Source organism: Sphingomonas kaistensis (genome assembly GCF_011927725.1).
Taxonomy (GTDB): Bacteria; Pseudomonadota; Alphaproteobacteria; order Sphingomonadales; family Sphingomonadaceae; genus Sphingomicrobium; species Sphingomicrobium kaistense.
The window spans coordinates 728,618-1,172,730 of the sequence record NZ_JAATJC010000001.1 but is presented as its reverse complement, the minus strand read 5'-3'; the positions used below and the strand labels follow the sequence as shown (position 1 = coordinate 1,172,730).

Here is a 444,113-nt window from a genome sequence, read left to right as displayed (position 1 = left end):
TGCACCGGGAAGGTCCCGCTGTTGTCGTCCGCCTCGCCGTGGATCAGCAGGATCGGCTCCTTGATCTTGGGCGCGTAGGTGAACGGGCTCATCTTGGTATAAGTTTCGACCGCCTCCCAATAGGTGCGCTGCTCGGCCTGGAAGCCGAACGGCGTCAGCGTGCGATTATAGGCGCCTGAGCGCGCGATGCCGGTGCGGAACAGGTCCGAGTGCGCGAGCAGGTTGGCGGTCATGAACGCGCCATAGCTGTGTCCGCCGACCGCGATCCGGTCGCGCGAGGCGACGCCCAGCTTGACCACCGCATCCACCGCCGCTTCGGCCGACGAGGTGAGCTGCTCGATATAGGTGTCGTTGGCTTCCTTCCCGTCGGCGCCGACGATCGGCATCTTGGGATCGTCCAGCACCGCATAGCCCTGGGTCAGCAGGAACAGGTGGCTGATCCCGCCCGGGCGCACGAAGCGATTGTCGGTGTCGACCACCTGCCCCGCCACCTTGGGGTCGGTATATTCGGTCGGATAGGCCCACATGACGAGCGGCAGCGGCCCGTCGCGCTCCTTGTTGTAGCCGGCGGGCAGGTAGAGCGTTCCCGACAGGTCGACCCCGTCCTTGCGCTTGTAGGTGATCAGCTGTTGGGTAACGCCCGCGAGCTGCGGCGCGGGATCGGGGAATTGGGTCAGCTGGCGCGGCTGGTCCTGCCCGATCGTGCGGACGAACAGGTTAGGCGGCGCGGTCCGGCTTTCGCGGCGGGTGACGAGCCGCTTGCCCTCGTTGTCGAGTACCGCGACGACGTCCTCGTAATAAGGCGCGGCGCTTTGCCACAGGCGGGTCGCCTTGCCGTCGGCGAGGCTGACCCGGTCGAGGAACGGGAATTCGCCCTCGCGGCGCGCGCCGGCACCCGACTGGAACATCGCCTGGCCGTCCGCCGCGAACAGCAGCACCGGTCGGCCGGCGGCGTTGAGCGTGGTGACCGGTTCGCCCGGATCGTTGTAGCGGTCCTGGAAATTGCGGCTGAGCAGCACGCGCGACGTGCCGGCGGCGGGGTTGACGAGGATTCGGGTTTCGCGCCGGTCGTTCCACCATTGGGTGGCGAGGAAGGCGGTGTCGTCCTTGCCCCAAACCACGCCGGCATAACGGTCCTTCATGTCGGCCAACGTGCGCGGCGTGCCGGCGAAGGGCGCGGCGAGTTCGAACAGGCGGTCACGCACCGCGACCTTGCGGCGCGCATCGCCGCCGTCCTGCGCCTCGACCCAGGCGACGGTGGCCGGCTTGTCGGCGCGCCACTGGGCCGAGCGGGGGCCCGGCGCGACCGCGTCGAACTGCGGCGGAACGTCGTCGCGCAGCGGCAGGTCCGCCAGTTGCCTGACCGTCCGGCCGGTAAGGTCGGTGATCACGATCTCGGTCGGGAACAGCGCCGCGGGCACATTGTAGCTGAAGGGCTCCTTGACCCGGGTCAGCAGCAGGTAGCGGCCATCGGGCGAGGGCGAGGCGCCGAGGTAGACGCCGGGGCTCGCCACCTTGCGGCTCGACCCGTCGGCGACCGACACCAGCATCGGCTGGGCGGTGAAATAATGGGTGAACAGCCGCTCGTCGCCGCTGTTCTTGAGCAGGTCCTGATAGGTGCGGACGGGGGCGGTGCGGCCCGCATTGACCTGGACGATCGGCACCGGGTTCGCGAGCGCCGCCGGGGCTGCACCGCGGCCGGCCACGACCGTGCGCACCAGCACCGAGCGATTGTCGGGCATCCAGGTGAAGGCGGCGCCGGTCGCCGCTGCATTGACGATCGGCTGGGTCAGCTTGCGCGCCTTGCCGGTGGCGGCGTCGGCCACCCACAGCTCAAGCCCGGCGGGCCGGTCGACCAGGAAGGCGAGCCGCTGGCCGTCGGGCGACCAGGCGGGCGCGATGAAGCGGGTGCCGGCCGCAAGCTGGACCTTGCGCGCTCCGCCGCCCGCGACATTCTGCAGCGACAGGCCGGTCAGCCACTGCACGCGGCTGTTGGCCTGCCCGTTGTTGCGCGGGTTGATGCGGTAACCGGCAAGCTTTAGGTCGGGCTCGGCAAGCTCCCCGATCGAGGGCAGGTTGGCCCGTTCCAGCAACGCCATGCGGGTGCGGGTCGGGTCGATCAGCGGCACCGGGGTGGGCTTGCTGTCGAGGATCTGGGCGATCGGTGCGGGGGGCTGCTGGTAGCCCGTGGACTGGGCGAGGGCGGTAGTGCTCATCGCCAGCGATAACGCACCGAGCAGCAACAAATGACGCATCGACAATTCCCCATGTGGTTTGGCGGGACTGTGACCGAGAGTTGGCGGCGGTGGAAGGCCAGCCCTGCGCTGTTCGACGAACGGCCGGAAGCGCTCGCGCAGTGGCGGTTCAGCCGCCCGCGGCGATGTCGCTGCGCGGCCGGATGTAGAGCCGCTTGACCGTCGGGAAGTGCGCGCAGGCGTCCCGTTCGACCGCGTCGACGATGCGCTCCACATCACCGGCGGAGATGGCGTCGTCGAAATTCACCGAGGCCATGGCCGTGATCATGTCGGGGCTGCTGTGGACGGTCAGGATTTCGCCCACCGCGGTGATGCCGGGGCGATCCGCGATCAGGCGCCGCAGTCCGCCGACAATCTCGGGGTCGGCCGCCTCGCCGATCAGCAGCGCCTTCGATTCGTAGGCGAGGAGGAAGGCGGTGAGCCCGAGGATCAGTCCGATCACGATCGAGGCCGCACCGTCGAAGCGCGGGTCGCCGGTCCATTGGCTGATGGCGAGGCCAGTGGCCGCGATCAGGATTCCGGCCATCGCCGCGCCATTCTCAAGCAGCACGATGAAGCCCGGAGGGTCCTTCGAGCGCTGCACCGCCTGAAGCCAGCCGAGCTGCCCCTTGGTCAGCCGGAATTCCTTGAAGGCAGAGACGGTCGATCCCCCCTCGAGCAGGAAGGCAATGGCGAGCACGCCATAGGCGATCAGCGGGCTGACCGCCGGTTCGGGCTCGGCGATGTGCAGGATGCCTTCATAAACCGACACGCCGGCGCCGAGCGCGAACACCAGCACGGCGACGACGAAGCTCCAGAAATAGAGCTCGCGGCCATAGCCGAAGGGGTGGAGCTCATCGGCCGGTCGGCGGGAGGCGCGGCGGCCCCACAGCAACAGCAGCTGGTTGGTGGAATCGACCACCGAATGGACGCCCTCGGTCAGCATCGCCGAAGAGCCGGTCAGCGCCGCAGCACCGAACTTCGCCGCGGCAATGCCGAGGTTCGCGCCAAAGGCGATCCACAAGGTGCGGTTGTTGTGCCCGGTCGCGCTCATCCGAAGGAGCCAAGCGACACGGGGCGGAAAAGGTTGCTGGGCCGGCGCACGAAGGCCGGTCCGGGCTTACTCCGCGGTGACTTCCGCGAGGTTCAGCCGCTCGCGCATTTCCTTGCCGGGCTTGAAGTAGGGAACCTTCTTGGCGTCCACCTCGACCTGTTCGCCGGTGCGCGGGTTGCGGCCGGTGCGGGCGTCGCGCTGGCGCGTGGAGAAGGCGCCGAAGCCGCGCAGTTCGACCCGGCCGCCCTTGGCCAGCTGGGCCGTGATCTCGTTGAAGATACCGGTGACCACGGTCTCGATCTCGCGCTGCGAGAGATCGGGAAAATCGTGGCAAAGCTTGTTGACCAGTTCCGACCGGATCATCGTTATTCGTCCCCGCCCTAACGCTTCAGTACCGGGCCCCCACCCGCTTTGCGCAAGCTGTCAGATGTTGCGCCAAGCCGCAAGTACCGGAAGTGGGGACGATTTGCCGGCCATGACCGGCGAACCGTCCCCTTCCTGGACTTACTTCTTGTTGGCGCGCTCGAGGGCGGCGCCGAGGATGTCGCCGAGGCTGGCACCCGAGTCCGAGCTGCCATACTGGGCCACGGCCTGCTTCTCTTCGGAGATCTGCATCGCCTTGATCGAGAAGGTCGGCTTCTTGGAGCGGTCGGTGCCGGTCACCATGGCGTCGAACTTCTGGCCGACCTGGAAACGCTCCGGACGCTGCTCGTCACGGTCACGGCCGAGATCCGAGCGCTTGATGAAGCCGGTCGGGCCATCCTCGTCGACCTGCACGGTGAGGCCACCGTCCATGACTTCGAGCACGGTCACGGTCTTGACCTCACCCTTGCGTGCGCCGTCCGAGCCACCAGCCGCGCCGGCGACAACGCCGCCACGCTCAAGCTGCTTCATGCCGAGGCTGATGCGCTCCTTCTCGACGTCGACGTCGAGAACCACTGCCTGGACCGTCTCGCCCTTGCGGTGCAGGGCAAGCGCTTCCTCGCCCGACACGCCCCAGGCGATGTCCGACATGTGGACCATGCCGTCGACGTCGCCGTCGAGGCCGATGAACAGGCCGAACTCGGTCGAGTTCTTGACTTCGCCTTCGACCTGGCTGCCGACCGGGTGCTTCTCGGCGAAGTCGCTCCACGGGTTGGTCTGGGCCTGCTTGAGGCCAAGGCTGATGCGGCGCTTCTCGCCGTCGACCTCGAGGATCTTCACTTCGACTTCCTGCGAAGTGCTGACGATCTTGCCCGGGTGGACGTTCTTCTTGGTCCAGCTCATCTCGGAGACGTGGACGAGGCCCTCGATGCCCGGCTCAAGCTCAACGAACGCACCATATTCGGTGATGTTCGTGACGCGGCCCTGGAACACGCCGTCGACCGGATACTTGGCCTGGGCGCCATCCCACGGATCGCTCTCGAGCTGCTTCATGCCGAGGCTGATGCGCTGGGTTTCGCGGTTGATGCGGATGATCTGCACCTTCACGGTGGCGCCGATTTCCAGCACTTCCGAAGGGTGGTTGACGCGCTTGTAGCTGATGTCGGTGACATGCAGCAGGCCGTCGATTCCGCCGAGGTCGACGAAGGCGCCGTAGTCGGTGATGTTCTTGACCACGCCCTCGATGACCTGACCTTCGGCCAGGCTCTGGATCAGGCCCGAACGCTGCTCGGCGCGGGTTTCCTCGAGGATGGCGCGGCGCGACACGACGATGTTGCCGCGGCGGCGATCCATCTTGAGGATCTGGAACGGCTGCGGCACGTCCATCAGCGGCTGCACGTCGCGCACCGGACGGATGTCGACCTGGCTGCCCGGAAGGAACGCCACGGCGCCGCCGAGGTCGACGGTGAAGCCGCCCTTGACGCGGCCGAAGATGACACCCTCGACGCGCTTCTCTTCGGCGAACTCGCCTTCCAGCTTGTCCCACGCGGCTTCGCGGCGGGCGCGGTCGCGGCTGAGCATCGCTTCGCCATGCGAATTCTCGACGCGGTCGACATAGACTTCGACCTGGTCGCCGACCTTCAGCTCGGCCTTCTGGCCGGGGGCGGCGAACTCGCGCAGCGGAACGCGGCCTTCGCTCTTGAGACCGACGTCGATGACGGCGAGGTCGTTCTCGATGCCGGTGACGGTGCCGATGACGACGCGGCCTTCAAAGGCCTCGTTCTCGCCACCAAGGCTTTCGTTGAGGAGCGCCGCGAAATCGTCGCGGGTGGGATTGGCAACAGTGGCCATGGGTAAGGGTTCGTCCTTGTCGTGCTCGGTCGGTATGCCGCCAGCCTTCCCACGAGTGGGCAGGCTTTCCATCAGGCGGACCTGGCAAGCGTTGGTGAAAGCCGCCTTCCCGGCCCCATGCCGGACAGACGGGCCGCGCCGGGAGAAGGCGGGCGCAGCGCCGGACCGAGCGATTGGCCGTGAAAAGGACGACAAACAGCTGCTGACGGCGCCGACCCGGGTTCTCCGACCCGGAACGACGAGCGCGCCCTTAGCTCAATTGCCTCAGGAGAGCAAGGCGAGCAGGCGGGCCAGCCAGCCCGTCGAGGGGGTGGTGGCGGCAGGACGAACGTCGGCCGGGCCGCACGCCAGGCAGCGGGCCTGGATGGTCGGGCCGCCCAGCAGCAGCTCGGCTTCCTGCAGCACCGCGCCGGCCAGCGCGTCGGGATTGGCGCGGAGCGAGGCGAACGGATCGCTTTCGCTGGCGTCGTCATCGTCGCCGCGCAGCAGCCCGGCGAGTTCGGACCGCCAGCTGCCCTTGCGGTCAAGGTAGGTCAGCCCGCGATTGTCGGCGTCGAGCCTGGCCAGCTCGGCCGCCTTGGCGACCGCCTCGTCCATTCCGCCGAACTGGTCGATCAGCCCGATCTGGCGCGCCTGGCCGCCCGACCACACCCGGCCCTGGCCAATCGCGTCGACCTGCGCAGGAGTCTTGCGGCGGGCCTCGCCGACGATGGAAAGGAACTTGCCGTAGGTGCTCTCGACGCCGAGCTGGATCAGCTGGCCGGCCTCGGGCGAGGGGCCCTTGAGGAGGTCGGGCTCGCCCGACAGCGGGGTGGTGCGGACGCCGTCGGCGGCGATCCCGAGCTTTTCGAGGCTGCCCTGGAAGCTGGGCAGGATCCCGAACACGCCGATCGAGCCGGTGACGGTCGAAGGTTCGGCGATGATATGCTGGGCGGCGGTGGCGACCCAGTAACCGCCCGACGCGGCGACATTGCCCATCGAGGCGACCACCGGGATCTTCTTCTCGCGCGCGGCGAGCAGCGCCTGGCGGATCCGCTCGGAGGCGAGCGCCGAGCCGCCCGGGCTGTCGATGCGAACCACCAGCGCCTTGATCTTGTCGTCGCGCAGGCCCTTCTCGATCGCTTCGGCGATGCTGTCGCCGCCGGCGGTCCCGACCGGGGCCTTGCCGTCGACGATGTTGCCGGCAACCGTCACCACGCCGATCGGCCCGGTGCCCCGTTCGGAGCGGACTTCAGCGGCGATGTAGCGGTCGAGGCGGATGCGCTTGAACCCGCCGGCGAGCTTTTCGTCGGCGCCGCCAAGCGCCGCGAGGCGGGCTTCGAAGGCGCGGCGGTCGGCGACCTTGTCGACCAGCCCGGCGCGCTGCGAGGCGACGGCAAAGTCACCGCCCGAGGCCTGGACCAGCTGGACCGGCTGCTTGAGGGCGAGGTCGACATTGGCCTTTGGCCGCGCCTTGCGGATGTCGTCGCGCCAGGTTTCGAACAGGGCACCGGCCAGCGCCTGCGCATTCTCGCGCGCCTCCGGGCTCATGTCGGAACGGGTGAAGGGCTCCACCGCGCTCTTGAACTTGCCGACCTTGTAGACATTGGCGGTGACGCCGAGCTTTTCGAGAAGCCCGGCGAAATACAGGTTGTTGCCGCCCGGGCCGCTCAGCTGGACACCGCCCATCGGGTTGACCCAGACTTCGCTGGCGTGAGCCGCAAGCTGGTAGGCGCGGTCGCCATAGCCGGTGGCATAGGCCAGCACCGGCTTGCCGCTGCGGCGCACCTCGTCGAGCGCTTCGCCCATGTCGGCGACCACCGTCTGCCCGGCGGAGAAGCCGTCGAGGTCGAGCGCGACCGCCTTGACCCGGCTGTCGTCCTTGGCCTTAAGGAGGGCAGCACGAACGTCGCGCAGCGCCAGCGGCGAGGCCGCGGCGCTCCCGCCGGCAAGCGCAAAGGCGTCCTGCTCGGCCGGCTGTTCGACCACCCCGGCCTTGAGGTTCATCACCAGCACGCCGTCGCTGTCCGTGGGCGTCGGCCGGGCCGACAGCAGCGCGTACAGCCCCGCGAAGAACAGGAACATGAAGAGGAGGACGAGGGCGTCCTTGATCCCGACCAGCAGGCCCCAGATCGCCTTGGCAACGCGCATGTTCTTGTCCCAACCCCGTAAAGTGCGGGATCAGAGATAGGGGGCTGAAAGGCCGGTGGGAAGCGCCGTTGGTCGAAGGCCTCTCGAGCGCTCGCCGAGATCAGTGCATCCGCGCGCCGTCCGGGACCGGGTGGTCGGGCGCGAGAAGCGAGATGCGCCCCTCCCCGTCCGACGCGCCGAGTACCAGGACCTCGCTCATGAACGGGCCGATCTGGCGCGGGGCGAAGTTGGTGACCGCCATGACCTGGCGCCCGACCAGTTCGTCGGGTGTGTAGAGCGCGGTGATCTGGGCCGAGCTGCGCCTGGTGCCGATCTCCGGGCCGAAGTCGATGGTCAGCTTGAAGGCCGGCTTGCGGGCTTCCGGGAACGGCTCGGCGGCGATGACCGTGCCGACGTGGATCTCGACGGCGAGGAAGTCGTCGAAGGGAATGGTCATGCCGGCTCCGCGCAGGGCTTGATCGCGCTCGGGGCGGGCCGCGGACCGGCGGCGCGGAAGGCGGCGAAGAAGGTGTCGCCATCGGGCATCCGCTCGAAGCGGTCGAGGCGCAGGCCGAGCGCTGCAAGCTCGCACTTGAGGCGCGCGGGCGGGATTCCGTGGCGCTTCACCGGGCGGTCGGCGTCGACCACGATGACCTCGCCGCCGGGCTTCAATCCGCCGACCAGGTGCCACAGGAAGGCGTAGGGGTCGGTCACCTCATGGTACATGTGGACCAGGAAGATGCGGTCGAGCCCGCCGGGCGGAAGCTTGGGATCGGCCGGCTCGCCCAGCCGGACGGTGACATTGTCGAGCCCTTCGCGCTGGACCCGCTCGGCAAGGCGGTCGCGGGTTTCGGGCACGATGTCCTGTGCCAGCACGCGCCCCTTCGCAGCGACCAACGGCGACAGGCGGACGGTGTAATATCCCTCGCCCGCGCCGATGTCGGCGACCGACATGCCGGGCCGGACCCGGGCCGCGGCGACCACCGCCTCGAACTCCCCGACCCGGTCGCGCACGTCCTCGGTCGAGAAGGCGTCGGACACGATCGGCGCGACGTCGCGGCCGGACGGCGGAAAGCCGGTGGCTGGGTCGCCCTCGGCGCGGCAGGCGGCGAGCGCCAGCGCCAGGCAGCCGACCGCGAGCGTGCCCCCTGCCCGCATCCTAGTCGACGTCTTCCACATCGACCTTTTCGCCCGTCACCCGCTGGCTCAGCGCCGCAGCCATGAAGCGGTCGAGGTCGCCGTCGAGCACGTCGCCCGGCGCGGTGGAGGTCATGCCGGTCCGCAGGTCCTTGACCAGCTGGTAGGGCTGCAGGACGTAGGACCGGATCTGGTGGCCCCAGCCGATGTCGGTCTTGGCCGCGGCGGTGGCATTGGCCTCGGCCTCGCGCTTCTGCAGCTCGGCCTCGTAGAGCCGGGCCTTCAGCTGCTTCATCGCCTCGGCCTTGTTCTTGTGCTGCGACCGCTGGTTCTGGCACTGCACCACGATGTTGGTCGGAATGTGGGTGATCCGGACCGCGCTGTCGGTGGTGTTGATGTGCTGCCCGCCCGCACCGCTCGCGCGGTAGGTGTCGATGCGCAGCTCGCTTTCGTTCACCTCGATGTCGATGTCATCGTCGACTTCGGGATAGACCCACACGCTGGCGAAGCTGGTGTGGCGCCGGGCCGAGCTGTCGTAGGGGCTGATCCGGACCAGCCGGTGGACGCCGCTCTCGACCTTGAGGTTGCCGTAGGCGTTCTCGCCCTTGACCAGCAGGGTCGCCGACTTGATTCCGGCCTGCTCGCCCGAGTGGAAATCGACCAGCTCGACCTTCATCCCGTGGCGTTCCGCCCAGCGCGAATACATCCGCTGGAGCATCCCGGCCCAGTCGTTGCTCTCGGTCCCGCCGGCGCCCGAATTGACCTCGACATAGCTGTTGTTGGCGTCGGCCTCGCCCGCCAGCAGCGCCGAGACCTTGTCCTTCTCGGCCCGCTCGGCGAGATCGGCGAGCGCCTTGACGCCATCGTCGACAAGGCCGTCGTCGCCCTCGGCCTCTGCCATCTCGATCAATTCGACCGTGTCGGTCAGCTCGGTCTCGAGCTTGCGGGTGGCGGCGATCGCCTCGTCCAGCCGGCGGCGTTCGCGCATGACTTCCTGCGCCGCCTTGGGGTCGTTCCACAGGCTCGGGTCCTCGACCTTCTGGTTGAGCTCCTCCAGCCGCCGCAGCGCCCGGTCCCAGTCGAGGAACCGGCGAAGCAGGGCGGTGGCGGCATTGACCTGGTCGATATGGGCCTGCGCTTCGGCGCGCATGTCAGAGAAATCCTTTCACTCATGGCCGGTCGGAGCGGGAACACTCGAACGAACGGCCGAACCGGCGTCCTAGTAGATTCCGCCCTGCCTTGCCAAGAAGTCCTCGGGCGGCGTCGCGGCGGGCTCGGCCGGCTTGACGGCGTCGGGGCGCGGCGGCGGCGGGGCCCGGCGGCGCGGCGCGGTGCGGGGAGCGGCGGCCGCGGCGGCGGCAAGCTCGGCTTCCTCGCCGGCGCGACGAAGCGTGCGGCGCGGTTCGCTTTCCGGCTGGAAGGCTTCCCAGATCACCGCCGACTTGGGATCCTCGCGGACCGGGAAGGTACCGAACACGCGGCGCCCGGTGACGCGGTCGATTCGGACCATGCGGATGCCCTTGGGCGCCACGAACGGCGTCGGCGGCACGTCCTTGAACGCGGCCTGCGCCCATTGCTTGAAGATCGGCGCGGCGATCCGCCCGCCCTGCGCCGCGCCGCCCATCGAACGCGGCTGGTCGTAGCCGATGTAGGTGCCGGCGACGACGTCGGGGGTGCCGCCGACGAACCACACGTTGGTCGGGCCGGTGGTGGTGCCGGTCTTGCCGAACAGCGGGCGATTGAGGTCGCGCAGCGTGGTTGCGGTCCCGCGCTCGATCACCCCGGTCATGACGTGCACCATCTGGAACGCGGCCTGCGGCTCGAGCAACTGGCGCGAGCGGCTTGGCGGACGGGGCATGGCGCCGCCGTCCCAGTCGGGCGCGTTGCAGCGGCCTTCCATCACCGCGCAGCGATTATCGGTGCGGAAGATGACCTTGCCGTCGCGATCCTGGACGAAATCGATCAGGGTCGGCGCCACCGCCCGGCCGTGATTGGCGAGGATGGCATAGGCATTGGTGAGCTTGAGCACGGTGGTGTCGCCGGCGCCGAGCGCGATCGACAGATAGTTGGGATAGTCGCCGACGCCGAGGCGCTTGGCGGTGTCGGTGACCTTGGCCATGCCGGTCTGCGAGGCGGCGCGCACCGTCATCAGGTTGCGCGACTGCTCGACGCCCCAGCGCAGGGTCTTCGGGCCGGCATAATTGGCGTCGAAGTTGCGGAAGCATTTGTTGCCGAGGCCCGCGCCCTGCCACACGCAGAAGGGCGCGTCGTCGATCAGCGTGGCCGGGGTCATGCCGTTGGCGAGCGCCGTATAATAGACGATCGGCTTGAAAGTGGAGCCGGGCTGGCGCTGGGCCTGGGTGGCGCGATTGTAGCTGGCGCCGATCGAATCGAAGCCGCCCTGCATCGCCAGCACCCGGCCGGTGCGCACTTCCTGCGCGACGAAGCCGCCGCCGATCTCGGGGATGGAGCGGATCGCATAATCCTCGCCGGCGATCTGCTTGACGATGATGATCATGCCATTCTTGAGATTGGAGAAGGCGGTGCCTCCCCCGCCCCGCCGCGGCATGGTCGCGTTGCCTGCGGCAAGCCGACCTTCCGACCCGTCGGTAAAGCCGATCCGCGCGCTTCCGCCGGTCTTTTCCAGGACCACCGCCTTGCGCCAGTCCGGGAAACCGGTGCCGAGCGGTGCGCGGTCGAGCCGGCCGCGCCAGTCGCCGTCGATCTCGATGCTGAGCCCGGTGTCGCGCCAGCCGCGGCCGCCGTCGAACCGCGCCAAGCCTTCGCGCAGCGCTTCGGCGGCGGCGTCCTGCATCAGCGGGTTCATCGAGGTGCGGACCCACAGGCCCCCGGCGTAGACGCTGTTGGCGCTGTCGCCGGCGTCCTCGCCATAGCGGCGCAGCAATTCGCGGCGGACTTCCTCGGTGAAATAGCCGCCGACTTCGCGGAACTTGGCATTGGTGCCGAGGCGGATGGTGCCGAGCGGCGACGAGCCCGCCTCGGCCTGCTGGGCCGGGGTGATGTAGCCATTGTTGACCATTTCGCGCAGCACATAGTTGCGGCGGTCGAGCGCGCGCTGGGTCTGGCGCACGGGATCATAGTTGCTGGGCGCCTTGGGCAGGATCGCGAGATAGGCGGCTTCCGGCAGCGTCAGATCGGCGACGTCCTTGTCGAAATAGGCCCGCGACGCGGCCTGCACCCCATAAGCGTTCCGGCCGAGGAAGATCTGGTTGAGGTAAAGCTCGAGGATCTGCTCCTTGGTCAGCGTATTCTCGAGCCGGAAGGCGAGGATCGCTTCGCGAATCTTGCGGCTGATCGCATATTCGTCATCCTGCAGCAGCGCCTTGGCGACCTGCTGGGTGATGGTCGATCCGCCCCGCGCCCGCGCCCCGCCGGTCGCGCTCTTCAGCGCAAAATCGCCGACCGCGCCGACCAGGCCCGGATAGTCGATCCCGCCGTGGCTGAAGAAGGTCTTGTCCTCGGCCGAGATGAAGGCCTCGATCACCATCGACGGATATTCGTCGTACGACAGCTCGACCCGCCGCTCGCGCGCAAAGGTGCCGACCGGCTGGCCGTCGACCCCGCGAATGTTGCTCGGCAGCGGAGGCTGGTAGGCGAGTAGCTTTTCACTCGACGGAAGGCCGGCGGCGAAGAACAGCCAGGTGAGGACGAACAACGCATAGCCGCCAAGCAGGCCGTAGCCGAGGAAACGCAGCGTCCGCCGGCGGCTCCAGGCCGCGCGCAGGCGGTCGGCGGCGCTATGGTGGCGGCCCATCCAGGCAGACGAGGGGGAGGTCGCGACGGCGTCCATGAGGGCGGGCTCTACTCGCTTGGGAAGGCGGGGGAAAGCGCTTCTGGAATCAACGCGCGATAGCCGCCTGCGCTTCGATCGCGCGGGCAAGGGAGGTGACGATGCGGCCGCGCTGCACGGGATCGAGCAGCATCGCCTCGTCCTCGGCGTTGCTCATGTAGCCCGCCTCGAACAGCACCGCCGGAGCACCCGACCGGCGCAGCACGCGAAACGCGGCAAAGCGGTGCGGTTCGGGGCGTAGCAGCACCCTGCCCCTGGCTTCGCGCAGGATGCGCAGCGCGAAGTCGGCGCTGCCGTCCATCTCGTCGCGCGCGGCAAGGTCGGACAGGAGCGCGCGCAGCGAGGCGTCGGGTGCGCTCGCCACCGCGCCCTCGCCGTTCTGGCGCGCGGCGAGCAGCGCGGCGTCCTCGTCGCTCGCGACCTCCGACAGCGAATAAACGGTGGCTCCGCGCGCGCCTGCATTGGGCGCACTGTCGGCGTGGATGGCGAGAAACAGGCCGGCGCCGAGCCGGCGGGCGATGGCGGCGCGGTCGTCGAGGGTCAGCGCGGTGTCGCCGTCGCGGGTCAGCGCGATCCGGACCCGCCCGCGGCGGGCAAGCTCGTCGCGCAGTTCGCGCGCGATCAACAGGGTCACGTCCTTTTCGCGGGCATTGCCGCTGGCGCCCGGAGCGCCGCCGTCGCGCCCGCCATGGCCCGGGTCGATCACCGCCAGCGGCCGGCCCGGGGCGCGGGCCTCGATGATGCGGACGTCGGCTACGGCCGGTGCGAGCGCCAGGCTGAGGCCGCCCTGGCGCGCTTCCCCGGCGACCGCGAGGCCAAGCCCCTGCCCATCGCCTTCGCCGCCCCAGGCAACCGCCGCGACCACGCCGGCAACGCCGATCGCGGCCAGCGACAGCAGCAGCAGAGTGGGCGAAGGACGGCGCATTGCGCGCGACCCTAGCGTGCCGTTGCTCCGCGGCAAGGAGGCTGCTACGACATGATTGTCCGTACCGGCCCGCACTGGGCCTGGGCCCGGATTCTGGCCGGGGGGTCGAAGACAGGGCGACCTCCCCAGCACCGTACAGGTTGATGCTGATCCATGAAGTTCAAGAACGCGCTTGTTGATCCTGCCTTATTGGGCAGCGACGCGCGTTTGCCGGCGACCGCCGGAGAACAAACGGCAGCAGATGCACCCCTTTTGATCGCCATTCCCGCCGGCCCCAAAGCGCCGGCGATGGCCGCAACACGCGCGCGCAGACTGACCATGTTCAGAGCGCGCGCCCGGAGATTATTCAATGACCACGCGCATGCTGATCGACGCGCGCCACCCGGAAGAGACCCGGGTCGCCGTCGTCCAGGGGAACCGGATCGAGGAGTTTGACTTCGAATCCGCCGAGCACAAGCAGCTCAAGGGCAATATCTACCTTGCCAAGGTTACCCGCGTAGAACCCTCGCTTCAGGCGGCGTTTGTCGATTACGGCGGAAATCGCCACGGCTTCCTCGCCTTCAGCGAAATCCACCCCGATTATTACCAGATCCCCAAGTCGGACCGCGAAGCACTGCTGCGCGAAGAAGCCGAACATGCGGCCGAGGAAGAGCGCCTGCGCTCCGAGGCCGAGGATCATGACGAGGATGACCTCCCGCTCGATCCGCACCACGAGGACGACGGCCACGACGACCGCCCCGAGGAGCCGGAAGGCGACGTCGAGGGCGAGGACGGCGACAGCCAGGGCGATCCCGAGGACGGCGAACGCGCCCCGCGCGGCCGTCGCAGCCGCAAGGACGAAGCCGCCGACGAAGTCCGCCGCAAGCGCCTGAACCTGCGCCGCCGCTACAAGATCCAGGACGTGATCCAGCGCCGCCAGGTGCTGCTGGTCCAGGTCGTCAAGGAAGAGCGCGGCAACAAGGGCGCGGCGCTAACCACCTACCTCAGCCTCGCCGGCCGTTATTGCGTGCTGATGCCCAACACGAGCCACGGCGGCGGCATCAGCCGGAAGATTTCCAACGGCTCGGACCGCAAGCGGCTGAAGTCGATCATCGCCGACCTCAAGCTCCCGGGCACGATGGGCCTGATCGTCCGCACCGCGGGCCTCGAGCGGACCAAGGTCGAGATCAAGCGCGATTTCGACTATCTCGCCCGGCTGTGGGACGAGGTGCGCGAGAACACGCTCGGCTCGTCCGCCCCGGCGCTGATCTACCGTGACAGCGACCTGGTGAAGCGGGCCATCCGCGACCTCTATCACCGCGACATCGACGAGGTGCTGGTCGAAGGCGAGGACGGCTATCGCGCGGCGCGCGGCTACATGAAGCTGTTGATGCCGAGCCACGTGAAGAAGGTTCAGCCGCACAGCGAGGCGACCCCGCTGTTCCAGCGCTACGGCGTCGAGGATCAGCTGGCGGCGATGTACCAGCCGCTGGTCCAGCTGAAGAGCGGCGGCTACATCGTCATCAACCCGACCGAAGCGCTGGTCTCGATCGACATCAACTCGGGCCGTTCGACCCGCGAGCACAACATCGAGCAGACGGCCTACGCCACCAACCTCGAGGCGGCGCAGGAGATCGCCCGCCAGCTGAGGCTGCGCGACATGGCCGGCCTCGTCGTCATCGACTTCATCGACATGGAACAGAACAGCCATGTCCGGAAGGTCGAGAAGGCGATGAAGGAGGCGCTTCGCAACGATCGTGCCCGCATCCAGGTCGGACGCATCTCCAGCTTCGGCCTGATGGAAATGAGCCGCCAACGCCTGCGTACCGGTGTGCTGGAAGCCTCCACCAAGGCCTGCCCGCACTGCGAGGGCACCGGCCTGATGCGGACCGCGTCCTCGTCCGGGCTGTCGGCGCTGCGCATGATCGAGGACGAAGCGGCACGCGGCCGCGGCGACCGGGTCTGCCTGCGCGCCGGTGCCGAAGCGGCCATCTACGTCCTGAACAAGAAGCGCGCCGAACTGGCCGACATCGAGGCTCGCTACGGCGTCTCGGTCGAAGTGCTGGTCGACCACAGCTTCGAGGGCGCCCGCATGGCGGTCGAGAGCTCCGGGCCGCGCCCGGTCGCGCCGGTTCGCCAGCTCGCCCCGCCGCCCGCGTACGTCGATGACGAGCCGGAAGTGGACGAGGAAGAATTCGCCGAGGAGTTTGCCGAGGACGAGATCGAGGAGCGCGAACAGCGCGGCGAGCGTGGGGAGCGCGACGATGGCGAAGGCCAGGACGGCCGCCGCCGCCGTCGTCGCCGCCGCGGTGGCCGCAATCGCCGCCGCGAGGGCGAGCCTGGCGAAGGCGGGACCGAGCGGGCCGAAGGCTCCGACGAACATGAGGACGAGGACGGCCAGGAGTCGCAAGCACTCGGCACCGATGAGGGTGAAGCGCCGGCCTCGGATGACGACGCCGGCAGCGAGGACGAGCGCCGCAAGCGCCGTGGTCGCCGCGGCGGCCGCCGCAGGGGTGGCCGTGGCCGCGCCGGCGAGGAAGGCTCGCGCGACGAGGGCGGCCTCGAGGACACCGGTCGTGAGGGTGGAGACGAAGCTCTCGCCCCCGAGCCCGGCGAAGCCCCGATGGTCGAGCCCGTGCCGAGCCAGGATCCGGCCCCGGTCGAGCTGGAAGCGCAGCCCGAAGCCGAGCCCGCCGCCGAGGAGAAGCCCAAGGCGCGTCGCCGTCCGCGGGCGCGCAAGGCCGATACGGTTGCTGCCGAACAGGCGGAGGCCGCTCCGGCGGTCGAGGTAATGGCGCCCGAGGCTCCGGCCGACGCCGCCGCGACCGAGATCGAGGAGAAGCCCAAGCCCAAGCGCCGCTCTCGCGCCAAGAAGGTCGAGGCGCCGGTCGAGGCCGCCGCGCCCGAGCCGGTGCTCGAGACTGCCGCTGCCGAGCCGGAAGCTCCGGCACCTGCTCCGGCACCTGCTCCGGCACCTGCTCCGGCCGAGCAGGCCGGTGACGAAGGCGGATCGCCTCGCAAGGGCTGGTGGTCGCGGACTTTCGGGTAAGAACAAGATGGGCCCCGGTGATCGCCGGGGCCCATTTCGTTTCAGTCAGGCGGCAAGCGCCCTGATCTCACGATTACCGTGGCGGAACAGGCCGGCCTCCTCGCGCGCGACGAGGGCTGCCATGGCGCGGGCGACCAGTCCGGCGTCGATCCCGGCATATCGGTCGAGCGGGCCCCGCAGCAACAGGTTGAGGGCGGGCGACAGCGCCTGGCCGATCGCTTCCCCCGTTCGCCGCTCCTGACGCTGCCCGAGCAGCAGGCCCGGGCGCAGGATGTCGACCCGCTCGAAGCCGATACCCCACAGCGTCCGTTCGACCTCGCCCTTCAGCCGGAGATAGCCGTTGCGGCTGGCGGGATCGGCACCCGACGACGATACCGCGAGGAAATGCCGTGCTCCCGCCGTCCGCGCCGCGCGGGCGAAGGCCAGCACGGCGTCGCGGTCGACCGCGACGAACCGCTCCCAGCTTCCGGCCTGCTTGCGGGTCGTGCCCAGCGTCGACAGTGCGGCGTCGATCCGCTCACCGCCCAGCAGCCGGGGCCAGTCCTCCATCGCGCCGAGCCGCTCGCGGCCCGCGCCGCTTGGCCGTCGCCCGAGCACGACGAGGTCGTGCAGCGCGTCGAGCAGGGGCCATAGCTGGCGGCCGATCAGCCCGGTGGCGCCGATCAGCGCCAGCTTCACTTGCGCTTGCCGCGCCCGTCGACGCTCCACGCACCCGGCCCGGTGATGACAAGGCAGAGGAAGACGAAGCAGTAGAGGATCGCCGCGTCGCCGCCATTGTTGACCGGGAAGAAATTCTGCGGTGCGTGGGCCATGAAATAAGCGGCCGCCATGGTGCCCGACGCGAGGAACGCCGCGGGCCGGGTGAACAGGCCGATCGTGATCAACAGCCCGCAGATCAGCTCGATCACCCCCGCGAAGGCACCCGGATTGTCGAACGCCAGCGCGCTGCCGGCCCGCTCGCCGCCCGGAAACGACAGCAACTTCTGCGTTCCATGCTCGAGGAACAGCAGCCCCGACATGATCCGCAGCAGGGCAATCCCCTTGGGCGTCTGGTAATCGAGGTTCATGCGGCACTCCCTTGCCTGTGCGCAAGGCCGCGCACCCGCGCCGATGTTGCCGTCCCGAATGGCCGGACGTCAAATGTCTCGGTTCAGAACTTCTCGGGCAGCTCGACCGGGCCGACCAGCGCTTCGTGCCGCGAGATCGCGAACGGGTCGGTCATCCCGGCGATATAGTCGGCGACGTTGCGGGCGACCGCCTGCTCGCCCTCGCCGCGGTGCCAGGCGTCGGGCAGCAGGCGCGGATCGGCCAGGTAAGCGCGGGCGAGATTGCCGACCACGCGCTGCGCCTCGATCCGCACCGGCTGCAGCGCCGGTGCATTGTAGAGGTTCGCGTAGAGGCACTTCTTGAGCGCGCGCTCCTCGCCCGTCAGCGCGTCGGAAAAGCCGGCCAGCGGACGCCCGGCCGCGCGGACGTCGGCCAGCGTCTCGACCCCGGCCTCGGCCACCCGCCGGCGGGTTTCGGCCAGCAGGTCACCGACCATGGTCCCGATCTGGTCGCGGACCAGCGCCTTGACCTTGCGGTCGAGCGAAAGGTCGGGCCAGCGCCGCCCGATCGCGTCCCAGTGGCGGGCGACGAACGGCAGGTCGAGCAATGCCTCGAGCGGGAGCACCCCGGCGCGCAGGCCATCGTCGATGTCGTGATTGTCGTAGGCGATGTCGTCGGCAATCGCCGCGACCTGCGCCTCCAGGCTAGCGTGCGACCCGAGCTCGAGGCCGACTGCGGCGTCCACGCCCGCCAGCGCCCATTTGGGCTGCGCCACCGGGCCATTATGCTTGGCCAGCCCCTCCAGCGTTTCCCAGGTCAGGTTGAGCCCGTCGAAAGCGGGGTAAGGCGTCTCCAGCGCGCAGACCAGGCGGAGCGTATGACCGTTGTGGTCGAACCCGCCGGCGAAGCGCAATTCCTCGTCCAGCGCATCCTCGCCGGCATGGCCGAACGGCGGGTGGCCAAGGTCGTGGGCCAGGCACAGGGCCTCGGTCAGGTCCTCGTTGAGGCCAAGCGCGCGGGCGATGGTGCGCCCGATCTGCGCGACTTCCAGGCTGTGGGTCAGGCGGACGCGATAATGATCGCCGTCGGGCGCGACGAACACCTGCGTCTTGTGGCGCAGGCGGCGGAAGGCGATCGAATGGACGATCCGGTCGCGGTCGCGCTGAAAGACATCGCGGGGTCCGCGCGGACCCTGGTCGGGCTCGGCATGAACCCGCCCGCGACTGTCCGCCGGGCGCGCGGCGATCCCCGGGGGCAGCGTCACTTCAGCGCGAGCTTCTCGAGCTTGAGGCCGCCGGGCGCGGTCCACACAAAGCCTTCGAGCTTGGCGGCGTGCAGGTCGTTGACGAACTCCTGCGCCTCGTCGGCATCCTTGAACGGCCCGACCACCAGCCGCGACCAGCCCTTGACGTCCGACACCAGCGGCGCGCGCGAGCGGAACAGCGACGCCTTGGTCTTGCGGATGCGCTCATATTCGCGGCCCATCCGGTCGGCGTTGGCGCCGCCGGCAAGCTGGACATAGATGCGCGAGGCGGACGCCGCAGCCTTGACCGGCTTGGCCTCTTCGGCCGCCTTGCCGCGGGACTTGGCGTCCTTGGCCTTGGCATCACCGGCGGCCTTGCCGGTCTTGCTGTCCTTGGCGGCGAGCTTGATTGAGTTGGGCTCGGTCTTGGTCGCAGCCTTGACGGGCTTCCTGGTCGGCTCGTCGCTGGCCGGCCGGCTCGCGAGCGAGAACTCAGCAGCGGGTGTGCGGCGGGACGGGCGTTCGACGATCGGCTTGGGTGCGGGCGGCGGCGTGGGCAGTTTGGTCAGCGTGCTCTCGATCGACGCCAGCCGGTCGCCATCGCTGCGGGTGGTGGGTGGTGTCGCGTCGGCGACCTTGACCGGCGCGGGCTTGGGAACGACGGCGGCGGCTCGCACCGGACGAGCCTCGACCCGGCGGACGGGCGGCGCAGCCACCGGCGCGGGCGGATCGGCGGCGATGGCGGCGGCAAGCGCGGCGCCTTCGGCCGGCATGATCCCCAGGTGGACCGCAGCCGCCTTCTGCCCCGGCCCGAGCGTCGGCAGGCGGCGCAGGAATGGGTCGAACCCCTGGCTCGACCCCGGCAGCATGGCGGCGATCGCCTGCCGTGCCGCCTCGACGTCGCCGCCCAGCGCGAGGATGAAGGCACGGGCCCGACGCGCGCCCGCATCGCGTTGCGCAAGCAGCGGATCGAGCGCCGCAAGCGCCTCGGCCTTGCGCCCGGAAATGGCGAGGCTGAGCGCAAGCCGGCGGCGGGCCTCGGCCCCGTCGGGACCGATCAGCACCACGCGATAGTCGCTTTGCGCCTGCGCCTGCATGCCGAGCAGGTCGAAGGCGAGCCCGCGGTCGAGTGCGATCAGGACCTGAGTGGCGCCCAGCGATTGCGCCTGCTCGAACAGCCCGAGCGCCGCCTGCGGCTCGCCCATCTGCGCCATGGCGGAGCCTTGCCCCGCCTTGGGCGCCCAATGCGCGGCGTTGATCTCCTCGGCGCGGCCGAAGAAACCGATCGCCGCCTGCGGATCGCCAAGCCGAAGCGCGGCGCGCCCGGCCGCCAGTTGCGCGTCGTAATTGCGCGGATTGATCGCGATCAGCCGGACGTTGCGCGCCAGCGCCGCCTCCGGTGTCTCCAGCGTGCCGGCAAGCGGTGCCGCCGGCGGCTCGGGCGGTCGCCCGCCGATATATTGCGCTGCTGCTGCTTGCGGCAGCAACACGGCCGCCAGCCACAAAGCCTTGTGTGTCATCCCCATCCCGTTGCCGGGTCTAGCTGACCCACGGCTGACGGATAGCCGCGTGGGCGATGAGGCGAGCGCCGCGGGGGACGAGTTGAAGCGCCCAAACGACAAAGGGGCCGAGCGCAGCAGCGCCCGGCCCCTTCCTTCCCCCGTCGAGCGGGATCGGTTGTTACTGGTTGCCCTGGCGGTTCAGGAACCGCGGGATGTCGAGCGGCTCGCGGCGGAGGCTGGGCGCAGGCTCGTCCTCGATCTTGCCGCCGGCGCGGGCCATGCTGCTCATCCGCTCGAACAGGGTCCCAGCCTCACGCTTCGGCGCAGGGGTTTCCTCGTCCTTCGGCGGCGCGATCGGCGGGGTGCCGACCGGGCTGGTCAGGATGTCCTCGCTGTCGAGCAGCAGTTCGTCGCCGTCGCCATCGTCACCAAGGTCGAGCGGAGCGGCGGTGGTTGCTGCCGTGGGCGCAGGCGCGGTGGCGGCGGTCGGCGCCGGAGTGGCGGTGGTCGACCGGGTCGGGAAGGTGAACACCTTGGTGCTGGCGGCCTGGCCGCTGGTGCTCGGCACCGGCTTGGTCGCTTCTTCGGCTTCGATGCCGGTAGCGACGACCGAGACGCGGATCTTGCCGTCGAGGTCGTTGTTGAACGCCGAACCCCAGATGATGTTGGCGTCGGGGTCGACCAGCTCCTTGATGTGGCTGGCGGCCTCGTCGACTTCCATCAGGCGCATGTCCTCGCCGCCGGTGATCGAGATGATGACGCCCTTGGCGCCCTTCATCGAAACGCCGTCGAGCAGCGGGTTGGAGATCGCCTTTTCGGCGGCTTCGATGGCGCGGTTGTCGCCCGAGGCTTCGCCGGTGCCCATCATCGCCTTGCCCATTTCGCCCATCACCGAGCGGACGTCGGCGAAGTCGAGGTTGATGAGGCCAGGCATGACCATGAGGTCGGTGATCCCGCGAACGCCCTGCTGGAGGACCTCGTCGGCCATCTGGAACGCTTCCTTGAAGGTCGTGTCCGAGTTGGCGAGGCGGAACAGGTTCTGGTTCGGGATGACGATCAGCGTGTCGACGTGCTGCTGGAGCTCGGCGATGCCGGCTTCGGCGGCGCGGGTCCGGCGGCTGCCTTCGAAGGCGAACGGCTTGGTCACCACGCCGACGGTCAGGATGCCCTTGTCGCGGGCGGCCTTGGCCATGACCGGGGCCGCACCGGTGCCGGTGCCGCCGCCCATGCCGGCGGCGATGAAGCACATGTGCGCGCCTTCCAGCGCCCGCTCGATCTCTTCCATCGCCTCTTCGGCGGCGGCCCGGCCGATTTCCGGACGCGCGCCGGCGCCGAGGCCCTGCGTGATCTTGTGGCCAAGCTGGATGCGGCGATCGGCAAGGCTGGAATTGAGCGCCTGCGCGTCAGTATTGGCGACGGCGAAGTCGACGCCCTGCACATCGGCGTGAATCATGTTGGCGATGGCGTTTCCGCCCGCTCCGCCGACGCCGATGACGGTGATCCGCGGCTTCAGCTCATCGACCGCCGGCCGGACGAAATCAATGCTCATGTCCTCAAGACCCCCGCTCAGCAACGTGTTGAATCAGTAAGCGTGAATCTATGATTCACCCACCTTCGCGGCACAAGCGAAAATGTTAACTCTTGTGCCGATTTTGGGGCCAAGCGTGGCGGTGGGGACTCACGCGTCCCGCGATGGGACGATCAGGCCTTGTTGCCGCGAATGGCGGAAACGAAGCGATTGAACAGCCCGCCGCTGGCCTTTTCGTTGCGCGCGACGGGCAGCGCGAGGTCGCGGATGTCGCCACCCTGACCCTGGCTGGCAAGGATCGCCAACCCGACCAGGCTGCTGAACGCGGGCCCGCTGTGCGCATCGGGAAGCCCGGTGATCGCCTTGGGCCGCCCGACTCGCACCGCCCGGCCAAGCACGCCCTGCATGTAGTCGGCGATGTTCTTGAGCTCCGCGCCGCCGCCCGTCAGCACCACCTGCCCCCCGACCGGCTTGACGAAGCCCATGTCCTTCAGCGCCTCGTCGACCGCGGCGGTGATCCGCTCGACCCGCTGGCGGATGACCGTCATCAACTGCGCCCGGCTGATCCGAAGCGGCTCGGCCCCGTCCTCCGACCCGATCGGGAGCGCTTCCACCACTTCGTGATTGTCACGCGGGGAGGTCATCGCCGAGCCGTGGAAGCACTTGATCCGCTCCGCGTCGCGCCGGCGGACGCCAAAGGCCGCGGCGATGTCGTCGGTGATGTCCTTGGCCCCGAGCGGGACCGAGCGCAGCGCGACCAGCATTCCGCCGGCATGGAGCGAGACGTTGGTGACCTCGGCGCCAAGCTCGACCAGCGCGACGCCAAGGTCGCGTTCCTCGGCGCTGAGGCAGGCGAGACCCGCCGCGACCGGGGAGGCGACGATGGCGCGGACGCCGAGATGGGCCTGGCGGATGGTGAGGTCGATGTTGCGGAGCGGCGCTTCGTCCGCGGCGATGACATGGATGTCGACGCCGAGGCTGCTGGCATGCATGCCTACCGGCGAGCGGACGCCCTGGACGTCGTCGATGGTGTAGAGCGCGGGGTTGGCGTGCAGCACGACCTGGCCCGGGCGGTCGACCGCGTCGCGGCCGCTGCGCAGCAGTTCCTCGACGTCCGAGCCTTCGACCTGATGGCCGCCGACCTCGACCTCGACGGTTGCAAGGCCGCTGCTGAGGCCGCCCGCGCCGTAGCTGGCCCAGACGTCGTCGATCGTCTGACCGCTCATCCGCTCGGCCTGTTCGACCGCTTCGCGGACCGCGACCTCGGTCGCTTCCATGTCGGTGACGAAGCCGCGCTTGACGCCGCGGCTCTGGCGCTGGCCGGTGCCGAGAACGCGCGGACGCCCCTCCTCGTCCAGCGTGCAGACGAGTGCAGACACCTTGGAGGAGCCGATATCGAGGGCGCCGATCAGCAGCGGCGCATCACGGTTGGCCATCAGTTTGCTTGCTCCACCGTGCCGGCCGGCGGCGGGGTCGCGCCGGGCGGGACCCGGACGATCATCTTGCCCGGCACGCGCAAGTCGAAGCGGATCATGTCGCGCCCAAGGAGCCCGACCGAGCGATCCATCTTGGCGAAGCGCTTCAGCGCGCGGGTCGCGGCAGCGGCGGTTTCCGGAAGCGACACCGTTTCCCCCGTCGTGAAACTGAGGTCCCAGCGGCGATCCCCGATCCAGGTTGCCGAGGCGACCTGCGGCTTCAAGGTCGGAACGCTGTCGAGCATCCGGCTCAGCGGCACCGCCTGGTCATTGGCGCCGGGGCCGATCAGCAGCGGCAGTTCGGGCATCTTGTGGACCGCCACCGCGTCCAGCACTACGCCTTCGCCGTCGATCAGGTTGAGCCGGCCCTGGTGCTGCCACACCGCCGAGGGGGTACGCTCGACAAGGTCGATGACCAGGCTGTCGGGCAGGCGGCGGGACACGCGGGCGTCCTTGACCCAGCCGAACTGGAGCAGGGTGTCGCGGATGCGGTCGAGGTCGACCAGCGCCTGCGCCGGCTCGTCGGTGCCGATCGGCGCCTCCTCCGCAGCGCGGCGAAGCTCGTCGGTGACCACCGCATCGACCTTGCGGCGATCGAGGTTCTTCAGGCCGACGATCTGGTAGCTGGCGACCTTGAAGCCCGCTTCGCCGGTCGCGGCGCCGGTCGCGCGCAGGGCCTTGCCCGGCAGGTCGAGCGCAATCACGGCGACGATCGCCATGACCGCGACCAGCGCGAGAAAAGCGTAACGGGCGAGCTTTCCGCTGCCTTCGGGCCAGGGCGACGGCGCGGCCTTGGCCGGAGCCTTGCGGGCGCGGGGCTGGCCCGTCCCCCTGCCCTTGGCAGCCGCCGGGCGCCGGATGGTCTGGGCGTTCACTTGGCCGGTCCGTCGCCGAGCGCTTCGGCGATGATCCGCTCGACCAGCTCACCATAGGAGATGCCGCGCTGGCGGGCCTGCTCTGGCACCAGGCTGAGCGGGGTCATGCCGGGCTGGGTGTTGACCTCGAGCAGGTAGAGGCCGGCTTCGCCCTGGGTGTCGTCCCAGCGGAAATCCGAGCGGCTGGCGCCTTTGCAGCCAAGCGCGCGGTGGGCAAGCAGGGCCATGTCGAGCATCGCCTGGGCGATCGGCTCGGGTACCTGTGCCGGGCAGACATGCTCGGTCATGCCGTCGGTATACTTGCTGTCGAAATCGTAGAAGCCCTGCTTGGGCTTGAGCTCGGTGACGCACAGCGCCTCGTCGCCGAGCACCGCGACGGTCAATTCGTGGCCGGCGATGAAGGGTTCGGCGAGCAGCTCGTCGAAGTCGTTCCACGGCCCGACCGTGTCACGGCCAATCGGATTGCCGTAATTGCTCTCGTCGGTGACGATGGCGACCCCGACCGACGACCCTTCGTTGACCGGCTTCAGCACATAGGGCCGCGGGATCGGATCGCCCTCGAACAGGCGTTCCGAGGCGATCATCGTCCCCTTGGGCATGCGCACGCCGGCGGGGACCAGCAGCAGCTTGGTCAGCTCCTTGTCGATCGCGATCGCGGAGGTGCTGAGGCCGCTGTGGGTGTAGGGGATCTGCATCAGGTCGAGCATGCCCTGAACGGTGCCGTCCTCGCCCGGGTGGCCGTGCAGCGCGTTGAACACGATGTCGGGGCGAAGGCCGGCAAGCACCTGCGCGACGTTGCGGTCCATGTCGACTTCGGTGACGTTGCTCCAGCCGCGCGTCCGCAACGCGCCGGCGACGCCGCGGCCGCTCATCAGCGACACTTCGCGCTCCGAGGACCAGCCGCCCATCAGGACGACCACGTTAAGGTCCCTGTTCACCACGCTCACCGCTCTACTCCCACGCGCTGGATTTCCCACTCAAGCTCGGTGCCGCTGTGCTTCAGGACCCGGGCGCGGACTTCCTCGCCGAGCGCCTCGATGTCCGCGCTGGTCGCGGTACCGAGGTTGAGCAGGAAGTTGCAATGTTTCTCGCTCACCTGCGCGTCGCCGATGGTCAGGCCGCGGCATCCGGCGGCGTCGATCACTTCCCACGCCTTGCTCGGCAGCGGGTTCTTGAAGGTCGATCCGCCGGTCTTGCTGCGCAACGGCTGGCTGGCTTCGCGGGCGGCGGCGATGCGATCCATCTCGGCCTGGACGGCCGCGGGCTCGGCCGGCTCGCCGCGGAAAGTGGCGGACACCACGATGGCGCCTTCGGGCAGCGCGGAATGACGGTAGGTGTAGCCGAGCTCGGCGGGCGACAGGGTGACCAGCTCGCCCGAGCGAAGCACGACCCGCGCCTCGACCAATATGTCCTTGACCTCGCGGCCGTAGGCGCCGCCGTTCATCCGCACGAATCCGCCGACCGTGCCGGGGATCGAGCGCAGGAATTCGATCCCGCCGATCCCTGCGTCGCGGGCCGAGGAGGAGACCAGGATCCCGCTCGCCCCGCCGCCACATTCCAGCGAGACCTCGTCGACCCGGCGCACCGTCGCGAACGGCTTGCCGAGGCGCACCACGACGCCCGGCACCCCGCCGTCGCGGACGATGAGGTTGGAGCCGAGGCCAAGCGCCATGACCGGGGTCGCGGGATCGGACTCGCGCAGGAACGCCTGCAGGTCAGCGACGTCGGCCGGCTCGAACAGGGTTTCGGCGGCGCCGCCCGACTTGAACCAGACAAGGGGCGCGAGCGGGGCCTGCGGGGTCAGCCGCCCACGAACCCCGGAGTGGTGAAGGGTTTGCGCCATGCTCATGCGTGCGCCGGCTCGGACTTGTGGCTGCGCTCATGCGCCACCGCTTCGGCCAGGCCCGCCGCCCATTTGGTGATGTCGCCGGCCCCCATGCAGATCACCATGTCGCCGTCGGCGGCAAGGTCGCGCAGGGTGCGGGCAAGGTCGTCGGCGCCGGTCACGGTCTGCACCATCCGGTGCCCATGGGCGCGGATGCCCTCGGCAAGCGCGGCCCCGTCGACGCCCTCGATCGGTTCCTCGCCCGCTGCATAGACCGGTGCGACCAGCACCGCGTCGGCCTCGATGAAGGCGTTGGCGAAATCTTCCATCAGGTCGCGCAGGCGGGTGAAGCGGTGCGGCTGGACCACCGCGATCACCCGGCCCGAGGTGCTGTCGCGCGCAGCCGAAAGGACGGCGCGGATCTCGACCGGGTGGTGGGCATAATCGTCGATGATGATCGTGCCGTCGATCTCGCCGACGCGGGTGAAGCGGCGCTTGACCCCGCCGAACCGCTCGAACCCGGTCGCGATGCGGTCGTCGCTCAGCCCGAGCTCGAGCCCCACCGCGATCGCGGCAAGCGCATTCTGGATGTTGTGGCGGCCGGGCATCGGCAGGGTGACCCCCTCGATGCGGCGCCGCTCGCCCGAGCGTTCCAGCACCAGCGCGTCGAACCGCGCCACCCCGCCTTCGGTCACGACATTGTCGGCGCGAAGGTCGGCCGCTGCGGAGAAGCCGTAGGTGACGACCCGCCGGTCCTTGATCCGGCTCAGCAGGTTGGCGACTTCCGGATGGTCGATGCACATCACCGCCAGCCCGTAGAACGGCACGTTCTCGATGAACTCCACGAACGCATCCTTGGCGACGTCGAAGCTGCCATAATGATCGAGATGCTCGGGATCGATGTTGGTGACCACCGCGATGGTCCCGTCGAGGCGGAGGAAGCTGCCGTCGCTCTCGTCGGCCTCGACCACCATCCACTCGCCCTTGCCGAGGCGGGCGTTGGAACCATAGGCGTTGATGATCCCGCCGTTGATCACCGTCGGGTCGAGCCCGCCGGCGTCGAGCAGCGCCGCGACCATCGAGGTGGTGGTGGTCTTGCCGTGGGTGCCGGCGACTGCGACCGTGTTCTGCATCCGCATCAGCTCGGCCAGCATTTCGGCGCGGCGCACGCGCGGCAGGCGGCGGCGGGCGGCTTCCTCGACTTCGGGGTTGTCGGGGCGGATCGCGGTGGAGGTGACCACCACCGCCGCGTCTCCGAGATTGTCGGCGCTCTGCCCGATCATCACCGGGATGCCGGCCTTGCGCAGGCCCTCGGTGACATAGCTTTCGGCATTGTCCGAGCCCTGCACGGTGTAGCCGAGGTGGTGCATCACTTCGGCGATGCCGGACATGCCGATCCCGCCAATGCCGACGAAATGGATGGTTCCGATGTCGGTGCCGACCGCCTTCATGCCGCTGCTCCCGCCGGAGAAAGGGGCCTTGCCGCAGCAGGCCTGGAAGCGCGGCCGATCATCGCCGGACGATCGCCCTGCCCGACCCGCACGACCAGGTCGGCAAGGTCGCGCGCGGCATAGGGCCGGCCGACCGACAGCGCGCGCCCGGCGGCATTGGCCAGCGCTTCGGGATCATTGGCCAGCGCCTCGATCTGGCGGGCCAGCGCGGCGGGAGTGAACTGGCCTTGCGGGATCATCCGCGCCCCGCCCGCCTTCGCCAGCTCGCGCGCATTGGCGGTCTGGTGGTCGTCGGTGGCGATCGGCAGCGGGACCAGGATCGACGGGCGCCCGGCGGCGGTCAGTTCGGCGATGGTGGAAGCGCCGGCGCGGCCGATCATCAGGTGGCACTCACCAAGCTTGTCGTCCATGTCGCGCAGGTAGGTCGACAGCTCGGCTGGAATGCCGAGCGACTGGTAGGTTTTGCGCACCCGCTCGATATCGTCGGGGCGGCATTGCTGTACGACCTGGAGACGGTGGCGGAGCGTGTCGGACAATTCGCCGAGCCCGGCCGGCACCACCTCGCCAAGCACGGTCGCGCCCTGGCTTCCGCCGGTCACCAGCAGCTTCAACGGGGCATAATCGTCGAACGCCGGGAACGGCAGCTCGCCCAGCCGCACGATGCTGGAGCGGACCGGATTGCCGACCAGGCTGGTCTTGATCTCGTGGGCAGGCTTCAACCGGTCGACATTCTCGTACGCGGTGGCGATCGCCGCCGCGTCGCCCGCCAGCAGGCGGTTGACCCGGCCAAGCACCGCATTCTGCTCGTGCAGCACGGTAGGGATTTTGAGCGAGGAGGCGGCGAGCAGCGCCGGGAAGGCCGGATAGCCGCCGAAGCCGACCACCGCGTCGGGACGGTGCTTGCGATACAGGGCCTTGGCCTCGCGCCGTCCGGCCATGACCGAACGCAGCGCCTTAAGCATGCCCCACGGGGTCTTGGTCAGGCGCCCGGCGGGCAGCACGTGGATCGGCACGCCGTCGAACAGGCCGGGAATGCGCGAGCCGCGAGCGTCGGTGACCAGCATCACGCCATGCCCGCGCGCCTTCAGTTCGGCGGCGAGCGCATGCGCAGGAATCATGTGCCCGCCGGTTCCGCCGGCCGCGAGGACGAAGTTCATTCTTGCCGCTTAGCGCCCCTCGCTCCACTTCACCACATAGGGTGACCGCTTGAGATAGGGGTTGGCGCGGGTGAAGGCGAGCAGCAGCCCCATGCCGATCGACAGCGCCAGCATCGAGGAACCGCCGTAGGAGATGAACGGCAGGGTCATGCCCTTGGACGGGGCGAGCTGGACGTTGACCGCCATGTTGATCAGCGCCTGCAAGCCGAACTGGCAGGCGAGCCCGGCGGCGGCGAGCACCGCGAAGGGCTCGTCCTCGTCGAGCAGCTTGACCAGCACCCGGACCACGATCGCGCAATAGATGACCGCGATCGCCATGCAGGCGATCAGCCCGAACTCCTCACCGATCACCGAGAAGATGTAGTCGGTGTGCGGCTCGGGCAGGTGGAACTTGCGGGTGCCGCCACCCGGACCCATGCCCAGCAGGCCGCCGGCGGTCAGCGTGCGCATCGCATTCTGGACCTGGAAATTGTCGCCCTCGCCGAACAGGAAGCCGTCGATCCGGACCTGCGCCACGTCGTAGAAGAAGTAGGCGAGGACGATCCCGACCAGACCGGCCACGCCCATCAGGCCGAGCATCCGGACATTGGCCCCGGCCAGCGCGATCATCACCACGAACACCGTGGCGAAGATGATGGTCGATCCGAAGTCGGGCTGGATCATCAGCAGCACCGCGACGAGGGTCGTCAGCGCGCCCGACAGGATCATCACCGGAAGCCCCTTGTCCTTCTCCTTGAGGCTGAGGATCCAGGCCAAGGTGACGATGAAGAAGGGCTTCAAGAACTCCGACGGCTGGACCTGCGCGAAGCCGAACCCGATCCAGCGCCGGGCGCCGTTCACTTCGGGCCCGATCAGCGGGACCAGGAACATCGCCCCGATGCAGCCCGCGCAGCCGAGCAGGCACCATTGCCGAAGCCGTTCGCGCGGCATCATCGAGATGACGATCATCACCGGGATCGACAGCGTCAGCCACACCAGCTGGCGGTAGAAATAATAAAGCGGCGCGAAGGTGACGCTGCCGCCCGAATAACGCTGCGCGGCTGCGGGCGAGGCGGCGGCGACGGCGACCAGCCCGACCGCGATCAGGACGGCGACCAGCACGAGGAGGACCCGGTCGATCTCCCAGAACCAGCGCCCCACCGCCGAGCGGTCGGCGCGGCCGTAGCGATTGCTCGTGTCGATCGGAAAGGCCTTCGCCAGAACGCCGTTCATAATGCCCCCACCAAGGCCCTGAAGGCCTCCCCGCGCGCCTCGAAGTCCCGGAACTGGTCGAACGAGGCGCAGGCCGGGGAGAGTAGAACCGTCTCGCCCGGCTGTGAATCCCTCGCAGCAAATTTCACCGCATTTTCCAGCGTTTCCGACTCGATCACGTCGACGCCGTGTGTCCGGAGGAGCTTGGTGAACAGCGGCCCCGCCTCGCCGATGGTGTAGGCGCGCACGACGTGGCCCAGGTGCCGGGCCGTGTCGCCGAGCTCCTTGGTCTTGGCCTGTCCTCCGACGATCCAGCGGATACGCGGGTAAGCGGCGAGCGCGGGCGCCGCGGCTTCGGCGTTGGTGGCCTTGCTGTCGTTGACGAACAGCGCGCCGTTCAGCTCGGCCACGCGCTCCATGCGGTGGGGCAGGCCGGGATAGGTGCGCAGCCCGGCCGCGATCGCCTCTTCGCCCAGTCCCAGCCACGCCGTCGTCTCGATGGCGGCGGCGGCATTCTGCTCATTGTGCGGCCCCTGCAGTGCCGGCCATTCCCCCGGGTCATAGCCGGAGGGGAGCGTGAGTCCGTTGAACCCGGCGGCCGGCACCACGAGCCCGCGCTCGAACAGGCTCCAGTCGACCAAGGCGGTTTGGTCGGCCGATTGCATCGCGAACAACCGCGCCTTGCTCGCTGCATAGGCCTCGAAGCTGTCGTAGCGGTCGAGATGATCCGGCGTGATGTTGAGCAGCACCGCGACATCGCAGTCGAGGCTATGGGTCAGGTCGATCTGGTAGCTCGACAGCTCCAGCACATAGACCCCACCTTCCGGCAGCGGGTCCTGCGCGAGGATCGGCAGGCCGATGTTGCCGCCCATGGTGGTCGGCACGCCTGCGGTCGCGAGGATGTGGTGGACCAGTGCCGTCGTCGTGCTCTTGCCGTTGGTGCCGGTGATCGCGACCACCTTGTGCGGCGGCAGCTCGGCGCGGGCGCGGGCGAACAGTTCGATGTCGCCGATGATCTCGACTCGCGCCTCGCGCGCCCGGGCGGCGATCGGGTGGGTGTTGAGCGGCACGCCTGGCGAGACGACCAGGCTGTCGAACTGGCTGAGGTCGGCGGTGTCGAGGTCGAGCAGCGTCGCGCCTTCCGCCTTGGCCCGCGCTTCCTCGCTCCGGTCCCAGGCCGTCACCGCCGCCCCGCTCGCCACCAATGCGCGCACGGTCGCCAGGCCGGAGCGGGCGAGCCCGTAGACGGCGTATCGTTTATTCTTCCAGGCCCCGGCCGTGATCACCGCAGCTTGAGCGTGCTGAGGCCGGCCAGCGCCAGCACGAAAGCAACGATCCAGAAGCGGATCACCACGGTCGGCTCGCTCCAGCCCTTGTGCTCGAAATGGTGGTGGATCGGGGCCATCAGGAACACCCGCCGCCCGGTCCTCTTGTAGACCGCGACCTGGACGATGACGCTCAACGCCTCGGCCACGAACAGCCCGCCGATCAGCGCCAGCACGAACTCGTGGTGCGCCGCCACCGCCACCGCGCCCAGCGCCCCGCCGAGCGCGAGGCTTCCGGTATCGCCCATGAACACCGCCGCCGGGGGCGCATTGAACCACAGGAACGCCAGGCACGCCCCGACCGTCGCCAGCAACAGCACGGTAAGGTCACCGACCCCCTTCACATGCGGAATGCCGAGATAGGGCGCGAAGCGGGCGTCGCCGCACAGATAGACGATCAGGGTGAAGGCCAGCGCCGCGATCACCACCGGCATGGTCGCGAGCCCGTCGAGCCCGTCGGTCAGGTTCACCGCATTGCCGAAGGCGACGATCACGAACGCGCCGAAGATGACGTAGAACCAGCCGAGGTCCATGACCGGTCCCTGGACGAACGGCAGGTAGAGGTTGGTCCCCGACACCCGAACCATCAACCAGGTCGCGAAACCGGCGATCAGGAACTCGAGCAGCAGCCGCACCTTGCCCGGGATGCCGGCATGGTGCGCTTTCTTGACCTTGTCGTAATCGTCCATGAACCCGATCGCGCCGAACCCGGCGGTGACCAGCAGGCAGGCCCAGACGTAGGGGCTCTGGAGGTCCATCCACAGCAGGCAGGAGATGGTCACCGAGACCAGGATCAGCAGCCCGCCCATGGTCGGCGTGCCGCGCTTGGCGAGGTGGGTCTGCGGCCCGTCGGCGCGGATCGGCTGGCCCTTGCCCTGGCGGACGCGGAGATAATTGATGAACCACGGCCCGATCAGCAGCCCGATCGCAAGCGCCGTCGCGGTCGCCGCACCGGCCCGGAAGCTGATGTAGCGGATGAGGTTGAGGAGCCCTGGAAAACCCAGATATTCGGCAATGAGATAGAGCATCAGGCCGAGCCCCCTGCCACCCGTTCGACCAGCGAGGCAAGGCCGATGCCGTTGGACGCCTTGACCAGCACGGCATCCCCCGCGCCAAGCCGTGCAAGGAGCGCGTCGGTGGCCTCAGCGGCGTTGGCGACGAGGGTCACCGGCAGCTTCCCGTCGAGCGCGGCGGCCAGCGGACGGGTCGCCTCGCCGACCAGAATCAGGTCGTCGACCTTGGCCTCGAGGATAGCGGGGGCCAGCCCGGCATGGGCCTCGTCGCTGAAGGCGCCCAGCTCGAGCATGGTGCCGAGCACCGCCAGCCGGCGGCCGTCGACCCGCTCGGCCGCAAGGCTTCCGAGCGTTGCGGCCATGCTGACCGGATTGGCATTGTAGCTCTCGTCGATCAGCAGCGCCTGCCCGCCCGCGACCGCGACCCGGTGGCGCTGGCCCCGTCCCTTGAGCCCGCCCATGTCGCCGAGCGCGAGGCCGGCGGCGGCAAGGTCGGCGCCGACCGCTTCGACCGCGGCCAGTACGGCCAGGCTGTTGCCGACCCAATGCTCCCCGGGCTGGGCGATGGTGTAGGTGAGGTCGGCGCTGGCCAGGCGGGCGGTGACTAGGCTTCCGCCCTTGTCGCTGCGCACCGCGTGAAGCGCGCTGACGTCCGCGTCCCCCGAACCGAAGGTGACCATCGTCTCCGCATGGCGCCGGGCCGCCTTCAGCAGGCGGTCGCGATACGGGCTGTTGTTGGGGATGATCGCGGTACCGCCGGGTTCCAGCCCTTCGAAGATCTCGGCCTTGGCGTCGGCGATGCCCTCGACGCTTCCGAGATTCTCGATGTGGGCGGGCGCGATGGCGGTGATCAGCGCGACGTGCGGACGGACCATGGCGACCAGCGCCCGGATCTCGCCGGCATGGTTCATCCCCATCTCGAACACGCCGTAAACGCTGTCGCGCGGCATCCGGGCGAGGCTGAGCGGAACGCCGGTGTGGTTGTTGTAGCTCTTGAGCGAGCGGTGGACCTTGCCCGGGTGGCGGCGAGCCAGCGCTGCGGCGAGCGCTTCCTTGGTGCCGGTCTTGCCGACCGATCCGGTGACTCCCAGCACCTTGCCGGTCATCCGCGCGCGGCTGGCGCGGGCAAGGTCCTCGAGCGCTTTGGCCACGTCGGGCACCAGCAGGTGGACGCCCTCGACCGGCCGGCTGACGAGGGCGGCGGCAGCGCCCTGCGCGAAAGCCCTGGCGACAAAGTCATGCCCGTCGGCGACCGTCCCCGGCATGGCGACGAACAGCCAGCCCGGCTCGACCTCGCGGCTGTCGAAGGTGATGCCGCCGACCTCGAACGGCGCGGAAGCGGTACCGCCGGTCGCAGCCTCGATCTCGGCGGAGGTCCACAGGGGGGCGGTCATGCCGCGCACTCCCGGGCGACCTGCGCATCGTCGAACGGCATGACGGTGTCGCCGATCACCTGCACCGTTTCATGGCCCTTGCCCGCAAGCAGCACGATGTCGCCCTCGCGGGCCTCCGTGATGGCGGCAGCGATGGCGGCGCGGCGGCCACCGATCTCGCGTGCGCCCGGCGCTCCTTCCAGGACGGCGCGGCGGATCGACGCGGGATCCTCGGTGCGCGGATTGTCATCGGTTACGATCACCACGTCGCTTCCAGCCGCCGCGACCCGGCCCATCTCGGGCCGCTTGCCGGTATCGCGGTCGCCGCCGGCGCCGAACAGGGTGATCAGCCGCCCGGCGACATGCGGCTTTAACGCGGCGATCGCCGCTTCCAGCGCGTCGGGCGTGTGCGCATAGTCGATATATACGGGGGCGCCGGCAGGGGTGATCACCGCGCGTTCCAGCCGGCCCCGGACCGGCGACAGGCGGCCGAGGCCGCGAAGCGTGTCGGCCCAAGTGCCCCCGGTCGCAAGCACCAGCCCGGCGGACACCAGCACGTTGGCGGCCTGATAGGCGCCGATCAGCGGCAGCTTCAGGGTCCAGTCCTTGCCGCCGTGGCCCAGCACCAGGGTCTGGCCGAGCGGGCTTGCTGTGCGGCTCTTGAGGTCGATCGTCTCGCCGCCCGGGCCTACCGTCAGGACCTTGAGCCCACGGCGGCGGGCGCGGTCGACGACCTCGGCGCTTTTCGGGTCGCCGGTCCACACCACCGCGGTGCCGGCGGCGTCCACCACCTCGTCGAACAACCGCATCTTGGCCTCGAAATAGGCCTCCATCGTGCCATGGTAATCGAGGTGGTCGCGCGAGAAATTGGTGAAGGCGGCGGCGGCCACCGCCAGCCCTTCGCTGCGATACTGATCCAGCCCGTGGCTCGACGCCTCATAGGCGACGTGGCTGATGCCCATCGTCCTGAGGCCCGACATGTTGCTGAGGAAGGTGACGATGTCGGGGGTGGTAAGGCCGGTCTTGACCTGCTCGTCGGCGGTGGTGACGCCAAGCGTCCCGACCGAGGCCGAGCGGTGCCCCGCCATCCGCCACAGCTGGCGCGTCATCTCCACCGTCGAGGTCTTGCCGTTGGTCCCGGTCACCGCGACCACCGTATCGGGATAGGGCGCGAAGAAGCGGGCGGCGAGCTCGGCGAGACGATGGCGCGGCTCGCTGTCGGCAATGTGCACTGCGCCCTCGACCCTCGCCTCGGGCCGCGCGATCACCGCCAACGCGCCGGCGGCGACCGCGGCAGCGATATAGTCCTCGCCGCTGCGGGCCGATCCGCGAAAGGCACCGAAGATGGTGCCGGGCGCCACCTTGCGGTGGTCGATGGCAAAGCCGGTCACCTCGACGCCAGCGGCAGCGGCGTCGAGAGCGGAGGCGTCGACGAGGTCGGTCAGTCGCATGGGGGTGCGGCTACTTTTCTTCGCGGACGAACGGAAGCACTTCGTTCATGTTGGCGTCGCGCTTCATGTCCGGACGCACGCCGAGCATCGGGGCGATCCGCGCAACCACCTTGCCGAAGGTCGGCGCGGCGTTCCAGCCGGCGGTGCGCCAGCCGCTCGTCTCCGGCGCGGCCTTGGGATCGTCGAGCATCACCACCATCGCATAGCGCGGCTCGTCCATCGGAAAAACGCCGGCAAAGCTCGTGATGTTGGCGGTCTTGGAATAGCCGCCGCCGGGCAGCACCTTTTCCGCGGTGCCGGTCTTGCCCCCGACGCGATAGCCGACCGCATCCGCCTTCTTGCCGGTGCCCTTCGTCACCACCAGCCGCAGCAGCGACCGCATCTTGTAGCTGGTTTCCTCGCTGAACACCCGGCGGCCCTTGGTCACCGGATGTCCCTTGTTGACCTTGAGCAGGGTGGCCGGGCGATAAAGGCCGCCGTTGTAGAGCGTCGCATAGCCGAGCGCGAGGTGGAGCGGCGTGACCGCGATGGCATGGCCGAAGCCGACCGTCATGGTGGTCGACATGTCCCAGTTCGCCTTGGGAATGGACAGCGCGCGGGCGCGCTCGGGAAGCTCGACCTCGACCTTGTCGAGGAAGCCCATGCCCTTGAGGAACTCGCGCATCGGGTCGGTGCCGACCTGCCCGGCGATCTGCGCGGTGCCGATGTTGGAGCTTTCCATCATGATCTCGGCGACCGAGCAGGGGCGGCCGAACGGATGAGTGTCGGTGACCGCGCGCCCGTTGGGGCGGACGAAGCGGTCGTAGCAGGGATAGATCTGCCCCATCGACTTCACGTCGCCGGTGTCGAGCGCCATCGCCACCGTGAACGGCTTGAAGGTCGACCCAAGCTCGAACACGCCCAGCGTGGCGCGGTTGAAGCGCGCTTCGGGCTCCATGTTGCCCGCGACATTGGGGTTGAGCTGCGGCAGGCTGGTCATCGCCAGCACTTCGCCGGTGTGAATGTCGAGCAGCACGCCCGCCGCCCCCACCGCGTTGAAATGCGTCTTCGCTTCCAGCAGTTCATGCTCCAGCGCCTGCTGGACCCGGCTGCTGATCGACAGCTGCAGCGGCTCGCCGCGCCGGGCGGGATCGGACAGGTACGAGTCCATGCCCCGCTCCATTCCCGACGCGCCATGGCCGTCGATATCGGTGGAGCCGAGCACGTGGGCGGCAAGGTCGGTCTGCGGGTACAGCCGGTCGGGTTCTCGGCTGAGCGCGATGCCCGGCTCGCCAAGCTCGTTCAGCGCCTGCACTAGGCGCGGCGCCGCGCGGCGGCGGAGATAGATGAAACTCTTGCCCGAACTGATTTCGGCAAGCCAGCCGGCCGCGTCCTTTTCGGGCATCAGGCGGGCAAGCTCGACGCTGAGCGCTTTCTTGTCGCCGATCACCTTGGACGGCTGGATCGCCACGGTCCAGCTGTCGATGGTGCGCGCAAGCGGCTGGCCGTCGCGATCGACGATGTCGCCGCGCGAGGGCAGGTTGGCGATCGCCGTGAACTGGCGCCCGGCATGGTCACCGAACAGGCCAAGCCAGGTCAGGCGAAGGACGATGGCGATGATCACGGCGCCGAAGATCAGCATTCCGACCATCAGCCGCTGGTGCATGATGCCGAGCAGCTGGCGCCGCTGCCCGACGAGCCTCAGGCGCTCGGGCCGGGCAGCGACGAGTGCGGGGGTCGGAGCGTTCATTGCCGGGCTTTGACGTCCTTGGGTTTTGCAATCGTGGCCAATGGCTTGGCCTTCGGTTCAACCTTTGCGCCGGCCGTCGCGGCCAGCTTGGCCGGCGCCTTGGCCGCGGAGTCCGCCTTGGCCTTGGTCACCGTTGCCGGCTTGGCCGGGGCCTTAGCAGGCACCGCCGCGATCTTCACCGCCTGCGGCTTGGCGACCGGCGCCTTATCCACAGTTTTCTCGGGGGCCGAGGGGATCTCGCGCTTGTAGCTCGCGATCTGCATCAGATCGCGCGCGGTGGGCCCGCCATTCTCTCCGTCCGAGCTTTCCCCGCGTTGCGCCGAACCAACCTGGCGCGGCTCGGGGGCGGGCGCCGAGGCCAGCACCACCGGCGCCGCCGGGTCGACCTTCCGGGTGGGCGCGGCCAGCGTCGCCAGCTGGAACTCGCCTTCGAGGAACTGGTGGGCCTGCGGCGCGGACAGCGCCAGCACCTTCACGTTCCAGCTTTCCAGCTGCTCAAGCCGCCCCCGGGTGCCGATCTCGGTCTGCAGCACGCGAATGTCGCGCTGCGCCACGACGATGCGGTTTTCCACCTGCTCGAGCGAAGCCCGCTCGGACGCGACCTTGAGGCTGACCATGTAGCAGCAGAGCGCCGTACCGGCGACCGCCGCGACCCAGCCTACTTCACGAAAACCACGCATGGATCAGGCCGCCTTTCGGGGGGAATAAGGTGCATCGGTGCGGACAGCACTGCGCAGGCGCGCCGAACGGGCGCGGGGATTGATCGCCAGCTCCGCCTCGCTCGCCGCGACCGGCTTGGCGACGGCGCGGAAGGTCGGCGCGGGGCCATTGTCGAGCATCGGCCGATGCCGCGAACCGGCCGGCGCAGCGCCGCTGCGGGTACGCAGGAACTGCTTCACGATGCGGTCTTCGAGGCTGTGGAAGGTCACCACCGCCAGCCGTCCGCCGGGCCGGAGCGCGCGTTCGGCCGCTTCCAGCCCCGCTTCAAGCTCGGCCAGCTCGGCATTCACGCGGATCCGGATCGCCTGAAAGGTGCGCGTCGCGGGGTCGGTCTTCATGCCGGCATGCCAGCCCAGCACCTTGCGGCAGATCGCCGACAGCTCGCCGGTGCGGGTCAGCGGGCGCGCGGCGACGATGGCGCGGGCGAGGCCGCGTGCCTTGGGCTCGTCGCCGTAATCGCGGATGACCCGCGCGATCTCGGCCTCGTCGGCGGTGTTGAGGAAGTCGGCGGCGCTTGGGCCGTCCTGGCTCATCCGCATGTCGAGCGGGCCGTCCTCGCGGAACGAGAAGCCGCGCTCGGCCTGGTCGAGCTGCATCGAGCTGACGCCGATATCCAGCGTAACGCCGTCGACCGGCAGCAGGTCGCGCTCCTCCAGCGCTTCGGCCATGCGCGAGAAGCGGTCGTGAACCAGCGTCAGTCTGGGATCGGGGACGAGTAATGGCCCGTTGGCGATCGCGTCAGGGTCTTGATCAAAGGCAATCACTCGCCCCGCCCCCGCCCGGAGCATCGCGCGGGTATAACCGCCGGCGCCGAACGTGCCGTCGACATGCGTTTCGCCTTCCGAAATCGCGAGCGCTTCGACGACTTCGTCCACCAGTACCGGCAGGTGACCCGTTGTGGGCCTTGGATCACCCAGAGAAACGGAGGGGGGATTCCCGCTCATGCGAGCCCCCGTTCCTCGAGCCGGTACCGGCAGACGTCCTTGAGATCCTCGGGGATGCGGTCATCGGCGAGGAGCGTTTCGGGATTCCAGATCTGGAAGGTCTCACCGACCCCCAGGAACAGCGCGAGATCGGCGATGCCGCCCTTGCGGCGCATCATGGTCGGGACCAGGATCCGGCCGGTGCTGTCGTAGGGCACCTCCTCGCTGACCGCGAAGGCCAGGAGGTTGCTCTGCTGATAGGCGAGCTGGGCGCCGGCTTCCTGCTCGTTCTTCTCGAGCAGGCGTTCGATCTTGCTGTGCTTCAGCGCGGCGTAGGCGGGATCGTAGGCACTGAGGCAGGGAAAGCTCTCATGCTTGGCAAGGACGATGGTGCGGGCATCGCCGCGGCGTTCGATGACGGAGCGCAGGAAGGCGGGAACGGAGACGCGACCCTTCGCATCGACCCCGTTTAAGGCACTGCCCTGGAACAGATGCTCCAATGCCACCGCGCAATCACTCCCCTTGCGCGGTGGACAAACCCCTCCCGTTCGCCGGAACGCGGGGTGACCGCGACCGGCGGCCGGCCCAACAACAATGGGATCAGCCCCGCGCTACACTCTGTGTGTAACGCGGGTGGGCATGGGACTCAATGGGATATCGTGGGAAAACGTGGGCAGATCTGGATTTTGGCCGATTTCCGCGGCTTTCCTGCATCACTCCAGGCCGTGCGTTCCCTTCCCGTTCTGATGGACAGGGCTGTGGATAAGTCTGTGAACATGGAAAAGCCAGCGAATCCCCCATCGTCGCCACCAATTCCCATCGACGCCCATGACGCGGCGCGACGGGCGGTCAGCGGCGCAGTTCGTTCAGCAGGGCGATGACGGCCGCGCGGTCGTCCTGATCCGCCGACATCGCGAAGTCGGCGTCGGCCACTACGGTCGCATACCCCTTGCCGATCCGGCACCGCGCCACGGCCCGGGTCGGTGACAGGGTGCAGGCTCCCCCCGCCCTGGTCAGCGATCCCAGTCCAGCGGCCTGCAGCCGGATTCCGCGCCCAAGGTCCACAGCCGCCTCGTCGGCGCGCTGGTCGACGGCGTCATCGAGGGTCAGACCCCAATGTTTGAGCAGCCCGGTATCGGGATAGCGGAGCGGCGGATGGAAGCGATCGCCGAGGGGATGGCTGCTTTCCAGCCGCAGCACGGGGTCAGCCAGCAACACCAGCCGTCCGCCGGCCCTCACCCACCGGTCGAGCGCGACCAGGCGTTCGGCGGTCAGCGCCTGCGGCTGCGCTGCCAGCAGCAGTCCATCGACCGTGAGCTGTTCGGGGCCGTCCACGGGAACGACGGTGAATTGCCCTTCGAGGTCCTGCAGCAGCGGACTGCGCTGCTGGTCGAGGCCGAAGCTTTCGCCAAAGGCGATCGGGAGGCTGCTCAGCAGTGCAAGCTCGGGCTTGTCGGTCGAGGCGGCGGGCTGGCTTCCACCGCGGCAGGAGCAGAGTGCCGCGACCAGCAGCAGGCAGGCCAGCCGCATCAGCGCTGGGGCGCGGCGCCCGCCTCGTTCTCGGTGCCGGGGCCAGGCGCGACGCCAAGCTCGCCCAAGGGATCGCTCGGGGCTTCGACGACATTGTTGGCGGCAGCGTTGCTGACCGGATCCTCGCCGCTGCGGATGATCACGGTGCCGAGGAGGACCATGACGAACACGAACGCCAGGCCGGTCAAGCCATATCGGATACGCTGGATTGCGGTTCCTCCTACCCCCATGCGACCAAATTATGCCCATCGCGCGTCTTTGCAAGCCTTCGCCATTGACCGTTCACCTTGCGCCCGCGAAAGGCGAATCATGACCTACCGCCTCCCCCTCCTGGCGCTCGGCGCCGCACTGAGCCTTTCCGCCTGCAACGATGGTGGCCACACCATTGTCCAGCAGGGCCCCCAAGACACCATGGCCAATGAGCTTGCCGCTGCGCCCAAGGTCGAGCTTCCGCCCTCGATCGCCGCCAGCAAGACCTATCGCTGCGACGGCAACAAGGTCGTCGAGATCGACTGGACCGAGCGCGACGGCAAGCCCGCCGGCGCCAATTACCGGGTCGGTGCCGACACCATCGCCTCCACCGTCACCAATGCGCCGGCCGAAGGCACTGGCCCCTACACCGGCCCCGATGGCAGCAGCATCACCGGCACCAAGGATGCCGCCAGCGTCCAGGTCACCGTCCCAGGCCAGAGCGCCATCACCTGCCGCGGCTGATCTCTTCGTTTCACCGAATTACCGAACCCCGGCCCTCACCGGCCGGGGTTTTTGTTTGCGCTAAGCCGGCATCGAGGCGCTCACCCGGTCGATGTCCTTATTCTCAAGGGCGGGACGTCGCGTAGCCCCATAGCAAAAGGGGCCCGGCATCGCTGCCGGACCCCCCTCTACTGAGAATGGTCAGATGCTTCAGGCGGCCTGCGGCACGAACCGAGCGGTCGCACGGCGGCGGCGCAGCGAGTAACCGACCGCACCGAAACCGAGCAGCATCAGCGCCCAGGTGCCCGGCTCCGGCACGGCGGCCGACACGGCGCTGGCCGAGAAGCTGGTCAGGTTGCTGCCCTGCGCGGTGAACGAGAAGATGCCCGGCGTGGCGTCATAGCCGTTGAAACGGATGGTGCCGCTGCCGGTGAAGGCGAGGGTGCCACCAAGCGCGTCGCTGGTCCGCGTGATGTTGCTGATCGAGTTCAGGTCGAACGCGATGCCGTTGGTGTTAAGGGTCAGGAAGTTGGCGATCGCCGCAAAGGTCGACAGATCGGGAATGTCGGCGATGGTGCCGCAGCTACCCGCGCAATTCAGGCCAGCGAAGCTGCCCGTGCCAGCTCCGTAGAAGATAAGCGAGCCGGCCGCATCGACGCCGGTGGCATCGGACCAACCGCTCGAACCGATCGGGGTGGCGAGACCGCCGACGCTGATCTGGCCGGTGACAAACGCCGCATTGGCAGGAGCTGCCGCAGCAAGGGCGGCACAGGCCACCAACAGTTTTGCACGCATCTTCATCTGGTCTTCCCCTGTTTTCGGCGATTCGTAGCTTAAATAAATGTTAACTAAGTAGCTGGCAACTTTCTGAGAATAGCCTTGTACTGATTCGGGACGGCGTTGGGCGGGGCTTTCGTAAGTACCTGAATCAGAAGGTTTCGAGTCATGGCGCCCTGAGCGCCGCCGGATCCCGCCAAAAGCTTGCGAGCGGGCCGATCGCCACCGAATCGGCGCCAACTTTCCCGCGACTCGGACGCATCCGGGCACCCCGAGTCGGCCCTGCGGGGCGAGCACCGACCCGGACCCCCGCGACAGTTTCATCGCGATGGATTGGCCAATCCGCCACTCCCGGCTAAGGCGCCGATCCATGTCCGAGATCACGCCCGAACAGGTCGCCGAGCACGGCCTTTCCACCGACGAATATGACCGCATTCTCCATGCGCTCGGACGAGAACCGAACCTTACCGAGCTCGGCATCTTCTCGGTGATGTGGTCGGAGCATTGCTCCTACAAATCCTCGCGCATCCACCTCAAGAAGCTGCCGACCACCGCGCCGTGGGTGATCTGCGGCCCAGGCGAGAATGCCGGGGTTATCGACATCGGCGACGGCGACGCCGCCATCTTCAAGATGGAGAGCCACAACCACCCCTCCTATATCGAGCCCTACCAAGGCGCGGCGACCGGGGTCGGGGGCATCCTGCGCGACGTCTTCACCATGGGCGCGCGGCCGGTCGCCAACCTGAACGCGCTGCGCTTCGGCGATCCCAGCCACCCCAAGATGCGCCACCTGATCGCCGGGGTGGTCGCGGGGATCGGCGGCTACGGCAATTGCGTCGGCGTGCCGACCGTCGGCGGGGAGACCAACTTCGACCCGGCCTACAATGGCAACATTCTGGTCAATGCGATGACCGTTGGCGTCGCGAAGACCGACAAGATCTTCTATTCGGCCGCCGCCGGCATCGGCAATCCGGTGGTCTACGTCGGCTCCAAGACCGGCCGCGACGGCATCCACGGCGCGACCATGGCCTCGGCCGACTTTGGCGAGGACAGCGAAGAGAAGCGCCCCACCGTCCAGGTCGGTGACCCTTTCACCGAAAAGCTGCTGATCGAAGCCTGCCTCGAGCTGATGGCGTCGGACGCCATCGTCGCGATCCAGGACATGGGCGCGGCGGGCCTCACCTCGTCGAGCGTCGAGATGGCGTCCAAGGGGGGCGTCGGAATCCGTCTCGATATGGACGCCGTCCCCTGCCGTGAAACCGGCATGACCCCGTACGAGATGATGCTCTCCGAAAGCCAGGAGCGCATGCTGATGGTCCTGAAGCCCGGCCGCGAGGCCGAGGCGGAAAAGATCTTCCACAAGTGGGAGCTCGACTTCGCGGTGATCGGCACCGTCACCGACACCGGGCACATGGAGCTCGTCTGGAAGGGCGAAACCGTCGCCGACATCCCGCTGGGGCCACTTGCCGACGAAGCGCCGCTCTACGACCGCCCGTCGCTGTCGCCCGAGGATTATCAGGCCTGGGCCAAGGTCGCGCCGCTGGGCGACGTGCCGAACGGCACCGACATCGTCGGCAATCTGAAGACGCTGATGGCCTCCCCCGCCCTCGCCTCGCGGCGCTGGATCTGGGAGCAATATGACAGCCAGGTCGGCGGCGACACGGTGCAGCGCTCGGGCGGCGATGCGGCGGTGGTCCGCGTTCACGGCTCCGGCAAGGCGCTGGCGATCACCACCGACTGCACCCCGAGCTATTGCTATGCCGACCCCTATGAAGGCGGCAAGCAGGCCATCGCCGAAGCGTATCGCAACATCTCGGCGGTCGGCGCGACCCCGCTGGCGGTGACCAACTGCCTCAACTTCGCCAACCCCCAGCGGCCCGAGATCATGGCCCAGATCACCGGCTGCCTCCACGGCATGAGCGAGGCCTGCGTCGCGCTCGACTTCCCGATCGTGAGCGGCAACGTGTCGCTCTACAATGAGAGCAAGGCGACCGGCGGCGGGTCGGCCATTCTTCCCACCCCCGCCATCGGCGCGGTCGGCCTGATGCCCGACTGGGAAAAGAGCGCGACCATCGCGATCCGGAACCAGGGCGAGACCCTGCTCCTCCTCGGCTATACCAGGGGGCATGTCGGCCAGTCGCTGTGGCTCGAGACCTGCCACGGCCGCCGAGAAGGCGCACCGCCACCGGTCGACCTCGCCGTCGAGCGCCGGCTCGGCGAGTTGTTGCGCTCCCTGATCGCCGAAGGGCTGGTCAGCGCGGTCCACGACTGCTCCGATGGCGGCGCGGCGGTGGCGATGGCGGAAATGGCGCTGGCCGGCGATACCGGCTTCACCATGACGGTGGTGCCCGAATTGCCCAATCCTGCCGCCATGCTGTTCGGCGAGGATCAGGGCCGCGCGATCGTCTCGACCAGCCAGCCCGACCGGGTCCGCGAGCTCGCCGCGGCCGCGCAGCTGTTCAGCATTCCCGTCGGCACCACCGGCGGCGACGCCCTCGTCTTCGACCTGGTCGATCGCGGCGGTGAGCAGAAGATCAGCCTCGCCGACCTGCGCACCGCGCACGAGGCCTTCCTGCCGGCCCTCATGCAGGCGTGACGATCCGCGTCGGGGTCGGCGGCTGGACGTTCGAGCCGTGGCGCGGGACCTTCTATCCCGAGGGCCTCGCCCACCGACGCGAGCTTGATTATGCCGCCCGGCACCTGACCGGGATCGAGATCAACGCGACGTCCTACGGACGCCAGAAGCCGGAAAGCTGGCGCAAGTGGGCCGAGGCGGCTCCGGCCGGCTTCCAGTTCAGCCTCAAGGCCTCGCGCTACTCCACCGTCCGCAAGGTGCTGGCCGAGAGCGGCGGGTCGATCGCGACCTTTCTCGGCCAGGGCTTCACCGCACTCGGGGACAGGCTGGGCCCGATCAACTGGCAGTTCGCCGACACCAAGGCGTTCGAGCGCGACGACTTCGCCCGTTTTCTCGACCTCATCCCCGATGCGCAGGATGGCGTGCCGCTGCGTCACGCGCTCGAGGTGCGGCACCCCAGCTTCGCCGATCCCGCCTTTCTCGACCTCGCCCGGGCGCGCAACATGGCGGTGGTGTTCGTCGACCACGAGCAGTTCCCGCGTATCGAGGAACAGACCGCCGATTTCACCTACGCCCGGCTTCAGCGCAGCGCCGAGGACATCGAGAGGGGCTATGACGAAGCGGCCCTCGAGGGCTGGGCGAAGCAGGCCCGGGCCTGGGCCAAAGGCGGTCGCGACGTCTTCATCTACTTCGTCGCGGGCGCCAAGATCCGCAATCCGGCCGCGGCCCAGGCCCTGATCGCGCGTCTCGGGGACTAGTAACGCTCGTTACGCCGCGCGCACCTCGGCCCGACCAAGCGCCGCGGCCACCGCATCCTGCAAGGCCGCGACGGTGAACGGCTTGCGCAAGAGTTCGTGGCCCTTCAGGTCCTCGCCCTCGCCGTCACCGACATAGCCGGTCACGAATAGGACGCCGAGCTCGGGATAGCGGCGCTTCAGGTTCCGCACGAGTTCGGGACCGGTCATGCCGGGCATGATGACGTCGCTGATGACGAGGTCGAAGACCTGGCTCTCGAAGGCCGCCAGCGCTTCCTCGGCGTTGGCGCAGGCGAGCGGCTCGTAGTCGAGGTCCTCGAGCGCTTCGATGGTGGCGCTGCGGACGCGAGGATCGTCCTCGACCAGCAGGATCCGGGCGCCGCGGTGCCCCGCCGCCATTTCGCTGTTGAACTGGCCGCTGAAGGTCGGATGCAGCCGCACTTCCGCCGGCTGGGCGTGGCAGCGGGGAAGGTAAAGGCTGACCACGGTTCCGACACCGACCGCGCTGTCGATCGCCACTTCGCCGCCCGACTGCCGCGCGAAGCCGAAGATCTGGCTGAGGCCGAGGCCGGTGCCCTTGCCGACCTCCTTGGTGGTGAAGAAGGGTTCGAAGGCGCGGCGCTGGACCTCTTCGCTCATGCCGCTGCCGGTATCGGCCACCGCGATCCGGATATAATCCCCGGCGGGCAGGTCGCCGACCTCGCCGTCGGTCAGCGGAATGTCGCTGGTGGCGATGGTGATGACGCCCTCGCCCTCCATCGCGTCGCGCCCGTTGACCGCGAGATTGAGCAGCGCATTCTCGAGCTGGTGGGGATCGACGAAGATCGGCCATTCGCCGCTGGTGTCGACATTGACCGTGATCCGCTCGCCCAGCGTCCGGTCGAGAAGGTCGGTCAATCCGCGCACCAGGTCGGTCGGCAGGACGCGTTCGGGCAACAGCGGCTCGGCGCGGGCGAAGCTCAGCAGGCGGCGGGTCAGCGCGGCGGCGCGGGTCGCCCCGTCCATCGCATTGTTAAGGTGCTGCATGACCTCACGCTTGGGTCCGCCGAGCCGGCGGCGGGCAAGGTCGATGCCGCCGACCACCACCGCCAGCATGTTGTTGAAGTCGTGCGCGATGCCACCGGTCAGCTGGCCGACGGCTTCCATCTTCTGGATCTGGCGAAGCTGCGATTCGGCCGCCTCGCGCTCTTCGGCCTCGGCCAGCAGCGCCTCGTTGGCGGCCGACAATTCCTGCGTCCGCATCGCCACCGCCTGCTCCAGCGTATCGGCCTCGCGCCGGGCGATGAAATTCTGCCGCACCGCCTGCAGCGCGAGGATTCCGAGGCCGATCGCCGCAAGCCCGATCAGGACGCCCAGCCACGACAGATAGTCGGTCAGGCGGTCGGCCTGCGCCGAGAAGAATTGCGTCTGCTCCATGCTGCTGCGGAGGACGGCCCGTTCGGACGAGGCAATTTCGGACAATTTGGCCCGCAGCTGTGAACCGAGTGGCTTGGGTGCGTCCTGTTCCTCGCGGGTGAACGAGTAGAACAGGCCGATCCCGCCCTCTCCCCGCGCTCCCGCCGCGGCTTGCGCCACCCGCCCAAGGTTTTCTCCCTGGCGGTCGTAGAGCGAGCGAGCCGTGGCAACGCGTTGTTTCTGGTCGGGATCGTTGCGGACCAGACGCTCCAGCTGCCGCAACTGGGTTCCGGCAAGCCGCCACTCGTTGATGTAGATGCTTCCCGAGCTTTGCAGGTCCTCGTCGAGCACGAAGCGCCCCAGTGCGGCTTCCGACCGCGCGATGGTCGCGTCGACGGTTCGGACCAGCAGGGTCACGTCATAGGCGTGGCGTTCCCGCTCCAGCGCGGCATCACGCGCACGGTTGCTCATCGCGACCAGAAGCACCATGCCAAGCAGGATGAGCGCAGCCACCGTCGCACCGGCAGCAGCCCCGAAGCGCCCTCCGTCGAACCCGTTGTCGTCGGTCCTCGCCCTCATGGGAAAACAGTCTAGAACCCGACAGGGCGCCGCACAACCATCCGTTCAGGTACGAGGTGCCAGATTCGGACGTATGCGACTTTGCTCCGCCCTGCTGATTTGCCTGTTCGCCGCGACCCCGGTCCTCGCCGCCGAGCCCGTCCGGCTATCGCCCGAACAGGCGCTGGCGTCCGATGCGGATCGTTATGCCGCGACCTTCGGGGTCAGCGGCGAGGAAGCCCAGCGCCGGCTCGACCAGCAACGGGCCAGCACCGCGCTCACCGACGCCCTGCGGGTGCGCTACCGGGAGCGGCTGGCGTCGATCAGCGTCGTCCATCGCCCCGACTGGCACCTGCTGGTGCGCCTCACCCCCGGCGAGCAACCGGCCGACACGATCGAAGCGGCGGGCGGCCTGCAGATTCCGGTGCGATTCACCACCGACGCCGCGGCGACCCGGATCACCGGCGTGCGCCTGCTCGACCAGTATCGCTACCTGCTGCCGCAATTGATCCAGGGCTATCGCGGCGCCGGGGTCGATCCGCGGACCGGCGGGCTGGTGGTGATGCAGCGCCCCGGCAGCGACGCGCGGGCCGCAAGCGAGGTGGAGACGCTGCTGGCCGCGCGACTTGGTCTGCCGGTCCGGGTGCGCCGGCTCGACGCCGTGCTGGTCGACAGCGCGGCGATCGGCGGGGGGCGGGTCGAGGGGCCAAATGCCGAAGGACGCCGCTTCCGCTGCACCACCGGCTTCGTCGTGCGCGATCCCGCCGGCAAGCTTGGGATCACCACCGCCGCACATTGCCCCGACACGCTCCACTGGCGCGCGCCCGATGGCGAGGAACGGCTGCTGCCGATGCTTGGCGCGTGGGGCGCGGCGCAGAACGACATGCAGATCCACGGCGGGATCGGTCCCGCCGAACCGCTGGTCTTCAGTGACCGCGACAAGAAGGTCGTGCGCCCGATCACGACCTGGGCGACCCGCCCGATGACCCGGCCGGGCGACTGGCTGTGCCTTCGCGGCGAAAGCTCGGGCTATGCCTGCTCGGAGGTCGAGCTGACCGACTTCGCACCGCCCGGCGACCTGTGCGGGGGCCTGTGCACCTCGAGCTGGGTGACAATGCGTGGCCCCGAATGCCGCCGCGGCGACAGCGGCGCGCCGATCTTCCTCGGCTCCGTCGCCTACGGCACGCTCAAGGGCGGCGCCTATACCGCCAGCGGCGGCTGCGCCTTTTCCTATTACCAGAGCGTCGATTACCTGCCTGACGGCTGGCGGCTGCTGACGGCTAGATAACCCCGACGCGCTTGCCTGCGGCTTCGAACATGCCGAGGATCTCGCCGACCTGTTCCTCGCTGTGCAGCGCGCAAAGCGAGCAGCGCAGCAGGGTCATTCCGGCCGGGGTCGCCGGCGGCCGGGCAAGGTTCACGTACAGCCCTTCCTGCAGCAGCGCTTCCCACATCGCGGCGCCGCGCTCGAGGTCGGGCATGATCACCGCGATGATCGCCGACTGCGGGGTTTCGGTGCCCAGCGTGAAGCCAAGGTCCTTGAGGCCGCCGTGCAGGCGCCGGCTGTTGGCCCACAGGTGCGCCCGCTTGTCGGCCGCGCCGCGCAGCAGGTCGATCGAGGTGGCGGCAGTGGCCACCACGCTCGGCGGCAGGGAGGCGGTGAAGACGTAGGGGCGGCAGACCAGCCGCAGGATCTCGAACTTGGGATGATTCGAGACGCAGAAGCCGCCGACCGTCCCGACCGACTTGGAAAAGGTACCGATCACGAAATCGACGTCGTCCAGGACGCCCTGCTCCTCGGCGACGCCGCGACCGTTGGGGCCGATAAAGCCCATCGAATGCGCTTCGTCGACCAGCACCATCGCGCCATGCGCCTTGGATATGGCGACCATCTCCTTGAGCGGGGCGGTATCGCCGAGCATCGAATAAACGCCTTCCAGCACCACCAGCTTGCCCGCTTCGGCCGGAAGCCGCTTCAGGCGCTTTTCCAGCGCTTCAACGTCATTGTGGCGGAAGGCGACGATCTGGGCGTTGCCCAGCGCGCAGCCGTCGTAGATCGACGCATGGCTGTCGATGTCGAGGATGACGTAATCGTCCTTCCCCGCCACCGTCGAGATGATCCCGAGATTGGCCTGGTAGCCGGTCGAGAAGACCATCGCATGGTCCATGTCGTAAAAACGCTTGAGCGCTTCCTCGCACTCGCGGTGGCCTTGGTAGGTGCCATTGAGCACCCGGCTTCCGGTCGTGCCCGCGCCATATTCGTCGAGCGCCTTGTGGCCAGCGGCAAGGACCTGCGGGTCGAACGTCTGACCCATGTAATTATAGGTGCCGAGTAGGATCGTCCGCTTGCCGTTGCAGATCGCGACGGTCGGACTCTCGACCCGCTCCATGACGAGGTTGAACGGATCGGTGAGCCCGGTCGACAGCAGAGCCTCACGCTGGTCGATCAGCGGCTGGAACTTGTCGAACAGGTCGGGGGCGGTCCCTCGCGGAGCGGCCTTGCCCGGCTCGGCGACCATGGCGATCCCGGGATCGGTCATGCCTGTCCCTCGAGCTCGCCGACCGCGTCGATCAGTGCACCGACGGTTTCGATCTCGGCCGCCCTGTTCATGGTGATGATGATGTCGAACTCGTCCTCGACCGCAGCCACGAAGTCCATCACCGTCAGGCTGTCCCATTCGAGGTCCTGGGCGAAGCGCGTGTCTTCCCCGACCTCGATGCCCTTCTTGTTGAAGTCGCCGATCAGGCGGTGGATGCGGGTCTTTCGTTCGTCACGGTCGGTCATGGCAATCTCGCTAGGGTTTTGCCCCTCTAAGCGCAACAAGGGGGCGAAATCCGGGCACGGTCGCGCTAGGGCGGCGGCAATGAACGACAGCCTCCCGCCCTATGCCGAACTGCTTCAGCTGCGAACCGAGCAGGGCGAGGACGGGCAGACCCTGTTCGTGATGCCCTTTCACGACGACGTGGTCGGGCGCCCCGGCTATCTTCACGGCGGGGCGATCGCCGGCCTGCTGGAATTCGCGGCTTATGGCGAACTGTCGCTCGCGCTCCGGGGCCGCGACCTCCACCCCAAGCCGATCTCGGTGACGGTCGACTATCTGCTGGGCGGACGGGACCGCGATACCTATGCCGCCGCCGTCATCGAGCGGCTTGGCGCGCGGATCGCCAATGTCGAGGCCTTCGCCTGGCAGAAGGACCGCGCAACACCGATCGCCAGCGCCAGGATCAACTTCCTGTTGGCAGCGGACTAGCGGATCGCGCCACTGCGGATCAGCCGCGGCAGCAGGGTCACCGCAGTGACCAGCGGGTGCTTCTTCTGCCAGTCGCTCAGCTCGATCTTCGTGCCCGCATGGCGATTGATCTTCCACGCGATATATTCGGCGCCGCCGGCAAAGGTCGCGCTGGCCTTGGCGAGGCGGGCGACCGACAGCAGCTTGCCTTCCACACGGCGCCGCTTCCACGATCCGCTGCAACGCTTCCCACAGGCCCGTGCCGCCGCCATCGCCGGTCCGAAGAAGCGCAGGTAGCGCTGCGGGTCCTGGTCGACGACATTGACCCCGCGCTCCTTCTTCTCGGCGCGCAGCTCGGCCGAATAGGTCAGTGCGAATGCGGCTTTCCACAAGTCGAGCGGCGGCTGGTCGTTGGGCACCGCGCTCAGCGCCGCACTCAGCAGGGTCGGCGCGGCGCGCGACACCGCCGCCACCACCTTCTCCCGTGCGGCCTCGTCGGCGACCCAGACCAGCCGGCTCGGCTGCGCGAACCGGGCCCACACCGACACGCTGCGGGTTTCGGGGCCGTTGAGGCGGTGGAAATCGGCCTCGCTCAGCACCGCATATTTGGCGATCAGGTCGCCCTGCGCGAAGGGAAAGACGTTGGGCGGGATCAGCCGGTTGGCGGCCGCCATCCAGCGCGCCGGATACGCTTCGGCATAGTCCGACACGATCAGGTAGAAATCGAGCATCGCGCCTTCGAGCGCGACGTCGCGCAGGCACGAGCCGTAGAACAGCACCGCGCGCGAGGCGGTACCATGGGCCGCGGCGATCGCCGCCGCCATCGCCGCGATCCGCGGATCGACGGCATGGCCAAGCTCCTCCGCCACCAGGCCGCGCAGCGCGGCCATGGGCTCAGGCGGCGAGCCGGACAAAGGACAGGGGCGCGGCGCGGGTCAGCATGATCGGGTCGCCGATCCCCGCCTGGAACATCTCGCCGTCGAGGAATACCGACGAGCGGTCGCCCTCGATCGAGATTTCGTCGGCTTCCTCGAGGTGGACGCCGGCCAGCTTCTTGTGGCCCAGCTTGCCGCCGATCGCTGCGAACAGCCCGCGCAGCATCGAACTCGAACGATGTTCGACCGCAAGCAGCTTGAGCGAGCCGGTGCGCGCGGTCTTGACCTCGCCCCCCAGCAGCAGCCGTTCGAGCGTGGTCACGGCAAGCAGGCCGAACCGGCCGCGCAGGATCCCGTGGCGGCGAACTTTGACCACGATATGCTCGGGGCTTGCCGGCAGGAATCGCCCGGTCAGGCCGAGCAGCGCAAGCAGAACTGCGATCGCGGCAATCACGTGGCTGACCCCGTTCGGAAGGCCGAGCGGATAGATCTTCTCGCGGCAATAGAGCATCGTGTCGGCGAGACCCGCGCCGCCCAGGAACATGCCGATCGCCGGCAGCGGCCGCTTGGCGCTGGTCAGCGCGATCAATTCACGCGCAACGAGGTGGCTTTCGAGGTCACCCCGCGCGAGTTCGAGCAGGCGGCGCAGCGCCTCGAGCGGATTGCCCTGGGCGCCGAGGTCGAGCGCGATGAGGTTGGTCTTGCCGTTGGGAAGCACCGCCACCGGCGGTAGGTCGTCGCCGAAATGGCTTCCGTTGACCAGCTCGGTCAGCGCCGCCTGGACCGTCCCGTCGCCGCCATTGATGACCAGCACCTTGGGCCGGACCAGGGCGATGGTCTTGAGCGCCTCGCCGACCTGGTCGGCCCGCTCGACCTCGTAATGGAAGATGTCGGGATGCTCGGCACAGAACTCCCGGATGCGTGGGAGCTGCGAGATATTGCCGGTGGAGCGGGGGTTGCTGAGGAGTGCGATCCGAGCCTTGCCCATCAGCGGACAAAGCCTCCGTAGCGAGCTTCCGGGCGCGCCGACGCAGCTGCCTTTCGCGGCAAGACTGTGTGGGGAAGGCTGCGCATTTCTGTCACTTTCCTCGGCATCCAGATCGTTCGAATTGCCCGATTGTCAGCTCCGCTTCAGGAAGCGGGCGCCAGGCGGGAACACGAACAATTGTCTCGTTGCGCTTGCTTTGCGGCCAAATCATGGTGTTGAGGGGCGGACCCGGAAGCTCATGCCACTCATCGACCGATACATAGCCAAGGCGATCGCCATTCCGCTTGCCGGCACGCTGATCCTGGCGGCGATGCTGCTCGTGCTCGACAAGATGCTGCGGCTGGTCGATTTCGTGATCAACCTGGGCGGTCCGGTCAGCGTGGTGTGGCGGATGCTGGCCAACCTGCTGCCCGAATATTTCGCGCTCGGCATTCCGATCGGACTGATGCTCGGCATCCTGCTTGCCTTCCGCGGCCTCGCCACGTCGAGCGAGCTCGATGCGCTGCGCGGGGTCGGGACCAGCTTCGGCCGCCTGCTGCGGGTGCCGATGGCCTATGCGGTGGTGCTTGCCGCGCTGAACCTGTTCCTGGTCGGCTGGCTGCAGCCGTGGACCCATTACGGTTACGAGCGGCTGCGCTTCGACCTTCGCTCGGGCGCGCTTGGCGCGAGCCTGCAGGTGGGCGAGTTCAACACCCTGTCCAAGCGCTTCACCATCCGAATCGACCGCAGCGAAAAGGGCGGCACCCAGTTGATGGGGCTGTTCGTGCAGGCCGACGACCAGAAGGGCGGCGGGATCGTCGCCACCGCCTCGCAGGGCCGGTTCCTCGCCACCGACGATCCCGACACCATCCTGCTGCGGTTGGAACGGGGACGCCTGATCCAGCAGAACCCCAACTTCACCACTCCGCGCACGCTCGGCTTCCAGAGCTACGACCTGCCGATCAAGCTGCCCCGGGTCGACAGTTTCCGGGCCCGTGCCCAGGACGATGCGGAGGAGATGACCCTGCCCGAAATCATCCGCGCCAGCTATGGTGGCGGAGCGACCGGGGAGGCCAATCTCGCGGCCCGGGCGAACCTTCATTTCCGGCTGGTCGAGGTGATCCTGATGCTGCTTCTGCCAATGCTCGCAGTGGCGCTGGCGGTGCCGCCCAAGCGCTCCAGCTCGAGCCTCGGCATCTTCATCGGGATCGTGATGGTGGTCGCTTATCACAAGATCAACCAATGGGCCGAGGACGCCGGTGCGCGTGGCGATTTCCCGGTGGAACTGGTGATGTACGTGCCCTTCCTGCTGTTCGCCGGGCTGATCCTGTGGATGTACCTGACGCTTGCGACCAAGCCCGGCGGCCAGCCGATCGGCGCGCTGGAACGCGGCGGCGCGAAGCTGTGGGGCTATATCAAGCGCTTGCTGCCCAATCCCCGCCGCCGCCGCCTGAGCCGCGCCGCATGATCAACCTCAACTTCGTGCCCTCGTGGCGGCTCGCCCGCTATACGGTGTGGTTGTACGTGTCGCGCAGCCTGGCGGTGCTGCTGTCGCTCAGCCTGGTGCTGATGATGCTCAACCTGCTATCGGAATCGGGCAAGATCCTGGCCGTGACCGGCAATGGCGAGGCCGAGCTGTGGCGCTACGTCGGCTATCGCTTTCCCCAGCTCATCTCCTTCGCCTTTCCGTTCTCCTTCCTGCTCGGCGCGCTGATCACCTTCACCACGCTCAATTCCAACAGCGAGGTGGTGGCGATGAAGGCGGCGGGCCTGTCCGCCCACCAGCTGCTTGCCCCGCTGATCGGTGCCAGCATCGCGCTTGCCGGCCTGTCGTTCGCCTTCAACGAACTGGTGGTGGTGAAGGGCAGCCGCCAGCTCAGTGCATGGAGCGACAATGATTACCGCCCCGTCCCGCCCGACAGCGGGATCCTGAGCGATATCTGGGTCACCGCCGGCGACGATTACGCCCACGCCCAGCTGGTGACCGGCCGCGGCACCGGCGTCCGGATCCAGAAATTCCTACTGGTCGAGCGCCAGGACATCACGGTTGCGCGCCTGATCAACGCGGAGCGGGCAAGGCCCGACGGCAACGGCTGGCTGCTCGAGGACGTCAGCATCTACGATTCGGCGATGAACGCGGTCCTGAAGCGCCCGACCATGCGGGTCATGGAAGGCGTCGAGCCGCAGCGCTTCACCCTCGCCAAGGTCGATCCCGATGCGCAGGACTTCGCCACCCTCAGCGACAATATCGCCGAAATGAAGCAGGCGGGGGTCAACACCGCCACCGCCGAGACCGGATTGCTGCACAAATTGTCGCAGCCGCTGTCGACGGTGCTGATGCCGCTGCTGGCCGCCATGGCCGCCTTCGGCCTCGCGCGGTCGGGCAAGGTGCTGCTTCGCGCCGCGGTCGGCATGGCACTCGGCTTCGCTTACTTCGTAATCGACAATTTCGCGGTCGCGCTAGGCAATATCGGCTCCTACCCGCCGCTGGTCGCCGCCTGGGCGCCGTTCCTCCTATTCCTGCTGATCGGCGAGACAGTCCTCGTTCGGTCCGAGGAATGATCTTGCCAACCTCTTGTAAACGCTGGACAATAAAGCCCATGAAAGCTCTCCTGGCGGGTCTCGCCCTGCTTCTTGCCGGCCCGGTCGCCGCAGCACCGGCCAAGCCGGCCGCCAAGATGTCGCCGGTCACCGTGATCGAAACCGGCGAAGGCTGGACCTTCGGCAAGGCCGGTGCGCCCCTGCTGGCCGAATATGCCAGCTATGGCTGCCCGCACTGCGGCCAGTTCGCCGGCGCCATCTTCCCTCGGGTCGACGGGCTGGTGAAGGCGGGCAAGCTGCGTTTTGCGTGGCGGCCGTTCCTGATCTTCCCCCAGGATCGCGCAACCGCCGTCCTGACCCGCTGCGTCGCGCCGGCCCGCCGGCTCGCCTTCATCGAGGCGGTGATGGCCCAGCAGACTGAGATCAAGGCCGCGCTCAAGGCCGCCGACGACGATGAAACGTCGCGCGCGGCCCTGTACGAAGCCGAGCTGGCCGGTCCGATTTCCCATGCCGGGGCGCTCGCGAAGGCCGCCGGGCTGCTGCCGCTGGCGCAGAAGCACGGCCTCACCACCATGCAGGCGAGCGCGTGCCTGTCGAACGCCGCCCACCATCAGTGGGTCACCAACGCCGACATGACCGCCCGCTTGAATGGCGTCACCGGAACACCGACATTCATGTGGAAGGGGGCAAAGATCCCCACTGGAACGCCGGACGATCTGCTCGCGATGCTGCCGCAATAGGGCCAAGTGTCCCATTGTCGCCGCATTGAAAGGGCAGAAGAAAGGCTGGTCGGCTTGTCCCTTTGGGGCGGCCGCTTTCATTGACAGGCAAGGTCAGGTCACGTGAGCAGCAAGGTTAAGCCCGGTATCTGGAGGCGGTCGCATTACCTCGACCGGATGACCCTCAAGGACCTGTGGGTCGCTTACTTCCAGTATCCGGCGATCATCGGCTATCTCGCGCTGACCGCGGTGAGCGTGGCCGTCTGGGCCCGCTATCCCGCGACCCTGGTCCAGACCGCGACTGCGGCGGCGCTGGTACTCGTCCTCTATCCGCTGGTCTGGTACTGCCTGCACCGCTGGGTGCTGCACAGCAACTGGATGTTCAAGTTCCCCTTCCTGGCGTCGACCTGGAAGCGGATCCATTATGACCATCACCAGGATCCCAACCACCTCGAAGTGCTGTTCGGCGCGCTCCACACCACGCTTCCGACCATCGCCCTGGTGACGGTGCCAGTCGGCTATGCGGTGGGCGGCGTCGGCGGCGGCGCGGCGGCGCTTGCGACCGGCCTGCTGACCACCTGCGTGTACGAGTTCGTGCACTGCATCCAGCACCTCGCCTACAAGCCGAAGTCGAAGCTCATCGCCGAGATGAAGAAGCGTCACATGGCGCATCACTTCCACGACGAGAGCGGCAATTACGGCATCACCAGCTACTTCTGGGACCGCCTGCTCGGCACCTTCTACGACCGGCCCGAGCGCCCGGCCAAGAGCCCGACCGTGTTCAACCTCGGCTACACCGAGGAAGTCGCGACGCGCTATCCGTGGGTGAAGAAGCTGTCGGGCGGGATCGTCGCCACCGGCCACCCGCGCAAGCGCGGCGACAATCACGCGCCGGAGCGCGAAGCGGCCTGATCCCGCAATCGGGGCTCCTGCTCGGGCGGCGAAACCGCTAAGCGCCGCCGCGTGACCAACCTCGACCTCGTCCCCGACAGTGAGCGCGTCGGCCTGATCGGCGCCCTCCCCGCGTCGGCCCGGCCCTACGCCAGCCTGATGCGGGTCGACCGCCCGATCGGCACTTGGCTGCTCTACTGGCCCTGCGCCTGGGGGATGCTGCTCGCTGGTGTCGACGGCCGCTGGAGCCTGCTGCTGTGGTTCCTGCTCGGCGCCTTCGCGATGCGGTCGGCCGGCTGCGTCTACAACGACCTGGTCGATCGCGACCTCGACTCCAGGGTCGCCCGCACCCGGCTTCGCCCGCTCGCCAGCGGGCGGGTCAGCGTTCGCGCGGCCTGGGTGCTGATCGCGCTGCTCTGCCTGATCGGGCTGGTGGTGTTGTTCCAGCTTGCGGCGGTGGCCCAGGTTACCGCGCTCGCCAGTGTCGCCCTGGTCGCGGCCTACCCTTTCATGAAGCGGATCACCTGGTGGCCGCAGGCGTGGCTCGGCCTGGTGTTCAGCTGGGGCGCGCTGGTCGGCTGGGCAAGCATCGCCCGCGGCCTCGACCCGGCGGGCTGGTGGCTGTGGGTCGGAAGCGTGTTCTGGGTGGTCGGCTACGACACGCTCTACGCCATCCAGGACAAGGAGGATGACGCGCTGGTCGGGGTCCGCTCCTCGGCCCGCCGCCTCGGCCGCAACGCGCCGCTCGGCGTCGGCCTCTTCTACCTCGTCGCGCTGGGTGGATGGGGCATTGCGATCTGGCTGGTCCGGCCCGAACCGCTCGCCCTGCTCGCCCTCGCCCCCGCCGCGCTTCACCTCCTCGGCCAGGTCCTGCGGGCCGATGCCGATGACGGCGACAAGGCGCTCGCCCTGTTCCGCTCCAACCGCTTCACCGGGCTGCTGCTGGCGCTCGGCTTCGCCGCCGTAGGGTTGAGTAGCGCCGCCTAACCGCTACATCGCGTCGATGTTGAGCGAACCCCAAGCCGCCGATCTCGCCGCCGCCCTGGTCGAAGCCGCCCGCAAGGCCGGTGCCTCTTCCGCCGACGCGATGATCGGGATCAGCCGCTCGAGCGGCATTTCGGTCCGCCTGGGCGAGCTCGAGGACATCGACCACAGCGAATCGTTCGAGGTGTCGCTGCGCCTGTTCTATGGAGCCCGCTCGGCCACGGTTTCCTCCGCCAGCCTCGATTCCGCCGGTTTCGCCGAACTGGCCGAGCGGGCGATCGCCATGGCCCGCCAGGCGCCCGAGGATCCCTATGCCGGCCTCGCCGATCCGGCCTTGCTCGGAAGCGGCGTCGGCGACGACCTCGGCCTGTTCGATCCTACCGTTGCGCCGCTGTCGGACCTCGAGGCCCGTGCCCGGGAGGCCGAGCAGGCCGCCCGCGCCGTCGCCGGGGTCAGCAACAGCAATGGCGCGTCGGCCGGCTCCGGCCAGAACCTCGTCGCGCTGGCCACCTCGACCGGCTTCGCCCGCGCCACCCGCTCCAGCTACTTCAGCTGCTCGGCAAGCGTGATCGCGGGCGACGCCGGAGCGCTCCAGCGCGATTATGCCTCGCACAGCAGCCGCTTCCTCGCCGACCTCGACGCGGCGGAAGAGATCGGTCGCAAGGCCGGTGAGCGGGCGGCGGCGCGGCTCAACCCGGTGCGGCCGCCCTCGGGCGCCTGCCCGGTCTTCTTCGATCCGCGAGTATCCTCCTCGCTGCTCGGCCACTTTGTCGCCGCGGTCACCGGCAGCGCCATCGCGCGCAAGACCAGCTTCCTCCAGGACGCCCTCGGCACCCGGCTGTTCGGCCCAGGCATCATCATCCGCGACGATCCCTTGCGCCCGCGCGGCCTGCGCAGCCGGGCGTTCGACGGCGAAGGGCTGCCGTGCCGGCCGCTCGACCTGGTCGCCGACGGGGTGCTGACCAGCTGGCTCGCGACCAGCGCCGATGCCCGGCAGCTCGGGATCGCGCCGACCGGTCATGCCGGCCGCTCGGTCGGCGGAAGCCCCGGGGCAGGTCCGTCCAACCTGATGCTCCTTCCAGGCGGCAGGAGCCGCGAGGAGCTGCTCGCCTCCGTCCCCCGCGCGATCCTCGTCACCGAGCTGATCGGCCAGGGCGTCAATCCGGTGACCGGCGACTACAGCCGCGGCGCCGCAGGCTTCCTGGTCGAAGGCGGCGAGATCGGCGCCGCAGTCGCCGAGATCACCATCGCCGGCAATCTCAGGCAGATGTTCGCCACGCTGGAACCGGCGAGCGACCTCGAACTACGCCGCGGGATCGATGCGCCGACCCTTCTGGTGCCCGAGTTGACGGTGGCGAGCGCCTAGCCGTCCAGCTGCGCCAGCACGGCCTCCGCAAGCGTCCGGAACGCCGCCGCCGCCGGTCCCTCCCCCGCCGCAGGAGGGCGCCCCGCGTCGCTCTCGGCGCGCAGGCTGGCCGATAGCGGCAGGCGTCCGAGGAAGGGCACGCCCAGTTCCCCCGCCGCCGCTTCCGCCCCGCCGCTGCCGAACGGATCCGAGGTCTCACCGCAGCTTGGGCATTGGTAGCCCGCCATATTCTCGATGATCCCCAGCACCGGGACGCTGGTCTTGCCGAACAGGTCGATCGCCCGCCGCGCGTCGATCAGGGCGAGGTCCTGCGGGGTTGAGACCACCACGGCGCCCACCGGCCGTGACTTCTGGATCAGCGACAGTTGCACGTCTCCAGTGCCGGGCGGCAGGTCGACGATGATCAGCTCGGTGCCGGTCCAGTCCCCCTCGACCAGCTGCGCCAGCGCGCCCGACGCCATCGGTCCGCGCCAGGCCAGCGCGTGGCCCGGGCTGACCAGCTGTCCGACCGACAGCAGTCTGACCCCCTGCGCCTCGACCGGGATCAACTTCTTGTCCCGCGCCTCCGGACGCTCGTTGGTGCCGAGCAGGGTCGGCTGCGACGGGCCGTAGATGTCGGCGTCGATGATCCCGACCTTGTGCCCCAGCCGCGCCAGCGCGATCGCGAGGTTGACCGACACGGTCGACTTGCCGACCCCGCCCTTGCCCGACCCGACCGCGATCAGCTTCGGCCCCGCGGCCTTGCTTGCGGTCATCGCCACCCGCGCCTCGTCGACTTCGGGCTGCCCCAGCGCGATTGCCTTGAGCCGCGCCTCGAGCGCGGCCCGGTCCGTGTCGCCCAGGCCGGTGGCATCCACCACCAGGGTCGCAACGCCGCCCACCAGGCGGACCGAACGAAGGCGCGCCGCGTCGGGGCCGAACGATTGTGGATCAAGGGTCATGGCTGAAGGCGATTAGGCCTCCTCCGACCCGGCACAAGAGCCATTGTTCCGACCCCACTGTTAAAAGCGCGGCCTGCATCTATATCTGTGCGCATGAACATGACACCGGGGTGGGCAGCACGCGCGCGCGGCCTTTTTGCCGACAACAAGGGTCCTTGGGGATCGGGCACCGGCTCGACTCCTCCTCCCACCAATGGCGGGGGCGATAATCCCACCCCCGGCAACCCGGGGCCGGCAAGCCCGTGGGGGACGCCCGGCCCGGGCCGTCCACGCGGTCCGGGCGCAAGCGTCACCAGCCTCGATGATTTCCTTGCCCGTGGCCGCGCCCGCTTCGGCGGCGGCGGTGGCCGCGGCGCTGCCGGACCGCCCAGCAAGTCGCTGATCGGCTGGGGCCTGCTCGCAGTGGTCCTGCTGTGGCTGCTGTTCACCAGCTTCCACCGCATCGCCCCCGAAGAACGCGGCGTCGTCACCCAGGTCGGCCGCTACAGCCGCACGCTCGGCCCCGGCATCGGCTTCACCCTGCCCAGCCCGCTCGAGCGGGTGCAGAAGGTCGATGTCGAGAACATCCGCAACATCGACCTCGGCTCGACCTCGACCGAGACGCTAATGCTGACCGGCGACCAGAACATCATCGACATCGCTTATTCGGTCCGCTGGAACGTGCGCGATCCCGAGCTCTTCCTGTTTGAGATCCAGAATCCCGAGGAAACCATCCAGCAGGTCGCCGAAAGCGCGATGCGGGCGGCACTGTCGGGCGTCACCCTCGACCAGGCGATCGGCGAAGGCCGCGGCGAGATCGAGAACCGGGTGCAGGAAAACATGCAGCGCATCCTCGACAGCTACAAGTCGGGAGTCCTGATCCAGGGCGTCGCGGTCAAGCAGGCCGATCCCCCCGCCGCCGTCAACGACGCCTTCAAGGCGGTCAGCGCGGCGCAGCAGGCCGCCCAGAGCGATATCAACCAGGCCCGCGCCTACGCACTCCAGCTGGCGCAGCTCAGCCAGGGTGAAGCGACCGCGTTCGACAAGGTCTACGAACAATATCGGCTCGCCCCCGAGGTGACCCGCCGCCGCATGTATTACGAGACCATGGAGCGCGTCCTGCAGAACGTCGACAAGACCATCGTCGAGGCGCCGGGCGTGACGCCCTACCTGCCGCTGAACCAGACCCGTCCGCCGGCCGCAGCGATCAGCGAGCCCGGTGCACAGGCGCCCAACGCGGGAGCCGGCCGATGATCGACACCCTGTTCCGCCGGCCGATGCTGGCCGCCTTTGTCCTGCTGGCCGTGCTGATCACCGTGCTGTCGAGTGTGGTCATCGTGCCCGAAACGCGGCAAGCGCTGATCGTCCAGTTCGGCAAGCCGGACCGCATCCTCAACCGGACCCGCTCGGGCGAGGTGATCGGCGGCAACGGTGCGGGCCTCGCCTTCAAGGTCCCGTTCTTCGAGGACATCGTGTGGATCGACAAGCGCGTCCGCGACGTCGACATGGAGCGCCAGATGGTGCTGTCGACCGACCAGCTGCGGCTCGAGGTCGATGCCTTTGCCCGCTATCGCGTGGTCGATCCCCTGCGCATGTACATCCGCGCCCGTTCGGAAGAGCGGGTCAGCGACGCGCTTCGCCCGATCCTCGGCTCGGTGCTGAGGAACGAGCTTGGCCGCCGGCCCTTCGCCGACCTGCTCAGCCCCGAGCGCCAGGGTGCGATGGACAGCATCCGCCGCAACCTCGATATCATCGCCCGGCAATATGGCGTGCAGATCATCGACGTGCGGATCAAGCGCGCCGACCTGCCGGACGGCACCCCGCTGCAGTCGGCCTATGACCGGATGAAGACCGCGCGCGAGCAGGAAGCCCGCTCGATCCGTGCCACCGGCGCCCGTCAGGCCCAGGTGATCCGCGCCGAGGCCGACGCGCAGGCCGCCAACACCTATGCCGCCAGCTTCGGCAAGGATCCGGCCTTCTACGACTTCTACCGGGCCATGCAGGCCTATCAGCGGACCTTCGTCGGCGAGGACGGCAAGGCCCGTCCGACGAACGTAATCCTCTCTCCGCAGAATGATTTCCTGCGGGAATTCACCCGGGGGGGTGAGCGGTGATTGTGTTCAATGCGCGTTCAGGCGCTTGACCTAGCACAACAGCCGATGCCTCTACTCTCATGGGAAGTTGAAGATCTATGAAGTTCGCCAAGGAGTTCCCCAGAGTGCGCTATGCCTATAGTGTCGCAGCGGCCCTGCTGATCGGCGGGAGCGCTTTCTCGATCGCCACCGGTCCGGTCGGTGCGCAGGTCGCCCAGAACGCCCCGGCGGCGATGCCGCCGCGCGGCGCGCCCGTATCCTTCGCCGACCTCGCCGCCCGGCTGCAGCCGGCAGTGGTCAACATCCAGACCAAGCAGCGCGTCCCGGTCCGCCAGGGCCAGACCGATCCGCTCGCCGAGTTCCTGCGCCGCTTCGGCCAGCCGGGGCAGGGCCAGGGCGGCGGTCAGGGCGAGGCCGCCCCGCAGACCCGCGAATCCGGTTCGCTCGGCTCGGGCTTCTTCATTTCCGCCGATGGCTATGTCGTCACCAACAACCACCTGATCCAGGGCGCCGGCGGGACCGGCACCGTGGACAGCGTGACCGTGATCATGACCGACCGGCGCGAGCTTCCCGCCCGGATCATCGGCCGCGACGCCGCCAGCGACCTCGCCCTGCTCAAGGTCGAAGGGTCGGGCTTCCCGTTCGTCAGCTGGGGCGACAGCCAGCGCGCCCGGGTCGGCGACTGGGTGATGGCGATCGGCAATCCCTATGGCCTTGGCGGCACCGTCACCGCCGGCATCATCTCGGCCCTGCACCGCGGGATCACCGGCGCCGGCGCCTACGATCGCTACATCCAGACCGATGCCAGCATCAACATGGGCAACTCCGGCGGCCCGATGTTCGACCTCGACGGCAACGTGATCGGCGTCAATTCGGCGCTGATCAGCCCGACCGGCGCAAGCGTCGGCATCGGCCTCGCCATCCCGGCCGAGCTTGCCCGCCCGGTGATCGACAGCCTCCGCCGCGGCCAGCGTCCGCAGCGCGGCTACCTCGGCATCAGCCTGCTTCCGATCGGCGAAAGCGAAGCGGCGGCGCTGGGCATCCCCCGCAATCAGGGCGAACTGGTTCGCTCGGTCGTCCCGGGCCAGCCCGCCGCCCGCGCCGGGATCCAGCAGGGTGACGTCATCGTCCGGGTCAGCGGCCGTGAGGTCACGCCCGATGAGACCGCTTCCTACCTCATCTCGCTGGTCACGCCCGGCCAGCGGGTCCCGATCGAAGTCATCCGCGACGGTCGCCGCGTGACGGTGAACACCACCGTGGCGCAGCGTCCGACCGACGAGGAACTGGCACGGATCAGCGGTGCGACGCCTGAAGGACAGGCGTTCGATCCCAATGACCAGAATGCCCCGGCGGTCCCGGCCGGTCAGGCGCTTGGCCTCTCGCTCCAGCCGTTGACGGCGGACATTGCGCGTGCCGTCAACGTGCCCGCCGAGACGCGCGGCCTGGTCGTCACCAATGTCGATGCCAACAGCGACGCCGCCGAGAAGGGAATCCGCCGCGGCGACGTCATCCTCTCGGTCAATCGCCAGGCCGTCAGCTCCACGGCGCAGGTCGGCGCGGCGGTCGATGCGGCCCGCCGCGCAGGGCGCACGGCCGTGCTGCTGCTGGTCAAGCGCGGCCCGGCGCCGGAAGGCTTCATCGGCGTCGATATCGCCCGCTAAACGTCTCGCCTATCCTCCCGTCCCTCGCTAGGCTTCCGGCCAGCGAGGGACGGGAGCGAACATGGCCAGCATCTTCATCGGCGCGCACACTGGCGGAAGCCAACCGCAACAGCTCGAACTCAAGCGGGCCAACCGCCATGGCCTGATCGCCGGAGCGACCGGAACCGGCAAGACGGTCACTCTGCAGGGGCTGGTCGAAGGGTTCAGCGCCGCCGGGGTCCCGACCTTTGTCGCCGACGTGAAGGGCGACCTTGCCGGCCTCGCCATCGCCGGCTCCCCGACCGCCAAGACCCACGAGATCTTCGCTGCAAGGGCCGCCGAACTCGGCATGACCGACTGGCAGTATCGCGATTGCCCGGTCCAGTTCTGGGACCTGTTCGGCGAGCAGGGCCATCCGATCCGCACCACCGTCAGCGAGATGGGGCCGCTGCTGCTGGCCCGGCTGATGAACCTCAACGATGTGCAGGAAGGCGTCCTCACCATCGCCTTCCACGTCGCCGACAAGGAAGGCCTGCTGATCCTCGACCTCGACGACCTGCAGGCGATGCTGGTCGCGTGCGGGGAGCGGGCGGACGAGCTGACCCTCGAATATGGCAATGTCGCCAAGCCCACCATCGGCGCCATCCAGCGCAGCCTGCTTCAGCTCCGCTCCCAGGGCGGCGACCATTTCTTCGGCGAGCCGGCGCTCGACCTCGAGGACTTCCTGAAGCTCGGCGAGGACGGCCGCGGGATCGTCAACATCCTAGCCGCCGACAAGTTGATGGCCTCCCCGCGGCTCTATTCGACCTTCCTGCTGTGGCTGCTGAGCGAGCTGTTCGAACTGCTCCCCGAGATCGGCGACAGCGACAAGCCCAAGCTCTGCTTCTTCTTCGACGAAGCCCACCTGCTGTTCGACGATGCTCCGCCCGCCCTGCTGGAAAAGGTCGAGCAGGTGGTGCGCCTGATCCGCTCCAAGGGCGTCGGCGTCTACTTCATCACCCAGAACCCGATCGACATCCCCGACAAGGTCGCGGGCCAGCTCGGCAACCGCGTCCAGCACGCCCTGCGCGCCTTTACCCCGCGCGACCAGGCCGCGGTCCGGAGCGCCGCCGAAACCTTCCGCGCCAATCCTGACGTCGACGTCGCCACCGCGATCACCGAGCTGAAGGTCGGCGAGGCGTTGGTGTCGTTGCTGCTGCCCGACGGCAGCCCCTCGCCGGTCGAGCGCACCTTGATCCAACCGCCGGCCACGCGGGTCGGTCCGCTGTCCGCGCAGGAACGCGCCATCTTCGTCGGCACCGACGCCATCGGCAGCAAATATGACACGCTGATCGACCGCGACAGCGCCGAGGAGATCCTCAAGGCCAAGGCCAGTGAGGCATCCGCCGCCGCCGAGGCCGCGCGGGCCGACAAGGAAGACGCCAAGGCCGCCGCGCTGCAGGCCAAGGAGGATGCCCGGCTCGCCAAGGAACAGGCCCGCGCCGACGCACTCGCCCAGCGCGAGGCCGAGCGGCTGCGGCGCGAAAGCGAGCGCCAGGCCGAGCGCGAGCGGGTGGCGGCCGAGCGCGAAGCCGCGCGCCAGGCCCGCGAAGCCGCCCGCCCGACCATGTTCGACAAGGCGGTGCAGTCCGCCGCCCGCTCCGCCGCTTCCTCGGTCGGCCGCCAGCTCGGCGGTCGCCTGCTGCGCGGGATTCTCGGCGGCCTCCTCAAGTAAGGCGTTCGATGTCCGATCTCGTCATCCGGCCGGTCACCACCAAGGCCGACAAGAAGCGCTTCGTCGACCTCGCGTGGGACGTCTACCAGGACGATCCCGCCTGGGTCCCGCCGTTGAAGTCCGAGGTCATGGGCCTGATCACCCCGGGCGAGAATCCGTGGTTCGAGCATGGCGAGGCCGCGCTGTGGCTGGCGGAGCGCGGCGGCCGTCCGGTCGGCCGCATCTCGGCACAGATCGACCGCCTGGTGCTAGAACATATGGGCGAGGGCACCGGCAATTGGGGCATGTTCGAAGTGCTCGACAGCGAGAAGGAGGCCGGACCGGCCCTGATCGCCACCGCCGAGGACTGGCTGCGTGCGCGCGGGATGACCCGTGCGCTGGGCCCGATAAGCCTGTCGATCTGGGACGAGCCCGGGCTCGAGATCAAGGGCTTCACCGATCCGCCCACGGCGATGATGGGCCACCATCGTCCCGCCTATGAAGCGCAGGTCGAGGCCGCGGGCTATGCCAAGGCCAAGGACCTGTACTGCTATGCGCTCGACATCCGCGTGCCCCTGGAGCCGCTGGCCCAGCGCCTGATCCAGGCCGGCAAGCGCTCCAGCCGGATCCGCATCCGCGAGGTCGACAAGTCACGCTTCGACGAGGAAGCGGCGATCATCCTCAACCTGCTCAACGATGCCTGGTCGGACAATTGGGGCTTCGTGCCGCTGACCGAATCCGAGATCGCCTACGCCGGGAAGAAGCTGAAGCCGATCATCTTCGAGGATCTGGTGGTGGTCGCCGAGGTGGATGGCGAGCCGGCCGGCTTCATGATCACCATTCCCGACATCAACGAACTCACCCGTGACCTCAACGGCAGGCTGTTTCCGTTCGGCTGGGCAAAGCTGCTGTGGCGGCTGCGCAAGCCCAGGGTGCACCGGATGCGGGTGCCGCTGATGGGCGTCGCCAAGAAGCACCAGGGCGGCCGGCTGGCCGGGCAACTGGCCTTCATGATGATCGAATATTGCCGCCAGAATTCGGTCGATAATTATGGCGCCAGCCACGGCGAATTCGGCTGGGTGCTGGAGGATAATGGCGGGATGCTGGCGATCGCCGACCTGCGTGGGTCGGAGCGGAGCAAGATCTACCGCATCTACGAAAAGGCGCTTTAGGCGGCGCCGTCGTCGGGCTTGGCCGCTCGCTCGAAGCGGACCCCCGCCTGACCGCCGACGGCCCAGCGCACCTGGCCCCGGACCCGCCCGATCCTGGGGATGGTCAGTTCGAGATAGTCGCCGATCCGGAACCAGCCGCTCAGGCGGCAGCCGTCCAGCGACAGGTTCGAGACCTTCGCCTTGCTGCAATGTCCGTCGGGATAATGGACGTCCGCGTCCAGTTCGACCTCGTGGCGCAGCCGCCGCGCTGGCCACTCTTCAAGGTTCGTCACGCAACAACAGCCCCTGCCGGGCCAGCACGATTGCCGCCCTCCCCTTGAGAATGCTCTTACACTGATATTGATGCGAGTTAATTAACGATACGGACGTTAGGTCAGGGTCACCCAGGTCGGTGCATGGTCGCTGGCCTTCTCCTGCCCGCGCGCCCAGCGGTCGACCCCGGCGGCGACCAGCCGGTCGGTGACCTGCGGGCTGAGCAGCAGGTGGTCGATTCGGAAGCCCGCGTCGCGCTGCCAGCAACCGGCGGTGTAATCCCAGAAGGTGTAGAGCCGCTCTTCCTTTGGGTGCAGCGCGCGCAGCCCATCGGTCCAGCCCTGGTGGAGGATCCGCCGCCAAGCCGCCCGAGTCTCGGGCTGCATCAGCGCGTCATGCTTCATCGCCGCGACCGAAAAGACGTCGCGATCCTCGGTCACCACGTTCCAGTCGCCGGCCAGGATCACCGGCCGCTCCTCCGCCAGCAGTTCCGCCGCACGCTCGCGCAGCCGCTCCATCCACCGCAGCTTGTAGGGGAATTTCTCGGTTCCGACGGGATTGCCGTTGGGCAGGTAGATCGACGCGATGACGATGCCGTTCACCTCCGCCTCGATGTAGCGGCTGTGGGTGTCGTCGGGATCGCCCGGAAGGCCCACGCGGCGCAGGTGCGGGCTCTCCCCGCGGGCAAGGATCGCGACCCCGTTGAAGCCCTTCTGCCCGTGCCACACGGCGCGGTAGCCGGCGCCTTCGATATCGAGCACCGGAAGCGCCTCGTCGGCGCATTTCAGTTCCTGCAGGCAAGCGACGTCGGGCTTTTCGCGCTCCAGCCATTCGAGCAGGCGGGGCAAGCGGGCACGGATCCCGTTGATGTTGAAGGTGGCGATCTTCATCGGCCGGACTTAGCCAGCCTGACGCGCCAAGGCGAGGGATCAGATTCCGAAGCTGGACCCGCAACCGCAGCCGCTGGCCGCGTTGGGATTGCGCACCTTGAAAGCCGAGCCGCCGAGGTCCTCGACATAGTCGACCTCGCTTCCCTCGAGGAGATCGAGGCTGACCGGGTCGACCACCAGTCGAACGCCGGCGGTTTCCGCGACGGTGTCGCCTTCCTCCGGCTCGCCCAGCGCAAAGCGATAGGTGAAGCCCGCGCAGCCGCCACCGTCGACCGCAAGCCTAAGCACGGCCGGCTTGTCCTGCTTGTCGGCGATCAATGCCACGCGGCGCGCCGCGGACTCGGTGAGGATGAGGTTGGTCACGAAATCCATGTAGGGCGCCGCACCGGCACCCTCAAGCGGGACTCAGCGCTTGCCGCGGCTCGGACCGCCAAGCGCGATCTGGTCCATGCTGTGGCCGTTGCGGCTCTTGATCGAGGCCAAGTAATCGGTCGAACGCATGAACGGGATCGGATTGACCGCTCGGCCGTCGATGCGGACTTCGTAATGGAGGTGGCTGCCGGTCGAACGGCCGGTCGAGCCCATGCGGCCGATCAGCTGGCCACGCTTGACCCGGTCACCGGCACGGACGCTAAACGCCGCCAAGTGGCCATAGCGGGTCTCGATGCCGCGGCCGTGATCGAGCTTGATGAGGTTGCCGTAGCCGCCGCTGTTGAAGCCGGCGTCGGTGACGGTGCCGTCGGCGGTGGCGTAGATCGGCGTGCCGTGCGGACCGGCAAGGTCAATCCCGGCGTGCATTGCAGCACCGCGGCCGAACGGGTCGTTGCGGACTCCGAAGCTGGAGGTGAATTCGGCGGTCTTGACCGGCTTGTCGGACGGAACCGCGATCACGCCGTCCTGCAGCGAGTCGAGCTTCTTCCAGCTGTTGAACAGCGCCTTGAAGGTCGGGTCGCTCTTGGTCGCCGGTTCGAACGGACCGCCGACGGCAAGACGCTTGGGCGACAGGCCCAGCTTCTTCAGCTCGCGGGTGGCGGTACGATAACGCTGCTCGAGGCGCTCGGCGGCGGCGGCTTCTTCGGCGGCAAGCTTGGTTTCGGCGCGGGCGAGCGGCGCGGCGATCGCGGCCGGAAGCGACGCGGTCTCGCTAATCTCGGGAAGCGCGGACGGATCGACGTCACCGCCGGCGAGCATGGTCGCGAGCAGCTTCTGGCGCTGCTCGATGAGGCGCGCGCGCTGCTCGGTCGCGACGGCCAGCTGCTGCATCTGGGTGGTGTCGCCCGCGGCGACCCCGGCCTTGTCGCCGCCGATGAAATGGGCGGCTGCGAACGCGGACCAGGCCAGCATCAGCGCAGCGGCAATCAGGAAAACGGTTTGAACGGAAGCGGAGAGGCGAATGCGACGGAGCTTGGTGCCGTCATGCACGAACAGGTCGCGGCTGCGGAGCAGTCCCGTTGTTCGAATGGCATGCGTCATAGAAACAAAGCTCCTAGCTCGTTCACGTTTCAGGAAGCCCGCTCGCGCCACAGCGATGCGGCGTGTTCGGCTTCCAAAATGTCAGGAGCTCCCCAGCCCCGGACCGACACAGCGTTGCCCCCACTGCATCGGGCACAGACCAAAGACCCGCTACGGTTAATGAAGACAACCTTTTCGTTCCCACGAAGGGACGAGTCGGCAAAGTTGAGCGGTGAGTTGAGCCGAACTGACCGCTTTTCAGCCTGTCAGTGCCGACTTATCCACAGAATCACCTATCCGCTTGCATCGCTGGGCCCATGCTGTAGCCCGGCTGCGGGCCACGCCGTCCCAACGCGGCGCGTGCTCTCTGTGAGGAGAGTTTGAACATGACGAACCCTACCCCGGACGTGCGTCCGGAACGCCCCTATTTTTCTTCGGGGCCGTGCGCCAAGCCTCCCGGCTGGGCCGCTTCCGACCTCGCTACCGACAGCCTCGGCCGTTCCCATCGCAGCAAGATCGGCAAGGCTCGCCTGAAGCGCTGCATCGACCTGATGCGCGCCAACCTGCGGCTTCCCGACACCCACCGGATCGGCATCGTGCCCGGCTCCGACACCGGCGCCTACGAGATGGCGATGTGGACCATGCTCGGCGCCCGACCGGTCACCGCCATGGCGTGGGAAAGCTTCGGCGAGGGCTGGGTTACCGACGCGGTCAAGCAGCTCAGGATCGACCCCGCCGTGATCCGCGCCGATTATGGTGCGCTGCCCGACCTTGCCCAAGTGGACTGGTCGAACGACGTCCTGTTCACCTGGAACGGCACCACCTCGGGCGTCCGCGTGCCCGATGGCGAGTGGATCGATGCCGACCGCCAGGGCCTGAGCTTCGCCGACGCCACCAGCGCGGTGTTCGCCTATGACATTCCGTGGGACAAGATCGATGTCGCCACCTTCTCCTGGCAGAAGGTGCTTGGCGGCGAAGGCGCGCACGGCGTGCTGATCCTCGGTCCCCGCGCGGTCGAGCGGCTGGAAAGCCATACCCCCGCCTGGCCGCTGCCCAAGGTCTTCCGCCTGACCAGCAAGGGCAAGCTGATCGAGGGCATCTTCTCGGGCGAGACGATCAACACGCCCTCGATGCTCGCGGTCGAGGACGCGATTGCCGCACTCGAATGGGTCGAGGGCATCGGCGGGCTCGACGGCGCAATCGCGCGCAGCGACGCCAATGCCGCGGCTCTCGACGCCATCGTCGAGGCGCGCCCCTATCTCGGCCACCTCGCCGCCGACCCGGCATCGCGCTCGAAGACCAGCGTCTGCCTGACCGTCGAAGGCGCCGACGAAGCGCGGATCAAGAAGATGGCCGCGCTCCTTGAGGAGCAGGGCGTCGCCTTTGACATCGCCGGCTATCGCGACGCCCCGCCGGGGCTTCGCATCTGGTGCGGCGCGACCGTCGACACCGCTGACATCGAGGCCCTCGGGCCGTGGCTCGACTGGGCCTATGAGGAGACCAAGGCATGACCCCGCGCGTCCTCATTTCCGACAAGATGGACCCCCGCGCCGCCGCCATCTTCCGCGAGCGCGGGATCGAGGTGGACGAGATCACCGGCAAGACCCCGGACGAGCTCGCCGCGATCATCGGCGACTATCACGGCCTCGCCATCCGCTCGTCGACCAAGGCGACGGCGCGGCTGCTCGATCATGCGACCAACCTCAAGGTGATCGGTCGCGCCGGGATCGGGGTCGACAATGTCGACATCCCCGCCGCCACCGCCCGCGGAATCGTGGTGATGAACACCCCCTTCGGCAATTCGATCACCACCGCCGAGCACGCCATCGCGCTGATGTTCGCGCTCGCCCGCCAGCTGCCCGAGGCCGACGCCTCGACCCAGGCCGGCAAGTGGGAGAAGAACCGCTTCATGGGGGTCGAGCTGACCGCCAAGACATTGGGCCTGATCGGCGCCGGCAACATCGGATCGATCGTCGCCAGCCGGGCGCTCGGCCTCAAGATGAAGGTAGTCGCTTTCGACCCTTTCCTCTCGCCCGAACGCGCGCTCGAGCTTGGAATTGAGAAGGTCGAGCTCGACGAGCTGCTCAAGCGCGCCGACTTCATCACCCTCCACACCCCTCTGACGGACCAGACCCGCGGCATCCTCAGCCGCGAGGCGCTGGCCAGGACCAAGAAGGGCGTGCGGATCATCAACTGCGCGCGCGGCGGGCTGATCGACGAGGCGGCGCTGAAGGACGCGCTGGACAGCGGCCAGGTCGCCGGCGCGGCGCTCGACGTGTTCGAGACCGAGCCTGCCACCGCCAGCCCCTTGTTCGGCACGCCGGGCTTCATCTCGACCCCGCACCTCGGCGCCTCGACCACCGAGGCGCAGGTCAATGTCGCGATCCAGGTCGCCGAGCAGATGAGCGATTTCCTGCTGCTGGGCGGCGTCACCAACGCCATCAACATGCCCTCGCTGTCGGCGGAGGAAGCACCGCGGCTCAAGCCCTACATGGCGCTTGCCGAGAAACTCGGGAAATTGCTCGGACAGGTGCTCGGCGACCAGGTCCGCGGAGTCTCGATCGAGGTCGAGGGCGCCGCCGCCGCGCTCAACCAGAAGCCGATCACCGGCGCGGTGCTGGCCGGGCTGATGGGTACCTACAGCCAGACCGTGAACATGGTGAATGCGCCGATCCTGGCCAAGGAACGCGGGCTCGACGTCAAGGAAGTCCGCCACGAACGCGAGGGCGACTATCACACCCTGGTGCGCGTCACCGCCTCGACCCCGACGGGCGACCGCTGCGTCGCCGGCACCCTGTTCGGCAATTCGGCCCCGCGGCTGGTCGATATCTTCGGCGTTGCGGTCGAGGCCGACCTTGCCGGGCACATGCTCTACATCGTCAACAACGACGCGCCGGGCTTCATCGGCAGCCTCGGCACGGCGCTCGGCGAAGCGGGCATCAACATCGCCACCTTCAACCTCGGCCGCCGCGCCGCGGGCGGGGAAGCGGTGGCGCTGGTCGCGGTCGACGATCCGGTGACCCCCGAAGTGGTCGCCAGGCTGTGCGCGCTGGAAGGCGTGCGCGAAGTGGTACCGCTCAGCTTCTGATACCCGGCCGTCGTCCCCCATCGCGGCGGGACGACGGCTGGCTTTCTGCGCCGACGCTGCCACACTCCCCTCGACGAAAGGGGACCAGCCGCACATGCACCTGAAACTTAGCCTCGCGCTTGCCGCGCTGCTTGCCGCCACCGCCGCTCCGGCGCAGCTCCAGCCGAAGGACCTGTTCTCGCTCCAGGTCGCGTCCGACCCGCAGGTCCGCCCCGACGGCAAGGCCGTCGCCTACGTCCGCGCCACCGGCGACGTCATGAACGACCGGATGAACCGCTCGATCTGGATGATCGACCTTGCCAGCGGAGCGCAGGCGCCGATCGCGGCCGGTCCGGGCCAGCACGCCAGCCCGCGCTGGTCGCCCGACGGCAAGCGCCTTGCCTATGTCTCCTACGCCGAGGGAGAGAAGCCGCAATTGTGGGTGCGCTGGATGGACAGCGGCACGGTCGCTCGCGTCGCCACCCTGCCCGAGGCCCCGCGCAGCCTTCGCTGGTCGCCCGATGGCCGCTCGATCGCCTTCGCCATGTTCGTCCCCGGCGAGGCCCCCCGGCTCGGCAAGGCGCCCGACAAGCCCGAGGGCGCCAAGTGGGCCGATCCCGTCCGCTACACCGATCAGTTGGTCTATCGCACCGATTCCGAAGGGCTGCTGCGGGCCGGCGACGTCCAGCTGTTCATCGTCTCGGCGTCGGGCGGCGCGCCGCGACAGCTGACCCGCGACAAGGGCGGCGATCCCGGCCCGCTCGCCTTCACCCCCGACGGCCGCGCGATCCTGATCGGCGCCAATCGCAAGCCCGGCGCCGACCGCGACCCGGTCGAAAGCGAGATCATCCGGATCCCCGTCGACGGCGGCGATGCGACCCGGCTGACGAACCGCGACGGGCCCGATTCCGAACCCGCCGTGTCGCCCGACGGACGGCTGATCGCCTACACCGGCTTCGACGATCGCAAGCGCAACTCGCAGGACATGCGCCTGTACGTGATGAACGCCGACGGATCGAACCCGCGGCTGCTGACGGGCGGTTTCGACCGCCCGATCTCGCGCCCGATGTGGAGCCCGGACGGCCGCTCGATTCTAGCCCTCACGATCGACCGCGGGGAAGGCAAGGTCGTGCGCGTCGGGCTCGACGGGAAAGTGACCACGCTTGCCGGCGGGCTGGCCGGCGGAAGCCTCGACCGCCCGTACAGCGGCGGCGATTATCATGCGGCCGGAAATGTCGTCGCCTTTGTCGCGGGGGACGAGCACCGGCCCGGTGACATTGCAGTCTCACGCCGCGGCCGGACGACGCGCCTGACCGACCTCAACGCCGATCTGCTGGCCGCCCGCAAGCTTGGGGAAGTCCGCAAGCTCGCCGTAACGTCGAGCCGCGATGGGGCGCCGATCGACACCTGGGTGGTCCTCCCGTCCGATTACCGCCCGGGCGAGAAGCGCCCGACCATTCTCGAGATCCACGGCGGTCCGGCATCGTCCTATGGCGCCAACTTCGGCACCGACATGCAGCTCTACGCCGCCGCCGGCTATGTCGTGGTCTATCCCAACGCGCGGCTCAGCACCTCCTACGGGGAGGCATTCTCGATCAATCCCGATCCCACGCAGCCGTTTGCCGACTATGCCGACTTCATGAGCGCGGTGGATGCGGCGGTGGCGGCCGGTTACGCCGACCCGGCCAACCTGTTCGTCACCGGCGGCTCGTACGGCGGCTACGCGGCCGCGGCGATCATCGGCAAGACCGACCGCTTCCGCGCCGCCGCCCTGCAGAAGCCGGTCATCAACTGGGTGTCGAAGATCCTCAACACCGACATCATCGCCGCCCAATATGAATATACCTACGGCAAGCAGCCGTGGGACAATCCCGAAATCCTGTGGCGCAATTCGCCCCTGTCGCTGGTCGGCAACGTCAAGACGCCGACCCTGGTGGTCGTCGGCGAGCGCGACTACCGCACCCCGATCAGCGAGTCGGAGCAATATTATGGCGCGCTGCAGCTGCGCGGCATCCCCTCCGGCCTGATGGTCGTTCCCGGCGCCAACCACGGCGGGCTGACCGCGCGCCCGTCGCAGTCGGCGGCCAAGGCGAGCGCGATCATCGCCTGGTTCGACCGCTACAGGACGGTCACGAAGTAACGGCTACAGCCTGGCCAGGAATGCGTCGACGGCGTCGGTGCTCGGGTCGCCGGCAGTGCCAAGCTCGCGGTTGAGGCTGGCGTGAGTCTTGCCCGCCTGCGGCGCAACGGTGGCCCGGCTCCCGCCCTCGCGCAGCAGCCGCGCCAGCTTTTCGCTCTGCGCGGTCGAATCGCGGCGGGAGGCCACCGGCAGGATCAGCCAGTCGGCGGCATTGGGCGCCGCGGCGTGGCGAGCCGGCGACAGCGCCGCCTGCCGTGCGGGATCGGTCCCGAAAGCCTGCGCGTACATCGACTGCACGGCGTTGCGCGGCTCGGCCATCTGCTCGCCGACGTCGTAGCCGGCACCGTCCAGCAGCACCACGCCGCGAACCGCGCCCAGCGGGACTCCGGCGGCCTTGAGATAGGCCGGATCACTCGCCACCAGCGCCGCCAGATGCGCGCCGGCGCTATGCCCCATCAGGACGATCCGGTTGGGGTCGATCCCCGGCTGGCGGCGGAGATAGGCGATCGCCGCCGCCACGTCCGCCGCCTGGTCCTCGACCCGCGCCTGCGGGACCAGGCGGTAGTTGGTGCTGGCGAAGGCCCAGCCCTTGCCGCTGAAATGCGCGCCCTTCTCGCCGGCGCCCATGCGCTTGTCGCCGATCGACCAGCCGCCGCCATGCACGAACAGCAGCAGCGGCGCCTTGCCGCCCGCCGCGGGGGCCACCCAATCGAGCTTCTGGCGCGGGTCGCTGCCATAGGCCTCTTCGCGCCAGCCTGCCGGAAGGGCCCCTGCCCGCGCCGCCGCCCGTTCGCTCATCGCCTTGCGGCACGAATCGGGCAGCGACTGCATCGCTTCCGCCAGGCACTTTCCACGCTCGCTGCCGGCCAGCAGGCACTGGCGAAGCGCGGGCGTCCGGCATTCCGCCGCAAGCCTGGCGCGCTGTCCCCATGCGCCGCTTCCGGCCACCAGCGCGGCCACCGCCAGCACCATCAACCCGATCCGTGCCCTGCCCATCGTCATCCCCTGTTCTGGACCTCGTCGCCGACAATCAATAGGAGCGCGGCTGAACGCGGCCTTGGCGCGCCGTTCATGCTGCAGCAGGAATGATTACGCATGGGTAACGTTACCGTAATCGGCGCCCAATGGGGCGACGAGGGCAAGGGCAAGATCGTCGACTGGCTCGCGAGCCGCGCCGATTGCGTGGTGCGCTTTCAGGGCGGGCACAATGCCGGTCACACCCTGGTGGTCGGCGAGAACGTCTACAAGCTGTCCCTGCTTCCGAGCGGGATCGTCACCGGCACGCTGTCGATCATCGGCAACGGCGTGGTGCTCGATCCGTGGTGGCTGCGCGAGGAAGTCGAGAAGCTGCGCGCCCAGGGCATCCGGATCGAACCCGACGTCCTGCGCATCGCCGAGACCTGCCCGCTGATCCTCCCCATCCACCGCGATCTCGATGCGCTGCGCGAGGACGCCAGCGGCGCCGGCAAGATCGGCACCACCCGCCGCGGGATCGGCCCGGCCTACGAGGACAAGGTCGGCCGCCGCGCCATCCGCGTCTGCGACCTCGCCCACCTCGACGAGCTCGACCCCCTGCTCGACCGTGTCTCTGCGCACCATGACGCCCTGCGCGCCGGCTTCGGCCACCCGCCGGTCGACCGCGAGCGGCTCAAGCGCGACCTGGCGGAGGTCGCCGACTTCGTGCTGCAATTCGCCCGTCCGGTCTGGCTCGACCTCGACGATGCCAGGAGCAAGGGCCGCCGGATCCTGTTCGAAGGCGCGCAGGGCGTGCTGCTCGACGTCGATCACGGCACTTATCCGTTCGTCACTTCGTCCAACACCGTCGCCGGCACCACCGGCAGCGGCAGCGGCATGGGTCCGGGCGCGGCGGGCTTCGTGCTCGGTATCGTCAAGGCATACACCACACGTGTGGGCTCCGGCCCGTTCCCAACCGAACTGGACGACGAGATCGGCCAGCGCCTCGGCGAGCGGGGCCGCGAGTTCGGCACCGTCACCGGCCGCCAGCGCCGCTGCGGCTGGTTCGATGCCGTGCTGGTCCGCCAGAGCGCCGCGGTGAGCGGGATCACCGGCATCGCGCTGACCAAGATCGACGTCCTCGACGGGCTCGACACGGTCAAGATCTGCGTCGGCTACGAGATCGGCGGCAAGCGCTTCGACTATCTTCCGCCCCACGCCGCCGACCAGGCCCGGGTCACTCCGATCTACGAGGAGATGCCGGGCTGGTCCGACAGCACGGTCGGCGCGCGCAGCTGGGCCGACCTGCCGGCGCAGGCGATCAAGTATATCCGGCGGGTCGAGGAGCTGATCCGCTGCCCGGTCACCCTCGTCAGCACCTCGCCCGACCGCGACGACACCATTCTGGTCCGCGACCCCTTCGCCGGCTGACGTCCCGGCGGCCTATTGCCCGACGCTACCCGCGCTGGGATCGAAATCGAAGCGGTCATCCTGGCGCTTGCGCCCGTTGCCCTGACCGAAGTTGTAGGCGAGCCCCAGCAGCACGGCGCGCCCGCGCACCTTGAATTTCAAACGGTCGCGGAAGGACGGGGTGCGGATCACGATTTCCTGCTGGGCGCTGTCGAGGATGTTCTGGCCGGTCACCAGCAGCGACAATTGGTCGTTGATCTTGCGCCGATAGCCGACGTTCACGATCCCGCCGCCCAGCCGATAGCCCTGCGGGATCAGCTGCTTGCCCTGGTAGTTGCCGCTGATCTGCAAGAAGTCCTTGGGACTGGGCTGGAAATTGACGCTGCCGCGCACCGACGCGACCACTCCCGACACCTTGCCGAAGGTCCCGGCGATCCCGCGCGGGTCGAGCTCCATCCGCTGCACCGTGCCCGACAGCTGGTAGTTCAGCGTTTTTGACAATCGCCCGTTGATGATTGCATCGGCGCCCAGCCGGCTGCCCCGCCCGAGGTTGGCGCGGGTCGTCAGCAGCACGCCGTCGGGCAGCGTCTGCAGGATCTCGGTGAACATGTCGCGCGAGCGGCGATAGAAGCCGGTCAGCGACAGGAAGGTCGCGTCCTTGCGATATTGCAGCGAGGTTTCGAACGCGTCGGTCACCTCGGGCTTGAGGTTGGGATTGCCGCGCTGGATGTTCCGGGCGTCGGCATAGAAGATGTAGGGATTGAGCTCGAACGGGCCCGGCCGCTGGATACGGCGGCTGTAGCTCGCGCGCAGCTTGGTCCGCTCGCTCAGCGCACGCCCGACGTGGAGCGTCGGATAGACCCGGAAATAATCCTGCTCGTAGCGGGCATTGTCGGTGCGCTGGAACAGGTCGAGCCCGACCTGCTCGAGCCGCAGGCCCGGCTGGAACTCCCACTTGCCGCTGTTGAACTGCGCCGTGCCGTACAGCGCATGGACGTCCTGCGAGAAGTCGAACGCGTTGGTCAGATTGGCCTGCGGCACCAGCGCATTGAGGGCCGTGCCCCGCGCGCCGACGAAGCCGAAATCCGCGTTCGAACCTTCGAACTCATAGCCGAGGTTGAGCGAACGATTCTCGCCCAGCGGCTTCTTGTAGTCGGCCTTGAGCCGGGTCTCGTTGCGGTCGATATCGTTCTCGATCCGCTCGAACAGCACCGCGCCCGCCGCCGGGGTGATCCGCCCGTCGAGCAGGCGGTTCATGCCGCCCCTGTCGTGCTGCAGGTCGACCGAGAAGCTGTGCTCCTTGCCCGGCAGCGTCTTGCGCCAGGACGAGCGCAGGCCGAGGATCCGCTGGCTCATCTCCTGATCGCTGAGGCGGGTGAAGCCGGGCTCCACCGCATTGCCGATGAAGCGTTCGTCGCGGTCGCTTTCCAACTGGTTGCGGCGATAGCTGATCTCGCCGGTCAGGCGGTTGGTCTTGTCGAGGTCATATTCGACGCCGAACCGGCCGTTGCCGCCTTGCGCGACATTGTCGTGGAGCTGCTCCTGCCGGCTGAGCAGGCTGGCCCCGCCGGTGACGAACCGCTCACGGTCCTGCGTGACGATGATCTCGTTGGTGAAGCGGCGGTAGGAGGCTTCGCCGGACACGGTCAGTCCCGGCCGGGTGCGCGCCAGGTTGAGCGACGCGCTGCCACGCCCTTCCAGACCGGCGTTGGCGCGGATGGTGCCGGTGGTTCCCGCCTGGCGCTGTTTCTTGGTGACGAGGTTGATCACCCCGCCCGACCCCTCGGGACTCATCGCCGCCGACGGGTTGGTGATGACCTCGACCCGCTCGATGTTGTTGGCCGGCATCGCCAGCAGCGCGTCGCCGCGACCCTCGCCGCGCAGCTGCCCCGACGGGCGCCCGTCGACCAGGATGGTGACCCCCGGATCGCCTCGCAGGCTAACCCTACCTTCGAGATCGACCTCGACTCCGGGCACGTTGCGCAGCGCGTCGGCCAGGCTGCCGGTCTGCGCGCCAAGGTCGTTGGCGACGTTGAAGCTCAGCCGGTCGGGCGCGTCGATCACCTGCGGACGGCTGCCGGTCACGGTCACCGTCTGTCCCCGCTCGCCCGCCGGCCGGGTCGGCTGCGGCTGGCTCGCGGCGGGAGCGGACTGCGCGGCGGCCGGCGCTGAGAAGCTCATGCCGATGACAATGGCCAGCGCGCTGGCGGCGAGGAAACGACGATGCACCATGATGAAAGCAAACCCCCTGAACTGACCCCCGCCGCGGGGCCCGGGAGTTTCCCGAAGCCCGTTGGCGGTACCCGGCACCTGAGGGATCGGGGCGGTGAAAGGCATGAGCAAAGCCTGAGCCTTTGCTGAGCAATGCCTTGCCGCCCGGTCGCTCCCGCTGGCGGCCTGGAGGACGTGGGGTGGATTGCTTTGGCGATGGAGGCACCCCGGCTTCGACGAACCGGCGTATTACATCTATAGTACGCTGAAACGCTCGACGGACGGCGGACTCAACCCGACCTGGCCGGTGCCGTCTCCTTCAGCGTCAGGAACACCGGCAGCACCGCCACAGCGACCACCGCGATCATGATCCCCGGCATGGTCGCCTGACCGGTCGTCGCGACCAGCCGCTCGGCCAGCCAAGGCGTCAGTCCGCCGAAGATCGCGGTCGCACCGGTTGCGCCAAAGGCCAGCCCGGTGACGCGCCCTTCGCCCGGGAACTGCTCGGCGGTCGCGACCGCGCCCACCGCGCTCATCGCGCCGGCGACGCAGGCCAGCACCAGCGCGCCGACCAGCGCCTGGCCGTGGCTCCCGCCGCCCATCAGCGAGAAGAGCGTGATCGGCAGCACCGCCGACAGTAAAGCGACGGCGACCAGCACCGGCTTGCGCCCGACCCGGTCCGACAGGATCCCGGTCAGCGGCGTAACCAGGATCACCGCGACGGCGGCGGCCGTTCCCAGCCACAGGCTGTCGGCCTCGGACAACCGTCCCGCCGTGGTCAGGAACGCGGGCACGTAGGTGATCCCGACGTAATAGGTGATCGACCCCAGCGCCGAGATGCTGAAGGCCCGGAAGATGCCGAGCTTGTGGTTGGCGAAGGCATGCCGCCAGGGCGATTCGGGGACAGAGCCGGCCGTGACCTGCCGCTCAAATTCGGGCGATTCCTGCATCGAGGAGCGCGCGATCCACACGCTGCCCGCAAGCGCCGCGCCGACGAAGAAGGGAATGCGCCAGCCCCAGCTTGCGAGGTCCGCCTCGCTCATCGACGCCACCGTCAGCGCCGAGACGGCGACCGCCAGCAGCGCGCCGATCTCGCTCGCGGCCGAAGCAAGGCTGGCGACCAGCCCGCGCCGCTCGGCCCTGGCGCCCTCCAGCAGGTAGGCGACCACTCCGCTATATTCGCCGCCGACCGAGAACCCCATCACGCAGCGCAGTAGGAACAGCGCCCAGCCCGCCGCGACCCCGATCTCGGCCTTGGTCGGAAGCAGCGCCGTCACCAGCATCGCCGCGGTCATCAGCGCAACCGACCACAAAAGCATCGAACGCCGTCCGTGGCGGTCGCCGACATGGCCGAACACCACCGCTCCAAGCGGCCGCATCAGGTAGGCGAGCGCGAAGCTGCCGAGGGTAAAGGACAAGGCCTCGCTGGTGCCGCCGTAGAACAACCGCGCCAGCACCGTCGCGAAATACAGGTAAAGCGTGAAATCATACCATTCGACGATGGTCGAAAAGGCCGCCACCGCCAGCGACTTGCGCGAGATCGGCTGGTGCGGTGCGGGTGGGTCGGAAGCGGCCATGCCCCAGCCTTGCGGAGCGATCGCCGGTACGCAAGCCGCCACTCTGGCGAAGCGTCCGAGACTGCGATAGCCTCGCCCTCTGCCCCGGCTCGAGGGGCTGGGGGATACACGCATGAAAACGTCGCTCGCGCTTGGACTTGCCGCCCTGCTCACGTCCACCACCGCGCTTGCGCAGCGCCCGGGCGAAGCGGCGTTCCGCGCGACCTACAAGGAACTGGTCGAGACCAACACCACCTTGTCGGAAGGCGATTGCACGCTGGCGGCGGAGCGAATGGCGGCGCGGCTGGCGGCGGCGGGCATTCCGGCGGCAGACCTCCACCGCTTCTCGGTGCCGGACCATCCCAAGGAAGGCGGCCTCGTCGTCGTCTATCCCGGTCGCGACGCCAAGGCGAAGCCCGTGCTCATGCTGGCCCACATCGACGTGGTCGAAGCCAAGCGCGAGGACTGGACCCGCGATCCCTTCACGCTCGTCGAGGAGGACGGCTTCTTCTATGCCCGCGGCGCCGCCGACGACAAGGCGATGGCGGCGATCTTCGTCGACAGCCTGATCCGCTACAAGCAGGAGGGCTACACGCCGCGCCGGACGCTCAAGCTGGCGCTGACCTGCGGCGAGGAAACCAACGGCGCGTTCAACGGCGCCAAATATCTGGCCGAACAGAAGCGCGACCTGATCGACGCCGCCTTTGCGGTGAACGAGGGCGGCGGCGGTCGGCTGGACGCGAGCGGCAAGCCGCAGTTCCTCGGCATCCAGGTCGGCGAAAAGCTGTCGCAGAACTACACGCTGGAGGTCACCAACCCCGGTGGCCACAGCTCGCGGCCGGTGCCGGACAACGCCATCTATCACCTTTCGCGCGCGGTGACGGCGATCGAGGGCCTGCGCTTTCCGGTTACCTTCAACGCCACCACCCGCGATTATTATACCCGCATGGCGCCGACCCGCCCGGCCGACCAGCGCGCGGCGATCGCCGCCCTGCTCGCCAACCCCGCGGACGAGGGCGCACGCAAGCTGCTCGAGCAGGACCCCAGCGATAATGCGATCTTGCACACCAATTGCGTCGCCACCCTGCTCAACGCCGGCCACGCCACCAACGCCCTGCCGCAGCGGGCCCGGGCCAACATCAACTGCCGCATCTTCCCCGGCGGGAATGCGGAAGAGGTTCGCCAGGTCCTGATCCGCACCATCAACAACCCCAAGGTCGCGGTGACCATTCCAGAGGTACGCAACGCCGGCGCCAATCCGCCGCCGCTCGATCCCAAGGTGCTTGGGCCCGCCGAAACGCTTGCCGCGAAGATGTTTCCGGGCGTGCCCCTGGTCCGCACCATGTCGGCCGGCGCCACCGACGGCGCCTTCCTGACGCCTGCCGGTATCCCGACCTACGGCATCTCCGGCGTCTTCTCGGAAGCCGACGGGAACGGCGCCCACGGCCTCAACGAGCGGATCCGGGTCAAGTCGGTGCTCGACAGCCGCAACTATCTCTACGCGCTGATGAAGATCTACGGGGACGCCCGCTAGGCGATCACTTGGCCTTCTTCGGGGCCTTCATCGTTGCTTCGAGGGTCGCCGCCTCCTGCATCATGCCGGGCATCAGCTTCAGCATGTCGGGGAAGCTCTGGTAGGCGCCGCGCATCACCTCGGGGTCGAACCACAGGCCGAGCATCTGCCGGCCGTACGCCGCGCCGGTCGGGGTCGCGAGGAAGCGCTGGATCTCGGCCAGCTGCTGCGCGTCGAAGCGGCGCGCCATGGTCCGCGCAATGCCCTCGCGGAAGCGCGGCTCGGCGACTTCTCCGACCTTGACGAACATGGTCTTCACGAAGGCCTTGCCCGCCGCCACCTTGGCATCGAACATCGGGTCCTTGCGCGCCATCACCAGCCGCAGGGGCTCGGTGCTGGGCGGCTTGGCGGCCAGCGCCGCCTTTTTTGTCCTGGGCGTCGGCGGCGCGAGATCCGCAAAGTCGGCCTCGCTCATGTTCAGCATCTGATCGGCCATCTTCTCGGTGAAGCCGTTCATCGCCTCGGCATAGGCACCCTTCGGGAACATGGTCGCGCTCATGTCCCGCGCGGCGGCCAACCGGGCGGGTTCGGGCTCGGGACCGGCCGGGAACAGCTTGTCGAACACCTTCGACACGAACGCCATCGCCTCGGCGGGATCGGCCTTGGGCGCGGGCTTGTCGTCCTTGGCCGGCGCAACCGCCTTGGTCGGCGTTGCGGCAAGCGCGGCCGAGGGAGCAACGGTGGCGGCAAGCGCCAGAGCGAGCGTCAAACGAAGTGCCACGTGCCTCAAGTCCCCGGGTATCGAGCCGGCCCCCTGCCGGCGATGCCCTGATGTAACGGCAGCGCGGCACGCTGCGCAACCAACGCCCATTAACCGTCAGACGGTGGCGATGTCCGGCGCGTCCTCGGCCTTCATGCCGACGACGTTGTAGCCCGCGTCGACATGATGGATCTCGCCGGTGACGCCGCTGGCGAGGTCGCTCAGCAGGTACAGACCGGCGCCGCCGACATCCTCGATGGTGACGTTGCGGCGCAGCGGCGAGTTATACTCGTTCCACTTGAGGATGTAGCGGAAGTCGCCGATCCCGCTCGCCGCCAGGGTCTTGATCGGCCCGGCGCTGATCGCGTTGACCCTGAGGCCGTCCTTGCCGAGGTCGGCGGCGAGATATTTGGTCGCCGTCTCCAGCGCCGCCTTGGCGACCCCCATGACGTTGTAGTGCGGGATCACCTTTTCGGCGCCGTAATAGGTCAGCGTCACCATCGACCCGCCGGGCTTCATCAACCGGGCCGCGCGCTGGGCGCAGGCGACGAAGCTGTAGACCGAGATGTTCATGGTCAGCAGGAAGTTGTCGAGGCTGGTGTCGACGAACCGCCCGCGCAGCTCGTTCTTGTCCGAAAAGCCGATCGCATGGACCAGGAAGTCGAGCCCGCCCCAGCGCTCCTCGATCTGGGCGAAGGTGCGGTCGAGCGCGTCCATGTCGCCGACGTCGCAATCGACCAGGAAGTCCGAGCCAAGGCTTTCCGCGAGCGGACGGACCCGCCGCTCCAGCGCTTCACCCTGATAGCTGAACGCCAGCTCGGCACCCTGTTCGCCGAGCTGCTTGGCAATGCCCCAGGCCAGGCTGCGGTCGTTCGCCAGGCCCATGATCAGGCCGCGCTTGCCGCTCATCAATCCCGTCATGCAATCTTCCCCTCTTCAGCCGCCGCAAGGGCCGCTTCCGCCGTCGCCGGGACCTCGTCCACCTGGCTCGGCTTGATCGTCACCTTCTCGCCCGGCTCCGGCTCCTCGACCTCGAGGGTGGCGGCGTGCGGTCCGGCATATTGTTCGCCCTCTAGCGCCTTCGCATCGGTTTCTGCCAGCCCGGCGTTCAGTTCGGCGCCCATCACCACGCCCAACCCGACGGTGAAGAAGAACAGCAAGGCGATCATCACCCCGGCGAGGCTGCCGTAGGTCAGATCATAGCCGCCCGCGAGGCTGATTGCCTTGGGCAGCAGGGTAGCGGTGCCGACCCACCACAAGGTCACCAGCAACGCGCCCGGCCACTTGCGGCAACCGCGCTTGCGGTATCGCGACGGGGTCAGAACCACGAAGGTCAGGTAGACCGTAAGGTACAGCGCGGCGGCAGGGACGATGCGGACCAGGGTCAGCGTGCTCTCCACCTCGGCCAGGCCCGGCACCTTGGCGACGATGAAGGCCTCGATCGAGCTCAGCAGCACGGTCGCCGCCAGCGAGATCATCAGCAGCAGGATCAGGCCCAGCATGAACAGGGCGGAAATCAGCCGATATTCCCAGAAGGGCGCGGTATATTTGACGCCGTAGGCCCGGCGCAGGATGTCGCGGATGGTCTCGATGAAGCTCGACGCCGTCCACAGCCCGACCAGCGCGCCGAACCACAAGAGCGGCCCCTGGCGTGCGGTCAGCACCTCGGCGACCGGCTCGCGCAGGACGTTGGCGATGCTTGGAGGAAGCGAGCCGAGCACGTTGACGACCGCCGCCTGCGCCCCTTCCGACGACCCCAGCAACTGGGCCACCGCCGCCGCGAGGATGAAGAAGGGGAACATCGACAGCAGGCTGAGGTAGGCGATGTTGCCGGCGTGAATGAACCCGTCATTGTAGACTCCGATCAGGACGCGCTTGGCGACCTCGAACGGCTTGGTGCCCGGCTTGACCCGCTCGACCACCTGGGTGCCGAAGCGGGCCTGAAGAGCAGCCAGACGCTTGCGCCTGGCTTCGGGACTTTGGGGGGAAATGTCCTGCATGTAGGGGGTTAGACGCCGAGACCCGCCCGAGGGTTGCCTTCGCCGCCGGCCCAGCCCTCGACGAAGCGCTCCAGCTCGGCGTCCGCCGCCGGCAGGTCGACCATCAGCGTGACCAGCAGGTCGCCGCGCGTTCCCGCCTTGTCGCTGAACCCGCGGCCCTTGATCCGCAGCACCTTGCCCGAACTGGCGCCCTTGGGGACGCTCAGCATCACCGCGCCGTCGGGAGTCGGCACCTTGACCTTGGCCCCCAGCACCGCCTCCCTGAGGCTGACCGGAAGGTCGAGGCGGACGTTCTGCCCGTCGCGAGTGAAGAAGCGGTGCGGTTCAACCGCGATGGTGACGATCGCATCGCCCTTTCCGCCCGGCCCCGCCTCGCCCTTGCCCGCAAGCCGGATCTTGGCGCCGTCCTCGACGCCCTTGGGAAGCTTCAGTTCGATGGTCGCGCCGTCGGCCAGCGTCACCCGCTGCGGGCTGAGCGTCGCGGCGTCGGTGAACGGCACAGTCAGGCGATAGGCGACGTCCGCGCCCTTGACCGCCGCCCGCGGCCGGGCGCCGGCCTGGCCGAAGGGCGATCCGCCCGGCCGCCGCGCCCCGCCGGCGCCGCCGAACAGGCCTTCGAATAGGTCCGACAGGTCGGGTCCGCCCGCAGCGCCGCCGCCGGGAAAGCCCTCGAACCCGCCGCCTTGCGCCGGTCGCGCGCCGCCGTAGCTTCCGCCGCCTCCGCCGAAGCCGCCAAACTTGGGATTGCCTTCCTCGTCGATCTCGCCGCGGTCGTAGCGGGCGCGCTTGTCGGCGTCGGACAGCAGGTCGTAGGCGGCCGTCACCTTGCTGAAGCGCTCGGCCGCCTTGGGATTATCCTGGTTGCGGTCGGGGTGAAGCTGCTTGGCGAGGCTTCGATAGGCCTTCTTGATCTCGGCCTCGGTCGCGCCGCGCTTGATCCCCAATTGTGCGTAAAGATCCATGGCTCCTCTTAGAGCAAAGTCGTTCGCGCACCAGCTAGGTCCGCATTGCTTGCCTGCCAAGGCGGGGAGCGGATAGAGGGGCGCCATGTCGCACACCGATCCCTTCGCCCTGTTCGCCGAGTGGATGGCACTGGCGGAAGCGGAGGAGATCAACGATCCCGACGCGATGGCGCTTGCCACCTCCACCCCCGACGGGCGCCCGTCGGTGCGGATGGTGCTGATGCGCAGGCATGGCCCCGATGGCTTCGGTTTCTTCACCAATCTCGACAGCCGCAAGGGGCAGGAGATCGCCGCCAATCCGTGGGGCTCGCTGTGCATCCACTGGAAGAGCCTGCGCAAGCAGGTCCGCGCCGAGGGCCGGCTGGTCCAGGTCAGCGACGCCGATGCCGACGCCTATTTCGCAAGCCGCTCGCGCAACAGCCAGATCGGCGCCCATGCCAGCGACCAGTCGCGCCCGCTCGACAGCCGCGACACCTTCACCGCGCGGGTCGAGGAGGTGAAGGCGCGCTTCGCCGACCGCGACGTGCCCCGGCCGGAGCATTGGTCCGGCTTCCGGCTGGTGCCCGACCGGATCGAATTCTGGGAAGACGTCGAATACCGCCTCCACCACCGCCGCCTGTTCGAGCGGCAGGCGGATGGCAGCTGGAGCCAGGGACTGCTGTTTCCTTGAGGGTGGTCGGTCCCGAACGCACCCGCCTGACGCAACGGGCGGCGCTTGCCAGCGTGTTCATGGCGCTGACGCTGATGGTGGCCAAGTCGTGGGCAGCCATTGAAACCGATTCGACCGCCATGCTCGGCAGCCTCGCCGATACGGTGCTCGACCTCGTCGCCAGCCTCTTCACGCTCGCCGGCGTGCGGATCGCCGCGCTTCCGGCCGACCACGACCATCGCTTCGGCCACGGCAAGGCGGAGGCGCTGGTCGCGCTCGGCCAGGTGGTGCTGATCGCGGCCAGCGCGCTGGGCATCGGCTGGCGGGCGATCGACCGGCTGCTCAACGGCGCGCCGACCGCCCATGCCGAGCTTGGAATCGGCGTGTCGATCGCCGCGATGGTCGGCACCCTGCTGCTGCTGAGCTACCAGAAAAGGGTTATCGCCAAGACCGGCTCGGTCGCGATCCAGACCGACAACATGCATTACAGGTCCGACCTGTTCCTCAACGCCGCGGTCATCGCCGCGCTGATCCTCGATCACATGCTGCGCATCCGCGGCGCCGATGCCGCCTTCGGGATCGCGATCGCGCTGTGGCTCCTGTGGGGCGCGTGGTCGGCGGCGGGCGAAAGCGTCAACCAGTTGATGGATGCCGAATGGCCGGTCGAGAAGCGCGAAGCCTTTCTCGCCGCCTGCGCCGACTATCCCGAGCTCAAGGGCATGCATGACGTCCGCACCCGCACCAGCGGGGTCCACGATTTCATCCAGTTCCACGTCTGGGTGCCCGAGGCCTGGACGATCCGGGAAGCGCACGATCGGCTCGACGCGGTCGAGGAGGATCTCCAGCGCCGCTTCCCCGGGACCGAGATCTTCCTCCACCTCGATCCCGAGGGGCATACCGATCGCGAAGGCATGTTGCCCCACGAGCTGACGGAGAGCCGATGACCGAGCCCCTGTCCCTGCCCTTCTTCCAGGTCGATGCCTTCACCAGCGGACGCCCGCTGACCGGCAATCCGGCGGCGGTGATGCCGCTCGATGGCTGGCTGCCCGACGAGATCCTCCAGGCCATCGCCGCCGAGAACAACCTCAGCGAAACTGCCTTCACCGTGCCGCTCGACGGCGCCGAGGCGGACTATCACCTGCGCTGGTTCACGCCCACGGTCGAGGTCGACCTGTGCGGCCACGCCACCCTCGCCAGCGGGCATGTCCTGCTGAAGGACGAGCGCGTGCGCTTCCAGACCCGTTCCGACGTGCTCAGCGTCACCCGCGACGACGGGCTTCTGTGGCTCGACCTCCCCGCCAGCCGCGTCCGCGAAGGCGAGGCGAGCGAGGCGCTGGAGGCGCTCGGGGTCGACGGCGAGGTGCGGATCGGCGCGGGCGGCAATGGCGCGATCCTTGTCCGCCTCGTTGACGAGGCCGCGGTTCGCGCGGTGCGTCCCGATTTCGCCCGCCTCGCCGCGATCGACGCGCTGGTGATGGTCACCGCCCCCGGCACCCGCAGCGACATCGCCAGCCGGGTGTTCGCCGCCTATCACGGCATCGACGAGGACCCGGTGACCGGCTCGGCCCATTGCGCCCTGGTCCCCTATTGGGCGGCCGAGCTTGGCCGGACCGACTTCACCGCGGCGCAGGTCGGTGCCAGGGGCGGCGAGCTTCGCTGCCGGCTGGCGGGCGACCGGGTCCAGCTTGGCGGACAGGCGCTGACCGTGATCGAAGGCACCTTCCGGCTTTGACCGACACCGCGCTGCCCCGCAAAGTTGGTGCCGGCGGCGCCGCGCTGCTGTCCTTCAACGGCGCGGTCGGCGCTGCGGTGTTCGCGCTTCCGGCGACCCTCAACGGCGATGTCGGCCCGTGGGCAGCACTGCTGTTCCCGGCGGCCGCATTGGTCATGCTGCTGATCGCCATTCCCTTCGCCCGGGCGATCGCCGCCATGCCGGGCGAGGGCGGGCCGGTGGTCTATGGCTCGGCGTTCGGACGCTTCGCCGGGTTCGAGCTTGGCTGGACCTACTATATCGCGCGGATGGCGGCGTTCGCGGCCAACGTCCACGTGCTGGTCGATTATCTCCTGCGCTGGACCGACATCGCCCCCCAGCCGTGGCTGCGCAGCGTCCTGATCCTGCTCGCCATCGCGCTGCTGGCGGCGATCAACATCGCCGGGACCGCGCGCGCGCTGCGGCTGCTTGGCGGCCTGACCCTGCTGAAAAGCCTGCCGCTGGTGGGCCTTGCCATGCTTGCACTGCTGACCGTCCCGCTTCCGGCCTTTGGCCCGCCGCCGCCGCTGTCGGCGACCGAGGCCAGCATCCTCCTCGTCTTCTACGCCTTTATCGGATTCGAGAATTCGGTCGCCGTGTCGGGCGAGGCGCGCGACGGCGGCCGCGCTATTGCCCGCGCCATGCTGGTCACGATCTTCCTCATCGCCCTGCTTTATTTCCTCGTCCAGCTCGGCTTTTCGGCGGTTTCGCCGCCGGTCGCGGAAGGCGAGAAGGCCCCCCTGCTGGCGCTCGGCACCGCGTTGCTCGGGCCCGCCGGTGCCCTGCTGATCCTGCTTGCCGCCGTCACCAGCCTGCTCGGCAACCTCCACGCCAACATGACCGCAAGCCCGCGGGTCAGCCACGCCCTGGCGGCGCGCGGCGACCTCCCGCGCTGGATCGGGACGGTTCACCCCCGGTTCGAGACTCCGTACGGCTCGATCCTGCTGATGGCCGCCATCGTCGCCGGCCTGGCCTTGAGCGGCGGCTTCGTGTGGCTTGCGGTGGTCAGCACGCTTGCGCGCATGGCGGTCTATGCCGTCACCATAGCCGCCTGGCTCAAGATCGCGCGCCGCGCGCCGGGGGAGATTGCGCTTGGGATGACCGGCATCCTGCTGTGCGCGGCGGTGTCGACCCAGGCGAGCGGCGCGGCCTGGGCGACCCTTGCCGCCCTCCTGCTAGCCGGCCTGCTGCTGTTCCTGCTCGCCCGGCGCGCCCGCTAGCAGTTTCTCCAGCGCATCGAGCACTGGCATCTGGCTGGCGAGGATCCTGGTCCTCGCCTCGGCCATTCCCATCCACTTCACCCGGTCGAGCTCGGGATAGCTGCGCATCCGCCCCGATCGCGGCGGCCATTCCAGCTCGAACGGGGCGCTCTGCAGCGCGGCCGGATCGAATTCGCCGTCCAGCGCGAACACCTCAACCAGCTTGCCGCCGTTCTGGCGCACCGTCAGCAGCGGCTCGGGGATGCCCGGAGGGACCGGCCCGACCTCTTCCGCAAATTCGCGCAGCGCGGCGTCGAGCGCGCTTTCTCCCGGTTCGATCGCGCCCTTGGGCACCATCCATGCGCCCGCATCCTTGCGCGCCCAATACGGGCCCCCGGGATGGCCGAGCAGGACCTGGATGTCGGCGCCGCGCCGGCGATAGAGAAGGACGCCAGCGCTGCGCTGCTGCGGCATGTCAGGCCGCGGTCGCGACTGCGTCGATGGCGGACCGGGTGTGCTCGATCCAGCCACCGCCGAGCAGTCGATCACCTTCATAGGCCACCGCCGCCTGTCCCGGGGCGACGCCATATTCCGGCTGGTGGAAGCGGATCACGCCGCCCTCCAGCCGCGCCGGCACCGGACGGCTGAGCGAGCGCACCTTGACCTCGACCTCGGTCTGCTCCTCGCCGAGCCAGTTCCAGGCGCCGACCGTCGCTTCGCTGACCGCAAGCGCCTGCTTGGGGCCAACCACCAGCCGCCGCTCGTCGGGCTCGATCCGCACCACGTAGAGCGGCTCGGGCGATCCGCCGATCTCCAGCCCGCGGCGCTGGCCGACGGTGAAATGCACAATGCCCCTGTGGCTGCCGACCACCTTGCCGCCCAGGTCGACGATCTCGCCCGGCGCCTCGGTTTCCGGCCGCATCCGCTTCACCAGCCCGGCATAATCGCCGTCGGGCACGAAACAGATGTCCTGGCTGTCGGGCTTGGCGGCGACGATCAGGCCGCCCTCGGCCGCCTGTCGCCGCACCTCGGCCTTGGGCAGTTCGCCGATCGGGAAGCGCAGCAGGTCCAGCTGTTCCGGCGTGGTGCCGTAGAGGAAATAGCTCTGGTCGCGCGCCGGATCGCGGCCCTTGTGCAGCTCCGCCTTGCCGTTCCTGACCACCCGCCGGACGTAATGGCCGGTGACCAGCGCATCGGCTTGCAGCTCACGCGCGAAGGCGTGGAGGTCGGTGAACTTCACCCCCTGGTTGCACAGCGAGCAAGGCACCGGCGTCCGGCCGCGCGCATAATCGTCGGCGAACCGTTCGATCACGCCCTCGCGGAAGCGGCTTTCGTAATCGAGGACGTAATGGGCGATGCCGAGCTTCTCGCACACCTGCGCCGCGTCATAGATGTCCTGGCCCGCGCAGCAGGCGCCCGAGCGCTTGGCCGCCTCGCCATGGTCGTAGAGCTGGAGCGTCACGCCGATCACTTCCGCGCCCGAACGGGCGGCGATCATTGCGGCGACCGACGAATCCACCCCGCCCGACATGGCGACGACGATCCGTGCGGCTGCCGCCGGCTTGTCGATCTGGAGCTCGGGAAATGTCACGAAGACGTCTTTACCCGGCATTCACCCTCTTTCGCTAGTGCTGGTGAAAGGACGGGGAAGAGGCGAGGAATTTGGCCGAGAGCGCAAAATTTTTGACCGTGGCGGGGACCCTGAACGGGGACGAGCTCGGCGCCGTGCTGGCCAGTATCGGGCCGAACGGGGGCGATGGCGATCGCCTTGCGGCCGTGGTCGCACTGCTCGCCAACCGGGGCAGCGACGCGGGCAAGATGGTCCGCGGCGCCTTCGCCGGGGCCGGCCCGGTGGACGCCAGGGCAAAGGTGAGGAGCGCGTTTACCAGCGCGCTTCACGGTTGCTTGAGAGAACCCCCGGTAAACGCTGGCTCACCGGCAACCACCAGTTCCGTCTGAGGAAGCAATGCTAGAAAATCAGAAGTTCCGCCCCCACCAGGTGATCGGCCCGCTCGGCGAGCCGCTGACGCTTGAGTCGCTGCCCAAGCCGGGAACGACGCGCTGGGTGGTCCGCCGCAAGGCCGAGGTGGTGGCCGCCGTTGCCGGCGGGCTGCTGACCGTGGACGAGGTGTGCGCCCGCTACGGCCTCAGCCTGGAAGAATTCGCCGGCTGGCAGCGGGCGGTCGATCGCAGCGGCATGCCGGGCCTCAGGGTCACCCGGATCCAGCATTATCGCCAGGTCTACGAGCGCCAGCAGCGCTACTGATCGAGGCTCGTTCCGGAACCGATACAGCACAGCACCGTTCCCCTAACCGGAACAAGACGCGTCTGCAGGCGTCTTGAAGCCGCATGAAGCGCCCGGCGAACAAATGTTCGGGCGAAACAGGAGGGAACGCAAATGGAATGGATTCTCATCATCGTCGTCGGCGGCGTGCTTGGCTGGCTTGCCAGCATCGTAATGCGCACCGACGCCCAGCAGGGTATCTTCCTTAACATCATCGTCGGCATCCTCGGCGCGCTGCTCGGCCGGTTCCTGCTGACCCCGCTGCTTGGCGGTGGTTCGATCACCGACGGCCCGCTGAGCCTCGGCAACATCCTGGTCTCGCTGCTGGGTGCCATCATCCTGCTCGCGATCGTCAACCTCGTTCGTCGTGGCCGGGTGCGCTAATCTCCAGCCTAGCGAATGACTGACACATTGGGGTCGCCTGCTCTTGGAGCGGGCGGCCCCTTTGCTTATGGAGCGGTTCATGCCCCTGTCCTGGATCGCCCTTATTCACATCGGAGCCGTGCTCGGCTGGCTCGCCAGCGTGATCCTGCACAGCCGGTCGGCCCGCGACGTGCTGGGCCTGGTGGCGCTGGGGGCGGTGGGCGCGGTGCTCGGCGCGCTGGTGATCACGCCGGTCCTTGCCGGCAAGCTGGAGCCGACCGGCTTTTCGCTCCCGGCCGTGCTGCTTTCGCTGCTCGGCGCGTTCGTGGCGCTTGGCCTGGTGATGATTGCCCGGCGACTGGGAAGCCGCCGGGCTGGCTGAGGCTGCCTAGCGCCGCTTCAGCGTGAGGCGGTAGATGAACAGGATCAGGATCGCGCCGACGATGGCGGCGAGGAAGCCTGCGCCGTCGGTCGGCTGATCGTACCAGCCCAGCGCGCGGCCGAGGAAACCGGCCACCAGCGCCCCGCCGATCCCCAGCAGGATGGTGACGATGCAGCCACCGGGATCCTTGCCGGGCATCACCAGCTTGGCGATCCCGCCGGCCACGAGCCCGATCACGATCCACGAAAGCCAACCATATTCCGGGTCCAGCATCGACTATTCCTTCCTGTTGCGACACTCCCAGCTACCAACCATTCCCGGACTTGGGCAAACATCTTTCGACTGGTCCAGTGGCGCCGTTAGTCGAATGCCACTTGCCGTTGGTCGGCTACTCGCCTTGTCTTGCGAGAAGTGACTTATGCGTCTAATACAGCTGCGACGTGATGATCGCATCGGATGAGAAGGTGACAGGAATGAATCGCGAGACCCGGCTTGCGCGGGACGAAACGGTTGTCGTGGTGGATGACACCCGGCGGCGGCGCAACCTCATCATTGCCGTGCTGATCGGCGTGCTGGTTCTGGCGCTCGCTTATTACCTGTTCAACCGCGGGGATTCGGCCGACACCAAGACCGGCGCCGCCGCAACCGCGGGCGCCGGCAATGGCGGCCGCGGCGGGCAGGTCCCGACCGTGACAGTGGTCGTTCCGGGCCGCAGCCAGGTCGCGCAGATCGTCACCGCCAGCGGCGCCCTTGCCGCTCGCCGCGACCAGCCGGTCGGCGCTGCGGGCCAGGGTGGCCGGGTGACCGCGGTGCTGGTCGATGCCGGGACCTGGGTGCAGGCCGGGCAGACGCTCGCGACGGTGGATCGCTCGGTCCAGGTGCAGACCACGGCGCAGCTTTCCGCAGCCGTCGAATCCGCCCGTGCCAGCGCCGCTCTGGCGCAGAACGAATATGATCGCTCCGCCGCCCTTGTCGGCCGCGGCTTCGTGTCCAAGGCCGATCTCGACCGCAAGCGGGCCGCCCGCGACCAGGCCAATGCCCAGGTCCGGGTCGCCCAGGCCCAGCTCGGTGCGACCCGCGCCGGAATCGGCCTGCTCGATATTCGCGCCCCGAGCGCCGGCCTGATCCTCCAGCGCAACCTCGAGGTCGGCCAGGTCATCGGCCCGGGCAGCCAGGGCTTGTTCCGCCTTGCCCGCGGCGGCGAGATGGAAATGCGCGCGCAGCTCAGCCAGCAGGACCTCGCCGCGATGCGCGTCGGCATGCCGGCCAGCGTGACCCCGATCGGGAGCACCTCCAACGTCGTCGGTTCGGTGTGGCAGGTGTCGCCGGTGATCGATCCCCAGTCGCGCCAGGGTGAAGTACGGATCGCCATTCCCTATTCGGCCGGGATCCGTCCGGGCGGCTTTGCCGAAGCACGCATCTCGGCCGGGTCGACCACCGCTCCGCTGCTGCCGCAAAGCGCGGTGCTGTCCGACAATGACGGCAATTACGTCTATGTCGTGAACGCCAAGAACGAGGCCGAGCGGCGCAGCGTCAAGGTCGGCGTGGTCGACGAAAGCGGAGCCACCATCACCGCCGGCCTGTCGGGCCAGGAAATGGTGGTGCTGTCCGCCGGTCCGTTCCTGAATCCGGGTCAGAAGGTCAATCCGAAGCGCCAGGCAGCAGCCAAGTAGGCGCAGCGAAGGATATCGTGACGTCATGAGTTTCCGCAACATCTCGGCCTGGTGCATCCAGAACCCGGTGCCGCCGATCGTGCTCTTCATCGCGCTGCTGCTGACCGGAATCTATTCCTTCCGGACGATGGAGATCACGAACAATCCGGACATCGATTTTCCGGCCGCGAACGTGAACGTCAGCCAGCCCGGCGCCGCGCCGTCGGAAATGGTCAACCAGGTCACCCAGAAGGTCGAGGCGGCGGTTCGCGGCGTCGAGGGCGTGGACGAAATCAATTCCACCGTCCGCGAAGGCAACAGCAACACCTTCATCCAGTTCAAGATCGGCACTCCCACCGACCGCGCGGTCAATGACGTCAAGGCGGCGATCGACCAGGTCCGCGGCGACCTTCCCGACGGCATCCTCGAGCCGCAGGTCACCCGCCAGGACATCAGCGGCGACGGCTTCGTGTTTATCGCGGTGGAAGCCACCGACATGAGCCTCGAGGACCTCAGCTGGTTCGTCGACGGCCTCGTGTCGCGCCGCCTCCTGTCGCAGGACGGCGTCGCGCAGGTCAGCCGCGAAGGCGGCCTCGACCGCCAGATCCGAGTCATCCTCGACCCCGCCGCGCTCCAGGCGCAGGGCATCACCGCAGCGCAGGTCAACCAGCAGCTGCGCTCCATCAACATCGACGCGCCGGGCGGCCGCGCCGAGATCGCTGGTTCCGAACAGACCGTCCGCGTGCTCGGCAACGCCAAGAGCGCCGCTGCCCTTGCCGACACCCAGATCGCCCTTCCCGGCGGCCGCTTCGTCCGGCTCGGCCAGATTGCCCAAGTCCGCGATGCCTCGGCCGAGGCCCGTTCCTTCACCTCGCTCGAGGGGAGGCCTGTGGTCAGCTTCAACGTCGCCCGGGCCAAGGGCGCGTCGGACGTCACCGCCTACGAGAATACCTGGAAGGAATTGCGCAAGATCGAGTCGGAGGACCCCCGGGTCCGCTTCGTCGAGATCAACAACAGCGTCGATTACACCAAGGGCCAATATTCCAGCTCGATCCACGCGCTGGTCGAAGGCGCGGTGCTGGCGGTGCTGGTGGTGTTCCTGTTCCTCCGCGACATCCGCGCGACGGTCATCTCGGCGGTCGCCATCCCGCTCTCGGCGATCCCCGCCTTCTGGTTCATGGACCTGATGTCCATCAACCTGAACTTCCTGTCGCTGCTCGCGCTCGCGCTCGTCGCCGGCGTGCTGGTCGACGATGCGATCGTGGAGATCGAGAACATCGTCCGCCACATGCGGATGGGCAAGAGCGCCTACCAGGCCTCGATCGACGCCGCCGACGAGATCGGGCTGGCGGTGCTCGCCACCACCATGTCGATCGTCGCGGTGTTCCTGCCGGTCGCGCTGATGCCCGGCATCTCCGGCCAGTTCTTCCGCAACTTCGGCTACACCGTCGTGCTTGCGGTGTTCATGAGTCTCCTCGTGGCGCGCATGATCACGCCGCTGATGGCCGCCTATTTCCTGCGCAGCGGCGGGGTCCAGGAACATGCCTCGGGCAAGTGGATGGACCGCTATCTGTCGACCCTGAAATGGACCATCGACAGCTCCAAGGCGAAGCTTGCCAAGCAGCAAGCCTACGGCATGCTCGGCCGCCGCGTGGCGCGGTTCCGTGACCACCGGGTGTGGATGATCGGGGTCGGCTTCCTGATCATGGGCGCCACCGTGTTCGGCGTTTCGCAGCTGCAGATGACCTTCCAGCCGCAGCTCGACCTGCCCAACAGCACCATCCGCATCGGCCTGGCGCCGGGCACCACGCTCGCCCAGACCCGCCAGGTCACCCAGCGGGTCACCGACATCGTCCGGCGCAATCCCAACGTCGAGAACGTCTTCCAGCGCAGCTTCACCTCGTCGGCCTTCATCAACGTGGTCTACAAGAAGGACCGCGAGACCAAGAGCTGGGAGATCGAGCGCGAGATCACGCCGCAGCTGGCGTCGATCGCCGACGCCCAGGTCAACTTCCTCAGCCAGGGCGGCGGCGGACCGGGCGGCGGCGGACGGCCGATCACCCTGTTCCTGGGCGGCGAAGACCCGGTCCAGCTGAACGAGGTCGCGAACAAGCTGTCGGACGAGATGTCGACCGTCGGAATCCTGGTCGCGCCGCGCGTCCAGGGTGACGTGGTGCGTCCGGAAATCCGGATCACGCCGCGCTTCGACCTTGCCGCCGATCTTGGCGTCAGCACCGCCGCGCTGGCCCAGACCATCCGCATCGCGACCATCGGCGACATCGATCAGAACAGCGCCCGCTTCTCGCTGTCCGATCGCCAGGTCCCGATCATCGTCAGCCTCGACCAGTCCGAGCGCCGCAACATCGCGACGCTCGAGAACCTGCCGGTCCCGACCGCCTCGGGCGGTTCGGTGCCGCTCAAGTCGGTCGCCGAGATCAGCTTCGGGTCGGGTCCGGTGGTCGTCAACCGCACCAACCAGATGTACCGCATCGCGGTCGGCGCCGACCTGACTCCGGGCACCGTCTCCAGCGAGGCGTGGAAGCAGATCGACCAGCTTCCGACCATGAAGAGCCTGCCTTCGGGCGTGACTCGTCTTCAGCTTGGCGACCAGAAGTGGCAGGCCGAGCTGATCATGAACTTCGTCCTGGCGGTGGTCGCCGGAATCGCGCTGGTGTTTGCGGTGCTGGTGCTGCTCTACCGCCGCTTCCTGGCGCCGCTGGTCAACCTCGGCTCGCTGCTGCTGGCCCCGCTGGGCGCGGTGATCGCGCTGCACGTGGCCGGCCAGCCGCTCAGCCTGCCGGTGTTCATCGGGCTTCTCATGCTGCTCGGCATCGTCGCCAAGAACTCGATCCTGCTGGTCGATTTCGCGGTGGAGATGATGGACCACGGCATGACCAAGGATGAGGCGATCATCGAGGCCGGGCACAAGCGCGCCCAGCCGATCGTGATGACCACGGTGGCGATGGTCGCGGGCATGATCCCGATTGCGCTCAGCCTGACCGGCGACGGCAGCTGGCGCGCGCCGATGGGCGTGACCGTGATCGGCGGCCTGATCATGTCGACCTTCCTCACCCTGCTGCTGGTCCCGGCCTATTTCAGCATCGCGATCGACATGGAGCAGTGGATCGGGCGCAAGCTCGGCCGCCACCTGCGCGCCACCGCGCACGAAATGCCGGGCGAGGTCGCCAATCCGCAGTCGCAGCGCCCGCCGGGATCGGCGCAGCCGCAGCCGGCGGAGTGAGACATCATTGCGGGCAAAAGGGGAGCAATCCATAGACACGGCGTCATGGATTGCTCCTCTTCGCCGCGACTGACGTTATTGGGCGCATGGTAGCCCTTTCCCGCTTCAACCCGGTCCAGCCCGGCGCCCAGGGGATGAAGGTGGTCGCGACCGGCCTGCTGGTCGTCATGGCCGCGATCTTTGTGGTCACCCGCGCGCTCGAACCGCGTTACCCCTGGCTCGGCCTGGTCAAGGCCTTCGCCGAAGCCGCGATGGTCGGCGGGCTGGCCGACTGGTTCGCGGTCACCGCCCTGTTCCGCCACCCGCTCGGCCTGCCGATCCCGCACACCGCGATCATTCCGCGCAACAAGGACCGGATCGGGCTCACACTGGCCAATTTCATCCGCGACAATTTCCTGGTCGCGCGGGTGGTGGCGCGGCGGATGCGCGGGATCGACGTCGCCGCAGCGGCCGGCCGCTTCCTGCGCGCGCCGTCGGGCGAAGGCACCCGTATCCGCCGCGGCGCCTCGCGCCTGATCGCCGACCTGTTCGAATCCCTCGATGACGAACGGCTCGGCGGCATCGTCAAGGGCGCCATCTCCCAGCGCCTCGCCAAGACCGAAGTCTCCCCCCTGCTCGGTGCCGCGCTCGCCTCGGCGATCGAGGACAATCGCCATGTCCCCATGCTCGAGGCCGCGATCCGCGCACTGTCGCGCGCGCTCGACGCCAACGAATCGCTGATCCGCGACATGGTCAAGCGTCGCGCAAGCTGGGTGCTGCGCCTCGCCGCACTGGACGAGAAGCTGGCCGATGCGATCGTCGACGGCCTGCGCAAGCTGACGGTGGAGGTCAGCGCCGATCCCGACCACCCGATGCGCGGCAAGATGGTGGAAGCGCTCTCCAGTCTCGCGCACGACCTCCAGCACAAGCCCGAGACCCGCGCCCGGGTCGAGCAATGGAAGGAAGAGCTGCTCGCCAACCGCTCGGTCGCGCAATGGCTCGACCGCTTGTGGCAGAAGGGCCGCGCCTCGATCATCGCCGCCGCGCGCAACCCCGACGCCGCGCTCGCCGGACGGATGGGCGAGGTGCTGCGCTCGGCCGGCTCGACCCTCGAAGGCGACCCCCGGATCCGCCGCGCGGTCAACCAGTTCGTCCGCCGTGCCGCCGCCGGGATGGCCGCCAGCTATGGCGGGTCGATCGTCAGCCTGGTCAGCGACACGATCCGCGGATGGGACGCGCGAACGGTCACCGAACGGCTGGAATCCGCGGTCGGCCGCGACCTCCAATACATCCGTATCAACGGCACTTTGGTGGGCGGTTTCGTTGGGCTCGTGCTCCACTTCCTCGACACGCTCTAGGCCGAGGCGCTAGGGGGCACGGCCATGAGCACCGAGCACCGCACCTTTACCGTCGCTGCGGACGACGACGGAATCCGGCTCGACCGCTGGTTCAAGCGCCACATGGGCGATGAGGTCAGCTTCAACCTCGTCTCGCGCTGGGCCCGCACCGGGCAGCTTCGCGTCAACGGCGAAAAGGCCACCCCGGGCGACCGGATCGAGGCCGGGCAGACCATCCGGATCCCGCCGCGCGACGCCCAGCCGGCGCGCAGCGACCGCCCGAGCCGCGTGCTTGAGCCGCTGACCGACGACGAACGCAGCTTCGTCCAGGAAATGGTGATCGACACCACGCCCGACGCCTTCGTCCTGAACAAGCCGCCGGGCCTCGCGACGCAGGGCGGCACCAAGACCGACCAGCATCTCGACCGCCTGCTCGACGGGCTGGCCGACGAGGAGGGCAACCGGCCCAAGCTGGTCCACCGCCTCGACAAGGACACCAGCGGGGTGCTGCTGGTCGCCCGCTCGGCCCGCAGCGCGGCCTTCTTCTCCAAAAGCTTCGCGGGGCGCACCGCGCGCAAGGTCTATTGGGCGGTGGTGGTTGGCGACCTCAGCCAGGACGAGGGGCTGATCGACGCCCCGCTCGCCAAGCAGCCCGGCACCGGGGGCGAGAAGATGCACGTCGCCGAGGACGGTCAGGCTGCGCGCACCCGTTTCCGGGTGATCGACCGCGCCGGCACCCGCGCCGCTTTTGTCGAGCTGCAGCCGCAGACCGGCCGCACCCATCAGCTTCGCGCGCACATGGCCCATCTCGGCCATCCGATCGTCGGCGATGCCAAATATGGCGGGGCCGATGCGTTCCTGACCGGCGGGGTGAGCCGCAAGCTCCACCTCCATGCCCGCCGGCTCAAGATCGACGCGCCGGGCGGCAAGGAGATCGATACCGCCGCCGAGCTTCCGGCCCATTTTGCCGAAACGCTGGCGACCCTCGGCTTCGAGGCGCGCGACGGCGAAAACATGCCGCTCGACCGGCCCGACCCGGCCAAGAGCGCGGAAGTGCAGTTCCGCCGCAAGGCCGCCGCCGCCAAGACCGCCCGCAAGGAGCGCAAGGGCGAGCGGCGCGGTCGCGGCGCGGCCTCCGCCCCGGCCAAGCCGACGCGTTCCAAGGGCCCACCCGCCAAGGGTCCGCCCGCCAAGGGACCGCCGAGGGGCCGCAAGTGATCCGCTGCGCGATCTTCGACTGCGACGGCACACTGGTCGACAGCGGCGGGACCATCCACCGCGCGCTCGGCCTCGCCTTCGCCGAACACGGGCTCGATCTTCCGCCCCGCCAGCAGGCGCAGCGGGTCATCGGCCTGTCGCTGGTCGAGGCGATGGCTGAACTGGCCCCGTCCCACGATGCCGACCTCCACAGCCGCATGGCGCAGACCTACAAGGATGCGTTCGTCACCCTTCGCGGGCAGGCCCAGGTCGAGGAGCCGCTGTACGACGGCATCCTCCCACTACTCGACGCGCTTGAGGAACGCGGCTGGCTGCTCTCGGTGGCGACCGGCAAGTCGGACCGTGGCCTGCGTCACTGCCTGACGAGCCACGGCCTCCACGCCCGCTTCCTCTCGCTCCAGACCGCAGACCGCCACCCGTCCAAGCCGCACCCGTCGATGACCCTGCAGGCACTCGCCGACTGCGGTGCCGAGCCGCATCGGTCGGTGGTGATCGGCGACACCGGCTGGGACATGGGCATGGCCAAGGCCGCCGGCTGCCATGCCATCGGCGCGCTGTGGGGCTATCACGACGCCGCCGAGCTTCGCGCCGCCGGAGCCGACACGCTCGCCGCCCACCCGGCCGAGGTGCTCGACCAGGCCGAGGCGCTGGTGAAGGTCGCCGCATGACGCCCGACGACGACTTATGGCGCCAGCGCTTCGGCATCTTCGCCTTGCTCCGCATCTCGGGATTGCTGCTGTTCCTGCTCGGCATGGCAATCCTCTTCAGCGACCTCGTCCGTCCCGGCGGCGCGCTCGGGCTTGGCATGATATTGAACGGCTGCGGGCTGGTCATGGCCTTGCTCGGCCCCGTCCTGCTCCGTCAGCACTGGGCAAAGACCGACCGCCGATGAAGCGCTTCTGGAAGGACGCCGCGGCAGTCGCGGACGAAGGCGGCGCGTGGCGGATCGAGCTGGACGGGCGCCCGGTCCGCACCCCAGCCCGCGCCCTGCTGCTGCTGCCGAACGAGTCCCTTGCCGGCCTCGTCGCCGACGAATGGCGCGCGGCGGGCGAGACCGTCGACCCGCGCGCGATGCCGCTGACGGGGCTTGCGAATGCCGCGATCGACCATGTCGCGCCGCGCCCCGACAGCTTCGCCGAAGGCCTCGCCCGCTACGCGAACAGCGATCTTCTCTGTTACCGCGCCGATTCTCCGGATAAATTGATCGCCGCGCAGGCCGCTGCCTGGGATCCGCTGCTGCGCTGGGCCCGCCGCCGCTACGACGTCGATTTCGAAGTGATCCACGGCGTCGCGCCGGTGGACCAGCCGCAGGCGACCCGCGACCGGCTGACCCAGGCGGTGCACGCGCTGGATCCGTTCGCGCTCGCCGCCTTGTCGCCGCTGGTCACCGTCGGCGGATCGCTGGTCGCCGCACTCGCGCTTTACGAGGGCGCGGTCGGAGTCGACGAGGCGTGGCACGCGGTCAGCCTCGACGAGCGCTGGCAGCTCGACCAATGGGGTTCCGACGAGGAAGCGGAAAAGGCGATGGCCGCCCGCGAGGCCGATTTCCGCGCCGGCGCCCGCCTGCTGGCGCTGCTGCCCGCCGCCTAGTTCGGCTTTTCGACCAGGTGCCGGACGAAGTTGAGGAGATAGGGCTGGCGCTCGCGCCGCAGCCGCTCGGCCTCGACGATCGCCTTCACCTTGGCGGCGCACCGCTCGACGTCCTCGTTGATGAGGACATAGTCATACTCCGCCCAATGCCCGATCTCGGCCGCCGCCCGGCGCATCCGGAAGTCGATCACCTCCGGCTCGTCGGTTCCGCGATCAGTCAACCGCCGCTCCAGTTCGGTCATCGAAGGCGGCAGGATGAAGATCTTCACCAGGTCGGTGCGAAAGGCATATTCGAGCTGCTGAGTGCCCTGCCAGTCGATGTCGAACAAGGTGTCGCGACCGGCTTTCAGCGCTTCCTTGATCGGCTCCTTCGGGCTGCCGTAGCGATGCCCGAAGACATAGGCCCATTCGGCCAGCTCGTCGGCCTCGATCAGATGCTCGAACTCGGCCTCGTCGACGAAATGATAGTCGACGTCTGCCACCTCGCCCTCGCGCATCGGCCGGGTGGTCGCGCTGATCGACATGGTGATGGTGGGATCTTCCTCCATCAGCATCCGGCTGATGGTCGACTTGCCCGCCCCCGAAGGTGAGGAAAGCACGATCAGCAGGCCGCGGCGAGTGCGAAGCGAAGAATCCATGCGCGCTCTTGCAATCGGCGAGGCATCAGCGTCAATGCTGCAAGTGCGAACAAAACACTTGATATCTTGTGCAGCGCACTATATTGTGCAGTGCAACAAGGGAATGATGATGACCGACACTGTGAACAACGAGACCATCGAAACCGCCGTCGAGCAGGCCGAGCCCGTCGAGGCTGCCGTCGTCGAAGCGGTCAAGAAGGTGAATGCGCGCCGGGTGAAGACCGAGCGCAAGCCGCGGGCCCGCAAGGCTGCCGGTGGCCAGACCGTCAAGAACACCACGCCGCGCGCCGCCAAGGTCGCGCGCCAGATCGAGGACACCACCATGAACTTCAACCCGACCAACAGCTTCACCAATTTCCAGCCGTTCGCCGCCGTTCCCGGCATGGATCGCATCCAGAACCTGTTCGCCGACGCCGGCAGCAAGGGCCAGGAAGTGATCGAGAAGAGCCGCAAGGGTGCCGAGGAACTGGCCGAACTGACCCGCGCCAATGTCGAGGCCGTCGTCGAGGCCGGCAAGATCGCCGCTACCGGCGCCAAGACTGTCGGCGAGGATGCGCTGGGCCGCGTCCGTGAAGGCATCGAGCAGAACGTCGCCGAGCTGAAGAGCCTGGCCCAGGTCTCGAGCCCGACCGAGTTCTTCCAGCTGCAGAGCGAAATCGCCAAGTCGAACTTCGACCGCATGGTCGCCAGCCTCAGCCAGCTGACCGAAGCGTCGGTCAAGCTCGCCGGCGAGGCCATCCAGCCGCTGTCGAACCGCGCGTCGCTGAACGCCGAAAAGATCAACGAGATGACTGCCTGATAACTCCTCCTCCTGTCAGCAGTCTTGCGGCCGCCCCTTGCGTATCATGGGGGCGGCCGCTTTCACGTTTGGCTTTCGGGCTTAATCGAGGCACATGGCCGCCTGCCCGTCTTGGCAAGGCGGGTCCGGCTTCCCTATCTTACGGCGTGCCTATGATCGACAGCATCCACATGGCCGGCGAGGACGACCGCCCGGGCAAGTCCGACGGCGTCGAGGAGATCGAGCGCGGTGTCGTCACCCGCACCCGCCCGCGCACCCGCAAGCCGAGCAACTACAAGGTGCTGATGCTGAACGACGATTATACTCCGATGGAGTTCGTCGTCCTGTGCCTGCAGCAATTCTTCTCGATGAGCATCGAGGATGCGACGCGGGTCATGCTCCAGGTCCACCAGCAGGGCGTCGGCGTGTGCGGCGTCTTCACCTACGAAGTCGCCGAGACCAAGGTCAGCCAGGTCATCGACTTCGCGCGGGAGAACCAGCACCCCCTCCAGTGCACGCTGGAAAAGGCCTGACGCCCGGCGCACCTTGCGCGCCCGCAACGAAGTTCTAAACGCCGCTGATGGACTCGATTGTCATTCAGGGGGGCAAGCGGCTCGAAGGAGCCATCCCCATTTCCGGCGCGAAGAACAGCGCGCTGACCCTGCTGCCCTGCGCCATCCTGACCGATGAGAAGCTGACCCTCAGCAACCTGCCGCGTCTCGCCGACGTCGACAGCTTCGGCCACCTGATGAACGAGCTTGGCGTGTCGACCAAGATCGAGGGCATGCACAAGGGCGAGATCGGCCGCCGCATGACCCTGCGCGCCGAGAACCTCATTTCCACCGTCGCGCCCTATGACATGGTGCGGCGGATGCGCGCGTCGATCCTGGTGCTCGGGCCGCTGCTGGCCCGCGCCGGCGATGCCACCGTCTCCCTGCCCGGCGGCTGCGCGATCGGCGACCGCCCGATCGACCTTCACCTCCAGGCGCTCGAGGCGATCGGCGCCGAGATCGAGATCGCCGCCGGTTTCGTCCGTGCCACCGCGCCGGGCGGCAAGCGCCTTTCGGGCGGCGACTTCACCTTCCCCGTGGTGTCGGTCGGCGCGACCGAGAATGCGGTCATGGCCGCCGTCCTCGCCGCCGGACGAACCAACCTCTACAATGCCGCCCGCGAGCCCGAGATCGTCGACCTCTGCCGCCTGCTGCAAAAGATGGGCGCCCATATCGAGGGCGAAGGCAGCCCGCACATCAAGATCGAAGGCGTCGAGAAGCTTCACGGCTGCACCTATGCGGTGATGCCCGACCGGATCGAGGCCGGAAGCTATGCCTGCGCGGCAGGGATCACCGGCGGCAGCGTCGACCTGATCGGAATCCGCCCCGAGGACATGCTGGCGACCACCAACGCGCTGGTCCAGGCCGGGTTGATGATCGAATTCCACGATCACGGCATGAAGGTCAGCGCCGACGGGCCGCTGCGCCCGCTCGCCCTGTCGACCGCGCCTTTCCCCGGCTTCGCGACCGACATGCAGGCGCAATTCATGGCCATGCTGTGCCGCGCGAAGGGCGAGAGCTTCCTCGAGGAAACCATCTTCGAGAATCGCTACATGCACGTGCCCGAGCTTCGCCGAATGGGCGCCAACATCGACGTGCGCGGCCGCTCGGCCATCGTCCACGGGGTCGACCACATGACTGGCGCAAAGGTGATGGCGACCGACCTGCGCGCCTCGATGAGCCTGATCATCGCCGGCCTGGCCGCGGAGGGCGAAACCGAGGTGCTGCGCGTCTATCACCTCGATCGCGGCTATGAGCGGCTGGAAGAGAAGCTCTCCGCCGTCGGCGCGACCATCGAGCGGCGCGGCGGCGGCTGATCGATCGCTTGGGAGGAGCCGGCATGAACGAGACCACCATCGCGCACGCGTTTCGCGGCGAGCAGCTGCACAGCGTCCCTGTCGGAACCGGCGGGGCGTCACGCGGCACGGTGATCATCGTGCCGACCTTCGCCGGCATCACCGATCTCGAGAAAGGCTTTGCCCGCGACCTCGCCGGCCGCGGCTATGCCTGCCTGATCGCCGACCTGTGGGGCTGCAGCTATGACGGGCCTGACCAACGCGACGCCGCCTTCGGGCATATGACCCGCCTCAAGTCCGATCGCGCGGCGCTGCGCGACCGGATGCTCGCGATCGTCGAGCTCGCCAGGGCGCAGGAGGGCACCGACCCCGCCCGGATCGCCGCCATCGGCTTCTGCTTCGGCGGCCTGTGCGTCCTCGACCTCGCCCGCTCGGGCGCAGACATTGCGGGTGTCGCCAGCTTCCACGGCCTGTTCGACGCCCCCGACCTGCCGGCCCAGCCGATCAAGGCCAAGGTCGTCGCCTATCATGGGTGGGACGATCCGATGGTCCCGCCCGATGCCGTCGTGGCGCTGGCGAAAGAGCTGACCGACGCCGGGGCCGACTGGCAGATCCACGGCTACGGCCACACCGGCCACGGCTTCACCAACCCCAAGGCGGCCGGGCTCAACATCCCAGGGGTCGATTACAATGCCGCTGCCGCTCGCCGCAGCTGGGCCGCGCTCCACGACTATCTGGACGAGCTGTTCGGGTGACCGCCTACGTCGCGCTGCTCCGCGCGGTGAACGTCGCGGGAACCGGCAAGCTGCCGATGAGCGAATTGAAGCGCATGGGCGAGGAATGCGGGTTCGGACATGTCCGCACCTTCATCGCCAGCGGCAACCTCCTCTTCACCAGCGCCGACAGCGAGAAGAAGGTCCAGGCCTGCCTCGCCGCCAGGGTCGCCGATTTCTTCGGCCGCGAGGTGCCCATCTTCGTCCGCTCGGCCAAGGAAATGGCCGACCTTGCAGCCGCCAATCCGTTCGACGACGACAAGGGCAGCCGGGTAATGGCGCATGTCATCGACGCCAAGCCGACCCAGGCGATGCTGGACGAGGCGCGCAACGTGGCCGGCGAACGCATGGCGCTAGGACCACGCGCCATCTACGTCAGCTATGGCGAGGGCATCGGCTCCAGCAAATTGAAGCTCCCTGCGGTCGCGTCTGGCACCGCGCGCAACATGAACTCGATCGGCAAGATCGCCGCCCTGCTAGGCGCCATGCCATGACCGAAGCCGAAGCCGGCCGCCGCCTGCGCCAATTGGCCAAGGAGATCGCGCGCCACAATCGCCTTTATCACGACCAGGACGCGCCCGAGATCAGCGACGCCGACTATGACGCCCTGGTCCGCGAGAACGCCGCGCTGGAGGCCGAGTACCCGCATCTGGTCCGGGCAGACTCCCCCAACGCCCAGGTCGGCGCCGCGCCCTCCTCGGCGCTGGCCAAGGTCACCCACGCCCGGCCGATGCTGAGCCTCGAAAATGCGTTCAGCGCGGAGGACGTCCACGACTTCGTCCGCCGCGCGCGCCGCTTTCTCAGCCTGTCGGAAGACGAGCCGGTGGCGTTGACTGCCGAGCCCAAGATCGACGGCCTGTCCGCCTCGCTGCGCTACGAAGGCGGCACCCTGGTGCTGGCCGCGACCCGCGGTGACGGCACGGTGGGCGAGGACGTCACCCCTAACGTCCGCACTATCAACGACATTCCCCAGCAGCTCACCGGCGCGCCTGACGTGCTGGAGGTGCGCGGCGAGGTCTACATGTCCAAGGCCGATTTCGCCGCCTTGAACGAGCGCCAAGCGGCGGCGGGCGGCAAGGTCTTCGCCAACCCCCGCAACGGCGCCGCCGGCTCGCTCCGCCAGAAGGACCCGGCAAACACCGCCGCCCGCCCCTTGCGCTTCCTCGCGCATGGCTGGGGCGAGCTGTCGGAACCGCTCGGCACCACCCAGGCCGAAGCGGTCGAGCACCTTCGCGCCCTCGGCTTCCCGGTCGACGAACGCTTCGGCCTGTTCCCCGGCGCCGACGCCGCGCTCGCCCATTACGCCGCCATCGAACATGCCCGCGCCGACCTGCCGTTCGATATCGACGGCGTGGTCTACAAGCTCGACCGCCTCGACTGGCAGGAGCGGCTGGGCTTCGTCGGCCGCGCCCCGCGCTGGGCGATCGCCCACAAATTCCCGGCCGAAAAAGCCGAGACCACGCTCGAACGGATCGAGATCCAGGTCGGCCGGACCGGCAAGCTGACCCCGATCGGCCGCTTGCGCCCCGTCGGCGTCGGCGGGGTGATCGTCAGCAACGTCACCCTCCACAACCGCGACGAGATCGCCCGCCTTGGACTTCGTGAAGGCGACCGGGTCCGGATCCAGCGCGCCGGGGACGTCATCCCGCAGGTGGTCGAGAACCTGACGCCGGACGAGGACCGCCCGGCCTTCCGCTATCCCGATCACTGCCCCGCCTGCGGCTCCGAGGCTGTGGCCGAGGAGGGCGAAGTCGACATCCGCTGCACCGGCGGCCTGGTCTGCCCGGCTCAGCGATTGGAGCGCCTCAAGCATTTCGTCAGCCGCGGCGCGATGGACATCGACGGGCTGGGCGAGAAGACCATCGTCGAATTCGCCGATCTGGGCTGGATCGAGAAGCCGTCCGACATCTTCCGCCTGGGGGTGCACCGCACCGACATGCTTGGCCGCGAGGGGTGGAAGGAGAAGAGCGTTGACGCCCTCCTCGCCGCGATCGAGGCGCGCAAGGGGTTCGACAGTGCGCGGCTACTGTTCGGCCTCGGCATCCGTCACGTCGGCATCGTCACCGCCCGCGACCTGCTGAAATGCTTCGGCACCATCGACGCGCTGCAGGCCGCCGCGCGCGGCGACGACGGCATCGCCGAACTCTCCGCGGTCGAGGGCGTCGGCCCGGTCGTCGCCGAAGCGGTCCACGACTTCTTCCACGAACCCCATAACCGCGAGGAAGTCGCCGCCCTCTTGCGGTTTGCGGCTCCCGCCCCGTTCGTCAGTCAGGCCCGCGAGACCGAATGGAGCGGCAAGACCATCGTCTTCACCGGCAGCCTCGAAACCATGAGCCGCGACGAGGCCAAGGCCCAGGCCGAACGCCTCGGGGCGAGGGCGGCAGGAAGCGTCAGCGCCAAGACCGACCTCGTGGTGGCGGGCCCCGGCGCCGGCTCCAAACTCAAGAAAGCCGAAGAACTCGGCATCCGCGTCGCCACCGAAGAGGAATGGGCCCGGATCGTCGCGGAGGCTTGAGGCGAACGTTCAGGGTCTACGCGAATGTCCGCTATGATTGGAAAGCGGACACTCCCACAAGTTCGCTACTGAATTTCCGCCATGGACAGGTCGGCGAGATCGAAGGGCTTATTGTTCCGGCCAGCCGAGTTCTCGGCGGCGGGCGTTGGCTTCGGCCTTGGGTAGCCGGGCGAACAGTATGGGATAGGTGTGGAAGCCGTGTGCGACATTGTCGCGGGTCCAGTAGCCCCAGTCGCTTACCTCGCTGAGCTTAATTGTCACGCGATCGCCTCGCTGGTGCCCGCTACGCAGCGGTTTCATGGCCAAAGTGCCCGTCAGGCTGTCGCCGGCACGCGCGAGATTCTCGACCCAAATATGTTCGGTCGGGGTGAGCGCGAAGCGGACCTGATAGCCGCCGGTGTCGAGCGAGCGCTTGTCCAGCACCGCGAGGAAGTCGGGTAGCGTCGCGCTTGCCTTCGCGCGGGCGGCGGCCAATTCGGGATCGTCGCTCTGAGTGAAAGTTGCGACGGGCTCACCTGTCGAACTTGCAGAGACGGCGGCAAGGAGGAAGGCGAGCGCGAGTTTCATGGCCGAGAGGTTATCGTGCAGAAGTGGGAAGGCAAGACGCCCTTCAACGTCCGCATTGGGGCGCAAGCAGACACTCGCTCAGGCCTTCTCCAGCACCAGCACCCGCCATTCGCCCTCACCCGGCTCGACCAGCCGGCAGCCTCGCTCGACGTAGGCGGCGGTGACCGCTTCGGCCTGCGTGTCGAGCAGTCCTGCCAGCAAAATCGTGCCGCCCGGTGCGGTCGCGGCGACGAAGTCTTCGGCCAGTTCGATCAGCGGCCCGGCGAGGATGTTGGCGATGAGGAGGTCGAACGGCGCCCGCTCGGCCAGTGCCGGGTGGGCCATGCCGTCGGCCACAGCCAGCGCGAGTTCGCCCGGCCCCTCGCCCAGCGCCACGCCGTTCAGCACCGCATTGTCGCGGGTGACGCCGATGCTGATGGGGTCGATGTCGGTCGCGATGGCGACTGCCTCGGGCCACAGCGCCATCGCGCCGAAGGCCAGCAGCCCCGTGCCGGTCCCGATATCGGCGATCCGCTCGAACCTCTTGCCTGCCCGCTCCAGCCGGTCGAGCGCTGCCAGGCACCCGCGCGTGGTGTGGTGATGCCCGGTCCCGAAGGCGAGGCCGGCATCGATCAGGAAGTTGGCTGCGCCCTCGCGCGGCTCGTGCGCCGGGGTGCGGACGAAGAAGCGCCCGGCCTCGATCGGCTCCAGCCCAGCCTGGCTGCGGGTCACCCAATCATTGTCGTCGAGCTTCTCGACCACCATTTCCCCGCGCGCGAGGCCCGCCAGGGCCGTCATCTCGGCCTGGGTGGGCGCTTCTTCAAAATACGCATGGATGCGCCAGTCGTCGGGGCGATGCTCGTCGGGCTCGTCGGCAACGATCACCGGCGGGTTGGGGTGATCGCCGAACGGCTCTTCCATGCTGCCGACCGCCTCGCCCTCGGCGCGATTGCACGCAATCGTAACCCGCCAGCTCACTTCGCCGCGGCCTCCTTGGCCAGCCGCTCGTTGAGCCCCTTGGTCTTGGCCGCCGCGTAATTCCTGCACCCGGCCGGGTCGAACAGCGCCGCCTTGCCTGCGAACCGCGCCGTCATGTTGCTGGCCGACGGATGCGGCGTCAGCACGATGTCGCACTCCAGCGCCGCGACCTTGGCGAAACTTGCGCGGAAGGTCGCGATCAGGTCCGGATGCGCGGAAAACTTGTAATCGTCGCGGCTGACCGGGCTCATGCTGTCGGCATAGACCATTGTCCGGCACACGCCCCCGTCACAGCTCACCCACTGCCAGCTCAAGGCCCCGGCGGTATGCCCCGGCGTCTCGATCGCCTTGAGCAGGATCCCGCCCAGCCGCAGCGTGTCGCCGTTCCTAACCACCCGCGCCACCGGCACCGGCGCCATCTTGGGAAGGATCCCGGACTGCGGATCGCTGGCGGGGATGATCCCGGTCCGAAGCACCGGAGCGGCCCCGGCGGAGGCGACCACATCGCCCCCCGTCAGCGCCCGGATCCGCTCGAACCCGCCGACATGATCGTGATGCTCGTGGCTGTGGACGATCCACTTTACGTCGGTCGGCTTGAAACCCAGCTTGCGGATATTGGCCGCGACGAGGTCGGCTCCGACCTCTGTCCCGCTGTCGATCAGCGCGTGGCCGTCCTTGCTGGTCAGCAGCAGCGCGGTGATCCCGCAGGTGCCCACATAATAAGTGTTGCCGTGCACCCGGACCGGCGGCGCGGCATCGTCCCACCCGTCGCGGCCCTCGCAGGCGCGGGCGAAGGCAGGGCCGGCGGTGGCCAGAGGTGCGGGATATTTGGGCGCGGCCTTTGCGCCGCCCAGCGGCACCACGATCTGCTGCGCCGCAAGCGCAAGGGCAATCAGGCTAGCGGACATAGCTTGCTCCATTGACGTCGATCACGCTTCCGGTGGTGCTTGCCGGGGCCTCGGTCGCAAGCCAGCGGATCGTCTCGCCGACCTCCGCCGCGCTCGCCACCCGGCCGAGCGGGATGTCGGCCAGCACCTTTTCCCCGCCCCGGCTGGCGAGATATTCCTCGGTCATCTCGGTCACGGTGAAGCCGGGCGCCACGCCCCAGGCATAGATGCCTTCGACCGCATGGCCGCGCGCAATGGTCTTGGTCACCGCGATCAATGCCGCCTTGGAGGCCGCATAATGCCAGTGCTGGGGCGAATCGCCGCGATAGCCGGCGCGGCTTGCGACATTGACGATCCGACCGCCGCCATTTGCCTGAAAATGTCCGACCGCCTGTCGGCAGAGGTCCGCCGCGGCCTGCAGGTTGACCTGCAGCGTGCGCGCCCAGGAGGCCTGCCACTCGGCCTCGGGCGCATCCTCGGCGATGCCTTCATAGACGCCGGCATTGTTGACCAGCGCGTCGATCCGCCCGGCCCGCCGAACCGCTTCGGCCCAGCAGGCGGAAGCGGCGGCGGGATCGGCGAAGTCGGCGGCGATCAGGCCGTCACCGCCCCTGGTCGACGTGCCGATGACGTTGTGCCCGGCGGCGGTGAGCGCGTCGGCAGCGGCCTTGCCGATGCCCCGGCTCGCGCCGGTGAGGAGGATGTTCATCCCCCTTCCCTGTCATTGCGAAGCTTGCCCCGCAATGACCAACAGCAGCGTCAGGCGGCGAACTTCGAGATGAATTCCGCCGTCGCGTTCTTGAATTCGCCGATCTGTTCGGAGAAGCGGCCGAAGCCCTGCTCCACCCCGTCGATGTCGCGGGCGACATTCTCGGTGTCGGCACGGATTGCGGCAATGGTGCTGCTCATCGAATCGGCGGCAAGCGCGGTTTCGTCGACCGCGGCGGTGATCATGGTCACCGTCTGGGCCTGCAATTCCATCGCCTGGCGGATCCGGTCGGCGGAGGATTCGACCTCCTCGACGGTGCCCTGGATCGAGCTGTTGGCGTCCACCGTCTGCTTGGTCGCGGCGGTGATCGCGCTGATCTTGGTGGTGATGTCGTCGGTCGCCCGCGCCGTCTGGCTGGCGAGGCTCTTCACTTCTTGGGCGACGACCGCGAAGCCGCGCCCGGCGTCGCCCGCCCGCGCCGCCTCGATGGTGGCGTTGAGCGCGAGGAGGTTGGTCTGGCCCGCAATGTCGCGGATCAGGCCGAGGATCGATTCGATCGCTTCGACATGGGTCGACAGCGCCTGGCTGATCTTGACCGCCTGGGCGGCCTGGTCGCCGGCCCGGCTGGCCACGCCCGCCGCAATCTCGACTTCGGAGCGCGCGTCCTCGATCGCCCGGATCAGGCCGGCCGCGGTGTGCGCCGCTTCGCGCATCGCCACCGCAGACTGTTCGGCCGCTGCTGCGACTTCGCTGGTCTTGCCAAGCATGCCGCGGGTCGCCGCGGCGGTCTGGCTCGACTGGCTGCGCAGCATCTCGCTGTCGCTGCTGGCGCGGGCGACCGAGGCCACCACGCGGCGGTTGAACTCTTCCGCCTTCTGCTGGCGTTCGCCGTCGTGGCGCTGGTCCTGGAAATGGATGGCGTGGGCCACGAACACGTCAATCTCGACCATTTTCACTTCGTGGATGGTGCGGGCCGCGGCCGCGCGCTCGGCCGAATCGTCCACCACCCCGCGCATCGCCTCGACCATCGCCTCGGCTTCCCCCGACAGGCCGGCCAGCAGGGTGGTGAGCGATACGTTGGCGCTCATCGCGTCCTCAACATAGCTCTTGGCGGTGTCGACCCACTTGGTCTCGGTCAGACGCAGGAACTTGTTGCGCAGATAGGGCACGATCCGCTCGGCCAGCTGCTCCAGCTTGGCGTCGTCGAAGGTCTGCGATCCGACCGAATGCTCGCGGTAACGCTCCCAGAACTTGCGGGCGATCGCGCGCTCATGCCCTTCGACCAGGGTCCACAGCGCGGCCGACCGCTGGGGCAGGTCGCCGCCCGGATCGAACGCGCGAAGGCGGCGCTGGTGACTAGCTTGGGTGGCGGGCATTGCGACAGCTCTCCTGCGACGCGAAAACGTGATGCCGCCGGACTAGCCCCCCATTGGTTAAGAGGCGGTTAGGCCGAGCTCGTCCCGGGGCCTTTGGACTGCCTTGCCTCTCAACGCTCCGCCGCCTAGGGCGAAGCGCATCCATTCCAGCCCCTTTTGCCGGAGCAATCGACCGTCTCATGGCGCGTAATACTGCAAGGCCGTTGTCGCCCCACCTCACCATCTGGCGGTGGGGTCCGCACATGCTGGTCTCCATCCTCCACCGCAGCACCGGAATCGCGCTCAGCGTCGGCGGGCTGTTCCTGCTGACCTGGTTCCTGCTGGCGCTGTCCGGCGGGGCGGGATCGTGGGAGACGTTCACCGGCTTCCTCGGCTGGAAGCTCGGCCCCGTGCCGCTGATCCTGGTCGGCCTCGTCGCGCTGACCTGGGCCTTCTTCCAGCACACCCTGTCCGGCATCCGCCACCTGATCATGGACATCGGTGCCGGCTTCGAACTCGGGACCAACAAGACCATGGCCTACCTCACCATGATCGGCTCCGTGCTGCTCACCGCCCTGTTCTGGGCCGTTCTGCTGGGGAAGGGCGCATGACCGGGCCGAAGCAAATGGGCGCGCACGAGCGCAACGCCATCCCCGATGGCAAGACCCCGCTCGGCCGCGTGCGTGGCCTTGGCTCGGCCGGCCACGGCGGCGAGCACTGGATCAAGGAGCGCGTGTCGAGCGCCGCCCTGCTCCTGCTCGGCACCTGGTTCCTGGTCTCGCTGCTGCTGCTGCCCGACTTCGACCAGTCGACCCTGACCGCCTGGCTGTCGGGTCCGTTCGGCTTCGTGCCGATGGCGCTGTTCACCTACCTCTGCTTCGAGCACAGCCTCGAAGGCGTGAAGGTGGTGGTCGACGATTACCAGGGTGACGAAGGCGGCCGCATGACGTGGCACATCGTCAGCCTCTTCCTACATGTAGGGGCCGGGGCATTCGCCCTGTTCGCCCTCGCCCGCATCGCGTTCGGAGCCTGATCCCCCATGAGTGCCGCCTACCAGATCATCGATCATGTCTATGACGTCGTTGTCGTCGGCGCTGGCGGCGCGGGCCTGCGCGCCACCATGGGCGCGGCCGAAAAGGGCCTGAAGACCGCCTGCGTCACCAAGGTCTTCCCGACCCGCAGCCACACCGTCGCCGCGCAGGGCGGGATCGCCGCGTCGCTCGGCAACATGGGCCCGGACCACTGGACCTGGCACATGTACGACACCGTCAAGGGCTCCGACTGGCTCGGCGACCAGGACGCGATCGAATATCTCTGCCGCGAAGCCCCGGCTGCGGTCTACGAGCTGGAACATGCCGGCCTCCCGTTCAGCCGCACTGATGAAGGCAAGATCTACCAGCGCGCATTCGGCGGCATGACGCAGAACATGGGCGAAGGCCCCGCCGCGCAGCGCACCTGCGCCGCCGCCGACCGCACCGGCCACGCGATGCTGCACACGCTCTACCAGCAGAGCCTGCGCTACGACGCCGACTTCTTCGTGGAATATTTCGCGCTCGACCTGATCATGGTCGACGGCGAATGCCGCGGCCTCATGGCCCTCTGTATGGAAGATGGCTCGATCCACCGCTTCCGCGCGCAGGCGGTCGTGCTTGCGACCGGCGGCTACGGCCGCTGCTATTTCTCCGCCACCTCGGCGCACACGTGCACCGGCGACGGCAATGCGATGGTGCTCCGCGCCGGCCTGCCGCTGCAGGACATGGAATTCGTCCAGTTCCACCCGACCGGCATCTACGGCGCGGGCGTCCTCATCACCGAAGGCGCGCGCGGCGAAGGCGGCTACCTCACCAACTCCGCCGGTGAGCGCTTCATGGAACGCTACGCCCCGTCGGCCAAGGACCTCGCCAGCCGCGACGTCGTGTCGCGCTCGATGGCGATGGAAATCCGCGAAGGCCGCGGCGTCGGCAAGGAGAAGGATCACATCTTCCTTCACCTCGACCATATCGACCCGAAGATCCTGGCCGAGCGCCTGCCCGGCATCACCGAGACCGCCAAGATCTTCGCCGGCGTCGACATGACCCGCGAACCGATCCCGGTCACGCCGACCGTCCATTACAACATGGGCGGCATCCCGACCAACTATCACGGCGAAGTCGTCACCCTGAAGGATGGCGAGCCCGACAGCGTCGTCCCCGGCCTGTTCGCGGTCGGCGAAGCGGCCTGCGTCAGCGTCCACGGCGCCAACCGCCTCGGCTCCAACAGCCTGATCGACCTCGTGGTGTTCGGCCGCGCCGCGGGCCTTCGCCTCGGCGAGATCCTGAAGCCCAGCGCCGCGCAGAAGCTGCTTCCGGGCGACAGCGCTGACCTCTCGCTGACCCGCCTCGACAGGTTCCGTCACGCCGACGGCTCGACTCCGACCGCCCAGCTCCGCAACGACATGCAGCGCACGATGCAGGCCGACTGCGCTGTGTTCCGCACCGAGCGCACGCTTGCCGAGGGCGTCGGCAAGATCGACGCCATCTATCGCGGCCTGAACGACGTGAAAGTCACCGACCGCAGCCTGATCTGGAACACCGACCTGGTCGAGACGATGGAGCTCGACAATATGCTCGGCCAGGCGGTCGTCACCATGCACAGCGCCAGCAACCGCAAGGAAAGCCGCGGCGCGCACATGCACGAGGACTTCCCCGACCGCGACGACGCGGGTTGGATGAAGCACACCATCGCCTGGTTCGATGGCTGGGGCGGCACCGGCGGCGGGGTCAAGATCGACTACCGCCCGGTTCACGACTACACGCTCACCGACGAGATCGGCTACATCAAGCCCAAGGCGCGGGTCTACTAAGCAGCGGCCGCACGTGGCGGCGCTCGAGCCGGGCGATATCGTTGACCCCGGCCAGCGCCAGCGTCCGCTCGAACTCCTCGCGCAGCAGGGTCAGCGCGCGGTCGACCCCGGCCTCGCCGCCGGCGGCCAACCCATAGAGGTAAGGCCGACCGACCGAGCAGGCCGTCGCGCCCAGCGCCAGCGCCTTGACCACGTCCGACCCGCGCCGGATCCCGCCGTCGCAGATGACATCCGGCCCGTCGCCCAATGCATCGCGCACCGCGGCGACTTGGTCGACCGGCGCCGGTGCTCCATCGAGCTGGCGCCCGCCATGGTTCGACACCATTACCCCGCTCGCCCCCGACGCGATCGCGCGCCTGGCGTCCTCGGGCGTCATCAGCCCCTTGATCGCTAGCGGGCCGCCCCACTCCGCCGCCAGCCACTCGACGTCCTTCCAGGTGAGGCTGCGATCAAACTGCCCGCCGATATAATCGAACAGGCTCATCGGCCCGCCCGCCAGCGCGTCCACCTTGTGGCTGACGTTGGCAAAGTCGAATTTCGACCCGCGCAGCGCGGGCAAGGACCAGCCCGGATGCGCGGCAAAGCTCAAGAATGACTTGAGCGTCAGCCGTGGTGGCAGCGAGAGGCCGTTGACCCGGTCCCGTTCCCGGTTGCCCGCGACCGGCGTGTCGACCGTCAGCGCGAGGCCATGAAAACCCGCCGCCTTGCACCGCGCGACGAACTCGGCGGTCAGCCCGCGATCCTTGAAGATGTAGATCTGGAAGACCTTCGGCCCTCCGAACGCCGCGGCGAGATCCTCCAGCCGCGTCGTGCCGAGCGTCGACAGGCTGTAGAGCAGGCCATGCCGCGCCGCCGCCCGCGCGACCGCGAGTTCGGCACCGTCATGGAACATCCGAGTCAGGCCGGTCGGCGCCAGCATCAGCGGCCAGTCCACCGCCTCGCCGAACAGGGTCGCGCCGGTCTCGATCCGCGACACGTCGGTCAGGACATCGGGCACGATCTCATAATCCGCGAACGCCGAGCTGTTCCGCGCGAGGCTCACCTCGTCGTCGGCACCGCCATCGATATAATCGAAGATCGGCCGCGGCAGCCGCCGCCGCGCCAGCATCCTGAGATCGGCGATGTTGTTGACGCGTGAAAGCCGCCCTGTCCTGCCCATTTGCCAAGCCTAGCCGACGGAAACGTCCAAGAGAAAGGGTCAGCCGGAAGGGCGCTCGTCGCTCCCGCTCTCAACCGCCGCGCCGGCGCCGACCCCGAGACCGATGCCGCCAACGGCCATGCCGCCGCCCATGCCCATGCCGCCGCCACCACGGCCGCCGCCACCGCCGCGCTCGCCGTCACCGCCGCCCCGACCCTTGCCGCCGCTGCTGGCCGGCCGCGTCGGCCCCTGGAAGGGAATCGATGCCGCGACGTCGCTCGGGATGGGATCGAGCTGAAGCGCCTCACGGACATAATCGCGCAGCGCCACCACCAGCTCATGGGTATGCACCTTGCGCCCCGCCACCAGTTCGCTCGCGGCGCGCTCGGCCAGCCGGACGTGCTCGTCCGTGCCCAGCAGAAGGATATCGGCCAGCGACGCCTCGACCGCATCACGGATCCGACGTGACCGATCCGATCCCAGGGCCTCGGGCGACAGGTCGACTGCGCGATCGGGCGTGCCATCGCCATCGGCATCGATCGCCGGCTGACGCAGGTCGCGCAGATGCGACGGATCGACCGCAAGATCGCCGGTGAACGAGCCGCCCAATGTCCGGTAAGCGGCGATCAACGTCCGCAGTCGTTCGTTGATCTGGCGGTTCATCCGCTCGCGGCGCTGCTGGATGGTCATCATCACCAGCAGGCGGATCCCGACGCCGATCAGCGTCACCAGCGCCAGGCCGCCGATCGAAACCAGGATGCCGTGCCATGAACTCAGATCCATGAACCGCACCCGGCTCTCCCGCGACTAAACCCGAAAGCACCTCCCGGCGCAGCACTATGGCCGCGCCGGGAGTGACGATGTCTTCTAGTAACGGCGGACGCCGGGACGGCGGCCCCCGGCAAGGCGCTTCATCAGATAACTCAGACCAAAGGTCATCAGCAGGCGTCGCAACATGAATGTTCTCCTTTGAAGGAGGAGCGTGTGCGCCGCCTGATGGTTCCGGCTACGGGCTTTGGCTCAGCTCCGTTCGCGCACCGCGCTGAAGGTGATCGCGGGCCATTCCTGCTCGAACCGCCCATGCTCCCACGCATTGCGCATCAGCAGCACCGGCACCCCGTCCTGGTCCTCCGCCATGTTCGACCGCAGCGCTTCGGTCAGCTTCTTGAGCTCGGCCGGATCGTCGGCCCGGACCCACCGCGCGACCTCGTAGGGCGAGGGTTCGAACTCCAGCTTGGCGCCATATTCCTGCTCCAGCCGGGTCTGCAGCACGTCCAGCTGCAGCTCGCCGATCACGCCCACGATCCAGGCCGAGCCGAGCGCCGGCTTGAACAGGCGGATGACGCCCTCCTCGGCCAGGTCGGCGAGGCCGCGCCGCATCTGCTTGACCTTGAGCGGATCGCTCAGTCGCACCCGGCGCAGGATTTCGGGCGCGAAGTCGGGCAGGCCGGTGAATACGGTCTCGCCCTTCTCGGTCAGCGTGTCGCCGACGCGCAAGGTGCCGTGGTTGGGGATGCCGACGATGTCGCCGGCCACCGCGCCATGCGCCAGCTCGCGGTCGCGCGCGAAGAAGGTGATCGGGTTGTGCAGCGCCAGCGCCTTGCCGCCGCGGCTGTTGAGCACTTTCATGCCGCGCGTCAGCTTGCCCGAACAGATCCGCACGAACGCCACCCGGTCGCGGTGGTTGGGGTCCATGTTGGCCTGCACCTTGAACACGAAGCCCGTCAGCCGCGGCTCGTCCGGGCTGATCGGCGCGGGCCGCGCGGGCTGCGGCTGCGGCGGGGGGCCGTCGTCGGCGAGGATGTCGAGCAATTGCTCGATCCCGAAGCCGCGCAGCGCGCTGCCGAAGATCACCGGGGTCAGGTCGCCGGCCCGGAACGCCGCGCGATCGAATTCGGAATAGGAAGCCAGCGCAAGCCCGCCTTCCTCGGCCAGGCTTGCCGCCGCGTCGGCGGGAATGACCCCGGCGATGGCGGGATCATCGACCCCCGCCGCATCGACCCAGCGTCCCGGCACCACGCCGTCGCTGCGGTCGGCGACCAGCAGGGCCTTGCGGCGCAGGTCGTACAGGCCGTGGAACAGCCCGCCGATCCCGGTCGGCCAGTTCTGCGGGGAGACGTCGAGCTGGAGCACCTCGGCGATCTCGTCGAGCAGTTCGAACGGGCTCTTGCCCTCGCGGTCGACCTTGTTGACGAAGGTGACGATCGGCACGTTGCGGATGCGGCAGACCTCGAACAATTTGCGGGTCTGCGGCTCGATGCCCTTGGCGGCGTCGATCACCATGATCGCGCAATCGACCGCGGTCAGCGTGCGGTAGGTGTCTTCGCTGAAGTCCTGGTGCCCCGGCGTATCGAGCAGGTTGAACAGGATGTCGCCCCGCTGGAAGGTCATTACAGAGCTGGTGACCGAGATGCCGCGCTGCTGCTCGATCTTCATCCAGTCCGACCGCGCCCGCCGCCGGTCGCCCCGCGCCTTGACCTCGCCCGCCTCGTGCACCGCGCCGGCGGCGTGGAGCAGGCTTTCGGTCAGCGTGGTCTTGCCGGCGTCCGGGTGGGAGATGATCGCAAAGGTCCGCCGCTCCAGCGCGCTGAAGGCGGTGTCGCCGCCGCTGCGAACGGCGTCGCCGAGGGAGTTGGTTTCAAGGTTCAAGAAGGCGCTCCTGCCCGGCCCTTCGGGGCCGGGTGATTCTGTTTGCGGCCATTTAGTGCAAGTGGGCCGCGAAACGAAGGGGCGTGCGACCTCGCCCCCTTGGGAAACGCCGCCACCTCGGCTAAGCGCGACCGCTTATGACTGATCCAGTACCCCCCAAGCGCATCTTTCCCGACGCCAAGGTCGACGCCGAAGCTGCCAAGCACATCCCGTCCAGCCCGCAGACCGAACATGCGGCCTATGACCTCGCCTTCCAGGACAAGGACTTCCTGCTCCGCCCGGACCTCAGGCCCGTGCGTTTCCAGCTGGAGCTTTTGAAACCCGAACTGTTCCTCGACGAACAGAAGATCGGCTCGACCTTCGTCTTCTACGGTTCGGCCCGCGTGCCCGAGCCGGTCAAGGCGCAGGCGCTGCTCGCCGCCGCCCGCACCGACAAGGAGCGGGTGATCGCCGAGCGGCTGGTCGCCAAGTCGCGTTACTACGACGTCGCGCGCGAACTCGCGCAGCTCGTCAGCAAGACCGACCGCGACGAGGACGGCCAGCGTCACTTCGTGGTCTGCTCGGGCGGTGGTCCCTCGTTCATGGAAGCCGCCAACCGCGGCGCGCAGGACGTCGGCGCGGAGAGCATCGGGCTCAACATCGTGCTTCCGCACGAGCAGTTGCCCAATCCCTACGTGACCCCGTCGCTGAGCTTCCAGTTCCACTATTTCGCGCTGCGCAAGATGCACTTCCTGCTCCGCGCCCGCGCGGTGGCGGTGTTCCCGGGCGGATTCGGCACCTTCGACGAGATGTTCGAGCTGCTAACCCTGATCCAGACCGGCAAGGTCCGCCCGCTCCCCATCCTCCTCTACGGACGCGAGTTCTGGGAGCGGGTGGTGAACTTCCCGGCGCTGGTCGAGGAAGGCGTCATCTCCGAACGCGACCTCGACCTCCTCACCTGGTGCGAAACCGCCGAAGAAGGCTGGGGCCACGTCTGCGACTATTACGCCAGGGAAGAGGCCAAGGCCGCGGCCGAATAGGACCGCCCACGAAAAAGGGCTCCGGTTTGCCGCCGGAGCCCTTTTTTCTTGTCGTGGATGCGAAGCTTACTGCTTGGGAGCAGGGCTCGCCGTGGTCCCGGGAGCGGTCACCTTGGGGGCGCCTTCGCCGCGGATGTTGGCGATGCCGCCCTTCTGGGCTTCCTGCTCGGTCAGCACCGGCTCGTTCTCGGCCTTCTGCGCGCCGGCGTCGTCGGCTTCGCTTGCAGCCTTGTCCTCGGCCGCGCCCGGGGTCGAGGCGGCCGGCGCCGCCGGCAACGGCAACGGCGCGTCGCTCTTGCTGTTGAGGAAGGCCATGACATTGGCCCGGTCCTCGGGGTTGCTGAGGCCGGCAAAGGTCATCTTGGTGCCCGGCGCATATTTCTTCGGGTTGGTGAGCCACTCGTTCATGCTCTTCCAGTCCCACACGCCCGGAACGCCCTTGAGCGCGTCCGAATAGGCGAAGCCGGGCACGTGGCCATGCGGCTTGCCGTAGGCCGACCACAGGTTGGGACCGAGGCCGTTGGCCGCGCCCTTCTCCACCGTGTGGCAGGCCTGGCACTTCTTGAACACGTCCGCGCCCTTGGCGGCGTCGGCACTGGCGAGGTAGAATTCGATCGGCTGCTCGGCCTCGGCGCCGCCGGCGCCTTCCTCGACCACGCCCTCGATCGGATAGCCCATGGTCTCGGGCCGCTCGCCATGAAAGACGATGCCCGAAGCCAGGGTGCCGCCAAGCGCGACGATCCCGGCGAACAGCACCCAGCCGGCGATGGTGTTGTTATTGTCCTGCATGAGAGGTCTTTTTGCGTCCGATCGGAGGGAATTCTGGCGCCCCTTTAAGGGCGTGGCGACGCTTCTTCAAGCGGCCAGCCAGTGGGCCAGAAGGCTGTGCGCGATCGCAAAGGGCGGCGGGGCCACGAAAGCCGCCTCCGGATCCCCCGCCATCGCCGCCTCGACGTCCGCCCGGCTGAACCAGCGCGCATCCTCCAGCTCGGTCGTATCGATGGTGATCGCCTCGTCGGCGGTGGTGGACAGGCAGGCGATCATCAGGGAGGAAGGGAAGGGCCAGGGCTGGCTCGCAACGTAGCGAACGTCGGTCACCCGCACCCCCGCTTCCTCCAGCATTTCGCGCGCAACCGCCGCTTCGATGCTTTCGCCCACCTCGACGAATCCGGCCAGTGCCGAGTAGCGGCCCGACGGGAAGCGCGGCTGGCGGCCCAGCAGCACCCGCCCGTCCTTTTCAGCAAGCATGATCACTACCGGATCGACCCGCGGATAATGTTCGGCCCCGCACGCTCCGCACTGCCGCGACCACCCGCCGCGCACGATCGCGCTGACGCTTCCGCAATTGGCGCAATAGCCGTGGCGGCGATGCCAGGTGGCGAGGCTGACCGCCGCAGCGAACAGCGGCGCCTCGCTCGGCGACAGATGCCCCAGTGTCCCGAACTGCGCGCGCAGGTCGCCGCCCCCGGCCGCCACCGGCGAGAAACACGCCTGCTCCCCGTCGAGGCCGAGGAACAGCGCGGGCTCGGTCACCGGCTCCCAGCAAAGCCGGCCTTCGCCGTCCAGCGCGGGAAGCCCGTCGGCCCACATCAGCTGGCGTGCGTCGGGGCTCCGGGCAAGCGCCTCGATCCGGCCCGGCTCCCCCCGCAGCGCGTCGGCGCGGTCGATCCCTGGCCCTGCAAAGAAGATTTCAGGCGGCAAGTCGTGGCTCCCGTTCTGCGCCGAGCGCGGCTTCGATCGCACGCCGGTAGAGCGTCGGAAGGCCCGCCTGCCCAAGCGCCGCAACCGGCTGCCACCACCCCTCGCCCGGTGGCGGCTCGGCGCAGGGCACCACCATCAGGTCGAGGGTGAAATGGGTGAAGCCGTGGCGGTGGATGGCGATCGGGTTCACCGACGGCCGCTCCTCGCACCACTCCTCCCCGGGCAGCGCCGCCATCCCGCCGAGCAGCCCCCTGGCAGGTCGCCGCACCAGCCAGACCTCGTCGCGGCGACGGGCCCACCAGGCGACGCCGAAGCGGTGCGGCCGCTCCTTCTTCACCTTCGGGTGCGGAAACGCCTCGGGACAGCCGAGCGCCCACGCGCGGCAATGGGCGTTGATCGGGCAGGCCGCGCAGTTCGGGACCTTGGGGCGGCAGAGGCTCGACCCGAGGTCCATCAGCGCCTCGGCAAAGTCGCCGTGGTGGCCGGGCGGGAACCAGCCCTTCGCCGCTTCGCCCGCCGCCTTTCGGTCGCCGATCGCGAACACCCGCGCAGCGACCCGCTCGACATTGGTGTCGATCGCCGCCGCATCCTCGCCGAACGCGATCGCAGCGACTGCAGCGGCGGTATAGGCACCAAGCCCCGGAAGCTCCCGCAGCCCCGCCTCGGTCGCCGGAAAGCCGCCGCGCGCAGCGACCGCGCGGGCGCAGGCGATGAGGTTGCGGGCGCGGGCGTAATAGCCGAGCCCCGCCCACTCACCCAATATCTCCTCGTCGGCCGCCGCCGCGAGCGCCTCCACCGTCGGCCAGCGCTCGACGAAGCGGAGAAAGCGCGGGGTCACCGTGGCGACGGTGGTCTGCTGCAGCATCACCTCGCTCAGCCATGTCCGATAGGGATCGCGCGGGGTCATCCGCCAGGGCAGGTCGCGGGCATGACGGCGATGATGCTCGAGCAGGAGGTTCGCCGCGGTAGCGTCCATCCGCGGCCTATGGCATGAGCCGCTGCAATGTCGAAGAAAAAGCCCGACCCCGAGGAAGCGCCCCGCTCCGGCCGTATGCGCGCCGCGGGCGACCTCGCGCTCGGCGTCGGCGGCATGGCGTTCAAGAAGTTCGGCTTCGTCCAGGGCGCGGTCGTCTCGCGCTGGACCGAGATCGTCGGCGAACGCTACGCCAGGGTCTCGACCCCCGAATCGATCCGCTTCCCAGCCGGCAAGAAAAGCGGCGGGACGCTGACCCTTGCGGTCGATGGCGCGCACGCGCCCCTGCTCCAGCATCTCGCGCCGATGATCATGGAGCGGGTCAACCAATTCTTCGGCTATGAAGCGGTGGTGAAGGTCGTCTTCCGCCAGGGCGGCAGGCCTAGGCCGAGCGCAAAGCCCGCCCGCCCCGCCCCGGCGCCGGTTCCCCGCGAACTCGGCCAGGGCCTGCGCGAGATACCGGACCTTGAACTTCGCACCATGCTGGAGAATCTCGCCGGCAAGATCGCCGCGGCGGACGGACCGCCGACGGTCGTGCCAGCACCCTTTTCCCTTAAACCACGCCCGCTTCGGAGTGATCAGGACGTATGAACAAGCTTAGCCTCGCCGTGGCCGCCAGTCTGCTGGCTCTTGGCACGACCGCCTGCAAGCAGGAGCCTGCGGCCCAGAACGACAACCCCGCCGCGGCCCCTGTCCAGGCGCCCAATGGCGACTGGTCCAAGCTCGTCTCCGCAACCACCGAGGGCGGGATGCTGATGGGTAATCCCCAAGCCAAGGTGAAGGTGGTCGAGTTCGGGTCGATGACCTGTCACGTCTGCGCCGAATTCGCGACCAAGGACGAAGCCAAGCTGGTCGACAATTATGTGAAGACCGGCAACGTCAGCTTCGAATTCCGCAACTTCGTGCGTGACCCGCTCGACATCGCCATCTCGCTGGTCACCCGCTGCGCCGGCGCGACCCCGCAGTTCTTCACGCTTACCAACGGCATCTATGCCGACCAGAAGAGCTTCTTTGACCGGATCCAGGCGGTTCCGCAGGACCAGCTCGCCCAGCTGCAGAGCCTTGCGCCCGCCCAGCAATTCAGCCGCATGGCGCAGCTCGCCGGGGTCCAGGAATGGGCGGCACAGCGCGGCCTGCCGTCGGGCAAGACCAGCCAGTGCCTCGCCAACCAGGCCGAGATCGACCGCATCGTGCAGATGAACAGCGACGCCTCGTCCACCTACGACATTCCGGGCACGCCGACCTTCCTCGTCGACGGCGAGGAAGTAAAGCCGACCCCGAACCAGGGCAATTGGGACGCGCTGGAGGCTGCGATCAAGGCCGCGCAATGACCTTCGGCTGAGGGTCAGGCGCGTTTAGATCCGGGGGAATGACCACGACGCCATGCGGTTCCGGCGCCTTTCGCTGACGGGCTTCAAGAGCTTCGTCGAGCCGGCCGAACTGAGGATCGAGCCGGGGCTGACGGGTGTCGTCGGCCCCAATGGCTGCGGCAAGTCGAACCTCCTCGAAGCGCTGCGCTGGGTGATGGGCGAAGGCAGCCCCAAATCCCTGCGCGGCGGCGGCATGGAAGACGTGATCTTCGCCGGCACCGCCAGCAGGCCCGCCCGCGACTTCGCCGAGGTATCGCTGCTGCTCGACCGCGGTCCGGAAGGCGAGGCTGAGGTCACCCGGCGGATCGAACGGGGCGCGGGCTCGGCCTACCGGGTCGACGGCCGCGACGTCCGCCAGAAGGACGTCGCCCTGCTGTTCGCGGACGCCGCCACCGGTGCGCACAGCCCCGCACTCGTCAGCCAGGGCCGGATCGGCGCGATGATCGCCGCCCGCCCGGCCGAACGGCGGCAGATGCTGGAGGAAGCCGCGGGAATCGCCGGGCTCCACGTTCGCCGCAAGGACGCCGAAACCCGGCTTCGCGCGACCGAGGCCAATCTCCAGCGGCTGGACGAACTGCTCGGCGACCAGGAACAGCGCGTCGCGGCGTTGAAGCGGCAGGCGCGTGCCGCCGAGCGTTACCGCGCGCTGACCGAGCGGATCCGCCTGGCCGAGGGGCGCCTCCTCTACAGCCGCTGGAAGGAGGCCGATTCCGCCGCCGTCGCCGCCGGCAAGGAAGCCGACGCCGCGATGGCCGAGGTCGCCTCGCTGACGCGCGCGCTGGAGCAGGCGCAGGCCGCGCAGGCCTCGGCGGTCGCGCTGGTGGCCGACCGCCGGCAGGCCGCCGCCCGCGCCCGCGAGGAAGGCCAGACCCTCGCCCACAAGCTCGCGACCGCCCGCGCCGCGCTCGACACCGCCCGCCGCCGGCTGGTCGAACTCGGCCGGCTGTCGGCCCAGCTCGGCGAGGAACGCGACCGCGAAATCGCCCTCGCGGTGGACGCCGACAACGCCATCGCGACGCTCACCGCGGAGATGGAGGCGATCGCTGCGCGGCTCGCGGACGGGGAAAGCCGCCAATCCGCGCTCGTCATCGCCCTGTCCCGCGCCGAGGAGGACAATCGCGCAAGCGAGGCTGCGCTGGCCGGGCTGCTGACCCGCGAGGCGGCGCTTCGGGCCGAACGCCAGGTCGCGGGCGCTGCCCTCAATGCCGCGCGCAGCCACCTCCAGCGCTTGACGCAGGAACGCGACAGCCTCGACCGTTCGCTGGCCGCGCTGGGAAGCGACGACGCACTGGCGGCCGCCCTGTCCGCGGCCCGCAGCGCAACCGCCGCCGCCGCCGTCGCCGGCACCGCCGCCGAGCAGGCCATCGCAGCCGCCGAGCATGAGCGGGGCGAAGCCGCCGCCGCCCGCGAGGAGACCGATCTCGCCATGGCCCAGGCCCGCACCGCGCATGGCGCAGCGGCAAGCGAAGCCGCGGCACTGGACAAGGCCTTGGTGGCATCCCCCGGGCGCGGCGTCCTTGCCTCGCTGACGGTCGCGGCCGGCTATGAGAAGGCGCTTGCCGCCGCCCTCGGGGACGATCTCGGCGCACCGTTGGGAAAGGATGGCGATCGTGGCTGGACCGGTGCCGAGCCGCACCCGGGCGACCCCCAATTGCCGCCCGGCATCTCACCCTTGTCCGACCAAGTCGACGCCCCGCCCGAACTCGCCCGGAGATTGCAGCAGGTCGGCATAGTCGAGGTCGACGAAGGCCAGCCCCTGCAAGCCGGCCAGCGGCTCGTCACGCGCTCCGGGGAAGTCAGGCGCTGGGATGGTTTCGTCAGCAAGGGGTCGGGCGCCGCGACCGCCGAACGGCTCGCCCGCGTCAACCGCCTTGCCACCCTCCGCCGCGAGCTTCCCGCGCTGGTGATTGCGCTGGAAGCGGCCACCGCCGCGCAGGCCGAGGCCGCGACCCGCGTTGCCGCTGCCGGCCGCGCCGTGGACACTGCACGGGCGGCGCTTGCGACCGCCGAGGCGACGCTTCGCCAGCGCCGCCGCGACGAAGACGGGGCTGCGGCGGCGGCCGAACGGCAGGGTCAGCAGCGCGGTGCACTGACGGCGCGGATGGAGGAGCTTGCGCCGGTGCTTGCGGCCGCAACCGCCGCCGTGCGCGACGCCGAGGCAACCCTTGGCGCGCTTCCCGCCGAGGACCTGCTTGCCGACGAAGTGGGTGAGGCCCGTACCCGGGCTGCCGAGCAAGGGCGCCTCCTTGCCGAGCGCCGTGCCGACCTCGCCACCGCCGCCCGGGCCGCGGCGACCGACCGCGAACGGCAACTCGCCGCCGCGGGGGAGCAGGCCGCGTGGCGCGAACGCGCGGGCGCCGCGGCCCGCAGGACCGAGGATGTCGCCGGCCGGGCCAAGCGGATCGCCTCCGAACGCAGCGCGCTTGAACCCGAGCCAGAGCGACTGACCGCCGATGTCGCGCGGACCGAGCGGGCCGTGGCAGGATCGAGCGCCCTCCTCGGCGCGGCGCTCAATGCCGAGCGCGAGGCCGAGCAGGTCGTCGCGGAGGCCGGAGCCGCGCTCGCCCGCGCCAACGAGGCCATGGCCGACGCCCGCGAACGCCGCGCCGCCGCCGCCGCTCGCTCCGAAGCACAGGTCGCGCGCCGGATCGAATATGGCCGCGTGTCGGGCGAGAAGTTCGAATGTCCCCCGCCGCTGTTGCCGCAGCGACTCGGCTTCGACGCCGACGACCTCGCCGCCGCGTCGGACGAAAGCGCCGCGCTCGAACGCGCCACCGCCGATCGCGAGCGGATCGGCCCGGTCAATCTCGTCGCCGAGCAGGAACTTGCCGAGCTCGAGGAAAGCCGTCTCCAGGGTGCCGCCGAGCGCGACGAGCTGCACGAGGCGATCAACCGCCTGCGCGGCTCCATCGGCAGTCTCAACCGCGAGGGCCGCCTGCGGCTGCTGTCCGCCTTCGAAGCGGTCGACCGCCACTTCCGCAGCCTGTTCACCACCCTCTTCAACGGCGGCCAGGCCCATCTCGCGCTGATCGACAGCGACGATCCGCTCGAAGCGGGCCTCGAGATCATGGCCCAGCCACCGGGCAAGAAACTCTCCTCGCTGTCGCTGCTGTCGGGCGGCGAACAGGCGCTTACCGCGGTGGCCCTGATCTTTGCTTTGTTCCTGACCCGCCCCTCGCCGATCTGCGTGCTGGACGAGGTCGACGCGCCGCTCGACGACGCCAACGTCGAACGCTTCTGCGATCTCCTGGTCCGGATGACGGCGGAAACCGACACCCGCTACCTCATCGTCACGCACAATGCGGTCACGATGAGCCGGATGCATCGCCTGTTTGGCGTGACCATGGTCGAGCAGGGAGTCAGCCGGATCGTCTCGGTCGATCTCGGCGCCGCCGAGGAACTGCTCGCCGCCGAATAGATCGCCGGGAGCGATCAAAGCTTGCGCACAGATGAACAATCGCGATGACAGCGTCGCGGGTTGTTGCGAATAACTCGCATTAGCTTTAGCAGGATCGAACCGAAACGATCCCTGTTTCAAAGGAATTCAAGCGTGCGATGCCTTGCTCGCGCCCTCGCTGGCGCAACCCTTTTCGTCGTCCCCGGCACGGCCGCCTTCGCCGCTGACGAGAACCTCTCGGCGGCCGAGCAGGACGCCGCCCAGGTCATCGTGGTGACCGGCAGCCGCGACGAATATGGGGTCAGGTCGACCATCACCGGCACCCGCACCGTCACCCCGCTGCGCAACATCCCACAGGCCATCTCGGTCGTGTCCGAAGCCCAGATTGAGGACCAGTCGCTGCGCTCGGTAGCCGATCTGCTGATGTTCGTCCCCGGCGCGACTCCCGGCACCGGCGAGGCCAATCGCGACCAGCTGACCCTTCGCGGCAACAACACCACCGCCGATTTCTTCGTCGACGGCCTGCGCGACGACGCGCAATATTTCCGCGATTTCTACAATCTCGACCGGGTCGAGGTGCTGAAGGGCCCCAATGCGATGATCTTCGGTCGCGGCGGCGGCGGCGGCGTCATCAACCGCGTCACCAAGCGCGCCAGCCTCAAGAATGATCGCCAGTTCATTCTCAGCCATGACAGCGAGGGCGGCACCCGCGTCACCGCCGATGACAATGTCCGCCTGGCCGGCGCGCTCGGGCTGCGCGTCAACGGCGTGTGGGAGCATGGCGACAGCTTCCGCGATTTCACCAAGTTGAAGCGCTACGGCGTCAATCCGACGCTCGGCTGGCAGCCTGGCTCGGACACTCGCGTCGACCTTTCCTACGAATTTTTCCACGACCGCCGAACCACCGACCGCGGCATCCCCTCGCGCGGGGGCCGGCCGCTGGAAGGCTATGACAACGCCTTCTTCGGCGATCCCGCCAACAGCATCAGCGATGCCGACGTCCAGATCGCCAGCCTTGGTGTCGAGCAGAAGTTTGGCGACAACCTCCTGCTGCGCAACCGCACGCAGGTCGCGGACTATGACAAGTTCTATTCGAACGTCTTCCCGAGCAGCGCGGTCAGCGCGACCGGCGCGGTCAACCTTGGCGCCTACAACAGCCGCAACGACCGCCGGAACCTCATCAGCCAGACCGACCTCGTGTGGGACGGAAGCCTTGCGGGGATCGACCAGACCTGGCTGTTCGGGTTCGAGCTCGGCCGCCAGACCAGCCGCAATCAGCGCCTGTCGGCCCGCTTCCTCGATGCCAACGGCTCGGTTACCCTCGATCAGCCGACCGCCGCGCGGCGGATCGAATATTTCCGCTCCGCCACCGACGCCGACAATCGCACCCGCGCCACCGTCGCCGCGGGCTATGCCCAGACCCAGCTCAAGCCGACCGACTGGGTCGAGCTGGTCGCCGGCATTCGCTTCGACCGCTTCCGCCTGTCGATCGATGACGAGCGCGCCGGCGTCCCGACCTTCGCCCGAACCGACAATCTGGTTTCCCCGCGGCTCGGGCTGGTGCTGAAACCCAACCGCAATCTCAGCGTCTACACCAGCTATTCGCGCTCCTACCTGCCCCAGTCGGGCGACCAGTTCGGCGGCCTGACCCAGACCACCGCCGCGCTGAAACCCGAGCGGTTCGACAACATCGAAGCCGGCGCCAAGTGGGAATTGCTCGACGGCCTGCTCGCCACCGCGGCCATCTACCAGCTCGACCGCAGCAACACGCAGGCGCCCAACCCGGTGGTCGGCCTGCCCAACCTGCTGACCGGCGCCACCCGCACCCGCGGGTTCGAACTGGGGCTGGAGCGGAGCATCGCAGCGCGGCTGCAGCTGTCGGCGGGCTATGCGCTGCAGGACAGCGAGATTCGTCGCACCACCAGCGCCGCCCCGGCCGGCCGCAGCGTGCCGCTGGTCCCGCGCCACAGTTTCTCGCTGTGGACCAAGTATCAGGCCAGTAAGGCCTTCGCTGCCGGGCTTGGCCTGCTCGCCCGGTCGAAGAGCACCGCCTCGCTCGCCAGCACCGCCACCGTGCTGCCCGGCTACGCCCGGCTCGACGGCGCGCTTTACTACAAGCTGGTTCCCGGCATCGAGGCGCAGCTGAACGTCGAGAACCTCACCGACCGCGACTATTTCCCGACCGCGCACAACGACAACAACATCGCGCCCGGCGCCCCGCGCACGGCCCGCCTCAGCCTCAAGGCGGAATTCTAGGCGAGCGCCGCCGCGCGGTCCCTGATCCGCTCCAGATCCTCGACGAAGCGCGCCCGCTCCTCGCGGCGGCGCGCTTCTTCGGGAATGCGGAGCAGGAAGCTGGGGTGCACCGTCACCCAGCATTCACTTCCGTCGGCCAGCGTCAGCGGCGCATCGCGTACCTTCGAGATGGTCAGCGTCTTGCCGGTCAGCGAGCGCGCCGCGGTCGCCCCCAGCGCCACGGTCAGCGGCGGCCGGATGATCGCGCGTTCCTGCTCCTGCCACCAGCGGCAGGCGTCGATCTCGGCGGTGTCGGGCCTGGAGTGGATCCGCTGCTTGCCCCGCAGCACGAACTTGAAGTGCTTCACGGCATTGGTGACGTAGGTGGTCGAACGGTCGATACCCACCTTCTCCAGCGCCGCGTCGAACAATTGCCCGGCCGGCCCGACGAACGGCCGCCCGGCGAGATCCTCCTGGTCGCCCGGCTGCTCGCCCACGAAGAAGATCCGCGGGTTGAGCGGCCCTTCGCCGAACACCGTCTGGGTGGCGCAGCGGTGGAGGTCGCAGCGCGTGCAGCCCTTCGCCTCCTCGCGCAGCGCCGCCCACGCCCCCTCGATGTTGCCGCCGGGCCGCGGCGCCTCCGCCTGCGGCAAATTGGCCTGAGCTCGTTCGATCATCTCCAGCTCCCGTGCCCGGGCCCCCGCGATCAGCGGCGCGACCAGCGAGGTTTCCGGCATGTTGTGCCAATATTTCTTCGGCATCTCCTTCAGCATCGCCTTCACTTTGAGGCGCGCCGGATTGAAGATGCTGGAATAATAGGTCCGCCAGGTCTCCTCCAGCGGGTCGCCGTCGGGGGCATCGGACCGGCTCGCACCCGGCCCTTCGCTCAGCGTGTCGGTCGCCGGATCCCAATGGATCGAGACCTCGGGCGACAGGATCGACCAGCGCATGGTGGAGAAGCGGCGAACGAAGAAGCCCGCTTCCCGCCGGGCGATGTGATGGTCGGGCTCGAAAAAGGCGACGAAGCGGGTGTCGCCCTCCTCCGCCACTTCGCGAAAACGGACAAAGGCGTGCATCTTGTGCGCGTCGCGGCGCACTTCCTTGGCCAGCTTCTCCAGCCGGTCGACCAGCGGATCGGCGCGATCGTCCAGCGCGCGGCGATTGGCCTTGAGCTTCCACAGCAGGACGTAAAGCAGGGCGAAGCGCTGCGGGTCGGAATGGCAGATCGCCGCCTTGGCCATGTCGATGAAGGGCTTGGGAACCGAGAACATCGGCTCCCCCGACGGCGGCGGCACCGCGCCTTCGCTGCCGAACAGCTCGCCGTCCTCGCCCCGGACCTGCCATACCACGCTCATCGGGGGCACGCCGGCCATGACCAGCTCGCGCGCCGCATCACGCCAGCCGTCGAAATCGTCGGGCTGGTCGAGGGTGATCTTGAGCGGGTCGATCTGCGGCCCGTCGGGCAGGAGCACGCCGGCGCGGCCGCCTGGCCCAAGGCGGCTGTCGAAAAGGTCGGCGCTGTTGCCGAAGCGGCCGTTGGCGTCACTCATGGCCGGGAAACGCTTCAGCGGGCTGTTGGGCCACGACCCGGCCTTTAGGCTGCAAACAGCTCGAGCTGATGCTTCTCGGGCTTGATCCAGCGCTTGAGGTCGGCCTTGTCGGTCAGCAGCGTCGGGCGCCAGTCACTGGTGATGATGAACGGGCGCATCTTGGCGATGCTGACGGTCAGCCGCGCCACGTCGTCGAGCGTGAAGTTCCGGAACCGGCGCGACCGCAGGATCCGCTGCACCGCCTTGGTCCCGAGCCCCGGAACGCGCAGCAATTGTTCGCGGCTGGCCTTGTTGACGTCGACCGGGAAATATTCGCGATACTTCAGTGCCCATGCCAGCTTGGGGTCGATGTCGAGCGGCAGCATCCCGCCATCGTCCGCCGCGCTGACGACTTCCTCCGATTTGAAGCCGTAGAAGCGCATCAGCCAGTCCGACTGGTAGAGGCGATGTTCGCGCATCAGCGGCGGGCGCTGCAGCGGCAGCACCGCGCTGGCATCGGGGATCGGGGAGAAGGCAGAGTAATAGACCCGGCGCAGGCTGAAGCGATCGTACAGGGTGCTCGCCTTGCCGACGATGTCCGCATCGGTGGCGGCGTCGGCGCCGATGATCATCTGGGTCGACTGCCCCGCCGGCGCGAAGTTGGGCGCCGACTTGTACTTCTTGCGGGCGTCCCGGCCGTCCTCGATCGCGCCCTTCATGCCAAGCATCGCGCCCTCGATCTGCGGCTCGCTCTTTTCGGGGGCGAGGCGCTGCAACCCCTTGGCGGTCGGCAGCTCGACGTTGATCGAGATTCGGTCGGCATAGAGGCCGGCAAGCCGCACCAGTTCGGGGTCGGCGTCGGGAATCGTCTTGAGGTGGATATAGCCGCGGAAATCATGGTCCTCGCGCAGCGACCGCGCGACCTCGACCAATTGCTCCATCGTGTAGTTGGACGAAGCGATGATGCCCGAGGAGAGGAACAGCCCCTCGATGTAATTGCGCTTGTAGAAGGCCAGGGTCAGGTTGACGACTTCCTGCGCGGTGAAGCGCGCGCGCCGCACGTTCGAGCTCTTGCGGTTGATGCAATAATGGCAATCGAAGATGCAGCTGTTGGTCAGCAGGATCTTCAGCAGCGAGATGCAGCGCCCGTCGGGAGCATAGGCGTGGCAGATGCCCATGCCCTCGGTCGACCCGATCCCCTTGCCGCCCACGCTGTTCCGCTTGGACGTGCCCGACGACGCGCAGCTGGCATCATATTTGGCCGCGTCCGCGAGGATCGCCAGTTTCTCGCGAGTGTCGAGCTGAGCCATTTGTTCGGTATATGTTCACGGCCCGGCGAAGGCAAGCTTTCCCCGCTTTTTCCGGGGCTTGAGGTCAGATCGGAAGCTTCGACCGTGCTTTGTGGGCAAGGCCGTCGACCGGGACGTCGTTGATGATCCGGAAGCGCGCCTCGATCAGGCAGTAGAGGCCGAACAGCAGCAGGCCGATGGCGACCACCGTGTCCCACGGCGAGGTGAGCCACGTCAGCGCTTCCTCCATGCCGCCGGCCTCTCCGGCCTGCTCCTTGAAGCCGGCGCTGGTCAGGAAGGCGCCGCTGATCAGGAACACCGCGCCGCGTGCGGCATAGCCGGCTTGGCCCGTGTAGCGCGCCCACGGCTGGTGGGCGACGCCGGGCTCCAGATGCTTGAGGAACTCGGCCTCCCACGCTTTCTTGAACTGGATCACGCCGACCACCAGCAGGGTCAGGCCGGCGATCATCAGCAGCAACTGCCCGCCGGGAAGCGACAAGGCGGTTTGCGCCTGTTCCTGGGTGCCGCTCCCGCCGCCGCTGGCACCGCTGCTTCCGGCGCCCGAATGATTGAACAGCCGCACCGCCTGCCAGGCGAGGAACAGGTGGACGAGCCCGCTTGCAAGCGCGCCGCCGCGCTCGGCGAGGCCCTTTCGGCCGGGCTCATGCCGCTCGATGTTGAAGGCGGCGTCGGACAGGCGCCACAGGCCGTAGGCGAGGAAGCCGGCGATCATCAGCCCGAGCAGGATCCGCCCGCCGCCCTCGGCCAGGACCGACAGCGCACCGCTGGTATCCTCGGTCCGGCCGGTGCGCAGGATCAGGAAGCCGATCACCAGATACAGCAGCCCGCGCGAGGCGAAGCCAAGGCGGGTGAGAGTGGTGAGCGCGCCGCTCGGGTCTGTGCGCATGGGGTGTTCCTCCTGTTGCGGGGCTGAACGGCCCGGACCCGGCACCGTTCCGCCGACGCAACCTTTTCACCCCTTCACGACCCGAGGCGGAGGTGAGCCTTATTCGGGAGGCGAATCCTGGGCGTCCTGCTCGGCACGCTCGGCGGCGCCGCGCTGGATTTCCTTGGTCGCGCAGCCGAAATCGCCGCCCGGACCGACGCCCGAGCAGGTGCCGGGTCCAGTCTGGCCCATCGTCGCAAGCGCCTTGGACCGCACGCTCCAGCTCTGGCTCAGCTGCGGCGGGCCGCTCGGGCGCAGCGCCTCGGGCAGCCGGTAGCGTTCCTTCTCCGGACGGCGGGCGCAGACCACCACTTCGTCATCGGTCGAGCGCGGGCACGGGTCGGTGCCGAACACGATGATCTCGCGCGTGCGCTGCTGGGCGGCGGGCTGCGACTGGGCAGTCGCGGGAAGCGCGCTCAATAGGCCGCTGCCCACAACGGCGCCGAACGCGACAAACAAACGGGTCTTCATGATCCAACACCTTTCGGGGACTTCAGCGCACGGGCCGACATCGCGTTCCCGCCCTAGATCCGCTTGGAGGCCGCGATCGCGACCTTGCAGAGGGAGCGGATGGCAAAGCTGAGCAAGGGATAGCCGGGGGTTTCCAGCGCGCCATGTTCGCGCGCCGTGTCGCGATGCTCCAGTTCCTCGGCTTGGAACTGGCGGATGTCGGCCGATAATTCGGGATCGCTGTCGCCAAGTTCCTGCAATTGCTCTTCGTAATGGCGGTCGATCTCGGTCTCGACCGCGTCGGTGCAGGCCATCGCCGCCCGCTCGCTGAGCAATGCAGTCGCCGCGCCGAGCGCGAAGCCGCCGACGTGCCACAGCGGCTGGAGCAGGGTCGGGCGGACCTTCCGCTCGGCCAGCAGCTGGTTGAAGCGGGCGAGGTGGGCATCTTCTTGCGCCGCCATGTGGGTGACCAGGTGGGCGGCGCGCGAGGAGCCGCGAAGCACCGCCAGCTGGCCGGCATAGATGCGGGTCGCGCCATATTCGCCGGCATGGTCGACGCGCAGCATCGAGTGGAGGTCGGGCGCCCGGTCGCCCGGCTTCCAGCCGGACTTCAGCGCTTCTGCGTCAGCCATAGGATCGCTCCGGTGGAAAGAAGGGAGATGAGGGCGTTCCACGCGGCCAGCGACAGGAGGAGGAACGACCAGGCGATCTGGTCACAGCGGATCAGCGGGGTCGCCATGATCGACTTGAGCAGCTCCTCGGGAGTCGCACCGGTCGCCACGGTCGAGCAGGTGGTGAGGCCTTCCCACCAGCCCTGCTCAACCCCGGCATGGAACAGCCCGATCACGCCCGAGGAGGCGATGGCGAGCGCCGCCAGCCAGGTCAGCGGCCTGGCGAGGCGCGGGGCGACAAGCGACAGGCCGGCCAACACGACCGCGGCAAGATGCGGCCAGCGTTGCCACAGGCACATCTCGCACGGATTGAGGCCGCCCAGGTGCTGCGAGCCGAGCGCGCCAAGCAGAAGGCTGCCGGGCACCGCCAGCGCAAGCCATTGCGCAAGCCGCAACGAGCGGCCGCGAACCGCCGCAAGATCGCCCGTCCGAGCGTCCATCAGCGTGCCTTGGGCGCTCCGCCCGGGCCGCCGGCCAGCCGCTTCAGCGACTTGACGGCATAATCGAGCTGGAAGTCCTTGACGCCCTTCTTCTCGAGCTCGGCGGCGGTGGCGGTGAAGCGCGGATCGACCGCATCATCCTTTTCGAGCAATTTGTCGTCGATCTTGTTCTGCGCGACGAGGTGGCGGCGCAGATCGGCCTCGCGGATGGTCGGGCGGTCCTTGTAGTCGGGATCGCTCAGCTGCGGCACGATGATGTCCGGATCGATCCCGCCGGCCTGGACCGACCGGCCCGATGGCGTGAAGTAGCGGGCGGTGGTGAGCCGCAGCGCGCTTTCCTGGTCGAGCTGGATGACGGTCTGGACCGACCCCTTGCCGAAGCTGCGCTCGCCCATCACCACAGCGCGGCGGTGATCCTGCAGCGCGCCGGCGACGATCTCCGCCGCCGAGGCCGAACCGGCATCCACCAGCACCACGATCGGTCGTCCGCCGGTAAGGTCGCCCGGACGGGCATAGAAGCGTTCGATATCGTCCTTGGCGCGGCCGCGCTCGGACACGATCTCGCCGCGCTCGAGGAAGGCGTCGCTGACCGACACCGCCTGGTCGAGCAGCCCGCCCGGATTGGAGCGGAGGTCGATCACGTAGCCCAGCGGCTTGCCGCCGGCGGCCTTGTCCATCGCGGTCAGGGCGGAAGCGACCTGCTCGCCGACATTGGCCGAGAAGCTGTTGATGTTGAGGACGCCGATGCCGTCCTTCAGCTCCCACTTGACCGGCTTCAGCTCGATCCGCTCGCGGCGCAGCGTCACGTCGAACGGCTTGTCGCGGCCGGGGCGGACGATGGTGATCTTGATCGGGCTGCCCGGAGGCCCCCGCATCTTCTCCACCGCCTCGTCGAGGTCGAGGCCGTACAGCAGCTCGCCGTCGAGGTGGGTGATATAGTCGCCGGCCTTGATGCCCGCGCGGTCGGCCGGGGTGTCCTCGGTCGGGCTGATCACCTTGACCGTCCCGTCCTCCTGCGTGACCGACAGGCCAAGGCCGCCGTAATTACCGTCGGTGGTGGTCCGCAGCTGGCGGAAATCCGAGGCTTCGAGATAGGAGCTGTGCGGATCGAGGCTGGCCAGCATCCCGTCGATCGCGCCCTTGATCAGCTTGTGATCGTCGGTCTGGTCGACGTAATTCGCGCGCACCCGCTCGAACACCCCCATGAAGGTTTCGAGCTCCTTGTAGGTCTGCGCGTCCGAGGCCGCCTGGGTGGCGGTGACGGCGGGAACCAGGGCGAGCGCCCCGACGAGAGCCAGCGGGGGGAGGAGCTTGCGGATCATGGGTCCAGTCTTAGCCATTGTGCCGACAAGTTAACAGCGCCGCCGATGAACGGGCGATGAGGATTGCGCCCGTTTATCGAGAAGCTGCGATCAGCGAGGCCGGCTCGGCCCGGCCACGGTGGAACAGTTCGGCGGTGACCGACGCCAGGGCGCGCCCGATCGGCTGGCCGCGGGCGACCCGCTCGCCGACCGCCACCGCCGGGCGGACTTCGGTCAGCAGGGTCGCCCAGCCCTCGCCGTGATCGATGATCACCACGCCGGCGCGGCGCCGGAACGGCCCGGCAAAGGCGACCCGCCCCTCGGCTGGCGCAACGACCTGCGTGCCTTGCGGAGCGGCAAAGGTCACGCCGCGCGCGCGGACCCCATTGTCGGCAAGCTCGCCCATTCCGCTTGTCACCTGCCCGCCCGCCGGAATGCTCCACGCGAACGGCGGCCGGGGGGCCCGCCCGTCGGCCGGCGCGGGACGCGGCTCAGCGGCGGGAAGTTTGGCCAGAGTCGCCGCGAGCGAGCGTGCCGCCTGCCGCCGCGCAGCCTCACCGGTCAGCATCGCCAGCCGCTCGCCGCGGTCGATCACGGTGTCGCCGGCCGCAAAGGCTTCCGAGTCGCGGGCCCGGGCCGAGGCCAGCGCCTCGCTTTCGCGCGCGGCGAAGCGCGCCTGCGCCTCGGCCGCCGCCTTTCGCTCCGCGCCCAGCTGCAGCTTCAGCGCGCGCTGCGCACCGGCGGTCGCGGCCAGCGCCTCCGCTTCGCCGCGCAGCGCCATTGTCCGTTTTTCGACCTCGGGACCAAGCGCGCGGACCAGAGCGGTCAGCCGGACCTGCTCCTCAGCGCCGCCGGCGGTTGCCAGCATCAGCCAGGCCGGGCGCCGTCCGGCCTCGGCCAGGCCCGCAAGCAACGCGGTCGCCGGGCGCCGCGCTTCCGCCAGCCGGGCGTCCAGGATCGCACGTCGGCGGTCGAGCGCCGCAAGCTGCGCTTCGGCCAGCGCGATCCGGGTGTCGGCGGCAAGCATCGCCTGTGCTTCGGCCGCGCGCTGGGCGGCCGCCTTGCCCGCCGCGTCGCGGGCCTGCGCCGCGGCCGTTTCGAGGCGCGTCTGCTCGGCCGCCGCGGCCCGTGCTTCCTGCTCGGCCACCCGCACCGGGTCGGCCGCCGACACCAGCAGCGGAGCAAGGGCGAGGAGCATCAGGCGGCGCATCGTGTGTTCAGCCTTGCCGGTGATAGGGATGGCCCGCAAGCCAGCTGGTGGCGCGGTACAATTGTTCGGCCAGCATCGCCCGGGCCAGCAGGTGCGGCCATGTCGCCGCGCCGAAGCTCAGCAGCAGGTCGGCGCCGGCCCGCTCGGCCTCTTCATGGCCGTCGGCCGCACCGAGTAGGAACCGGCATTCGCGCACCCCGCTTACGCGCCACTTGTCGAGCCTTGCCGCAAGCTCGCTCGACGCCAGCGCCTTGCCGCGCTCGTCGAGCAGGACGGTGACCGCCGGCGCAAGCGCAGGCGGAACCGTGCCGCCGCGATCGGGCAATTCGGTCAGCTTGTGCGGCCAGGTCAGGCGCTTGAGGTAACGCTCGACCAGCTCGCCCTCGGGCGAGCGGCCGATCTTGCCGCGGGCGATGATGTGGAGGAGCACCGTGGCGCCGCCGGCAGGTCAGGCGGTCGCAGCCGCCTTTTCGTCGCCGAACGCCCACATCCGTTCCAAATTGTAGAAGCTGCGCACTTCGGGCCGGAACAGGTGAATGATCACGTCGTCGGCGTCGATCAGGACCCAGTCGGCGGTCGGCAGACCCTCGATCCGGACCAGCTTGCCATGATCCTGCTTCAGGCGATCGGCGAGCTTGGTCGCCATGCTGGCCACCTGCCGGGTCGAACGGCCCGAGGCGATCACCATGTGATCGGCGATGCTCGACTTACCGGCGAGCGGAATGGACACCACCTCGACAGCCTGATCGTCGTCGAGGCTGCGGAGTACCGCCGCATGAATGTCCTCGACGGAAGCCGGCGTGCGGGCGCCGACCATTTCAGGGGTGTCAGCCAAGATGTCTCCTGTGTTCTGCGAAAAGAGTAACGCCCGAGCCACCATTCGTGTTGCGGGCGAAACGTTGGTGCCAAAAGGGGTCGGCGGCGCGGAGCTGCGTTGCGGAAGTCCGGTCAGGCGGTAAGCCCAGGAAGACGATCGCCGGGGCACTCCAACGCGTCCAGTCCCGTGCCTGCGCTCCAGGCCGGACGAAGCGCCGGAGCCAGCCCGACACGCGAGCCGTGCGGGCCTCGTCATCATAGCCGGGACGGGACAAAACGGCAATCGGCACCGTTGCGGCCAGCTGACGCCAGTTTTTCCACTGATGAAATTGCGCCACAGTGTCCTCGCCCATCAGCCAGATGAAGCGGTGCCGGGGATAGCGCCGGGTCAACTTCGCCAGCGTATCGGCGGTGTAGACGGTGCCAAGCCGTTGTTCGATGTCGCTGACCCGGATGATCGAGCGGCGGGCGAGCTGGCGGGCCGAGGCGAGCCGCGCCGCATAGGGTGCCATCCCGGCCTTGGGTTTGAGCGGATTGCCCGGACTGACCAGCCACCACACCTCGTCCAGCCCGAGCGCGGCGGCGGCGGCAAGGCTCATCGCCCGGTGCGCGCGATGCGCCGGGTTGAAGCTTCCGCCAAGCAGGCCGATGCGGCGCGTCATGGCTGCAGGGGCTAGCAGCGCGAGGGCTCCTCTGCCACTCTTGGCCGCAGGGGAAGCCAAACACCATGAACGTCGTCGAACCGATCGCGGATGCTGTCACCGGGGGGCTTGCCGCGCGTGCGGTCGAGCCGCGCACGGGGCTCGACGAGAGCGGCCACACCACCGAGCGCGCCTGCCTAAACTGCGGCACGCCGCTGGCCGGCGATTATTGCCACGCCTGCGGCCAGCATGCCCACGTCCACCGCTCGCTCGGCGCCTTTGGGCACGACCTGCTGCACGGCGTGTTCCACTTCGAGGGCAAGATCTGGCGCACCCTGCCGATGCTGGCATGGCGCCCGGGCGAGCTCACCCGCCGCTACATCGACGGGCAGCGCGCCAGCTTCGTGTCGCCGATCGCCCTGTTCCTGTTCGGCGTCTTCCTGATGTTCGCGGTGGTCAGCCAGCTTCCCTCGAACAGCCTCATCGACACCAGCCAGCTCCAGGCCGGGCTTGAGAATGGGGTCAAGGAATCCGAGGCCAAGCTGCGCGACCTGGCAACCCAGCGGACACGCGCCGTGGCCGCCGGCGACCAGGCGGCGATCGCCCGGATCGACCGGACGATCGCTTCCCAGAACGAGGACATCGCCTTGGCCCGCGATATCGCCAAGGATGGCACGGCGGGAGCGCTGACCCACGCCTCGGACGATGCGCCGACCTCGGTTGCCGCCCTCAACGACGCCTATCTCAAGGCCAAGAAGAACCCCGAACTCCTGTTCTTCAAGCTCAAGAGCAACGGCTACAAGTACAGCTGGGCGCTGATCCCTCTGTCGCTGCCGCTGATGTGGCTGCTGTTTCCCTTTTCGCGCCGCTGGCGATTGTACGACCACACGGTGTTCGTGACCTATTCACTTTGCTTCATGACGTTGCTGGTGGTGACCGGAAGCCTTTACCGGCTGACCGGCCTGCCAGGGGTCGGGCTGCTGACGCTGATCCCGCCCGTCCACATGTACCGTCAGCTGCGCGGCGCCTACAGCCTGTCGAGCCTGTCGGCGCTGTGGCGGGCCGCCGTGCTGAGCGTCGGCTCCTTCTCGATCGTGATCCTGTTCGGGATCGGCCTCGTGCTGCTCGGCCTGTTCGACTAGGCCGGGCAGGGAAATTTGGCGGCCGAGATGCGGGTCATCGCCTCGGTCATGTCGATCCGCTGACGCTCGGCCCTGGGGATGGCGCCGAGCCGGGCCATGAACTCGCGCACTTCCATGCCCTGCTTGCCTTCGGGCGGGCAGGAACGCGGCTTGCCACCGGCCTTGAGCACGGCCAGCCGCTGCTCGCGCGCCTTCAGCCCCGCCTTCTGCCCTTCCTCCGCCAACGCCCTGATCTCGCCCCGGCTCAACAGCGCCAGCGGTCCCTTCTTCAGCAGCGCGGAAGCGCGCTTGTGATAGACTTCGGCGTTCATCGACTGGGCTGCCAGCGGGGTCGCGGCAAGGGTCAGCAGCGTGCCGCCGAGGGCAAGGGTCAGTGGTCGCATCAAGGCTCCTGTCGAGGGTGAACCGTCAGCGACGGCACGGATATTTGCGCTGAAGCACTTGCAGCATCGCGGCCCGCAAGCTCAGCCGCTGGCGCTCGGCCTGCGGGATCTTCCGCAGCGCCGCGAGGAATTCCCTGTCGCCAAGGTCGGCGCGCGGCTTCGGGCTGCAATATTTGATCGGCTTGCCTGCCTTCTCGGCCGCGACCCGCTCGGCCTCGATGCTGCTGCCGGCCGCTTTGCCCTCGCGCTGGAGGCGCTTGTAGTCGCCGTCGACCAGCGCCAGCGGCCCCTTGCCGAGCAGGCGATCGGCCCGGTTGAGGAAATTCTCGGCGGCGCCCGGTGCCGCGGCAGCGGCGGGAACGGCGGAGGCGAGGAGCACGGCAACAGCCAGCAAGCGGTACATGCCGCTTCATGGCCCATCCGGCGATGAAGGCAAAGTGAACGGCACGAAAAAGCGCCGCCCCTGCCGAAGCCGGGACGGCGCCATTTCAGTCCGCAGGCGGGCGGTCAGACCCCTGCGGGGGCCGCTCCGCCGAAGCCGGTCGGCTTGCGGGTCTTGGGAATGCCGACCCCGGCCGGCGGGACCACCGGGCGCGACGAACCGCCGCGATCGATCGTACCGCCGTCCAGAACCTTGGTGATCTCCTCGCCCGACAGCGTCTCATATTCGAGCAGCGCCTTGGCCAGCGTGTGAAGCTGGTCCTCGTGGGTGCCGAGCAGTTCCTTGGCGCGGTCGTAGCCGCCTTCGACGATGCGGCGAATCTCGGTGTCGATCGCCTTGGCCGTCTCGTCGCTCATCTGGCGCTGGCGGTTCATCGAATAGCCGAGGAACACTTCCTCGTCGGCCTCGGCATATTGCAGCGGCCCCATCGCGTCCGACATGCCCCATTTGGTGACCATGTCGCGGGCCAAGGTGGTGACATACTGGATATCGCTCGACGCACCCGAGCTGACCTTGTCGTAGCCGAAGATGATCTCCTCGGCGACGCGGCCGCCCATCGCCACCGCCAGGTTGGCGTGCATCTTGTCGCGGTGATAGCTGTAATTGTCGCGCTCCGGCAGGCGCATCACCATGCCCAGCGCACGGCCGCGCGGGATGATGGTGGCCTTGTGGATCGGGTCGGACGCCGGCTCGTGGATGGCGACGATGGCGTGACCGGCCTCGTGATAGGCGGTCATGCGCTTCTCGTCCTCGGTCATGACCATGGACCGGCGCTCGGTCCCCATCATCACCTTGTCCTTGGCTTCCTCGAACTCGCTCATCGCGACCAGCCGCTTGCCCTTGCGCGCGGCCAGCAGTGCCGCCTCGTTGACGAGGTTGGCAAGGTCGGCGCCCGAGAAGCCGGGCGTGCCGCGGGCGATGGTGCGCGCGTCGACGTCGGGCGCCAGCGGCACCTTCTTCATGTGCACGCTGAGGATCTGCTCGCGGCCCTCGATGTCGGGACGCGGAACGACGACCTGGCGGTCGAAGCGGCCCGGACGCAGAAGCGCGGGGTCGAGCACGTCCGGACGGTTGGTCGCGGCAATGATGATGATGCCTTCGTTGGCCTCGAAGCCATCCATCTCGACCAGCAGCTGGTTCAGCGTCTGCTCGCGCTCGTCGTTGCCGTTGCCGAGGCCGGCGCCGCGATGGCGGCCGACCGCGTCGATCTCGTCGATGAAGACGATGCACGGCGCGCTCTTCTTGGCCTGCTCGAACATGTCGCGGACACGGCTCGCGCCGACGCCGACGAACATCTCGACGAAGTCCGAGCCCGAGATGGTGAAGAACGGCACGCCCGCCTCACCCGCGATGGCGCGGGCGAGCAGCGTCTTGCCGGTACCGGGCGAGCCGACCAGCAGCGCGCCCTTGGGAATCTTGCCGCCGAGGCGGGCGAAGCGGCCCGGATCCTTCAGAAACTCGACGATCTCCTGCAGCTCCTCGCGGGCTTCGTCGATGCCGGCGACGTCGGCGAAGGTCACCCGGCCCTCCTTGGGGACGAGGATCTTGGCCCGGCTCTTGCCGAAGCCCATCGCGCCCGATCCGGCATTCTTCTGCATCTGGCGCATGATGAAGAAGCTGATGCCGAGGATCAGGATGAACGGCAGCGACTGGACCAGGATGATCCACCAGATGCTCGACTGCTCGGCTTCCTTGACCTGCACCTGCACGCCGGCGGCGAGCAGGCGCTCGGTCACCTGCGCGTCGGACGGGGCGGTGGTGCGGAAGCTTTCGCCATTGGCGAGCTTGCCGCTGATAATGCGGTCGCCCGTCTGGGTGGCGCTGCTGGTGACCTGGCGGACATTGCCCTCGCCGACCTGGCGAACGAATTCCGAATAGGCGATCGGATTGCCGGTCTGCGCCCGGCTGCCGCCCTCGAGCAATTGCGCGAAGAGCACCAGCCCGAACAGCACGCCGACCCAGATCAGCAGGCTCTTGCTCCAGGGGCTGCCCGGCTTCTTGTTCTTGTCGTCCATGCCCGCAATGTAGGTGATGGGCGGCCCAGCGCCTAGAGGCCTGGAAATGAAGGCGGCCACTGTCTCTTTCTGTGTCACCGCGGCACCCGGCGACTCGATTCGCCGCAGCGACGACACAGCTCGGCTCAGCCCCTGCCCAACTGCTTGTCGGTCAAGGGAACTTCGACATACCGTTAAGGAAGCATTGAGCCGCCGGCCGTCATAAGGGGCAGGACGTCGGTTCTTCCGATTGGATGATGGAGCCCAGATGCGCGTTTTCGCCTTGCTCGCCTGGATTCTCAGCCTGGTCGCCGCACATCCGGCCCTGGCGGCGTCCAGCCCGCACCTGCAAAGCCTCGAACAACAGCTCGCGACCCTGCTTGCGGGCCGCTCGGGCGACGTCGGCGTCGCCGCGCTCGACCTCGCCACCGGCGAAACGGTCGCCATCAACGGCGACAAGGCCTATCCGATGGCCTCGACCATGAAGGTCGCGGTTGCCGCCGCCTATCTCGACCAGGTCGAATCCGGCCGCCGCACCCTGAACGACAGGATCGCCGGGCAAAGCGCGCGTGCACTGATCGAATCGATGATGATCAAGTCCAACAACCAGTCGACCGACCTGCTGATCGCCAACCTCGGCGGGCCGCGTGCGATCCAGCAATGGCTCGATCACAATCAGATCCGCGGCGTCCGGGTCGATCGCAACATCGCCCGCCTGCTCGCCGACAAGCGCGACCTGTGGGACCTGCGCGACAGTTCGACCCCGGTGGCGATGGTGGAAATGCTGCGCTCGCTCGACAAGGGCAACATCCTGACCCCGGCCAACCGCGCCTATCTGCTCGACGTCATGGCCCGTTGCAGCACTGGCAAGAACCGCATCCGCGGTATGCTCGCCGGAGTGCCGATCGCCCACAAGACGGGCACCCTCAACAATTACACGAGCGACGTCGGCTATCTGACCCTGCCCGACGGGCGCCGGCTGGCAGTGGCCTTCTTCGCCCGCGGCGGCACCGATCGTCCGCTGACAATCGCCCAGGCCGCGCGGACCATCTACGACGGCTTCGCCGGCTGGGTCCGCAGCGTCGCCTTCTCCGACAGCATGGCCCGGGCAATCAGCGCCAACTGACGACTGAGGGTTAGCCGCCGCTGAGCGGTGGCTGGCGCAGAAAGGTCGCCGCCGCCTGCTGCAGCCTGCGGAACGTCGGCACGGTGGAGCCCGCCGCCCGTTTCTCCGACGACGCCAACAATTGCGCGAGCAGGTCCAGCGCCTGCAATTCGGTCCCCAGCAATGCCACCACCGCGGGCTGGGCCGACACGGCGTCCTCGACGCGCCCGACCAGTTGCCGGGCAAGGGCGAGGTCCTCGGCCAGCGTCGGTTCGCGCAGGCTAGCCGCAGCGGCCTGGGGCCGGTCCGACATCCAGCGGGCGACATCGATCTCCTGGCTGAAACGCAGGCCGCAACTCGCCTCGCTGCTCCAGATCACCTCCCCCGCCACTTCCGCCGCGCCCCGGCAAAGCAACAAGGTGGTGCCGGTCGGCGGCGGGCGGGAGAGATCGATCCTTGCGCCCGACGCGCTCAGGTTACGGACCCGGACGTCCCGCGGCGGTTCGCCCGACAGGCTCAGCCGGGCGGCAAGGAACAGGTTGGTGCGCTGCTGCCGTTCGGGAAGGGCCGGGCCGCCGTCCCCGGCCGGCGGGTCCCCGTCGCTGCTGGCGGGAGCGGGAGTCGTCGACCACATGCTTCCTTATCGCCGCGCACGGCGCCGCGCGGTCGCAATACATCCATTATGGATGCAGTTGGCGTCGCGGGGGCGCGCATTCGATCCGCCACCCGCCGCCGGTGGCCGGGGACACCTTGGCCAGCCCGACCGTCGCCGCTCTGCCCGACTCCAGCGCCGCCATCATCCGGTCGAGCTCGGGACCGCTCGGAACGGTCTCGACCAGCGCCAGCGCGGACAGCAGCAGGCGCCGGCGGACTTCGCGAGGCACCAGGTCGAGCTCGCGCAGCATGATGCCGTCGGCGGTCAAGACGAGGTGATCGTGCCGCGCCTGCTCGACCGCCGCCTCGACGGCCTGGTTGGCCTCGCCCAGCGCCGCCGCGCTGCGCGCCAGCCGCTCGGCATCGAGCCAGTCGACCGAGGCCAGCAAGTGCCGCACCCGCGTCCGTTCATGGCGCGGGTCGTCGTTCGCCGGATCCAGCACCGGGGTCCACCCGGCCGCGTCGACGATCTGCGCCAGAGCGGCCTTGCGCATCGTGAGCAACGGCCGGACCACGCGGCAGCCGCCGATCTCCGCCGTCTCGCGGATGCCGGCAAGGCCGCCCAGCCCGCTTCCCCGGGCAAGCCGCATCAGCAGCGTCTCGGCCTGGTCGTCGGCATGGTGGGCGGTCGCCACCGCCGACAGCCCCGCGCGCGCCGCCCATTCGCCAAGTGCCGCATAACGCGCCGCGCGCGCCTGGGCCTGCAGGCTGGCGCCGGCGCCGACGGTCACGGTCAGGATATCATGGGGCACGCCGAGGCCGGCGCAAAGGCCTGCCACCATCGCCGCTTCCCCGGCGCTGTCGGGCCGCAGCGCGTGATCGACCGTCGCCGCCCGAACCCGGCCCGGCCGCACCTCGGCGGCGAGCAGCAGCAGCGCGAGGCTGTCCGGCCCGCCGGACACGGCGAGCCCGAGGTTGCCATCGGGAACAAGGCGATCGAGGGCCGCCGCAAGCCGCGTCCCGGCGTCGGCCGGGACGGCGGCGGACATCAGCAGCGGGCCCGGGTCTTGGCCGGCGGCAACAGCCGCTGCAGGTCGGCGCGCATCGACCCGCCATAGACTTCCTCGAGCTCGGCATAAGCCTTGCACGCCTGCGCCGGCTGCTTCAGCGCGACCAGCGCTTCACCGAGGTAGAACAGGCTGTCGGCGGCGCGCTCGCCCTTGGGATTGCCGCGGTAATTGGCCAGCAGCGCCTCGGCCGCGGCGCGCGGCTGGCCGCTGTCGAGCAAGGCACGGCCGGCAAGGTTGTTGGCCCAGCTCACCCGGCGATGGCCCGGGAAGGTGGTCGCCATCGACTTCAGCGCGGTCACCGCCTGCGGATAGCGCTTCTGCAGCCACAACTGATAGCCGGCGTCATAAGCCGCTTCCCCGTCGGCCGTCGCATCGCCGGTGCGCACGGGGCGGGGCAGCGGTGCAGCCTCGACGGTGCGGACCGGAGCGGCCGGCGTCGTCGCGGCTTCGGCGGTCTCGCTGGCGCCAGCCGCTGCCGGCTGCGGAGCGGCGCCGCCATTCTCGATCGCGCGAAGCCGGGCGTCGAGGTCGGTCCGCATCCGCGCGATCTCGGTCTCCAGCGTTGCGACGCGGTTGCCATTCTCCTCGGCCAGCCGAGTCGATTCCGCTAGCTGTCGTTCCAGCGCGTCGATCCGGTTGGAGAGTGCGACCACCACCACCTGGCTGGCGGCGGGGGAATCGTCGAAGCCCGCGGTGTCGGCCGGCTGACCCTTGGGGAATACCTGCCGCTGCAGTTGGCGGGTCTGCCGCTCGAGGCGATAGATCCGGTCTTCCGGCGACGGTTGCTGCTTCTGGGCGGCGGCGGGGACGGTGAGGGTCAGGGCCGCGAGGCCCAGAATAAGAGTGTGCTTCATGACGTCATTCCGTGGTCAGACCGGCCTTAGCGGTCAATGAACTAGCGCGCTGGCGAGGCAGGGGGCGCGGCGGGCGTTGCAGCCGGGCCACGCATCAGGTCGGGGCCGAGCAGCGAGACGTTGCTGACCGTCCGGTCCGCTTCGCCGACCGCCGGCGCGTCGGCGGTCCCGACCGATATCCGGATCGCCTGCGGGCGCCCGGTCCGAAGCACCGGGGCGGTGGCGGTTGCCGGCACCTCGTAGCTCTGGCCCGAGGCGAGCTCGCCCTGGAACAGGGTGGCGCCGCCGCGTTCGCTGACCTGGATCCAGGCGGCCTCATTGGCGGTGATCACCACCGGCCCACCCGCCGTCGCGGCCGGTGCAGGGGCAGCGCCGGGCGCGGCTGCGGGAGCCGTTGCGGGCGCCTCGGCCTCGGCGACCGGGCTGTCGTCGGCGCTCAGCGTGCGGTTGCGGTTCCACAGGAAAGCGGCGGCGACCGCGACCAGCGCGACCAGCGCCAGGAGCACCAGCCAGCGCGGCATCACGCGGGCCGGGTCGGCCGGCTCGAACACCTGCGCCTCGGGCCGGGCGGCCAGCGCACCGGCGCCCATCTCCAGCTTCAGCGCGTCGCCGATCGCCCCCCGGTCGAGCCCGACCATCCCGGCATAGCTCTTGGCAAAGCCGATCGTGTACATCGGCGCGGGGAGCTTGTCCCACTCACCGTCCTCGAGGCTCTGCAGGTGGCGGGTCGGGATCCGGGTCCGCGCCGCGACGTCCTCGAGCGTAATGCCTTCGCGCTCGCGCGCGCCGCGCAGCTGCTCTCCGACCGTGCCGGTTTCGCTGGTGACTTCATCCATTACGCGTCGATTACCCTCCCGAGGCTTTGGCGCCCGTTGTTGCGGGGTGCGAAGGCCCCGTCAACGTGAACCGCTCAGCCGAGTGCGACGGAATGCCGCTTGGCCCAGTCGGTTAGCGTCTTGCGCATGTCGCGCGGCGGTTTGGCGAGCAATGCCTCAACTTTTGCGCGGACCGCCGCGACGTCGAGCGAGCGGATCATCGCCTTGATCGGGCCGATCGCCGCCGGGGTGATCGAGAAGTTGTTGATGCCGATCCCCATCAAGGCCATCGCCTCGAGCGGCCGTCCGCCCATCTCGCCGCACACCCGCACCGGAACGCCCGCCGCTTCTGCTTCGCGCGCGACCCGGCGGAGGAACCGCAGGATCGCCGGGCTCAGCCAGTCGTAGCGCTCGGCCAGCCGCGGGTCGGCGCGGTCGGCGGCGAACAGGAACTGGGTCAGGTCATTGGTGCCGATCGACAGGAAATTGATGCGCGGCAGCAGCTGGTCGAGCATCTCGGCCAGGCTCGGCACTTCCAGCATCGCGCCGAATTCGATCCGCGCCGGTCCCGGGCGCCGTGCGCGCACCCACTCGACCTGCGCTTCGAACAGGGCGCGCGCTTCCTCATATTCCCACGGTTCGGAGATCATCGGGAACATCACCCGCAGCACCCGCCCCTCGGCCGCCTCGATCAGCGCCCGGGCCTGCGCCTTCATCAGCGTCGAGCGGTCGAGGCTGAGGCGCAACGCGCGCCAGCCCATCGCCGGATTCTCCGCCTCGTCGGTGGCGTCGGCCAGGTAGGGCAGCGCCTTGTCGCCGCCGATGTCGAGGGTGCGGAACACCACCGGCCGGTCGCCCGCCGCCTCCAGCACCTGCCGGTAGAGCCGATATTGCGCGTCGCGCCCGGGCAGCGCGGCGGACACCAGGAACTGGAATTCGGTCCGGAACAGGCCGATGCCGTCGGCCCCGGTGGCGTCGAGCGCCCCGGCATCCTCGGCGAGGCCGGCATTGACCATCAGGGTCGCACGAACCCCGTCCTTGCTGACCGGGGGCAGCGAGCGGATGGCGGCGAATTCGGCGCGGCGCTTCTGGCCCATCGCCATCCGGGTCTCGAACGCACTGGTCACCGCCCGGGTCGGACGCACCACCAGACTGCCCTGGTTGCCGTCGACCAGCACGCTGTCGCCTTCGGCCGCGGTGGTCCCGATATCCTTGACCCGGCCGATCACCGGCACCCCCATGGCGCGGGCGACGATGGTGACGTGGGCGGTAAGCGACCCTTCTTCCAGCACCACCGCCTTCAGCCGCCGGCGGTCATATTCCAGCAGTTCGGCCGGCCCGAGGCTCCTGGCGATCAGCACCGAATCGCTCGGCAGGCCGGTCTGCGCGGCAGTTCCCATCCGCCCGCTGACGATCCGCATCAGCCGGTTGGAGAGGTCCTCCAGGTCGTGCATCCGCTCCTTGAGGATCGGATCGTCGATCTCCAGCATCCGGGCGCGAGTGCGCTGCTGGACCCGCTCGATCGCCGCCTCGGCGGTCAGGCCGCTGTCGATCGCGAGGTTGATCCGCCGAACCCAGCCCTCGTCATAGGCGAACATCTTGTAGGTCTCGAGAATCTCCTGATGCTCGCCGGCGGTCCCGAACTCGGCCTCGCGGGTCATGTTCTCGATCTGGGTCCGCATCTTGGCGAAGGCGGAGATGACCCGGCTGCGCTCCAGCTCGGGATCGTCGGCGACGGTATGCTCGACCACCACCCGCGGCTCGTGGAAGACCGCGGTGCCGCGGGCCATGCCCGACACCAGCTTCAGGCCCGCCAGCCGCACCATGCCCTCGCGCTGGCCGCCGCGCCGCGCGGTGCCGTCGGTCAGCCGCGCTCCGGCGATCAGTTCGGACAGCACCATCGCCACCGTCTGCAGCGCCTCGATCTCGATATCGGCATAAGCGCGCGGATCGGCATGCTGGACCGCAAGCACCCCGACGCTGCGTTCACGGAAGATGATCGGGACGCCGGCAAAGCTGTGGAAGCGGTCTTCCCCGGTTTCCGGGCGATAGGCGAAAGCCGGGTGGGTGCTGGCCTCGGCGAGGTTTAGGATCCGCCCCTCGGCGGCGATGGTCCCGACCAGCCCCTGCCCGGGCGACAGGCGGGTGACGTGCACCGCTTCCTTGTTGAGGCCGTGGGTCGCGAACAATTCCAGCGACTGATCGCGCAGCAGGTAGATGGAGCAGACCTCGCTCCCCATCGCGTCGGCGATCAGGTCCACCGTCAGGTCGAGCTTGGCCTGCGCCGACCCGCGCCTGGCCATCAACTGGTGAAGCCCGGTCAGGATCTCGCGGGCGGAATTGGCGGCGGTCAGGGGCATGATCCAGCGCTATCAGGAACGCGACAAAGGGCCAAGCGGCGCGGTCCGGCACGCCCGCCCTCGCCCGCTGGCAAAAAGATTTTGCCCCTCATTTCATCCATTCGCGGACCCGAACCGTAGTTTGAAACGTCAAACGACCCGAATAATCACAGGAGCTCTTGAATGATCCGTCGCCCTCTTGCTGCAAGCCTGCTCGCAGCGTCCTTTGCCGTCCTGGCAGCCACACCCGCCGCGGCGCAGACCAGCGGCGGCTGGTCCGGCCCTTATGTCGGCGGCCAGATCGGCGCCGGCTTCCTGGTCAAGGACAATGCCCGCACCGAATTCGACATCAACCGCGACGGCCGCTTCGGCGACACCGTGTCGACCGCGACCGGCGCCAACGCCTTTTCGCCGGGCTTCTGCGGCGGCACCGCCACCTCGACCGCGCCGGGCACCGGCTGCGACCGCAGCGAGCGCGAGCTTGAAGGCGGCATCCACGCCGGCTTCGACGCCGAACTCGGCGGAGTGGTCGTCGGCGTGGTCGGCGAATATGACCGCCACAACATCAAGGACAGCGTGTCGGCCTTCTCGACCACGCCGGCCTTCTACACCCTGACCCGCACCCTGCGCAGCAGCTATGGCGCCCGCGCCCGGGCCGGCGTGGCGATCACCCCCGCGACCCTGCTCTATGCCACCGGCGGCGTGGTGCGCGGCTCGTTCCGCCAGTCGTTCGCGACCAGCAACACCGCCAACGCCTTCGCGATCACCGACACCAAGACCAAGGGCTGGGGCTATCGCGCCGGCGGCGGCATCGAGCAGAAGCTCGGCAGCAACTTCTCGGTCGGCGCGCTCTATCTCTATTCGTCGATCAAGGACGACGACAGCGCGATCTCGGTGACCCAGGGCACCGCCCCGGCGACCAACCCGTTCGTGCTCGCCAATCCGTCGGGAACGGTGATCCGCCGCACCGACCGCTTCGAAAGCCACTCGCTGAAGCTGACCGGAAGCCTGCGCTTCTAATCAGCCTCAATTGCGCATGATGTCGCCTATCTCCGCGTTCCGGCGGAGGTAGGCGTCACGCTTGCAGGCATCGCTGTCGCAGTTGCGCAGCTTTGCCAGAAAGGGCTCGCGCGACGAAATCACCCGGCTCCGCTTGGCCGGCGTGCCGAAGCGGAAGCTCTGGTCGGTCAGCAGTTGCAGGTGCCGTTCCAGCGGGGCGAGGTCGACCCTCGCCGGCGCCGGCACCGCCGCGGCCTTCGCGACCACCGGGCGTTCTTCCGCTGGCGCCTTACTTGGAACCCTCGCGACGGCCGGGGCGCGCTCCACGGCAGCAGCGCGGCGGACCGGCGGCTGCGCGTCGGCGGTCCTGACCGGCATCCGCACCGGATCCTTCACCGGCAAGGGCGGCAGGACCACCGGGGTGTCGACGTCGGGCTCGCGGCGCAGGTCGGGCAGCGGCGGCTGCTCCTCCTCGACTTCGGCCTGGCGCCGTGCCGATCTTTCATCGTCGACCGGACGAACGACCGGCTCGGGCGGCGCGGCCCCGACGGCCGGACCGCTGGCCGGCGCAGCGACCTGAACCGGCGGTGCGAATTGCGGCTGTCCCAGCGCCCACCAGCCGAGCCCAAGCGTCCCGGCGGCCAGCAGCAAAAACAGGTTGCGCCCGGCGGCACCGCCCCGCACCCGGTTTCCGGTCATGAGCACGGCGGGACCGACGATGCTGCCGCCCTCGGGCTGGAAACGCGCCTGCCGCGATTCGTCATAGGCGGCCCGGCGCTCGGGATCGCGCAGCACGTCCCACGCCGCGGTGACCGCCTGGGCCCGCGCCGGATCGGCTTCGTCGCCCCCCTTGTCCGGATGATAACGGCGGATCAGCGCCAGGTAAGCGCCGCGGATCACCACCGTCTCGGCCTGCGGGTCCACCCCGAGGGTTCGATAATGATTGATCATGGCCGCGGCCGCCAACCCCTTGCCCCGTCGTCAACAGCCCCCGTCATAGGGCAATGGCCGGCCGTTCGCACCTGGCTTCAGGACCGCCGCTCGAGCGCGGCCTCGGCCTCGGCCACCAGTTCGGCGATGATCTCGGCGGTCGGCTGCTCGCTCTTGACCATCCCGACCGACTGGCCGGCCATTACGCTGCCGGTCTCGACGTCGCCGTCGATCACCGCGCGACGCAATGCGCCCGCCCAATAATGCTCGATCTGCAGCTGCGCCTCGGCCATCTCCAGCGCCTTGCCGTCGAGCTGCTCGGCGATCTCGCGCTGCTTGGCGGCAAAGCGCTCGGTTTCCTTGTTCTTGAGCGCACGCACCGGGATCACCGGAAGGCGCGGATCGATCTGGATGCTCGGCACCGCGTCGCGCGCGCTGGCGCGGATGAACGCCTTCTTGAAGTTCTCGTGGGCGATGCTCTCGGTCGCGCAGACGAAGCGGGTGCCAAGCTGCACGCCCGACGCGCCCATCTCCAGATAGGCCGCGATCGCCTCGCCCCGGCCAATCCCGCCCGCCACGAACACCGGAATGTCGCCCGCGACATGCGGCAGGATTTCCTGCGCCAGCACGCTGGTCGAGACCGGACCGATATGCCCGCCCGCTTCCATGCCCTCGATCACGATGGCGTCGGCGCCCGAGCGGATCAGCTTCTTGGCCAGGCTCAGCGCCGGTGCAAAGGCGATCAGCTTGGCGCCGGTCGCCTTGATCCGGTCGATCGCGCCGCTTGGCGGAAGCCCGCCCGCCAGCACGATGTGGCCGACCTTGTGCCGCCCGCACACCTCGATCAGCTCATTCAATTGCGGGTGCATGGTGATGAGGTTGACCCCGAACGGCTTGTCCGTGCGCTTCTTCGTCTCGGCGATCTCGGTATCGAGCAGCTCGGGATTCATCGCCCCGCAGGCGATCACGCCGAACCCGCCGGCATTGCTGATCGCCGCGACAAGGTTGCGCTCGGAAACCCAGCTCATCGCCCCGCCAAGGATGGCGTAACGCGTGCCAAGGAATTCGGCGCCGCGCGCCATCAGGGAATCCAAACGGCTCACGCGGCACGCTCCTGGTCAAGCCCGAAGGCGGTGTGCAGCACGCGGACCGCAAGCTCGGTATAGGCTTCCGGGATCAGCACGCTGACCTTGATCTCGCTGGTGGTGATCGCAAGGAGGTTGATCCCCCGCTCGGCCAGCGTGTCGAACATCTTGGCCGCGATACCGGCGTTGCTCCGCATCCCCACGCCGACCGCGCTGATCTTCACCACGTCGGTGTCGGTCAGGATATCGGCGAAGCCCGCCTCCTGCCTGACCTTCTCCAGCTCGGCGACCGTCTCCGGCAGGCTTGCGGTCGGCACCGTGAAGGTGAGGTCGCTCGGCTCGCCCGCCCGCGCCACCGACTGGACGATCATGTCGACGTTGATGTTGGCGGCGGCCAGCGGGCGGAAGATCGCCGCCACCGCGCCCGGCCGGTCGGGCAGCCCGCGCAGCGTGATCCGCGCTTCGTTGAGATCGTGGGCAATGCCCGTGATGATGTTGCGTTCCATGTTTCGTTCCTCGACCGCCTCTTCCCCGGCGATGATCGTTCCCGGCCGGTCCTCGAACGAGGACAGTACCTGCAGCGGCATGTTGAAGCGCATCGCCAGCCCGACCGAGCGGGTCTGCAGCACCTTGGCCCCGACCGAGGCCAGTTCGAGCATCTCCTCGTAGGTGATGATGTCGATCTTGGCGGCACGCGGGACGATGCGCGGGTCGGTGGTGTAGACCCCGTCGACGTCGGTGTAGATGTCGCAGCGGTCGGCCTTCATCGCCACCGCCAGCGCCACCGCCGACGTGTCGGAACCGCCGCGGCCCAGCGTCGCCAGTTCATTGTCGCCGGTCACGCCCTGGAAGCCCGGGATCACCGCCACCCCGCCTGCCGCGAAGGCGCGGTCGAGCACGCTGACATCGATCGTCTCGATCAGCGCGCTGACGTGGCCCGACGCGCGGATCGGCAACTGCCAGCCCATGTAGCTGCGCGCCTTGACCCCCATCCCCTGCAGCGTGATCGCAAGCAGGCCGCTGGTCACCTGCTCGCCGCTGGCGACCACCACGTCATATTCGCGCGGGTCGTACAGCGGGGCGGCCTCGCGGCACATCTGCACCAGCCGGTCGGTTTCGCCGGCCATCGCCGAGACGACCACCGCCACCTCGTTGCCGGCTTCGACCTCGCGCCGCACGCGCTCCGCGACGGCGCGGATCCGCTCCATCCCGGCCATGGAAGTCCCGCCGAATTTCATCACGATGCGGGCCATGGGTCGGGCGGCAATCCTTGGGTTGAAGCGGCTTGCCTGTTAGAGGCCCGGCATGGCCGAAACAAGCACGAGCATCCGACCCGGCGAAGGCTCCACCGGAGCTGGCAGCATCAAGGCGTCCGAAGCCGCCCACTTCGGCGCGATGGCCGCCGACTGGTGGGACCCCAGGGGCAGTTCGGCCATGCTGCACAAGCTGAACCCGGTCCGCCTCGGCTTCATCCGGGAGGCGATCGACCATCATTTCGCGTCCGACGAACGCGCGCTTCGCCCGCTCGACGGCAAGGCCGCGCTTGATGTCGGTTGCGGTGCCGGGTTGCTCGCCGAACCGCTCGCGCGGCTGGGTGCCCATGTCACCGGCATCGATGCCGCCCCCGAACTGATCGAGGCCGCCCGCACCCATGCCGGCATGACTGGCCTCGCGATCCGCTACGTCGCGGGTGAAGTCGCGGCGCTCGACGGCCAGTTCGACCTCGTCACGGCCCTGGAGGTGATCGAGCATGTCGCCGACCCGGCCTCCTTCGTCCGCGCGCTGGCCGATCGCCTCGCGCCCGGCGGCCTGCTGGTGATGAGCACGCCTGCCCGCACCGCCTGGTCGCGGCTGCTCACCATCACGCTTGCCGAAGGAACAGGGCGGATCCCGCGCGGGACCCATGATTACGACCAGTTCCTCAGCCCTGAACAACTTGGCGCCTTGCTCGCGCAGGCCGGGCTTGCGGTCACCGCCACCCGCGGGATCGCCTTCACGCCGGGCCGCGGGCTGCACCTCAGCCAGGACCTCAGCCTCAACTACCTCGTCGCCGCCACCCGCGCCTGACGGGGGTCAGCCGGCCTCCGCCAGGCCGCCTTCGTTGAGGTTGCGAAGGAAGGCGGCAATGGCGGCCGCATCCATCGGCCTGCCATAGCGAAAGCCCTGGGCGGCGACGCAGCCGATGTCGCGCAGCACCTGTTCCTGTTCGGCGGTTTCCACCCCCTCGGCGATCACTTCCAGGTCGAAGCTGTTGGCCATGCACAGCAGCGAGCGGACGATTTCGGCATCGCCGGGACGGTCGTGGATCTCGGCGATAAAGCTGCGGTCGATCTTGAGCCTGGTCAGCGGAAATTGCTGCAACATGCTGAGCGACGCGAAGCCGGTCCCGAAATCGTCGAACGCGATCCCGACGCCCTTCTGCTTCAACCGGCGAAGCGCTGCGGTCGACGGCTCGTTGAAGCGCAGCACGGTATTCTCGGTGATCTCCACCTCAAGCTGCGCGGGCTCGAGCTGGTGCCGGGCGATGGCGTTCGCCACCACGTCGTACAGCCGCTCGGTGCGAAGCTGCGCCGGGAACAGGTTCACCCCGACCCGGATGATGCCGAGAGATTGCCGCTTCCACCGCGCCACCGCGGCGCAGGCCTCGTCGAGGATCCATTCGCCGACCTCTTCCGCGATCGGGCTTTCCGACAGCACGTCGAGGAAGGCGTTGGGGGCGAGCAGGCCGTGGCGGGGGTGGCGCCAGCGAAGCAGCGCTTCCACCCCCAGCAGGTCGTGGTCGGGCAACGACAATTGCGGCTGGTACCACAATTCGAACTCGCGCGCGGTGAACGCCTGGCGCAGCTCGTTGCTCAGCCGAAGCCTTTGTTCGGAGCGGTTCTGCATGCTGGTCATGAAGAAGCAGCGGGTGCCGCCGCCGCTGGACTTGGCGCTGTAGAGGGCGAGATCGGCGCGCGACAGGAGGGTGTCCGCGCAGACCCCGTTATGCGGTGCCAGCGCGATCCCGATGCTGGTGCCGATGAACACCGACTGCCCGCCGATCTCGAACGGCAGGCTCAGCGCCTGCTTGATGCGGGTGGCGAGCTGGTCGATCCGGAACATGTCGTCGCAGCGCGACACCAGCAGCGCAAATTCGTCGCCGCCCAGCCGGGCGACGAACTCGTCCGTGCCGCCCGACACCTCCATCAGGCGCTGGGCGACCCGGACCAGCAGATGGTCCCCGGCCGAATGACCAAGGCTGTCGTTGACGTGCTTGAACCCGTCGAGGTCGAGCATCAGCAGCGAACAGGGCCCCTGCGCGATGGTCGCTTCCAGCCGGGCGAGCAGCGCGGCCCGGTTGGGCAACGTCGTCAGCGTATCGCAATGGGCGAGATGCTGGAGCCGGTTCATCGTCGCCCGCCGGTCGCTGACGTCGCGGATTAGCGCACCGAATACCGGGCTGCCGCCTTCGAACCACAGCGACAGCGACAGGTCGACCGGCAGTTCGTGGCCCTCTGCATGCAGGGCCACGATCTCCACCGCATGCCCGGCCATGCGCGAGGCACCATATTTGACCGCACGGGCAAGGCCGGCCTCGTGAGCCGCGCGATAGGCTGGCGGGATGATGATCGTCAGCGGCTTGCCCACGGCGGCATCGCCCGAATGGCCCAGCAGGGCCTCGGCCGCCCTGTTCCAGCTGAGGATGATCCCGTCCGCCCCGGCACAGACGGCCGCCGTCGCCGACTGGTCGAGCATCTGCTCGAAGCGGTCGGGGATGGCAGGCGGGAGACCGGAGGTGACCATGGATGAGGCCCGAGGCTTGATGAGCGATGCGCTTTTTCATTGTAGGCGAGAAGGTTCGCTCCCCCTCGCTTTCGCGCGATTGAGGGGCTTGGCCCGCCGCAGCGGAACGCGATCGCATCGGATCCCGGCCCGGCCCGTAACTTTTCGTTAGCCTGATCTGGGTTAGTGACCCGTCGAATTAACCGCATATCTTACGGAGTCGCTCGTGCCGGGCACCGAACAGACGGATCAAGTGGTCGATCATCCCCCGCGCGAGGAGCGGCGTCCGGTCGCCCTGTCCGGCTGGCTGGTCCGCACCGGCAGCGACCAGGCGTATGACTTCCAGATCGACGACCTGTCCTATGGCGGCTGCCGCCTGCGCTCAACCGCCAAGCTGGCACGGGGCGAGAAAGTGCACCTCAACGTGCTTCGTCGCGGTACCATTCCCGCGATCGTGCGCTGGCACAATGGCGAGGGCATCGGCCTGTCCTTTTCCACCGAAGCCCCGGAGAAAGCGGAAAAGCCGCGCAAGGGGGATCGCCTTCCGGTCAAGGCGGAGCTGGTGATCCGGCACGCCGGCCGGCGCCCCCGCGTGCTCGACGTCAGCGACCTGTCGCGCTTCGGCTGCTGCCTGGCGTTCGACGAGTTGCCGAGGGTGGACGAGTGGGTGTGGGTCGCCCTTCCCGGCCTTGCCCCGGTTGAAGCCCGGATCCGCTGGGTCGAAAGCCGCCGCGCCGGGGTCGAGTTCGTCCACCCCATCCACCAGGCGGTGTTCGACCTGCTGCTATTGCGCTGGGGCCTCGCCGCTTAAGCCGAGCCAAGCCGGCCTAGTCCTGGTCGCGTCCCGCGTCGGACGAGGCGCGGCGCGCCAGCCAGTCGGTGATTGGGGAATAGCCGTCGACCAGCGGAAAGGCGACGCCGGCCTCGCGCTCGCTGGCCCAGCGCAATTCACCGCGCAGCGGCGGGAGGTCGGGGATCTGCACGATCACCTTGCCGGCGGGAACGATCCGGCTGCCGGTGCTGACCTTGACCCCGCCGTCGGACGCATTGTCGAGATAAGCCGCATATTGCCGGTTGCCGATCCGCACCCGGACCGGGCAGCGCACGTCCTGCCGTTCGAACCGCCGCGGACGGAAGCCGTTGCCCTCGTCATCGCCAAGGCCAGCGGCCTCCTCGACGCCATGGCAGTCGCGGGTCAGTTTCTCCATGAACATGCCTTGCCCCTCCATTACTCGAGCGGGCTCCACCGTAAGGCAGCGGCTTCAAGGGAGGCTTGCAGTTGATGGTTAGCGGATCGTTGTGGTTTGCGGACCCCGCCACGCCTCGCGCCTAGAGCTCCAGCTCGAGCGAGCCGTGGACCGGCACTGCGCTCCAGTCCCGTCCCAGCGTGTCGAGCCGGGCGCGAATCGCCTCGACCGAGGATTGCGACACCGGCATCGCCGAATGGCCGCGCGCCGCGCAGGCATGTTCATAGGCCGCGATCAGCTCTGCCGCCGGGACCGGCCCGCCCCACATTTCGGCCTGGAAGCATTCGACCAGCCGCTCGACCGCTTCCTCCTCCGCCCCGCCGCTGGTGGTGAAGGCCGCCGGGGCCCCGTCCGCGACCATTCCGAGGAAGCCGTGGCCGACCACGCTCTCGACCGCATAATGGACCATGTCGTGCGGGATGATGCCCTGCTTCGGGCACTCGATACTCTCCGCCGCGCGGCCGTCGCGCTCGATCACCAGCGCGTCATATTTGCCGGCGCCTTTGGTGAAGGTCAGTCGCATGGCGCCTCAGAAATCGACCTTGTCGTAATGCTGCGGCGGGACGATCACTTCCATCCGCTCGCCCAGCAGCGGACGGAACGCCGGCCTGCTCTTCATCACGCTGTACCAGTCCTTGGTCTGCTTGTGCCCGCGCCAGTCGACCGCGCCGAGATAGTCGATCACCGACAGGTGCGCGGCGGCGGTGAAGTCCGCCAGGCTCAGCGCCGCACCGGCCAGCCAGCGCCGGTGGTCGAGCAGATAGTCGAGATAGTCGAGATGGTTGTTGCCCACCCGCATCGCGTCGCGAAGCACCCGCGTGTCGGGGCTTTCCTTGCTGACCAGGCGCTTGCGCATCCGCTCCACCATCAGCGGCTCGACCACTTCGCGGAACAGCTTCTCGTCGAACCATTCGGTCAGCCGGCGGATCTCGGCGCGCTGTGCCGCGTCGCCGTGGATCATCGGCGTCTTTTCCACCGTCTCTTCGAAATATTCGGCGATCGGCTGGCTTCCGATCAGGACGATGTTGCGCTCCGTCTCGACCAGCACCGGGGTCTCGCCCGCCGGATTGAGGTCGACGAACTCGTCCCGCCGCTCCCACGGATTCTCGCGCACCAGTTCGGCGGGCACGCCCTTTTCGGCCATCACAAGCCGGACCTTGCGGGAAAAGGGACACAGGGGGAATTGCAGGAGCTGCCACATCAGCCCGGCTTTAACGCGGGTTCACCGAGGGGCAAGGCGAAGCTACAGCGATTTCCATGACCCGCCGAAAGAAGTCGCACACCTCCTCCCACGGTTCCGCCAACCGCCCCCGTTTCTGGGGTCGCCACGCCGTCGCCGCCGCACTCGACAACCCGGATCGCCGGGTGCTCAAGGCATGGGCGACGCAGGAAGCCGCCACCTTCATGAACCTCCCGCCCGAGGTCATCCTGACCCGCGCCGAAGTCACCGACCTCGCCCGCCTCGTCCCCAACGACGCCCCGCACCAGGGCGTGGTGATCGAGGTCGAGCCGCTGGAGGACATCTGGCTCGGCGACCTCCTGTCGGAAGCCGACGAGAAAGCGACGATCCTCGTCCTCGACCAAGTCACCGACCCGCATAACGTCGGCGCCATCCTGCGTTCCGCCGCCGCATTCGGCGCGATCGGCATCGTCACCCAGGACCGCCACTCGCCCCCCGAAGGCGGCGCGCTGGCCAAGGCCGCCTCGGGCGCGCTGGAGCGGGTGCCGTGGGTCCGCGTCGTCAACCTCGCCCGCGCGCTTGACGAGATGGAGGAAGCCGGCTTCTGGCGCGTCGGCCTTGCCGGCGAAGCCAAGATGACGCTTGGCGAAGCGCTCGGCCCCCAGAAGGTCGCGTTGGTGCTCGGCGCCGAAGGGCCCGGCATGCGCCAGAACATCCGCGAGCATTGCGACGCGCTGGCCAGGCTTCCGATCACCGATGCGGTGGAAAGCCTCAACGTCTCCAACGCCGCCGCCATCGCGCTCTACGCGGCAAGCCAGGCCTGATGGTTCACACGCCCGAGTCGATGGCCGAGGCGCTCGCCCACCTCACCGCGACCGAACCCGCTTTCGTGCCGGTCATCGACCGGCTCGGCCCGCCCGAGCCGCGCAGCTCGGAACGCGGCACCGCCGCCCTGCTCCGCACCATCGTCGGCCAGCAGGTCAGCGTCGCCGCCGCCCGCTCGATGTGGGACAAATTGACCGGCGCCTATGGCGACCCGCCCGACCTCCACCGCCTCGCCGCCGCGTCCGACGAGGAATTGCGCGCGCTCGGCCAGTCGCGGCAGAAAGCGGGCTACCTCCGCAGCCTCGCTACCCTGACGCTGTCGGGCGAGCTCGACCTCGCCAACCTGCCGGCCGACAATGAGGAAGCGATCGCCCTCCTGACCAAGGTCAAGGGCATCGGCCGCTGGTCGGCGGAAATCTACCTGCTGTTCGCCGAGGGCCGCCCCGACGTCTTCCCGGCCGGCGACCTTGCGGTGCAGATCGAACTCGGCCGGGTCCTCGGCATCGAGGGCAAGCCGGCCGAAAAGTGGCTCCGTGAGCGCGCGGAAAGCTGGGCTCCCTACCGGGGTGCGGCCGCGGTGCTGGCGTGGCACAGCTACAATACCAAGGTCATCTGAAAGCCGTCATGCCGCGCCTGATCGTCGCCATCGGCGGAACCACCCGCCCCGAAAGCAGCACCGAGCGTGTGCTTGGCCTCGCCGCCGACGCCGCCCGCTGCAACGGTGCCGAGGTGAAGGCGTTCGGCGGCGCCTATATCGCCGGCCTGCCCCACTATCGCGGTCCCGACTGGACCCCCGACACCGGCCGCGAGATGATCGAGGCGGTGCGCGCCGCCGACGGCATCCTGCTCGCGACGCCCGGCTATCACGGCACCGTCTCGGGCATGGTCAAGAATGCGATCGACTATCTCGAGGAGTTGGCCACCGACGCCCGCCCCTATCTCGAGGGGCGCCCGGTCGGCCTGATCGTCACCGCTTTCGGCCATCAGGCCGCCAACAGCTCCATGACCACGCTGCGCACCATCGCCCATGCGCTGCGCGGCTGGCCGACCCCGTTCGGCGCGGCGCTCAAGATCGGCCCGGCAAGCTTCGATTCCGACGGGCGCTTCATCGACGAGGACAGCGCGGCGCAGCTCCGCCTGGTCGGGTCGCAGGTCGCCCATGCCGCGGGGCGCCTGGGGTGAGCGGGGAGCCGCTGATCCTCGTCCTCGACAGCGGCACCAGTTCCACCCGCGCCTTCCTCTACGACACCGCCGGCCGCATTCACGGGCAGGCCAGCCGCCCGATCACCCAGCATTATCCCGGCCCAGGCCTGGTCGAGCATGACGCCGCGGAGATCTGGACGCAGAGCCGCGCCTGCCTTGCGGAGGTTATCGCGGCCGCCGGCGGCGCCTCCCGGATCGCCGCGCTCGGCCTTACCAACCAGCGCGAGACGTTGGTCGCGTGGGACCGCCGCACCGCCCGCCCGCTCGCCCGCGCCATCGTCTGGCAGGATCGCCGCACCGCCGACGCCTGCGCCGCGCTGAAGGCCCACGAAGGCGAGATCGAGCGCCGCACCGGGCTGCGCCTCGACCCTTATTTCTCCGCCACCAAGATGGCCTGGCTGCTTCAGCATGACGAGGCGGTCCGCGGCGCCGGAGACGCGCTCGCCTTCGGCACGATCGACAGCTGGCTGTTGTTCAACCTCACCGGCGACCACCTGACCGACGTCAGCAACGCCAGCCGTACCCTGCTCCTCGACCTCGACGCGTCCGCCTTCGCCGAGGACTTTTGCGACCTATTCGCGGTTCCCCGCGCCGCCCTGCCGCGGATCGTCCCCACGGCGGGCCCGCTCGCTACCCTGCATCCCGACCTTTTCGGCAGGGCGATCCCCGTCACCGCCTCGATCGGCGACCAGCAGTCCGCCACCGTCGGCCAAGGCTGCCTGTCCCCCGGCGAGACCAAGCTCACCCTCGGCACCGGCGCGTTCGTCCTCACCAACCTCGGCGCAAGCCGCCCCTCGCCCGTCCCCGGCCTGCTCGGGACGGTGCTGCACGAGGTCGCTGGCGGACCCCGCCATTACGCGCTGGAAGGATCGGTGTTCGTCGCCGGCAGCCTGGTCAAATGGCTACGCGACGGGCTCGGCCTGGTCGCCTCGGCCGCCGAGACCGCCGATCTCGCCGCCTCGGTCCCGGACAATGGCGGGGTGGTCCTGCTCCCGGCCCTGTCCGGCCTCGGCGCGCCCTACTGGAAGCCCGACGCCACGGCTGCCATCACCGGCCTGACCTTTGCCGCCACCCGCGCCCACCTCGCCCGCGCCGCGCTGGAAAGCGTCAGCCACCAGATGGTCGACCTCGCCTCGGCCTTTTCCGCCGCCGGTGCAGCGTGGACCCAGCTCCGCCTCGACGGCGGGATGAGCGCCAACGACTGGCTCGCCCAGGATCTCGCCGACATGGTCCGGCTCCCCGTCCATCGTCCCGCCGATGTCGAAACCACCGCCCGCGGCGCCGCCATCATGGCCGCGGTCGGCGCGGGGCATCACCCCGATTTGCCTGCCGCGGCCAAGGCAATGACCCCAACTACCCGCAGCTTCCAGCCCCGTGACCTCGGCCCGCAGCGCGATCGCCGGCTTAGTGCCTGGAAAGCTCTGGTCGACCAGGCCTGACCCTCAGGCGGCAAGCGGCATGGTGAAGGTGAAGGTGGTCAGCCGTTCGTCCGAGGTTACGTCCACCCGGCCGCCATGCGCCTTGGCGATTTCGGACGTGATGTGGAGCCCAAGGCCAAGCCCCTGCTGGCTCGGCCGCACCGACCCCCGGAAGAACGGCTTGAACAGTCCCGCGATGGTCGCCGGCTCGATCGCGATGCCACCATTCGAGACCGCCAGCGTGAACATGCCGTCGCTGGTCGCGGCGTGAAGGACGACCGGCTGCGCGGGATCGCCATGGGTCAGCGCATTGCCAAGCAGGTTCGACACCAGCTGGCCAAGCCGGTCCGGGTCCGCCCGTACGGGCACGTCGATTTCCACGACCGACTGGATCTCGCGATCCGGCGCGATCGAGCGGAGTTCCGCGACCACCTGCTCGATGGTCCGGGCGACGTCGGCATTGCTCTCGGCCTCGACCCCGATCCCGCCGCCCAGCCCGGCCCGGGCGAAGTCCATGACATTCTCGATCAGATTCTTGGCCCGGGTCACGCTTCCGGCCATCAGCTCGAGAACCTTGAGGCCTCGCGGCGACACCTGCTCCTTGCCGAGGAGGCCGATGCCGCTGCTGATCGAGGCGATGGGGTTGCGCAGATCGTGGCCAAGCACCGCGATGAACTGTTCGCGAAGCTCGGCGATCGAACGTTCCTCCTCGATCTCGGCCCGCGCCGCCGCTCGCGACTGGAGCAGGTTCTGCTCGTACAGGCGCCGTTCCGAAGCGTCGAACAGGGCAAAGCGCAGTGCGGTCGGCGCATCGTCCCGATCACGCTGTTCCGACGCGTTGATCAGCATCGGCAGGGGCCGCCCCTCCTTTCCGACCAGGTCGAGGGCGATCGCCTCGATCTTGCCGTCCATGCGCAGCGAGGGAACCAGATGGGTCTCGTAATAGATTCGTCCGCCGACCGTCAGCAGCCGGGAGAAGGGCTGTTCGTTCGACGCGTCTGCCGCGACGCCCAGCCAGCGCGCCAGGGTGTGGTTCATCCGGACGATGCGCCCGTCCTTGTCGGCGATGACAAGCCCGCAGGGGGCGTGCTCGAAGAAGTCCTCGACGTCGTTCACCGCCTCACGTCGCCTGCAGGAAAGCCTTGATGGCTTCCACGGTGGCGGTCGGCGCGCTGAGGTTGGGACAGTGCCCCGTGGCGTCCAGGATCACCAGCTCGCTCCCGGGGATCGCGCGATGCACATATTCTCCCACCGCCGGCGGTGCGATCATGTCTTCGCGGCACTGGAGGATAAGGGTTCGCGCCGTGACCCCGGGAAGGTCGCCGCGATTGTCGGACAGGAAGGTCGTGCGGGCGAAGCGGGCGGCGATCTCCGGATCGGTGCGACAGAAGCTCTCGCTCAGTTCCTCGGCAAGTTCGGGGCGATCGGGATTGGCCATGATGGTCGGGGCCATCGCCTGCGACCAGCCGAGGTGGTTGTTGTCCATCGACGCCAGCAGCTCGTCGATCTCGGCCCGCGCGAAGCCGCCGACATAGTCGCCATCGTCGATGTAGCGCGGCGAGGGACTGACCAGCACCAGCCGGTCGAACAAGGTCGGATCCAGCCGTGCGGCGATGACACCGATCATCGCACTGACCGAATGGCCGACGAAGATCCCGCCGCTGATGCCGGCGGCACGGGCGACCTCGACCACATCCTCGGCATAGCCGGCAAGCGCGCCGTGCCTCTCCCCATAGGCCGTCAGGTCCGAGCCGCCGGCCCCGATGTGGTCAAAGGTGAGGACACGGTAATCGCCCTCGAACGCCGGCGCCACGAAGCGCCACATGTTCTGGTCGCAGCCGAAGCCGTGCGCGAACATGATCGTGCTCGATCCCGATCCCGCGATCCGGGCATGATGGCGGGTCAGGACCGACATCGGAGGTTGTTAGCGGGTGACGGGGCGAGGCGCTATGGCAAAGGCCCCCGAAAACGCGAAACTACGGCTGATTTCCAACGGTGTGTGGAGCGGGTGAAGGGAATCGAACCCTCGTCGTAAGCTTGGAAGGCTTCTGCTCTACCATTGAGCTACACCCGCGGAACGGCGGAGCACCGCCGATCAGCGGGCGATTGCCACGACACTGGCACACTGGTCAACAGACACCCTGCGGACAGATGCGATTTCAGGGCGCGACGCTCAACAGCGCAGCCCGCCGCGCTCTTGCCTCCGCCGGGTGGATTCGAGATGATGGCGCAAACGAGCGGGGACATTCAGGTGATCGTCCAACTGCTGGCTTGTTCCGCGCAAGCGGTCGTCCCGCTGTCGCCGCCCGCGACACCTCCGGCGGCGCAGGACATCGTCGTCACCGGTGAGCGCGTTCCCCGCCGCCTGCGCGATACGGCTTCCAGCGTGCGCGTCATCGGCCAGGACGAGATCGAGGCCAGCGGCGCCGACCGGATCGACCAGCTCCTCGCCTCCACCCCCAATGTCCAGGAAGGCTCGGGCGAGGAAGGCCCCGCCATTCGCGGCCAGGATTCCACCGGCGCGCTGCGCAACCTGTTCGCCTTCCTCGGCGGGACCAGGCCACGGGTGACCGTCCAGGTCGATGGGCGGCCGATCAGCTATTATGAATATGTGAACAGCTCGGCGCCGCTGTGGGACGTCGAACGGGTCGAGATTTTCCGCAGCCCGCAAACCACCTCGCAGGGCCGCAACTCGATCGCCGGTGCGATGTTCGTCGAAACCGCCGATCCGACCTTCGACTGGCAGGCGAGAGGACGGTTCATCGCCGGCGACTTCCGGACCAGGCACGCCTCCGCGCTGGTGTCGGCGCCGCTGATCGCGGACCAGCTCGCCATTCGCGTGACCGGTGACGGGCGGCTCAGCCGGATGGCCAGTGACATGGCCGACGGCATTGCCGGTGCCGACATCGACCGCGACGATTATGGTTCGGCCCGGGCCAAGCTGCTGTTCACCCCGACCGCCGTTCCCGGCCTGCGGCTCGAAGCCACCTACGCGCACCAGCAGTCCCAGTCGCCGCAGTTCGAAGCCGTCGCGCCCCCGTTCGAACGGCGGCAATATCCGGTGCCGGCGCAGACCAATGGCATCCACCGGATCAACGTCGACAGCCTGACCCTGCGCATGAATGCTCCGCTGGGCAGCGGGCTTGCGACCAGTCTCACCTTCTCGACCGGCTATGCCAAGCTCCGCCGCTTCGGCTTGCCCGGGCTTGGGCTGACCCGCGTCGGCAATCGCGACCGGTCGGCCGAAGCGCTGCTGCACTGGGAGCCGAGCGAACCGCTTCGCCTTAGCGGCGGGATCCATGTCCTCGGCACCGACCAGCGCCAGTTCATCGACATCAGCAAACTCAACAACATCGGGATCGGCGAATTTCGCGACCGCCAGTCGAGCCTTGGCCTGTTCGGCGAGGCGACCTGGAAGCCCCGGCCCGAATGGACGCTGATCGGCGGCATTCGGCGCCAGTCGGACCGCCAGCGGCGCGTCGGCGCCGTCGGCACCGGCGCGACCGGCCTGCGCCTCGATTATGACGAGCGCTTCTCGGCCTGGCTGCCGAAGCTCTCGATCGCCTACGCCTGGAATGACCAGCTCAGCACCGGCATGCTGGTCCAGCAGGCCTATAATCCGGGCGGGACGTCCTTCAGCCTGTCCCGCCGGGTCGAAGACCGCTTCGAGGCTGAGCGCCTGCGCAATGTCGAAGCCTTCGCCCGCGCCAGCTTCGGCGAGGGACGCGGGACCTTGTCCGCCAATCTCTTCCACAATGCGATCCGGCAATCGCAGCGCCAGCTGACGGTGCCGGTGACGCTGGCCGACGGAAACATCATCTTCCCGGTCGAATTCGGCAACGCGCCGCGGGCCGAGGCCTATGGGCTCGAGGCACAACTCGGCTGGCGCGCGGGAGAGCGGCTGTCGGTGAGCGGCGGGATCGGCCTCCTCCGGACGGAATTGACCGAGACGTTGGTCGCCACCGACGCATCGCGCGGCAAGGACTTCCAGCGCGCGCCGAGGTGGAGCGCCGCCGCGGCGGTCGACTGGCGGCCGTGGCCGGAGCTGCGCCTGTCGGGCAACCTACGCCACCACGACGGCTATTTCAGCGACGATGCCAATTCGGCCAACCGGCGGATCCGCCCCGCGACCCTGGTCGACGTCCGGGCGGCCTACAGCCTCCGCCGGCTCACCGTCTTCGGCTACGTCCGCAACCTGTTCGACCGTTTCGCGCTCAACTATCTCTTCAGCCCGACCTTCGGCACCGCGGTCGACCCGCGCGAGATAGGCGTCGGCGTGGAGGCCCGCTACTGACGCCTGGCGAGGAAGTCGGGCCTGATCCCGCGCCGCCGCCAGTAATCCGCCAGGCCGATCGCCTGCATCAGCGGCAGGAAGCGGTCATCGTCCTGCATCGGGGCCGCAAGCGGGGTGAACATCATGTTGGTCTTGCGCCGCCTTTGATCGGGAATGAGCGGCTCGCCCGGCGGGGTCGTCATGGCCGCCCGGACCGGGCCGCGCTCGAGGTAATAGGCCTCCGCCAGCGCGAACAGCGCGTCGTTGGCGCGCAGCAGATTGAGCAGCATGACGGCGTTGATCACCCCCGCGACGCTGCGGCTCACGCCCGCCATCACCTGGCGCGTGGCGGCCGCGGTATCCGCCTCGTCCTTCGTCATCGCCGCGCGCATCGCGGCGCCCAGCGTGGCGACGGTCGGGGGCGGCAGCTTGGGCCGCTGCCGTTCGTCGGCGATCTGGTCGAGCGCCCGGTCGAACCGGCCGGTCCCGGCCAGCACCCACAATTTCGCGAACCAGTTGCCGGCATGGCCCGGCCACAGCGCAAGGCCCCGGGCCGCCGCCTGGTCGGCCTGTGCGATCTGGCCGAGGAACCAATGACAATAGACCGACCGGAAATTGTAGTCGGCATCGACCACGTCCATCGGCATGGTCCTGAATCGGTCGCGGGCCGACTGCTTCATTCGGCCGACCGCGCCAAGCAGGAAGCCGCGCGAATCATGCGTCGGCAAATGCCTCGGATGGGCCGCAACGACCCCGTCGAACCGTTGCTCGGCCGCCAGCCAGTCGCCGTAATAAGGAATGACGATGGCGCGTGCGGCCTGCGCGTCGGCATTGCCGGGATCGAGCCGGAGCGCGCGCGTCGCCGCCTCGTCGACCTTGGCGGCGGGTTGCGTGATCCTGGTGATCGCATGTTCGTCGATCCGGGCCCGGGCGAGGGCAAGCGCCCCCCATGCCGCGGCGCTGTCGGGGTAACGGGCAGCGGCCTGTTCGAGCAATGACAGCGCCCGACGCTGGCCCTCGGCGCTTCCCGAACGAAGCGCGACTCCGGCTTGCTCGATAAGCGGGGCCGCCGGATCCGGTGCCTCGCCGCGCCACACGCCGGCCGCAGCGAGTCCCGCCGCGGCAACCGCGCCGCCGATCAGCCAGCGGCGGGACAGGCCCGGCGTTGCGGCCTCTACCTCGTCATCGTCGGAGTCGAACCCCGACCACACCACCGCGCCCTCCAGCCGGTAGCCCGTTCGCGGCACCGTCTCGACGCAGAAACTGCCGGCGCCCACGCCGGCCCCAAGCTTGCGCACACCGCCGACCGCCCGGTTGAGGCTGTCGTCGCCGACATAGACGCCGCCCCAGCAGCGCCCGAACAATTCCTCGCGGGTGACCACCGCCCCCTCGGCCCGCGCCAGCACCACCAGCACCTGCATGACCCGGGGCTCGACCTGGACACTCCCACCGGGGCCGGTCACCGTTCTCGTCGCGGGCACTACCTTCGCGGTCCCCAGCATGAACGCCGGCACGTCGGCGAGGTCCGCAGTGGTGATCAGCTTGCTGGGCAGCATGTCCATGGCCGGCGTCCTCCGTCACCTAATCATCGGCTGTTCTTCGGTCTTCCATCATCCCGTTTGGCCGTGACCTCCCCCATGCTTCGAGGCGGGCCGCTAATTTCGGCCTGGCGCAAGCATCTCGGAGGAACCGAACGATGGTGAAGCAGCAACAAAAGTCGCGCAAGTGGATGGCCGGTGCAGCCGCAGCGAGCCTTGCCCTGTGGTCGGCGCCGGCCGCGGCGCAGATCAACCAGGTCGATCCCGGCACCCTGACCGCGACCCAGTCGGTGAACTTCACCGGCGTGCCGGGCGGAGCCGCCCCCGGCACCAATTACGATGGATTGCTGGTCATCGACGGCGTGGCCTTTGGCGAGCGGTTCGCCGGACAGACCGTCAGCGCGCTCGGCAATTTCGATCAGTTGAGCGGCAGCCCGGCCGGCGCGCTCGACCTGATGGCAGGCAGCGCCGGCTACAATCTGGCAGTGTTCAACAGTCCCGCAGGCGCGGTCCTCGGCGGTATCGGCACGCTCGGCTTTCCCGCCAACGATGCGCTGGGCGAAGGAGCGGTGTCGATCCTCTTCCCGACGCTGCAATCGCAATTCGCCTTCCGCCTGGCGGGCGGCAATGGCGGAAGCGCGTTCCTGAGCTTCTTCCGGGCCGACGGGTCGGTGATCGGCTCGACCACGCTCGCCAACCTGCCGCTCGGGGTCAGCAACTTCGGCTTCGCCCGAGCCGATGGGATCGCCGACATCGCCGGCATTTCGATGTGGAACAACGACATCACCGGATTCGGCATTGCCAGCATCCGCTTCGATGTCGCGACCGGCGTGCCGGAGCCAACGACCTGGGCGATGATGCTGCTCGGCTTCCTCAGCGTTGGCCTCGGCCTGCGGCGCGCCCGCGCGGTGCCGGTGGCGCAGCTCGGCTGAGTGCCGGCGAAGCGGACCAGCAACGACCCGGGCGAGCCGGCCGCAACCGGCTCGCCCGGGTCTAATAGGCCCTGCTGAAACCAATTTCGCTGCGCGTCCGGGCATAATGGTAAAAGGCCGTGTTGCTCGCGTTGCTCTCACGGACGATGCGGAGGAACGGCACCAGCCCCAGCATCCGGATCTCGCGCGTGCTGCCCCCGATGCTGACGCGGACAAGACGGTCTTTCCTCGCCTCGGTAAACAGGGCCAGCGGCTCGTCACCGCGCAGCCGCCCGAGCGCCACCCCGCCGAACAGGGTGAACCGCCCGAGATCCTGCCACCCGGTCACGCCCGCTTCCCACCGCGTCGTGCGATAAGCGGCATCGCGGGCGTGGAAGCGCTCGCCGGCCAGCGTGACGAGCAACCCCGACCGGCTGGAGAGCGCCCGCTCGACCGACAGCTCGCCAAGCAGGGCGCGGCCATCCGCAAGCGCGTTGAAGCGGTTGTCGATCGCCAAACCGGTCAGCCTTGTTCCGACGACCATGCGCGGGCCGAGCGGACGGCGAAGGGCTGCGGTGGCGCGCACCTGCCGGGCGAATATGTCGCCCCCGACCCAGCCCTGCCCGGCCCCGCCTTCCAGCAGCAGGCGCGACTTGCCCAGCGCGGCCTCGAGCCCGAGCGACGCCTCGACATCGAGCTGGGTGAAGCGCCTGTCCCGATAAAAGCGCCCGGCGCCGGTCAGCCGCCCGACCACCGCCAGATCTCCGCCAAGGCTGAACCGGCGAAAGGTCGACGCCCCCGCGGCGACTCCAAGACCCGACCTCGCCTGGCTGTCGGGCGCGATCGTGAAATCGCCCACCACGGTGCTGAGCGTGTCCGACCGGGTCGCCCGGTTGATGTTGCTGTCCGGGGCGATCGCCAGCTCGACCGAGAAGCCGGCCGGCCGCCTCGACCGCAGCGCCTCCGACCAGCGGCTGACCAGCCTTGCGACCGCCTTCGGGAGCTGTCCCGCGCTTGCGGCGCGCAGGGTCCGGCGCGCGCCTTCCTCGTCGCCCAGTCGCTCCTGCAGGCTGGCAAGCTCCAGCCGGACCCGCTGGGCGTCCGGCTGCTCGTCGAGCACGTGACGCAGCAGCACGGCGGCCTCGGTCAAGCGGCCGCGCCGGGCGCTGATGCCCGCCAGGCGATAGCGCGCCTCGGAGCGGATCCTGACGTCGGAATCGCCGGCCAGCGCCTGGTACGCGCGCTCGGCCAGATCGGGATGCGATCCTTCGTTGCTCGCCGCCCAGTCCAGCAGGGCGAGCGGCGTCAGCCTGACGCTCCGCTCTCCGCTGGCCGGCGGCGTAGCGGCCACCGATCCCGGGGCCGGATCGGCGGGCACCGACATCAGCAGCAGGGCTGCACCGGCGGCAAGCATGATCAGTTGCGCCGCTTCGCGATCCAGACACCCACCATCTGGCCGCTCTGCGTGGTTCCCGGCCGGACATAAGGCGCCTGCCATTGTGCCATCAGCTCGGCGGCATTGGGTCCGGTGAAGCTGCCTTGGAACGAGGATGGCGCGGTGCTTCCGGGAACGGTGAAAGCGCCCGAAAACTTCGTGCTGCCCCTGGCGTAAACGGTGTCACGGAACACGTAATCACCAAGCGAGGTCCCATCCCAGTCGAAATAGGCCACTGGCCGCATGACGCCGGAAAGCGTTCCGGCACCGAAGTCGAAGCTGAGCCTGACGTCGCCGCCGACATCCAGCACGCCGCCCGACCGATCGGTATAGCCGCGGACTTCGCCGTCGAAATCGGCACTGCCGCTCACCGGCACCTGCGATGCGATGGTCGGAATGCCGTAGGCGAAGGCCCCGAGGTTGCACCCCATCGGGCAACCCCCGTCCCACGACCCGAAACTGGTGTAGGTGAAGCGGGAGCTTGCGGGCCAGGCGAGAGTGACGACCACCCCCTGCCTGTCCGGACCGTTTCCAATCAGCAGCTGGCTGGCGGTGCTCGACACGCTGATCCAGCCCTGGCTGTTGAACGACCCATTTGCGGCAAACGGCGCCAGCTTGCCCTCGGCGCTCATCGACCCCAGCCTGACGGTGTACAGGCCGTCATTGGCCGAATAACGGATCTGCACGGCGTCCGGTTCGGGAAGCTGCAGGATCGTGCCGGCATCGCTCAGCACGCTGACGGACGCGAAGGGCTGGTCGCTCTGCAAGCCGATCGGGCCGGCCGGGATGGGCGGCGGAACAGGCGCCGGCGGCGGCGGCGGACTGGTCGGCGGGGGCGAGGCGATCGGCGGCGCCGGGATCGACGCAAGAGGGGTGGAATCACCCCCGCACGCAGCCAGCGCGAGCGCCAGGAGGGAGGCGGTTGGCAGTCCGATCCGATGCTTGGTCATGCGACAGGCTCCTCAAGGAAACCCTTGTCTCCCCGGGACCTGGCGGGGACCATGACGGACTGCCGATGGATTGCCGATGATGTTCGGATAAGCCGCCCATCCGGCCCTTTGGAAAAGCCGTTCACCTGTACCATAAGCGCGCGGGCACCCGCTCTTCCGCCGCACTCCTCTCCTCCCGTCCCAACCAAGGCTTTCCACCCACGTGACCACCGCCACGACCTCTTCCAGGACCATGCTGATCGGCGAACGCGCGCCCTGGTTCTGGGCCGGCTGCGCAGCGATCAGCCTTGGCGTCCTGCTGCACCTGCCGATGCTGGTGATGGCCCACCGCATGAGTAACCACCTTTCGGGAATGCCGATGGACCCGGAGATGCTGGTCGGCATGGCGCTAATCCTCGTCGGCGTTCCGCTGGCCTGCTGGGGGGCGCTGCCAAGGCACCGCGTCCGGCGCGGCGACGCAGCGACGCAAAGCTTCGAAGCCCCCGACGACATGCCGCTCAATCGCTGGCACCTCATCACCCTGCTCGTCCTGACCCTGGGCCTGGTGATCGACGTCATGAAGCCGGCGACGCTGGGCTTTGTCCTCCCCGGCCTCCGCCAGGAATATGGCATCAGCGCGTCGCAGGGCGCGCTGCTGCCCTTCGTCGCGCTGACCGGGACCACCGTCGGATCGTTCGTGTGGGGCTGGCTGGCCGACGTCTACGGCCGCCGCGTCTCGATCCTGCTGTCCACCATCCTGTTCGCCTCCACCGCCATCTGCGGCGCGATGCCGAGCTTCGAGTGGAACCTGCTGATGTGCTTCCTGATGGGTTGCTCGGCCGGCGGCATGCTTCCGGTGGTCTACACCCTGCTGACCGAGATCATGCCCCCGCGCCATCGCAGCTGGGTGCTGGTGCTGGTCGGCGGCACCGGCCTCGTCGGCGGCTATCTGGCGGCCAGCGGCGCGGCCCACGCGCTGGAACCGGTGTTCGGCTGGCGCTCGCTCTGGCTGCAGGGCTTTCCGACCGGCCTCCTGCTCCTCGCGCTCGCCCGCTTCATTCCGGAAACGCCGGGCTTCCTGCTCCAGCAGAAGCGCACCGCCGAGCTGCAGCAGATGGAACGGCGCTTCGGGCTGAGGCCCGTCGCCCACGCCCCCGCCGACACCCCGCACAAGCCCGCCCTCGGCAATGCCGCGCTGACCACCGCCCTGGTCGTCGCTGCGCTGTGCTGGAGCTTCGTCAACTTCGGCCTGCTCCTGTGGCTTCCCTCCGACCTCCAGGCCCGCGGCTACAGCGCGGCGATCGCCAGTGGCCTCCTCGCCAAATCCTCGCTGATCGCGCTTCCGACCATCGCCATCGCCGCCTTCACCTACACAAGGGTCAGCAGCAAGTGGACGGTGGTCGCCACCATCATCCTGACCACCCTGGGCCTGGTCGGCGCGCTGCTTCCGGCCCCGGTGCTGAGCTGGGAGCCGCTGCTGGTGGCGGTGATCGCGACCCTGATCGTCGGCACCAACGGCACCATCGCCGCCCTCCTGCCCTACACCGCCGAAAATTACCCGACCCGGGTCCGCGGGCGCGCCACCGGCCTGGTCGCGGGAAGCAGCAAGTTCGGCGGGGTCGCGGTGCAGCTGGCCGCGCTCGGCGGTTTCATCCCGACCCTGATCGGCGCCGCCGGAGCGTTGCTGGTCCCGACCCTGCTGTCGGCCGGAATGATCGCCTGGGCCGGCCGCGAAACCCGCGGGCGCCGCCTCCACGATCTCGACCAGCTGCCGGCCTAGCGCCGCATCACGCCTCCGGCTTGCTGGGACCCGCCACCGATGCGATGAAGCATTTCTGACCCCCGAAAGCTCGACCCATGCCCGCCACCCCCGCTTGGCCCCCGCGCAGCCTGCCCCGCCTGTTCATCGACCAGCCGCTCGGCCCCGACCTTGCCGTGCTGCTCCAGGACAAGCCCGCCCATTATCTCGCCAACGTCCTGCGCCTCGGCGAAGGCGCCGAACTGCTGCTGTTCGACGGGCAGAGCGGCGAATGGCAGGCGGTCATCGAGGCCGCGCACAAGAAGAAGCTGGTGCTTCGGGTCCAGCGGCAGACCCGCCCGCCCGAAACGCTGCCCGACCTCACCCTCGCCTTCGCCCCGGTCAAGCGCGCGCCGCTCGAATGGCTGGTCGAAAAAGCGACCGAGCTCGGCGTCGCCCGCCTCCAGCCGGTGATCACCCACCGCACCGTGGTAGAGCGCCTCAATCCCGAGCGCCTGCTCGCCATCGCGATCGAAGCCGCCGAGCAATGCGGCCGCACCCGCCTTCCCGAACTGCTCGCCCCGCTCAAGCTCGATGCCCTGCTGACCGCGCCTCCCGGCGCCATCCTGTTCGCCGACGAAACCGGCGGAGTTCCGCTCGCGTCCGCCGCGCAGCCCGGCCCGGCCACAATCCTGATCGGCCCCGAAGGCGGCTTCACCCCCGAAGAGCGCGACCGCATCCTTGCCGCCGGCGCCTCCGGGATCGGCCTCGGCCCGCGCACCCTGCGCGCCGAAACCGCCGCGCTGGCGGCCCTAAGCCTGTATATGGCGGCGGCCGGGGATTGGCGCTAACGGCGACCCATGACCACGCGCACCGACCTTAGCGACAGCCCCCTGATCGAGGGCCGCGCCGACCTCTTGTCGGTGTTCAGCGGCGGCGAGAAGCCCAAGGCCGACTGGCGCATCGGCACCGAGCACGAGAAGTTCGTCTATCGCCTCGCCGACCACCGCGCCCCCTCGTGGGACGAGCCCGGCGGGATCCGCGACCTGCTGATTGGCCTGACCGAGTTCGGCTGGACCCCGATCCTCGAGGACGGAAAGGTCATCGCGCTGGCAGGCGCCGACGGCACCATCAGCCTCGAACCCGCCGGCCAGCTCGAACTGTCCGGCGCACCGCTCGCCACCCTTCACGACACCTGCGCCGAAGCCGGCCGCCACCTCGAGCAGGTGAAAGCGATCGGCGACCGCCTCGGGCTCGGCTTCCTCGGCCTCGGAATGTGGCCCGACAAGACCCGCGCCGAATTGCCGATCATGCCCAAGGGCCGCTATGCCATCATGCTCCGGCACATGCCGCGCGTGGGGTCGCTCGGGCTCGACATGATGCTCCGGACCTGTACCATCCAGGTCAATCTCGACTACAGCTCCGAAGCCGATATGGTGAAGAAGTTCCGCGTCGGCCTGGCTCTCCAACCGCTTGCCACCGCGCTGTTCGCCAACTCCCCGCTGACCGAAGGCAAGCCAAACGGCTTCAAGTCCTTCCGCAGCCACATCTGGACCGACACCGACCCCCACCGCACCGGTATGCTGCCGCAGGTGTTCGAGGACGGCTTCGGCTACGAAAGCTACTGCGACTACGCGCTCGACGTGCCGATGTATTTCGTGATGCGCGACGGGCGCTACATCGACTGCGCCGGCGAAAGCTTCCGCGCCTTCCTCGACGGCAAGCTGCCCCAGCTTCCCGGCGAAAAGCCCACCATCGCCGACTGGACCGACCACCTGTCCACCGCCTTCCCCGAAGTCCGCCTCAAGAGCTTCCTTGAAATGCGCGGCGCCGATGGCGGGCGCTGGGGCCGAATCTGTGCGCTTCCCGCCTTGTGGGTCGGCCTGCTCTACGACCAGACCGCGCTCGACGCCGCCTGGGACCTCGTCAAAGGCTGGACCATCGAGGAGCGCGAGGCCCTTCGCGCCGCCGTCCCGGCCCAGGCGCTCGAAGCGCCCGTCCCCGGCGGCGGCACGGTGCGCGACCTTGGCGCCCGGGTCCTCGACATCGCGGCCGCCGGACTTTCCGCCCGCGCCTGCCTCGACGGGGGCGGCACCAACGAAGGCGGCTTCCTCGACCCCCTGCGCGACGTGATCGCCACCGGGATCACGCCGGCCGACCGCCTGCTCGCCTGGTACAATGGCGAGTGGAACGGCGATGTGTCGAAGGTCTATGACGAACTGAGTTTCTAGCCGCTGGCGAAGCTGCGCACCCCGGGTCGGGCCCGGCGATCGCCGCCGCTCAACTCGTGCAGCGCCCACACCATGGCGTCGGCGCGGTCGGGCGATCCGGGTCCCTCGTAGCCGCCGGTGGTCAGGTGGCAGAGCTCGTTCTCCAGCTCGGCGAAGCGTCCCGCAAGTCCCGCCTTGCCGTTCTCAAACAGCATCGCCATCGGCTCCGCCCGCGCCGCCTTGCCGACCGCTGCATGGACCTTGCGCACCGGCAGGTGGAAATCGGCCTGGGCCAGCACCTGGAGCACCATGTCGCCGCCGTTATTGGCTTCCGCAACCACCCTGTCGGCCCCCCAAACCGCCGCGGCATCGGCGACCCGACCGGCCCAGCCCGCCGGTGACAGCCCCCGGCAGCTGAGGTCGGCAAGCACCAGCAGGCGCCCGTCGGCGACCTTGCCGCAGACCACGATCCCGCAGGCGTCGCCGCTGCTCGTGGCGGGCGGATCGACCCCCACCACCACCCGCACCGGCTGGCCCCAATCGTCACCCCGAACCCGCGTCCGCTCGACCATGTCGCGGGTCCACAGCGCGTGATCGGCCTCGCCGGTCAGCTCCCCGTCCAGCTCGCGCAGGCCCAGCCGCGTCCCCCGGTACAGCGCCTCCATCCGCACCCGCCACCCCTCCGGCAGGTCGAGATTGTCGGCGGTCCGCCCCCGCGTCACCACCGTCCCCGCTTGTTCGGCGATCTCCACCAGCAGCGCGTCATTGCCCGGCGTGGTGGTCACCACCGATCGCGGCTGGTCGCCAAGACGCAGCCCGAGCTGGAGGTTGCTCCAGGCCTCCGCCGCATCGCTCCACTTTCCCAGTTCGTCGGCCCAGGCGAACTGATGCTGCGGCCCGCGCAGGCCATCGCCATTGGCGCCGCTGTACAAGGTCGCCACGGCGCCCGACTTGAACCGCAGCTCGTTGCGGCTGGCGATCCAGCGCGGTTCCTCGTCGGGCGGCGCGCAGGCCATGATGCCGCTCTCCCCGTCGACCATCACCCGCCGCGCCTCGTCGATCGTCGCCCCGACCAGCGCGATCCGGCAGCCGGGGTGGGCGCGGGCCTGCGCAAGCACCCATTCCGCCCCGACCCGGGTCTTGCCGAACCCGCGTCCGGCCTGCAGCAGCCACACCGCCCAATCGCCCCGCGGTGGGGCCTGCGCGTGGCGCTCGAACGAGGCCCAGGCCCAGGCCAGCCCGCGCTGGTCGGCCTTGGACAATTGCTCGATCGGCAATTTGTCGCGCAGCCACTTGGGCGCGTTGGCGACCTCCCGCAGCACCGCACGCGGGCATGCCAGTTCGCTCATCTCAGCGCTTCCGCTCGAGCCGCTCCAGTCGCTCGAGCCGCCGCTGCTCCTCCTCGCGCTTGCGCTCCAGCCGCATCCGCACCAGCAGCGCCTGCAGCCGCGCCGCCGCCTCGTTGGCGTCCGACCGCTTGGGCTTCTGGTCGCCAAGCTCGCGCCCGACGTTGCACTCGTGCTGGGCGACCAGCGACAGCAGCAACTTGGCATCCATTCCCGCCAGCGCCGCCCCGTCCGCCTGCTTCGGCGTCGCCGCGCGCAACAGCTCCAGCCCGCGGCGAACCAGTTCGGACTTCAGCAAGGCGGTGGCGTGGTCCTGCGCGGCGGCGAAGGCAACGCGAAATTCGGCGTCGTCGCGCCGCCGCTTGAAGATGGTCGACTCCGCCACCCCGACCTTGCGGGCCGAGCTTCGGATGTTGCAGGTCTGGGCGAACAGCGACAGGAAGTCCTGCTGCCGCTCAAGCCCGAATTCGTTCTTCCGCTCCCCGCGCTGCTGGACTTCGCACCTGCTGCCCCCGACGATACCCATGAACCCGACCCATGTAAATTTGATCCCTAGCTCTTAACCGATAAGGTTAGTTTTGTCAAAGTCGGAAGCGGCCTCGCCCCAACTGGCGAGCGCGCCTACACTCGTGCCATGCCCGTTCCGGCAACCACCCGCCCCCTGTCGCCCCTGAAAGTCTTTTTCGATGGTGGCGCCCGTCCCAATCCCGGCCGAATCGAAGTCGCGTTGGTCGCGCGCGGCATTGCCTACTTCTTCGACGATCTGGGAACAGGCTCGAACGGCGACGCCGAATGGAGCGCCCTCCTCAAGGCGCTCGAAGTGGCCCATAAACTCGGCGTGCCGTCCTTCGACCTGCTCGGCGACAGCCGCAACATCATCGCTCAGGCGACCGGAGCCGCTCCTTGCCGCTCCGCAGCCGCTCGCGATCGGCTCGCCGGTTTTCACGAAGTCGCTGCCATCGCATCGCCCCGCCGCATCCGCTGGATACCGCGCGCGCAGAATCTCGCCGGGATCGCGCTCGAAGCACGCCGGCGGTAGATCGCAATTCCAGTGATGATTGGGGATCGCCCGCACCTCGCACGGGCGAGGCGGTTGTTCGGCCTTACCTCAGGCGGTTGCGGCGGCGAACCAGCGCCGGGGAAAACTTGCGCTCTCCGACCAGCAGGCGACCGATGATCGATCGCGCCTGGAACGTCAGCACGATCATCGACAGCAGGGTAAGCCAACCGACCAGTCGGAACGACAATCCGAATTGGCCCGCCAGCAAGGTGGCGGCGACGGGGACGCCGAAGATGACGGAAACGATGGCGAGCGCGCCGAGGATGCTGCGAAGTGTCTGCACACCGGCATATCGCTTCGCGGGGCGTGAAGGTTCCATCCTCCGCTCATCGCCGTGAAAGACCGCCTCGCCGCAGGCCGCCACTTTGGCAGGAAGCAGCACCCCTCGATCATCTCCATCTCCATGGACGCATCACAGATCCGGCAGCGTCTGCTTGGCCTGTCCCCATCCCTTCAGCCCCTTGCTAGCCGCCCGTTCCAGCAGCAGTTCGGCGTCGCGAATGGTGAAGCGGTTCGCGCTGTCGATCCCGTCCAGTTCCTCCCACGACACCGGCGCCGCCACCGGCGCTCCTTCGCGGGCCCGCGCCGAATAGGGCATCACCGCGGTGCTGCCGCGCTGGTTGCGCAGCCAGTCCAGGAAGATGCGCCCCTTGCGCTGGTTCTTCCGGATGTTCGCGGTGAACGTTTCCGGTTCAGCCTCGGCGATTGCCCGGCTGAACCGTTCGGCAAAGCTCTTCACCGCCGGCCACTCGGCCTTCTGGTCCAGCGGGGCGATGACGTGGATGCCCTTGCCGCCCGACAGCAACGGGAATGTCTCCAGCCCAAGGTCGGCCAGCAGCTCGCGCAGCCGCACCGCCGCCGTTTTCACCCGGTCGAACCCAAGCCCCTCGTCGGGATCGAGGTCGAACACCAGCCGGTCGGGCTTCTCCAGCGGATCGATCCGGCTTCCCCAACCGTGGAACTCGATCGTGTTCATCTGCACCGCTTCCAGTGCACCGCTCGCCTCCTCGACGTAGAGATAATCCTCGGTGCCGCCGTCGCCTTCCTTCACCGGCACGTGCAGCACATGATCTCCCATCGACCCGGTGTCGTGCTTCTGGAAAAAGCATTTCTTGGCGCGCCCCGACGGACAGCGGATCAGCGTCATCGGCCGCTGCTTCAGGTCGATCAGCAGCAGGTCGGCGACCGCCGCATAATAATTCGCAAGCTCGCCCTTGGTCAGGCCATCCTCGGGAAAGATCACCTTGTCCGGGCTGGTCAGCCGCAGCTTGTAATCGGCGGCGGTGCGCAGCTCGGCCCCGCGCATTTTCTTCTTCGGCGCCTCGACCGGCGTTTCCAGCACCACCTGTTTCGCCCCCTTGTCCTCGCGCAGGCCAAGGAAGCTCGGGTGGCGCAGGATGCCGTCGCTCGTGAACTCGGTGTAGGCGATCTCCGCCACCAGTTCGGGCTTGATCCAGGTCGATCCGCGCAATGCCGTCCGCGGCACCTCAAGCGCCGGCTTGTCCACCTTCAGCTTTGCCATCCGCTCGGACAGGCTCTCCAGGGTCGCGGTGTCGAACCCCGTTCCCACCTTGCCGACATAGCGAAGCGCACCGTCCTGGTTCACGCCAAGGTGCAGCGAGCGAAACCCCCGCCTTTTGTCGCTCGCCTGCCAGCCGACGATCACGAACTCCTGCCGGGCGATGCACTTCACCTTCAGCCAGCATTTCGTGCGAACCCCGCGATAGGGCGCATCTGCCTTCTTCGAGATGATCCCCTCGCCTCCGTCGGCGCAGATCTTCTCGAACAATTGCTCGCCCTTGCCGATCACATGGTCGCCAAAGACGAGCGGCCCCGGCACGCCCTTCATCAGCGCCGCCAGCCGCTCCTTGCGCTCCAGGTTGCTCAGCTTGCGAAGGTCCTCGCCGCGGTCGACCAGCAGGTCGAAGGCGTAGAAGGCAAGGTCGGGCCGCTTCTGCCCCTTGCCGCCCTTCACCGTCGATTGCAGCAGCCCGAAACTGGGTTTGCCCTGCTCGTCCAGCGCCACTGCTTCGCCGTCGATCAGGCACCCGGCCGGAAGGCTCGCCGCCGCGGCCTCGGCCAGTTCAGGGAAATAGTCCGACCAGTCCTTGCCGTTGCGGGTCCACGCCACCGCGGTCCCCTCGCCGGTGCTCAGCAGCAGGCGGTAGCCGTCATATTTATACTCGTGGATCCACCCGCTTCCGGTTGGCGGATGATCGGCCAGCGTCGCCAGTTGCGGCTCCAGGAAGGCCGGCGGGGGCACGACCTTGCGCTTGGTCCGGCCACCCTTCCTGCCGCCCTTGTTGCTTTCCCACACGTTCTCGCCCCCAGCGATCTCGGCCATGCTCCGCCCGCTCTCCACGCTGGTCAGGCACCCCTCGACCAGCGCCTCGCCGGCATCCGGTGCGGCGGCCTCGTCGCTCACTTTCTTGAGCATCCAGGCCTCGCCCTTTTCGCCCGGCTTGCCCTTCATCCGGAACATCACCCACTCCCCGCGCATCCGCTCACCCTCGAGCGTGAAGTGCAGATGCCCTTCCTCGATGGTCTTGCGCGGGTCCTTGTCGGGATGCGGAATCCATCGCCCGCGGTCCCACAGCATCACCGTCCCGCCGCCATATTCGCCGGCCGGGATGATTCCCTCAAACGTCCCATAGTCGAGCGGATGATCCTCGGTCCGCATCGCCAGCCGGTTCACCGCCGGATCCAGGCTCGGGCCCTTGGGCACCGCCCAGCTCTTCAGCACCCCGTCCAGCTCCAGCCGAAAGTCCCAGTGCAGCCGCGACGCGTCATGCTTCTGGACGACGAAGCTGTCGCCCTTGCCCTTCAGCTTGCGCCCTTTGGGCTCGCTGGTTTTCTTGAAGTCACGCTTGGCGTTGTAAGTCTCGATATCGAGGCCTTTGCGGGCAGGCGCGCGCGCCACGGCGGCCTACCTCTTGCTCCCGGCGGCCTTGCGCGGCGTCGCCGGCTTGCGCGGTGCGGTTGCCTTCTTTGCCACCGGCTTCTTCGCTTTGGCCGGCGCCGCAGCATTGTCGTTGCTCTCGCCAAGGCTCTTCTTCAGCGCCGCCATCAGGTCGACCACATTGCTCTTCTTGGGCGGCTCCTTGTCGCCGGCATCCTGGATGACCAGCCCGCCGCCCTTCTTCTTGCGCTTCTCCTCGATCAGCCCCTTCAGCGCATCGACATAGCGGTTGTGGAATTCGCCGGCGTCGAACTTGCCGGTCTTCTTGTCGATCAGCGTTGTCGCCAGCTCCAGCAGGTCGGCATCCGGCTCGCTGTCCTCGATATCGCGAAAGTAGCTCGATGCCTTGTTGAGCTCGTCGGCATAGCGCAGCGTTTCCATCAGGATGCCGCGCCCGCACGGCTTGATCGCGACGACATATTCCTGCCCGCGCATCGCCAGCTGCCCGATCCCCACCTTGCGCGCCCGGCGAAGCGCCTCGCGCAGCACGATGAAGGCCTCCTCCGCCAGGTCGTCAGCCGGGACCACGAAATAGGGCTTTTCGTAGTAGAGCGCGTCGATCTCGTCGGCGTCGACGAACTGCGCCAGCTCCAGCGTCTTGCGGCTCTCCAGCTTGACGCTCTCGATCTCCTCGGGCTCCAGCAGGACATATTCGCCCTTTGAGATCTCGAACCCTTTCACGATGTCGTCGGCGCTGACCGGTCCGACACCCGGCGCGACCTTTTCATATTTGATCCGCTTGCCGCTCGGCTCGTGGATCTGGTGAAAGGAGATGCTCGCACCCGACTTGGACGCCGGATATATCTCGACCGGGATCGAGACGAGCGCGAGGCGTATCTGTCCGCGCCAGCTGGGACGAGCGGCCATGGCATCAATCTCCTGAAGATCGTTTCGTGCCTGAATCGCTTGGGGGAGGCGCGCGGTTCCGTTACCATGGCGCGATGGCCAATCCCGCAATCAACGCCGCCCTGATCGCCGTCGCCGCGCAGCAGCAGGCGCTGAGCGACGCCCACATCACCGGTCCGCTGAAGAAAGCCCGTGCGACCAGCGCGCGCACCGCCATTCCGCTCGACCTTTCCGCCAAGGGCACCGACAAGCTGCTCGCCGCGATGGTCAAGCGCGGGCACGTGCGCTCGGCCGGCGCAGGACGCTACTGGCTGGACGAAGCGGCGGTGGCGGAGTCGAAGGCGCGCGGCACGAAAACCGCGCTGATCATCATCATCGTCCTGCTCAGCGTCACCGCCAGCCTGGTCGCGCTGGTCGCGGCCTGAGGTTCAGGCGGTGCCTTCCGCGTCCAGCGCATAGCCCGCGCTGCGCACCGTCCGGATCAGGTCCGGTTCGCCCAGTGCAAGCCGAAGCCGGCGGATGTGGACATCGACCGTGCGCAGCTCGATCTCCTCGCTGTGCGGCCACACGGTTTCCAGCAATTGCTGGCGCGAGAAGACCCGCCCGGCATTCTCCAGGAAGTGCCGCAGCAGGCGATATTCGGTCGGCCCCAGCGACAGCGTCTTGCCGTCGCGCTTCACGCGGTGGGCGGTGAGGTCCATCTCCAGCCCGGCATAGTCCAGCGTCTCGGCGGCCAGCGCCGGCCGTACCCGCCGAAGCACGGCGGCGGCGCGCGCGACCAGTTCCTTGGGGCTGAACGGCTTGGTGATGTAATCGTCGGCGCCGGTTTCCAGGCCCCGCACCCGGTCGTCCTCCTCGCCGCGCGCGGTCAGCATCAGGATCGGCAGGTTGGCGGTGCTCGGCCGCCGCCGCAGCCGCCGGCACACCTCGATCCCGCTGATCCCCTCGATCATCCAGTCGAGGATCATCAGGTCGGGCCGGATCTCCTCGGCCAGCAGCAAGGCTTCTTCGCCATCGCCGGTGCGGGTGACGGCATAGCCCTCCCGCTCGAAGTGAAAGGTGAGGAGTTCCGCAAGCGAACGGTCGTCCTCGACCAGCAGCAGCCGTCCCCGGTTGGCCATCAGACCGACAGCCCCTCGGCACCCTTGACCCGGTCGGCCATCTGCTGCCCGGTCGCGGCGTAATAGACCATTTCGGCGATGTTGGTCGCATGGTCGCCGACCCGCTCGAGGTTCTTGGCGACGAACAAAAGGTGCGCCGACTGCCCGATCTTGTGCGGGTTCTCCATCATGTGCGTGAGGAGCGTGCGGAAGACGCTGTCGTAGAAATCGTCCACCGCCCTGTCGCGCTCGCACACCCGGATCGCCGCCTCGGCATCGCGCTGGACGAAGGCGTTCAACACGTCATGCACCATCTGCACCGCGATCCGCGCCATTTCCGGCAGCAGCGACAGCGGCTCGATCTTGCCGGCATCCTCCAGCAGGGGCACGCGCTTGGCGATGTTCTTGGCATAATCGCCGATCCGCTCGACCACGCCCGAAATCTTGAGCGCCGCGACCACGTCGCGCAGGTCGCCCGCCATCGGCGCGCGAAGCGCGATCAGCTGGATCACCCGGCGCTCGGTCTCGGCCTCCAGCGCGTCGATCCTCTTGTCGTCCTCGATCACCTTCAGCGCGGCGTCGCCGTCGCGCTCGGAAAGGCAGCGCATCGCCTCGATGATCGCATGTTCGGCGCGACCGCCCATCTCGGTGATGAGCGCGCGCAGCCGGTCCAGATCCTCGTCGAACGCCTTGAGCGTATGTCCTTGGCTAGCCACGTTGTCCGTCCTTCTCAGCCGTAGCGGCCGGTGATGTAGTCCTGGGTGCGCTGCTCGCGCGGGTTGGTGAAGATCTCTTTGGTCTTGCCGTATTCGATCAGTTCACCGAGGTGGAAAAAGGCGGTCCGCTGGCTGACCCGCGCCGCCTGCTGCATGTTGTGGGTGACGATCGCGATGGCGTAGCGCCCGCGCAGTTCGTGGATCAGCTCCTCGATCTTGGCGGTGGCGATCGGGTCGAGCGCCGAGCAAGGCTCGTCCATCAGGATCACCTCGGGATCGACCGCAATGGCGCGGGCGATGCACAGCCGCTGCTGCTGGCCGCCCGACAGCGCCGTGCCGCTCTCGGCCAGCCGGTCCTTGACCTCGTCCCACAGGCCCGCGCGGCGCAGGCTCTTCTCGACGATCGCTTCCAGTTCGTCCTTGCCGTCGGCCAGCCCGTGGATGCGCGGCCCGTAGGCGACATTCTCGAAGATCGACTTGGGGAAGGGATTGGGCTTCTGGAACACCATACCCACGCGCGCCCGTAGCTGGACAACGTCCATTTCCGGCGCGGTGATGTCTTCGCCGTCCAGCGTGATGGTGCCGGTCACCCGCGCGCCCGCGATGGTGTCGTTCATCCGGTTGAGGCAGCGCAGGAAGGTCGATTTGCCGCAGCCCGACGGCCCGATGAAGGCGGTGACCTTGTCGTCGTGGACCTCGATCGACACGCCCTTCAGCGCTTCCTTTTCACCGTAGAAGACGCGCACGTCCTCGGCCCGCATCTTGGGGGTGGTGGCGATGTCGGCCTCGTTCGGGACGATCGTGCGACCGGCCTCGGCGGCGACCGGCGGCTGCGCCTCGCGGGGAAGATCGGGCGCCAGCACGTCCTTCTCCGCCGCCTCGCGCGCGATCGCGGTCGACGGAAAGGGCACCGTCGAATTGGTCAGGATGGGTTCTTTTTCGTCGTTCATTGTCAGGCGGCCTTACCAGCGGCGCTCGAAGCGGTTGCGAAGATAGATGGCGAGGCCGTTCATCAGCAGCATGAACAGCAGAAGCACGATGATCGCCGCGCTGGTCTTCTCGACGAACGCGCGATCGACCTCGTCGGACCACAGGAAGATCTGCACCGGAAGCACCGTCGCCGGGTCGACCAGCGTGCCGGGCGGGGTGGCGATGAAGGCGCGCATGCCGATCATCAGCAGGGGCGCCGTCTCGCCCAGCGCGCGGGCCATGCCGATGATGGTGCCGGTCAGAATGCCCGGCAGCGCCAGCGGCAGGACATGGTGGAATACCACCTGCATCTTCGACGCCCCCACCCCCAGCGCGGCATCGCGGATCGAGGGCGGCACCGCCTTGATCGCGTTGCGCCCGGCGATCACGATCACCGGCATGGTCATCAGCGCCAGAGTCAGGCCCCCGACCAGTGCGGCCGACCGCGGCAGCTGCAGCGTGTTGAGGAACACCGCGAGGCCCAGCAGGCCGAAGATGATCGACGGCACCGCTGCAAGGTTGTTGATGCTGACTTCGATGAAATCGTTCCAGCGGTTCCGCTTGGCGAATTCCTCGAGGTAGACCGCCGCCAGCACGCCGACTGGAAAGGCCAGCGCCATGGTCACGGTGATCGTCAGGAACGAGCCCTTCAGCGCGCCCCACACGCCGACCATTTCCGGGTCGGTCGCATCGCTGGCGGTCAGGAAGGTTTCGCTGAACCCGCCGATCCCGCGCACGGTCATGGTGACCAGCAGGAAGGCAAGAAAGGCGAGGCTGACCAGCACCGCGACCAGGCCCAGCGCCTTGAACCGGCGCTCGGCGGCGTAGCGGCGGCCGACCCGGCGGGTCATCGCCTCGCTCGACCAGCGGTTGGACGGCTTATTCATACGCTTCCCGATACTTGCGGACGACCCGCAGCGCGATGAGGTTGAGGACCAGGGTCACCAGGAACAGCACCAGCCCCAGCGCGAACGCGGCCAGGGTCTTGGGGCTGTCGAATTCCTGGTCGCCGGTCAGCAGCTGGACGATCTGGGTGGTGACGGTGGTCACGCTGTTGAACGGATTGGCGGTGAGGTTGGCGGACAGGCCCGCCGCCATCACCACGATCATGGTCTCGCCGATCGCCCGGCTGACCGCCAGCAATACGCCGCCGACCACGCCTGGAAGCGCTGCGGGCAGGATCACCTTGCGGATGGTTTCCGACCGCGTCGCGCCCAGCGCCAGGCTGCCGTCGCGCATCGCCTGCGGCACTGCGGCGATGCTGTCGTCGGCCATCGAGCTGACGAACGGAATGATCATCACGCCCATCACCAGGCCCGCGGCAAGCGCGCTCTCGCTGGACGCGTTGCTGATCCCGATCCCGAGGCCGAGGTCGCGGACCAGCGGGGCGACGGTCAGCGCGGCGAAATAGCCGTAGACCACCGTCGGCACGCCGGCGAGGATCTCGAGCAGCGGCTTCAGCACCTTGCGCAACTTGGCGTGGGCATATTGCGTCAGGAAGATCGCGCTCATCAGTCCCAGCGGGATGGCGACGATCATGGCGATGATCGCGCCGATGAAAATGGTCCCCCAGAACAAGGGCACCGATCCGAACGCGCCCGACGATCCCGCCTGGTCGGCGCGGATAGCGACCTGCGGTGACCAGCTGGTGCCGAACAGGAAGTCCGCCGCCGGCACCTTCTGGAAGAAGCGCATCGTCTCGAACAACAGCGACAGGACGATCCCGAAGGTGGTCAGGATCGCGATCATGGAGGCCGCGACCAGCAGCCCCATCAGCCATTTCTCGACCCCCGCCCGGGCCCTGAGGTCGACCCCGATCCGCGAAAAGGCCCAGCCCGCCCCGGCCAGCGCAAGCAGCAGCGCGAAGCCGCCGCCGATCAGGCTGAAGCGGGTGGTCGCGCTCGCGAAGACCGGCACCAGCGCCTGCGCCTGCGGGTTGAAGGCGATGTCGGACGCCCCGCTCGCCACGGCCTGCGCTTCGGACAGGATCGAATCGCGGGCGAGGTCGAAGTCGGGCAGTTGCTGCCCGGCCGGGCTCGCCATCACCGCGTCGGTGATCAGCGCCTGCTGGATCGGCGCCCAGCAAGCGAGGAACAGCAGCGCCGGAATGACCGCCCACAGGAAGGCGTAGGCGCCGTGGTAGAAGGGCAGGCTGTTGAGCCGCTGCCGCCCTGCCCCGCCGCCGACGCGCAGCGCGGTCGCCCGCCCGCGCGCCAGCACGAAAGCGGCGGCGGCGACGCCCAGGACGAGGAGAAGGCCGACAGCGAGGCTCATGGCGGTGGTGCGCCGATCCGCTTACTTGAGGGTCGACGCGTCGAGCGGGGTAAGCCCCGTCGCGGCCGCATTGGCCTTTTGCGCGTCGGCCCCGACGAACGGCACGAGGCCGCGCTTCTCGAGCAGGCCGCCGGTGCTCCATTCCTTGGCAAACTGCGCCAGGAAGCCCTTGATCGCCGGCTTCACCGCCGCATGCTCACCCTTGACGTAGATGTAGAGCTTGCGGGCACCCGGATAGGTGAGGTCCTGGATCGTCGCCTCGGTCGGCAGCACGCCGTTGATTTCCACCGGCCGGATCTTGTCGGCATTCGCCGAAAGGAAGCTGTACCCGAGCACGCCGATGGTGCCGGGGTCGGCCTCGACCTTCTGGACCAGCAGATTGTCATTCTCGCCCGCTTCGACGAACACGCCGTCCTCGCGGATCTTGGTGCACAGGTCCTTGTGCTTGGCCTCGTCGCTGGCCTTGAGCGCCTTCATCGCCGGATCGCTCTCGCAGCCCTTGGTCAGCATCAGTTCGGCGAAGCTGTCGCGGGTGCCGCTGGTCGGCGGCGGGCCCATCACGCGGATCTTGATCGCGGGAAGCGCCGGATTGACGTCCTTCCAGGTCTGCGCCTTGTTCGGACCCTTGCCATAAGGGTTGGCGGCGACCGCGGCATAGATGTCGGCCAGCGTCACCTTGAGCGGGGCGGCCTCGTTCGACTCGATCAGGGTCAGCCCGTCGATCCCGATCGGCACCTCGATCACCTGCTTGGCGCCGGCGGCGTTGCAGGCGTCATACTCGCTCTTCTTCATCGGCCGCGAGGCGTTGACCATGTCCGGGAATTTCTGCCCGACGCCCTCGCAGAACAGCTTGATGCCCGAGCCCGTGCCGGTCGATTCGACGATCACGCTGGTCCCGGCATTGGCCTTCTGGAACGCCTCGGCGACCGCGGTGGTGAACGGATAGACGGTCGAGGAACCGACGATCTTCAGCTGCGACGCGGCGTTGTTGGACCCGCCACCGCAGGCGCTCAGCCCGAGTGCGAGCGGCACTGCCAGCCAGAACTTGCTCATTGTCTTCTTGTCTCCCGTGGGCGGAACCGCCCGGCCCGGCGCCTCTTGCCCCGCCGTCCCGCAGCCCATGTGACCGGCAGGTTACAGGCTTATGACAAGGCCCCGGGATTCAGGCGCGGGGAAGCCGCACCTCGACCTCGGTTCCTTCCCCCGGCCGACTGCGGATCTGGAGCAGTCCGCGGTGCCGCTCGACGATCTGGGCGACGATCGCGAGGCCGAGCCCGGTCCCGCCGCCGTCGCGGCTTCGGGCGGCGTCGACGCGATAGAATCGCTCGGTCAGGCGCGGCAGGTGCCTTGCGCTCACCCCCTCGCCCCAGTCGCGGACCGAGAGCCGCAGCCATTCGCCCTGCTCGGCAAGCCCGATTCGAATAACGCCGCCCTCGCCCGGGCAGCCGTAGCGCACCGCATTGCCGATGAGATTGTCGAGCAACTGGCGAAGCTGCGCCCCGTCGCCGCGCACTGCCGCGCCCCCATCCTCCACCGCGACCTCGATTCGGCACGCCCGGCTTTCGGCCAGCGGTGCCGCCGCGGTCACCGCCTCGCCGATGATCGCGCCGAGCGACAGCGTCTCGCTCGGCGCGCTGAACCGGTCGGCGGCGATCCGCGACAGGCTCATCAGGTCGCGGATGATCACCATCATCCGCTCGGCCTGGCTATGGATCTGCGCACCGAAGCGGCGCCGGATTTCTTCCGGCAGGGGTACTTCGTCGGCCAATGTCTCCGAAAAGCCGAGCACTGCGGCAAGCGGCGTGCGCAGTTCGTGGCTGGCGTTGGCAACAAAATCGACCTGCGCCTTTTCCGCCGCACGGCGGGCCGATCGATCGACCAGCCTGACCAGCAGCAGCCCGTCGGCGAGCGCGGTCAGCACCACCTCGAAGCTGCGGTCGATGCCGCCGATGCCGACCACCTCGAAACTGCCGGGACGGCCCCGCAGGATGGCGTCGAGCGCATGGGGCTGGCGAATGGCAAAACGGACGTCCTGTCCGACCAGCCCTGCGCCAAGAAGATCGCTCGCGGCGCGGTTGGCGGCCTGGGTCCGCTCGCGCTCGACAAGCAGTGCCGGCTCCTCCAGCGCATCAAGCAGCGCAAGCACGAGCGACGGGACCGGCATGGCCCGGATGGCTAGGTGATCGCCTGCCGCGAGGCAATGTCCGGCGCAGCCCGCCAGCGCTCGATCCACGGCGTGCGCCAGGCTCCGATGCCGATCAGGAACAGGATCGGATACGACCAGAAGGCCAGCGCCGCACCGAAGATGCCGCCGGGCAGCCGGGGGGACAGGATCATCAAGAAATGCACGCTGGTGGTGGTGAGCTGCAGCCCGGCGACCCACAGCGGCCAGAAGCGGTCGGAGCGCAGGGCGATGGCGAGAAACGCCGCAAGCACCAGCACGTCGACCCCGAAGGCGGCGAGATCGAAATAGGAATGGTCGATCGCCAGCTTGTTGCCCACGAACACCGTCAGCAGGGTTCCGCCGACGCACACCCCGGCAGCGACACGCTCGTCGGTCCGGCCGCGCCAGAAGCTTACGGCGACGAGCACGAACAGCAGGAGGTAGAAGAAGGCGACCCGCATCGCTCAGCGATCCCGGACAAGGGACAGGGCGCCGCCGGACAACAGACCGGCGACGCCCCGTGGAAGAAGGGAGGCAGGTGTCAGGCGACCACCTTCAGGGTCGCCACCTGCGGCAGCGGCGGGCAGTCCTGGCCGTCGCCGAACGACACGGTGCGCAGCCCCGGGACCTGCTGCTTGGCGGTCCTCAGCGCCGCATGGCAATGCGCCATGCCGCCGCGGGCACTGATCAGCCCCTGCAGGGAGACGACGATCTGCTCCAGCGCGTCATGGCCGGTGGCGATTCCGACGCCGGCCACCGAACGTGCCCGGATCATGCGGTTTTGAAGCTCCGCCAGCTCGATCAGAGCGGCTTCGATGCTGTCCTCGACCGCCCGGACCTGCTGGGCGACGTTCAATGCGGTCTGTTCGATAAGCTGCTTGCGCATGAACTCTCCTTACCGGGAGCGCCGACCCCCGGATTGCCTGTTTTACCAACAATATAGAGGCCGGGACCGCCTAGCGGAGAAGCAGCCGGGACAGGCTTTCCAGCCCCGCCAGCAGCATGCCCGCCGAGAAGCTGGACAGGATCGCGATCGCCACGATCGTCGCCAGCCTTTGTCCCACGCCCCAGGTATTGCTGACCTGTTGCGAAGTCGACCAAGGTAACAAGGAGGACCGGAAGTAGAGCGCGCTCTGCTCGGTTTCGAGACGCCCCGTCCCGGTCCCCCTTGTGCGATCAGCGTGCCGAATCTGAGAACTGACCGCCCCCTTTGACTGGCCTTGGTCCGAACCGGCGTCGATGTGCGGCGCTTGATGTATCAATCGCTGATATGCCTGCGCCTCGTCGGCGGAGGGGGCAATGGGCGGTGCGACGGCGAATGCACCGGCCTTGTCGGACAGATCGACAAGCCGAGCGGCCTCGCTTCGGCGCGCAACGCCGAGAGCGCGGATGGCACCGCGCACTCGCTGATCGACGGTGTGACTGGAGATGCCGAGTTGCGCGGCAATCTCCTTGGAATTGAGATGAAGGTTGACGAGGCGGAGCACTTCGAGCTGACCGACGCTCAAGCGAGCGCAACGGTCCCTGGCCTGCTCGGCCGCACTCGAAGAGCCCGATCCCCCGACCGGCTCAACACCATCCGCCGATCCGCAACTTGCAGAAGAAGTCGAGATCATCCTTGGACGGTAACAGAAACTAAGCATGGCCGTTAGGGTGAAAACACCTTGATTTACGGCTAACATTTACTGAATCGAACGGCCCTCTGGCCGCGCTCGGGCGTTCGGCGCTGTGCCGGCATCTGGGAGTACGTCGAATCAACGGGCGGAACCGCGGCGGATGGCGCGGCATGTCGCCGCCCATCGGCTCAGCAGGAAAATGGTGGAGAGGGCTGGATTCGAACCAGCGTACGCTTGCGCGGGCAGATTTACAGTCTGCTGCCTTTAACCACTCGGCCACCTCTCCACGAGGTCAGGCCGGGCGCCAATGCCGCCCGGGGGAGTGGCTGTCAACGCCCGTCAGCGCCGAACAGCCTCGTCGAGCCGCCTGACGCCCAGCCCGAGCAGGCGCCCCGGACCCGGTGGAAGCAGCAGCGGCGCCAGTTTTTCCGACCCCGGAACGGTCCGTCCGACCAGGAAGGCGGCGCCCGTACGGCCCTCGCCAGACCCGATACGGTAGGCGGCGGTGATCGCGATCACCGGCACGAACATCGGCTTGCCCTGCACCTCATACGCCCGGATCGCGGCGCGCGGCATCCTCAGCTCGTGGCTGATCATGGTGTCGCTGAGCGGTCCAAGCTCGGCCAGGGCAGCGCGCGTCGCGGCCGGCCGCTCGAAAAAGTCGCCGAGCTCGGCCGCCTGGTTCTCACCCCCGTTGGTCGTGACCGCTTCCAGGCCGATGTCCCGCGCCGCAGCGGACCCGGCGTTGACGACGATTAGGTCGACCCGCAGGACCGCTTCCTCGCCATCGAACAGGATTTCGCGAACGGTCAGGTCGATATCGATCCAGGCCCGCAGGCGCGTGCTGATGACGCCGCCGGCCGGTGGCGGCGGAACGACGGCAGGTTGCCGGGTTTCCGGCCCGCGAAGCCGCGTGGTGACGAGGCCGCTGGGCAAGGCCGGCGCCTCGGCAACTGGCGGGGCGGGCGGTGGTGGAGCGGGCGCCGGGCGCGGCGGGCTTGCCGGAGCGCGCGGCAGCGGCGGCGGCTGGACCGGCTCCGCGGCGACCCGCTCGAACTCGTCCTCGGCATAGCCTGCAAGCGCCGGCCGGCGACGCTGGCGCCTGACCAGGGCAAGGCCGACCCCGCCGAGGATCGCGACCAGCAGCCAAGGCCACCAGCCCGGAAGCATCGAGGACGTCTGCGTGCCCGACTGGGTAATGGTGATCGGCGGTAAGGCTTCGCCCGTCTCCGCCGCGGGGACGGGCAGCGGCACCGGCGCCAGGGACACCGGGGCCTGCCCGACCGTGGGGGCAGTTGCGGCGGGCGCAGGGCGCGGCTCCGCGGCCCTCGTCGGTGCCTCGTCCTGCGTCGCCGGACGGCTCGTCTGGGGCTCGCTCCGCTCGGTTGCCTGCGGAGTCGTGCGGGACACCGGCGGAGGCGGCGTGCGCTGCGCCGGTGCAGGGGCGGGCCGCGGCTGCTCGGCAGCCGGGGCGCTCGGCTCCCGGGTCCCGGGAAGCGCGAAGTCGCGCAGCTGCTCGGGGCCGACCGTTCCCTCGCGCGGAGGGGGCGCGGGCACGACGACATTGGCCGGCGCGGTGCTGGTCTGGGCCGCAAGCGGCGCCGGGAAGCCAAGCACCAGGCCGGCAAGGAGGATGGGGAAATGACGCGTCACGTGGTCAGGCGCTAGCTGGTCGATGCTGAAGGAGGGATTGCCCGCCCCCTTGGCCCAGCACCGCGCCAGCCGCAAGCTCCTGCCCGGTCAGCGGGCGTTGACCAGCACCAGCTCGGCGTCCTCGTCGCCCTCGATCGTCAAGCTGGCCTCGCCGGTGATCGCAACGCCATCACGAGCCCCGGCCGCGACGCCGTTGATGCGTACCGGCGCCGAAGGGACAAGGTACAGGTGCCGCGCGGGATCGGCCTCGAGCTCGATCCGGCTGCCGCCCTTCAGTGTCGCGCCCATGATCCGGGCATCGGCGTTGATGGTCAGCGCGCCGTCGCCCGGCTCGCCGCTCGCAAGCAGCTGGAAAGCCCCGTCGCGCGCCTCGCGCGGGAAGGGCATGGCGCCCCAGCCCGGGCTGGCATTCGGCCGGTCGGTCTCGATCCAGATCTGAAACAGCGTCGTGTCCTCGTCCTCGAGATTATATTCGGCGTGGACTACCCCGCTCCCCGCGCTCATCACCTGGACGTCGCCGGCACCCGTCCGGCCCTTGTTGCCGAGGCTGTCCTGGTGGGTGATCGCGCCCGTCCGGACGTAAGTGACGATCTCCATGTCGCGGTGCGGGTGCGGCGGGAAGCCCGACTTGCCGGCGATCTTGTCGTCGTTCCAAACGCGAATTCGTCCCCAGCCCATGCGGCTCGGGTCATGGTAATTGGCGAAGGAGAAATGGTGGCGGGCGTCGAGCCAGCCGTGATCGGCGTGACCCAGCGATGCGAAGGGGCGGATGTTGATCATGAAAGGCAATCTGGGACGGCCCGGCGCCCCGCTCAAGTGTCAGGCCTGTAACCGCAGTTCCCGCCCGTAGAGCGCCGCCTTTTCCGCATAATGCAGCGCGCTTCCTTCCAGCATCTGCAGTTCGCCTTCGGTCAGCGGGCGGACGATCCGGGCCGGCACGCCGACCAGCAGGTGGCCCTCCTCATAGCTCTTGCCCTCGGGAACCAGCGCACCGGCACCCACGATGCAGCGCGCGCCGATGATGGCGTCGTTCAGCACCCTGGCGCCCATTCCGATCAGCGCGCCGTCACCCACGGTGCAGCCGTGGAGGATCGCCTGATGGCCGACCGTGACTCGCCGCCCGACCGTCAGCGGCGCATGGGGATCGCTGTGGCAGACCGCGCCGTCCTGGATGTTGCTTTCCTCGCCGACCAGAATTGGCGTGTTGTCGGCCCGGATGACCGCTCCGAACCACACGCTGGCCCGCGCGCCGAGGCGGACGTCGCCGATCAGGTGGCGCTGGGCGCGACCCAGCTTCCGGGTCCAAGCGTCGGACCGACATCGAGGAGGCGGTAGCACGGCATCCCCCTCGCCTAGCCGATCTGTCACCCGTTACAAAAGGCGCTCTTTCCGCCGGGCCTCCGCTCCGCTAGCGATTGCCTGGTATGCCAGCGTTCCTCGACGGCGGCGGCGAATGTGGCGCCCTTATCAAGTCCCGTGACTGGTCCTCCTCGCTGGGGCCGGTGGAGCGCTGGCCGCAGAGCCTCAAGGCCGCGACCGGCCTGCTGCTGCGCTCGCCCGTCCCGATGGTGATGCTGTGGGGCGACGAGGGGATCATGCTCTACAACGACGGCTATTCGGTGTTCGCCGGCGGCCGCCACCCGGAGCTGCTCGGAAGCCGAGTGCGCGAGGGCTGGCCCGAGGTGGCCGACTTCAACGACCATGTGATGAAGGTCGGGCTGGCCGGCGGCACCTTGTCGTTCCGCGACCAGGAGCTGGTGCTCTATCGGCACGGCCGTCCCGAAAACGTGTCGATGAACCTCGATTACTCGCCGGTGCTCGGCGACGACGGCAAGCCCGCGGGCGTCCTCGCCATCGTGATCGACACCACGACCCGGGTCGCCGCGGAGCGCGCGCTCCAGGCCCGGGCCGAGCGGCTCGACCTGTTCGACCGCCTGTCGCAGGCGATCGGCGACCTTGCCGCCCCGGACGAGATCATGGCGGTGACCGCCCGCCTGCTCGGCCAGCACATGAAAGCGTCGGTGGTCGCCTATGCCGACATGGAGATCGACGAGAACGCCTTCACCATTCGCGGCGACTGGGCGGCCGAGGGAGCGCAGAGCATCGTCGGCAGCTACAGCCTCGACACGTTCGGCGAGACCGCGGCGAAGGCGATGCACGGCGGCACCCCGCTGATCATCCGCGACGTGCGCGGGCAGCTTGGCGAGGACGAGGGCGCCAAGTTCCTGTCGATCGGAATCCAGGCCACCATCTGCATGCCCTATGTCCGCGCCGGCAAGCTCGCCGCGATGATGGCGGTGCACCAGAACGTGCCGCGCGTCTGGAGCGAGGACGAGCTGGCGCTGGTCGCCGAAGCCACCGAGCGCAGCTGGGCGCACATCGTCCGGGTCCGGTCCGAAGCCATTCTGCGCGAAAGCGAGGATCGCTTCCGCAACATCGCCGATCACACTCCGGTCATGCTGTGGGTCACCGACGAAACCGGCTATTGCACCTATCTCAACCGCACCTGGTACGATTTCACCGGTCAGAAGGAGCATGAGGGCGAAGGCTTCGGCTGGCTGAATGCGGTCCATGAAGATGACCGCCCGGAAGCCGAGCGGGCGTTCCTTACCGCCAACGACCGCCAGCAGGGCTACGAGGTCGACTTCCGGATCCGCCGCCCTGACGGAAGCTATCGCTGGTGCATCGACGCCGCCGCGCCACGCTTCGACGGTTCGGGCAACTTCATGGGCTATGTCGGCTCGGTGATCGACGTCGACGAACGGCGTGAAAGCGTCGAACGGGTCCGTCGAAGCGAAGAGCAACTGCGCGCGATCATCGACCAGATGCCGGTCGGCGTTGCGATCGCGAGAGTGCCTTCGGGCGAGATCTTTCTCTACAACCAGGCGCTTGAAGAGATGCTGGGACATCCGGCACTTTCGGAGGGTGCCGAAACCTACGATCGATACGGCGGCATCGACCACCAGGGCAGGCCCCTCCCGGCCGAGCGTTACGCGCTTTATCGCGCAACCAAGGAGGGGGAAACCGTCACCAACGAGGAGATCAGGTACCGGCGACCGGACGGGCGGGTCATCACCCTGCTAGCGCAGGCGACCCCTATTCTCGACGACGACGGAAAGGCGGGAATCGCGATCGTCGCGCTGCAGGACATCACCGGCCGCAAGAAAGCCGAGGCGCACCAGCAGCTGCTGATCAACGAGCTCAGCCACCGCGCCAAGAACCTGCTCGCGATCATCCAGAGCATCGCCCAGCAGACCTTCCGCGGCGACGATCCCGCGGCGGCCCAGCTCACCCGCTTCGAAGGCCGCCTCGGCGCCCTGTCGGCGGCGCATGGCATCCTGACCCAGGAGAAATGGGAAGCGGTGCCGCTGCGCCGGCTCATCTGCGACACCTTCACCGCGGTCTTCTCCGACGACGAGCGGCTGACGCTCGACGGCCCCGATCTCATGCTCTCGCCCAAGGCGTCGGTCAGCCTCGCCATGGCGATCCACGAGCTGGCCACCAACGCCACCAAATATGGCAGCCTCAGCCAGGACGGCGGCGAGGTCGCGATCCGCTGGGAGGATGACGGCGACCGGCTGAAGCTCAGCTGGAAGGAATCGGGCGGCCCGCCGGTCGCTCAGCCGACCAAGCGCGGCTTCGGCACCCGGATGATCGAACGCGGTCTCGCCGCCGAACTGGGCGGTTCGGTCCGGATCCACTACGAACCGGACGGGGTCCGTTGCGACGTCGATGCGCCGATGCCGGCCCATGGCTGACCCGCCCCTCCGCATCCTGCTGGTCGAGGACGAGCCGGTGATCGCCTTCGCGCTCGAGGACATGGTGCTGGAGCTTGGGTTCGAAGTGGTCGGCCCGGCCTTCCGGCTCGCCGAGGCGCTCGACCTCGCGGGCTCCGAACAGTTCGACGTCGCGGTGCTCGACGTCAATCTCAACGAACAGCGCAGCTACCCGGTCGCCGACCTGCTGCGGGATCGCGGAATCCCGTTCCTGTTCGCGACCGGCTATGCCGAAGGCGGGGTCGACTGGACCGAGGAAACCATTGTCATCGCCAAGCCCTACAGCCGCAGCCAGCTGTCGCGCGCGCTCGACCAGTTGCTCCAGCCCTGATCGCGACCCGGCACGGCCTCTAGGCCGGGTACTTGTCGCCGCCCCCGTCCCTATATCCGCTGCATGGTGACGGTGTGGTTCGATGGCGGGTGTCCGCTTTGCCGGCGCGAAATCGCGCTGATGCGGCGGCTCGACCGGCGCTCGCGGATCGACTTCGTCGATGTGGCTGATGGAGCGGCAACCGACTGCCCCGCCGACCGGGCCGCGCTGCTCGCCCGTTTCCATGCCCGCGAAGGCGACCGAATGCTGAGCGGGGCCGCCGCCTTCGCCGCCATGTGGCGCGCCATTCCGATGCTCCGCCCGCTCGGCGAAGCGGCACGCTTTCCCCCGCTGCTGGCGCTGCTCGAGCTTGCCTATCGCGGCTTCCTGCGGATCCGCCCTGCCCTCCAGCGCCGGCTCGCCCGGTGAGCGGGGACGAAGGCCGGGCCGTTCCGCGCGGACGCCTCGCCCGTGCCGGACAGTTCGGGCGACTGGCCGGAGGCGTTGCCGGCGGCATGCTGGCCGAAGGCGCGCGGCGGCTTGCCGCCGGCGAACGGCCGAGCAGCCGCGACCTGCTGCTGACCCCGGCCAACCTGACCCGTCTTGCCGACCGGCTCGCCCACCTGCGCGGCGCGGCGATGAAGCTTGGCCAGATGATCAGCCTCGACAGCGGCGATTTCCTCCCGCCCGAGCTTTCCGACATCCTCGCCCGGCTGCGCAGCAACGCTTTCCACATGCCGCCGCAGCAATTGTCCAAGGTGCTCGAAGCCGAATGGGGCAAGGACTGGCGGCGCCGGTTCAAGCGTTTCCAGGCCCATCCCATCGCCGCCGCCTCGATCGGTCAGGTGCACCGCGCCGAAACCCACGACGGCCGCGTGCTGGCGATCAAGGTCCAGTATCCGGGCGTCGCCGAGAGCATCGATGCCGATGTCGACAATGTCGCTGCGCTGCTGCGCGTATCGGGGTTGCTCCCGGCCGAGCTCGACATCGGCCCGCTGCTTGCCGAGGCCAAGGCACAGCTCGCGCGCGAGGCCGACTACGTGCGCGAGGGCCAGCAGCTGCGCCGCTACGGCAGGCTGCTCGGCGACGCGCCCGAATTCGTCGTGCCGACTCTCGACGACACCTTCACCACGCCCCGCGTCCTCGCGATGAGCTTTGTCGAAAGCCGCCCGATCGAAACCCTCGACGACGCGCCGCAGGACGTCCGCGACCTCGCGATGACGCGCATCGTCACCCTCGTCCTGCGCGAAGTATTCGACTTCGGGGTGATGCAGACCGACCCCAATTACGCCAACTACCGATTGCTCGACGACGGCCGGATCGCGTTGCTCGACTTCGGCGCCGCGCAGGACGTGCCGCCCGCCATCGCCCAGGGCTATCGCACGCTGCTGGCCGCGGCGCTGGCCGGCGATGCACCGGCGGTGGCGCATGGCGCGGTCGCCGCCGGCTTCATCGGCCAGGCGGTGGCCGACCGCCATGCCGCCGCGCTCGAGAGGATGGTGGCGGTGGTGCTGGCCGAGCTCGACAAGCCCGGCCTGTTCGACTTCGGCGACCGCGCCTTCCTTGGCATCCTGCGCGAGGAAGGCCTCGCCATCGCCGCCGACAAGGCGAGCTGGCACCTGCCCCCGGCCGACCTGTTGTTTGTCCAGCGCAAGATCAGCGGCACCGCGCTTCTCGGCGCGCGGTTCAAGGCAAGGGTCGATGTCCGCAGGCTGGTCGCCGAGGCGCTGACGCCGGGTACTGGAGCCGCCTAGGCCATTGAATCGGCGGCCCCTCGCGCCATCTGGGGACAATGCCGATACTTTCCATTCTCGATCTCGCACCGATCACCGAAGGCAGCAACGCTGGCGCTGCATTGCGCCAGGCCGGCGATCTGGCGCAGGCGGGCGAGCGGCTCGGCTACCATCGCTACTGGATGGCCGAGCATCACTCGATGCCGGGCATCGCCAGCGCCGCCACCGCCGTCGCGCTGGCCTATGTCGGGTCGCGCACCTCGACCATCCGGATCGGGTCGGGCGGGATCATGCTTCCCAACCATGCTCCGCTGATCGTCGCCGAACAGTTCGGCACGCTCGCCTCCCTTTATCCGGGCCGGATCGACCTCGGGCTCGGCCGCGCGCCGGGGACCGATCAGGCGGCGGCCTATGCCATGCGGCGCAGCATGACGTCCGACCAGAACCAGTTTCCGCGCGATGTGGTGGAACTGATGGGCTATTTCCGCGGCGAAGGCGGCGCCGTCCGGGCGATCCCGGGCGAGGGCCTCGACATTCCCGTGACCATCCTCGGGTCGAGCCTGTTCGGAGCCGAGCTTGCGGCGATGCTCGGGCTTCCCTTCGCCTTCGCCTCGCACTTCGCGCCGCAGATGATGATGCAGGCGATCGCTCTTTATCGCGACCGCTTCACGCCATCGGACCAGCTGGACAAGCCGCACGTCATGCTCGGCTTCAACGCCTTCGTCGCCGACAGTGACGAGGAAGGGCAGCTCCTTGCGACTTCGGTCCAGCAGGCGTTCGTGGCGCTGCGCACCGGCCGACCGATGCAGTTGCCGCCGCCGCGCGTCGGCTTCGCCGACAGCCTGCCGCCGCACTTCCGCGAGATGCTCGACGGCGTGCTGTCCTGCTCGGCCATCGGCAGTCCGGCGACGGCCCGCGCCCAGGTCGACGACTTCGTGGCGAAGACCGGCGCGGACGAGTTGATCGTGACCTCGCAGATCTTCGACCAGCAGGCGCGCATCCGTTCGTTCGAACTGCTTGCAGAAGCGGTCCGCTCACCGGCGCTCGCGCTCGCAAGCTAGAGCGCCGGTGAGCCGGCCTCAGAACGAGCTCGAAAGCTGGACGAACCAGCTGCGCGGGCGGGCGAAGATGCGCTCGGCATAGCCCAGCGTCGCAAGCGAGGCATTGCCCTGGATGAGGTAGCGCTCGTCGAAAATGTTGGTGACGCCCGCGCTCAGTTCCATCCCGCCCTTGAGCTTCAGCGCCAGCGAGCCGTTGCCGACGAAATAGCCATTCTCCTCGATCAGCGGGATGCTGCCGGTGATGAAGGTCAGCTTGGACGTGTAGCTGCCGTCGAAGCGCGGGGTCAGCGACATGCCGTTGGGCAGGTTGAAGCGATAGGCGACGCCGAAATTGGCCTGGACATCGGGCGTGAACGGCAGGTCGTCGTTGGGGGTGACGGTGGCGGTCGCGCCCGGGATCGGGGTGATGCTCTTGATCTTGTCGTCGAGCAGGCTGAGCCCGGCATCGAAGGAGAGGCCGAAGCTGGTGCGGTAGTTGGCCTCCGCCTCCAGCCCGCGGATCCGCGCCTTGCCGGCGTTGAACAGCAGCGGCACCACGCCCTGGCGGAAGATCAGCTGGATGTCGTCGTAATTGGCGCTGAACGCCGCGACGTTGAACCGCAAGCGACCGATATTGGTCTTCACCCCCGCCTCATAACTCGTCACCTTTTCATCGGCGAACGGCACCGGCAGGTTGTTGGGCGTGGCGGCATTGTAGCGGGTGTTGAAGCCGCCCGACTTGAAGCTGCGCGCATAGGACAGATAGGTGCTGAGCGCGTCGCTCCAGCGGTATTGCACGCTGGCCGAACCGGTCAGCGCCGAGAACTTGCGGCGGTTGGGCGTGTTGAAAATGAAAAGTGGTCCGCCCTGCGTGGTCGCCAGCGTCGGCAGCGGGTTGGGATCGGGCTGGGTCGCCGGGAACAGGTTGAGCACCGTGCCCTGGTAGAATTTGCGATCGGTGGTGTAGCGCAGGCCGCCGGTCACCTCGAGCCGCTCGATCGGCGCCCAGGTCAGCTCGCCGAACGCCGCGAGCGAATTGGTCCGGAGGCGCGACACCTGGAGGTCGCGGCTTCCCGGGCCTCCGGCCAGCAGCGAGGTGATCACCGGCGGCGAGGGCGGGAAGGCAAGGAACACCGTCGCGCGCTCGTCCGTCGTTTCGCGGAAATAATAGCCGCCGACGATGCCCGACACCGTACCGAAGTCCGCCTGTAGCTGGACTTCCTGGCTGAACTGCTTCGATTCGGAACCGACGTCGGTGGTGATCAGGGTCAGCGGCGTGTTGTCGGCGTCGCGCACCCCGCGCGAATCGGTCTTGCGATAGGCGGTGATCGACTTGGCCAGCAGCGCGTCGGACAGGCGCAGCGTAGCGGTGTTGGCGACGCCCCACACTTCCGACATGCTCATCACCGGCGCGTTGCCGCCGTTCACGAAGTCGCCGCGGGCCTGGAAGTCGTTGGCGCAGCGCACGTCGTTGATCAGCGGCACGTTGGGCGCACCGAAGCGCGGGTTGCCCGGCGCGATGGGGGCGAACGGGATGGTCGCGCCCGGGCAGCCTGCGGCGACGCTGGCGATGGCCGCGACCGGCGCCTGCTCGTTGATGCCGGCGAACACGAACGGGGCGCCATTCTCCTCCCGCTTGGAATAATCGGCACGCAGGAAGGTCTTGAACGCGGCCGACGGCTCCCACTTAAAGGCGCCGTTGAGCGAATAGCCATTCTCGTTGCCGAGGTCCTTGCCGTCGAAGGCGCGGATCACATAGCCGTCGCGCTTGCGGAAGCCGCCGGCGACGCGGGCGGCCATGGTGCTCGCTATCGGCAGGTTGAGCGCAAGGAAGCCCTCGGCGAGATCGTCGCCGCCGAGGCGCAGGCGTCCGCGACCGCTGAATGAGCCGACTTCGGGCTCGCGGGTGCGGACCAGGATCGCGCCGCCGATGGTGTTGCGGCCGAACAGGGTGCCTTGCGGCCCGCGCAGGACTTCGACGCCGGCAATGTCGCCAAAGTCGATCGCGCCGCCGACCGCACGGCCGAGATAGACCTCGTCGAGATAGATCCCGACCCCCGGATCCACCGCCGCGGTGGGATCGACCTGGCCGACGCCGCGAATGAAGACCACGGATGAAGCCGAATTGCCCGACAGCTGGCCGGCGGGCTTGAACTGGAGGCTGGGCGTGATCCGCTCGAGGTCCTGGGTCTGGAGCACCTGGCGGTCCTCGAGCACCTGGGCGCTGAAGGCGGAGATGGCGATCGGGGTGTCCTGGAGGTTCTCGTCGCGGCGGCGGGCGGTGACCACCACTTCCTCGATCCCGTCGTCAGCCGGCTGGACTTCCGTCGGCGCTGCTGGAGCAGCCGCATCCTGAGCAGCCGCAGTGCCGGCGCATCCGAGCACCGCGATCGCGCCAAGAGCCACCTCAGCCGCGAGCCTGCAGCGCGCCCTACCGATCCCGAAAGCCATGATTCTGTCCCCCTCTTCAAGCACAGCGGCAAGCTGCCGCAACACTGCTATTGGGGATGACTGTATGTGCTGATTACAAACCGGTAAAGACCGGAAGTGGTGCCGCTTACAGGACTCGAACCTGTGACCCCCTCATTACGAATGAGGTGCTCTACCAACTGAGCTAAAGCGGCAGCGCGGGCGCCCTAACAGGGTGGGGGCGGCGGCTCAAGTCGCGAAGTGGGGGTCGAGACGATAGGCTTTCCGAAGGAGGGCCGGCCAGGCGAGGAATTGCGCGGCGAGCTTGAGGCCCTGGGCGCCTTGTTCGGCGGCGATCTCGGGCGTGCCCTGGGGCGGATGATTGATCGCCTCGCCGGCGCTCAGCGCCATGATCTGGGCTTGGCAGGCGCGCTCGAGGAAGTAGATACGGATGAATGCCTCTCCGACGGTGGTGCCGACGCTCAGCGTGCCGTGGTTGCGCAGCAGCATGGCGTTCCTGGTGCCAAGGTCGGCGACGATCCGCTCACGCTCGTCATGATCGGTGGCGACGCCTTCATAGTCGTGGAAGGCGAGGTCGCCGCGGACCAGCATCGCGGTCTGGGTCAGCGGAAGGAGGCCATCGGAGTGCGCCGCAACCGCCTGGCCGTGGGGCGTGTGGAGGTGGATGACGGCGTTGGCGTCCTCGCGGCTCATGTGCACCGCCGAGTGGATGGTGAAGCCGGCCGGGTTGGTGATGAACGGGGTGGGATCGACCGGATTGCCAGCCATGTCGACCTTGACCAGCGACGAGGCGGTCACTTCCTCGAACATCAGATTGTAGGGGTTGAGGAGGAAATGATGCTCCGGCCCCGGCACCCGGACGCTCATGTGGGTGAAGATGAGATCGTCCCAGCCGTAATGCGCGATCAGCCGGTAGGCGGCGGCGAGGTCGACACGTAGCTTCCACTCTTCCTCGCTGACCTTGCCCTCCAGGCTGGGGATGGCGACGTCCTGCAGGGCGCGAAGCTGGTCCATGCCGGCGGTGACATTGTCGACGCGGTTCACTGGGCAGTCTCCTGGCGATCGGGATGGGCGGCTTCGACCGGGGCAAGCGCAAGGGTCGCGGCCTCGGCGCGAAGCAGGGTCGGATAGGCGTCCATCGGCACGTCGAAGCGGCGCCCGTTGTAGAGCTGCGGCACGAGGCAGATGTCGGCCATGCTGAGCTGGTCGCCATAGAGGAAGGTGCCGGCCTGCGGAGCGGCGAGCGCTTCCAGCGCGGCCAGACCTTCGACGACCCAGTGGCGGTACCAGGCGTCGACGGCTTCCTGCGGCTGGCCAAGCTCGGTCTTGAGGTAACGCAGCACGCGCAGGTTGTTGAGCGGATGGATGTCGCAGGCGACCGTCAGCGCCAGCGCGAGGACATGAGCCCGGCCGGGCGGGTCCGACGGCACGAACGGCGGCTCTTCGACCAGCGCATCGAGGCGATCGAAGATGGCGAGGCTTTGCGTGACGCGCTCCCCGTCGATCTCGACCATCGGCACGAAGCCCTGCGGGTTGAGTGCCTTATATTCGGGCGACTGCTGTTCGCCCGCAACCAGGCTGACGGGATGCTGATCGTAGGCGAGGCCCTTGAGGTTGAGCGCGATCCGGACCCGATAGCTGGCGGAGGAGCGGAAATAGTCGTGAAGGACGATCCTTGGCATCTGCCCCTCCTACGCCGGCGCGAGGAAAGGCGCCACGATCTCGGTCGTGATGCGCTGCGGGCGGCCGGTGGCCTTGTCGAGCATCGCCCAGGTCGTGCGGGCTTTCACCAGCACCTTTCCCTCAGCTGAAGTGAATTCCATGAAGCGGTCGAAGCGGGCGCCGCGCGGGGCCTCGTCGACCCAGGTCCGGCCGGTCACGGTGTCACCGACCAGCGCCGGACGGAGGTAGTCGATCTCGTGCCGGATCACGACCCAGATGTAGGCGTCGCGATATTGTTCGGGCGCGGTGGCATACCAATGGCTGGTGGCGACGGTCTGGATCCACTGCACCCACACCGCATTGTTGACGTGGCCTAGCTCGTCGATGTGCTCGGGCTCGGCGGTCAGCGTGAGGGTGAAGCTGGGGTTGGTCACAGGAGCTCCGGCGTCTGGTCTGGCCGCAGTCGATAGCGGATGCCGGCGGCGGTCAGCAATTCCGTCCAGCCGCGCGCGGTGGGCTGGGCCTGGTTGAGCAACGGGCGGATGCGCGTGGCCAGGTTGCGGCCCGCGGCATGGCTTTCGAGCAAAGCGAGCCATTCCTCCGTTGAGACGGCGCCGTCGCCTGCGTTGGCGGCAATCAAGCGGCGGACGAAGGCGGGAAAATCGCCGCCCGCCACCTTTTCGGCGACCAGCGAGAGAATGGCGCCGCAATCATATTTGACCTGGAAGTCCTGCCGCTGCGCCGCGGAAGAAAGGCCACCCAGCTTCGAGGCGGCGAGGCAATCGGTAAGCGATTTCTGCAGGGCTGCGCGCATGTCGTAGCCAGGCTCGGTGGCGCCGAGCGCGCGGATCGCCAGCAGGTCCGCGCCGCCTTCCACGATCCAATTGTCGGCCGCCTTGTCGTAGGTGACCATCTGGCCGAGCCAGAAATGCGCGCTTTCGTGCGCGATGTAGCGATGGGCGAGCGTGCGCAGCGGCGGCGACGGCCGGGTCGCGGCGGCGCCCGAGATGCGCATCAGGACCAGCCCCTTGAGCACCCCGCCGTTGAGGCTTGCCCCCTGCTTGTCGGCCCCGGCCCAGCTTGCAAGCACGGTCGGGCGGAGGTCACCGGGGGAGCCGAGCAGCTTGCGATAATGGTCGAGCAGGCGCGGGGTGAACGTGCGGATGTCGGCGGCCAGCCAGGCCGGCATCTGCGGATCGACCACGGTGGCCATGCCGCCCTGCTCGACCGCGCCGGGCACGCCGAACAGGCCGTAGGTGCCGGCGCTGTTGCCTCGCCGGTAGCCGGCGGTGTCGCCCGCCAGCCTGAGCTGCGACGCGCCGCCGCCGCGGAAGCGGACGCGGGTGCTGGTATCGATGATCGGGCCCGCCTCGGGATCGGGGCCGAGCCGGGCCAGCGCGGCGGGCGTCGCGACCGAGAAGAGCGAGAACTGGCCGTCGAACAGGGCGATCCCATCCTCGCCAAGGCGGAGCGCAGGGACATAGTCGCTGAGCAATTCGCTGGTGTAGGGCGCGACCCGGACCCGCACGGTGCGCGGGACCGGACCGCCGTCCGTCGCCACCAGCGCATCATAGGCACCGCGCCGTTCGAGCCGCACGCCCGGCGTCAGCACCGTCCAGCTGCGCGGGCGCCACGGCTGGCGATCCTCGGCGGCGAGCGAGGAGCGGAAGAAGCCCCAGGCCGGCGCGGCGCGCGGAAGGGTGTAGATCGCCTCGAACCCGCCATCGCCGCGGCGGGTCACGCTGACGTCCGCCGGAGCGTCGGAGGAAGCGGCGGCTGCAAGCGCCGCCGCCGCGGCCAGGATCATTCGGCGACGCCCATCTGGGTGAGGACGAAGGCCTGGTCCTCGGCGGTTTCGCGCAAGGAATCCCAGCGGCCCGACTTGCCGCCGTGGCCGGCACCCATGTTGGTCTTGAGCAGGAGCAGATTGTCGTCGGTCTTCGCGCTGCGCAGGCGGGCGACCCACTTGGCGGGCTCCCAATAGGTGACGCGCGGATCGTTGAGCCCGGCGGTGACCAGCATCGGCGGATAGGCCTGCGCCTTGACGTTGTCGTAGGGCGAGTAGCTCAGCAGCAGCTTGAAGGCGTCCGGGTCGGTGATCGGATTGCCCCACACCGGCCATTCGCCCGGGGTCAGCGGAAGGCTGTCGTCGATCATGGTGTTGACGACGTCGACGAACGGCACGTCTGCGATCACCGCGCCCCACAGGCCGGGGTCGGTGTTGGCCACCACCCCCATCAGCTTGCCACCCGCCGAGCCGCCCTGGATCGCGATGCGGCCGGGGCGCGCGAAGCCGGCGGCAGTGAGGCCCTTCGCGGCGTCGACGAAATCGTGAAAGGTGTTCCAGCGGTTGGTGGCGGTGCCGTCGAGGTACCAGCCATACCCTAGGTCATCGCCGCCGCGGATGTGGGCGATGGCGTAGGCGAAACCGCGGTCGAGCAGGCTGAGGCGGGTCGAGGAGAAGCTGGGCGGGATGGCATAGCCGTAGGCGCCATAGGCGTAGAGAAAGAGCGGCTGGCTGCCGTCCTTCCGGTAGCCTTTCTTGTAGACGACGCTGACCGGGACCTGCTTGCCGTCGCGGGCGGGTACCATCAGCCGCTCGGTGACATAGTGCGAGGGGTCGTAGCCCGACGGGATCTCGGTCACCTTGAGGGTTTCAAGCGTGCCGCTGGCCGGGTGGTAGTCGAACACAGTGCCCGGAGTGACCATCGAACTGTAGACCAGGCGATAGGCGGCGGGGGCAAATTCGGGATTGCTGGCAAGGCCGGCGGTGTAGCTCGCCTCGGCAAAGGGGATGCGGGTGGTCTCGCCGGTGGCGTAATCGCGCAGGGTCAGCTGGTCGAGGCCGTCGAGGCGGCTGGTGACGACGAGGTGGTCGCGGAAGGCGGTCGCCCCGCGCAGGTAGACGTTGTCGGAGCCGGCAACGACCTCGTGCCACTCGCCCGGCGCGGCGGGGTCGGCGGAGACGATGCGGAAATTGATATGCTCGTCATTGGTGAGGATCCACAGCTTGCCATGCGCGGCGTCGGCTTCGTAGAGGCGGTTCTCGCGGCGCGGGCTGATGAGGATCTGTTCGGCCAGCGGATCGGCGGCGGGGACGAAGCGGATTTCGGTGGTGCGGTTATCGCCGGCCGAGAGGAAGATCAGGCTTTCGTCCTGGCTCTTGGACAGGCCGACCGAGAAGCCCTTGTCCTCGGTTTCCTCGTACAGGGTGCGGTCGTTGGCGATGTCGTCGCCCAGGCGGTGGTAGCGCGCGCGGAAGCTGCGCCACTGGTCGTTGACCTCGGTGAACAGCACCGCGCTGCCGTCCGCGCTCCACACCGGGGCGCCGATGCCGACCTCGGTCACGGTTTCGAGGTCCGCGCCGGTGGCAAGGTCGCGGATGCGCAGGGTGAAGCGTTCGGATCCGCTGTCGTCCGCAAGCACCGCGGCAAGGCGCCCGTCGGGGCTGACCTCAAGCGCGCCGAGACGGAAATATTCCTTGCCCTCGGCTTCCTTAACCTCGTCGTAGATCAGCTGGTCGGGGCCGCCGGACACGGGCTTGCGAAACCATTGGCGATATTGGGCGCCGGGCTCGAATGCCCACCAGTAGAGATAGTCGCGGTCCTTGACCGGAACCGAGCGGTCGTCCTCCTTCTGGCGGCCTTTCATCTCCTCGAACAGGGTCTCGATCAGCTGCTCGTGCGGCTTCTTCCACGCTTCGAAGAAGGCATTTTCGGCCTCGAGATAGCCGAGCACCGCCTTGTCCTCGACCGTCGGATAGCCCGCGTCGCGCAGCCAGGCATAATCGTCGATGACGGTGATTCCGTGGCGTTCGAAGGTGGTCGGGCGCTGCTCGGCGCGAGGGGGCTGGGGATCGGGCATCGGGTCTTTCGGGAAAAAGCAGGAGGAGGGGATTTGGGGGGCTGCAGCGATGGCGCAAGGGAGGAGCTTTCGTCCACCCCTCGGCCCGCGCTAGAGGGGCGGGCATGAGCAACCATTCAGACCGCCTCGCCGCCCTCCGCCAGCAGCTCGCCGCCCAGGGCCTCGACGGGTTCGTCGTGCCGCTGACCGACGAGCATATGAGCGAATATGTCGGCAGCTATGCGCACCGTTTGGCCTGGCTGACCGGGTTCGAGGGGTCGGCCGGATCGGCTGCGGTGCTCGCCGACAAGGCGGCGACCTTCACCGACGGACGCTACACCTTGCAGGTGCGCCAGCAGGTCGACGGGGCGGACTGGTCGTTCGAATCGGTGCCCGAAAGCAATGTGACCGACTGGCTCAAGGCTCATGCCCCGGCAGGCGCGCGGATCGGCTACGACCCGTGGCTGCACCGCCGGGACTGGGTCGCCCGCACCCGCGAGGCGCTGGCGGCCAAGGGTGCCGAGCTGGTGGCGGTGACGACCAATCCGATTGACGCGGTGTGGAGCGACCGGCCCGAACGCAGCAAGGCGGCGCTGGTCGTGCATCCCGAGCGGCTGGCGGGGCGGTCGAGCGCCGACAAGCGCCAGGCGGTGGCCGACTGGCTGGGCGAACAGGGCGCCGACGCAGCGGTGCTGGCCGCGCTCGATTCGATCGCCTGGACCTTCAACCTGCGCGGGTCCGACGTGTCGCGCACGCCGGTCGGCCTCGCCTTCGCGCTGGTCCACGGCGACGGCACCGCAGACCTGTTCGTCGAGGGCGAGAAGGTCACCGCCGAGCTTCGCCAGCACCTCGGCAACGGGGTCCGGCTGCACGAGCGGGCGGAGTTCGAGGCGAAGCTGGGCGAGCTTGGCGGCAAGACCGTGGCGGTCGATCCCGAGCGGTCGGTGGCAGCGATCGGCGAAGCGCTGGAAAAGGCCGGCGCCACCATCATCGCCCTGCGCGATCCGACCGTCCTGCCCCGCGCGACCAAGAACGAAACCGAGGTCGCCGGCCACCGCGCCGCCCAGACCCGCGACGGCGCGGTGATGGTGAAGTTCCTGAAATGGGTCGACGCGCACCAGGGTGAGCTCGACGAACTCAAGGCCTCGGCCCGGCTGGAGGAAATCCGCCGCGAGGATCCGACGCTCAAGGACCTGTCGTTCGACAGCATCTCGGCGTTCGGCGCCAACGCCGCCAGCCCGCACTATCATTCGACCGAGAAGAGCAACGTCCCGTTCGCGCCGGGCTCGCTCTACCTGATCGATTCGGGCGGGCAGTATGAGGACGGCACCACCGACATCACCCGCACCGTCGCGGTGGGCGAGCCGACGCCGGAAATGCGCGACCGCTTCACCCGCGTGCTGCAGGGCCATATCGCGATCGACTCGGCGGTGTTCCCGAAGGGCACGCGGGGCGGCCAGCTCGACAGCTTCGCCCGGCGGCCGTTGTGGGAAGCGGGCCTCGATTACGCGCATGGCACCGGCCACGGCGTCGGCAGCTTCCTGTCGGTCCACGAAGGCCCGCAGCGGATCGCGCCGGTCGGCGGTGCCTATGCCGGCGGCGACGAACCGCTGCAGGCGGGCATGATCCTGTCCAACGAGCCCGGCTATTACAAGGAAGGCGAATACGGCATCCGGATCGAGAATCTGGTGCTGGTGGTGCCGGTCGAGGTGGCGGGCGCCGACAAGGAACTGCTCGGCTTCGAAACGCTGACCTTCGCCCCGATCGACCGCCGCCTGATCGATCGCGCGCTGCTCAGCGACCGCGAAGTCCAGTGGTTGAACGACTATCACGCGGAAGTGGTGCGACGGATCGGGCCGGGGCTGGGCGCCGAGGAGCGCGCGTGGCTCGAGGAGCAATGCGCACCGCTTTGAATGGTGGCCAAGGGGCGGTCGCGAGTGTCTGCTTACGACCCGAAGCGGACATCAGGAAGGTGAGCAGCAGCCTGCAACCCCGGTCTCCCGTGCTTCCTGTATGGGCGGGCATGGAACGTCACCGTATGAGCAGTAAACGCAGCAATCGCCCTTGAGTGGGCGAAGGACGGCGCTGCAATGCTTGCAATCGTAGAAAAACTGACAAGCGTCGGTGGGCATCTCGTCGGTGGAAGCTCCCCCACATTCAGGGCAGGTGAGTGTCGATGCTAGAAGAGTCATGTGCCAACTACTTTCGTGAGCGGCGCTTCAATGAACGGCCACGCCGCTGCAATGACCACGAGAAGCGAGGCCACTATCAAAAGCAGAAACGTCGTTTTCGATGGAGGCGCGCAATCAACGCCCACGGCACATGCCCGACGGCGGCGCAGATAAAGAAACCATCCAGTCGCGACCGCAACAAGAGCGATGACCGACAGTGGCCAATGGAATGGCACCATCGGCGTCAAGGCGCCCGCGCCGACGCCGACACCGGCGAGCATCAACGGAAGCACGCAGCATGCCGCGCCTGCGGTTGTAGCTCCAAGGCCGGTTGCCGCCGCAATCGCAGCGAAAGTTGTTTCCGAGAACTTCATGCCGCTGCTCTAGATGTCAGGGTAGGCTTGAGCAACGTCGACAGTCGCCCCCATTGCGATCAAGGAGGAGCGGGCGTTATGCTACTCAGGGAGACCGCTAGATGGATCACGCGACGCCGAACCTGCCGAGCCGGGACTTCGAAGCGACATCGCAGTTCTATCGGAAGCTAGGTTTCGACGAGGGCTGGCGTGACGACGGGTGGATGATCCTGAAGCGCGGCGGCTCGACGCTGGAGTTCTTTCCTCATCCGGATCTGGACCCTGCAACGGGCAACTTTAGCTGCTGCCTGCGTCTAGATGACATGCAAGAACTCTACGAAATCTGCAAAGCTGCTGGATTGCCAGAGCAGTGTTGGGGGTGGCCTCGCCTTCATCCGCCAACCGAAGAAGATAGCGGTAAAACCATCGCCTACATGGTCGATCTAGACGGAACGCTCGTTCGCCTCATCCAAAACTGACGAAATGTCTGCTTTCCACCCATTGCAGACATTCCCACACAGCTTGTTGCTCAATCAACGGGGGCGGCCCGCTCCCCAAGGCGGCGGCGGTGTTGGGATGGGGCGCGCAAGGTCGAACTCGACCCGAAAATGGCGGCCGGGGCGTCGCAATTCGTAGGCGAAAAGCCTTTTCTGCCAGACCTCCATCGCCCAGACGTTCGTCGCCGACTGCGGGATATTCCCGCGGACGAACATCTCCTTAGAGAAGGCATCTGCCGGGAACTGCTGGCGGTTGGACGATCCAGGATCCACCGTGTCGCCGCCGTACTGGGTCTGCTCGGACGGGCTTCCATCCTCGTGTCGGTGATCATGCTTGAGCCGGAGCCCGTTGGCGATGCGGGTCATCACCCAGGTTCGCGATCGGTCCTCTCCGACATGAAACGGAATGCGGAGCGTCTCGCTTGAACACTCCCTGACGTGCATGACGAGCTTCTTGCCCGCGAAGCTGGCGTCCGCGCTGACCGCGGGACTGACGATCCGCCCCTCGAAAGCCTTGCCGCACATCTCGCTGAGTTGCGCGAAGAAGCTGTCCTGCGGCGTGGCCGGGGTCGACACGTGTGTGCATCCGGCAAGGATCAGCGGGAGCAGAAGGAGCGATGTTCTCACCCTCGCGACCATAGGCCGGCCAGGCCATTGCGCAATGAGTGGGGCGCACCCCCGTTGCGGACGTGGTCAACCGGGCACCGTCACGCAAAGGAGAGTGCGGTTGGGTGAATTGGCTCCGATCCTGGCCGCTTCCCTTGTGAACGATCCCCGCTTCATGCGCAGGTGCCCAGCCCGAGGCGGCCGCTTTCCGCCTCTTGGCGGACCCCGGCGGCGGTGCGTCTGATCTTCGTCGTTCCTTAACTCCGAAGGGCCACATCGGATTGATCTGGAAGGGCTTTCCTTTCCCGGCGGCGCGTTGCAGTCTGCCGCCGAGTACAGGGGGATCATGTCATGCGTAGCGTCCTGCAGGCGACCGTTCTCGGCCTGCTCCTTGCCAGTGAGGGCCTGGCTGCACAGCCCGCGTCACGCCCCTCGATCGCCGATTTCGCCGAACCGCCCGTTGCCACCGGCGCCCGGCTTTCCGCGGACGGCAAGCTGCTCGCCGCCCGGTCGTGGCAGGGGGACACCAGCCGCATCCTGATCTTCGACGCGACCAACCCGAGCAAGCCGCCGCGCGCCCTTCCGCTCGGCAAGTCCGACGTCACCTCGATCAGCTGGGCCGGTGCGAACCGCCTGCTGCTTCGAGTCCGCAAATATGAGAAGCTGTTCGACCAGGTCTATCCGTTCACCCGGTTGATCGTGGTCGACATCGACACCGGGCAAAGCCGGGTCGCCGACCCCGCCAACCAGGGCGTGCTTGGCGGCGACGTCCTGTACACCGATCCGGACGGCCAGACCGCCCTGGTGGCGAGCCAGGACACCATCTTCGACACGCCTGCCGTGAAGCGGGTGGACCTCGCCACCGGCAAGGCGACCCTGGTGGAGAAGCCGCGTCCCGATGTCTGGGACTGGTATGCCGACAGCGACGGCGTCGTCCGCGCCGGCTTCGCCTATGACAACCGGGCGTGGAAGCTGTTCTATCGCGACAAGGCGGGTGAACCTCTGCGGACCATCAAGGGCAAGTTCGACAAGAATTCTGATTCCAGCGTCGACCGCTTCACCTTCGGCCGGGCGGGGACCGGCACCATCATCACCAACGAGCGGACCGGCCGCTTCGGCGTGTACCGCTACGACTTCACGTCCGGCAGCATTGGCGAGGCGATCTTCGAGGATCCCGAGGTCGACGTCACCGGCGTCTGGGGCGACCGCTGGTCGGGCGACATCTCCGGAATCGAGTATGAGAATGACCGCAAGCGTTTCGTGTGGCTCGATCCCGACCTCAAGCAGACCCAAGCCAGGATCGACAGGGCCTTGCCCACCACGGTCAACGAGATCGTCTCCCGCTCGCGCGACAAGGCGAAGCTGCTGATCTTCTCCAGCAGTGCTTCCGATCCTGGAGCCTATTTCCTGCTCGACCAGACGACGCGGAAGATGAACCCGGTCTATGCGCCCCTTGCGCGGATCGATCCCGCGCAATTGTCCGCGACGACCCACCTGCGCTACGCGGCCCGCGACGGCCTCGGCATTCCGGCCTATCTGACCCTGCCCAAGGGCAAGCCGGGAAAGCTGCTTCCCACCATCGTGATGCCCCACGGCGGGCCGTTCATCCGCGACAGCTGGGAATATGACACCTTTGTCCAGTTTATAGCGAGCCGCGGCTATGCGGTCTTCCAGCCGCAGTTTCGGGGCTCGACCGGCTACGGCAAGAGCTTCGTCGAGAAGGGCTATGGCCAATGGGGCCGGGCGATGCAGGACGACCTCGACGACGGGCTCGATCACCTGATCAAGACGGGCGTCGCCGATCCCAAGCGGGTGTGCATCGTCGGGGCCTCCTATGGTGGCTATGCCGCGCTGTGGGGCGCGATCCGCAACCCGGAGCGCTATCGCTGCGCCGCCAGCCTGGCCGGGGTCACCGACCTCGACGCGCAGCTCAAGGCCAACCGCAAAAGCTTCACCGCGACCCGCTATTTCCGCGAATGGCGGACCAAGGTGGCCGGTGAGCAAAAAGTCGATCTCGCCACCGTGTCACCGTTGCAGCAAGCGGCGCGGCTCAAGGTGCCGGTCCTGATCGGCCATGGCGAAAAGGACGAGGTGGTCCCGGTGCGTCAGGGCCGGGCGATCGTTCAGGCGCTGCAGGGCGGGCGCGCCGAAGTCACTTCTGTCTTCTACGCCAAGTCGGGCCACGACCTGGAGGGAGAAGGCGACCTGGCCGATTACCTGGGTCGGCTCGAGGCCTTCCTCCACAAGCATAATCCGGCGGGCTGAGACGGCGTGGGAGACGAGGCCGCTCGCGTCCCTCGTTGCCAAGAGCCCGATCTTCCCGGCGCTGGCCCGGCAAGCCGTAACGGCGGTCAGTCCGGCCGGTCCCCTCGGCCTTCGTCGCTTGGCGCCGGTGCATCGAAATCGGGCTTCGCCGGGGCGCCGGCGGCCTTCCGCTTTCTGAGGTTCTCGCGCAACGCGGCGGCGAGTCTTGCGTCTTTATCCTTGTTTGCCATTCCTTTTCCTTGACACCTCATGGGCGGCACCGCCATAGGCCCGCCCGTCTCCGGACAGTGCTGCCGTAGCTCAGTGGTAGAGCGCATCCTTGGTAAGGCTGAGGTCGTGAGTTCAATCCTCACCGGCAGCACCATTCTTCCCCCTCTCAGAACCGACCCACGGGACCCCCGCCCGGGGCCAGGCGGAAACGCGAAAAACCGAGGCTTGATCAATTTAGATCAGCAACATAGGTAAGCAATTGCGGCCAGTAAGGCCGTGATGCTTTCCCGGGGGGAAGAATTTTTATGCGTCATGTTCTCGTAGCGGCCTGCGCCGTTGCCTTTGTTGCGTCGCCTGCGCTGGCCCAGACCAGGTCGAGTGCGGCCAGCGTCGGAGTGACCGGCGGCACGCTTGGCATCGGGCCGGAAATCGGCTGGCGGTCGACCAACTTCGGTGTTCGCGGCAGCGCCACCCTCTTCAGCCTCAGCCGCGGGGTCGATTCGGACGGCATCGAATATGATGGCGACCTCAAGCTTCGCTCGTTCGGCGGCAGCCTCGATTTCTATCCGGGCGGCGGCGGGTTCCGTCTCTCGGGCGGCGTCCGCGCCGGCAAGAACCGGGTCGAACTGACTGCCACCCCGGCGGCGACCACCAGCGTCGAAGTCGGCGATGTCACCTACACCGGCGCGCAGATCGGCACGCTGAGCGGTGAAGTGCGGGCCAGGAAGGTCGCCCCGACCCTGACGCTGGGCTACGGCGGCGGTGTCGGCAGTGGCGTCTATTTCGGCATCGACGCGGGCGCCATGTTCCAGGGCAAGCCCAAGGTCCGCAGCCTGACCGCGACCGGCCCGATCTCCACCAACGCGGCATTCCAGACCCAGCTCGCCAACGAGCGGCGCGAGATCGAAGAAGATATCGACAACTTCAAGGTCTACCCGATCCTCCAGCTCGGCCTCGGCTATCGCTTCTAAGGCGATAGGCCTGCTGGCCTGATGGAAGGCGGCGCCGGTCAGGGGTCCGGCGCCGCCTTTTTCGTGCTCGGGGCCAAGGCCATTGGAGCGCGGCCCGCGGGTGGCTAAGGGCAAACTCATGCGCTTCTTCTCCGACAATGCCGCGGCGGTTCATCCGGCCGTGTTCAAGGCCATGGCCGAGGCCGACCGGCTCGACACCGCTTATGACGGCGATGCCTGGAGCAACCGGCTGGACGCGACCTTTTCGGCGCTGTTCGAGCGCGAGGTCGCCGTCTTGTGGGTGACCACCGGCACCGCCGCCAACTGCCTGGCGCTGGCCGGGCTGGTCCCGCCATTTGGCGGCGTGCTGTGCCACCGCGAAGCGCACATCCAGGTCGACGAGGCCGGGGCGCCCGAATTCTTCACCGGCGGGGCCAAGCTGCTGCTGGTCGACGGGCCGGGCGCCAAGCTGACGGTGGATGCTCTGGAAGACGCGCGCAGCCGGATCCGGCCCGACGTCCACCAGGTCCAGGCCGATGCCCTGTCGATCACCAATGCGACCGAATATGGCCTGACCTATTCGGCGGCGGAGACGGCCGCGCTGGGGGCCTGGGCCAAGAGCCACGGACTTGGCTTCCATCTCGACGGGGCGCGGTTCGGCAATGCGGTGGCATCGACCGGGGCCAGCGTCGCCGACCTGACCTGGCGCGCGGGCGTCGATGCGCTGAGCTTTGGCTTCGTCAAGAATGGCGGGCTGTCGGCCGAGGCGCTGGTGCTGTTCGATCCTGGCCTCGCCGACGGCATCAGGCGCCTCCGCAAGCGGTCGGGGCACCTGCTGAGCAAGGGCCGTTACCTCGCCGCGCAGCTGCTCGCGATGGTCGAAGACGACGTCTGGCTGGCCAATGCCCGGGCCGCCAACGCCGCGGCGCGGCGGCTGGCCGAAGCGGCGGGCCAGCGGCTGGTCTATCCGGTCGAAGCCAATGAAGTGTTCCTCAAGGTCAGCGCGGCGGAAGCGGCGGCACTCCGGGCGCAGGGCTTCGATTTCTACGACTGGGGCGTCGGCGAAGCGCGGCTGGTGACCAGCTGGAACCAGGACATGGCCGCCGTCGAAACTCTGGCCCGCGCGATCGAAGGGCTGTGAGCGCACCGCTCAGCAAGGGCACCGTCCTTGTCTTCTTCTGCATCATCACGCTGATCTGGGGATCGACCTGGATCGTCATTCGCGATCAGCTGGGCGTCGTCCCGGCGCATTGGTCGGTGACCTATCGCTTCATCATCGCGGCGGCCGCGATGGCGGCCTACACCCGCTGGCAGGGAAGTCCGCTGAAGCTCCCTCCGGACGCATGGAAGGTCGCGGCGCTGTTCGGCTTTTGCCAATTCTGCGTGAATTTCAATGCGGTCTATCTGGCCGAGCATCACATCACGAGCGGGCTGGTCGCCTGCGTGTTCGCGCTTCTCCTGATCCCCAACAGCCTGCTGGCGTGGGCGTGGACCGGGCACAAGCCGACCCGCGCCTTCATCCTGTCCGCGATTCCTGCGATCGGCGGCATTGCGCTGTTGTTCTGGAACGAGGTGCAGAGCGCACGCGCGCCGTTGGACGAAGTGCTGCTGGGCATCGGGCTGACCTTGCTTGGCGTGATGGGGGCGAGCGTCTCCAACGTGCTGCAGACGACCGACAAGGCCAAGGCGGTGCCGCTGCCGACCATGCTGACCTGGGGGATGATCTTCGGCGCGGCGTTCGACGCGCTGTTCGCGCTGGCGGTCAGCGGACCGCCGGTGTTCGACCCGCGGCCCGGCTACTGGCTCGGACTCGCCTATCTTGCGCTATTCGCCTCGGCGCTGGCGTTCAGCCTGTACATGCCGATCATCCGCACCATCGGCGCCGGTCGCGCGGCCTATTCGAGCGTGATCGTGCCGATCATCGCGATGGCGCTGTCGACCGTGTTCGAAGGCTATCGCTGGACCACCCTGGCCGCCGCCGGAGCGGTGCTGGCGATGGCCGGCATGGTGTGGGCGCTGACCAGCCGCCGCGAGGCCGAGCCGGTGCCGCTCGCCGACTAGTCCTTGACCGGCAGCGGCGCGGGTCGCTGGAGGACGCGCTTTTCGGGCGGCAGCTCGGCAAGGTGGCGGGCCTTCCATTCCATCGACATCCGCGCCCGGTTGGCGCCCGACGGATGGTCGAAGAAGATCAGCTCCTCCAGGTGCCCGGGCTCAAGCTTGCGATATTCGGACAAGCGCATCGCGACATGGGCGAAGCCGTCGGGCTCGCGCGCGGCGTCGAGACCGAAGGCGTCGGCTTCCACCTCGTGGATGCGGATGATCGAGTGGGTGAGCGGGGTCGCAAAGAACATTCCGACGCTGAACAGGATGACCAGCAGCGGCAGCGAGGCCGGATCGGCGACCTCGCGCACGCTCCAGCGGCGGCCGTAGCGGGCAAGCAGGCGCGGCGCCGCGGCCCAGGCGAACAGAAACACGAACAGGAAGATCAGCCCGAACCCGCCGATCAGCTTCCACACGTGGTTCAGGACGTAATGACCAAGTTCGTGCCCCATCACCGCCTTGACCTCTTCGGGTGCGGTCCGGCCCAGCAGGTTGTCGTTGAGGCTGATGCGAATGGTCGGTCCGAGGCCGCTGACATTGGCCGAAATGCGGTCGGTCTGCTTGGAAGCATCGAACACGTAGACATTGTCCGCAGGCACGTTGTTGGCCCGCGCCATGGCCAGGATCTCCTCGCGCAGCGGGCTCTCGGCCATCGGCGTGTAGGTGTTGAACAGGGGCGAGATGAACACCGGCGCAAGCAGTGCGCCGAAGGTCAGGAAGGCGACGGTGACCGCGGTGCCCCACAGCCACCAGCTGCGCGGGGCGCGGCGGATCACGGCATAGATGGCGGCAATCGCGAGCGCGCCGACCACCAGGTTGATGAGGAGGTCGGTCAGCTGCTCCCCGCTCCACGCGCCGAAGGTCAGGTTCGACATCGCATATTGATGCTCGCGCCAGTAATCGGTGTAGATGGTCCACGGCAGCAGGATCAGGCCGGTCGCGAAGGTGTAGGGCAGCCAGTAAAGCATGGTGCGAAGCGAGGGGCGGCGCACGCGGCGGGCGGCCCAGGCGCTCCACCGCGCCGACCAGCCGAAATGCAGCAGCGCCCAGTTCACCGCGATGCTGATGAGTGCCCCCCACAGGATCAGCCAGTAGCCGCCCTCGAAATAAGCGTCGGAGCGAAGCCTGGCGGGCCCCTGCACCATCGCGAGATAGGCGCGCGTCGCCGCGTCGACATCGAACGCGTCTGCGGCGCTCGCGGCCAGCATCGTCGTGATCATAAGCTCGTTTTCCCCCTGTGGAGCCGAGCTTAGCGGGGCCGCGACGGTTCGCCAGACCGCTTCGACGGACCGACGAGCGCAAGGATTGTCGCTTCCGAACACCGCGACTAAGTCCGTGGCCATGCTCGATATACGCGCGTCGCTCGACGCTCCCGCCGCCGCCCCGACCGCCATCCGCCGCGAGGATTATCAGGCGCCCGACTGGCTGGTGCCGGAGGTCGAGCTGGCGTTTGCGCTGGACCCGGCGCGAACGGTGGTGACGGCGCGGCTGAGCGTCACTCGTAACGGCGGGCACGACCGCCCGCTGCGCCTCGACGGCGAGGAGCTGGAGCTTCTCTCGCTGCGGGTCGACGGGAAGCCAAGCGAGCCGCGGTTCGAGGACGGGCGGCTGGTGGTCGATCTCGAAGGGGACGCCGCAACGGTCGAAACCGAGGTCGCCATCGCGCCGGAGAAGAACAGCCAGCTGATGGGGCTCTACGCTTCGGGCGGGATCCTCTGCACCCAGTGCGAGGCCGAGGGCTTCCGCCGGATCACCTTCTTCCCCGACCGGCCCGACGTGCTGAGCCGCTACCGGGTTCGGCTGGAGGCCGACCGGACCCGCTTCCCGGTGCTGCTGGCGAACGGCAACCCCCTTGAACAGGGCGAATGCGGCGACGGGCGCCATTTCGAGCTGTGGGAGGATCCCTTCCCCAAGCCCTGCTACCTGTTCGCGATCGTCGCCGGCGACCTGCAATGCAACCGCGACAGCTTCACCACGATGAGCGGGCGCGCGGTCGATCTCGGCATCTGGGTCCGCGAAGCCGACCTGCCCAAGACCAGGCTGGCGATGCAGGCGCTGAAGGACAGCATGGCGTGGGACGAGCGCACCTACGGGCGCGAATATGACCTCGACCGGTTCAACATCGTCGCGGTCAGCGATTTCAATTTCGGGGCGATGGAGAACAAGGGCCTCAACATCTTCAATACGCGCTACGTGCTGGCCGACCCCGAAACCGCCAGCGACGGCGACATCGACGCGGTAGCGGCAGTGGTCGCGCACGAATATTTCCACAACTGGTCGGGCAATCGCGTCACCTGCCGCGACTGGTTCCAGCTCAGCCTCAAGGAAGGGCTGACGGTGTTCCGCGACCAGGGGTTCAGCGAGGACATGGGGAGCGAGGCGGTCCAGCGGATCGACCAGGTGCGGACCTTGCGCGCGGCGCAGTTCCCCGAGGACGCAGGGCCCCTCGCCCACCCGATCCGGCCCGACAGCTACCTGGAGATCGCCAACTTCTACACCGCGACGGTGTACAACAAGGGCGCCGAGGTGATCCGCATGATGCGGACGATCCTGGGCGCCGAAGCCTATCGCCAAGGCACCGACCTCTATTTCGAGCGGCACGACGGGCAGGCGGTCACCTGCGAGGACTTCGTGGCCTGCATGGAGGAAGCGAGCGGGGCCGACCTGTCGCAGTTCCGCTTGTGGTATTCGCAGGCCGGAACCCCGACCGTTCGCGCCCGGCTGGAGCAGGGTGCGACCGGCGCCGCCCTGCACCTGGCGCAGGACATCCCCGCGACCCCCGGACAGCCGGCCAAGCAGCCGATGGCGATCCCGCTCAAGGTCGCGCTCATCGGCGCGGAGAGCGGGCGCGAGATCGTGCCCGAGCGGCTTGTGTTGCTCAACGGGGCCGAGCAGGTCGAGACGTTCGAGGGCGTGGACGAGCCCGCCTTCCTGTCGATCAATCGCGGCTTTTCAGCCCCGGTGATCGTCGCTGCGGAGCGCCGGCAAGGCGAGATCGAGGCGCTGGCGGCGGGCGACAATGACAGCTTCGCGCGGTACGAGGCCGGACAGGAGCTGATGACCCGCGACCTCTTGGCGGCGATCACCGCCGGCGGGCCGGTCGCCACCGATGCGATCCTCGCCGCGGTCGGCGCGACGCTGCGCAGCCAGTCGCTCGACCCCGCGTTCAAGGCCGATGCGATCGCCCTGCCATCGGAAAGCCTGCTGATCGACAAGCTCGACCGGGCCGACCCGGCGCGCGTGCACCAGGTCCGCGAAGAAGTGCGGCGGGCGCTTGGCACCGGACTGAGGGACGAACTCTCCCGCGCTTACACCGCGGCCAGTGCGGCCGATCCGGCCAGCCTGTCGGGCGCCGACAAGGGCCTGCGCCGGCTGCGCGCCGCGACATTGGCCTTGCTGTCGGCCGGCGACCCGCAATTCGGCGCGGAGCTGGCGCAGCGTCAGTATGACGAAGCGCGCACGATGACCGAGCGGCAGTCGGCGCTGATGGTGCTTGCGATGCTTGGTCCCGACGCGGCGACGGCGGCGCTGGACGATTTTTATGCCCGCTTCGAGGATGATCCGCTGGTCATCGACAAGTGGTTCGCGGTGCAGGCCTCGATTCCGGGCGAGGCGACGCTGAACGCGGTCGAGCGGCTGCAGGCGCATCCCGCCTTCACCATGGCCAATCCCAATCGCCTGCGCGCGCTTGCCGGCAGCTTCGCGGGGACGCCAAGCGCGTTCCACCGCGCCGACGGCCGCGGCTACGACTGGCTGGCCGACGTCATCGTCGCCGCCGACAAGCTCAATCCGCAGACCGCGGCGCGGTTCGTCGCCCCGCTCGGCCGCTGGCGCAAGATCGAGGAAGGCCGCGCGGCAAGGATGCGCGGCGCGCTGCAGCGGATCCTGGCCGAGCCGGGGCTCAGCAAGGACGTCTTCGAGCTGGCCAGCAAGAGCCTGGGATAAGGATCGTCGTCCCGGCCGGCGCCGGGACGGGGATCAGCCGCCGATCCAGCGCGCGACCTGGTTGGCAACGTCGTTGGCGGCGACGTTGATCGCCGGACCCACGCTCGCGGCGGTGCCGTCGGCGGGCGCGGTGGCGGTGAAGCGGCGGCTTTGCACCGTCGCGCCGCGGGTGGCGGTGGCGTCGTAGGTCACGATCACCTGGCCGGTGGCGCTGTCGACGCCGAACCGCTGGAGCACGCCCGACACGCGGGTGCCGGGGTCGATCCCGGCCTGGCGCGGATCGATCACCACGCGGCCGGTGACCCGCTTCACCGTCTCGCTCAGCAATTGCTGAAACAGGCGGTCGGGGGTTTCGATATATTGCAGGTCCTTGACGTAGGTGACCTGCCCCGCCGTCTCCAGCACGGGCACGCGCACCTGGCGGATATCGCGGCTGGCGATCGGCAGTTCGATGCTGACCGCCTCGCTGGCGGCGGCGGTGCGCTCGAACGTCGCGCTGGGCGTGGCGGGGGTCAGCGTCAGCAGGCTCGACGGGGTCTTGCCGCCGAAGCAGGCCGACAGCGTCAGGGGCAGCGCAAGCGCCGCGGCAAGGGGGAGCAAGCGCATCAGCGGGACTTTCCGGGGTTGTGATCGGGGAGCTTGGGCGCGCCAAGGATGCCGGTGACTCCGCCCTGGTCGAGCCGGCTCGACACGCCTTCGAGGCTGGACGTGAGGTCGCGCAGGTCGCGGACCAGGCGGTTGACCTCGGGCAGGGTCGACTTGGTCAGGTTCTGGACGCCGGGCCGCGCATCGCTGACCAAGGCATCGATGTTGGCGGTGGTCTGCTGGATTGATTCCATCGACTTGCGCAGGTCCTGGGTCGCCGGGCGGACGTCCTGCGAGATCATCTGCTCGGAGCTTTCGGCAAGCTTAGCGACCCGGTCGGCCGCGATTCCGGCGTTGCGCGCGGCGATCCGGGCGTCGGCCAGCGTGTCGGCCATCTCGGGCGACCGCTCGGCGAGGACGCGGGTGGTCTTGTCGACATTCTCGAGGATGTCGGAGATCGCGTTCTGGTTGCGGTCGCTGAGCAGTTCGGTGAGGCGTTCGGTCAGGCGCTGGATCCGCTCCAGCAGTTCAGGCGCCGAATTAAGCAGCGCGCCGAGGCCGCCGGCCGAGCTTGGCACCACCGGGCAGCCCTGCGGGCCGAGCTGGGTCAGCGGGCGGGCGCCCTTGACCGCGCCGTCGAGCTGGATCTCGCTGACGCCGGTGAAGCCGACGCCCTTGATCTGCGCCGTGGTGCCCTGCAGCACCGGGGTCGAATCCTCGACCTCGATCCGCACCCAGACGAATTCCGGGCGTTCGGGAAGCAGGGAGACGCGGGTGATCTGGCCGACCGGAACGCCGGAGAAGCTGACGTTGGAGCCGCGGTTGAGGCCTCCGACGCCCTGGCTGAAATAGATGTCGAAGCACTTGCGCTTCTCGGTGTTCAACCCGGCGATCCACACCGCGAAGAACAGCAGGCCGACCAGGAGGACCAGGACGACGGTGCCAACCAGCACCTGATTTGATCGGGTTTCCATGGCTGCTCGCTATGCCGCTGCCGCGCGGCCGCGCGGTCCGTTGAAATATTCCTGGATCCAGGGGTGATCGAGGGTGAGTAGGTTCTTGATCGTGTCGACCGCGACCACCTTGCCGTCGGCCAGCACCGCGACCCGGTCGCAGATGGCGTACAGGCTGTCGAGGTCGTGGGTGATTAGGAAGACGGTCAGGTCGAGCCGTTCCTGGAGGCCCTTGATCAACTGGTCGAACGCCTGCGCGCCGATCGGGTCGAGGCCTGCGGTCGGCTCGTCGAGGAACAGCAGTTCGGGGTCGAGCGCCAACGCCCGAGCCAGCCCCGCGCGCTTGCGCATGCCGCCCGACAGCTCGCTCGGGAACTTGGCCCCAGCGTTTTCGGGCAGGCCGGACATGACGATCTTGTAGCCGGCGATCTCGTCCAGCAGCGGCTGCTTGATGCGCGGGAAATATTCGCGGATCGGGACCTGCACGTTCTCGGCCACGGTGAGGGTCGAGAACAGCGCGCCGTTCTGGAACAGGATGCCCCACCGGCGGCGGATGTTCTTGGCCTCGTCCTCGGGCCGATCGACCATATTCTCGCCGAGCACCTCGACCGAACCGGCGGTCGGGCGCTGGAGGCCGATGATCGAGCGCATCAGCACCGACTTGCCGGTGCCCGAGCCGCCGACCACGCCGATGATCTCGCCCCGCCGGACGTCGAGGTCGAGGTCCTGGTGGACGATCTGGTCGCCGAAGCGGTTCTCGAGCCCGCGGACGCTGATGATCGGATCCTCGTCGTCGGGAAGGATCGGCGAACCGCGCATCAGATCCACCCGACCGAGCTGAAGAACACCGCGAACACGGCGTCGAGGACGATCACCAGGAAGATCGACTGGACCACTGCGGCAGTGGTCTTGAGGCCGACCTGTTCGCTGTCGTTGGCGACCAGCATCCCCTGGAAGCAGCCTGCAAGCGCGATGATGAAGCCGAACACCGGCGCCTTGATCAGGCCTGCCCACAGATCGGTCGCGGGCACCACTTCGGAGATGCGCTGGATGTAGGTCAGCGGCGGAATCTCCAGGCCGATCCAGCAGAACACGCCGCCGCCGATGATCGCGGTCAGCATCGCCCAGAAGGCGAGCAGGGGCATGACGAAGATGGTGGCAAGGATGCGCGGCACGACCAGGGCTTCCACCGGCGACACGCCGATGGTCCGCATCGCGTCGACTTCCTCGGTGATCTTCATGGTCCCGATCTGCGCGGCGAAGGCCGAGCCCGAGCGGCCAGCGACCATGATCGCGGTCATCAGGGGCCCAAGCTCGCGCACGGTAATCCGGCCGATCAGGTTGATCGTATAGACCTCGGCCCCGAACTGCTGGAGCTGGACCGCACCCTGCTGGCCAATGACGATCCCGATCAGGAAGCTCATCAACCCGATGATTCCGAGCGCGCGGACGCCGACCACGTCGAATTGCTGGACCAGCGCATTGTAGCGGAAGCGCTTGGGGTGTGTGAGGACCGAGAACAGCCCGATCAGCGTTGCGCCGAAGAAGCCGAGCAGTCCGGCAAAAGTGCGTCCGAACTGGAGCGTCCACGCGCCAAGCTCGCTAACGGCGCCGGCCTTCTTGGGGCGCTTGACGTCGCTCGGGCGGTCGGCGTCGGCGACCTGTTCGAGCAGCTTGGCGACATCGGGGCTGGCACCGGTCACGCTGGCCTGGCGGTCGCGGACGGTACGGTGGATCAGCCAGGCGCCGACGGTGTCGATCCGGTCGACCCCCGACAGGTCGACCTCGATCGGGTCGGCCATCGCATCGAGCTCACGCTGGGTCGAACCGGCACGGGCAATGGTTAACGCACCATTGGGCGCGAAGACATTGGATTCCGTCCTGGGCAGCGCCGCCGAAGCCATCAAAGGGGGACATGCCCGGAAAGCAGGGGATCGGCAAGCATCGGGGGGTTAACGCAGAAACAGCGTTTCGGGTGCAACACGATCGCCGGCGGCGGCCGAGGCACTGCGACGGCGGTCGACAAATTCCTGCCTTGTTATTGCCAGACTTTGCGGCTTTGCCGATGGCGCAATCATGGCCGACGCCCCCGCCTCCCCTCCGACCGTGCACTTCGTTGCGCTTGGCGACCCCGACATCCGCCTGTTCGGGCGGACCGTCCGGGCGCGCGCCGAGCAGGTCGCGGCCAAGGCCGGGCTGGTCCCCGCCGAGAGCGAGGACGTGGCCAAGTCGCGGATCGTCGCCGACATGGCCTATGTCTGGGACCCGGCCTGGCTGACCGAGCTCAAGAACCGGCCCGGGTCGGCGCTGATGCTGGACGGCCAGGCGGTGATGATGCACCTCGAGGCGGGGACCGCGCCTTCCGATTTCGATCCCGCCGGCCTGGCCCCGATCGACGCGCGCACCGCAACCCTCAATTATTCGCTGCTGCGCAAGCGCGAGCGGCCGTTCGTCATGCCGCTCGATCCGGCAAGCACGCTGGCCGCCGAGAATGCGCTGTACGACGCCTCCTACAAGGGCGTGACCGACATCCTGACCTTGTACCTGTGGCGGCGGCCGGCCTTCTGGCTGACCCGCTGGGCGGCGCAGGTCGGGATGACCCCCAACCAGGTGTCGCTGATCGGCCTGCTGTTCTGTGCGCTGGCCTTCTGGGCATTCTGGAACGGCAATTACTGGCTTGGGACGGCGACCGGCTTCGTGTTCATGGTGCTCGACACGGTGGACGGGAAACTCGCCCGCTGCACCGGCACCTCGTCCAGGTGGGGCGACCTTCTCGACCATGGGGTCGACCTCATCCACCCGCCCTTCTGGTGGTGGGCGTGGCTGCATGGCCTGGGCAGCGCCGGGCACCAGATGGAGGAAGTCTACAAGGGCGGAATCCTGGCGGTGATCGTCGGTACCTATGTGATCGGGCGGATCATCGAGGGCCTGTTCATGTGGCGCTTCGGGATGCACATCCACGTCTGGCAGGCGGTCGACAGCCGCTTCCGGCTGGTCACCGCGCGGCGCAATCCCAACATGGTGATCCTGGTCGCCGCCCTGCTGTTCGCCCGCCCCGACGTCGGGATCGAGCTGGTCGCCCTGTGGTCGGTGTTGAGCCTGATCTTCCATTCGGTCCGCCTTGCCCAGGCCGAGGGCCGCGCCGCGCGCGGGCGCAAGATCATCAGCTGGCTGGACCGGCCGTGAGCAAGGCCGTTGACGCGGGCGAAGGCTGGACCGTCCTGCTGCTTGCCGGGGCCCGGCCGGGCGGTGACCCGCTGACCCAGAGCCTCAAGGTGGACTATAAGCCGCTGCTTCCGATCCTCGGCGAACCGATGCTGCTGCGCCCGATCCGCGCGCTCCTGGCGGTCGAGGCCGTGGCGCAGGTCCGGGTGCTGACCCAGCAGATCGAGCGGATTTCAGAAGTCCTGCCCGATGACCCGCGGATCGTGGTCGAGCAGTCGGACGAGACCATCGCCGCGACCCTGCAGCGGATCTGCGCCGATCCCGCGACCCGCTTTCCGTTGCTGGTCACCGCCGCCGACCATGCCCTGCTGACCCCGCAGATGGTCGAGGAGTTCATTGCCGGATCGGCCGGCTGCGACGTGTCGGTCGGCTTCGTCAGCCGGTCGAACATGCTGACCCGTTTCCCGCAGGCGCAGCGGACCTGGCTGCGGTTCGGGCGTGAGCGCTACAGCGGCGCCAACCTGTTCGCGCTGCGCACGCCCAAGGCGCGGATCGGGATCGAGCGGTGGCGGGCGGTCGAGCAGGACCGCAAGAAGGGCTGGCGCGTCCTGTTGCAGATGGGCCTGCCGCTGTTCCTCGGCGCGGTTCTGCGGGTACGCGATCTGCACCAGTCGGCGCGCGGGCTGAGCCGCAGCCTAGGCATCATCATCAAGGGCGTCGTGCTGAGCGATCCCACCGCCGCGATCGATGTCGACAAGGCGGCGGACTACACGCTCGTCAACGAGATCCTCGCCGGTCGTGCCTGACAAGAGCCGCGCCTGATGGACCTCGCGATCTACGACATGGACCGGACGGTGACCCGCCGCCCGACCTACACCAGCTTCCTGCTGCATTGTGCCAGGCGGCGGGCGCCGTGGCGGCTGCTGTTCCTGCCGGTCGTGGTCGGGTCGATGCTGGCCTATGTCGCAAAGCTGATCAGCCGGGCGCGGCTGAAAGAGATCAACCACAAGCTGCTGCTGGGCCCGAGCATCCGGCCCGCTGACCTGAAGCCACTGGTCGACAGCTTCGCCGAGGCCCAGGTCGCGCACAACATCCGCCCGGGCGCGCGCAAGGCGATCGCGCGCGACAAGGCTGAGGGACGACGGGTGGTGATGGCCACCGCCAGCTACCGCTTCTACGCGGCCGCCATCGCCGAGCGGGTCGGTTTCGACGACACCATCGGGACCAACACCTTGCTCGGGCTCGACGACAGCGTCCTGTGCCGGATCGACGGCGAGAATTGCTATGGCGAGGCCAAGATGCGGATGGTCGCTGGCTGGGTCGAGCGGTCGGGCCTGACCGGCAAACACGGCCACGTCCGCTTCTATTCCGACCACGTCACCGACGCGCCGGTGTTCGAATGGGCCGACGAGGCGGTGGCGGTGAACCCCCACGGCAAGCTCCGCGAGATGGCCACCAATCGCGGCTGGGCGGTCGAGGACTGGGGCTGATACCGCCCATCGGACCCTGAAATGGGGTTGGCGCCGACTTACATGGGGTCGATGAAAGTCTGGCTGCCGCTTCTCGTAACCCTTTCCCTCCTGTCAGGTGGTTGTTCCGAGGCGCAGGGTCCGCCGCTAGCGCCGCAAACGCCGGGCGAAGGCTCGTCCAGGGTCACCACTCGCGGGCTCGATCCAGCAGCGATGACCGAAGTCCGCCGACAGGCCGAGGCCATCCCTCGGCTTCATTCGGTGATCGTCGCGCGACAGGGTGAGACGCTGGCCGAATATCGCCTGCGCGGCCCGGGGCTAGACCAGCCGGTCAACATCAAGTCCGCGTCCAAGTCGGTGCTGTCGGCGCTGGTCGGGATCGCGATCGGGCGCGGCGTCCTGACCGGACCCGAGCAGAAAATCGCGCCGCTGCTGCGGTCGGACGTCCCGCAAGGCGCGGACCCGCGGATCGAGCAGGTCGAGGTCGGCCACCTGTTGTCGATGCAGGCGGGTCTTGGGCGGACTTCGGGGCCGAATTACGGGGCCTGGGTCGCGAGCCCCAATTGGGTGCGCTACGCCTTGTCCCGCCCGTTCGCGGCCGATCCTGGCGGCGAGATGCTCTATTCCACTGGTTCGTCGCACCTGCTGTCGGCGATCCTGACCCGCGCGTCGGGGCGCAGTACCCATGCGCTGGCACAGGAGTGGCTGGCCGAGCCGCTCGGCATCACGCTGCCGCAATGGCCGCGCGATCCGCAGGGCATCTATTTCGGCGGCAACGACATGCTGATGTCGCCCCGCGCGCTGCTCCGCTTGGGCGAGCTGTATCGCCAGGACGGCGTGTGGGAGGGCAAACGCATCCTGCCCGAAGGCTGGGTCGCGCAAAGCTGGAAGCCCCGGACCACCTCGCCGTGGAGCGGCAATCCTTATGGCTATGGCTGGTTCTCGCAGCAAAGCGGCGGCCGCGAGGTGCATTTCGCCTGGGGCTATGGCGGGCAGATGCTGTTCATCGTGCCGAGCCTTGACCTGACGGTGGTGATGATCTCGGACCCCTCGCCCCGCCCGCGGGAGGAGAGCCATGTCTCGGACCTGGCGCGGATCCTCGCGACCGGGATCATCCCCGCCGCGGAGAAAGGCGCCGGGCCGCCGCCGGTCTCCTGACCCCTAGTGGGTCCAGTCGAGCGTCACCTTGTCGAAGCGCCAGCGGAGCTGGGCCGGGGTGGCGCCGTCGACGTCGTTGACCCGGCGGAGGACCGCTTCGCCCTCGATGCGGACGGGACGGCCATCCTTGTCGGTGCTCGTGATCGTGACCGGCGCGCTATAGTAGAGCGAGCCGGCCGCGCCTTCGAGAGTGCCGGTCGGGACAGCGACCATGATCTTGCCGAGATCCTTGAAGATGTTGGTGAAGTCGGCGCGGCTCCAGCGCTTCCGGTCGGCGGGCGACAGCAGGGCATAGGCCTGGCTGAAGCGCTTGAGCTCGATCGCCCGGGCGAAATCGAGGAGCAGCGCGCGGGCGCCGGTTTCACTGCGCTCGGCGCGGTCGGTGAGCGGGGGCGTGGTCGGAGCGGGCGCGGCCGCCTCATTGCCGGCGGGGCCCGGCGCCGGTGTGGAGTCGCCGGTCGCCGGTTCGGCCGGGGGCGCTGCGGGCGCCGGCGGGGCCGGTGCCGCGCTGTCGGACGCGGCGCTGGCGGCATTCTCCGCCGGAGCGACGGCATTGTCGGGGGCCTGCTGCTGACAGGCGGCGAGCGCGAGGGCGAGGCCGAGCGCTGGAAGCTTGTTGGTGCTGGTCATGGGGACCGAACCGGCCAGCGGCGCTGCCGTTCCGGTCCCCTTGGCGCTCAGACCGCCAGCAGGGCGTTCTCGAAGTCGGCGATCAGGTCGTCGGCATTCTCGACCCCGATGCTGATCCGCACGAGGTTGTCGGTGATTCCGAGCGCCTGTTTGCGCTCGTCGGGCACGCTGAGGTGGGTCATCGCCGCCGGCGCGCTGGCCAGCGTCTCGGTCCCGCCAAGGCTGACCGCCAGGTGGGCGATGGTCAGGTTGTCGAGGAAGGCGAAGGCCTCCTTCTCACCGCCCTTGAGGTAGAGCGAGAAGGTCGAGCCGGCGCCGGTGCAGTGGCGCTTGTAGATGTCGGCCTGGCGGGTGCCTTCCTGGAGAAAGCCGAGGTAGCCGACGCTTTCGACCTTGTCGTGAGTGCGCAGGTATTCGCACACCTTGGCGGCATTCTCGCCCGCCCGGCTCATCCGAAGCTCCAGCGTCTCGAGGCTGCGCGACAGCATCCACGCGGTGTTGGGGTCGAGGATGGTGCCGATGGTGTTGCGCATCATGCGGATCGGATCGAGGAACTTCTTGGCCCCGACCAGCCCGCCGGCGACGAGGTCGCTATGGCCACCGGCATATTTGGTCAGGCTGTAGACGCTGATGTCGGCGCCCGAGGCCAGCGGCTTGGCCCACAGCGGGCCGAGGAAGGTGTTGTCGATCGCGATCGGCGGGCGCGCTGAGGCATCCGGGAAGGCCGAGTCGCGCACCGCGCGGACCGCCTCGACGTCGACCAGGGCGTTGGTCGGGTTGGCCGGGCTTTCGAGGTAGATCATCGCTACCCGGCCCTTGGCCTTGGCGGCCTCGACCACCGCGGCGATCTCCTCGCCGGTCGCGCCCGACGGGAAGTCGAGCCAGGTGATTCCGAACTGGCCGAGGATCTTGGCGATCAGGGTCTCGGTCGCCGCGTAAAGCGGGCCCGAATGGACGATCACGTCGCCCGGCCGGCAGAAGGTCAGCAGCAGGGTGGCGATTGCCGACATGCCGCTGGAGAAGGTCAGCGCCTCCTCGGCTTCCTCCCACAGGCGCAGGCGGCCTTCGAGGATTTCCTGGTTGGGACCGTTGAAGCGCGAATAGACGAGGCCCTCGGCGCCGCCCGGACGCTTGCCGGTGATGCCTTCGAAGAAGCGCTTACCGTGGGCGGCGGTGTCGAACACGAAGGTCGAGGTGAGGAAGATCGGCGGCTTGAGGCTGCCTTCGGACAGGCCGGGATCGAAGCCGAACCCCATCATCATCGTCTCCGGCGACAATTGGTGGTTGCCGATCGCGGTCGGGCTCTTCTTCATCGGGCGGCGTGCGGGGACGCCGGTCATCTCAGCTTCATTTTCCATGAGCGGGCCCCTAGCCGACGTGGACCAGCGGCGCCAGCGAGGCGGTGACGGATTGCGTCGACCCGTCCGCCTTGACAGGATGAGCCATGTTCAGCCTCCTCCTCCTCGCCGCCGCCGTGCAGGCCCCTGCCACCCTCGACGGCAAGTGGACGGTCGACCTGTCGAGCGAACCGGGCAAGCCCTACACCCAGCCGATGGAGCTTACCCTCGCCGCCGATGGGACGGTCAAGGGCAGCTTCTACAACAGCGAGATCCAGGCCGGGCGGTGGAAGCGGGATCGTGGCCGGCTCTGCGCCAGCTTCCGCACCACCGATGGCGCTGGGCCCTATCATTCCACGGTGTGCCTGACCGGCGCCACGGCGACCGGCCAGACCTGGGCCGAGCATCGCAATTTCCTGTTCAACTGGAGCGCGGTGCGCGCCGCGCGATAATCAGGCGCGGCGGCGGCTTGCGAGCAGGCCGGCAAGAAAGCCTAGCGACAATACGCCGACCCCGCCCGCGGCGATCGCGGCCCAGGAGCGCGTCGGCGGTTCGGGTGCAGGCGCGGGCTTTGGCGGGCGCAACTGGCCCCCTTCCTCGACCGGGATGCTGTGCACCGTCCGGCTGATCGCCTTGATCCGCTCGCGCTTGGCGGCGGCGCTGCTTGCCTCCCTGTCCATGGAACCAAGAACTAGCGGCCGAGCATTGCGGGCGCGTTAAAGCCGCTCAGAATCCGAGCGAAAATCTGACGGCGGCGCCGGTGTCGGGCGCCGCGGCCCGGATGTGGTCGGGCTGCAGGCGGGTGAACAGGTTACCGCTGACCCAGCCGTTGCCGAGCCAGCGCCGGCCGTAGCTCAGCTCCGCGTCCAGCTCGCGGCCGCGCGGGACCATGCTCGAACGGACGATGCTGTAGCCAGGGGTCATGCCGGCATAATCGAACGAGGTCGGAAGGCTCATCGCGAAGCCGCCGCCATCGATCCGCAGCGGCTGCGACAGGCGCACTCCGAAGCGGTCGCCGTCGCCCAGCAGGTCGCTTGCGGCGACGTCCACCGCATAGGCGCCGGTGGTGAAGCTGCCGCCCGCGAACCGGGTCCAGCCGCGCCGCGCGGTCATTCCCGCGCTCCATCCGGCGCCAAGGTCGCGGCGTGCCTCGAGATCGAGGAAGGTGGTCGCCGCGCCGCCGCCGCCGAGCAGGCCGTCCATCCGCCCGCCAAGCAGGCTGCGCTCTTCCTCCAGTCGGCCGAGGCCGAGCGACAGCCATTGCCTGCCCAAGCTGCGGTCGAGGCTGAACGCGGTCCAGCGATAGGGCGAGCCGAACGCCAGGGTGCGCTGCTCGCCGGTCACTTCGCCGGTCTCGCCGCTGATGGTCAGCGCCGCCTTTCCGAGGTCGCGGCGAAGCGCGATCGAGCTGCCGCGCTCGGCATCGAAGCCGGGATTGCCGGAAACGTCGCGGGCGATCAGGAATGAGCCGCTGGACACGCCCGACAGGCGCCGCTCCATCGCCTTGGCGCCCTCGGCATAACCGAACGCCACCGCGGTCTTCCGGTCGATCCGCGCCACCGCCGACCCGGCCACCAGCCGCGCCCTGCGCAGGTCCTCGGGGCCGATGCCGGCCTGGCCGAGGAGATAGCCCTTGCCGTCGCTGCGTTCGGCGACGGTCATCATGATGCTGAGCGGCCCCGCCCCCGCCCCGCCGGCGCGGAGGGTACCGCCGAGCGCGCGGTGAAGCGGCTCGGTCCGCGGCGCGGTTCGGATGGTCCGGGCAAGGTCGACCGCGAAGGCGCGCGAATAGCCGTCGAGGATCACCGCACCGATGCTCGCGGTGCCGACCGGCGCATCGCCCGCCGCGGCCGGTGCGTCCGACCCGGTGCTGGAAATGGCCTCGCTGCTGCCGGCCAGTGACACCGTTCCGATCGGCTGCATCGCCCGGGTGACGTTCAGGCGGCCGCGGCCGAAGATGCTGTCGGTGCCGGTCGCGCCGAGGTCGTCGGCGCTCTTGAACAGGATATCGACGATCTGCGCGCCCGACAGGTTGGGAAAGGCCGAGGCGAGCAGCGCCGCGGCGCCGCTTATGGTCGGAGCGGAAAAGCTGGTGCCGCTCCACCGGCTTTCATTGCCGTTCTGGTCGACGGTGCGGACCCCCGCGCCGATCGCGCCAAGGTAGTTGTTGGCGGCGATCCCCGCGCGATTGCTGAAGCTCGACAATTGATCGAGCCCGACCGTTCCGCTGCTGGTCATGGTGCCGAGCGCGCCGGCGACGATCACCTGGGTCGGGAAGCGGCTGGCGGGGACGGCGGCGAACGGGTCGGCGTCGACGCCTTCGGGCTTGTCGCCGTCATTGCCGGCCGAGATCACGATCACCACGCCCGCGGTCACCGCGGCCCGCATCGAGTTGAGGAGGCTGGTTCCGGGTGCCGAGCCGCCGAGGCTGAGATTGACGACCTTGGCCCCGGCCGCGACCGCGGCGTCCATGCCCCGCGCGATATTATAGTCGGAGAACGAGCAACCATCGCCTTCGGTGTCGGTGCAGCTGCCCGGGGTGTCGGCGCGATAGACCAGCAGGGTCGAATCGAAGGCGACACCGTGGGTGCCGCTGCCGTTGCGGTTGGCGGCGATCACCCCGGCGGCGGCGGAGCCATGGCCCGAATCGTCGCCCAGCCCGCGGCTGCCCGCGACATCGCGGCTCGCGGCGTCGATCCGCCCGGCGAACTCGCCGACGTCGGGATTGATGCCGCTGTCGATCACCGCGACCTTGACGTTCTTGCCGGTGGCGCCGGCATGGTAGGCGGCGATCGCACCCGACGAGGTGGCGGCGTTGGAGCGCTGATATTCGGTGGTGTTGTAGTTGATCGCGGCGACCGTCGGGGCCGGCGCTGGGGTGGTCGGGGCCGGGGTCGGAGTCACGGGCGCGGTGCTGGTCGGCGGTGCCGGGGTGGAAGCGACCGGTCCGCCGCCGCCGCCGCCGCACGCGGACAGGCTCAGCAGGGCCAGGGTTGCAGCCGATCCAACAAGCGCCTTCGCCATCCGCAACCTTTCACAAACCGTTAGATTCGCTCAATATTTCAATAGCATGATATAGTTGAAGAATCCTTTCGCTTTGCTGACGAAGCGATCCGGTCTAGCGGCGCAGGCATCATGGCAGCCGCAGTCCCTTTCCGGTTACCGCCGCCGTTCGAGCGGGTCGAGACGTGGATCTTCGACCTCGACAATTGCCTGTATCCGGCCTCCACCGGCCTGTTCGCGTTGATCGACGAGCGGATGGGCGCCTACATCCAGCGCCTGCTGGGCGTCGAGGCGGCCGAGGCGAAGCGGATCCAGAAGCATCATTTCCACACCCACGGCACCACGCTTGCCGGGCTGATGAAGGAGCATGGGGTCGATCCCCACCACTTCCTCGACGACGTGCACGACATTGCGCTCGACCGGGTCGGCACCAACCACCGCCTCGCGGCCGGCCTCGGGCGGCTTCCCGGGCGCAAGTTCGTCTTCACCAACGGCGACGCGCCCTATGCCCGGCGGGTGCTGGAGCGGATCGGGATCGGCGACCAGTTCGAGCATCTCCACGACATCCACGCCTGCGAGCTCAGACCCAAGCCGCAGGCGCACGGCTACGAACTGCTGTGCCGCCAGTTCGGCATCGACCCCGCGACCGCCTGCATGGTCGAGGACATGGCGCAGAACCTGCGCCCGGCAAAGGCGCTCGGGATGACCACCGTGTGGGTGGACAATGGCTCCGAGCGTGGCAATCACGATTTCGACCCGGGCCATGTCGACCTTCGCATCGCGGACGTCGCGGACTGGCTGGACGAGCTTCTGGAGGACCAATGACCGACCTTGCCGCCATCATCGACAGCGCGTGGGAAGCCCGCGACACGGTCGGGCCCGACACCTCGGGCGAGGTCAGCGAAGCGGTTGCACGGGCGCTGATGCTGCTCGACAGCGGCCAGGAGCGGGTCGCGGAGCCGGGCCCGGACGGCTGGATCATCAACCAGTGGCTGAAGAAAGCGGTCCTGCTGAGCTTCCGCCTCTATCCCATGGAAGCGATCCCGGGCGGCCCCGGCGGCGCGAAGTGGTGGGACAAGGTGCCGAGCAAGTTCGCCGGCTGGGACGCGCAGGAATTCGCCACCCGCGGCTTCCGCGTGGTGCCGGGCGCGATTGTCCGCCGCGGCGCCTACATCGCGCCGGGCGCGGTGCTGATGCCGAGCTTCGTCAACCTCGGCGCCTATGTCGGCGAAGGTACGATGATCGACACCTGGGCGACCGTCGGCAGCTGCGCCCAGATCGGCAAGAACGTCCATATCTCGGGCGGGACGGGGATCGGCGGCGTGCTCGAGCCACTGCAGGCCGGGCCGGTGATCATCGAGGACGATTGCTTCATCGGTGCCCGCAGCGAGGTCGCCGAAGGCGTGGTGGTCGAGCGCGGCAGCGTGATCAGCATGGGCGTATTCCTTGGCGCGTCGACCAAGATCGTCGATCGGGCCAGCGGCGCCATCAGCTATGGCCGGGTGCCGGCCTATTCGGTGGTGGTGCCGGGCACCCTGCCGGGCAAGGACGGCGGCCCGAGCCTCGCCTGCGCGGTGATCGTCAAGACGGTGGACGAGAAGACCCGCTCCAAGACCGGGATCAACGAGCTGTTGAGGGACTGATGCGCGCGCTCCTCGCCCTGCTGATGCTGGCGCTGGCCGGCTGCGCCACCGTGCCGGCAAGGCCGGTGCCCAACATCTACGTCATGCGCCATCTCAACACGGTCGAAGGCGTGCCCAACGCCCAATTGACCGCCGAAGGACTGCGCAACGCCGACAAGGTGGCGGACTGGCTGGCCAAGGACCCGCCGACGGTGGTGCTGGTCAGCGACACCGACCGCGCCCGCGCCACTGCGGCGCCGACCATCGCGCGGTTCAAGCCGGCGGTGCTGACCTATGATCCCAAGGACACGCCGGCGCTGGTCGCGCAGGTGCTGGCATCGACCGGCACCGTGCTGGTGGTCGGCCACAGCAACACCGTGCCCGACATCGTCGCCGGCCTCGGCGGCACCCGCCCCGCGCCCTTGGTCCACGCGGACTTCGGCGACATCTGGCACATCAGCGGTCCGCAGCGGACCACGGTCCGGAGCAAGCTTCCCTAGCGCGCTTCCTTGAGCAGGTCGGCCGCCTTGGCGCCGGTCCAGTCGAGGTCGCCGGTGAAGCGCCAGATTTCCTTGCCGTCGGAGCCATAGAGGACCGTGGTCGGCAGGATCTGGCTGCCGAGCGCGCTCGACAGGCCCATCTCGCTGTCCTGATAGGCTTCGAGCCCGATCTTCTTGTCGGCAAGAAAGGCCCGGACCTTGTCGGGGGTGGCGGTGTCCTGGCTGATTGCGACGACCTGCGGCACGCCGCCGCGACCGGCCAGCGCGTCGAGGGTCGGCAATTCCTTGACGCAGGGCGCGCACCAGGTCGCCCACAGGTTGACCAGCAGCGGCTTGCCGGCGGCGACGGCGGACAGGCTGGTGTCCTCCCCGTCGCCATCCTTGAGGGTGAGGTCTGGCATCGCCTTGCCGGCTTGCGACCGGTCGAGGCCGGGACCGCCTGGCTGGGCCGCGGGCTCCGCCCCGGCTTCACTTTGGGACCCGGCTTGCCTATCGCAGCCCGAAGTCAGCAACGCGGCCAGCGCCGCGGCGAGGAAGAGAGCACGCATGGACAGGCGCTTGGCCGCGAACGGCCGATCCCGCAAGCTTGGGCTTAGGTCCAGCGGGCTGCTGCCCGTGGCGCTGGCGCTCGCCCTTGCTGCCTGCGGCCGCGCCGGGGAGTTGCGTCCGGCTGACGGCGCCTCGCTTCCGGTCAAGCCCAAGATGGCGGTGGTCACCCCCACCCCCGAACAATTACTGACCCCGCCCGCGATCGCCCGCCCGGTCCGCGTCGACGAGATCCTGCGCCGGTCCGAACCGCGCCGGCCCGACCGCTTCGACCTGCCGCCGCCGAGCGGGGCCGAGGCCGCCCCGGAACCCGAGGGCGACAGCAGCGCTACGCCCAACGACAACCAGACACGAGTTCAGGAGCCCCGATGAGCCCTTCGCCGAGCCAGACCTTCAAGCCCGTCCGCAAGGCTGTTTTCCCAGTCGCCGGGCTCGGCACCCGACTGCTTCCCGCGACCAAGACCATGCCCAAGGAAATGCTGACGGTGATCGACCGGCCGCTGATCCAATATGCGGTGGACGAGGCGCGCGAGGCGGGGATCGAGCAGCTGATCTTCGTCACCGGCCGCGGCAAGTCGAGCCTGGTCGATTATTTCGACGTCTCGTTCGAGCTCGAGGCGACGATGACTGCCAAGGGCAAGAGCCTGGAAGTGCTGGAGCTGAGCCGCGCCGATTATGGCGAGTTGATCAGCGTCCGCCAGCAGCAGCCGCTCGGACTTGGCCATGCGGTGTGGTGCGCCCGCCATGTGGTCGGCGACGAGCCCTTCGCGGTGCTGCTTCCCGACGACCTGATGGCGGGCACGCCGGGCGCGCTGCGCCAGATGGTCGACGCCTATAACCGAATCGGCGGCAACATCGTCTGTGCCGAGGAAGTCGCGGCCGAGAAGACCGCGAGCTACGGCATCGTCACGCCCGGCACGTCCGAGGGCAACCTCACCGAGGTGCTCGGACTGGTCGAGAAGCCCAGGCCCGAGGTCGCGCCGTCACGGCTGGGGGTCATCGGCCGCTACATCCTGCAGCCCGAGGTGATGGATCTGCTCGACGCGCAGGAGCCGGGCGCGGGCGGCGAGATCCAGCTGACCGACGCAATGGCCAAGCTGATCGGCACCCAGCCGTTCCATGCGGTCAAGGTCGATGCGGTGCGCCACGATTGCGGCGACCGCGCCGGCTATGTGCTGGCAACGCTGAAGCTGGCGATGGAGCGCGAGGACCTCGCCCCGCTGGTGCGCGAGGCGCTGGCCGGGCTCTAGGCGGAGACCCGGCGGCGCTCGGCTTCGAGCTGATACATCCGGTCCTTGAGCTCGCCGAGCTCGATCGCCTTCATCGCGGCCCTGGCGTCCATCGCCTTCATGTCGGCGCGCATCGACGCCACACGCTCGGCGGCGGCGCGGCGGCGCTCGATCCGGGCGACCAGCACCTCGAAGTGGAAGGGCTTGAGGATCACGTCCTCGGCCCCCGCTTCGAAGGCGCGGACCGCCGGATCGGCCTCGGCCCGGCTGGCGATCAGCATCACCGGCACTTCGGCAAAGGCCAGCTGCTCGCGGATCGCGCGGGTCAGTTCGGGCCCGCTCATCGGCTCCATCACCAGTTCGGCGAGGACCAGGTCGATCGGGGAACGGCGAAGCTCACCCAGCGCGGTGGCACCGTCCGCCGCGGTGACGATGGCATAGCCCTCGGCCCCCAGCCGGCGCGCCAGCAACGCCAGGTGCGAGCGATTGGGAGACACCACCAGCAGGCGCGGGCGGGAAGCGGGACGAGGAACAGCGGGGGTCATTCCGCCAATCTGGCGGCGAATGGTTAACGAGACGTTAGGATTGGTTACCGCCGCCGGTCAGGCGTCCAGCTCGACATCCCAATAAAGGTAATCGCGCCAGCTTTCGTGGAGGTAGCCCGGCGGAAAGGCGCGGCCGTGGTCCTGCAGTTCCCAGCTGGTCGGTCGCTCCGGCCAGTGGGCGATGTGCATGCCGGCCTGACGCGGGGTGCGGCCGCCCTTGCGCAGGTTGCAGGGCGCGCAGGCGGTGGCGACATTCTCCCACGTGGTCCGGCCGCCCTGGGCGCGCGGGATGACATGGTCGAAGGTCAGTTCCCGCCCCGACCCGCAATAGACGCAGCGAAAGCGGTCGCGCAGGAACAGGTTGAAGCGGGTGAAGGCGGGATGCTCGCTCGGCCGCACGAACTGGCGCAGCGCGATCACGCTGGGCAGCTTCAGCGTGTGGCTTGGGCTGTGCACCTCGCGGTCATAATGGGCGATCACGTCCACCCGCTCGAGGAACATCGCCTTGATCGCGCTCTGCCAGGGCCACAGGCTGAGCGGATAATAGGACAAGGGCGTGTAATCGGCGTTGAGGACGAGGGCCGGGCAAGAGTCCGGATGGCGGATGAGTTCGGGATGATACACGAGCGCGCGGGTCTCCGTTCGGTCCTGCCGAACGCACCTCTCCGGGCCTCGTCGCACGCAAGGAGGAGAGACCGTTTTCGGCCGCTTCCCTTGTGACGCACCGGTTGCCAGTCCGATGTGACGCCGTGATGAATCGCAACTTGCCGATTCCCCGTCAAGGGGCCAATCCGGTGAGGTGATCACAAGGTTCGCGCCCTCGCCGACCGGCCGCCTGCACCTCGGCCATGCCTACAGCGCGGTGCTTGGCCGACGGAACGGAAGCCGGTGGCTGCTGCGGGTCGAGGACCTCGACCCCGGCCGGGCCAGGCCCGAGTTCGTCGGGGGCATCCTGGAGGATCTGGAATGGCTCGGCCTCCAGCCCGACGGCGCGCCGATCGTGCAATCGGAGCGCACCAACCTCTACGCCGCAGCGCTGGAGCGGCTGAGGCAGGAGGGCCTGGTCTACCCCTGCTTCTGCACCCGCGCCGACATCGCCGCCTCGCTGACGGCGCCGCACGGCGATGCGGGAAGCGCTTATGCCGGGACCTGCCGCGGCCTGCCCGACGATCCGGAGCGGCGCGAGACGGTGCCGCACAGCTGGCGGCTGGATTCTGCGGCGGCGATCGCCAGGGCCGGTGGCGTGCCCGGCTGGACCGAACTGGACGGCACCGCCCACCCTGGCTCGGCGGAGATGATCGGCGACGCGATCCTCGCCCGCAAGGACGCGCCCTCCTCCTATCACCTCGCCTGCGTGGTCGACGATGCCGACAGCGGGGTCACCCTGGTCGTGCGCGGGGCGGACCTGCGCCCCTCGACCCCGGTCCAGCGGCTGCTGCAACGGCTGCTCGGCCTGCCCGAGCCGCGCTACCTCCACCACGCCCTGGTCACGCACGAGGACGGCCGCCGCCTGGCCAAGCGCGACCAGGCCCCGACCCTGGCCGCGATGCGCGAGGCGGGGGTCGACGGCCCCGCGCTGGCCGGGCAGCTGGCCATGGACAAACTGCCTACTGGTTATCGCTTCGCCCTGCCCTAGATAGGAGGCATCATGAACACTCTCCTCATCATCGCGCTGGTGCTCGCCATGGCGGCCACCGCTTATGTCCTCGTTCGCGGCGTGCTTGCGATGGCCTCGGGCAAGGTCGGCAACCAGCAGGCGCAGCAGCAATGGATGCGCAAGCGCGTGCTGTACCAGGGGATTGCGGTGTTCATTGCCGCCGCGATCATGATGCTGGCCAGCGCCGGCAGCTGATCCTTGGTCAAGCTCAACAAGATCTACACCCGAACCGGCGATGCCGGGCAGTCGGGACTGGTCGACGGCAGCCGGGTCAGCAAGGCCTCGGCGCGGATGCACGCGATCGGCGAGGTCGACGAAGCGAACAGCGCGATCGGCCTCGCCATCGCCGAGCTCGACGGTGACGCGAAGGCGGCGCTGGGCCGGATCCAGAACGAGCTGTTCGACCTCGGCGCCGACATCGCCACCCCGGGCGAGATGGAAGGCGCGTTGCGGATCGTCGGTCCTCAGGTCGAGCGGCTGGAGCGCGAGATCGACGCCATGAACGAGGCGCTGTCCCCGCTGACCAGCTTTATCCTGCCCGCAGGTAGCCGCGCGGTGTCGGCGCTGCACCTCGCCCGCGCCACCACCCGGCGGGCCGAGCGCTGGTCGGTCGCGCTGGCCGAGGAGGAGCAGGTGAACCCGCTTGCACTCGCGTACCTCAATCGCCTGTCCGACCATCTGTTCGTGCTCGCCCGGCACGTCGCGGCGGCAAGCGGCGGGGACGTGCTGTGGCAGCCCGGGGCGACCCGGACCTAAGGACAGCAGGCACAAATAACGCTTCCACCAGTTTGCCTTCACGGACGAAATCGAAAATCGGGTGAGAAGATGGTCAAGGCAATCGCAGTCAACGCCTCGCTGAAGGCCTCATCCGGCGAACCATCGTCGACCGACAAGATGATCGGCCTGGTCGAGCACGCCCTGGCCAAGCGCGGCGCCGAGTGGCTGGGTACCATTCGCCTCGCCGATCACGACATCAAGCCGGGCGTCAGCTCGGACGAGGGCGAGGGCGATGCCTGGCCCGCGCTGCGCAAGCAAATCCTCGAGGCCGACATCCTGGTGTTCGGAACCCCGATCTGGATGGGCCAGCTGCCCAGCACGGCCAAGCGCGTTCTGGAGCGGATGGACGCCTTCCTGTCGGAAACCGACGATAACGGCCGGATGCCGAGCACCGGCAAGGTCCTCGCGGTCGCCATCGTCGGCAACGAGGATGGCGCGCATCATGTCTCGGCCGAGCTATTCCAGGGCCTGTCCGACACCGGCTGGACCGTCCCGCCGGGCGGCCCCGCTTATTGGGTCGGCGAAGCGATGGGCAAGGTCGACTTCAAGGACCTGCCGAAAGTGCCCGACAAGGTCACCGAGACGGTGGAAATGCTGGCGTCGAACAGCCACCACCTGGCGACCTTGCTGGCCGACAAGCCGTTTCCCGGGGTAGAACAGTCGAAGTGAACGTCGCGGCGACCCTTGCTCCGGAGACGCTGGCCGAGCGGCTCAGCGCCACCCGCGCGCTGACCCTGGCGCTGGCCGAGCCGCTGAGCGATGCCGATGCAACGGTGCAGCCGATGCCCGACGCCTCGCCGGCGAAGTGGCACCTGGCGCATACCAGCTGGTTTTTCGAGACCTTCCTGCTGCGCGCTGTGGTCCCCGGCTACCGGGTCTACGACGAGCGCTGGCCGTTCCTGTTCAACAGCTATTACGAGGGCGAGGGCGAGCGGCTGGCCCGCGACCGGCGGGGCATGCTGTCGCACCCGACGCTGGACGAGGCACGCGCCTATCGCGCCCATGTCGACGCGGCGCTGGCGGCGGCGATGCCGGGCTTCGACGCCGCGGCGCTGGAGCTGATCGCGCTCGGCATCGCGCACGAGCAGCAGCATCAGGAGCTGTTCCTAACCGACATCCTCGCCACCTTTGCCGCCAATCCGCTGGAGCCGGCCTATGCGGCCGCGGAGCACTGGCCCGGCAGCGCGCCGGTGGGCGACGTCAAGTGGATCAGCGGGCGGACCGGCATCGTCGAGATCGGCACGAATGACGAGGGTTTCGCCTTCGATTGCGAGCGGCCGCGCCACCAGGTGCTGCTCGCACCCCACGCGATCGCCAACCGCTTCGTCACCAACGGCGAGTGGCAGGCCTTCATCGACGACGGCGGCTATCGCACGCCCGGCCACTGGCTGAGCGACGGCTGGGCCTGGGTGCAGTCCGAGGGCATCACCGCGCCGCTCTACTGGGGCGGGGACGGGACCGCTTTCACCCTTGCCGGCCGCCAGCCCCTCGATCCCGCAGCGCCCGTCACCCACATCAGCCATTATGAAGCCGACGCCTTTGCCCGCTGGGCAGGGGCCCGGCTTCCGACCGAGGCCGAGTGGGAGGACATGGCGGCAGCGCACGATCCGCGTGGCGGCCATCAGCTCGACTCGGTGGGCGCGGTCAGGCCCCGCGCCGGCGGCGAATGGTTCGGTGACGTCTGGTGCTGGACCGGATCGGCCTTCCTGCCCCACCCCGGCTTCCGCCAGCCCGAGGGCAGCGTCGGCGAATATAACGGCAAGTTCATGAGCGGGCAGATGGTGCTGAAGGGCGCCAGCTGCGCTACCCCGCGCGGTTCCTCGCGGGCGTCGGTCCGCAACTTCTTCCCGCCCCATGCCCGCTGGCAATTCACCGGAGTGCGCCTTGCTCGCGACTGTTGAGACCCGTCCCGATTCCGCCTTCGCCCAGGCCGTGCTGGAAGGACTGGCGCAAGACCCGCCGGCGATCCCCGCCCGCTGGTTCTACGACGAGGAGGGGTCGCGGATCTTCGAGGCGATCACCGACCTTCCCGAATATTATCCCACCCGGACCGAGATCGGCATCCTGCGCGCCGCCATGCCCGAGATTGCGGCGGCGGTCGGCAGGGACCGGGCAGTGGTCGATTACGGCGCCGGCGCGCTGGCCAAGACCCCGCTGCTGCTGCGCGGCATCGCCCCCGCCCTCTACGCCCCGGTCGACATCAGCGGGGCGCATCTGCGGGCCAATGCCGAGGCGCTGCAGGAGGATTTTCCCGCGCTTCCGATCTTTCCGGTGGAGGCCGACTTCACCCGTGCCTTCGACCTGCCGGACGAGGTCGGCAAGCATCCCCGGCTGGGGTTCTTTCCCGGCTCGACCATCGGCAACCTGGTGCCGTCCAGCGCGGTCGACCTGCTGCGTTCGTTCAAGCAGACGCTGGGCACCGGCGCGTTGCTGCTGATCGGGATGGACCGGGTAAAGGCGCCCGAGCGGCTGGTCGCCGCCTATGACGATGCGGCCGGCGTCACCGCCAGCTTCAACCTCAACCTCCTCCACCGCATCAATCGCGAGCTTGGCGGCGACATTCCGGTCGACGCCTTTGCACACGAAGCGCGCTGGAACGCGCCGATGTCGCGGATCGAGATGCACCTCGTCGCCCGGCGCGACCTGTCCTTCGCGGTCGAGGGGAGGACCTTCCGCTTTGCGCAGGGCTATAGCATCCACACCGAGAACAGCCACAAATATACCGCCGAAAGCGCCCGCCTGCTGCTTCTGGCCGGCGGCTGGACCCCGTTCAAGGAATGGACCGATCCGGCCGGCGACTTCGCCCTGCTGCTGGCCCGTGCCGATCCGGAGCGGATGGCGCCCTGAAGGGCCGTGTTGCCGCTGCAATACGGGACCGCTAGAGGGGGGCCATGGTCATCCTGCGCACCCTTCTCGAGATTGCCGCCATCCTGCTCAACGTCCTGTGGTGGCTGATCATCATCCAGGTGATCCTGAGCTGGCTGGTCGCCTTCAACGTCATCAACACCTCGAGCGAGGGGATGCGCCGCTTCCTGGTCGGCCTCGACCGCTTCCTCGAGCCGCTCTACCGCCCGTTCCGCAAGATCCTGCCCGACTTCGGCGGGCTCGACCTGTCGCCGGTGGTGGTGCTGCTGCTGATCGGCATCCTGATCAACCCGGTCATCTCCAACGCCCTCGCCTCCCTCCCCGCGCCGGGGATGTGAGGCGATGACGGGCAAGCGGATCGACGGAAAGGCCACGGCGGCCGAGCTCAGGGCCGAGGTCGGGCGGATCGCCGCCTTCTTCCGCGCCGGCACCGGCCGCCCGGTCGGGCTTGCCACCGTGCTGGTCGGCGAGGATCCGGCGAGCGAGGTCTACATCCGCTCCAAGCGCGCGGCGTGCGGCGAGGCGACGATGGAGAGCGTCCACCATGCCCTTCCTGCCGAGACCAGCGAGGCCGATCTGCTGGCGCTGATCGCCCGCCTGAACGCCGATCCGGCGGTCGACGGAATTCTGGTCCAGTTGCCGCTGCCCGGGCACATGGACGCGGGGCGGGTGATCGACGCGATCGATCCCGACAAGGACGTCGACGGCTTCCACGTGGTCAATGCCGGGCGGCTGGCGGTCGGCGATCCCGCCGCACTGGTCCCCTGCACCCCGCTCGGCTGCCTGCACCTGCTCAAGGCCGAACTCGGCGACCTCAGCGGCAAGCATGCGGTGGTGATCGGCCGCTCCAACATCGTCGGCAAGCCGATGGCGATGCTGCTGCTGGCCGAAAGCTGCACCGTCACCATCGCCCACAGCCGCACCCACGACCTGCCCGCCCTCGTCCGCGAAGCCGACATCGTGGTCGCCGCGGTCGGTCGGCCCGAAATGGTCCGCGGCGAGTGGATCAAGCCCGGCGCGACCGTGATCGACGTCGGCATCAACCGCGTGGCTGGCACCGAGCCCGGCAAGACCCGGCTGGTCGGCGACGTCGCCTTTGCCGAGGCCGAAGCCCAGGCAGGCGCAATCACCCCGGTGCCGGGCGGGGTCGGTCCGATGACCATCGCCATGCTGCTCCGCAACACCGTCGTCGCGGCCCACCGCCGGGCCGGCCTCGCGCCGCCGGTGGGACTATGATCCTTGCCTCCTTGCTGCTCGCCGCGGCCGCTCCGGTCACCGCGGTGGAGGCCGAGCGCGCCTTTGCCGCCGACGCCCAGCGCCAGGGCCAGTGGACCGCGTTCCGCAAGTGGGCCGACCCGACCGCGGTGATGTACAATCCGCAGGCGGTGTGGGCGCAGGAATTCCTCAAGGGTCGCAAGGACCCGTCCCGTTCGGTCGAATGGTGGCCGGCGCAAAGCTGGGTGTCGTGCGACGCGCGCACCGCGGTGAACACCGGTCCGTGGCACAATGCGGCGAGCAAGGCCGACGGCTATTTCACGACCCTGTGGATGCGCCAGGCAAGCGGCGCATGGCGCTGGACCGTCGATGGCGGCGACGCCCTCAAGGCGCCGCTGGCCCGGTCGGCCCGCCCCACGGTGCGCAAGGCGAGCTGCAGTAATCGCGCGCTGCGGCTGCGGCAGATCGAGCGGTCCTATGCCAATCGCCTGAACCGCACCGCACCGCCGGGTGACAGCGGTTACGCCCGCTCGGCTGACGGCACCCTGCTCTACAATTGGACGGTGACCGCGGACGGCGCGCGGCGCACCCGCGTGCAACTCTGGACCGGCAGCCGGTTCGACACCGTGCTCGACCAGAAAGTGGCGGCGCCGTCGGCATGATCGAGCTGTTCACCTCGGCGTTCATCACGCTTGCCGTCATCATCGATCCGCCCGGTTGCGCCCCGATCTTCGCCGGGCTGACCAAGGGCACTGCCGACGCGCACCGGCGGGCAATGGCGATTCGCTCGGCGCTGGTTGCCTGGTCGATCCTGCTGTTCTTCGCGCTGCTCGGCGAACCCCTGCTCAGTACGCTTGGAATCAGCCTGTCGGCGTTCCGGCTGGCGGGCGGCATCATGCTGTTCATGATCGCGCTCGACATGGTGTTCGAGAAGCGTACCGAACGCCGCGAGGAGCGCGCGCGGGAGATCGAGGGCACGCCCGAGGCCGACGACATCTCGGTGTTCCCGATGGCGATCCCGATGATCGCCGGGCCTGGCTCGATCGCCTCGATCATGCTGCTGTCGGCCCGCGCCGAGGGACTTACCGAGCAAGCGGTGGTGCTGGGCGCGATGACCGCGGTGATCGTGCTGACCCTGCTCGCGCTGTTGCTCGCCGGACCGCTGATGCGGATGATCGGCGCCAAGCTGGAGGCGATGATCACCCGGATCCTCGGCGTCATCCTTGCCGCGCTTGCGGTCCAGTTCGTGCTCGACGGGCTGGAGCGGAGCCTGCCCGGCCTCGCCGGCTAGGCGGCAGCAAAACGCCCTCGCCGGCTAGACGTCAGCGCACCACCCGCCACATCTTGAGCGGGCTGTCCTTGCCGAGGTCGATCGGCTGCAGCCACCCGAAGCGCGCCCCGCGCTCCAGCTGGGCGTAGAAGCCGCGCGGCGCCTGGCTGCGGAAGATGGTCGCCTGGTTCATGTGCGGGCAGACCAGCAGATAGTCCGACCGGTGCTTGAGGATCAGCGCGCGTGCCTGTTCGGGCGTGCCGCGCATCGCGTTCATGCTGTCGGCGATGGCCATGCCGTTGCGATGGTAGGGTCCGCCCAGCGCATCGTGCCTCGTCACCGCGATCAGGCGGGGGCCGAGGTCGATGAAGGTGAACACCATGCCCTTGGGCTGCTTCGCCACCGGCCGCATCGCCCACAGGGTCGGGCACAGGCGGTTGGCGCGGTTGTTGAGCCGCTGCGATTCGGTGACCTTTTCCTGCTTTTCCGGAAGGAATTTCAGGACCAGCGGCGCGGCCCCGCCGCTTGCCGCCAGCACCAGCGCGCTCGAGCCGAGCACCACCACCAGGCTGTTCTTCGCGTTCCACAGCCGGGGCAGCAACGTCGCGGTCAGCGCCGCGCAGCCGACCACGCCGAGCAGCTGGCTCGCCGGCCCCGCGCGGGTCTGCCAGAACAGGAGCGCAAAGGACGCAGCGGCGATCGCGGCGGGGCCGAGGATCCGGCGCAGCAATTCGGGCTCGCGGCGGTGCAGCCAGGCCAGCCACGCCCAGCCGACCAGGCCCGCCGCCGGCAAGGAGATGACCGTCACGACCGTCCGCCAGCTGTGCTGCGTGATCGGCTTGGCTTCGCGGACATTGCTCAGCCACAGGCGGTCGACTTCGGGCGACACGCCTTCGAGGCGCGAGAGGCAGTTGGGCCAGGCCAGCGCATGGAAAGCGGCCACCGCCACCCCCGCCGCGGCGGCAAGCGCAAGGCGGGTGGTCCAGCGCTCCGGGCTCTTCCAGGCGATCAGCGTGAGCAGCGCGCCGCCCAGCAAGGCGTCGGACAGCCAGACCGGCGACAGCGCGTCGCACACGGGTAAGCGATTGGCGTAGCTGGCGAACAGCAGGAAGCCTGCCGCCGTTCCCCCGGCGATGCTGACGGCATAGGCCAGCAACCGGTCGCGTTCCCCGGCGTCGGAGACCCACATCAGCACCTGCGCCGCCCCCGCCAGCGCGAGGTAGATCAGCATCTCGAGCCCGATCGACAGGCTGATCGCGCTGGCAATGCCGGCGGTGAGGCCGCCGCGGCGGCGGTCGGGATCGGCGAGCCCGGCGATCACCAGGCTGAGCATCGCCAGCTGCCAGCCGTGGTGGTCGATCCGGGTCGGCATGAACATGCCGTTGGTGGCGCCGGCGAAATAAAGCGCGATCAGGGCCGCGACAAAGGCCGCCGGGCTGATCAGCCGCCGCGCGGTCAGCGCAATGCCAGTGAGTAGGACCGCGTAAGGCAGCATCGGCGCGACTGCGACCGCCATCCGCTCGGCATCGGCGCCGGTGGTGAACAGCCTGCCGAGCAGGATCAGCCCGGCAAGCGGCAGGTCGACGATCCGGCTCCAGTGGATGTTGGCGCCGCCGAACGCCGGATCGAAGCGATATTGGCGAAGGTCGAACCAGCCTTGCCCGTTCAGCAGCGCGCGGACCTGCGCCATGCGGAGGTTGTCGTCGGTGTCGCCCAGCGCGAAGCCGATGATGCCGCCCCACTTCTGCCAGGTGAACAAGGCGCAGGACAGCAGCCACGCGACCAGGATCACCAGCCGCCAGTGCCGCTCCATCCATCCCAGCAACCGTTCGGGCACGTCCGCAATACTCCAAACCTGGCACAGCCAATCGGTTGCCGCTCTAGGCACTTGACCCTAGAGGGCAAGGCCATGATCCAGGCAAGCCTGCTCCAAGCCTCCCAGCGCCGCGAGCTGATCGGCCAGTTGATCCGCTTCGGGCTGGTCGGCCTCGGCTCGACCCTGCTCTACGCCGCCGTCTACTGGCCGCTCGCCACTTACGTGATGTGGCCGGTGCTGGCCGTGGTGATCGCCTTTGCAGTTGCGGTGACCGCCGGCTTCTTCCTCCACAGCCGGTGGAGCTTCAAGGGTCACGAGCGGACAGAGGACAAGAAGACCAAGGCGCAGTTCCTGGCGGTGCAGACCGCCGGCATGCTGATGAACGCGGGATTCACCTGGGTCGCGGTCGACTGGCTTCACGGACCGACCTGGTGGCCGCTGGTCCCGGCGGTGCTGATCACCCCGTTCCTGACCTTTGCGCTGAACCGCTGGTGGGTGTTCGGCTGATGGAACGGCAAGTCTATGACCGGATGGCCGAGCTCGACCAGCGCCACTGGTGGTATCGCGCCCGGCGCAAGGTGCTTGCGCAGTTGATCGCCCGCGTCGTGCGGCCGCGCCCGAACAGCAAGATCCTCGAAGTCGGCTGCGGCACCGGGCATAATTTCCCGATGCTCGACATCTTCGGGTCGGTCGACGCGATCGAGGTCGATCCGGCCGCGCGGGCGATGGCGGAAATGCGGCTGGGGCGGCCGATCGGCTCCTCCCCCCTGCCGGCCCTCGATGGCGTGGCCGACGCGTCCTACGACCTGATCGGGTCGTTCGACGTGATCGAGCATATCGCCGACGACCGCGCCGCGCTGGCCGGGATCGCCCGCTGCCTGAAACCCGGCGGCAAGTTTGTGATGACCGTCCCCGCCCACCAGTGGATGTGGTCGGCGCATGACGTGGTGAACCACCACCAGCGCCGTTATTCCAAGTCGTCACTGAAGGCGCTGGTCGACTGCTCCCCGCTCAAGCTGGAGAAGATCGGCTACCTCAACAGCTTCCTGCTTCCGGTGGCGATCGCCGCTCGGACGGCGGGCAAGCTGACCGGCAAGGACGATGGCGACGATACCCTGCCCCCGGCCCCGCTCAACGCGGCGCTGGAAGCGGTATTCGCTCAGGAAGCGCGGCTGATCGGCAAAGTCCCGCTGCCGCCCGGACTGTCGCTGTGGGCGGTGGCGTCCTCGGGCACCTGACCGAGCATCTTGCGCGGGGTCCGGGCGTCACCGGCGATGTCCTGCACGATGTACAGCGGGCGCTGCTTGGCCTGGCTGTAGAGCCGACCGATATATTCGCCCATCATCGCCAGCACGAACATCTGCACCGCGCCCAGCACCACCACCACCAGCATCAGGCTGGTCCAGCCCTGGATGTTGCGGCCGGTGAGGAAGGCGAAGAGGATGTAAAGGATGATCAGCACCGAGCTGAGGCTCAGCAGCAGGCCGGCATGGCTGGCGAGCTTCAGGGGCGCCGAGCTGAACCCGGTCAGCGCGTCCAGCGCGAAGCGGATCATCTTGCCGAGCGGATACTTGCTCTCGCCCGCGAAGCGTTCGGCCCGGTCATAAGGGAAGGGCAGCTGCTTGAACCCGATCCACGCCACCATGCCGCGCACGAAGCGGGCCTGCTCGGGCATCGCCAGCAGCACGTCCAGGGCGCGGCGGCTCATCAGCCGGAAATCGCCGGCGTCGAGCGGAATGTCGATTTCGGTCGCCGAAGACAGCAGGCGATAGAAAGCGTGGGCGGTGGCGCGCTTGAAGCGGGTTTCGCCGGCGCGGCTGCGGCGGACGCCATAGACGACGTCGGCGCCTTCGCGCTCCATCATCTCGAGCATGGGCCCAAGCAGTTCGGGCGGATCCTGGAGGTCGGCGTCGACGATGAGGATGCGGCTGCCCCGCGCGAGGTCGAGCCCGGCGGTCAGCGCCAGCTGGTGGCCGTGGTTGCGCGACAGGTTGACGCAGGTGAGGTGCGGGTCGGCTGCGCTCATTTCCTGCATGATCGGCCAGGTCCGGTCCTTCGATCCGTCGTTGACCAGGATGATCTCGTAATCCTCGCCGAAGGTGGTCCGCGCCGCGCCGCTCAGTCGCTGGTGCAGCAGGCGCACGCATTCCTCTTCGTTGAAGCAGGGAACGACGATCGAAAGCGCGGTCATCGGGAGGGATTAGCGGGTCCGGGCCCGATCCGGTAGAGGGCCGAGCCGTCGGGCAGCCCCCACACCTTCTGCAGGTCGGACACCAGCGCCGGATCGTAGGGCGGCGGATTGATCAGCCACAGATAGTCGAACGCCTCGCGCGGGAAGCGACGAAGCATGGGGCTGATCGGCCGTCCGAAGCGCGCGGGGCAGCGGTCGTGGAGGACGAGGTTGCTGGGATCGTGCTGCCAGTAGCCCGCCGCCCGGTTGGTCACCGTCAGCAGCTTGGCGCCGGGCACGTCCCAATGGTCGTTGGAGAAGCCGTTGCGGCGGACCACCACCATGCCGCCAAGGTGCGCGTTGCGCCACATCGGCCAGCCGCTGGTGCGGGAGCAGCCGAGCCCGACCATGCTGACCACCCGGGCGCCCTCCGGCACCTGGTCGAGCGCGGTCAGTTGCCGCGCATATTCGTCGCTGGCGAGCTTCAGGCTCCAGGTGACGCTGGCCGTTCGGGCGAGGAAAAAGGCGAGGGCGAAGGAGGCGAGGACCCAGCCCATGCCGAGCTGCGTGTCGCGCCGGAAGCGGATCGCCAGCAGCGCGAAGGCGAGCACGAACGGCATCAGCCGCATGTCGGCATAGGCCGAACCGAAGATGATCCGCGGCAACATGGCAAAGGCCAGGCCGAGCACGATCGCGGTGAAGGTCAGCATGCGCGACAGGGTCAGCCGCGGGTGGACGATGGCGAACAGGAACACGACCAGGCAGGTGAAGAAGCTGATCCGGTCCCACACCAGCCAGCGATCGCGCAGGACGGTGTTCACCGAGAACATCTTGTTCTTCCAGTTGAACCAGTCGGCGGTGACCCCTCCCCCGCCCTCGCGCCACAGGACCATCAGGAGCAAAGGCAGCGCGAGGCTGAGGCACTGGCCGGCCGCACGCAGGATCGAGCGCCACCAGCTGCGGCCGTCGTCATGCGCGCGGACCACTTCGGCCGAGAAGGCGAGCAGGCCGAGGAAGCCCCAGCCGAAGGCGTGGCACAGCCAGACGAGGATGCTGATCGGCACGAACAGCGCGGCGCGAGGCCGGTACTTGCCCTTGCGCCCGAGCCGCAGCCACAGCCCGAACGCCAGCATCGCAAGCGCGACGCTCAGCGCATAATTGACGAAGCCGAACAGGAAGTGGTGGCCGTAGACGAACGGCAGGGCGAACATCACCGTCGGGGGCAAGCGGTGGTGCACCTCGCGCGCGACCCACAGCATGCCCGCGGTGGTCATCATCGGGATCAGGATGATCACCAGCTTCACCGCCGGCTCCAGCCCGATCAGCCTGGCCAGCGGATAGACCGCGAGGTCGACGCCGAGATTGCCCATCAGCGCCCATTTGAAGCTGTACATCGCGGCCAGGCTCGGCACGTCGCCGTCGAGCATGACCCGGTAGCGCCCCATGTGGCCGAGCAGGTCGACCAGCGGCGGAACCGGCGGATACAGCAACGGCACCGCCGACAGCAGGACCATGACCACCACGAAGGCGCGCGTTTCCCACCAGGGGCGCGGCATTCCGGGTGGGTTCGGCGGTGCGGCGGGCGGGATCATGGCAATGCTCAGCCCCTCGCAGCTTGCGCGGCAACTGTCACCCCCGGTTCAGCAATCCGCCGTTATCTGCGGATACATCAAAACAGGGCGAATGGAGGCCTTATGAAGAAGATGTTGTTGGGCGCGGGCTTGCTGCTTGCCGCCACTGCCGTCGGCGCGCAGGTCGCTCCGCAGGCTCCGGTCGCGCCGCGTGACGGGGTGCAGACCCGTTCCGAAGTCGTGCAGCGGGCGCGGGCGATGTTTGCCCGGGTCGATACCAATCGCGACGGTTACATCACCCAGGCCGAAGGCCAGGCGATGCGCGCCGAAAAGCGCCAGCGCATGGGTGGCAAGCGGATGGCGCAGGCCGCCGATCCGGCCCGCCGGGCCGAGATGTTCGGGCGGATCGACACCAACCGCGACAACATGATCAGCCGCGACGAATGGACCCGCGCCGAAGCGCTGCGCGGCGAGGGCCGGGCCGAAGGCCGCCGCGGCGGCAGGGGCGGCGAGCGGATGGCGATGCGCGGCCGCGCCGGCGGCGCGATGATGCGTATGGCCGACACCAATCGCGACCAGCGCATTTCGCTGGCCGAGGCCGAAACCGCGGCGCTGCAGCGCTTCGACCGGGTCGACCTCAACCGCGACGGCCGGGTCACCCGCGAGGAGCGGCAGCAGGCGCGCCAGCAGCGCCAGGGCATGCGGCGCGGCTGACCGCTTCGGCAGTCACGATGTGAAGAAGGGGCTCGGCGGGCAATCGCCGGGCCCCTTTTCCTTTTCGGCGGGCGCGTTAATCCGGTGCACGATCACATCCCATCAAGGACAAGCCAACATGCGTCTCAAGTCCGCTCTCTTTGTCAGCGCCTCGCTCGCCTTCATGCTTCCGGGGGCCGCCCGCGCGGACGAGGGGATGTGGACCTTCGATGCGTTTCCGGCGGCGCGAATGAAGGCGGCCTATGGCTGGGCGCCCGACCAAGCCTGGCTCGACAAGACCCGCGCTGCGGCGGTTCGCCTGACCGGCGGCTGCTCGGCCAGCTTCGTGTCGGCCACCGGGCTGATCCTCACCAACCACCATTGCGTCGCGACCTGCGTCGAGGAGAATTCGACCGCCGACAACAACATCCTGGTCAAGGGCTTCACCGCCCGTTCGACCGCCGAGGAGAAGAAGTGCGCCGGTCAGCAGGCCGAGGTGGTGACCTCGATCCGCGACGTGACCCAGACGGTCAAGGCGGCGATCGGATCGGCCACCGGCGCCGACGCGGTGCGGGCGCGCAATGCCGCCACCGCCAAGCTCGAGTCCGAGGGCTGCACCGACAAGGCGACCACCCGCTGCCAGGTCGTCAGCCTGTACGGCGGCGGCCAGTACAAGCTCTACACCTACCGCAAGTATAGCGACGTCCGCCTCGCCTGGGCGCCCGAAGCGCAGGCCGCGCAGTTCGGCGGCGATCCCGACAACTTCAACTTCCCGCGCTACTCGATGGATGCGAGCTTCCTGCGCGCCTACGAGAATGGCAAGCCGGTCGCGACGCCCGCCTTCCTCAAGTGGAACCCGCGCGCGCCGCAGGACGGCGAAGCCACCTTCGTGGTCGGCAATCCGGGCTCGACCAGCCGCCTGTTCACCGGTGAGCAGCTCGCCTTCCAGCGCGAACTAGCGCTTCCGATCATCGTCACCATGACCTCGGAATTCCGCGGCCGCCTGATCAACGCGATGGCGCAGTCGGCCGAGCGCAAGCGCGAAGGCGCCGAGACGCTGAGCGGGATCGAGAACAGCCTCAAGGTCTATATCGGCCGGATGAAGGCGCTGAACGACCCGGCCTTCACCGGCAAGCTCGCCGCCGCCGAAGCCAGCCTCAAGCAGGCCAGTGCCGGCAAGCCGGCGATCGGCAACCCGTGGGGCGACATCGCCAAGACCGTCGAGGCCAATCGCGCCATCTATGTCGAGCGGCTGTTCGCGCTGCCGCAGGGCGATCTGTTCAACTATGCCCTCGCGCTGGTGCGGGTCGCCGAGGAGCGCGCAAAGCCCAATGGCGAGCGCCTGCCGGGCTTCACCGATTCGGCCCTGCCGCTGCTCGAGAAGAACCTCACCGACGAACGCCCGGTGACCCCGTGGCTCGACCAGCTGCAGATGGAATGGTCGCTGTCCAAGGCCCGCGAATATCTCGGCGCAGATCACCAGCAGACCAAGCTTCTGCTCGGCCGCGAGTCGCCCGAGGCGCTGGCCGCGCGGCTGGTGACGGGGACCAAGCTGGCCGACCCGACGGTGCGCAAGGCGCTGCTCGATGGCGGCGCGGCGGCGATCGCGGCGTCGACCGATCCGATGATCGTCTATGCCCGCAGCGTCGATCCAAACGCCCGTGCGCTGCAGAAGCGCTATGACGCCGAGGTCGACGCGCCGCTGACCGCCGCCCGCGCCCGGCTCGCCGATGCCCGCTTCGCCGCCTATGGCGACAGCAATTATCCAGACGCCACCTTCACGCTGCGGATCAGCTACGGCAAGGTCCAGGGCTGGACCGAGCGTGGCACCCCGGTCCCGACCCGCACCGTCCTGGGCGGCACCTTCGACCGCGCGACCGGCGCCGAGCCGTTCGACCTGCCCCCGGCGTTCGCCGCCAACCAGGCGCGGATCGACAAGAACGTCACCTATGATTTCGTCACCACTAACGACATCATCGGCGGCAATTCGGGCTCGCCGGTGATCGACAAGGCGGGCACGGTGATCGGCGCCGCGTTCGACGGCAACATCAACAGCCTGGGCGGCAATTACGGCTACGACGGAACGCTCAACCGCACCGTCGTGGTGTCGACCGCAGCGGTCCAGGAAGCGCTGGAGAAGATCTACCCGGCGCCCAACCTGGTCGCCGAACTGCGCGGCCGCCGCCGCTAAGGCCTAGGGGGCCGGGCGGCGGAAACGCTGCTCGGCCTCGGCCATGTAGTCGCGGGTGATCGGCAACGCGCGCCGGTCGCGCACATACTGCACCTGGAAGTTGTTCATCGCGCCCTGTTCGAACCCGATCGCAGCGGCCGCGAGGTAGAATTCCCACATCCGGAAGAAGCGCTCGTCGTACAAGGCGACGATCTCGGCCCGGTGGGCGTGGCAATTGGCAAGCCAGTGCCGCAGCGTATAGCCGTAATGCAGCCGCAGCGTTTCGACGTCGGTCGCGATCAGCCGCACCTCCTCGCTGGCCGCCATCATCTGGCTGAGGCTGGGCACGTGGTAGCCGGGAAAGATCCACTTGTCGGTAAAGGGATCGGGCTTTCCCGACTTGCCATATTTGCCGATGGTGTGGAGCAGCATGACCCCGTCGTCGGCCAGCAGGTTGCGGCAGGTGGCGAAGAATTCGCGATAGTGGGCGAGGCCGACATGCTCGAACATGCCGACCGACATGATCCGGTCGAACCGGCCGCTCACCGCGCGATAGTCGATCAGCTCGAACCGGACCTGGTCGGCGACGCCCGCCTCCTCGGCGCGCTGGCGCGAAACCCGCAGCTGTTCCTCGCTGAGCGTGACGCCGAGCACCTCCACGCCGGCCACGCGGTTGAGGTACAGCGCCATGCCGCCCCAGCCCGAGCCGATGTCGAGCACGCGCTGGCCCGGCCGGAGGTCGAGCTTGGCGGCGATGTGCGCCTTCTTGTCGGCCTGCGCCTGTTCGAGGCTGTTGGCCGGGTCGTGGAAATAGGCGCAGCTGTACTGGAGGTCGGGATCGAGGAAGAGGCGGTAGAGCTTCTCGTCGAGGTCGTAATGATGGGCGACGTTGCGGCGCGAGGCGGCGGCATCGTTGCGGCGCGGCAGCAGGCCCTTGAGGAATCCCATCTGCTTCTTGAGCCGGCCCTTGTGGCCGCCGTCCTCGAAGCGATTGGCACCGACCACGATCGTCAGCAGGTCCATCAGCTGCCCCTGCTCGAGGGTCAGCCGGCCGTCCATGTACAGCTCGCCGAACGCCAGCCGCGGGTTGCGCAGCAGGGTGACCAGCGCGGCCTTGTCGTGGACCTGGACCACCACCACCGGCTCGCCCGAGCCGATTGTCGAGCGCTCGCCCCCCGGCATGATCACCGTCAGCGTGCCGTTGCGGATGCGGTCGCCAAGTAGGCGCTCGAGCAGGTTCATGCCTCCAGTTTGCGCGGAGCAAGCGCCCAGCGCAACGTCGAAGCGAGCCCGAAGGTCGCCGCTCCGACCGCCGGGATCGCAAGGCCCGATCCGCGCAGGCCGTGCAACCGCCGCACCTCGCGCGGAAGGAGGTCGGTGGCGGAGCGCATCAGCAGGCGCTGGACCGGGAACAGGCGGAGGCGATCGGGGGCGGCGTTGAGGATGATGTCGCGCACCGCGCGGCTGCGCTCGTCGGGGCGGAGCTCGGGCAGGAAGTCGCGGGCCAGCGCCTCGGCCTCCGCCTCACTCCGCGGTACCGGGTCGGCGCCCAGCTTCTCGCCGATGATCGCCACCTCGCGCCAATAGGCGTCACGCTCGGCCAGCGGCATGGCCGGGTCGGCGAAGCGGCGATAGCCGGCGAGGAACATGGCCGAGCCGGCGAGGTGGACGAACGCCAGCAGCCGCGGGTCGTTGGCGTCGTAGGGCGTGCCGTCAGGAAGCTGGCCGGTCACGAAGCCGTGGATCCGCCGCACCCGCTCGATCGCCGCGTCCGCCTCCTCGCGCGCGCCGTAGGTGGTGACCGCGATGAATCGCGCGGTGTTGCGCAGCCGGCCATGCATGTTGCGGCGGAAGTCGGAATGGTCCCACACCCCGGCCAGCGCCTGCGGGTGGAGCATCTGCCACAAAAGGGCAGCGACCCCGCCAACCATCATCCCGGCGAGGTCGGCATGGACCTTCCACGCCACCCCGCCCGGCGGGCACAAGGCGTCGTCGGAGGGCTTGATCGGCTGCTGGCCCCTCGACGCATCGTTGAAGAAGGCGCCGACCTGCCCGGCAAGGTCGCGGCGAAATCCTTCAAGGGTCGGAAGTGCATGACTGGTCATGGCGGGGGAACGAGCGAAGGGAGGCGGCGGCTCCGCCCTGTCCCGTCAGTCCTCGACGATCGTCATCGCCCCGATCCGCAGGAACTCGCTGACCGAGCGGCCGAGCGTGTCGAGCTGGGCCTGGAGCAGGTCGGCGATCTGGCCACTCTGGAGATAGCCCGGGGTGAACTGGATCGTCCCGTCGGGCCCCCGCTGGAGCACGTCGCGCTCGATCAGGCGATTGACGTAGCGCCGCGCGGTTTCGCGGTTGAAGCCGGTGGCGACGGCGATCGAGCTGACGTTGCAGCTTCCCAACTGGTCGCGCGGAAACGGCGTTTCGAGGCTGCGCAGCTCTTCCGACAGCTCGCTGCGGGTGAATTTCTCGGCCGAGATGGCGACCACCGCGAGCAGCACCAGCGCGCTGTCATGATCGCCGGCGACTTCGCGATAATGCTCCATGCAGCGAAGCGTCAGGATCGCCATCTGGATGCCTGCCAGCCGGCTCTCGCCGCCCGCCTGATGCTGCGCCTGAATCCGGATCATTCGTCCAATCCTAGTGCCCGCTGCATAGCATAATCGGGGCCGGGCGCACAGTCTGTGCACCAAGCCGGCAAAGTCGGATGTTTTCTCCCCTAAGAGGGGGCTTCCTGCCCGCCGAATGCCCTGACGAGGTTCTATTGACCCGCAAGATTCTGCCGCCCTGCTCGATGAATGGATGCGACCATGCCGCCGGGGCAGTGATGGACGGCGTGCTTTATTGCGGGGCGCATGCCACCGAAAAGCTCAAGAGCAGGATGCAGGCGGCCGGACCGGCCACCATGCGGCCCGCCCGGACCTGATCGTCAGGCGGGCTCGGCGTCCCGCTCCGAACGCCGCTTCTTCTCCGCCGCCGTCTTGAGCTGGCCGCAGGCCGCGTCGATGTCGCGCCCGCGCGGGGTGCGGACGGGCGCGCTGATCCCGCCTTCGAACACGATGTTCGAGAAGGACCGGATCCGCTCGGGCGTCGAGCATTCGTAGACCGCGCCGGGCCACGGATTGAACGGGATCAAGTTGACCTTGGCCGGCAGGCGATAGTGACGGATCAGCCGGACCAACTCGCGGGCATGGTCGTCGCTGTCGTTCTTGTCCTTCAGCATGACATATTCGAAGGTGATGCGGCGGGCGTTGTTGGCGCCGGGGTAATCGGCGCAGGCCTGCAGCAGTTCCTCGATGCCGTACTTGCGGTTCAGGGGCACGATCTCGTCGCGGATTTCCTTGGTCACCGCGTGCAGCGAGACGGCGAGGTTGACCCCGATCTCCTCGCCGCACTTCTCCATCATCGGGACGACGCCCGAGGTCGACAGGGTGATCCTGCGCTTGCTGAGGCCAAGGCCATCGCCGTCCATGACGATCTTCAGCGCGTCGCGCACATTGTCGAAATTGTAGAGCGGCTCGCCCATCCCCATCATCACGATGTTGGTGAGCATCCGGCCTTCCGGCTGGCTCGGCCATTCGCCCAGCGAATCGCGGGCGAGCATGACCTGGCCGACGATCTCGTGGATATCGAGGTTGCGGACGAGGCGCATGGTGCCGGTATGGCAGAAGCGGCAGTTCAAGGTGCAGCCGACCTGGCTCGACACGCACAGGGTGCCACGATCCGCGTCGGGGATGAACACCATCTCGAATTCGTGGTTGTCGTGGGTCTTGAGCAACCACTTGCGGGTGCCGTCGGACGACACCTGCGCTTCGACCACCGCCGGGCGATCGATCCGGAAGCGCTCGGCCAGCCACGGCTGCTGGGCCTTGGCGATGTCGGTCATCAGCGCAAAGTCGGTGACGCCGCGATTGTAGATCCAGTGCCACAGCTGCTTGGAGCGCATCTTCGCCATGCGCGCGTCCATCCCGGCGCCTTCCAGCGCAGCGCGGATGGCATCGCGGCTGAGCCCGATCAGCTCGACCCGCGGGTCGTCGCTGACCGTCGCAGGGCGAGGGACGGTCACAGGATCCACCGCTCCGGGGATCGGCATCAGGTTGGTATCGGCGCTCATGGGAGAGCGGCCATGTAGCGAGTTTTGCGGATTTTTCCAGTAAGAGTCTTTGTTGGCGCCCGGCCGACCGACGCAACCCCGGGCGCGCCTAGGCGCAGGCGATCGCCGCGGCGTCGATCGCGGTGGGGGCCCCGCCGAGGAGATAGCGGTCGCTGATCCGCCCGCCCTGCCCTTGCGCGCGGACCCGCATCTCGGCGCTGCGGCGGACGGCGGCGATGATCGCGGCCTCCTGCACCGGGCCGCGGCTCCAGGCGCTGGTGCCGCGCGTGACCAGCAGGAAGCTTTCGCTGCCGACGCTCAGGACCGCCGCTGCGCCCGGCCGGACCGGGCGCGCGAACAGCAGGTGCAGTTCGCCCTTTCGCTTGCCGTCGCGGGTGAAGGCGAAGGCGGCGCGCGGTTGCGGCCGTCCGGGGGGAGAGACGAGCTCGCTTCGGGACAGCGCCTCGCACGCTCCGCCCGGCCGCTCGACCGCTGCCCAATAGGCGCCGGCGTGGAGCAGGCGCTGGGCTTGCCCTTCCGCCGCCACGGCCAGCGCAAGCAGTCCGGCGAGGACCGCCGACCGCCTCACGCGGCGCGCGACCCCATCAATTGCAGGCTGGTGATGATCGCGCCGGCGGCGATTGCGATGCCGTAGGGAATTCCGGCCTTGGGCTGCAGCACCCGCATCCGCGAGCGGATCGCGTCGGGCCACGGCAGGGTTCGGGCAAGGATGATCAACACCGCCAGCACGCCTCCGGCGATCGCGGTCCAGGTCAGCACGCGGAGCGACGCGCCGAGGTCGAACCACAGCACCGTCGCTGCGAACAGCTTGACGTCCCCACCGCCAAGGATGCCGCGTCCGAACAGGAAGGTGCCGATCGCCAGCGCGAGCACGAACGCTACGCCATTTTCCCACAGGCCCGTCTGCGGACCGGCGATCACCGCTCCAGCGACGCCCAGCAGCAGCACCGCGCCGCAGATGTAATTGCTGATCTTGAGCATCATCGCGTCCTGCAGCGCGGCAAGCGCAAGCAGCACGATCAGGGCCCAGAACAGCCATTCCGGCACCAGCGTGGGCAGGTTCACGTCTTTACACCCCCAAAGCTTTTCGTTGCCCAGCGATGGCCCGGCGGGAGTCGTTTCGCAAGCGGCTTGCGTCTTGGCCATGTGCGTGAGACAAGGCCGGTGCTCGGAGAAACCTGCGCTTGGGGGCGTGTGGACCGGGTGGAATCCATTTATCGCAGGCAGGTCGTGCGTCGGCTGCAGGGCCGCGCGCAGTGACCCTGCAACTCGCCATGGCCGAACTGGCCGCCGAACTGGCGCTGTTCGCGGCGCTCGGCTTTCTGCTGTTCTCACTCGACGACCTGGCCGTCGACTTCATCTATTTCGCGCGCAAGCTGTGGCGGGCGATCACCGTCTATCGCCGCCATGCCCGCGGCGACGCGCGGACCCTGGTCGACGGCGCGCCGAGCGGGTGGATGGTGGTGCTGATCCCGGCGTGGGACGAATCCGCGGTGATCGGGGCGATGCTCCGCGCGACGCTGCGCAATTTCGACCATCCCGACTACAGCCTGCTGGTCGGCTGTTATCGCAACGATCCCGCGACCCGGCTGGCGATCGAGGCGGTGGCCGATCCGCGGGTGATGGCGGTCGAGGTGCCGACCGACGGCCCGACCACCAAGGCGCATTGCCTCAACCACCTCTACGCCTTCCTGCTGCGGCAGGAAGCGGCGACCGGGCGGCAGGCGCGGGCCGTTGTGCTCCACGATGCCGAGGACCTGGTCCACCCGCTCGAACTCAAGCTGTTCGACCGCCTGGTCGAGCGGGCCGGGGTGGTGCAGCTGCCGGTGGTCCCGCTGCCCGACCGGTCGAGCCAGTGGATCGCCGGCCATTATTGCGACGAGTTCGCCGAATCCCACGGCAAGGAACTGGTGGTGCGCGAAGCGGTCGGCGCGGCCATTCCGCTGGCCGGGGTCGGCTGCGCCATTTCGCGCCGGGCCATCGCGCGGCTGGCCAAGGCGCATGACGGCAAGCCGTTCGCCGGCGGCTCGATGACCGAGGATTACGAGATGGGCCTGAGGATCGGGGCGCTGGGTGAGCGCACCATCTTCGTCCGCCTGCCCGCCAGCCGCGGCGATCCGGGCGTGGTCGCGAGCCGCGGCTATTTTCCCAACGACCTCGGCTCGGCGGTGCGGCAGAAGGCGCGCTGGCTGGGCGGCATCGCCTTTGCCGGGTGGGACCGGCTGGGCTGGCGCGGCGGCCTTGGCGAACGCTGGTTCCGGCTGCGCGACCGGCGCGGGCCGTTTGCCGCCCTGCTGCTCCTCGCCGGCTACGCTTCGGGCCTGTTGTGGGCGCAATTGTGGCTCGCCCACCAGCTCGGTGCACCGCTTCCGCCCCAGCCCTCGCCGCTGCTGGCGAGCCTGCTTCAGGTCAACTTCGCACTGCTTTTGTGGAGAGTGTTCATGCGCGTCGGTTTCACCACTCACGTCTATGGCTTCGGGGAGGGGCTGGCGGCGATACCGCGGATCGCGGTCGCCAACCTCATCGCCATCCTGGCCTCGGGACGCGCCCTGTTCCTGCATGCCGGCGGGGGGCCCAAGCAATGGGACAAGACCGACCACCACTTCCCCGAAGACGCTCTCCTCCCGCCCGAACCGGTGCGGTCGTGAGCGCGCCGATCCGCTTCCTCGGCCTGGCGATCATCGCCTATGTGGGCCTGCGCACCGCAAGCAGCGCACTGGCGCTGGAAGCCGTCGCGCCGGCCGGCGAAGGAGCGTCGCCCGGGCAAGAAGCGCTGGCCGCCGCCACGCTTCCACCGGGCGTCCCGGCCGACATGGACGGGCCGCCGTACGATCCCTACGCGCCCGCTCTCTACCCGCCCGCCCCCTACCCGCCGATGCCTGCCGCTTATGGCAATCCCTATGCGCAAGGCTACGGGCCGATGCCTTATCCCTACATGGCGGCGGCGATGCCCTATCCGATGATGGCGGCCGCCCAGCCTGCGCCACGGGCCAGCCGGATCGTCTATTATCCGGCGCCCTATCCGATGCCCGCGCCGCCGGCCTACGCACCGGCTGCCATGCCCCGGGGAGAGGCACCGCCGGCGATGGCGGCGAGCTTCGATGGCGGCGGCGGCGGCGGCGAAGGCTATGGCAGTGCGGTGGCGCCGCTCGACCAGTGGCCGACGATCGGTTCGTCCGGCCCCTCCTCGCTCGGCAGCGCGATGCAGGTCACGCCGCGCTGGGAGAAGGGCGCGCGCCGGTCGCGCACCCCGCTCGAGGCGGCACGGCCCGATCGCTGGTCGGTCGACGGCTGGGCGCTGCTTCGCCCCCGCGAAGGCACCTACCGGCTCGACGACACCAACGGCGCGCTCAACCCCGGACTTGCCCCGGCCGGCTCGCTTGGCGGGAGCCAGGCCGGGATGCGGATCAGCTGGCGGCCCTTGTCCACCGTCGGCATCCACCTGCGCGCCTCGACCGCGCTGATGCCTGGGGGGCGCAGCGTCAAGAACCAGCAGATGGTCGGCGGCGAGGGGGCGGTCGGGGTCAGCTGGCAACCGCTCAAGGCGCTTCCGGTGCGGCTGCTGGCCGAACGCCGCCAGCGGCTCGGCGCGGCGCTCGGCGGCGGGCGCGACGCCTTTGCGCTGCTGGCCGAAGGCGGGCTGTACGAACAGCCGCTGCCCTATGGCCTGGTGCTCGACGGCTATGGCCAGGCCGGGGTGGTCGGCGCCAACCGCCGCGACCTGTTCGCCGATGGGGCGCTGACCGCCACCTATCCCTTCATGCGCCGGTTCGCGTTCGGCGGCGGGATGTGGGGCGGCATCCAGCCCGGCCTCAGCCGGTTCGATGCCGGACCGCGGCTCAGTTACCAGCTTCGTCCCGGGTTGCGGGCCCATGTCGATTATCGCTTCCGCCTGACCGGCAAGGCCGAACCGAGAAGCGGTCCGGCACTGACCCTTGCAGCGGGGTTCTGAACAGGAAGACACCTGCGCCGCCGCGCCCTCCCTTCGCCCCTTTTGCGCGCCGCCCCGCACTGTTCTAGAGGCGCAGGCGGAGACACGTGCGGAGGAGGCAAGCGGTCGTGCGCAAAGGCAAGAGCCTAGAACATTTCCCGAACCTAGTGGCGATGTTCCTCGACCGCGTGGCCCAGCGCGGCGACGGGCCGTTCCTTTGGGCCAAGCGCGACGGCACGTGGCATTCGACCAGCTATAACGAGGCCGCGCGCCAGGTGGCGGCGCTGTCCGAAAGCCTGATCCGCCTCGGCTGCAAACCGGGCGACCGGGTCATGCTGGTCAGCGAAAACCGCCCCGAATGGCTGATCGCGGACCTCGCGATCATGGCCGCCGGATGCATCACGGTGCCGACCTACACCACCAACACCAGCCGCGATCACACCCACATCCTGACCAACTCGGGCGCCCGCGCGGTGATCGTCTCGACCCAGAAGCTGGCCAAGGCGCTGATCCCGGCGGTGCTGTTCTCGTCCGATTGCCACGACGTGATCGGGATCGAGGACATCCGCACCGGCCAGTCGGTCAGCGAAGCCCGTTTCCATGTCTGGTCGGAGCTGGTCGCGGGCGGCGGGGAGCTGGAGGCGGTACGCAGCCGCGTCGCGGGGATCGCGCGCGACGACCTTGCCTGCATCATCTACACCAGCGGCACCGGCGGCGCCCCGCGCGGGGTGCGCCAGCATCACGGCGCGATCCTCCACAACACAGCCGCCTGTATCGACGTCATCGCCAACGACTTCGGCTGGGACGACGAAGTGTTCCTGTCGTTCCTTCCCGCAAGCCACGCCTACGAGCATAGCGGCGGGCAGATGTTCCCGATCGCATTGGGCGCGCAGATCTACTTTGCCGAAAGCCTCGAAAAGCTCGCCGCCAATATCGAGGAAGTGCGCCCGACCCTGATGGTGGTGGTGCCGCGCCTGTTCGAGATGCTCCGCCAGCGGATGCTCAAGACCATCGAGAAGCAGGGCGGGATCGGCGAGAAACTGCTCGGCCGCGCGCTTGCGATCGGCAGAGAGCGCTACGAGACGGGTTCGATCCCGCTCAAGGACTGGCCGGCCGACCTCGCAGTCAAGCTGCTGCTAAAGCGCAAGGTAAGCCAGAAGTTCGGCGGCCGGATCAAGGCGATGGTGTCGGGCGGCGCGCCGCTCAACCCCGATGTCGGGCTATTCTTCCACTCCCTGGGGCTGACCATGCTGCAGGGCTATGGCCAGACCGAGGCCGGGCCGGTGATCAGCTGCAATCGGCCCAGGAACGGCATCCGCATGGACACCGTCGGCCCGCCGCTGCTCAACACCGAGGTCCGCTTCGCCGAGGATGGCGAATTGCTGGTCCGCGGCGAGCTGGTGATGCACGGCTACTGGAACAACGACGAGGAAACCGCACGGGTCCTCAAGGACGGCTGGCTCCACACCGGCGACGTCGGCCATTTCGACGATGCCGGGCGGATCGTCATCACCGACCGCAAGAAGGACCTCATCGTCAACGACAAGGGCGACAACGTCTCGCCCCAGCGGGTCGAGGGTATGCTGACGCTCCAGCCCGAGATCGCGCAGGCGATGGTCTATGGCGACCGCCGCCCGCACCTCGTCGCGCTGCTGGTGCCCGAACCCGACGTGAAGGGCGACGAAGCCGCGGTCCGGGCCAAGCTCCAGAAGGCGGTCGACCGGGTCAATGCGGAGCTGAGCGTGATCGAAAAGGTCCGCCGCTTCGCCCTCGCCGACGAGCCGTTCAGCGTCGACAACGAGCAGATGACCCCAAGCCTGAAGATCCGCCGCCATGTCCTGAAGCAGGCCTATGGCGATCGGCTGGACGCGCTTTACGGCAAATAGCCGGCGGCTGCCCCTCCCCCGACAGGAAGGGCCCCGGCGCTCAGCGGCGGATGCCCGGCCCGGTGTAGGGCACGAAGTCGCCCAGTGCGCAGCTGCCGACGGTGAAGCCCTGGCTGGTGTCGACCACCTGCGCGATCTCGCCGCTGCACAGGCCGGTGCCGCCATATTGCTTGGTCAGCAGCGCGGTGCCGGGGCGGCCAAGGCCGTTGCAGGGGCCGCGCAGGTCGCTCCGCCAGACGCGGTTGTTGCCGTCGCGGAACAGCAAGGTGTTCTCGTCGATCACCACCATGTCCTGGCTGCGATAGGTCGGCAGGCAGGACTGGGGGCGGCCGGGCACGCGTCCGTCGAGCCAGCGGGACAGTTCTGCCTGCGCGCCGGGCGAGCGCGGGGTCGGCATGCCGGTGGTGGCACAGGAAGCAAGCACACCGGCCGAAGCCAGGATGGTGAGCGAAGCGATGGTCATGCGGCGCATGGGAGTTTTTCCTCGGCAAGTCGGTTCGAGTGAAGAACGCCTGAACAGGCTGCTCTCTCCCCCCTTAACGAAAGCTGTCCTTCGCCGCCCTCAGCCGGGCGAATTCGGCGGCGTCGGGCGCGCGCAGGAACAGGTTGCTGGCCTTCTCCTCGGCCATGCTGGTCGGGACCGTCGGCTGCCCCGCCTCGCGCAGGGCGGCGACCTCGGCCAGCCGGCGCGCGACCGCCGCGTCGCCGGGCGCTTCGGCCGCTAGGAAGCGATAATTGGACAAGGTGTATTCGTGCGCCGGATAGACGATCGTCTCGTCGGGCAAGGTCCGCAGCCGCTGGAGCGAGGCGTGCATCTGCTCGGGCGTGCCTTCGAACAAGCGGCCGCACCCGCCAGCGAACAGGGTGTCGCCGACCAGTGCGTGACCGGGCAGGATATACGCAATGTGGCCCAGCGTGTGGCCGGGCACGTGCCACACCTCGGCCTCGGCGCTGCCGACCTGCACCCGGTCGCCGTCCGCGAGGCCGTGGTCGAGCCCGGCAAATTTGGCGCGCTCGGCCTCCGGGCCCCACACCTTGGCGCCGGTCGCCGCGACCACCGCGGCGATTCCGGCGGTATGGTCGGGATGCCAGTGGGTGATCAGGACCTGGTCGATCGTCCAGCCCCGGGCGGCGGCACCGTTCAGCGCCGCCTCGCCGTCACCGGGATCGACCACCGCGGTATGGCCGCTGTCCTCGTCGTGCAGCAGCCAGATGTAATTGTCGCTGAGCGCCGGGACCGCGACCGCGCGCATCACCACACGCCGGTGTTGGGCATCGATACCCACGGCTCCGCGGGGGTCTGCGCGCCGCCCTTGTTGAGCAGTTCGATCGAGATGTTGTCGGGGGTACGGACGAAGGCCATGCGGCCCTCGCGCGGGGGGCGGTTGATGGTAACGCCGGCGTCCATCAGCCGCTGGCAGGTGGCGTGCACGTCGTCCACTTCATAGGCGAGATGGCCGAAATTGCGGCCGCCATCATAATCCTCGGGGTCCCAATTGTGGGTCAGCTCGACCTCGCCGCCCTCATCGCCCGGCACGCTGAGGAAGATCAGGGTGAAGCGACCCGCTTCATTGTCGATCCGCCGGCGCTCCTCGAGCCCGAGCAGGTTGAAGAAGCGGATGGTGGCGTCGGGGTCGGTGACCCGGATCATGGTGTGGAGGAATTTCATGCCCCGAACTTGGGTGCTCAGGCACCCGCTGCCAAGGTCAGCAGCGTTCTTTCCAGCAGCGCCAGTTCGTGCGGGGCGGACAGGCGGTGGGTGCCGCCCTTGACGATCGTCAGCTGCACGTCGGCCGAGGTCAGCGCATCCCTAAGGCGCAGCGCGATCTCGACCGGCACCTCGGCATCGCGGTCGCCGTGGAGCAATCGCACCGGACCCTCGAAACGCACCGGCCGCTCGAGCAGCCGCACCCGCTCGCCCGATTGCCATAGCGCCAGCGTCGTCAGCTCCGCCTCGCCGCCATAGGGATTGTCGCGGCGCAGCTCGCCGGCCTCGGCCAGTTCCGCCTTGTCGTCGGCTGTATAGCCCCAGTCGGTGAAATCGGGCGCGGCGGCGATCCCGACCAGCGCCCGGACCCGGTCGTCCAGTCGCTCGGCAAGATGCAGCATCAGCCAGCCGCCCATCGACGATCCCACAACCAGCAACGGCCCGTCGGCCAGCGCCGCGGCGGCGAGGGCATCGTCCAGCCAGTCTTCCAGCGTGAAATCGGCGAAGCGGCCCTGCGATTCCCCCGTTCCGCGATAGTCGAAGCGCAGCATCCCGAGCCCCTCGCGCGCCGCCAGCGCGTCCAGTGCCAGCGCCTTCGATCCCATCATGTCGGACGCGTAGCCGGGCAGGAACAGGATCGTGGGTCCGCCGCCTGTCGCGGGACGATGGCGGATGGCGAGGGAATGGCCGCCGGGGCGGGCGAGGAACTGCAGGGTCATGGCCATGGCCCTAGCCGACGGCGGCGTCAGCGGCGAGGCGCCGGGTCTTCGCGGTCGATCCAGCCCTTGGGCGCGGTTCCGATCTCGACCTCGACCGGCTCGGTCCTGGTGGCGGCGGTCGGCGTCGGCGTCCGGCCGGGCCAGGCCATGGCGATGATCGCCGCGGCCATCACCGCCAGCCCGAGCATCAGCGCGGCATAAGGGATGATGTCGAGTAGCGGCCGCGCTTCGCGTTCGGGCTCGGCCGGCGGGCGGAAACGGCTGATCGACGTCCTTCCGCTGCGGCGGAGACGACGCGGCGGCCAATAATCTTCCGGGCGGGTCCAGACCCGGGCTTTCTCGTCGGGAATCGGCATGACTGATTGGGCAAACGCACCACTGGCGTCATGGCTTCGCAATCCGGCGCAAAGTCCGGGTGCCCGTCGCGCTTTCGGCGCGCCCCGTGGCCTTAATGCAGCAGCCGCCGTGCTTCATAGGGCGCAAGGCCGATCGCCGGCGCCGCCTCGCGCAGGTGGCGGCCATGCGCCAGCGCCAGCTGGAGCTCGGTATAGAGCCGGTCCCACAGGGTCCGGGGCAGCAGCAGTCGGGCGCCCGGCTGGTCGACCTCGACCCGTTCCTCGCCGTCCGGTGCGCAGAGCCGTAGCGTCAGCGGATAATCGCCGTTGCAGCGTTCGTCGGCCAGCTCGCCGACCGCCGACATCCGCGCGCTCATCAGGAACCCGGCCAGCAGGTCGGCGGCGTAGAGGTCGAGCAGGACGATGTCCGGGGTCAGTCCTTCGGGATCGGACAAGCGGATGGTCGGCCCGCCGCCGGATTCCGGCGCCGCCAGGCTGACCCGCAGCCGCGCCCCGTCCCGGTGAAGTATCTCGCGTACTCGCATGGGTCATTCTTCCCGCCGCTACCGGCACTGGGGGGAAAAGTGCAAAGGGCCGGGGCGACACGTCGATCACCCCGGCCCTCGCCTGCCGGCCTCCGGGGGGAAGCCGGCCGTCCTCCTGTTTCCGGATTAACGGAACAGCGACATGATCGCCTGCGGCGCCTGGTTGGCGATCGACAGCGCCTGGACACCCAGCTGCTGCTTGACCTGGAGGGCCTGCAGCTTGGCGCTTTCCTTCGCGAGGTCGGCGTCGACCAGGTTACCGACCGAAGCCTCGACGACATCGCTGAGCTTGCTGGTGCCCAGCAGCTGGTGCAATATTCGCAGGTCGAACAGTCGATCCAGCAGACCGGCGTGCTGCGCAACATGCTCGATAAACTGTCGTCCGACGACCTGACCAGCGCCGGCCAGCTGATCGGCAAGACCGCCGAATTCGACAGTTCGGTATCGGGCTTCAGCGACGATAATCCCGCCGAGTGGCGCTGGACCTTCGGTGCCAAGCCGACGACGCTCGAGGCCGAAGTCCTCGACAGCGCAGGCCAGGTCGTTGCCCGCGCGCAGGTGACCGCGGACAGCAGCGGCACCTTCACTTGGGACGGCGCGCTGGCGGCCGGCGGCAAGGCCAAGGAAGGCACTTACGTCCTTCGCCTGACCGCCAAGGCCGCCGACGGGTCGACCATCCCGGCCAACCTCACCAGCGTGGGCAAGGTGCAGGAAGTGGTCAGCCGCGAGGGCGAATTGTGGGCCGGCATCGGCGGGGTCGCGCTGCCGCTGGCCAAGCTGACCCGGGTCGCCGCCTAATTCAGGACGAACAGGTCGCCGTCGCGGTCGAGGATCAGGGTCTTGGTGGCTGTGCTGATGATCGCCACCACATGGTCGATGCTGCCGACGTCGGGCCGGAAGTCGAGCGTCCGGTCTTCATACGCCCCAGCTCCGTCGACCGCATTATTGGCGAGCGCGGCATTGTTCACCGCATAGATCCGCCCGTCGCGCCCGGCGACCAGGGTCCGCGCGTTCAGCGACGAGACCGACCCGTTGTAATTGGCCATCGCGGTCGCCCCGGCCGATTGCTTGGCCCCCGACCCGCGCGCGATCACCAGTTCGGGGTCGGTGAACGGTCCCGCGCCGGGCCCGAGCACTTCGGTCCCCTCGCGCGCGGGCCAGCCGAAGTCGACCGTTTCCGGCAGGCGATAGCGATTGATCTCGTCGAACCGGGTGGCTCCCTGGTCAAGGATCAGGAAGTTGGTCGAATCCCCGGGTTCGGGTCGCCCGGTCAGCGCCATCGGCAGGCGCAGGCCGCTCGCCCGAAGGATCGGCGTGCCGAACAAGGCCACGCTGGCCCCGGCATAGGGATCGGCGTTGAACGGCAATTCCAGCAGGCTGCCATAACGGTCGCTGGTCGCTCCCGCCGGTTTGCCGACGCTTCCGAAGGTGAGGCAATTGTTGCCGTTGGCGCAGATTCCCACCTGCACCCCGATGTCCTCGGCCTGCGGATCATATTGCAGGCCCAGCAGCGGCTGGCTCCAATAGCTATTGAACGGCCCGCTGGTCGCGGGCGTCAGCACCCACAGGCCGGCGTAGCCGTTCGCCAGCCGCGCCGTGACCAGCACCTGGCCGTTGAAGGCGATGCGGGCGCTTGCGACCGACAGGAAGCGACCCCGCGCGGGGTCCGAGGGATCCCACACCGCATATTGGCTGCGCGTCTCGGCCGCTAGGTCGAAGCGCTGGACGGCCTGCGCGGTCAGCAGCAGCACGCTGCCATTGTCGAGGCTGGCCCCGCCCGTCCACGCTTCGCCGATGCTGGCGACCCGGCGAACGGCCACGCCTTCGCGGTCGTTGGTCACCGTGATCGACACTGGCACCGACACGCTCGCCTTGCCGTCGCTGACCGCGATCGTGACCTCGTAGACATTGTCGCCATTGGCATCGCCGGGCGCTTCGAAATTGGGCTGCGCGCGGAATTGCAGCTGCGTTCCGCTGACGGTGAAGAGGGCGGCATCGGCCCCGCCGCCGATGCTGAAGGTCAGAGGGTCGCCATCGGCATCGCTGGCGCTGAGCGTCGCCGCGGCCGCGACATTCTCGGCGACGCTGAACCCGCCGCTGGTAAAGATTGGGCTGCGATTGGGCGGGAGCTGCACCGCGCCATCCCCGCCACCGCCGCCGCCGCCACCGCCGCCGCACGCGGACGCCAGCAGCAATATGGCCGCAGCCAGTTGTTTACGCATGAACCGTCTCCCCCGAGCGAGGGGAGCTTAGACCGCCCAGCCGCCAGCGCAATCAGCGCCGGGCGCGCTTGTTCATCCTGACCTGCTGTTGCTTGCCGAACCGTGTCTTGCGGGTTCCAGGTTTGCCCTCGGTCGAATGCCCCACCCGCGGCGCGGCGCGCTGGTGGTCGGGAATGCCGAGTTCGTCCTCCTCCAGCTTGCGGATCTCGTCGCGCAGCCGGCCCGCTTCCTCGAACTCGAGGTCGGCCGCCGCCTTGCGCATCCGCGATTCCAGATCGCTGATGTAGGCCCGCAGATTGTGCCCGACGAGGTGCGGCATGTCGGGGTCGCCGGTGTCCACCACCACCCCGTCGCGGGTCGAGACGTGGGCGATGATGTCGCTGATGTCGCGCTTGATAGTCGCCGGGGTGATGCCGTGCTCGAGGTTGTAGGCCTCCTGCCGCTCGCGCCGCCGGTTGGTCTCGTTGAGTGCGCGCTCCATGCTGCCGGTGATGCTGTCGGCGTACAGGATCACCCGCCCGTCGACGTTACGCGCGGCGCGGCCGATGGTCTGGATCAGCGACGTTTCGGAGCGCAGGAAGCCTTCCTTGTCGGCGTCGAGGATCGCGACCAGCCCGCATTCGGGGATGTCGAGGCCCTCGCGCAGCAGGTTGATGCCGACCAGCACGTCATAGACGCCCAGCCGCAGGTCGCGGATCAGCTCGATGCGCTCCAGCGTCTCGACGTCCGAGTGCATGTAGCGGACCTTCAATCCCGCTTCGTGCAGATATTCGGTCAGGTCCTCGGCCATCCGCTTGGTCAGCGTGGTGACGAGGGTGCGATAGCCGTTCTTGGCGGTCTTGCGCGCTTCGTTGACCAGATCGTCGACCTGGTCCTCGACCGGCTTGATCTCCACCGGCGGGTCGATCAGCCCGGTCGGGCGGATCACCTGCTCGCTGAACACGCCGCCGGTTTCGGTCATTTCCCACGGGCCCGGAGTCGCGCTCACGAACACCGACTGCGGGCGCATCGCGTCCCACTCGTTGAAGCGCAGCGGCCGGTTGTCGATGCAGCTCGGCAGGCGGAAGCCATATTCGGCCAGCGTGATCTTCCGCCGGTGGTCGCCCCGCGCCATCGCGCCGATCTGCGGCACCGTCTGGTGACTCTCGTCGACGAAAAGCAGCGCATTGTCGGGCAGATATTCGAACAAGGTCGGCGGCGGTTCGCCCGGCAGGCGTCCGGTGAGGAAGCGGCTGTAATTCTCGATCCCCGCGCAGCTTCCGGTCGCCGCGATCATCTCGAGGTCGAAGTTGGTGCGCTGCTCCAGCCGCTGCGCCTCGAGATAACGTCCTTCGGCGTTCAGCTCCTTGAGCCGCTCCTCCAGCTCGTGCCGGATCGCGCCCGCGGCCTGCTTCATGGTCGGCCCGGGAGTCACATAGTGGCTGTTGGCGTAGATCTTGATCGACGGCAGGCTGCCGACCTTCTTGCCGGTCAGCGGATCGAACTCGACGATGTCCTCGATCTCGTCGCCGAAGAAGGAGATGCGCCACGCGCTGTCCTCATAGTGCGACGGAAAGACCTCGAGGCTGTCGCCCCGCACCCGGAAATTGCCGCGCGCGAAGGCGGCGTCGTTGCGCTTGTACTGCAGCGCGACCAGCTTGCGGATTGTTTCGCGCTGGTCGACCAGTTCGCCCTTCTTCAAGGAAAAGGTCATCGCCGAATAAGTCTCGACCGAGCCGATGCCGTACAGGCAACTCACTGAAGCGACGATGATGACGTCGTCGCGCTCCAGCAGCGAGCGGGTGGCGCTATGCCGCATCCGGTCGATCGCCTCGTTCACCGAGCTTTCCTTCTCGATGTAGGTGTCGGACCGCGGGACATAGGCTTCGGGCTGGTAGTAATCGTAGTAGCTGACGAAATATTCGACCGCATTCTCGGGGAAGAAGCTCTTGAACTCGCCATAGAGCTGCGCCGCGAGGATCTTGTTGGGCGCCAGCACCAGCGCCGGGCGTTGAGTGTGCTGGATGATCTGCGCCATGGTGTAGGTCTTGCCCGAGCCGGTGACGCCCAATAGCACCTGGCTGTTCTCCTGGCCTTCGCGGATGCCCTCGACCAGCTCGCGGATCGCGGTGGGCTGGTCGCCGGCGGGCTCGTACTCGCTGGTGAGCTTGAAGGGCCGACCGCCTTCCGCCTTGTCCGGCCGCGCCGGCCGGTGAGGCACGAACTCGGCGCCGGTTTCAGGCTCGGCGAGGGTCGTGCGGATCTTGATTTCCATGGGAGAACATATGGGGGCTGCGTGCGCCGGTCGCAATCGACCGCGACCCGATTGTCGGACGCGCGCGGCGGTGCAAAGCTGCGCCGCGAGGGAGACTCGATTCCATGAGCAAGGGCTGGCTGTCGAACAACGTGATCGCGCTGGCCGGAGCAACGGCGGTGCTGTGCGGCCTGCTGTTCCTCGGCCTGACCGGTGCGCCGCCTCGACTGTTGCTGATCAACCTCGTGGCGCTGGGAGCGGGTATCGCCCTTCTCGCGATCGCCCGGCTGCTCCCCGTCCCCTCCGCGCGGCCCCTGCTGCTGCTCGGCGCGGCCGCGGCGCTGCTCGCCACCGCGCTGTTCGGAGTATCGGCCGAAGGCGCGACGCGCTGGATCGTGGTCGGCGGCCTGTCGCTCCAGCCGAGCCTGATCCTCCTCCCCGCCCTGCTGCTCGCCCACGTCGCCCGGCCTGACCGCTGGAGCAGCCTCGCCGTGGCGCTCGCCGCGCTGGCGGTCGCGCTGCAACCAGACCGTTCGCTCGCCGCCGCCACCGTGGCCGTGACCTTGCTCGACGCCGCCTTCCGCCGCACCCCCGTAGCCTGGGCCGCCGCTGCCACCCCGTTGCTCGCGTTCGCGGTGACGGTGATCCGGCCGGACGATCTCCCGGCGGTCGCCCACGTCGACCAGATCCTGTGGACCTCCTTCGCCGCCCAGCCGCTCGCCGCCCTCGCGGTATGGACCGGCACCCTGCTGCTGCTCGTGCCCGCCGCCGTCCTGCGGCGCCGCGGCTTGGCAGTCGAGGCCGCCACCTTCACCGCTTTATGGGCCACGCTCGTCCTCGCCGCCCTGCTCCACAATTATCCGACCCCGCTGGTCGGCTATGGCGCAAGTTGCATCCTCGGCTACCTGCTGACGTCGCTATCGCTTCCCGCCCTCCACCGAGCCGGCGCTGGGCAAAGGCGCGCCAGCCGGGAGCTAAACAACACCCCGCCCGGCACCTGGCGCATCGCGCCCTCGGCACGCTGAGACGCCGATGGCCGAGAACAAGACCAAGCCGACCGGCGCCGACGTCACCGCCTTCCTCGATGCGGTCGAGCACCCCACGCGGCGCGCCGACGGCCATGCCCTGCGCGCCTTGTTCGAGCGCATCTCGGGCGAACCCGCGACCTTGTGGGGGCCCTCAATCATCGGCTTTGGCAGCCGCCATTACCGCTATGACAGCGGTCACGAGGGCGACATGCCGCGGATCGCCTTCTCGCCGCGCAAGGCCAATCTCGTCTTCTATCTCCACTATTACGACGGCTATGCCGACGACCTCGCGCGCCTCGGCAAGCACAAGGCGGGCAAGGGCTGCCTTTACGTGACCAAGCTGGCCGACGTGGACGGCGCCGTCCTGGAAGCGATGGTGCGCAAGGCCTGGGAGAGCGACGGAGAGGCCTGCGCCTAGGAATGGAGGAGCCGTCCTGCTGGCTCTGCGCTCGTCCGCTCGGCCGGCGCGTCGAACAGCACCATCCTGTCCCCAAGTCGCGCGGCGGGCGGGAAACGCGGGCGGTCCACCTGATCTGCCACCGCGCGCTGCACGCGACCTTTTCCAACAAGGAGCTTGAGAAAGCGGGCGACGATCCCGCCGCGCTCGCCCGCAATCCCGAACTGGCCCGCTTCCTCGCCTGGGTCGCCGGCAAGCCGGCCGACTTTCACGCGCCGACCCGGCGCCGGCGAAAGCCCTAGGCCTCGGCGGCCCCATATTCCGACGTGTGCCGCCGGGCATCGGCCTGGTGCGCGCGGTTGTTGAGCGCCTGGCGCACCCGGTCTAGCAGTTCGGACCGGCGATAGGGCTTGCCCAGCACGTCCTTGTGCGGCCGCTCGGGGCCGGCGATCACCAGTTCCTCATTGTAGCCGGTGGTCAGCAGGATGCCGATGTCGGGATCATGCTCGCGGACCTTGTCGGCCAGCAGCAACCCGTTGATCCCGCCCGGCATGACGAGGTCGGTGAACAGCAGGTCGAACGTGCCCGGCTCGACCTTCTCGAACAGGCGAAGCGCGATCTCGCCGCTTTCGGCGGTGGTTACGCGATATCCCGCGCTGCCGAGGATCTCGACCGCCAGTTCCAGCACTTCGGCGCTGTCCTCGACCACCAGCACATGCTCGGCCTTGCTCGTCCGGCTTTCCGGCATCGCCACGTGGCGGTCGGGTACGCGTTCGGCATCCTCTTCCTCGACGTCGCGAGTGACCGGGAACAAGAAGCGCAACGTGGCGCCTTCGCCCGGCTTGCTCTCGATCTCGAGCCGGCCACGCGATTGCTGGACGAAGCCCGAGGCCATGGCGAGGCCGAGCCCGGTGCCCCTGCCTTGGGTCTTGGTGGTGAAGAACGGCTCGGTCGCGCGCTCGATCACCTCGGGCGTCATGCCGGTGCCCTCATCGCGCACTTCAAGTGCGACATAGTCGCCCTCGGGCAACTGACGCGCGGCGGAATCGCCATTGAGATGGACCGCGCTGGTCGACAGCGTGACCAGGCCGCCTGCCGGCATCGCGTCGCGCGCGTTCATCAGCACGTTGAGCAGCGCCATTTCCAGCTGCTCGGCATCGACCATCACGCGCGGCAGGCGCCGGCGCAGGTTGAGCTGCAACTGCACCTGGGTGCCGAGCGAGCTTTCGATCACATCGACGAAGCTCGACACGAGGTGGCTGAGATCGGTCGGCTTGGGCGTCAGCCGGGTCTTGCGCGCGAAGGCCAGCAGCTGGCGGGTCAGCTTGGCCCCGCGATCGGCGGCCGAGCGGGCATTGTCGATGTAGCGCTTGGCCCGGTCGCCATCGACATTCGACGACAGCAGTTCGAGATTGCCGTTCACAACCTGCAGCAGGTTGTTGAAGTCGTGCGCCAGGCCGGCGGTCAGCTGGCCGATCGATTCCATCTTCTGCGCCTGGCGGAAGCTCTGCTCCGAATTGCGGCGGCGGGTGACGTCCAATTGGCTGGCGAATTGGTAGGCCAGCTTGCCCTGCTGGTCGAACACCGGGCCGATGAACACCGCGTTCCAGAACGGGGTGCCGTCGCGCTTGTAGTTGAGGATTTCGAGCGCGATCGAGCCACCGGTGTTGACCGTATCGCGCAATGCCGCGACCGCCTCGCGATCGGTGTTGGCACCCTGCAGGAAGCGGCAGTTGCGGCCGAGGATCTCGCTTTCCTCATAGCCGGTGAGGTCGAGGAACGCCTTGTTGGCGAAGACGATCGGATTATCGTCGAGATTGGGGTCGGTCAGGATCATCGGCATCCGCGTCATCTCGATCGCGGCGAAGAACACGTTGCCGCGTTCGTTCAGGCCGGGATGACTGATGACGCTTTCGCGCCAGTGATTCAGGCCGGAGCTGCTGCCGAAGGTCTCGTCGCTGCCGGGTCGGTCGAGATCTCCGGCTGCGGGCCTGCCGCGGCTCTGGCCGTTGCCTTCCACGTCGGTCGCCGCGCTCGGATCAGCCTTGGTCTGCCGGATATCGTCGTTCACGCTGACTCGCAGAGAAAGATGGTTTCGGCGGGATACCGTTTTTACCGGTCATTGCCAGACTCTTGTTGACCGGGCTTGTTCCTCGCTCGGTTGCGTCCTGCCCCCGTGCGGCTAAGCTGGACGTCTCATTTCGGGGGAGTTTGAAGTTCATGCGACACATCGTGCTGCTCGGCACCGTCCTGCTTGCGGCCTGCAGCCAGGAAGCGCCCAAGGAAGCGGCCAAGGCCGCGCCGCCCGCGACCCTGGTCCCCGGCACCTATGAGGTCACCGCCACCGTCAAGTCGCTGGTCTCGGCCGACAAGACGCCGCTTCCGACCTTCGCCAAGGTCGGCGACGTGATCACGACCCGCGGCTGCGTCGGCGCCGACGGGCTCCCTGCGGCGGAGCTGCTCGCGGCCAAGGGCGACACCTGCCAGGTCCAGAACCCCTATATCCGCAGCGGCCGAATGAACCTGACGCTCGACTGCAACCGCAAGGGGCAAGGCCAGGTCATGACCATGGTCGATGGCAAGTATGACGCCGAGGGCTTCACCGGCACCGTCAATGCCAGCAGCAGCTTTCCCGGCCCGGGCGACTACAAGCTGGTCCAGGAGGTCACCGCCCGCAAGGTCGCCGACCAGTGCACCGCCGAGCCGGCGGCGGGCGGCGCGCCCAAGGCGTAAGCACCCGGGCAATTGTCCCGACCAAAGGGCCGCTGTTCGCGCAGCGGCCCTTTTTCGTCGGCCTACAGCGCCTTGCCGTCGGTCAGCTCGTCGAGGTGGCGGCGGGGCGCATCCGGCCCCTCCCCGGCGGGCCACTGCGGCTCCTCGGCGCCCTTGGTCTTGACCAGCGAATAGACCACGCCGCCGGCGATCAGACCCGCGGTCACGCCGAGGCTCAGCAGCGGCGGGAACTTGTCGCCGCCGAGCAGGAAGTCGGCGATGAAGATCTTGGCGCCGATGAACACCAGCACCAGCGCCAGCGCATATTTCAGATAATGGAAGCGGTGCACCATCGCCGCCAGCGCGAAGTAGAGCGCGCGTAGGCCGAGGATCGCCATGATGTTGCTGGTGTAGACGATGAAGGTGTCGGTGGTGATCGCGAATACCGCCGGCACGCTGTCGACCGCGAACACCAGGTCCGCGAGGTTGATGACGACCAGCGCCAGGAACAGCGGCGTCGCCGCCCGCACCATCTTGCCGGTCTTGTCGTCGGCGACCTCGACGAAGAACTTCTCGTCGTGCAGCTCCTTGGTCACCCGCATGTGGCGGCTGATCCAGCGGATCACCGGATTATGCTCGATGTCCATCGGCTTGTCACCGGCGAACAGCATCTTGATTCCGGTGAACACCAGGAAGGCGGCGAAGAAGTACAGCACCCAGGCGTATTGCTGGACCACCGCCGCACCGACGCCGATCATGATCCCGCGCAGCACGATCACGCCGATGATGCCCCACAGCAGCGCGCGGTACTGGTATTTCGCCGGAATCGCGAAATAGGTGAAGATCAGGCTGATCACGAAGACATTGTCGATCGACAGCGCCTTTTCGATGAAGAAGGCGGTGTAATAGGCGACCGTCAGCTCGGTCCCCGCCGCCTCGCCCAGCGCCGCGGTCTTCTGGAAATAGACCCAGATGCCGAACGCCAGCGCGATCGAGATGTAGAAGGCGGAGAGCTTCAGGCTCTCGCCGATCCCCATCTCCTTGTCCTCCTTGTGGAGGAAGCCGAGGTCGAAGGCGGTCAGGCCGGCGACGATGCCGACGAACGCCAGCCAGAACCACACGGGGGTCCCGAGCCAGACGGTGAACAGGAATTCCATGGTGGGCGGCTCCTAAAGCGCGCGAGCCGCGCCATCGGGGCGGCTCAAAGGTTGAGGGTTAGGTTCAAGGTGGGTGCGTGGCCGACCCGGTCGGGCGCATTCTTGCGGATGCTCTGCTGGCGGGTGTAGCCCACTCCCAGGTCGACCTGGCCGAGGCTCCGCTCGAACCCGACAAAGGTGCGCAGGCCGGTGATCCCGGTGTCCCCGCCGCGGCTGGTCGAGCGCAACGTCAGGAAGCCCTCGGCGCTGCCGGCGAGCTTCCACCCGCCTTTTTCCTCCGTCAGCGGAATCGCGTAGCCGAGCCGCTGGCGAACCCGCCACCCGGTCTTGTCGGCGTCGTCGATGAAGCGCTGCTCGAGCCGCGTGCGGCCCTTGAGCCCGAACGAGCCGACGTCGTAACTCGCCTGCTGGATCAGCCGGGTCTCCTTGGTGGCGCCTTCCTTGCTGCGGTGCAGGCCGACGCTCGCCTTCACGGAGCCGAACTCCTGTCCCACCCACAGGCGATAGGTCTGGTTGTCCCCGGTCGGATTGCTGCTGCCGCGCGCCCGTTGCTGGGTCTGGAACTGCACAAACGTCCCGCTCTCGAACTCCTTGGAGATGGTGCCCTCGAACCAGCCCTCGAGATAATTGTCCTCGGCAAGCGCCGGGCTCGACAGGCTGACGGCAAGCGCCGCTCCAAGCAAACGGGTCATCATGGTGCGCATATCCCTGGCATTCGGGTCGCCCGGCCGGCGCCCTCGCCAGCGCCATTGTGACATCAATATTGCAGGCTGATGACACGGCGGACGCGGCATCGTGTCTCGACGATGTCACGGCCTTGGTCGGCAGGTCAGCCATGGTTCGACACTCCTCTGAACGACATCGCAAAGCCGAACGGAGCCCTCGAACGCAGGACAGACCTCAGGGAACGGGAAAAGTCGCGCCGGGCCTGCAAGCGATCGGAAAGCTCCGATGCGTGCGGTCCGACATCACGCTCCTGCAGCCGCTGGGGGCATGCAGGGGGCGCCAGAGGGGCCCGGTCCGCGGGCGCCAGATACGGCGGCAATCCGCCTTTTTCAAGGTGTCGGGCTGCCATGGACCAAAGGCCAGTGGGATCAACAGCGCCTCTTGCTGCCGCCATTCAGCGCCCGGTCGCCCGCGCCCGCGGAGGGCGACGATCGGCGCTGCGCAACTGCGTCGTCACAGCCACATTATCCACCGCAAATTAACGTCGCTTCGCATTTTCCGGCTTGCGCCCCGGCCCGGGTCAAAGCACAAGATGTTGTAGCGGACTTGGGGTTTCGACGCACAAACTTGTGGTTGACGCTGGGGATAACTATCTTCCCGGTGAGGGGAGAAGTCGTCCCTGTGGATAGCGGGGACAAGCGCTCCGACCCACCCCAAGACCCTAGCGAATCGCGGTCGATGGGCGCATCCCTCGTCCGTGAACGGAACGGGAACACGGCGCGGTCGATTCGGACCGCTAGGAGGAATTAGCATGGACTTCTCGAGCAGCAGCGAGGTCGGCAGCGCCGACACCACCACTGCGCCGGCAATGGCGAAGAAGGACAGCAAGACGGTCGACGCGCGCCGCTTCTCGGTGACCACCGACACGTCGCGTGACGCGCTCCTCACCGACTTCGGCAAGGAAACGCTGAACGACCGCTATCTCCTTCCCGGCGAAGGCTACCAGGACCTGTTCGCCCGCGTCGCCTCGGCCTATGCCGACGACGAGGCGCATGCCCAGCGCGTGTACGACTATATCTCGCGCTTGTGGTTCATGCCGGCGACGCCCGTCCTGTCCAACGGCGGCACCGGCCGCGGCCTGCCGATCAGCTGCTACCTCAACAGCGTGTCCGACAGCCTGAACGGCATCGTCGACACCTGGAACGAGAACGTCTGGCTCGCCTCCAAGGGCGGCGGCATTGGCACCTACTGGGGCAACGTCCGCGGGATCGGCGAGCCGGTCGGCCTCAACGGCAAGACCAGCGGCATCATTCCGTTCGTGCGCGTCATGGACTCGCTGACCCTCGCGATCAGCCAGGGCTCGCTGCGCCGCGGTTCGGCCGCCTGCTACCTCGACGTCTCGCACCCCGAGATCGAGGAATTCCTCGAGATCCGGAAGCCGTCGGGCGATTTCAACCGCAAGGCATTGAACCTCCACCACGGCGTGCTGATCACCGACGAATTCATGGAATGCGTTCGCGAGGGTGGCGAGTTCACCCTGCGCAGCCCCAAGGACCAGTCGGAACGCGGCAAGGTCGACGCCCGCTCGCTGTTCCAGAAGCTGGTCGAGACGCGCCTCGCGACGGGCGAGCCGTACATCATCTTCATCGACCAGGTGAACCGGTCGATGCCGAAGCACCACCGCGACCTCGGGCTCAAGGTGTCAACCTCGAACCTGTGCTCGGAAATCACCCTTCCGACCGGCAAGGACCACCTCGGCGCCGACCGTACCGCGGTTTGCTGCCTCTCCTCGCTCAACCTCGAAACGTGGGACGAGTGGAACGGCGACAAGCAGTTCATCGAGGACGTCATGCGCTTCCTCGACAACGTGCTGACCGACTATATCGACCGCGCTCCGGAAGAGATGGCACGGGCCAAGTATAGCGCGATGCGCGAACGCTCGGTCGGCCTCGGTGTGATGGGCTTCCACTCCTTCCTCCAGGCCCGCGGCCTGCCGTTCGAAGGAGCGATGGCGAAGAGCTGGAACCTCAAGATCTTCAAGCACGTCAAGGCACAGGTCGACGAAGCCTCGCTGCACCTCGCGACCGAGCGTGGGCCTTGCCCCGACGCCGCCGACATGGGCGTGATGGAGCGGTTCAGCTGCAAGATGGCGATCGCGCCGACCGCGTCGATCTCGATCATCTGCGGCGGCACCTCCGCCTGCATCGAGCCGATCCCGGCCAACGTCTACACCCACAAGACGCTGTCGGGCTCCTTCTCGATCCGCAATCCCTATCTCGAGAAGCTCCTCGCGGAGAAGTCGAAGAATTCGGACAATGTCTGGAACTCGATCCTCGAGCAGGGTGGCAGCGTCCAGCACCTCGACTTCCTGTCGGACGACGAAAAGGCGACCTACAAGACCAGCTTCGAGATCGACCAGCGCTGGCTGATCGAGCTTGCCGCCGACCGCACGCCCTACATCGACCAGGCCACCTCGCTGAACCTGTTCATCCCGGCCGACGTCGACAAGTGGGACCTGATGATGCTCCACTTCCGCGCCTGGGAGCTCGGCATCAAGTCGCTCTACTACCTGCGGTCCAAGTCGGTGCAGCGCGCGGGCTTCGCCGGCGGGGTCGAGGCGGACAACACCGCCGAAGCGCCCAAGTATGAGCTCGCCACCACCGATTATGACGAGTGCCTTGCGTGCCAATGATGCCCGGCAGCATTGGCAGTCCCGGCACGCTGTCCTGCCAGTGATCGCCTGATCCCTCTCCCGCTCGCGGGGAAGGGAGAAGGACGGGTGGGGGCCAGCTGCCTTCACCCGCCGAGCGAACGAGGATGAAAAACCCATGGTGAAGATCATCATTCTCGTCGCGCTCGCCGCCGCGGTCTATTTCATCCTGCGCGGACGCAATCTCCGCCGATGAGCCTGCTCGCCAGCCCGGTTGTGCTGTTCATCCTCGCCAGCGGCGTGATCGTGCTCGGCGCGTGGGTCGGCGCGAACCAGCGCAACAAGCGTTGAGGCAGGCATGACCGACGACCAGATCCTGTTCCTCGCCTTGGCCGCCCTGGTTTCCTTGGGGGCTTTCGCGGTTGGCCTCCGCTTCCGCCGCATGGCCGCCTCGCCCTGGCCGGAACGAAGCCTCGCCGACACGCACCGGTTCGGCCTGATGATGATGATCGCCGGCCCGCTCCTGCTGATCTTCATGCTGGCAGGGGTCTTCGGCGGCTGGCTGGATGTGCAGCGATGAGCGGCGCCAACATCCTGTTCCTGGTCCTCGGCGGCCTCAGCGCGCTGCTCGGCCTGTTCACGCTGATCGCCGCCTTGCGCGGGCGGGTCGGCGAATCGCGCAAGTCCACCGCCCAGCTGATCGCGGGCATGATGCTGCTTGCCTTTGGACTGGTGCTCGGCGGCTTCGCGATCGCCTATGCGACGACCGAGCCCTATCCGGAGTTCGCCAACGAGGCGCAAAGGTGATCGAGCCGCTGCTGGTCAGCCTGTCTGCAGGTGGACTGGCCGCGGGTCTGATCCTCGGTATCCGCTCCTTTCCCGGACGGTCGGTCGGACCGGCTAGTGCACCGCAACGACGAGCGATGGCATTCGCCGGCGTATTCCTGCTGATCTTTAATTGGGCGGCCCTGCGCCTGTGGCTCGACTATGCCATTGATGGCTGGCCCGAGGCCTACACCAGCTGCACCCGCAAGTGCTTCTATCTCGCCATCAGCCCCAAATTGCTGGGCGTCGGCTGGCGCGAGAATGCGCTGTTTCTGCTGCTGTGGTCGCCGTTCCTGCTGATCCTCGCGGCGTTCGCCTGGGCGTGTGTCGCCCGGGTCGGCATCTTCGCGCGGAAGGAAGAGTGATGCGTCGGGGACGCACCCGGCCCAAGGGCATGGCCGTCGGTTTCACGCGGCCGCCCTCAGCGCGATCCGCCTGCTACGGGGATCGAGGTCGCAACCTCCCCCGTCACGCGGTGACGGGGGAGCGGCGCGCTTATTCCTCGATAAAGGTCGCGGCGTTGGCGGCGGTTGCCGACAGCCGGACCTGGTCGCCTTCGACTTCGGCGACGAGGCCGGTCGAGATGAAGTGGTGATGCCCGGCATGCGAACCCTCGGCACCCTCGATCTCGGCGCCGCTGTCCTTCTTGGTCAGCTTGATCCGATCGCCCTCGACCTTGTCGACGGTGCCGACATGGACGCCGTCGGCGCCGATCACTTCCATATGCTCGCGGATGTTGCTGGTGTCGGCCATGATCATGCTCCTATGAGAAATGAGATGAGCGCTGAACGCCCGGCATCGGGTTTCGATGCACTACCGTTTCGTTCGCGCCTCGACGCACGGCGAACGACCGGATGAGCACTCGCCGGGACCGCTTCGGCGCCGCAACCACCATCCTTCTTGCCGTCATCTGGGGAACAAGCTGATGCGAAAATGGCACCGCTGGCTGAGCGTCCTGTTCGGCCTCCTCATCCTGTTCATCGCGGTCACCGGGCTGATGAGCCATGCCGCCAGCCTGGTCGCCGAGGGACAGCCCGCGCCTGCCGCCGCCGCGCCAGCCGGCTTCACCTGCCCCGACACCATGACCTGCCGCCCCAAGCCCGCGCCCGACAGTGCCCGCGCCTGGGTCGGCTTCCTCCACCACCTCCATTCGGGCGAGGAATTCGGTCCGCTCGGCACTGCGCTCGCCATGCTGTCCGGCGCCGCGCTGATCTTCTTCGCGCTGTCGGGCCTGTGGATGTACCTCCAGATGTTCCGCGGTCGCGCGGGCAAACAGGGCCGCGGCGGCAAGTTGTTCTGGTAGGCGCGAAGGTTCGCTCCGGCCGTGCCTCGCAACCGGTCGTCCGTCGCCGATGAGCGCCCGCTTGCAGCAAGTCGCTTGGCCCGACCGCGCCGCCGGTCATGTTTGCCTTTCCTCTTCCCGGAGTTTCGTCCGATGGGTTACCGCCAGTCCAACTTCGACCCCCTCGCGACGCAAACGACCGTCCACCCGATCGCCCGCCCGTTCGATCGGTGGCAGTGGTTCGGCGTCCTGGCCGAGGTCGTCGCGCTGGCGCTGCTCCTGCTGTTCTTCGCCGACCGGACGCATATCCTGCGCACCGGCTTCGACAGCCCCGTCTTCATCTTTCCCTTTGTGTTCGGCGGCAGCTTCCTCCTCCGCCGCGATCCCGAGCTTGCCCCCGGCACGCTGGGAGAGCGCAAGTGGCAGATGTTCATGATCCTGATCGGCTTCGCGTTGCTGCCGCTGGCGTTCGGCGAATGAGCAACGAGCCTGCCGGCACCAGCACCCGCTGGGCCGAGTGGGCGGTCCTCGCCCTCGGCGTTGCCACCCTCCTGCTGATCCTGACCGTGCTGGCCTCGCTCTTTCAGCTTGCACCGGCGATGCTCGAGGGCGGCAGCACCGGCGATTTCCTGGCCGCCGCCACCATGTGGGGCCTTGCCGCCACCGTCCTGATGGGCGCCGCAAGCAATCCCTCGGCCAGGCGCGGCCTCGGACCCGGCGCGACCCGCGCCCTGGCCGCCATCCTGTTCCTGCTTGGCGCCGCCATCCTCACCGTCGACCTCCTGACCTGAACGACCTGGCGCGGGACGCGCGCAAACCACACACAACCTAGACCATTTGTTGTGGATAAAATGGTGCGCAACTCGCAAGAGATTGATGCATCGGGGCCAGCCATACGCTATATCTTGCGCATGCCCGTCATGAGGCAGGAGATTCTTCTGGTGCACCGAGTCGTCATCGCCCGTCCTGCGCAGCCCGCTGCGCCGCGGCCTGCCGTTCGGTCCACCCGCGGCGCGAAAGCCGCTGCCGCAACCACCCTTTCCGGCCGCCGCGCCGCCCTCTTCACCTGATCCTCAAGGGAGTTCCTCGATGCCCCTTCTCCAAGCCAACAAGGCCTACAAGCCCTTCGAATATCCGTGGGCGTTCGAATTCTGGAAGCGCCAGCAGCAGATCCACTGGATGCCGGAAGAAGTGCCGCTCGGCGAGGACTGCCGCGACTGGGCGCAGAAACTGACGCCGCACGAGCGTAATCTGCTGACCCAGATCTTCCGCTTCTTCACGCAGGCCGACGTCGAGGTGCAGGATTGCTACCACGACAAATACGGCTCGGTGTTCAAGCCGACCGAGATCAAGATGATGCTGACCGCCTTCTCCAACATGGAGACGGTGCACATCGCCGCTTATTCGCACCTGCTCGACACCATCGGCATGCCCGAAAGCGAATATAGCGCCTTCCTCCAGTACAAGGAGATGAAGGACAAGCACGACTATCTGAACACCTTCGGCGTCGACACCGATGCCGATATCGCCAAGACGCTGGCCATGTTCGGCGCCTTCACCGAGGGGCTGCAGCTGTTCGCCAGCTTCGCGATGCTGATGAACTTCCCGCGCTTCAACAAGATGAAGGGCATGGGCCAGATCGTCAGCTGGTCGGTGCGCGACGAAAGCCTCCACTGCGAGGGCATCATCAAGCTGTTCCACGCCTTCGTGAAGGAACGCGACTGCCTCACCGCCGACGTGCGCGAGAGCATCATCGACCAGTGCCAGAAGACCGTCCGCCTGGAGGACGCCTTCATCGACCTCGCTTTCGAGCAGGGCCCGGTCGAGGGAATGACCCCCAAGCAGATCAAGAAGTACATCCGCTATATTGCCGACTGGCGCCTCGGGCAGCTCGGGTTCCAGCCGATCTACATGGTCGACGAGCACCCCCTCCCCTGGCTCGCCCCGCTCCTCAACGGCGTCGAGCACGCCAATTTCTTCGAGCAGCGCGCGACCGAATATTCCAAGGCCGCGACCAAGGGCGACTGGAATCAGGTGTGGGACAGCTTCGACCGAAGGCAGAAGGCGCGCGTCGCGAACGACGGCGCGGCGGAAGCCGAGGCGGCGGTTCCGGCCGAGGGCGAGGGCGGGCTGTTCGCTAATGCTGGGGTGGCGGCGGAGTAAGGCTGTTACTCCTCTACTCTGGGTACTCTGCATACTCTGCACCTCTGCACCTCTGCGTACTCTGTACCTCTGGGTACTCTGGGTACTCTGGGTGCTCTGGGTGCTCTGGGTGCTCTGGGTGCTCTGGGTGCTCCCCAATTTGCCCTGTCAGCAATCTCCTAATGGTGCGTAAGCACGATCGATGCACCGAGCGAGAAACGTACTCTGGATACTCTGGATTTTTGTACAGAGTATCCAGAGCAAGAGATGGTCTGAGACATGGTTGAGCAGCTTGGATTTCCAGACTTCATCCGGGCATCGCCGCCTCAGCCGTCGCGCTTGGAGCTCTGGACACCAGATGACATCTTCAACTCATTGACGCCTGAACTGATAAGTGCCTTTGAGGAAGATTACCGCGTAGACAGAAAGTCTGCCCGCATTTCCGCCCGAGATTTGGCGGATGACGTATGCGCCTTCGCAAACAGCGCGCCTCACGGAGGTGTCCTACTCGTCGGAGTAGAGAACGACGGCAGTATCGGTGGCTTGTCGTGCGTCGCGATGGACAAGGTGAATGCGTTGTATAGCGTTGGCGACTTCTGTCCTGATGCTAGGCTCGATTTCCGCACCCTAGAAGTGATGAACAAACGGGGAGAGCCCGATCGAATACTCCTTTTGCGAGTTTTCTTTAGAGACAACAGGCTCGTGGAGACGACCTCAGGAACTGCGTACATTCGTCAAGGAGATCGTAAGCGTCGCATCAGTGAGGAAGAGAAACGAGAAATCAGGATATCTAGAGGTGAGATCGACTACGAAAAGGAACCGGTCAAGCTCAGTTACCCGGAAGAATTCAATCAAAAACTTATTACCGAATTCGCAGACTCTTTTCGTTCGATCAGAGGTCTAAGCCGTGAACACTCGAACGAAGAAATTCTAACGCTCAACCACTTGGGCAAAGGCACTACAGCAGACTTCAGACCGAACCTCGCATGTGCATTGCTGTTCTCCAAGGACCCTAGAGCAGTTTGCCCTGGCGCTCGCATCAGGTTTCAACGCTTTGACGGTGTTGAGGAGGGAACTGGGAGTTCCTACAATCTCATACAAGATAGTTTCATCGATGGCGCCATCCCAGTCATCCTGAACGATGCTGAGGAAATCATTTCCAAGCAAATGCGGAATTTCACAAGGCTTGGTAAAAACGGAAGGTTCTTCACCAGACCAGAGTATCCGAAAGACGCTTGGATTGAGGCAGTCACAAACGCATTGGTCCATCGGTCGTATAATTATCGGAATATGGTCGTATTTGTGAAGATGTTTGATGACCGCTTCACTGTAGAAAGCCCGGGTGGCTTTTTACCTCCAGTCACACCCGAAAATATCTATGATACTCATAACCCGCGGAATCCCTTTCTGATGGAGGCCTTGTTTTACTTTGGCTTCGTCAAGTGTGCTCACGAGGGAACTCGGCGTATGAGGGACGCGATGGGAGACGTCGGATTACCTAGCCCCGAATTCTCCCAGCGAGAAGTAGGCCATTTTCAGGTTCATGCGACACTCCGAAACAATCTTGAGGCGAGAAAGACCTTCGTCGACGCGAATGCTGCTCTTGTGCTGGGAGATAAGCTCCTCTCAAGTCTGAATGGCAAAGAGAAAATGGTCGTAAACTACATTGCTGAGCATGAGGGGATCAATGTCTCGGACGCTAGTCGCCTACTTTCGTGCGATTGGCGCACAGCTAAGCGCCTGTTAGACAGCATGGCCGATAAGGAGGTCTTAGAGCGCTTTAGCGTAACAGGTAAGGAACGAGATCCGAAGTCGCGCTATATATTGCGGACTACATGATAATAAACTGAAGAACTTGATGTAAAAGGTATCTAAGTCTGTAAGTCTAAACGGGCTCCGCTGCTCTCAAGTCTTCTTCGGCAAGGATCGGCCTGTCGGATCGTGCCCCGCGCAGCGCTCCTGCAACGGCTTCAGCGGTTGCTCGCACAATCGCCTTCTCGCCAAATTGGTCACCCCATGCGCCTGCGCAATCTCGCTGTGCAGCATGTCGCGAATGAAGAACGACCGGCTCAACCGCACCCGCCAAGCTCGTTCAACTGCTGCACCGACCACGTTACGTTCTGGACATTCGCCCGACCCTCCGCCTTCCGGCGCCAGATCAGCAGCAATCCAAGAAACGCACCAGTCAGAAACGCTCCGCCGAGCGCGAGCATCCAAAGCCGGCGGCGGCGGCGCGCAATCCGATCCATCCTGCCTATGAAGGCTGGAGGTTCAAACTCCTCCAGCCCCTTCAATCGCGGCATCAGCGCTGCCCATCTGACCGACTGCGTCTGACACGTACGATGGCTAATTTAGTCCCCCTTGTCGCCCTGTTTCTTCGGCTTCTTCGTCTCGGCATGATGCCGCACGTCCTGGGCCAGCGAGCGGCTGACCTCGACGCTTTCCTTAAAGCGGCCTTCCTCGTCGCGGCGGACGTAGCGCTTGTCCGTCCCGGTATCGATCAGTTCGCGTTCGTTCGACATAGGTCGCCTCCTCCAATGGACTCAGGGCAGGAATCGATGACGCGCGGGATCGTTCAATCGCGGCCCGGCGGCATCTCGCGGCCCCGTCACCGCGCAACCTTTCGTCAACCATTGCCGGCATAGGCTGCGCCCATGCGCAACCTGGTCATTCCCGCCCTCGTCCTGTTGCCCTCGCTGGCGACCATCGCCCACGCCGCCCAGAATGCGCGCCCGTATGACGCCGCGCAACAGGAGCAGCAGATGCGTTCGCTCAGCGCGCGGGAGAAGAGCGTGACCTGTTCGGGTTGCCGCCAGATCCGTGCGCTCGGCATCGCTCCGCTGCGCCGCGGGCAGCCGGGCTATCGGCCGTGGATGGACGGCGACAACGACGGCTTCGCCTGCGAGCCGGTTCGCCGCTGACCCCTGGTGCCGGGCCTCAGTCCCGGTCCCGCTCGAACGATTGCACCGCGAACGCCGGAAGCCACGGCTCCCGCCGCACCGTCCACAATTCGTAGGTCGGGGTGAAGACGCCCGGCTCGTCCAGCGCGCCCAGCATCACTTCCACCTCGTCCCCCGATCGCGCGAAGACCGACCCGCCGCAGGCCGGGCAGAAGTGGCGGTTGTTCCACGCCCGCGTCTCGCCGCTGATCGTCACCGCCTCCGCCGCGAAGATCGCGCTGGCATAGAACACCGCGCCATGATGCTTGCGGCAGTCGAGGCAGTGGCACAGCCCGACCCGCTTGGGCTCGCCGCGCGCCACCACCCGCACCGCCCCGCACAGGCACCCGCCCTCGTGGCTCTCCATCCCCTGCCGCTCCCTCAGTCCGCCGCGACCGCCGGTTCGCTGCGCAGGATCCTGTCCATCGCCCGCCCCCGCGCCAGCTCGTCGATCATCTTGTCCAGCCGCCGGATCTCGCGCATCAGCGGGTCCTCGACCGTTTCCACCTGCACCCCGCACACCTTGCCGGTGACCGCCGTGCGCGCCGGGTTCATCGCCGGCGCCTCCCCGAAAAAGGTCTGGAAATCGGTCCCGTCCGCCAGCGCCGCGTCCAGCTGCCCCTGCGAATAACCGGTCAGCCAGCGCAGGATCGCATCGACCTCGGACTTGCTGCGGCCCTTCTTCTCCGCCTTGGCGACGTAGTGGACGTACACACTGGCGACGCTGGTGGTGAAGACACGGTGCGTCATGGTTCGGCTCCGCCGGGCAGGGGCGCCCGCTGGCAATTTAAGCGAGGAATGTCGTGGACGTCACCTCCAAAGGAAGCCGGTGCTTGCGGCGTCCGGCGCGCTGCCCGATAGCGTCGCCATGCTTACCCAGCTCCTCGTCCCAAGCCTCGTCAACCAGCTAACCGCCCTGCCGCAATGGCTGGACAAGGGAGAGGCGCACGCCCTCGCCCACGGCAACGATCCCGCCGACCTGCTTGCGGTCCGGCTGGCGGTGGACATGTTCCCGCTCCACTCGCAGCTGCGGGTGATCGCCTTCCAGGCGCAGGAGGCGATCTGGCGGCTGCGCGGGGAGGAGACCCCGGCCGACACCGTCGCCCTTCGCACCCGCGCCTCCGCCGGGCAGAACGATCCGGGCAGCCTCGCCGAGATTCGCGCGATCCTGGGGCAAGCGCTCGCCTTCGTTCGCGCGGTCGGCCCGGACGAGCTCGACGCCGCCGCCGACCGCCCGCTCAGCCACGCCCTGCCGATGGGCATGGTGTTCGACATGACCGGCTTCACCTACGTCCGCGACTGGTCGCTGCCGCAGGTCGGCTTCCACGTCGACATGGCCTATGCCCTGCTGCGCAGCGCCGGGGTGGCGCTGGGCAAGGCCGATTACGTGCCGCACATGTTCGGCTACCTGCGGCCCGGGACCATGCCGGGCGGCTGAGGTATCTTTCTCGGGGTCCGCGTGCTAGGGCTGGCGCATCGCCCGGACCGCAATCGTAAGCCCGGGCGACTGAGAGACCTGTTGCGCTCCCGCTTACCAGCCCCGGAGCCACCCCATGGACCTCAACTATCTGTACCTGCGACGCGGCGTGTCGCTGGCCCGTGCCGGTGAAGCCCGCTGCGAAGCCTCGCGCACCGCCCACCTCGGCCTGTACGAAGCCTACGGCCAGCGCATCGCCGCTCGCCGCCCCCTCCTCTCGATCAAGGCGGTGACCGCATGAGCCGTGCCCTTTTCCTCAAGCTCACCGAAGCCGAAGTGATCGCCAAGTGCGACAGCGCCAAGGTCGGCATCTCCGCCCTCGAAACCCTCCCGGCCGGCGGAGTCCGCCTTGTCTGCATGAGCAACGACGGCGCGGCGACCATGACCCGCAAGCTCAAGACGAGCCTGATCTCGGACACCTCCAAGCGCGCCCCGTTCCGCCCGCTCCATTCGCGCAGCTAGCGCCGAGGGCTTGCCGCTCAGACCTGCTCGTTGATCTCCACCCGGTACTGGGTCGGGCTCCACCCGCCCCACCGGGTGACGGCGAGCAGGATCACCATCAGCGCCACGGCGACCGCAAGCATGCCGATGGACATCATCCATGCCTCCCGCTCCCGCAACTCCGCCTTGCTGAGCGGCTTCTCGGGCTTGGGCGGCGGTGCACGGCGGATCCGCGAGCCCACCTTGCGGGGCCCGTGGGCGAGGTCGACCGCCTGTTTCCTGCTTGGCAAAGGTTGCGCCATGATCCGGAGCATAGGGCCAAGCCCTTGCCGAGAAGTTAGCGCGGGTCCGGCAAACCGATCAGGCTGATCTGCCGCCCATAGCTCGGCTCCCCGCGGTGCGTCGCACGGCGGAAGGAATAGAAGTCGGCCTCGCGCCCATAGGTGTCGAGCCCGAGCGCTTCCACCTGTCGAAGCCCCGCCGCGCCGAGCCGGTGGAGGAGATAGGCCGGCAGGTCGAAATGCGGCTTTCCGGCGGGTCCATCGGCGAAGAATCGCTCGGCTTGCGGTTCGGCGGCGAGGAACGGCTCGGGAAACGCATGGTCGACCTCGTAGCTCGTACGAGCGATGGTCGGGCCGATTGCGGCGGCGATCCGGCTCCGCTCCGCGCCGAGCCGCTCCATCGCCGCGATCGTGGCTTCGGCCACCCCGCCAAGCGCTCCGCGCCAGCCGGCATGGGCCGCGCCGACAACGCCGGCCTCGCGGTCGGCGAACAGCAATGGCGCGCAGTCAGCGGTGAGGATGCCGAGCAGGATTCCGGGCCGGTCGGTCACCAGCGCATCGGCGTGAGGCCGCTCGTCGTCGGACCAGTCGCCGGCCTCCAGCACCTCGATCCCATGGACCTGATAGGGCGAGACGATGGTCGCGCCGGGCAACACCGCCTCTGCCGCGCGGCGGCGATTTTCGACGATCAGGGCGCGGTCGTCGCCGCTTCCCCAACCGCAATTGAGGCTCGCCATCGCCCCTTCGCTGACCCCGCCTGCACGGCCAAGGAAGCCATGCGGCAGGTCCGCCAGGCTGCGGGCGCGCCACACCGGAACGTTCACAGCGCCGCTTCCCACACGCGGTCCTCGTCGGGGTGGTTGCCGACCATGAAGGTCACCGGCCCGCGATCCTCGAAGCCGCAGCGCTTGTAAAAGGCCTGCGCCCGCCAGTTCTCGCTGAACACCGACAGGGCCATCCGCGATGCGCCCCGCCGCCGCGCCTCGTCCTGCGCCCAATCGATCAGCGCGCGTGCCAGTCCTGACCCGTGCGCGGACTTGAGCAGGTACAATTGCTTGAGCTCGATCACGTCGCCCGGCGCGACATGCGGCAATTTGTTGGGGCCGATCTTGGCGAAGCCGACCACCTTGCCGTCCGCCTCGCCGACCTGGAAGGCAATCGCCGGGTCGGCGAACTCTTCTGCCCATGCCTCGGGGGTGAAACGCCCTAGAAACGCCGACAGGTCGGCAGGGTCGTAGAGATGCGCGAAGGTGTCGCAGAAGGTCGTGCGAAACACCTGGTCGATGGCGGCAAGGTCGGCGGCGGTGGCGGGACGAATGGTCATAATGCCGCCGGGCTTGGCCACTCCGGCGAGTGAATGGCAAGTATCTTGAACAGGCTTCCCATCTGATCGGGCCGGCACAGCCGCAGGCGCGCCGCCTCGATCTCCCCTGCGCGGTCGGGCGTGGCATTGCCGAGCGCGCGGGCGCGGGCCTGGATGCCAAGCCGCTCCAGCCAGGCGCCCTGCTCGGCGGGGCCGGCGACGAACGCACCGGCCTTGCGGGCGACCTCGGCTGCCCGTTGGAAGTCGACATGGCTGGTCAAGTCATGTTCGCCCGGATGCTCCAGCACCGGCGCGAAGCGATGCGCGCGCACTGCCTGCAACGTATCGCCCGGCGCGCTCCGCTCATGGCCGTAATCGATTACCAGCGCCGCACCGCCGATTGCCACCAGGCCCTCGGCAAGCGCGCGCACCGCCTCGTCGCGGGCCGGCGAACTTTCCACCACCTCGCCGCCGCGGTCGAAGGCGAGGCCGTTGCCGATCCACTCGACGTGCCGCTCGACGCCGGCGACGTGCTGGCGGATCGGGAGCGCATCGAGGAACTCGTTCGCAACCACCAGCAAGGGCGCGTCGCCGGGCAGGTCGCCAATGCTGTCGTGATGGAAAACGTCGCCAAGCAGCGCCGCCTGGGCCTGGCGCAGGGTCGGACTGGTCTCGACGAGATGCACCGGCGGGGTCAGCCCGACCGAGCGCATCACCCGCAGCGCGTCGCTGGCAAGCGTCCCGCGCCCGGGTCCGAGCTCAACGTAACGGACATTGGCCGGCGATCCCGCACGCCGCCACAGGTCGGCCAGCGCAGCGCCGACCAGCTCGCCGAACATCTGGCTGATCTCGGGCGCGGTGGTGAAGTCGCCGCCCGCGCCCAGCGGGTCGCGGGTCGCGTAATAATAAGCGTTGCAGGCCTCCATATAGGCCTCGACGCTGATCGGTCCGTCGGCGCGAAGCCGCTCGTGCAATGCGCGGGCGAACGGCGTCAGGCGATGCTCTCCTGCCCGGCGAAGCTCTCGACCCGCTGGCGCCGCCCCCTGGCGGTAGCCATCAGGTACAGCCCGCCGAGGATCATCGGCACGCACAGCCACTGACCCATGTGCAGCCCGGTCGCCTCGGCAAAGCCGCGCAGGTGATTGTCGGGCTCGCGGATGAATTCCAAGCCGAAGCGGAACACGCCGTAGAAGAACAGGAAGGCGCCGACGAGCATCCCCGGCTGGTAGCGGGCGCGGGTGCGCCAGAACATCACCGCGAGGATGACGAACAGCAGCAGGCCTTCCAGTGCCGCTTCATAGAGCTGGCTCGGATGCCGCGGCGGACCGAGCGTCACCACGCCGGCGATCACTTCGGGAAAGCGGACCGCCCAGGGGACATTGGTCGGCGCGCCCCACAATTCGGCGTTCACGAAATTCGCCAGGCGGCCGGTGAACAGACCGATCGGCACCACGCAGGCGACATAGTCGTGGATCCGGAGCCATTGCAGCTTCTGCTTCCACGCCAGGTAGATGATCCCGACGCTGGTACCCAGGACGCCGCCGTGGAAGCTCATGCCCCCGTCCCACAACTTGATGATCTCGAGCGGGTTCTCGAAATAGAATCCGGGCCGGTAGAACAGCACGTAGCCGAGCCGCCCGCCGAGGATCACGCCAAGCGAGGCGTAGAACACCAGGTCGTCGGCATGGCGCCGGGCCATAGGGGCGCCAGGCTGCTTAATCAGCTTCAGCAAGTACCCGTAGCCAAGGAAGATGCCGGCAAGATAGGCCAGGCTGTACCAGCGCAGCTCGAACACACCGAGGTCGAGCGCGACCGGACTGAGCCCGAGCTGGGTGAAGTCGATCGCTGCCACCATCAAGTTCATTACTGGTCTTTCCTCTTGGACCCGAGGTCTCATAAGGAGGAGCCAAGCAAAGGCCAAGGAGACGCGTGACCCATGCCGACCGAGCTCGACCAACGCTATGACGCCGTGTTCGCGGCCGTCACCGGGCCGGGGGGACGGATCGTGGTCGGCGAGGACGAGGCCGGCCGGCGGATTGTCGCCAACTTCCCGCCGACCCTGCCGGCCTTCTTCAAGGCCTTTTGCGCGCTGAACGGCGCGGTGGAAGCGGTGATCGCGGGCGAGGAGCGGCTGACCTTCGCCGACCTCGACCGCCTGTCCGACGACCTCGCCCGCGCGCTGGTCGCCCGCCACGGCATCGCCAAGGGCGACCGGGTCGGAATCGCCATGCGCAACTGCCCGAGCTGGATCGTCGCGCACATGGGTATCCTCAAGGCCGGCGGCATTTCCACGCTGTTGAACGGCTGGTGGCAAAGCGCCGAGATGAGCCATGCGCTCGACCTCACCGAGCCCAGGCTGATCATCGCCGACGAGCCCCGCGCCAAGCGGATCGCCGCGGCCTGCGGGCCGTGGCCGCTGGTCGCGCTGCCGATCGAGCGGCCGATCGCCGAGGCGCTGGCCCCGCTGACCGGTGGCGAAGCGAACCACGCCGACCTCCCCGCCATCGCGCCGGACGACGACGCCACCCTCCTGTTCACCTCCGGATCGACGGGTGAGGCGAAGGGCGCGCTGTCGACCCACATGGCGGTGGTCCAGGGCACTTACACCTACGCCACCAGCATCATGTGCCTGCTCGGCATCATGCAGAGCATGGGCAATCCACCAAAGAACCCGCCAAAGACACTGCTCAACGTGCCGCTGTTCCACGTCACCGGCGAGGTGCCGGTCCTGCTCAATAGCTTCGTCATCGGGCGCGGCATGGTGCTGATGCCCAAGTGGGACGCGGGCGAGGCGCTGCGGCTGATCGAGAAGGAAAAGATCACCTATTTCGTCGGCGTTCCGACCATGAGCCTCGAGATGATGAGCCATCCCGACCGCGACCGCTACGACCTCTCGACCCTGACCGACATCGCCGCCGGCGGCGCGCCGCGCCCGGTCGCGCACGTCCAGCGCCTCAAGGACAGCTTCGAGACCGCCCAGCCGGCGCTGGGCTATGGCCTGACCGAGACCAATGCGGTCGGCTGCGGCAATTACTGGGGCAATTACCTCGCCAAGCCGGCCTCCACCGGCCGCGCGCTGCCCTATGTCGACATCGCAATCCTCGGTTCCGGCGACGCTCACCTCCCCGGCGGCGAGATCGGCGAAGTAGCGATCCGCTCCGCCGCCAACATCAAGGGCTATTGGAAGAACCCCGAGGCGACCGTCGCCGCCTTCACCGCCGACGGCTTCTTCAAGACCGGCGACATCGGTTATCTTGATCCCGACGGCTACCTGTTCATCGTCGACCGCAAAAAGGACATCATCATCCGCGGCGGCGAGAATATCAGCTCGGCCGAGGTCGAGGCCGCCGTCTATGCCTGCGAGGCGGTGGCCGAAGCCGCGGTGTTCGGCGCGCCAGACGAAAGGCTGGGCGAGGTGCCGATCGCGGTGGTCCTTCCGGCCGAGGGCAGCGACCTCACCGAGGCCGACCTGCGCGCCTTCCTCGAGCCGCGCCTTGCCTCGTTCAAGGTGCCGGCGCGCTTCATCTTCGCGGCCGACAACCTGCCCCGGCTGGGCACGGGCAAGATCGACCGGGTCGCGCTCAAGGCCCAGTACGCGACTTGAAGGTCAGCCGCCGCACCCTGCTGGTCGGCACCGGAGCGGCCGCCGGGCTGGCGGTCGCCTGGAGCCTGTGGCCGCGTTCCGAGCCGGCAAGCCTCGCCGCCACCGACGAGGCACTGGCGCTCGGTCCCGGTGTCCTGATCGGGCGTGACGGCCGGCTGACGGTCGCCGTCCCGCAGGTCGAGACCGGGCAGGGCATCTGGACCGGCCTCGCCCAGATCGCGGCCGACGAACTCGGCGCTGCCTGGGAGACGGTCGGGGTCGCCCCGGCCCGTTCGGGCAGCCGGTGGGACAATGACCTGGCCGGGGAGCAGGGCTGGCTGGCCGGTGCGCGGCCGTGGCCTGGCGCGCCCGATCCGGGCCTCCTGCGGATCACCGCCGGCGCGACCTCGATCCGTGCGCTCGAACGGCCGATGCGCCAGGCGGCCGCCGCAGCCCGCACCCTGCTGATCGCCGAGGCCGCTTCGCGCTGGGGCGTGCGAGCCGCCGAATGCGACACCGGCGGCGGCTTCGTTCGCCACGAAGGCAAGTCGCTGCCCTTTGCTGCGCTGGTCGAAGGCGCGGCCGCCCGCTCGCTGCCCGGCGGCGACATCCCGCTTCGCGAAACACCCGGCGAGCTTGCCGGAAAACCCCTCTCCCGCCTTGATGCACAGCCAAAGGCGGAAGGCCGCCTGCGCTTTGCCGGCGATGTCCGCCTGCCCGGGCTGCTGCACGCCTCGGTCCGCGGCGCCGGGCGCGGCAGCGTGTCGCTCGATTCCCCGCCGCCTAGCGGGATCCGCTTTGAGAGCGGGACGGGCTGGGTTGCAGCGCTGGCCGACGACTGGTGGTCGGCCGACCGGGCCCTCGCCGCGGCGCGGGTGCGCGTCCTGGGCCCCGCTGGCGGCGACGATGCAGCGGTCGCCTCCGCGCTCGACCTCGCGCTGGCCGGCGACGACTATCAGCAGCTTCACGTCCTTGGCGACATCGAGGAAGTCTTTGCCGGGGTTCGCCCCCTCGCCGCCACCTACACCGCCGCGGCGCAGCTCCACGCCGACCTCGAGCCGCCGGGCGCCACTGCGCGGCTGAACGACGGCCTGCTCGAACTATGGGCCGCGACCCAGGCGCCCGAAGTCGCGCGCCGCGCGGGGGCCGAGGCCGCCGGTGTGCCCCTCGCCCAGACCCTGCTCTACCCGATGCCGGTCGGCGGCCAGGGCGGCGCCGCGCTCGAAGCGGGGATGGTGCCGGTCGCCGCCGCCCTCGCCCGCCGCACCGGCCGCCCGGTGCAGGTCACCGCAAGCCGGACCGAGCAGGTCCGCGGCGGCGCGGTTCGCTCCCCGCTCAAGGCTCGCCTGTTCGCCCGCCCCATGCCCGACGGCAGCATCGCCGGCTGGCGGATGCGGCTGGCCGGCGGCGACGGCACCGCCCACGCCTTCGCCCGGCTGCTCCGCACCGGCAGCGGCGGCCCCCGCCCATCGGCGCTCGCTCCGCTGCCTTACGGCATTCCCAATGTCGCGCTGGAGTTTGCCCCTGCCGACCTGCCCCTGCGCCTCGGCTATCACCGCGGCGAGCTGCACCCGGCGGTGACCTTCTTCACTGAAAGCTTCCTCGACGAACTGGCGCGGATCGGTGGCCGCGATCCGCTCAGCCAGCGCATGACGCTCCTTGCGGCGAACCCACGCCTGGCCCGCTGCCTGGTCCGCGCAACCGCGCTCGGCGGGTGGGACGGCGGCGGGCCCGGTAGCCAGATGGGCCTTTGCGCGTTCAGCGGCTATGGCAGCCACATTGCGGTGGTTGGACAGGCGCAAGTGGGAACGGGGGGCGAAGTGCAGGTGAGCCGGCTTGTGGCGGCGGTCGATTGCGGGCGGGTGGTCAACCCGGCGCTGGTCAAGGCCGAGGTCGAAGGCGGCATGCTTGCGGCCATCGCCCAGGCGACCGCCGCAGCCCCCTCCTTTCGCCATGCCCGGGTCCTCGGACCGCTCGAACCCTTGCTTCCGACACTCGCCGCCGCGCCCGAGATACTGGTCGAAGTGCTGGCTAGTGACGCCGCGCCCGGCGGTGCAAGCGGCCTCGGGTCGGCAGCTGCCCCCGCGGCTGTCGGCAACGCCCTGGCGGCTGCAACCGGACGTCGCTTGCGAAGCCTTCCCTTCGATCCGATGTCCTGAGGCTCATGCTTCCTCCTTCCGACCATCCCGTCCTTCCGCCGCGCAAGATCGGCGTGCTGCTGACCAACCTTGGCACCCCCGACGCGCCCGACGTGCCGGCGGTCCGCCGTTACCTGGCCGAATTCCTGTCCGATCCGCGGGTGGTCGAGATCCCCCGCGCAATCTGGAAGCCGATCCTCCACGGCCTGGTCCTGCGCACCCGTCCGGCCAAGTCCGCCCATGCCTATCAGCAGGTGTGGACCGAGGACGGCTCGCCGCTCGCCGCCATTACCCGGCGGCAGGCGCAGAAGCTGGCGCCGATGCTGGGCGAAGAGGTGATGGTCGACTGGGCGATGCGCTACGGCAATCCGTCGATCCCCGACCGGCTGGCGGCGCTCAAGGAGGCCGGTTGCGACCGCATCCTGCTGGCGCCGCTCTATCCGCAATATTGCGGGGCGACGACCGCCACCGCCAACGATTATGCCTTTCTGACCCTTGCCGGGATGCGCTGGCAGCCCGCCATTCGCACCCTTCCGCCCTATCACGACAATCCCGATTACATTGACGCGCTGCAGCGCGACATCGAGGCGCAGCTGGCGACGCTCGACTTCACGCCGCAGCGCCTCTTGCTGTCGTATCACGGCATGCCCGAACGCACCCTGCGCAAGGGCGACCCCTACCACTGCCAGTGCCGCAAGACCGCCCGGCTGCTGGCCGAGCGGCTGAGCCTCCCGGTCGACACCAGCTTCCAGTCGCGCTTCGGCCGCGACAAGTGGCTGGAGCCCGCCACCGACGAGGTGCTCAAGGCCTATCCGGCCCAGGGCGTCACCCGCATCGCCATCGCCGCGCCCGGCTTCTCCGCCGATTGCCTGGAGACGATCGAGGAGCTCGGAATCCGCGGCAAGGAGGAGTTCGAAGGCGCCGGCGGAACCCACTTCGCCCGGCTCGACTGCCTCAACGACCGCGACGAAGGCATGACAATGCTCGACGCGCTGATCCGCCGCGAGCTTGCGGGGTGGATTGCGCCTGCCTAGGCTCCCCCGCGAGGTTGGAGGAGAGTTCATATGGCGAGAGTGGCAATCGTGACCGGCGGCACGCGCGGGATCGGCGAGGCGATCAGCGTTGCACTGCAGGAGGCGGGAATGACCGTCGCCGCCAATTATGCCGGTAACGAGGAACGGGCGAAGGCCTTCACCGATCGCACCGGGATCCAGGCCTTCAAGTGGGACGTCAGCGACCACGACGCCTGCCTCGCCGGGGTCCGCCAGGTCGAGGAAGCGCTTGGGGCGGTGTCCGTGCTGGTCAACAATGCCGGCATTACCCGCGACACCACCATGAAGCGGATGGACCATGCCAAGTGGCAGGAGGTCATCGACACCAACCTTGGCGGTTGCTTCAACATGGCCAAGGCGGTGTGGGACGGAATGGTCGGCCGCGGCTACGGCCGGATCGTCAACATCGGCTCGATCAACGGCCAGGCCGGGCAGTACGGCCAGGTCAATTATGCCGCCGCAAAATCGGGCATCCATGGCTTCACCAAGGCGCTTGCGCAGGAAGGCGCGCGGGCCGGGATCACCGTAAACGCGATCGCGCCCGGCTACATCGACACCGACATGGTCGCTGCCGTTCCCGAGGACGTGCTGGGCAAGATCGTCGCCCGCATTCCCGTCAACCGGTTGGGACGGGCCGACGAAATCGCGCGGGGAGTCGCCTTCCTGGTCGATGAAAACGCCGGGTTCGTGACGGGGTCGACCTTGTCCATCAACGGCGGACAGCACATGTACTGACGAAGCCTGATGATCGGAGAGCCAGAATGAAGCTGTCGGTCGCGCTGGCGACATACAATGGCGCGGCCTTTATCGCCGAACAACTGGCGAGCCTGGCCGGCCAGACCCGGCTTCCGGACGAGCTGGTGATCAGCGACGACGGCTCGACCGATGCCACCCTCGAGATCGTGAAGGCGTTCGCCGCCGGCGCGCCCTTCCCGGTGGTCATCGCGCCCAAGTCCGAACGCCTCGGCTTCTCCGACAACTTCCTGTTCGCGGCCGAGCAGAGCAGCCACCAGCTGATCGCCTTCTGCGATCAAGACGACGTATGGCTGCCACGCAAGCTGGAGCTCGGCGCCGGCCGGGTGGAGGCCGACGACAGCATGCTGTCGCTGCACACGCTGACGGTGACCGACGAGCTGCTTCGGCCGACCGGCTTCGAATGGGATCAGGGCATCGAACGCGACGCCGTTCACCAAGCGCTGGAGCTCGACCCTTATGCCACCGGATGGGGGAACAGCATGGTGTTCCGCCGCGAACTGCTCCGCCTCGTCCCGCGCGAAGTCCGGCCGGGGCAGCCCAACGGGCGCGGCAAGCCGTTGTCCCACGACACCTGGATCTACATGCTGGCGGCGGCGTTCGGCCGCGTGTCGTGGCTGAAGCAGCCCCTTCTCCTTTACCGCCAGCACGGCGGCGCCGCGACCGTCAGCGCGCGCCCGCCGTCGCGGCGGAGCCTGCTCGGCCTCGCTCACGTACCGATCGAGGAATATCGCGCACAGGGCCTGATCAATGGCGAGATGGCGTCCCTCATGGCGGAGGCTGCGCAGCAGCCGGGACCGTTCCAGCAGGCCGCCAGCCTCGCCGCGGTCCGCTTCGGTCAGCGGAGCGAGCACTGGCGCGCCCGGGCCGCGATCTTCGACGCACCCTCGGTCGGCACCCGCGCGGCCGCCTACCGCAGCTTCCACCGCGATCATGCCGAGCGGCGCCACTGGGTCGGCGCGCACGTCAAGGACGTGGTGGTGGGGGTGCTTGGCCTCGGCCGTGCCGCCGCTCGCGAGGGCGGGTCGGCCTGACCCTTTGCCCTTGTCCGTCGCTCCTGCCGCTCACATCTAGGACTTGTGAACGAGATCCTCACCTACTCGCCGCCAGTGAAGCGTAGCGTGCTCATCCGCGGGCACCAGACCAGCATCAGCCTCGAGCCTCTGTTCTGGCGTGCGCTGGAGATCGCCGCGCGGGATTCCGCCATGCCGGTGAATGCCCTGGTGGCGGAGGTCGACGAGGCTCGCCTCAGGGTCAAGGAGCCGCCTAACCTTACCAGCGCGCTTCGGCAATGGCTGTTCGGGCGCGCGCTCGGGGACTGAGCTAGCGGGCGGCGCCCTGCAGGATCGCGGCGGCGAAGCGCGCGGAGCTGCCGGGTTCGCACTCCAGGAACAGCGCGGGCTCGATAAGTTCGAGTTCCATCAGCTGCAGTTCGCCGGTGGTGCCGCGGATGAGGTCGACCCGCGCATAGGTGGCAGCGGCGGGGGCTTCGGCCAGCGCGGCCTCGGCCAGGGCCAGTGCACCGTCCGGAAGCGCGGCGGCCTGCGTGGTTCCGCCATGATAGGGCTGGACCCGGAAATCGCCCGCCCTTGGTCGCTTGGCGACGCAATGCGAAAAGCGTCCGCCGAGCAGGATCAGGCTATATTCGCCTTCCTCGACCACCGAACCGAGCCATGGCTGGACCAGCATCCGGGCGCCGTGCACCTCGTCCGGCACCGGCTCGCCCGGTTTCAGCCGGAACGTGCCCCACGCCCCGGCCGACACCGGCGGCTTGATCACTACCTCGGCCGCGCCGAGCACGCCGTGCGCCGCCGCCAGCGCGGCCTCGTTCAGATGGTCGACCTCAAGCGTCGGCACCGCGGCGATGCCTTTCGCCTCCAGTTCGCGCAGATAGGCCTTGTCGCTGTTCCAGCGCAGCAGCCGCGGCGGGTTGAGCATCGGCCAGCCTTCCGCCTCCGCCCGGTCGAGGAAGGCGAGCCATTCGGCATGGCGCAGGTGATAGCCCCATGCGACCAGCGGAAGCACCAGGTCGAACCCGGCAGGTCCCTCGAACCCGGTCCACGGAATACCCACCACGTCGGCGCCCGCCGCCCTGAGCGCATCGGCCTGGTTGTCGAACGCCCAATCGAAGTCGGCCCCATAATCGGGCGCCGGGGTGAGCATCGCGATCCGCATGGCCGACCCTAACGCGACAGCAGGATCCGAGCCTGGCTCGCGATCTGCGCCAGCATCGGAACGCTGACCGCACCCCCGCCACGCGCCCGCGTGACCAGGCGGCGGAACTGCTCGATCCGCTTCTCCTGCCGCTCGGCCCAGCGTTCGACCGCCTGGACCGGGTCATCGCCGCGGGTGCGCGACAGCCAGTCGATCCGAAGCTGCTCGAACTCCTTGAGCAGGCCCGCCACCAGCAAGCGCTCCCACTGGTCGACCGGCTGCAACCGCAGCGCCTGGCTCTGCGCCCAGTCGATGCCCAGCGCCTCGCCGATGCGGACATAGGCATGGGTCAGTTCGAGCGCGTCGATCTCCTTGCGCTCGGACAGTGCAGCGATACCGAACACGCCGTCGAGTTCGTACAGCTTGACCAGCCCGCGCACGATCGCATCGCCCGCGCCAAGCGCCTCGAGCGAGCCGTGCAACGCGACGGCCTGCGCCTTGACCTCGTCACGGATGATCGAGCGCGCGGCGACGTCGATCTTGTTGAGCCCCGGTTCCAGCAAAGCGACCAGTTCGGACACGCTGGTTTCGCCGCCCGCCGCGCGAAGGATGTCGCTCATGTGGCTGCGCACGCTTTGCGCGGCCATCGCGAACAGGTCGAGCCGGACCGCTTCGCTGACCGGCGCATCCTCAATTCGCTGCCACAGGAGGTCGAGCTTGAGCAGCCGTTCGGCGGTGAGGAAGGCCGCGACGACCTGCGCCAGTGAGCTTCCTTCTTCCTCGGTCAGGTCGAGCGCGACACTTGGCCCCAGCCGATTGACGAAGCGATTGGCGACCTTGGTGGCGATGATCTCGTTGCCGAGCCGGTGGCGGAGCAGCGCCTCCCGGTGCGCCTCGCGAAGCGGCGCCGGGAACGCCGCCAGCAGTTGCTCCTGCATCATCGGCTCTTCGGCCAGCCGCAGTTCTTCGGCTGCGTCCTGCAGGCTGAGCTTGGCGAGGCTGAGCAGGACCGACAGCTCCGGACGGGTCAGGCCGCGATTGTCGCCGACCCGGCGGAGCAGTTCGTCGCTGCTCTCCAGCCCCTCGACCCGGCGGTCGAGCCGCCCGGCCGCTTCCAGCAGTTCCAGCGTGCGGACCTGAACCGGAAGCCCGGCCGCACCGCTCCGCTCGGCGACCGACAGCGCCAGCGTCTGGCGGCGGTTGTCGTCGAGCACCAGTTCGCCGACTTCGTCGGTCATCCTGGCCAGAAGTTCGTTGCGCGCTTCCAGCGTCAGGCGCCCTTCCAGCATTTCCTGGTTGAGCGGGATCTTGATGTTGACCTCATTGTCCGAACAATCGACGCCGGCCGAATTGTCGATGAAGTCGGTGTTGCAGCGACCGCCGAGCTCGCTGAACTCGATCCGCGCGGCCTGCGTGATCGCAAGGTTGGCGCCTTCGCCCAGCACCTTGGCGCGGAGGTCGGCGGCGTCGACGCGAAGCGCGTCATTGGCTGGATCGCCGACTGCGCTGTTGGCCTGCGCACGCGATTTCACATAGGTGCCGATCCCGCCGAACCACATCAGCCCGACCGGGGCCTTGAGGATCGCGCTGATCAGCCCGGCGGGGTCGAACGCGCCCGGTGCGACGCCGATCGCGGCAGCCGCCTCCGGGGTCAGCACGATCTCCTTCTGGCTGCGCGGCACGATCATCGCGCCCGGGCTCAGCCTGGAGCGGTCGTAATCGTCCCAGCTCGACCGCGGCAGCGCGAACAGGCGGTTGCGCTCTTCCCAGCTCGTCGCCGGATCAGGGGTCGGGTCGATGAAGATGTGCCGGTGGTCGAACGCCGCGACCAGCTGGATTGCCTTGGACAGCAGCATGCCGTTGCCGAACACGTCGCCCGACATGTCGCCGCAACCCGCCACCGTGACCGGCTCCGACTGGATGTCGATGCCCATTTCCAGGAAGTGGCGCTGGACACTGATCCACGCGCCCTTGGCGGTGATCCCCATCGCCTTGTGGTCGTAGCCGTTGGACCCGCCGCTGGCGAACGCATCGCCAAGCCAGAAGCCACGCTCCAGCGCGATGGCGTTGGCGACGTCGGAGAAGGTCGCGGTGCCCTTGTCGGCGGCGACCACGAAATAGGGATCGTCGCCGTCGTGCACGACCACGCCGTCCGGGTGCACGACCTTGCCCTCGACGATGTTGTCGGTGACCGACAGCAGCGAGCGGATGAAGATCCGGTAGCTTTCCGTCCCTTCGGCCAGCCACGCTTCGCGGTCGGTCGCGGGCGAGGGCAGGTGCTTGGGATAGAAGCCGCCCTTGGCGCCGGTCGGCACGATCACTGCATTCTTGACCAGCTGCGCCTTCATCAGGCCGAGGATCTCGGTGCGGAAATCGTCGCGCCGGTCGGACCAGCGAAGCCCACCGCGGGCGACCGGGCCGCCGCGCAGGTGGATGCCCTCGACCCGCGGGCTGTAGACCCAGATTTCGCGATAGGGGATCGGCGCCGGCAGGCCCGGGATCCGCGTCGGATCGAGCTTGAAGGCCAGCGCTTCGTCGGGCTGCGGCGAAAAGGCATTGGTCCGGAGCGTCGCTTCGACCACGCTGCGGAACAGGCGCAGGATGCGGTCGTCGTCGATCGACTTGACCCCGTTCAGTGCGGCCTCGAACGCAGCGCGCTCGGCCTCGACCGCTGCCTTGCGGCCTTCGCGGGACGGGTCGTGCGCGGCAGTGAACCAGCTGACCAAAGCGCGGGTCGCGGCCGGGGTCCGCTTCAGCGCGTCGACCATGGTCACGAGGCCGTAGGCGACGCCGGTCTGGCGCAGGTAACGGAACCAGGCGCGAAGCCACACCACCGGCTGCGGATCGAGCCCGGCGAACAGCACCAGCTGGTTGAACTCGTCATCCTCGGCATGACGCTGGAGGACGGCGCCGATCGCGCCCTCGATCACGTCGGTGCGTGCGAGCAGGTCGTCGGGGTCGGCCCCGGCGAGCTCGAGTCGGAAGTCGTGGATGTGGCCGAGCCGGCTGTCCTCGCCGAGCGCGGTGGGGCGCTCCTCGATCACGCGGAAGCCGAAGTTCTCGAACACCGGGACGGCCTCGGACAGCGGTACCAGGCCGCCCGAACGATAGAGCTTGAGGCGCAACTGGCCCGGACGGTCCGAGGCTTCGCGGTACAGCCGCACGTCGCGATCGTCCGCTCCCTCCAGCGCGCACAGGCGGAGGATGTCGGACGCCGCTTCCTCGGCGGTGGCGCGGCTGCGGTAATCCTCGGGAACTCCCGGCAGGTAGGTCAGCGCAAGGCGGATCGCGCGGCCGCTTCCGACCCGCTCGCCGAGCTCGGCCTCGACCGCGGGGGCCCAGCCGCGCACCATGTCGACCAGATGCTCATCGAGCTTGGCGACATCGGGCAACGGGCGCGAGGCGGCAAAGCCGAGGGTCAGACGGATCAGCGCCAGGTCGCCATCGCCAAGCTCGACCGCCCAGCTGGTGACCGAGGACAGCACCGCTTCCTCGATCATCTTCTGGATCGCCAGGCGGCGGGTGGTGCTGAGCTCGTCGCGCGGCAGCCAGACGAAGGCGAACAGGTGGCGATGAAGCGCGCCGGGAAGCAGCAAGAGGGCCGGGCGCGGACGGTCGGCAAGGCTCATCGCGGTCAGCGCCGCGGCCCGCACCTCGCGCTCGCCGAACGAGATCAGCAGGTCGGGCGGCAGGGTCGACATGGCATGGGCAAGCGCCTTCGCGCCATGGCTTGCCGGGGCAAAGCCAAGCTCGCGGTCAAGCTCGGCAAGCCGGCCGCGCACGACCGGGATCTCGGCCGGCGACGAGCGCAGTGCGGCGCTGGTCCACAGGCCGGCGTGAAGCGACAGCGAGCCATCGTCGCGGCGTACCACCACCACGTCGAGCGGCACCCGGCGGTGCACCGGCGACAGGCGGTCGGCCTTGAGCAGGAGCACCCGGCGATGATCGTCACGCAGCGCGTCGACCAGCCCGCGCAGGTCCTCGCTGCTCCACAGGTCGATGCCGTCCGCCGACAGGATGCCGCGTCCTTCGCCGACCGAACCGTCGGCCGCGATCAGCTTGTGGCCGAGCAGGGTGAAATTGTTGCTTGCAAGCCAGTCCAGCAGCGCGCCGCTTTCGGCGTCGGAGCGGGCGATCTGAAGGGCGTCCTCACGCATGGTGGCGAGCATCGCCTGCCAGTCGCCGACCGCCGCGCGGACCGAAGCGAGCACGGCCTCGATCTCCTGCACCAGCTCATGCCGGCCGCGCGCATCGGCACGGTCCAGTTCGACGTAGATGATCGATTCCGGATTGCCCTTGCCGAGGGCGACCAGCCGCTCGCCGTCGCGCGTCGCGCTGACGATCGGGTGCAGAAGGCGCCGCACGGTCAGGCCGTGGCCGGCGATCACCGCCGCGACGCTGTCGACCAGGAACGGCATGTCGTCGTTGACGATGACCAGGCGCATCAGCCGGCGGGCGGATTCGCCCCCGACCGACTGCAGCTTGAGCGCGATCTCGCCGGGGCGCCGCTCCGCTGCGGCTTCGGCGATAAAGGCGGCCGCATCGGCCTGCTCGTCCGGTGTGAACCCCTCGGTCTCACCGGGCAGGGCACCATCGACAAGCGCTTGGGAAAAGGTATCCGCCATCGCTGCGGACACGCGGGGGTCAGCCGCCATCACTCTTTACGCTCCCATTGAGAATTGGGGCGCGTCTAGACCCGGGCACCTCGGGTCACAACCCCGCGGCGCCGGTCGCGGGCCGTCAGCTGAGGTGGCGGAAGGCCTTTTCGAGCAGGTTGAGATCGGGAACCGCGCAGACCGGCTCGACCTTGCCGGTGGCGTCACGGCGGACCAGCACAAGCGTGAATTCGTCGTTTCCGGCAAGCGCGCTGAGCGGTTGCGCATTGGCCGCGCGAAGCAGGACGCGGGCCTTGTCGGCGCGATTGTCGCTGCGCCGATCGGGCCGGCGGGCGTCGCGCTCGGCCGCGACCAGCCCTTTGAGGCTGCCGGGAAATTGTTCGATAAAGGGAAGGAAGCCCTCGAAATCGACCTCGCAGCGCTCGGCATGGGCAAGGGCTGCGGCGAATTCGGTCAGCCGCGCCTTGTCGTAATCGGCACCGAACACGAGCTTGACGATCGGCGTCATCGGCGCGCGGGCCTGCGACTTGATCCCGGCGTCGTCGAGCAGCTCGGCATAATCGTCCGGCACGCGCCGGCTCGCGACCGCGAAATCATAGGCCAGCGACAGCGCGCGATAGAGCGCCGCGCGGCTCCGTCCGTCGGCGGCCTTCAGCACCTCGACCGTTTCGCGCGCGGCGGACAGGCGGTCGGCAAGACCGGCATCCTCGCCCAGCACGGGCGGCGCGTCCTCCGCTTCCGGCTCGATCCCGTCGACGAGGTCGAGGACGTCGTCCTCCGCGACCAGCGTCAGGACCGGTGTCGGCGCGGCGATGCCGTCCTTCCAGTTGATCACGCCATAGATGAAGTCGATCGTTTCCCCGTCCGAGGAGAAGGGCATCAGGATTCCGCGGTAACAGATGTCGTGCCCGCGCTGGTTGGTGAATTCCGCCTCGAACCCGATCGGGGCGCGATTGGCGACGATCTGCAGCCAGTGATCGGTCAGCCGGCTGAGCAGCGAGCGCGGCGGCACGTCGGCGATGGTCTGGACCTCGTCGCCGATCTCGCATTCGGCGCGCAGTGCGGCGCCGATGAAGCTGGTGACCGGATTGTCCGAACTGGCGGTGAAGTCGAGCAACAGGCTGTGGTCGGCAAAGTCCGACACGTCGCGCCCGTCGAGATCCTCGATCGAGGGAAAGTCGCGGCCGGCCAGCAGCGAGCTCCAGTAATTGTAGGCGCGCACGTGCATGCGGCGCTCGTCGGTGCCGATCGCGACCGCCGGGTCGTCCTGTTCATGATCCGCAATCATGCCTGCTGCAAAGCTGCCGTCCATGCGTCCGCCATTACCCCCATTAAGGATGCAATTAGACCCAACGCAATTACCAAGCGGTTAAGCATAGCGGTTCGACTCGCGTTTGAATCCCTTCATCGCACGCGGCGAGTCTCGCTGCGCCGCGCGGCGTTGGCGCCCTTGATGGACAGCAGCCTCATCGTCGGCGCGCTTTACTGGCCGGAGCATCGGGCGCTCGAACTCAGCCTCGCGACCGGGCGCCGCTATCTGTATCTCGGCGTGCCGGCCGAGGTGGCGGAGGAATTCGCCGCCGCATCGTCCAAGGGTGCCTACTTCAATCGCGCCATCCGCGGCCGCTTCGATTGCCATCCCTTGCGCGACGCCGATGCCGAGAAGCGCGCGGTTAACCACTAAACCGACGTCGCACAGGAACGGTTCGTCGCTCGCAGCGTTCGTTTCGCCACAACAATCAAGGGGAATGACATGGCCGATCTCAATCGCGATGGAATCGATGATGGCCCGGTGGTCGAGCGTACCACGGTGGTGAACACGGGCGGCGGCGGCGGAAGCAGCGGCCTGATTGCGGTCATCGTGCTGCTGGCGGTGCTGGCGATCGGCTACCTTCTTTATTCGAACGGCACGTTCGGCGGCTCCAAGACCGAGATCAAGGTGCCCGATTCGATCAACGTCAACGTCAACTGATCCTTCGGGCGGGGGCGGGCGGCTGGTCGCAGCTTCCCTCCCCCGCCCCTCCGGCCTAAAGCCGGTCCATGCTGACCAGCTCCTCTCCCGCCTATGTGGCCGGCTTCGGTGGGCATCATGCCACCGAGGCAGTGCCCGGCGCCCTGCCCAAGGGCCGCAACTCTCCCCAGCGCCCGGCCTTCGGCCTCTACACCGAGCAATTGTCGGGCACCGCCTTCACCCTGCCACGGCACGAGAACCGCCGCTCCTGGCTGTACCGCCTGCGCCCGAGCGCGGACCACCGGCCGTTCGCTCCCTACGAGGGCGCGGCAGGATTGGAATGCCGCGCCTCGGGGCCGCTTGCCCCCAACCGCCTGCGCTGGGACCCGCTGGCCGAACCCGCCCCCGGCACCGACTTCATCGACGGCCTGACCACCGCCGTTTTCAACCGCTCGCCGGCCGAACTGGAGGGCGTGGCGGTGCACCTCTATGCCGCCAACAGGGAGCGGCTCGACCGAGTGTTCGTGTCCGCCGACGGCGAATTGCTGGTCCTTCCGCAGGAGGGCCGGCTCGACCTGCTGACCGAGCTTGGCCGGATCGAAATCGCGCCCGGGCAGATCGCGCTGATCCCGCGCGGCGTCCGGTTCAAGATCGCGCTGCCCGACGGCTCGGCGCGCGGCTACCTCGCCGAGAATTACGGGGCGCCGTTCCGCCTTCCGGACCTCGGGCCGATCGGCGCGAACGGCCTTGCCAACCCGCGCGATTTCGAAACGCCGGTCGCCTGGTTCGAGGATCGCGACGAGCCGACCGAGATGATCCAGAAATATGGCGGCAAACTGTGGAAGACGACGCTCGACCACAGCCCGCTCGACGTGGTCGCATGGCACGGCAATCTCGCGCCCTGCCGCTACGACCTGGCGCACTTCAACGCGATCGGCACCGTCAGCTTCGACCATCCCGACCCGTCGATTTTCACCGTCCTGACCTCGCCCTCGCACATGGTCGGCCGCGCCAATGTCGACTTCGTCATCTTCCCGCCGCGCTGGATGGTGGCCGAGGACACTTTCCGCCCGCCGTGGTTCCACCGCAACGTGATGAGCGAATGCATGGGGCTGCTGACCGGCGCCTACGATGCCAAGGCCGAAGGCTTCCAGCCCGGCGGCCTCAGCCTCCACAACATGATGAGCGGGCACGGCCCCGACGTCGAAACCTGGCGCAAGGCGAGCGAGGCCGAATTGAAACCCCACAAGATCGACGGGACCATGGCGTTCATGGTTGAAAGCTGCTGGCCGTTCGAGGTGCCGGAAGGAGCATTGAGCCGCGCGCAGCCCGATTATGACGCGGCCTGGGCCGACTTCCCCAAGGCGCGCCTGCCATGAGGATCGACGACACCCACGATCCCGCGCGCACCAGCTGGGTCGACAGCGCCAATGGCCACCTCGACTTCCCGGTGCAGAACCTGCCCCTGTGCATCTTCTCCAGCGAGGGGCGCGAGCGGGTGGCGGGGGTCGCGATCGGCGATTTCCTGGTCGACCTGCCGGCGATCGCCGAGGCGCTCGGCGATGTCTGGGTAGAGGAGCTGCGCCAGCCAGTTCTGAACGCCTTCCTGGCACTCGGCCGCGGCCCGCGCGTCGCGCTTCGCCAGCGATTGTCTCAACTGCTGTCCGACGAGACCTATCGCGATGCGGTCGATCCCGCGCTGATCGGCCAGTCGGAAGCGACCATGCACCTGCCGACCATCATCGGCGACTACACCGACTTCTACGTCGGCATCCATCACGCGACCAATGTCGGCAAGCAGTTTCGCCCCGACAATCCGCTGCTTCCCAACTATAAATATGTGCCGATCGGCTATCACGGCCGGGCTTCCAGCGTCCGCGTATCGGGCCAGCCGGTGGTGCGCCCGAGCGGGCAGCGCAAGCCGCCGGAGGCCGATGCGCCGGTGTTCGGTCCGTCGCGCCGGCTCGACTATGAACTGGAGCTCGGCGTCTGGATCGGCCCGGGCAATGCGCTGGGCGAGGCGATCCCGATCGACGAGGCCGAGGAGGCGATCGCCGGCTATTGCCTGCTCAACGACTGGTCGGCGCGCGACCTGCAGGCGTGGGAATATCAGCCGCTTGGCCCGTTCCTGGCCAAGAACTTCCTGACCAGCGTGTCGCCGTTCGTGGTGACGCCCGAGGCGCTGGCGCCGTTCATGGTCGATGGCTTCGCGCGGCCGGAAGGCGACCCGGAGCCCCTGCCCTATCTCTCCGGCGGGTCGGCCAGGCCGGGCCTCGGCCTGACCGTGGGCGCGGCCTTGACCACGCAGGCGATGCGCGACGCCGGCATGGCGCCGCATCGCCTGAGCCAGGGCCAGGCGAGCGATGCGATGTACTGGACGGTGGAGCAGATTATCGCCCATCACAGCTGCAACGGCTGCAATCTCCAGCCCGGCGACCTGATCGGGACCGGCACGCTGTCGACCGCCGCGTCCGACGGGCTGGGATCGCTGCTGGAGATCAGCAAGGGCGGCAAGGAGCCGCTGACCTTGCCGACCGGGGAGACCCGCAGCTTCCTCGAGGATGGCGACGAACTGGTGCTGACCGCACGGGCCCAGGCCGACGGCTTCGTCCCGATCGGGCTCGGCGAATGCCGCGGGCTGGTGGTCGGATGAGAGAGGTGATCCGCAACGAGGCCGCCGGACGCTTCGAGCTCCGGCTCGACGACGGCCACGTCGCCTTTGCCGATTATCGGCTGCGCGACGGCAAGGTGCTGTTCCCGCACACCGTGGTGCCCCCGCATCACGAAGGCCAGGGTATCGGGTCGGCCATCGCCAAGGCGTCGCTCGACTGGGCGCGGGACGAAGGCTTGCAGGTCGTCCCCGCCTGCAGCTTCTACGCCACCTACATGAAGCGTCATCCGGAGTTTCACGACCTCCTCGACGCCGACCATCGCGAGCGGCTCGGGCTCTAGCCTCACTGTTGCGCCGCGGCCACTTGTCACCGCGCGGCCAGCGAAGGCATAGCTGTGTCCTGGGGCCATGTTTGGCCGGGGAGGAAACACACATGATTCAGCGTCTTGGCGCTCGCGCCCTGCTCGGGGCCACTGCCGCACTCGCACTCGGGTTCGCGGCTCCCGCCGATGCCCAGCGCATCACCCGTATCGTGGCGTTCGGCGACAGCTATGCCGACACGGGCAACCTGTTCCGGCTGACCGGGCTCAACCCGGCGACCTTCCAGGGCGGGATCTACCCGACCGGGCGCTTCTCGGGCGGAACGAACTATATCGACACCTTGTCGCTGCTGCTTGGCGCGCCGGTCGAGAATTTCGCCATTGGCGGTGCAAGCGCCGTTCGCGGTGCCCCGGCGACCACGTTCGATTTCCAGTTCGAGGTCGACAATTTCCTCAATGTCGGAACGCAGGCCAGCGCTTTCCCCAATGGCGTTCCGACCTTTGGCCGGGGCGACCTTCTGACCGTGTCGATCGGTGGCAACGACGCGCGCTACTTCCAGCAGGGCCTCTACGGCAGCTTCACGGTGAACGACGCGATCGCCGCGAGCCGGACCCAGCTTGACCGGCTGGTCGCGGCTGGCGCGCCGACCATCAGCTTCCTTGCCGGCAACACCGCGTTGCTGCCGGAAGTCGCCACCAATCCGTCGGCCCAGGCGGTCCGCAACACCTTCTCGACCACCTACAACAATGCGCTGCAGCAGACGCTTGCCGGCTATGCGTCGCGCGGCGTGGTGGTCCACTATCTCGACCTCAGCGCGGTGCTCGGATCGATCCAGGCCAATGGCGCGGCCTATGGCCTGCCCAACGGCGTCGTTTGCGCACCGACCCAGGCCAATGTGCTGAGCGGCTGCGACGGCTACCTGTTCTACGTCGACGCCCTGCACCTCAGCTCCGACGGCTTCGCAGTGGTCGGGCAATATGTGCAGCGCCAGCTGCAGGCGCCGCTCAATCTCGGCGCGACCAGCGACCTGGCGCTCGACCAGGCACGCCAGTTCGGCCGGACCCTCAACAGCCGGATGGACCTCGGTTCGCCGCGCGACGGCGAGGTGCTGGAAGGCGCCCGCCTGTTCGTGATGGGCGACAGCTTCAGCCGCGACATCGAGAACAGCTTTGTCACCGATGCCTTCGACGTCGACAGCGTCGGCGCCACCGCCGGGGCCGAATTCGGCTTCGGCGGCAACGGCCTGATCGGCTTCGCTGCCGGCATCAGCCGCGGCAAGGCCAGGCTGGCCAACAATAGCGCCCGCCTCAACGGCAACAGCTGGCAGGGCGGCATCTACGCCGCCTACGCGCTCGGCCCGGTCTTCGCGCAGGGCCATGCCGGGTACGGCCGCACCGATTATGACATCCGCCGCGCGGCGGTGATCGATACGCTGACCGCCGAGCCCGAGGGCAGTCACCTGATCGCCGGTGCCAAGGTCGGTTTCCTGGCCAATGTCGGGCCGCTCCGGGTCGGCCCGGTCGCGTCGATCGACTACGCCCGGGCCAAGGTCGACGGCTATACCGAAACCGGTGACGGCGCCCTTCGCCTCAACGTCGGGTCGCAGCGCTATTCGGCGCTGGTCGGCGGCGCAGGCCTCGAGCTTCGCGGCGACTTCTCCGCCGGCGGAAGCAGCCTTCGTCCCTATGCCGCGGCGATGCTCGAAAAGGACTTCGACGGCGACAGCCGCACCCTGGTCTTCTCGCAGGTGTCGAGCCCGACCATCGTCAACCGCTTCAGCCTGGGTGAGCGCGACACCGGCCTCTACACCCGCTTCTCGGGCGGTGCCTCGGCCCAGATCGCCCGTAACATCCAGCTCGACGTTGCCGGAAGCACCACCGCCGGCAAGGACCAGGGTAACGAAGTAAGCGTCCACGGCGGCGTCCGGGTCGGCTTCTGAGCCGCTAAACCGTCAACCGCGGCGGGGGCGTGGCTTGCGCTCCGCTCCCGCCGCGGCATGATGGCCCCCGATCCATGGGGGCCAATCCACAATGAAGCATCTCTACCTTGCCGCGGCGGCGCTCGCGCTCGGCGCCGTTCCTGCCGCAGCGCAGGACAAGGACAAGGCGGAGGCGGAAGCCCGGGCCTACCAGCCGCAGACTGTCACCACCCGGCACAGCGGGAATTTCGGCGGACAGCGGATCGCCTATTCCGCGACGATCGGCGAAACCCTGCTCAAGAACAAGGACGGGGTGCCCGACGCGGCGATCGTCACCACCGCCTACATCAAGGAACCGCGCGATCCCTCGCGGCCGGTGACCTTCCTGTTCAACGGCGGGCCGGGCTCCGGCTCGGTGTGGCTGCAGATGGGTGCGTTCGGGCCCAAGCGGGTCGCCATCCCGTCGGACGCGCGCGACGACGGCGCGCCGCCCTACCCGCTGCTCGACAATCCCGACAGCCTGCTCGACGTCACCGACCTCGTCTTCATCGATCCGCCCGGAACCGGCTTTTCGGTGCTGCTGCCGGGCGGCGATCCGAAGGACTATTACGGCGTCCAGCAGGATGCCCGCGCGGTCGCCGAGGTGATTCGCCGCTGGCTCGGCAATAACAATCGCTGGGGCAGCCCCAAGTATCTGGGCGGGGAAAGCTACGGCACCAGCCGCACCGCGGCGGTGGTCAACCAGCTTGAAGGAGCGACCTACAACGATGTCGGGCTGAACGGCCTGATCCTGATCTCGACCGTGCTCGACTTTGCGGCCGGATCCGACGCGCCCGGCAACGAGCTTGGCTACATCACCAACCTGCCGTCGATGGCGGTGACCGCGCTCTATCACGGCAAGGCGAGCGCCGAGAGCCCGGCAGCGCTGGCGGAAACCGCGCGGCAATATGCGATCGGCCCCTATGCCAGCTTCCTCCTCAAGGGGCAGCGGGCCAGCGCCGAGGAACGCGCCGCAGTGCGGACCCGGCTGGCCCAGCTGACTGGGCTCAGCGAAGCGTTTCTCGAGCGGGCCGACCTGCGAGTGACCCCCGACCGCTTCTACAAGGAGCTGCTGCGCGACCGGGGCCTGACCGTCGGCCGGCTTGACAGCCGCTACACCGGGCGCGACTTCGACAACGCCGGCGAGTCTCCCGACAACGATCCGAGCTTCTACGGCATCGACGCGGGCTATACGTCGGCGGTCAACCAGTGGCAGCGCGGTACGCTCGGGTTCCGGACCGACCGCGAATACCAGTCGATCGGCAGCATCGGGCGCGACTGGGATTGGCGGATCGGCGGCCGGGACGCCAACGCCTACCTCAACCTGACGCCGTGGATTGGCAAGGCGATGCGCGAAAACAGCGGCCTGCGCACCTTCGTGGCGCAAGGCTGGTACGATTTCGCGACGCCCTTCTTCGCCGCCGAATATGCGCTGACCCGGACCGGCGTGCCGCAGGACCGGGTGCAGTTCCGATATTATGATGCGGGCCACATGATGTACGTCCGAGACGAGGACCGGGTGAAGCTGAGCCGCGACGTGCGCGCATTCATCCGGGCGCGCTGACGAGGTGGGGTGGAGCCACCTGCTCGCCGGGGCGCTGCTCCAGGTCGTTCAGGCGGCGCCGCCGCCGACGCCGCCCGTGGTCGGCCTGTGCCGGTTCGAGACGGCGGCGCTGAGCTTTGCCGGAAGCCCGGCAGAACAGGCTCGCTGCCTGATGACCCCGGTCGGCAAGCGCGGCGTGCTCGGCCCCGCGCCAAGCCGCCTGCCAAAGGGCCTGGCGCCGCTGCTGGAGGGTCGCAGCGCCCTCCCCGACAAGACGATGGTGGCGCGGCTCCTCGCCGCCGAGAACATGGACATCGGCGGCCTCGACGCGCCGGTGTCGCGGGCGCGCGACGGCGATCCCGCCGCGCCGCTGGCCCGCTATTTCGTCATCCACGATACCAGCACGCCTTACTACGGCGATGATCCCTTCCCAGCCGACGTCGACCGAGACGCGAAGGTCAACAGCTTCGCCTATTATTTCCCGGCCAATGCCGACCCGGAGAAGTTTCCGGTGGCGCACCTGTTCCTCAATCGTATCGGCCAGGTGCTTGTCGGCCAGCCGCTGTCCCGGCCGTGGCGCGCGACCAAGCTGGAAACGCGGGTGATCGGGCTCCCGGCCAAGGGGCTGTTCCTCCATATCGAGACCGTGATGCCGCGGCGGCGCGACCCGGCGATCGAGGGCTGGAACGACGCCATCGCGCCGAAGCCGGGCTTCAGCCGGACGCAATATGATCGGCTGGCGCTGCTGTATATCGCGCTCAGCGTCCGTGCGGGATCATGGCTGATCCCCGCGCAGCATGCGACGATCGATCACGGCCTTCCCCAGGCACATGACGATCCGCAGAATTTCCGGCTGAACGACTTCGACAAGGCCCTGCGGCGCCGGCTGCGCTCGCTAGGGTGAAAAGATGGTCGGGGAGAGAGGATTCGAACCTCCGGCCCCTGCCTCCCGAAGACAGTGCTCTACCAGGCTGAGCTACTCCCCGACCGGAACCTGCTGTTAGGCAGGAACCAAGGCGGGGCGGTCTTTAGGCGGCAGGTGTCGGGGACGCAAGCGCCTAATGCCCACTGGCCTTGAGGAGGTCGGGCACGCGCACCAGCTTCTCGCGCGGGGCACCGGCGCGGGCTGCGGCGACTTCGGCGGCTTCGATCTTCTGCCAGTCGGCGAACAGCACCGGATCGCAGCCGCGGCTGGCGAGCAGGCGGTCGAGCCCGGCGGGGCCGTCGCGGCCGGTGTCGGTCGTCCCCGGCGGGAAGGCGGCGTCGATCGCCTCGGCCACCGCAAAGCCGTCGGGACGGTTGGTGCCGATGGTGCCGGTCGGTCCCCGCCGCGCCCAGCCGACCGCGAACATGCGCTCCTCGACCAGGCCGTCGCGATTCGGATAGCGGCCGAGCGCCTCGTCGTATGGGACGCCCGGGATGGGCGGTGACGCGTAGCCGATGCAGCTGATCACCAGGCCGGCGGGAATAGCATAGGTCTGGCCAGTGCCGCGGGCCTGGCCATCAGGGCCGAGCGCGGTGCGTTCGACGATCACCCGTTCGGCCCTGCCTTCGCCCTCGATGGCGATCGGCTTGGCAAAGAAATCGAAGGTGATGGTGCGCGGCTTCGACCCGTCGGGCGGGCTTGCTGCAAAACCACGCAGCAGCTCGACGCTCTTGCGCTGGCCGGGGTCGAGCGCAGCGTCGGTGCCGGCGGGCGGGAAGTCGTCGGGATCGACCAGCGGCGCCGCCGCCTCGAGGTGGCCGAGCTCGCCCAGTTCCTTGGGCGTCATCGCGATCTGGTGGGGGCCGCGCCGTCCGAGGATGGTGATCGCGCGGATCGCGCTCGACCCCAGCGCCTCGAAGGCATGGGCGACGATGTCGGAGCCTACGAACTCGCCCGGGGTCTTGGCGAGGATCCGGGCGCAATCGAGCGCGACATTGCCGTTGCCGACGATCACCGCGTCGCCCTGGTCGAGCGGCAGGGCGAGGTCGGCAAAATCGGGATGGCCGTTGTACCAGCCGACAAAGGCGGCCGAGCCGACCACGCCGGGAAGATCGTCACCCGGGATGCCGAGGCGGCGGTCGAGCGGGGCGCCCGTCGCAAGCACCACCGCATCGTAATAATGCAGCAATTCCTCGGACGAGACGTCGGCGCCCAGGTGGACGTTGCCGAGAAAGCGGACGCCGGGCGTCAGCGCGACCTTTTCATAACGGCGGGAAACGGCCTTGATCGACTGGTGATCGGGGGCCACCCCGAAGCGGATGAGGCCATAGGGGACCGGCAGGCGGTCGATGATGTCGATCGTCGCGTCGCCCGACTTGAGCAGGGCTTCGGCGGTGTAGAAGCCGGCAGGACCGGAGCCGACGATGGCGATGTGGCGCATGGGCCTTCTCCTTCCACCGCCAACCTGTCACCGTCGGCGGGGGGTGGCAATCCACCACCCGCCCGGGCTTATTTGCTGCGGTCTTCCAGCAGCAATTCGCTGCCCTTGCTGCGCAGCGCGGCTTCGATCGGCTTGGCCATCATCCCCAGCAGGCCGGGCAGCGCGACGTGGACACGCAGCACGGCTTCCTCGACGTCGATGCGGGCGGTGACCGCCTGGCCCATGGCGGCGATGTCGAGGTCGAGCCGGTCGCCCTGCCACTGGTGGGAGACGCTTCCGCCGCCCGGAAAGAAGCTGGTGAGCTTGTGGATATTGTCCGCGATCCGCCGCCGCGCTTCGGTCTTTCCGAGCTTGTGGGGGAGGTCGACGTGGATCGGCTGAGTGCTCATGCACGGCGAAGTGAGTGGCGTTCAGTGTCTTTTCAAGAAGAGCGGCGTTATCCTGTCTCCATGCGGCGCCTGTTCACGCTCCTGTTTGCCTCGGCCCTGGCGGCCCCTGCGCCCGCGCAGCCGGCGTCCGGCGCCGCGGCGGCGGCCCAGCCGATGTTGTATCCGGCGCCGTTCAACCCGACCGCCGATTATGTCGAGGCGGGGCAGGACGAACCCGGCTACCGCAGCTGGATCGCCAGCAATCCTTGGCGGGCGGGACAGGTCCGGCTGTTCCACGACTATCTTACGGGCAGCGGCGTGTCTTACGTCGCGCCGACCTGGCAATTACTGCGCACCGCCAGCGACTGGCGGCGTTGCGGGGCCGAGCCCTTCGAGGTGCCGCCGCAGGACGAGTGGGCCAATATCGTCAACACGCTCCGCTACGTGCGCGATTATGTGGTTCCCGCGGTGGGCCCAGTCGAGCCGGTCAGCGTGTTCCGCAACGCCGCGCTCAATCGCTGCGCCGGCGGCGCGCCGGAAAGCGTCCACCGGTCGATGAGCGCGATCGACTTCGTCCCGCTGCAGCCGATCGGCCGCGAGGCGATGATCGGGCGGCTGTGCTCCCAGCATCAGCGCCAGGGTCCGCGCTTCAATGCCGGCCTCGGCTTCTACGCCAAGATGCGCTTCCACGTGGACAGCTGGAAATATCGCACCTGGGGCCGTGACGACCACGGCCATCTCGCCTGCCCCAAGGTGGAGGTGAGAGCGCCTGTGCTTGCCGCCGCGCCGGTCGGTGGGCTCGGCCCGGTGGAGACGGCGACCACGGCGGCGACGATCAGCGCGACACCGTCGCTCAAGCCGCGCGAAACCGTGTCGACGCTGCCGGTCAAGGACCCGCTGGCCCCGCTCTGACCCCGCGAGCGCAAGATTTCTCAAACACTCTTGTGTTGCTCATGAGCAACACTATCTTCCCCTGAAGAAGAGAGGGGAAACTCACACTCATGGACTTCGAGAAGTTCACCGATCGCTCGCGCGGTTTCATCCAGGCCGCGCAGACCATTGCGGTGCGCGAGAACCACCAAAGGATCGCTCCTGCCCACGTGCTGAAGGCGCTGCTCGACGACGATCAGGGCATGGCCGCGGGCCTGATCCAGGCCGCCGGTGGCGATCCACGCGCCGCGCGCCGCGAAGTGGACGCGCTGGTCGCGAAGGAGCCCGCCGTCACCGGATCGGGCGCGACCTCGGCGCCGGCGCTCGACGGTAACACCATCCGCCTGCTCGATCAGGCGCAGGAAGTGGCGCAAAAGGCCGGCGACAGCTTCGTCACCGTTGAGCGGATGCTGCTGGCCTTCGCGCTCGCCAAGGGCAGCGGAGTCGGCGACGCGCTGGCCCGTGCGGGCGTGCAGCCGCAGGCGCTGAATGCGGCCATCGAACAACTTCGCAAGGGCCGCACCGCCGACACGCAGGGCGCCGAGGATCGCTATGACGCGCTGAAGAAATTCGCGCGCGATCTCACCGCCGCGGCGCGCGAGGGCAAGCTCGATCCCGTCATCGGCCGCGACGAGGAAATCCGCCGTACCATCCAGGTGCTCGCCCGTCGCACCAAGAACAACCCGGTGCTGATCGGTGAACCGGGCGTCGGCAAGACCGCGATCGCCGAAGGGCTCGCGATCCGCATGACCAATGGCGATGTGCCCGACGGCCTCAAGGATCGGCAGTTGCTAAGCCTCGACATGGGCTCGCTGATCGCGGGTGCGAAATATCGCGGCGAATTCGAGGAGCGGCTGAAGGGCGTGCTCGACGAGGTGCGGCAGGCCGATGGCGACATCATCCTGTTCATCGACGAGATGCACACCCTGGTCGGCGCGGGGAAGAGCGAGGGGTCGATGGACGCCTCCAACCTCTTGAAGCCGGCGCTGGCGCGCGGCGAGCTGCACTGCATCGGCGCGACCACGCTCGATGAATATCGCAAGCATGTCGAAAAAGACCCGGCGCTGCAGCGGCGGTTCCAGCCCGTGTTCGTGGGCGAGCCGACGGTCGAGGACACCATTTCGATCCTGCGCGGGCTCAAGGACAAGTACGCGCTTCACCACGGCATCAACATCACCGACGCGGCGCTTGTCGCGGCGGCGACGCTGTCGAACCGCTACATTTCCGACCGCTTCCTGCCCGACAAGGCGATCGACCTGATGGACGAAGCCGCTTCGCGGCTGCGGATGGAAGTCGAGAGCAAGCCCGAGGAGATCGAAAATCTCGACCGTCGGATCATCCAGCTCAAGATCGAGCGGGAGGCGCTGAAGAAGGAGACTGACAAGGGGTCGCGCGACCGGCTGGTCATCCTCGAGCGCGAACTGGCTAACCTCGAGCAACAGTCGGCCGAACTCACCACGCGCTGGCAGGGCGACAAGGACAAGATCGCCGCCGAGGGCAAGTTGAAGGAGCAGCTCGACGGGCTTCGACTGGAGCTGGAGCAGGCCCAGCGCGGCGGCGACCTCGGCCGGGCGGGCGAACTCCAATACGGGCTGATCCCCGAGCTGGAGCGCAAGCTGGCCGAGGCCAATGACAGCCAGGCCAATGCCATGCTGCGCGAGGAAGTGACCGCGGAGGACATCGCTTCGGTCGTGTCGCGGTGGACCGGCATCCCGGTCGAGCGGATGATGGAAGGCGAGCGCGAGAAGCTGCTGGCGATGGAAAGCATCATCGGCAAGCGCGTCATAGGCCAGGCCGAAGCGGTGAAGGCAGTCTCCACCGCGGTCCGCCGCGCGCGGGCCGGCCTGCAGGATCCGAACCGGCCCTTGGGCTCGTTCCTGTTCCTCGGGCCGACCGGCGTCGGAAAGACCGAGCTGACCAAGGCGCTGGCCGAGTTCCTGTTTGACGATCCCGCCGCGATGGTCCGCATCGACATGAGCGAGTTCATGGAGAAGCACAGCGTCGCCCGGCTGGTCGGCGCTCCTCCGGGCTATGTCGGTTATGAGGAGGGCGGGACGCTGACCGAGGCGGTGCGGCGCCGTCCTTATCAGGTCGTCCTGTTCGACGAGGTCGAGAAGGCCCATGCCGACGTGTTCAACATCCTTCTGCAGGTGCTCGACGACGGGCGCCTGACCGATGGGCAGGGGCGGACGGTGGATTTCACCAACACGCTGATCATCCTGACCTCGAACCTCGGTTCACAATATCTCGCGAACCTCGGCGAGGACGAGCCGGCGGACCAGGTCGAGGCTCAGGTGATGGAGGTCGTGCGCGGGCATTTCCGGCCCGAGTTCCTCAACCGGCTGGACGACATCATCCTGTTCCACCGGCTGTCGGCCAGCCACATGGCGCCGATCGTCGACATTCAGGTGAAGCGCCTCGGCAAGCTGCTGGAGGAGCGCGGGATCGTGCTCGACCTCACCGATGCGGCCAAGGCGTGGCTCGGGCGGGTCGGCTATGACCCGGTCTATGGCGCGCGGCCGCTCAAGCGTGCGGTGCAGCGCTATCTGCAGGATCCGCTGGCCGATGCGATCCTCGCCGGGCGGGTGCGCGACGGGCAGCAGGTCCGCGTAGACGAGGGCGACGGGGCGCTTGTGCTGACCCCCGCCGGGGAGGTCGCCGCAGAGGCCTAGGGCTGGTCGCTCCTGGCCCGGTCGGCAACCTCGAACATCGAGGTGACGGCCTTGCATTCGACGGCGCTGAGGTGCGGATTCCAGACGTCGAAGATGAGCACCGCGCGATCCTTGTCGCTGCGGTTCCAGGCTTCGTGGTCGATGGTGTCGTCGAAGGCGAAGGCCTCGCCCTCCACCCACGGCCGGGTTTCCCCGCCGACGCGGAAATCGCAGCCTTGCGGCACGATCAGCGGCAGGTGGACGATCGCCCGCGTGTTGGTCACCCCGGTGTGGGCAGGGATGTGCGCACCGGCCTTGAGCAGCGAAAAGAAAATGGTCGGCGCACGGCCGGGAATGCGGCACAGCGGAAGCGCGGAAATCAGCCGTTCGGTTTCCGGCACCTTGGCGCACAGCACCTCGTCACGCACCCCTTCGCGCCACAGGTGGATCGCGCTCCAGTCGTTCCGGCGGTCGAGCACCGACCACTTGTTGTGGGGCGTTCCCGGCGCCTGTTCGACATAGGGGCGCGAATGATCGTCGTCCGATTGCAGCAGTGCGACCAGCTCGTCGCGGATGGTAGCGGTGTGCGCCTCCAGCGCCTCCATCCACGGGAAGTGCTCACGGTCGAACCATTCGTCCGCAGGCAGGAAGGGGAAATGCATCCCCTCGCAATGATTGGTGTAGATCGGGCGGCGGCCGAGCATGGCCTGTGACGCGGCCAGGGTGCGCCGGCGCTCTTGCGGACTGGCGGCGGCGAGTTGCTCCTCGAGGGCCGCATCGATCGCCGAGGACAGGGCGTCGGTCTGTGCGGCGACCACGCCGCGCGCATGGGCGAAGCGTTCGGCAAGCGCGGGCGACGGGTCGGCGACCGAGGTGCTGAGGGCGACAACGCCGACCCAGCGCTGGGTCGCCTGATGGGTCTGGCCGCGGCGCTCGTGCCATTCGGCGAGGCGGATCAAGGTGGCGAGATGGCGCTGGTCGAGCGCGAGAGCGGCCTCGAGTACCTGCCCTTCCTCGTCCGCGCGGCCGAGCGCGCGATAGGCACCGGCGAGGTTGGCGAGGACCGGCAGGCTGTCGGGGGCGGCGGCGCGGGCCTGTTCGAAATGCCCCGCGGCCGCGGCCGGGTCGCGCCGCGCCATCGCCGCCATGCCGAGCATATTATGGGCAACGGGGTTGCCGGGATCGCTGGCGAGCACCTCGGACAGCAGCCGGGCTGCCACGGCATCCTGCCCCTGGGCCTGCGCCTGCATGGCCCGGGCGAGGCGTTGATCGGACAGGGAAGCGGAGGCGGACATCGGCCAAAGGATGCGAGCCCGGCCGTTCGGGGTCAAGAAGCTTGCCCGCCACGCCGCGCGGCGGCACATCGGTGGCGATGGCTCCGACTGCGCCCCTCGATCCCGCCGACGGCCGCTGGCTGGCCCACCGCTACGTCGAGGACCGGGACCGCCTGCGCTTTCGCTGGTTCCCCCGCGAACAGCACCGCAAGATCACCTTCCTGTCCGATGAGGAGGTAGGAGCCGGGCCGAGCCACGACATGGCGCGGGCGGAGTTCGTCGCCCTTGCGGCGAACAGCGCGCGGCCGGCACCGGCAATGATCCTTCATTCGGCCTTCTGCTGCTCGACGCTGCTGCTGCGGAGCCTCGACCTGCCCGGCCTGTCGTCGGGCTATAGCGAGCCGGCGATCCTCAACGATGTCGCCGGCCTGACCCTGCGCCGTGCCGACGGGCGGCAGGTGGCGGCAACCATGGACGCGGCGCTGCATGCGCTGGCCCGCCCGCTGGCCCCCGGTGAACGCACGGTGGTCAAGCCGAGCAATGTCGTGAATGCCCTGGCGCCGCTCATGCTCGCGCTACGGCCCGAGATGCGCCTGCTGCTCCTCCATGCCCGGCTCCCGGCCTTTGTCGGGTCGATCGCGCGCAAGGAGATCGAGGGCAGGCTGTGGGTCCGGGAGCTGTTCTGGAAACTGACCCGTCTCGGACTGGTGGCGCGGTTCGGTTTGAGCGAAGAAGAGCTGTTCCGCCTCACCGACCTGCAGGTGGCGGCGCTGAGCTGGCTCGCCCAGCACGCCCTGTTCGCCGACCTGGCGGAGAAATTCCCAGACAACGTGCGGACGCTGGAGAGCAGCCGGCTGATGGACCGGCCCGCCGCCGCGCTGGGCGCACTGGGAATGCATTTCGGGCTCGATCTCGATGCGGAGGCCATCGCGAGGGGGCCGGCGTTCACCTCGCACAGCAAGGACGGGCGGGCCTTCGATGCCGCGGCCCGGGCCGCGGAGGAAGACCGCGGTGCCGCGCTTCACGCTCGCGAACTCGAGATCGTGCTGCGCTGGGCGGAGCGGATGGCCGACCATGCCGGCATCCGCCTGACCCTGCCCCAGCCCCTACTCCCCTGAGCTAAGGCTCGCTCCCGCCTGGACGTCGTCCACGGCGCGAACTCCAGACAAAAGAAAACGGGCCCCGGTTTCCCGGGACCCGCTTCCTTCAGGTCACCCGAAGGTGGACCGTATATTCGCTTAGAACTTGACGCGAGCGCCAACGGCGAAGCGACGGCCCAGAGCGTCGTAGGTCGACGGATAGGTGTTACCGCCGTTGTACGTCGTGGTGCCGACGGTGCCGCCGACGACGGGCGGATCCTTGTCGAACAGGTTGAGCGCCGTCACCGTGAACTGGAAGTTGTCCGTCACGTTGAAGCGGGTCGTCAGGTCGAAGTAGTTGTACGCCTTGATCGACCGGAAGCGCTCATCGATGATGCAGCCACCAGCGTCCGTGCCGAGCGGGCTCGGGCAGTTGGTCGGATCAGCCTGCGCCGCAGCGAGGTCAGCCGCCAGCTGAGCCGGCTCGAGCTTGGTCTTGTGGATGTAGCGCCACAGCAGCGAGACATCGACGGCACCGAGGCCGAGGGTGGTGCGCTGGGTGAAGCTGTACTTCGGCTGGATCGAGCCGCAGTTGACCGAGTAGTAGCCAACGCATTCGCGGTTGATGGCCGACGGGGTCGCCTGGAACTTGCTGCTGCGCGTCCAGTTGCCGCCGAACGAGAAGTTCAGGCGAGCCTGGGTGCCCATCACCTGACCGAGGGTCAGGCGATAGTTGGCGGTGACATCGACACCGTCGGTGCTGATGCGGCCAAGGTTCGACAGCGGCGAGAACAGACCGAAGGTCGTGTCCGGCGGACCGTCCAGCGCGCCCGAGACCGGGTTACGACGGATGATCGTGCAGGCCGGAAGCGAGGCATTGGCCGGCGGGCTGGTCGGCGTGGAGCCGAAGCAGGCCGCGATGAGATCCTGCGGCGTCGGCGAGCTGATCGCGTCGGTGATGCGGACCTTGTAGTAGTCAACCGTCGCCGAGAAGTTGCGCAGGAAGCTCGGGCGGAGAACCGCGCCGACCGTCCAGGTGCGAGCCTTTTCGGGGAGGACGAACGGGTTACCGCCGCCCGTGACGTTGGCCTGGCCAGCCGTCGGGTTGTTGATGGTGCCGATGACCGACGGATCAGCGCCCTGCGCGATGCAGATCGCGCGGAGGTTGGCGTTGGTGACCGGAGCGGCGCCGGCGCAGGGGTCGGTGCCGAGGTTGGTCAGGCCGGTCGAGACCGGGCTGAACAGCTCACCGATGTTCGGTGCGCGGACCGAGCGCTGGTAGTTGCCGCGGAACTTGAGGTCCGAGATCGGCTCCCAGCTACCGGCGACCTTCCAGGTGGTGGTCTTGAACTTCGGGTTACCCGGAGCGTCGACCGCGTAGGACGAGCGACGGATACCGGCTTCGACGGTCAGTTCGTTGAAGAACGGACGATCCGAAACCAGCGGCGCGATGACTTCGGCGAAGCCTTCGTAGACGTTGTAGCCACCGAGGATGTCGGGAGCCGCACCGCCGGCGCCGCCGAGTTCGCCCGCCGTCTTGGCGAGGGCGTCGGAACGCTGCTGGGCGCCGTAGTCGCGATATTCCGCACCGACGGCGAAGCCGATCGGCTCACCGGCGAACGGCGAGGTGATGCCGACGTCACCGTTGATGGTGCCGCGAGCCTGCGACAGCGAGGTCGAGACGACGGTGGTCGCATCGTCGCTGAGGAAGTCGAGCGCAGCGTCGGTGCCCAGGGTTCCCGGAGCGCCGAAGATGTTGATCGGAACGCAGCCGTTGGCCGAGTTGAGGCACTGCGTGGTGCTGGTGGCGCGGATCGCCTGCCGGGCACGGCTCAGCAGAACGTAGTTCTGGATCGAGCTGTTGTTTTCCGACTGGCCACGCGAACCGAAGAGGTCGAAGCCGATCCGGTCGGTGATGTCACCGCGCACGCCGACGCGGAAGTCCCACACCTGCGTGTTGTACTCGGAAACGCGCGGGCCGACTTCCGGCGTACGACGACGCAGGCCGAAGGTGAACTCGCGGTAAGCCGCGTCGGTCGGCGACAGCGCCGTGGTCGCCGCGGCGCACTCGGCCGCAGTGATGGTCTGGTTGCCGGCGACGGCCGTGTTGAAGTCGGCGTTGGCGCAGAAGTAGGTGCGCTGGGCGGCCGACAGGAACGGGTTGCTGACCGGAACGGTGACGGTCGAAGCAAACACACCCGACGGCGCGATGATCGTCGACACGGTGTTGTTGCTGTACAGACCGCGGCTGTAGACCGTCAGGTTGTCGGTGATGTCGAAGTGGCCCGCAGCGTACATGTTGTAGCGCTTGAACGGCGTCTGGAAGACGTTGAACGGGTTGAAGTTGTACGCAGCATAGTAGTTCTGGATGCCGGTGCCGTCAGGACCGACCTGCTGCGGGGTACGACCGCCACCGATGTCGAAGCGCGACGGGGTCGTGGTCGACGAACCCTGGCCGGCGACGAAGAATTCGTCGTACGATTCGAGGGTCACCTGCGAGAAGGGGCGATCGCCGCCGAAGTAGACCGGATCGCTCTCGATGTAACCGAGGCTGAGGACCGCGTTGCCGCGGCCGCCGTCGAAGTTGGCGCCGATGGTCAGGTCGGTGCGGATGACGTTGCCGTCGCCGCGCTCGGTGATCTGGTTGGAACCCGACAGCTCCATGCCCGCGAAATCGCTGCGAGTGATGAAGTTGACGACGCCCGACACGGCGTCAGCGCCGTAGGTCGACGAAGCGCCGCCGGTCAGGACGTCGACGCGATCGACCAGCGACAGCGGGATGTTGTTGAGATCGACCTGTCCGCCGAGGCCGGCCGGAGCGATCCGGACGCCGTCGAGGAGGACGAGGTTGCGGTTGGAGCCGAGGCCGCGAAGGTTGACGAACGCCGCACCGCCGCTGCCGTTATTGACGTTGCTGCCGATCGACGGAACCGCGCCCGGGATGGTGCGGAGCACTTCCTCGGCGACGTTGGTCTGACGGAGCTGGATTTCTTCCTGGCCGACCACGGTCACCGGGGCCGAGGCCACCAGGTTCGGGTTACGGATCAGGGTGCCGGTGACGACGATCTCGTTCGACGAGGTCGGCTCGGCTGCGCCGGCGGATTCGCTCGACTGCACGCCGCCCGGAAGGTTTTCATCGTCGGCAGGAGCCGGCGGCAAGTTGCCCTGCGTGTTGGTCGGCGTTGCGGTCTGCGCAAAAGCTGGGCTCGCGACCGACAGGCCCGCGAGGACCGTCCCGGTCAGCAGCGCACCCTTAAAAATCGTTTTGGACATTCTATTCCCCTTAACCGCACGCGTTGAAACGCACGCCCTGCTAGCATTTAGGCGAGTTCTCCTATGAGACAGACGAGTGACAAGGCAACGGAGCGGAAGGCCGATCGTAACCTTTGCGCAAGGATTGTGGCGCCGACGCCACAGCTTGGCAGAAGCCCCTGACGGCCTATCCTAGGCGCAAGGCAAAGCAGGGGATTTGGGATATGCGCTTGTTTTACAAGGCATTCGTTGGAATGGCACTGGTTGGCTCGGCGGCCGGGGCACAGCCGGCAGCCAAGGATTCCGATGCGCTGTCCTCGCTGTCCGCCTGCGTCGGCCTTCGCGACGCGGCCCGCAGACTGGCCTGTTATGATTCGACCGCGGGCGCCCTCCTGAAGGCCCGGGCGGCGGGCGACGTCCAGGTCGTGAACCGCCGAGAAATGCGCGACGTGCGCCGTAACCTCTTCGGTTTCGCGCTTCCCAAGCTGCCCTTCTTCACCGGCGACACCAGCCAGAACGAGGCCGACGACCGGCTCGAGACCAAGATCGTCAACTGGCGCTCGCTTGGCTACGGCAAGTATCGCATGGTGGTCGACGGCGGCGCGGTGTGGGAAACCACCGAGGCGTCCGAAGCGATCGATCCGCCCGCGGCCGGCCAGCCGATCACCATCCGCAAGGGTGCGCTGGGAAGCTACGTGTTGCGGATCAACAACCAGCGCGGCGTGCGCGGACGCCGGATCAGCTAGCGGCCCGCGCGCTCCTCGGCGGCGAGGCAGGCGGCGGCATCGACATAGGGTTCCTGCCGCGCGACGCTCCAGTAGCGCAGGGCCTCCAGCGGGATCCGGACGCCGGTCATCGCGCAGCGAACATGGTCGCCGTCCGACAGCAGGCGAAAGGTGCCGGCCATGTAATTGATCCTGGCCTCCCGGCCGGTGCCAGCCATCAGCATGGTCGTCTCACTTCCTAGTCGAACAGATTGGGATGCGGGGGCACATAGGCGCGCTTGGAAGTTCTCTCAACCTTGGCCGGCGCGGGCGGTGCCGGCGGCGGTGCGGCGCCTTCGGCGCTGACCGGCAGTTCGCCGTCGCCGAACCGCAGCAGCAGGCTGCCCGCGGCCCGGGCATCGGCTGCGTGAGTCAGGGTCCGGCCATCCGCCGCCGCCGTGACCCGCACGAAGCCGCGCCCGAGCGGGCGGTCGGGATGGACCAGCGGAAGCATCTTGGCCGAGGCGGCGAGCCGGTCGCTCGCCCGCGCCAGCTTCTGCGCGAGGAGGTCAGGCCGAAGGCGCGAGGCGGTAAGGTTCATCAGCGCTTCGGCCTTGTGGGCGCGGGCGGCGAGGCCGCGAGGCAGGCGTTCGGCGGTATCGTCGAGCCGCTGGCGCTTGGGGCCGAGCAAAGTGTCGGCGGCAGGCCAGCGCCCGGCGGTCAGCGCCAGCCGCTCGCGCGCATCGCTGGCGCGCTTGCCAAGGCAGCGGCGCTTGCGGGCCGATAGTTCGTCGAGCAGCGCGAGCAGCTCGGCGCGGACCGGCACCGCCAGCTCGGCCGCTGCGGTGGGCGTCGGCGCGCGCAGGTCGGACGCATGGTCGATCAGCGTGGTGTCGGTTTCGTGCCCGACCGCGCTGATCAGCGGGATCGGCGATTCCGCGGCGGCGCGCACCACTTCCTCTTCGTTGAAGGCCCACAGGTCCTCGATCGACCCGCCGCCCCGCGCGACGATGATGAGGTCGGGCCGGACGGCATGCGTTGCAAAGCCGCGGATGGCGCCGGCGATCTTGCCCGCCGCGCCGTCGCCCTGCACCGGGACCGGCCACAGGATGACATGGGTTGGGCAGCGATCCTCCAGGCGGTGGAGGATGTCGCGGATCACCGCGCCGGTCGGGCTGGTGACGACTCCGATCACTCGCGGCATGAACGGCAGCGGGCGCTTGCGGGCCGAATCGAACAGCCCTTCCGCGGCGAGTGCCTTCCTGCGCCGCTCGAGCAGCGCCATCAGCGCGCCCTCGCCCGCCAGCTCCATCCGTTCGACCACCAGCTGATATTTGGAGCGCGCCGGATAGGTGGTCATCTTGGCGGTCGCGATCACCTCCGCGCCATCTTCAGGACGGAAGGCAAGGTTGCCGGCCTGGCCGCGCCAGATCACGGCGTCGATACAGGCGCTGTCGTCCTTGAGCGTGAAATAGCAGTGGCCCGAGCTGTGCCGCTTCCAGCCGGAGATCTCGCCCCGCACCCGGATTCGCCCGAAGCGGTCCTCCACCGTCCGCTTCACCGCCGAGGCCAGGTCACCGACGCTCATCGGCGGTGAATTGTCGCCTTGCCTTCCCTCCGCTAGGAGGCCGGCGGGCATGTCGAACTCTTCCATCAATATCCTGCTGCTGGGCTCTGGCGGGCGCGAGGATGCGCTGGCCTGGGGCTTACGGCAATCGCCGAGCTGCGGCGACCTCCTTGCAGCGCCGGGCAACCCGGGAATCGCACGCTGGGCCGACTGCCTTGCGATCGATCCCGCCGACCCCGACAAGGTGGTGGCACTCGCGCGCGAGCGCAACGTCGGCCTGGTGGTGGTCGGACCGGAAGCGCCGCTGGTGGCCGGGGTCGCCGACGCCTGCCGCGAGGCCGGCATTCCGGTATTCGGTCCGTCGGCGGCGGCGGCGATGCTGGAAGGAAGCAAGGGCTTCACGAAGGATCTGTGCGCGGCGGAGGGTATCCCAACGGCGCGGTTCGTGCGCCTTGCGGATACGCAGGCGGCGCTCGATGCCCTGGACGAATTCGGGCTTCCGGTCGTGATCAAGGCCGACGGACTTGCGGCGGGCAAGGGCGTGACCGTTGCACTCACCCGCGACGAAGCCGAGCAGGCGGTGCGCGACCTTGGCGGCGCGCCGCTGGTGATCGAGGAATTCCTCGACGGCGAGGAAGCCAGCCTGTTCGCGCTGGTGGATGGACCGGAGGCGCTGTTCCTCGCCTCGGCCCAGGACCACAAGCGCGTCGGCGAAGGGGACACCGGTCCCAACACCGGCGGGATGGGCGCCTATTCGCCTGCCCCGGTGCTGACCGACGCGCTGCGCGACCGGGCGATGGCCGAGATCGTGGTCCCCACCGCGGCGGCGATGGAGCGGGCTGGAACGCCCTTCTCCGGCCTGCTCTATGCCGGCCTGATGCTGACTGCCGAGGGGCCGAAGCTGATCGAATATAACGTCCGCTTCGGCGACCCCGAATGCGAGGCGATCGTGCCGCTGCTGAAGGGCGATCTGGCGGCGCTGCTGCTAAGCGTTGCCGAGGGCCGGCTGGGGCAGGTCCGGCCGGAAGTCAGCGACAGCACCAGCATGACGGTGGTGATGTGCGCCGAGGGTTATCCTGGAATGCCGCGCAAGGGCGGCCTGATCGACGGGATCGAGGCGGCCGAGCGGGTGCCGGGCGTCACCGTCTTCCATGCAGGCACCGCGCGCCACGGATCGGGCGCCCTGCTGTCGGCCGGCGGCCGGGTGCTTGCGGTGACCGCCGTCGGGCCGACCCTGGCCGAGGCGCGGGCGCTGGCCTACCAGGGTGTCGATGCGATCGAATTCGCCGACGGCTTCCACCGCCGCGACATCGGTTGGCGCGAACTGGAGCGGAAGCCATGACCCGCAAGGCGAAGCTGCTGCTCGGCGCGCTGGCCGCGATCGGAATTGCCGAACTATGGCATGGGCCCGTCGGCGCCGCGGCCGATGTGCGCACCGACATGGAGCGCGAGGCGCGCAGCCTGCTCGATTATTACGAATTGCCCGGCGTGACGGCCAGGATGGACGACGCGCCGCTGACCCGGCGGATCATCCTCAAGGGACCGGCCGACGACTTCCAGCGCCGCGCGCTGGTCGAACTGGTCGGCGAACTGCCGGGCGTCAACGACGTGCGGTGGGACCCCGACAGCCCGGTCATCAACAATTTCCCGCGCCGCGCCGCGCCTGCCGCCGGAGGGCCGCGCTGATGCTGGGCCTGCCCCTGTTCGTTGAAGCCGCCGTACTGGGCCTCCTCGGCTACGGCGTCGGCCTTGTCATCGCTTATCTCGCCGAGCTTCATCGCCGGCGTCAGTCCAGAGGATGGAATGAGTGGAATGAGTGAATTGCTGAACGCTTATTGGCCGATGATCCTGGTCGCGGTCGCCCTTGGCCTGATCGTCGGGCTGGTCGTCTTTCGCCGTCCCAAGCAGCGCGTCACGCTGAGCAAGGCGGAGACGCCGGTGCGGCCGCACATGGCGGCGATCGGCGAGGAACGGGCAGTGCCCACCCCTGCCCCGGCCCCGCGCGCCGATCCGGTGCCGGTCGCGGCCCGCGACGACAGCGACGGCGGCGGCGAAGGCGAGGACATCGGCGACGAGATCGCGGCCGCGACCAGCGACGTCATCGGCCAGGTGATCGGCGCGCCGGTGCATTCCAACCTCCCCGGCAGCCACGGCACGCCCGACGACCTCCAGCGGATGAAGGGTGTCGGTCCCAAGCTCGCCAGCATCCTGCAGGATCGCGGACTGGTCCGCTTCGAGCAGATCGCTGCACTGACCCCGGAGGAAGTGACCGCGCTCGACTCCGAGCTGGGCGCTTTCAAGGGCCGGCTGACCCGCGACCGGGTGGTCGAGCAGGCGACCTACCTGTCGCGCGGCGACCAGGCCGGATACGAGGCCGCGTTCGGCAAGCTCTGAGCCGGGTCAGGCGACCTGGCGCAGGCCTCGTTCGTCCCTCGCGGCGGCAAGCGCGACCACGCCGCCCGCGCGCTGGGTGGTGAACTGGCTGGTCTTGCCGTTGAGCCGTGACACTTCGCCGGCGAGATTGCGGGCAGCGGCCGAGGTTTCCTCGACCATCGCCGCATTCTGCTGGGTCGCGCGGTCCATGCTGGACACGGCGCTGTTGATCTCGGTGATGGCGGAAGCCTGCGCCTGATTGTCGCTGGCGATGTTGCTGACCAGCTGGTGCACCGCCTCGACATTCTCGGAGATGCGCTGCAGCTCGCCATCGACCTGGTGGACGGCCTGCACCGCGGAGACGATCTCGGTCTGGGTGGTGGTCAGCTCGGTCCGGGCCTTTTTCGCTTCTTCCTCGGCCCGCATCGCAAGCGCGCTGACGAGATCGGCGACCACCGCGAAGCCGCGCCCGGCCTCGCCCGCCCGTCCGGCCTCGACCGCGGCGTTCATGGCCAGGACTCGGGTCTGGAAAGCGATCTTGTCGAGCCCTTCGATCACCCCGTCGATGCCGGTCGCACTGGCGCTGACCGCTTCCATCGCCTGGACCGCCTGGCGGGCGACGTTGCGGCCATTGGCGACGGTTGCGCTGGTATCGTCGGCCTGACGGACAGAGCGTTCTGCGGCAGTGGAGGTCGCACGCAGCCGCTCGTCCATCTGGCTGACCGCGGCGGCGGTCTGTTCCAGCGTCGCGGCGGTGCTTTCGGTGCGACGGGCAAGGTCTTCGGCGGCCTGGGCGATTTCGGACGAGCCGGTCTGGATGTGGACCGCCCCGTCGGCAACGCCCGACACCAGTTCGCGCAGCCGGGCGATGGCCTGGTCATAGTCGCGCTTGATGGCCCCGAAGCTGTCGGGCATTTCGCCGAGATCGGCGGTGAGATCGCCCTTGGCGACGGTGCTCAGCGCGGCGCTGAGCGCGGCAATGGCGGTGCTGCGCTCGACCTGGCTTTGCGCGAAGTAAATGGACACCGACAATTCCATGTCGAGCAGGGCGGCCTTGACCCGCGCCGCAGATAGCTCGGCCTGGGTCGGCCCGCGGAAGCCGCGGCGCAGTCGCTGCAGGAGGCCATATTCGCGGCCGATGCCTTCCAGCAATTGCTCGAGCACCACGCTGTAGGCACCGATATACCATTGCGGCTCGAGCCCGATGCGGGCGTGCACCGCGCCGATCCGCTGGACGCTGTCGGAAAAAGCCTGGTCGAAGCGACCCTCGGCGATGCGGGCCCAGTGCTTTTCCTGCGCGGCATGGGCGCAGCGCATATGTTCGCCGTCGCGGAAGAAGCGGCTGGTGCTGGGGGTCTGCCTGACCTTGTCGTAGAAACGATCGAGCGCGGGCGGGATCAGCCGGGCAAGCAGGTCGCGCATTCCCGACAAACGGTCGCGCTGCGCTTGCGTGAAGTTCATGAACTGCAGGCGGGTCTGGATCTCGTCGGACATGCGGCCTCATTCGGTCAAACGGCGGTGACCCTTCATCATAGATGGTGGACGACGGCGTCGGGCGGGCGCGCCCGATTACCGCGGCGCCGATCGCGATGGCCTTTTGGCGGTGAGGCGATGCGCAAGCAAAAGCCCCGCCGGATCGCTCCGACGGGGCCCATGCACTTTCAGGTGGCGGTGATCAGCCGCCGTGGCCCGCCAGCGCCGCGAGCAGCAGCAGCGCGACGATGTTGGTGATCTTGATCATCGGATTGACCGCCGGGCCGGCGGTGTCCTTGTAGGGATCACCAACGGTGTCACCGGTGACCGCGGCCTTGTGGGCTTCGGAGCCCTTGCCGCCGTAATTGCCGTCTTCGATATACTTCTTGGCATTGTCCCACGCGCCGCCGCCCGAGGTCATCGAGATGGCGACGAACAGGCCCGACACGATCACGCCCAGCAGCAGGGCGCCCAAGGCCGCGAAGCCCTGTTCCTTGCCGGCCACCCAGGCGATCAGGAAGTAGACCACGATCGGCGTCAGCACCGGCAGCAGCGAGGGGATGATCATCTCCCGGATCGCGGCCTTGGTGACGAGGTCGACGGTGCGGGCGTAATTGGGGCGGCTGGTGCCGTCCATGATGCCCGGATTGTCGCGGAACTGTTCACGCACGTCGAGCACGACGTTGCCGGCGGCGCGGCCGACGGCGGTCATGCCCATCGCCCCGAACAGATAGGGCAAGAGAGCGCCGAGCAGCAGCCCGACCACGACGTAAGGGTTGGACAGGCTGAAATCGACCGAATTGGCCCCGATGCCGAGGTCGGCGGAGAACTCCTTCAGGTCGGTAGTGTAGGCGCCGAACAGCACCAGCGCGGCAAGCGCGGCGGAGCCGATGGCATAGCCCTTGGTCACGGCCTTGGTGGTGTTGCCCACCGCATCGAGCGCGTCGGTGCGGGTGCGGACCTCGTCCTCCATGTGCGCCATCTCGGCGATGCCGCCGGCATTGTCGGTGACCGGGCCATAGGCGTCGAGGGCGACGACCATGCCGGCCAGCGCCAGCATCGAGGTAGCCGCGAAGGCGATGCCGATCAGGCCGGCGAGGAGGTAGGACGAGATGATCGCCGCGCAGATGACGATCGTCGGCATGGCGGTCGATTCAAGGCTGATGGCCAGGCCCTGGATGACGTTGGTGCCGTGCCCGGTTTCCGAGGCCTTGGCGATCGACTTGACCGGGCGGTAGTTGGTGCCGGTGTAATATTCGGTGATCCAGACCAGCAGGCCGGTCACGCCGAGGCCGATCATCATGCACCAGAACAGGTCCATGCCGGTGAAGCCGGCGGTCTGCTCGGCAACCGCGCCGGTGACGTCGAGGCCGGCCGCTTCGCCGCCACCGATCACGGCATTCAGGTCACCCAGCGCGTAGGCGGTGGCGAAGTAGATCAGCGGGATCGACAGGATCGCGGTGGTCCAGAACCCCTTGTAGAGCGCGCCCATGATGGACTGACCCTTGCCGAGGCGGACCATGTAGGTGCCGATGATCGAGGTGATGATGCAAACGCCGCCGACCAGCAACGGAAGCGCCATCAGCGCGGTCAGGCTGGCGACGTCGGTGTTCACCAGCAAGGCGGTCAGCACCATGGTGGCGCCGACGGTCACGACATAGGTTTCGAACAGGTCGGCGGCCATGCCGGCGCAATCGCCGACATTGTCGCCCACGTTGTCGGCGATGACGGCCGGGTTGCGGGGGTCGTCCTCGGGGATTCCGGCCTCGACCTTGCCGACGAGATCGGCGCCGACGTCGGCGGCCTTGGTGAAGATGCCGCCGCCGAGACGGGCAAAGATGGAGATCAGCGACGCCCCGAACGCCAGCGCGACCAGTGCGTCGATGACGGTACGGTCATCGGGCGCGCGGCCCTGGATCCCGACCAGCACGTAGAAGAAGGACGCGATCGCAAGCAGCGCCAGGCCCGCGACCAGCATGCCGGTGATGGCGCCGGAGCGGAAGGCGGTGGTGAGCCCGCCCTGGAGCGACACGCGCGCAGCCTCCGCGGTGCGGACGTTGGCACGGACCGAGATGTTCATCCCGATGTAGCCCGCGACACCCGACAACAAGGCGCCGACCACGAAGCCGACCGCGGCGACCGTGCCGAGGAACAGGAAGACCAGCACTGCGACGACCACGCCGACGATGCCGATGGTGGTGTACTGGCGGCCGAGGTAGGCCTGCGCGCCCTCCTGGATGGCGGCGGCGATATCCTGCATCTTCTGGTTACCGGCCGGTTGCCGAAGCACCTGGCCGGAGGTGACGATACCGTAAACTACAGCGAGCAGCCCGCAGCCGATCGCGATTAACACGAGTTCCATCGGTAATGCTTTCCCCATCCTGTTGTGGAGGGGAGTGTAGGGAGCGATTCGAGCCTGTCTAGCCGCTCTGGTTCAGGTCAGGAGGAAGGCGGTGAGGCCGCCGCTGAGCAGCCCTGCGAGGGCGATGGCGAGACGGCGATAGTCGGGGCGTCTCAGCTCAGGGTAGGTCGTGCTCATAACCAAGGCGCTCCGGCAGCGGCACTGGGCCGAGGTCGTCGGCGAGCACGAAGGCCCCGCCCCCCGTCAGCTCGCCGACAACCACGATATTGACCTCGGTTCCTTTCAGGATCGTTAAGGGGTCCACGTCCGGTGGCAGTGCCGCAAGCAGGGCATAGTCGTCGCCGCCGGTGGCCGCGAACAGGCGGGCGGCGCGATCCTCGCCCCGCGCGGCGCGGAAGGCGGGGGACAGGGGGAGCGTACCAAGGTCGACGCGCAGGCCGCAGCCGCTTGCGGTGGCGAGACGGCGTGCATCGAGCAGCAGCCCGTCCGACACATCCATCATCGCGGAAGCATGCGGCGCCAGCAACGCGCCGATGGTCAGCAGCGGAATCGGCCGGCGATAGGTGTCGACCAGCAGCCCGGTCGCCTTGGGATCGGCAGTCAGCTGCGCCAGGCCCGCGGCACTGTCGCCGACCGGACCGGCCAGCCACAATTTGTCGCCAGGTCGCCCGCCAGACCGGCTCGGGACGGGCCCGCCGGCCTTGCCGAGTACGGTAAGGCCAAGGACGCGCGGCGCGCCGGCCGGCAACGCCACCGTGTCGCCGCCGAGCAGCGGCAGGCCGAAATGCTCCAGGATCTGCTCGAGCCCGGACAGGAAGCGTTCTTCCCATTGGTCGTCGCCGCGAAGCGTGAGCGAAAGCAGGGCACCGGCCGGCACCGAGCCCTTGGCGGCGAGGTCGGACAGGTTCACCGCGCCCAGCTTCCAGCCGACGCTCTCGGGCGGATCGGTGGGGAGGTAGTGGACGCCCTCGACGATAGTGTCGTGGGTCAGCACAAGGTCGCCGAGCACCGCGACGTCGTCGGCCAAGCCGCGCGCTGCGGGGTGCGTCGCCAGGGAACGCAGGCGCGCGAGGACGGTCGCTTCGCCGCTCAGGCCCGCACGTCCCCGGCCACCTTGTCGAGCAGCCCGTTGACGAACTTGACGTCCTTTTCGCCGAAGAAGGCGTGGGCGATGTCGAGATATTCGTCGATCACCGTGCCGACGGTGACGTCGGGTCGGGCGATCAGCTCATAGGTGCCCGAACGCAGGATCGCGCGCATCGAACGGTCGAGCCGGTCGAGCTTCCACCCTTCCGCCAGGCGGGCAGTGATCTTGCCGTCGATCTCCTCGGAACGGGCAGTGACGCCGCGCACCAGGTCGTCGAAGAAGTCCATCTCGGCATCGATCATCGTCACTTCGTCGATCGTCTCGCCGAAGCGGTGCTGGTGGAATTCATGCAGCAGGGTGGGCGTCGGAGTGCCCTCCATCTCCTGCTGGTAGAGCGCTTGGACGGCGGCGAGGCGAGCGGCCGAACGGGCGCGCGATCGCTTGGGGGCGGATTTCTTCGAGCTGGTCATGGGAGCCGCGCCTATGCGCCCAACCGGCTCGCAAGGAAAGTCCGCAGCGGTTCGGCCACGGCTTTCGGCTTCTCCCACGGCAGGAAATGGCCCGCGTCGGGCACCCGCTCGACCGTCAGGTCGTCGATCAACCCATCGAGCCCGTCGAGCTGGAGCGGAAGCAACGCCTTGTCGCGCATTCCCCACACCACCAGCGTCGGCACCTTCACCGCGGGAAAGGCGCGCACGAGGAAATCGGGCAGCGGCACGTCGACGCCCGGCGGCGGGACCATCACCCCCGCACCGCGATACCAATTGAGCATGGCGGTGAAGACGCCCGGCTGGCTCCACTCGGCGATATACTCGGCCTTCTCTTCCGCGGGGATGGCGGCGAGGTCGACATGGCCGGTGAAGCTCTTGGTGAAGAAGGTGTCCCAGCCCATCGCCTCGACCGCCTTCTCAAAGCCGGGCGCGCGGAAGGCGGTGATATATTGCGAGGCCGCACGCTGCTCGGGATCCTCGATCAGGCTTTTCTGGAAGATCAGGGGATGCGGCGCGTTGACGATGATCAGCCGCTTGAGCCGCGGGTCATTCCTTAGCGCGGCGGCCCAGCTGACCGCCCCGCCCCAGTCGTGGCCGACCAATGTGAAGTCATCGAGGCCGAGCGCGTCGACCAGCGCGAACAGGTCGGCGACGATCCGGTCGGTGGCATAATCCTTCGGGTCCTGCGGCGCGTCCGACCCGGCGAACCCGCGCTGGTCGGGCATGATCAGCCGGTACTTGTCCTCGAGCAGCGGCACCAAGCCGCGCCAGGTGCGGTGCGATTCGGGAAAGCCGTGAAGGAGAACGATCGCCGGCCCGTCCTCCGGCCCGGCCGTCGCGACGTTGAGGGTGATGCCGGTCGACAAGGGGATGCGGGTGGAGCGGGTCACGGGTCAGCTTCCCCGCGGGCAGGAGCGATAGTCGTAGGCCCTGGACAGCGCGCGGGCGTCGGCCTGGCGGACGAGGTCGAGCGCGGTGTCGAAGGTCGCGCGGTCGAGGGTTGCGCGGGCACGCTCCTGCCCCTTGCGGCTTGTGAGGACCAGCTTGATCGGCGCCCCGCCGGCGAGCAGTGCAGCGAACTGCTCCCCGTCGACGGCGAGCACGTTGTCCCTGGACCGGATCGGCTTGCGCGCGCCGGCCAGTTGCCAGCCGGCATCGGCCGCGGCCGGCAGGCGGAAGGCATATTTGCCGCGCGCGACCTCGGGCAGGCCCTGGCGCACGTCAAAGGTCGCGATCAGGCTCCCGTCCGTTCCGGCAAGCGGCAGCGTGATGCTGGTGGTCCCGCTGCGCAGGGTGCCGCGACCGTCGAGCAGGCGCTGCGTCACCGCCCGGAGCCCGCCTCCGGTGGCCTCGGCCGAGCAGGCGAAGGTCTCGCGCTTGGATTGGGCGGCAGCGGGGGCAGTGGCGCCCAGCAGCAGCGCCAGTGCCAGGAGCGACCTCACGGGTAACTCACCGTCAGCGGGATCTCGGGGATGGGGATCCATTCATGGTCGTCCTGCGGGGGCAGGGCGAACTCGCCCGCCTTCCACGCCCGCTTGGCTTCCTGGATCCGGTCGCGGCGCGAGGAAACGAAATTCCACCACACGTGGCGGGGTCCGTCCATCGGTGCGCCGCCGCAGATCATCAGCCGCGCGCCGTCTGCCGAGCGAAGCACAGGGCGGGTGCCAGGGCGGAGCAGGACGAGGTGCATGCGCTCGACCGTCTCGCCATCCACCGTGGCGTCGCCGTCGAGCAGGTAGATTGCCCGCTCGTCGGCTTCGCGCTCCAGTTCGATAGCAGCGCCGGGCGTGAGCTCCAGCGCGGCGTAGAGGGTCGGATGGTGCTGGGTGACCGGCGATTTCGCGCCGAACGCCTCGCCCATGATCAGGTGAAGGCGTTTGCCCTCGCCCTCGACCACCGGCAGGCGGTCGACCGGGGTGTGCTCGAACGCCGGGTCGACCTCTTCCTTGTCCTGCGGCAGCGCAAGCCAGGTCTGGATGCCGTCCAGCAACGGCCCGTGCGCGCGCTCATCGCCAGGCGAGCGCTCACTATGGCTGATGCCCTTGCCCGCGGTCATCAGGTTGACCGCGCCCGGCTCGATCCGTTGCACCGATCCGACGCTGTCGCGGTGGTCGAGCGCGCCCTTGAACAGGTAGGTCACGGTGGCGAGGTTGATATGCGGGTGCGAGCGCACGTCGATGCCCTCATCGACGCCAAGCCGAGCCGGGCCCATCTGGTCGAAGAAGATGAACGGACCGACCATCGTCCGCTGCTTGTGCGGCAGGGTGCGGTGGACCTTGAATCCGCCGAGGTCGTGGCTCACCGGCGCCAGGCTCATCAGGATGGTGCTGTCGTTGTTCATTCGCCGGGTGCCCTCGTTTCCATGGCCAGTGCGTGGACGCGCTCGTGCATCAGGTCGCCCAGCGCCTTGTAGACCAGCCGCTGGCGGCCGACCCGGGACTGGCCGGTGAAGGCGGCGCTTTCGATCCGGAGGAAGAAGTGCGATTCGCCGCCATCCTCGCGATACCCGCCGTGGCCGCGATGCTGCTCGCTGTCGTCGCGCAGCTCGATCCGCGCCGGGGCGAGGTGTTTTTCGAGGCGGGCGGTCATTTCGCGGGCGACCGGACCCATGGGAGAAATGTTCATCGCGCCTATATAGTCAGGCTGGCACAACAAAAACACGTTTGATGGCTTCACGATCCCCCAAGTTCCACGGCCGGGTAGAAGGCGCTGCAACGCATTGCGCGGTGCCGGGCTGCACCGAGCCGGGCGAGTTCCGTGCGCCGCTGACCGCACCGACCTTCGACGGGCCGGGCGCGTGGCAATGGCTGTGCCTGGAGCATGTCCGCCAGCACAATGCGCGCTACAATTACTTCGCCGGCATGAGCACCGAGGAGATCGAAGCCGCGCAATCGCCGATCGCCGGGTGGGAGCGCGGAGTGCGCGCCTTCGCCACCGGCGGGGCGGATCCGGCGCCGCCGTGGACCGACTTCAGCGATCCGCTGGAAGCGATCCGCGGGCGGTTCGGTCGCGGCCGCGGGCCGACGCAGGCACAGAGCCGTTTCTCGGGCGCGGAAAAGGCCGCGCTGGGCGTGCTCGGGCTGGGCGACGACGCCGACCTGCCGGCGGTGCGCAAGGCGTATTCGGTGCTGGTCCGCCGCTACCACCCCGATCGCAATGGCGGCGACCGCACGCACGAGGCCAAGCTGCGCAACGTCATCGATGCGTGGCAGACGCTGAAGACGGCAAGCGCCTTCGCCTGACCGATCAGGCCGGCTTCAGCGCGAAATCGACGCGGACCCGGACCTCGGTGCGGTTGACGCCGGGATTGAATGGGGCGCCGGGCGGCGGCGGCGGGGCGGCGGGCACGGTCTCGGGCGCGACCACCGGCGGCGGCGCGGCGGCCTGCATGGTGACAAGGGAACTGTCGGGCGCGCCATATTCGCCGCCGTCGACGATGTTGACCACCCGCACGATCTCGAGCCCGGCGGCCTCGGCATAGGCTTCGGCCCGGCTGCGGGCGGCCTTGTAGGCATTGGTATAGGCCGAGCGGTTGGCGGCCTCGCGGTCGGACACCCGCAGGTCGGGACCGCCGACGACATTGGCCCCGGCCTCGGTCACCGCGGTGACGGCCTCCCCGACGCGGGCGACGTCGGTCATCCGCACCTCGACGATGTTGCTGGCGCGAAACTGGCCGCGTTCCTTGCCATAGTCGATTCGCTGCAGCGACAGGTTGCGGGTCTGGAGGTCGTCGGCCCCTACCCCCAGCGCGGTCAGCGCGGAGGTTACCCGGGCCATCTTCTCGCGGTTGAGGCGGCTGGCCTCCGCCGCATTGGCGCCCTGGCTGGTGACGCCCAGTTGCATCCGCGCCTCGTTGGGCCGCGCCTCGGCCCGGCCGGTGGCGGAGATGGTGAGGAACGTCTCGCCCCTGCCCACCCCGCGGGGGTCGGGATTGGTGGGGGCGCAGGCCGCGGCGGCGAGCAGCGGGAGGGCAAGGACAAGGTGACGCATGGCGCAAGCTCCTGAGAAGATGCGCATGATACCTTGTTACATTAGCCCGTCAATCGCGGTCGGGTGCCCCAGGCGGGAAGTAGTGGCGGAACGGCCGGGCCTGCTCCACCGCCTTCACCACCGCCGGATGGGCCAGCAACCGCGCGCGATAGGCGGCGAGCTTCGGGCGGTCGGGCCCGATCCGCTCGATCCAGTCGGCGTAGAACAGCGCCGGGGCGGCAGCGCAATCCGCCATGGTGAAACGGTCGCCGACAGCCCAGCCGTCGTCGCCCAGTTCACCCTCGAGCCAATCGTAATGGCGGCGGAGGCGCTCCATGCCCTGCTCGACGCCATAGGGATCCTTGTGCTCGGCCGGGCGCAGCGCGTTGGCGACCGCGACCTGCGCAGTGTCCATGATCCGCCCGTCGAACACCCGGTCGAGGAACCGCACGCGCAGCCCCTCCTCGCCGTCGGGAATCCAGCAATTGGGCCCGGGGTGATGGCGCTGGAGATATTCGATGATGATCGAGCTTTCGGCGACTACCCTGCCGTCGTCGACCAGAAGCGGGAACTGGCCGAACGGCGCAAGCGCGGCGAAGGCGGGGCCGTGCTGCTCGACCGAGCGGAATTCGAACGCCGTGCCGTCCGCCCACAGCGGGATCAGCGCCTTCCAGGTATAGCTGCTGAACTCGTGACCGTAGAGGGCGAGGGTCACCAGCGGCCCTCCGCCATGGCGGCTTGGCGGGCGGTTTCACGCTCGCTGGTCGATTGCGGCCCGGCCCAGCCATGCTCGATCGCGCCGGCCGGTTCGTAGGTCGCGATCACCGCGCCGGTGCGGGTGACCTTGGTGTCGACCACGCGCAGCGCCTTGGCCGGCGTTTCGTCGCCGAACCAGCGCTTGCCGTGGCCGAGCACCACCGGGAAGGTCATGATCGTCAACTGGTCGAGCAGCCCCGCGGCAAGCAGCGCCGGGTAGAGCGTGCCGCTGCCCTGGATGACGAGGTCGGGCCCCTCGCCCTCCCTGATCGCCCGCAATTCGTCCATGCTGCCGACCCGCTGGCTGTTGGACCAGCCAAAGTCGGGCCAGCCGCGGGTCAGGACGTATTTCTGGGCCCGGGTGAAGTCCTCGCCCATCTGGATCGCGGCGGCTTCGCCTTCGTCCTTGCCCGTCTTGTCGAACACTTCGCCGATCCCGGTCGCGTGCCCGCCGACATAAGGCCAGTAGGCCGCGAAGATGTCGTAGGTGCGCCGGCCGAGCAGCAGGTCATACTCCTTGCCGAAGACCGCATCGATTGCCCCGCCGACGTCCTCGTCGAAGAATTGCGGAAGCCAGCCGCCATGGGCGAACCCCTGCGTCGGGTCCTCGCTGGGGCCGCCGGGGGCCTGGATGACGCCGTCGAGCGAGGTGAAGAGACTGCCCCGGATCTTACGCATCGGCCGAAACTCCTTGTGCGGCGCGCTGGATCGCGGCGACGTCGATCTTCTTCATCGTCATCATCGCCTCGAACGTGCGCTTGGCCTTGTCACCGCCCTCGTTGAGGCAATCGAGCAGGATCCGCGGGGTGATCTGCCAGGAGAAGCCCCACTTGTCCTTGCACCAGCCGCATTCGCTTTCCTGCCCGCCATTATCGACGATGGCATTCCAGTAGCGGTCGGTCTCGGCCTGGTCGTCGGTCAGGACCATGAAGCTGACCGATTCATTGGGCTTGAAATTGGGGCCGCCGTTCAGCCCCGAAAAGGCGCGGCCGAACACGGTGAAATCGACGGTGATCTCGCTTCCCGCCTGTCCGTCGGGATAGTCGGACGGCGCCTTGGCGGCGGTGCCGACGCGGCTGTCGGGAAAGGTCGCGGCATAGAATTCGGCGGCCTCGCGGGCCTGGCCGTGGTCGAACCACAGCACGGTGGTAAGCTTTTCCATCCTTATTCTCCCGAAGCGTGGCGCGGGCCGACCAGGCCGAAATGCGCGCCCTGGGGGTCGGCCGCCGAGAGGCTGTATTCGCCGCCAGGGATCTGCATCGGCTCGGCGATCACCGTTCCCCCGCCCTCGCGGATGGCGGCGGCGCCGCGGTCGATATCGTCGACCCCGAAATAGAATGACCAGGCGCTGGCCGGCATGCCCGGCATCAGCGGCATCACCGCACCGATCATCCTGCCGCCCTGGGCGATGAAATTGTAGGTGCCAAGCTCGCCCATCGGCATGCCGCCGTCATGCTTCCACCCGAAGTGCCGGGCGTAGAAGTCGAGCGCTCCTGCATCGTCGGTGGTGGCAAGCTCGTTCCAGCGGACATGCTGTGGGCGGTCGACCGAGAAGACGTCGCTGACCGCGTCCGGCTGGCCCGGCGGCGGGGTCGGCTTCATCAGGTAGAGCGTTGCGCCGCGCGGGTCGGCGACCATCGCGATCCGGCCGACGCCGGGCATGTCGGTGGCGGGCATGTGCGCGCGGCCGCCCTCGGCCTCGAACGCCGCCACCGCCGCATCGACGTCGGCGACCGACACATAGCCCATCCAGGCCGGGCGCGCGCCGCCGGCCGTCATCGCCTCGCTCAGGCGGAGCACGCCGCCGGCATTGCCGCCGTCGGATCGCCGGATCATGCGATAGTCCATCTCGCCCGCAGGCTGCGCCTCGATATCCCAGCCGACCACCCTGTCGTAGAACGCCTTGGCGGCATCGGGGTCGGGGGTCATCAGCTCGTACCAGATGAAGGCGCCGTCGGTATCAGCCATGGTTCTTCTCCAGCACCACCACGGGATCGAACCCGCCGTAGATCATCCGCTTGCCGTCGAACGGCATCGGCGTGTTCATCATTTCCTCGTTCTGGCCCATGCGAGCGAAGGCGGCGTCGCGGGTCGCCTTGTCGGGCCATTCGATCCACGAAAAGCAGACCGTCTCGCCCTCCTGCCGGTCGACCGAGCGGTAGAAGTCGGTCTGCTTGCCCTCGGGCACGTCGTCGGCCCAGCATTCGACGATCCTGAGCGCACCCTCGTCCATCATGATCGAGTCCATCTGCCGCGCGTGGTCGATGAACGCCTGCTTGTCGGTCAGTTTCACGGGAATGACGAACCCGTCGACATAGGCCATTGCTCAGGCCTCCGCCTTGCGCGACGCCAGCAGCGCGTCGAGCGCCTCGTGGCCGACCAGCGGCGTGAAGCCGCCCCAGAACATCCGCTTGCCGTCGAACGGCGGGTCACCCTCGGGCATCAGTTCGGGCATGCCCATGATCTTCTCCCACCCGGCGTCGCGGGTCGCCTTGTCGGGCCAGATGACGAAGGAGAAGACGACATTCTCCCCCTCCGCTGCATGGACCGAGCGCGGAAAGCTGGTGAGGGTGCCGGGCTCCAGCCCGTCGCCCAGCGTTTCGACCGAAATCCCGCCAAGCTTGGCCGCCTCGCGCGCGAATTTCTGCGCGATTCCCAGGTAGGCATCATGCTTGTCGGGGTGCAGGGGAAGGACGAATCCGTCGATGTAGCTCATGAGATTTTCTCCCTGAAAGCGCAGGTTAGTCGGCGGCCGCACAGGCCTTGAGTTTGGCTTCCCACTCGGCGAAGCCCGCCGGCGGGCTGCCGGTGAAGCCCGCAATCTGCGCGTCAATGGCGCGGCGGAAGGCGGGGCGGTCGGTGCCGCGCTTCACATAGGCGACGAGGGTCGGATGCGCGGCCAGCAGCGGGTCGTCCTCGATGATCCGCAGCACCGACACCATCAGCAGGTCGCCGGCCGAAAAGTGCCCGGCGAGCCATTCCCGGTCGCCGAGCCGCCGCGCGACTTCCTTGAGCCGGGTGGCGATGCGCTCCTCGACCGACGGGCGGCGCGGCTTCGACCACGACTTGTCGGCCTCGAAGATGTCGACATAGGCGAGTTCGCTGATCGGCGGCTCGACCGTGTTCAGCGCGGCGAACATCCACTCGGTCACGAGCGACCGGCCGGCGATATCGTCCGGGAACAGCCCCGGCCATTTCGACGCGATGTGGTGCACGATGGCACCCGATTCGAAGAGGGTTAGCCCATCCTCCTCATAGGTCGGGACCTGGCCGAACGGCTGGCGGGCGCGATGCTCGGGCCCCTTCTGCTCGCCCTGCGACAGGTAGCGCACCTCGTAGGGCTGGCCGACCTCCTCCAGCGCCCAGCGGACGCGGAAGTCGCGGACCTGACCCTTGGCGAAGTCGGGCACCCAGTCGAAGGCGGTGATTACCGGTTTCGCCACGGTCAGGCCGCCTCGAATGCCTGGGCGCCCTGCGCGGCGGCGGCGGGGTCCATCCACATCACTTCCCAATGGTGGCCGTCGAGATCGGCGAAGCTGCGGCCGTACATCATTTCACCCAATTCCTGCTTAGGCCCCGGGTCCATCTCGGCCCCGGCCGCGCCGGCCTGCTCGACCAGTCGGTCGACATCCTCGCGGCTATCCTCCGACACGCACAAGGCAACTTGCGCGGTGCGGTGCGCATCGGCGATCTCCTTGGGCGTGAAAGTGGCGAAGAAGTCACGCGAGAGGAGCATGACGTGGATGACATCGCTCCATACCATCGAGCTTGCGACATCATTGGAAAAGGCCGGGTTCTTCCTCAGGCCGATCGCTTCGTAGAAAGCGGTTGCCTTGGCGACGTCGGTCACCGGCAGAATGATGAAGATCATTCGGGCCATGTTTCCCTCCTCACGGCGACTCGCGATTATTGAAGAATGCTCCCGTAAGTATTATCTTGCAACCGTGGCGTTAGAAAAACTAACCGATAAGCGGCCAAGCGAGCCTCGCCGGGGATATGGCGATGCGTGCGGGACGGCGCATGGACTGGAGCTGGTCGGCGATCGCTGGGCGCTGTTGGTGATGCGAGAACTGCTGCTTGGGCCGCGGCGATTTTCCGACTTGAAGCGCGACCTACCGGGAATCAGCGCCAATGTGCTGAAGCAGCGGCTCGACGAGCTTGAAGGGCGCGGGCTGCTGCGCAAGATCCGCCTCCCCCCGCCCGCGGCGCGCGATGCCTATCAGGCCACCGATTGGGGACTGGAGATCGAGCCGGTGCTGCAGACCCTCGGCCGTTTCGCCGCGCGCAGTCCGGGGCACGACCCGACGCTGCCGCTCAGCCCGGTGTCGCTGATGACCAGTTTCCGGACGATGATCGACGTCGCCAAGGCCAAAGGATTCGACGCGCGGATCGGGGTGCAGAACGGCGAGGACAGCTTCGTCGTCACGGTGCGCGACCGGGGCCTGACCGTCGCCCGAAGCCCGGCCGGACCGGTCGATGCGACGATCGCCGGCACGCCCGAGCGGATCGCCGCGACAGTCTATGGTGGCGCCCCGGCCGATGGTCTGGCTATCGGTGGAGACGAAGCGCTCGCAAGGCGTTTCCTCACCCTCTTCACCCTGCCGCCCAAGGTTGAACATCCGGGGTAGCGCCAGCTAAGGGCCCTTCATGGCCGACATGTCGAACGAATTGCAGGTGCCCAGCGGCGAGACTCTGATGAGCGCGCCCGACAAGATGCTGAAGGTGCGCGACGCCTTCGGGATCGACAGCGACATGGAGGTTCCGGCCTTCTCCGAAGCCGACGAACGGGTCCCCGACCTCGACCCCGCCTATGTGTTCGATCCGGACACCACGCTGGCGATCTGCGCCGGCTTCGCCCGCAACCGCCGGGTGATGGTCCAGGGCTATCACGGCACCGGAAAGTCGACCCATATCGAGCAGGTCGCGGCGCGGCTGAAGTGGCCGTGCATCCGGATCAACCTCGACGCGCACATCAGCCGCATCGACCTGATCGGCCGCGACGCGATCGTGCTTCGCAACGGCCAGCAGGTCACCGAATTCCGCGAAGGCCTGCTGCCGTGGGCGCTGCAGCACCCGGTCGCGCTGGTGTTCGACGAATATGATGCCGGCCGCCCGGACGTGATGTTCGTGATCCAGCGCGTTCTGGAGGTGGAGGGCAAGCTGACCCTGCTCGACCAGAACCGGGTGATCCGCCCCAACCCGCATTTTCGGATGTTCGCGACGACCAACACCATCGGTCTCGGCGACACCACGGGCCTCTACCACGGCACCCAGGCCCTCAATCAAGGCCAGCTCGACCGCTGGAACATCGTCACCACGCTGAACTACCTGCCGGCCGCGACCGAGGCGCAGATCGTGCTCGCCAAGTCGGGCGAATATGACAAGCCCGACGGGCGCAAGACCGTCGAGCAGATGGTCAAGGTCGCCGACCTCACCCGTTCGGCCTTCATCAACGGCGACATCTCCACCGTGATGAGCCCGCGCACCGTCATCAGCTGGGCGCAGAATGCGCTGATCTTTGGCGACGTCGGCTTCGCCTTCCGCGTGTCGTTCCTCAACAAATGCGACGAAAGCGAGCGCGGGCTGATCGCCGAAATGTACCAGAGGGTGTTCGGCAAGGACCTGCCGGAAAGCATCGCCGGAAAGGCCTGAGTGGCCGAGACCACGCCCCTTGACCGTTTTCGCGGCGTGCTGGCCGGCACTGCGCGGGCGATCGCGCGCGACCCCGAGGTGGAGGTCGCCTTCGCCTCCGAGGCCGGGGCGCAGGGTGGCCGGGTGGCGCGCGTGGTGTCGCCGGGACCGGGACTCGCCCCAAAGCTGGTCGCCGAAGCCCGCGGCGCGGCCGACGCGGTCGCACTCCGCCTCCGCCACCACGACGCCAAGCTGCACGGCAGCAATGCCCCCGCCGACTTCGAGGCGCGCGCCGTTTTCGACGCGCTGGAAGGCGCCCGGGTGGAAGCACTCGGCAGCCGGGCGATGGCCGGTGTGCGCGACAATCTGGCCGAGCTGGCCGAAGCGCGGGTCCGCAGCGACGCGATCACCCGCGCCCGCACCGCCGAGGAAGTGCCGCTTGCCACCGCGCTCGGCCTGCTGGCGCGCCAGCGTCTGACCGGAGCGCCGCCGCCAACCTCGGCGGAGCGCGGGCTCGACCTCGTCCGCGACTGGATCGAGGACAAGGCGGGCGGCGACCTCGACGCGCTCGCGCTGGCGCTCGACGACCAGAACGCCTTCGCCGCGCTCGCCCGCAAGTTGCTCGAGGATCTCGATCTGGCGGCGGCTGAGGACAAGCCCGAGGAAGACCCCGACCAAGGCGGCGACGACGAGGCCGGCGAGGACCAGGGCGAGGACGAGGACGAGGACCAGGACCAGGACGCCGGCCAGCAGGGCGGCGAGATGGAACAGCGCGCCGAGCAGGACGGAAGCGAGGAAGAACAGGAAGATTTCGAGGAACAGGACAGCGACGACGAGGATTCGGAGCCGGGCCAGGAAGGCGACAGCAATGTCGCGACGCGGCCCAACCGCCGTCCCACCGACCCCGAACTGAGCCGCGATTATCGCCCCTTCACGACTCGCTTCGACGAGGTGGTCGAAGCCTCCGACCTCACCGACGAGGAGGAACTGAACCGCCTGCGCGCCTATCTCGACACGCAGATGAGCGCGCTCAGCGGAGTGGTTACGCGGCTCGCCAACCGGTTGCAGCGACGGCTGATGGCGCAACAGGCGCGCTCGTGGGACTTCGATCAGGAAGAAGGCCTGCTCGATGCCGCCCGGCTGGCGCGGGTGATCGTCTCGCCCGGCCATTCGCTCTCCTACAAGATCGAGCGCGAAACCGAATTCAAGGACACCATCGTCAGCCTGCTGATCGACAATTCGGGCTCGATGCGCGGGCGGCCGATCTCGATCGCCGCGATCTGCGCCGACATCCTCGCCCGCACGCTGGAGCGCTGCGGCGTGGCGACCGAGGTGCTCGGCTTCACCACCCGCGCGTGGAAGGGCGGGCAGAGCCGCGAGCATTGGCTGACCGAAGGCCGCCCGCCCGCGCCCGGCCGCCTCAACGACCTCCGCCACATCGTCTACAAGCGCGCCGACGAACCCTACCGCCACGCCCGCAAGAACCTCGGGCTGATGATGCGCGAAGGGCTGCTGAAGGAGAATATCGACGGCGAGGCTTTGCTGTGGGCGCATTCGCGGCTGATCGCGCGGCCCGAGGAACGGCGCATCCTGATGGTGATCAGCGACGGCGCCCCGGTCGACGATTCGACCGCCAGCGCCAACGGCGGCGCTTATCTGGAAAAGCATCTGAGGCAGGTGATCGGCTGGATCGAATCGCGCTCCCCGGTCGAACTGGCGGCGATCGGCATCGGCCACGACGTGACCCGCTATTACGATCGCGCGGTGACCATCATGGACGCCGAGCAACTGGGCGGCGCATTGGTCGAGCAGCTCGCTGGCTTGTTCGATCTCGGCAAATGAGGCCCCTAGGATGGGCTCGACGGCGATACGCAACCGACCGTCGAGCCCCCCTCGATACGCGACGCGAGGGACACGGGCGGATGGGCCGACAGGGGGAAAGACCCATCCGTTGAGTAGCTTATGCTCGATTCGCGCTTGAACGACGCTGAATGGCGTTTGCAGCATTGGTTAAGCATGTTGCTGATTCTGGGTGCTTTTCTGTTGCTGGCGAGCGACAGGCCATCGGCGCTTCCCGATCGCACGCCGCGTCCCGACCGGATCGCCCAGCTGACCCTCGAACCGCTTTCCCTCGGGTCGCCGGCCGGGCGCGGTCCTGCCATCACCGGGGCGTGGACCCTCGGCTCGGACGACGGCCGGGTCGCGGGCCTGTCGGCCCTGGCGGTACTGCCCGACGGCAGGCTGCAGGCGCTGAGCGACAGCGGCGCGCTGGTCACCTTTTCGCGTCCAGGCAGCGGGAGCGGGAAAGCGCTGGTCAGTGAGCTTCCGGACGGTCCGGGCTATCCCACCTTCAAGAAGTATCGCGATTCAGAAGCGATGGTGGTCGATCCCGACGGCCGCGGCCGCCTGGTCGCCTTCGAGAATCAGCACAGCCTGTGGCGCTACCGCAGCGACGGGCGTGCCGTCCGGCTGCCGGTGAGCCTGCCGTCGGCGCGGTGGCGAAAGAACAAGGGCATCGAGGCGATGGTCGTCGACCCTGCCGATGGTAGCCTGCTACTCCTGCACGAGGGCGGGCGCGAGTTGTTGAAGGTCGGCCGCTCCCCCTCTCCCGCTTTGCTACCGCTGGCCGGCGCAAGCGGCGGGATCGCGGACGCCGTGCGCCTGCCGGATGGACGAATGGTGGCGGCGGTTCGGGAAATCGGCCTGCGCGGCCTGACCAACCGCGTGGCCTGGCTGGAGCGCGCGGGGGCCGGCTACCGTCTGCGGTCCTTCGCGACCCTGCCGCTGGGACCGTTCGACAATGTCGAGGGGCTGGCGGCCGAGCCCCTGGCCGACGGCCGCACACAAATGTGGGCGATCACCGACAGTGACGGATGGCGCCGCACTGTCCTGCTGCGGATGACGCTGGACACGACAAAGGCTCCAGCCGAAGCCGGAGCCTGATCGTCGTTCGGAACGCTGACGGCCGGACGGCTGCCCGGCCGAAAGGCTCAGTCCGCGGCCTTGGCCTTCTTGGCGAGCTCGCGCTTCAGCTTGCGGGCTTCGGTGCCGAGCTTCTCTTCGCTGGTTTTGTTGAGCCAGTTGTCGAGGCCGCCGACATGCTCGACCGAACGCAGGCCGTGGGTCGAGACGCGCAGCTTGACGCTCTTGCCGAGCTCGTCGCTGATCAGCGTCACGTTCTGCAGGTTCGGCAGAAACGTCCGCTTGGTCTTGTTGTTCGCGTGGGAAACATTGTTGCCCACCTGACGGCCCTTGCCGGTCAGCTCGCACACGCGTGCCATTGGATCTATCCCGTGATTGGTCGAGGGCACGCCCGTTGGGAGCACCCGGAAAGCGCCGCCACCTAACGAGTCGTCGGCAATGCGTCAACCGCAACCCCGTCGCACGTGGTGCGTTGCCGAGGCGTAACGAACAGGAGTTTCCACCCGATGCGCGCCGTCATCCTTGTCCTCATGCTGTTGATCGTCGGCGCAATTGCGCTGGTCGCGACCGGCTTCGTCAACATCAACCAGACCCAACCGGCGCAGGCCCCCGGGGTCGCCGTTGGAAGCGACGGAGTCGTGGTGAAGGGCGGCCAGAAGCCCGAGTTCGAGGTCCAGACCGGCCGGATCGAGGTCGGCAGCGGCAAGGCGACCATTCCGGTGCCCGAGATCCGCGTCGCTCCGGGCGGCAACGGCAATGCTTCGGCCCAGCCGCAGCCCGCCCCTGCCCAGCCCGCTGGCCAGCAGCCGGCGACGACCGACTCGACGCAGTAAGCCGAGGGGCGCTAGCGGGAGGCATGGGCTTCCCGCTTCCACCCGCCATGCGCCGCGCGCTCGACCTCGCCGCCGAGGCCGCTGCTGCGGGCGAAGTGCCGGTCGGGGCAGTGGTGACGCGCGGCGGCGAGATCGTCGCCGAAGGCCGAAACCGGATGCGCGCGGGAAGCGATCCCACCGCCCATGCCGAGATGGTCGCGCTCCGCGCGGCCGCCGCCGCGCTCGGCACCAGCCGGCTCGACGACTGCAGCCTGTGGGTGAGCCTCGAGCCCTGCGCGATGTGCGCCGGGGCGATCGCGCTGGCCCGGATCAAGGAACTGCGCTTCGCCGCGGAGGACCCCAAGGGCGGCGCAGTCGTCAACGGCCCGCGCCTATTCGCCCAGCCGACCTGCCATCATCGCCCCGACGTGCTGGGCGGAATCGGCGAAGAGGAAGCGGCGGCAATGCTGCGGCATTTCTTCGCGGAGCGGCGGTGACAGGAAAAAGGGGCCGACGACCGCTCGCCGACCCCTCCGTCCTTGCAGCAGTCAGCGCTTACTGACGCAGCGGCACGACCTTGATTTCCACGCGGCGATTGGCCGCGCGGTCGGCTTCGCTCACTTCCGGGTTCACCAGCAGCTGCGATTCGCCAAAGCCGCGCGTGGCCATGCGGGCGCGGACCACGCCGCGGCTGGCGAGGTAGCTCGCGACCGATTCGGCGCGGCGCTCGGACAGGGTCTGGTTGTAGGCGTCCGAACCGCTCGAATCGGTGTGGCCGTAGATGTCGATGTAGCTCTGGTTGTACTGCGCCAGCGTGCTCGCGACCTCGTTCAAGGTCGACTGGAACTGCGGCTGGATGTCGTAGCGGTTGTAGGCGAAGGTGATCCCGCTCGGCATGCGCAGGATCAGGTCGTCGCCCTGGCGGATGACGTCGACGCCGGTGCCCGCCGTCTCGCGGCGAAGCTCGGCTTCCTGCTGGTCCATGTAGCGGCCGACCGCAGCGCCCGCGAGGCCGCCGATGCCGGCGCCGATGATCTGCTCGGTCCGGCTGTTGCGCCCGCCAAGCAGGTCACCGACAAGATAACCACCGGCGGCGCCCAGCACCGCTCCGAGGCCGGTCTGGCTGATCCGACGGTTGCCGGTTTCGGGATTGGTGGTGCAGGCGGTAGTCGCCAGCAGCGAAGCGGCCATCACGCCGACCGTCAGTTTCTTGCCCTTGGTCATGTTCAAGGTCACTCCCTCTTGTTGATTCACGGAAATATGCAGGCACATGAAACCGGCAGTAAGGGTGGAATGTTCCAGCACCACAACGATCCCTGCGCTTGCCGCTCCCCACCCATGAAGGCTAGAAGCTGACCCCTCGATGAGCGGCACCCTGCTCCCTTTCCCCTGGCTCGACCTGGTCCTGATCCTCGCGCTGATCGCTCTGAACGGCGTGATGTCGATGAGCGAGCTGGCGATCGTGTCCGCGCGGGAGGCCCGGCTGAAGGGCCTCGCCAAGGGTGGCAGCGGCGGCGCGCGGATCGCGCTGAAGCTCGCCGCCGACCCCGGCCGCTTCCTGTCGACGGTGCAGATCGGGATCACGCTGATCGGCATCCTGACCGGCGCGCTGTCGGGCTCGCGCCTCGGCACTCCGGTGTCGCAGCGGCTGGAGTGGCTCGGCCTCGATGCGGAGACGTCGGTCACGGTCGGGCTCGGGCTGGTGATCGTGCTCACCACCTTCGCCTCGGTGGTGGTCGGCGAACTGGTGCCCAAGCAATTCGCGCTGCGCACGCCCGAGCCGATCGCGGTGATCATGGCCCGGCCGATGCTGTGGCTGAGCAAGCTCACCGCGCCGTTCGTGTGGATCCTCGACCAGAGCAGCGCGGGTATCTTCAAGCTGCTCGGCTTGAACCGCGAAAATCGCGACCATGTCACCGCCGAGGAACTGCACCTGGTGGTCGCCGAGGCGCAGACCGCGGGCGTGCTGGAGGAATCGGAGCGGGCGATCATCAGCGGCATCGTCCGTCTCGCCGATCGCCCGGTGCGCGAGGTGATGACCCCGCGGACCGAGGTCGACTGGATCGACATCGACAGCTCCCCCCAGGAAATCCGCGAGGCGCTGGCCGACACCCCGCACAGCCGGCTCCCGGTCGCCGAAGGGTCGATCGAGGCGATCGTCGGCGTGATCCAGACCCGCGACATGCTCGACGCGATGCTCGAGGGGCGTCCGCTCGACTTGCGCGCGCTGACCCGCAAGGCGCCCGTCATTCCCGACGTGATGGACGCGATGGACGCGCTGAGCGTGCTTCGTTCCGCCGAAGTACCATTGGCGCTGGTGCATGACGAATATGGCCATCTCGACGGGATCGTCACCCCCGGCTCGATCCTCGCCGCGCTGGCCGGCGCCTTCGCGAGCGATATCGAGGACGACGATCCCCCGCTGGTCGAGCGCGAGGACGGCAGCTGGCTGATCAGCGGTTCGGCCACCGCCGACTGCCTCGAGGACCGGCTCGGCATCAACCTGTCGGTCGAGCGCGACTTCTCGACCGTCGCGGGCTTCGCGCTGGCGGTGCTCAAGCACCTGCCCGAAACCGGCGAGCATTTCGACCATGACGGCTGGCGGTTCGAGATCGTCGACCTCGACGGCCGCAAGATCGACAAGCTGCTGGTGACCCGCAAGGCACGCCGCGAAAAAGCGGTCGACTAGTCCTCGCCTATACTTTCGCCGCTTCCCCGGCTAAGGGCGCGCCCAAACATCAATCACATACTTAAAGGATCTGCATGGCCAAGGAAGAACTTCTCGAGATGCGCGGGCGGGTGGTCGAACTGCTCCCCAATGCGATGTTCCGCGTCGAACTCGAGAATGGCCACGAAATTCTGGGGCACACCGCCGGCAAGATGCGCAAGAACCGCATCCGCGTGCTGACCGGCGACGAAGTGCTGGTCGAACTGACCCCGTACGACCTGACCAAGGGTCGCATCACCTACCGCTTCATGCCCGGCCGCGGGGGCCCGCCCGGCTACACCGGCTAAGGCGCGCCCATGCGCCTGGTCCTCGCCTCGGCGAGCCCGCGCCGGGTCGACCTGCTTGCCCGCATCGGGGTGACGCCGGACGCGATCCGCCCCGCCGACATCGACGAAGAACCGGCCGAGGGTGAGCTACCCCGCCCGCACGCCCTGCGCCTGGCGAGCGAGAAGGCCGCTGCGGTGGCCGCGCTCGAGCCCGATGCACTGGTGCTCGCCGCCGACACCGTGGTCGCGGTCGGCCGGCGGATCCTCCCCAAGGTCGAGGACGAGGCGACGCTGCGCGAATGCATGACGTTGCTGTCGGGGCGCCGCCACAAGGTGCTGACCGGGGTTGCGCTGGCCGCGCCGCGGCAGAAACTGCGCACGCGGCTGGTCGAGACGGTGATCGCGATGAAGAACCTTTCGGCGGAGGAGATCGACTTTTATGCCGGCCACGGCGAGTGGCGCGGCAAGGCCGGCGGTTATGCGCTGCAGGGCTATGGCGAGGTCTATGTCCGGTTCATGGCGGGCAGCTGGTCCAACGTGGTCGGCTTGCCCCTGGCCGAAACCCGCCACCTGCTGAAGGCCGCGGGCTATCCGCTTGCCTGAGTGGCCCCGTGACTGAGTGGCTCACAGAGCAGGGTATCGGCGAGCGGCGCTTCGTCCGAATCGCAGGCGACGAGATCACCGACGCCCGCATCCATCTCGAAGGCACGCCCTCCGCCGGTGAGCTCCGCCAGGCGCGGATAAGGGCGGTACGGCCCCAGGCGCTGGCCAGCGACGGGCAGGTCGAATTCCTGCTGCCGGGCGGTGCCGGAGGGCTGCCTGAAGGGGCAAGCGCCTGGATAGAGGTGACCCGCGAGCCGATCCCTGGCGGCGAGCCGTGGAAGCGCCCGCTCGCCCGGGTGGTCGAAGCCGGGGCCGCGACGCTTGCTCCGGATTCCGAATCGCTGCCCTTTCCCAATCCCGACGACGTGCTGGAACGGGCCGGCTGGTCCGACCTGCTGGAAGAAGCGCGCAGCGGGCTGATCGCCTTTCCCGGTGGGACGCTGCGGGTGTCGGTGACCCCGGCCATGACCCTGATCGACGTCGATGGCGTTGGCCGCCCGGCCGACCTTGCCGAGGCCGCAGCGAAGGCAGCGGCGGCGGCGATCCGGCGACATGCGATCGGCGGGTCGATCGGGATCGACTTCCCGACCGTTTCCGGACGCGAGGTCCGGCAGCGGATCGGGGAGATGGTCGATGCGGGGCTGGAAAAACCGTTCGAGCGGACCGCGGTCAACGGCTTCGGCTTCCTCCAGATCGTCCGCCCCCGCCGCTTCCCGAGCCTGTTCGAACTCGCCGCCGACCGGCCCGGCTTCGAAGCGCGCGCACTCTTGCGACAGGCAGCGAGACTGGTCGGATTGGTCAGGCTGGACTGCCACCCGGCAGTCGCCGCCGCGCTTCGTCCGGAATGGCTGGAGCAACTCGGCCGTCAGGTCGGGGGCAATGTCACCTTGCGCGAGAACGCCGCCCTCGCCATCTCCGGCGGCCATGCCAGCCAAGCTTAAACCCTGCCCGCTTTGCGCCAAGCCGGCGCATCAGGACCACGCCCCCTTCTGCAGCCGCGGCTGCAAGGATCGCGACCTGCTGCAATGGCTTGGCGAAGGGTATCGCATTCCGGGCCCGCCCGCCGATCCCGGGCTGGACAGCGACGAAGGGGCCCGTTAGGGAGCCGCTCGCACGGCCTTCGGGCCTGCCCGCAAGCGTTGTGGGCCCAGATAGCTCAGTTGGTAGAGCATGCGACTGAAAATCGCAGTGTCGCTGGTTCGATCCCGGCTCTGGGCACCACCCGCCACCGCCTCGGACGAGGCTTACGCAAAAGCCTGAATTTCCAGCGCGATCATCGATGGGTGCGGCGCCTCGATCGCGATGTCGCTGGCGTGACCCTGCTGGGCTGCCGGCCGGGGATCGAAGCCTTCCATATTTTCCCGTGTGAAGCTTGCCGCGCTCACGCCCGAGAAGATGATCACGTCGCGGAAACCGTGCGCCGAAGCGGTGCCGTCGCGATCGAGCTGCAGCACCGCCGATCCCTCGCGGTCGATCAGCCACAAGTGGCCCGAGGCGAACGGGTTGCCACTCTGGTCCCAGTTCAAGGTGGTGGTCGACAGGGCGCGCAGGAATTCCACCGTGTCGCCAAAGGCCCCCGGCTGGAAGTCGGCCACGGTGACGACCCCGAACTGCCCTTCATCGAGCGCATATTCGCCCAGCACCAGCTGGTCGCGACCGCTGCCAAGGGTCGCTGCAATCGGCATCCCGAGGCTGAGCAGGACCAGCCGGTCGGCGCCTGCACCCCCGTCGATCACCGCATTCCCGACCAGCCCCACCACTGCCTCGATCAGGTCGTCGCCGTCGCCGCCGATCAGGTCGAACCGCGTGCCCGCGACGTTCATCACGCTCAACCAGTCGTTGCCGGTGCCGCCGTCGAGATAGGCCGACGCGCCCTCGTCGTCGTAGATCCGGTCGTCGCCCGGCCCGCCATACAGCTGGTCGCTGCCGAACGAGCCGTCGAGATCGTCGCCGCCTGCCCCGCCGCGCAGGACGTCGTTGCCCGGTCCGCCGTTGATCCGGTCGGCACCGCCCAGTCCGTCGATCACGTCCGCGCCCTCGGTCCCGCTGATGACATCCGGGCCTTCGGTGCCGGTGAGGGTCGGAAAGCCGCCAGCCGGGGCGACCTTGGCACTGGTCGAGGTAACGATCTGGTCGCCAAGCTTCACCCGCGACGAGGCGCTGTCGAACAGCAACGTGCGACTGACATCGTTGAAGCTGACCTGCAGCCCGGCGCTTCCGACCGGGATGCTGACCGACAGGCCGAGCCCGGTGAGGATGGCGGCGGCGCCGACCAGCCGGACGGTGTAGAAACCGGCGTCGTCCGGCAGCCTCACGGTGTCGCCGCCGGCGTTGAAGGACGGGTCGAGCGTGACCGTTCCGCGCAGGATGGTGATCACCTCGCCCCCCGACAGGGTGCCGATGACAGAAAGATCGCCGCCGACATCGACGTCTTCGCCGGCCTGGGTGAGAATGACGCGCGCCATCGTGGAGTGCTCCCGCTACTGGACACTCAGATCGGCAGCGGGAGCTTAGGGCAGGTTGGCGGTGCTTCGCAATGTCGCGCGGCGTTACGTGCTGCCGGACACCGGGCGGTCGGTCAGACCAGGAAGAAATAGCCTCCGTGGTCGATCAGCGATCCGAGATGCTGCGGCGGCGAATAGTCGAAGTGACCGATATACTCGGTCGGCGCCACGGCGACCGGCTCGGGCTCGGACTCGGCGGCGAAGCCCAGGCTGGAAACCGACGCGGAAGCGATGCTCGCGGCGGGATCGAACCCGTTGAAGTTGGCGGCGGTCAGCGCATTCTTGTCGATTCCGGCGAAGTTGATGAGGTCGCTGAAGGTGGTGTTCGGCCCCGCCGCGCCATCGCGGTCGACCTGCAGGTAGGCGTTTCCGAAGAAATCGATCAAACGCAGGTGCCCGCTGGCGAAGGGATTGCTGCCCGGCGTGTAATTGGTGAGATAGCCGTTCAGCGCGCTGGCGAGGTCGACCTTGTCGCCGTTCGAGCCGACTTCGAAGTCGCGCACGATGGTGAAGCCGAAATTGCCATTGCCGAGCGATCCGGCGGGAAGCACGAGCTCGTCGCGGCCGGCACCGAGCGAGACGCTGACTTCCATGCCCTGACCGCTGCTGACGACCACCCGGTCGGCGCCGTTGCCGCCGCTGACGATCGCGAAGCCGGCGGTGCCGAGCGTCAGTTCGATGAGGTCGTCGCCTTCCCCGCCGGTCACGTTGAGCGAGGTGATGGCGAGGTTGTTGACGCTGATGTGGTCGTTGCCGGTGCCGCCGTCGAGCACCGCATAGGTCCCCTCGTCGTCGATGATCCGGTCGTTTCCGGCGCCGCCGATGATCTGGTCGTCGCCCGCGCCGCCCGACAGCGTGTCGTCGCCGAGCCCGCCGCGGATGAAATCGTCGCCGCCGAGCCCGTTGATGGTGTCGTTACCGCCCAGCCCGTCGATGACGTCGTTCCCGGCAGTGCCGTTCAGGATGTCGTTGCCTTCTGTCCCGAGCAACTGCCCGGTGGCACCGACCGGAATGACGCCGGTTTCGCTGATGGTGATTGTCTGGTCGCCAAGCTTGGCAACGCCGAGCGCGGTGTCGAAGCGGAGCGTCCGGATCACGTCGTCGAACGCCACCTGCAGCCCGGACGACCCGATCGGGATGGTGACGGACGAGGTGGCGCCGATCAGCACGGCATTGGCACCCGAGATGCGGACGGTGAAGGTGGACGCCAGATCCTGCAGGCGGACGGTGTCCCCGCCGGCATTGAAGGACGGATCGAGGACCACGTTGCCGCGGATGATGGTGATCACCTCACCCCCGCTGGTGGTGCCGATCACCGTGACGTTGCCGCCCACGTCGACGTCTTCGCCAGGCTCGGTCAGGATCAAACGCGCCATTGTTTCTGCACCTTTTTTGCTATCGTTAACCATAATAGGAACGCAAAGGTTATCGAGTGCTTAAGGTCGTGCCGCGGGCGCGAAAGGCCGGGTTTGGCGGCGATCGCGGCTTTGCCGCAACAGCCTGGCGAGGCTCAGGCCATCTCCTCCTCGGGCGCGGCGACCAGCCCGCCTTCGTCGACGTCCGGCTCCTGCTCGGCCCCGACGCCGTCCTCCAGCGCCTTTTCCGCCGCTGCCATCTCTTCCGCGTCGTCGGGATGGATTCCGAATCGCGCCGCGACGTCGGGGGCATAGCGGAGGAGGTCGGGACGAAGCTTGATGATCGAGACGTCCTTGGCCTTGCCTTCCATCATCACGTCGAACTCGAGCCCCTCCATGGTACGCATGAAGGTCGCGAACTCGAATGGGTTGGTGAAGTCGCTGTGCCCGGTCCAGATCGGCGGCAGGAGCACGGTCTTGACCCGGGCGGTCGCCTTGACCGGGGCGCGCGTCAGCTCCTTGGACTTGGCCGCCTTGCCAGCCATCGCCGCCTCGCGCTGCTTGGGCGTGATCTTGCGCTTCACCTCGCGCAGCTCGGTGCGGGGCGAGGAGAAATGCATCTTGGGACGCACGCCGTCGGGCCAGGTGGCGAGGAACTTCTCGAACGTGTCGCGCATGTCGAGCCTCTCGGGATTGAGGCACCAGAAATGCTGGTAGTCGAACACGCAGCGGACTCCGCAGCGCTCGGTGATCCACAGCACGTCGGCGGCGGAGAAGCGGATGTCGTCATTCTCCAGCACCAGCCGGCGCTGCACATGCTCGGGGCATTGCGCATAGCCGTCGAGCCAGCGCGCCCGCGCCGCCTCGCGGTCGTCATAGACCCCGCCGACATGGGTCACCAGCACCGCCTCCGGCCCGCAACCCATGCGGTCAAGCATCTCGGCCTGGCTCGACAAATCCCAGATGCTCTTGCGCGTCAGCTCCGGGTTGGGGCTGTTCAACAGCACATATTGCGACGGGTGGAAGGACAGACGGATATCGAGCTCCCGCGCCTTCTTGCCGAACGCCACCAGTTCGGCGTCGCTTTCCTCCACTTGTCTGTGGAACTGCGGCATGTCGGGATGGGTCGCATAGGGTGCGATGTCCGAGGACAACCGGTACATGTCGATCTCGACCTTCTTGAGATAGTCGAGGACGAGGTCGAGATGCTCGAGGCTGCACTTGAGGTGCGGGTCCTTTTGCCAGCGGCGGGTGTCGCTCGACTTGAGGCCGGGGACGCCCATCACCTTGACCGGAAAGCCGAGGCGAAGGGGGCGGTTGGGGTCGGTTGTCACGCAATCTGCTCCTCTGGAAAGCCGAGGTCGGCGACGAAGCGGTTCCAGTCCGCAATCCGCAGCGCCCCGCCGCTCGCGGCCTTGTGGCCGCTGCCATATTCGGTGCCGACCCCGTCGGGCCGACGCTCGGCGAAGAAACGGATGAGGTCGTGGCCGGCCCCGGTGCGGGCGGCAAAGTGGACCCAGCCCGGGCGGTAGGCCTTGTTGGCGGCGATCACGACCTTGTCCTTGAGCCGCGTGCGCCACTGCTGTGCGATCAGCGGATGGACCTGGCACGGGCTGTCGAGCGGGATCAAAGCGACCTCACCCCGCACCCTGGGCGCGACCCGGCGGGCGAGCTCCATCTCCGCCTTCACTTCCTCCTTGGCGGCAAGGAGAAGCGCAGTCTCGGGATGGGTGCCTGAAAGCAGCTCCTTGGGGCTGTCGCACGTCATCAGCAGCGCAAGCGCCGGGCTGGCGTCGGCAGCGGCGGTGCGGCGCGGTGCGTTGACCAGGCTGACGGCGTTGCGGAGCGCGGTCTTGCCGTAGCGCTTCTGCGCCGCTTCCAACTCGGCAAAGCCCTTGTCCTCGGCCATGTCGCCGATCAGCCCGATGGCGGCGAGCCACAGCAGCCCGTCGGGACTTCCGCAGGCCCAGAAAGCGAGCAGGGCGGAGGTCGGCTCGGGCTCGTCGCCGTTGCCGCTCAGCACCAGAGCCTCGCCCGGCGTGCCAGTCGGCACGTGGTGGTCGATCAGGCAGGCGGGCGTGCCGGGCAGGATATCCCCCTCGCGTACGCCAAGGTCGGTAGCGATGATCGCTGGCGGGCGGCGCCCTTCCAGCTCGGCGCGCACGGCGTCGGTCCACGGCGTCTCACCCTTGCCGACCAGCCGCACCTCGGCGCCTGGAATGGAGCGCGCGAGGATCGCCACCGCCGCCAGCCCATCGGCATCGAAATGGCCGAGGATCAGCGGCGGGCCTGGCACGCTGCCAAGCCACTCTTGGAACCGCTCACAGGTCGGCGTGGGGCCTTGCGTCATGTCCGGTGAACGAGCCGCGCGCCGGTCGGCTCCCCCCGGCTGGACCGTTGGCCGTATCCGCCTGCCTGCCGCTGGTCGAAGCGTTGCTTGACGCCGTCAGGCCGCCGCCTCACGCTCGGCCCAACGCGTCACCGGAGTTCGTCCCTTGCCCTCATCGACCCGCCTGCTTGCCGCCCTTCTGCTTGCTGGAACCGCCGTCCAGGCGCTTCCCGCAGCCGCCCAGACGACCAATGCCATTCCGGCGCTCGACTACACCGAGCGCAAGCTCGCCAACGGCCTGCGCGTCTATGCGCTGCGCGACACCGCCAGCCCCAACGTGTCGGTGCAGGTGTGGTACGACGTCGGCTCCAAGGACGATCCGCGCGGGCGGTCGGGCTTCGCTCACCTGTTCGAGCATCTGATGTTCAAGGCCACCCGCAACATGGTGCCCGAGCAGATGGACCGGATGACCGAGGACGTCGGTGGGTTCAACAACGCCAGCACGGCGGACGACTACACCAATTACTACGAGACGGTGCCGGCCAACCACCTCCAGCGACTGCTGTGGGCCGAAGCCGACCGGATGGGCAGCCTGGTGGTCGACGACGCCAACTTCAAACCCGAACGCGACGTGGTGAAGGAGGAGCTGCGGACCGGACTTGCGCGGCCCTATGGCAAGCTGTTCCAGCACTATATCCCGCTGACCAGTTACCAGCGGCACCCCTACGCCCGCCCCGGTATCGGCAGCATCGAGGAGCTGGACGCCGCCACCATCGGCGACGTCCGCGCTTTCCACGCGACCTACTATCGCCCCGACAATGCGGTGCTGGTGGTCAGCGGCAATTTCGACCCCGCCGACCTCAATCGCTGGGTCGACAGCTATTTCGCGCCGATCAAGCGCCCCGCTGGCGCCATTCCGCGGGTGACGATGGCCGAGCCGGCCCGCACCGCCGCGCGCAGCTATACCGTGACCGAGCCCAACACCCCGCTCCCGGCACTGGTGATGAGCTTCCTCCTGCCCTCGGCCACATCGCCGGACATGCCCGCGCTCGAGCTGCTGCAGGCCGTCCTGGCGAGCGGCGACAGCAGCCGCTTCAACCAGGCGCTGGTGCGGTCTCGCCTCGCCACCGACGCCTCGGTCTTCATCGACGACAAGCAGGGGACCGGCGTGATGGCGCCTTTTGCCATCCTTGCCGGCGGCAAGACCGTTCCCGAGGTCGAAGCCGTGCTGCGCCGCGAACTGGCGCGGATGGCGAGCGAGCCGGTCACCGCCGCCGAACTGACCGAAGCGCGCAACGAACTCCTGACCAGCGCGCTCAAGGAACGCGAAACGGTGGAGGGCAAGGGCAACCTCCTCGCCACCGGCGTGATCATCGAAGGCGACCCGCGCGCCGCCGACAAGCGCCTCGCCGCGCTGGCCCGGGTCACCCCCGCCGACGTCCAGCGGGTCGCGAAGAAATATCTCGACCTCGGCAGCGCGGTCACCATCCGCTACCTGCCGGCCGCCAGCGGCGTTACCGCGAGCAGCGGCGACAGGATCGCGCTCGCCCCGACCGTGGTCACGACGCCGCTCAAGGCGCCGGCGGGGATCAAGGTGGTCCAGCCCGCAAGCGAAGCCGAGCGCGTCCGCCCGCCCGAGCCTGCGGCCCCGGTCGCGGTCACTGTTCCCCAGCCGGTCACCGCCAGGCTCGCCAACGGGCTCACCGTCATCACCGTGCCGCGCACCAACCTCCCCCTGGTCAGCGCCAGCCTGGTGTCGCTTGGCGGAAGCACCGCCGACCCGGACGGCAAGGCGGGTGTCCACCAGCTTGCCGCGAACCTTCTGACCAAGGGTACGGCCACCCGCAGCGCCGACCAGATCGCGGCCTCGATCGAGGCTTTCGGCGGGCAGTTCGGGACGGGCGCCGGCAACGAGGGCATGGAACTGGGACTAGTCGTCCGCAGCGCCAATCTCCCGGCCGCGCTCGAGATCATGGCCGATGTCGCCGCCAACGCCGCCTTCGCGCCTGACGAGGTCGAACGCGCCCGCGGCCAGGCGGTCGACGGTGCCACCCTTGCCCTCCAGAACCCCGGCGCCCTGTCGCGGCTTGCGGCGGCGCGGGCGATCTTCGGCACCGGGTCCTACGGCTCACCGGCCGGCGGGACCCCCGATTCGCTCAAGGCCATCACCCGCGCCGACGTGATCGCGGCGGCCCGCCAGACCCTTCGCCCGGACCAGAGCGTACTGATCCTGAGCGGCGACATCTCGCCCGCTCGCGCGCAGCAACTGGCCGAGCAGACCTTCGGGTCGTGGCGCGCCGCTGCCCCGCTCGCCGCGGCGGCCAGCGCTCGTCCCGCCGCCGGCGAGGCGCCGCTCAAGGGCAAGGTGGTGGTGATCGACATGCCGGGCTCAAGCCAGGCGGCGGTCGCGGTCGCCAAGGAAACCGTGCAACGCGCCGATCCGCGCTATTACGAAGCGATGCTCGCCAATGCCGTGCTCGGCGGCGGCTACAGCGCGCGCCTCAACCGCGAGATCCGGATCAAGCGGGGCCTGTCCTATGGCGCCAACAGCGGCCTGTCCGCCGGTCGCAGGGCTGGCGCGGTGGTCGTCGCGGTGCAGACCAAGAATGCCTCGGCGCCCGAAGTGCTGGGAATCATCCTCGACGAGATGAAGCGGCTTGGCGCGGAACCGATCCCGGCCGCCGAACTGGGCACCCGCCAGGCCTTCATCACCGGCGGCTTCGGGCGTCAGCTCGAAACGGTCGAGGGGCTTGGTGACATCGTCGCGGGCTATGTCCAGAACGGCGTCAGCCCGTCCGAGATCGGGCGTTACATGACCTCGGTCCGGGCCGTGACCCCGGCACAGGCGGGCGAGGTCGCGCGCGGCCTGCTCGCCCCGGCCGGCACCACCACGGTGATCGTCGGCGATGCCAAGCTGTTCGCCGACGACCTCCGCAAGCAGTTCGGCGAGGTCACGGTGATCCCGCTGTCCCAGCTTTCGCTCGACAAGCCGGGCCTTCGCTAGGCGCCTTGCAACCGCGGGGCGGGCGCGGGGTTGATCATGCGAGTTTCGAAAAAAGGACGAACATCGCATGATCACCCGCACCGCCACCGCGCGCTACGAAGGCATGGGCAAGACCGGCAAGGGGTGGATCTCCACCCAGTCGGGCGTGCTCAAGGACAGCCGCTACGGCTTCAACACCCGCTTCGAGGGCGAACCCGGGACCAATCCCGAGGAACTGATCGCCGCCGCCCATGCCAGCTGCTTCACCATGGCGTTGAGCTTCGCGCTGGCCGGCGCCGGGCACAATGAGGGCAATCTCGAGACCGAAGCCAAGGTGAAGCTCGACCAGGACGGCGCGGGCTTCAAGGTCAGCCGCTCCGACCTTGCGCTCACCGCCAGCGTGCCCGGCATCGAGGAAGCCGAACTGCGCCGCCTAGCCGAGGAGGCCAAGCAGAATTGCCCCATTTCCAAGCTGCTCAATGCCGAGATGACGCTGGACGTCACGGTCGGCTGACGCGGTTGCGCATCGCCGAATAGCTGTGCAAGGCCCTGCGGCATGGCAGGGCCTGCACATAATAGCGAGCGGACCGCTGGTCTTCTGCTAATGGGGGCGGCGGCGCTTGCGCTGCTGATCGCCAACAGCCCGCTGGCGGAGGCCTATCACCTCCTGCTCGAAACCGACGTCGGGCCGCTGACGGTCCATTACTGGATCGCCGACGCGCTGATGGCGATCTTCTTCCTGCTGGTCGGACTGGAGGTGAAGCGCGAATGGTATGACGGCCAGCTCGCCACGCCCGAAGCGCGCAAATTGCCGATCATCGCCGCCGCGCTCGGGATGGCGGTACCGGCACTGGTCTACAAGCTGACCACCGGCTTTGACCCGGCATTGTCCTCCGGCTGGGCGATCCCCGCGGCGACCGACATCGCCTTCGCACTCGGGCTGCTGGCCCTGCTCGGCCCGCGCGTGCCGGCCAGCATCAAGGTGCTGCTGGTGACCATCGCGATCATCGACGACATCGGCGCGGTCGCCATCATCGCGGTCTTCTACACGGCCGAGATCAACATGACGGCGCTGGCGATCAGCGCCCTGCTGGTCGGCGCGATGGCGACGCTGAACCTGTTCGGCGTGCGCCGGTTGTGGCCCTACCTGCTGCTGTTTCCGCTGCTGTGGCTGGCAGTGTTCCAGTCGGGCATCCACGCCACCATCGCCGGCGTCGTCGCCGCACTCACCATCCCGCTCGGCCGGGGCGAGGCGGTATCACCGCTCAAGAAGCTGGAGCACAAGCTGCATCCGCTGGTGATGTTCGGCATCGTCCCCCTGTTCGGCCTCGCCAGCGCGGGCGTCACCCTTGCCGGCCTCGACGAACTGCTGCGGCCGCTTCCCCTCGGGGTTGCGACCGGCCTGTTCGTCGGAAAGCAGCTCGGCGTGTTCGGCGCGATCTGGATCGCCGATCGCACCGGCCTTGCCCGCAAGCCCGAAGCATTGCGCTGGGCCCACGTCTATGGCGCCGCCCTGCTCTGCGGGGTCGGCTTCACCATGAGCCTGTTCATCGGCGAACTGGCGTTCGACGAATATATGCTCGTCGAGGAAGCCAAGATCGGCACCCTGCTCGGCTCGATCCTTTCCGGTATTGCCGGCTACATCGTCCTTGCGCTGGCCAAGCCGATCGGCGAATCCGAACGCGACCGTGACGAAGCCGCCGAGATTTTCGGCGAGGATGCCGACGAGGACCCGACCGTATGCAACGATCCCTACGCGCCGCCTGTCTTGCCGCCACGCTGAGCCTCGCGGCTTGCGCCACTGCCCCCGGCGCGCGCGACAGCCTGTCCGCCACGGCGCGTGACTATGTCGTGTTGCAGATGGCGATCGGCGAAAAGGAGGAAGGCTATATCGACGCCTTCACCGGCGATCCCGCGCTCAAGGCCGAAGGGCTGGCGCTGGCCGCCCGCAGCGACCTTCCGGCGCTTGCCGCCCGCGTCGCCCAGCTCCGCGCCCGGGTCCAGGCGGTCAGCGCCGAAGAGCCCCGCCGCGCCGCTTTCCTGGCGGCCCAGCTGACGGCCGCCGCCACCCGCCTGCGCATGCTGCAGGGTGAGAAGCTGTCCTTCGCCGACGAAGCCCAGGGGCTGTTCGGGGTCCGTCCCGAGATCAAGCCGCTGGCCAGCTACGATCCGGTGCTGGCGAGGATCGAGACTCTGGTCCCGGGCTCCGGCACGCTCGCCGACCGGGTCGAGGCCTATCAGAACCGCTTCACCATCAGCCGCGACAAGCTGGAGCCGGTGTTCCGCAACGCCATCGCCGCCTGCCGCACCGCGTCGGGCCAGCACATCACCCTGCCCTCGACCGAGCAGTTCGACCTTGCCTTCGTCACCGGCAAGAGCTGGTCGGGCTACAATTACTACCAAGGCAATTACCGCAGCCGGATCGAGATCAATACCGACCTGCCGATCCGCCTCAGCCGCGCGATCGACCTTGGCTGCCACGAAGGCTACCCCGGCCACCACGTGCTGAACGTGCTCCAGGAAGAGAAGCTCGCCAAGGACAAGGGCTGGGCCGAATTCACAGTTCAGCCGCTGTTCTCGCCGCAATCCATCATCTCCGAAGGCTCGGCCAATTTCGGCATCGACCTCGCCTTCCCGGGCCAGCGCAAGGCGCGTTACGAAGCGGCGGTGCTGGCGCCGCTGGCCGGGATCGATGGGTCGGAAGTGGCGCGCTACGACGCCCTGCTCGACGCGCTGCGGGATCTCGGCACCTCCCGCAACACCATCTCGCAGCAGTTCCTGGACGGCCAGATCGACGAAGCCGAAGCGATCCGCCTGACCCAGAAGTACAGCCTGGTCGGCGAAGCCCGCGCCAGGCAGTCGGTCAGCTTCACCAAGCAGTATCGTTCCTACGTCATCAACTACACCATCGGCCGCGACATGGTGGCGCGCGATGTCGACCGGTTCAGCGACGACGCGGCGCGCTGGCGGCGGATGGAGCAGTTGCTGAGCGAGCCGACCCTGCCCAGCGACCTTCAGGGCTGACCCTGGCCGTGCGCTGCTTCTGGGACGAGGCGCAGCGCGGCCACGCGCCGGTGTCGGAGTTTTTCAACGGCGCACTGCATCCCGCCGCCGACGTCGTCGAGCGGATCGATTCGGTGCTGGCGGCGATCGGACCGGTGGAAGCGCCGCCCGCTCGCCCGGATGCAGAACTGATCGCGGCGGCCGGGTTGGCGCATTCATCCGACTACCTCGATCTTCTGCGCACCGCCCATGACGAGTGGCTGGCGGCCGGACGCAGCGGCGACGTGCTGCCCTATGCCTTTCCGCTTCGCCGGGCCCCGCGCGACCTGCAGCGGATCGACGCCCGGCTCGGGCAGCATGCCTACGACACCTGCGCGCCGATCATGGGTGGCACCTGGGACGCCTTGCTGGCGGGCACCGGGACCCTGCTCGCAGCGCTCGACGTAGCGGTCGCCGGAAGCCACGCCTTCGCCCTGACCCGCCCGCCCGGACACCATGCCGGGCCCGACTACATGGGCGGCTATTCCTACCTCAACTGGGCCGCAATCGCTGCACTGGCCTCGGGCAAGCGCACCGCGATCCTCGACCTCGACTATCACCACGGCAACGGGACGCAGGACATCGTCACCGGGCGGGAGGGCGTGCGGTTCGCCTCGCTCCACGCCGACCCGGCGACCGATTATCCCTATTTCTGGGGATCCGACGCAGAGAGCGGCGGCAACATCCTCAACCTGCCCCTGCCGCGCGGAACCGTCTTCGCCGCCTACGACGAGGCACTAGCCCGCGCCTGCGAGTGGCTGGCCGAAGACCAGCCCGAACTGCTGGTGGTGAGCTTCGGCGCCGACACCTTCGAGGGCGACCCGATCAGCCATTTCGGCATCCGCACCGGCGACTACGTCCGTCTCGCGGCCCGCGCCGCGGCGCTCGGGGTGCCGGCCCTTATCCTGCTCGAAGGCGGCTATGCGGTAGACGCGCTGGGCGCCAACGTTGCCGCTTTCCTGTCCGGCTTCTAGGCGCGAGGTCATGGACCATTTCCACCTCGTCGACGGCGCGCTGCAGTGCGAAGACGTGCCGCTGGAGGCGATCGCGGCCGCCGTCGGCACCCCGACCTATGTCTATTCGTCCGCCACCATGGACCGCCACGCGGCGGTGATGCAGCAGGCGGTGGCCGGTGCCGGCAGCGGCAAGCCTTTGGTCGCCTATGCGGTCAAGGCCAATCCCAACGCCCATGTGCTGGCGCGGCTTGGCCGGGCCGGACTGGGTGCGGACGTGGTTTCGATCGGGGAGTATCGCCGTGCCCGCGCCGCCGGCATCGCGCCCGAGCGGATCGTCTTCTCCGGCGTCGGCAAGACCGCCGAGGAGATGGCCGAGGCGCTGGCCGGCGGCCTCCTCCAATTCAATGTCGAAAGCATGGAGGAGGCGCGCACCCTCTCCGCCGTTGCGCAAGAGCAGGGCCGCTCGGCGCCGATGGGATTCCGGATCAACCCCGACGTCAGCGCCGGTACCCACGCCAAGATCACCACCGGCACCGCCGACAACAAGTTCGGGATCGCGGCGGGCGACGCGCTCGCCTTCACCCGCGAAGCGGCGGCCCTGCCGGGCCTGGCGGTGCACGGCGTCACCGTCCACATCGGCAGCCAGCTCACCAGCCTCGATCCGCTGGAGCAGGCCTTTCGCCGCCTCGGCGAACTGATCGCCGCGCTGCGCGAGGATGGCCGCGACATCCGTATCGCCGACCTCGGCGGCGGCCTTGGCGTGCCGCATGGGCCGGGTCAGCCCGAGCCGCCCAGCCCAGCGCTCTATGGCGACATGGTGCGCCGGGTCACGGAGGGCTGGGACACCCGCCTGTTGTTCGAGCCCGGCCGGTTGATCGTCGGCAATGCCGGCGTCCTGCTGACCCGCGTGGTGCGGGTGAAGCCCGGCGTCCGCGCGCCGTGGCTGATCGTCGACGCCGGCATGAACGACCTGATGCGTCCCGCGCTCTACGACGCCTACCACCGGATCGAGGCGGTGCGGCCGTCGGGCGTCAGCCAGGTCGTCAACGTGGTCGGGCCGGTGTGCGAGACCGGCGACACCTTCACCATGGGCCGAGAGATGGACCGGGTGGAGGCTGGCGACCTGATCGTCTTCCGCACCGCCGGCGCCTATGGCGCGACCCTGTCCAACGGCTACAACAGCCGCCCGCTGGCCGCCGAGGTGCTGGTCGACGGGGACCGCTGGGCGCTGATCCGCCGCCGGATCGACCCCGATGCGCTGGCCGGGGTCGACATTCCGGAATGGTGCTGATCTAGGCCGGCTTGCTGCGCGGGAGCGCCGAGCCTAGCCTGCGGACGCCGAATCGCTGAGGCCTGCCATGGTGATGACGAGCCTTGTCGCGTCGGCGTTGCTGCTTGTTCCCGCTTCGGCCGACGCGAAGCCACCACCTCCCCCCGGCCCGCCCGAGCGCATCGTCCTTCCAGTCATCCACCGCGATTGCGATCGCACCGGCGACGCGGAAGAAGTCACGGTCTGCGGCCGCTCGGACCGGCGCTTCCGGATCGATTCCAGCACCCTTGCGACCTTGCGCGCGATCGAACAGCGCAACGACCCGGCCAATCGCCCCCGCCCCCGCGCGATCACCGAGGGCTGCTCCGGCATCGGCCCGATGGACGCGTGCGGCGGCAATCTTCCTCTCAGCGACATGGCCATTCGTGCGGCCGTATTGGCGGTAAAGGCGATCCGTGGCGAGGAGCTTGGCCCGCTGTTGAGGAAAGGGCCCAGCGACTACGACATCCACAAGCAGCAACTTGCAGATGCCGAAGCCAGGAAGAAATAGGCCGCGCTTTCATCCGCCACCGGATCGATACGGATGCGCTGCCCGAAATCGAGCAGCCTGAGTGACGGTAAACGCCTGGCTACATCCTGAAGTTGACGGTCGCGGTGACGAAGGTCGGCACCTTGGTCCCGTCGGCAAGCTCGGCCGGTCTGAAGGTAGCTCTCTCCAGATTGCGGCAGACCGCCTGAGCCATCTCCTCGGCCTTGAACAGCGTCAGGCTCGTGCATTGGCGGACCCGGCCGTCGGCGCCGACGATCAGGCGGGCGCTGATCACGGCCTCCTCTCCGTTTCGAAATGCCGCCGGTGGATAGTCGTTCGAGCTGAAATAAGAGGCCAGGCTTCGCGAACTTGCAGCCGGCAGGACGATCTTGTCCTGGACGTCCGGATCGAGCCCCCAGTCGGTGAGCTGGTCCCGGGCGCAACGCTCCATCAGTTCATGAACCCGCTGCATCGACCCGGTCTGCAGAAGAGACCGTCGACGGTTCGGCTCGATGATCAGCAATCCGCTGACCTTGGCGCTGTTCGCGGCGATGAGCGCCTTGCGCGCCGCGACCTCCACCGGATCAAGCGGCTTAACGTCCTTCTGCCGCTTGTACTCGCGGGGCTCCTTCTTCCATCCGTCGAGGAAATCGACGTTGGTCCAGAGGATGGCGGAGCTCTTGTCCGAACGGGTTTCGGCGATCTTCCCGCTGGAAAACTCGTGATCCTCGAAGGGCAGGAAGGCAGCCTTGGCGATGCCGTCGTCGGTCCTGGATCGCAGGAGGGGACCCGTCACCAGCAGGCTCAGGTTCGCGCCCGGGGCGATCCGCTCCATCATCAGGGTCGTAGGCTTGGCCGGATCCCCGAATTGCCGGATCAGCTTGCAGCTGTTGTCGCCGAAGTGGACGTTCCACTTGCCGGCCGGCGCAAGCACCTGTTGCGGGGGTGGCGCCGCGCCGGTCAGGCCCAGCGACGCGGCCGCAATCGCGAGCTTTCTAAACAACATCGACGCCTCCTGCCGCACAAATGCAGGGGCAAAGCGTAACGCTGCAAGCGGGAAGGTCCAGTGCCTACAGCTTGTCGGTCAGCTCCGGGACCAGCTTGAACAGGTCGCCGACCAAGCCGACGTCCGCGATCTGGAAGATCGGGGCTTCCTCGTCCTTGTTGATCGCGACGATGACCTTGCTGTCCTTCATACCGGCGAGGTGCTGGATCGCGCCCGAGATGCCGACGGCGACGTACAGCTCCGGCGCGACGATCTTGCCGGTCTGGCCGACCTGATAGTCGTTCGGCGCATAACCCGCATCGACCGCAGCGCGCGAAGCGCCGACGGCGGCGCCGAGCTTGTCGGCCAGCGGATCGATCAGCGCATGGAACTGCTCGCTCGAACCCAGCGCGCGGCCGCCCGAGACGATGATCTTGGCGCTGGTCAGCTCCGGCCGCTCGCTCTCGCTCGCTTCCATCGACACGAAGCTCGACACCGGGTTCGACACGCCGGCATCGACCGTCTCGACCTCGGCGTTTCCGCTCCCGCGCTCGGCCTTGGCGAAGGCGGTGCCGCGCACGGTGATGACCTTTTTGGCGTCTTTCGACCGCACGGTGGCAATGGCGTTGCCGGCGTAGATCGGACGCTGAAACGTATCCGGACCCTCGACCGCGACGATGTCGCTGATCTGCATGACGTCGAGCATCGCCGCCACGCGCGGCGCGATGTTGCGGCCGGTGGTGGTCGAGGAGGCCAGCAGCACGTCGTGGCTGTCCATCAGCTTGGCGACCAGCGGCGCGACGCTTTCGGCCAGTTCATGGTCGAGCGCGGAGTCGGCGGCGACATGGACCTTGCCGATGCCGGCGATGGTTTTGGCGTCCTCTGCCGCGGCGGCGGCGTCCGAGCCGACCAGCAGCAGGTGCGCGTCGCCGCCGAGCGCGGCGGCGGCGCCGATGGTGGCCAGCGTCGAATCCTTGACCTTGCCGTTGGCGTGCTCGCCGAGAACCAGGATCTTCATGCGACAACTCCGAGAGACTTGAGCTTGGTGACCAGTTCGTCGACGCTGCCGACCTTGGCGCCGCCCTGGCGCTTGGCGGGCTCGACCACCTTCAGCGTCTCGAGCCGCGGCGACACATCGACGCCGTAATCGGCCGGCGTCTTGCTCGCCATCGGCTTCGACTTGGCCTTCATGATATTGGGCAGCGAGGGATAGCGCGGGTCGTTCAGGCGAAGGTCGGTGGTGACGATCGCCGGCAGCTTGATCGCCACCGTCTCGAGCCCACCGTCGACCTCGCGGGTGACGTTGGCGGTATCGCCGCTGATCTCGACCTTCGACGCGAAGGTGCCCTGGCCATAGCCGGTCAGCGCGCCGAGCATCTGCCCGACCTGCGAACTGTCGTCGTCGATCGCCTGCTTGCCGACCAGGATCACCTGCGGCTGCTCTTCTTCGACGATCTTCGCCAAGATCTTGGCCACGCCGAGCGGTTCGACCTCGTCGTCGGTCTGCACCAGGATGCCGCGATCGGCGCCCATCGCGAGCGCGGTGCGGATCGTTTCCTGCGCCTTCTGCGGGCCGACCGAAACGACCACGATCTCGGTCGCGCCGGCCTTGTCCTTGAGGCGGATGGCTTCTTCGACGGCAATCTCGTCGAAGGGGTTCATGCTCATCTTGACGTTGGCCAGATCGACGCCGGAGCCGTCCATCTTGACCCGGGGCTTCACGTTATAATCGATCACGCGCTTGACCGCGACGAGTACCTTCATGTCCATCCCTCTTCGTCATGCCGGACCGGGTCCGGCATCAACCTGCCTTCCTTCCTAAACCGCTGAGAAGGAAGATGGACCCCGGCTCAAGGCCGGGGTGACGCAACGCTGCGGCTCAGGCCGCCTTCTTCACTTCCGCGACGATCTTCGCGGCCGCGTCGCCAAGGTCGTTGGCGGCGACGATCGGCAGGCCCGAATTGGCGAGGATGTCCTTGCCCTGCTGGACGTTGGTGCCTTCGAGGCGGACCACCAGCGGAACCTTGAGGTCGACCTCGCGCGCGGCGGCGACGATGCCGTCGGCGATGATGTCGCACTTCATGATGCCACCGAAGATGTTGACCAGGATCCCCTTCACCGCCGGATCGGCAAGGATGATCTTGAACGCCGCGGTGACCTTTTCCTTGTTGGCGCCGCCGCCGACGTCGAGGAAATTGGCGGGGAAGGCGCCGTTCAGCTTGATGATGTCCATCGTCGCCATGGCGAGACCCGCGCCGTTGACCATGCAGCCGATGTCGCCGTCGAGCTTGATGTAGGCCAAGTCGTACTTCGACGCCTCGACTTCCATCGGGTCTTCTTCGGTGAGGTCGCGCAGTTCGGCGATGTCCTTGTGTCGGAACATGGCGTTGCCGTCGAAGCCGACCTTGGCGTCGAGCACCATCAGCTTGCCATCGTCGGTGACCGCGAGCGGATTGATCTCGATCTGTTCGGCGTCGCTGCCGACGAACGCGGCGTAGAGGCCGGCGAGGACCTTGGTCGCCTGCTTGGCGAGATCACCGGTGAGGCCCAGCGCCGCCGCGACCGCGCGTCCGTGGTGCGGCATCAGCCCGGTGGCAGGGTCGATGGTGATGGTGTGGATCTTCTCGGGGGAATCGTGCGCGACGTCCTCGATATTCATCCCGCCTTCGGTCGATGCGACCACGGCGATCCGGCCGGTCTCACGATCGACCAGCAAGGCGAGATAGAATTCCTTGGCGATGTCGACGCCGTCGGTGATGTACAGGCGCTGCACTTCCTTGCCGGCGTCGCCGGTCTGGATAGTGACGAGGGTCTTGCCGAGCATTTCCTCGGCGTGGGCGCGGACTTCCTCGATGCTCTTCGCCAGCCGGACACCGCCCTTGGCATCGGGGCCGAGTTCCTTAAACTTGCCCTTGCCGCGGCCGCCGGCATGGATCTGCGCCTTGACCACCCACAGCGGCCCGGGGAGCTTGCCGGCCGCAGCCACCGCTTCCTCGACGCTCATCGCGGCATGGCCGGCGGGGACCGGAACGCCGTACTTCGCGAGCAATTCCTTGGCCTGATATTCGTGGATGTTCATGGATCTTCCCGTGTGAAGCGGTTTGCGGGCCCTAAAGCATGACTCTGCCGCCAAGCCAAGTTAGGGAACGGGGCGTGAACGCGTCGACGCCCGGGAAGATCATTGGTCCGGACGCACCAGCCCCGGTGCGAAAGATCATCCATGTCGACATGGATGCCTTCTTCGCCAGCGTCGAACAGCGCGACGACCCCGCCCTCAGGGGCAAGCCAGTGGCGGTCGGCGGCGGGCATCGCGGGGTGGTGGCGGCGGCAAGCTACGAAGCGCGCGTGTTTGGCGTGCGCTCGGCGATGCCCAGCGTCACCGCCCGGCGACGCTGCCCCGACCTGTTGTTCGTGAAGCCCCGGTTCGACGCCTATCGCGAGGTCAGCCAGCAGATCCGCGCCATCTTCGCCGACTACACCGACCATATCGAACCGCTCAGCCTCGACGAGGCCTATCTCGACGTCAGCGAGGATCGCCACGGACTCGGCTCGGCCCGGGCCATCGCCGAGGCGATTCGCCAGCGGATCCGGGCGGAAACCCAGCTCACCGCCTCGGCCGGCGTGTCCTATTGCAAGTTCGTCGCCAAGCTCGCCAGCGACCAGAACAAGCCCGACGGCCTGTGCGTCATCCGTCCCGAACAGGCGCAGCGCTACATCGCCTCGCTCCCCGTCGGCCGCTTCCACGGCATCGGGCCAAAGACCGCCGCCCGGCTGGAGACGCTGGGCATCCTGACCGGCGCCGACCTCCAATCGCTGAGCCTCGAGGAACTGACCGGCCGCTTCGGCAGCTCGGGCGAGTGGTACTGGCGGATCTGCCGCGGGATCGACGAGCGGCCGGTGCGCAGCAGCCGGGTCGCCAAGTCGGTCAGCGCCGAGCGGACCTTCAACGAGGATTACCGCTCGGCCGAAGACCTCCACCGCGAGCTGGACCGCGTCGCCGGCCTCGCGTGGGAGCGGATCGCGCGGGGCCAGGCGGCGGGCCGGACGGTAACGCTCAAGGTCAAATATTCCGACTTTCGCCTGATCAGCCGCTCGCACAGCTTCGTCGATCCGGTCGCCGACCCGGCCACCTTCACTGCTGCCGGACACCACCTGCTCGACGCGCTTCTGCCGGTGCCGCTGGGGGTCAGGCTGCTTGGTCTCGGCCTGTCGAACCTCGTCGAGCGCGGCGGCGGCGGGCCGCTCCAACTGGGGCTGGCGATCTGAGCGATCTTGTGTTATATACTGATGACATCAGGGGCCGTACCGCATGATCAATGCGCTGCGGCCTTTTCGCAACCACCCTCTCGGCGGTGTTCGGGCATTCAGCTCAACCGTCACTAGAGATGCCAAAGACCACGGGGCGACTTGGGGACGCCGCATCAACCGTTGAGTTCACGCATCTCGCATCTGGAAAGGTGAAGAATGGCAGCGAAGGCCCTTAGCTTCGACGTTGGCGATTATGTGGTCTACCCCAAGCACGGCGTTGGACGCGTCGTTGAACTGCAGAGCACCGAGATCGCCGGTACCAGTCTCCAGCTCTATGTTCTGCGCTTCGAAAAAGAGAAGATGACGCTGCGGGTCCCCGTCAACAAGGCGGACTCGGTCGGCATGCGCAAGCTGTCGAGCGACAAGACCATGGTCGCGGCGCTCGAGATCCTGAAGGGCAAGCCCAAGGTCAAGCGCACCATGTGGTCGCGCCGTGCCCAGGAATATGAAGCCAAGATCAACTCGGGCGACCTGTCGTCGATCGCCGAGGTGACCCGCGACCTGTTCCGCCCGGACGATGCGCCTGAGCAGAGCTATTCGGAACGGCAGATCTTCGAAGCCGCCGCCTCGCGCCTGGCGCGCGAACTCGGCGCGATGGAACAGACCGACGAAAAGGCGGCGCTGGCCAAGATCCACCAGATTCTGAACGAAGCCGCGCAGATCCATCACAAGAACAAGGAAGATACCAAGGAAGAGGCCGAATAATCGGTCGCTTCCAAGGTTGAACGAAACAGGCGCTGCCCCACCGGGCGGCGCCTTTTTTGTGGCCCTTGCACCGTCCCTGTCCGTGGTGTATTGCTAATGCAACACAGCAGGGGAAGTCACATGCGCCAGTTTCTCGCCGCCGCCGCTACCGCCGCCTCGCTCCTCGGCTTGTCGGCCTGCTCGGAAGGGCGCGCCGAATCGGCCGGACCGGACGTAAGCCGCAGCTGGCAGGTCGGCAGCTTCACTGGGCTGGAAGTCAGCGGGCCGTATGACGTCAAGGTCGTGACCGGCAAGGCCGTGTCGGTCGCCGCCAACGGGCCGCAGCGACTGCTCGACGAAACCGACGTCGTGGTCGAGGACGGCAAGTTGCATATCCGGCCGAAGAAGAAGAACTGGCTTGGCGCGATGAGCCGCTGGAGCTCGAACGGGCCGTCCACCTTCACGGTGACCGTGCCGTCGCTCACCGAGGCCGGGATTGCCGGATCGGGCAACATGCAGATCGACCAGATAACGGGCGACAGCTTCAAGGGCGGCGTGGCCGGGTCGGGCGACCTGCGGGTCGGGCGCATGGCCGTCCAGCAGTTGGACCTGGACATCGCCGGTTCGGGCAGGATCGTCGCGGCCGGCGAGGCCCGACGCGCCAAATACGGCATTGCGGGATCGGGCGATCTCGACGCCTCCGGCCTGAGGACCGTCGATGCCGAGGCCGAAATCGCCGGCAGCGGCGACATCAAGGCATTCGCCACCGGCACCGCCAAGGCCAGCATCGCCGGATCGGGCGACATCGCCATCACCGGCGGCGCGCGCTGCACCTCCAGCAAGAACGGCAGCGGCGATATCCGCTGCTCGTGACCCTCGGCTTGAAGGTCCGTTAACCAAAAGGGGCGAGGATCGCGACCATGACCCGTATCCTCGCCTTCCTGCTGCTTGCCGCCGCCGCCGTTCCGGCCGCTGCTGCCGAGCGCCGCTTCACCATCATCAGCTTCGACCGGATCCGGATGGAAGCCCCGTTCGACGTCGTTCTGACGACCGGCAAGCCGCCTTCCGCCGTGGCCGAGGGCCCGGTCGCCGCGCTCGACAGCGTCGACCTGCGGGTCGAAGGCCGTACTCTGATCGTCCGCCAGCGCAGCGGCTGGAACGGTGAGGGCAAGGGGGTGCCGGTGCGGATACGCCTCGGCACGCCGGACCTGCGCGCGGCAACCCTGATGGGCAGTGGCAGGCTCCAGATCGACCGCATGACCGGACTTGCGGCGACCCTCGGGCTGGCGGGACCGGGCCAGCTCATGGTCGCCGACCTCCGCGCCGACCGCCTCGACCTCCTTGCCGGCGGCAGCGGGACGGTGGCGCTTGCCGGCGCGGTCAAGAACGGGCGGATCGGCACCGAGGGCACCGTTGTCCTCGACGCCTCTGCGCTGCAGTCGGAAGAACTGACTTTGGTCGCGACCGGCAGCTCTGAACTGCGCGCCGCCGCCCGCCGCACCGTCAACCTCACCGCCAGCGGGGCCGCCACCGTCACCCTGCAAAGCCCGGTCGCCTGCATCCAGAAGGTCACCGGCGCCGCCACCGTCAGCGGTTGCCGATGATATTCTCAAACAATCTAATCTCGGTTATTGTAGCATCGGTAATCACTGGAGGCCCGTGATGAGTCGAACCCTTCTTCTTGGACTTGCGCTGACCATCGCGGTCCCCTTCGCCGCCCAGGCGCAGCGCGCCGACCTCGAGAACGCGGCGGTGATCCAGAAGCTCTACCCGGCACGCGCACTTGCCGCCGGCGAGCAAGGCGTGGTGGGTTTCGAAGTCGCGCTCGATAAGGCGGGCCATCCAACCTCCTGCCAGGTGACCCAGTCCAGCGGCTTCCCGCGGCTCGACGAGGAAACCTGCACCGTCATCACGCAGCATGCGGTGTTCGGCACCAACGAGGGCGTCGGATCGCGCTCCAGCACGCACAAGGGCACGATCGCCTGGACCCTGCCGTCCGGCGCCGTCGCCTCCAAGCTCGCTGCGGCCGTCGTCCAGGCGCCCGCCAAGGTCACCTGCCGGCGCTTCGTCAAGTCCGGCACCATCGCCGGGTACGAACGTGTCTGCATGACCCCCGCGCAGTGGGATGAAGCGCGGCTGGACAGCAAGGCCAATTTCGAGGAACTTCAGGGCAAGGGGTGGAAGCAGGGCATGTAAGCCCGGGCGGGCTCGTCCCGCTTCACCAGCTCTTCGACACACTTCCCAAGATCGAACCCATTACTCCGGAGACTGTCATGCGTGTTGTTGCCGTACTCGCCCTCACCCTCGCCACCACCATGCCCGCGATGGCTGAGACGGCGCGCACGGATATCGGCAATGCCGCGGTCCTCCAGAAGCTCTACCCGCCGCGCGCCCTTGCCGCTGGCGAGCAGGGCGTGGTCGGGTTCGAGGTAGCGCTCGACAAGGCCGGCCATCCGACGTCCTGCCAGGTCGTGAAGAGCAGCGGCTTTCCGCGCCTCGATGCGGAAACCTGCACCGTGATCACCCAGCATGCGGCGTTCGGCACCAACGCGGGCGTCGGATCGGGCAGCAGCACCCACCGGGGTGAGATCGCCTGGACGCTTCCGGCCGGGGTCGCCGCCTCGACCAAGACCGTCGCCATGAACGCCGTCACCGACAAGATCGTCTGCCGCCGCGTGCCGGTGACCGGCTCCAACGCCCGGTACGAGCGGGTCTGCATGTCGCGCGCTCAGTGGCAGGAGAGCCGCGAGGACAACAAGGCCAATTACGAAGAGCTGCAGGGCAAGGGCTTCAAGCAGGGCATGTAAGCCGCCCGTCCGCCGCCTGCCCCTGCCGCGCTAGAGCAGGGCCAGGGCGGACAATCGTCCATAGAGCGAGGGCGGCAGCAGGCTGAGCCCGCTGTCGTCATTGTCGCCCGGTCGCGGTGCGTCCTCATGCGCCAGGTAGCGCCAGCCCTGGTGCCCGCGCTTGGGGGTTTGCGGGATCGCCAGCAGGTGGTCGGCGCAGACGATGTCGAGCCGCCCGTCGGTGCGATCCTCAAAGCGAAGGATGGTCTGGCAGCCGACCAGCCGGTGCTTGACGATCCAGTAGAGCGCGCCGCCCTCGACGATCTCGGCCATTCGCTTGGGCCGCATCCGGGTCACCACCCGCATCTCGCCGCCCGACGCCCGCGTGGCGATCCTCTTCTCGAGCGATTCGATGGTGCGGCAGCCAACGGCGACCTTGGTCAAATGTAACGGCACGCTGGAATAAGTAGTTGGTGGAAGGGCTTGCGCCAAGGTCACCCGGTCAGGCCAACCGCGGTCGCAAGGCCGAGGAACAGCAGGAAGCCCATCGAATCGGTCACCATGGTGACGAAGATCGAGCTCGCCACCGCCGGGTCTGCGCCCCACCGCTCCATGGTCAGCGGCACCAGCACGCCCGCGAAGCCCGCGATCAGAACGTTGAACAGCATCGCCGCGGCGATCACCCCGCCGAGCTGCCCTGAGCCGAGGATCAGCGTCACCGCAATCCCGACCAGGGTCGCGACGGTCAGCCCGTTCATCAGTGCCACCCGCATCTCGCGCCCGACCGCGCGCCAGCGGTTGGAGCCGGTCAGCTGGTTGGTGGCGAGTGCGCGCACGGTCACCGCCAGCGTCTGGGTCCCGGCATTGCCGCCGACGCCCGCGACGATCGGCATCAGCGCGGCAAGGATCGCCAGCCGCTCGATCGAGCCTTCGAACAGGCGGATGATTGTGGAGGCGAGCAACGCCGTCAGCAGATTGGCGATCAACCACCGGACGCGCGCCTTGTAGCTGTCGAGCACCGGCTCGTTGATGTCGCCCTCGCCTGCGCCGGACAGCAACAGCACGTCTTCGCTCGCCTCGGCCTGGATGATGTGGACGATGTCGTCGACAGTAATCATGCCGACCAGCCGCCCGCTCGCGTCGATCACCGCGGCTGAAACCAGCGCATATTTCTGGAACCGCAGCGCGACGTCTTCCTGGTCCATGTCGACCGGGATCAGGGTCTGCTCCAGCGCCATGATGTCGGCGACGCTGGTGGCCCGGGGCGAGCGGAGGATAACCGACAGCTTGCAGGTGCCGACCGGATGGTGGCTGGGCGACACCACGAACACTTCCCAGAAATCGTTGGCCAGCTCCGCGTCCGAGCGGAGATAATCGATCACCTGACCGACGTTCCAATGTTCCGGCACCGCGATCAGGTCGCGCTGCATCAGACGGCCGGCGGTCTCCTCGCCGTAGGTGAGCGCTTCCTCGATCGCCGCGCGGTCGTCGGGCTCCATCGCCCGAAGCACCGCACGCTGGTCGTCCTCCTCGAGATCCTCGATGATCGCGACGGCGTCGTCGGTGTCGAGCTCGCCAGCAAGCTCGGCCACCCGCTCCGGCGACATTTCGGAGACGAGGATCTCGCGCACGTGCTCATTGAGCTCGGCCAGCACCTCGGCATCGACCAGCCCGGCCAGCGCCGCCACCAGCCCTTCGCGCTCGTCGGCGCGGGCAAGCTCGATGAGGTCGGCGACGTCTGCGGGGTGGAGCGGCTCGACCAGCGTCCGGGCGGTTTCGGCATCGCCGGCATCGACCGCGTCGAGCACCCGCTCGACGAAGTCGGGGCGGAGCCGGTCCTCGGCATCCAGCACCTCGGCATCCACAGCCTGATCGGGCGCAAGGTCCGCGGTCAGCACGGCATCAAGCGGATCGCGCTCGCTCATGCTCTTGCCTCCCGCTTGTTACCCTAGGTGATGCCCGCGCCGCTCCTGTCACGGACCGCTGCGCTTGTCACCCCTCGGGGTAGCGCTGCACCGTCTCAACCCCTAAGTGCCCGGCAACCCTTCCCAACAGGAGCATTGAGTATGGCCGACGCGCCCCAGACCCTCACCCTCACCCTGTCCAGCGGCGGCGACGTCGTGATTAAGCTGCGCCCCGACCTCGCGCCCGGCCATGTCGAGCGCATCGCGCAGCTTGCCGGGCAGGGCTTCTACGACGGGGTCGAGTTCCACCGCGTCATCCCCGGCTTCATGGCGCAGGGCGGTGACCCGACCGGCACCGGCATGGGCGGCAGCGACCTCCCCGACCTCAAGGCTGAGTTCAACGCCGAGCCGCACGTGCGCGGCACCTGCTCGATGGCGCGCACCAACCAGCCCAACACCGCCAACAGCCAGTTCTTCATCTGCTTTGACGATGCCCGCTTCCTCGACAAGCAGTACACCGTCTGGGGCCAGGTCGAGAGCGGCATGGAGCATGTCGACGCGCTTCCGGTCGGCGAGCCGCCGCGCGCGCCCGGCACCATCGTCAAGGCGACCGTCGCCTAAGCGGCCGCAATTCCTCCGGGCCGGGCCAGCCGCATCGGCTGCGCCCGGCCGTAGGTCGCGCTGCGCCACAGCCATTCCCCCGGTCCGAAGCGGAACCGCGCCAGCCACCAGCGGCTGAAGGCAACCTGGCACCCGAAGATCGCCGCCGTGATCGGCAGCACGAACGCCAGCCCGAACACATTGCCCAGCGCCAGGCCGGCGCCGGTGAACAGCAGGGTCTGGATCAACGACTGCGACAGGTAGTTGGTAAGCGCCATCCGCCCCGCCGCCGCCGGCCATCCCAGCACCTTTGGCGCGCCGCCGTTCCACAGCAAGGTGAAGGCGGCGGCATAACCCAGCGCGAGCAGCGGCGTCGACACGCAATAGAGCGCTTCCTCGGCGAACCGCAGCGCTCCGTTCTCGCCCGCCGTCATGTGCAGAACCGCCCGCACGAAGGCCAGCGGCAGCCCGATCCCGATCCCGATCCGCGCGCTCCGCACCAGCAGCGGCCGCATCGCCGGGCTCGCCGCGAAGAGGCCGCGCCGGCCGATCCACAATCCGATCAGGAACATGCCGAGCACCTTGGCGGGCCGCATCTGGTAGGTGAGGTCGGCGATCCGCAGCAGCATTTCGGTCGGATGCAGCGCCAGCTGGTCGAGATAATCCGCGCCGTTGAACCAAGTCGCCGGGCTCATCTTGAGGTCGACCCCGCCGGCCGCGAAGCCCTGCATCGCCGCGCCGTAGATCGGACCGGCCAGGTTAATCCCGGCGAAGTGGATCAGCGCCGACCAGCCGACCGGAACCAGCCACAGCGCCACCGCCCAGCGGATCAGCGCACGGTCGCTCGCGCGGCGGAACAGCAGCAATACTCCGCCCATCAGTGCGTACAGCGCAAGGATGTCGCCCATCCACAGCAGCAACAGGTGGGCCAGCCCGATCAGGAACAGCATCGCCAGCCGCCTGATATAGCGCGCCGCCCCTTCGCCCCTTTCCTCCAGCCGGGCCAGCTGCACCGCGAAGCCGATCCCGAACAGAAGCGAGAAGAGCGAGTAGAACTTGCCCACCACCAGCCATTCGATCAGCAGCTCTGCGAGGTCGTTGAGCCCGCTGCCAAGCCCCGCGGCACGCTCCGGCTCGGAGGCGTAACCGAAGCCGATGAACACGACCATGTTGGCCAGCAGCACGCCGGCCAGCGCCCAGCCGCGCAACGCATCGAGGATGTGGTGACGCTCGGACGCCTGTATCGGCGCGGTCGGAGTCGCTTGCATCGACTTGGGCCCCCCTTGTCGTCTAGCGGGCGCCAGTGTCTCACAGCCGACGGTCCGGCGCCAGAGGAGCCTGCCCCATGAGCTCACCCATCGTTCTCATCACCGGCGCATCGGCCGGCCTCGGTGTCCATTTCGCCCGCCAGCTTTCCGCCACCGGTGCCCGGCTGGTGCTGGTCGCCCGCCGCAGGGACCGGATCGAGGCGCTTGCCGCCGAACTCGGCAACGCCCGGGCCGTCGCCCTCGACCTGTCGCAAGCCGATGCCGCCGACCGGCTGCTGGCCGACGTCGCCGCGCATGGCGAGCATGTCGACTGCCTGGTCAACAATGCCGGTTTCGGGCTGCATGGACGGATCGCGCAGCAAGACGGGCGGCGGCTGCGGGAGATGATCGACCTCAATTGCGGCGTGCTGACCGAACTGACCCGCGGCGTCCTTCCCGCGATGATCGAACGCGGCCGCGGGGGGATCCTCAACGTCGCCTCCACCGCCGCCTTCCAGCCCGGTCCCGGGATGGGCGTCTATTTCGCGACCAAGGCCTTTGTGCTGAGCTTCACCGAAGCGCTGCACGAGGAAGTGCGCGGCACCGGCGTACACGTCACCGCGCTTTGCCCGGGACCGACCAGCACCGAATTCGGTGAGCTGGCGGGGTTCGAACCGAAGCTCGGCGACGCGTTCGAGAAATTGTCCGAACGGCCCGGCCCGGTCGTCGCCGCCGGGCTCGCCGCACTGTCGGCGAACAGGGCGATCGTCATTCCCGGCGCGATGAACAAGGTCGGCGCGCAGGGCGCCCGGTTCCTGCCGCGCGCCCTCATCCGCCGCATCGCCGGAGCGCTAAAGTAGGCGGCTACCCTTTTTTCTGGACGGGCCTCCACCCACGTTGAACCGCGATGGACCTTCGCCGTTGGCGGAGCTGAGGAGCAATGAATGGCTGACGTGGACACCGAAATTCGCCGCCTGCAGGTGGCCAACCTGCCCCCCGCCGACAGCGGCCGCGGGATCGCGCGGGTGCCGCGCTCGATCATGGACCAGCTTGGCCTGTCGGACGGCGACGTGATCGAGATCGAGGGCAAGCGCACCACCCCCGCGCTGGCGGTGCGGCCCTATGGCGACGACGAAGGGCTCGACATCATCCGCCTCGACGGACTGCAGCGCGCCAATGCCGGGGTCGGCGCGGGCGACTATGTCGAGGTGCGCGTCGCCCAGTCCAAGCCCGCGACCCGGGTGGTGTTCGCCCCGGCCCAGAACAACATCCGCCTGCAGGGCTCGTCCGAAGCGCTGAAGCGCAGCTTCGCCGGGCGTCCGCTGACCAGCGGCGACACCATCGCCACCGCCGGGCACCAGCGGGTCAACGCCGACATGCCCGACCATGTCCGGCAATTGCTCAATGCCCCCGCCTTCGCGCTGCAGGAAATCCGCCTCAGCGTCGTCAGCACCACCCCGCGCGGGATCGTCCACATCGACGCCAGCACCGTGGTAGAGCTCCTGCCCGAATATACCGAGCAGCATGGCGAGCGCCGCGCCGACGTCACCTACGACGACCTCGGCGGCATGCGCGCCACCATCGACGCGCTGCGCGAGATGGTCGAGCTTCCGCTGCGCCATCCCGAGCTGTTCCAGCGGCTGGGCGTCGATCCGCCCAAGGGCGTGCTGCTGCACGGGCCCCCCGGCACCGGCAAGACCCGGCTGGCACGCGCGGTCGCCAACGAAAGCGACGCCCAGTTCTTCCACATCGCCGGGCCCGAGATCATGGGCTCGGCCTATGGCGAATCGGAGAAGAAGCTGCGCGAGCTGTTCGAGGAAGCCGGCCAGGCCGCGCCCTCGATCATCTTCATCGACGAGATCGATTCGATCGCGCCCAAGCGCGACAAGGTCACCGGCGAAGCGGAAAAGCGGCTGGTCGCCCAGCTGCTGACGCTGATGGACGGGCTTGAACCGCGCCAGAACCTGGTCGTGATCGCCGCCACCAACCGCCCCGACGCGATCGACGAGGCGCTTCGCCGCCCGGGCCGCTTCGACCGCGAGATCGTGGTCGGCGTTCCCGACGAAACCGGCCGCCGCGAGATCCTCGGAATCCACACCCGCGGCATGCCGCTGGACGAGGGCGTCGACCTCGATGGCTTGTCGCGGCGCACCTACGGCTTCGTTGGTGCCGACCTCGCCGCGCTGACCCGCGAGGCGGCGCTTGAAGCGGTGCGGCGGATCATGCCCGAACTGAACCTTGCCGACGGGACCATCCCGACCGAGGTGCTCGACCGGCTGAGCGTGCTCGCAAGCGATTTCGACAATGCGCTGAAGCGGGTCCAGCCCTCGGCCATGCGCGAGGTGATGGTGCAGGTCCCGACCGTTGGCTGGGACGATGTCGGCGGCCTCGATGCCGCGGCGGACAAATTGAAGGAAGGCATCGAGCTTCCGCTCAAGCATGCCGACGCCTTCAAGCGGCTCGGCATCCGTCCGGCCAAGGGCTTCCTGCTCTATGGCCCGCCCGGCACCGGCAAGACCTTGCTGGCCAAGGCCGCCGCACGCGAAAGCCAGGCCAATTTTATCGCCATCAAGTCGTCCGACCTCCTCAGCAAATGGTATGGCGAAAGCGAGCAGCAGATCAGCCGCCTGTTCGCCCGCGCCCGGCAGGTCGCGCCGACGGTGATCTTCATCGACGAACTGGACAGCCTGGTCCCCGCGCGTGGCGGCGGCATGGGCGAGCCGCAGGTGACCGAGCGGGTGGTCAACACCATCCTCGCCGAAATGGACGGGCTGGAGGAATTACAGGGCGTAGTGCTGATCGGCGCCACCAATCGCCCCAACCTCATCGACCCCGCGCTGCTTCGTCCGGGCCGCCTCGACGAACTGGTCTATGTCGGCCCGCCGGACGTCGCCGGCCGCCGCCGGATCCTGGCGATCCATGCCAAGCGGATGCCGCTCGCGGCCGATGTCGACCTCGAGGATCTCGCCCGCCGGACCGAGCGCTTCACCGGCGCCGACCTCGAGGACCTCACCCGCCGCGCCGGCCTCACCGCGCTGCGCCGCGACCTTGCCAACACCGAGGTCAGCATGGCCGATTTCGACGAGGCGCTGAAGGAAACGCGGGCTTCCGTGACGCCCGAGATGCTGACCGAATATGAGCGCATCTCGGACACGCTGAAGAGCGATGCGGTGCGCCCCGATCGCGGCGGCATCGGCTTCATCACGCCGGGCATGCTGACGCCCAAGCCGGGCGGCAAGAGCTAGCCGAGCTTGCGCCCCCACCAGGCCAGCGCCACGACCACCAGGACGGCGATGGCGAAGGGCAGGTGGGGGTCGAGCGCGTAGAGCGCCATCCCGGCCGCGGGTGCGATCACATAGGCGATACCGTTCGCGCTGGTGATCACGCCCGCCACCGCGCCCTGCTCGGCAAGCGGGACGGCGAGGCTGGCGCCGGCGGTGAAGCCGGGCCGGGTGAAGCCGAAACCGATCGAGGCCAGGCCGAACCCCAGCACCAGCCCGTAGAGGTCGCTCGCCACCGCCGTGACGCCAAGCCCCAGCGCGGCGATCAGCGATCCCCAGACGATCAGCGCGCGGGGTGCCAGGCCAAGCTTGGGGATCAACCCCCATTGCGCCGCCAGGGTGCCCCCGGCGCCGGCCATCATCACGATGGCGATGGGCTGCTCGGCGCCCAGCGGCTCGATCCGTAGCACGTCGATGATGAAGAAGCCGATGCAGGTCAGCGTCGCCGCCTGGGCGTGGCCGGCGACCACTCCCGCGACGATCCACTGGCCGATCCGTCCGTCGCGCCACGACAGCCTTTTCTGCCGCTGCGGCGCGGTCGCCGCGCGCACGCTTGCGCCGGTGATCATCGAGGCGAGGCTGGGATAGCTCATCGCCGCGCCGCGCCCGTCGCCAAGCTTGCCGCGATCATCGGGCAGCCACCACTGGATCGCTAACGCCACCCCCAGCGCGATCAGGGCGAAGGCGAACAGCGGCCCGGGCAAGCCGATGAAGGGAAGCACGAACAACGGCGCAAGCGCCGGTCCGACGATCGTTCCGAGGCCGAACGAGGAGGACAAAGCAGACAGCTGCGCGGTGCGCGCCGAACGCCGGGTCCGTGCCGCCAGGTAGGCCTGCGTCGCACTCGGCGTGGCGCAGCCGAGCGCGCCGTAGATCGCGCGGAACAGCCCGAACAGCAGGAAGGTCAGCGCCGGGCCGGTCCACCCCTTCAGGCCCGCGATCAGCACCAGCCCGCACAAGCTCATCGAGACGATGAAGCCGACCAGCCCCAATTGGGTCAGCGCCTTGCGCCCGTGGTGGTCGCTCTTCTCCGCCCAGGTCGGCGCCAGCCACACCCACAGCACCGCGCTCCAGGTATAGGCGATGGCGACCCAGAAATCGGCAATGCCGATCGCGCGGCCGATCGCGGGCATCACCGACTGCAGCGCGGTGTTGCCCGCCGCCGCCACCAGCATCGCCGCGTAGAGCAACAGGAAATGGAGATTGGTCAGCGCCGATCCGCCCACCTTCTGTCGCTTCACCGGCACATTGCTCATCATCCGGCTCCTAACGAGCCCGCGGAACTTGCCAAGTCGGCGGGCATTTGCTTGGAGCCATTGCCGGCCATCTGCCGACGCTAAAGCCGGAGCCTCCATGCAAGCCACTTCTGCCCGCGCGATCAAGGAACGGCGTCGCCATGCCCGCCGCGGTCGCGGTGGATCCGAACGGCTCGCCTTCCTGCGCGGCTTCTTCAAGAATCCGGTGATGGTCGGGTCGGTGATCCCGTCGAGCCGCCGGCTGATCGACAAGATGCTCGGACCGGTCGATTGGGCGACGACCAAGCTGTTCGTCGAATATGGCCCGGGGGTCGGCACCTTCACCCGGGTGATCCTCGAGCATCTGCCCGAGGATGCCCGGCTGGTGACCATCGACACCAACCCCGAATTCACCGCTTTCCTCAAGGAAACAATCGACGATCCGCGCCTGATCGCGGTGACCGCAAGCGCAACCGACGTCGAAAAGGTGCTGAGCGAACGCGGACTTCCGCAGGCCGACTACATCCTGTCGGGCCTGCCTTTCTCGACCCTTCCGCCCGGCATCGGCGATGCGATCGGCGCCGCCACCGCGCGCGCGATCCGGCCCGGCGGCGCGTTCCTGGTCTATCAGTTCAGCCCCAAGGTTCGCGACTTCATCGCGCCGGTGTTCGACCGCATCGACCGCGGCTTCGAATGGGTCAACGTGCCCCCCGCGACCCTGTTCTGGGCCTGGCGCGACGAAGCCTGAGCGCGCGAGCGGCCGGGCGGCCTAGCGTTCTGGCCCGAAGTTCAGGCGCCGCGTCACCGTGTAATCGACCGCGGTCACCAGGAAGTTCGACAGCGCCCACTTGAGCTTGAGCCACCAGTTCGCCCGCTGCCGGTGCAGTTCGGGCGTGATCTCCTGCGCTTCAGCAAGCTGCCGCTCGAAATAGTCGCGAAGCTGCGCGGCGAAGCCGGCATCCTCGACCCGCAGCATCATCTCGAGGTTGAGATACAGGCTGCGGAAATCGAAATTGGCCGACCCGATATGCACCACGTCGTCCATCACCAGCAGCTTGGTGTGGAGCTTCTCGGGCTGATATTCGAACATCCGGACGCCGTGGCGCAGCAGCCCGCGATAGGTGTGGCGCGCGGCCCCGATGGTGGCATTGTTGTCGGATCGCGCGGCCGTGATGATCCGCACCTGTCCGCGCCGGCCCAGCCGGCGCAACCGGCGCAGCATCGCGAAGGGGGGCGAGAAATAGGCCGCGATCATGTCGAGGCTGCTGGCCGCAGCCAGGTCGCGGGCCACTCCGAAGGTCCACGGATGGCCGCGCCGGACCGGGCCGGTATATTGCCACTGCAGCGCGCCCTTGCGCTGGCTGTGGCGGTGCAGCAGCCGGCGCAGCTCGCGCAGCTTCGGGCCCGTGCGCACGGTCCAGCCGTGGAGCGCGTCATAATAGCGCGCGGCCGCCCTTACCGCCGGTCCCTCGACATGCAGCCACAGGTCGCGCCAGCGGTCGGGTGACTGGTCGCTCATATAGTCGACCGTCAGGTTGGCGCCCCCGGTGATCGCCTCCCGGTCGTCGATCACCACCAGCTTCTGGTGGTTGCGCAGCAGGTAGCGGACCCCGATCCGCGGATTGAACAGGCAGCTCGACCCGCCCGCCTGCTTGAGCGGGTCGAAGAAGTCCGACGGGATGTCCGACCCGAATCCGTCAAGGATGACGGTGACGGCGCAGCCTCGTGTCGCGGCCCGGACCAGCGCGTCGCGCACCGCCTCGCCCACCGCGTCGGCGTCCATCATGTAGAACAGCAGCCGCACCGACCGGGTCGCCCCGTCGATCAGCCGCAGCAGCAGCTTCAGCCGCTCGGTTCCGCTTTCGACCAACGTCAGCCGATTTCCCGCCACCTCGGCCGTCACGGCAGGGGCGGTCACGACCGGATGCTCGAGGAGGTCGGACATGGCTCCTCGGTAAACCTACGGGCGGTCAGCGCAAGCATGTCGATGCCATCATGCGCCATGCGCCGGCTGGCTGCTTTCCTTGACTCGAAAGCGGTCAGCACCTAGGTGCACGACCCTCTCTTTTCAGCTTTGCTCCTAATGGAAGGCCACGCCTGATGGCACGCGTCACCGTCGAAGATTGCGTCGACAAGGTTTCGAACCGCTTTGATCTCGTCCTGCTTGCCGCCCAGCGCGCGCGGCAGATCTCGGGCGGCGCCGACCTCACCATCGACCGCGATCGCGACAAGAACCCGGTCGTCGCCCTGCGCGAGATCGCCGAGGAAACCGTTCGCCCCAAGGAGCTGAACGAGTCGCTGATCTCCAGCCTGCAGCGCGTCCAGATCGACGAGGAGGATGCCACCGACGAGCTGGCCTCGCTCAGCGAATCGGCCGAAGCGCTCCGCCTCACCGCCGCTGCGCCGCCGCGTCCGACCCCGTCGGGCGGCGATTACGAATAAGCAGGTGATCCACTCCCCGCCAGGCGTCGGGGAGTGGCCTTCCGGACTGCGCGCCTAGGCTGCGACTGCCCGGCTGTCGCGCGACGCCCCCGGCGTCACCAGCTCTTCGCCGTCCGGCCCAAGCCACATCAGATCGTCGATCGCCAGCGAGCGGCCGTCGTGCGCCACGATGGCGACGCCCTCGACCGGCTGGCGATGCCGGCGGTCGGCAAGGGTCGGCAGCCCCGGCTTGCCGAGACCCGCGTCAAGCGCCCACTGGCGCATCGCCACGAACACCGGAACCAGCGCCGCGCCGCGCTCGGTCAGCGCATAGATCACGCGTCGTCCATCGGCAGGGTCCGGCGTCCGCGCGAGGATGCCCGCGGCGACCAGCCGGCCGAGGCGGTCGGACAGGATATTGCGGGCAATGCCGAGGCAGGCCTGGAATTCCTCGAAATGACAAAGCCCCAGCAGCGACGCGCGGATGATCAGGCAGGTCCATCGCTCGCCGATGATCGCCACCGCCTCGGGGATCGGGCAGGCGTCCGAAGACGCCTGAAATGCGGCAACCAGGTCAGCATCACGCGCCGTCACTCGACTTCCCCACTGGTTGAGCCGAGGCAAGAAAAGCATAAAATCAGCGATGTAACTAGCATCGGGGAACTCTACCGCGCCCCTGTTGCACCAAAGTCGCAGCACTTCGCACTTGCAACAGGACACTCGCCCGGCCCACATAGGTCAGGTGCTGCGCCAATATGAGCTGGTCGAGCGGGTTCGCTCCTACGATCCCGATGCCGATGAGGGATTGATCAACCGCGCCTACGTGTTTTCGATGAAGGCGCATGGCTCGCAGACCCGGGCCTCGGGCGATCCTTATTTCAGCCACCCGATCGAGGTGGCCGGCATCCTGACCGATCTCAAGCTCGACGACGAGACCATCGTCACCGGAATCCTCCACGACACGATCGAGGATACCGTCGCCACCCCCGACGAGGTGGAACGATTGTTCGGGGCCAATGTCGCCCGGCTGGTCGACGGGGTGACCAAGCTCAGCAAGATCGAGGCCCAGTCCGAGAATGAGCGGGCGGCCGAGAACCTGCGCAAGTTCCTGCTCGCGCTGAGCGGCGACATCCGGGTGCTGCTGGTGAAGCTGGCCGACCGGCTGCACAACATGCGCACGCTCCACCACATCAAGAACGAGGACAAGCGCCGCCGCATCGCCCGCGAGACGATGGATATCTATGCCCCGCTGGCCGAGCGGATCGGCATGTACGAGATCATGAACGAGATGCAGACCCTGGCCTTCCGGCAGCTGGAGCCGGACGCCTATGCCTCGATCACGCGCCGCCTCGCCCAGCTTCATTCCGAAGGCGGCGACCTGGTCAGCCGGATCGGCCTCGGCCTGCAACTGCACCTCGCCGACAATGGCCTCGAGGCCGAGGTCATGGGCCGCGAGAAGCACCCCTATTCGATCTGGCGCAAGATGGCCGAGCGCCACATCAGCTTCGAGCAATTGTCCGACGTCATGGCCTTCCGGGTGATCGTCCAGGACATCGACGAATGCTATCGCGCGCTGGGCCTGATCCAGCGCCGCTGGCCGATGGTGCCGGGTCGCTTCAAGGACTTCATCTCGACCCCCAAGCGCAACGGCTACTGCAGCCTGCACACTTCGGTCATCCACGACAGCAAGATGCGGATCGAGGTCCAGATCCGCACCCGCGAGATGCACCTTCAGGCCGAAAAGGGCCTCGCCGCCCACTGGGCCTACAAGGAGGGCAAGCCGGTCGCCGACATCCACGTGCCGTGGATCGACGACCTGGTCGAAATCCTCGACCATGCCGACAGCCCCGAGGAGCTGCTCGAGCATACCCGGATGGCGATGTACCAGGACCGGATCTTCGCCTTCACACCCAAGGGCGAGCTGATCCAGCTGCCCAAGGGCGCGACGCCGGTCGACTTCGCCTATGCGGTGCACACCAGGCTTGGCGACAAGACGGTCGGGGCCAAGGTCAACGGGCGCGTGGTGCCGCTGCGCACCCTGCTCGACAATGGCGACCAGGTCGACATCCTGACCTCCGACGCGCAGACGCCGCAGCCCTCGTGGCTACGGTTCGTCGCGACCGGCAAGGCGCGTTCCGCGGTCCGCCGCTTCGTCCGCCACAAGGAGCGCGACGAGACGGTCGAGCTCGGCACCAAGATCTACGACGAGATCGTCGCCCGCCTCCCCGTGCCCCTGCCGAAGGAAGCGGTCCCCCGCGCGCTCAAGAAGCTCAAGCTCGAGGATGTCGAGGCGCTGATGATCGCCATCGCCCGCAAGCGGGTCGGCGACGAAGCGCTGATGGAAGCGCTGATGCCGGGCTCGACCGGCGGCGACGTCGCGCCGCGCCCTTCGTCCCAGCGGCGCGCCATCTCGATCCGCGGGCTGACCCCGGGGGTCGCCTTCCACCTCGCGCAATGCTGTCACCCCATCCCCGGCGACCGGATCGTCGGCCTGCGCCGCGAGGATGAGGAGATCGAGGTGCATGCGATCGGCTGCGACCTCCTCGCCACCGGGATCGACGCCGACTGGCTCGACCTCAGCTGGAGCGACGATTCGGATGGCGCCACGGCGCGGCTGTGCATCATCGTGCGCGACGTGGCCGGCGCGCTCGGCACCATGGCAACCATCCTCGGCCAGAAGGGCGCCAACATCATCAACCTGGCGCAGGTCCACCGCGACGGGTCGTTCCACACCTTCCACGTCGACGTCGAGGTGCACGACTTGGCGCACCTCCACACCATCATGGCCGCGCTTCGGGCGGCCGATCCGGTGTCGAGCGTCGAGCGGCTTTAGCCCCGGGGTCGCGAACGCTCCACCGCACCCGCCGCAAGCACCGCCAGCGTCACCAGGTCGCTCGCGCCAGCGGTCATCGGCGCGATCTGCACCGGCAGCTTCATCCCGATCAGGAACGGGCCGATCACGCTTTCCCCGCCCAGCGCGCGGAGCAGCTTGGCCGACAGGCTGGCCGACTGCAGGCCGGGCATGATCAGGATGTTGGCCGGACCGCTCAGCCGGCTGAACGGATAATAGCGCCGCTGCATCTCGTGGTTGAGCGCGACGTCGGGCGCCATCTCGCCTTCATATTCGAAATCGACCTTGCGGCCGTCGAGCAGCTTCACCGCGTCGCGCAGGTGGTCGACATAGGCGCCGGGCGGATTGCCGAAGGTGGTGTAGCTGACGAACGCCACCCGCGGCTCCTGCCCCATCCGCCGCGCGAAGGCGGCCGACCGAATGGCGATGGCGGCAAGGTCCTCGGCGCTTGGCCGCTCGCTGACCGCGGTGTCGGCGATCAGCACCGTCTGGTTCTGCCCGACGATGATGTTGATCCCGAACGGCGGCGAATCCTCCTCGTGGTCGATGACCATCTCGACCTGGCGCAGCGTCTGGCTGAACGGGCGGGTGACGCCGGTGATCATCGCGTCGGCCTCGCCCAGCGAGAGCATGGCGGCGGCGAAATAGTTGCGGTCCTGATTGACCATCCGCTCAATCTCGCGGCGGAGATAGCCCTTGCGCTGCAGCCGGCTGTAGAGGTGGTCGACCGCGCGGCCGACCAGCGGCGAATTGCGGCTGTTGAGCACCTCATAGCCCGACGGATCGTCGATCCCGATCTCGCGCAGACGGTCGTGGACGTCCTCGCGCCCGACCAGCACCGGGGTCCCGAACCCGCCCTCCTTGAAGGCGATGGCGGCGCGCAGCACGACATGCTCCTCGCCCTCGGCGAACAGCACGCGCTTGGGGTTGGAACGCGCTGCCTCGTGGGCGAGGCTGAGCACGCTGACGGTCGGGTTGAGCCGGGCCCGCAGCGTCTGGCGATAGACTGCGAAATTCTCGATCGGCCGCTGCGCGACGCCCGAGCGCATCGCCGCCTCGGCGACGGCGGCGGGCACCACTTCCATCAGCCGCGGGTCGAACGGCGCCGGGATGATGTAGTCGGCGCCGAACCGCTGGCTGACCCCGCCATAGGCGGCAGCGACTTCCTCCGGCACTGCCTCGCGCGCCAGTTCGGCAAGCGCATTGGCGGCGGCGATCTTCATCTCGTCGTTGATCGCGGTAGCGCGCACGTCGAGTGCGCCGCGGAAGATGAAGGGGAAGCCGAGCACGTTGTTGACCTGGTTGGGATAGTCCGACCGGCCGGTCGCGATGATCGCGTCGGGCCGCGCGGCCTTGGCTTCGGGCGGGGTGATCTCGGGATCGGGATTCGCCATCGCGAAGATGATCGGCCGGGGCGCCATGTCCTTGACCCACTCGGGCTTCAGCGCCTTGGCCGCCGACAGGCCAAGGAACACGTCGGCGCCGACCAGCGCATCGGCCAGCGAGCGGCGCTCGGTGACAACCGCATGCGCGCTCTTCCATTGGTCGAGATCGTCGCGGCCCTTGTGGATGACGCCGGTGCGATCGCACATGATGACGTTGTCGCCGCGCACGCCCATCGCCTTGATCAGCTCGGTGCAGGCGATCGCCGCCGCGCCGGCGCCGTTCACCACGACCTTGATGTCCTTGAGTTCGCGCCCGGTCAGCAGGCAGGCGTTGATCAGCCCGGCGGCGGTGATGATCGCGGTGCCGTGCTGGTCGTCGTGGAACACCGGGATGTTCATCCGCTCGCGCAGGGTCTGCTCGATCACGAAGCAGTCCGGCGCGGCGATGTCCTCGAGGTTGATGCCGCCGAAGCTCGGCTCCATCAGCGCGACGGCGTTGATAAAGGCATCGGGATCGCGGGTGTCGAGTTCGAGGTCGATCGAATCGACGTCGGCGAAGCGCTTGAACAGCACCGCCTTGCCTTCCATCACCGGCTTCGACGCCAGTGCACCAAGATCGCCGAGGCCCAGGATCGCGGTGCCGTTGGAGATCACCGCGACCAGGTTGCCCTTGGCGGTATAGTCATAGGCTTTGGACGGATCCTCGGCGATTGCCCGCACCGGCACCGCGACGCCGGGCGAATAAGCGAGGCTGAGATCGCGCTGCGTCGCCATCGGCTTGGAGGCGATGATTTCGATCTTTCCCGGACGGCCGCGGGCGTGGAAATGCAGGGCCTCGGCTTCGGAGAACTTTACGTTGCTTTCGGACATGGGGAGCCTTTAGCCCCTCGCCTCCGTCTTTGCGAGCCGCTAACCCGGCCCCATGGCCCGGGCCGATGCCGACACCCCGATGATGCAGCAATATCACCGCCTCAAGGCCGAGGCCGGTGACGCCTTGCTGTTCTATCGCATGGGCGATTTCTTCGAATTGTTCTTCGAGGACGCCAAGGTTGCCGCTGCCTGCCTCGATATCGCGCTGACCAAGCGCGGCGACGGGGTGCCGATGTGCGGCGTGCCTATCCACGCCGCCGAAAGCTACCTCGCGCGGCTGATCCGCGCCGGCCACCGCGTCGCCATCGCCGAACAGATCGAAAGCCCGGCCGAGGCCCGCAAGGCGCGCGGCTCCAAGGCGCTGGTCGAGCGCGCCATCGTCCGCTTGGTGACGCCGGGCACGCTGACCGAGGACACCCTGCTCGACAGCGGGTCGGCCAACTGGCTGGCTGCCGTCGGGCGGGTCGGCGAGGAATGCGCGATCGCGGCCTGCGACATCTCGACCGGGCGATTCGAACTGGTCGCCTGCAGCGGTCACGAGCTTGCGGCGGAGCTTGCGCGGCTTGGGCCTGCCGAGGTGATCGGGGCCGACCCGCTGCCCGGGATCGAGGCGCGCTGGAACCACGACGGGTTCGACAGCATCGCCGGCGAACGCGCGCTCAAGCGGCGGTTCGGGCTTGCCGATCTCGACGGCCTCGGCGGGCCCGGACGCGCCGAACTGGCCGCGGCCGGCGGGCTGCTTGCCTATCTCGACGCCACCCAGCGCGAGGCGACGGCGTTCCTCGGCCTTCCGCGACGGGTGCAGCGCTCCGCCCACATGGCAATCGATGCCGCGACCCGCGCAAGCCTCGAAATCTGCCGCACCGCCGAAGGCGCCCTTGCTGGATCCTTGCTGGGCGAGATCGACCGCTGCGTCACCGCCGCCGGGCGCCGCCTGCTCGGATCCGACCTCGCGGCCCCGCTGACCGACAGGGCCGCAATCGAGGACCGGCTCGACCTCGTCGCCTGGTTCACCGAGGAACCGATCCGCCGTGACCGCCTGCGCAGCGCCCTGCGCAGCCTGCCCGACCTCGGCCGAGCGCTCGGGCGGCTGGTCGCAGGACGCGGCGGACCGCGCGACCTGGCGGCCTTGCGCGACGGGCTGACCGGCGCGTCGGATCTTGCCGCCACCCTCGCTGCGCAGGCGCTTCGCCCGCGCCTGCTCGATGGCCTGTTGCCGCTTCTGGGCGGACACCAGGCGCTGACCGCGGAACTGGGACGGGCGCTGATCGCCAGTCCGCCGCTCGACGCAGCCAAGGGCGGCTTCATCGCCGAGGCCTATGATCCCGAACTCGACGCGCTCCGCTCCGCCTCCAGCGACGGCCGCCGCGCGATCGCCGAGCTCGAAAGTCGCTACCGCGACGCGACTGGCGTGTCGGCGCTCAAGATCCGCCACAACGCCGTGCTCGGCTATCATGTCGAGGTACCCGCCCGCTACGCCGACAGGCTGCTCGCGCCCGACAGCGGCTTCACCCACCGCCAGACCATGGCCGGCGCGGTGCGCTTCAACAGCCCGGCGCTGCACGAGGAAGCGAGCCGCGTGCTCGAAGCCGGCGGCCATGCCCTGACGCTCGAACAGACGCATCTCGCCCGCCTCACCGCCTCAGCCGTCGCCGAGGCCGCGCCGATCAGCGCGACCGCCGATGCGCTGGCCCGGATCGACGTCGCCGCGGCGCTTGCCGAACGGGCCGGCGAAGGCGGCTGGGTCCGCCCAGCGCTCGACGACACGCCCTGCCTGGAGATCGAGGGCGGCCGCCACCCGGTGGTCGAACGCGCGCTTGCGCGGGGCGGCGAGCGGTTCGTCGCCAACGATTGCTGCCTCGGGGCAAGCGACCGCCTGTGGCTGATCACCGGCCCCAACATGGGCGGCAAGTCGACCTTCCTCCGCCAGGTAGCGCTGATCGCGCTGCTGGCGCAGGCCGGCAGCTTCGTCCCCGCCGCCCGCGCCAGGGTCGGCCTGGTCGACCGCCTGTTCAGCCGCGTCGGCGCGTCCGACAATCTCGCCCGTGGCCGTTCGACCTTCATGGTCGAGATGGTCGAAACCGCCGCCATCCTCGCCCAGGCGACTTCGCGCAGCCTCGTCATCCTCGACGAGATCGGGCGCGGCACCTCCACCTATGACGGGCTCGCCATCGCCTGGGCGGTGGTCGAGGCGATGCATGACGAGGCGCGCTCGCGGACACTGTTCGCGACCCATTATCATGAGCTGACCCGGCTTGCCGGGCGCCTCCCCTGCCTGTCGCTGCACAACGTCCGCGCGCGCGAATGGAAAGGCGATCTCGTCCTGCTGCACGAAGTGGCCGAAGGCGCTGCGGATCGCAGCTACGGCATTGCCGTGGCCCGGCTCGCGGGCCTTCCGCCAGCGGTGGTGTCGCGCGCGAAATCGGTGCTTGCGAAGCTCGAAGCGGGCCGAGACGCGACTGGCGGGATTGCCGCGGGCCTCGATGACCTCCCGTTGTTCGCGGCGACCGCAACCACTCCCGAGGCCCCCGCCGACCCACTGGCCGACGCGCTCGGAGACATTGATCCCGATGCCCTCACCCCGCGCGAAGCGCTGGAAGCCCTGTACCGCCTGAAGGCGCTGTCTCAGCCACCGCTGCCGTAAAGGCCGATGCCGCCGAACATGGCGGTCAGCGCCGCACGTTCGGCCTGGTCGAGCGCCGGGTTCCACACCTCCAGCAGGAGGATGACCCGGGTCTCGTCGCTGTCGTTGAACGCCTCATGCTCGATCGAATCGTCGAACAGGATCGCCTTGCCGAACTCGACCCGGCGCTGGTGATTGCCGACCCGCAGGCGGCAGCCGTCGGGCACGATCAGCGGGATGTGGCAGATCAGCCGGGTGTTCAGCATTCCCCAGTGCGGTGGGATATGGGTCCTTGGCCGAAGCTGCGAGAACAGGATGTTGGGGGCCCGGCCGGGGATCATCGGCAGGGGCGCGGCCTCCAGCGCCTTCATGGTCGCCGGGCAGCGCGACGCATTGTCCGCGACCACCGCCCCGTCCTTCCACAGGTAAAGGGCGCTCCACCGCGGATCGTTGAGCAGTGCGTGCCCGCGGTTGGCGCGTGACGCGTCGCCTTGCACGTAGGGCGCGAAGGTCTCGTCGCCGAGCAGGGCCTCGACCTCGTCCCGCATGGCCGGCGCGGCCGCCTCCAGTTCGGCGATCCAGGGGTGGGCGGCGGGATCGTGGAAGGCGATCTGCGGCAGTCCGGGATAATAGAAACTGGTCGGCTGCTGTACGTGGACCGGCGCCTCGCCCTTGAGGATGGCGATCGCTTCGGTGAAGCGCTCGGGCCGCCGGTCGCCAAGGCCGGCGTTGCGAAGCTCGCTTTCCAAATGGTCGACGAACCGGCTTTGCGAGGACGCGATCAGCGCGCGTGCGCGCACCAGGCGCTCGGCCAGCGCGGGGGGCGGGTTGGCAGGAGCCTGCGACAACGCCAGCGACAGGAAGCTGACCGCCCCGCGATCGTCGCCCCGCTGTGCCACCATCTCGCCCTTGGCAAGCAGCGCCTGGACGAACCGCCCGTCACGCTCCAGCGCCTGGTCCAGCGCGGCTTCGCACCCGGGGTCGTCGCCCGCGACCCGCCGCGCTTCGGCCAGCAACAGCCACAACGGCGGCGGTGCGTCGGACCGGACTGCCTGACCCTCGAGAAAGGCGAGCAGGCCGGGATCGTTGCGGCGCAGGCGTTCGAGCGCCGAGGTGAGAACGGCCGGCCAGTCGTACACGCCATTCTCCTCCTCGCGCGGGTCGAGGGAGAGGCTAGCAGCGGCGGCTCGCGGTTCAAGGCGCAGTTGGCTACAACAAGGGCAATGGCCGAGCCGCAGACCTTGATCGAACTCCTCGCCGCCCATCGCGCCGAGCTTGCCGAGCGAGCGTTTGCCGAGCCGACCTGCGGGCGCGAGCATGCCGCCTTCGTCTCCGGTTTCACCGACAGCCTGGTCCGCCGCGCCTTTGCCGCTGCCCGGGCTGCTTATCCCAACCCCAACCCGTCGTCGGGCGAACGGGTCAGCCTGGTCGCGCTGGGCGGCTATGGCCGCGGCGAGATGGCGCCGTACAGCGACATCGACCTGATGTTCCTGACCCCCCACCCGCGCGCGCCCTGGTGCGAGCAGGTGATCGAGGCGACGCTCTACGCCTTGTGGGACGCCCAGTTGAAGGTCGGCCAGGCGATCCGCACCATCCCCGAATTGCTGCACCTTTCGCGAGAGGACATGACGGTGCGCACCGCCATGCTCGAATCGCGGCTGGTCGACGGCGACCCCGCCCTGTTCGAGGAAGCGACGCAGCGATTCCGCAAGGAGATCGTGACCGGCACTGCGGCCGAATTCGTCTCGGCCAAGCTTGCCGAGCGCGACGCCCGCCACGAGAAGTTCGGCGACAGCCGCTACCTGGTCGAACCCAACGTCAAGAACGGCAAGGGCGCGCTGCGCGACCTTCACACGTTGATGTGGGTCGGCCGCTACGTGCACGGCGTCAGCAGCCCGGCCGAACTGGTCGATGCCGGCCTCCTCACCCATGCCGAATATGCCCGCTTCGATCGGGCCGAGCGCTTCTTCTGGTCGGTGCGCGTCCTCCTCCACTGCCTTGCCGGCCGGGCCGAGGAGCGGATGAGCTTCACCCACCAGCGCGAACTGGCAAGCGCGCTTCATTATGCCGACCGCCCGGGCAAGAGCTCGGTCGAACGCTTCATGCACATGTACTTCCTGCAGGCCCGCAGCGTCGGCGACCTGACCGGCCAGTTCCTCGCGCAGCTCGACGAGCAGCTCGGCGCCAAGGGGCGGCGGTTCGCGCTGCCGACCTTCCTGCGCCGTCCGCGCCGGCTGGCCGGCTTCGTCATCAGCCGCGGCCGGCTGGCGTTGCCCGACGACGGGTTCCTGCGCGAAGACCCGCGGCGATTGCTCTCGCTGTTCGCCATTGCCGCCCGCGAAAAGCTCGAGATCCACCCCAGCGCGATGCGTGCCGCGACCCGCGATGCGCGGCTGGTCGAGCAGGTCCGCGACGATCCCGAGGCCAACGCCCTGTTCCTCGAGGTGCTGACCGCACGCGACCAGCCCGAACTGGTGCTGCGGTGGATGAACGAGGCCAATGTGTTCGGCCGCTTCGTCCCCGACTTCCGCCGCGTCGTCGCGCAGATGCAGTTCGACATGTACCACCATTACACTGTCGACGAGCACACCATCCGCGCGGTCGGGCTGCTTGCGGCGGTGGAGCGCGGAGAGCTGGCCGAGGACCATCCGCTGGCCACCGCACTGTTCCGCCAGATCGGCTCGCGCAGGGTGCTCTACGTCGCGGTGCTGCTCCACGACATAGCCAAGGGCCGCAAGGGCGATCATTCGATCCTCGGCGAAGCGGTCGCGCGAGAGCTGTGCCCGCGCTTCGGCCTCGATCCCGGCGAAACCGACACAGTGGCATGGCTGGTCCGGCATCACCTGCTGCTCAGCCACACCGCCTTCAAGCGCGATCCTGCCGATCCCAAGACGATCGACGACCTAGTCGCCACGGTGCAAAGTCCCGAACGCCTGCGCTTGCTCTTGATCCTGACGGTAGTCGACATCCGCGCCGTCGGCCCGGGCATCTGGACCGAGTGGAAGCGCAAGCTGATCCGGACCCTGTACGAATTCGCCGAGGAACGGCTGCGGCTCGGCTACAAGCAAAGGGGCCGGACCGAAGAGATCGAGATGCGCCGCCAGCAACTCGCCCGCGCGCTCGGGTGGGAGGAGGGGCTGGCCCAGGCCCATGCGCGGCGGCTGCCCGACAGCTACTGGATCGCCGAGCCGCCCGACTGGATCCTTGACAACGCCCGGCAGATGGCGCGGTCGGACGCCGTGGCCGGCACGGCCGAGCCGTCGGTCAGGATCGAAGCGGGTCCGGAGGGCGCGACTCGGGTCACCGTCTATGCGCCCGACAGGCCGGGCCTGTTCTTCCGCATCTCGGCCGCGCTGGCGGGAGCGGGGGCCGGGATCGTCGACGCCCGGATCCACACCACCCGCGATGGCATGGCGCTCGACAACCTGCTGGTGCACGACCGGCAGGGCAGACCCTATCCCGACCGCCGCCGGCGGCAACGCCTGGCCCGGGCGATCGAGGCGGCGCTTGGCGACGGGCCCTTGCCCGCCCTTCCGGACGAAGGGCCCTCGCCCGTGTTCGAGATCGCCCCGTCGGTCACCATCGCGGAAGGCGCGTCGCGACGCTTCACCGTGGTCGAGGTCCAGGCGGCCGACCGCCCTGGCCTGCTCGCCGCGCTGGCTGGCGCCATCTTCGAAGGCAGCCTGACCATCCATTCGGCCCATATCGCGACCTATGGCGAGCGGGCGGTGGACGTCTTCTACCTGACCGGCGCCAACGGCGAGAAACTGTCCGCGGCGGAGGTCGCACGGGCGAGGCCGCGGCTGCTCGCCGTCGCCAGCCACCGCCCCGCCAGCGCAGCGGCCGCCTAGCCCTGCAAAAACAAGGGCCCCGCGGTTGCCCGCGGAGCCCTTCCCCCTGTCACACTATTTGGCGCGCCGGCTTAGAGCCGGGTGCGCAAGGTCAGACCATAGGTGCGCGGTTCGGCCAGGAAGGCGCCGAACAGCTGGTTCGAGCGGGCGTAGAAGCCCTGGCGAACGCCGCGCTCGGTGCCCGAGCCCTGGGCGAACGCGTCGAACGCGACCTGCAGATATTCTTCGTTGAAGATGTTCTGCGCCCACAGCTCGACCGCCCAGCGGCGATCGGGGCCTTGGATGCCGATACGGCCATTCACCACGGTGTAGGACGGCTGGACCTTTTCGAGGTCGAGGTCCGAACCGGTGTTGAAGGCCGACTGGTGGCGGGCATCGACATAGAAGAGAGCGCGCACGCCGCCGTCGGTGATCCGCGGATTGAAGCTGATCGAGCCGGTGCCGACGAACGAGCTGCTGTTCGACAGGCGACGGCCAGGCAGCTGGAACAAGGCGTTCGTCAGCGGACGGCCGCCGCTGCCGATCAGGTTGTTGGCGTAGCGGGTGTTGACCACCGTCCCGCCGAGATTGACCGCGACGTCCGTGGCCGGGCGGGCGAACACTTCCACCTCGACACCGCGGCTGCTGACACCGGGCTTGGTATCACCGGTGCAGGCGCCGGTGGTCGGGCTGTTGTCGCGATCGGCACCGCCGAGGTCGGTCTTACAGGCGTTGATGTTCTCGACGATGAAGCGGGTGCCGTCGAAGGTGTTGAGCTGGAAGTCCTCGAACTTCTGCAGGAAGGCGGCGACGTTCACGTCGATGCCACGGCCGTTGAACTTGCCGCCGATTTCATAGGCGTTGTTGATCTCGGGCGCGAACTGCAGCGAGGCGAGCGTCGCGCTCGCCAGCACCGGGCCGTTGTTGTTCTGCCGGGCAAGACCCGCACGATCGAGGTTGAAGCCACCCGCCTTGTAGCCGCGCGAGTAGCTGGCATAGGCCAGCAGGCTGTCGGTCGGCTTGTAGCTGACCACCGCGGTGCCCGAGAATTCGCTTTCCTTGCGCTCGCTCTCGGTCGGGTTGAAGCTGCCGTTCGGAACCGACGGGTTGAAGCAGGGAAGCTGCTGCAGCGCCGCCAGCGGGCTGCCGAGCAGGGCGCGGCAGATCACGTTGTTGTCGCTGAAACTTGCGTCGAGGGTCTTAGTCTCGCGGGTGTAGCGCAGGCCAAGGGTCAGCTTCAGGCGGTCGGTGACGTCGAAGATGTTGTGCGTGAACAGCGCGAGGTTGTTGGCCTTCTGGTTGTACACGTCCAGCAGGCCGACGTTGTTCAGCGTCGCGGTCGGGATGCCGAGCGCGGCGGCGATGCTGCCGAACCCGGGCCGCGCCGGATTGGCGGTGATCGCACCCAGCAGGCTGATGTTGGTGCTGAGCGCGATGATCCGCGGATCGGTGGTCGGGACGCCCGCAGCCAGCAGCGCGGCGCGCTGTCCGACCAGCTGGGTCACCGCGCCGCCAACGACGGCGGTGTTGATGCAGCTCGACCCGACGATCGGGCTCGGTGCCAGCGCCTGCGGAAGAGCGTTGTTGATCAGGAGGCAGTTGGCGAACCGCTCATAATCCGAACCGAAGCTGAGGTTGTCCGACACCTTCAGCTTCTCGTTGGCGTAATAACCGCCGACCAGCCAGTCGAGGCGGCCACCAAAGGCTTCGCCCTGAAGGCGCAGTTCCTGGGTGAAGGTCTTGAACTGATTGTAGCTGTTGCCGTCCGCAGCGCGGTGCAGGATGTCGAGGTTGTTGTAGTCGGCGTCGGTCCCGCGGGTCCACTTGTTGTAGCGGTAGGCGGTGATCGAGGTCAGCTCGGCGGCGCCGAAGTCATGCACCACTTCGCCCGAAGCGCCCCAGTCCCTGACATCGCTCTGGAAGCCGAAGCCCGGGGTCCAGGTCGCGCGGCGGGCATAGGGGTCGTCGTTGATGACGGCACCGAGGGCCTGGAGCAGCGGCTTGGCGGTCGAGGCGGCACGGCCGGCGGTGGTGGCGTCCGAGGCCGGCAGGTACGGCGCGGCGCAGCACGCCTCGTCGCGATCTGCAAAGTCGCCGATCAGGCGGATCGAGGTCGCGTCGCTCGGCTGGAACAGCAGCTGGCCGCGAAGCAGGTAGCGATCGCGGTCGTTGACGTCCTCGCCGGTGATCGAATTCACGATGAAGCCGTCGCGCTTCATGTACACGCCGTCGACCCGGGCAGCGAGGCTCGAGCTGATCGGGCCGGTCACGCCGAGTTCGACACGGCGGCTGTCGTAATTGCCGACATCGAGCTGGCCGTTGACGCCGAACTGGAAGCGCGGCTTGGCGGTGATGACCGAGATGATGCCGGCCGACGCGTTGCGTCCGAACAGGGTGCCCTGCGGACCGCGCAGCACTTCGACGCGGTCGATCTGGCCGAGTTCGGTCAGGCCGACGCCGGTGCGCGAGCGGTAGACGCCGTCGATAAAGGTCGCGACCGAGCTTTCGAGGCCGGGGTTGTCGCCGACGGTGCCGATGCCGCGGATACGGGCAACGCCCGCGCCCGCTTCGGACGAGGTCGAGGACACCTGCAGCGAGGGCGACAGCTGCTGGAGCTGGCGAAGGTCGCTGGCGCCCGAATTCTCGAGGCTTTCCGCAGTGACGGCGCTGACCGCCAGCGGAACGTCGGAAAGGGCTTCGTTACGGCGGGTCGCGGTGACGACGATGTCACCGGCATCGCCGCTCTGCTGCGCCTGCGCGCTGTTGTCGACCGCGCCTGCCTCGGCGGTTGCGCCGTCGGTCGGCTGGGCACCGGACTGATCGGTGTCGGTCGACTGGGCGAACGCCGGAGTCGTGATGGCGAACAGGCCGGCCGAAAGCAGCCAGATGGACTTGCGCATGAGGAACCCCTCCCAAAGAAACTGGTGAGAGCGGCCTAGAGCAGCCGCGCCTCACTTGGGAAGCGGTGCAACAGTGTCAGCAGACGTAAGAAAAGCGGATGTTACCAAGCAGCAACATCATGCGGTGCAGCAAAATTAAATGCTGCACCGCACACTCCGTCTTCGTTATTGTTTCAGGCTAGAACTAATTCTGCACGAAGGTGTTGCTTTGCCTGCGTGTTTTACTTGGGCGACAACACCATCAGCATTTGTCGGCCTTCCATGCGCGGATGCGCCTCGACCTTGGCGATTTCGCCGGTCTCGGAAGCCACTCGCTGAAGCACCGCCATGCCGAGCTGGCCGTGCGCCATCTCGCGGCCACGGAATCGCATGGTGACCTTGACCTTGTCACCGTCGCCCAGGAACTCGACGACCTTCTTCATCTTGGTCTCATAGTCGTGGTCGTCGATGTTCGGACGCATCTTGATCTCCTTGATCTCCTGCGTCTTCTGGCGCTTGCGCTGCTCGTTGGCCTTTTTCTGGGCTTCGTACTTGAAGCGGCCGATATCGAGGAACTTGGCGACGGGCGGATCGGCGTTGGGGCTGATCTCAACCAGATCGAGGCCGACTTCCGCCGCCTGCTCGATCGCTTCACGTGTATACATCACGCCGAGGTTCTCGCCATTCTCGTCGATCACCCGCACCTTCTGGCTTTGGATGAACTCGTTGTAGCGAGGACCGGAAAGCTGGGGCGGCGCCAGAGGGCGCCTCATTGGCGGACGTATAACGCAATCTCCATTAGTAATTGGACGAGGGTGCCAGCTAGGCGCTTCGCTGCCACGTGGAAAGGGGCAGGACGGCGACCCGTGCATTTTGTGGCGCCCTGTGGCGGCGTGGCGTCAATCCCACCCCTCGTCGCTCACGGTGACCACTCCTACATAGGGAGCCGGAGAGAATATTACGATGCTTGAGTTTCTGGGCGGCCTGCTGCTGTTTTTCCTGACCATCATCCTGCTCACCATCTGGGTCGGGATTCGGCTCGCGCGGCGCTTGATGCGCTCCGCACGCGGCTTTGCGGCGGGCTTCACGCAAGGAGTGCCGGGCTTGTCCGCGCTTCCCGATCCGCGCTGGGCGCGCCTCGCCGCGCTTCTCGACCGCCGCCAACGCGAGCAGGCCCGCCTCGCCCGGGAACGGATCTCCGCGCTGCTGGCCGAGCGGCAGTCGGCGGCGCTGACTCCCGAGGAGGCGCAACTGATGATCAGCTGCGAGAAGCGCGTGCCGGAGCTGATCGACACTTGCCTCGACCGGTGCCGCTCAGCCCGCCCCAACGAACGCTGTGATTATGCCACGCCAACGCTGGAACGGCTGGTCCGCATCGGCGAGGAAGCCGAGGCCGCCCGGGCCGCCATCCGCGCCCGCGACGACGGCCGCCTGCTGACCATGCACACCTATTTCGACACCGTCGCGGGCAGCCGCGGGAAAGATCAGTCGCCCGCCGTCAGGTGAAGCTGCACCAGCGGATAGGGGCGCCCCTGCGGATCCCGCTCCGAGCGGCCGGTCACCCTGAACCCTCGCGCCAGATAGAAGGGCAGCGCATTGTCGGCCTGCTCGCTGGCTTCGACCCGGGTCGCCCCGAGCGCGATGGCATGGCGGAGCAGGGCGGTGCCATGCCCGCGCCCATGCTCGGCCGGGTCGACGAACAGCGCGTCGATCTCCTCGCCGTCCAGCACCACGAAGCCGACCGGGCGATCGGCGGCGTCGACCGATAGCCACAGTTCCGCGTTCGGCAGGTATTCGGCGGCGACCATGGCGTCGATCTCGGCGCGGTCGGCCGGGGTCAGGAAGCCGTGCGTGGCGTCCACTGCATCGCGCCAGATCTCCAGCGCGCGCGGCACGTCGGCCGGCCTGCCGCGCCGAATGCTCACCTGAGATCGGGCGGCGTCGCCTCGGCGCGCAGCATGGCAATCGCCTCGTCGAGGCTGAGCACCTGCTGGCGCTCCTCGCTGCCAAGGCGGCGGACGGCGACGGTGCCTTCCTCCGCCTCGCGCTTGCCGACCACCAGCAGCAGCGGGACCTTGGCCAGGCTGTGCTCACGCACCTTGTAGTTGATCTTCTCGTTGCGCGTATCGGCCTCGACCCGGAAGCCGGCCGCCTGGAGCTTGCCCGCAACCTCATTGGCATAGCCGTCCGCGTCCGACACGATCGTCGCCACCACCGCCTGCACCGGGGTCAGCCACAACGGGAGGTTGCCGGCGAAATGCTCGATCAGGATGCCGATGAAGCGCTCGAACGTGCCGAGGATCGCGCGGTGGAGCATGACCGGCCGGTGGCGCTCGCCGTCCTCGCCGACATAGCTGGCGTCCAGGCGCTCGGGCAGTACGCGGTCGGACTGGATGGTGCCGACCTGCCAGGTCCGGCCGATCGCATCGGTCAGGTGGAATTCGAGCTTGGGTGCATAGAAGGCACCCTCGCCCGGCAGTTCTTCCCACCCGAATTCCTCGGTCGCGCGGCCGCTGGAAACCACCGCCTCGCGCAATTCGGCCTCGGCCTGATCCCACATCGCCTCGCTGCCGAAGCGCTTGTCGGGGCGCAGCGCGAGCTTCACCGCATATTTGTCGAACCCGAGATCGCGGTAGATGCCGTCCAGCAGGTCGCAGAAATCGCGGACCTCCTGCACTAGTTGGTCCTCGCGGCAGAAGATGTGCGCATCGTCCTGCGTGAACTGGCGCACCCGCATGATGCCGTGCAGCGCGCCGTGCGGCTCGTTGCGGTGGCAGCAGCCGAACTCGGCCATGCGCAGCGGCAGGTCGCGGTAGCTGGTGATGCCCTGCTTGAAGATCAGCACGTGGGCCGGGCAGTTCATCGGCTTCAGCGCCATCCACTCGGCATCGTCGCTGACCAGCGGGCCCTCGTCCTCGGTGTTCGGCACCTCGTCGGGGATGACGAACATGTTCTCGCGATACTTGCCCCAGTGGCCGGACTTCTCCCACTGGCGGGCGTCCATCACCTGCGGGGTCTTGACCTCGAGATAGCCCGCGGCGTCGAGCTTGCGGCGCATATACGCCTCGAGCTGGCGCCAGATCAGGAAGCCCTTGGGGTGCCAGAAGACACTGCCATGCGCCTCGGCCTGGAGGTGGAACAGGTCCATCGCCTGGCCCAGCTTGCGGTGGTCGCGCTTGCCGGCTTCCTCCAGTCGGGTGAGGTGCTCGGCCAGCTGCTTCTTGTTGAGCCACGCCGTGCCGTAGACGCGCGACAGCATCGGGTTCTTGGGGTCGCCGCGCCAATAGGCGCCCGACACACGGGTCAGCTTGAACGCCTGCGGGTCGAGCTTGCCGGTCGAGGCCAGGTGCGGGCCGCGGCACAGGTCCATCCACGCGTCCTCGCCCTTGCCGGAGCGATACATGGTGATGGTCTGGTCGGCCGGAAGCTCCATCACCCATTCAGCCTTGAAGCGCTCGCCGGTGCGGGCGAAGAAGTCGCGCACGTCCTCGCGGTTCCACACTTCGCGGATCAGCGGTTCATCGGCGGCGATGACCTTGCGCATCATCTCCTCGATCGCCGGCAAATCCTCGTCGGTGAACGGACCGCGGTCGGCGGCTGGCGCGAAGTCGTAGTAGAAGCCATCGTCGGTGGCCGGACCGAAGGTGATCTGGGTGCCGGGGAACAGCTTTTGCACCGCCTCGGCGAGGACGTGGGCATAGTCGTGGCGGACCAGCTCCAGCGCATCCTTTTCGTCGCGCGCGGTGATCAGCGCGAGCTCGGAATCTTCCTCGAACGGGCGCATGATATCGCGCACCTCGCCGTTGACTCGCGCGGCGAGCGCGGCCTTGGCGAGGCCCGGGCCGATGGCCGCGGCGACGTCGGCCGGGGTCGAGCCCTCCGGCATCTCCCGCACGGTGCCGTCGGGAAGCGAGATTCGGAACATCTTGGACATGCGCCCGCCCTTAGCGGCTGCGCCGTGCGATGTGCACCCCCATCCGGCGAGCGGCTATTCGGCGGGCGCGATCGGCAGCGTCGCCGCGGTCCTACCGATCCCCGGCGCCAGCATCCCGACCTGCGCGCGATACTCCTCATAGTCGCGCCCGAATACCGCGATCAGGTCCTTCTCCTCGGCCCTGATCGCCAGCAGCATCCAGGCCGACATGCCCGCCGCGAACAGCAGGTGCCCGGCGGTCATGTGCGGCGTCGCCCAGAAGGCGATGAAGAAGCCGCTGTAGAGCGGGTGGCGGACGAACCGGTAGAAGAAGGGCTGGCGGAACTGCGGTGCCGCCGCCGCGCGGTCACGCAGCGCGAACCATGCCTGCTGCAGGCCGAATAGCTCGAAATGGTTGATCAGGAAAGTGCTCAGCAGCACGATCCCCCAGCCCGAGGCGAACAGCGCCCACAGCAGCGCCGCCCCAGCGGGATTGTCGACCTGCCAGAGGGTCGTCGGCATCGGCCGCCAGCCCCAGAACAGCAGGATCAGCATCAGGCTCGCGGCGAGCACGTAGACGCTGCGCTCGGCGGCCGGCGGGACGATCCCGGTCCACCAGCGCTTGAAGCCTTGCCGCGCCATCGCGCTATGCTGCAGCCCGAATAGCGCGATGAGCCCGAGGTTCACGGCCAACGCCGTCGCGGGCGCCGCTTCCGGGCCGCGGTCAATCGTGACCGGGACGATCGGCAAATCGCCGACGAAGGCGATCAGATACAGGAAAGTGGCGAAGAATACGGCGTACGCGACAAGGGCAAAGCCCATCTGCACCATGCGTGCCATGTCGACCTCCCGACGGGGAAGTTCAAAAGCTACCATGATCGAGGTTAAGTGAGAAGACGCGTCTAGCGCCTGAGCTCGCCCATCGTTATCGGTACGGCGCAGCCCGCGACGCGGCGATCCACCGCCATGAAGGTCTGGGCCGTCGGCAGGTCGCCGAGTTTGCGCGGGCCGAGCTGTTCGCCCTGCTTGCGGGCAAGGCTCATCGGCGTCTCGGGGCAGCGCTCGTCGGCATAAGGATTGCTGACCGGCATCGGCGCGGCAGGCCGCACAGGCGCGGGCGAGGCGGCGCCAAGCAGCGGCAGCGCGACAAGGATGACAAGGGCACGCATGACAGGGTCCTCCTGCCGATGCTTATACCACGCCTACGGTCAGACCGTGAAGCTTTCCCCGCAGCCGCAGCTGCCCTTGGCGTTGGGATTCTCGAACACGAAGCCGGCGGTGAAATCGTCCTCGCGCCAGTCCATCACCGACCCGATCAGGTACAGGATCGACCCGCCGTCGACGTAGAAGGTGCCGCCCGGGGTCTCGATCTTCTCGTCGAACTTGTCCTCGGCGGTGACGTAATCGACCGAATAAGCAAGGCCTGAGCAGCCCCGGCGCGGGGTCGACAGCTTGACCCCGATCGCATCGGCCGGCGCCTGCGCCATCAGCTTGGCAACGCGTTGCTCGGCGCCCGGCGTGAGGGTGATGGCGGCGGGGCGCGGACGCCGGGTGGCGGTGGTCGCTTCCATCACAGCATCCCCAGTTCGAGCCGCGCTTCGTCGCTCATCTTGCTCGGATCCCACGGCGGATCCCACACCAGCTTGACCTCGGCATCGCGGACGCCGGGGACTGACAGCACGCGGATCTCCACCTCGCCCGGCATCGACTCGGCGACCGGGCAGTGCGGGGTGGTAAGTGTCATCAGCACGGTCGCATCGCCGTCATCGGTGACCGAGACGTCGTAGATCAGCCCAAGCTCGTAGATATCGACCGGGATTTCCGGATCGTAGATAGTCTTGAGCGTCTCGACGATCGCCGCCTGGAGCTCGCTTCCGGATTCACCCACCGGCGGCGCGACGGGTTGTTCGGACAGGAAGCCCGCCAGATAATCGCGCTTGCGCCCAAAGGTCTCCGCCGGGGTTTCCAGCTCGACCCGCGCCTTGGGCGGCGACGCGACCGCGTCGACTTCCTCGGTTTCGATCTTGCGTTGTTCGTTCATCCGAAGATCCGCTTCACTTTCTGGAGGCCTGCGACCAGCGCCTCGATGTCCTGGCTGTCGCTATGCGCCGCGAAACTTGCCCGGCAGGTGGCGGGAACGCCGAGCAATTGCATCAGCGGCTGAGCACAATGATGCCCGGCCCGGATCGCCACGCCTTCGTCGTCGAGGATGGTGCCGACGTCGTGCGGATGCACATCGACGACCTCGAAACTGACGATGCCGGCGCTGTCCTCGGGCCCGAATAGCCGCACAAAACCGAGCCCGCGCAGGGCCTCGCGGCACTCGGCGACGAGCGCCGTTTCATGCGCGTGGATGCGGTCGACGCCGATGCCCTCGACCCAGTCGATCGCCGCGGCGAGGCCAATCCCGCCGACGATGTGCGGCGTGCCGGCCTCGAACCGCTGCGGCGGGGGCATGAAGGTGGTGCGCTCGAACGTGACCTGGTCGATCATCGCCCCGCCGCCCTGCCACGGCGGCATCGCGTCCAGCAGCGCCTTGCGGCCCCACAGCACGCCGATCCCGGTCGGACCGTACAGCTTGTGGCCCGAGTAAGTGTAGAAATCGGTGCCGCTCGCCGCGACGTCGATCGCGACGCGCGGTGCCGCCTGACAACCGTCGAGCAGCAGCAAGGCACCCCTGGAATGCGCAATCTCCGCTGCGCGCTTGGCGTCGAGGATCGAGCCGAGCACATTCGACACATGCGCGAAGGCGACCACGCGATGCTGTTCGCTCACCATCGCCTCGGCCGCGTCGAGGTCGATGCGGCCGTCGGCGGTCAGCGGCACGACGTCGATTGCGTAGCCCGCCAGCTGCCACGGCACGATGTTGCTGTGATGCTCCAGCGCCGACAGGAGCACGCGGTTCCGGCCTTCCTGGGGCAGCATCGAGGCCACGAGATTGATCGCCTCGGTCGCGCCGCGGGTGAAGACCACCTCCTCCGCCGCACCGCCGATGAACCTTCCCGCACGCGCCCGCGCCGCTTCGTAGGCGAGCGTCATGTCGGCGCTGCGCTGATAGACGCCGCGGTGCACGCTGGCGTAGTCGCGGGCATAGGCATTGGTGATCGCGTCGATCACCGCCTGCGGCTTCTGCGCGGACACGGCACTGTCAAGATAATGCCAGCCGGCAATCGCCGGAAACTGGTCGCGGACGTCGAGCGGCGCGGCGATGGGAGCCTGGACGTTCACCGCGCCACCTCGCGCAGCAAGCGGCGCGTCTCCGCCACCAGCTCCTCGCGGCGATCCTCGGGCGCGTCGTCCCACAGTTGCAGCACGAAGCCTTCGAGCAGCAGCGCCTTGGCACTGGCCGGGTCGAGGCCGCGCGACAGGGCGTAGAACAGTTGGTCGGGATCAAGTTCTCCGACCGAGGCGCCGTGTGCGCACTTCACGTCGTCGGCGTAGATCTCGAGCTCGGGCTTGCAATTGGCGGTCGCGCCGCGGTCGAGCAGCATGGCTTTCACCGACTGTTCGCCATCGACCTTCTGCGCATGCCGCGCGACCGCGACCTTGCCGAGGTAGGAGCCGGTGGAGGTGCCGGCGAGCACGCTGCGGACGACCTGGTTCGAGGTCCCTTCGGGCTCGACGTGGCGAACGACCGTGACGATCTCCTGCGTCGCCTTTCCGCCGGCGATGTTGGCGGCGTGGAGGTCGAAGTGGCCGCCCTGATGCACCGTCACATCGACCTCGATCCGGCCATATTCGGTGCAGCCGTTGAGCGCGAACAGCGACAGGGTGGCGCCCGTCTCGACGATCACGGCGGCGCGGTGGATCTCGACCGGCTCGGCCCCGGCGATCAGTACGTGGTGGTGCTGCTCACCCGCCGGAATGACGATCTCACGCGGCGCGGCAAGCTCGTGCCACACGCGGTCGAGCGCGGCGAAGTCGGCGTAGCGCCACGCCTCGTCCTTGCGGGTGGGAAGGGTGGCGACGCTCATGCGACCTCGGCGTAGCCTCCGCGCTCCAGCTCATGCGCCAGCTCGGGACCACCCGAGCGGGTGATCTGGCCGGCGGTCAGCACATGGACGCGGTTAGGCTGCACATAGTCGAGCAGGCGCTGGTAGTGGGTGATGAGCAGCACGCCGCGATCCGGCGCGCGCATGATGCGATTGATCCCCGCGCCGACGATCCGCAGCGCGTCGATGTCGAGGCCGCTGTCGGTCTCGTCGAGCACCGCGAAGCGCGGGCGCATGATGCCCATCTGGACCATCTCGGCCCGCTTCTTCTCGCCGCCCGAGAAGCCGACGTTGACCGGCCGCTTGAGCATTTCGACGTCCATGCCCAGCTCGCCCGCTTCGGCCTTGGCGAGGCGGATGAATTCGGCGCCGCTCAGCTCGGCTTCGCCGCGCGCACGGCGCTGGGCATTGAGGCTCTCGCGGATGAACTGCATCGAGGAGACGCCGGGGATTTCGACCGGATACTGGAAGCCGAGGAACAGGCCGGAGGCGGCGCGCTCGTGTGGCTCCTGGGCGAGGAGATCGGCGCCGTCGAGCGTGACCGAGCCGGCGGTCACCTCATAGCCCGGCCGACCGCCGAGCACGTAGGCAAGCGTCGACTTGCCCGCGCCATTCGGCCCCATGATCGCATGCACCTCGCCCGCCGGAACGGAGAGGGTGAGGCCGTTCAGGATCGGCTTGTCGGCGACGGTCGCGTGGAGGTCGGTGATGTTAAGCAAAGCGCAGTCCTAGAACTTGAGGTGGGAACTTCAGCTTCAAAAGCGCATAATCTTCCACGCACCCGATTGAGATCTGAAACAGACTCTCAGAGTGGCTTAATCGCCAACCTGAGCACTCTGTATTACCGTCCACAAAGGTCGAAACCGCGCCAAAGAACTCGGGATCTGTCACCGTGATACGAGATGGAAAAGAGTTGCTCACCCCACGCTCCCCTCGAGGCTAATTCCAAGCAACTTCTGCGCTTCGACCGCAAACTCCATCGGCAGCTGCTTCAGCACCTCCCGCGCGAAGCCGTTGACGATCAGTGCCACCGCCGCTTCCTGGTCGAGCCCGCGGGCCATGGCGTAGAACAATTGATCTTCGCTGATCTTCGACGTGGTCGCTTCATGCTCGATGGTCGCGGTCGGGTTCTTGACCTCGATGTAGGGCACGGTGTGCGCGCCGCACTGGTCACCCAGCAGCAGGCTGTCGCACTGGGTGAAGTTGCGGACATTCTCCGCGCCCGGCAGCACCCGCACCAGCCCGCGATAGGTGTTGTCGCTGCGTCCGGCGCTGATACCCTTGGACACGATGGTCGAGCGGGTGTTCTTGCCGATGTGCACCATCTTGGTGCCGGTATCGGCCTGCTGGCGGTTGTTGGTCAGCGCGACCGAATAGAATTCGCCGACACTGCCGTCGCCCTTGAGGATGCAGCTTGGATACTTCCAGGTGATCGCGCTGCCGGTTTCGACCTGCGTCCAGCTTACCTTCGACCGCGCGCCCGAGCACATCGCCCGCTTGGTCACGAAATTGTAGATCCCGCCGACGCCCTCGGCATTGCCCGGATACCAGTTCTGGACAGTGGAGTATTTCACCTCCGCATCCTCGTGCGCGAAGATCTCGACCACCGCCGCGTGGAGCTGGTTCTCGTCCCGCATCGGCGCGGTGCAGCCCTCCAGATAAGAAACGTACGACCCCTTGTCGGCGACGATCAGGGTGCGTTCGAACTGGCCGGTATTCTCGGCGTTGATGCGGAAATAGGTCGACAGCTCCATCGGGCAGCGCACGCCCTCGGGGATGTAAACGAAGGTGCCGTCGCTAAAGACCGCGCTGTTGAGGCAGGCAAAGAAGTTGTCGCGCTGCGGAACGACGCTGCCGAGGTATTTGCGGACGAGGTCGGGGAATTCCTTCACCGCCTCGCTGATCGAGCGGAAGATGACGCCGGCGCGGTCCAGCTCCTCACGGAAGGTGGTGGCGACCGACACGCTGTCGAACACCGCGTCCACCGCGACCTTGCGCGCGCCTTCGACCCCGGCGAGCACTTTCTGCTCCTCGATCGGGATTCCGAGCTTTTCGTAGGTGCGGCGGATTTCGGGATCGAGCTCGTCGAGCGAGGCGATGGTCGGCCGCTGCTTGGGCTCGGCGTAATAATAAGCGTCCTGGTAATCGATCGCCGGGATGGTCAGCTTGGCCCAGTCGACCTCCTCCATCTCCAGCCAGGCGCGATAGGCCTTGAGGCGCCAGTCGAGCAGCCACTCGGGCTCGCCCTTCTTGGCGCTGATGAAGCGGACGGTGTCCTCGTTCAGCCCCTTGGGCGCAAAGTCGGACTCGATGTCGCTGACGAAGCCCCATTCGTAGGTCGCCAGCTTGTCGGCCGCGTCATGGGCTTCCTGGTTCTTGATGGTGGTCGCTTCGTTCATGCGTCTTCCATGCGGCGCTCAGACGCCAATTGCTCAAGAGTGACCCCGGCCAGCGCCTCGCGCACGGTCCGGCTGACGATGTTCATGTGCGGCTTCAGCTTGCAGCGGCTGTCGAGCGCGCAGTCGCTGACCTCGTCCGACCCGCTGCACTGGGTCATCGCGATCGGCCCTTCGACCGCCTCGATGATGTCGGCCAGCGTGATCGCCTGCGGATCGCGGTTGAAGGCGAACCCGCCGCCGATCCCGCGAGTCGCCGTCAGCAACCCCGCGCTACCGAGCTTGCCCAGCACCTTCTGCGTGGTCGGGAGCGGCAGGCCGGTGTCGGCCGCCAGCGCGGACGCACTCAGCCGATCGTCGCCCGGGCGGGCAGCGGCGGCGGTCAGGATCACGACCGCATAGTCGGCGAGGTGGGTCAATCGCATAGTGGAGTGTTCCGGTCCTATTTAGGCCGGAACACTCCGATTCACAACCGCCCGAAGGGCTAGGCCCCCGTGCGGGCGATCCACTCGTCGACGCGGGCTTCCAGCATGCTCAACGGCATCGATCCGGCGAGCAGGATGGTGTCGTGGAACTGGCGGTCGTCATATTTGGCACCGAGCTGGGTCTTGGCCTTGGCCCGAAGCTCCTCGATCTTCAGCTTGCCGATCATGTAGGCGGTCGCCTGGCCCGGATAGACGATGTAGCGCTCGATCGCCTTCACGATCCCGCCCTTGGCGTCGGCGCTATTGTCCTCGACATATTTGATCGCCGTCTCGCGGCTCCACCGCTTGTGATGGATGCCGCTGTCGACCACCAGCCGGATCGCGCGGTGAAGCTCGAGTTGGAGCCGACCGAAATCGCGATACGGGTCTTGGTAGAGGCCCATCTCCTTGCACAATTTCTCAGCGTAGAGCCCCCAGCCCTCGTCGGTCGCGGTGTAGCCGCTGAACTGGCGGAACGGCGGCACCTCGCCCTTGCCGAGTTCGCTCAGCAGAGCGCCCTGCAGGTGGTGGCCGGGAATGCCCTCGTGGCAGAACAAAGCCTCGACCTCGGTCGAAGGCATGTCCTTCATGTCGTAGAGGTTGACGTAATAGGTGCCGGGGCGCGAGCCGTCGGGCGGGGGATCGTTGTAGAACGCCTTGCCCGCGCTTTTCTCGCGGAACGGCTCCACCGGCTTGATCAGCAGCGCGGTCTTGGGCAGCCGCCCGAAATAGCGCGGCAGCGCGGCCTGGACCTGCGCCTGCGCCCTCAGGCTCTCGTCGAGGTACATCTGCTTACCCGCCGCGGTGTTCGGGTAATAGAAGCGCTTGTCCTCGCGCATGAACTTGAAGAAGTCCTGCAGCGAGCCCTTGAACCCGGTCCGGTCCTTGAGCGCGCTCATCTCGCCGTGGATGCGCGCGACCTGCGCGAGGCCAAGGTCATGGATCTGGTCGGGCGTCAGCTCGGTGGTGGTGTAGAACCTGGTCCGCGCCTGATATTCCGCCGCACCATTGGCGAAGCGCCAGATGCCGTCGTCGGTCTTCGCCTTGGCCTGCTGCGCCTGCATCGCAGTGATGACCCGCTGGTAGGCGGGCTTGAGGTCCCGAACCATCGCGGTCCGTCCGGCGTCGAGCAGGCGGGTCTTGGTCGCCTCGTCGGTCTGGAGCTTGCCGACCTTGGTCTTGAAATCGGCCCACAGGTCGTTGTCGGCTCCGCGGTCGAACGGTGCGCCGCGGATGAGGTTGCGGCTGTCGGCGATGACATAAGGGTAGACCCACCTGGGCGCGAGCACGCCATTGGCCTCGCGCGCCTTGGCCTCGGCGATCGACTGGTCGAGGAACTTGGCGATGGCCGAGATGCGGCTGACGTAGGCCTCGGCGTCGGCGACGTTGTCGACCTTGTGGATGTTGATCAGGAACGCCGGCCCGTCGCTCTGCGCGCCGTTCATCTGGTCGAAGATCAGGCCGTTCTTACGAAACGGCCGCACCGAATCGCTGCGGGCGATGCGATATTCGAACAGGTCGTAGCTAAGCTGGTCGTCCGGGCTCAGCGAGGCGCGCGGGAACTTCGCGCGCATCTCCGCGAGATAGCGCTGGTCGAGCGCCCGGTCGCGCTCGTCGGCGGCGTCGCTGACCTCGTCCCACTTGCCGTAATCCGCGTCCTTGATCCCGCGATACGCCTTGCTCAGCGGCGACAGCTCGAGATTCGCCTTGTCATATTCCTCGAAGAAGGCGGCCAGTTCGGCATTGCGCGCGGGGATCGGTGCGGGGGCCACCGCAGCGGCTTCGGGCGGCGCGGCCTCGGGCGGCGGCGCGATCAGCGGGTCGGGGGTGGTGGTGGCGCAGGCGGCCAGCAGCGCGGTGGAGGCGAGCAGAAGAAGGTGCTTCAAGTCGGACCTTTCCGGTTGGTCACGCCGGGGTTGACCCGGCCGGCGCCTTGCTTCTTGGCTTGGACCGGACCCCGGCTCAAGGCCGGACACGAATCCTTTCGACCAACAGCGGGAAGTCATGGCCCTCTACCCCCTTGTCCGCCCGCTTTTCTTCAGCCTCGACGCCGAGCGCGCGCATGGGCTCAGCATCGCGGCGTTGAAGGCGCTTCCGGCCCGCACGCCCCCAGCGTTCGATCCGGTCCTGGCGAGCGAGGTCGCGGGCGTGCGCTTTCCCTCGCCGGTCGGGCTGGCCGCCGGCTATGACAAGAATGCCGAGGTGTTCGGTGCGATGCTTGGGCAGGGCTTTGGTTTCGTCGAGGTCGGAACGCTGACCCCCAAGGCCCAGCCCGGCAACCCCAGGCCGCGGATGTTCCGGCTGGTCGAGGATGCGGCGGTGATCAACCGCCTAGGCTTCAACAATGGCGGTCAGGACGCGGCGCTCACCCGGCTCAAGGCGCGGCGGGGCGGCGGAATCGTCGGGGTCAATATCGGCGCCAACAAGGACAGTCCCCACCGCATCCGAGACTATGCCGAGGGCGTGCAGCGGATGGCGCCGGTCGCCGACTACCTGACGGTCAACATCTCCTCGCCCAACACGCCGGGCCTGCGCAACCTGCAGGCTGGCGGCGAGCTTGGCGAATTGCTGGCCGCGGTGCGCGAGGCGCGGGGCGCGGCGCTCAAGCGTCCGCCCATATTCCTCAAGGTCGCGCCGGACCTCGAGGACGGCGACCCGATCCGCATCGTCCGCGCGGTCGCCGATCACGGGATCGACGGGATCATCGTTTCCAACACCACGATCAGCCGCCCGCCACTCTCATCCCGGCACCGCGACGAGACGGGCGGCCTGTCGGGTGCCCCGCTCGCTGCCCTGGCGATGCATCAGCTCAAGGCCTTTTATGCGGTCACTGGCGGGCAGGTCCCGTTGATCTCGGCCGGCGGCATCGCGACGCCCGACGAGGCATGGCAGCGGATCTGCGCGGGCGCCAACCTCGTCCAGCTCTATTCGGCAATGGTCTACGCCGGGCCGGGCATCGCCCGCGGCATGGCGCGCGGTCTGGTCGAGCGGCTTGCCGCCACCCGCTTTTCCACCCTTGCCGAGGCGGTCGGATCTAGCGCCTGACCGGGGTTCGCGCCTGGTCGATCAGCACCACGCCTTCGCGGCGGCGGTCGAACCCGCCATCGATGCTGCCATCGGGCCGCACCATCACCGCGTGGACGCCGCTGTCCTCACCCTGCCCCGGCTTCAGTGCCACACCCCTGGCGGCCAACCCGGCGACCACCCCCGCCGGGAACTTGTCCACTTCGCCGCCGAAGCCGTTGCCGCGTGCGACAAGGTTGGGAAGGTCGATCGCCTCCTGCACCGGAAGCTTCCACAGCAGAGCCCCGGTCATCGTCTTGCCGACGTAGGCGAGGATCGCGCTTCCGCCCGGGCTTCCGAACGCGCCCGCAAACCTTCCCTGGCCGTCGAGCAGGATCAGCGGCGTCATCGACGAGCGCGGGCGCTTGCCCCCGGCCACCGCATTGGCCGCCGGCCGCCCATCCGCCTCGGTCGGCGAGAAACTGAAGTCGGTCATCTGGTTATTGAGGAAGAAGCCGTCGACCATCCGTCCGGAACCGAAGATGCTCTCCACCGTGGTGGTCATGCTGACGACGTTGCCGGCGCTGTCGCCTACAATGAAGTGGCTGGTCCCGGCCGGCTCGAGCGTCCGGTCGGCTCCCACCGACACCGCACCCGGCGGCGTTCCGGCGACCGGCGGAGGACCGGCCGACCGTCCGATCAGCGCCGCGCGCGAAGCGACGTAAGCGGGATCCAGCAGGCCATCGACCGGCACCGTCACGAACGCCGGATCGGCGACATAGCGGTCGCGGTCGGCGTACATCAGGCGCGAGGCTTCGGCGAACAGGTACCAGGCCTGCGGATCGCTCGGGCCGCGAGCCGCAATGTCGGTCCGGCCGAGCATCGCCAGCAGTTGCAGCGTCGACACCCCGCTCGACGGGGGCGGGGGGACGCAGGCGGTGTAGGCCTGCCATTCGCGGCACAAGGCGTCGCGCCGGACCGGGCGATAACGGGCAAGATCGGCCATCGTCATCGACGATTCGAATGGTCCCTGCCGGACCCGCTCGACGATCCGCGCCGCGGTCTCGCCCTTGTAGAGGACGTCCGCGCCGCCGCTCGCCAGCCGCCGCAGGAAGCGGGCATAGACCGGGTTGCTCAGGCGATCGCCGACCTTCAGCCGGGTGCCGTCGGGCTTGCTGAAATATTTCACCACGTCGGGCGCGGTCAGCTGCGGATAATCGCCGCCCAGCATCCGCCCCAGCCGCGGGCTGATGGTGAAGCCCTGTTCGGCCAGCACCGCCGTCCCCTCGAACAGTTCGGACCAGCGCAGGCGCCCGTGCGCGCGCTGCACCGTCTCAAGCATCCTGAGCGCGCCCGGAACACCGGTTGCCCGCCCGCTCAGCACCGCAGTGGCGAAGGGAAGCGGCTTGCCGTCCGTGCCGATGAACATCGTCGGGCTGGCACCGGCCGGGGCGGTCTCGCGCCCGTCATAGACGATCACCTTGCCGGTCCGGGCGTCGAAATAGGTCATGAACGCGCCCCCCCCGAGCCCGCTCGATTGCGGCTCCACGAGGCTCAGCGCGGCCTGCACCGCGACCGCCGCATCGGCTGCGCTTCCGCCGCGCTGGATCACGTCCATCCCGGCCTTGGCCGCAAGCGGGTTGGCGGCGATCACGAAACCGGGGCGTACCGGCTCGGCAGCCTGCTGCGGGACGGTGGCGCAAGCAGCAGCGAACAGGGCGGCAAGCGGGGTCAGGAGGATGCGAAGGCTCATGGGGCTCCGGCCTAAAGGTGCGAGTGGAGAACGCCAAGGGTGACGAGGCGGGTCCAGCCGCCTTTGCCTGCCTTGCCCTATCCGCTATCGCTGCCCCGCCCCATGGATATCTACCTCCCCATCGCCAACATGAGCGTCAACGCGCTGCTCATCGTGGCGCTCGGCGGGCTGGTCGGCGTGCTGTCTGGCTTGTTCGGGGTTGGCGGCGGATTCCTCACCACGCCGCTGCTGATCTTCTACGGCATCCCGCCCAGCATCGCGGTCGCCTCGGCCACCACCCAGATCACCGGGGCCAGCGTGTCGGGCGTGTTCGCCCACATGAAGCGCGGCGGGGTCGACCTGCGCATGGGAATGGTGATGATCGCCGGCGGCCTGGTCGGAAGCCTGGTCGGCGCGGGCCTGTTCCGGCTGGCCCAGGCAAGCGGCCAGATCGATGTGGTGATCGGCCTCCTCTACGTTTTCCTGCTCGGTTCGATCGGGTCGCTGATGCTGCGCGATGCGGTGAAGGCGCTCGGCTGGTGGAAGAGCGACGAGGTCGAAGCACCGCGCCGCCGCCATCACCGGCTTGTCGCGTCGCTGCCCTTTCGCTGGCGCTTCTATGCCAGCGGCCTCTATCTGTCCCCGCTGGCGCCGCTCGGACTGGGGTTTGTGGCCGGCATCCTGACCGTCCTGCTGGGGGTCGGCGGCGGCTTCATCCTGGTGCCGGCGATGATCTACATCCTCGGCATGGCGCCGCGCGTGGTGGTCGGAACCAGCCTGGTGATGATCCTTGCGGTCAGCGCCGCGACCACCATGATCCATGCCCTCACCACCCAGTCGGTCGACATCGTGCTGGCCGCGCTGCTGCTGGTCGGCGGCGTGCTGGGGGCGCAATATGGCGCGCGGCTGACCACCCGTTTGAAGCCCGACCTGCTGCGGTTCAGCCTGTCGCTGATCATCCTGCTGGTCGCGCTGCGGATGGGCCTCGGCCTGACCTACCGGCCCGAAGAAATCTTCTCGATCGAGTATCTGTGAGGCTGCGGCTGCTCTTCGCGGCGCTGCTGGCGCCCCTGCTGATGGGCCAGGCCGGGCCGCGCCTGGTGCCCGACATCTCCGCCCGCGCGATCGAGATCCGCTACAGCTTCACCGGCGCGCAGCTGCTGTTGTTCGGCGCCATCCTTTATCCCGGCGGCCGCACCCCGACCCGCCCGCTCGATGTGGTGGTGGTGCTGAAGGGCCCGGTCCAGCCGATGATCGTGCGCGAAAAGCAGAAGATCGCCGGCATCTGGATGAATGCCGACAGCCACCGCTTCTCCTCCGCCCCCAGCTATTATGCCGTCGCCTCCAACCGCCCGCTGGCGCAGGTGGTGGGGGAACGCACCGCGGCGGTCTACGAACTGGGCCTCGGCAACCTCCAGCTGTCGCCCGGCGGCGGCGCCCAGCCCGACAAGGCTCAGCGTTTCGAGAACGGCCTGCTCGACCTGCGCACCCGCCAGGGCCTGTATGCGGAGAACAGCAACGGCGTGGAGATCAGCGACGGCGTGCTTTACCGCGCGCGCATCTCGATCCCCAGCCAGGTCCCGATCGGCACCTACGAAACCGAAACCTTCCTGATCGACCGCGGCAAGGTGATCGCCGCCGCGACCAAGGAAGTGGAGGTGCGCAAGACCGGGTTCGAGCGCTTCATCGCCACCACCGCCCGCCGCCACGCCTTCCTCTATGGCCTGGCCGCGGTGCTGCTTAGCCTCGGCCTCGGGTGGGGTGCGGCCGCGCTGTTCGGATCGCGCAGCTAAAGCAAAATCTTAACCGCGTTTCGTCTAGACCGCGCTCCAGAGTGTGTGGGGAGCGGACCGGAACGACCATGGAAGATAATGTCAGTCTCAAGCAGCTGATCGACGAACTGACCAGCCATTCCGAAGAGGAGCCGGTCGGCAGCCGCCCCCCGGTCGCCCGCGAAAAGCATGACCCGATCGGGTCGGTACTCGACATCGCCGGTTCCGGCTCGCAAGCCCGCTTCGATCCGGCCCGGCTGCTCGCCCTCGCCGATCACAGCGATCCGTCGGTGGCGATGTCCGGGCAGGTCGGAAGCCAGGTCAAGATGGCGGTCGGCAAGAGCTGGCTGATCGCCAATGTCCGCACCATGCGTGCCGACGACAATGGCCGGATCATCGCCGCGATCGACTTCCTCGGCGAAGGCACGCGCGACCAGAATGGCGGGATGAGCGGATTCCGCCGCGGCGTCACCCGCTATCCGATTCCGGGCGCCGAAGTGCATCCGGTCACCACCGACGATCTTCGCCAGGTGTTCGCCGCCTCCGACAGCGCGCACGTCGAGATCGGCACCGTCTACCCTACCGACGACATTCGCGGCGCTCTGTACATCGACCCGATGCTCTCGAAGCATTTCGCGATCCTCGGCTCGACCGGTACCGGCAAGTCGACCTCGGTCGCGCTGATCCTGCATCGCATCTCGAATTACAGCCCCGAGGGGCACATCGTGATGATCGATCCGCACGGCGAATATAGCGCCGCCTTCAAGGGCTGCGGCGAGCTGTTCAACGTCGACAACCTCCAGCTTCCTTACTGGCTGCTCAACTTCGAAGAGCATTGCGAGGTGCTGCTGACCACCGACGGGGCCGAGCGCAACCGCGACGCCGACATCCTTGCCAAGTGCCTGCTGGCGGCGCGGACCAAGAACAAGTTCTCCGAGCAGTTCGGCAAGGTGACGGTGGATTCGCCGATTCCCTACCTGCTGACCGATTTGAACGCGGTGATCGTCGCCGAAATGGGCAAGCTTGACCGCGCGGGCGACACCACGCCTTACCAGCGGCTCAAGACCAAGCTCGACGAGCTCAAGGCCGACCCGCGCTACACCTTCATGTTCTCGGGCATGAACATCACCGATTCGATGGGAAGCTTCATCTCCCGCCTGTTCCGCCTTCCCGCCAACGGAAAGCCGATCAGCATCGTCGACGTGTCGGGCGTGCCTTCGGACATCACCAGCGTCGTCGTCTCGGTGCTGGCCCGGATGGTGTTCGACTATGCGATCTGGTCACGCACCGAGGCGCAACGGCCGATCCTGCTGGTCTGCGAGGAAGCGCACCGTTACGTTCCCAAGGACGAGAACAATGGTGTTCAGGCGGTTCGCAAGATCCTCGAGCGGATTGCCAAGGAGGGCCGTAAGTATGGCGTGAGCCTCGGCCTCATCACCCAGCGTCCGTCCGACCTTGCCGAGGGCGTGCTGTCGCAGTGCGGCACGATCATCGCCATGCGCCTCAACAACGAACGCGACCAGGCCTGCGTCCGCGCCGCCATGCCCGAAGGCGCGCGCGGCTTCCTCGATGCCATTCCCGCACTCCGCAACCGCGAATGCATCGTTTGCGGCGAAGGCGTCGCGATCCCGATCCGGGTCCGCTTCGACGATCTCGAGCCCGAGAAGCGTCCGGCCTCGTCCGACCCGAGCTTCGCGAGCCTGTGGCGCGAAACCGGCGGCGAACCGGAGATCATCAGCCGCACCGTCAAGCGCTGGCGCGGTCACGGCCGGTAAACACCGGTCTTCCGCGGTTATCGTTGACTTGCGGAGCAGTTAGGCAGACCCCGTCACGGCCGGCGGTCCTCGGGGGAAAACTGCTCCGCCTGCCCGTCACCCCCTCTGCGTTTTACAAGCGGAGGATTTGACCCATGAATAAACTCACGAACTGGACCCGCGGCGCGGCTGCGGGGACGATGGCATTGCTGTTGATGACGGCGGTTCCGGCACAGGCAGCGGACAATCCGCAGGTCTCGGCCGAGATCATGGCGCTTGCCCGCGCGCAGTGGGCGGCGGAGATCGCCGGCGCGCCGATCGCGCAGCAGAACGCCTCGATGGCCGAGGACTATACCGAGTTCAACGGTGACTTCCCGACCCTGCTGGTCGGCAAGGCGATGGCGATGCGGATGGGCGACGTCGCGCTCAACGACAAGGCGATGTTCTCCGACATGCAGAACCCGCGGGTGCAGACATACGGCGACACCGCGATCCTGACCTACAATTTCGCCGGTCTCAGGCGCGCGGCGGATGGCAAGGTCGCGCCGTCACTGGCCAAGTCGTCTCGCGTTTACGTGAAGCAAAACGGCAAATGGATGATGGTCCACGCCAATTTCGCGACCATCGATTCAGGTCACTGATCGGGGGGGTGAGGGCCGCCCCCAGTGCGGCCCTCCCCTCCACTCTCAACGGGCGCCAATCACCATGCTGATGGCGATCGCGGGACCGACCGGAAGTCCGGCCATCTGCCGCTTGGCGCGGGTGATCGCCTCCGCCACCTGCCCCTTCGTGCTGTCGACCGCATCGCTTGTGCAGCGATCCACGCCGTAGGAGCCGTTCAGGTCCCAGCACAGGCCGCTGGCGGTCCGCATGATGCGGGTCTTCAGCGTGCGCTGGCCTGGCGCGAAGGCGAGGTTGAGGTCACTGTACCGGACCGTCCGCTGCAGCGCGGGATCGATCCGGCCGCCCTCGATCACCACGTCCCCCAGCGGCGGCGCAGCCGAGGCGCCGGCAATACCGACGACGCTCAATCCCATCACGACAGTGGCGGCGAGACATGCGAATCTGCGGCTTTCCATAGGAACCTCCCGGCTGTCGGCGCCCGATTGCGCCGACCTGCCGGGTGTCGCGGTTCAGGAGGTCAGTTTCATTGGATTTTCGTTCACCTCTGCCGGTGCTTCGACGATGGGCCGCGCCTTCGCCGAAAGGGCGTCGGACATCGACGACTCGCCGGCCATGATCGCCAGCACGTCATGGGTATGGCTCTTGGCGACTCCGACCTCGCTTCCATCCAGCAGCCGCGCGATCCACCGCCGCTGGTCGTGGACCAGCCGGTCGATGAAGGTGATCCGGACCAGCACCGAGCGATGCAGCTGCACGAACCCCGACCCGGCCAGTTCACGAGACAAATGGGCCATGGTGTCGTGGACGAGGCAGGTCCAGTCGCCGACATGGACGCGCATGTAATCGCCTTCGGCCATAATCTTGTCGATCAGGCGGTGCTCGACCCGGCGCCGGCCGTCCCCGCAGGGAAGCCACAGCGCGCCGCCGTTCTCTTCGCTGGCCGCCGGACGGTCCATCATCCGGGCGACGAAGCTCGTCTCGATCCGGGCGATGAACTGCGCCATCGGCTGGCGCAGCCGTTCCATGTTGCGATTATAGTCGGCGACGTCGCAGCAGCGGCCCTGCACGATCAGGTCGTAGGTGCCGCAAACTTCCATCGCCCGCTCCACCTGCGGACATTGGAGAAGGCAAGCCTTGAACCGTTGCAGCCCGTCGGCGGGCGCGCGGTGGTCGAAGGCGATGCATGCAATGACGACAAGTTCTGTCATCGGGCACTGCTCCCCCTTGAGAGCAGTGCCCGTGTTTACTCCTAAGTTAACGCGCTAGCAATCGCCGATCAGGCGAGCGCGGGCACCGCGGTGGCGCGGCGACGGCGGCGCAGCGAGGCACCGATCGCGCCGAATCCGACCAGCATCAGGGCCCAGGTGCCGGGCTCAGGAACGGCCCCGACCTGAATCGCGCTGTTCACGTTGAGGATGTCGAACGCCCACCGATTGGCGCGGCCGTCGAAGGTGCCGTCATTCTCGAACCCGTTGGACAGGTTCGGCCCGATCGCGAAGTTCGAATAAGCCGCCACCGACACCGTGTAGGTGCCGGGCTGGAGCAGGGCCTGCAGGAAGGTGTCGTAGCGCGAGCCCGTCGTCGCATCCGCCGGGACGTTGAGACCGCCATCGTCATTCTCGCCGACCAGCTCGCCCGAACCGTCGAACAGCGCCAGGATCGGATCGAAGCCGCCGCTGGTGATGGTCTGGCCGGCGGCATTGATCCCACCCGCATAGGAATAGGTGCGCAGGGTCACCGACGACGGGCTGGTAACGGTGAAGTTGAAAAGCTGGACGGCATTGGGTCCGGCCAATGAGCCGCTGTAGGAATAGTCCGCTGCCGATGCCGCGGTGCCTGTCGCGAAGAGTGTCGCCGCGACGCTGAATGCCAATGCCTTACCCATAAAAACTCCCCTGTTCACCGTCCAGTTACGCCACAAGGCGAACGCGACCATGAGGAGAGTTAATTCGAAATTAATCGCCACGCAACCGGGCTACGGTCAAAGTCCGCGCAGCGCCTTGGCCCTGGCCCGTACCGCCGCCATCAACCCCTCGTCGAAGACCGGCCGGCTGACCAGAGTGACGCCCAGCGGGTTCACCGGGGTGCCGTTCCTCAGCACCTCGTAGTGGAGGTGCGGACCGGTCGACAGGCCGCTCGACCCGACATAGCCGATCAGCTCGCCCCGGCGCACTACGCCGCCTTCGCCGGCGACGATCCGGCTCATGTGGCTGTAGCTGGTCACCAGCCCGCCCTCGTGCGCGATCCGGACCTGCCGGCCGTAGCCGCCCGCCCAGCCGGCGCGGACCACCTGGCCATCGGCCGCGGCGACGATCGGGCTGCCCCAGCCGGCGCCATAGTCGACCCCGTTGTGCATCCTGATGAAGCGCAGGATCGGGTGCATCCGGCCCCCGAAGCCCGAGGTGATCGGACCCGCCACCGGTGTCAGCAGGCCGCTCTGCACCGGCTCGGGCGAGGCAGTCTCGCTGATCCACTGCAGCCGCCCGCGCAGCGGCACCCGGACCAGCGACAGGTCGCTTCCGGCGCCCCGGTCGAGCCCGGCATAAAGCAGGTCGCCGGTCACGGTGCGGCCATCGGCCGACTTCGCCTGCGCCACCACCAGTTCGAAGCGGTCGCCGGGCATCACTTCGCTGCCGACGTCGAGGCTGGCCCCGATCGCGCCCAGATAATCGGCCGCCTGCGCCGGTGACGCACCGGCCGAGCGCAGCGCCCAGTAGAGGCCGCCGCCGACGCTTCCGCGCAGGCGCAGTGGGGTGCGGTCGAGCCCGAGCTGGCGCCTCTCGGCGCTCAGCCCCCCGCCGTCGCTGCCGCTGATCACCAGTTCGAGGTCGAGCCGGGCCCGATACTGCAGATAATCGATTCCGCGGCTTCCGGCCGCGTCCGGAGCGCCCAGGCGGACGGTGAGCGTGGTTCCGGGCGTCGGCAGCGCCTTTTCCGCCCGCGCCAGCGCAGCGGCCTGCAAGGCGTCGGACGCCCTTGCCCCATTGCGCTGAAGCAGCCGGGAAAGCTCGTCCCCCGGGGAAACGATCAGGCTGAGCGCACGCAATTGACGGGCCGGCGCGGCGGCGATCGGCCGGGCGCGCGGCCCTTCGCTCATCGGCAGGCCGGTGCTCGATCCGTATGCAAGCGCGCCGACCGCCAGCGCCTGCTCCTGGCGCGCCTGATCGGGCCCTTCGGCAATGGCGACGCCTGACGGCAAGGCGGTCAGCGGCGGTGCAAGCTGCGCCACACCCGCGACCAGCGCGGCAAGCGTTGCCGCACCGCGCCACCAGTGCCGGCTGAAGGGATTTTGCGTGAGGTCGACCACCAGGCTGAAGCGCGGTTGCGGCGGACGCAACGCGGCGGCCCGACCAAAGGTTGGAAGGGCGGCGGCGGCAACCAGCGGGCGGGGCGACTGGAACATCGCGCCCCTTGTCGCCCGACAAGGTTAACGCGGCGCTAAGCCACCGCCCTCCTCGGCTTGCGCGCTCTCCGCCCTTCGCGTGCATAAATGGAAGTGAGGCCTCAATGCTCCCCTTGCGCCGCGGCCCGTTCCTGCCAACATGAGTGTCATGGCCGGGCGTTCCGACGGCATTGTCAGGGCCGTTCTCGGGCCCACCAACACCGGCAAGACCCACTTGGCGATCGAGCGGATGTGCGCCCACTCCTCGGGCGTCATCGGCTTCCCGCTGCGCCTGCTGGCGCGCGAGGTTTATGACCGGGTGGTCAAGATGAAGGGCGAGGCTTCGGTCGCGCTGCTGACCGGCGAGGAACGGATCGCGCCCCCCAAGGCCCGCTACTGGCTGTGCACCGTCGAAAGCATGCCGGTGCCCAACCCCTCGACCGTACCCGGCGGGACCGACGACAAGAAGGACTTCGCCTTCTGCGCGATCGACGAAGCGCAACTCGGCACCGATCCAGAGCGTGGCCACGTCTTCACCGACCGCCTGCTCCGCGCCCGCGGCCGCGAGGAGACGCTGATCCTCGGCTCGGCCAGCCTCAAGCCGCTGGTCCGCCAACTGATCCCCGAGGCCGAGATCGTCAGCCGCCCGCGCTTCTCGACCCTGCGCTACGGCGGTTCGGCCAAGCTCAGCCGCCTGCCTCCGCGCTCGGCGATCGTCGCCTTCTCGGCCGAACAGGTCTATGCGCTGGCCGAGATGCTGCGCCGCTTCAAGGGCGGCGCGGCCGTCGTGATGGGCGCGCTCAGCCCCGCCACCCGCAACGCCCAGGTCGCGATGTTCATGCGCGGCGAGGTCGATTACCTGGTCGCTACCGACGCGGTCGGCATGGGCCTCAACATGGACGTTGCCCACGTCGCCTTCGCCGGATTGGACAAGTTCGACGGCCGCCGCGAGCGCCGCCTGACCATTCCCGAAATGGCCCAGATCGCCGGGCGCGCCGGACGCCACCAGCGCGACGGCACCTTTGGCACCCTGGGCCTTGGCGGCGAAAACGGCCCGGCCTTCACCGACGAAGAGATCAACGCGATCGAGGAGCATCGCTTCCGCCCGCTCGACCACCTTTACTGGCGCTCGGCCGAACTCGACTTCACCGACGTCACCAGCCTGATCCACAGCCTCGAGGCGCGCAGCGACGATCCGCTGCTGCGCCCGTCGCCACCCGGGATCGACCTCGCGGTCTTGAAGGCGCTGGCCGAGGACCCGGCGGTGGCCGACCGCAAGGGCATCGTCGCGCGGCGGTTGTGGGCGGCGTGCGGCCTGCCCGACTTCCGCAAGGTCGGGCCGATGCACCACGCCCGGATGGTCCGCCGCATCTTCAATTCCATCGCCGACGGCGGCCATGTCAGCCACGACTGGTTCGCCGCGGAGGTCAGCCGCCTCGACAATGTCTCGGGCGATATCGAGGCGCTTGCCGACCGCCTCGCCGGGGTGCGCAGCTGGGCCTATATCGCCCACCGCGCCGACTGGCTGGCCGAGCCGGCGAAATGGGCCGAGCGCACCCGCCACGTTGAATCGCGCCTGTCCGACGCACTCCACGCCGCGCTGACCCAGCGCTTCGTCGACCGCCGCACCGCCGTCCTCGTCCGCGACATCGGCGCGCGCGGGGCGGACGCGCTGCCGGTCACCGTCGCCGCCGATGGCGAGGTCAGCGTCGGGCCCGAGCCGATCGGCCACCTCACGGGCTTCGAGTTCAAGGTCGATCCCACCGCCCGCCTCGCCGACAAGCGCCTGCTCCTCGCCGCCGCCGAACGCCGCCTCGGCGACGAGCTCGACCGCCGCGCCCGCGCCCTAACCGCCGGCGAGGACAGCCGCTTCACCCTGTTCGCACCGGCCGGGGGCGACATCGGGATCGCCGCCGACGGCCACCTCCTCGCCCGCCTGGCGCCCGGCCGCAGCCTGACCGAGCCCGCGCTGCGCACCGTCCGCTCGCTCGACCGGCTGTCGGCCCCGGCCCGGACGGAGCTCCGCGCGCACATGGAGGCGTGGCTCGAACGGCAGGTGAAGCGCCACGTCGGCGACCTCGCCCGCCTCACCGCCGCCTCGTCCGACCGCCACTATGGCCCGCCGGTCCGGGCGCTGACCGCCATGCTCGCCGACGCCGGCGGCCTCCTGCCGCGCAAGGCGCTGGCCGAGCCGATCGGCCAGCTCGACCGCCCGATGCGCGCCGCGCTGCACAAGCTGAAGATCCGGCTGGGCGCGCTCGATGTGTTCGCCCCCTCGCTGCTCAAGCCCGAGGCGCAACGCTGGCGCGCGGCGCTGGTGGCGGTCCGCTCGGGCCAGCCGATGCCGGCGCTGCCCCGACCCGGCGCCTCGGTCCTCCCCGCCGATGCCGACCGCCTCGGCGCCTGTCTCGCCTACCGCCGGTTCGGCGAGCACTGGCTGCGGGTCGACCTGGCCGACCGCCTCGCCGCCTTCGCCCACCAGGCCCGCGCCGCGCACCGGCCCGGCGGCGAAGCCGTGCTCGATCCGGTCGACCGCGCGCTCGCCACCTCGATCGGCCTTGGGGACGATACGCTGGCCCGGCTGATGGCCGAGGTCGGTTTCCGCGAGCAGTCGGGCAGCTGGGCCTGGCGCGGCACTCACCCCCGTACCCGCGCCCGGCCGCAACCGGCTCGCCCCGGCAACGCCTTCGGCGCGCTCGCCGGACTCAAGCGCTAGGCCCGCGTGCGCCTCGACCGCTTCCTGTTCTTCATCCGCTTGCTCAAGTCCCGTACCCAAGCGCAGGCCCTACTCGACCAGGGCCGAACCCGCTTGGACGGTCGCCGAGTCGAGAAAGTATCCGAACCGGTTCGCGTCGGGGCCACCATCACCCTTCCCCTGCGCGGCGCGGTGCGGGTGATCCGGGTCGTCTCGCTCCCCCATCGCCGCGGCCCAGCCCCCGAGGCCCGCGCCTGTTACGAAGAGCTGGGCGTTGACGATCCGAACGGAGCGGCATAGCGCTACGCTCAACCAGGGAGCCTAGAGAGACCGCCATGACCTACGTCGTCACCGACGCCTGCATCCGCTGCAAATATATGGACTGCGTCGAGGTGTGCCCGGTCGATTGCTTCTACGAAGGCGAGAACATGCTCGTCATCAACCCCAACGAATGCATCGATTGCGGCGTGTGCGAGCCCGAGTGCCCGGCCGAGGCGATCCTCCCGGACACCGAAAGCGGCAACGAGAAGTGGCTGGAATTGAACTCCACCTTCTCGGCCCAATGGCCCAACATCACCCGCAAGAAGGACAGTCCGGCCGACGCCGACGACTATAAGGGCAAGGACGGCAAGTATGACGCCTTCTTCTCGCCCGAACCCGGCGAAGGCGACTGATCGCCCTTAGCGGCGGACGGTGAACGCGTAACTGACGCCGATCCCGGCCGCGAGCTGGTTGCGCCGGCCGTAGGTACGCACGATCGGCGACTTGGCCGCATCGCCGACCAGCCGCTCGCCGCGGGCATAGCCGAACAGGCCCCAGCGCGGTCCGAACTGGGTCTGCACTCCGCTTGCCAGCGCCACCGCATGGATCCCGCCGCCCGGCGTGTAGACCGGAAGCCCGGTGCGCGCCGCAGCCGCCGGGCTGACCCCGAAGTAGGCGCGCTGGAAACGGTCGTCGGAGAACAGCAGCCGCGGCCCGAGCGTCACCGCATATTTGTCGCCGTCGCGCCAGAAATGGTCGATCCCGACCTGCCCGGTGATGCCCTCGTGGCCGGTAACACCCTTAACCAGCTCGGCCCGGACGCGCAGGCTGTCGTTGACCAGATAATCGGCATAGCCGCCGACCTCGATCGTCGCATCGACTTTGCCGACCGCCGCACCGACGTCCCTGTCCTTGCGGCTGCCCTGGTAGGCCGCGGCCGGCCCGGCGGTGAAGCGCCCGGCCGAGATCAGGCGGATGCCGAAGCGATCGTCCGGCGTCTCGATCCGGAACTCCTCGACCCCCTTGGCCAGGTCGAAGTCGAACAACGGCCTGAAGTCGCTGTCCCGGGCCCCCGGATAGGCCGGCTTGAATTGGCCTCCGAGGCCGATCCTGACCCGGCGGTCCTTTTTCTCCTGCGCCGCGGCGGGGGTGGACAGGGCCAGGACGGCGACAGCGATGGCGGGGGCGATGATCTTCATGTCAGCGGCGGAACGACCGGGCCGGACCTTGGTTGCACCGACCCTTATGCTGGCGTTCCCCGGCGCGCCCACATCTCCAGAAACGAAGAAGCGCCCGCCCTGTTTCAGAGCGGGCGCTTCCCCGGAGCCGGGCAGCGCGAATGCGTGAGCGCTGCCCGATAGTGACCTCGCCTGATTACATGCCGTTGGCGAGATTCGTGTCAGGCGCGTTGGTGTTCATGTCCTCAGCCATCATGTTGGCTTCGGTCGCGCCGTTGGTCATCATGTTGGCATCCGCGCCGCCCATGTTGGTGCCCATCATGTTGGCATCGGTGCCCATCATGTTGGCGTCCATGGTCGACATGTTGTCGGCGACCATCAGGTTGGCGTCGGCATTCATGGCTTCGTCGCTGTTGCTGCCACAAGCCGCGAGGGAAAGGGCCGCACCAGCGACCAGAATCAGAGCACGCACGTTTTTTCTCCTAGGGTTATCAGGGCGGCAACGCGGCAGCGGGCGCTTGGGTCCGTCTGCCGTTCATCTTGGCGCAAGGAAACGACGCTCCGTCAGCGCAGCAATCGGTCGACGATACGCTCCGCCGCCTCGTCGGCGCTGGTCACCGTGGTGTCGATATGCAGGTCGGGCCGCTCGGGCGCTTCGTACGGGCTGTCGATGCCGGTGAAATTGCTGAGCTTGCCCGCGCGCGCCTTGGCGTAAAGGCCCTTCACATCCCGCCGCTCGGCCTCGGCCAGCGGGGCATCAACGAAGACCTCAAGGAATTCTCCTTCCGGCAGCATCCGCCGCACCATCTCCCGCTCGGCCCGGAACGGCGAGATGAAGGCGGTGATCACGATCAGCCCGGCATCGGCCATCAGCCGCGCGACCTCGCCGACCCGGCGGATATTCTCGATCCGATCGGCCTCGGTGAAGCCGAGGTCGCGGCTGAGCCCGTGGCGCACGTTGTCGCCGTCGAGCAGGAAGCTATGCCGCCCCAGCGCGTGCAGCTTCTGCTCGACCCGGTTGGCGATGGTCGACTTGCCCGCCCCGCTGAGGCCGGTGAGCCAGATGACGCAGGGCTTCTGGGCCTTTTGCCGGGCATGGGCGTCGCGGCTGACCTCGATCGCCTGCCAGTGGATGTTGCTCGCCCGGCGCAGCGCGAAGTGGATCATCCCGCAGGCGACGGTGGCGTTGGTAACCTTGTCGACCAGGATGAAACCGCCCAGCGCGCGGCTGGTGGCGTAAGGCTCGAACACCAGCGGCCGGTCGGTCGCGAATTCGACCACCCCGATCGCGTTGAGCCCGAGCGTTCGGGCGGCGAGGTGCTCACCGGTGTCGATGCCCAGCTCATATTTGGGCGGCTGGACGGTGGCGGTGACGCTCTGGCTCGCGCAGTGCAGCCAATAGCCGCGGCCCGGCAGCAATTCCTCCTCGGCCAGCCACACCAGGCTCGCCTCGAACTGGTCGGAGACTTCGGGCGCTTGGTGCAGCGCGACAATCACCGACCCACGGCTGCAGTCGACCTCGTCGGTCAGTGTCAGGGTGACCGACTGGCCGGCCTCGGCCCGCTCGACCTCCCGCTCGCCGACCAGGACCGATGCGACCCGGCTGGTCCGGCCGGACGGCAGCACCCTTACATCCTGTCCCCGAACGACGCTTCCGGCGGCGATCAGCCCGGCATAGCCCCGGAAGTCCTGGTGCGGACGATTGACCCATTGCACCGGCAGCCGCAGCGGCGCGTCGCCCTCAGCCGTCTGCGCGGGCACGGCGTCGAGCGCTTCCATCAATGTCGGCCCGGCGAACCACGGCATCTCGGCCGAGCGGGAGAAGACGTTGGCGCCGGTCAGTCCGGACAGCGGGATGGCAAGGGCAGCGCCCAGCGCCTCGCCCTCGGCGGCGATGGCCTCGAACCGCTCCGCGTCGAACCCGACCAGGTCCATCTTGTTGACCGCCAGGATGAGGTGGCGGACCCCCATCAGCCGGCAGATGGCGGCGTGCCGGCGGGTTTGCGTGAGCACGCCCTTGCGCGCATCGACCAGCAGCACCGCCGCGTCCGCGGTCGAGGCGCCGGTCGCCATGTTGCGGGTATATTGCTCATGTCCCGGGCAGTCGGCGACGATGAACCGCCGCGTCGCGCTCGAGAAGAAGCGGTAGGCGACGTCGATGGTGATGCCCTGTTCGCGCTCGGCCGCAAGCCCGTCGACCAGCAGGGCGAAGTCGATTGCCTGCCCCTGCGTCCCCATCCGCCTGCTGTCGCTTTCCAGCGCGGCAATCTGGTCGTCCATCAACTGCGCGCTGTCGTGGAGCAACCGCCCAATCAGGGTCGACTTGCCGTCGTCGACGCTGCCGCAGGTGATGAAGCGCAGCAGGTCCATCAGAAATAACCCTCGCGCTTCTTCACTTCCATCGACGCGCTTTCGTCGCGGTCGATCACCCGGCCCTGCCGCTCGCTGGTCCTGAGCGCCGCCATCTCGGCCCGCACCTTGTCGAGCGTATCGGCTTCGCTCTCCATCGCCCCGGTCAGCGGCCAGCAGCCCATGGTGCGGAAGCGGATGCGGCGGGTGACGACCTCTTCGCGCTCGATGCCGGGAAAGCGATCCGCATCGTCGACCATCAGCAAGGTGCCGTCGCGCATCACCGTCGGCCGCTCCGCCGCCAGATACAGTGGCACGATCGGCACCTCTTCGCGGGCGATGTAGTCCCAGATGTCGCGCTCGGTCCAATTGCTGAGCGGGAAGACGCGGATGCTCTCGCCGGCATGGACCCGCGCATTGTACAGGTTCCACAGTTCGGGGCGCTGCAGCTTGGGGTCCCAGCCGCCACCGGGCCCGCGGAAGCTGAACACCCGCTCCTTGGCCCGCGCCTTTTCCTCGTCGCGCCGCCCGCCCCCGAACGCGGCGTCGTAAGCACCCGCCGCAAGTGCCGCCCGCAACGCCTCGGTCAGCATCAGCCGCGTGTAGGTCGGGGTCGGGGTCGTGAACGGGTCGATCCCCGCCGCGGCCGCTTCCTCATTGTGCCAGACGATCAGCTTGAGGCCATAGCGTGACGCCATGGCGTCGCGATGCGCCAGCATCTCCCTGAAATCCCACCCGCTGGCGATGTGCAGGAAGGGAAAGGGCGGCGGCGCGGGGTGAAAGGCCTTGAGCGCCAGGTGCAGCATGACGCTGCTGTCCTTGCCGATCGAATAAAGGAACACCGGCCGCCGCGCGGTCGCCGCCACTTCCCGCAGGATGTGGATGCTCTCCGCTTCCAGGCGATCGAGATGGCTGAGGCTCATCGCCTTGCCTGATGCCGCGCAGACTCGGCTGGCGCAATGCCGCGCCCGCTTCTAAGACGGCCGCGTCCCCGGGGAGCTCGCCTGAGCTGAGAGGAGCGGCTGGCCCCGCTCGACCCGAGAACCTGATCCGGCTGACCCCGGCGGAGGAAGAGGAACTTAGGTAATGGCTGATATCCCTGCGCGCACTGAACTCAAGGTCACCACTGGACCGATCCGTGGCTCGAGGAAGATCCACGTCGGCCCGCTCAAGGTGGCGATGCGGCAGATCCACCTCGAGCCCTCGTCGGGCGAGGCGCCGGTGACAGTCTACGACCCGTCCGGCCCCTACACCGACGAGGCGGCCCGCATCGACATCATGGCCGGCCTGCCCGAAGTCCGCCGCGACTGGATCCGCGGCCGCGGCGATGTCGAGGAAGTCGTCCAGCGCGAAGTCCGTCCCGAGGACAATGGCCAGCTCGGCCCCGACCGCTCGGGCGGCGTCGCGCCCTTCCCCAATGTCCGCAAGCGGGTGCTGCGCGCCAAGGCCGGCGCCAACGTCACCCAGATGCACTATGCCCGCCGCGGCATCATCACGCCCGAGATGGAATATGTCGCGATCCGCGAAAATCTCGGCCGCGAGGCTGCGCTGAACCACGTTCGCGACGGCGAAAGCTTCGGCGCCGCCATTCCCGACTTCGTGACCCCCGAATTCGTTCGCGACGAGATCGCCCGCGGCCGCGCGATCATCCCCGCCAACATCAACCATCCCGAAGCCGAGCCGATGGCGATCGGCCGCAACTTCCTGGTCAAGATCAACGCCAACATCGGCAATTCGGCGGTCGCCTCCGACGTCGCGGCCGAGGTCGACAAGATGGTCTGGTCGATCCGCTGGGGCGCAGACACGGTGATGGACCTCTCCACCGGCCGCAACATCCATGACACCCGCGAATGGATCCTGCGCAACTCGCCGGTCCCGATCGGCACCGTCCCGATCTACCAGGCGCTGGAGAAGGTCGGCGGCATCGCCGAGGACCTCAACTGGGAGATTTTCCGCGACACGCTGATCGAGCAGGCCGAGCAGGGCGTTGATTATTTCACGATTCATGCGGGCGTCCGCCTCCCGTACGTCCCGCTGACCGCCAAGCGCGTCACCGGCATCGTCTCGCGCGGCGGCTCGATCATGGCCAAATGGTGCCTCGCCCATCACCGCGAGAGCTTCCTCTACGAGCGGTTCGACGAGATCTGCGAGATCATGAAGGCCTATGACGTCAGCTTCAGCCTCGGCGACGGCCTCCGCCCCGGCAGCATCGCCGACGCCAATGACGAAGCCCAGTTCGCCGAGCTCTACACCCTTGGCGAACTGACCAAGAAAGCGTGGGAGCATGACTGCCAGGTCATGATCGAGGGCCCCGGCCACGTGCCGATGCACAAGATCAAGGAGAATATGGACAAGCAGCTCGCCGTCTGCGGCGAAGCGCCTTTCTATACGCTTGGGCCGCTGACCACCGACATCGCGCCCGGCTACGACCACATTACGTCGGGCATCGGCGCGGCGATGATCGGCTGGTTCGGCACCGCCATGCTCTGCTACGTCACACCCAAGGAGCACTTGGGCCTCCCCGACCGCGACGACGTCAAGGTCGGCGTCGTCACCTACAAGCTCGCCGCCCACGCCGCCGACCTCGCCAAGGGCCACCCCGCCGCCAAGGTCCGCGACGATGCGCTCAGCCGCGCCCGCTTCGAGTTCCGCTGGCGCGACCAGTTCAACCTGTCGCTCGATCCCGATACGGCCGAGGAATATCACGACCAGACGCTTCCGGCCGAAGGCGCCAAGACCGCGCATTTCTGCTCGATGTGCGGGCCCAAATTCTGCTCGATGAAGATCACGCAGGAAGTGCGCGACTTCGCTGCCAAGCAGAACGCCCCGCTCGAAAACAGCATCGCGGTCGAAGAAGCCGAAAAGGGCATGGCCGAGATGAGCGAGAAGTATCGCGCCGGCGGTAACGAGCTCTACATCGGCTCAAACGGCCGCGAGCACGACTGATGATCGCCGCCCTCGCCCTGGCCCTCGCCGTGGCTGCTCCCGCGGGGAAGCAGGGCGAGGGAGAGGCGGCGGCGGCTTTCACCCGGATGACGGCGCTGGTCGGGGAGTGGCGTAACGCGGACAATCCCGCCTCGCCGCTGCGCATTGGTTTCAGCCTGACTGCAGGCGGCACCGTGCTGGTCGAGGAATGGCGCCGCCGGACACAGCCGCATAGCCTCACCCTCTACCACCGCGATGGTGCGACCCTGCTCGCGACCCATTATTGCCCCCAGGGCAACCAGCCCCGCCTGACCCTCGCGGCCAGCGGCACGAAGCTTAGCTTCCGCTACCGCGACGCCACCGATCTCGGCGATGGCGAAAGCCACCTCCACGACCTCGCCTTCGACCTCACCGACCCTGCCCGCCCGGTCCGCAGCGAAACCTACCGCGCGAAAGGCAGCGCCGAGCCCACGACCCTCCACCTGGTCCGCGCCGCCGGAGAGGGCATCACCCCACCCACGAGGTAAGCGCATGGCAGACGACAAGGTGAAAGGCCCCGCCTCCTACTTCCCCGCGATCGAAGCCAGATACGGCTGTCCCATCGCCGAATGGAAAGCCCTGCTCAGCGCCCGCCCACCGGCCCGGCACATGGAGCATGTCGCCTGGCTCAAGACGGAGCATGGCATGGGGCATGGGCATGCCAATGCGCTGGTGGCGGATTGGCTGGCGAGAAGGGAAAACTAGCGACTGGAACGTGGGTCGCTTGATGTTCAGTCGGGCAGTACCGCCGGAGCGCCCTCGCCCATCGCAAAGCCCAGCACGCGACCTTCGCGTCTAACGGCCGCGACAATGTCCCGATCGCCGCGCAACCGGTCCCAATCCTTCTGCTCGGCTTCGGCGAAGGGCGTCGGGGCTGGCGGGAGGTTGGTTGGCTGAAGCGCAAGGATCGTCGCCGGCCTGCTGGCGTCGGCGCCCAGCGCCTTGAGCAGCACGGCCTTCGCCTTCGCGTGCTGGCCGAGGCACTGGTACATCTTCGCGACCCCGGCGGGAGCGACCGATGCCGACAGTGCACCAAGCGCCGCAGCCATCTCGGCCTCGTCGGTCCTGCCGCTCTTCGCAAGCACGCAGGCGCTGGTCTGGTACATGCCCGCAAGCGCGTCGCCATTGACCTCATCGCCAGCTTTCTTCGCTGCGACGATGGTGGCTTCGATCATGGCCAGGCTGCGGGAGTGCAGGCCCCGGACCAGCAACCAGCGGGCATGATTGGCCGTGAGGTTCAGCGCATTGGTGGTCGATCCAAGCGGCCAGACCTTGCCGAGCCGTTCGTACAGCGCATCCTGCTCCTCGAACTGGCCCCGCCTGGCAAGCGCGCCTGCAAGCACGGCCGCCTTGAACAACAGTGCATGATCCTTGATGCCAAGCTCGTCGGCGGTGAAGACCGGAAACATCTCGGCGACCGCGTCCCGGTCCTTTCGCGCCGCGACCAGCGCTTCGAGATAGTCTCCGGCATCCTGGGGATCGCTGCTTGCCTCGAAGCGGCGCTTGGCTTCGCGCAGATAGACCGGCCACTGCTTTTCCAGTTTCGGCCCGCTCCACGCCTCGATGTCGCTCCAGATCGGTTCTGCAGCCTTCTGGGCGAGCAGGGTATATTGATCGCGCGGACTGAGCAGCTCGGACACCAGGCCTCGCGCTCCGGAAACATCCTTGCGCTGCAGTTTCAGGAGGATGGCGTCGCGGACAAGCGCGGACCGCCCGTCGAGGGTATCGCCTACCCAATTGATCTCGATCAGGCGGTTGATCAGGGATTCCCGGCGTTGCTCGTCCCCGGCAACCCGCGTTCGGCCGATGATATTGAAGACATCGTAGCTCGTCCTCTGGGCTGCCAATTCGGGGTCGATCCGGCTGGCGCGAATGAAGAAGTCGGCGGCCGCACCGGGGTTCTGGCTGAACGTCATCACGTCGGCAGCAGCGAACAGCGGTCCGCTGTGCTCCGGAAGCAAGCGGATGCTCTCCTGAAGGGCAAGCTGCGCTTCGCCATCCCGCTTGAGCGCGGCCAGCACCCCGCCGCGCATCATCTGGACCATCCCCCGCCCCTTGGTCGGCCCCGGAAGCTCGGTGAGAAAGCGATCCAGTTCCGAGATCGGCGGGTTCCCACGTGTCTGTGTCAGTAGAACCATCGCCGCGGTGACCGTTGGTCGTTCCGCCTCGCTGATCTCTGACGGCCGGGGATAGGGCGCGGCCAGCGACCCCGCCGACCAGGTTGCTGCAGCCAGAAGCAAGAACAGACGACGCATACCAACACCCCTCCTGCTGCAATCTGCCGGGCTTGAGACCGTCCGGCAATGGCGCACGAAGGCTGTTTCACAGGATCGCATCCACACCCGCTCCCCGCGCGTTCCCCACCCCATGCTCGAAAACATCCCCCACTGGCTCGGTGCCGCGCTGTCCGGCATTCGCGCCGGGCATGACAAGCTGACCCTGTCGCGGCTCGACCTCGGCGGGGCGGCGATGATCGACCTGCACAGCCCGGCGTTTGCCCCCGGCGGGCGGTTGCCGCCGCGCTTCACCGCCGATGGCGAGGGGGTGTCGCCGCCGCTGGTCTGGCGCGGGCTTCCCGAGGGGACCGATTGCCTTGCCCTGATCGTCGAGGATCCCGACGCCCCGGCGCCGCGACCGCTGGTCCATGCCATCGTGGTCGCGATCGACCCGGCGCTGGACGGCCTCGCCGAAGGGGCGATCGTGGCCGACGGCGACGGCGCGGACGGCAAGGATGTCGGCATGAACTCCTATTTCGCGCAAGGCTGGCTGCCGCCCGACCCGCCGACCGGCCACGGCGCCCACGACTATGTGTTCCAGTTGCTCGCGCTCGGCCGCGCGGAGGGCGCTGACGGCGGCGCTTCGGACGACGCCAGCCCCGGCCGCGGCGAATTCGTCGACTTGGTCCGGGACCGCATCCTCGCCGCCGGGGTGCTGGTCGGCACCTACTCGCGCGAGGAGGAAGCGCCGGTCGGCCCGGTCGGTGCCGCCGCCGCCCTCCCCGCCTGACGCGGGGCCTTCACGCGCGGCGCGGGGTCTAGCCGATGATCTTGGCGGCCAGGATCCACGCCCACACCGCCACGGTCAGCACCCCGCCGGCAACCGTTGCCCCGACCGCGCGGCGCAGCAGTCCGGTCTGGACGTCGATCGAGCGGACGAACGCAGCCATCAGCCGCGTCCGAAGCGTGTCGGGCGCGCATTCCTCAATCCCCTCGGTGTCGAATTCCTCGCCGACCAGCAGTCCGCGCAGCAGATAGGCGCTCGACAAGACGAACGGCGCGACCGCGATCAGGCTGGCGATGGTCAGCATGGGCTGGCTGGCCGCGTCCACGCTCAACGGTGCGCCGGGCGAGGCCGACACCGGGTGGGTGCCGACGGTGATCAGCAGGGCATTGAACGCCAGCATTGCGCCCTTGCGCACCGACAGGTCGAGGTCGCGGTTCTCGAGATATTCGAGGTCGGCGATGAAGCCGGGATCGGGCGCCCCGCCATGGATCGCCTGAAAAGCGCGAAGACGGGTCCGGAACGACGGCTGGGCCATGACCGCGGTTGAAGCCATCGCCGCCCCGGCTGTCCACCCCTTTTGCCCTCAAGGCGGCCCACACCGGGCGATACTGACGTTCGCACAACCGATGGTTCAGCCTGGGTGCTTGCCGGGTGGTGCAGGGTGTCCCCCATCAAGTGAGGAGAATTCCCATGAACAAGCGCCTGATCCTTGCCGCCGCCACCCTTGCCACCGGGCTTGCCGCGGCATCGCCCGCCGCTGCCCAGCAGTGGCGCTGGAACGAGGGTAACTGGAGGACCATCGGCACCACCCGCGTCGACGGCCGCGACAGCGACACCGTGGCGCTGCCCGGCGTGACCCGCCAGCGCGAGATCCGGGTCTGCGCCCTGAACGCCCCGCTGCGCCTGCGTGATTTCGACATCCGCTTCGCCAACGGCGGTCGCCAGGACGTCAACACCCGCGCCGTGCTCAACGCCGGCACATGTACCCGTGCGGTCGACCTTCGCGGTAACCGCCGGGACGTGACCGCGGTCCGCCTGCGCTATGAGCCGGTGGCCCTGCGCGCCAACCGTCCGCTGGTCCGGATCCAGGTCCGCTAAGCGGGTGTGGGGCCCCCGTCGCTCCGGCGGCGGGGGCCTGCCCTCCCGGCGATGCCGGTCAGTTCCTGACCTGCACGCCCTTCCAGAACGCCACCCGCCCCTTGATCTCCTTCGCCGCCTCCTTGGGCTCGGGATAATACCAGCAGGCATCGCGGTTCTCGGCCCCATTGGCCCGCAGCGAATGATAGGACGCCGTGCCCTTCCACGGGCAGAAGCTGGTGGTGGCGCTGGCCTCCAGCACCCCGGGCGTCACCGCCTCCAGCGGGAAATAGGCATTGCCCTCCACTGTGACGATGTCGTCACTGCGTGCGATCAGCGTGTCATTCCACCAGGCTTCCGCCATCTCTCATTCTCCTGCTGTGAGGGCCGCGATTGCCTTTGCCACCGCAGCCGCCCGTTTCTCCGCGCCCCGCACCTGATGCAGCCGGTACAGCACCGAATAGCGCTCCGCGGCCTTCAGCGCCGCAAACGCCGCCTTGGCTCCCGGGTTATCCTCCAATGCGGCTGCGAGATCGTCCGGTACTTCGATCCGGCTTGCCGGCGGATAGGCCGCGTCCCACCGCCCATCGCTTTTCGCCGCCTCGATCTGCTTTAGGCCGCCGGGCCTGACCCTGCCGCCCGCCAGCAGCGCCTCGGCGCGCTCCACGTTCACCAGCGACCATTTCGACCGGGGTCGCCGCGGCGTGTAGCGGACGAGATAGAAATCCTCGTCCAGCCGGTTGATCAGCCCGTCGATCCACCCGAAGCACAGGCCGAGGTCGATCGCCTCGCTGACCGTCACCGATCCGACTCCGCGATCCTTCTTGGCGATCTTGAGCCAGATCCCCCGGTGGTCGCCCGGCTGCGCCTCGAGCCACCGCTCCAGCGCGCCGGCGTCAGCGAAATGCAGGATCGGCAAGCCGCCTCGTTCCTGGTTCCCGCTCATGTCCGCGGATCAGTCGAAGATCTGCTCCAGGAAGCTCTTCTTCCGCTTGTAGGGCTTGTGCCCGTAACGCGGGTCATGGCCGTGCTGATACTGCGGCGGATAGCCAGGCTGCGTCCACGGGCCACCCTGGGGCGGCGCCGGTGCCTGCGGCGGAGGCGGGGCCTGCGGAGGGATCGGCGCTGCGGGAGGGGCATCGGCCTCGGCCGACCTGGTGATGATCTTGTCGAGCTCGCCGCGGTCCAGCCACACCCCGCGGCATTCGGGGCAATAGTCGATCTCGATCCCGGACCGCTCGCTCATCTGCAGCGTGGCTCCGTCAACAGGACACTTCATCTTGGCTTCTCCTCGTCGCGTCCTGACAAGGTAGGAGGGCGCCGGGCCCGCACAAGGCGCGGCCGCGGCCTGGCCGAGTTGCTAGCCGCGCATCCGGGCGCCCAGCGCGTCGGACCGCCGGGCAAGGTCCGCCACGTCGCGCGGGTCGAGCTGAGCGGCAAAGGCGAGTCCGGCCAGCCGCCCTTCGCGCCAGCGCACCGTCGCCTGCGCGCCCGCGCCGCCCCAGTTGAGCGTCACCGTCGCCCCCGCGACCACCAGCGCGGTTCCGCAATCGACCTTGGCACCGCCTGCCGACAGGTCGACGATCTGCACCGGATAGCGCCGCCCGCCGAGCATCAGGAACGCCGGCAGCGCCACCGCGACTCGCGGATGCTGCCGCTGGTCGACAAAGGCGTCCGGCACTGCTGCGGAGCGGCTGGCGGGGGTCATCGCTGTTCCATTGCCCGGTTTGTACCCGCGACCTGCTTCCAACAGGTAAAGGAACCGAGCCAACGATCCGCTTCGGACCGATAGTCGCGCTTCCGCTTGCAGAAGGGCCACGTCATTGGTCGAGCCACCGGCGCGGCTCCGCCCCCATTGTGCTAGCGCCGATTCGAAACACGAGGGCGCGGTGTCGGCGGACCTCCGGGGAATGTGCGTGAAGAACAGGCTTGCCTGCGCCGTCTTGCTGGCGCTGTCGGGAATCGGAAGCGCCAATGTCGCGCCGCCGCCGCCATCGACCACCCCGTCCGCCGGCGATGCCGACATCATCGTCCGCGGCAAGCGCGAGCGGGAAGCGGAGATCAAGGGCTTTATCGACGCGCTCGCGCCAAGCCGCTTCTCGGGCCAGCTCGCCCGCTTCTCGACCGAGGCCTGCCCAGGTGTCCTCGGCCTGGTGCCGGCGCAAAGCGCTGCGGTCGTCGCTCGCCTGCGGCGGATCGGCGAAGCGGTCGGCGTGCCCCTGGCCAAGGCCGGTTGCAAGCCCAACGTCTGGCTGGTCGTCACCACCGACCGTGCCGCGCTTGCCGCCAAGGTGCGGGGAAGCTGGAAGAGCGGTCCCGACGGACGGCCCGATCCCGGCCGAAGCACCGACCTTGCCACCGTGTTGCACGCCGAACGCCTGCTCGACGCCAACCGCCAGGAGATCGGCGTCAAGGTCGACGCGGGCGATGGCGACGGCGGCTATTACCAGTCGGAGATCTTCACCTCCAACCGGATCAGGCCGAGCGCCACCCGGACCTATGCCGCCTCGGCGCTGATCGTCGAGCCCAGGACCCTCGAAGGCCTGACGACGCTGCAGCTTGCCGATTATGCCGCGATGCGCCTGTTCGCCCGGGCCGACCCGGCGCGGCTTGGCCCCGCTGCCCCGCCCTCGATCCTCGCGGCACTGGCGGCCCCGGTCGGGAGCGAGCTTCCGGAAAGCGTGACGCAATGGGACGTCGCTTTCCTGAAGGCGCTCTACCGCAGCGACGACCGCAGCTACGCCAACGCCCAGAAGGACGAGATGCAGTCGATCATCCGCAAGGAGATCACCGGGCAGGACAAGGCGCCCAAACCGCGAAGATAAGCGCAAGCATCGCGTGGGCGCTCCACTCGTTCACTGCCATGTTGGACGCGTCTTCGACTGTGCCGGTGCTGGACTGATTGCAGTCGCGGTCGTAGGGTCGGACGGAGTCGAATGCCCCTTGCCTGAAGGAATGCCAGAGATGCGATTCGTTGCTTCCGCGTTGAGCCTGACGCTGCTGCTGTCCGCGCCCGCCGCCGCCTTGCCGCTTGGCGCCCCCACCCCGCCGGGCCCGACCGATGTCGATCGCTTCAACGGGCCGAGCACGGGCAATCTGGAACGCACCGGCCTGTTCACGCAGAAAACCGCGATGGAGCGTCTCCGGCAGGTCTGCAGCAGCAGCGCCCTGAAGGACCGCCGCACGTGCGATCGCGCGTGGAAGGAAATCAACGCCGCTTACGCGCAGCTCCAGACCTCGCGTGCGGCGCAAGAGGCCCAGACCGACTGATCCCGCCCGCGCGGGTCGTCTTGCGCAGGTCGTTCAATCCTCCCGCTTGACCGTCCCCTTGGTCGAGGGATTGGCGGCGATGGTCTTTTCCTTCTTCGCCTTGGGCTTGCGGGTTTCCTTGTTGGATTTCATCTGGCCCTTGGCCATGGCGCTGCTCCTGTGTTGCGTTCAACGTGAACGAACGCCGCTTGATGCCACGGGGTTGCGGGTCAGAACAGGCCGGGATTGAAGCGCTGGGCGTCCGACGGCTTATCGGGCCGGACCGGCTGCAGTGGCTTGGCCGACTCGGCACTGGGAGGCTGCTCCGGCTTCGGCGGCACCTTGGGCGGAGCCGCCGGCCCCGCCATCATCGCCACCGATGCCAGGATCAGGCCGCGCATCAGAACAGGCCCGGAACCTCGCGCTGGGCCGACGTCGGGGTCGGCGACTGCAACAGCGCCCGGCCCTCGCCGACCGACAGCGACGAGATGCCGCCGGTGATCGCAGTGCACGACCGTCCGGCAAGGAAGTCGAGCGCGGTCTTGATACTGGTCTCGGTCGGATCGCCCAACTGCCGGGTCAGGTCGTCGGTCGCCCGGCAGGTGCGCTGGAAGCTGCTTGCAAGCCCGTTGAAATAGTCGCCGTTATTGTCGCGATTGACGGTCTGGAAGGCGATGATCCGGAAGCGGTCGTCGCACTCCGCCCGGTCGCGCGCGATCTGGCCGACCGGCTTGCCATAGGTGTTGGCCCCGATCAGCCCGACGTTGGCGCCATAATAAGGGATCAGCGCATTCATCACCAGTTCGCTCGCCGAGGCCGTGGCCGGCCCGCCGATGAAGGCGATCTTGGTCGGTGCGATAGACTGCGTCTGCGGCGCGAAATAGGTGGTCCGGTTGTTGGACGACAGCCGCGCGTTGAACACCGTCTTGCTCTGGATGTCGCTGCTGGTGCGGTTGGCGCCGAGCAGGTTGGTCAGCGTTTCCGCCAGCGACACCAGGCCGCCGCCATTGTAGCGCAGGTCGATGATCACTTCGGTGACGCCCTGCGCCTTGAAGTCGGCGAAGACGGTGCGCAGCTGCTGGTCGGCATTGGCGACGATGAACGTGCGCAGGTTGACGTAGCCGACCTTCTTGCCGCCGTCGGTCAGGATCTTCCCGCCATAGCGGTCCGACACCGGGTCGAGGGCGTAATCGGCCTTGGTCGCGGTGATCACGCTTTCGACGCCGCTGACGCTGCGAATGCGGAAGGTCCGGGTAACTCCCGGCTCGCTCGGCCCAAGCGCGGCGCTGAGGCCGCCCGATGCGATCAGGTCGGACACGTTCTGCAGCGTGCTGGCGCTGGTCCCGATCGCCAGGATCTCGACCCCGCGGTCGAGGCCGGCGGCAAGGCCCGGGGCGCCTTCGAAGGCTTCGCTGATGAACAGTCGGCTGCCCTCGGTGTACAGGCGGACGCCCAGACCGGCCGAGGAGCCGCTGTTGGTCAGCGCCGTCTCTTCCGCGATCGAGGTGACGTAGGAGAAGTTCAGCTTGTCCTTGCCCGCCGCGCGGGCCGGGGCCGTCAGGTCGTTGATATACTGCTGAATGTCGGTGTAGCCCGCCGGACTGATGTTCGCGAGCAGGTCAGGATTGAGGTAATCCTCCTTCAGACGCGCCTGGACCCATTCCAGTCGCGAGGTCAGCGAACAGGCGGTGTTGGTGGGCGGCGTGGTCGGCGGCGGAGTCACGATCACCGGCGGCGTTCCGGCCGAATCGGGAGTGGCCCCGTCGCCTCCACCGCAGCTGCTCAGCAGCACCGAAATGCAGAGTAGGGACGAGACTTGGCGGAGCCGAGAAATCTGACGCATTTCAGTTACTTGCCTCAAAGATTCGCTATTGTCGAGAGACTTGCCGCGCCTGGCTTTCCCGATACTTACCAGCCCACTTCGCAGCCCATCATCTCTTGAGTGCCTGCACCGCTGCGAGCGTCTGCGCGACATGCTCCTTCCAGCTCATGTCCGAGTGAACGAAGATCACCCGCCCGTCCCTTGCGATGACATAGGAGGTCCGGTTGCTGACCGGCGCGACCGGCAGCTTCACGTCGTAAGCCTTGATCAGGTCGGCGTTGGCGGTGGCGACCGGAAACTGGCCGCGGCACGCTTCGACGCTGAACTTCTTCAGCGTGTCCAGATTGTCGGCGCTGAGGCCGACCACCCGCGCGCCTGCCTTGCGGAAGGCGGGAATGGCGTCGCTGAAGGCCTTGGCTTCCAACGTGCAGCCTTCGGTGAACGCCTTGGGATAGAAATAAAGCACCAGCGGCCCGTGCTTCAGCTGCTCCTGCAGATGGAGCCGGAACGGCTTTCCGTTGAGCGAGCCCATGGTGGTGAAGTCGGGCGCCTTGGCGCCGACCGGAAGGGCGGCACTGGCGGGCGCGGCGGCCAGGGCCAGCAGGGCGGTGGCGGCGGCGGCAAGCAGTGAGCGCATGGATTTCTCCTCGGTCGGCAGGGTCTTTCGCGACCGAGCCTAGGCCGCGCCCGGTCGTCCGTCCATGCCGCTTCCATCCGGGAAAAGGACCTGGTCGGGGTGCCGCGGGACAAGGGTACGGAAGAACTCCCAGGCCGGCTTGAGGTCGGCCTCAGGATCGCCGGTCGGGATGATCGGCGCACCGAAGATGGCGACCTTGCGGGTGTAATCCGGTCCGCCCGGGACGATCGGAACTCCGGCGGCAAGCGCGATACGGTAAAAGCCCATCCGCCAATCGGTGGTCGGCTCGCGCGTCCCTTCGGGCGCGATGACCAGCAGCATCCGGTCGGCGTCCCGCAATCGCTGCGACACCTGCGCGACCAGGTCATTGCGGACCGAACGCTCGACCGGGATCCCGCCCAGCCCCTTCATGAAGCGGGCCATCGGTCCCCACCGGAACAGGCTAGCCTTGCCGATGTAGGCTGCGTCGACGCCCATCGTCTCCATTGCGCCGACGAACACCAGGAAGTCCCAGTTGCTGGTGTGCGGACCCCCCATCACCACGGCCTTGGGCGGCAAGGGCAGCACCCCCTCGCAGGTCCATCCGCCACGGTTGAACCAGCGGACAAAACGACGCTTCACCCAGGCGGCGAGCGGGGACAGAGGCGGCGGACTATTCGGCACGGGTCCGTACCAACAGGGAAGCGTGGCGGAAGGCAAGCGGAACCGCTTGCCGGAGGCTGTCAGGCCCGGCGCTGCGGACCAAGCCGGCCAAGGGTGCGGCGATCGCGCTCGGCTCCGTAGAAGGCGTCGAGCGCGCGGGTGAACAGCGGCCCACCGCCGGCCGCTTCGAACAAGGTCAGGCTGCTGTGCAGCTTGATCGCGTCGACCACCCCCATCACCTCCGCGGCGCTGCGCGTCCCGGCGTGAAGCAGCAGCGCCGACACGCACTCACGAAGCCGCTCGCCGAGGATCGGATTGGCAAGATAGGCGCGCGCCTCGTCAAGGCCTTCAAGGCCGTAGCGATCGGCCATCATGCTGGTGCCCAGCCCGCGCAGCTGGGGCAGGACGAACCACATCCAGTGGGTCCGCTTGGCGCCGGCGCGAAGCTCGGCCAGGGCAAGATCGTGAACGCCGCTCTGGGCAGCGACGAACCGTGCGAGGCTCAGCCGGTAAGGGCTGGAATGATCCACATGGCCGACATCGCCAACACGATCAGAAGGAGCGAGATTACCAGTACCCAACGCACAACCCCTTCCTGGCGTGCTCCGGTCACCTGCTCCGCGCTGTAGTGACGCTCGTCCGCACTCATGTCGGTCTCCCTTCGTGGATGACGAAGAAGCCGACACCTTACTCCAAACCCCCGGAAGCAACCAGCGGTGCCCACACGGCACAAAGGGCAGGCGCTTTGCTCGCGCCGTGCGTTATCGCCGCCACAACCTTATGCCCCGGAAAGAGAGAAGTCCGTCATGCCCACCTTGTTCGTCACCGGTGCCAACCGCGGCCTCGGCCTGGAGTTCGTTCGCCAGTATCGCGAGGCGGGCTGGGA

439 protein-coding genes, 6 tRNA genes and 2 pseudogenes (2 of these 447 running past the window's edge) are annotated in these 444,113 nt (G+C 68.2%); 199 read left to right on the top strand and 248 right to left on the bottom strand.

The window, feature by feature from the left end; genetic code table 11:
* The 10 genes from GGQ97_RS05750 to GGQ97_RS05705 all read right to left on the bottom strand — a co-directional run.
* A protein-coding gene (locus GGQ97_RS05750; RefSeq protein ID WP_168068052.1) for a S9 family peptidase crosses the window boundary here: on the bottom strand, positions 1-2,255 show its 5' portion. The gene continues 163 nt to the left of window position 1, outside the view; only the first 2,255 of its 2,418 coding nucleotides appear in the window; it begins with the start codon at positions 2,253-2,255; its stop codon lies off the left edge, out of view.
* A gap of 109 nt (positions 2,256-2,364) precedes the next feature.
* Positions 2,365-3,288, bottom strand: coding sequence for a cation diffusion facilitator family transporter (locus GGQ97_RS05745; protein ID WP_168068051.1), 924 nt, complete (start codon positions 3,286-3,288; stop codon positions 2,365-2,367).
* A 66-nt stretch (positions 3,289-3,354) separates the two neighbouring features.
* Positions 3,355-3,651: an integration host factor subunit beta gene (locus GGQ97_RS05740; RefSeq protein ID WP_168068050.1), complete on the bottom strand. Its 297-nt coding sequence runs from the start codon at positions 3,649-3,651 to the stop codon at positions 3,355-3,357.
* A 141-nt stretch (positions 3,652-3,792) separates the two neighbouring features.
* Entirely contained in the window at positions 3,793-5,502 is a 1,710-nt protein-coding gene (gene rpsA, locus GGQ97_RS05735) for a 30S ribosomal protein S1 (protein WP_168068049.1), read from the bottom strand.
* A 264-nt stretch (positions 5,503-5,766) separates the two neighbouring features.
* Positions 5,767-7,632 carry a signal peptide peptidase SppA gene (sppA, locus tag GGQ97_RS05730; protein WP_168068048.1) on the bottom strand — a complete coding sequence of 622 codons (1,866 nt, stop codon included), beginning with the start codon at positions 7,630-7,632 and terminating at the stop codon, positions 5,767-5,769.
* 100 nt (positions 7,633-7,732) lie between these two features.
* Complete coding sequence (locus tag GGQ97_RS05725; RefSeq protein WP_168068047.1) at positions 7,733-8,068, bottom strand: tRNA-binding protein; 336 nt, start codon at positions 8,066-8,068, stop codon at positions 7,733-7,735.
* Positions 8,065-8,769: a class I SAM-dependent methyltransferase gene (locus tag GGQ97_RS05720; RefSeq protein WP_168068046.1), complete on the bottom strand. Its 705-nt coding sequence runs from the start codon at positions 8,767-8,769 to the stop codon at positions 8,065-8,067. Before GGQ97_RS05720 ends, GGQ97_RS05725 begins: the two co-directional genes overlap by 4 nt.
* A gap of 1 nt (position 8,770) precedes the next feature.
* Positions 8,771-9,898, bottom strand: a complete 1,128-nt coding sequence (gene prfB, locus GGQ97_RS05715) for a peptide chain release factor 2 (RefSeq protein ID WP_168068045.1) — start codon at positions 9,896-9,898, stop codon at positions 8,771-8,773.
* A 69-nt stretch (positions 9,899-9,967) separates the two neighbouring features.
* Positions 9,968-12,523 carry a penicillin-binding protein 1A gene (locus GGQ97_RS05710; protein ID WP_209022946.1) on the bottom strand — a complete coding sequence of 852 codons (2,556 nt, stop codon included), beginning with the start codon at positions 12,521-12,523 and terminating at the stop codon, positions 9,968-9,970.
* Positions 12,524-12,608: 85 nt separating this feature from the next.
* Positions 12,609-13,484, bottom strand: coding sequence for an N-acetylmuramoyl-L-alanine amidase family protein (locus tag GGQ97_RS05705; protein ID WP_168068043.1), 876 nt, complete (start codon positions 13,482-13,484; stop codon positions 12,609-12,611).
* A gap of 349 nt (positions 13,485-13,833) precedes the next feature.
* Here GGQ97_RS05705 and GGQ97_RS05700 point away from each other — a divergent pair, with 349 nt between their 5' ends.
* Positions 13,834-16,512, top strand: a complete 2,679-nt coding sequence (locus GGQ97_RS05700) for an Rne/Rng family ribonuclease (RefSeq protein WP_209022795.1) — start codon at positions 13,834-13,836, stop codon at positions 16,510-16,512.
* 45 nt (positions 16,513-16,557) lie between these two features.
* On the opposite strand, the gene GGQ97_RS05695 is transcribed toward GGQ97_RS05700, so the two are convergent.
* From GGQ97_RS05695 to GGQ97_RS05590, 22 genes are all read right to left on the bottom strand, one after another.
* Complete coding sequence (locus GGQ97_RS05695) at positions 16,558-17,190, bottom strand: NAD-dependent epimerase/dehydratase family protein (protein ID WP_168068042.1); 633 nt, start codon at positions 17,188-17,190, stop codon at positions 16,558-16,560.
* Positions 17,187-17,579: a DoxX family protein gene (locus tag GGQ97_RS05690; protein ID WP_168068041.1), complete on the bottom strand. Its 393-nt coding sequence runs from the start codon at positions 17,577-17,579 to the stop codon at positions 17,187-17,189. The genes GGQ97_RS05695 and GGQ97_RS05690 overlap by 4 nt, the downstream gene beginning before the upstream one ends.
* A gap of 83 nt (positions 17,580-17,662) precedes the next feature.
* A complete protein-coding gene (locus GGQ97_RS05685) occupies positions 17,663-18,823 on the bottom strand; it encodes a deoxyguanosinetriphosphate triphosphohydrolase (RefSeq protein ID WP_168068040.1) in 1,161 nt (386 codons plus the stop codon).
* Positions 18,820-20,322: an SPOR domain-containing protein gene (locus GGQ97_RS05680; RefSeq protein ID WP_168068039.1), complete on the bottom strand. Its 1,503-nt coding sequence runs from the start codon at positions 20,320-20,322 to the stop codon at positions 18,820-18,822. Before GGQ97_RS05680 ends, GGQ97_RS05685 begins: the two co-directional genes overlap by 4 nt.
* A 160-nt stretch (positions 20,323-20,482) precedes the next feature.
* Complete coding sequence (gene ftsZ / locus GGQ97_RS05675; RefSeq protein ID WP_168068038.1) at positions 20,483-21,853, bottom strand: cell division protein FtsZ; 1,371 nt, start codon at positions 21,851-21,853, stop codon at positions 20,483-20,485.
* A 152-nt stretch (positions 21,854-22,005) separates the two neighbouring features.
* Positions 22,006-23,268 (bottom strand): cell division protein FtsA, encoded by a 1,263-nt coding sequence (gene ftsA / locus GGQ97_RS05670; RefSeq protein ID WP_168068037.1) that lies wholly within the window; start codon positions 23,266-23,268, stop codon positions 22,006-22,008.
* Positions 23,268-24,182 (bottom strand): cell division protein FtsQ/DivIB, encoded by a 915-nt coding sequence (locus tag GGQ97_RS05665; protein WP_168068036.1) that lies wholly within the window; start codon positions 24,180-24,182, stop codon positions 23,268-23,270. Before GGQ97_RS05665 ends, ftsA begins: the two co-directional genes overlap by 1 nt.
* Positions 24,179-25,123: a D-alanine--D-alanine ligase gene (locus GGQ97_RS05660; RefSeq protein ID WP_168070762.1), complete on the bottom strand. Its 945-nt coding sequence runs from the start codon at positions 25,121-25,123 to the stop codon at positions 24,179-24,181. The genes GGQ97_RS05665 and GGQ97_RS05660 overlap by 4 nt, the downstream gene beginning before the upstream one ends.
* Positions 25,124-25,125: 2 nt before the next feature.
* Positions 25,126-26,031, bottom strand: a complete 906-nt coding sequence (murB, locus tag GGQ97_RS05655; RefSeq protein ID WP_245197896.1) for a UDP-N-acetylmuramate dehydrogenase — start codon at positions 26,029-26,031, stop codon at positions 25,126-25,128.
* Positions 26,028-27,458, bottom strand: coding sequence for a UDP-N-acetylmuramate--L-alanine ligase (murC, locus tag GGQ97_RS05650; protein WP_168068035.1), 1,431 nt, complete (start codon positions 27,456-27,458; stop codon positions 26,028-26,030). The genes murB and murC overlap by 4 nt, the downstream gene beginning before the upstream one ends.
* A complete protein-coding gene (gene murG, locus GGQ97_RS05645) occupies positions 27,455-28,615 on the bottom strand; it encodes an undecaprenyldiphospho-muramoylpentapeptide beta-N-acetylglucosaminyltransferase (RefSeq protein WP_168068034.1) in 1,161 nt (386 codons plus the stop codon). Before murG ends, murC begins: the two co-directional genes overlap by 4 nt.
* 9 nt (positions 28,616-28,624) lie before the next feature.
* Positions 28,625-29,827, bottom strand: coding sequence for an FtsW/RodA/SpoVE family cell cycle protein (locus GGQ97_RS05640; protein ID WP_168068033.1), 1,203 nt, complete (start codon positions 29,825-29,827; stop codon positions 28,625-28,627).
* Positions 29,824-31,092, bottom strand: coding sequence for a Mur ligase family protein (locus GGQ97_RS05635; protein WP_168068032.1), 1,269 nt, complete (start codon positions 31,090-31,092; stop codon positions 29,824-29,826). The genes GGQ97_RS05640 and GGQ97_RS05635 overlap by 4 nt, the downstream gene beginning before the upstream one ends.
* Positions 31,089-32,159, bottom strand: a complete 1,071-nt coding sequence (mraY, locus tag GGQ97_RS05630) for a phospho-N-acetylmuramoyl-pentapeptide-transferase (protein WP_168068031.1) — start codon at positions 32,157-32,159, stop codon at positions 31,089-31,091. The genes GGQ97_RS05635 and mraY overlap by 4 nt, the downstream gene beginning before the upstream one ends.
* On the bottom strand, positions 32,159-33,538 hold the full coding sequence (locus tag GGQ97_RS05625; protein ID WP_168068030.1) for a UDP-N-acetylmuramoyl-tripeptide--D-alanyl-D-alanine ligase: 1,380 nt from the start codon (positions 33,536-33,538) through the stop codon (positions 32,159-32,161). Before GGQ97_RS05625 ends, mraY begins: the two co-directional genes overlap by 1 nt.
* Positions 33,535-34,968 (bottom strand): UDP-N-acetylmuramoyl-L-alanyl-D-glutamate--2,6-diaminopimelate ligase, encoded by a 1,434-nt coding sequence (locus tag GGQ97_RS05620; protein WP_168068029.1) that lies wholly within the window; start codon positions 34,966-34,968, stop codon positions 33,535-33,537. Before GGQ97_RS05620 ends, GGQ97_RS05625 begins: the two co-directional genes overlap by 4 nt.
* A 10-nt stretch (positions 34,969-34,978) precedes the next feature.
* Complete coding sequence (locus tag GGQ97_RS05615) at positions 34,979-36,697, bottom strand: peptidoglycan D,D-transpeptidase FtsI family protein (RefSeq protein WP_168068028.1); 1,719 nt, start codon at positions 36,695-36,697, stop codon at positions 34,979-34,981.
* Positions 36,694-37,314, bottom strand: a complete 621-nt coding sequence (locus tag GGQ97_RS05610) for a hypothetical protein (protein WP_168068027.1) — start codon at positions 37,312-37,314, stop codon at positions 36,694-36,696. Before GGQ97_RS05610 ends, GGQ97_RS05615 begins: the two co-directional genes overlap by 4 nt.
* Before the next feature lie 66 nt (positions 37,315-37,380).
* Positions 37,381-38,361, bottom strand: coding sequence for a 16S rRNA (cytosine(1402)-N(4))-methyltransferase RsmH (rsmH, locus tag GGQ97_RS05605; protein WP_168068026.1), 981 nt, complete (start codon positions 38,359-38,361; stop codon positions 37,381-37,383).
* Positions 38,358-38,846, bottom strand: a complete 489-nt coding sequence (locus GGQ97_RS05600; RefSeq protein WP_168068025.1) for a division/cell wall cluster transcriptional repressor MraZ — start codon at positions 38,844-38,846, stop codon at positions 38,358-38,360. The genes rsmH and GGQ97_RS05600 overlap by 4 nt, the downstream gene beginning before the upstream one ends.
* Before the next feature lie 343 nt (positions 38,847-39,189).
* Positions 39,190-39,870 carry a DUF4350 domain-containing protein gene (locus GGQ97_RS05595; protein ID WP_168068024.1) on the bottom strand — a complete coding sequence of 227 codons (681 nt, stop codon included), beginning with the start codon at positions 39,868-39,870 and terminating at the stop codon, positions 39,190-39,192.
* A complete protein-coding gene (locus GGQ97_RS05590; protein WP_245197895.1) occupies positions 39,870-40,058 on the bottom strand; it encodes a hypothetical protein in 189 nt (62 codons plus the stop codon). Before GGQ97_RS05590 ends, GGQ97_RS05595 begins: the two co-directional genes overlap by 1 nt.
* Positions 40,059-40,179: 121 nt before the next feature.
* Between GGQ97_RS05590 and GGQ97_RS05585 the strand changes: the two genes are divergently transcribed.
* A complete protein-coding gene (locus GGQ97_RS05585) occupies positions 40,180-40,584 on the top strand; it encodes a hypothetical protein (RefSeq protein WP_168068023.1) in 405 nt (134 codons plus the stop codon).
* A gap of 189 nt (positions 40,585-40,773) precedes the next feature.
* Here GGQ97_RS05585 and GGQ97_RS05580 read toward each other — a convergent pair whose 3' ends face one another.
* Positions 40,774-41,364 carry a PEPxxWA-CTERM sorting domain-containing protein gene (locus GGQ97_RS05580; protein WP_168068022.1) on the bottom strand — a complete coding sequence of 197 codons (591 nt, stop codon included), beginning with the start codon at positions 41,362-41,364 and terminating at the stop codon, positions 40,774-40,776.
* A gap of 346 nt (positions 41,365-41,710) precedes the next feature.
* On the opposite strand from GGQ97_RS05580, the gene purL reads away from it, so the two are divergent.
* Both purL and GGQ97_RS05570 read left to right on the top strand, forming a co-directional pair.
* Positions 41,711-43,936: a phosphoribosylformylglycinamidine synthase subunit PurL gene (purL, locus tag GGQ97_RS05575; protein WP_168068021.1), complete on the top strand. Its 2,226-nt coding sequence runs from the start codon at positions 41,711-41,713 to the stop codon at positions 43,934-43,936.
* Positions 43,933-44,673 (top strand): DUF72 domain-containing protein, encoded by a 741-nt coding sequence (locus GGQ97_RS05570; protein ID WP_168068020.1) that lies wholly within the window; start codon positions 43,933-43,935, stop codon positions 44,671-44,673. The genes purL and GGQ97_RS05570 overlap by 4 nt, the downstream gene beginning before the upstream one ends.
* 9 nt (positions 44,674-44,682) lie before the next feature.
* On the opposite strand, the gene GGQ97_RS05565 is transcribed toward GGQ97_RS05570, so the two are convergent.
* On the bottom strand, positions 44,683-46,644 hold the full coding sequence (locus tag GGQ97_RS05565) for a response regulator (RefSeq protein WP_168068019.1): 1,962 nt from the start codon (positions 46,642-46,644) through the stop codon (positions 44,683-44,685).
* Positions 46,645-46,717: 73 nt separating this feature from the next.
* On the opposite strand from GGQ97_RS05565, the gene GGQ97_RS05560 reads away from it, so the two are divergent.
* Positions 46,718-47,911: a chymotrypsin family serine protease gene (locus GGQ97_RS05560; RefSeq protein ID WP_168068018.1), complete on the top strand. Its 1,194-nt coding sequence runs from the start codon at positions 46,718-46,720 to the stop codon at positions 47,909-47,911.
* On the opposite strand, the gene spt is transcribed toward GGQ97_RS05560, so the two are convergent.
* The gene (gene spt / locus GGQ97_RS05555) at positions 47,904-49,142 is read right to left on the bottom strand and encodes a serine palmitoyltransferase (RefSeq protein ID WP_168070756.1); all 1,239 of its coding nucleotides are present in this window, start codon (positions 49,140-49,142) and stop codon (positions 47,904-47,906) included. The genes GGQ97_RS05560 and spt overlap by 8 nt on opposite strands.
* A 17-nt stretch (positions 49,143-49,159) precedes the next feature.
* The gene (locus GGQ97_RS05550; protein WP_168068017.1) at positions 49,160-49,408 is read right to left on the bottom strand and encodes an acyl carrier protein; all 249 of its coding nucleotides are present in this window, start codon (positions 49,406-49,408) and stop codon (positions 49,160-49,162) included.
* A gap of 79 nt (positions 49,409-49,487) precedes the next feature.
* On the opposite strand from GGQ97_RS05550, the gene GGQ97_RS05545 reads away from it, so the two are divergent.
* A complete protein-coding gene (locus GGQ97_RS05545) occupies positions 49,488-49,874 on the top strand; it encodes a PaaI family thioesterase (RefSeq protein WP_168068016.1) in 387 nt (128 codons plus the stop codon).
* Here GGQ97_RS05545 and GGQ97_RS05540 read toward each other — a convergent pair.
* Positions 49,871-50,743 carry a hypothetical protein gene (locus GGQ97_RS05540; RefSeq protein ID WP_168068015.1) on the bottom strand — a complete coding sequence of 291 codons (873 nt, stop codon included), beginning with the start codon at positions 50,741-50,743 and terminating at the stop codon, positions 49,871-49,873. The genes GGQ97_RS05545 and GGQ97_RS05540 overlap by 4 nt on opposite strands.
* 4 nt (positions 50,744-50,747) lie before the next feature.
* The gene (locus GGQ97_RS05535) at positions 50,748-51,716 is read right to left on the bottom strand and encodes a diacylglycerol kinase family protein (protein WP_168068014.1); all 969 of its coding nucleotides are present in this window, start codon (positions 51,714-51,716) and stop codon (positions 50,748-50,750) included.
* 238 nt (positions 51,717-51,954) lie between these two features.
* On the opposite strand from GGQ97_RS05535, the gene lptF reads away from it, so the two are divergent.
* From lptF to GGQ97_RS05505, 6 genes are all read left to right on the top strand, one after another.
* Complete coding sequence (gene lptF, locus GGQ97_RS05530; protein ID WP_168068013.1) at positions 51,955-53,163, top strand: LPS export ABC transporter permease LptF; 1,209 nt, start codon at positions 51,955-51,957, stop codon at positions 53,161-53,163.
* A complete protein-coding gene (gene lptG, locus GGQ97_RS05525) occupies positions 53,160-54,257 on the top strand; it encodes an LPS export ABC transporter permease LptG (protein ID WP_168068012.1) in 1,098 nt (365 codons plus the stop codon). Before lptF ends, lptG begins: the two co-directional genes overlap by 4 nt.
* 38 nt (positions 54,258-54,295) lie before the next feature.
* The gene (locus GGQ97_RS05520; protein WP_168068011.1) at positions 54,296-54,976 is read left to right on the top strand and encodes a DsbA family protein; all 681 of its coding nucleotides are present in this window, start codon (positions 54,296-54,298) and stop codon (positions 54,974-54,976) included.
* A gap of 156 nt (positions 54,977-55,132) precedes the next feature.
* Entirely contained in the window at positions 55,133-55,867 is a 735-nt protein-coding gene (locus GGQ97_RS05515; protein WP_168070754.1) for a sterol desaturase family protein, read from the top strand.
* 51 nt (positions 55,868-55,918) lie between these two features.
* A complete protein-coding gene (gene ubiA / locus GGQ97_RS05510; protein ID WP_168068010.1) occupies positions 55,919-56,833 on the top strand; it encodes a 4-hydroxybenzoate octaprenyltransferase in 915 nt (304 codons plus the stop codon).
* Positions 56,834-56,849: 16 nt separating this feature from the next.
* Complete coding sequence (locus GGQ97_RS05505; protein ID WP_168068009.1) at positions 56,850-58,196, top strand: TldD/PmbA family protein; 1,347 nt, start codon at positions 56,850-56,852, stop codon at positions 58,194-58,196.
* Here GGQ97_RS05505 and GGQ97_RS05500 read toward each other — a convergent pair.
* Complete coding sequence (locus tag GGQ97_RS05500) at positions 58,193-59,137, bottom strand: P-loop NTPase (RefSeq protein WP_168068008.1); 945 nt, start codon at positions 59,135-59,137, stop codon at positions 58,193-58,195. The two genes, GGQ97_RS05505 and GGQ97_RS05500, sit on opposite strands and share 4 nt — an antisense overlap.
* A gap of 93 nt (positions 59,138-59,230) precedes the next feature.
* Here GGQ97_RS05500 and hflK point away from each other — a divergent pair, with 93 nt between their 5' ends.
* From hflK to GGQ97_RS05475, 5 genes are all read left to right on the top strand, one after another.
* Positions 59,231-60,370, top strand: coding sequence for an FtsH protease activity modulator HflK (gene hflK / locus GGQ97_RS05495; RefSeq protein ID WP_425338709.1), 1,140 nt, complete (start codon positions 59,231-59,233; stop codon positions 60,368-60,370).
* Positions 60,370-61,230, top strand: coding sequence for a protease modulator HflC (gene hflC / locus GGQ97_RS05490; protein WP_425338729.1), 861 nt, complete (start codon positions 60,370-60,372; stop codon positions 61,228-61,230). The genes hflK and hflC overlap by 1 nt, the downstream gene beginning before the upstream one ends.
* Before the next feature lie 104 nt (positions 61,231-61,334).
* Positions 61,335-62,870, top strand: a complete 1,536-nt coding sequence (locus tag GGQ97_RS05485; protein ID WP_168068005.1) for a Do family serine endopeptidase — start codon at positions 61,335-61,337, stop codon at positions 62,868-62,870.
* Between the two features lie 61 nt (positions 62,871-62,931).
* Positions 62,932-64,563, top strand: a complete 1,632-nt coding sequence (locus GGQ97_RS05480; RefSeq protein WP_168068004.1) for a helicase HerA-like domain-containing protein — start codon at positions 62,932-62,934, stop codon at positions 64,561-64,563.
* A gap of 8 nt (positions 64,564-64,571) precedes the next feature.
* Complete coding sequence (locus tag GGQ97_RS05475; protein ID WP_168068003.1) at positions 64,572-65,714, top strand: N-acetyltransferase; 1,143 nt, start codon at positions 64,572-64,574, stop codon at positions 65,712-65,714.
* Here GGQ97_RS05475 and GGQ97_RS05470 read toward each other — a convergent pair.
* The 4 genes from GGQ97_RS05470 to GGQ97_RS05455 form a co-directional block, all read right to left on the bottom strand.
* The gene (locus GGQ97_RS05470; protein WP_168068002.1) at positions 65,711-65,986 is read right to left on the bottom strand and encodes a PilZ domain-containing protein; all 276 of its coding nucleotides are present in this window, start codon (positions 65,984-65,986) and stop codon (positions 65,711-65,713) included. The two genes, GGQ97_RS05475 and GGQ97_RS05470, sit on opposite strands and share 4 nt — an antisense overlap.
* Positions 65,987-66,082: 96 nt before the next feature.
* On the bottom strand, positions 66,083-66,856 hold the full coding sequence (gene xth, locus GGQ97_RS05465; protein ID WP_168068001.1) for an exodeoxyribonuclease III: 774 nt from the start codon (positions 66,854-66,856) through the stop codon (positions 66,083-66,085).
* Between the two features lie 39 nt (positions 66,857-66,895).
* Entirely contained in the window at positions 66,896-67,228 is a 333-nt protein-coding gene (gene erpA, locus GGQ97_RS05460; RefSeq protein WP_168068000.1) for an iron-sulfur cluster insertion protein ErpA, read from the bottom strand.
* Positions 67,229-67,261: 33 nt separating this feature from the next.
* On the bottom strand, positions 67,262-68,329 hold the full coding sequence (locus tag GGQ97_RS05455) for a M23 family metallopeptidase (protein WP_168067999.1): 1,068 nt from the start codon (positions 68,327-68,329) through the stop codon (positions 67,262-67,264).
* Positions 68,330-68,694: 365 nt separating this feature from the next.
* On the opposite strand from GGQ97_RS05455, the gene GGQ97_RS05450 reads away from it, so the two are divergent.
* The 3 genes from GGQ97_RS05450 (at position 68,695) to GGQ97_RS05440 (ending at position 73,515) form a co-directional block, all read left to right on the top strand.
* The gene (locus GGQ97_RS05450; RefSeq protein WP_168067998.1) at positions 68,695-69,819 is read left to right on the top strand and encodes a phosphoserine transaminase; all 1,125 of its coding nucleotides are present in this window, start codon (positions 68,695-68,697) and stop codon (positions 69,817-69,819) included.
* Positions 69,816-71,396, top strand: a complete 1,581-nt coding sequence (gene serA / locus GGQ97_RS05445; protein WP_168067997.1) for a phosphoglycerate dehydrogenase — start codon at positions 69,816-69,818, stop codon at positions 71,394-71,396. The genes GGQ97_RS05450 and serA overlap by 4 nt, the downstream gene beginning before the upstream one ends.
* Positions 71,397-71,490: 94 nt before the next feature.
* Positions 71,491-73,515, top strand: a complete 2,025-nt coding sequence (locus GGQ97_RS05440) for an alpha/beta hydrolase family protein (RefSeq protein WP_168067996.1) — start codon at positions 71,491-71,493, stop codon at positions 73,513-73,515.
* A 3-nt stretch (positions 73,516-73,518) separates the two neighbouring features.
* Here the strand turns inward: GGQ97_RS05440 and GGQ97_RS05435 are convergent, their stop codons facing one another.
* Complete coding sequence (locus GGQ97_RS05435) at positions 73,519-74,511, bottom strand: alpha/beta hydrolase (protein WP_168067995.1); 993 nt, start codon at positions 74,509-74,511, stop codon at positions 73,519-73,521.
* Positions 74,512-74,610: 99 nt separating this feature from the next.
* Here GGQ97_RS05435 and GGQ97_RS05430 point away from each other — a divergent pair, with 99 nt between their 5' ends.
* Positions 74,611-75,900: an adenylosuccinate synthase gene (locus tag GGQ97_RS05430; protein ID WP_168067994.1), complete on the top strand. Its 1,290-nt coding sequence runs from the start codon at positions 74,611-74,613 to the stop codon at positions 75,898-75,900.
* A 12-nt stretch (positions 75,901-75,912) separates the two neighbouring features.
* Here the strand turns inward: GGQ97_RS05430 and GGQ97_RS05425 are convergent, their stop codons facing one another.
* Complete coding sequence (locus tag GGQ97_RS05425) at positions 75,913-78,111, bottom strand: TonB-dependent receptor domain-containing protein (RefSeq protein ID WP_168067993.1); 2,199 nt, start codon at positions 78,109-78,111, stop codon at positions 75,913-75,915.
* A 269-nt stretch (positions 78,112-78,380) separates the two neighbouring features.
* Positions 78,381-79,667: an MFS transporter gene (locus GGQ97_RS05420; RefSeq protein WP_168067992.1), complete on the bottom strand. Its 1,287-nt coding sequence runs from the start codon at positions 79,665-79,667 to the stop codon at positions 78,381-78,383.
* A 112-nt stretch (positions 79,668-79,779) separates the two neighbouring features.
* Here GGQ97_RS05420 and GGQ97_RS05415 point away from each other — a divergent pair, with 112 nt between their 5' ends.
* A complete protein-coding gene (locus tag GGQ97_RS05415; RefSeq protein ID WP_168067991.1) occupies positions 79,780-81,180 on the top strand; it encodes a M20/M25/M40 family metallo-hydrolase in 1,401 nt (466 codons plus the stop codon).
* A gap of 4 nt (positions 81,181-81,184) precedes the next feature.
* On the opposite strand, the gene GGQ97_RS05410 is transcribed toward GGQ97_RS05415, so the two are convergent.
* The 4 genes from GGQ97_RS05410 to GGQ97_RS05395 form a co-directional block, all read right to left on the bottom strand.
* Complete coding sequence (locus tag GGQ97_RS05410; protein ID WP_168067990.1) at positions 81,185-81,940, bottom strand: hypothetical protein; 756 nt, start codon at positions 81,938-81,940, stop codon at positions 81,185-81,187.
* A gap of 96 nt (positions 81,941-82,036) precedes the next feature.
* The gene (gene fabI, locus GGQ97_RS05405; RefSeq protein ID WP_168067989.1) at positions 82,037-82,840 is read right to left on the bottom strand and encodes an enoyl-ACP reductase FabI; all 804 of its coding nucleotides are present in this window, start codon (positions 82,838-82,840) and stop codon (positions 82,037-82,039) included.
* Positions 82,837-83,919, bottom strand: a complete 1,083-nt coding sequence (locus GGQ97_RS05400) for a YihY/virulence factor BrkB family protein (protein ID WP_168067988.1) — start codon at positions 83,917-83,919, stop codon at positions 82,837-82,839. Before GGQ97_RS05400 ends, fabI begins: the two co-directional genes overlap by 4 nt.
* Positions 83,920-83,927: 8 nt before the next feature.
* A complete protein-coding gene (locus GGQ97_RS05395; protein ID WP_168067987.1) occupies positions 83,928-84,881 on the bottom strand; it encodes a DnaJ C-terminal domain-containing protein in 954 nt (317 codons plus the stop codon).
* An 85-nt stretch (positions 84,882-84,966) separates the two neighbouring features.
* Here GGQ97_RS05395 and pdxH point away from each other — a divergent pair, with 85 nt between their 5' ends.
* Genes pdxH through GGQ97_RS05375 form a run of 4 tightly spaced genes read left to right on the top strand, consistent with a single transcriptional unit; the run spans position 84,967 to position 88,500 of the window.
* Positions 84,967-85,551 carry a pyridoxamine 5'-phosphate oxidase gene (pdxH, locus tag GGQ97_RS05390; protein ID WP_168067986.1) on the top strand — a complete coding sequence of 195 codons (585 nt, stop codon included), beginning with the start codon at positions 84,967-84,969 and terminating at the stop codon, positions 85,549-85,551.
* 2 nt (positions 85,552-85,553) lie between these two features.
* Complete coding sequence (locus tag GGQ97_RS05385; RefSeq protein WP_425338728.1) at positions 85,554-86,474, top strand: cation diffusion facilitator family transporter; 921 nt, start codon at positions 85,554-85,556, stop codon at positions 86,472-86,474.
* On the top strand, positions 86,471-87,262 hold the full coding sequence (locus GGQ97_RS05380) for a PhzF family phenazine biosynthesis protein (protein WP_168067985.1): 792 nt from the start codon (positions 86,471-86,473) through the stop codon (positions 87,260-87,262). The genes GGQ97_RS05385 and GGQ97_RS05380 overlap by 4 nt, the downstream gene beginning before the upstream one ends.
* Positions 87,259-88,500 carry an APC family permease gene (locus tag GGQ97_RS05375; protein ID WP_168067984.1) on the top strand — a complete coding sequence of 414 codons (1,242 nt, stop codon included), beginning with the start codon at positions 87,259-87,261 and terminating at the stop codon, positions 88,498-88,500. The genes GGQ97_RS05380 and GGQ97_RS05375 overlap by 4 nt, the downstream gene beginning before the upstream one ends.
* Here the strand turns inward: GGQ97_RS05375 and GGQ97_RS05370 are convergent.
* Positions 88,456-88,953, bottom strand: a complete 498-nt coding sequence (locus GGQ97_RS05370; protein ID WP_168067983.1) for an NUDIX hydrolase — start codon at positions 88,951-88,953, stop codon at positions 88,456-88,458. The two genes, GGQ97_RS05375 and GGQ97_RS05370, sit on opposite strands and share 45 nt — an antisense overlap.
* Before the next feature lies 1 nt (position 88,954).
* Positions 88,955-90,091 carry a tRNA 2-thiouridine(34) synthase MnmA gene (mnmA, locus tag GGQ97_RS05365; protein WP_168067982.1) on the bottom strand — a complete coding sequence of 379 codons (1,137 nt, stop codon included), beginning with the start codon at positions 90,089-90,091 and terminating at the stop codon, positions 88,955-88,957.
* Positions 90,092-90,141: 50 nt separating this feature from the next.
* On the opposite strand from mnmA, the gene GGQ97_RS05360 reads away from it, so the two are divergent.
* The 4 genes from GGQ97_RS05360 (at position 90,142) to GGQ97_RS05345 (ending at position 91,508) form a co-directional block, all read left to right on the top strand.
* Positions 90,142-90,438, top strand: coding sequence for a hypothetical protein (locus GGQ97_RS05360; protein WP_168067981.1), 297 nt, complete (start codon positions 90,142-90,144; stop codon positions 90,436-90,438).
* A gap of 7 nt (positions 90,439-90,445) precedes the next feature.
* Complete coding sequence (gene sciP / locus GGQ97_RS05355; RefSeq protein WP_168067980.1) at positions 90,446-90,745, top strand: CtrA inhibitor SciP; 300 nt, start codon at positions 90,446-90,448, stop codon at positions 90,743-90,745.
* Between the two features lie 132 nt (positions 90,746-90,877).
* A complete protein-coding gene (locus GGQ97_RS05350) occupies positions 90,878-91,147 on the top strand; it encodes a GlsB/YeaQ/YmgE family stress response membrane protein (RefSeq protein WP_168067979.1) in 270 nt (89 codons plus the stop codon).
* Between the two features lie 79 nt (positions 91,148-91,226).
* Positions 91,227-91,508, top strand: coding sequence for a GlsB/YeaQ/YmgE family stress response membrane protein (locus tag GGQ97_RS05345; protein WP_168067978.1), 282 nt, complete (start codon positions 91,227-91,229; stop codon positions 91,506-91,508).
* A gap of 6 nt (positions 91,509-91,514) precedes the next feature.
* Here the strand turns inward: GGQ97_RS05345 and GGQ97_RS05340 are convergent, their stop codons facing one another.
* Positions 91,515-91,781, bottom strand: coding sequence for a GlsB/YeaQ/YmgE family stress response membrane protein (locus GGQ97_RS05340; protein ID WP_168067977.1), 267 nt, complete (start codon positions 91,779-91,781; stop codon positions 91,515-91,517).
* A gap of 200 nt (positions 91,782-91,981) precedes the next feature.
* Here GGQ97_RS05340 and GGQ97_RS05335 point away from each other — a divergent pair, with 200 nt between their 5' ends.
* From GGQ97_RS05335 to GGQ97_RS05305, 7 genes are all read left to right on the top strand, one after another.
* Positions 91,982-93,181, top strand: a complete 1,200-nt coding sequence (locus GGQ97_RS05335) for an efflux RND transporter periplasmic adaptor subunit (RefSeq protein WP_168067976.1) — start codon at positions 91,982-91,984, stop codon at positions 93,179-93,181.
* Positions 93,182-93,206: 25 nt separating this feature from the next.
* A complete protein-coding gene (locus GGQ97_RS05330; protein ID WP_168067975.1) occupies positions 93,207-96,401 on the top strand; it encodes an efflux RND transporter permease subunit in 3,195 nt (1,064 codons plus the stop codon).
* An 86-nt stretch (positions 96,402-96,487) separates the two neighbouring features.
* On the top strand, positions 96,488-97,738 hold the full coding sequence (locus GGQ97_RS05325) for a DUF445 domain-containing protein (RefSeq protein WP_245197894.1): 1,251 nt from the start codon (positions 96,488-96,490) through the stop codon (positions 97,736-97,738).
* 24 nt (positions 97,739-97,762) lie between these two features.
* A complete protein-coding gene (locus GGQ97_RS14310; RefSeq protein WP_168067974.1) occupies positions 97,763-98,935 on the top strand; it encodes an RluA family pseudouridine synthase in 1,173 nt (390 codons plus the stop codon).
* A complete protein-coding gene (locus tag GGQ97_RS14305; RefSeq protein ID WP_168067973.1) occupies positions 98,932-99,603 on the top strand; it encodes an HAD-IA family hydrolase in 672 nt (223 codons plus the stop codon). Before GGQ97_RS14310 ends, GGQ97_RS14305 begins: the two co-directional genes overlap by 4 nt.
* Positions 99,600-99,827, top strand: coding sequence for a hypothetical protein (locus tag GGQ97_RS05310; RefSeq protein ID WP_168067972.1), 228 nt, complete (start codon positions 99,600-99,602; stop codon positions 99,825-99,827). The genes GGQ97_RS14305 and GGQ97_RS05310 overlap by 4 nt, the downstream gene beginning before the upstream one ends.
* Positions 99,824-100,525: an ATP12 family chaperone protein gene (locus GGQ97_RS05305; protein WP_168067971.1), complete on the top strand. Its 702-nt coding sequence runs from the start codon at positions 99,824-99,826 to the stop codon at positions 100,523-100,525. The genes GGQ97_RS05310 and GGQ97_RS05305 overlap by 4 nt, the downstream gene beginning before the upstream one ends.
* On the opposite strand, the gene gmk is transcribed toward GGQ97_RS05305, so the two are convergent.
* On the bottom strand, positions 100,522-101,163 hold the full coding sequence (gene gmk / locus GGQ97_RS05300; protein WP_168067970.1) for a guanylate kinase: 642 nt from the start codon (positions 101,161-101,163) through the stop codon (positions 100,522-100,524). The two genes, GGQ97_RS05305 and gmk, sit on opposite strands and share 4 nt — an antisense overlap.
* A 109-nt stretch (positions 101,164-101,272) precedes the next feature.
* On the opposite strand from gmk, the gene GGQ97_RS05295 reads away from it, so the two are divergent.
* The 6 genes from GGQ97_RS05295 to ligA all read left to right on the top strand — a co-directional run bounded on the left by GGQ97_RS05295 (position 101,273) and on the right by ligA (position 107,075).
* On the top strand, positions 101,273-101,962 hold the full coding sequence (locus tag GGQ97_RS05295; protein ID WP_168067969.1) for a phasin family protein: 690 nt from the start codon (positions 101,273-101,275) through the stop codon (positions 101,960-101,962).
* 170 nt (positions 101,963-102,132) lie between these two features.
* Positions 102,133-102,474 (top strand): ATP-dependent Clp protease adapter ClpS, encoded by a 342-nt coding sequence (gene clpS, locus GGQ97_RS05290; protein WP_209022940.1) that lies wholly within the window; start codon positions 102,133-102,135, stop codon positions 102,472-102,474.
* 47 nt (positions 102,475-102,521) lie between these two features.
* On the top strand, positions 102,522-103,808 hold the full coding sequence (murA, locus tag GGQ97_RS05285) for a UDP-N-acetylglucosamine 1-carboxyvinyltransferase (RefSeq protein ID WP_168067967.1): 1,287 nt from the start codon (positions 102,522-102,524) through the stop codon (positions 103,806-103,808).
* Between the two features lie 23 nt (positions 103,809-103,831).
* Positions 103,832-104,542, top strand: a complete 711-nt coding sequence (locus tag GGQ97_RS05280) for a dienelactone hydrolase family protein (protein ID WP_168067966.1) — start codon at positions 103,832-103,834, stop codon at positions 104,540-104,542.
* Positions 104,539-105,054 (top strand): DUF1697 domain-containing protein, encoded by a 516-nt coding sequence (locus tag GGQ97_RS05275; protein WP_168067965.1) that lies wholly within the window; start codon positions 104,539-104,541, stop codon positions 105,052-105,054. Before GGQ97_RS05280 ends, GGQ97_RS05275 begins: the two co-directional genes overlap by 4 nt.
* Positions 105,051-107,075, top strand: a complete 2,025-nt coding sequence (gene ligA, locus GGQ97_RS05270) for an NAD-dependent DNA ligase LigA (RefSeq protein WP_168067964.1) — start codon at positions 105,051-105,053, stop codon at positions 107,073-107,075. The genes GGQ97_RS05275 and ligA overlap by 4 nt, the downstream gene beginning before the upstream one ends.
* Before the next feature lie 108 nt (positions 107,076-107,183).
* Here ligA and GGQ97_RS05265 read toward each other — a convergent pair whose 3' ends face one another.
* From GGQ97_RS05265 to GGQ97_RS05245, 5 genes are all read right to left on the bottom strand, one after another.
* Positions 107,184-107,642, bottom strand: coding sequence for a DUF2314 domain-containing protein (locus GGQ97_RS05265; RefSeq protein WP_168067963.1), 459 nt, complete (start codon positions 107,640-107,642; stop codon positions 107,184-107,186).
* Between the two features lie 78 nt (positions 107,643-107,720).
* Entirely contained in the window at positions 107,721-108,599 is an 879-nt protein-coding gene (locus GGQ97_RS05260; protein ID WP_342448456.1) for a 50S ribosomal protein L11 methyltransferase, read from the bottom strand.
* Positions 108,596-109,507 (bottom strand): subclass B3 metallo-beta-lactamase, encoded by a 912-nt coding sequence (bla, locus tag GGQ97_RS05255; protein ID WP_168067962.1) that lies wholly within the window; start codon positions 109,505-109,507, stop codon positions 108,596-108,598. Before bla ends, GGQ97_RS05260 begins: the two co-directional genes overlap by 4 nt.
* Positions 109,497-110,195: an SDR family NAD(P)-dependent oxidoreductase gene (locus GGQ97_RS05250; protein ID WP_168067961.1), complete on the bottom strand. Its 699-nt coding sequence runs from the start codon at positions 110,193-110,195 to the stop codon at positions 109,497-109,499. Before GGQ97_RS05250 ends, bla begins: the two co-directional genes overlap by 11 nt.
* A gap of 50 nt (positions 110,196-110,245) precedes the next feature.
* On the bottom strand, positions 110,246-111,571 hold the full coding sequence (locus tag GGQ97_RS05245) for a methyl-accepting chemotaxis protein (RefSeq protein ID WP_168067960.1): 1,326 nt from the start codon (positions 111,569-111,571) through the stop codon (positions 110,246-110,248).
* A gap of 242 nt (positions 111,572-111,813) precedes the next feature.
* On the opposite strand from GGQ97_RS05245, the gene sdhC reads away from it, so the two are divergent.
* From sdhC to sdhA, 3 genes are read left to right on the top strand one after another with little or no spacing between them, the layout of a single operon-like run.
* Positions 111,814-112,161: a succinate dehydrogenase, cytochrome b556 subunit gene (sdhC, locus tag GGQ97_RS05240; protein ID WP_425338708.1), complete on the top strand. Its 348-nt coding sequence runs from the start codon at positions 111,814-111,816 to the stop codon at positions 112,159-112,161.
* Positions 112,158-112,583 carry a succinate dehydrogenase, hydrophobic membrane anchor protein gene (sdhD, locus tag GGQ97_RS05235; RefSeq protein ID WP_168067958.1) on the top strand — a complete coding sequence of 142 codons (426 nt, stop codon included), beginning with the start codon at positions 112,158-112,160 and terminating at the stop codon, positions 112,581-112,583. Before sdhC ends, sdhD begins: the two co-directional genes overlap by 4 nt.
* A gap of 6 nt (positions 112,584-112,589) precedes the next feature.
* Positions 112,590-114,392, top strand: a complete 1,803-nt coding sequence (gene sdhA, locus GGQ97_RS05230; protein ID WP_168067957.1) for a succinate dehydrogenase flavoprotein subunit — start codon at positions 112,590-112,592, stop codon at positions 114,390-114,392.
* Here sdhA and GGQ97_RS05225 read toward each other — a convergent pair.
* The 3 genes from GGQ97_RS05225 to GGQ97_RS05215 all read right to left on the bottom strand — a co-directional run bounded on the left by GGQ97_RS05225 (position 114,367) and on the right by GGQ97_RS05215 (position 118,113).
* On the bottom strand, positions 114,367-115,551 hold the full coding sequence (locus GGQ97_RS05225; protein WP_168067956.1) for an alpha-hydroxy acid oxidase: 1,185 nt from the start codon (positions 115,549-115,551) through the stop codon (positions 114,367-114,369). The genes sdhA and GGQ97_RS05225 overlap by 26 nt on opposite strands.
* A gap of 39 nt (positions 115,552-115,590) precedes the next feature.
* Complete coding sequence (locus GGQ97_RS05220) at positions 115,591-116,313, bottom strand: hypothetical protein (RefSeq protein WP_168067955.1); 723 nt, start codon at positions 116,311-116,313, stop codon at positions 115,591-115,593.
* A 237-nt stretch (positions 116,314-116,550) separates the two neighbouring features.
* Positions 116,551-118,113, bottom strand: a complete 1,563-nt coding sequence (locus GGQ97_RS05215) for a peptide chain release factor 3 (RefSeq protein ID WP_245198058.1) — start codon at positions 118,111-118,113, stop codon at positions 116,551-116,553.
* A gap of 203 nt (positions 118,114-118,316) precedes the next feature.
* Between GGQ97_RS05215 and GGQ97_RS05210 the strand changes: the two genes are divergently transcribed.
* Positions 118,317-119,198 carry an LOG family protein gene (locus GGQ97_RS05210; RefSeq protein ID WP_168067953.1) on the top strand — a complete coding sequence of 294 codons (882 nt, stop codon included), beginning with the start codon at positions 118,317-118,319 and terminating at the stop codon, positions 119,196-119,198.
* A 66-nt stretch (positions 119,199-119,264) separates the two neighbouring features.
* On the opposite strand, the gene GGQ97_RS05205 is transcribed toward GGQ97_RS05210, so the two are convergent.
* The 3 genes from GGQ97_RS05205 to GGQ97_RS05195 all read right to left on the bottom strand — a co-directional run bounded on the left by GGQ97_RS05205 (position 119,265) and on the right by GGQ97_RS05195 (position 121,875).
* Complete coding sequence (locus GGQ97_RS05205; RefSeq protein ID WP_168067952.1) at positions 119,265-119,987, bottom strand: c-type cytochrome; 723 nt, start codon at positions 119,985-119,987, stop codon at positions 119,265-119,267.
* A gap of 66 nt (positions 119,988-120,053) precedes the next feature.
* Positions 120,054-120,899, bottom strand: coding sequence for an NAD(+) diphosphatase (nudC, locus tag GGQ97_RS05200; protein WP_168067951.1), 846 nt, complete (start codon positions 120,897-120,899; stop codon positions 120,054-120,056).
* A complete protein-coding gene (locus tag GGQ97_RS05195; protein ID WP_168067950.1) occupies positions 120,889-121,875 on the bottom strand; it encodes an A/G-specific adenine glycosylase in 987 nt (328 codons plus the stop codon). The genes nudC and GGQ97_RS05195 overlap by 11 nt, the downstream gene beginning before the upstream one ends.
* 27 nt (positions 121,876-121,902) lie before the next feature.
* Between GGQ97_RS05195 and GGQ97_RS05190 the strand changes: the two genes are divergently transcribed.
* The 4 genes from GGQ97_RS05190 (at position 121,903) to GGQ97_RS05175 (ending at position 128,895) form a co-directional block, all read left to right on the top strand.
* Positions 121,903-122,463 carry a DUF721 domain-containing protein gene (locus tag GGQ97_RS05190; protein WP_168067949.1) on the top strand — a complete coding sequence of 187 codons (561 nt, stop codon included), beginning with the start codon at positions 121,903-121,905 and terminating at the stop codon, positions 122,461-122,463.
* On the top strand, positions 122,460-123,203 hold the full coding sequence (locus GGQ97_RS05185; RefSeq protein ID WP_168067948.1) for a thioredoxin domain-containing protein: 744 nt from the start codon (positions 122,460-122,462) through the stop codon (positions 123,201-123,203). The genes GGQ97_RS05190 and GGQ97_RS05185 overlap by 4 nt, the downstream gene beginning before the upstream one ends.
* A gap of 52 nt (positions 123,204-123,255) precedes the next feature.
* Positions 123,256-126,660: a chromosome segregation SMC family protein gene (locus GGQ97_RS05180; protein WP_168067947.1), complete on the top strand. Its 3,405-nt coding sequence runs from the start codon at positions 123,256-123,258 to the stop codon at positions 126,658-126,660.
* Positions 126,661-126,792: 132 nt separating this feature from the next.
* Positions 126,793-128,895, top strand: a complete 2,103-nt coding sequence (locus GGQ97_RS05175) for a TonB-dependent siderophore receptor (RefSeq protein ID WP_168067946.1) — start codon at positions 126,793-126,795, stop codon at positions 128,893-128,895.
* On the opposite strand, the gene GGQ97_RS05170 is transcribed toward GGQ97_RS05175, so the two are convergent.
* From GGQ97_RS05170 to GGQ97_RS05120, 11 genes are all read right to left on the bottom strand, one after another.
* On the bottom strand, positions 128,892-130,424 hold the full coding sequence (locus GGQ97_RS05170) for a UdgX family uracil-DNA binding protein (protein WP_168067945.1): 1,533 nt from the start codon (positions 130,422-130,424) through the stop codon (positions 128,892-128,894). The genes GGQ97_RS05175 and GGQ97_RS05170 overlap by 4 nt on opposite strands.
* Before the next feature lie 44 nt (positions 130,425-130,468).
* Positions 130,469-131,713 (bottom strand): putative DNA modification/repair radical SAM protein, encoded by a 1,245-nt coding sequence (locus GGQ97_RS05165; protein WP_168067944.1) that lies wholly within the window; start codon positions 131,711-131,713, stop codon positions 130,469-130,471.
* Between the two features lie 64 nt (positions 131,714-131,777).
* Positions 131,778-132,599 carry a DUF1206 domain-containing protein gene (locus tag GGQ97_RS05160; RefSeq protein WP_168067943.1) on the bottom strand — a complete coding sequence of 274 codons (822 nt, stop codon included), beginning with the start codon at positions 132,597-132,599 and terminating at the stop codon, positions 131,778-131,780.
* A gap of 99 nt (positions 132,600-132,698) precedes the next feature.
* Positions 132,699-133,109, bottom strand: a complete 411-nt coding sequence (locus tag GGQ97_RS05155) for a hypothetical protein (RefSeq protein ID WP_168067942.1) — start codon at positions 133,107-133,109, stop codon at positions 132,699-132,701.
* A gap of 53 nt (positions 133,110-133,162) precedes the next feature.
* The gene (locus GGQ97_RS05150) at positions 133,163-133,720 is read right to left on the bottom strand and encodes a demethoxyubiquinone hydroxylase family protein (protein ID WP_168067941.1); all 558 of its coding nucleotides are present in this window, start codon (positions 133,718-133,720) and stop codon (positions 133,163-133,165) included.
* Positions 133,699-134,199 (bottom strand): disulfide bond formation protein B, encoded by a 501-nt coding sequence (locus tag GGQ97_RS05145; RefSeq protein ID WP_168067940.1) that lies wholly within the window; start codon positions 134,197-134,199, stop codon positions 133,699-133,701. The genes GGQ97_RS05150 and GGQ97_RS05145 overlap by 22 nt, the downstream gene beginning before the upstream one ends.
* A complete protein-coding gene (locus GGQ97_RS05140) occupies positions 134,199-135,521 on the bottom strand; it encodes a S41 family peptidase (protein ID WP_168067939.1) in 1,323 nt (440 codons plus the stop codon). The genes GGQ97_RS05145 and GGQ97_RS05140 overlap by 1 nt, the downstream gene beginning before the upstream one ends.
* A gap of 73 nt (positions 135,522-135,594) precedes the next feature.
* A complete protein-coding gene (locus tag GGQ97_RS05135) occupies positions 135,595-136,710 on the bottom strand; it encodes a murein hydrolase activator EnvC family protein (protein ID WP_168067938.1) in 1,116 nt (371 codons plus the stop codon).
* 7 nt (positions 136,711-136,717) lie between these two features.
* Entirely contained in the window at positions 136,718-137,140 is a 423-nt protein-coding gene (locus GGQ97_RS05130; protein ID WP_168067937.1) for a 23S rRNA (pseudouridine(1915)-N(3))-methyltransferase RlmH, read from the bottom strand.
* A gap of 18 nt (positions 137,141-137,158) precedes the next feature.
* A complete protein-coding gene (rsfS, locus tag GGQ97_RS05125; RefSeq protein ID WP_168070746.1) occupies positions 137,159-137,527 on the bottom strand; it encodes a ribosome silencing factor in 369 nt (122 codons plus the stop codon).
* 10 nt (positions 137,528-137,537) lie between these two features.
* Positions 137,538-138,188 carry a nicotinate-nucleotide adenylyltransferase gene (locus GGQ97_RS05120; protein ID WP_168067936.1) on the bottom strand — a complete coding sequence of 217 codons (651 nt, stop codon included), beginning with the start codon at positions 138,186-138,188 and terminating at the stop codon, positions 137,538-137,540.
* 65 nt (positions 138,189-138,253) lie between these two features.
* On the opposite strand from GGQ97_RS05120, the gene GGQ97_RS05115 reads away from it, so the two are divergent.
* On the top strand, positions 138,254-139,309 hold the full coding sequence (locus GGQ97_RS05115) for a DUF3667 domain-containing protein (protein ID WP_168067935.1): 1,056 nt from the start codon (positions 138,254-138,256) through the stop codon (positions 139,307-139,309).
* Here GGQ97_RS05115 and GGQ97_RS05110 read toward each other — a convergent pair.
* From GGQ97_RS05110 to ftsH, 3 genes are all read right to left on the bottom strand, one after another.
* Positions 139,306-139,692, bottom strand: coding sequence for a hypothetical protein (locus GGQ97_RS05110; RefSeq protein ID WP_168067934.1), 387 nt, complete (start codon positions 139,690-139,692; stop codon positions 139,306-139,308). The genes GGQ97_RS05115 and GGQ97_RS05110 overlap by 4 nt on opposite strands.
* Before the next feature lie 25 nt (positions 139,693-139,717).
* The gene (locus GGQ97_RS05105; protein ID WP_168067933.1) at positions 139,718-140,095 is read right to left on the bottom strand and encodes a hypothetical protein; all 378 of its coding nucleotides are present in this window, start codon (positions 140,093-140,095) and stop codon (positions 139,718-139,720) included.
* Positions 140,096-140,199: 104 nt separating this feature from the next.
* Positions 140,200-142,149 carry an ATP-dependent zinc metalloprotease FtsH gene (gene ftsH / locus GGQ97_RS05100; RefSeq protein ID WP_168067932.1) on the bottom strand — a complete coding sequence of 650 codons (1,950 nt, stop codon included), beginning with the start codon at positions 142,147-142,149 and terminating at the stop codon, positions 140,200-140,202.
* Between the two features lie 247 nt (positions 142,150-142,396).
* Here ftsH and GGQ97_RS05095 point away from each other — a divergent pair, with 247 nt between their 5' ends.
* A complete protein-coding gene (locus GGQ97_RS05095) occupies positions 142,397-143,254 on the top strand; it encodes a serine hydrolase (RefSeq protein ID WP_245197892.1) in 858 nt (285 codons plus the stop codon).
* A 10-nt stretch (positions 143,255-143,264) separates the two neighbouring features.
* Here GGQ97_RS05095 and GGQ97_RS05090 read toward each other — a convergent pair whose 3' ends face one another.
* The 5 genes from GGQ97_RS05090 to ptsP form a co-directional block, all read right to left on the bottom strand.
* The gene (locus tag GGQ97_RS05090; protein WP_168067931.1) at positions 143,265-143,867 is read right to left on the bottom strand and encodes a PilZ domain-containing protein; all 603 of its coding nucleotides are present in this window, start codon (positions 143,865-143,867) and stop codon (positions 143,265-143,267) included.
* Positions 143,868-143,913: 46 nt separating this feature from the next.
* The gene (gene tilS / locus GGQ97_RS05085; RefSeq protein ID WP_168067930.1) at positions 143,914-144,876 is read right to left on the bottom strand and encodes a tRNA lysidine(34) synthetase TilS; all 963 of its coding nucleotides are present in this window, start codon (positions 144,874-144,876) and stop codon (positions 143,914-143,916) included.
* Entirely contained in the window at positions 144,876-145,751 is an 876-nt protein-coding gene (locus GGQ97_RS05080) for a tetratricopeptide repeat protein (RefSeq protein WP_168067929.1), read from the bottom strand. The genes tilS and GGQ97_RS05080 overlap by 1 nt, the downstream gene beginning before the upstream one ends.
* 41 nt (positions 145,752-145,792) lie before the next feature.
* Positions 145,793-146,587, bottom strand: coding sequence for a helix-turn-helix domain-containing protein (locus GGQ97_RS05075; RefSeq protein WP_168067928.1), 795 nt, complete (start codon positions 146,585-146,587; stop codon positions 145,793-145,795).
* Between the two features lie 74 nt (positions 146,588-146,661).
* Positions 146,662-148,926, bottom strand: coding sequence for a phosphoenolpyruvate--protein phosphotransferase (gene ptsP / locus GGQ97_RS05070; RefSeq protein WP_168067927.1), 2,265 nt, complete (start codon positions 148,924-148,926; stop codon positions 146,662-146,664).
* A 162-nt stretch (positions 148,927-149,088) separates the two neighbouring features.
* On the opposite strand from ptsP, the gene GGQ97_RS05065 reads away from it, so the two are divergent.
* On the top strand, positions 149,089-149,925 hold the full coding sequence (locus GGQ97_RS05065; RefSeq protein WP_209022791.1) for an outer membrane protein: 837 nt from the start codon (positions 149,089-149,091) through the stop codon (positions 149,923-149,925).
* 6 nt (positions 149,926-149,931) lie between these two features.
* Here the strand turns inward: GGQ97_RS05065 and GGQ97_RS05060 are convergent, their stop codons facing one another.
* The 3 genes from GGQ97_RS05060 to GGQ97_RS05050 all read right to left on the bottom strand — a co-directional run bounded on the left by GGQ97_RS05060 (position 149,932) and on the right by GGQ97_RS05050 (position 153,172).
* Positions 149,932-150,855, bottom strand: coding sequence for a DnaJ domain-containing protein (locus tag GGQ97_RS05060; RefSeq protein ID WP_168067926.1), 924 nt, complete (start codon positions 150,853-150,855; stop codon positions 149,932-149,934).
* 77 nt (positions 150,856-150,932) lie between these two features.
* A complete protein-coding gene (locus GGQ97_RS05055) occupies positions 150,933-151,916 on the bottom strand; it encodes an NAD(P)H-dependent flavin oxidoreductase (protein ID WP_168070740.1) in 984 nt (327 codons plus the stop codon).
* 17 nt (positions 151,917-151,933) lie between these two features.
* On the bottom strand, positions 151,934-153,172 hold the full coding sequence (locus GGQ97_RS05050) for an aspartate kinase (protein ID WP_168067925.1): 1,239 nt from the start codon (positions 153,170-153,172) through the stop codon (positions 151,934-151,936).
* Positions 153,173-153,224: 52 nt separating this feature from the next.
* Here GGQ97_RS05050 and ubiG point away from each other — a divergent pair, with 52 nt between their 5' ends.
* Positions 153,225-153,986, top strand: a complete 762-nt coding sequence (gene ubiG / locus GGQ97_RS05045; RefSeq protein ID WP_168067924.1) for a bifunctional 2-polyprenyl-6-hydroxyphenol methylase/3-demethylubiquinol 3-O-methyltransferase UbiG — start codon at positions 153,225-153,227, stop codon at positions 153,984-153,986.
* Positions 153,987-153,992: 6 nt separating this feature from the next.
* Here ubiG and GGQ97_RS05040 read toward each other — a convergent pair whose 3' ends face one another.
* Positions 153,993-155,702, bottom strand: coding sequence for a putative bifunctional diguanylate cyclase/phosphodiesterase (locus GGQ97_RS05040; protein ID WP_168067923.1), 1,710 nt, complete (start codon positions 155,700-155,702; stop codon positions 153,993-153,995).
* 205 nt (positions 155,703-155,907) lie between these two features.
* Between GGQ97_RS05040 and GGQ97_RS14630 the strand changes: the two genes are divergently transcribed.
* Complete coding sequence (locus GGQ97_RS14630; protein WP_168067922.1) at positions 155,908-156,492, top strand: PilZ domain-containing protein; 585 nt, start codon at positions 155,908-155,910, stop codon at positions 156,490-156,492.
* A 16-nt stretch (positions 156,493-156,508) separates the two neighbouring features.
* On the opposite strand, the gene GGQ97_RS05030 is transcribed toward GGQ97_RS14630, so the two are convergent.
* From GGQ97_RS05030 to GGQ97_RS05020, 3 genes are all read right to left on the bottom strand, one after another.
* Complete coding sequence (locus tag GGQ97_RS05030) at positions 156,509-156,895, bottom strand: PilZ domain-containing protein (protein WP_168067921.1); 387 nt, start codon at positions 156,893-156,895, stop codon at positions 156,509-156,511.
* A gap of 115 nt (positions 156,896-157,010) precedes the next feature.
* A complete protein-coding gene (locus tag GGQ97_RS05025) occupies positions 157,011-157,451 on the bottom strand; it encodes a hypothetical protein (RefSeq protein ID WP_168067920.1) in 441 nt (146 codons plus the stop codon).
* Between the two features lie 6 nt (positions 157,452-157,457).
* Positions 157,458-158,129 carry a glutathione S-transferase family protein gene (locus GGQ97_RS05020; protein ID WP_168067919.1) on the bottom strand — a complete coding sequence of 224 codons (672 nt, stop codon included), beginning with the start codon at positions 158,127-158,129 and terminating at the stop codon, positions 157,458-157,460.
* 56 nt (positions 158,130-158,185) lie between these two features.
* On the opposite strand from GGQ97_RS05020, the gene rlmB reads away from it, so the two are divergent.
* The 4 genes from rlmB to GGQ97_RS05000 are packed head-to-tail and all read left to right on the top strand — an operon-like array spanning position 158,186 to position 161,575.
* Positions 158,186-158,932, top strand: a complete 747-nt coding sequence (rlmB, locus tag GGQ97_RS05015; protein WP_168067918.1) for a 23S rRNA (guanosine(2251)-2'-O)-methyltransferase RlmB — start codon at positions 158,186-158,188, stop codon at positions 158,930-158,932.
* Entirely contained in the window at positions 158,932-159,549 is a 618-nt protein-coding gene (locus tag GGQ97_RS05010) for a DNA-3-methyladenine glycosylase family protein (RefSeq protein ID WP_168067917.1), read from the top strand. The genes rlmB and GGQ97_RS05010 overlap by 1 nt, the downstream gene beginning before the upstream one ends.
* Before the next feature lie 8 nt (positions 159,550-159,557).
* A complete protein-coding gene (locus GGQ97_RS05005; protein ID WP_168067916.1) occupies positions 159,558-160,115 on the top strand; it encodes an NADPH-dependent FMN reductase in 558 nt (185 codons plus the stop codon).
* Complete coding sequence (locus tag GGQ97_RS05000) at positions 160,112-161,575, top strand: FGGY family carbohydrate kinase (protein WP_168067915.1); 1,464 nt, start codon at positions 160,112-160,114, stop codon at positions 161,573-161,575. The genes GGQ97_RS05005 and GGQ97_RS05000 overlap by 4 nt, the downstream gene beginning before the upstream one ends.
* 3 nt (positions 161,576-161,578) lie before the next feature.
* Here the strand turns inward: GGQ97_RS05000 and GGQ97_RS14625 are convergent, their stop codons facing one another.
* From GGQ97_RS14625 to GGQ97_RS04985, 3 genes are all read right to left on the bottom strand, one after another.
* Positions 161,579-162,670 (bottom strand): ATP-binding protein, encoded by a 1,092-nt coding sequence (locus tag GGQ97_RS14625; protein ID WP_209022790.1) that lies wholly within the window; start codon positions 162,668-162,670, stop codon positions 161,579-161,581.
* 4 nt (positions 162,671-162,674) lie between these two features.
* Complete coding sequence (locus GGQ97_RS04990) at positions 162,675-163,469, bottom strand: alpha/beta fold hydrolase (protein WP_168067914.1); 795 nt, start codon at positions 163,467-163,469, stop codon at positions 162,675-162,677.
* 85 nt (positions 163,470-163,554) lie between these two features.
* Positions 163,555-163,628: transfer RNA gene (locus tag GGQ97_RS04985), tRNA-Gly, on the bottom strand.
* Positions 163,629-163,775: 147 nt separating this feature from the next.
* Between GGQ97_RS04985 and GGQ97_RS04980 the strand changes: the two genes are divergently transcribed.
* Positions 163,776-165,848, top strand: a complete 2,073-nt coding sequence (locus GGQ97_RS04980; RefSeq protein WP_168067913.1) for a TonB-dependent receptor — start codon at positions 163,776-163,778, stop codon at positions 165,846-165,848.
* Here the strand turns inward: GGQ97_RS04980 and GGQ97_RS04975 are convergent.
* Positions 165,842-167,389: a winged helix-turn-helix domain-containing protein gene (locus GGQ97_RS04975; protein ID WP_168067912.1), complete on the bottom strand. Its 1,548-nt coding sequence runs from the start codon at positions 167,387-167,389 to the stop codon at positions 165,842-165,844. The two genes, GGQ97_RS04980 and GGQ97_RS04975, sit on opposite strands and share 7 nt — an antisense overlap.
* A gap of 134 nt (positions 167,390-167,523) precedes the next feature.
* On the opposite strand from GGQ97_RS04975, the gene GGQ97_RS04970 reads away from it, so the two are divergent.
* A complete protein-coding gene (locus GGQ97_RS04970) occupies positions 167,524-168,297 on the top strand; it encodes a PEPxxWA-CTERM sorting domain-containing protein (protein ID WP_168067911.1) in 774 nt (257 codons plus the stop codon).
* Between the two features lie 61 nt (positions 168,298-168,358).
* Here the strand turns inward: GGQ97_RS04970 and GGQ97_RS04965 are convergent, their stop codons facing one another.
* Both GGQ97_RS04965 and GGQ97_RS04960 read right to left on the bottom strand, forming a co-directional pair.
* Positions 168,359-169,690 (bottom strand): porin family protein, encoded by a 1,332-nt coding sequence (locus GGQ97_RS04965; RefSeq protein ID WP_168067910.1) that lies wholly within the window; start codon positions 169,688-169,690, stop codon positions 168,359-168,361.
* Between the two features lie 2 nt (positions 169,691-169,692).
* Positions 169,693-170,661 carry a transferrin-binding protein-like solute binding protein gene (locus tag GGQ97_RS04960; protein ID WP_168067909.1) on the bottom strand — a complete coding sequence of 323 codons (969 nt, stop codon included), beginning with the start codon at positions 170,659-170,661 and terminating at the stop codon, positions 169,693-169,695.
* A gap of 202 nt (positions 170,662-170,863) precedes the next feature.
* Between GGQ97_RS04960 and GGQ97_RS04955 the strand changes: the two genes are divergently transcribed.
* The 3 genes from GGQ97_RS04955 (at position 170,864) to GGQ97_RS04945 (ending at position 174,609) form a co-directional block, all read left to right on the top strand.
* Positions 170,864-172,420 (top strand): MFS transporter, encoded by a 1,557-nt coding sequence (locus GGQ97_RS04955; RefSeq protein ID WP_342448455.1) that lies wholly within the window; start codon positions 170,864-170,866, stop codon positions 172,418-172,420.
* A gap of 77 nt (positions 172,421-172,497) precedes the next feature.
* Complete coding sequence (locus tag GGQ97_RS04950; RefSeq protein WP_168067908.1) at positions 172,498-173,229, top strand: 16S rRNA (uracil(1498)-N(3))-methyltransferase; 732 nt, start codon at positions 172,498-172,500, stop codon at positions 173,227-173,229.
* A 9-nt stretch (positions 173,230-173,238) separates the two neighbouring features.
* The gene (locus GGQ97_RS04945) at positions 173,239-174,609 is read left to right on the top strand and encodes a glutamate--cysteine ligase (protein ID WP_168067907.1); all 1,371 of its coding nucleotides are present in this window, start codon (positions 173,239-173,241) and stop codon (positions 174,607-174,609) included.
* Here the strand turns inward: GGQ97_RS04945 and GGQ97_RS04940 are convergent.
* Both GGQ97_RS04940 and GGQ97_RS04935 read right to left on the bottom strand, forming a co-directional pair.
* On the bottom strand, positions 174,606-175,937 hold the full coding sequence (locus GGQ97_RS04940; RefSeq protein WP_168067906.1) for a DNA-packaging protein: 1,332 nt from the start codon (positions 175,935-175,937) through the stop codon (positions 174,606-174,608). The two genes, GGQ97_RS04945 and GGQ97_RS04940, sit on opposite strands and share 4 nt — an antisense overlap.
* Position 175,938: 1 nt before the next feature.
* Positions 175,939-176,460 (bottom strand): hypothetical protein, encoded by a 522-nt coding sequence (locus GGQ97_RS04935; RefSeq protein WP_168067905.1) that lies wholly within the window; start codon positions 176,458-176,460, stop codon positions 175,939-175,941.
* 201 nt (positions 176,461-176,661) lie between these two features.
* Between GGQ97_RS04935 and GGQ97_RS04930 the strand changes: the two genes are divergently transcribed.
* Positions 176,662-176,973: a reverse transcriptase-like protein gene (locus GGQ97_RS04930; protein ID WP_245197891.1), complete on the top strand. Its 312-nt coding sequence runs from the start codon at positions 176,662-176,664 to the stop codon at positions 176,971-176,973.
* A 64-nt stretch (positions 176,974-177,037) separates the two neighbouring features.
* Here GGQ97_RS04930 and GGQ97_RS04925 read toward each other — a convergent pair whose 3' ends face one another.
* The 3 genes from GGQ97_RS04925 to ku form a co-directional block, all read right to left on the bottom strand.
* Positions 177,038-177,277: a hypothetical protein gene (locus GGQ97_RS04925; RefSeq protein ID WP_168067903.1), complete on the bottom strand. Its 240-nt coding sequence runs from the start codon at positions 177,275-177,277 to the stop codon at positions 177,038-177,040.
* A 129-nt stretch (positions 177,278-177,406) separates the two neighbouring features.
* Positions 177,407-179,914 carry a DNA ligase D gene (gene ligD, locus GGQ97_RS04920; protein WP_342448454.1) on the bottom strand — a complete coding sequence of 836 codons (2,508 nt, stop codon included), beginning with the start codon at positions 179,912-179,914 and terminating at the stop codon, positions 177,407-177,409.
* A 6-nt stretch (positions 179,915-179,920) separates the two neighbouring features.
* Positions 179,921-180,820 (bottom strand): non-homologous end joining protein Ku, encoded by a 900-nt coding sequence (gene ku / locus GGQ97_RS04915; RefSeq protein WP_168067902.1) that lies wholly within the window; start codon positions 180,818-180,820, stop codon positions 179,921-179,923.
* A 26-nt stretch (positions 180,821-180,846) separates the two neighbouring features.
* Between ku and GGQ97_RS04910 the strand changes: the two genes are divergently transcribed.
* Positions 180,847-181,224, top strand: coding sequence for a hypothetical protein (locus GGQ97_RS04910; RefSeq protein WP_168067901.1), 378 nt, complete (start codon positions 180,847-180,849; stop codon positions 181,222-181,224).
* A 3-nt stretch (positions 181,225-181,227) separates the two neighbouring features.
* Here GGQ97_RS04910 and phoB read toward each other — a convergent pair whose 3' ends face one another.
* From phoB to GGQ97_RS04840, 14 genes are all read right to left on the bottom strand, one after another.
* On the bottom strand, positions 181,228-181,920 hold the full coding sequence (gene phoB / locus GGQ97_RS04905; RefSeq protein ID WP_168067900.1) for a phosphate regulon transcriptional regulator PhoB: 693 nt from the start codon (positions 181,918-181,920) through the stop codon (positions 181,228-181,230).
* Positions 181,920-182,615, bottom strand: a complete 696-nt coding sequence (gene phoU / locus GGQ97_RS04900) for a phosphate signaling complex protein PhoU (protein ID WP_168067899.1) — start codon at positions 182,613-182,615, stop codon at positions 181,920-181,922. The genes phoB and phoU overlap by 1 nt, the downstream gene beginning before the upstream one ends.
* Positions 182,616-182,629: 14 nt before the next feature.
* On the bottom strand, positions 182,630-183,376 hold the full coding sequence (gene pstB / locus GGQ97_RS04895; protein WP_245198050.1) for a phosphate ABC transporter ATP-binding protein PstB: 747 nt from the start codon (positions 183,374-183,376) through the stop codon (positions 182,630-182,632).
* Positions 183,377-183,577: 201 nt separating this feature from the next.
* Entirely contained in the window at positions 183,578-184,471 is an 894-nt protein-coding gene (gene pstA, locus GGQ97_RS04890; protein WP_168067897.1) for a phosphate ABC transporter permease PstA, read from the bottom strand.
* Positions 184,464-185,858, bottom strand: a complete 1,395-nt coding sequence (gene pstC, locus GGQ97_RS04885; RefSeq protein ID WP_168067896.1) for a phosphate ABC transporter permease subunit PstC — start codon at positions 185,856-185,858, stop codon at positions 184,464-184,466. The genes pstA and pstC overlap by 8 nt, the downstream gene beginning before the upstream one ends.
* A gap of 21 nt (positions 185,859-185,879) precedes the next feature.
* Positions 185,880-186,911 carry a substrate-binding domain-containing protein gene (locus tag GGQ97_RS04880; RefSeq protein WP_168067895.1) on the bottom strand — a complete coding sequence of 344 codons (1,032 nt, stop codon included), beginning with the start codon at positions 186,909-186,911 and terminating at the stop codon, positions 185,880-185,882.
* A gap of 109 nt (positions 186,912-187,020) precedes the next feature.
* Complete coding sequence (locus tag GGQ97_RS04875) at positions 187,021-188,091, bottom strand: ATP-binding protein (protein WP_168067894.1); 1,071 nt, start codon at positions 188,089-188,091, stop codon at positions 187,021-187,023.
* Positions 188,034-188,483 carry a hypothetical protein gene (locus GGQ97_RS04870; RefSeq protein WP_168067893.1) on the bottom strand — a complete coding sequence of 150 codons (450 nt, stop codon included), beginning with the start codon at positions 188,481-188,483 and terminating at the stop codon, positions 188,034-188,036. Before GGQ97_RS04870 ends, GGQ97_RS04875 begins: the two co-directional genes overlap by 58 nt.
* A gap of 80 nt (positions 188,484-188,563) precedes the next feature.
* Positions 188,564-188,908: a hypothetical protein gene (locus tag GGQ97_RS04865; protein ID WP_168067892.1), complete on the bottom strand. Its 345-nt coding sequence runs from the start codon at positions 188,906-188,908 to the stop codon at positions 188,564-188,566.
* Between the two features lie 70 nt (positions 188,909-188,978).
* Positions 188,979-189,530, bottom strand: coding sequence for a helix-turn-helix domain-containing protein (locus GGQ97_RS04860; protein WP_245197889.1), 552 nt, complete (start codon positions 189,528-189,530; stop codon positions 188,979-188,981).
* A gap of 308 nt (positions 189,531-189,838) precedes the next feature.
* Positions 189,839-189,924: transfer RNA gene (locus tag GGQ97_RS04855), tRNA-Tyr, on the bottom strand.
* A gap of 53 nt (positions 189,925-189,977) precedes the next feature.
* Complete coding sequence (locus tag GGQ97_RS14165; RefSeq protein WP_209022789.1) at positions 189,978-191,291, bottom strand: hypothetical protein; 1,314 nt, start codon at positions 191,289-191,291, stop codon at positions 189,978-189,980.
* 87 nt (positions 191,292-191,378) lie between these two features.
* The gene (locus tag GGQ97_RS04845) at positions 191,379-192,071 is read right to left on the bottom strand and encodes a pirin family protein (RefSeq protein ID WP_168067890.1); all 693 of its coding nucleotides are present in this window, start codon (positions 192,069-192,071) and stop codon (positions 191,379-191,381) included.
* 39 nt (positions 192,072-192,110) lie between these two features.
* Complete coding sequence (locus GGQ97_RS04840; protein ID WP_342448453.1) at positions 192,111-192,629, bottom strand: gamma carbonic anhydrase family protein; 519 nt, start codon at positions 192,627-192,629, stop codon at positions 192,111-192,113.
* 86 nt (positions 192,630-192,715) lie between these two features.
* Between GGQ97_RS04840 and GGQ97_RS04835 the strand changes: the two genes are divergently transcribed.
* From GGQ97_RS04835 to GGQ97_RS04815, 5 genes are all read left to right on the top strand, one after another.
* Positions 192,716-195,049 carry a PAS domain S-box protein gene (locus tag GGQ97_RS04835; RefSeq protein WP_168067889.1) on the top strand — a complete coding sequence of 778 codons (2,334 nt, stop codon included), beginning with the start codon at positions 192,716-192,718 and terminating at the stop codon, positions 195,047-195,049.
* A complete protein-coding gene (locus tag GGQ97_RS04830) occupies positions 195,042-195,398 on the top strand; it encodes a response regulator (protein WP_168067888.1) in 357 nt (118 codons plus the stop codon). The genes GGQ97_RS04835 and GGQ97_RS04830 overlap by 8 nt, the downstream gene beginning before the upstream one ends.
* A gap of 63 nt (positions 195,399-195,461) precedes the next feature.
* Positions 195,462-195,806, top strand: a complete 345-nt coding sequence (locus GGQ97_RS04825; RefSeq protein ID WP_168067887.1) for a thiol-disulfide oxidoreductase DCC family protein — start codon at positions 195,462-195,464, stop codon at positions 195,804-195,806.
* Complete coding sequence (locus GGQ97_RS04820) at positions 195,803-197,131, top strand: AarF/UbiB family protein (protein WP_168067886.1); 1,329 nt, start codon at positions 195,803-195,805, stop codon at positions 197,129-197,131. The genes GGQ97_RS04825 and GGQ97_RS04820 overlap by 4 nt, the downstream gene beginning before the upstream one ends.
* Before the next feature lie 38 nt (positions 197,132-197,169).
* A complete protein-coding gene (locus GGQ97_RS04815; RefSeq protein ID WP_168067885.1) occupies positions 197,170-198,171 on the top strand; it encodes an LLM class flavin-dependent oxidoreductase in 1,002 nt (333 codons plus the stop codon).
* An 18-nt stretch (positions 198,172-198,189) separates the two neighbouring features.
* Here GGQ97_RS04815 and GGQ97_RS04810 read toward each other — a convergent pair whose 3' ends face one another.
* The 7 genes from GGQ97_RS04810 to GGQ97_RS04785 all read right to left on the bottom strand — a co-directional run bounded on the left by GGQ97_RS04810 (position 198,190) and on the right by GGQ97_RS04785 (position 206,106).
* Positions 198,190-200,556 (bottom strand): TonB-dependent receptor, encoded by a 2,367-nt coding sequence (locus GGQ97_RS04810; protein ID WP_342448452.1) that lies wholly within the window; start codon positions 200,554-200,556, stop codon positions 198,190-198,192.
* A gap of 142 nt (positions 200,557-200,698) precedes the next feature.
* Positions 200,699-200,774 (bottom strand) — tRNA-Thr (locus GGQ97_RS04805).
* A 34-nt stretch (positions 200,775-200,808) separates the two neighbouring features.
* Positions 200,809-201,594 (bottom strand): class II aldolase/adducin family protein, encoded by a 786-nt coding sequence (locus GGQ97_RS04800; RefSeq protein WP_168070734.1) that lies wholly within the window; start codon positions 201,592-201,594, stop codon positions 200,809-200,811.
* Positions 201,595-201,620: 26 nt separating this feature from the next.
* A complete protein-coding gene (gene maiA / locus GGQ97_RS04795; protein WP_168067883.1) occupies positions 201,621-202,262 on the bottom strand; it encodes a maleylacetoacetate isomerase in 642 nt (213 codons plus the stop codon).
* A 9-nt stretch (positions 202,263-202,271) separates the two neighbouring features.
* Positions 202,272-202,676 (bottom strand): acyl-CoA thioesterase, encoded by a 405-nt coding sequence (locus GGQ97_RS04790; protein ID WP_342448451.1) that lies wholly within the window; start codon positions 202,674-202,676, stop codon positions 202,272-202,274.
* Entirely contained in the window at positions 202,673-204,049 is a 1,377-nt protein-coding gene (locus GGQ97_RS14290) for a M1 family aminopeptidase (protein ID WP_245197888.1), read from the bottom strand. Before GGQ97_RS14290 ends, GGQ97_RS04790 begins: the two co-directional genes overlap by 4 nt.
* Complete coding sequence (locus GGQ97_RS04785; RefSeq protein WP_168067881.1) at positions 204,046-206,106, bottom strand: S9 family peptidase; 2,061 nt, start codon at positions 206,104-206,106, stop codon at positions 204,046-204,048. The genes GGQ97_RS14290 and GGQ97_RS04785 overlap by 4 nt, the downstream gene beginning before the upstream one ends.
* 104 nt (positions 206,107-206,210) lie before the next feature.
* Here GGQ97_RS04785 and GGQ97_RS04780 point away from each other — a divergent pair, with 104 nt between their 5' ends.
* On the top strand, positions 206,211-207,998 hold the full coding sequence (locus GGQ97_RS04780; RefSeq protein WP_168067880.1) for an aminopeptidase P family protein: 1,788 nt from the start codon (positions 206,211-206,213) through the stop codon (positions 207,996-207,998).
* Positions 207,999-208,049: 51 nt separating this feature from the next.
* On the opposite strand, the gene GGQ97_RS14510 is transcribed toward GGQ97_RS04780, so the two are convergent.
* Both GGQ97_RS14510 and GGQ97_RS04770 read right to left on the bottom strand, forming a co-directional pair.
* Positions 208,050-208,277: a GDCCVxC domain-containing (seleno)protein gene (locus tag GGQ97_RS14510; protein WP_168067879.1), complete on the bottom strand. Its 228-nt coding sequence runs from the start codon at positions 208,275-208,277 to the stop codon at positions 208,050-208,052.
* Positions 208,274-208,630: a hypothetical protein gene (locus tag GGQ97_RS04770; RefSeq protein WP_168067878.1), complete on the bottom strand. Its 357-nt coding sequence runs from the start codon at positions 208,628-208,630 to the stop codon at positions 208,274-208,276. The genes GGQ97_RS14510 and GGQ97_RS04770 overlap by 4 nt, the downstream gene beginning before the upstream one ends.
* Before the next feature lie 101 nt (positions 208,631-208,731).
* On the opposite strand from GGQ97_RS04770, the gene GGQ97_RS04765 reads away from it, so the two are divergent.
* Positions 208,732-209,088 carry a bleomycin resistance protein gene (locus tag GGQ97_RS04765; RefSeq protein WP_168067877.1) on the top strand — a complete coding sequence of 119 codons (357 nt, stop codon included), beginning with the start codon at positions 208,732-208,734 and terminating at the stop codon, positions 209,086-209,088.
* Positions 209,089-209,142: 54 nt separating this feature from the next.
* On the opposite strand, the gene GGQ97_RS04760 is transcribed toward GGQ97_RS04765, so the two are convergent.
* Entirely contained in the window at positions 209,143-209,682 is a 540-nt protein-coding gene (locus GGQ97_RS04760; protein ID WP_342448450.1) for a hypothetical protein, read from the bottom strand.
* A gap of 381 nt (positions 209,683-210,063) precedes the next feature.
* On the opposite strand from GGQ97_RS04760, the gene GGQ97_RS04755 reads away from it, so the two are divergent.
* Positions 210,064-211,977, top strand: a complete 1,914-nt coding sequence (locus GGQ97_RS04755) for an alpha/beta hydrolase family protein (protein ID WP_168067875.1) — start codon at positions 210,064-210,066, stop codon at positions 211,975-211,977.
* 86 nt (positions 211,978-212,063) lie between these two features.
* Here the strand turns inward: GGQ97_RS04755 and GGQ97_RS04750 are convergent, their stop codons facing one another.
* Entirely contained in the window at positions 212,064-212,207 is a 144-nt protein-coding gene (locus GGQ97_RS04750) for a hypothetical protein (protein ID WP_168067051.1), read from the bottom strand.
* Between the two features lie 59 nt (positions 212,208-212,266).
* Between GGQ97_RS04750 and GGQ97_RS04745 the strand changes: the two genes are divergently transcribed.
* From GGQ97_RS04745 to GGQ97_RS04730, 4 genes are all read left to right on the top strand, one after another.
* Positions 212,267-212,341, top strand: a tRNA-Thr gene (locus GGQ97_RS04745).
* A 151-nt stretch (positions 212,342-212,492) separates the two neighbouring features.
* Positions 212,493-213,158: a hypothetical protein gene (locus GGQ97_RS04740; RefSeq protein WP_168067874.1), complete on the top strand. Its 666-nt coding sequence runs from the start codon at positions 212,493-212,495 to the stop codon at positions 213,156-213,158.
* Positions 213,159-213,276: 118 nt separating this feature from the next.
* Positions 213,277-214,278: a threonine aldolase family protein gene (locus GGQ97_RS04735; RefSeq protein WP_168067873.1), complete on the top strand. Its 1,002-nt coding sequence runs from the start codon at positions 213,277-213,279 to the stop codon at positions 214,276-214,278.
* On the top strand, positions 214,275-215,198 hold the full coding sequence (locus tag GGQ97_RS04730; RefSeq protein ID WP_168067872.1) for an EamA family transporter: 924 nt from the start codon (positions 214,275-214,277) through the stop codon (positions 215,196-215,198). The genes GGQ97_RS04735 and GGQ97_RS04730 overlap by 4 nt, the downstream gene beginning before the upstream one ends.
* Here the strand turns inward: GGQ97_RS04730 and GGQ97_RS04725 are convergent.
* The gene (locus GGQ97_RS04725; RefSeq protein WP_245197887.1) at positions 215,195-216,457 is read right to left on the bottom strand and encodes a M48 family metallopeptidase; all 1,263 of its coding nucleotides are present in this window, start codon (positions 216,455-216,457) and stop codon (positions 215,195-215,197) included. The two genes, GGQ97_RS04730 and GGQ97_RS04725, sit on opposite strands and share 4 nt — an antisense overlap.
* Positions 216,458-216,578: 121 nt before the next feature.
* On the opposite strand from GGQ97_RS04725, the gene pepN reads away from it, so the two are divergent.
* Positions 216,579-219,182 (top strand): aminopeptidase N, encoded by a 2,604-nt coding sequence (pepN, locus tag GGQ97_RS04720; RefSeq protein WP_168067871.1) that lies wholly within the window; start codon positions 216,579-216,581, stop codon positions 219,180-219,182.
* A 33-nt stretch (positions 219,183-219,215) separates the two neighbouring features.
* Here the strand turns inward: pepN and GGQ97_RS04715 are convergent, their stop codons facing one another.
* The 4 genes from GGQ97_RS04715 to GGQ97_RS04700 are packed head-to-tail and all read right to left on the bottom strand — an operon-like array spanning position 219,216 to position 222,624.
* A complete protein-coding gene (locus GGQ97_RS04715; RefSeq protein ID WP_168067870.1) occupies positions 219,216-219,788 on the bottom strand; it encodes an ABC-type transport auxiliary lipoprotein family protein in 573 nt (190 codons plus the stop codon).
* Positions 219,788-220,741, bottom strand: coding sequence for an MlaD family protein (locus GGQ97_RS04710; RefSeq protein ID WP_168067869.1), 954 nt, complete (start codon positions 220,739-220,741; stop codon positions 219,788-219,790). Before GGQ97_RS04710 ends, GGQ97_RS04715 begins: the two co-directional genes overlap by 1 nt.
* Positions 220,742-220,750: 9 nt before the next feature.
* Positions 220,751-221,539, bottom strand: a complete 789-nt coding sequence (locus tag GGQ97_RS04705) for an ABC transporter ATP-binding protein (RefSeq protein ID WP_168067868.1) — start codon at positions 221,537-221,539, stop codon at positions 220,751-220,753.
* Positions 221,539-222,624: an ABC transporter permease gene (locus GGQ97_RS04700; RefSeq protein ID WP_168067867.1), complete on the bottom strand. Its 1,086-nt coding sequence runs from the start codon at positions 222,622-222,624 to the stop codon at positions 221,539-221,541. Before GGQ97_RS04700 ends, GGQ97_RS04705 begins: the two co-directional genes overlap by 1 nt.
* Before the next feature lie 172 nt (positions 222,625-222,796).
* Between GGQ97_RS04700 and GGQ97_RS04695 the strand changes: the two genes are divergently transcribed.
* The 4 genes from GGQ97_RS04695 to GGQ97_RS04680 all read left to right on the top strand — a co-directional run bounded on the left by GGQ97_RS04695 (position 222,797) and on the right by GGQ97_RS04680 (position 226,512).
* Entirely contained in the window at positions 222,797-223,906 is a 1,110-nt protein-coding gene (locus GGQ97_RS04695; protein ID WP_168067866.1) for a CDP-alcohol phosphatidyltransferase family protein, read from the top strand.
* Positions 223,903-224,691, top strand: coding sequence for an NTP transferase domain-containing protein (locus GGQ97_RS04690; protein ID WP_168067865.1), 789 nt, complete (start codon positions 223,903-223,905; stop codon positions 224,689-224,691). Before GGQ97_RS04695 ends, GGQ97_RS04690 begins: the two co-directional genes overlap by 4 nt.
* 15 nt (positions 224,692-224,706) lie before the next feature.
* The gene (locus GGQ97_RS04685; protein WP_168067864.1) at positions 224,707-225,375 is read left to right on the top strand and encodes an HAD family hydrolase; all 669 of its coding nucleotides are present in this window, start codon (positions 224,707-224,709) and stop codon (positions 225,373-225,375) included.
* Between the two features lie 192 nt (positions 225,376-225,567).
* Entirely contained in the window at positions 225,568-226,512 is a 945-nt protein-coding gene (locus GGQ97_RS04680) for a serine hydrolase domain-containing protein (protein WP_168067863.1), read from the top strand.
* 3 nt (positions 226,513-226,515) lie between these two features.
* Here the strand turns inward: GGQ97_RS04680 and GGQ97_RS04675 are convergent, their stop codons facing one another.
* Together GGQ97_RS04675 and GGQ97_RS04670 are read right to left on the bottom strand one after the other, a co-directional pair.
* Positions 226,516-227,142: a hypothetical protein gene (locus GGQ97_RS04675; protein ID WP_168067862.1), complete on the bottom strand. Its 627-nt coding sequence runs from the start codon at positions 227,140-227,142 to the stop codon at positions 226,516-226,518.
* A 47-nt stretch (positions 227,143-227,189) separates the two neighbouring features.
* Positions 227,190-228,500 carry a cystathionine gamma-synthase family protein gene (locus GGQ97_RS04670; protein ID WP_168067861.1) on the bottom strand — a complete coding sequence of 437 codons (1,311 nt, stop codon included), beginning with the start codon at positions 228,498-228,500 and terminating at the stop codon, positions 227,190-227,192.
* 86 nt (positions 228,501-228,586) lie between these two features.
* On the opposite strand from GGQ97_RS04670, the gene GGQ97_RS04665 reads away from it, so the two are divergent.
* Positions 228,587-228,931, top strand: a complete 345-nt coding sequence (locus tag GGQ97_RS04665) for a hypothetical protein (RefSeq protein WP_168067860.1) — start codon at positions 228,587-228,589, stop codon at positions 228,929-228,931.
* On the opposite strand, the gene GGQ97_RS04660 is transcribed toward GGQ97_RS04665, so the two are convergent.
* Positions 228,932-229,159, bottom strand: a complete 228-nt coding sequence (locus tag GGQ97_RS04660) for a hypothetical protein (RefSeq protein WP_168067859.1) — start codon at positions 229,157-229,159, stop codon at positions 228,932-228,934.
* A 46-nt stretch (positions 229,160-229,205) separates the two neighbouring features.
* Positions 229,206-231,503, bottom strand: coding sequence for a S8 family peptidase (locus GGQ97_RS04655; protein ID WP_168067858.1), 2,298 nt, complete (start codon positions 231,501-231,503; stop codon positions 229,206-229,208).
* A gap of 111 nt (positions 231,504-231,614) precedes the next feature.
* Here GGQ97_RS04655 and GGQ97_RS04650 point away from each other — a divergent pair, with 111 nt between their 5' ends.
* The 3 genes from GGQ97_RS04650 to GGQ97_RS04640 are packed head-to-tail and all read left to right on the top strand — an operon-like array spanning position 231,615 to position 233,604.
* On the top strand, positions 231,615-232,307 hold the full coding sequence (locus GGQ97_RS04650; RefSeq protein ID WP_168067857.1) for a pyrimidine 5'-nucleotidase: 693 nt from the start codon (positions 231,615-231,617) through the stop codon (positions 232,305-232,307).
* Positions 232,304-233,125 carry a 2,3,4,5-tetrahydropyridine-2,6-dicarboxylate N-succinyltransferase gene (gene dapD / locus GGQ97_RS04645; protein ID WP_168067856.1) on the top strand — a complete coding sequence of 274 codons (822 nt, stop codon included), beginning with the start codon at positions 232,304-232,306 and terminating at the stop codon, positions 233,123-233,125. The genes GGQ97_RS04650 and dapD overlap by 4 nt, the downstream gene beginning before the upstream one ends.
* Positions 233,125-233,604 (top strand): SixA phosphatase family protein, encoded by a 480-nt coding sequence (locus GGQ97_RS04640; RefSeq protein ID WP_168067855.1) that lies wholly within the window; start codon positions 233,125-233,127, stop codon positions 233,602-233,604. Before dapD ends, GGQ97_RS04640 begins: the two co-directional genes overlap by 1 nt.
* Here the strand turns inward: GGQ97_RS04640 and GGQ97_RS04635 are convergent.
* The gene (locus GGQ97_RS04635) at positions 233,601-234,152 is read right to left on the bottom strand and encodes a TlpA family protein disulfide reductase (protein WP_168067854.1); all 552 of its coding nucleotides are present in this window, start codon (positions 234,150-234,152) and stop codon (positions 233,601-233,603) included. The two genes, GGQ97_RS04640 and GGQ97_RS04635, sit on opposite strands and share 4 nt — an antisense overlap.
* Between GGQ97_RS04635 and GGQ97_RS04630 the strand changes: the two genes are divergently transcribed.
* Both GGQ97_RS04630 and GGQ97_RS04625 read left to right on the top strand, forming a co-directional pair.
* Positions 234,151-234,522: a hypothetical protein gene (locus GGQ97_RS04630; protein WP_342448449.1), complete on the top strand. Its 372-nt coding sequence runs from the start codon at positions 234,151-234,153 to the stop codon at positions 234,520-234,522. The genes GGQ97_RS04635 and GGQ97_RS04630 overlap by 2 nt on opposite strands.
* The gene (locus GGQ97_RS04625) at positions 234,519-235,400 is read left to right on the top strand and encodes a UTP--glucose-1-phosphate uridylyltransferase (RefSeq protein ID WP_168067853.1); all 882 of its coding nucleotides are present in this window, start codon (positions 234,519-234,521) and stop codon (positions 235,398-235,400) included. Before GGQ97_RS04630 ends, GGQ97_RS04625 begins: the two co-directional genes overlap by 4 nt.
* Here GGQ97_RS04625 and GGQ97_RS04620 read toward each other — a convergent pair.
* Both GGQ97_RS04620 and GGQ97_RS04615 read right to left on the bottom strand, forming a co-directional pair.
* Positions 235,397-235,924 (bottom strand): response regulator, encoded by a 528-nt coding sequence (locus GGQ97_RS04620; protein WP_168067852.1) that lies wholly within the window; start codon positions 235,922-235,924, stop codon positions 235,397-235,399. The genes GGQ97_RS04625 and GGQ97_RS04620 overlap by 4 nt on opposite strands.
* A gap of 57 nt (positions 235,925-235,981) precedes the next feature.
* Positions 235,982-236,548, bottom strand: a complete 567-nt coding sequence (locus GGQ97_RS04615) for an HNH endonuclease (RefSeq protein ID WP_168067851.1) — start codon at positions 236,546-236,548, stop codon at positions 235,982-235,984.
* A 175-nt stretch (positions 236,549-236,723) separates the two neighbouring features.
* Between GGQ97_RS04615 and gluQRS the strand changes: the two genes are divergently transcribed.
* From gluQRS to GGQ97_RS04565, 10 genes are all read left to right on the top strand, one after another.
* Entirely contained in the window at positions 236,724-237,560 is an 837-nt protein-coding gene (gene gluQRS, locus GGQ97_RS04610) for a tRNA glutamyl-Q(34) synthetase GluQRS (RefSeq protein ID WP_168067850.1), read from the top strand.
* Between the two features lie 12 nt (positions 237,561-237,572).
* The gene (locus GGQ97_RS04605) at positions 237,573-237,776 is read left to right on the top strand and encodes an HIG1 domain-containing protein (protein WP_168067849.1); all 204 of its coding nucleotides are present in this window, start codon (positions 237,573-237,575) and stop codon (positions 237,774-237,776) included.
* A gap of 3 nt (positions 237,777-237,779) precedes the next feature.
* Positions 237,780-238,337: a cob(I)yrinic acid a,c-diamide adenosyltransferase gene (locus tag GGQ97_RS04600; RefSeq protein WP_168067848.1), complete on the top strand. Its 558-nt coding sequence runs from the start codon at positions 237,780-237,782 to the stop codon at positions 238,335-238,337.
* 69 nt (positions 238,338-238,406) lie between these two features.
* On the top strand, positions 238,407-239,027 hold the full coding sequence (locus tag GGQ97_RS04595) for a flavodoxin family protein (RefSeq protein ID WP_168067847.1): 621 nt from the start codon (positions 238,407-238,409) through the stop codon (positions 239,025-239,027).
* Positions 239,024-240,259 carry an ergothioneine biosynthesis protein EgtB gene (gene egtB / locus GGQ97_RS04590; RefSeq protein ID WP_168067846.1) on the top strand — a complete coding sequence of 412 codons (1,236 nt, stop codon included), beginning with the start codon at positions 239,024-239,026 and terminating at the stop codon, positions 240,257-240,259. Before GGQ97_RS04595 ends, egtB begins: the two co-directional genes overlap by 4 nt.
* Positions 240,213-241,205, top strand: coding sequence for an L-histidine N(alpha)-methyltransferase (gene egtD / locus GGQ97_RS04585; RefSeq protein ID WP_168067845.1), 993 nt, complete (start codon positions 240,213-240,215; stop codon positions 241,203-241,205). The genes egtB and egtD overlap by 47 nt, the downstream gene beginning before the upstream one ends.
* Positions 241,206-241,249: 44 nt before the next feature.
* A complete protein-coding gene (locus GGQ97_RS04580; RefSeq protein ID WP_209022788.1) occupies positions 241,250-241,561 on the top strand; it encodes a YggT family protein in 312 nt (103 codons plus the stop codon).
* A 4-nt stretch (positions 241,562-241,565) separates the two neighbouring features.
* Positions 241,566-242,459: a bifunctional methylenetetrahydrofolate dehydrogenase/methenyltetrahydrofolate cyclohydrolase FolD gene (folD, locus tag GGQ97_RS04575; protein WP_168067844.1), complete on the top strand. Its 894-nt coding sequence runs from the start codon at positions 241,566-241,568 to the stop codon at positions 242,457-242,459.
* Positions 242,456-243,100 carry a hypothetical protein gene (locus GGQ97_RS04570; RefSeq protein WP_168067843.1) on the top strand — a complete coding sequence of 215 codons (645 nt, stop codon included), beginning with the start codon at positions 242,456-242,458 and terminating at the stop codon, positions 243,098-243,100. The genes folD and GGQ97_RS04570 overlap by 4 nt, the downstream gene beginning before the upstream one ends.
* Positions 243,097-243,729 carry a MarC family protein gene (locus tag GGQ97_RS04565; protein WP_168067842.1) on the top strand — a complete coding sequence of 211 codons (633 nt, stop codon included), beginning with the start codon at positions 243,097-243,099 and terminating at the stop codon, positions 243,727-243,729. Before GGQ97_RS04570 ends, GGQ97_RS04565 begins: the two co-directional genes overlap by 4 nt.
* Positions 243,730-243,760: 31 nt before the next feature.
* On the opposite strand, the gene GGQ97_RS04560 is transcribed toward GGQ97_RS04565, so the two are convergent.
* Positions 243,761-245,545, bottom strand: coding sequence for an AcrB/AcrD/AcrF family protein (locus GGQ97_RS04560; protein WP_342448448.1), 1,785 nt, complete (start codon positions 245,543-245,545; stop codon positions 243,761-243,763).
* A gap of 72 nt (positions 245,546-245,617) precedes the next feature.
* Between GGQ97_RS04560 and GGQ97_RS04555 the strand changes: the two genes are divergently transcribed.
* A complete protein-coding gene (locus GGQ97_RS04555; protein WP_209022787.1) occupies positions 245,618-246,031 on the top strand; it encodes a GtrA family protein in 414 nt (137 codons plus the stop codon).
* A complete protein-coding gene (locus tag GGQ97_RS04550; protein WP_168067841.1) occupies positions 246,031-246,762 on the top strand; it encodes a class I SAM-dependent methyltransferase in 732 nt (243 codons plus the stop codon). The genes GGQ97_RS04555 and GGQ97_RS04550 overlap by 1 nt, the downstream gene beginning before the upstream one ends.
* Here the strand turns inward: GGQ97_RS04550 and GGQ97_RS04545 are convergent.
* Together GGQ97_RS04545 and GGQ97_RS04540 are read right to left on the bottom strand one after the other, a co-directional pair.
* Positions 246,684-247,715, bottom strand: coding sequence for a glycosyltransferase family 2 protein (locus GGQ97_RS04545; RefSeq protein ID WP_168067840.1), 1,032 nt, complete (start codon positions 247,713-247,715; stop codon positions 246,684-246,686). The genes GGQ97_RS04550 and GGQ97_RS04545 overlap by 79 nt on opposite strands.
* Positions 247,712-249,286, bottom strand: a complete 1,575-nt coding sequence (locus GGQ97_RS04540; RefSeq protein WP_168067839.1) for a hypothetical protein — start codon at positions 249,284-249,286, stop codon at positions 247,712-247,714. Before GGQ97_RS04540 ends, GGQ97_RS04545 begins: the two co-directional genes overlap by 4 nt.
* Before the next feature lie 102 nt (positions 249,287-249,388).
* On the opposite strand from GGQ97_RS04540, the gene GGQ97_RS04535 reads away from it, so the two are divergent.
* Both GGQ97_RS04535 and GGQ97_RS04530 read left to right on the top strand, forming a co-directional pair.
* A complete protein-coding gene (locus GGQ97_RS04535; RefSeq protein ID WP_168067838.1) occupies positions 249,389-249,979 on the top strand; it encodes an EF-hand domain-containing protein in 591 nt (196 codons plus the stop codon).
* Between the two features lie 118 nt (positions 249,980-250,097).
* Entirely contained in the window at positions 250,098-252,149 is a 2,052-nt protein-coding gene (locus GGQ97_RS04530) for a S46 family peptidase (protein WP_168067837.1), read from the top strand.
* A 3-nt stretch (positions 252,150-252,152) separates the two neighbouring features.
* On the opposite strand, the gene GGQ97_RS04525 is transcribed toward GGQ97_RS04530, so the two are convergent.
* The 3 genes from GGQ97_RS04525 to GGQ97_RS04515 are packed head-to-tail and all read right to left on the bottom strand — an operon-like array spanning position 252,153 to position 254,755.
* Positions 252,153-253,370, bottom strand: a complete 1,218-nt coding sequence (locus GGQ97_RS04525) for an SAM-dependent methyltransferase (RefSeq protein WP_168067836.1) — start codon at positions 253,368-253,370, stop codon at positions 252,153-252,155.
* Positions 253,367-254,233 (bottom strand): oxygenase MpaB family protein, encoded by an 867-nt coding sequence (locus GGQ97_RS04520; RefSeq protein WP_168067835.1) that lies wholly within the window; start codon positions 254,231-254,233, stop codon positions 253,367-253,369. Before GGQ97_RS04520 ends, GGQ97_RS04525 begins: the two co-directional genes overlap by 4 nt.
* A gap of 45 nt (positions 254,234-254,278) precedes the next feature.
* Positions 254,279-254,755: a hypothetical protein gene (locus GGQ97_RS04515; RefSeq protein WP_168067834.1), complete on the bottom strand. Its 477-nt coding sequence runs from the start codon at positions 254,753-254,755 to the stop codon at positions 254,279-254,281.
* A 134-nt stretch (positions 254,756-254,889) separates the two neighbouring features.
* On the opposite strand from GGQ97_RS04515, the gene GGQ97_RS04510 reads away from it, so the two are divergent.
* Positions 254,890-255,051: a hypothetical protein gene (locus GGQ97_RS04510; protein WP_168067833.1), complete on the top strand. Its 162-nt coding sequence runs from the start codon at positions 254,890-254,892 to the stop codon at positions 255,049-255,051.
* Between the two features lie 3 nt (positions 255,052-255,054).
* Here GGQ97_RS04510 and rlmN read toward each other — a convergent pair whose 3' ends face one another.
* The 3 genes from rlmN to GGQ97_RS04495 all read right to left on the bottom strand — a co-directional run bounded on the left by rlmN (position 255,055) and on the right by GGQ97_RS04495 (position 257,304).
* Positions 255,055-256,239 (bottom strand): dual-specificity RNA methyltransferase RlmN, encoded by a 1,185-nt coding sequence (gene rlmN / locus GGQ97_RS04505; protein ID WP_245197884.1) that lies wholly within the window; start codon positions 256,237-256,239, stop codon positions 255,055-255,057.
* An 88-nt stretch (positions 256,240-256,327) separates the two neighbouring features.
* Complete coding sequence (locus tag GGQ97_RS04500) at positions 256,328-256,807, bottom strand: hypothetical protein (RefSeq protein ID WP_168067832.1); 480 nt, start codon at positions 256,805-256,807, stop codon at positions 256,328-256,330.
* Positions 256,804-257,304: an A24 family peptidase gene (locus tag GGQ97_RS04495; RefSeq protein WP_168067831.1), complete on the bottom strand. Its 501-nt coding sequence runs from the start codon at positions 257,302-257,304 to the stop codon at positions 256,804-256,806. Before GGQ97_RS04495 ends, GGQ97_RS04500 begins: the two co-directional genes overlap by 4 nt.
* A 191-nt stretch (positions 257,305-257,495) precedes the next feature.
* Here GGQ97_RS04495 and GGQ97_RS04490 point away from each other — a divergent pair, with 191 nt between their 5' ends.
* From GGQ97_RS04490 to GGQ97_RS04480, 3 genes are all read left to right on the top strand, one after another.
* On the top strand, positions 257,496-258,887 hold the full coding sequence (locus tag GGQ97_RS04490; protein ID WP_342448447.1) for a glycosyl transferase family protein: 1,392 nt from the start codon (positions 257,496-257,498) through the stop codon (positions 258,885-258,887).
* Positions 258,884-260,191, top strand: a complete 1,308-nt coding sequence (locus GGQ97_RS04485; RefSeq protein WP_168067830.1) for a hypothetical protein — start codon at positions 258,884-258,886, stop codon at positions 260,189-260,191. The genes GGQ97_RS04490 and GGQ97_RS04485 overlap by 4 nt, the downstream gene beginning before the upstream one ends.
* Positions 260,192-260,343: 152 nt before the next feature.
* Positions 260,344-262,056: an AMP-dependent synthetase/ligase gene (locus tag GGQ97_RS04480; protein ID WP_168070720.1), complete on the top strand. Its 1,713-nt coding sequence runs from the start codon at positions 260,344-260,346 to the stop codon at positions 262,054-262,056.
* 40 nt (positions 262,057-262,096) lie between these two features.
* Here GGQ97_RS04480 and GGQ97_RS04475 read toward each other — a convergent pair whose 3' ends face one another.
* The 7 genes and pseudogenes from GGQ97_RS04475 to GGQ97_RS04445 form a co-directional block, all read right to left on the bottom strand.
* On the bottom strand, positions 262,097-262,528 hold the full coding sequence (locus GGQ97_RS04475) for a hypothetical protein (protein ID WP_168067829.1): 432 nt from the start codon (positions 262,526-262,528) through the stop codon (positions 262,097-262,099).
* A gap of 64 nt (positions 262,529-262,592) precedes the next feature.
* Entirely contained in the window at positions 262,593-263,312 is a 720-nt protein-coding gene (gloB, locus tag GGQ97_RS04470; RefSeq protein WP_168070718.1) for a hydroxyacylglutathione hydrolase, read from the bottom strand.
* The gene (locus GGQ97_RS04465) at positions 263,309-263,725 is read right to left on the bottom strand and encodes a VOC family protein (RefSeq protein WP_168067828.1); all 417 of its coding nucleotides are present in this window, start codon (positions 263,723-263,725) and stop codon (positions 263,309-263,311) included. The genes gloB and GGQ97_RS04465 overlap by 4 nt, the downstream gene beginning before the upstream one ends.
* 17 nt (positions 263,726-263,742) lie before the next feature.
* Complete coding sequence (locus GGQ97_RS04460) at positions 263,743-264,489, bottom strand: alpha/beta hydrolase family protein (RefSeq protein WP_425338707.1); 747 nt, start codon at positions 264,487-264,489, stop codon at positions 263,743-263,745.
* A 20-nt stretch (positions 264,490-264,509) separates the two neighbouring features.
* Positions 264,510-264,839, bottom strand: coding sequence for a hypothetical protein (locus GGQ97_RS04455; protein ID WP_168067827.1), 330 nt, complete (start codon positions 264,837-264,839; stop codon positions 264,510-264,512).
* Positions 264,840-264,931: 92 nt separating this feature from the next.
* Complete coding sequence (locus tag GGQ97_RS04450) at positions 264,932-265,363, bottom strand: hypothetical protein (protein WP_168067826.1); 432 nt, start codon at positions 265,361-265,363, stop codon at positions 264,932-264,934.
* A 126-nt stretch (positions 265,364-265,489) separates the two neighbouring features.
* A pseudogene (locus GGQ97_RS04445) lies at positions 265,490-265,672 on the bottom strand (flagellin); the annotation flags it as partial.
* Between GGQ97_RS04445 and GGQ97_RS04440 the strand changes: the two are divergent.
* The gene (locus GGQ97_RS04440) at positions 265,673-266,161 is read left to right on the top strand and encodes a FlgD immunoglobulin-like domain containing protein (RefSeq protein WP_168067825.1); all 489 of its coding nucleotides are present in this window, start codon (positions 265,673-265,675) and stop codon (positions 266,159-266,161) included.
* On the opposite strand, the gene GGQ97_RS04435 is transcribed toward GGQ97_RS04440, so the two are convergent.
* Both GGQ97_RS04435 and uvrB read right to left on the bottom strand, forming a co-directional pair.
* Positions 266,158-267,585, bottom strand: coding sequence for an Ig-like domain-containing protein (locus tag GGQ97_RS04435; protein ID WP_168067824.1), 1,428 nt, complete (start codon positions 267,583-267,585; stop codon positions 266,158-266,160). The genes GGQ97_RS04440 and GGQ97_RS04435 overlap by 4 nt on opposite strands.
* Before the next feature lie 52 nt (positions 267,586-267,637).
* Positions 267,638-269,839 (bottom strand): excinuclease ABC subunit UvrB, encoded by a 2,202-nt coding sequence (gene uvrB, locus GGQ97_RS04430; protein ID WP_168067823.1) that lies wholly within the window; start codon positions 269,837-269,839, stop codon positions 267,638-267,640.
* 104 nt (positions 269,840-269,943) lie between these two features.
* Between uvrB and GGQ97_RS04425 the strand changes: the two genes are divergently transcribed.
* Genes GGQ97_RS04425 through GGQ97_RS04415 form a run of 3 tightly spaced genes read left to right on the top strand, consistent with a single transcriptional unit; the run spans position 269,944 to position 271,545 of the window.
* Positions 269,944-270,843 carry a hypothetical protein gene (locus tag GGQ97_RS04425; RefSeq protein ID WP_168067822.1) on the top strand — a complete coding sequence of 300 codons (900 nt, stop codon included), beginning with the start codon at positions 269,944-269,946 and terminating at the stop codon, positions 270,841-270,843.
* Between the two features lie 7 nt (positions 270,844-270,850).
* Positions 270,851-271,264: a DUF1801 domain-containing protein gene (locus GGQ97_RS04420; RefSeq protein WP_168067821.1), complete on the top strand. Its 414-nt coding sequence runs from the start codon at positions 270,851-270,853 to the stop codon at positions 271,262-271,264.
* Between the two features lie 2 nt (positions 271,265-271,266).
* Complete coding sequence (locus GGQ97_RS04415; protein WP_168067820.1) at positions 271,267-271,545, top strand: HNH endonuclease; 279 nt, start codon at positions 271,267-271,269, stop codon at positions 271,543-271,545.
* On the opposite strand, the gene GGQ97_RS04410 is transcribed toward GGQ97_RS04415, so the two are convergent.
* Positions 271,542-273,314 (bottom strand): histidine kinase famiy protein, encoded by a 1,773-nt coding sequence (locus tag GGQ97_RS04410; RefSeq protein ID WP_342448446.1) that lies wholly within the window; start codon positions 273,312-273,314, stop codon positions 271,542-271,544. The genes GGQ97_RS04415 and GGQ97_RS04410 overlap by 4 nt on opposite strands.
* Before the next feature lie 149 nt (positions 273,315-273,463).
* On the opposite strand from GGQ97_RS04410, the gene GGQ97_RS04405 reads away from it, so the two are divergent.
* Positions 273,464-273,976, top strand: coding sequence for a DUF3617 domain-containing protein (locus GGQ97_RS04405; protein ID WP_168067819.1), 513 nt, complete (start codon positions 273,464-273,466; stop codon positions 273,974-273,976).
* 62 nt (positions 273,977-274,038) lie between these two features.
* Here GGQ97_RS04405 and GGQ97_RS04400 read toward each other — a convergent pair whose 3' ends face one another.
* Together GGQ97_RS04400 and GGQ97_RS04395 are read right to left on the bottom strand one after the other, a co-directional pair.
* Complete coding sequence (locus GGQ97_RS04400) at positions 274,039-275,112, bottom strand: TerC family protein (protein ID WP_168067818.1); 1,074 nt, start codon at positions 275,110-275,112, stop codon at positions 274,039-274,041.
* 44 nt (positions 275,113-275,156) lie between these two features.
* Complete coding sequence (locus GGQ97_RS04395) at positions 275,157-275,807, bottom strand: DUF2490 domain-containing protein (RefSeq protein WP_168067817.1); 651 nt, start codon at positions 275,805-275,807, stop codon at positions 275,157-275,159.
* A 782-nt stretch (positions 275,808-276,589) separates the two neighbouring features.
* Here GGQ97_RS04395 and GGQ97_RS04390 point away from each other — a divergent pair.
* The 4 genes from GGQ97_RS04390 to GGQ97_RS04375 all read left to right on the top strand — a co-directional run bounded on the left by GGQ97_RS04390 (position 276,590) and on the right by GGQ97_RS04375 (position 279,618).
* Positions 276,590-278,470, top strand: coding sequence for a ribonucleoside-diphosphate reductase subunit alpha (locus tag GGQ97_RS04390; protein ID WP_168067816.1), 1,881 nt, complete (start codon positions 276,590-276,592; stop codon positions 278,468-278,470).
* 316 nt (positions 278,471-278,786) lie between these two features.
* Positions 278,787-279,008 carry a hypothetical protein gene (locus GGQ97_RS04385; protein WP_168067815.1) on the top strand — a complete coding sequence of 74 codons (222 nt, stop codon included), beginning with the start codon at positions 278,787-278,789 and terminating at the stop codon, positions 279,006-279,008.
* Positions 279,005-279,235, top strand: coding sequence for a hypothetical protein (locus GGQ97_RS04380; RefSeq protein WP_168067814.1), 231 nt, complete (start codon positions 279,005-279,007; stop codon positions 279,233-279,235). The genes GGQ97_RS04385 and GGQ97_RS04380 overlap by 4 nt, the downstream gene beginning before the upstream one ends.
* The gene (locus GGQ97_RS04375) at positions 279,232-279,618 is read left to right on the top strand and encodes a hypothetical protein (RefSeq protein WP_168067813.1); all 387 of its coding nucleotides are present in this window, start codon (positions 279,232-279,234) and stop codon (positions 279,616-279,618) included. Before GGQ97_RS04380 ends, GGQ97_RS04375 begins: the two co-directional genes overlap by 4 nt.
* 130 nt (positions 279,619-279,748) lie before the next feature.
* On the opposite strand, the gene GGQ97_RS04370 is transcribed toward GGQ97_RS04375, so the two are convergent.
* Entirely contained in the window at positions 279,749-280,006 is a 258-nt protein-coding gene (locus GGQ97_RS04370; RefSeq protein WP_168067812.1) for a DUF2171 domain-containing protein, read from the bottom strand.
* 55 nt (positions 280,007-280,061) lie between these two features.
* Between GGQ97_RS04370 and GGQ97_RS04365 the strand changes: the two genes are divergently transcribed.
* The 5 genes from GGQ97_RS04365 to GGQ97_RS04345 all read left to right on the top strand — a co-directional run bounded on the left by GGQ97_RS04365 (position 280,062) and on the right by GGQ97_RS04345 (position 284,516).
* Positions 280,062-280,556: a PepSY domain-containing protein gene (locus GGQ97_RS04365; protein WP_168067811.1), complete on the top strand. Its 495-nt coding sequence runs from the start codon at positions 280,062-280,064 to the stop codon at positions 280,554-280,556.
* 132 nt (positions 280,557-280,688) lie between these two features.
* Complete coding sequence (locus tag GGQ97_RS04360; RefSeq protein ID WP_168067810.1) at positions 280,689-281,015, top strand: hypothetical protein; 327 nt, start codon at positions 280,689-280,691, stop codon at positions 281,013-281,015.
* Positions 281,012-281,326, top strand: coding sequence for a hypothetical protein (locus GGQ97_RS04355; RefSeq protein WP_168067809.1), 315 nt, complete (start codon positions 281,012-281,014; stop codon positions 281,324-281,326). The genes GGQ97_RS04360 and GGQ97_RS04355 overlap by 4 nt, the downstream gene beginning before the upstream one ends.
* 298 nt (positions 281,327-281,624) lie before the next feature.
* Positions 281,625-282,698 carry a ribonucleotide-diphosphate reductase subunit beta gene (locus tag GGQ97_RS04350; RefSeq protein WP_168067808.1) on the top strand — a complete coding sequence of 358 codons (1,074 nt, stop codon included), beginning with the start codon at positions 281,625-281,627 and terminating at the stop codon, positions 282,696-282,698.
* Positions 282,699-282,956: 258 nt separating this feature from the next.
* Positions 282,957-284,516 carry an ATP-binding protein gene (locus GGQ97_RS04345; RefSeq protein WP_168067807.1) on the top strand — a complete coding sequence of 520 codons (1,560 nt, stop codon included), beginning with the start codon at positions 282,957-282,959 and terminating at the stop codon, positions 284,514-284,516.
* 512 nt (positions 284,517-285,028) lie between these two features.
* On the opposite strand, the gene GGQ97_RS04340 is transcribed toward GGQ97_RS04345, so the two are convergent.
* A complete protein-coding gene (locus tag GGQ97_RS04340; RefSeq protein WP_168067806.1) occupies positions 285,029-285,199 on the bottom strand; it encodes a hypothetical protein in 171 nt (56 codons plus the stop codon).
* 132 nt (positions 285,200-285,331) lie between these two features.
* On the opposite strand from GGQ97_RS04340, the gene GGQ97_RS04335 reads away from it, so the two are divergent.
* Positions 285,332-285,598 carry an excalibur calcium-binding domain-containing protein gene (locus GGQ97_RS04335; protein ID WP_168067805.1) on the top strand — a complete coding sequence of 89 codons (267 nt, stop codon included), beginning with the start codon at positions 285,332-285,334 and terminating at the stop codon, positions 285,596-285,598.
* Positions 285,599-285,614: 16 nt separating this feature from the next.
* Here the strand turns inward: GGQ97_RS04335 and GGQ97_RS04330 are convergent, their stop codons facing one another.
* Complete coding sequence (locus tag GGQ97_RS04330) at positions 285,615-285,983, bottom strand: GFA family protein (protein ID WP_168067804.1); 369 nt, start codon at positions 285,981-285,983, stop codon at positions 285,615-285,617.
* Between the two features lie 14 nt (positions 285,984-285,997).
* Positions 285,998-286,366 carry a DUF2200 domain-containing protein gene (locus GGQ97_RS04325; protein ID WP_168067803.1) on the bottom strand — a complete coding sequence of 123 codons (369 nt, stop codon included), beginning with the start codon at positions 286,364-286,366 and terminating at the stop codon, positions 285,998-286,000.
* Between the two features lie 79 nt (positions 286,367-286,445).
* On the opposite strand from GGQ97_RS04325, the gene GGQ97_RS04320 reads away from it, so the two are divergent.
* The 3 genes from GGQ97_RS04320 to GGQ97_RS04310 all read left to right on the top strand — a co-directional run bounded on the left by GGQ97_RS04320 (position 286,446) and on the right by GGQ97_RS04310 (position 287,555).
* Positions 286,446-287,054 carry a DUF1993 domain-containing protein gene (locus GGQ97_RS04320; RefSeq protein WP_342448445.1) on the top strand — a complete coding sequence of 203 codons (609 nt, stop codon included), beginning with the start codon at positions 286,446-286,448 and terminating at the stop codon, positions 287,052-287,054.
* A gap of 115 nt (positions 287,055-287,169) precedes the next feature.
* Positions 287,170-287,334, top strand: a complete 165-nt coding sequence (locus GGQ97_RS04315) for a hypothetical protein (RefSeq protein ID WP_168067802.1) — start codon at positions 287,170-287,172, stop codon at positions 287,332-287,334.
* Positions 287,331-287,555 carry a hypothetical protein gene (locus tag GGQ97_RS04310; protein WP_168067801.1) on the top strand — a complete coding sequence of 75 codons (225 nt, stop codon included), beginning with the start codon at positions 287,331-287,333 and terminating at the stop codon, positions 287,553-287,555. Before GGQ97_RS04315 ends, GGQ97_RS04310 begins: the two co-directional genes overlap by 4 nt.
* A gap of 17 nt (positions 287,556-287,572) precedes the next feature.
* On the opposite strand, the gene GGQ97_RS04305 is transcribed toward GGQ97_RS04310, so the two are convergent.
* Genes GGQ97_RS04305 through lgt form a run of 5 tightly spaced genes read right to left on the bottom strand, consistent with a single transcriptional unit; the run spans position 287,573 to position 290,982 of the window.
* Positions 287,573-287,836, bottom strand: a complete 264-nt coding sequence (locus GGQ97_RS04305) for a hypothetical protein (RefSeq protein WP_168067800.1) — start codon at positions 287,834-287,836, stop codon at positions 287,573-287,575.
* Positions 287,837-287,871: 35 nt separating this feature from the next.
* Positions 287,872-288,639 (bottom strand): peptidoglycan editing factor PgeF, encoded by a 768-nt coding sequence (gene pgeF / locus GGQ97_RS04300; RefSeq protein ID WP_342448444.1) that lies wholly within the window; start codon positions 288,637-288,639, stop codon positions 287,872-287,874.
* Positions 288,636-289,139, bottom strand: a complete 504-nt coding sequence (locus GGQ97_RS04295; RefSeq protein ID WP_168067799.1) for a GNAT family N-acetyltransferase — start codon at positions 289,137-289,139, stop codon at positions 288,636-288,638. The genes pgeF and GGQ97_RS04295 overlap by 4 nt, the downstream gene beginning before the upstream one ends.
* A complete protein-coding gene (locus tag GGQ97_RS04290; protein WP_245197880.1) occupies positions 289,136-290,092 on the bottom strand; it encodes a class I SAM-dependent methyltransferase in 957 nt (318 codons plus the stop codon). Before GGQ97_RS04290 ends, GGQ97_RS04295 begins: the two co-directional genes overlap by 4 nt.
* Positions 290,093-290,109: 17 nt before the next feature.
* A complete protein-coding gene (gene lgt, locus GGQ97_RS04285) occupies positions 290,110-290,982 on the bottom strand; it encodes a prolipoprotein diacylglyceryl transferase (RefSeq protein WP_245197878.1) in 873 nt (290 codons plus the stop codon).
* Positions 290,983-291,054: 72 nt separating this feature from the next.
* Between lgt and GGQ97_RS04280 the strand changes: the two genes are divergently transcribed.
* From GGQ97_RS04280 to GGQ97_RS04255, 6 genes are read left to right on the top strand one after another with little or no spacing between them, the layout of a single operon-like run.
* On the top strand, positions 291,055-292,722 hold the full coding sequence (locus GGQ97_RS04280) for a class I adenylate-forming enzyme family protein (protein WP_168067797.1): 1,668 nt from the start codon (positions 291,055-291,057) through the stop codon (positions 292,720-292,722).
* Positions 292,719-294,860 (top strand): molybdopterin cofactor-binding domain-containing protein, encoded by a 2,142-nt coding sequence (locus GGQ97_RS04275; protein ID WP_168067796.1) that lies wholly within the window; start codon positions 292,719-292,721, stop codon positions 294,858-294,860. The genes GGQ97_RS04280 and GGQ97_RS04275 overlap by 4 nt, the downstream gene beginning before the upstream one ends.
* A 5-nt stretch (positions 294,861-294,865) precedes the next feature.
* Complete coding sequence (gene hemH / locus GGQ97_RS04270; protein ID WP_168067795.1) at positions 294,866-295,873, top strand: ferrochelatase; 1,008 nt, start codon at positions 294,866-294,868, stop codon at positions 295,871-295,873.
* A gap of 30 nt (positions 295,874-295,903) precedes the next feature.
* Positions 295,904-296,626: an acetoacetyl-CoA reductase gene (gene phbB / locus GGQ97_RS04265; RefSeq protein ID WP_168067794.1), complete on the top strand. Its 723-nt coding sequence runs from the start codon at positions 295,904-295,906 to the stop codon at positions 296,624-296,626.
* Positions 296,627-296,652: 26 nt separating this feature from the next.
* Positions 296,653-297,678 carry a glycosyltransferase family 2 protein gene (locus tag GGQ97_RS04260; RefSeq protein ID WP_168067793.1) on the top strand — a complete coding sequence of 342 codons (1,026 nt, stop codon included), beginning with the start codon at positions 296,653-296,655 and terminating at the stop codon, positions 297,676-297,678.
* Between the two features lie 45 nt (positions 297,679-297,723).
* Complete coding sequence (locus GGQ97_RS04255; protein ID WP_168067792.1) at positions 297,724-297,966, top strand: ribbon-helix-helix domain-containing protein; 243 nt, start codon at positions 297,724-297,726, stop codon at positions 297,964-297,966.
* Between the two features lies 1 nt (position 297,967).
* Here the strand turns inward: GGQ97_RS04255 and GGQ97_RS04250 are convergent, their stop codons facing one another.
* From GGQ97_RS04250 to GGQ97_RS04240, 3 genes are all read right to left on the bottom strand, one after another.
* Positions 297,968-298,819 (bottom strand): ATP-grasp domain-containing protein, encoded by an 852-nt coding sequence (locus GGQ97_RS04250; protein WP_209022785.1) that lies wholly within the window; start codon positions 298,817-298,819, stop codon positions 297,968-297,970.
* An 8-nt stretch (positions 298,820-298,827) separates the two neighbouring features.
* On the bottom strand, positions 298,828-303,453 hold the full coding sequence (locus tag GGQ97_RS04245; protein ID WP_168067791.1) for an NAD-glutamate dehydrogenase: 4,626 nt from the start codon (positions 303,451-303,453) through the stop codon (positions 298,828-298,830).
* Between the two features lie 85 nt (positions 303,454-303,538).
* A complete protein-coding gene (locus GGQ97_RS04240; protein ID WP_245197876.1) occupies positions 303,539-304,702 on the bottom strand; it encodes a PAS domain-containing protein in 1,164 nt (387 codons plus the stop codon).
* Between the two features lie 165 nt (positions 304,703-304,867).
* Here GGQ97_RS04240 and GGQ97_RS04235 point away from each other — a divergent pair, with 165 nt between their 5' ends.
* From GGQ97_RS04235 to GGQ97_RS04200, 8 genes are all read left to right on the top strand, one after another.
* Entirely contained in the window at positions 304,868-305,098 is a 231-nt protein-coding gene (locus GGQ97_RS04235) for a KTSC domain-containing protein (RefSeq protein ID WP_168067789.1), read from the top strand.
* A gap of 69 nt (positions 305,099-305,167) precedes the next feature.
* Complete coding sequence (locus GGQ97_RS04230) at positions 305,168-305,386, top strand: hypothetical protein (protein ID WP_168067788.1); 219 nt, start codon at positions 305,168-305,170, stop codon at positions 305,384-305,386.
* A 68-nt stretch (positions 305,387-305,454) separates the two neighbouring features.
* The gene (gene hmgA / locus GGQ97_RS04225) at positions 305,455-306,744 is read left to right on the top strand and encodes a homogentisate 1,2-dioxygenase (protein WP_168067787.1); all 1,290 of its coding nucleotides are present in this window, start codon (positions 305,455-305,457) and stop codon (positions 306,742-306,744) included.
* Positions 306,741-308,018, top strand: coding sequence for a fumarylacetoacetase (fahA, locus tag GGQ97_RS04220; protein ID WP_168067786.1), 1,278 nt, complete (start codon positions 306,741-306,743; stop codon positions 308,016-308,018). Before hmgA ends, fahA begins: the two co-directional genes overlap by 4 nt.
* Before the next feature lie 5 nt (positions 308,019-308,023).
* Positions 308,024-308,317 carry a GNAT family N-acetyltransferase gene (locus GGQ97_RS04215; RefSeq protein ID WP_209022784.1) on the top strand — a complete coding sequence of 98 codons (294 nt, stop codon included), beginning with the start codon at positions 308,024-308,026 and terminating at the stop codon, positions 308,315-308,317.
* 92 nt (positions 308,318-308,409) lie between these two features.
* Positions 308,410-310,236, top strand: a complete 1,827-nt coding sequence (locus GGQ97_RS04210; RefSeq protein WP_168067784.1) for an autotransporter domain-containing protein — start codon at positions 308,410-308,412, stop codon at positions 310,234-310,236.
* A gap of 91 nt (positions 310,237-310,327) precedes the next feature.
* Positions 310,328-311,818: a S10 family peptidase gene (locus GGQ97_RS04205; protein WP_168067783.1), complete on the top strand. Its 1,491-nt coding sequence runs from the start codon at positions 310,328-310,330 to the stop codon at positions 311,816-311,818.
* 4 nt (positions 311,819-311,822) lie between these two features.
* Positions 311,823-312,701: a hypothetical protein gene (locus tag GGQ97_RS04200; protein WP_168067782.1), complete on the top strand. Its 879-nt coding sequence runs from the start codon at positions 311,823-311,825 to the stop codon at positions 312,699-312,701.
* Positions 312,702-312,706: 5 nt separating this feature from the next.
* Here the strand turns inward: GGQ97_RS04200 and GGQ97_RS04195 are convergent.
* From GGQ97_RS04195 to GGQ97_RS04185, 3 genes are all read right to left on the bottom strand, one after another.
* A tRNA-Pro gene (locus tag GGQ97_RS04195) sits at positions 312,707-312,783 on the bottom strand.
* Between the two features lie 72 nt (positions 312,784-312,855).
* Positions 312,856-314,163: an FAD-dependent oxidoreductase gene (locus GGQ97_RS04190; RefSeq protein ID WP_168067781.1), complete on the bottom strand. Its 1,308-nt coding sequence runs from the start codon at positions 314,161-314,163 to the stop codon at positions 312,856-312,858.
* A 68-nt stretch (positions 314,164-314,231) separates the two neighbouring features.
* Positions 314,232-314,552, bottom strand: coding sequence for a polyhydroxyalkanoic acid system family protein (locus GGQ97_RS04185; RefSeq protein ID WP_168067780.1), 321 nt, complete (start codon positions 314,550-314,552; stop codon positions 314,232-314,234).
* Between the two features lie 60 nt (positions 314,553-314,612).
* Between GGQ97_RS04185 and GGQ97_RS04180 the strand changes: the two genes are divergently transcribed.
* Positions 314,613-315,443 (top strand): D-Ala-D-Ala carboxypeptidase family metallohydrolase, encoded by an 831-nt coding sequence (locus tag GGQ97_RS04180; RefSeq protein WP_168067779.1) that lies wholly within the window; start codon positions 314,613-314,615, stop codon positions 315,441-315,443.
* A gap of 89 nt (positions 315,444-315,532) precedes the next feature.
* Positions 315,533-318,133 (top strand): ATP-dependent chaperone ClpB, encoded by a 2,601-nt coding sequence (gene clpB / locus GGQ97_RS04175; protein ID WP_168067778.1) that lies wholly within the window; start codon positions 315,533-315,535, stop codon positions 318,131-318,133.
* Here the strand turns inward: clpB and GGQ97_RS04170 are convergent.
* Positions 318,130-319,407: an aspartyl/asparaginyl beta-hydroxylase domain-containing protein gene (locus GGQ97_RS04170; RefSeq protein WP_168067777.1), complete on the bottom strand. Its 1,278-nt coding sequence runs from the start codon at positions 319,405-319,407 to the stop codon at positions 318,130-318,132. The genes clpB and GGQ97_RS04170 overlap by 4 nt on opposite strands.
* A 77-nt stretch (positions 319,408-319,484) precedes the next feature.
* Between GGQ97_RS04170 and GGQ97_RS04165 the strand changes: the two genes are divergently transcribed.
* A complete protein-coding gene (locus GGQ97_RS04165) occupies positions 319,485-320,504 on the top strand; it encodes a hypothetical protein (RefSeq protein ID WP_168067776.1) in 1,020 nt (339 codons plus the stop codon).
* A gap of 120 nt (positions 320,505-320,624) precedes the next feature.
* Here the strand turns inward: GGQ97_RS04165 and GGQ97_RS04160 are convergent, their stop codons facing one another.
* Positions 320,625-323,738 carry a TonB-dependent receptor domain-containing protein gene (locus GGQ97_RS04160; RefSeq protein ID WP_168067775.1) on the bottom strand — a complete coding sequence of 1,038 codons (3,114 nt, stop codon included), beginning with the start codon at positions 323,736-323,738 and terminating at the stop codon, positions 320,625-320,627.
* Positions 323,739-323,971: 233 nt separating this feature from the next.
* Between GGQ97_RS04160 and GGQ97_RS04155 the strand changes: the two genes are divergently transcribed.
* Positions 323,972-324,463: a hypothetical protein gene (locus GGQ97_RS04155; protein WP_168067774.1), complete on the top strand. Its 492-nt coding sequence runs from the start codon at positions 323,972-323,974 to the stop codon at positions 324,461-324,463.
* Here the strand turns inward: GGQ97_RS04155 and GGQ97_RS04150 are convergent.
* Both GGQ97_RS04150 and xseA read right to left on the bottom strand, forming a co-directional pair.
* The gene (locus tag GGQ97_RS04150) at positions 324,460-324,666 is read right to left on the bottom strand and encodes a DUF2093 domain-containing protein (protein ID WP_168067773.1); all 207 of its coding nucleotides are present in this window, start codon (positions 324,664-324,666) and stop codon (positions 324,460-324,462) included. The two genes, GGQ97_RS04155 and GGQ97_RS04150, sit on opposite strands and share 4 nt — an antisense overlap.
* Before the next feature lie 14 nt (positions 324,667-324,680).
* A complete protein-coding gene (gene xseA / locus GGQ97_RS04145; protein WP_245197874.1) occupies positions 324,681-326,060 on the bottom strand; it encodes an exodeoxyribonuclease VII large subunit in 1,380 nt (459 codons plus the stop codon).
* A gap of 13 nt (positions 326,061-326,073) precedes the next feature.
* Between xseA and purD the strand changes: the two genes are divergently transcribed.
* The 4 genes from purD to GGQ97_RS04130 are packed head-to-tail and all read left to right on the top strand — an operon-like array spanning position 326,074 to position 328,382.
* Positions 326,074-327,330, top strand: coding sequence for a phosphoribosylamine--glycine ligase (purD, locus tag GGQ97_RS04140; RefSeq protein ID WP_168070706.1), 1,257 nt, complete (start codon positions 326,074-326,076; stop codon positions 327,328-327,330).
* Entirely contained in the window at positions 327,327-327,674 is a 348-nt protein-coding gene (locus GGQ97_RS04135) for a hypothetical protein (protein ID WP_168067771.1), read from the top strand. Before purD ends, GGQ97_RS04135 begins: the two co-directional genes overlap by 4 nt.
* A complete protein-coding gene (locus GGQ97_RS14505; protein WP_280740498.1) occupies positions 327,674-327,808 on the top strand; it encodes a hypothetical protein in 135 nt (44 codons plus the stop codon). Before GGQ97_RS04135 ends, GGQ97_RS14505 begins: the two co-directional genes overlap by 1 nt.
* Positions 327,801-328,382, top strand: a complete 582-nt coding sequence (locus tag GGQ97_RS04130) for a hypothetical protein (protein WP_245197873.1) — start codon at positions 327,801-327,803, stop codon at positions 328,380-328,382. Before GGQ97_RS14505 ends, GGQ97_RS04130 begins: the two co-directional genes overlap by 8 nt.
* 6 nt (positions 328,383-328,388) lie before the next feature.
* On the opposite strand, the gene GGQ97_RS04125 is transcribed toward GGQ97_RS04130, so the two are convergent.
* The 8 genes from GGQ97_RS04125 to GGQ97_RS04090 form a co-directional block, all read right to left on the bottom strand.
* The gene (locus tag GGQ97_RS04125) at positions 328,389-329,855 is read right to left on the bottom strand and encodes a globin-coupled sensor protein (RefSeq protein ID WP_168067770.1); all 1,467 of its coding nucleotides are present in this window, start codon (positions 329,853-329,855) and stop codon (positions 328,389-328,391) included.
* A gap of 181 nt (positions 329,856-330,036) precedes the next feature.
* Positions 330,037-332,196 carry a sodium-translocating pyrophosphatase gene (locus GGQ97_RS04120; RefSeq protein ID WP_168067769.1) on the bottom strand — a complete coding sequence of 720 codons (2,160 nt, stop codon included), beginning with the start codon at positions 332,194-332,196 and terminating at the stop codon, positions 330,037-330,039.
* A 157-nt stretch (positions 332,197-332,353) separates the two neighbouring features.
* Positions 332,354-333,289, bottom strand: coding sequence for a thiamine-phosphate kinase (thiL, locus tag GGQ97_RS04115; protein WP_168070702.1), 936 nt, complete (start codon positions 333,287-333,289; stop codon positions 332,354-332,356).
* On the bottom strand, positions 333,286-333,753 hold the full coding sequence (gene nusB, locus GGQ97_RS04110) for a transcription antitermination factor NusB (protein WP_168067768.1): 468 nt from the start codon (positions 333,751-333,753) through the stop codon (positions 333,286-333,288). Before nusB ends, thiL begins: the two co-directional genes overlap by 4 nt.
* Before the next feature lie 11 nt (positions 333,754-333,764).
* Positions 333,765-334,664, bottom strand: coding sequence for an alpha/beta fold hydrolase (locus GGQ97_RS04105; protein ID WP_168067767.1), 900 nt, complete (start codon positions 334,662-334,664; stop codon positions 333,765-333,767).
* 3 nt (positions 334,665-334,667) lie between these two features.
* Complete coding sequence (locus GGQ97_RS04100) at positions 334,668-335,216, bottom strand: hypothetical protein (RefSeq protein WP_168067766.1); 549 nt, start codon at positions 335,214-335,216, stop codon at positions 334,668-334,670.
* Positions 335,213-336,115 (bottom strand): pirin family protein, encoded by a 903-nt coding sequence (locus tag GGQ97_RS04095; RefSeq protein ID WP_168067765.1) that lies wholly within the window; start codon positions 336,113-336,115, stop codon positions 335,213-335,215. Before GGQ97_RS04095 ends, GGQ97_RS04100 begins: the two co-directional genes overlap by 4 nt.
* Positions 336,112-336,399: a BolA family protein gene (locus GGQ97_RS04090; protein ID WP_245197854.1), complete on the bottom strand. Its 288-nt coding sequence runs from the start codon at positions 336,397-336,399 to the stop codon at positions 336,112-336,114. The genes GGQ97_RS04095 and GGQ97_RS04090 overlap by 4 nt, the downstream gene beginning before the upstream one ends.
* A 41-nt stretch (positions 336,400-336,440) precedes the next feature.
* Between GGQ97_RS04090 and GGQ97_RS04085 the strand changes: the two genes are divergently transcribed.
* Positions 336,441-337,016 carry a J domain-containing protein gene (locus tag GGQ97_RS04085; RefSeq protein WP_168067764.1) on the top strand — a complete coding sequence of 192 codons (576 nt, stop codon included), beginning with the start codon at positions 336,441-336,443 and terminating at the stop codon, positions 337,014-337,016.
* A gap of 4 nt (positions 337,017-337,020) precedes the next feature.
* On the opposite strand, the gene GGQ97_RS04080 is transcribed toward GGQ97_RS04085, so the two are convergent.
* Genes GGQ97_RS04080 through GGQ97_RS04040 form a run of 9 tightly spaced genes read right to left on the bottom strand, consistent with a single transcriptional unit; the run spans position 337,021 to position 342,370 of the window.
* The gene (locus GGQ97_RS04080; protein WP_168067763.1) at positions 337,021-337,764 is read right to left on the bottom strand and encodes an SIMPL domain-containing protein; all 744 of its coding nucleotides are present in this window, start codon (positions 337,762-337,764) and stop codon (positions 337,021-337,023) included.
* Between the two features lie 49 nt (positions 337,765-337,813).
* Entirely contained in the window at positions 337,814-338,458 is a 645-nt protein-coding gene (locus GGQ97_RS04075) for a glutathione S-transferase C-terminal domain-containing protein (RefSeq protein ID WP_168067762.1), read from the bottom strand.
* On the bottom strand, positions 338,455-339,177 hold the full coding sequence (locus GGQ97_RS04070; protein WP_168067761.1) for a dihydrofolate reductase family protein: 723 nt from the start codon (positions 339,175-339,177) through the stop codon (positions 338,455-338,457). Before GGQ97_RS04070 ends, GGQ97_RS04075 begins: the two co-directional genes overlap by 4 nt.
* Positions 339,170-339,661, bottom strand: a complete 492-nt coding sequence (locus GGQ97_RS04065) for a VOC family protein (RefSeq protein WP_168067760.1) — start codon at positions 339,659-339,661, stop codon at positions 339,170-339,172. Before GGQ97_RS04065 ends, GGQ97_RS04070 begins: the two co-directional genes overlap by 8 nt.
* Before the next feature lie 2 nt (positions 339,662-339,663).
* On the bottom strand, positions 339,664-340,467 hold the full coding sequence (locus GGQ97_RS04060) for a VOC family protein (protein ID WP_168067759.1): 804 nt from the start codon (positions 340,465-340,467) through the stop codon (positions 339,664-339,666).
* Entirely contained in the window at positions 340,460-340,822 is a 363-nt protein-coding gene (locus tag GGQ97_RS04055; protein WP_168067758.1) for a DUF1428 domain-containing protein, read from the bottom strand. The genes GGQ97_RS04060 and GGQ97_RS04055 overlap by 8 nt, the downstream gene beginning before the upstream one ends.
* Positions 340,823-340,825: 3 nt before the next feature.
* Entirely contained in the window at positions 340,826-341,215 is a 390-nt protein-coding gene (locus GGQ97_RS04050; protein ID WP_168067757.1) for a DUF1428 domain-containing protein, read from the bottom strand.
* Between the two features lie 25 nt (positions 341,216-341,240).
* Positions 341,241-341,942, bottom strand: coding sequence for a glutathione S-transferase family protein (locus GGQ97_RS04045; protein ID WP_342448443.1), 702 nt, complete (start codon positions 341,940-341,942; stop codon positions 341,241-341,243).
* A gap of 2 nt (positions 341,943-341,944) precedes the next feature.
* Positions 341,945-342,370, bottom strand: coding sequence for a VOC family protein (locus GGQ97_RS04040; protein ID WP_245197851.1), 426 nt, complete (start codon positions 342,368-342,370; stop codon positions 341,945-341,947).
* Between GGQ97_RS04040 and GGQ97_RS04035 the strand changes: the two genes are divergently transcribed.
* The 4 genes from GGQ97_RS04035 (at position 342,357) to GGQ97_RS04020 (ending at position 347,073) form a co-directional block, all read left to right on the top strand.
* Complete coding sequence (locus GGQ97_RS04035) at positions 342,357-343,127, top strand: winged helix-turn-helix transcriptional regulator (RefSeq protein WP_245197850.1); 771 nt, start codon at positions 342,357-342,359, stop codon at positions 343,125-343,127. The two genes, GGQ97_RS04040 and GGQ97_RS04035, sit on opposite strands and share 14 nt — an antisense overlap.
* 19 nt (positions 343,128-343,146) lie before the next feature.
* The gene (gene cobS, locus GGQ97_RS04030) at positions 343,147-344,151 is read left to right on the top strand and encodes a cobaltochelatase subunit CobS (protein WP_168067755.1); all 1,005 of its coding nucleotides are present in this window, start codon (positions 343,147-343,149) and stop codon (positions 344,149-344,151) included.
* Positions 344,152-345,972 carry a cobaltochelatase subunit CobT gene (gene cobT / locus GGQ97_RS04025; protein ID WP_168067754.1) on the top strand — a complete coding sequence of 607 codons (1,821 nt, stop codon included), beginning with the start codon at positions 344,152-344,154 and terminating at the stop codon, positions 345,970-345,972. It begins immediately after the preceding gene.
* A gap of 174 nt (positions 345,973-346,146) precedes the next feature.
* Positions 346,147-347,073, top strand: a complete 927-nt coding sequence (locus tag GGQ97_RS04020; RefSeq protein ID WP_168067753.1) for an esterase-like activity of phytase family protein — start codon at positions 346,147-346,149, stop codon at positions 347,071-347,073.
* A gap of 47 nt (positions 347,074-347,120) precedes the next feature.
* On the opposite strand, the gene rpmB is transcribed toward GGQ97_RS04020, so the two are convergent.
* Positions 347,121-347,411 (bottom strand): 50S ribosomal protein L28, encoded by a 291-nt coding sequence (rpmB, locus tag GGQ97_RS04015; RefSeq protein WP_168067752.1) that lies wholly within the window; start codon positions 347,409-347,411, stop codon positions 347,121-347,123.
* Between the two features lie 147 nt (positions 347,412-347,558).
* On the opposite strand from rpmB, the gene GGQ97_RS04010 reads away from it, so the two are divergent.
* A complete protein-coding gene (locus GGQ97_RS04010; RefSeq protein WP_168067751.1) occupies positions 347,559-347,885 on the top strand; it encodes a hypothetical protein in 327 nt (108 codons plus the stop codon).
* A gap of 23 nt (positions 347,886-347,908) precedes the next feature.
* Positions 347,909-348,361, top strand: a complete 453-nt coding sequence (locus GGQ97_RS04005; protein ID WP_168067750.1) for a nucleoside deaminase — start codon at positions 347,909-347,911, stop codon at positions 348,359-348,361.
* Positions 348,362-348,419: 58 nt separating this feature from the next.
* Here the strand turns inward: GGQ97_RS04005 and GGQ97_RS04000 are convergent, their stop codons facing one another.
* Positions 348,420-349,088 carry a YiaD family glycine zipper/OmpA-like lipoprotein gene (locus GGQ97_RS04000; RefSeq protein ID WP_168070694.1) on the bottom strand — a complete coding sequence of 223 codons (669 nt, stop codon included), beginning with the start codon at positions 349,086-349,088 and terminating at the stop codon, positions 348,420-348,422.
* A gap of 139 nt (positions 349,089-349,227) precedes the next feature.
* Here GGQ97_RS04000 and GGQ97_RS03995 point away from each other — a divergent pair, with 139 nt between their 5' ends.
* The 6 genes from GGQ97_RS03995 (at position 349,228) to GGQ97_RS03970 (ending at position 352,682) form a co-directional block, all read left to right on the top strand.
* On the top strand, positions 349,228-350,553 hold the full coding sequence (locus tag GGQ97_RS03995; RefSeq protein ID WP_168067749.1) for a hemolysin family protein: 1,326 nt from the start codon (positions 349,228-349,230) through the stop codon (positions 350,551-350,553).
* A 74-nt stretch (positions 350,554-350,627) separates the two neighbouring features.
* Positions 350,628-350,879: a translation initiation factor IF-1 gene (gene infA / locus GGQ97_RS03990; RefSeq protein WP_168067748.1), complete on the top strand. Its 252-nt coding sequence runs from the start codon at positions 350,628-350,630 to the stop codon at positions 350,877-350,879.
* 9 nt (positions 350,880-350,888) lie between these two features.
* A complete protein-coding gene (locus GGQ97_RS03985; protein ID WP_168067747.1) occupies positions 350,889-351,461 on the top strand; it encodes a Maf family protein in 573 nt (190 codons plus the stop codon).
* 8 nt (positions 351,462-351,469) lie between these two features.
* Complete coding sequence (locus tag GGQ97_RS03980; RefSeq protein ID WP_209022782.1) at positions 351,470-352,402, top strand: ribonuclease; 933 nt, start codon at positions 351,470-351,472, stop codon at positions 352,400-352,402.
* Positions 352,386-352,562 (top strand): DNA gyrase inhibitor YacG, encoded by a 177-nt coding sequence (locus tag GGQ97_RS03975; protein ID WP_168067746.1) that lies wholly within the window; start codon positions 352,386-352,388, stop codon positions 352,560-352,562. The genes GGQ97_RS03980 and GGQ97_RS03975 overlap by 17 nt, the downstream gene beginning before the upstream one ends.
* Positions 352,563-352,606: 44 nt before the next feature.
* Positions 352,607-352,682: transfer RNA gene (locus GGQ97_RS03970), tRNA-Phe, on the top strand.
* A gap of 23 nt (positions 352,683-352,705) precedes the next feature.
* On the opposite strand, the gene GGQ97_RS03965 is transcribed toward GGQ97_RS03970, so the two are convergent.
* The 4 genes from GGQ97_RS03965 to GGQ97_RS03950 form a co-directional block, all read right to left on the bottom strand.
* Positions 352,706-353,926: a calcium-binding protein gene (locus GGQ97_RS03965; protein WP_168067745.1), complete on the bottom strand. Its 1,221-nt coding sequence runs from the start codon at positions 353,924-353,926 to the stop codon at positions 352,706-352,708.
* A 113-nt stretch (positions 353,927-354,039) separates the two neighbouring features.
* On the bottom strand, positions 354,040-355,341 hold the full coding sequence (locus tag GGQ97_RS03960; protein WP_168067744.1) for a calcium-binding protein: 1,302 nt from the start codon (positions 355,339-355,341) through the stop codon (positions 354,040-354,042).
* A 134-nt stretch (positions 355,342-355,475) separates the two neighbouring features.
* On the bottom strand, positions 355,476-356,654 hold the full coding sequence (uvsE, locus tag GGQ97_RS03955) for a UV DNA damage repair endonuclease UvsE (protein WP_342448442.1): 1,179 nt from the start codon (positions 356,652-356,654) through the stop codon (positions 355,476-355,478).
* Positions 356,651-357,616, bottom strand: a complete 966-nt coding sequence (locus tag GGQ97_RS03950) for a DHH family phosphoesterase (protein WP_342448441.1) — start codon at positions 357,614-357,616, stop codon at positions 356,651-356,653. The genes uvsE and GGQ97_RS03950 overlap by 4 nt, the downstream gene beginning before the upstream one ends.
* Positions 357,617-357,815: 199 nt before the next feature.
* Here GGQ97_RS03950 and GGQ97_RS03945 point away from each other — a divergent pair, with 199 nt between their 5' ends.
* From GGQ97_RS03945 to GGQ97_RS03915, 7 genes are all read left to right on the top strand, one after another.
* Positions 357,816-360,653, top strand: coding sequence for a M16 family metallopeptidase (locus GGQ97_RS03945; protein ID WP_168067742.1), 2,838 nt, complete (start codon positions 357,816-357,818; stop codon positions 360,651-360,653).
* 67 nt (positions 360,654-360,720) lie between these two features.
* Entirely contained in the window at positions 360,721-361,146 is a 426-nt protein-coding gene (locus tag GGQ97_RS03940; RefSeq protein WP_168067741.1) for an OsmC family protein, read from the top strand.
* A 42-nt stretch (positions 361,147-361,188) separates the two neighbouring features.
* Positions 361,189-362,415: a Na+/H+ antiporter NhaA gene (gene nhaA / locus GGQ97_RS03935; protein ID WP_168067740.1), complete on the top strand. Its 1,227-nt coding sequence runs from the start codon at positions 361,189-361,191 to the stop codon at positions 362,413-362,415.
* Positions 362,373-363,656: a hypothetical protein gene (locus GGQ97_RS03930; protein WP_168067739.1), complete on the top strand. Its 1,284-nt coding sequence runs from the start codon at positions 362,373-362,375 to the stop codon at positions 363,654-363,656. Before nhaA ends, GGQ97_RS03930 begins: the two co-directional genes overlap by 43 nt.
* Positions 363,657-363,664: 8 nt before the next feature.
* The gene (locus tag GGQ97_RS03925; RefSeq protein WP_168067738.1) at positions 363,665-364,648 is read left to right on the top strand and encodes an arginase family protein; all 984 of its coding nucleotides are present in this window, start codon (positions 363,665-363,667) and stop codon (positions 364,646-364,648) included.
* 10 nt (positions 364,649-364,658) lie between these two features.
* Positions 364,659-365,921, top strand: coding sequence for a diaminopimelate decarboxylase (gene lysA, locus GGQ97_RS03920; protein WP_168067737.1), 1,263 nt, complete (start codon positions 364,659-364,661; stop codon positions 365,919-365,921).
* Positions 365,922-365,988: 67 nt separating this feature from the next.
* On the top strand, positions 365,989-366,450 hold the full coding sequence (locus tag GGQ97_RS03915) for a hypothetical protein (RefSeq protein ID WP_168067736.1): 462 nt from the start codon (positions 365,989-365,991) through the stop codon (positions 366,448-366,450).
* A 79-nt stretch (positions 366,451-366,529) separates the two neighbouring features.
* On the opposite strand, the gene GGQ97_RS03910 is transcribed toward GGQ97_RS03915, so the two are convergent.
* From GGQ97_RS03910 to sucC, 4 genes are all read right to left on the bottom strand, one after another.
* Positions 366,530-367,435 carry an energy transducer TonB gene (locus tag GGQ97_RS03910; protein WP_168067735.1) on the bottom strand — a complete coding sequence of 302 codons (906 nt, stop codon included), beginning with the start codon at positions 367,433-367,435 and terminating at the stop codon, positions 366,530-366,532.
* Positions 367,436-367,499: 64 nt separating this feature from the next.
* Positions 367,500-368,432: an electron transfer flavoprotein subunit alpha/FixB family protein gene (locus GGQ97_RS03905; RefSeq protein WP_168067734.1), complete on the bottom strand. Its 933-nt coding sequence runs from the start codon at positions 368,430-368,432 to the stop codon at positions 367,500-367,502.
* Positions 368,429-369,178: an electron transfer flavoprotein subunit beta/FixA family protein gene (locus tag GGQ97_RS03900; protein WP_168067733.1), complete on the bottom strand. Its 750-nt coding sequence runs from the start codon at positions 369,176-369,178 to the stop codon at positions 368,429-368,431. The genes GGQ97_RS03905 and GGQ97_RS03900 overlap by 4 nt, the downstream gene beginning before the upstream one ends.
* Before the next feature lie 115 nt (positions 369,179-369,293).
* On the bottom strand, positions 369,294-370,493 hold the full coding sequence (gene sucC, locus GGQ97_RS03895) for an ADP-forming succinate--CoA ligase subunit beta (RefSeq protein ID WP_168067732.1): 1,200 nt from the start codon (positions 370,491-370,493) through the stop codon (positions 369,294-369,296).
* A gap of 74 nt (positions 370,494-370,567) precedes the next feature.
* On the opposite strand from sucC, the gene dinB reads away from it, so the two are divergent.
* The 6 genes from dinB (at position 370,568) to GGQ97_RS03865 (ending at position 375,213) form a co-directional block, all read left to right on the top strand.
* Entirely contained in the window at positions 370,568-371,680 is a 1,113-nt protein-coding gene (dinB, locus tag GGQ97_RS03890) for a DNA polymerase IV (protein ID WP_342448440.1), read from the top strand.
* A gap of 198 nt (positions 371,681-371,878) precedes the next feature.
* The gene (locus tag GGQ97_RS03885; protein ID WP_168067730.1) at positions 371,879-372,427 is read left to right on the top strand and encodes a CarD family transcriptional regulator; all 549 of its coding nucleotides are present in this window, start codon (positions 371,879-371,881) and stop codon (positions 372,425-372,427) included.
* Between the two features lie 120 nt (positions 372,428-372,547).
* On the top strand, positions 372,548-373,279 hold the full coding sequence (locus GGQ97_RS03880; RefSeq protein ID WP_168067729.1) for a head GIN domain-containing protein: 732 nt from the start codon (positions 372,548-372,550) through the stop codon (positions 373,277-373,279).
* A 47-nt stretch (positions 373,280-373,326) separates the two neighbouring features.
* On the top strand, positions 373,327-374,010 hold the full coding sequence (locus GGQ97_RS03875; RefSeq protein WP_168067728.1) for a head GIN domain-containing protein: 684 nt from the start codon (positions 373,327-373,329) through the stop codon (positions 374,008-374,010).
* Positions 374,011-374,068: 58 nt separating this feature from the next.
* Positions 374,069-374,602, top strand: a complete 534-nt coding sequence (locus GGQ97_RS03870) for an energy transducer TonB (protein ID WP_168067727.1) — start codon at positions 374,069-374,071, stop codon at positions 374,600-374,602.
* 77 nt (positions 374,603-374,679) lie between these two features.
* Positions 374,680-375,213: an energy transducer TonB gene (locus tag GGQ97_RS03865; RefSeq protein ID WP_168067726.1), complete on the top strand. Its 534-nt coding sequence runs from the start codon at positions 374,680-374,682 to the stop codon at positions 375,211-375,213.
* 30 nt (positions 375,214-375,243) lie between these two features.
* Here GGQ97_RS03865 and GGQ97_RS03860 read toward each other — a convergent pair whose 3' ends face one another.
* Both GGQ97_RS03860 and mgtE read right to left on the bottom strand, forming a co-directional pair.
* Positions 375,244-375,636 (bottom strand): DUF1489 family protein, encoded by a 393-nt coding sequence (locus GGQ97_RS03860; RefSeq protein WP_245197849.1) that lies wholly within the window; start codon positions 375,634-375,636, stop codon positions 375,244-375,246.
* A gap of 50 nt (positions 375,637-375,686) precedes the next feature.
* Complete coding sequence (mgtE, locus tag GGQ97_RS03855; protein WP_168067724.1) at positions 375,687-377,117, bottom strand: magnesium transporter; 1,431 nt, start codon at positions 377,115-377,117, stop codon at positions 375,687-375,689.
* 141 nt (positions 377,118-377,258) lie between these two features.
* On the opposite strand from mgtE, the gene GGQ97_RS03850 reads away from it, so the two are divergent.
* Positions 377,259-377,717, top strand: a complete 459-nt coding sequence (locus GGQ97_RS03850; protein WP_168067723.1) for a peptidylprolyl isomerase — start codon at positions 377,259-377,261, stop codon at positions 377,715-377,717.
* Here the strand turns inward: GGQ97_RS03850 and GGQ97_RS03845 are convergent.
* On the bottom strand, positions 377,714-378,964 hold the full coding sequence (locus tag GGQ97_RS03845; protein WP_168067722.1) for a DUF418 domain-containing protein: 1,251 nt from the start codon (positions 378,962-378,964) through the stop codon (positions 377,714-377,716). The genes GGQ97_RS03850 and GGQ97_RS03845 overlap by 4 nt on opposite strands.
* 77 nt (positions 378,965-379,041) lie before the next feature.
* On the opposite strand from GGQ97_RS03845, the gene GGQ97_RS03840 reads away from it, so the two are divergent.
* Together GGQ97_RS03840 and GGQ97_RS03835 are read left to right on the top strand one after the other, a co-directional pair.
* Positions 379,042-379,803 (top strand): SDR family NAD(P)-dependent oxidoreductase, encoded by a 762-nt coding sequence (locus GGQ97_RS03840; RefSeq protein ID WP_168067721.1) that lies wholly within the window; start codon positions 379,042-379,044, stop codon positions 379,801-379,803.
* Positions 379,804-379,887: 84 nt separating this feature from the next.
* Positions 379,888-382,188, top strand: a complete 2,301-nt coding sequence (locus GGQ97_RS03835) for a CDC48 family AAA ATPase (RefSeq protein WP_168067720.1) — start codon at positions 379,888-379,890, stop codon at positions 382,186-382,188.
* Here the strand turns inward: GGQ97_RS03835 and GGQ97_RS03830 are convergent.
* A complete protein-coding gene (locus GGQ97_RS03830) occupies positions 382,185-383,480 on the bottom strand; it encodes an MFS transporter (RefSeq protein ID WP_168067719.1) in 1,296 nt (431 codons plus the stop codon). The two genes, GGQ97_RS03835 and GGQ97_RS03830, sit on opposite strands and share 4 nt — an antisense overlap.
* Positions 383,481-383,577: 97 nt before the next feature.
* Between GGQ97_RS03830 and GGQ97_RS03825 the strand changes: the two genes are divergently transcribed.
* Entirely contained in the window at positions 383,578-384,207 is a 630-nt protein-coding gene (locus GGQ97_RS03825) for a class I SAM-dependent methyltransferase (protein WP_168067718.1), read from the top strand.
* Between the two features lie 21 nt (positions 384,208-384,228).
* Here GGQ97_RS03825 and GGQ97_RS03820 read toward each other — a convergent pair whose 3' ends face one another.
* Positions 384,229-385,404, bottom strand: coding sequence for a phospholipase D-like domain-containing protein (locus tag GGQ97_RS03820; RefSeq protein ID WP_168067717.1), 1,176 nt, complete (start codon positions 385,402-385,404; stop codon positions 384,229-384,231).
* A gap of 155 nt (positions 385,405-385,559) precedes the next feature.
* Between GGQ97_RS03820 and rpoZ the strand changes: the two genes are divergently transcribed.
* Positions 385,560-385,901: a DNA-directed RNA polymerase subunit omega gene (gene rpoZ / locus GGQ97_RS03815; RefSeq protein ID WP_168067716.1), complete on the top strand. Its 342-nt coding sequence runs from the start codon at positions 385,560-385,562 to the stop codon at positions 385,899-385,901.
* A 54-nt stretch (positions 385,902-385,955) separates the two neighbouring features.
* Here the strand turns inward: rpoZ and GGQ97_RS03810 are convergent, their stop codons facing one another.
* A complete protein-coding gene (locus tag GGQ97_RS03810) occupies positions 385,956-386,474 on the bottom strand; it encodes a winged helix-turn-helix transcriptional regulator (protein WP_342448439.1) in 519 nt (172 codons plus the stop codon).
* A gap of 148 nt (positions 386,475-386,622) precedes the next feature.
* Between GGQ97_RS03810 and GGQ97_RS03805 the strand changes: the two genes are divergently transcribed.
* A complete protein-coding gene (locus GGQ97_RS03805; RefSeq protein WP_168070692.1) occupies positions 386,623-388,713 on the top strand; it encodes a RelA/SpoT family protein in 2,091 nt (696 codons plus the stop codon).
* Here GGQ97_RS03805 and GGQ97_RS03800 read toward each other — a convergent pair.
* Entirely contained in the window at positions 388,710-390,986 is a 2,277-nt protein-coding gene (locus GGQ97_RS03800) for an NADP-dependent malic enzyme (RefSeq protein ID WP_168067714.1), read from the bottom strand. The two genes, GGQ97_RS03805 and GGQ97_RS03800, sit on opposite strands and share 4 nt — an antisense overlap.
* Before the next feature lie 52 nt (positions 390,987-391,038).
* Here GGQ97_RS03800 and mutS point away from each other — a divergent pair, with 52 nt between their 5' ends.
* Positions 391,039-393,630 carry a DNA mismatch repair protein MutS gene (gene mutS, locus GGQ97_RS03795; protein ID WP_245197846.1) on the top strand — a complete coding sequence of 864 codons (2,592 nt, stop codon included), beginning with the start codon at positions 391,039-391,041 and terminating at the stop codon, positions 393,628-393,630.
* On the opposite strand, the gene GGQ97_RS03790 is transcribed toward mutS, so the two are convergent.
* A complete protein-coding gene (locus GGQ97_RS03790; RefSeq protein ID WP_245197845.1) occupies positions 393,612-394,928 on the bottom strand; it encodes an aspartyl/asparaginyl beta-hydroxylase domain-containing protein in 1,317 nt (438 codons plus the stop codon). The two genes, mutS and GGQ97_RS03790, sit on opposite strands and share 19 nt — an antisense overlap.
* On the opposite strand from GGQ97_RS03790, the gene GGQ97_RS03785 reads away from it, so the two are divergent.
* The gene (locus GGQ97_RS03785) at positions 394,851-397,460 is read left to right on the top strand and encodes a [protein-PII] uridylyltransferase (protein WP_245197844.1); all 2,610 of its coding nucleotides are present in this window, start codon (positions 394,851-394,853) and stop codon (positions 397,458-397,460) included. The genes GGQ97_RS03790 and GGQ97_RS03785 overlap by 78 nt on opposite strands.
* 71 nt (positions 397,461-397,531) lie before the next feature.
* On the opposite strand, the gene GGQ97_RS03780 is transcribed toward GGQ97_RS03785, so the two are convergent.
* Positions 397,532-400,339, bottom strand: coding sequence for a TonB-dependent receptor (locus GGQ97_RS03780; protein WP_168067711.1), 2,808 nt, complete (start codon positions 400,337-400,339; stop codon positions 397,532-397,534).
* 221 nt (positions 400,340-400,560) lie between these two features.
* Entirely contained in the window at positions 400,561-401,091 is a 531-nt protein-coding gene (gene infC, locus GGQ97_RS03775; RefSeq protein WP_168067710.1) for a translation initiation factor IF-3, read from the bottom strand.
* A gap of 190 nt (positions 401,092-401,281) precedes the next feature.
* On the opposite strand from infC, the gene GGQ97_RS03770 reads away from it, so the two are divergent.
* Positions 401,282-401,824, top strand: a complete 543-nt coding sequence (locus GGQ97_RS03770; RefSeq protein ID WP_168067709.1) for a hypothetical protein — start codon at positions 401,282-401,284, stop codon at positions 401,822-401,824.
* Here the strand turns inward: GGQ97_RS03770 and GGQ97_RS03765 are convergent.
* From GGQ97_RS03765 to GGQ97_RS03710, 12 genes are all read right to left on the bottom strand, one after another.
* The gene (locus GGQ97_RS03765; protein WP_168067708.1) at positions 401,803-402,243 is read right to left on the bottom strand and encodes an acetyltransferase; all 441 of its coding nucleotides are present in this window, start codon (positions 402,241-402,243) and stop codon (positions 401,803-401,805) included. The two genes, GGQ97_RS03770 and GGQ97_RS03765, sit on opposite strands and share 22 nt — an antisense overlap.
* Positions 402,240-404,252 (bottom strand): threonine--tRNA ligase, encoded by a 2,013-nt coding sequence (gene thrS, locus GGQ97_RS03760; RefSeq protein ID WP_168067707.1) that lies wholly within the window; start codon positions 404,250-404,252, stop codon positions 402,240-402,242. Before thrS ends, GGQ97_RS03765 begins: the two co-directional genes overlap by 4 nt.
* Before the next feature lie 54 nt (positions 404,253-404,306).
* Positions 404,307-405,071 (bottom strand): methanethiol S-methyltransferase, encoded by a 765-nt coding sequence (mddA, locus tag GGQ97_RS03755; protein ID WP_168067706.1) that lies wholly within the window; start codon positions 405,069-405,071, stop codon positions 404,307-404,309.
* 62 nt (positions 405,072-405,133) lie between these two features.
* Positions 405,134-405,400 (bottom strand): hypothetical protein, encoded by a 267-nt coding sequence (locus GGQ97_RS03750; protein WP_168067705.1) that lies wholly within the window; start codon positions 405,398-405,400, stop codon positions 405,134-405,136.
* 39 nt (positions 405,401-405,439) lie between these two features.
* Positions 405,440-405,802 (bottom strand): HesB/IscA family protein, encoded by a 363-nt coding sequence (locus tag GGQ97_RS03745; RefSeq protein ID WP_168067704.1) that lies wholly within the window; start codon positions 405,800-405,802, stop codon positions 405,440-405,442.
* Positions 405,802-406,272: an SUF system Fe-S cluster assembly protein gene (locus GGQ97_RS03740; protein ID WP_168067703.1), complete on the bottom strand. Its 471-nt coding sequence runs from the start codon at positions 406,270-406,272 to the stop codon at positions 405,802-405,804. The genes GGQ97_RS03745 and GGQ97_RS03740 overlap by 1 nt, the downstream gene beginning before the upstream one ends.
* Complete coding sequence (locus GGQ97_RS03735; protein WP_168067702.1) at positions 406,269-407,459, bottom strand: SufS family cysteine desulfurase; 1,191 nt, start codon at positions 407,457-407,459, stop codon at positions 406,269-406,271. The genes GGQ97_RS03740 and GGQ97_RS03735 overlap by 4 nt, the downstream gene beginning before the upstream one ends.
* Positions 407,456-408,205, bottom strand: coding sequence for a SufD family Fe-S cluster assembly protein (locus GGQ97_RS03730; RefSeq protein ID WP_168067701.1), 750 nt, complete (start codon positions 408,203-408,205; stop codon positions 407,456-407,458). Before GGQ97_RS03730 ends, GGQ97_RS03735 begins: the two co-directional genes overlap by 4 nt.
* Positions 408,202-408,942, bottom strand: a complete 741-nt coding sequence (gene sufC / locus GGQ97_RS03725; RefSeq protein ID WP_168067700.1) for a Fe-S cluster assembly ATPase SufC — start codon at positions 408,940-408,942, stop codon at positions 408,202-408,204. Before sufC ends, GGQ97_RS03730 begins: the two co-directional genes overlap by 4 nt.
* Positions 408,943-409,140: 198 nt before the next feature.
* Positions 409,141-410,622, bottom strand: a complete 1,482-nt coding sequence (sufB, locus tag GGQ97_RS03720) for a Fe-S cluster assembly protein SufB (protein WP_168067699.1) — start codon at positions 410,620-410,622, stop codon at positions 409,141-409,143.
* A complete protein-coding gene (locus GGQ97_RS03715; RefSeq protein ID WP_168067698.1) occupies positions 410,619-411,044 on the bottom strand; it encodes an SUF system Fe-S cluster assembly regulator in 426 nt (141 codons plus the stop codon). Before GGQ97_RS03715 ends, sufB begins: the two co-directional genes overlap by 4 nt.
* 59 nt (positions 411,045-411,103) lie before the next feature.
* Complete coding sequence (locus GGQ97_RS03710) at positions 411,104-412,969, bottom strand: DUF885 domain-containing protein (protein ID WP_245197841.1); 1,866 nt, start codon at positions 412,967-412,969, stop codon at positions 411,104-411,106.
* 118 nt (positions 412,970-413,087) lie between these two features.
* Here GGQ97_RS03710 and GGQ97_RS03705 point away from each other — a divergent pair, with 118 nt between their 5' ends.
* Positions 413,088-414,128, top strand: a complete 1,041-nt coding sequence (locus tag GGQ97_RS03705; protein WP_168067696.1) for a quinone-dependent dihydroorotate dehydrogenase — start codon at positions 413,088-413,090, stop codon at positions 414,126-414,128.
* On the opposite strand, the gene GGQ97_RS03700 is transcribed toward GGQ97_RS03705, so the two are convergent.
* Complete coding sequence (locus GGQ97_RS03700) at positions 414,118-415,839, bottom strand: gamma-glutamyltransferase family protein (RefSeq protein WP_168067695.1); 1,722 nt, start codon at positions 415,837-415,839, stop codon at positions 414,118-414,120. The genes GGQ97_RS03705 and GGQ97_RS03700 overlap by 11 nt on opposite strands.
* Positions 415,840-415,941: 102 nt before the next feature.
* On the opposite strand from GGQ97_RS03700, the gene GGQ97_RS03695 reads away from it, so the two are divergent.
* The 4 genes from GGQ97_RS03695 (at position 415,942) to GGQ97_RS03680 (ending at position 419,985) form a co-directional block, all read left to right on the top strand.
* On the top strand, positions 415,942-416,853 hold the full coding sequence (locus tag GGQ97_RS03695; protein ID WP_168067694.1) for a sulfite exporter TauE/SafE family protein: 912 nt from the start codon (positions 415,942-415,944) through the stop codon (positions 416,851-416,853).
* Positions 416,854-416,894: 41 nt separating this feature from the next.
* Positions 416,895-417,611: a TIGR02186 family protein gene (locus tag GGQ97_RS03690; protein ID WP_168070690.1), complete on the top strand. Its 717-nt coding sequence runs from the start codon at positions 416,895-416,897 to the stop codon at positions 417,609-417,611.
* 68 nt (positions 417,612-417,679) lie between these two features.
* Positions 417,680-419,365 (top strand): ATP-binding protein, encoded by a 1,686-nt coding sequence (locus tag GGQ97_RS03685; protein ID WP_168067693.1) that lies wholly within the window; start codon positions 417,680-417,682, stop codon positions 419,363-419,365.
* 134 nt (positions 419,366-419,499) lie between these two features.
* Complete coding sequence (locus GGQ97_RS03680; RefSeq protein ID WP_168067692.1) at positions 419,500-419,985, top strand: nuclear transport factor 2 family protein; 486 nt, start codon at positions 419,500-419,502, stop codon at positions 419,983-419,985.
* A 45-nt stretch (positions 419,986-420,030) separates the two neighbouring features.
* Here GGQ97_RS03680 and GGQ97_RS03675 read toward each other — a convergent pair whose 3' ends face one another.
* From GGQ97_RS03675 to GGQ97_RS03660, 4 genes are all read right to left on the bottom strand, one after another.
* Positions 420,031-420,423, bottom strand: coding sequence for a UrcA family protein (locus tag GGQ97_RS03675; RefSeq protein WP_168067691.1), 393 nt, complete (start codon positions 420,421-420,423; stop codon positions 420,031-420,033).
* 54 nt (positions 420,424-420,477) lie between these two features.
* Positions 420,478-421,176 (bottom strand): LytTR family transcriptional regulator DNA-binding domain-containing protein, encoded by a 699-nt coding sequence (locus GGQ97_RS03670; RefSeq protein ID WP_168067690.1) that lies wholly within the window; start codon positions 421,174-421,176, stop codon positions 420,478-420,480.
* 68 nt (positions 421,177-421,244) lie between these two features.
* Positions 421,245-421,853 (bottom strand): DVUA0089 family protein, encoded by a 609-nt coding sequence (locus tag GGQ97_RS14285; protein ID WP_245197840.1) that lies wholly within the window; start codon positions 421,851-421,853, stop codon positions 421,245-421,247.
* A gap of 96 nt (positions 421,854-421,949) precedes the next feature.
* The gene (locus GGQ97_RS03660; protein ID WP_168067689.1) at positions 421,950-423,371 is read right to left on the bottom strand and encodes a M23 family metallopeptidase; all 1,422 of its coding nucleotides are present in this window, start codon (positions 423,369-423,371) and stop codon (positions 421,950-421,952) included.
* A gap of 148 nt (positions 423,372-423,519) precedes the next feature.
* On the opposite strand from GGQ97_RS03660, the gene GGQ97_RS03655 reads away from it, so the two are divergent.
* From GGQ97_RS03655 to fdxA, 3 genes are read left to right on the top strand one after another with little or no spacing between them, the layout of a single operon-like run.
* A complete protein-coding gene (locus GGQ97_RS03655) occupies positions 423,520-426,066 on the top strand; it encodes a helicase-related protein (protein ID WP_168067688.1) in 2,547 nt (848 codons plus the stop codon).
* 6 nt (positions 426,067-426,072) lie between these two features.
* Positions 426,073-426,345: a S4 domain-containing protein gene (locus GGQ97_RS03650; RefSeq protein WP_168067687.1), complete on the top strand. Its 273-nt coding sequence runs from the start codon at positions 426,073-426,075 to the stop codon at positions 426,343-426,345.
* A 35-nt stretch (positions 426,346-426,380) separates the two neighbouring features.
* Complete coding sequence (fdxA, locus tag GGQ97_RS03645; RefSeq protein WP_168067686.1) at positions 426,381-426,719, top strand: ferredoxin FdxA; 339 nt, start codon at positions 426,381-426,383, stop codon at positions 426,717-426,719.
* 6 nt (positions 426,720-426,725) lie between these two features.
* Here the strand turns inward: fdxA and GGQ97_RS03640 are convergent, their stop codons facing one another.
* From GGQ97_RS03640 to cysD, 4 genes and pseudogenes are all read right to left on the bottom strand, one after another.
* A complete protein-coding gene (locus tag GGQ97_RS03640; protein ID WP_168067685.1) occupies positions 426,726-427,505 on the bottom strand; it encodes a MipA/OmpV family protein in 780 nt (259 codons plus the stop codon).
* A gap of 175 nt (positions 427,506-427,680) precedes the next feature.
* A complete protein-coding gene (locus tag GGQ97_RS03635; RefSeq protein ID WP_168067684.1) occupies positions 427,681-427,956 on the bottom strand; it encodes a hypothetical protein in 276 nt (91 codons plus the stop codon).
* 92 nt (positions 427,957-428,048) lie between these two features.
* A complete protein-coding gene (gene cysC, locus GGQ97_RS03630) occupies positions 428,049-429,854 on the bottom strand; it encodes an adenylyl-sulfate kinase (protein ID WP_168067683.1) in 1,806 nt (601 codons plus the stop codon).
* Positions 429,854-430,768: pseudogene (gene cysD, locus GGQ97_RS03625) on the bottom strand (sulfate adenylyltransferase subunit CysD); the annotation flags it as partial. The gene cysC and the pseudogene cysD, both read right to left, overlap by 1 nt.
* Before the next feature lie 151 nt (positions 430,769-430,919).
* Between cysD and thiC the strand changes: the two are divergent.
* From thiC to GGQ97_RS03610, 3 genes are read left to right on the top strand one after another with little or no spacing between them, the layout of a single operon-like run.
* Entirely contained in the window at positions 430,920-432,779 is a 1,860-nt protein-coding gene (gene thiC / locus GGQ97_RS03620) for a phosphomethylpyrimidine synthase ThiC (RefSeq protein WP_168067681.1), read from the top strand.
* The gene (locus tag GGQ97_RS03615) at positions 432,779-433,285 is read left to right on the top strand and encodes a hypothetical protein (RefSeq protein ID WP_168067680.1); all 507 of its coding nucleotides are present in this window, start codon (positions 432,779-432,781) and stop codon (positions 433,283-433,285) included. Before thiC ends, GGQ97_RS03615 begins: the two co-directional genes overlap by 1 nt.
* 4 nt (positions 433,286-433,289) lie before the next feature.
* Positions 433,290-433,502, top strand: a complete 213-nt coding sequence (locus tag GGQ97_RS03610; protein ID WP_168067679.1) for a DUF4287 domain-containing protein — start codon at positions 433,290-433,292, stop codon at positions 433,500-433,502.
* Positions 433,503-433,528: 26 nt separating this feature from the next.
* Here GGQ97_RS03610 and GGQ97_RS03605 read toward each other — a convergent pair whose 3' ends face one another.
* Positions 433,529-435,052, bottom strand: a complete 1,524-nt coding sequence (locus GGQ97_RS03605) for a hypothetical protein (RefSeq protein ID WP_168067678.1) — start codon at positions 435,050-435,052, stop codon at positions 433,529-433,531.
* Between the two features lie 112 nt (positions 435,053-435,164).
* Between GGQ97_RS03605 and GGQ97_RS03600 the strand changes: the two genes are divergently transcribed.
* Positions 435,165-435,803 carry a YbhB/YbcL family Raf kinase inhibitor-like protein gene (locus GGQ97_RS03600; RefSeq protein ID WP_168067677.1) on the top strand — a complete coding sequence of 213 codons (639 nt, stop codon included), beginning with the start codon at positions 435,165-435,167 and terminating at the stop codon, positions 435,801-435,803.
* Between the two features lie 28 nt (positions 435,804-435,831).
* Here the strand turns inward: GGQ97_RS03600 and GGQ97_RS03595 are convergent, their stop codons facing one another.
* The gene (locus tag GGQ97_RS03595) at positions 435,832-436,353 is read right to left on the bottom strand and encodes a hypothetical protein (protein WP_168067676.1); all 522 of its coding nucleotides are present in this window, start codon (positions 436,351-436,353) and stop codon (positions 435,832-435,834) included.
* Positions 436,354-436,490: 137 nt separating this feature from the next.
* Between GGQ97_RS03595 and GGQ97_RS03590 the strand changes: the two genes are divergently transcribed.
* Positions 436,491-436,898 carry a hypothetical protein gene (locus tag GGQ97_RS03590; RefSeq protein WP_168067675.1) on the top strand — a complete coding sequence of 136 codons (408 nt, stop codon included), beginning with the start codon at positions 436,491-436,493 and terminating at the stop codon, positions 436,896-436,898.
* 58 nt (positions 436,899-436,956) lie between these two features.
* On the opposite strand, the gene GGQ97_RS03585 is transcribed toward GGQ97_RS03590, so the two are convergent.
* From GGQ97_RS03585 to GGQ97_RS03570, 4 genes are all read right to left on the bottom strand, one after another.
* Complete coding sequence (locus tag GGQ97_RS03585; protein ID WP_168067674.1) at positions 436,957-437,241, bottom strand: DUF427 domain-containing protein; 285 nt, start codon at positions 437,239-437,241, stop codon at positions 436,957-436,959.
* A 3-nt stretch (positions 437,242-437,244) separates the two neighbouring features.
* Complete coding sequence (locus GGQ97_RS03580) at positions 437,245-437,796, bottom strand: YdeI/OmpD-associated family protein (RefSeq protein WP_245197838.1); 552 nt, start codon at positions 437,794-437,796, stop codon at positions 437,245-437,247.
* Between the two features lie 36 nt (positions 437,797-437,832).
* Positions 437,833-438,156, bottom strand: a complete 324-nt coding sequence (locus GGQ97_RS03575; RefSeq protein WP_168067672.1) for a TFIIB-type zinc ribbon-containing protein — start codon at positions 438,154-438,156, stop codon at positions 437,833-437,835.
* A gap of 81 nt (positions 438,157-438,237) precedes the next feature.
* On the bottom strand, positions 438,238-438,585 hold the full coding sequence (locus GGQ97_RS03570; protein ID WP_168067671.1) for a PilZ domain-containing protein: 348 nt from the start codon (positions 438,583-438,585) through the stop codon (positions 438,238-438,240).
* A gap of 208 nt (positions 438,586-438,793) precedes the next feature.
* On the opposite strand from GGQ97_RS03570, the gene GGQ97_RS03565 reads away from it, so the two are divergent.
* Together GGQ97_RS03565 and GGQ97_RS03560 are read left to right on the top strand one after the other, a co-directional pair.
* Positions 438,794-439,702, top strand: a complete 909-nt coding sequence (locus GGQ97_RS03565) for a hypothetical protein (protein WP_168067670.1) — start codon at positions 438,794-438,796, stop codon at positions 439,700-439,702.
* Between the two features lie 139 nt (positions 439,703-439,841).
* The gene (locus GGQ97_RS03560) at positions 439,842-440,147 is read left to right on the top strand and encodes a hypothetical protein (RefSeq protein ID WP_168067669.1); all 306 of its coding nucleotides are present in this window, start codon (positions 439,842-439,844) and stop codon (positions 440,145-440,147) included.
* A gap of 209 nt (positions 440,148-440,356) precedes the next feature.
* On the opposite strand, the gene GGQ97_RS03555 is transcribed toward GGQ97_RS03560, so the two are convergent.
* The 5 genes from GGQ97_RS03555 to GGQ97_RS03535 all read right to left on the bottom strand — a co-directional run bounded on the left by GGQ97_RS03555 (position 440,357) and on the right by GGQ97_RS03535 (position 443,757).
* On the bottom strand, positions 440,357-440,527 hold the full coding sequence (locus tag GGQ97_RS03555; RefSeq protein ID WP_168067668.1) for a hypothetical protein: 171 nt from the start codon (positions 440,525-440,527) through the stop codon (positions 440,357-440,359).
* Positions 440,527-441,969, bottom strand: a complete 1,443-nt coding sequence (locus GGQ97_RS03550) for a S41 family peptidase (protein WP_168067667.1) — start codon at positions 441,967-441,969, stop codon at positions 440,527-440,529. Before GGQ97_RS03550 ends, GGQ97_RS03555 begins: the two co-directional genes overlap by 1 nt.
* Before the next feature lie 88 nt (positions 441,970-442,057).
* The gene (locus tag GGQ97_RS03545) at positions 442,058-442,585 is read right to left on the bottom strand and encodes a peroxiredoxin (protein ID WP_168067666.1); all 528 of its coding nucleotides are present in this window, start codon (positions 442,583-442,585) and stop codon (positions 442,058-442,060) included.
* 39 nt (positions 442,586-442,624) lie between these two features.
* Positions 442,625-443,206, bottom strand: a complete 582-nt coding sequence (locus tag GGQ97_RS03540) for a 1-acyl-sn-glycerol-3-phosphate acyltransferase (protein WP_168067665.1) — start codon at positions 443,204-443,206, stop codon at positions 442,625-442,627.
* Positions 443,207-443,307: 101 nt separating this feature from the next.
* Positions 443,308-443,757, bottom strand: coding sequence for a DUF1810 domain-containing protein (locus GGQ97_RS03535; RefSeq protein ID WP_342448438.1), 450 nt, complete (start codon positions 443,755-443,757; stop codon positions 443,308-443,310).
* Positions 443,758-444,033: 276 nt separating this feature from the next.
* Between GGQ97_RS03535 and GGQ97_RS03530 the strand changes: the two genes are divergently transcribed.
* Positions 444,034-444,113, top strand: the beginning of a protein-coding gene (locus GGQ97_RS03530; RefSeq protein WP_168067664.1) for an SDR family oxidoreductase. The gene runs 571 nt beyond the window's last position; 80 of the gene's 651 nt are visible here — the first part of the coding sequence; the start codon lies at positions 444,034-444,036; the stop codon falls past the right edge of the window.

Bases quoted from the DNA above. Each gene is read 5' to 3' on its own strand.
- sdhA (WP_168067957.1), top strand. From the start codon at position 112,590: ATGAGTGCCGCCTACCAGATCATCGATCATGTCTATGACGTCGTTGTC.
- spt (WP_168070756.1), bottom strand. From the start codon at position 49,142: ATGGTCGCCGAGCCGGGCAAGGCCGCTCCGCGAGGGACCGCCCCCGAC.
- GGQ97_RS04525 (WP_168067836.1), bottom strand. From the start codon at position 253,370: ATGAACCTGCTCGAGCGCCTACTTGGCGACCGCATCCGCAACGGCACG.
- GGQ97_RS05565 (WP_168068019.1), bottom strand. From the start codon at position 46,644: ATGAGGGCGAGGACCGACGACAACGGGTTCGACGGAGGGCGCTTCGGG.
- GGQ97_RS04365 (WP_168067811.1), top strand. From the start codon at position 280,062: ATGCACTACCGTTTCGTTCGCGCCTCGACGCACGGCGAACGACCGGAT.
- GGQ97_RS05415 (WP_168067991.1), top strand. From the start codon at position 79,780: ATGAAAACGTCGCTCGCGCTTGGACTTGCCGCCCTGCTCACGTCCACC.
- GGQ97_RS05370 (WP_168067983.1), bottom strand. From the start codon at position 88,953: ATGCCGCAGCAGCGCAGCGCTGGCGTCCTTCTCTATCGCCGGCGCGGC.
- sciP (WP_168067980.1), top strand. From the start codon at position 90,446: ATGCTAGAAAATCAGAAGTTCCGCCCCCACCAGGTGATCGGCCCGCTC.
- rpsA (WP_168068049.1), bottom strand. From the start codon at position 5,502: ATGGCCACTGTTGCCAATCCCACCCGCGACGATTTCGCGGCGCTCCTC.
- phoB (WP_168067900.1), bottom strand. From the start codon at position 181,920: ATGGCCAACCGGGGACGGCTGCTGCTGGTCGAGGACGACCGTTCGCTT.
- GGQ97_RS03825 (WP_168067718.1), top strand. From the start codon at position 383,578: ATGCAAGCCACTTCTGCCCGCGCGATCAAGGAACGGCGTCGCCATGCC.
- GGQ97_RS05055 (WP_168070740.1), bottom strand. From the start codon at position 151,916: ATGGCGCGCGGCGCCGAATTCCTTGGCACGCGTTACGCCATCCTTGGC.
- GGQ97_RS05150 (WP_168067941.1), bottom strand. From the start codon at position 133,720: ATGGCTGACGCAGAAGCGCTGAAGTCCGGCTGGAAGCCGGGCGACCGG.
- GGQ97_RS03570 (WP_168067671.1), bottom strand. From the start codon at position 438,585: ATGACCCCCGCCAGCCGCTCCGCAGCAGTGCCGGACGCCTTTGTCGAC.
- dapD (WP_168067856.1), top strand. From the start codon at position 232,304: ATGACCGACCTTGCCGCCATCATCGACAGCGCGTGGGAAGCCCGCGAC.
- GGQ97_RS04155 (WP_168067774.1), top strand. From the start codon at position 323,972: ATGGCACTGGTTGGCTCGGCGGCCGGGGCACAGCCGGCAGCCAAGGAT.
- GGQ97_RS04595 (WP_168067847.1), top strand. From the start codon at position 238,407: ATGGTCAAGGCAATCGCAGTCAACGCCTCGCTGAAGGCCTCATCCGGC.
- GGQ97_RS05295 (WP_168067969.1), top strand. From the start codon at position 101,273: ATGACCGACACTGTGAACAACGAGACCATCGAAACCGCCGTCGAGCAG.
- GGQ97_RS04750 (WP_168067051.1), bottom strand. From the start codon at position 212,207: ATGGCAAACAAGGATAAAGACGCAAGACTCGCCGCCGCGTTGCGCGAG.
- GGQ97_RS04535 (WP_168067838.1), top strand. From the start codon at position 249,389: ATGAAGAAGATGTTGTTGGGCGCGGGCTTGCTGCTTGCCGCCACTGCC.
- GGQ97_RS04715 (WP_168067870.1), bottom strand. From the start codon at position 219,788: ATGCGCTTGCTCCCCCTTGCCGCGGCGCTTGCGCTGCCCCTGACGCTG.
- pstC (WP_168067896.1), bottom strand. From the start codon at position 185,858: ATGAGCCTCGCTGTCGGCCTTCTCCTCGTCCTGGGCGTCGCCGCCGCC.
- GGQ97_RS05155 (WP_168067942.1), bottom strand. From the start codon at position 133,109: ATGAAGACCCGTTTGTTTGTCGCGTTCGGCGCCGTTGTGGGCAGCGGC.
- GGQ97_RS05030 (WP_168067921.1), bottom strand. From the start codon at position 156,895: ATGTTCATGGAGAAACTGACCCGCGACTGCCATGGCGTCGAGGAGGCC.
- GGQ97_RS03675 (WP_168067691.1), bottom strand. From the start codon at position 420,423: ATGGAAAGCCGCAGATTCGCATGTCTCGCCGCCACTGTCGTGATGGGA.
- GGQ97_RS04385 (WP_168067815.1), top strand. From the start codon at position 278,787: ATGACCGACGACCAGATCCTGTTCCTCGCCTTGGCCGCCCTGGTTTCC.
- fabI (WP_168067989.1), bottom strand. From the start codon at position 82,840: ATGACGGGATTGATGAGCGGCAAGCGCGGCCTGATCATGGGCCTGGCG.
- GGQ97_RS05680 (WP_168068039.1), bottom strand. From the start codon at position 20,322: ATGACACACAAGGCTTTGTGGCTGGCGGCCGTGTTGCTGCCGCAAGCA.
- infA (WP_168067748.1), top strand. From the start codon at position 350,628: ATGGCCAAGGAAGAACTTCTCGAGATGCGCGGGCGGGTGGTCGAACTG.
- GGQ97_RS05350 (WP_168067979.1), top strand. From the start codon at position 90,878: ATGGAATGGATTCTCATCATCGTCGTCGGCGGCGTGCTTGGCTGGCTT.
- sppA (WP_168068048.1), bottom strand. From the start codon at position 7,632: ATGCGCGTTGCCAAGGCGATCTGGGGCCTGCTGGTCGGGATCAAGGAC.
- pepN (WP_168067871.1), top strand. From the start codon at position 216,579: ATGCTCGATATACGCGCGTCGCTCGACGCTCCCGCCGCCGCCCCGACC.
- GGQ97_RS03555 (WP_168067668.1), bottom strand. From the start codon at position 440,527: ATGCGCGGCCTGATCCTGGCATCGGTGGCGATGATGGCGGGGCCGGCG.
- GGQ97_RS04295 (WP_168067799.1), bottom strand. From the start codon at position 289,139: ATGACCATTCGTCCCGCCACCGCCGCCGACCTTGCCGCCATCGACCAG.
- GGQ97_RS05700 (WP_209022795.1), top strand. From the start codon at position 13,834: ATGACCACGCGCATGCTGATCGACGCGCGCCACCCGGAAGAGACCCGG.
- gmk (WP_168067970.1), bottom strand. From the start codon at position 101,163: ATGGATTCTTCGCTTCGCACTCGCCGCGGCCTGCTGATCGTGCTTTCC.
- mddA (WP_168067706.1), bottom strand. From the start codon at position 405,071: ATGGCACGCATGGTGCAGATGGGCTTTGCCCTTGTCGCGTACGCCGTA.
- GGQ97_RS05110 (WP_168067934.1), bottom strand. From the start codon at position 139,692: ATGCGACCACTGACCCTTGCCCTCGGCGGCACGCTGCTGACCCTTGCC.
- GGQ97_RS05025 (WP_168067920.1), bottom strand. From the start codon at position 157,451: ATGCGACTGACCTTCACCAAAGGCGCCGGCAAATATGACGCGCTGGTG.
- GGQ97_RS04050 (WP_168067757.1), bottom strand. From the start codon at position 341,215: ATGAGCTACATCGACGGATTCGTCCTTCCCCTGCACCCCGACAAGCAT.
- GGQ97_RS04465 (WP_168067828.1), bottom strand. From the start codon at position 263,725: ATGAAATTCCTCCACACCATGATCCGGGTCACCGACCCCGACGCCACC.
- bla (WP_168067962.1), bottom strand. From the start codon at position 109,507: ATGTCCGCTAGCCTGATTGCCCTTGCGCTTGCGGCGCAGCAGATCGTG.
- GGQ97_RS04545 (WP_168067840.1), bottom strand. From the start codon at position 247,715: ATGACCGCGCTTTCGATCGTCGTTCCCTGCTTCAACGAAGAGGAATGC.
- GGQ97_RS04350 (WP_168067808.1), top strand. From the start codon at position 281,625: ATGCCCCTTCTCCAAGCCAACAAGGCCTACAAGCCCTTCGAATATCCG.
- clpS (WP_209022940.1), top strand. From the start codon at position 102,133: ATGGCCGGCGAGGACGACCGCCCGGGCAAGTCCGACGGCGTCGAGGAG.
- GGQ97_RS04400 (WP_168067818.1), bottom strand. From the start codon at position 275,112: ATGGAATTCCTGTTCACCGTCTGGCTCGGGACCCCCGTGTGGTTCTGG.
- GGQ97_RS05595 (WP_168068024.1), bottom strand. From the start codon at position 39,870: ATGCGGCTGGCCTGCCTGCTGCTGGTCGCGGCACTCTGCTCCTGCCGC.
- GGQ97_RS05220 (WP_168067955.1), bottom strand. From the start codon at position 116,313: ATGGATCTGAGTTCATGGCACGGCATCCTGGTTTCGATCGGCGGCCTG.
- GGQ97_RS04605 (WP_168067849.1), top strand. From the start codon at position 237,573: ATGAACACTCTCCTCATCATCGCGCTGGTGCTCGCCATGGCGGCCACC.
- GGQ97_RS04160 (WP_168067775.1), bottom strand. From the start codon at position 323,738: ATGTCCAAAACGATTTTTAAGGGTGCGCTGCTGACCGGGACGGTCCTC.
- phbB (WP_168067794.1), top strand. From the start codon at position 295,904: ATGGCGAGAGTGGCAATCGTGACCGGCGGCACGCGCGGGATCGGCGAG.
- egtD (WP_168067845.1), top strand. From the start codon at position 240,213: ATGCCCGCTGGCAATTCACCGGAGTGCGCCTTGCTCGCGACTGTTGAG.
- GGQ97_RS04965 (WP_168067910.1), bottom strand. From the start codon at position 169,690: ATGCTTGCCGCCGGTGCAGCCCTGCTGCTGATGTCGGTGCCCGCCGAT.
- GGQ97_RS03865 (WP_168067726.1), top strand. From the start codon at position 374,680: ATGCGTGTTGTTGCCGTACTCGCCCTCACCCTCGCCACCACCATGCCC.
- GGQ97_RS04785 (WP_168067881.1), bottom strand. From the start codon at position 206,106: ATGCCCGATCCCCAGCCCCCTCGCGCCGAGCAGCGCCCGACCACCTTC.
- GGQ97_RS03820 (WP_168067717.1), bottom strand. From the start codon at position 385,404: ATGTCCGACCTCCTCGAGCATCCGGTCGTGACCGCCCCTGCCGTGACG.
- GGQ97_RS04705 (WP_168067868.1), bottom strand. From the start codon at position 221,539: ATGCGCGGTTCGCCGATCCTTCCCGACGACGAGGATCCGATCATCAGC.
- GGQ97_RS04990 (WP_168067914.1), bottom strand. From the start codon at position 163,469: ATGTCGGTCCTGACCCGCCATCATGCCCGGATCGCGGGATCGGGATCG.
- GGQ97_RS03790 (WP_245197845.1), bottom strand. From the start codon at position 394,928: ATGCTCGCGCCCGCAGGTCGGCTCGGCAAACGCTCGCTCGGCAAGCTC.
- GGQ97_RS04570 (WP_168067843.1), top strand. From the start codon at position 242,456: ATGATCCTTGCCTCCTTGCTGCTCGCCGCGGCCGCTCCGGTCACCGCG.
- GGQ97_RS03615 (WP_168067680.1), top strand. From the start codon at position 432,779: ATGATCGCCGCCCTCGCCCTGGCCCTCGCCGTGGCTGCTCCCGCGGGG.
- GGQ97_RS03915 (WP_168067736.1), top strand. From the start codon at position 365,989: ATGGTGATGACGAGCCTTGTCGCGTCGGCGTTGCTGCTTGTTCCCGCT.
- sucC (WP_168067732.1), bottom strand. From the start codon at position 370,493: ATGAACATCCACGAATATCAGGCCAAGGAATTGCTCGCGAAGTACGGC.
- GGQ97_RS03900 (WP_168067733.1), bottom strand. From the start codon at position 369,178: ATGAAGGTACTCGTCGCGGTCAAGCGCGTGATCGATTATAACGTGAAG.
- GGQ97_RS04390 (WP_168067816.1), top strand. From the start codon at position 276,590: ATGGACTTCTCGAGCAGCAGCGAGGTCGGCAGCGCCGACACCACCACT.
- GGQ97_RS04065 (WP_168067760.1), bottom strand. From the start codon at position 339,661: ATGGAAAAGCTTACCACCGTGCTGTGGTTCGACCACGGCCAGGCCCGC.
- GGQ97_RS04000 (WP_168070694.1), bottom strand. From the start codon at position 349,088: ATGACCAAGGGCAAGAAACTGACGGTCGGCGTGATGGCCGCTTCGCTG.
- GGQ97_RS04190 (WP_168067781.1), bottom strand. From the start codon at position 314,163: ATGCGCCACATCGCCATCGTCGGCTCCGGTCCTGCCGGCTTCTACACC.
- GGQ97_RS04740 (WP_168067874.1), top strand. From the start codon at position 212,493: ATGCGTCATGTTCTCGTAGCGGCCTGCGCCGTTGCCTTTGTTGCGTCG.
- GGQ97_RS03640 (WP_168067685.1), bottom strand. From the start codon at position 427,505: ATGAAGATCATCGCCCCCGCCATCGCTGTCGCCGTCCTGGCCCTGTCC.
- GGQ97_RS05310 (WP_168067972.1), top strand. From the start codon at position 99,600: ATGACGCCCGACGACGACTTATGGCGCCAGCGCTTCGGCATCTTCGCC.
- rlmN (WP_245197884.1), bottom strand. From the start codon at position 256,239: ATGAGCGCCGATACCAACCTGATGCCGATCCCCGGAGCGGTGGATCCT.
- rlmB (WP_168067918.1), top strand. From the start codon at position 158,186: ATGACCCGCCGAAAGAAGTCGCACACCTCCTCCCACGGTTCCGCCAAC.
- ubiG (WP_168067924.1), top strand. From the start codon at position 153,225: ATGGCCGAAACAAGCACGAGCATCCGACCCGGCGAAGGCTCCACCGGA.
- fahA (WP_168067786.1), top strand. From the start codon at position 306,741: ATGAGGATCGACGACACCCACGATCCCGCGCGCACCAGCTGGGTCGAC.
- lptG (WP_168068012.1), top strand. From the start codon at position 53,160: ATGATCAACCTCAACTTCGTGCCCTCGTGGCGGCTCGCCCGCTATACG.
- GGQ97_RS14290 (WP_245197888.1), bottom strand. From the start codon at position 204,049: ATGATCCTGGCCGCGGCGGCGGCGCTTGCAGCCGCCGCTTCCTCCGAC.
- GGQ97_RS04830 (WP_168067888.1), top strand. From the start codon at position 195,042: ATGGCTGACCCGCCCCTCCGCATCCTGCTGGTCGAGGACGAGCCGGTG.
- GGQ97_RS04010 (WP_168067751.1), top strand. From the start codon at position 347,559: ATGCGCGCCGTCATCCTTGTCCTCATGCTGTTGATCGTCGGCGCAATT.
- GGQ97_RS03745 (WP_168067704.1), bottom strand. From the start codon at position 405,802: ATGGAAGCGACCACCGCCACCCGGCGTCCGCGCCCCGCCGCCATCACC.
- GGQ97_RS05345 (WP_168067978.1), top strand. From the start codon at position 91,227: ATGCCCCTGTCCTGGATCGCCCTTATTCACATCGGAGCCGTGCTCGGC.
- pdxH (WP_168067986.1), top strand. From the start codon at position 84,967: ATGTCGCACACCGATCCCTTCGCCCTGTTCGCCGAGTGGATGGCACTG.
- GGQ97_RS05245 (WP_168067960.1), bottom strand. From the start codon at position 111,571: ATGCCCGCCACCCAAGCTAGTCACCAGCGCCGCCTTCGCGCGTTCGAT.
- GGQ97_RS05075 (WP_168067928.1), bottom strand. From the start codon at position 146,587: ATGGATGAAGTCACCAGCGAAACCGGCACGGTCGGAGAGCAGCTGCGC.
- GGQ97_RS03875 (WP_168067728.1), top strand. From the start codon at position 373,327: ATGACCCGTATCCTCGCCTTCCTGCTGCTTGCCGCCGCCGCCGTTCCG.
- GGQ97_RS03845 (WP_168067722.1), bottom strand. From the start codon at position 378,964: ATGCAAGCGACTCCGACCGCGCCGATACAGGCGTCCGAGCGTCACCAC.
- GGQ97_RS05560 (WP_168068018.1), top strand. From the start codon at position 46,718: ATGCGACTTTGCTCCGCCCTGCTGATTTGCCTGTTCGCCGCGACCCCG.
- GGQ97_RS03545 (WP_168067666.1), bottom strand. From the start codon at position 442,585: ATGCGCTCACTGCTTGCCGCCGCCGCCACCGCCCTGCTGGCCCTGGCC.
- GGQ97_RS04515 (WP_168067834.1), bottom strand. From the start codon at position 254,755: ATGATCCGGATTCAGGCGCAGCATCAGGCGGGCGGCGAGAGCCGGCTG.
- GGQ97_RS04735 (WP_168067873.1), top strand. From the start codon at position 213,277: ATGCGCTTCTTCTCCGACAATGCCGCGGCGGTTCATCCGGCCGTGTTC.
- GGQ97_RS04305 (WP_168067800.1), bottom strand. From the start codon at position 287,836: ATGGCGCAACCTTTGCCAAGCAGGAAACAGGCGGTCGACCTCGCCCAC.
- GGQ97_RS04670 (WP_168067861.1), bottom strand. From the start codon at position 228,500: ATGGAAAATGAAGCTGAGATGACCGGCGTCCCCGCACGCCGCCCGATG.
- uvrB (WP_168067823.1), bottom strand. From the start codon at position 269,839: ATGGAAATCAAGATCCGCACGACCCTCGCCGAGCCTGAAACCGGCGCC.
- GGQ97_RS03590 (WP_168067675.1), top strand. From the start codon at position 436,491: ATGAACAAGCGCCTGATCCTTGCCGCCGCCACCCTTGCCACCGGGCTT.
- serA (WP_168067997.1), top strand. From the start codon at position 69,816: ATGACCCCGCGCGTCCTCATTTCCGACAAGATGGACCCCCGCGCCGCC.
- GGQ97_RS04460 (WP_425338707.1), bottom strand. From the start codon at position 264,489: ATGGCCATGACCCTGCAGTTCCTCGCCCGCCCCGGCGGCCATTCCCTC.
- folD (WP_168067844.1), top strand. From the start codon at position 241,566: ATGACGGGCAAGCGGATCGACGGAAAGGCCACGGCGGCCGAGCTCAGG.
- GGQ97_RS05170 (WP_168067945.1), bottom strand. From the start codon at position 130,424: ATGAGTGACGCCAACGGCCGCTTCGGCAACAGCGCCGACCTTTTCGAC.
- GGQ97_RS03660 (WP_168067689.1), bottom strand. From the start codon at position 423,371: ATGTTCCAGTCGCCCCGCCCGCTGGTTGCCGCCGCCGCCCTTCCAACC.
- GGQ97_RS05005 (WP_168067916.1), top strand. From the start codon at position 159,558: ATGCCGCGCCTGATCGTCGCCATCGGCGGAACCACCCGCCCCGAAAGC.
- maiA (WP_168067883.1), bottom strand. From the start codon at position 202,262: ATGCCAAGGATCGTCCTTCACGACTATTTCCGCTCCTCCGCCAGCTAT.
- GGQ97_RS04625 (WP_168067853.1), top strand. From the start codon at position 234,519: ATGAGCCCTTCGCCGAGCCAGACCTTCAAGCCCGTCCGCAAGGCTGTT.
- murA (WP_168067967.1), top strand. From the start codon at position 102,522: ATGGACTCGATTGTCATTCAGGGGGGCAAGCGGCTCGAAGGAGCCATC.
- GGQ97_RS05710 (WP_209022946.1), bottom strand. From the start codon at position 12,523: ATGGGCCGCCACCATAGCGCCGCCGACCGCCTGCGCGCGGCCTGGAGC.
- prfB (WP_168068045.1), bottom strand. From the start codon at position 9,898: ATGCGCGCCGAAGCGCAGGCCCATATCGACCAGGTCAATGCCGCCACC.
- GGQ97_RS03740 (WP_168067703.1), bottom strand. From the start codon at position 406,272: ATGAACGAACAACGCAAGATCGAAACCGAGGAAGTCGACGCGGTCGCG.
- GGQ97_RS05195 (WP_168067950.1), bottom strand. From the start codon at position 121,875: ATGGACGCTACCGCGGCGAACCTCCTGCTCGAGCATCATCGCCGTCAT.
- GGQ97_RS03750 (WP_168067705.1), bottom strand. From the start codon at position 405,400: ATGCGTGCCCTTGTCATCCTTGTCGCGCTGCCGCTGCTTGGCGCCGCC.
- GGQ97_RS03715 (WP_168067698.1), bottom strand. From the start codon at position 411,044: ATGCGATTGACCCACCTCGCCGACTATGCGGTCGTGATCCTGACCGCC.
- GGQ97_RS05060 (WP_168067926.1), bottom strand. From the start codon at position 150,855: ATGATCAATCATTATCGAACCCTCGGGGTGGACCCGCAGGCCGAGACG.
- rsfS (WP_168070746.1), bottom strand. From the start codon at position 137,527: ATGGTCGGCGCCCGCACGCCGGCTTCCGTCGAGGACATTCATGCGGCG.
- GGQ97_RS03850 (WP_168067723.1), top strand. From the start codon at position 377,259: ATGGCCGACGCGCCCCAGACCCTCACCCTCACCCTGTCCAGCGGCGGC.
- sufB (WP_168067699.1), bottom strand. From the start codon at position 410,622: ATGAACGAAGCGACCACCATCAAGAACCAGGAAGCCCATGACGCGGCC.
- GGQ97_RS04060 (WP_168067759.1), bottom strand. From the start codon at position 340,467: ATGGCTGATACCGACGGCGCCTTCATCTGGTACGAGCTGATGACCCCC.
- GGQ97_RS04680 (WP_168067863.1), top strand. From the start codon at position 225,568: ATGACCGAAGTCCGCCGACAGGCCGAGGCCATCCCTCGGCTTCATTCG.
- infC (WP_168067710.1), bottom strand. From the start codon at position 401,091: ATGAGGCGCCCTCTGGCGCCGCCCCAGCTTTCCGGTCCTCGCTACAAC.
- GGQ97_RS05585 (WP_168068023.1), top strand. From the start codon at position 40,180: ATGACCTACCGCCTCCCCCTCCTGGCGCTCGGCGCCGCACTGAGCCTT.
- murG (WP_168068034.1), bottom strand. From the start codon at position 28,615: ATGAACTTCGTCCTCGCGGCCGGCGGAACCGGCGGGCACATGATTCCT.
- GGQ97_RS04530 (WP_168067837.1), top strand. From the start codon at position 250,098: ATGCGTCTCAAGTCCGCTCTCTTTGTCAGCGCCTCGCTCGCCTTCATG.
- GGQ97_RS04315 (WP_168067802.1), top strand. From the start codon at position 287,170: ATGGACCTCAACTATCTGTACCTGCGACGCGGCGTGTCGCTGGCCCGT.
- GGQ97_RS14505 (WP_280740498.1), top strand. From the start codon at position 327,674: ATGCTGGGCCTGCCCCTGTTCGTTGAAGCCGCCGTACTGGGCCTCCTC.
- GGQ97_RS04540 (WP_168067839.1), bottom strand. From the start codon at position 249,286: ATGATCCCGCCCGCCGCACCGCCGAACCCACCCGGAATGCCGCGCCCC.
- GGQ97_RS04620 (WP_168067852.1), bottom strand. From the start codon at position 235,924: ATGACCCCCGCTGTTCCTCGTCCCGCTTCCCGCCCGCGCCTGCTGGTG.
- GGQ97_RS05165 (WP_168067944.1), bottom strand. From the start codon at position 131,713: ATGGCTCAGCTCGACACTCGCGAGAAACTGGCGATCCTCGCGGACGCG.
- GGQ97_RS04650 (WP_168067857.1), top strand. From the start codon at position 231,615: ATGGCAGCCGCAGTCCCTTTCCGGTTACCGCCGCCGTTCGAGCGGGTC.
- GGQ97_RS03885 (WP_168067730.1), top strand. From the start codon at position 371,879: ATGGCAGCGAAGGCCCTTAGCTTCGACGTTGGCGATTATGTGGTCTAC.
- GGQ97_RS03605 (WP_168067678.1), bottom strand. From the start codon at position 435,052: ATGCGTCGTCTGTTCTTGCTTCTGGCTGCAGCAACCTGGTCGGCGGGG.
- GGQ97_RS05135 (WP_168067938.1), bottom strand. From the start codon at position 136,710: ATGCGCCGCCTGATGCTCCTCGCCCTTGCTCCGCTGCTGGTGTCGGCG.
- thrS (WP_168067707.1), bottom strand. From the start codon at position 404,252: ATGTCCAAGATGTTCCGAATCTCGCTTCCCGACGGCACCGTGCGGGAG.
- GGQ97_RS04345 (WP_168067807.1), top strand. From the start codon at position 282,957: ATGGTTGAGCAGCTTGGATTTCCAGACTTCATCCGGGCATCGCCGCCT.
- GGQ97_RS05520 (WP_168068011.1), top strand. From the start codon at position 54,296: ATGAAAGCTCTCCTGGCGGGTCTCGCCCTGCTTCTTGCCGGCCCGGTC.
- GGQ97_RS04450 (WP_168067826.1), bottom strand. From the start codon at position 265,363: ATGCGAGTACGCGAGATACTTCACCGGGACGGGGCGCGGCTGCGGGTC.
- mutS (WP_245197846.1), top strand. From the start codon at position 391,039: ATGGCCCGGGCCGATGCCGACACCCCGATGATGCAGCAATATCACCGC.
- GGQ97_RS14310 (WP_168067974.1), top strand. From the start codon at position 97,763: ATGAGCACCGAGCACCGCACCTTTACCGTCGCTGCGGACGACGACGGA.
- hflK (WP_425338709.1), top strand. From the start codon at position 59,231: ATGAACATGACACCGGGGTGGGCAGCACGCGCGCGCGGCCTTTTTGCC.
- GGQ97_RS03780 (WP_168067711.1), bottom strand. From the start codon at position 400,339: ATGCGCAAGTCCATCTGGCTGCTTTCGGCCGGCCTGTTCGCCATCACG.
- GGQ97_RS05305 (WP_168067971.1), top strand. From the start codon at position 99,824: ATGAAGCGCTTCTGGAAGGACGCCGCGGCAGTCGCGGACGAAGGCGGC.
- tilS (WP_168067930.1), bottom strand. From the start codon at position 144,876: ATGTCCGCCGCCGTCCCGGCCGACGCCGGGACGCGGCTTGCGGCGGCC.
- GGQ97_RS05640 (WP_168068033.1), bottom strand. From the start codon at position 29,827: ATGAACGGCGTTCTGGCGAAGGCCTTTCCGATCGACACGAGCAATCGC.
- GGQ97_RS03680 (WP_168067692.1), top strand. From the start codon at position 419,500: ATGAATAAACTCACGAACTGGACCCGCGGCGCGGCTGCGGGGACGATG.
- GGQ97_RS04005 (WP_168067750.1), top strand. From the start codon at position 347,909: ATGGGCTTCCCGCTTCCACCCGCCATGCGCCGCGCGCTCGACCTCGCC.
- GGQ97_RS04655 (WP_168067858.1), bottom strand. From the start codon at position 231,503: ATGGCGAAGGCGCTTGTTGGATCGGCTGCAACCCTGGCCCTGCTGAGC.
- mgtE (WP_168067724.1), bottom strand. From the start codon at position 377,117: ATGAGCGAGCGCGATCCGCTTGATGCCGTGCTGACCGCGGACCTTGCG.
- GGQ97_RS05745 (WP_168068051.1), bottom strand. From the start codon at position 3,288: ATGAGCGCGACCGGGCACAACAACCGCACCTTGTGGATCGCCTTTGGC.
- GGQ97_RS05145 (WP_168067940.1), bottom strand. From the start codon at position 134,199: ATGGACGCTCGGACGGGCGATCTTGCGGCGGTTCGCGGCCGCTCGTTG.
- GGQ97_RS04250 (WP_209022785.1), bottom strand. From the start codon at position 298,819: ATGCGGATCGCGATGCTCACCCCGGCGCCCGATTATGGGGCCGACTTC.
- GGQ97_RS04710 (WP_168067869.1), bottom strand. From the start codon at position 220,741: ATGGAAACCCGATCAAATCAGGTGCTGGTTGGCACCGTCGTCCTGGTC.
- GGQ97_RS04080 (WP_168067763.1), bottom strand. From the start codon at position 337,764: ATGCGTCACCTTGTCCTTGCCCTCCCGCTGCTCGCCGCCGCGGCCTGC.
- GGQ97_RS03985 (WP_168067747.1), top strand. From the start codon at position 350,889: ATGCGCCTGGTCCTCGCCTCGGCGAGCCCGCGCCGGGTCGACCTGCTT.
- GGQ97_RS03690 (WP_168070690.1), top strand. From the start codon at position 416,895: ATGGGCCAGGCCGGGCCGCGCCTGGTGCCCGACATCTCCGCCCGCGCG.
- GGQ97_RS05480 (WP_168068004.1), top strand. From the start codon at position 62,932: ATGGCCAGCATCTTCATCGGCGCGCACACTGGCGGAAGCCAACCGCAA.
- GGQ97_RS04675 (WP_168067862.1), bottom strand. From the start codon at position 227,142: ATGACCAGCACCAACAAGCTTCCAGCGCTCGGCCTCGCCCTCGCGCTC.
- GGQ97_RS04335 (WP_168067805.1), top strand. From the start codon at position 285,332: ATGCGCAACCTGGTCATTCCCGCCCTCGTCCTGTTGCCCTCGCTGGCG.
- GGQ97_RS04825 (WP_168067887.1), top strand. From the start codon at position 195,462: ATGGTGACGGTGTGGTTCGATGGCGGGTGTCCGCTTTGCCGGCGCGAA.
- GGQ97_RS05380 (WP_168067985.1), top strand. From the start codon at position 86,471: ATGACCGAGCCCCTGTCCCTGCCCTTCTTCCAGGTCGATGCCTTCACC.
- GGQ97_RS03960 (WP_168067744.1), bottom strand. From the start codon at position 355,341: ATGGCGCGTTTGATCCTGACCGAGCCTGGCGAAGACGTCGACGTGGGC.
- GGQ97_RS04125 (WP_168067770.1), bottom strand. From the start codon at position 329,855: ATGTCCGACGAGATCCAGACCCGCCTGCAGTTCATGAACTTCACGCAA.
- GGQ97_RS04480 (WP_168070720.1), top strand. From the start codon at position 260,344: ATGTTCCTCGACCGCGTGGCCCAGCGCGGCGACGGGCCGTTCCTTTGG.
- GGQ97_RS05430 (WP_168067994.1), top strand. From the start codon at position 74,611: ATGGGTAACGTTACCGTAATCGGCGCCCAATGGGGCGACGAGGGCAAG.
- GGQ97_RS05330 (WP_168067975.1), top strand. From the start codon at position 93,207: ATGAGTTTCCGCAACATCTCGGCCTGGTGCATCCAGAACCCGGTGCCG.
- GGQ97_RS05205 (WP_168067952.1), bottom strand. From the start codon at position 119,987: ATGCAGGACAATAACAACACCATCGCCGGCTGGGTGCTGTTCGCCGGG.
- GGQ97_RS05180 (WP_168067947.1), top strand. From the start codon at position 123,256: ATGCGGTTCCGGCGCCTTTCGCTGACGGGCTTCAAGAGCTTCGTCGAG.
- GGQ97_RS04980 (WP_168067913.1), top strand. From the start codon at position 163,776: ATGATGGCGCAAACGAGCGGGGACATTCAGGTGATCGTCCAACTGCTG.
- GGQ97_RS05440 (WP_168067996.1), top strand. From the start codon at position 71,491: ATGCACCTGAAACTTAGCCTCGCGCTTGCCGCGCTGCTTGCCGCCACC.
- GGQ97_RS05425 (WP_168067993.1), bottom strand. From the start codon at position 78,111: ATGGTGCATCGTCGTTTCCTCGCCGCCAGCGCGCTGGCCATTGTCATC.
- GGQ97_RS04945 (WP_168067907.1), top strand. From the start codon at position 173,239: ATGACCACGCGCACCGACCTTAGCGACAGCCCCCTGATCGAGGGCCGC.
- ftsZ (WP_168068038.1), bottom strand. From the start codon at position 21,853: ATGAGCATTGATTTCGTCCGGCCGGCGGTCGATGAGCTGAAGCCGCGG.
- GGQ97_RS05545 (WP_168068016.1), top strand. From the start codon at position 49,488: ATGAACGACAGCCTCCCGCCCTATGCCGAACTGCTTCAGCTGCGAACC.
- GGQ97_RS04770 (WP_168067878.1), bottom strand. From the start codon at position 208,630: ATGAAGTTCTCGGAAACAACTTTCGCTGCGATTGCGGCGGCAACCGGC.
- GGQ97_RS14510 (WP_168067879.1), bottom strand. From the start codon at position 208,277: ATGACTCTTCTAGCATCGACACTCACCTGCCCTGAATGTGGGGGAGCT.
- GGQ97_RS04765 (WP_168067877.1), top strand. From the start codon at position 208,732: ATGGATCACGCGACGCCGAACCTGCCGAGCCGGGACTTCGAAGCGACA.
- GGQ97_RS04070 (WP_168067761.1), bottom strand. From the start codon at position 339,177: ATGCGTAAGATCCGGGGCAGTCTCTTCACCTCGCTCGACGGCGTCATC.
- hemH (WP_168067795.1), top strand. From the start codon at position 294,866: ATGCTTCCTCCTTCCGACCATCCCGTCCTTCCGCCGCGCAAGATCGGC.
- GGQ97_RS05050 (WP_168067925.1), bottom strand. From the start codon at position 153,172: ATGGCCCGCATCGTGATGAAATTCGGCGGGACTTCCATGGCCGGGATG.
- GGQ97_RS04755 (WP_168067875.1), top strand. From the start codon at position 210,064: ATGCGTAGCGTCCTGCAGGCGACCGTTCTCGGCCTGCTCCTTGCCAGT.
- rpoZ (WP_168067716.1), top strand. From the start codon at position 385,560: ATGGCACGCGTCACCGTCGAAGATTGCGTCGACAAGGTTTCGAACCGC.
- GGQ97_RS03700 (WP_168067695.1), bottom strand. From the start codon at position 415,839: ATGAGCCTTCGCATCCTCCTGACCCCGCTTGCCGCCCTGTTCGCTGCT.
- ftsA (WP_168068037.1), bottom strand. From the start codon at position 23,268: ATGGCCAACCGTGATGCGCCGCTGCTGATCGGCGCCCTCGATATCGGC.
- erpA (WP_168068000.1), bottom strand. From the start codon at position 67,228: ATGGATTTCGTGACCAACCTCATCCTCACCGAGTCCGCGGCGCGCCGC.
- GGQ97_RS05610 (WP_168068027.1), bottom strand. From the start codon at position 37,314: ATGGTCAGCCTCAAGGTCGCGTCCGAGCGGGCTTCGCTCGAGCAGGTG.
- GGQ97_RS03655 (WP_168067688.1), top strand. From the start codon at position 423,520: ATGGCCGGGCGTTCCGACGGCATTGTCAGGGCCGTTCTCGGGCCCACC.
- GGQ97_RS04950 (WP_168067908.1), top strand. From the start codon at position 172,498: ATGCCCGCCACCCCCGCTTGGCCCCCGCGCAGCCTGCCCCGCCTGTTC.
- GGQ97_RS05395 (WP_168067987.1), bottom strand. From the start codon at position 84,881: ATGGATCTTTACGCACAATTGGGGATCAAGCGCGGCGCGACCGAGGCC.
- GGQ97_RS04580 (WP_209022788.1), top strand. From the start codon at position 241,250: ATGGTCATCCTGCGCACCCTTCTCGAGATTGCCGCCATCCTGCTCAAC.
- GGQ97_RS04020 (WP_168067753.1), top strand. From the start codon at position 346,147: ATGTTGCTGATTCTGGGTGCTTTTCTGTTGCTGGCGAGCGACAGGCCA.
- GGQ97_RS03965 (WP_168067745.1), bottom strand. From the start codon at position 353,926: ATGGCGCGCGTCATTCTCACCCAGGCCGGCGAAGACGTCGATGTCGGC.
- GGQ97_RS05690 (WP_168068041.1), bottom strand. From the start codon at position 17,579: ATGAACCTCGATTACCAGACGCCCAAGGGGATTGCCCTGCTGCGGATC.
- GGQ97_RS05185 (WP_168067948.1), top strand. From the start codon at position 122,460: ATGAACAAGCTTAGCCTCGCCGTGGCCGCCAGTCTGCTGGCTCTTGGC.
- GGQ97_RS04815 (WP_168067885.1), top strand. From the start codon at position 197,170: ATGCCGATACTTTCCATTCTCGATCTCGCACCGATCACCGAAGGCAGC.
- nusB (WP_168067768.1), bottom strand. From the start codon at position 333,753: ATGACCAGCTCGAAGAAATCCGCCCCCAAGCGATCGCGCGCCCGTTCG.
- GGQ97_RS05040 (WP_168067923.1), bottom strand. From the start codon at position 155,702: ATGGTCACCTCCGGTCTCCCGCCTGCCATCCCCGACCGCTTCGAGCAG.
- GGQ97_RS05090 (WP_168067931.1), bottom strand. From the start codon at position 143,867: ATGTGGTCGACGACTCCCGCTCCCGCCAGCAGCGACGGGGACCCGCCG.
- GGQ97_RS05115 (WP_168067935.1), top strand. From the start codon at position 138,254: ATGAACGTCGTCGAACCGATCGCGGATGCTGTCACCGGGGGGCTTGCC.
- GGQ97_RS04055 (WP_168067758.1), bottom strand. From the start codon at position 340,822: ATGGCCTATGTCGACGGGTTCGTCATTCCCGTGAAACTGACCGACAAG.
- GGQ97_RS05550 (WP_168068017.1), bottom strand. From the start codon at position 49,408: ATGACCGACCGTGACGAACGAAAGACCCGCATCCACCGCCTGATCGGC.
- GGQ97_RS03840 (WP_168067721.1), top strand. From the start codon at position 379,042: ATGAGCTCACCCATCGTTCTCATCACCGGCGCATCGGCCGGCCTCGGT.
- GGQ97_RS04870 (WP_168067893.1), bottom strand. From the start codon at position 188,483: ATGCGGGTCGCCTTCTTCTACCTCCTGCTGTTCGTGCTCGTCGCCGTA.
- GGQ97_RS05705 (WP_168068043.1), bottom strand. From the start codon at position 13,484: ATGCGCCGTCCTTCGCCCACTCTGCTGCTGCTGTCGCTGGCCGCGATC.
- GGQ97_RS05225 (WP_168067956.1), bottom strand. From the start codon at position 115,551: ATGGGCAGGACAGGGCGGCTTTCACGCGTCAACAACATCGCCGATCTC.
- GGQ97_RS05720 (WP_168068046.1), bottom strand. From the start codon at position 8,769: ATGCGGGCAGGGGGCACGCTCGCGGTCGGCTGCCTGGCGCTGGCGCTC.
- GGQ97_RS04685 (WP_168067864.1), top strand. From the start codon at position 224,707: ATGGACCTCGCGATCTACGACATGGACCGGACGGTGACCCGCCGCCCG.
- GGQ97_RS05140 (WP_168067939.1), bottom strand. From the start codon at position 135,521: ATGATCCGCAAGCTCCTCCCCCCGCTGGCTCTCGTCGGGGCGCTCGCC.
- GGQ97_RS04520 (WP_168067835.1), bottom strand. From the start codon at position 254,233: ATGACCAGTCATGCACTTCCGACCCTTGAAGGATTTCGCCGCGACCTT.
- GGQ97_RS04180 (WP_168067779.1), top strand. From the start codon at position 314,613: ATGCGGCGCCTGTTCACGCTCCTGTTTGCCTCGGCCCTGGCGGCCCCT.
- GGQ97_RS05210 (WP_168067953.1), top strand. From the start codon at position 118,317: ATGACTGATCCAGTACCCCCCAAGCGCATCTTTCCCGACGCCAAGGTC.
- GGQ97_RS04700 (WP_168067867.1), bottom strand. From the start codon at position 222,624: ATGGCTTCGGCGGCGCTGCCCAGGACGGAATCCAATGTCTTCGCGCCC.
- GGQ97_RS03975 (WP_168067746.1), top strand. From the start codon at position 352,386: ATGCCAGCCAAGCTTAAACCCTGCCCGCTTTGCGCCAAGCCGGCGCAT.
- GGQ97_RS05725 (WP_168068047.1), bottom strand. From the start codon at position 8,068: ATGACCATTCCCTTCGACGACTTCCTCGCCGTCGAGATCCACGTCGGC.
- GGQ97_RS04935 (WP_168067905.1), bottom strand. From the start codon at position 176,460: ATGGGTATCGTCGGGGGCAGCAGGTGCGAAGTCCAGCAGCGCGGGGAG.
- sdhD (WP_168067958.1), top strand. From the start codon at position 112,158: ATGACCGGGCCGAAGCAAATGGGCGCGCACGAGCGCAACGCCATCCCC.
- GGQ97_RS03695 (WP_168067694.1), top strand. From the start codon at position 415,942: ATGGATATCTACCTCCCCATCGCCAACATGAGCGTCAACGCGCTGCTC.
- ptsP (WP_168067927.1), bottom strand. From the start codon at position 148,926: ATGCCCCTGACCGCCGCCAATTCCGCCCGCGAGATCCTGACCGGGCTT.
- thiC (WP_168067681.1), top strand. From the start codon at position 430,920: ATGGCTGATATCCCTGCGCGCACTGAACTCAAGGTCACCACTGGACCG.
- GGQ97_RS05740 (WP_168068050.1), bottom strand. From the start codon at position 3,651: ATGATCCGGTCGGAACTGGTCAACAAGCTTTGCCACGATTTTCCCGAT.
- GGQ97_RS05325 (WP_245197894.1), top strand. From the start codon at position 96,488: ATGGTAGCCCTTTCCCGCTTCAACCCGGTCCAGCCCGGCGCCCAGGGG.
- GGQ97_RS04340 (WP_168067806.1), bottom strand. From the start codon at position 285,199: ATGTCGAACGAACGCGAACTGATCGATACCGGGACGGACAAGCGCTAC.
- GGQ97_RS05120 (WP_168067936.1), bottom strand. From the start codon at position 138,188: ATGACGCGCCGCATCGGCCTGCTTGGCGGAAGCTTCAACCCGGCGCAT.
- GGQ97_RS04555 (WP_209022787.1), top strand. From the start codon at position 245,618: ATGATCCAGGCAAGCCTGCTCCAAGCCTCCCAGCGCCGCGAGCTGATC.
- GGQ97_RS04310 (WP_168067801.1), top strand. From the start codon at position 287,331: ATGAGCCGTGCCCTTTTCCTCAAGCTCACCGAAGCCGAAGTGATCGCC.
- GGQ97_RS05020 (WP_168067919.1), bottom strand. From the start codon at position 158,129: ATGTGGCAGCTCCTGCAATTCCCCCTGTGTCCCTTTTCCCGCAAGGTC.
- GGQ97_RS04120 (WP_168067769.1), bottom strand. From the start codon at position 332,196: ATGGAACTCGTGTTAATCGCGATCGGCTGCGGGCTGCTCGCTGTAGTT.
- GGQ97_RS04165 (WP_168067776.1), top strand. From the start codon at position 319,485: ATGGCTCCGACTGCGCCCCTCGATCCCGCCGACGGCCGCTGGCTGGCC.
- GGQ97_RS05540 (WP_168068015.1), bottom strand. From the start codon at position 50,743: ATGGCCGCGCTGCGCGGCCTGGTGGCGGAGGAGCTTGGCCATGCCGTC.
- GGQ97_RS04095 (WP_168067765.1), bottom strand. From the start codon at position 336,115: ATGAACAACGACAGCACCATCCTGATGAGCCTGGCGCCGGTGAGCCAC.
- GGQ97_RS04880 (WP_168067895.1), bottom strand. From the start codon at position 186,911: ATGAGCAAGTTCTGGCTGGCAGTGCCGCTCGCACTCGGGCTGAGCGCC.
- GGQ97_RS04420 (WP_168067821.1), top strand. From the start codon at position 270,851: ATGGCCGAGAACAAGACCAAGCCGACCGGCGCCGACGTCACCGCCTTC.
- GGQ97_RS04130 (WP_245197873.1), top strand. From the start codon at position 327,801: ATGAGTGAATTGCTGAACGCTTATTGGCCGATGATCCTGGTCGCGGTC.
- GGQ97_RS04235 (WP_168067789.1), top strand. From the start codon at position 304,868: ATGGACAGCAGCCTCATCGTCGGCGCGCTTTACTGGCCGGAGCATCGG.
- purL (WP_168068021.1), top strand. From the start codon at position 41,711: ATGTCCGAGATCACGCCCGAACAGGTCGCCGAGCACGGCCTTTCCACC.
- GGQ97_RS05615 (WP_168068028.1), bottom strand. From the start codon at position 36,697: ATGAACGCTCCGACCCCCGCACTCGTCGCTGCCCGGCCCGAGCGCCTG.
- GGQ97_RS04230 (WP_168067788.1), top strand. From the start codon at position 305,168: ATGGCCGATCTCAATCGCGATGGAATCGATGATGGCCCGGTGGTCGAG.
- GGQ97_RS05340 (WP_168067977.1), bottom strand. From the start codon at position 91,781: ATGCTGGACCCGGAATATGGTTGGCTTTCGTGGATCGTGATCGGGCTC.
- GGQ97_RS05455 (WP_168067999.1), bottom strand. From the start codon at position 68,329: ATGACGCATGCCATTCGAACAACGGGACTGCTCCGCAGCCGCGACCTG.
- GGQ97_RS05620 (WP_168068029.1), bottom strand. From the start codon at position 34,968: ATGCGACTGACCGACCTCGTCGACGCCTCCGCTCTCGACGCCGCTGCC.
- mraY (WP_168068031.1), bottom strand. From the start codon at position 32,159: ATGCTCTATCTCATTGCCGAATATCTGGGTTTTCCAGGGCTCCTCAAC.
- GGQ97_RS04835 (WP_168067889.1), top strand. From the start codon at position 192,716: ATGCCAGCGTTCCTCGACGGCGGCGGCGAATGTGGCGCCCTTATCAAG.
- murB (WP_245197896.1), bottom strand. From the start codon at position 26,031: ATGAGCATGGCGCAAACCCTTCACCACTCCGGGGTTCGTGGGCGGCTG.
- GGQ97_RS04845 (WP_168067890.1), bottom strand. From the start codon at position 192,071: ATGATCAACATCCGCCCCTTCGCATCGCTGGGTCACGCCGATCACGGC.
- GGQ97_RS03830 (WP_168067719.1), bottom strand. From the start codon at position 383,480: ATGAGCAATGTGCCGGTGAAGCGACAGAAGGTGGGCGGATCGGCGCTG.
- GGQ97_RS03995 (WP_168067749.1), top strand. From the start codon at position 349,228: ATGAGCGGCACCCTGCTCCCTTTCCCCTGGCTCGACCTGGTCCTGATC.
- GGQ97_RS04695 (WP_168067866.1), top strand. From the start codon at position 222,797: ATGGCCGACGCCCCCGCCTCCCCTCCGACCGTGCACTTCGTTGCGCTT.
- GGQ97_RS03670 (WP_168067690.1), bottom strand. From the start codon at position 421,176: ATGACAGAACTTGTCGTCATTGCATGCATCGCCTTCGACCACCGCGCG.
- murC (WP_168068035.1), bottom strand. From the start codon at position 27,458: ATGAAGGCGGTCGGCACCGACATCGGAACCATCCATTTCGTCGGCATT.
- GGQ97_RS04425 (WP_168067822.1), top strand. From the start codon at position 269,944: ATGAGCAAGGGCTGGCTGTCGAACAACGTGATCGCGCTGGCCGGAGCA.
- GGQ97_RS05505 (WP_168068009.1), top strand. From the start codon at position 56,850: ATGTTGAGCGAACCCCAAGCCGCCGATCTCGCCGCCGCCCTGGTCGAA.
- GGQ97_RS04355 (WP_168067809.1), top strand. From the start codon at position 281,012: ATGAGCAACGAGCCTGCCGGCACCAGCACCCGCTGGGCCGAGTGGGCG.
- GGQ97_RS05400 (WP_168067988.1), bottom strand. From the start codon at position 83,919: ATGCAGGACATTTCCCCCCAAAGTCCCGAAGCCAGGCGCAAGCGTCTG.
- GGQ97_RS03610 (WP_168067679.1), top strand. From the start codon at position 433,290: ATGGCAGACGACAAGGTGAAAGGCCCCGCCTCCTACTTCCCCGCGATC.
- GGQ97_RS04975 (WP_168067912.1), bottom strand. From the start codon at position 167,389: ATGGACATGCTGCCCAGCAAGCTGATCACCACTGCGGACCTCGCCGAC.
- GGQ97_RS04210 (WP_168067784.1), top strand. From the start codon at position 308,410: ATGATTCAGCGTCTTGGCGCTCGCGCCCTGCTCGGGGCCACTGCCGCA.
- GGQ97_RS05280 (WP_168067966.1), top strand. From the start codon at position 103,832: ATGAACGAGACCACCATCGCGCACGCGTTTCGCGGCGAGCAGCTGCAC.
- GGQ97_RS05475 (WP_168068003.1), top strand. From the start codon at position 64,572: ATGTCCGATCTCGTCATCCGGCCGGTCACCACCAAGGCCGACAAGAAG.
- GGQ97_RS04380 (WP_168067814.1), top strand. From the start codon at position 279,005: ATGAGCGGCGCCAACATCCTGTTCCTGGTCCTCGGCGGCCTCAGCGCG.
- GGQ97_RS03585 (WP_168067674.1), bottom strand. From the start codon at position 437,241: ATGGCGGAAGCCTGGTGGAATGACACGCTGATCGCACGCAGTGACGAC.
- GGQ97_RS03905 (WP_168067734.1), bottom strand. From the start codon at position 368,432: ATGAAGATCCTGGTTCTCGGCGAGCACGCCAACGGCAAGGTCAAGGAT.
- GGQ97_RS03600 (WP_168067677.1), top strand. From the start codon at position 435,165: ATGCTCGAAAACATCCCCCACTGGCTCGGTGCCGCGCTGTCCGGCATT.
- GGQ97_RS04260 (WP_168067793.1), top strand. From the start codon at position 296,653: ATGAAGCTGTCGGTCGCGCTGGCGACATACAATGGCGCGGCCTTTATC.
- GGQ97_RS03595 (WP_168067676.1), bottom strand. From the start codon at position 436,353: ATGGCTTCAACCGCGGTCATGGCCCAGCCGTCGTTCCGGACCCGTCTT.
- GGQ97_RS04150 (WP_168067773.1), bottom strand. From the start codon at position 324,666: ATGCTGATGGCTGGCACCGGCCGGGAGGCCAGGATCAATTACATGGCC.
- GGQ97_RS04435 (WP_168067824.1), bottom strand. From the start codon at position 267,585: ATGCGTAAACAACTGGCTGCGGCCATATTGCTGCTGGCGTCCGCGTGC.
- GGQ97_RS04405 (WP_168067819.1), top strand. From the start codon at position 273,464: ATGCGACACATCGTGCTGCTCGGCACCGTCCTGCTTGCGGCCTGCAGC.
- GGQ97_RS03880 (WP_168067729.1), top strand. From the start codon at position 372,548: ATGCGCCAGTTTCTCGCCGCCGCCGCTACCGCCGCCTCGCTCCTCGGC.
- GGQ97_RS04640 (WP_168067855.1), top strand. From the start codon at position 233,125: ATGCGCGCGCTCCTCGCCCTGCTGATGCTGGCGCTGGCCGGCTGCGCC.
- hmgA (WP_168067787.1), top strand. From the start codon at position 305,455: ATGCTGACCAGCTCCTCTCCCGCCTATGTGGCCGGCTTCGGTGGGCAT.
- GGQ97_RS05435 (WP_168067995.1), bottom strand. From the start codon at position 74,511: ATGGGCAGGGCACGGATCGGGTTGATGGTGCTGGCGGTGGCCGCGCTG.
- GGQ97_RS04415 (WP_168067820.1), top strand. From the start codon at position 271,267: ATGGAGGAGCCGTCCTGCTGGCTCTGCGCTCGTCCGCTCGGCCGGCGC.
- GGQ97_RS05420 (WP_168067992.1), bottom strand. From the start codon at position 79,667: ATGGCCGCTTCCGACCCACCCGCACCGCACCAGCCGATCTCGCGCAAG.
- GGQ97_RS03870 (WP_168067727.1), top strand. From the start codon at position 374,069: ATGAGTCGAACCCTTCTTCTTGGACTTGCGCTGACCATCGCGGTCCCC.
- lptF (WP_168068013.1), top strand. From the start codon at position 51,955: ATGCCACTCATCGACCGATACATAGCCAAGGCGATCGCCATTCCGCTT.
- lysA (WP_168067737.1), top strand. From the start codon at position 364,659: ATGGACCATTTCCACCTCGTCGACGGCGCGCTGCAGTGCGAAGACGTG.
- GGQ97_RS03930 (WP_168067739.1), top strand. From the start codon at position 362,373: ATGCAACGATCCCTACGCGCCGCCTGTCTTGCCGCCACGCTGAGCCTC.
- ftsH (WP_168067932.1), bottom strand. From the start codon at position 142,149: ATGGACGACAAGAACAAGAAGCCGGGCAGCCCCTGGAGCAAGAGCCTG.
- GGQ97_RS05250 (WP_168067961.1), bottom strand. From the start codon at position 110,195: ATGAACATCCTCCTCACCGGCGCGAGCCGGGGCATCGGCAAGGCCGCT.
- GGQ97_RS04170 (WP_168067777.1), bottom strand. From the start codon at position 319,407: ATGTCCGCCTCCGCTTCCCTGTCCGATCAACGCCTCGCCCGGGCCATG.
- GGQ97_RS03910 (WP_168067735.1), bottom strand. From the start codon at position 367,435: ATGTTGTTTAGAAAGCTCGCGATTGCGGCCGCGTCGCTGGGCCTGACC.
- GGQ97_RS04475 (WP_168067829.1), bottom strand. From the start codon at position 262,528: ATGCGCCGCATGACCATCGCTTCGCTCACCATCCTGGCTTCGGCCGGT.
- GGQ97_RS14285 (WP_245197840.1), bottom strand. From the start codon at position 421,853: ATGGGTAAGGCATTGGCATTCAGCGTCGCGGCGACACTCTTCGCGACA.
- GGQ97_RS04330 (WP_168067804.1), bottom strand. From the start codon at position 285,983: ATGGAGAGCCACGAGGGCGGGTGCCTGTGCGGGGCGGTGCGGGTGGTG.
- GGQ97_RS05580 (WP_168068022.1), bottom strand. From the start codon at position 41,364: ATGAAGATGCGTGCAAAACTGTTGGTGGCCTGTGCCGCCCTTGCTGCG.
- GGQ97_RS04245 (WP_168067791.1), bottom strand. From the start codon at position 303,453: ATGGCGGCTGACCCCCGCGTGTCCGCAGCGATGGCGGATACCTTTTCC.
- pstA (WP_168067897.1), bottom strand. From the start codon at position 184,471: ATGAATAAGCCGTCCAACCGCTGGTCGAGCGAGGCGATGACCCGCCGG.
- GGQ97_RS03685 (WP_168067693.1), top strand. From the start codon at position 417,680: ATGGAAGATAATGTCAGTCTCAAGCAGCTGATCGACGAACTGACCAGC.
- GGQ97_RS04940 (WP_168067906.1), bottom strand. From the start codon at position 175,937: ATGAGCGAACTGGCATGCCCGCGTGCGGTGCTGCGGGAGGTCGCCAAC.
- GGQ97_RS04800 (WP_168070734.1), bottom strand. From the start codon at position 201,594: ATGGACCAGCTTCGCGCCCTGCAGGACGTCGCCATCCCCAGCCTGGAG.
- cobS (WP_168067755.1), top strand. From the start codon at position 343,147: ATGGCCGACATGTCGAACGAATTGCAGGTGCCCAGCGGCGAGACTCTG.
- GGQ97_RS04040 (WP_245197851.1), bottom strand. From the start codon at position 342,370: ATGATCTTCATCATTCTGCCGGTGACCGACGTCGCCAAGGCAACCGCT.
- GGQ97_RS03940 (WP_168067741.1), top strand. From the start codon at position 360,721: ATGATCACCCGCACCGCCACCGCGCGCTACGAAGGCATGGGCAAGACC.
- GGQ97_RS05105 (WP_168067933.1), bottom strand. From the start codon at position 140,095: ATGTACCGCTTGCTGGCTGTTGCCGTGCTCCTCGCCTCCGCCGTTCCC.
- GGQ97_RS05265 (WP_168067963.1), bottom strand. From the start codon at position 107,642: ATGAAACTCGCGCTCGCCTTCCTCCTTGCCGCCGTCTCTGCAAGTTCG.
- GGQ97_RS04185 (WP_168067780.1), bottom strand. From the start codon at position 314,552: ATGAGCACTCAGCCGATCCACGTCGACCTCCCCCACAAGCTCGGAAAG.
- GGQ97_RS04205 (WP_168067783.1), top strand. From the start codon at position 310,328: ATGAAGCATCTCTACCTTGCCGCGGCGGCGCTCGCGCTCGGCGCCGTT.
- GGQ97_RS05450 (WP_168067998.1), top strand. From the start codon at position 68,695: ATGACGAACCCTACCCCGGACGTGCGTCCGGAACGCCCCTATTTTTCT.
- GGQ97_RS03575 (WP_168067672.1), bottom strand. From the start codon at position 438,156: ATGAAGTGTCCTGTTGACGGAGCCACGCTGCAGATGAGCGAGCGGTCC.
- GGQ97_RS04960 (WP_168067909.1), bottom strand. From the start codon at position 170,661: ATGACCAAGCATCGGATCGGACTGCCAACCGCCTCCCTCCTGGCGCTC.
- pstB (WP_245198050.1), bottom strand. From the start codon at position 183,376: ATGCGGGCCGAGGACGTGCGCGTCTTCTACGGTGAAAAGGAAGCGCTG.
- GGQ97_RS05515 (WP_168070754.1), top strand. From the start codon at position 55,133: ATGACCCTCAAGGACCTGTGGGTCGCTTACTTCCAGTATCCGGCGATC.
- lgt (WP_245197878.1), bottom strand. From the start codon at position 290,982: ATGAACTTGATGGTGGCAGCGATCGACTTCACCCAGCTCGGGCTCAGT.
- GGQ97_RS04565 (WP_168067842.1), top strand. From the start codon at position 243,097: ATGATCGAGCTGTTCACCTCGGCGTTCATCACGCTTGCCGTCATCATC.
- GGQ97_RS03730 (WP_168067701.1), bottom strand. From the start codon at position 408,205: ATGAGCGTCGCCACCCTTCCCACCCGCAAGGACGAGGCGTGGCGCTAC.
- nhaA (WP_168067740.1), top strand. From the start codon at position 361,189: ATGGCAGGGCCTGCACATAATAGCGAGCGGACCGCTGGTCTTCTGCTA.
- GGQ97_RS04725 (WP_245197887.1), bottom strand. From the start codon at position 216,457: ATGATCACGACGATGCTGGCCGCGAGCGCCGCAGACGCGTTCGATGTC.
- GGQ97_RS04395 (WP_168067817.1), bottom strand. From the start codon at position 275,807: ATGATGACCCGTTTGCTTGGAGCGGCGCTTGCCGTCAGCCTGTCGAGC.
- sdhC (WP_425338708.1), top strand. From the start codon at position 111,814: ATGCTGGTCTCCATCCTCCACCGCAGCACCGGAATCGCGCTCAGCGTC.
- GGQ97_RS05335 (WP_168067976.1), top strand. From the start codon at position 91,982: ATGAATCGCGAGACCCGGCTTGCGCGGGACGAAACGGTTGTCGTGGTG.
- ku (WP_168067902.1), bottom strand. From the start codon at position 180,820: ATGGCCGCTCGTCCCAGCTGGCGCGGACAGATACGCCTCGCGCTCGTC.
- GGQ97_RS05065 (WP_209022791.1), top strand. From the start codon at position 149,089: ATGATCCGTCGCCCTCTTGCTGCAAGCCTGCTCGCAGCGTCCTTTGCC.
- GGQ97_RS04780 (WP_168067880.1), top strand. From the start codon at position 206,211: ATGAGCAACCATTCAGACCGCCTCGCCGCCCTCCGCCAGCAGCTCGCC.
- GGQ97_RS05095 (WP_245197892.1), top strand. From the start codon at position 142,397: ATGCGCGTTTTCGCCTTGCTCGCCTGGATTCTCAGCCTGGTCGCCGCA.
- GGQ97_RS04085 (WP_168067764.1), top strand. From the start codon at position 336,441: ATGGCTTCACGATCCCCCAAGTTCCACGGCCGGGTAGAAGGCGCTGCA.
- GGQ97_RS04635 (WP_168067854.1), bottom strand. From the start codon at position 234,152: ATGCGTGCTCTCTTCCTCGCCGCGGCGCTGGCCGCGTTGCTGACTTCG.
- GGQ97_RS05625 (WP_168068030.1), bottom strand. From the start codon at position 33,538: ATGACCGCCCCCCTGTGGACCTCCGCCGAGATCGAGGCTGCGACCGGC.
- rsmH (WP_168068026.1), bottom strand. From the start codon at position 38,361: ATGAGCGGGAATCCCCCCTCCGTTTCTCTGGGTGATCCAAGGCCCACA.
- GGQ97_RS04280 (WP_168067797.1), top strand. From the start codon at position 291,055: ATGCCGACCGAGCTCGACCAACGCTATGACGCCGTGTTCGCGGCCGTC.
- GGQ97_RS04035 (WP_245197850.1), top strand. From the start codon at position 342,357: ATGATGAAGATCATTCGGGCCATGTTTCCCTCCTCACGGCGACTCGCG.
- GGQ97_RS03835 (WP_168067720.1), top strand. From the start codon at position 379,888: ATGGCTGACGTGGACACCGAAATTCGCCGCCTGCAGGTGGCCAACCTG.
- GGQ97_RS05500 (WP_168068008.1), bottom strand. From the start codon at position 59,137: ATGACCCTTGATCCACAATCGTTCGGCCCCGACGCGGCGCGCCTTCGT.
- GGQ97_RS05010 (WP_168067917.1), top strand. From the start codon at position 158,932: ATGGTTCACACGCCCGAGTCGATGGCCGAGGCGCTCGCCCACCTCACC.
- GGQ97_RS04660 (WP_168067859.1), bottom strand. From the start codon at position 229,159: ATGGACAGGGAGGCAAGCAGCGCCGCCGCCAAGCGCGAGCGGATCAAG.
- GGQ97_RS04325 (WP_168067803.1), bottom strand. From the start codon at position 286,366: ATGACGCACCGTGTCTTCACCACCAGCGTCGCCAGTGTGTACGTCCAC.
- GGQ97_RS04970 (WP_168067911.1), top strand. From the start codon at position 167,524: ATGGTGAAGCAGCAACAAAAGTCGCGCAAGTGGATGGCCGGTGCAGCC.
- xseA (WP_245197874.1), bottom strand. From the start codon at position 326,060: ATGCCCGCCGGCCTCCTAGCGGAGGGAAGGCAAGGCGACAATTCACCG.
- GGQ97_RS04240 (WP_245197876.1), bottom strand. From the start codon at position 304,702: ATGATTGCGGATCATGAACAGGACGACCCGGCGGTCGCGATCGGCACC.
- GGQ97_RS04455 (WP_168067827.1), bottom strand. From the start codon at position 264,839: ATGCCGATTCCCGACGAGAAAGCCCGGGTCTGGACCCGCCCGGAAGAT.
- GGQ97_RS04665 (WP_168067860.1), top strand. From the start codon at position 228,587: ATGTTCAGCCTCCTCCTCCTCGCCGCCGCCGTGCAGGCCCCTGCCACC.
- GGQ97_RS03800 (WP_168067714.1), bottom strand. From the start codon at position 390,986: ATGTCCGAAAGCAACGTAAAGTTCTCCGAAGCCGAGGCCCTGCATTTC.
- mnmA (WP_168067982.1), bottom strand. From the start codon at position 90,091: ATGCCGGGTAAAGACGTCTTCGTGACATTTCCCGAGCTCCAGATCGAC.
- GGQ97_RS03560 (WP_168067669.1), top strand. From the start codon at position 439,842: ATGCGATTCGTTGCTTCCGCGTTGAGCCTGACGCTGCTGCTGTCCGCG.
- clpB (WP_168067778.1), top strand. From the start codon at position 315,533: ATGGACTTCGAGAAGTTCACCGATCGCTCGCGCGGTTTCATCCAGGCC.
- GGQ97_RS04550 (WP_168067841.1), top strand. From the start codon at position 246,031: ATGGAACGGCAAGTCTATGACCGGATGGCCGAGCTCGACCAGCGCCAC.
- GGQ97_RS04630 (WP_342448449.1), top strand. From the start codon at position 234,151: ATGGACAGGCGCTTGGCCGCGAACGGCCGATCCCGCAAGCTTGGGCTT.
- GGQ97_RS03550 (WP_168067667.1), bottom strand. From the start codon at position 441,969: ATGCGTCAGATTTCTCGGCTCCGCCAAGTCTCGTCCCTACTCTGCATT.
- GGQ97_RS04370 (WP_168067812.1), bottom strand. From the start codon at position 280,006: ATGGCCGACACCAGCAACATCCGCGAGCATATGGAAGTGATCGGCGCC.
- GGQ97_RS05080 (WP_168067929.1), bottom strand. From the start codon at position 145,751: ATGAAGCACACTCTTATTCTGGGCCTCGCGGCCCTGACCCTCACCGTC.
- ligA (WP_168067964.1), top strand. From the start codon at position 105,051: ATGACCGAAGCCGAAGCCGGCCGCCGCCTGCGCCAATTGGCCAAGGAG.
- rpmB (WP_168067752.1), bottom strand. From the start codon at position 347,411: ATGGCACGCGTGTGCGAGCTGACCGGCAAGGGCCGTCAGGTGGGCAAC.
- GGQ97_RS04135 (WP_168067771.1), top strand. From the start codon at position 327,327: ATGACCCGCAAGGCGAAGCTGCTGCTCGGCGCGCTGGCCGCGATCGGA.
- GGQ97_RS03705 (WP_168067696.1), top strand. From the start codon at position 413,088: ATGGCCCTCTACCCCCTTGTCCGCCCGCTTTTCTTCAGCCTCGACGCC.
- GGQ97_RS05535 (WP_168068014.1), bottom strand. From the start codon at position 51,716: ATGGGCAAGGCTCGGATCGCACTCCTCAGCAACCCCCGCTCCACCGGC.
- fdxA (WP_168067686.1), top strand. From the start codon at position 426,381: ATGACCTACGTCGTCACCGACGCCTGCATCCGCTGCAAATATATGGAC.
- GGQ97_RS04865 (WP_168067892.1), bottom strand. From the start codon at position 188,908: ATGCGCAAGCAGCTTATCGAACAGACCGCATTGAACGTCGCCCAGCAG.
- GGQ97_RS04360 (WP_168067810.1), top strand. From the start codon at position 280,689: ATGGGTTACCGCCAGTCCAACTTCGACCCCCTCGCGACGCAAACGACC.
- cysC (WP_168067683.1), bottom strand. From the start codon at position 429,854: ATGGACCTGCTGCGCTTCATCACCTGCGGCAGCGTCGACGACGGCAAG.
- GGQ97_RS05160 (WP_168067943.1), bottom strand. From the start codon at position 132,599: ATGCGCACAGACCCGAGCGGCGCGCTCACCACTCTCACCCGCCTTGGC.
- GGQ97_RS04090 (WP_245197854.1), bottom strand. From the start codon at position 336,399: ATGAACATTTCTCCCATGGGTCCGGTCGCCCGCGAAATGACCGCCCGC.
- xth (WP_168068001.1), bottom strand. From the start codon at position 66,856: ATGAAGATCGCCACCTTCAACATCAACGGGATCCGTGCCCGCTTGCCC.
- GGQ97_RS03770 (WP_168067709.1), top strand. From the start codon at position 401,282: ATGCTTGAGTTTCTGGGCGGCCTGCTGCTGTTTTTCCTGACCATCATC.
- GGQ97_RS05190 (WP_168067949.1), top strand. From the start codon at position 121,903: ATGTCGAAGAAAAAGCCCGACCCCGAGGAAGCGCCCCGCTCCGGCCGT.